This is a genomic window from Sphingomonas palmae (assembly GCF_900109565.1).
GTDB classification, from domain to species: Bacteria; Pseudomonadota; Alphaproteobacteria; order Sphingomonadales; family Sphingomonadaceae; genus Sphingomonas; species Sphingomonas palmae.
Genome location: NZ_FNZZ01000001.1, coordinates 226225 through 682191, shown reverse-complemented (window position 1 = coordinate 682191; position 455967 = coordinate 226225). Strand labels below are relative to the sequence as shown.

At 66.9% G+C, this 455967-nt stretch carries 434 protein-coding genes, 15 tRNA genes and 3 pseudogenes (2 of these 452 cut by a window edge); 245 read left to right on the top strand and 207 right to left on the bottom strand.

What is annotated here, in order from left to right; genetic code table 11:
* From addA to BMW51_RS03280, 3 genes are all read left to right on the top strand, one after another.
* Nucleotides 1-732 carry the final stretch of a double-strand break repair helicase AddA gene (gene addA / locus BMW51_RS03290; protein ID WP_093003257.1) on the top strand. The gene continues 2712 nt to the left of window position 1, outside the view, so 732 of the gene's 3444 nt are visible here — the last part of the coding sequence; its start codon lies off the left edge, out of view; the stop codon is at nt 730-732.
* 65 nt (nt 733-797) lie between these two features.
* Entirely contained in the window at nt 798-1121 is a 324-nt protein-coding gene (trxA, locus tag BMW51_RS03285; RefSeq protein ID WP_019517237.1) for a thioredoxin, read from the top strand.
* Nucleotides 1118-1543 carry a hypothetical protein gene (locus BMW51_RS03280; RefSeq protein ID WP_143051788.1) on the top strand — a complete coding sequence of 142 codons (426 nt, stop codon included), beginning with the start codon at nt 1118-1120 and terminating at the stop codon, nt 1541-1543. Before trxA ends, BMW51_RS03280 begins: the two co-directional genes overlap by 4 nt.
* Here the strand turns inward: BMW51_RS03280 and BMW51_RS03275 are convergent.
* Together BMW51_RS03275 and argJ are read right to left on the bottom strand one after the other, a co-directional pair.
* Nucleotides 1533-2336, bottom strand: coding sequence for an inositol monophosphatase family protein (locus tag BMW51_RS03275; protein ID WP_093003253.1), 804 nt, complete (start codon nt 2334-2336; stop codon nt 1533-1535). The two genes, BMW51_RS03280 and BMW51_RS03275, sit on opposite strands and share 11 nt — an antisense overlap.
* Before the next feature lie 10 nt (nt 2337-2346).
* Nucleotides 2347-3579, bottom strand: coding sequence for a bifunctional glutamate N-acetyltransferase/amino-acid acetyltransferase ArgJ (gene argJ, locus BMW51_RS03270; protein ID WP_093003251.1), 1233 nt, complete (start codon nt 3577-3579; stop codon nt 2347-2349).
* 56 nt (nt 3580-3635) lie between these two features.
* Between argJ and BMW51_RS03265 the strand changes: the two genes are divergently transcribed.
* From BMW51_RS03265 to secA, 3 genes are all read left to right on the top strand, one after another.
* Nucleotides 3636-4229 (top strand): energy transducer TonB, encoded by a 594-nt coding sequence (locus BMW51_RS03265; RefSeq protein WP_093003249.1) that lies wholly within the window; start codon nt 3636-3638, stop codon nt 4227-4229.
* A gap of 59 nt (nt 4230-4288) precedes the next feature.
* The gene (locus BMW51_RS03260; RefSeq protein ID WP_143051787.1) at nt 4289-4543 is read left to right on the top strand and encodes a hypothetical protein; all 255 of its coding nucleotides are present in this window, start codon (nt 4289-4291) and stop codon (nt 4541-4543) included.
* Nucleotides 4544-4645: 102 nt separating this feature from the next.
* The gene (secA, locus tag BMW51_RS03255; RefSeq protein ID WP_093003245.1) at nt 4646-7381 is read left to right on the top strand and encodes a preprotein translocase subunit SecA; all 2736 of its coding nucleotides are present in this window, start codon (nt 4646-4648) and stop codon (nt 7379-7381) included.
* Nucleotides 7382-7542: 161 nt separating this feature from the next.
* Here secA and BMW51_RS03250 read toward each other — a convergent pair whose 3' ends face one another.
* Nucleotides 7543-8106, bottom strand: coding sequence for a CC0125/CC1285 family lipoprotein (locus tag BMW51_RS03250; protein ID WP_245708252.1), 564 nt, complete (start codon nt 8104-8106; stop codon nt 7543-7545).
* 473 nt (nt 8107-8579) lie between these two features.
* Between BMW51_RS03250 and BMW51_RS03245 the strand changes: the two genes are divergently transcribed.
* Entirely contained in the window at nt 8580-8819 is a 240-nt protein-coding gene (locus BMW51_RS03245) for a hypothetical protein (protein ID WP_093003243.1), read from the top strand.
* A gap of 206 nt (nt 8820-9025) precedes the next feature.
* Here the strand turns inward: BMW51_RS03245 and BMW51_RS03240 are convergent.
* The 3 genes from BMW51_RS03240 to moaA all read right to left on the bottom strand — a co-directional run bounded on the left by BMW51_RS03240 (nt 9026) and on the right by moaA (nt 10964).
* Nucleotides 9026-9100, bottom strand: a tRNA-Asn gene (locus tag BMW51_RS03240).
* 74 nt (nt 9101-9174) lie between these two features.
* Nucleotides 9175-9954: an NAD kinase gene (locus BMW51_RS03235; RefSeq protein WP_093003241.1), complete on the bottom strand. Its 780-nt coding sequence runs from the start codon at nt 9952-9954 to the stop codon at nt 9175-9177.
* On the bottom strand, nt 9951-10964 hold the full coding sequence (moaA, locus tag BMW51_RS03230; protein ID WP_093003239.1) for a GTP 3',8-cyclase MoaA: 1014 nt from the start codon (nt 10962-10964) through the stop codon (nt 9951-9953). The genes BMW51_RS03235 and moaA overlap by 4 nt, the downstream gene beginning before the upstream one ends.
* Nucleotides 10965-11066: 102 nt before the next feature.
* On the opposite strand from moaA, the gene BMW51_RS03225 reads away from it, so the two are divergent.
* Complete coding sequence (locus BMW51_RS03225; protein WP_177171494.1) at nt 11067-12314, top strand: GGDEF domain-containing phosphodiesterase; 1248 nt, start codon at nt 11067-11069, stop codon at nt 12312-12314.
* Between the two features lie 4 nt (nt 12315-12318).
* Here the strand turns inward: BMW51_RS03225 and mfd are convergent, their stop codons facing one another.
* Together mfd and BMW51_RS03215 are read right to left on the bottom strand one after the other, a co-directional pair.
* Complete coding sequence (gene mfd, locus BMW51_RS03220) at nt 12319-15771, bottom strand: transcription-repair coupling factor (RefSeq protein ID WP_093003235.1); 3453 nt, start codon at nt 15769-15771, stop codon at nt 12319-12321.
* 34 nt (nt 15772-15805) lie between these two features.
* Complete coding sequence (locus tag BMW51_RS03215; protein WP_093003233.1) at nt 15806-16072, bottom strand: FAD assembly factor SdhE; 267 nt, start codon at nt 16070-16072, stop codon at nt 15806-15808.
* Between the two features lie 93 nt (nt 16073-16165).
* Here BMW51_RS03215 and recG point away from each other — a divergent pair, with 93 nt between their 5' ends.
* Entirely contained in the window at nt 16166-18220 is a 2055-nt protein-coding gene (recG, locus tag BMW51_RS03210; protein WP_093003231.1) for an ATP-dependent DNA helicase RecG, read from the top strand.
* Nucleotides 18221-18229: 9 nt separating this feature from the next.
* Nucleotides 18230-18667, top strand: a complete 438-nt coding sequence (locus BMW51_RS03205) for a DMT family transporter (protein WP_093003229.1) — start codon at nt 18230-18232, stop codon at nt 18665-18667.
* 8 nt (nt 18668-18675) lie between these two features.
* Here the strand turns inward: BMW51_RS03205 and tyrS are convergent, their stop codons facing one another.
* From tyrS to serS, 4 genes are read right to left on the bottom strand one after another with little or no spacing between them, the layout of a single operon-like run.
* Complete coding sequence (tyrS, locus tag BMW51_RS03200; protein WP_093003227.1) at nt 18676-19902, bottom strand: tyrosine--tRNA ligase; 1227 nt, start codon at nt 19900-19902, stop codon at nt 18676-18678.
* A gap of 37 nt (nt 19903-19939) precedes the next feature.
* On the bottom strand, nt 19940-21145 hold the full coding sequence (locus BMW51_RS03195; protein WP_093003225.1) for a M23 family metallopeptidase: 1206 nt from the start codon (nt 21143-21145) through the stop codon (nt 19940-19942).
* 4 nt (nt 21146-21149) lie between these two features.
* Entirely contained in the window at nt 21150-21917 is a 768-nt protein-coding gene (gene surE, locus BMW51_RS03190) for a 5'/3'-nucleotidase SurE (protein ID WP_093003223.1), read from the bottom strand.
* Nucleotides 21917-23188: a serine--tRNA ligase gene (serS, locus tag BMW51_RS03185; protein WP_093003221.1), complete on the bottom strand. Its 1272-nt coding sequence runs from the start codon at nt 23186-23188 to the stop codon at nt 21917-21919. Before serS ends, surE begins: the two co-directional genes overlap by 1 nt.
* Before the next feature lie 113 nt (nt 23189-23301).
* Here serS and BMW51_RS03180 point away from each other — a divergent pair, with 113 nt between their 5' ends.
* Nucleotides 23302-23811: a host attachment family protein gene (locus BMW51_RS03180; protein WP_093003219.1), complete on the top strand. Its 510-nt coding sequence runs from the start codon at nt 23302-23304 to the stop codon at nt 23809-23811.
* Between the two features lie 83 nt (nt 23812-23894).
* Here the strand turns inward: BMW51_RS03180 and BMW51_RS15990 are convergent, their stop codons facing one another.
* Entirely contained in the window at nt 23895-24779 is an 885-nt protein-coding gene (locus BMW51_RS15990; protein ID WP_177171493.1) for a hypothetical protein, read from the bottom strand.
* A gap of 358 nt (nt 24780-25137) precedes the next feature.
* Here BMW51_RS15990 and dksA point away from each other — a divergent pair, with 358 nt between their 5' ends.
* From dksA to BMW51_RS03160, 3 genes are all read left to right on the top strand, one after another.
* On the top strand, nt 25138-25590 hold the full coding sequence (gene dksA / locus BMW51_RS03170) for an RNA polymerase-binding protein DksA (RefSeq protein WP_093003215.1): 453 nt from the start codon (nt 25138-25140) through the stop codon (nt 25588-25590).
* 89 nt (nt 25591-25679) lie between these two features.
* The gene (locus BMW51_RS03165; protein ID WP_093003213.1) at nt 25680-26054 is read left to right on the top strand and encodes a PilZ domain-containing protein; all 375 of its coding nucleotides are present in this window, start codon (nt 25680-25682) and stop codon (nt 26052-26054) included.
* Nucleotides 26055-26135: 81 nt separating this feature from the next.
* Nucleotides 26136-26222, top strand: a tRNA-Leu gene (locus tag BMW51_RS03160).
* A 291-nt stretch (nt 26223-26513) separates the two neighbouring features.
* Here the strand turns inward: BMW51_RS03160 and BMW51_RS03155 are convergent.
* Nucleotides 26514-26963: a cytidine deaminase gene (locus tag BMW51_RS03155; protein ID WP_093003211.1), complete on the bottom strand. Its 450-nt coding sequence runs from the start codon at nt 26961-26963 to the stop codon at nt 26514-26516.
* 3 nt (nt 26964-26966) lie between these two features.
* Nucleotides 26967-27449 (bottom strand): UPF0262 family protein, encoded by a 483-nt coding sequence (locus BMW51_RS03150; protein WP_093003852.1) that lies wholly within the window; start codon nt 27447-27449, stop codon nt 26967-26969.
* 118 nt (nt 27450-27567) lie between these two features.
* Between BMW51_RS03150 and BMW51_RS03145 the strand changes: the two genes are divergently transcribed.
* Nucleotides 27568-29058 carry a replicative DNA helicase gene (locus BMW51_RS03145; RefSeq protein ID WP_093003209.1) on the top strand — a complete coding sequence of 497 codons (1491 nt, stop codon included), beginning with the start codon at nt 27568-27570 and terminating at the stop codon, nt 29056-29058.
* Nucleotides 29059-29064: 6 nt separating this feature from the next.
* Here BMW51_RS03145 and BMW51_RS03140 read toward each other — a convergent pair whose 3' ends face one another.
* From BMW51_RS03140 to BMW51_RS03095, 10 genes are all read right to left on the bottom strand, one after another.
* Nucleotides 29065-30534 carry a DUF4403 family protein gene (locus BMW51_RS03140; protein ID WP_093003207.1) on the bottom strand — a complete coding sequence of 490 codons (1470 nt, stop codon included), beginning with the start codon at nt 30532-30534 and terminating at the stop codon, nt 29065-29067.
* A gap of 53 nt (nt 30535-30587) precedes the next feature.
* Nucleotides 30588-31346: a phosphoadenylyl-sulfate reductase gene (locus tag BMW51_RS03135; protein ID WP_093003205.1), complete on the bottom strand. Its 759-nt coding sequence runs from the start codon at nt 31344-31346 to the stop codon at nt 30588-30590.
* Entirely contained in the window at nt 31339-31782 is a 444-nt protein-coding gene (locus tag BMW51_RS03130) for a DUF934 domain-containing protein (RefSeq protein ID WP_093003850.1), read from the bottom strand. The genes BMW51_RS03135 and BMW51_RS03130 overlap by 8 nt, the downstream gene beginning before the upstream one ends.
* A gap of 25 nt (nt 31783-31807) precedes the next feature.
* A complete protein-coding gene (locus BMW51_RS03125) occupies nt 31808-32215 on the bottom strand; it encodes a RidA family protein (protein WP_093003203.1) in 408 nt (135 codons plus the stop codon).
* Nucleotides 32202-33839, bottom strand: coding sequence for a nitrite/sulfite reductase (locus BMW51_RS03120; protein WP_093003201.1), 1638 nt, complete (start codon nt 33837-33839; stop codon nt 32202-32204). The genes BMW51_RS03125 and BMW51_RS03120 overlap by 14 nt, the downstream gene beginning before the upstream one ends.
* Complete coding sequence (locus tag BMW51_RS03115; protein ID WP_093003199.1) at nt 33839-34135, bottom strand: DUF2849 domain-containing protein; 297 nt, start codon at nt 34133-34135, stop codon at nt 33839-33841. Before BMW51_RS03115 ends, BMW51_RS03120 begins: the two co-directional genes overlap by 1 nt.
* Nucleotides 34136-34145: 10 nt before the next feature.
* A complete protein-coding gene (gene cobA, locus BMW51_RS03110) occupies nt 34146-34934 on the bottom strand; it encodes a uroporphyrinogen-III C-methyltransferase (RefSeq protein ID WP_093003197.1) in 789 nt (262 codons plus the stop codon).
* Nucleotides 34935-35004: 70 nt separating this feature from the next.
* Nucleotides 35005-35955, bottom strand: a complete 951-nt coding sequence (locus BMW51_RS03105) for a DUF808 domain-containing protein (RefSeq protein WP_093003195.1) — start codon at nt 35953-35955, stop codon at nt 35005-35007.
* A gap of 28 nt (nt 35956-35983) precedes the next feature.
* Nucleotides 35984-37393: a succinylglutamate-semialdehyde dehydrogenase gene (astD, locus tag BMW51_RS03100; protein WP_093003193.1), complete on the bottom strand. Its 1410-nt coding sequence runs from the start codon at nt 37391-37393 to the stop codon at nt 35984-35986.
* A 38-nt stretch (nt 37394-37431) separates the two neighbouring features.
* Entirely contained in the window at nt 37432-38793 is a 1362-nt protein-coding gene (locus tag BMW51_RS03095) for a protein adenylyltransferase SelO family protein (protein ID WP_093003191.1), read from the bottom strand.
* Here BMW51_RS03095 and BMW51_RS03090 point away from each other — a divergent pair.
* The 5 genes from BMW51_RS03090 (at nt 38792) to BMW51_RS03070 (ending at nt 44329) form a co-directional block, all read left to right on the top strand.
* A complete protein-coding gene (locus tag BMW51_RS03090; protein ID WP_093003189.1) occupies nt 38792-39709 on the top strand; it encodes an alpha/beta fold hydrolase in 918 nt (305 codons plus the stop codon). The genes BMW51_RS03095 and BMW51_RS03090 overlap by 2 nt on opposite strands.
* Before the next feature lie 39 nt (nt 39710-39748).
* Complete coding sequence (locus BMW51_RS03085; RefSeq protein WP_093003187.1) at nt 39749-40510, top strand: SDR family oxidoreductase; 762 nt, start codon at nt 39749-39751, stop codon at nt 40508-40510.
* A 7-nt stretch (nt 40511-40517) separates the two neighbouring features.
* Nucleotides 40518-41675, top strand: a complete 1158-nt coding sequence (locus BMW51_RS03080) for a glycoside hydrolase family 130 protein (protein ID WP_093003185.1) — start codon at nt 40518-40520, stop codon at nt 41673-41675.
* A 40-nt stretch (nt 41676-41715) separates the two neighbouring features.
* Nucleotides 41716-42852 (top strand): glycosyltransferase family 4 protein, encoded by a 1137-nt coding sequence (locus BMW51_RS03075; protein WP_093003183.1) that lies wholly within the window; start codon nt 41716-41718, stop codon nt 42850-42852.
* A 73-nt stretch (nt 42853-42925) separates the two neighbouring features.
* The gene (locus tag BMW51_RS03070; RefSeq protein ID WP_093003181.1) at nt 42926-44329 is read left to right on the top strand and encodes an NAD(P)H-dependent flavin oxidoreductase; all 1404 of its coding nucleotides are present in this window, start codon (nt 42926-42928) and stop codon (nt 44327-44329) included.
* Nucleotides 44330-44376: 47 nt separating this feature from the next.
* Here BMW51_RS03070 and BMW51_RS03065 read toward each other — a convergent pair whose 3' ends face one another.
* Together BMW51_RS03065 and BMW51_RS03060 are read right to left on the bottom strand one after the other, a co-directional pair.
* On the bottom strand, nt 44377-44568 hold the full coding sequence (locus BMW51_RS03065; protein ID WP_093003179.1) for a hypothetical protein: 192 nt from the start codon (nt 44566-44568) through the stop codon (nt 44377-44379).
* A gap of 113 nt (nt 44569-44681) precedes the next feature.
* On the bottom strand, nt 44682-45707 hold the full coding sequence (locus BMW51_RS03060; RefSeq protein WP_093003177.1) for a 2-hydroxyacid dehydrogenase: 1026 nt from the start codon (nt 45705-45707) through the stop codon (nt 44682-44684).
* Between the two features lie 122 nt (nt 45708-45829).
* On the opposite strand from BMW51_RS03060, the gene BMW51_RS03055 reads away from it, so the two are divergent.
* From BMW51_RS03055 to BMW51_RS03040, 4 genes are read left to right on the top strand one after another with little or no spacing between them, the layout of a single operon-like run.
* Nucleotides 45830-46321, top strand: coding sequence for an SH3 domain-containing protein (locus BMW51_RS03055; protein ID WP_093003175.1), 492 nt, complete (start codon nt 45830-45832; stop codon nt 46319-46321).
* Nucleotides 46318-47163 (top strand): carboxylating nicotinate-nucleotide diphosphorylase, encoded by an 846-nt coding sequence (nadC, locus tag BMW51_RS03050; protein ID WP_177171492.1) that lies wholly within the window; start codon nt 46318-46320, stop codon nt 47161-47163. The genes BMW51_RS03055 and nadC overlap by 4 nt, the downstream gene beginning before the upstream one ends.
* 38 nt (nt 47164-47201) lie before the next feature.
* The gene (locus BMW51_RS03045; protein WP_093003171.1) at nt 47202-47642 is read left to right on the top strand and encodes a hypothetical protein; all 441 of its coding nucleotides are present in this window, start codon (nt 47202-47204) and stop codon (nt 47640-47642) included.
* Complete coding sequence (locus BMW51_RS03040; protein WP_093003169.1) at nt 47639-48364, top strand: ribonuclease T2 family protein; 726 nt, start codon at nt 47639-47641, stop codon at nt 48362-48364. Before BMW51_RS03045 ends, BMW51_RS03040 begins: the two co-directional genes overlap by 4 nt.
* 9 nt (nt 48365-48373) lie before the next feature.
* On the opposite strand, the gene BMW51_RS03035 is transcribed toward BMW51_RS03040, so the two are convergent.
* The 10 genes from BMW51_RS03035 to BMW51_RS02990 all read right to left on the bottom strand — a co-directional run bounded on the left by BMW51_RS03035 (nt 48374) and on the right by BMW51_RS02990 (nt 59280).
* A complete protein-coding gene (locus tag BMW51_RS03035) occupies nt 48374-49552 on the bottom strand; it encodes a vWA domain-containing protein (protein ID WP_093003167.1) in 1179 nt (392 codons plus the stop codon).
* Between the two features lie 51 nt (nt 49553-49603).
* Nucleotides 49604-50167, bottom strand: a complete 564-nt coding sequence (locus tag BMW51_RS03030) for a CHAP domain-containing protein (RefSeq protein WP_093003165.1) — start codon at nt 50165-50167, stop codon at nt 49604-49606.
* Between the two features lie 48 nt (nt 50168-50215).
* Nucleotides 50216-51064, bottom strand: coding sequence for a helix-turn-helix domain-containing protein (locus tag BMW51_RS03025; RefSeq protein ID WP_143051785.1), 849 nt, complete (start codon nt 51062-51064; stop codon nt 50216-50218).
* Nucleotides 51065-51206: 142 nt separating this feature from the next.
* Nucleotides 51207-52061, bottom strand: coding sequence for an AAA family ATPase (locus tag BMW51_RS03020; protein ID WP_093003161.1), 855 nt, complete (start codon nt 52059-52061; stop codon nt 51207-51209).
* Nucleotides 52062-52163: 102 nt separating this feature from the next.
* Nucleotides 52164-52817 carry a DUF6975 family protein gene (locus BMW51_RS03015; protein WP_093003848.1) on the bottom strand — a complete coding sequence of 218 codons (654 nt, stop codon included), beginning with the start codon at nt 52815-52817 and terminating at the stop codon, nt 52164-52166.
* Nucleotides 52818-52975: 158 nt separating this feature from the next.
* Nucleotides 52976-53869, bottom strand: coding sequence for a nitrogen regulation protein NR(II) (locus tag BMW51_RS03010; protein ID WP_093003159.1), 894 nt, complete (start codon nt 53867-53869; stop codon nt 52976-52978).
* Between the two features lie 201 nt (nt 53870-54070).
* Nucleotides 54071-56101: an RNA polymerase sigma factor RpoD gene (rpoD, locus tag BMW51_RS03005; RefSeq protein WP_093003157.1), complete on the bottom strand. Its 2031-nt coding sequence runs from the start codon at nt 56099-56101 to the stop codon at nt 54071-54073.
* Complete coding sequence (gene dnaG / locus BMW51_RS03000) at nt 56101-58008, bottom strand: DNA primase (protein WP_093003155.1); 1908 nt, start codon at nt 58006-58008, stop codon at nt 56101-56103. Before dnaG ends, rpoD begins: the two co-directional genes overlap by 1 nt.
* Nucleotides 58009-58121: 113 nt before the next feature.
* Complete coding sequence (locus BMW51_RS02995) at nt 58122-58727, bottom strand: peptidylprolyl isomerase (protein ID WP_093003846.1); 606 nt, start codon at nt 58725-58727, stop codon at nt 58122-58124.
* A 4-nt stretch (nt 58728-58731) separates the two neighbouring features.
* Nucleotides 58732-59280, bottom strand: coding sequence for a hypothetical protein (locus BMW51_RS02990; RefSeq protein WP_093003153.1), 549 nt, complete (start codon nt 59278-59280; stop codon nt 58732-58734).
* A 113-nt stretch (nt 59281-59393) separates the two neighbouring features.
* On the opposite strand from BMW51_RS02990, the gene BMW51_RS02985 reads away from it, so the two are divergent.
* Both BMW51_RS02985 and BMW51_RS02980 read left to right on the top strand, forming a co-directional pair.
* Nucleotides 59394-62618 (top strand): bifunctional cytochrome P450/NADPH--P450 reductase, encoded by a 3225-nt coding sequence (locus BMW51_RS02985; protein ID WP_093003151.1) that lies wholly within the window; start codon nt 59394-59396, stop codon nt 62616-62618.
* An 80-nt stretch (nt 62619-62698) separates the two neighbouring features.
* Complete coding sequence (locus BMW51_RS02980; protein WP_093003844.1) at nt 62699-63040, top strand: phasin family protein; 342 nt, start codon at nt 62699-62701, stop codon at nt 63038-63040.
* Between the two features lie 55 nt (nt 63041-63095).
* Here the strand turns inward: BMW51_RS02980 and BMW51_RS02975 are convergent, their stop codons facing one another.
* The 5 genes from BMW51_RS02975 to BMW51_RS02955 all read right to left on the bottom strand — a co-directional run bounded on the left by BMW51_RS02975 (nt 63096) and on the right by BMW51_RS02955 (nt 71359).
* Nucleotides 63096-64709 carry an efflux transporter outer membrane subunit gene (locus BMW51_RS02975; RefSeq protein ID WP_093003149.1) on the bottom strand — a complete coding sequence of 538 codons (1614 nt, stop codon included), beginning with the start codon at nt 64707-64709 and terminating at the stop codon, nt 63096-63098.
* The gene (locus tag BMW51_RS02970; protein WP_093003147.1) at nt 64709-67996 is read right to left on the bottom strand and encodes a multidrug efflux RND transporter permease subunit; all 3288 of its coding nucleotides are present in this window, start codon (nt 67994-67996) and stop codon (nt 64709-64711) included. Before BMW51_RS02970 ends, BMW51_RS02975 begins: the two co-directional genes overlap by 1 nt.
* A complete protein-coding gene (locus BMW51_RS02965; RefSeq protein ID WP_093003145.1) occupies nt 67997-69268 on the bottom strand; it encodes an efflux RND transporter periplasmic adaptor subunit in 1272 nt (423 codons plus the stop codon).
* A gap of 154 nt (nt 69269-69422) precedes the next feature.
* Nucleotides 69423-70196, bottom strand: a complete 774-nt coding sequence (locus BMW51_RS02960) for an enoyl-CoA hydratase/isomerase family protein (RefSeq protein ID WP_093003143.1) — start codon at nt 70194-70196, stop codon at nt 69423-69425.
* A complete protein-coding gene (locus BMW51_RS02955) occupies nt 70193-71359 on the bottom strand; it encodes an acyl-CoA dehydrogenase family protein (RefSeq protein ID WP_093003141.1) in 1167 nt (388 codons plus the stop codon). Before BMW51_RS02955 ends, BMW51_RS02960 begins: the two co-directional genes overlap by 4 nt.
* A gap of 190 nt (nt 71360-71549) precedes the next feature.
* On the opposite strand from BMW51_RS02955, the gene BMW51_RS02950 reads away from it, so the two are divergent.
* The 6 genes from BMW51_RS02950 to BMW51_RS02925 all read left to right on the top strand — a co-directional run bounded on the left by BMW51_RS02950 (nt 71550) and on the right by BMW51_RS02925 (nt 83887).
* Nucleotides 71550-73733 carry a BamA/TamA family outer membrane protein gene (locus BMW51_RS02950; protein WP_093003139.1) on the top strand — a complete coding sequence of 728 codons (2184 nt, stop codon included), beginning with the start codon at nt 71550-71552 and terminating at the stop codon, nt 73731-73733.
* Nucleotides 73733-77953, top strand: a complete 4221-nt coding sequence (locus tag BMW51_RS02945) for a translocation/assembly module TamB domain-containing protein (RefSeq protein WP_093003137.1) — start codon at nt 73733-73735, stop codon at nt 77951-77953. Before BMW51_RS02950 ends, BMW51_RS02945 begins: the two co-directional genes overlap by 1 nt.
* A gap of 59 nt (nt 77954-78012) precedes the next feature.
* Nucleotides 78013-79485 carry a flavin-containing monooxygenase gene (locus BMW51_RS02940; protein WP_093003135.1) on the top strand — a complete coding sequence of 491 codons (1473 nt, stop codon included), beginning with the start codon at nt 78013-78015 and terminating at the stop codon, nt 79483-79485.
* Between the two features lie 283 nt (nt 79486-79768).
* Nucleotides 79769-81052 carry an EAL domain-containing protein gene (locus BMW51_RS02935; RefSeq protein ID WP_093003133.1) on the top strand — a complete coding sequence of 428 codons (1284 nt, stop codon included), beginning with the start codon at nt 79769-79771 and terminating at the stop codon, nt 81050-81052.
* A 785-nt stretch (nt 81053-81837) separates the two neighbouring features.
* Nucleotides 81838-83439 (top strand): ATP-binding response regulator, encoded by a 1602-nt coding sequence (locus BMW51_RS02930; RefSeq protein ID WP_177171491.1) that lies wholly within the window; start codon nt 81838-81840, stop codon nt 83437-83439.
* A gap of 61 nt (nt 83440-83500) precedes the next feature.
* On the top strand, nt 83501-83887 hold the full coding sequence (locus tag BMW51_RS02925; RefSeq protein WP_093003129.1) for a response regulator: 387 nt from the start codon (nt 83501-83503) through the stop codon (nt 83885-83887).
* On the opposite strand, the gene BMW51_RS02920 is transcribed toward BMW51_RS02925, so the two are convergent.
* The gene (locus BMW51_RS02920; protein WP_245708250.1) at nt 83884-84729 is read right to left on the bottom strand and encodes a class I SAM-dependent methyltransferase; all 846 of its coding nucleotides are present in this window, start codon (nt 84727-84729) and stop codon (nt 83884-83886) included. The two genes, BMW51_RS02925 and BMW51_RS02920, sit on opposite strands and share 4 nt — an antisense overlap.
* A 71-nt stretch (nt 84730-84800) precedes the next feature.
* Here BMW51_RS02920 and BMW51_RS16420 point away from each other — a divergent pair.
* The 4 genes and pseudogenes from BMW51_RS16420 to BMW51_RS02905 all read left to right on the top strand — a co-directional run.
* Nucleotides 84801-84950: pseudogene (locus BMW51_RS16420) on the top strand (double zinc ribbon domain-containing protein); the annotation flags it as partial.
* A 57-nt stretch (nt 84951-85007) separates the two neighbouring features.
* Complete coding sequence (locus tag BMW51_RS02915) at nt 85008-85523, top strand: ComF family protein (RefSeq protein WP_425440969.1); 516 nt, start codon at nt 85008-85010, stop codon at nt 85521-85523.
* 48 nt (nt 85524-85571) lie between these two features.
* Nucleotides 85572-85829 (top strand): glutaredoxin 3, encoded by a 258-nt coding sequence (gene grxC, locus BMW51_RS02910; protein WP_093003123.1) that lies wholly within the window; start codon nt 85572-85574, stop codon nt 85827-85829.
* A gap of 25 nt (nt 85830-85854) precedes the next feature.
* Entirely contained in the window at nt 85855-86283 is a 429-nt protein-coding gene (locus BMW51_RS02905) for a DUF1178 family protein (protein ID WP_093003121.1), read from the top strand.
* A gap of 2 nt (nt 86284-86285) precedes the next feature.
* Here BMW51_RS02905 and BMW51_RS02900 read toward each other — a convergent pair.
* From BMW51_RS02900 to dapB, 4 genes are all read right to left on the bottom strand, one after another.
* Nucleotides 86286-86362 (bottom strand) — tRNA-Arg (locus BMW51_RS02900).
* A 50-nt stretch (nt 86363-86412) separates the two neighbouring features.
* Nucleotides 86413-86796, bottom strand: coding sequence for a hypothetical protein (locus BMW51_RS02895; RefSeq protein ID WP_093003119.1), 384 nt, complete (start codon nt 86794-86796; stop codon nt 86413-86415).
* 2 nt (nt 86797-86798) lie between these two features.
* Nucleotides 86799-87488, bottom strand: coding sequence for an endonuclease III (nth, locus tag BMW51_RS02890; RefSeq protein WP_093003117.1), 690 nt, complete (start codon nt 87486-87488; stop codon nt 86799-86801).
* Nucleotides 87489-87491: 3 nt separating this feature from the next.
* The gene (dapB, locus tag BMW51_RS02885) at nt 87492-88220 is read right to left on the bottom strand and encodes a 4-hydroxy-tetrahydrodipicolinate reductase (protein WP_093003842.1); all 729 of its coding nucleotides are present in this window, start codon (nt 88218-88220) and stop codon (nt 87492-87494) included.
* 201 nt (nt 88221-88421) lie between these two features.
* Between dapB and BMW51_RS02880 the strand changes: the two genes are divergently transcribed.
* Entirely contained in the window at nt 88422-89048 is a 627-nt protein-coding gene (locus tag BMW51_RS02880) for a trimeric intracellular cation channel family protein (RefSeq protein ID WP_093003115.1), read from the top strand.
* Nucleotides 89049-89052: 4 nt separating this feature from the next.
* Here BMW51_RS02880 and BMW51_RS02875 read toward each other — a convergent pair whose 3' ends face one another.
* Both BMW51_RS02875 and sppA read right to left on the bottom strand, forming a co-directional pair.
* Complete coding sequence (locus BMW51_RS02875; protein WP_245708249.1) at nt 89053-89466, bottom strand: hypothetical protein; 414 nt, start codon at nt 89464-89466, stop codon at nt 89053-89055.
* Between the two features lie 84 nt (nt 89467-89550).
* Complete coding sequence (gene sppA / locus BMW51_RS02870; protein ID WP_093003113.1) at nt 89551-91419, bottom strand: signal peptide peptidase SppA; 1869 nt, start codon at nt 91417-91419, stop codon at nt 89551-89553.
* 133 nt (nt 91420-91552) lie between these two features.
* On the opposite strand from sppA, the gene BMW51_RS02865 reads away from it, so the two are divergent.
* The 5 genes from BMW51_RS02865 to BMW51_RS02845 all read left to right on the top strand — a co-directional run bounded on the left by BMW51_RS02865 (nt 91553) and on the right by BMW51_RS02845 (nt 96337).
* Complete coding sequence (locus BMW51_RS02865; RefSeq protein ID WP_093003111.1) at nt 91553-92968, top strand: MATE family efflux transporter; 1416 nt, start codon at nt 91553-91555, stop codon at nt 92966-92968.
* Between the two features lie 128 nt (nt 92969-93096).
* Nucleotides 93097-93384 (top strand): co-chaperone GroES, encoded by a 288-nt coding sequence (groES, locus tag BMW51_RS02860; protein WP_093003109.1) that lies wholly within the window; start codon nt 93097-93099, stop codon nt 93382-93384.
* An 86-nt stretch (nt 93385-93470) separates the two neighbouring features.
* Nucleotides 93471-95114 (top strand): chaperonin GroEL, encoded by a 1644-nt coding sequence (groL, locus tag BMW51_RS02855; protein ID WP_093003107.1) that lies wholly within the window; start codon nt 93471-93473, stop codon nt 95112-95114.
* A gap of 186 nt (nt 95115-95300) precedes the next feature.
* Nucleotides 95301-95867, top strand: coding sequence for a Uma2 family endonuclease (locus tag BMW51_RS02850; RefSeq protein WP_093003105.1), 567 nt, complete (start codon nt 95301-95303; stop codon nt 95865-95867).
* A 26-nt stretch (nt 95868-95893) separates the two neighbouring features.
* On the top strand, nt 95894-96337 hold the full coding sequence (locus tag BMW51_RS02845; protein WP_093003103.1) for a DUF3429 domain-containing protein: 444 nt from the start codon (nt 95894-95896) through the stop codon (nt 96335-96337).
* Nucleotides 96338-96359: 22 nt separating this feature from the next.
* Here BMW51_RS02845 and BMW51_RS02840 read toward each other — a convergent pair whose 3' ends face one another.
* Nucleotides 96360-97403 (bottom strand): mannose-1-phosphate guanylyltransferase/mannose-6-phosphate isomerase, encoded by a 1044-nt coding sequence (locus BMW51_RS02840; protein WP_281243228.1) that lies wholly within the window; start codon nt 97401-97403, stop codon nt 96360-96362.
* 148 nt (nt 97404-97551) lie between these two features.
* Here BMW51_RS02840 and BMW51_RS02835 point away from each other — a divergent pair, with 148 nt between their 5' ends.
* From BMW51_RS02835 to BMW51_RS02815, 5 genes are read left to right on the top strand one after another with little or no spacing between them, the layout of a single operon-like run.
* Nucleotides 97552-98940, top strand: coding sequence for a TIGR03013 family XrtA/PEP-CTERM system glycosyltransferase (locus BMW51_RS02835; protein ID WP_093003099.1), 1389 nt, complete (start codon nt 97552-97554; stop codon nt 98938-98940).
* A gap of 1 nt (nt 98941) precedes the next feature.
* Entirely contained in the window at nt 98942-101020 is a 2079-nt protein-coding gene (gene prsK / locus BMW51_RS02830) for an XrtA/PEP-CTERM system histidine kinase PrsK (protein WP_093003097.1), read from the top strand.
* Nucleotides 101017-102369, top strand: a complete 1353-nt coding sequence (prsR, locus tag BMW51_RS02825; protein ID WP_093003095.1) for a PEP-CTERM-box response regulator transcription factor — start codon at nt 101017-101019, stop codon at nt 102367-102369. Before prsK ends, prsR begins: the two co-directional genes overlap by 4 nt.
* Entirely contained in the window at nt 102362-104485 is a 2124-nt protein-coding gene (locus BMW51_RS02820; protein WP_093003093.1) for a tetratricopeptide repeat protein, read from the top strand. The genes prsR and BMW51_RS02820 overlap by 8 nt, the downstream gene beginning before the upstream one ends.
* A gap of 53 nt (nt 104486-104538) precedes the next feature.
* A complete protein-coding gene (locus tag BMW51_RS02815) occupies nt 104539-105348 on the top strand; it encodes an ATP-binding protein (RefSeq protein WP_093003091.1) in 810 nt (269 codons plus the stop codon).
* Here the strand turns inward: BMW51_RS02815 and BMW51_RS02810 are convergent.
* Complete coding sequence (locus tag BMW51_RS02810) at nt 105345-107126, bottom strand: ABC-F family ATP-binding cassette domain-containing protein (protein ID WP_093003090.1); 1782 nt, start codon at nt 107124-107126, stop codon at nt 105345-105347. The two genes, BMW51_RS02815 and BMW51_RS02810, sit on opposite strands and share 4 nt — an antisense overlap.
* Before the next feature lie 99 nt (nt 107127-107225).
* Here BMW51_RS02810 and BMW51_RS02805 point away from each other — a divergent pair, with 99 nt between their 5' ends.
* Together BMW51_RS02805 and BMW51_RS02800 are read left to right on the top strand one after the other, a co-directional pair.
* Nucleotides 107226-107522 (top strand): hypothetical protein, encoded by a 297-nt coding sequence (locus BMW51_RS02805; RefSeq protein WP_245708247.1) that lies wholly within the window; start codon nt 107226-107228, stop codon nt 107520-107522.
* Nucleotides 107523-107583: 61 nt separating this feature from the next.
* Nucleotides 107584-108249 carry a response regulator transcription factor gene (locus tag BMW51_RS02800; protein WP_093003085.1) on the top strand — a complete coding sequence of 222 codons (666 nt, stop codon included), beginning with the start codon at nt 107584-107586 and terminating at the stop codon, nt 108247-108249.
* A 15-nt stretch (nt 108250-108264) separates the two neighbouring features.
* Here BMW51_RS02800 and BMW51_RS02795 read toward each other — a convergent pair whose 3' ends face one another.
* Nucleotides 108265-108510 carry a hypothetical protein gene (locus tag BMW51_RS02795; RefSeq protein WP_143051784.1) on the bottom strand — a complete coding sequence of 82 codons (246 nt, stop codon included), beginning with the start codon at nt 108508-108510 and terminating at the stop codon, nt 108265-108267.
* 104 nt (nt 108511-108614) lie between these two features.
* Between BMW51_RS02795 and BMW51_RS02790 the strand changes: the two genes are divergently transcribed.
* Both BMW51_RS02790 and BMW51_RS02785 read left to right on the top strand, forming a co-directional pair.
* Nucleotides 108615-109934 (top strand): sensor histidine kinase, encoded by a 1320-nt coding sequence (locus BMW51_RS02790; protein ID WP_177171521.1) that lies wholly within the window; start codon nt 108615-108617, stop codon nt 109932-109934.
* 54 nt (nt 109935-109988) lie between these two features.
* Nucleotides 109989-110957 (top strand): cation diffusion facilitator family transporter, encoded by a 969-nt coding sequence (locus tag BMW51_RS02785; protein WP_093003079.1) that lies wholly within the window; start codon nt 109989-109991, stop codon nt 110955-110957.
* A 13-nt stretch (nt 110958-110970) separates the two neighbouring features.
* On the opposite strand, the gene BMW51_RS02780 is transcribed toward BMW51_RS02785, so the two are convergent.
* Nucleotides 110971-111981 (bottom strand): polyprenyl synthetase family protein, encoded by a 1011-nt coding sequence (locus tag BMW51_RS02780; protein ID WP_093003077.1) that lies wholly within the window; start codon nt 111979-111981, stop codon nt 110971-110973.
* Between the two features lie 100 nt (nt 111982-112081).
* Between BMW51_RS02780 and BMW51_RS02775 the strand changes: the two genes are divergently transcribed.
* Together BMW51_RS02775 and BMW51_RS02770 are read left to right on the top strand one after the other, a co-directional pair.
* Nucleotides 112082-112363 (top strand): chorismate mutase, encoded by a 282-nt coding sequence (locus BMW51_RS02775; RefSeq protein ID WP_093003075.1) that lies wholly within the window; start codon nt 112082-112084, stop codon nt 112361-112363.
* A gap of 40 nt (nt 112364-112403) precedes the next feature.
* Entirely contained in the window at nt 112404-112829 is a 426-nt protein-coding gene (locus tag BMW51_RS02770; RefSeq protein ID WP_093003073.1) for a BLUF domain-containing protein, read from the top strand.
* A 44-nt stretch (nt 112830-112873) separates the two neighbouring features.
* On the opposite strand, the gene BMW51_RS02765 is transcribed toward BMW51_RS02770, so the two are convergent.
* Nucleotides 112874-113596 carry a dienelactone hydrolase family protein gene (locus tag BMW51_RS02765; protein WP_093003071.1) on the bottom strand — a complete coding sequence of 241 codons (723 nt, stop codon included), beginning with the start codon at nt 113594-113596 and terminating at the stop codon, nt 112874-112876.
* Nucleotides 113597-113670: 74 nt separating this feature from the next.
* Between BMW51_RS02765 and BMW51_RS16225 the strand changes: the two genes are divergently transcribed.
* The 3 genes from BMW51_RS16225 (at nt 113671) to gpmA (ending at nt 114898) form a co-directional block, all read left to right on the top strand.
* Nucleotides 113671-113826, top strand: a complete 156-nt coding sequence (locus BMW51_RS16225; protein WP_245708246.1) for a hypothetical protein — start codon at nt 113671-113673, stop codon at nt 113824-113826.
* 21 nt (nt 113827-113847) lie between these two features.
* Nucleotides 113848-114126 carry a GNAT family N-acetyltransferase gene (locus tag BMW51_RS16220; protein WP_245708245.1) on the top strand — a complete coding sequence of 93 codons (279 nt, stop codon included), beginning with the start codon at nt 113848-113850 and terminating at the stop codon, nt 114124-114126.
* Between the two features lie 85 nt (nt 114127-114211).
* On the top strand, nt 114212-114898 hold the full coding sequence (gpmA, locus tag BMW51_RS02755; RefSeq protein WP_093003069.1) for a 2,3-diphosphoglycerate-dependent phosphoglycerate mutase: 687 nt from the start codon (nt 114212-114214) through the stop codon (nt 114896-114898).
* A gap of 19 nt (nt 114899-114917) precedes the next feature.
* Here gpmA and recN read toward each other — a convergent pair whose 3' ends face one another.
* Together recN and BMW51_RS02745 are read right to left on the bottom strand one after the other, a co-directional pair.
* On the bottom strand, nt 114918-116573 hold the full coding sequence (recN, locus tag BMW51_RS02750; RefSeq protein ID WP_093003067.1) for a DNA repair protein RecN: 1656 nt from the start codon (nt 116571-116573) through the stop codon (nt 114918-114920).
* A gap of 77 nt (nt 116574-116650) precedes the next feature.
* A complete protein-coding gene (locus BMW51_RS02745; RefSeq protein WP_245708244.1) occupies nt 116651-117646 on the bottom strand; it encodes an outer membrane protein assembly factor BamD in 996 nt (331 codons plus the stop codon).
* A gap of 151 nt (nt 117647-117797) precedes the next feature.
* Between BMW51_RS02745 and BMW51_RS02740 the strand changes: the two genes are divergently transcribed.
* Nucleotides 117798-118622: a class I mannose-6-phosphate isomerase gene (locus BMW51_RS02740; protein ID WP_093003063.1), complete on the top strand. Its 825-nt coding sequence runs from the start codon at nt 117798-117800 to the stop codon at nt 118620-118622.
* A 58-nt stretch (nt 118623-118680) separates the two neighbouring features.
* Here BMW51_RS02740 and ypfJ read toward each other — a convergent pair whose 3' ends face one another.
* On the bottom strand, nt 118681-119589 hold the full coding sequence (gene ypfJ, locus BMW51_RS02735) for a KPN_02809 family neutral zinc metallopeptidase (RefSeq protein WP_093003061.1): 909 nt from the start codon (nt 119587-119589) through the stop codon (nt 118681-118683).
* Between the two features lie 108 nt (nt 119590-119697).
* On the opposite strand from ypfJ, the gene BMW51_RS02730 reads away from it, so the two are divergent.
* Both BMW51_RS02730 and BMW51_RS02725 read left to right on the top strand, forming a co-directional pair.
* Entirely contained in the window at nt 119698-120483 is a 786-nt protein-coding gene (locus BMW51_RS02730; protein WP_093003838.1) for a 3-hydroxybutyrate dehydrogenase, read from the top strand.
* Nucleotides 120480-121139, top strand: coding sequence for a DUF4893 domain-containing protein (locus BMW51_RS02725; RefSeq protein ID WP_093003059.1), 660 nt, complete (start codon nt 120480-120482; stop codon nt 121137-121139). Before BMW51_RS02730 ends, BMW51_RS02725 begins: the two co-directional genes overlap by 4 nt.
* A 10-nt stretch (nt 121140-121149) precedes the next feature.
* Here BMW51_RS02725 and BMW51_RS02720 read toward each other — a convergent pair whose 3' ends face one another.
* Together BMW51_RS02720 and BMW51_RS02715 are read right to left on the bottom strand one after the other, a co-directional pair.
* Nucleotides 121150-121791: a hypothetical protein gene (locus BMW51_RS02720; protein WP_177171490.1), complete on the bottom strand. Its 642-nt coding sequence runs from the start codon at nt 121789-121791 to the stop codon at nt 121150-121152.
* A complete protein-coding gene (locus BMW51_RS02715) occupies nt 121788-122738 on the bottom strand; it encodes a cation diffusion facilitator family transporter (RefSeq protein WP_093003836.1) in 951 nt (316 codons plus the stop codon). The genes BMW51_RS02720 and BMW51_RS02715 overlap by 4 nt, the downstream gene beginning before the upstream one ends.
* Before the next feature lie 100 nt (nt 122739-122838).
* Between BMW51_RS02715 and BMW51_RS02710 the strand changes: the two genes are divergently transcribed.
* Nucleotides 122839-124779 carry a CocE/NonD family hydrolase gene (locus tag BMW51_RS02710; protein WP_093003057.1) on the top strand — a complete coding sequence of 647 codons (1941 nt, stop codon included), beginning with the start codon at nt 122839-122841 and terminating at the stop codon, nt 124777-124779.
* Between the two features lie 3 nt (nt 124780-124782).
* Here the strand turns inward: BMW51_RS02710 and BMW51_RS02705 are convergent, their stop codons facing one another.
* From BMW51_RS02705 to BMW51_RS02690, 4 genes are read right to left on the bottom strand one after another with little or no spacing between them, the layout of a single operon-like run.
* Nucleotides 124783-125445 (bottom strand): DUF2490 domain-containing protein, encoded by a 663-nt coding sequence (locus tag BMW51_RS02705; protein ID WP_093003055.1) that lies wholly within the window; start codon nt 125443-125445, stop codon nt 124783-124785.
* Nucleotides 125442-126392 (bottom strand): aldo/keto reductase, encoded by a 951-nt coding sequence (locus BMW51_RS02700; RefSeq protein WP_093003053.1) that lies wholly within the window; start codon nt 126390-126392, stop codon nt 125442-125444. The genes BMW51_RS02705 and BMW51_RS02700 overlap by 4 nt, the downstream gene beginning before the upstream one ends.
* A complete protein-coding gene (locus BMW51_RS02695) occupies nt 126389-126577 on the bottom strand; it encodes a hypothetical protein (protein ID WP_093003051.1) in 189 nt (62 codons plus the stop codon). The genes BMW51_RS02700 and BMW51_RS02695 overlap by 4 nt, the downstream gene beginning before the upstream one ends.
* Entirely contained in the window at nt 126577-126858 is a 282-nt protein-coding gene (locus tag BMW51_RS02690) for a hypothetical protein (protein ID WP_093003049.1), read from the bottom strand. The genes BMW51_RS02695 and BMW51_RS02690 overlap by 1 nt, the downstream gene beginning before the upstream one ends.
* A gap of 118 nt (nt 126859-126976) precedes the next feature.
* On the opposite strand from BMW51_RS02690, the gene BMW51_RS02685 reads away from it, so the two are divergent.
* From BMW51_RS02685 to BMW51_RS02665, 5 genes are all read left to right on the top strand, one after another.
* Nucleotides 126977-127936, top strand: coding sequence for an ArsR/SmtB family transcription factor (locus BMW51_RS02685; protein ID WP_093003047.1), 960 nt, complete (start codon nt 126977-126979; stop codon nt 127934-127936).
* Nucleotides 127933-128886, top strand: a complete 954-nt coding sequence (metF, locus tag BMW51_RS02680) for a methylenetetrahydrofolate reductase [NAD(P)H] (protein ID WP_093003045.1) — start codon at nt 127933-127935, stop codon at nt 128884-128886. The genes BMW51_RS02685 and metF overlap by 4 nt, the downstream gene beginning before the upstream one ends.
* Nucleotides 128883-129929: a homocysteine S-methyltransferase family protein gene (locus BMW51_RS02675; RefSeq protein WP_093003043.1), complete on the top strand. Its 1047-nt coding sequence runs from the start codon at nt 128883-128885 to the stop codon at nt 129927-129929. Before metF ends, BMW51_RS02675 begins: the two co-directional genes overlap by 4 nt.
* A 143-nt stretch (nt 129930-130072) precedes the next feature.
* Complete coding sequence (gene metH / locus BMW51_RS02670; protein WP_093003041.1) at nt 130073-132745, top strand: methionine synthase; 2673 nt, start codon at nt 130073-130075, stop codon at nt 132743-132745.
* 23 nt (nt 132746-132768) lie between these two features.
* Nucleotides 132769-132918, top strand: a complete 150-nt coding sequence (locus BMW51_RS02665; RefSeq protein ID WP_093003039.1) for a DUF2256 domain-containing protein — start codon at nt 132769-132771, stop codon at nt 132916-132918.
* Nucleotides 132919-133216: 298 nt separating this feature from the next.
* Here the strand turns inward: BMW51_RS02665 and trmB are convergent, their stop codons facing one another.
* Nucleotides 133217-133897 (bottom strand): tRNA (guanine(46)-N(7))-methyltransferase TrmB, encoded by a 681-nt coding sequence (gene trmB, locus BMW51_RS02660; protein WP_093003037.1) that lies wholly within the window; start codon nt 133895-133897, stop codon nt 133217-133219.
* Nucleotides 133898-134011: 114 nt separating this feature from the next.
* Between trmB and BMW51_RS02655 the strand changes: the two genes are divergently transcribed.
* The 3 genes from BMW51_RS02655 to BMW51_RS02645 are packed head-to-tail and all read left to right on the top strand — an operon-like array spanning nt 134012 to nt 136199.
* On the top strand, nt 134012-134731 hold the full coding sequence (locus BMW51_RS02655; protein ID WP_143051783.1) for a hypothetical protein: 720 nt from the start codon (nt 134012-134014) through the stop codon (nt 134729-134731).
* 23 nt (nt 134732-134754) lie between these two features.
* Complete coding sequence (locus tag BMW51_RS02650; protein WP_093003033.1) at nt 134755-135591, top strand: formate/nitrite transporter family protein; 837 nt, start codon at nt 134755-134757, stop codon at nt 135589-135591.
* Nucleotides 135588-136199: a phosphatase PAP2 family protein gene (locus BMW51_RS02645; protein WP_093003031.1), complete on the top strand. Its 612-nt coding sequence runs from the start codon at nt 135588-135590 to the stop codon at nt 136197-136199. Before BMW51_RS02650 ends, BMW51_RS02645 begins: the two co-directional genes overlap by 4 nt.
* Before the next feature lie 33 nt (nt 136200-136232).
* On the opposite strand, the gene metK is transcribed toward BMW51_RS02645, so the two are convergent.
* Together metK and lnt are read right to left on the bottom strand one after the other, a co-directional pair.
* The gene (gene metK, locus BMW51_RS02640) at nt 136233-137450 is read right to left on the bottom strand and encodes a methionine adenosyltransferase (protein WP_093003029.1); all 1218 of its coding nucleotides are present in this window, start codon (nt 137448-137450) and stop codon (nt 136233-136235) included.
* Between the two features lie 47 nt (nt 137451-137497).
* Nucleotides 137498-139039 carry an apolipoprotein N-acyltransferase gene (gene lnt, locus BMW51_RS02635; RefSeq protein WP_093003834.1) on the bottom strand — a complete coding sequence of 514 codons (1542 nt, stop codon included), beginning with the start codon at nt 139037-139039 and terminating at the stop codon, nt 137498-137500.
* 136 nt (nt 139040-139175) lie between these two features.
* On the opposite strand from lnt, the gene BMW51_RS02630 reads away from it, so the two are divergent.
* The 3 genes from BMW51_RS02630 to BMW51_RS02620 all read left to right on the top strand — a co-directional run bounded on the left by BMW51_RS02630 (nt 139176) and on the right by BMW51_RS02620 (nt 140185).
* Nucleotides 139176-139610 (top strand): VOC family protein, encoded by a 435-nt coding sequence (locus BMW51_RS02630; RefSeq protein ID WP_093003027.1) that lies wholly within the window; start codon nt 139176-139178, stop codon nt 139608-139610.
* Complete coding sequence (locus BMW51_RS02625; protein WP_093003025.1) at nt 139607-139909, top strand: polyhydroxyalkanoic acid system family protein; 303 nt, start codon at nt 139607-139609, stop codon at nt 139907-139909. The genes BMW51_RS02630 and BMW51_RS02625 overlap by 4 nt, the downstream gene beginning before the upstream one ends.
* A gap of 75 nt (nt 139910-139984) precedes the next feature.
* Entirely contained in the window at nt 139985-140185 is a 201-nt protein-coding gene (locus tag BMW51_RS02620) for a hypothetical protein (RefSeq protein ID WP_093003023.1), read from the top strand.
* Here BMW51_RS02620 and BMW51_RS02615 read toward each other — a convergent pair.
* The 14 genes from BMW51_RS02615 to BMW51_RS02550 all read right to left on the bottom strand — a co-directional run bounded on the left by BMW51_RS02615 (nt 140170) and on the right by BMW51_RS02550 (nt 152823).
* Entirely contained in the window at nt 140170-140415 is a 246-nt protein-coding gene (locus tag BMW51_RS02615; protein WP_143051782.1) for a hypothetical protein, read from the bottom strand. The genes BMW51_RS02620 and BMW51_RS02615 overlap by 16 nt on opposite strands.
* A gap of 8 nt (nt 140416-140423) precedes the next feature.
* A complete protein-coding gene (locus BMW51_RS02610; protein ID WP_093003019.1) occupies nt 140424-141770 on the bottom strand; it encodes a PQQ-dependent sugar dehydrogenase in 1347 nt (448 codons plus the stop codon).
* 253 nt (nt 141771-142023) lie between these two features.
* Entirely contained in the window at nt 142024-144243 is a 2220-nt protein-coding gene (gene katG, locus BMW51_RS02605) for a catalase/peroxidase HPI (protein WP_093003017.1), read from the bottom strand.
* A gap of 161 nt (nt 144244-144404) precedes the next feature.
* A complete protein-coding gene (locus BMW51_RS02600) occupies nt 144405-145319 on the bottom strand; it encodes a hemolysin family protein (protein ID WP_093003015.1) in 915 nt (304 codons plus the stop codon).
* 10 nt (nt 145320-145329) lie between these two features.
* Nucleotides 145330-145842: an rRNA maturation RNase YbeY gene (ybeY, locus tag BMW51_RS02595; RefSeq protein WP_093003013.1), complete on the bottom strand. Its 513-nt coding sequence runs from the start codon at nt 145840-145842 to the stop codon at nt 145330-145332.
* On the bottom strand, nt 145839-146840 hold the full coding sequence (locus tag BMW51_RS02590; protein ID WP_026326047.1) for a PhoH family protein: 1002 nt from the start codon (nt 146838-146840) through the stop codon (nt 145839-145841). The genes ybeY and BMW51_RS02590 overlap by 4 nt, the downstream gene beginning before the upstream one ends.
* Nucleotides 146841-146922: 82 nt before the next feature.
* Nucleotides 146923-148257: a tRNA (N6-isopentenyl adenosine(37)-C2)-methylthiotransferase MiaB gene (gene miaB / locus BMW51_RS02585; RefSeq protein ID WP_177171489.1), complete on the bottom strand. Its 1335-nt coding sequence runs from the start codon at nt 148255-148257 to the stop codon at nt 146923-146925.
* Between the two features lie 35 nt (nt 148258-148292).
* Nucleotides 148293-149009, bottom strand: a complete 717-nt coding sequence (locus BMW51_RS02580) for a lysophospholipid acyltransferase family protein (RefSeq protein ID WP_093003011.1) — start codon at nt 149007-149009, stop codon at nt 148293-148295.
* 9 nt (nt 149010-149018) lie between these two features.
* The gene (locus tag BMW51_RS02575; RefSeq protein WP_019517064.1) at nt 149019-149441 is read right to left on the bottom strand and encodes a Fur family transcriptional regulator; all 423 of its coding nucleotides are present in this window, start codon (nt 149439-149441) and stop codon (nt 149019-149021) included.
* Between the two features lie 59 nt (nt 149442-149500).
* Nucleotides 149501-149974, bottom strand: a complete 474-nt coding sequence (gene rimI, locus BMW51_RS02570; RefSeq protein WP_177171488.1) for a ribosomal protein S18-alanine N-acetyltransferase — start codon at nt 149972-149974, stop codon at nt 149501-149503.
* Complete coding sequence (tsaB, locus tag BMW51_RS02565) at nt 149971-150609, bottom strand: tRNA (adenosine(37)-N6)-threonylcarbamoyltransferase complex dimerization subunit type 1 TsaB (protein WP_245708243.1); 639 nt, start codon at nt 150607-150609, stop codon at nt 149971-149973. The genes rimI and tsaB overlap by 4 nt, the downstream gene beginning before the upstream one ends.
* A 60-nt stretch (nt 150610-150669) precedes the next feature.
* Nucleotides 150670-151263, bottom strand: coding sequence for a malonic semialdehyde reductase (locus BMW51_RS02560; protein ID WP_093003005.1), 594 nt, complete (start codon nt 151261-151263; stop codon nt 150670-150672).
* Between the two features lie 41 nt (nt 151264-151304).
* Complete coding sequence (locus tag BMW51_RS02555) at nt 151305-151877, bottom strand: NifU family protein (RefSeq protein ID WP_093003003.1); 573 nt, start codon at nt 151875-151877, stop codon at nt 151305-151307.
* Nucleotides 151878-151956: 79 nt separating this feature from the next.
* Nucleotides 151957-152823: an aspartyl/asparaginyl beta-hydroxylase domain-containing protein gene (locus BMW51_RS02550; protein WP_093003001.1), complete on the bottom strand. Its 867-nt coding sequence runs from the start codon at nt 152821-152823 to the stop codon at nt 151957-151959.
* A gap of 215 nt (nt 152824-153038) precedes the next feature.
* Between BMW51_RS02550 and BMW51_RS02545 the strand changes: the two genes are divergently transcribed.
* Entirely contained in the window at nt 153039-155990 is a 2952-nt protein-coding gene (locus BMW51_RS02545; protein WP_093003830.1) for a M16 family metallopeptidase, read from the top strand.
* Nucleotides 155991-156058: 68 nt separating this feature from the next.
* Here BMW51_RS02545 and BMW51_RS02540 read toward each other — a convergent pair whose 3' ends face one another.
* Entirely contained in the window at nt 156059-157888 is a 1830-nt protein-coding gene (locus BMW51_RS02540; RefSeq protein WP_093002998.1) for an AMP-dependent synthetase/ligase, read from the bottom strand.
* Nucleotides 157889-158075: 187 nt separating this feature from the next.
* Between BMW51_RS02540 and BMW51_RS02535 the strand changes: the two genes are divergently transcribed.
* Complete coding sequence (locus tag BMW51_RS02535) at nt 158076-159875, top strand: gamma-glutamyltransferase family protein (protein WP_093002996.1); 1800 nt, start codon at nt 158076-158078, stop codon at nt 159873-159875.
* Here BMW51_RS02535 and BMW51_RS02530 read toward each other — a convergent pair.
* A complete protein-coding gene (locus tag BMW51_RS02530) occupies nt 159816-160844 on the bottom strand; it encodes a quinone-dependent dihydroorotate dehydrogenase (protein WP_093002994.1) in 1029 nt (342 codons plus the stop codon). The genes BMW51_RS02535 and BMW51_RS02530 overlap by 60 nt on opposite strands.
* Nucleotides 160845-161164: 320 nt before the next feature.
* Here BMW51_RS02530 and BMW51_RS02525 point away from each other — a divergent pair, with 320 nt between their 5' ends.
* From BMW51_RS02525 to glgX, 15 genes are all read left to right on the top strand, one after another.
* Nucleotides 161165-161620: an SUF system Fe-S cluster assembly regulator gene (locus tag BMW51_RS02525; RefSeq protein WP_093002992.1), complete on the top strand. Its 456-nt coding sequence runs from the start codon at nt 161165-161167 to the stop codon at nt 161618-161620.
* Nucleotides 161620-163104, top strand: a complete 1485-nt coding sequence (gene sufB / locus BMW51_RS02520; RefSeq protein WP_093002990.1) for a Fe-S cluster assembly protein SufB — start codon at nt 161620-161622, stop codon at nt 163102-163104. The genes BMW51_RS02525 and sufB overlap by 1 nt, the downstream gene beginning before the upstream one ends.
* Before the next feature lie 29 nt (nt 163105-163133).
* Nucleotides 163134-163490, top strand: a complete 357-nt coding sequence (locus tag BMW51_RS02515; RefSeq protein WP_143051781.1) for a hypothetical protein — start codon at nt 163134-163136, stop codon at nt 163488-163490.
* Nucleotides 163484-164227 (top strand): Fe-S cluster assembly ATPase SufC, encoded by a 744-nt coding sequence (gene sufC / locus BMW51_RS02510; RefSeq protein WP_093002986.1) that lies wholly within the window; start codon nt 163484-163486, stop codon nt 164225-164227. The genes BMW51_RS02515 and sufC overlap by 7 nt, the downstream gene beginning before the upstream one ends.
* Complete coding sequence (locus BMW51_RS02505) at nt 164224-165291, top strand: SufD family Fe-S cluster assembly protein (RefSeq protein WP_093002984.1); 1068 nt, start codon at nt 164224-164226, stop codon at nt 165289-165291. Before sufC ends, BMW51_RS02505 begins: the two co-directional genes overlap by 4 nt.
* A gap of 2 nt (nt 165292-165293) precedes the next feature.
* A complete protein-coding gene (locus tag BMW51_RS16315; RefSeq protein ID WP_281243227.1) occupies nt 165294-165428 on the top strand; it encodes a hypothetical protein in 135 nt (44 codons plus the stop codon).
* Complete coding sequence (locus BMW51_RS02500; RefSeq protein ID WP_093002982.1) at nt 165425-166636, top strand: cysteine desulfurase; 1212 nt, start codon at nt 165425-165427, stop codon at nt 166634-166636. Before BMW51_RS16315 ends, BMW51_RS02500 begins: the two co-directional genes overlap by 4 nt.
* The gene (locus BMW51_RS02495) at nt 166633-167097 is read left to right on the top strand and encodes an SUF system Fe-S cluster assembly protein (RefSeq protein WP_093002980.1); all 465 of its coding nucleotides are present in this window, start codon (nt 166633-166635) and stop codon (nt 167095-167097) included. Before BMW51_RS02500 ends, BMW51_RS02495 begins: the two co-directional genes overlap by 4 nt.
* A gap of 10 nt (nt 167098-167107) precedes the next feature.
* Nucleotides 167108-167464, top strand: a complete 357-nt coding sequence (locus BMW51_RS02490; protein WP_093002978.1) for a HesB/IscA family protein — start codon at nt 167108-167110, stop codon at nt 167462-167464.
* Between the two features lie 165 nt (nt 167465-167629).
* A complete protein-coding gene (locus BMW51_RS02485; RefSeq protein ID WP_093003828.1) occupies nt 167630-170005 on the top strand; it encodes a glycogen/starch/alpha-glucan phosphorylase in 2376 nt (791 codons plus the stop codon).
* Nucleotides 170002-172167, top strand: coding sequence for a 1,4-alpha-glucan branching protein GlgB (gene glgB / locus BMW51_RS02480; RefSeq protein WP_093003826.1), 2166 nt, complete (start codon nt 170002-170004; stop codon nt 172165-172167). Before BMW51_RS02485 ends, glgB begins: the two co-directional genes overlap by 4 nt.
* 32 nt (nt 172168-172199) lie before the next feature.
* Nucleotides 172200-173468 carry a glucose-1-phosphate adenylyltransferase gene (glgC, locus tag BMW51_RS02475; RefSeq protein ID WP_093002976.1) on the top strand — a complete coding sequence of 423 codons (1269 nt, stop codon included), beginning with the start codon at nt 172200-172202 and terminating at the stop codon, nt 173466-173468.
* A 5-nt stretch (nt 173469-173473) separates the two neighbouring features.
* Entirely contained in the window at nt 173474-174922 is a 1449-nt protein-coding gene (glgA, locus tag BMW51_RS02470; protein WP_093002974.1) for a glycogen synthase GlgA, read from the top strand.
* A complete protein-coding gene (locus BMW51_RS02465; protein WP_093002972.1) occupies nt 174919-176541 on the top strand; it encodes an alpha-D-glucose phosphate-specific phosphoglucomutase in 1623 nt (540 codons plus the stop codon). The genes glgA and BMW51_RS02465 overlap by 4 nt, the downstream gene beginning before the upstream one ends.
* Nucleotides 176528-178309 carry a glycogen debranching protein GlgX gene (glgX, locus tag BMW51_RS02460; protein WP_093002970.1) on the top strand — a complete coding sequence of 594 codons (1782 nt, stop codon included), beginning with the start codon at nt 176528-176530 and terminating at the stop codon, nt 178307-178309. The genes BMW51_RS02465 and glgX overlap by 14 nt, the downstream gene beginning before the upstream one ends.
* Before the next feature lie 20 nt (nt 178310-178329).
* Here the strand turns inward: glgX and dinB are convergent, their stop codons facing one another.
* Complete coding sequence (gene dinB, locus BMW51_RS02455) at nt 178330-179415, bottom strand: DNA polymerase IV (protein WP_093002968.1); 1086 nt, start codon at nt 179413-179415, stop codon at nt 178330-178332.
* Nucleotides 179416-179515: 100 nt separating this feature from the next.
* Between dinB and BMW51_RS02450 the strand changes: the two genes are divergently transcribed.
* The gene (locus BMW51_RS02450; protein ID WP_093002966.1) at nt 179516-180175 is read left to right on the top strand and encodes an epoxyqueuosine reductase QueH; all 660 of its coding nucleotides are present in this window, start codon (nt 179516-179518) and stop codon (nt 180173-180175) included.
* Nucleotides 180176-180262: 87 nt separating this feature from the next.
* On the opposite strand, the gene BMW51_RS02445 is transcribed toward BMW51_RS02450, so the two are convergent.
* A tRNA-Pro gene (locus BMW51_RS02445) sits at nt 180263-180339 on the bottom strand.
* Nucleotides 180340-180513: 174 nt separating this feature from the next.
* Between BMW51_RS02445 and pnuC the strand changes: the two genes are divergently transcribed.
* From pnuC to lepA, 3 genes are read left to right on the top strand one after another with little or no spacing between them, the layout of a single operon-like run.
* Nucleotides 180514-181068 carry a nicotinamide riboside transporter PnuC gene (gene pnuC / locus BMW51_RS02440; RefSeq protein WP_177171486.1) on the top strand — a complete coding sequence of 185 codons (555 nt, stop codon included), beginning with the start codon at nt 180514-180516 and terminating at the stop codon, nt 181066-181068.
* Entirely contained in the window at nt 181068-181580 is a 513-nt protein-coding gene (locus tag BMW51_RS02435) for an AAA family ATPase (protein ID WP_177171485.1), read from the top strand. The genes pnuC and BMW51_RS02435 overlap by 1 nt, the downstream gene beginning before the upstream one ends.
* A 54-nt stretch (nt 181581-181634) precedes the next feature.
* A complete protein-coding gene (lepA, locus tag BMW51_RS02430) occupies nt 181635-183446 on the top strand; it encodes a translation elongation factor 4 (protein WP_093002962.1) in 1812 nt (603 codons plus the stop codon).
* 21 nt (nt 183447-183467) lie between these two features.
* Here lepA and BMW51_RS02425 read toward each other — a convergent pair whose 3' ends face one another.
* Nucleotides 183468-184016 (bottom strand): putative antibiotic biosynthesis monooxygenase, encoded by a 549-nt coding sequence (locus BMW51_RS02425; protein WP_093002960.1) that lies wholly within the window; start codon nt 184014-184016, stop codon nt 183468-183470.
* Nucleotides 184017-184122: 106 nt separating this feature from the next.
* Between BMW51_RS02425 and modA the strand changes: the two genes are divergently transcribed.
* From modA to BMW51_RS02410, 3 genes and pseudogenes are all read left to right on the top strand, one after another.
* Nucleotides 184123-184878 (top strand): molybdate ABC transporter substrate-binding protein, encoded by a 756-nt coding sequence (gene modA / locus BMW51_RS02420; protein ID WP_093002958.1) that lies wholly within the window; start codon nt 184123-184125, stop codon nt 184876-184878.
* Nucleotides 184875-185573 carry a molybdate ABC transporter permease subunit gene (gene modB / locus BMW51_RS02415; RefSeq protein WP_093002956.1) on the top strand — a complete coding sequence of 233 codons (699 nt, stop codon included), beginning with the start codon at nt 184875-184877 and terminating at the stop codon, nt 185571-185573. Before modA ends, modB begins: the two co-directional genes overlap by 4 nt.
* Nucleotides 185563-186009 (top strand): annotated as a pseudogene (locus BMW51_RS02410) (ATP-binding cassette domain-containing protein); the annotation flags it as partial. The gene modB and the pseudogene BMW51_RS02410, both read left to right, overlap by 11 nt.
* Here the strand turns inward: BMW51_RS02410 and BMW51_RS16415 are convergent.
* From BMW51_RS16415 to BMW51_RS02400, 3 genes and pseudogenes are all read right to left on the bottom strand, one after another.
* Nucleotides 185920-186111, bottom strand: a pseudogene (locus BMW51_RS16415) (hypothetical protein); the annotation flags it as partial. The pseudogenes BMW51_RS02410 and BMW51_RS16415 sit on opposite strands and share 90 nt — an antisense overlap.
* Before the next feature lie 149 nt (nt 186112-186260).
* Entirely contained in the window at nt 186261-187112 is an 852-nt protein-coding gene (locus tag BMW51_RS02405) for a hypothetical protein (protein WP_143051780.1), read from the bottom strand.
* A 108-nt stretch (nt 187113-187220) separates the two neighbouring features.
* Nucleotides 187221-187297 (bottom strand) — tRNA-Arg (locus tag BMW51_RS02400).
* Between the two features lie 60 nt (nt 187298-187357).
* Here BMW51_RS02400 and BMW51_RS02395 point away from each other — a divergent pair.
* Nucleotides 187358-188119, top strand: coding sequence for a queuosine precursor transporter (locus BMW51_RS02395; RefSeq protein WP_093002950.1), 762 nt, complete (start codon nt 187358-187360; stop codon nt 188117-188119).
* 24 nt (nt 188120-188143) lie between these two features.
* Here the strand turns inward: BMW51_RS02395 and purQ are convergent, their stop codons facing one another.
* From purQ to BMW51_RS02370, 5 genes are all read right to left on the bottom strand, one after another.
* Entirely contained in the window at nt 188144-188809 is a 666-nt protein-coding gene (purQ, locus tag BMW51_RS02390) for a phosphoribosylformylglycinamidine synthase subunit PurQ (RefSeq protein WP_093002948.1), read from the bottom strand.
* Nucleotides 188806-189036 (bottom strand): phosphoribosylformylglycinamidine synthase subunit PurS, encoded by a 231-nt coding sequence (purS, locus tag BMW51_RS02385; RefSeq protein ID WP_093002946.1) that lies wholly within the window; start codon nt 189034-189036, stop codon nt 188806-188808. The genes purQ and purS overlap by 4 nt, the downstream gene beginning before the upstream one ends.
* 72 nt (nt 189037-189108) lie before the next feature.
* Nucleotides 189109-189888: a phosphoribosylaminoimidazolesuccinocarboxamide synthase gene (purC, locus tag BMW51_RS02380; RefSeq protein WP_093002944.1), complete on the bottom strand. Its 780-nt coding sequence runs from the start codon at nt 189886-189888 to the stop codon at nt 189109-189111.
* A 129-nt stretch (nt 189889-190017) separates the two neighbouring features.
* A complete protein-coding gene (locus tag BMW51_RS02375) occupies nt 190018-190902 on the bottom strand; it encodes an alpha/beta hydrolase (RefSeq protein WP_245708242.1) in 885 nt (294 codons plus the stop codon).
* A 59-nt stretch (nt 190903-190961) separates the two neighbouring features.
* Nucleotides 190962-191711 carry an AcvB/VirJ family lysyl-phosphatidylglycerol hydrolase gene (locus BMW51_RS02370; protein WP_245708241.1) on the bottom strand — a complete coding sequence of 250 codons (750 nt, stop codon included), beginning with the start codon at nt 191709-191711 and terminating at the stop codon, nt 190962-190964.
* Between the two features lie 110 nt (nt 191712-191821).
* Between BMW51_RS02370 and parC the strand changes: the two genes are divergently transcribed.
* Together parC and BMW51_RS02360 are read left to right on the top strand one after the other, a co-directional pair.
* Entirely contained in the window at nt 191822-194080 is a 2259-nt protein-coding gene (gene parC / locus BMW51_RS02365; protein ID WP_093002938.1) for a DNA topoisomerase IV subunit A, read from the top strand.
* Nucleotides 194081-194274: 194 nt separating this feature from the next.
* Nucleotides 194275-195834 carry a putative bifunctional diguanylate cyclase/phosphodiesterase gene (locus tag BMW51_RS02360; protein ID WP_245708280.1) on the top strand — a complete coding sequence of 520 codons (1560 nt, stop codon included), beginning with the start codon at nt 194275-194277 and terminating at the stop codon, nt 195832-195834.
* Here BMW51_RS02360 and BMW51_RS02355 read toward each other — a convergent pair.
* Genes BMW51_RS02355 through BMW51_RS02340 form a run of 4 tightly spaced genes read right to left on the bottom strand, consistent with a single transcriptional unit; the run spans nt 195831 to nt 198771 of the window.
* Nucleotides 195831-197021: a CCA tRNA nucleotidyltransferase gene (locus BMW51_RS02355; protein ID WP_093003822.1), complete on the bottom strand. Its 1191-nt coding sequence runs from the start codon at nt 197019-197021 to the stop codon at nt 195831-195833. The genes BMW51_RS02360 and BMW51_RS02355 overlap by 4 nt on opposite strands.
* On the bottom strand, nt 197018-197626 hold the full coding sequence (locus BMW51_RS02350; RefSeq protein WP_245708240.1) for a CoA pyrophosphatase: 609 nt from the start codon (nt 197624-197626) through the stop codon (nt 197018-197020). Before BMW51_RS02350 ends, BMW51_RS02355 begins: the two co-directional genes overlap by 4 nt.
* 1 nt (nt 197627) lies before the next feature.
* A complete protein-coding gene (locus BMW51_RS02345) occupies nt 197628-198197 on the bottom strand; it encodes a DUF1285 domain-containing protein (protein WP_093002932.1) in 570 nt (189 codons plus the stop codon).
* 49 nt (nt 198198-198246) lie between these two features.
* Nucleotides 198247-198771: a GNAT family N-acetyltransferase gene (locus tag BMW51_RS02340; protein ID WP_093002930.1), complete on the bottom strand. Its 525-nt coding sequence runs from the start codon at nt 198769-198771 to the stop codon at nt 198247-198249.
* 140 nt (nt 198772-198911) lie between these two features.
* Here BMW51_RS02340 and BMW51_RS02335 point away from each other — a divergent pair, with 140 nt between their 5' ends.
* Nucleotides 198912-199283 carry a dihydroneopterin aldolase gene (locus BMW51_RS02335; protein WP_093002928.1) on the top strand — a complete coding sequence of 124 codons (372 nt, stop codon included), beginning with the start codon at nt 198912-198914 and terminating at the stop codon, nt 199281-199283.
* Here BMW51_RS02335 and BMW51_RS02330 read toward each other — a convergent pair.
* A complete protein-coding gene (locus BMW51_RS02330; protein WP_245708239.1) occupies nt 199258-200157 on the bottom strand; it encodes a hypothetical protein in 900 nt (299 codons plus the stop codon). The genes BMW51_RS02335 and BMW51_RS02330 overlap by 26 nt on opposite strands.
* Nucleotides 200158-200381: 224 nt before the next feature.
* On the opposite strand from BMW51_RS02330, the gene BMW51_RS02325 reads away from it, so the two are divergent.
* From BMW51_RS02325 to BMW51_RS02305, 5 genes are all read left to right on the top strand, one after another.
* Nucleotides 200382-201059, top strand: a complete 678-nt coding sequence (locus tag BMW51_RS02325) for an energy transducer TonB (protein WP_093002926.1) — start codon at nt 200382-200384, stop codon at nt 201057-201059.
* Between the two features lie 48 nt (nt 201060-201107).
* Nucleotides 201108-201902, top strand: coding sequence for a MotA/TolQ/ExbB proton channel family protein (locus BMW51_RS02320; protein ID WP_093002924.1), 795 nt, complete (start codon nt 201108-201110; stop codon nt 201900-201902).
* A gap of 98 nt (nt 201903-202000) precedes the next feature.
* A complete protein-coding gene (locus BMW51_RS02315; protein WP_093002922.1) occupies nt 202001-202474 on the top strand; it encodes an ExbD/TolR family protein in 474 nt (157 codons plus the stop codon).
* 24 nt (nt 202475-202498) lie between these two features.
* Nucleotides 202499-202927, top strand: coding sequence for an ExbD/TolR family protein (locus tag BMW51_RS02310; protein WP_177171484.1), 429 nt, complete (start codon nt 202499-202501; stop codon nt 202925-202927).
* Between the two features lie 629 nt (nt 202928-203556).
* The gene (locus tag BMW51_RS02305) at nt 203557-203883 is read left to right on the top strand and encodes a tetratricopeptide repeat protein (RefSeq protein ID WP_245708238.1); all 327 of its coding nucleotides are present in this window, start codon (nt 203557-203559) and stop codon (nt 203881-203883) included.
* 56 nt (nt 203884-203939) lie between these two features.
* Here BMW51_RS02305 and dcd read toward each other — a convergent pair whose 3' ends face one another.
* From dcd to BMW51_RS02275, 6 genes are all read right to left on the bottom strand, one after another.
* Complete coding sequence (gene dcd / locus BMW51_RS02300) at nt 203940-204494, bottom strand: dCTP deaminase (protein WP_093002916.1); 555 nt, start codon at nt 204492-204494, stop codon at nt 203940-203942.
* Between the two features lie 556 nt (nt 204495-205050).
* Nucleotides 205051-206340: a sensor histidine kinase gene (locus BMW51_RS02295; protein WP_093003818.1), complete on the bottom strand. Its 1290-nt coding sequence runs from the start codon at nt 206338-206340 to the stop codon at nt 205051-205053.
* A gap of 53 nt (nt 206341-206393) precedes the next feature.
* The gene (locus BMW51_RS02290; RefSeq protein ID WP_093002914.1) at nt 206394-207113 is read right to left on the bottom strand and encodes a response regulator; all 720 of its coding nucleotides are present in this window, start codon (nt 207111-207113) and stop codon (nt 206394-206396) included.
* Nucleotides 207114-207192: 79 nt separating this feature from the next.
* Complete coding sequence (locus tag BMW51_RS15985) at nt 207193-207618, bottom strand: EF-hand domain-containing protein (RefSeq protein ID WP_218139356.1); 426 nt, start codon at nt 207616-207618, stop codon at nt 207193-207195.
* Between the two features lie 244 nt (nt 207619-207862).
* Nucleotides 207863-208648 carry a thioesterase family protein gene (locus BMW51_RS02280; protein ID WP_093002910.1) on the bottom strand — a complete coding sequence of 262 codons (786 nt, stop codon included), beginning with the start codon at nt 208646-208648 and terminating at the stop codon, nt 207863-207865.
* On the bottom strand, nt 208645-210186 hold the full coding sequence (locus tag BMW51_RS02275; protein ID WP_093002908.1) for a class I adenylate-forming enzyme family protein: 1542 nt from the start codon (nt 210184-210186) through the stop codon (nt 208645-208647). The genes BMW51_RS02280 and BMW51_RS02275 overlap by 4 nt, the downstream gene beginning before the upstream one ends.
* Before the next feature lie 73 nt (nt 210187-210259).
* Here BMW51_RS02275 and BMW51_RS02270 point away from each other — a divergent pair, with 73 nt between their 5' ends.
* From BMW51_RS02270 to BMW51_RS02245, 6 genes are all read left to right on the top strand, one after another.
* Complete coding sequence (locus BMW51_RS02270; RefSeq protein ID WP_093003816.1) at nt 210260-211045, top strand: SDR family NAD(P)-dependent oxidoreductase; 786 nt, start codon at nt 210260-210262, stop codon at nt 211043-211045.
* 88 nt (nt 211046-211133) lie between these two features.
* Nucleotides 211134-212354, top strand: a complete 1221-nt coding sequence (locus tag BMW51_RS02265; protein WP_093003814.1) for an acyl-CoA dehydrogenase family protein — start codon at nt 211134-211136, stop codon at nt 212352-212354.
* Nucleotides 212355-212499: 145 nt separating this feature from the next.
* Nucleotides 212500-213564, top strand: coding sequence for an acyl-CoA dehydrogenase family protein (locus BMW51_RS02260; RefSeq protein WP_093002906.1), 1065 nt, complete (start codon nt 212500-212502; stop codon nt 213562-213564).
* 147 nt (nt 213565-213711) lie between these two features.
* Nucleotides 213712-216552, top strand: coding sequence for a TonB-dependent receptor (locus BMW51_RS02255; protein ID WP_093002904.1), 2841 nt, complete (start codon nt 213712-213714; stop codon nt 216550-216552).
* A 183-nt stretch (nt 216553-216735) separates the two neighbouring features.
* Nucleotides 216736-218028 carry a spinster family MFS transporter gene (locus BMW51_RS02250; RefSeq protein ID WP_093003812.1) on the top strand — a complete coding sequence of 431 codons (1293 nt, stop codon included), beginning with the start codon at nt 216736-216738 and terminating at the stop codon, nt 218026-218028.
* 83 nt (nt 218029-218111) lie between these two features.
* Nucleotides 218112-218951, top strand: a complete 840-nt coding sequence (locus BMW51_RS02245) for a helix-turn-helix domain-containing protein (protein ID WP_093002902.1) — start codon at nt 218112-218114, stop codon at nt 218949-218951.
* 129 nt (nt 218952-219080) lie between these two features.
* On the opposite strand, the gene BMW51_RS02240 is transcribed toward BMW51_RS02245, so the two are convergent.
* Nucleotides 219081-220316 carry a TetR/AcrR family transcriptional regulator gene (locus BMW51_RS02240; RefSeq protein ID WP_093002900.1) on the bottom strand — a complete coding sequence of 412 codons (1236 nt, stop codon included), beginning with the start codon at nt 220314-220316 and terminating at the stop codon, nt 219081-219083.
* Between the two features lie 158 nt (nt 220317-220474).
* Between BMW51_RS02240 and BMW51_RS02235 the strand changes: the two genes are divergently transcribed.
* From BMW51_RS02235 to BMW51_RS02210, 6 genes are all read left to right on the top strand, one after another.
* Nucleotides 220475-221782, top strand: coding sequence for an acyl-CoA dehydrogenase family protein (locus BMW51_RS02235; protein WP_093002898.1), 1308 nt, complete (start codon nt 220475-220477; stop codon nt 221780-221782).
* 83 nt (nt 221783-221865) lie between these two features.
* Entirely contained in the window at nt 221866-222954 is a 1089-nt protein-coding gene (locus BMW51_RS02230; RefSeq protein WP_093002896.1) for a Zn-dependent alcohol dehydrogenase, read from the top strand.
* Between the two features lie 62 nt (nt 222955-223016).
* Nucleotides 223017-224000, top strand: a complete 984-nt coding sequence (locus tag BMW51_RS02225; protein ID WP_245708279.1) for a phosphotransferase family protein — start codon at nt 223017-223019, stop codon at nt 223998-224000.
* A gap of 17 nt (nt 224001-224017) precedes the next feature.
* On the top strand, nt 224018-224782 hold the full coding sequence (locus BMW51_RS02220; protein WP_093002892.1) for an SDR family NAD(P)-dependent oxidoreductase: 765 nt from the start codon (nt 224018-224020) through the stop codon (nt 224780-224782).
* 23 nt (nt 224783-224805) lie between these two features.
* On the top strand, nt 224806-225606 hold the full coding sequence (locus BMW51_RS02215) for an SDR family NAD(P)-dependent oxidoreductase (protein WP_093002890.1): 801 nt from the start codon (nt 224806-224808) through the stop codon (nt 225604-225606).
* A gap of 59 nt (nt 225607-225665) precedes the next feature.
* Complete coding sequence (locus BMW51_RS02210; protein WP_093002888.1) at nt 225666-226733, top strand: catalase family protein; 1068 nt, start codon at nt 225666-225668, stop codon at nt 226731-226733.
* Nucleotides 226734-226770: 37 nt separating this feature from the next.
* Here the strand turns inward: BMW51_RS02210 and leuA are convergent, their stop codons facing one another.
* Nucleotides 226771-228429 (bottom strand): 2-isopropylmalate synthase, encoded by a 1659-nt coding sequence (leuA, locus tag BMW51_RS02205; RefSeq protein WP_093002886.1) that lies wholly within the window; start codon nt 228427-228429, stop codon nt 226771-226773.
* A gap of 289 nt (nt 228430-228718) precedes the next feature.
* Here leuA and BMW51_RS02200 point away from each other — a divergent pair, with 289 nt between their 5' ends.
* Nucleotides 228719-229108, top strand: coding sequence for a BLUF domain-containing protein (locus BMW51_RS02200; protein WP_093002884.1), 390 nt, complete (start codon nt 228719-228721; stop codon nt 229106-229108).
* A 36-nt stretch (nt 229109-229144) separates the two neighbouring features.
* Here the strand turns inward: BMW51_RS02200 and BMW51_RS02195 are convergent, their stop codons facing one another.
* The 6 genes from BMW51_RS02195 to miaA all read right to left on the bottom strand — a co-directional run bounded on the left by BMW51_RS02195 (nt 229145) and on the right by miaA (nt 235111).
* Nucleotides 229145-229765 (bottom strand): YceI family protein, encoded by a 621-nt coding sequence (locus BMW51_RS02195; RefSeq protein ID WP_177171482.1) that lies wholly within the window; start codon nt 229763-229765, stop codon nt 229145-229147.
* Nucleotides 229766-229857: 92 nt separating this feature from the next.
* Nucleotides 229858-230634, bottom strand: coding sequence for a hypothetical protein (locus BMW51_RS02190; RefSeq protein WP_177171481.1), 777 nt, complete (start codon nt 230632-230634; stop codon nt 229858-229860).
* A 78-nt stretch (nt 230635-230712) separates the two neighbouring features.
* A complete protein-coding gene (ilvC, locus tag BMW51_RS02185) occupies nt 230713-231732 on the bottom strand; it encodes a ketol-acid reductoisomerase (RefSeq protein ID WP_093002882.1) in 1020 nt (339 codons plus the stop codon).
* 57 nt (nt 231733-231789) lie between these two features.
* On the bottom strand, nt 231790-232305 hold the full coding sequence (gene ilvN, locus BMW51_RS02180) for an acetolactate synthase small subunit (RefSeq protein WP_093002880.1): 516 nt from the start codon (nt 232303-232305) through the stop codon (nt 231790-231792).
* Between the two features lie 55 nt (nt 232306-232360).
* Nucleotides 232361-234121 (bottom strand): biosynthetic-type acetolactate synthase large subunit, encoded by a 1761-nt coding sequence (gene ilvB, locus BMW51_RS02175; RefSeq protein WP_093002878.1) that lies wholly within the window; start codon nt 234119-234121, stop codon nt 232361-232363.
* A gap of 81 nt (nt 234122-234202) precedes the next feature.
* Entirely contained in the window at nt 234203-235111 is a 909-nt protein-coding gene (gene miaA, locus BMW51_RS02170) for a tRNA (adenosine(37)-N6)-dimethylallyltransferase MiaA (protein ID WP_093003808.1), read from the bottom strand.
* Between the two features lies 1 nt (nt 235112).
* On the opposite strand from miaA, the gene serB reads away from it, so the two are divergent.
* Nucleotides 235113-235991 carry a phosphoserine phosphatase SerB gene (gene serB, locus BMW51_RS02165; protein WP_093002876.1) on the top strand — a complete coding sequence of 293 codons (879 nt, stop codon included), beginning with the start codon at nt 235113-235115 and terminating at the stop codon, nt 235989-235991.
* A gap of 9 nt (nt 235992-236000) precedes the next feature.
* On the opposite strand, the gene BMW51_RS02160 is transcribed toward serB, so the two are convergent.
* Entirely contained in the window at nt 236001-236468 is a 468-nt protein-coding gene (locus BMW51_RS02160; RefSeq protein ID WP_093002874.1) for a GatB/YqeY domain-containing protein, read from the bottom strand.
* Nucleotides 236469-236599: 131 nt separating this feature from the next.
* Here BMW51_RS02160 and carA point away from each other — a divergent pair, with 131 nt between their 5' ends.
* The 4 genes from carA to greA all read left to right on the top strand — a co-directional run bounded on the left by carA (nt 236600) and on the right by greA (nt 242404).
* Complete coding sequence (gene carA / locus BMW51_RS02155) at nt 236600-237790, top strand: glutamine-hydrolyzing carbamoyl-phosphate synthase small subunit (protein WP_093002872.1); 1191 nt, start codon at nt 236600-236602, stop codon at nt 237788-237790.
* Nucleotides 237787-238485 carry a hypothetical protein gene (locus BMW51_RS15810; RefSeq protein WP_143051778.1) on the top strand — a complete coding sequence of 233 codons (699 nt, stop codon included), beginning with the start codon at nt 237787-237789 and terminating at the stop codon, nt 238483-238485. The genes carA and BMW51_RS15810 overlap by 4 nt, the downstream gene beginning before the upstream one ends.
* Before the next feature lies 1 nt (nt 238486).
* Complete coding sequence (gene carB / locus BMW51_RS02150; RefSeq protein WP_093002870.1) at nt 238487-241852, top strand: carbamoyl-phosphate synthase large subunit; 3366 nt, start codon at nt 238487-238489, stop codon at nt 241850-241852.
* Between the two features lie 75 nt (nt 241853-241927).
* A complete protein-coding gene (gene greA / locus BMW51_RS02145; RefSeq protein ID WP_019516980.1) occupies nt 241928-242404 on the top strand; it encodes a transcription elongation factor GreA in 477 nt (158 codons plus the stop codon).
* Between the two features lie 216 nt (nt 242405-242620).
* On the opposite strand, the gene BMW51_RS02140 is transcribed toward greA, so the two are convergent.
* From BMW51_RS02140 to BMW51_RS02120, 5 genes are read right to left on the bottom strand one after another with little or no spacing between them, the layout of a single operon-like run.
* A complete protein-coding gene (locus BMW51_RS02140; protein ID WP_093002868.1) occupies nt 242621-242845 on the bottom strand; it encodes a DUF4170 domain-containing protein in 225 nt (74 codons plus the stop codon).
* Nucleotides 242846-242899: 54 nt separating this feature from the next.
* On the bottom strand, nt 242900-243361 hold the full coding sequence (locus BMW51_RS02135; protein WP_093002866.1) for a hypothetical protein: 462 nt from the start codon (nt 243359-243361) through the stop codon (nt 242900-242902).
* A 32-nt stretch (nt 243362-243393) separates the two neighbouring features.
* Entirely contained in the window at nt 243394-243714 is a 321-nt protein-coding gene (locus BMW51_RS02130; RefSeq protein WP_093002864.1) for a DUF3618 domain-containing protein, read from the bottom strand.
* Nucleotides 243711-244094 (bottom strand): phage holin family protein, encoded by a 384-nt coding sequence (locus tag BMW51_RS02125; protein WP_093003806.1) that lies wholly within the window; start codon nt 244092-244094, stop codon nt 243711-243713. The genes BMW51_RS02130 and BMW51_RS02125 overlap by 4 nt, the downstream gene beginning before the upstream one ends.
* Nucleotides 244095-244098: 4 nt before the next feature.
* The gene (locus BMW51_RS02120; protein ID WP_093002862.1) at nt 244099-244647 is read right to left on the bottom strand and encodes a hypothetical protein; all 549 of its coding nucleotides are present in this window, start codon (nt 244645-244647) and stop codon (nt 244099-244101) included.
* Between the two features lie 116 nt (nt 244648-244763).
* Between BMW51_RS02120 and eno the strand changes: the two genes are divergently transcribed.
* On the top strand, nt 244764-246044 hold the full coding sequence (gene eno / locus BMW51_RS02115) for a phosphopyruvate hydratase (RefSeq protein ID WP_093002860.1): 1281 nt from the start codon (nt 244764-244766) through the stop codon (nt 246042-246044).
* A gap of 115 nt (nt 246045-246159) precedes the next feature.
* Nucleotides 246160-246402: an FtsB family cell division protein gene (locus BMW51_RS02110; protein ID WP_093003804.1), complete on the top strand. Its 243-nt coding sequence runs from the start codon at nt 246160-246162 to the stop codon at nt 246400-246402.
* A 36-nt stretch (nt 246403-246438) separates the two neighbouring features.
* On the opposite strand, the gene BMW51_RS02105 is transcribed toward BMW51_RS02110, so the two are convergent.
* The 3 genes from BMW51_RS02105 to BMW51_RS02095 all read right to left on the bottom strand — a co-directional run bounded on the left by BMW51_RS02105 (nt 246439) and on the right by BMW51_RS02095 (nt 248964).
* Nucleotides 246439-247260, bottom strand: a complete 822-nt coding sequence (locus BMW51_RS02105; protein WP_093002858.1) for an alpha/beta fold hydrolase — start codon at nt 247258-247260, stop codon at nt 246439-246441.
* Between the two features lie 67 nt (nt 247261-247327).
* Nucleotides 247328-248428: a 3-dehydroquinate synthase gene (aroB, locus tag BMW51_RS02100; RefSeq protein ID WP_093002856.1), complete on the bottom strand. Its 1101-nt coding sequence runs from the start codon at nt 248426-248428 to the stop codon at nt 247328-247330.
* Entirely contained in the window at nt 248425-248964 is a 540-nt protein-coding gene (locus tag BMW51_RS02095; RefSeq protein WP_093002854.1) for a shikimate kinase, read from the bottom strand. The genes aroB and BMW51_RS02095 overlap by 4 nt, the downstream gene beginning before the upstream one ends.
* An 86-nt stretch (nt 248965-249050) precedes the next feature.
* Here BMW51_RS02095 and BMW51_RS16310 point away from each other — a divergent pair, with 86 nt between their 5' ends.
* Genes BMW51_RS16310 through BMW51_RS02080 form a run of 4 tightly spaced genes read left to right on the top strand, consistent with a single transcriptional unit; the run spans nt 249051 to nt 252833 of the window.
* Nucleotides 249051-249185, top strand: coding sequence for a hypothetical protein (locus BMW51_RS16310; protein WP_281243226.1), 135 nt, complete (start codon nt 249051-249053; stop codon nt 249183-249185).
* Nucleotides 249175-250950: a hypothetical protein gene (locus tag BMW51_RS02090; RefSeq protein WP_093002852.1), complete on the top strand. Its 1776-nt coding sequence runs from the start codon at nt 249175-249177 to the stop codon at nt 250948-250950. The genes BMW51_RS16310 and BMW51_RS02090 overlap by 11 nt, the downstream gene beginning before the upstream one ends.
* On the top strand, nt 250947-251873 hold the full coding sequence (locus tag BMW51_RS02085) for a tyrosine recombinase (RefSeq protein ID WP_093002850.1): 927 nt from the start codon (nt 250947-250949) through the stop codon (nt 251871-251873). The genes BMW51_RS02090 and BMW51_RS02085 overlap by 4 nt, the downstream gene beginning before the upstream one ends.
* 9 nt (nt 251874-251882) lie before the next feature.
* Nucleotides 251883-252833 carry an acetyl-CoA carboxylase carboxyltransferase subunit alpha gene (locus BMW51_RS02080; protein ID WP_093002848.1) on the top strand — a complete coding sequence of 317 codons (951 nt, stop codon included), beginning with the start codon at nt 251883-251885 and terminating at the stop codon, nt 252831-252833.
* Between the two features lie 71 nt (nt 252834-252904).
* Here BMW51_RS02080 and BMW51_RS02075 read toward each other — a convergent pair whose 3' ends face one another.
* Entirely contained in the window at nt 252905-253108 is a 204-nt protein-coding gene (locus BMW51_RS02075; protein ID WP_093002846.1) for a Flp family type IVb pilin, read from the bottom strand.
* Nucleotides 253109-253481: 373 nt separating this feature from the next.
* Between BMW51_RS02075 and BMW51_RS02065 the strand changes: the two genes are divergently transcribed.
* From BMW51_RS02065 to BMW51_RS02035, 7 genes are all read left to right on the top strand, one after another.
* Nucleotides 253482-253898, top strand: a complete 417-nt coding sequence (locus BMW51_RS02065) for a (deoxy)nucleoside triphosphate pyrophosphohydrolase (protein WP_281243225.1) — start codon at nt 253482-253484, stop codon at nt 253896-253898.
* 69 nt (nt 253899-253967) lie between these two features.
* Nucleotides 253968-254390, top strand: a complete 423-nt coding sequence (locus BMW51_RS02060; protein WP_093002840.1) for a DUF2946 family protein — start codon at nt 253968-253970, stop codon at nt 254388-254390.
* A gap of 84 nt (nt 254391-254474) precedes the next feature.
* Nucleotides 254475-256664: a TonB-dependent receptor gene (locus BMW51_RS02055; protein ID WP_245708236.1), complete on the top strand. Its 2190-nt coding sequence runs from the start codon at nt 254475-254477 to the stop codon at nt 256662-256664.
* A gap of 11 nt (nt 256665-256675) precedes the next feature.
* Nucleotides 256676-258097 carry a PepSY-associated TM helix domain-containing protein gene (locus BMW51_RS02050; RefSeq protein WP_093002838.1) on the top strand — a complete coding sequence of 474 codons (1422 nt, stop codon included), beginning with the start codon at nt 256676-256678 and terminating at the stop codon, nt 258095-258097.
* A 52-nt stretch (nt 258098-258149) separates the two neighbouring features.
* Nucleotides 258150-259214, top strand: coding sequence for an acyl-CoA dehydrogenase family protein (locus BMW51_RS02045; protein ID WP_218139355.1), 1065 nt, complete (start codon nt 258150-258152; stop codon nt 259212-259214).
* Nucleotides 259205-259954, top strand: coding sequence for a PIG-L deacetylase family protein (locus BMW51_RS02040; protein WP_218139354.1), 750 nt, complete (start codon nt 259205-259207; stop codon nt 259952-259954). The genes BMW51_RS02045 and BMW51_RS02040 overlap by 10 nt, the downstream gene beginning before the upstream one ends.
* Nucleotides 259944-260525 carry a class I SAM-dependent DNA methyltransferase gene (locus BMW51_RS02035; protein ID WP_093002832.1) on the top strand — a complete coding sequence of 194 codons (582 nt, stop codon included), beginning with the start codon at nt 259944-259946 and terminating at the stop codon, nt 260523-260525. The genes BMW51_RS02040 and BMW51_RS02035 overlap by 11 nt, the downstream gene beginning before the upstream one ends.
* Here BMW51_RS02035 and BMW51_RS02030 read toward each other — a convergent pair.
* The gene (locus tag BMW51_RS02030) at nt 260415-261431 is read right to left on the bottom strand and encodes a glycosyltransferase family 2 protein (RefSeq protein ID WP_093002830.1); all 1017 of its coding nucleotides are present in this window, start codon (nt 261429-261431) and stop codon (nt 260415-260417) included. The genes BMW51_RS02035 and BMW51_RS02030 overlap by 111 nt on opposite strands.
* Nucleotides 261432-261564: 133 nt before the next feature.
* Between BMW51_RS02030 and BMW51_RS02025 the strand changes: the two genes are divergently transcribed.
* A complete protein-coding gene (locus BMW51_RS02025; protein WP_093002828.1) occupies nt 261565-262854 on the top strand; it encodes an Hsp70 family protein in 1290 nt (429 codons plus the stop codon).
* An 18-nt stretch (nt 262855-262872) separates the two neighbouring features.
* Here the strand turns inward: BMW51_RS02025 and BMW51_RS02020 are convergent.
* A tRNA-Cys gene (locus tag BMW51_RS02020) sits at nt 262873-262946 on the bottom strand.
* 161 nt (nt 262947-263107) lie between these two features.
* Here BMW51_RS02020 and BMW51_RS02015 point away from each other — a divergent pair.
* Genes BMW51_RS02015 through BMW51_RS01995 form a run of 5 tightly spaced genes read left to right on the top strand, consistent with a single transcriptional unit; the run spans nt 263108 to nt 270642 of the window.
* A complete protein-coding gene (locus BMW51_RS02015; protein WP_093002826.1) occupies nt 263108-263776 on the top strand; it encodes a protein-L-isoaspartate O-methyltransferase family protein in 669 nt (222 codons plus the stop codon).
* Nucleotides 263777-263786: 10 nt separating this feature from the next.
* Nucleotides 263787-265298, top strand: a complete 1512-nt coding sequence (locus BMW51_RS02010; RefSeq protein ID WP_093002824.1) for a TolC family outer membrane protein — start codon at nt 263787-263789, stop codon at nt 265296-265298.
* A 33-nt stretch (nt 265299-265331) separates the two neighbouring features.
* Nucleotides 265332-265865 carry a DUF2497 domain-containing protein gene (locus tag BMW51_RS02005; protein WP_093002822.1) on the top strand — a complete coding sequence of 178 codons (534 nt, stop codon included), beginning with the start codon at nt 265332-265334 and terminating at the stop codon, nt 265863-265865.
* 55 nt (nt 265866-265920) lie between these two features.
* On the top strand, nt 265921-267963 hold the full coding sequence (locus tag BMW51_RS02000) for a S9 family peptidase (protein WP_093002820.1): 2043 nt from the start codon (nt 265921-265923) through the stop codon (nt 267961-267963).
* A 54-nt stretch (nt 267964-268017) separates the two neighbouring features.
* Nucleotides 268018-270642: a valine--tRNA ligase gene (locus tag BMW51_RS01995; RefSeq protein ID WP_093002818.1), complete on the top strand. Its 2625-nt coding sequence runs from the start codon at nt 268018-268020 to the stop codon at nt 270640-270642.
* Nucleotides 270643-270697: 55 nt separating this feature from the next.
* Here the strand turns inward: BMW51_RS01995 and BMW51_RS01990 are convergent, their stop codons facing one another.
* Nucleotides 270698-271441, bottom strand: a complete 744-nt coding sequence (locus tag BMW51_RS01990; RefSeq protein ID WP_177171479.1) for an SIMPL domain-containing protein — start codon at nt 271439-271441, stop codon at nt 270698-270700.
* Between the two features lie 127 nt (nt 271442-271568).
* On the opposite strand from BMW51_RS01990, the gene BMW51_RS01985 reads away from it, so the two are divergent.
* Nucleotides 271569-273029 carry an MATE family efflux transporter gene (locus tag BMW51_RS01985; protein ID WP_093002814.1) on the top strand — a complete coding sequence of 487 codons (1461 nt, stop codon included), beginning with the start codon at nt 271569-271571 and terminating at the stop codon, nt 273027-273029.
* Between the two features lie 15 nt (nt 273030-273044).
* Here BMW51_RS01985 and BMW51_RS01980 read toward each other — a convergent pair whose 3' ends face one another.
* On the bottom strand, nt 273045-273932 hold the full coding sequence (locus BMW51_RS01980) for a diacylglycerol/lipid kinase family protein (RefSeq protein WP_093002812.1): 888 nt from the start codon (nt 273930-273932) through the stop codon (nt 273045-273047).
* Between the two features lie 95 nt (nt 273933-274027).
* On the opposite strand from BMW51_RS01980, the gene hemB reads away from it, so the two are divergent.
* From hemB to BMW51_RS01965, 3 genes are all read left to right on the top strand, one after another.
* Nucleotides 274028-275020: a porphobilinogen synthase gene (hemB, locus tag BMW51_RS01975; RefSeq protein ID WP_093002810.1), complete on the top strand. Its 993-nt coding sequence runs from the start codon at nt 274028-274030 to the stop codon at nt 275018-275020.
* A gap of 10 nt (nt 275021-275030) precedes the next feature.
* The gene (locus BMW51_RS01970; RefSeq protein WP_093002808.1) at nt 275031-275561 is read left to right on the top strand and encodes a GNAT family N-acetyltransferase; all 531 of its coding nucleotides are present in this window, start codon (nt 275031-275033) and stop codon (nt 275559-275561) included.
* 91 nt (nt 275562-275652) lie between these two features.
* The gene (locus BMW51_RS01965; RefSeq protein WP_093002806.1) at nt 275653-277857 is read left to right on the top strand and encodes a fused MFS/spermidine synthase; all 2205 of its coding nucleotides are present in this window, start codon (nt 275653-275655) and stop codon (nt 277855-277857) included.
* Between the two features lie 4 nt (nt 277858-277861).
* Here BMW51_RS01965 and BMW51_RS01960 read toward each other — a convergent pair whose 3' ends face one another.
* Nucleotides 277862-278377, bottom strand: coding sequence for a hypothetical protein (locus BMW51_RS01960; protein ID WP_143051777.1), 516 nt, complete (start codon nt 278375-278377; stop codon nt 277862-277864).
* Between the two features lie 84 nt (nt 278378-278461).
* Here BMW51_RS01960 and BMW51_RS01955 point away from each other — a divergent pair.
* Nucleotides 278462-278538: transfer RNA gene (locus tag BMW51_RS01955), tRNA-Arg, on the top strand.
* A 117-nt stretch (nt 278539-278655) separates the two neighbouring features.
* Here the strand turns inward: BMW51_RS01955 and BMW51_RS01950 are convergent.
* The 7 genes from BMW51_RS01950 to BMW51_RS01920 form a co-directional block, all read right to left on the bottom strand.
* The gene (locus tag BMW51_RS01950) at nt 278656-278874 is read right to left on the bottom strand and encodes a hypothetical protein (protein WP_093002802.1); all 219 of its coding nucleotides are present in this window, start codon (nt 278872-278874) and stop codon (nt 278656-278658) included.
* Between the two features lie 66 nt (nt 278875-278940).
* The gene (locus tag BMW51_RS01945; RefSeq protein WP_093003801.1) at nt 278941-280191 is read right to left on the bottom strand and encodes an N-succinylarginine dihydrolase; all 1251 of its coding nucleotides are present in this window, start codon (nt 280189-280191) and stop codon (nt 278941-278943) included.
* A 5-nt stretch (nt 280192-280196) separates the two neighbouring features.
* Nucleotides 280197-281213, bottom strand: a complete 1017-nt coding sequence (locus BMW51_RS01940) for an arginine N-succinyltransferase (RefSeq protein ID WP_093002800.1) — start codon at nt 281211-281213, stop codon at nt 280197-280199.
* Nucleotides 281210-282397, bottom strand: a complete 1188-nt coding sequence (locus tag BMW51_RS01935) for a hydrolase (RefSeq protein ID WP_093002798.1) — start codon at nt 282395-282397, stop codon at nt 281210-281212. Before BMW51_RS01935 ends, BMW51_RS01940 begins: the two co-directional genes overlap by 4 nt.
* Before the next feature lie 128 nt (nt 282398-282525).
* Nucleotides 282526-283419, bottom strand: coding sequence for a DUF481 domain-containing protein (locus BMW51_RS01930; protein WP_093002796.1), 894 nt, complete (start codon nt 283417-283419; stop codon nt 282526-282528).
* A 73-nt stretch (nt 283420-283492) separates the two neighbouring features.
* On the bottom strand, nt 283493-283972 hold the full coding sequence (locus BMW51_RS01925) for an RNA pyrophosphohydrolase (RefSeq protein ID WP_093002794.1): 480 nt from the start codon (nt 283970-283972) through the stop codon (nt 283493-283495).
* Between the two features lie 60 nt (nt 283973-284032).
* Nucleotides 284033-285043 (bottom strand): alpha/beta hydrolase, encoded by a 1011-nt coding sequence (locus BMW51_RS01920; protein ID WP_093002792.1) that lies wholly within the window; start codon nt 285041-285043, stop codon nt 284033-284035.
* A 61-nt stretch (nt 285044-285104) separates the two neighbouring features.
* On the opposite strand from BMW51_RS01920, the gene BMW51_RS01915 reads away from it, so the two are divergent.
* The 3 genes from BMW51_RS01915 to BMW51_RS01905 are packed head-to-tail and all read left to right on the top strand — an operon-like array spanning nt 285105 to nt 288628.
* A complete protein-coding gene (locus BMW51_RS01915; protein WP_093002790.1) occupies nt 285105-286055 on the top strand; it encodes a histone deacetylase family protein in 951 nt (316 codons plus the stop codon).
* Nucleotides 286052-287404: a cryptochrome/photolyase family protein gene (locus BMW51_RS01910; protein WP_093002788.1), complete on the top strand. Its 1353-nt coding sequence runs from the start codon at nt 286052-286054 to the stop codon at nt 287402-287404. The genes BMW51_RS01915 and BMW51_RS01910 overlap by 4 nt, the downstream gene beginning before the upstream one ends.
* 12 nt (nt 287405-287416) lie before the next feature.
* Entirely contained in the window at nt 287417-288628 is a 1212-nt protein-coding gene (locus tag BMW51_RS01905; RefSeq protein ID WP_093002786.1) for an SAM-dependent methyltransferase, read from the top strand.
* 3 nt (nt 288629-288631) lie between these two features.
* On the opposite strand, the gene BMW51_RS01900 is transcribed toward BMW51_RS01905, so the two are convergent.
* Nucleotides 288632-289342 (bottom strand): SDR family NAD(P)-dependent oxidoreductase, encoded by a 711-nt coding sequence (locus BMW51_RS01900; protein ID WP_093002784.1) that lies wholly within the window; start codon nt 289340-289342, stop codon nt 288632-288634.
* 1 nt (nt 289343) lies between these two features.
* Nucleotides 289344-290801 (bottom strand): amidophosphoribosyltransferase, encoded by a 1458-nt coding sequence (purF, locus tag BMW51_RS01895; protein WP_093002782.1) that lies wholly within the window; start codon nt 290799-290801, stop codon nt 289344-289346.
* Nucleotides 290802-290922: 121 nt separating this feature from the next.
* Between purF and hisI the strand changes: the two genes are divergently transcribed.
* From hisI to BMW51_RS01875, 4 genes are read left to right on the top strand one after another with little or no spacing between them, the layout of a single operon-like run.
* Complete coding sequence (gene hisI, locus BMW51_RS01890) at nt 290923-291279, top strand: phosphoribosyl-AMP cyclohydrolase (RefSeq protein ID WP_093003799.1); 357 nt, start codon at nt 290923-290925, stop codon at nt 291277-291279.
* Entirely contained in the window at nt 291276-291770 is a 495-nt protein-coding gene (locus BMW51_RS01885) for a hypothetical protein (protein ID WP_093002780.1), read from the top strand. Before hisI ends, BMW51_RS01885 begins: the two co-directional genes overlap by 4 nt.
* A 32-nt stretch (nt 291771-291802) precedes the next feature.
* Nucleotides 291803-292234 (top strand): MerR family transcriptional regulator, encoded by a 432-nt coding sequence (locus BMW51_RS01880; protein WP_019516868.1) that lies wholly within the window; start codon nt 291803-291805, stop codon nt 292232-292234.
* 1 nt (nt 292235) lies between these two features.
* A complete protein-coding gene (locus BMW51_RS01875) occupies nt 292236-294038 on the top strand; it encodes an acyl-CoA dehydrogenase C-terminal domain-containing protein (RefSeq protein ID WP_093002777.1) in 1803 nt (600 codons plus the stop codon).
* Between the two features lie 25 nt (nt 294039-294063).
* Here BMW51_RS01875 and BMW51_RS01870 read toward each other — a convergent pair whose 3' ends face one another.
* The 3 genes from BMW51_RS01870 to BMW51_RS01860 form a co-directional block, all read right to left on the bottom strand.
* Nucleotides 294064-295359, bottom strand: a complete 1296-nt coding sequence (locus tag BMW51_RS01870) for a cell wall hydrolase (RefSeq protein WP_245708234.1) — start codon at nt 295357-295359, stop codon at nt 294064-294066.
* A gap of 71 nt (nt 295360-295430) precedes the next feature.
* Nucleotides 295431-296351: a cysteine synthase A gene (gene cysK, locus BMW51_RS01865; protein WP_093002773.1), complete on the bottom strand. Its 921-nt coding sequence runs from the start codon at nt 296349-296351 to the stop codon at nt 295431-295433.
* Nucleotides 296348-297628, bottom strand: a complete 1281-nt coding sequence (locus BMW51_RS01860) for an MFS transporter (RefSeq protein ID WP_093002771.1) — start codon at nt 297626-297628, stop codon at nt 296348-296350. The genes cysK and BMW51_RS01860 overlap by 4 nt, the downstream gene beginning before the upstream one ends.
* A 144-nt stretch (nt 297629-297772) precedes the next feature.
* Here BMW51_RS01860 and pdhA point away from each other — a divergent pair, with 144 nt between their 5' ends.
* Entirely contained in the window at nt 297773-298822 is a 1050-nt protein-coding gene (gene pdhA / locus BMW51_RS01855) for a pyruvate dehydrogenase (acetyl-transferring) E1 component subunit alpha (RefSeq protein ID WP_093002768.1), read from the top strand.
* A gap of 1 nt (nt 298823) precedes the next feature.
* Complete coding sequence (locus tag BMW51_RS01850) at nt 298824-300284, top strand: pyruvate dehydrogenase complex E1 component subunit beta (RefSeq protein WP_093002766.1); 1461 nt, start codon at nt 298824-298826, stop codon at nt 300282-300284.
* A gap of 19 nt (nt 300285-300303) precedes the next feature.
* On the opposite strand, the gene BMW51_RS01845 is transcribed toward BMW51_RS01850, so the two are convergent.
* The 3 genes from BMW51_RS01845 to BMW51_RS01835 are packed head-to-tail and all read right to left on the bottom strand — an operon-like array spanning nt 300304 to nt 303586.
* Entirely contained in the window at nt 300304-301032 is a 729-nt protein-coding gene (locus BMW51_RS01845; RefSeq protein ID WP_245708233.1) for a TadE/TadG family type IV pilus assembly protein, read from the bottom strand.
* A complete protein-coding gene (locus tag BMW51_RS01840; protein WP_245708232.1) occupies nt 301029-301622 on the bottom strand; it encodes a TadE/TadG family type IV pilus assembly protein in 594 nt (197 codons plus the stop codon). Before BMW51_RS01840 ends, BMW51_RS01845 begins: the two co-directional genes overlap by 4 nt.
* Entirely contained in the window at nt 301619-303586 is a 1968-nt protein-coding gene (locus BMW51_RS01835; RefSeq protein ID WP_177171478.1) for a TadE/TadG family type IV pilus assembly protein, read from the bottom strand. Before BMW51_RS01835 ends, BMW51_RS01840 begins: the two co-directional genes overlap by 4 nt.
* Nucleotides 303587-303690: 104 nt before the next feature.
* Between BMW51_RS01835 and BMW51_RS01830 the strand changes: the two genes are divergently transcribed.
* Together BMW51_RS01830 and BMW51_RS01825 are read left to right on the top strand one after the other, a co-directional pair.
* A complete protein-coding gene (locus BMW51_RS01830; protein ID WP_177171477.1) occupies nt 303691-304350 on the top strand; it encodes a squalene/phytoene synthase family protein in 660 nt (219 codons plus the stop codon).
* A 60-nt stretch (nt 304351-304410) separates the two neighbouring features.
* Nucleotides 304411-304887 (top strand): EF-hand domain-containing protein, encoded by a 477-nt coding sequence (locus tag BMW51_RS01825; RefSeq protein WP_093002760.1) that lies wholly within the window; start codon nt 304411-304413, stop codon nt 304885-304887.
* On the opposite strand, the gene trmFO is transcribed toward BMW51_RS01825, so the two are convergent.
* Genes trmFO through BMW51_RS01810 form a run of 3 tightly spaced genes read right to left on the bottom strand, consistent with a single transcriptional unit; the run spans nt 304884 to nt 307806 of the window.
* Nucleotides 304884-306194 carry a methylenetetrahydrofolate--tRNA-(uracil(54)-C(5))-methyltransferase (FADH(2)-oxidizing) TrmFO gene (gene trmFO, locus BMW51_RS01820; RefSeq protein ID WP_093003793.1) on the bottom strand — a complete coding sequence of 437 codons (1311 nt, stop codon included), beginning with the start codon at nt 306192-306194 and terminating at the stop codon, nt 304884-304886. The two genes, BMW51_RS01825 and trmFO, sit on opposite strands and share 4 nt — an antisense overlap.
* Nucleotides 306195-306238: 44 nt before the next feature.
* Complete coding sequence (ruvX, locus tag BMW51_RS01815) at nt 306239-306709, bottom strand: Holliday junction resolvase RuvX (RefSeq protein WP_093002758.1); 471 nt, start codon at nt 306707-306709, stop codon at nt 306239-306241.
* Nucleotides 306706-307806: a DUF3089 domain-containing protein gene (locus BMW51_RS01810; RefSeq protein ID WP_093002756.1), complete on the bottom strand. Its 1101-nt coding sequence runs from the start codon at nt 307804-307806 to the stop codon at nt 306706-306708. Before BMW51_RS01810 ends, ruvX begins: the two co-directional genes overlap by 4 nt.
* Before the next feature lie 120 nt (nt 307807-307926).
* On the opposite strand from BMW51_RS01810, the gene gatC reads away from it, so the two are divergent.
* Genes gatC through gatB form a run of 3 tightly spaced genes read left to right on the top strand, consistent with a single transcriptional unit; the run spans nt 307927 to nt 311196 of the window.
* Nucleotides 307927-308214: an Asp-tRNA(Asn)/Glu-tRNA(Gln) amidotransferase subunit GatC gene (gene gatC / locus BMW51_RS01805; protein WP_093002754.1), complete on the top strand. Its 288-nt coding sequence runs from the start codon at nt 307927-307929 to the stop codon at nt 308212-308214.
* Nucleotides 308214-309698 (top strand): Asp-tRNA(Asn)/Glu-tRNA(Gln) amidotransferase subunit GatA, encoded by a 1485-nt coding sequence (gene gatA, locus BMW51_RS01800; RefSeq protein ID WP_093002752.1) that lies wholly within the window; start codon nt 308214-308216, stop codon nt 309696-309698. Before gatC ends, gatA begins: the two co-directional genes overlap by 1 nt.
* A 31-nt stretch (nt 309699-309729) precedes the next feature.
* Nucleotides 309730-311196: an Asp-tRNA(Asn)/Glu-tRNA(Gln) amidotransferase subunit GatB gene (gatB, locus tag BMW51_RS01795; protein WP_093002750.1), complete on the top strand. Its 1467-nt coding sequence runs from the start codon at nt 309730-309732 to the stop codon at nt 311194-311196.
* Nucleotides 311197-311260: 64 nt separating this feature from the next.
* On the opposite strand, the gene BMW51_RS01790 is transcribed toward gatB, so the two are convergent.
* Both BMW51_RS01790 and BMW51_RS15980 read right to left on the bottom strand, forming a co-directional pair.
* Nucleotides 311261-311464, bottom strand: coding sequence for a hypothetical protein (locus tag BMW51_RS01790; protein ID WP_093002748.1), 204 nt, complete (start codon nt 311462-311464; stop codon nt 311261-311263).
* A gap of 7 nt (nt 311465-311471) precedes the next feature.
* Nucleotides 311472-311636, bottom strand: coding sequence for a hypothetical protein (locus tag BMW51_RS15980; RefSeq protein ID WP_177171476.1), 165 nt, complete (start codon nt 311634-311636; stop codon nt 311472-311474).
* A 109-nt stretch (nt 311637-311745) separates the two neighbouring features.
* Here BMW51_RS15980 and BMW51_RS01785 point away from each other — a divergent pair.
* From BMW51_RS01785 to BMW51_RS01760, 6 genes are all read left to right on the top strand, one after another.
* Nucleotides 311746-311830: transfer RNA gene (locus BMW51_RS01785), tRNA-Leu, on the top strand.
* A gap of 60 nt (nt 311831-311890) precedes the next feature.
* Nucleotides 311891-313597, top strand: coding sequence for a trigger factor (gene tig / locus BMW51_RS01780; RefSeq protein ID WP_093002746.1), 1707 nt, complete (start codon nt 311891-311893; stop codon nt 313595-313597).
* A 120-nt stretch (nt 313598-313717) separates the two neighbouring features.
* The gene (locus tag BMW51_RS01775; protein WP_093002744.1) at nt 313718-314659 is read left to right on the top strand and encodes a glycosyltransferase family 2 protein; all 942 of its coding nucleotides are present in this window, start codon (nt 313718-313720) and stop codon (nt 314657-314659) included.
* Between the two features lie 77 nt (nt 314660-314736).
* Complete coding sequence (locus BMW51_RS01770; protein WP_281243224.1) at nt 314737-315426, top strand: ATP-dependent Clp protease proteolytic subunit; 690 nt, start codon at nt 314737-314739, stop codon at nt 315424-315426.
* Nucleotides 315427-315520: 94 nt separating this feature from the next.
* Nucleotides 315521-316789: an ATP-dependent Clp protease ATP-binding subunit ClpX gene (gene clpX, locus BMW51_RS01765; protein ID WP_093002742.1), complete on the top strand. Its 1269-nt coding sequence runs from the start codon at nt 315521-315523 to the stop codon at nt 316787-316789.
* A gap of 132 nt (nt 316790-316921) precedes the next feature.
* Nucleotides 316922-317281 carry a DUF4440 domain-containing protein gene (locus BMW51_RS01760; protein ID WP_093002740.1) on the top strand — a complete coding sequence of 120 codons (360 nt, stop codon included), beginning with the start codon at nt 316922-316924 and terminating at the stop codon, nt 317279-317281.
* Between the two features lie 38 nt (nt 317282-317319).
* Here BMW51_RS01760 and BMW51_RS01755 read toward each other — a convergent pair whose 3' ends face one another.
* On the bottom strand, nt 317320-317595 hold the full coding sequence (locus BMW51_RS01755; protein WP_093002738.1) for a hypothetical protein: 276 nt from the start codon (nt 317593-317595) through the stop codon (nt 317320-317322).
* Complete coding sequence (locus BMW51_RS01750) at nt 317592-319304, bottom strand: M1 family metallopeptidase (RefSeq protein ID WP_093002736.1); 1713 nt, start codon at nt 319302-319304, stop codon at nt 317592-317594. Before BMW51_RS01750 ends, BMW51_RS01755 begins: the two co-directional genes overlap by 4 nt.
* A 453-nt stretch (nt 319305-319757) precedes the next feature.
* Here BMW51_RS01750 and lon point away from each other — a divergent pair, with 453 nt between their 5' ends.
* The 6 genes from lon to BMW51_RS01720 all read left to right on the top strand — a co-directional run bounded on the left by lon (nt 319758) and on the right by BMW51_RS01720 (nt 328508).
* Nucleotides 319758-322154 carry an endopeptidase La gene (gene lon / locus BMW51_RS01745; RefSeq protein ID WP_093002734.1) on the top strand — a complete coding sequence of 799 codons (2397 nt, stop codon included), beginning with the start codon at nt 319758-319760 and terminating at the stop codon, nt 322152-322154.
* A 213-nt stretch (nt 322155-322367) separates the two neighbouring features.
* Complete coding sequence (locus BMW51_RS01740) at nt 322368-322649, top strand: HU family DNA-binding protein (RefSeq protein ID WP_093002732.1); 282 nt, start codon at nt 322368-322370, stop codon at nt 322647-322649.
* Nucleotides 322650-322726: 77 nt separating this feature from the next.
* Nucleotides 322727-322801 (top strand) — tRNA-Val (locus BMW51_RS01735).
* Nucleotides 322802-322920: 119 nt separating this feature from the next.
* Nucleotides 322921-323913, top strand: coding sequence for an NADP-dependent oxidoreductase (locus BMW51_RS01730; protein WP_093002730.1), 993 nt, complete (start codon nt 322921-322923; stop codon nt 323911-323913).
* Nucleotides 323914-324104: 191 nt separating this feature from the next.
* Entirely contained in the window at nt 324105-325697 is a 1593-nt protein-coding gene (locus BMW51_RS01725; protein ID WP_093002729.1) for a hypothetical protein, read from the top strand.
* A 75-nt stretch (nt 325698-325772) separates the two neighbouring features.
* Nucleotides 325773-328508, top strand: coding sequence for a TonB-dependent receptor domain-containing protein (locus tag BMW51_RS01720; RefSeq protein WP_093003789.1), 2736 nt, complete (start codon nt 325773-325775; stop codon nt 328506-328508).
* Nucleotides 328509-328580: 72 nt separating this feature from the next.
* On the opposite strand, the gene BMW51_RS01715 is transcribed toward BMW51_RS01720, so the two are convergent.
* Complete coding sequence (locus BMW51_RS01715; protein ID WP_093002727.1) at nt 328581-329210, bottom strand: prolyl hydroxylase family protein; 630 nt, start codon at nt 329208-329210, stop codon at nt 328581-328583.
* Nucleotides 329211-329330: 120 nt separating this feature from the next.
* Here BMW51_RS01715 and BMW51_RS01710 point away from each other — a divergent pair, with 120 nt between their 5' ends.
* The 17 genes from BMW51_RS01710 to BMW51_RS01630 all read left to right on the top strand — a co-directional run bounded on the left by BMW51_RS01710 (nt 329331) and on the right by BMW51_RS01630 (nt 343647).
* Nucleotides 329331-330137 (top strand): type II secretion system protein N, encoded by an 807-nt coding sequence (locus tag BMW51_RS01710; protein WP_093002725.1) that lies wholly within the window; start codon nt 329331-329333, stop codon nt 330135-330137.
* Nucleotides 330137-332374 (top strand): type II secretion system secretin GspD, encoded by a 2238-nt coding sequence (gspD, locus tag BMW51_RS01705; protein WP_093002723.1) that lies wholly within the window; start codon nt 330137-330139, stop codon nt 332372-332374. Before BMW51_RS01710 ends, gspD begins: the two co-directional genes overlap by 1 nt.
* Before the next feature lie 104 nt (nt 332375-332478).
* On the top strand, nt 332479-333981 hold the full coding sequence (locus BMW51_RS01700; protein ID WP_093003787.1) for a GspE/PulE family protein: 1503 nt from the start codon (nt 332479-332481) through the stop codon (nt 333979-333981).
* Between the two features lie 8 nt (nt 333982-333989).
* On the top strand, nt 333990-335213 hold the full coding sequence (gene gspF, locus BMW51_RS01695; protein WP_093002721.1) for a type II secretion system inner membrane protein GspF: 1224 nt from the start codon (nt 333990-333992) through the stop codon (nt 335211-335213).
* Between the two features lie 22 nt (nt 335214-335235).
* Nucleotides 335236-335673: a type II secretion system major pseudopilin GspG gene (gspG, locus tag BMW51_RS01690; RefSeq protein WP_093002719.1), complete on the top strand. Its 438-nt coding sequence runs from the start codon at nt 335236-335238 to the stop codon at nt 335671-335673.
* Entirely contained in the window at nt 335648-336160 is a 513-nt protein-coding gene (locus BMW51_RS01685) for a GspH/FimT family pseudopilin (protein ID WP_245708231.1), read from the top strand. The genes gspG and BMW51_RS01685 overlap by 26 nt, the downstream gene beginning before the upstream one ends.
* The gene (gene gspI, locus BMW51_RS01680) at nt 336147-336539 is read left to right on the top strand and encodes a type II secretion system minor pseudopilin GspI (RefSeq protein WP_177171475.1); all 393 of its coding nucleotides are present in this window, start codon (nt 336147-336149) and stop codon (nt 336537-336539) included. The genes BMW51_RS01685 and gspI overlap by 14 nt, the downstream gene beginning before the upstream one ends.
* Nucleotides 336536-337216, top strand: a complete 681-nt coding sequence (gspJ, locus tag BMW51_RS01675) for a type II secretion system minor pseudopilin GspJ (protein ID WP_245708230.1) — start codon at nt 336536-336538, stop codon at nt 337214-337216. Before gspI ends, gspJ begins: the two co-directional genes overlap by 4 nt.
* Entirely contained in the window at nt 337203-338171 is a 969-nt protein-coding gene (gene gspK, locus BMW51_RS01670; RefSeq protein ID WP_093002713.1) for a type II secretion system minor pseudopilin GspK, read from the top strand. Before gspJ ends, gspK begins: the two co-directional genes overlap by 14 nt.
* Entirely contained in the window at nt 338168-339265 is a 1098-nt protein-coding gene (gene gspL, locus BMW51_RS01665; RefSeq protein WP_093002711.1) for a type II secretion system protein GspL, read from the top strand. The genes gspK and gspL overlap by 4 nt, the downstream gene beginning before the upstream one ends.
* Before the next feature lie 16 nt (nt 339266-339281).
* A complete protein-coding gene (gspM, locus tag BMW51_RS01660) occupies nt 339282-339758 on the top strand; it encodes a type II secretion system protein GspM (RefSeq protein ID WP_093002709.1) in 477 nt (158 codons plus the stop codon).
* On the top strand, nt 339758-340480 hold the full coding sequence (gene gspN, locus BMW51_RS01655) for a type II secretion system protein N (RefSeq protein ID WP_093002707.1): 723 nt from the start codon (nt 339758-339760) through the stop codon (nt 340478-340480). Before gspM ends, gspN begins: the two co-directional genes overlap by 1 nt.
* 63 nt (nt 340481-340543) lie before the next feature.
* Nucleotides 340544-340620: transfer RNA gene (locus BMW51_RS01650), tRNA-His, on the top strand.
* A gap of 23 nt (nt 340621-340643) precedes the next feature.
* Complete coding sequence (locus BMW51_RS15975) at nt 340644-341690, top strand: Leu/Phe/Val dehydrogenase (RefSeq protein WP_093002705.1); 1047 nt, start codon at nt 340644-340646, stop codon at nt 341688-341690.
* A 53-nt stretch (nt 341691-341743) separates the two neighbouring features.
* On the top strand, nt 341744-342469 hold the full coding sequence (gene ccmC, locus BMW51_RS01640; protein ID WP_093002703.1) for a heme ABC transporter permease CcmC: 726 nt from the start codon (nt 341744-341746) through the stop codon (nt 342467-342469).
* 97 nt (nt 342470-342566) lie between these two features.
* The gene (gene ccmE, locus BMW51_RS01635; RefSeq protein WP_093002701.1) at nt 342567-343001 is read left to right on the top strand and encodes a cytochrome c maturation protein CcmE; all 435 of its coding nucleotides are present in this window, start codon (nt 342567-342569) and stop codon (nt 342999-343001) included.
* A 4-nt stretch (nt 343002-343005) separates the two neighbouring features.
* A complete protein-coding gene (locus tag BMW51_RS01630; protein ID WP_093002699.1) occupies nt 343006-343647 on the top strand; it encodes a tetratricopeptide repeat protein in 642 nt (213 codons plus the stop codon).
* Nucleotides 343648-343697: 50 nt separating this feature from the next.
* On the opposite strand, the gene BMW51_RS01625 is transcribed toward BMW51_RS01630, so the two are convergent.
* On the bottom strand, nt 343698-343913 hold the full coding sequence (locus BMW51_RS01625) for a DUF3072 domain-containing protein (RefSeq protein WP_093002697.1): 216 nt from the start codon (nt 343911-343913) through the stop codon (nt 343698-343700).
* A 141-nt stretch (nt 343914-344054) separates the two neighbouring features.
* Between BMW51_RS01625 and BMW51_RS01620 the strand changes: the two genes are divergently transcribed.
* The 4 genes from BMW51_RS01620 (at nt 344055) to BMW51_RS01605 (ending at nt 347092) form a co-directional block, all read left to right on the top strand.
* Complete coding sequence (locus BMW51_RS01620) at nt 344055-345968, top strand: potassium transporter Kup (protein ID WP_093002695.1); 1914 nt, start codon at nt 344055-344057, stop codon at nt 345966-345968.
* Nucleotides 345965-346513: a 2'-5' RNA ligase family protein gene (locus BMW51_RS01615; protein WP_093002693.1), complete on the top strand. Its 549-nt coding sequence runs from the start codon at nt 345965-345967 to the stop codon at nt 346511-346513. Before BMW51_RS01620 ends, BMW51_RS01615 begins: the two co-directional genes overlap by 4 nt.
* A gap of 54 nt (nt 346514-346567) precedes the next feature.
* Nucleotides 346568-346644: transfer RNA gene (locus BMW51_RS01610), tRNA-Met, on the top strand.
* Nucleotides 346645-346687: 43 nt separating this feature from the next.
* The gene (locus BMW51_RS01605; RefSeq protein WP_093002691.1) at nt 346688-347092 is read left to right on the top strand and encodes an HIRAN domain-containing protein; all 405 of its coding nucleotides are present in this window, start codon (nt 346688-346690) and stop codon (nt 347090-347092) included.
* Between the two features lie 55 nt (nt 347093-347147).
* Here the strand turns inward: BMW51_RS01605 and rimO are convergent, their stop codons facing one another.
* Nucleotides 347148-348479 carry a 30S ribosomal protein S12 methylthiotransferase RimO gene (gene rimO / locus BMW51_RS01600; RefSeq protein ID WP_093002689.1) on the bottom strand — a complete coding sequence of 444 codons (1332 nt, stop codon included), beginning with the start codon at nt 348477-348479 and terminating at the stop codon, nt 347148-347150.
* A 50-nt stretch (nt 348480-348529) separates the two neighbouring features.
* Between rimO and BMW51_RS01595 the strand changes: the two genes are divergently transcribed.
* Nucleotides 348530-349060, top strand: a complete 531-nt coding sequence (locus BMW51_RS01595; RefSeq protein ID WP_093002687.1) for a DOMON-like domain-containing protein — start codon at nt 348530-348532, stop codon at nt 349058-349060.
* Nucleotides 349057-350253, top strand: a complete 1197-nt coding sequence (locus BMW51_RS01590; RefSeq protein WP_093002685.1) for an exo-beta-N-acetylmuramidase NamZ family protein — start codon at nt 349057-349059, stop codon at nt 350251-350253. Before BMW51_RS01595 ends, BMW51_RS01590 begins: the two co-directional genes overlap by 4 nt.
* Here the strand turns inward: BMW51_RS01590 and BMW51_RS01585 are convergent.
* The 7 genes from BMW51_RS01585 to aroA all read right to left on the bottom strand — a co-directional run bounded on the left by BMW51_RS01585 (nt 350250) and on the right by aroA (nt 356661).
* Nucleotides 350250-350675, bottom strand: a complete 426-nt coding sequence (locus BMW51_RS01585) for a DUF4112 domain-containing protein (RefSeq protein ID WP_093002683.1) — start codon at nt 350673-350675, stop codon at nt 350250-350252. The two genes, BMW51_RS01590 and BMW51_RS01585, sit on opposite strands and share 4 nt — an antisense overlap.
* A gap of 6 nt (nt 350676-350681) precedes the next feature.
* Nucleotides 350682-352118 carry an ABC transporter substrate-binding protein gene (locus tag BMW51_RS01580; RefSeq protein WP_245708229.1) on the bottom strand — a complete coding sequence of 479 codons (1437 nt, stop codon included), beginning with the start codon at nt 352116-352118 and terminating at the stop codon, nt 350682-350684.
* 11 nt (nt 352119-352129) lie between these two features.
* A tRNA-Leu gene (locus BMW51_RS01575) sits at nt 352130-352213 on the bottom strand.
* A gap of 69 nt (nt 352214-352282) precedes the next feature.
* On the bottom strand, nt 352283-352561 hold the full coding sequence (locus BMW51_RS01570) for an integration host factor subunit beta (RefSeq protein WP_093003781.1): 279 nt from the start codon (nt 352559-352561) through the stop codon (nt 352283-352285).
* Nucleotides 352562-352728: 167 nt separating this feature from the next.
* Nucleotides 352729-354435 (bottom strand): 30S ribosomal protein S1, encoded by a 1707-nt coding sequence (gene rpsA, locus BMW51_RS01565; protein ID WP_093002681.1) that lies wholly within the window; start codon nt 354433-354435, stop codon nt 352729-352731.
* Nucleotides 354436-354703: 268 nt separating this feature from the next.
* Nucleotides 354704-355330, bottom strand: a complete 627-nt coding sequence (gene cmk / locus BMW51_RS01560; RefSeq protein WP_093002679.1) for a (d)CMP kinase — start codon at nt 355328-355330, stop codon at nt 354704-354706.
* Complete coding sequence (gene aroA, locus BMW51_RS01555) at nt 355327-356661, bottom strand: 3-phosphoshikimate 1-carboxyvinyltransferase (protein WP_093002677.1); 1335 nt, start codon at nt 356659-356661, stop codon at nt 355327-355329. Before aroA ends, cmk begins: the two co-directional genes overlap by 4 nt.
* A gap of 95 nt (nt 356662-356756) precedes the next feature.
* Here aroA and BMW51_RS01550 point away from each other — a divergent pair, with 95 nt between their 5' ends.
* The 3 genes from BMW51_RS01550 (at nt 356757) to mscL (ending at nt 357986) form a co-directional block, all read left to right on the top strand.
* On the top strand, nt 356757-357080 hold the full coding sequence (locus BMW51_RS01550; RefSeq protein ID WP_093002675.1) for a TIGR02300 family protein: 324 nt from the start codon (nt 356757-356759) through the stop codon (nt 357078-357080).
* An 87-nt stretch (nt 357081-357167) separates the two neighbouring features.
* A tRNA-Ala gene (locus BMW51_RS01545) sits at nt 357168-357243 on the top strand.
* A gap of 290 nt (nt 357244-357533) precedes the next feature.
* Nucleotides 357534-357986 carry a large conductance mechanosensitive channel protein MscL gene (gene mscL, locus BMW51_RS01540; protein ID WP_093002673.1) on the top strand — a complete coding sequence of 151 codons (453 nt, stop codon included), beginning with the start codon at nt 357534-357536 and terminating at the stop codon, nt 357984-357986.
* 51 nt (nt 357987-358037) lie between these two features.
* Here mscL and BMW51_RS01535 read toward each other — a convergent pair whose 3' ends face one another.
* Nucleotides 358038-360236, bottom strand: coding sequence for a TonB-dependent receptor (locus BMW51_RS01535; protein ID WP_093002671.1), 2199 nt, complete (start codon nt 360234-360236; stop codon nt 358038-358040).
* A 245-nt stretch (nt 360237-360481) separates the two neighbouring features.
* On the opposite strand from BMW51_RS01535, the gene BMW51_RS01530 reads away from it, so the two are divergent.
* From BMW51_RS01530 to cobS, 4 genes are read left to right on the top strand one after another with little or no spacing between them, the layout of a single operon-like run.
* Nucleotides 360482-360892: a DUF1636 domain-containing protein gene (locus tag BMW51_RS01530; protein WP_093002669.1), complete on the top strand. Its 411-nt coding sequence runs from the start codon at nt 360482-360484 to the stop codon at nt 360890-360892.
* Nucleotides 360889-361899: a nicotinate-nucleotide--dimethylbenzimidazole phosphoribosyltransferase gene (gene cobT / locus BMW51_RS01525; RefSeq protein ID WP_093002667.1), complete on the top strand. Its 1011-nt coding sequence runs from the start codon at nt 360889-360891 to the stop codon at nt 361897-361899. Before BMW51_RS01530 ends, cobT begins: the two co-directional genes overlap by 4 nt.
* The gene (locus tag BMW51_RS01520) at nt 361896-362474 is read left to right on the top strand and encodes a histidine phosphatase family protein (protein ID WP_093002664.1); all 579 of its coding nucleotides are present in this window, start codon (nt 361896-361898) and stop codon (nt 362472-362474) included. The genes cobT and BMW51_RS01520 overlap by 4 nt, the downstream gene beginning before the upstream one ends.
* Nucleotides 362462-363178, top strand: coding sequence for an adenosylcobinamide-GDP ribazoletransferase (gene cobS / locus BMW51_RS01515; protein WP_093002662.1), 717 nt, complete (start codon nt 362462-362464; stop codon nt 363176-363178). The genes BMW51_RS01520 and cobS overlap by 13 nt, the downstream gene beginning before the upstream one ends.
* Here cobS and BMW51_RS01510 read toward each other — a convergent pair.
* From BMW51_RS01510 to BMW51_RS01500, 3 genes are read right to left on the bottom strand one after another with little or no spacing between them, the layout of a single operon-like run.
* Entirely contained in the window at nt 363166-364617 is a 1452-nt protein-coding gene (locus BMW51_RS01510; protein ID WP_093002660.1) for a cobyric acid synthase, read from the bottom strand. The two genes, cobS and BMW51_RS01510, sit on opposite strands and share 13 nt — an antisense overlap.
* Nucleotides 364605-365543, bottom strand: a complete 939-nt coding sequence (cbiB, locus tag BMW51_RS01505) for an adenosylcobinamide-phosphate synthase CbiB (protein WP_093003779.1) — start codon at nt 365541-365543, stop codon at nt 364605-364607. Before cbiB ends, BMW51_RS01510 begins: the two co-directional genes overlap by 13 nt.
* Nucleotides 365536-366534 carry an aminotransferase class I/II-fold pyridoxal phosphate-dependent enzyme gene (locus BMW51_RS01500; protein ID WP_342723066.1) on the bottom strand — a complete coding sequence of 333 codons (999 nt, stop codon included), beginning with the start codon at nt 366532-366534 and terminating at the stop codon, nt 365536-365538. The genes cbiB and BMW51_RS01500 overlap by 8 nt, the downstream gene beginning before the upstream one ends.
* A 48-nt stretch (nt 366535-366582) precedes the next feature.
* On the opposite strand from BMW51_RS01500, the gene cobU reads away from it, so the two are divergent.
* Nucleotides 366583-367104: a bifunctional adenosylcobinamide kinase/adenosylcobinamide-phosphate guanylyltransferase gene (gene cobU, locus BMW51_RS01495; protein ID WP_093002656.1), complete on the top strand. Its 522-nt coding sequence runs from the start codon at nt 366583-366585 to the stop codon at nt 367102-367104.
* Between the two features lie 44 nt (nt 367105-367148).
* Nucleotides 367149-367745, top strand: a complete 597-nt coding sequence (gene cobO, locus BMW51_RS01490; protein ID WP_093002654.1) for a cob(I)yrinic acid a,c-diamide adenosyltransferase — start codon at nt 367149-367151, stop codon at nt 367743-367745.
* A 35-nt stretch (nt 367746-367780) separates the two neighbouring features.
* Here the strand turns inward: cobO and BMW51_RS01485 are convergent, their stop codons facing one another.
* Complete coding sequence (locus BMW51_RS01485; protein ID WP_245708228.1) at nt 367781-368059, bottom strand: response regulator transcription factor; 279 nt, start codon at nt 368057-368059, stop codon at nt 367781-367783.
* Nucleotides 368060-368285: 226 nt separating this feature from the next.
* On the opposite strand from BMW51_RS01485, the gene BMW51_RS01480 reads away from it, so the two are divergent.
* Entirely contained in the window at nt 368286-369626 is a 1341-nt protein-coding gene (locus BMW51_RS01480) for a GntT/GntP/DsdX family permease (protein WP_093002652.1), read from the top strand.
* A 22-nt stretch (nt 369627-369648) separates the two neighbouring features.
* A complete protein-coding gene (locus tag BMW51_RS01475) occupies nt 369649-370326 on the top strand; it encodes a FadR/GntR family transcriptional regulator (RefSeq protein WP_093002650.1) in 678 nt (225 codons plus the stop codon).
* Here BMW51_RS01475 and BMW51_RS01470 read toward each other — a convergent pair.
* Entirely contained in the window at nt 370323-370808 is a 486-nt protein-coding gene (locus BMW51_RS01470; RefSeq protein ID WP_093003775.1) for a gluconokinase, read from the bottom strand. The two genes, BMW51_RS01475 and BMW51_RS01470, sit on opposite strands and share 4 nt — an antisense overlap.
* A 226-nt stretch (nt 370809-371034) precedes the next feature.
* Here BMW51_RS01470 and BMW51_RS01465 point away from each other — a divergent pair, with 226 nt between their 5' ends.
* Nucleotides 371035-373287: a glycoside hydrolase family 3 N-terminal domain-containing protein gene (locus tag BMW51_RS01465; RefSeq protein WP_245708227.1), complete on the top strand. Its 2253-nt coding sequence runs from the start codon at nt 371035-371037 to the stop codon at nt 373285-373287.
* 5 nt (nt 373288-373292) lie between these two features.
* Nucleotides 373293-374321, top strand: coding sequence for an SMP-30/gluconolactonase/LRE family protein (locus tag BMW51_RS01460; RefSeq protein WP_093003771.1), 1029 nt, complete (start codon nt 373293-373295; stop codon nt 374319-374321).
* Nucleotides 374322-374324: 3 nt separating this feature from the next.
* On the opposite strand, the gene BMW51_RS01455 is transcribed toward BMW51_RS01460, so the two are convergent.
* From BMW51_RS01455 to rnd, 8 genes are all read right to left on the bottom strand, one after another.
* On the bottom strand, nt 374325-375974 hold the full coding sequence (locus tag BMW51_RS01455; RefSeq protein ID WP_093002648.1) for a GGDEF and EAL domain-containing protein: 1650 nt from the start codon (nt 375972-375974) through the stop codon (nt 374325-374327).
* 90 nt (nt 375975-376064) lie between these two features.
* Nucleotides 376065-378392, bottom strand: a complete 2328-nt coding sequence (locus BMW51_RS01450; RefSeq protein ID WP_093002646.1) for a xanthine dehydrogenase family protein molybdopterin-binding subunit — start codon at nt 378390-378392, stop codon at nt 376065-376067.
* Nucleotides 378389-379372, bottom strand: coding sequence for an FAD binding domain-containing protein (locus BMW51_RS01445; RefSeq protein WP_093002644.1), 984 nt, complete (start codon nt 379370-379372; stop codon nt 378389-378391). The genes BMW51_RS01450 and BMW51_RS01445 overlap by 4 nt, the downstream gene beginning before the upstream one ends.
* Nucleotides 379369-379896, bottom strand: coding sequence for a 2Fe-2S iron-sulfur cluster-binding protein (locus tag BMW51_RS01440; RefSeq protein WP_093002642.1), 528 nt, complete (start codon nt 379894-379896; stop codon nt 379369-379371). Before BMW51_RS01440 ends, BMW51_RS01445 begins: the two co-directional genes overlap by 4 nt.
* Before the next feature lie 88 nt (nt 379897-379984).
* Entirely contained in the window at nt 379985-381055 is a 1071-nt protein-coding gene (locus BMW51_RS01435; RefSeq protein WP_093002640.1) for a single-stranded-DNA-specific exonuclease RecJ family protein, read from the bottom strand.
* Nucleotides 381056-381085: 30 nt separating this feature from the next.
* A complete protein-coding gene (locus BMW51_RS01430) occupies nt 381086-382216 on the bottom strand; it encodes a metallophosphoesterase (RefSeq protein WP_245708226.1) in 1131 nt (376 codons plus the stop codon).
* A gap of 31 nt (nt 382217-382247) precedes the next feature.
* On the bottom strand, nt 382248-382529 hold the full coding sequence (locus BMW51_RS01425; protein WP_245708225.1) for an I78 family peptidase inhibitor: 282 nt from the start codon (nt 382527-382529) through the stop codon (nt 382248-382250).
* Nucleotides 382529-383704, bottom strand: a complete 1176-nt coding sequence (gene rnd / locus BMW51_RS01420) for a ribonuclease D (RefSeq protein WP_093002636.1) — start codon at nt 383702-383704, stop codon at nt 382529-382531. Before rnd ends, BMW51_RS01425 begins: the two co-directional genes overlap by 1 nt.
* A gap of 149 nt (nt 383705-383853) precedes the next feature.
* On the opposite strand from rnd, the gene aspS reads away from it, so the two are divergent.
* Nucleotides 383854-385680: an aspartate--tRNA ligase gene (gene aspS / locus BMW51_RS01415; RefSeq protein WP_093002634.1), complete on the top strand. Its 1827-nt coding sequence runs from the start codon at nt 383854-383856 to the stop codon at nt 385678-385680.
* A 77-nt stretch (nt 385681-385757) separates the two neighbouring features.
* Nucleotides 385758-387143 carry an APC family permease gene (locus BMW51_RS01410; protein ID WP_177171474.1) on the top strand — a complete coding sequence of 462 codons (1386 nt, stop codon included), beginning with the start codon at nt 385758-385760 and terminating at the stop codon, nt 387141-387143.
* Nucleotides 387144-387163: 20 nt separating this feature from the next.
* On the opposite strand, the gene BMW51_RS01405 is transcribed toward BMW51_RS01410, so the two are convergent.
* Entirely contained in the window at nt 387164-387799 is a 636-nt protein-coding gene (locus BMW51_RS01405; protein ID WP_093002632.1) for a carbonic anhydrase, read from the bottom strand.
* A gap of 51 nt (nt 387800-387850) precedes the next feature.
* Here BMW51_RS01405 and lipA point away from each other — a divergent pair, with 51 nt between their 5' ends.
* Complete coding sequence (lipA, locus tag BMW51_RS01400) at nt 387851-388783, top strand: lipoyl synthase (RefSeq protein ID WP_093002630.1); 933 nt, start codon at nt 387851-387853, stop codon at nt 388781-388783.
* A complete protein-coding gene (locus BMW51_RS01395) occupies nt 388783-389265 on the top strand; it encodes a type II toxin-antitoxin system RatA family toxin (protein WP_093002628.1) in 483 nt (160 codons plus the stop codon). Before lipA ends, BMW51_RS01395 begins: the two co-directional genes overlap by 1 nt.
* On the opposite strand, the gene BMW51_RS01390 is transcribed toward BMW51_RS01395, so the two are convergent.
* Genes BMW51_RS01390 through BMW51_RS01380 form a run of 3 tightly spaced genes read right to left on the bottom strand, consistent with a single transcriptional unit; the run spans nt 389205 to nt 391398 of the window.
* Complete coding sequence (locus tag BMW51_RS01390; RefSeq protein ID WP_093002626.1) at nt 389205-389741, bottom strand: CinA family protein; 537 nt, start codon at nt 389739-389741, stop codon at nt 389205-389207. The genes BMW51_RS01395 and BMW51_RS01390 overlap by 61 nt on opposite strands.
* A complete protein-coding gene (locus BMW51_RS01385) occupies nt 389738-390265 on the bottom strand; it encodes a hypothetical protein (protein ID WP_093002624.1) in 528 nt (175 codons plus the stop codon). The genes BMW51_RS01390 and BMW51_RS01385 overlap by 4 nt, the downstream gene beginning before the upstream one ends.
* Nucleotides 390262-391398, bottom strand: a complete 1137-nt coding sequence (locus tag BMW51_RS01380; protein WP_093003765.1) for a bifunctional 2-C-methyl-D-erythritol 4-phosphate cytidylyltransferase/2-C-methyl-D-erythritol 2,4-cyclodiphosphate synthase — start codon at nt 391396-391398, stop codon at nt 390262-390264. Before BMW51_RS01380 ends, BMW51_RS01385 begins: the two co-directional genes overlap by 4 nt.
* A 73-nt stretch (nt 391399-391471) precedes the next feature.
* Between BMW51_RS01380 and dusB the strand changes: the two genes are divergently transcribed.
* The 7 genes from dusB to hflX all read left to right on the top strand — a co-directional run bounded on the left by dusB (nt 391472) and on the right by hflX (nt 400573).
* Complete coding sequence (gene dusB, locus BMW51_RS01375) at nt 391472-392470, top strand: tRNA dihydrouridine synthase DusB (protein ID WP_093002622.1); 999 nt, start codon at nt 391472-391474, stop codon at nt 392468-392470.
* A complete protein-coding gene (locus tag BMW51_RS01370; protein ID WP_093002620.1) occupies nt 392470-393528 on the top strand; it encodes a two-component system sensor histidine kinase NtrB in 1059 nt (352 codons plus the stop codon). Before dusB ends, BMW51_RS01370 begins: the two co-directional genes overlap by 1 nt.
* Entirely contained in the window at nt 393528-394961 is a 1434-nt protein-coding gene (gene ntrC / locus BMW51_RS01365; protein ID WP_093002618.1) for a nitrogen regulation protein NR(I), read from the top strand. Before BMW51_RS01370 ends, ntrC begins: the two co-directional genes overlap by 1 nt.
* A gap of 58 nt (nt 394962-395019) precedes the next feature.
* A complete protein-coding gene (locus BMW51_RS01360; protein ID WP_245708224.1) occupies nt 395020-397254 on the top strand; it encodes a sensor histidine kinase in 2235 nt (744 codons plus the stop codon).
* Nucleotides 397255-397258: 4 nt separating this feature from the next.
* Nucleotides 397259-398629 carry a nitrogen assimilation response regulator NtrX gene (gene ntrX / locus BMW51_RS01355; RefSeq protein WP_093002613.1) on the top strand — a complete coding sequence of 457 codons (1371 nt, stop codon included), beginning with the start codon at nt 397259-397261 and terminating at the stop codon, nt 398627-398629.
* A 140-nt stretch (nt 398630-398769) separates the two neighbouring features.
* Nucleotides 398770-399252 carry an RNA chaperone Hfq gene (gene hfq / locus BMW51_RS01350; RefSeq protein ID WP_093002611.1) on the top strand — a complete coding sequence of 161 codons (483 nt, stop codon included), beginning with the start codon at nt 398770-398772 and terminating at the stop codon, nt 399250-399252.
* Between the two features lie 28 nt (nt 399253-399280).
* Complete coding sequence (hflX, locus tag BMW51_RS01345; RefSeq protein ID WP_093002609.1) at nt 399281-400573, top strand: GTPase HflX; 1293 nt, start codon at nt 399281-399283, stop codon at nt 400571-400573.
* A gap of 12 nt (nt 400574-400585) precedes the next feature.
* Here the strand turns inward: hflX and mazG are convergent, their stop codons facing one another.
* From mazG to BMW51_RS01300, 9 genes are all read right to left on the bottom strand, one after another.
* Complete coding sequence (gene mazG, locus BMW51_RS01340) at nt 400586-401332, bottom strand: nucleoside triphosphate pyrophosphohydrolase (protein ID WP_093002607.1); 747 nt, start codon at nt 401330-401332, stop codon at nt 400586-400588.
* A 224-nt stretch (nt 401333-401556) separates the two neighbouring features.
* Entirely contained in the window at nt 401557-402321 is a 765-nt protein-coding gene (locus BMW51_RS01335) for an MBL fold metallo-hydrolase (RefSeq protein ID WP_093002605.1), read from the bottom strand.
* Entirely contained in the window at nt 402318-403106 is a 789-nt protein-coding gene (locus tag BMW51_RS01330) for a TatD family hydrolase (RefSeq protein ID WP_093002602.1), read from the bottom strand. The genes BMW51_RS01335 and BMW51_RS01330 overlap by 4 nt, the downstream gene beginning before the upstream one ends.
* Nucleotides 403106-404659 (bottom strand): methionine--tRNA ligase, encoded by a 1554-nt coding sequence (gene metG / locus BMW51_RS01325; protein ID WP_093002600.1) that lies wholly within the window; start codon nt 404657-404659, stop codon nt 403106-403108. The genes BMW51_RS01330 and metG overlap by 1 nt, the downstream gene beginning before the upstream one ends.
* Nucleotides 404660-404668: 9 nt before the next feature.
* The gene (locus BMW51_RS01320; RefSeq protein WP_093002597.1) at nt 404669-405697 is read right to left on the bottom strand and encodes an AAA family ATPase; all 1029 of its coding nucleotides are present in this window, start codon (nt 405695-405697) and stop codon (nt 404669-404671) included.
* The gene (gene tmk / locus BMW51_RS01315; protein ID WP_093002595.1) at nt 405694-406320 is read right to left on the bottom strand and encodes a dTMP kinase; all 627 of its coding nucleotides are present in this window, start codon (nt 406318-406320) and stop codon (nt 405694-405696) included. Before tmk ends, BMW51_RS01320 begins: the two co-directional genes overlap by 4 nt.
* Nucleotides 406320-407501, bottom strand: coding sequence for a D-alanyl-D-alanine carboxypeptidase family protein (locus BMW51_RS01310; protein ID WP_093002593.1), 1182 nt, complete (start codon nt 407499-407501; stop codon nt 406320-406322). Before BMW51_RS01310 ends, tmk begins: the two co-directional genes overlap by 1 nt.
* Before the next feature lie 39 nt (nt 407502-407540).
* A complete protein-coding gene (locus BMW51_RS01305; protein ID WP_093002591.1) occupies nt 407541-408356 on the bottom strand; it encodes an SPOR domain-containing protein in 816 nt (271 codons plus the stop codon).
* Complete coding sequence (locus BMW51_RS01300; RefSeq protein WP_177171473.1) at nt 408340-409302, bottom strand: lytic murein transglycosylase; 963 nt, start codon at nt 409300-409302, stop codon at nt 408340-408342. Before BMW51_RS01300 ends, BMW51_RS01305 begins: the two co-directional genes overlap by 17 nt.
* Nucleotides 409303-409490: 188 nt before the next feature.
* Between BMW51_RS01300 and BMW51_RS01295 the strand changes: the two genes are divergently transcribed.
* Nucleotides 409491-409580: transfer RNA gene (locus BMW51_RS01295), tRNA-Ser, on the top strand.
* 8 nt (nt 409581-409588) lie between these two features.
* On the opposite strand, the gene BMW51_RS01290 is transcribed toward BMW51_RS01295, so the two are convergent.
* The 13 genes from BMW51_RS01290 to rpsB form a co-directional block, all read right to left on the bottom strand.
* Nucleotides 409589-409915: a PilZ domain-containing protein gene (locus BMW51_RS01290; protein WP_093002587.1), complete on the bottom strand. Its 327-nt coding sequence runs from the start codon at nt 409913-409915 to the stop codon at nt 409589-409591.
* A 55-nt stretch (nt 409916-409970) separates the two neighbouring features.
* Nucleotides 409971-410201 carry a 50S ribosomal protein L31 gene (gene rpmE / locus BMW51_RS01285; RefSeq protein WP_019514824.1) on the bottom strand — a complete coding sequence of 77 codons (231 nt, stop codon included), beginning with the start codon at nt 410199-410201 and terminating at the stop codon, nt 409971-409973.
* An 87-nt stretch (nt 410202-410288) separates the two neighbouring features.
* Nucleotides 410289-410798 carry a 3-hydroxyacyl-ACP dehydratase FabZ gene (fabZ, locus tag BMW51_RS01280; protein WP_281243221.1) on the bottom strand — a complete coding sequence of 170 codons (510 nt, stop codon included), beginning with the start codon at nt 410796-410798 and terminating at the stop codon, nt 410289-410291.
* Nucleotides 410795-411457 carry an OmpH/Skp family outer membrane protein gene (locus tag BMW51_RS01275; protein WP_093002585.1) on the bottom strand — a complete coding sequence of 221 codons (663 nt, stop codon included), beginning with the start codon at nt 411455-411457 and terminating at the stop codon, nt 410795-410797. The genes fabZ and BMW51_RS01275 overlap by 4 nt, the downstream gene beginning before the upstream one ends.
* The gene (gene bamA / locus BMW51_RS01270; RefSeq protein WP_093002583.1) at nt 411457-414177 is read right to left on the bottom strand and encodes an outer membrane protein assembly factor BamA; all 2721 of its coding nucleotides are present in this window, start codon (nt 414175-414177) and stop codon (nt 411457-411459) included. Before bamA ends, BMW51_RS01275 begins: the two co-directional genes overlap by 1 nt.
* A 61-nt stretch (nt 414178-414238) precedes the next feature.
* Nucleotides 414239-415372 carry a M50 family metallopeptidase gene (locus tag BMW51_RS01265; protein WP_093002581.1) on the bottom strand — a complete coding sequence of 378 codons (1134 nt, stop codon included), beginning with the start codon at nt 415370-415372 and terminating at the stop codon, nt 414239-414241.
* Nucleotides 415369-416526: a 1-deoxy-D-xylulose-5-phosphate reductoisomerase gene (locus tag BMW51_RS01260; protein ID WP_093002579.1), complete on the bottom strand. Its 1158-nt coding sequence runs from the start codon at nt 416524-416526 to the stop codon at nt 415369-415371. The genes BMW51_RS01265 and BMW51_RS01260 overlap by 4 nt, the downstream gene beginning before the upstream one ends.
* Entirely contained in the window at nt 416526-417266 is a 741-nt protein-coding gene (locus BMW51_RS01255; RefSeq protein WP_093002577.1) for a phosphatidate cytidylyltransferase, read from the bottom strand. The genes BMW51_RS01260 and BMW51_RS01255 overlap by 1 nt, the downstream gene beginning before the upstream one ends.
* A 47-nt stretch (nt 417267-417313) precedes the next feature.
* Nucleotides 417314-418045 carry an isoprenyl transferase gene (locus BMW51_RS01250; RefSeq protein WP_177171472.1) on the bottom strand — a complete coding sequence of 244 codons (732 nt, stop codon included), beginning with the start codon at nt 418043-418045 and terminating at the stop codon, nt 417314-417316.
* A gap of 28 nt (nt 418046-418073) precedes the next feature.
* The gene (gene frr, locus BMW51_RS01245) at nt 418074-418631 is read right to left on the bottom strand and encodes a ribosome recycling factor (protein WP_093002573.1); all 558 of its coding nucleotides are present in this window, start codon (nt 418629-418631) and stop codon (nt 418074-418076) included.
* Between the two features lie 3 nt (nt 418632-418634).
* Nucleotides 418635-419363 (bottom strand): UMP kinase, encoded by a 729-nt coding sequence (gene pyrH, locus BMW51_RS01240; protein WP_093002571.1) that lies wholly within the window; start codon nt 419361-419363, stop codon nt 418635-418637.
* Between the two features lie 131 nt (nt 419364-419494).
* Entirely contained in the window at nt 419495-420430 is a 936-nt protein-coding gene (tsf, locus tag BMW51_RS01235) for a translation elongation factor Ts (protein ID WP_093002569.1), read from the bottom strand.
* 146 nt (nt 420431-420576) lie between these two features.
* A complete protein-coding gene (gene rpsB / locus BMW51_RS01230) occupies nt 420577-421398 on the bottom strand; it encodes a 30S ribosomal protein S2 (RefSeq protein WP_093002567.1) in 822 nt (273 codons plus the stop codon).
* A gap of 312 nt (nt 421399-421710) precedes the next feature.
* Between rpsB and BMW51_RS15790 the strand changes: the two genes are divergently transcribed.
* A complete protein-coding gene (locus BMW51_RS15790) occupies nt 421711-421944 on the top strand; it encodes a hypothetical protein (RefSeq protein ID WP_143051773.1) in 234 nt (77 codons plus the stop codon).
* On the opposite strand, the gene BMW51_RS01225 is transcribed toward BMW51_RS15790, so the two are convergent.
* Complete coding sequence (locus BMW51_RS01225) at nt 421886-422683, bottom strand: CDP-alcohol phosphatidyltransferase family protein (protein ID WP_093002565.1); 798 nt, start codon at nt 422681-422683, stop codon at nt 421886-421888. The two genes, BMW51_RS15790 and BMW51_RS01225, sit on opposite strands and share 59 nt — an antisense overlap.
* Nucleotides 422684-422685: 2 nt before the next feature.
* Complete coding sequence (locus BMW51_RS01220) at nt 422686-423408, bottom strand: phosphatidylserine decarboxylase (RefSeq protein ID WP_093002563.1); 723 nt, start codon at nt 423406-423408, stop codon at nt 422686-422688.
* A gap of 159 nt (nt 423409-423567) precedes the next feature.
* Between BMW51_RS01220 and BMW51_RS01215 the strand changes: the two genes are divergently transcribed.
* The 4 genes from BMW51_RS01215 (at nt 423568) to BMW51_RS01200 (ending at nt 428661) form a co-directional block, all read left to right on the top strand.
* Nucleotides 423568-424788, top strand: a complete 1221-nt coding sequence (locus BMW51_RS01215) for an NADP-dependent isocitrate dehydrogenase (RefSeq protein ID WP_093002561.1) — start codon at nt 423568-423570, stop codon at nt 424786-424788.
* A gap of 7 nt (nt 424789-424795) precedes the next feature.
* The gene (locus BMW51_RS01210; protein ID WP_093002559.1) at nt 424796-425599 is read left to right on the top strand and encodes a hypothetical protein; all 804 of its coding nucleotides are present in this window, start codon (nt 424796-424798) and stop codon (nt 425597-425599) included.
* A 48-nt stretch (nt 425600-425647) separates the two neighbouring features.
* Nucleotides 425648-427432, top strand: a complete 1785-nt coding sequence (locus BMW51_RS01205) for a cation:proton antiporter domain-containing protein (RefSeq protein WP_093002557.1) — start codon at nt 425648-425650, stop codon at nt 427430-427432.
* 77 nt (nt 427433-427509) lie between these two features.
* Nucleotides 427510-428661 carry a glycosyltransferase family 4 protein gene (locus BMW51_RS01200; protein ID WP_093002555.1) on the top strand — a complete coding sequence of 384 codons (1152 nt, stop codon included), beginning with the start codon at nt 427510-427512 and terminating at the stop codon, nt 428659-428661.
* Here BMW51_RS01200 and BMW51_RS01195 read toward each other — a convergent pair.
* Nucleotides 428658-428960: a DUF2218 domain-containing protein gene (locus tag BMW51_RS01195; protein WP_093002553.1), complete on the bottom strand. Its 303-nt coding sequence runs from the start codon at nt 428958-428960 to the stop codon at nt 428658-428660. The two genes, BMW51_RS01200 and BMW51_RS01195, sit on opposite strands and share 4 nt — an antisense overlap.
* The gene (locus BMW51_RS01190; RefSeq protein ID WP_093002551.1) at nt 428960-429586 is read right to left on the bottom strand and encodes a PadR family transcriptional regulator; all 627 of its coding nucleotides are present in this window, start codon (nt 429584-429586) and stop codon (nt 428960-428962) included. The genes BMW51_RS01195 and BMW51_RS01190 overlap by 1 nt, the downstream gene beginning before the upstream one ends.
* A 112-nt stretch (nt 429587-429698) precedes the next feature.
* Here BMW51_RS01190 and BMW51_RS01185 point away from each other — a divergent pair, with 112 nt between their 5' ends.
* The 17 genes from BMW51_RS01185 to BMW51_RS01105 all read left to right on the top strand — a co-directional run bounded on the left by BMW51_RS01185 (nt 429699) and on the right by BMW51_RS01105 (nt 446451).
* Nucleotides 429699-431021 carry a replication-associated recombination protein A gene (locus BMW51_RS01185; protein ID WP_093002549.1) on the top strand — a complete coding sequence of 441 codons (1323 nt, stop codon included), beginning with the start codon at nt 429699-429701 and terminating at the stop codon, nt 431019-431021.
* Nucleotides 430987-432375 (top strand): serine hydrolase domain-containing protein, encoded by a 1389-nt coding sequence (locus tag BMW51_RS01180; protein ID WP_093002547.1) that lies wholly within the window; start codon nt 430987-430989, stop codon nt 432373-432375. Before BMW51_RS01185 ends, BMW51_RS01180 begins: the two co-directional genes overlap by 35 nt.
* Nucleotides 432376-432390: 15 nt before the next feature.
* A complete protein-coding gene (locus BMW51_RS01175; RefSeq protein WP_093002545.1) occupies nt 432391-433266 on the top strand; it encodes a hypothetical protein in 876 nt (291 codons plus the stop codon).
* A gap of 49 nt (nt 433267-433315) precedes the next feature.
* A tRNA-Thr gene (locus BMW51_RS01170) sits at nt 433316-433391 on the top strand.
* A gap of 105 nt (nt 433392-433496) precedes the next feature.
* Nucleotides 433497-433940, top strand: coding sequence for a DUF2147 domain-containing protein (locus tag BMW51_RS01165; RefSeq protein ID WP_342723041.1), 444 nt, complete (start codon nt 433497-433499; stop codon nt 433938-433940).
* Complete coding sequence (gene mprF / locus BMW51_RS01160) at nt 433933-436578, top strand: bifunctional lysylphosphatidylglycerol flippase/synthetase MprF (RefSeq protein WP_093002543.1); 2646 nt, start codon at nt 433933-433935, stop codon at nt 436576-436578. Before BMW51_RS01165 ends, mprF begins: the two co-directional genes overlap by 8 nt.
* Nucleotides 436579-436646: 68 nt before the next feature.
* On the top strand, nt 436647-437345 hold the full coding sequence (locus BMW51_RS01155; RefSeq protein WP_093002541.1) for an endonuclease/exonuclease/phosphatase family protein: 699 nt from the start codon (nt 436647-436649) through the stop codon (nt 437343-437345).
* On the top strand, nt 437342-439651 hold the full coding sequence (locus tag BMW51_RS01150; RefSeq protein ID WP_093002539.1) for a patatin-like protein: 2310 nt from the start codon (nt 437342-437344) through the stop codon (nt 439649-439651). The genes BMW51_RS01155 and BMW51_RS01150 overlap by 4 nt, the downstream gene beginning before the upstream one ends.
* Before the next feature lie 41 nt (nt 439652-439692).
* Nucleotides 439693-440022 carry a lipopolysaccharide assembly protein LapA domain-containing protein gene (locus BMW51_RS01145; RefSeq protein WP_093002536.1) on the top strand — a complete coding sequence of 110 codons (330 nt, stop codon included), beginning with the start codon at nt 439693-439695 and terminating at the stop codon, nt 440020-440022.
* Nucleotides 440022-440696 carry an orotidine-5'-phosphate decarboxylase gene (gene pyrF / locus BMW51_RS01140; protein WP_093002534.1) on the top strand — a complete coding sequence of 225 codons (675 nt, stop codon included), beginning with the start codon at nt 440022-440024 and terminating at the stop codon, nt 440694-440696. Before BMW51_RS01145 ends, pyrF begins: the two co-directional genes overlap by 1 nt.
* Nucleotides 440693-440950 carry a hypothetical protein gene (locus BMW51_RS01135; protein ID WP_093002532.1) on the top strand — a complete coding sequence of 86 codons (258 nt, stop codon included), beginning with the start codon at nt 440693-440695 and terminating at the stop codon, nt 440948-440950. Before pyrF ends, BMW51_RS01135 begins: the two co-directional genes overlap by 4 nt.
* A gap of 51 nt (nt 440951-441001) precedes the next feature.
* Complete coding sequence (locus tag BMW51_RS01130) at nt 441002-441640, top strand: phosphoribosylanthranilate isomerase (RefSeq protein WP_093002530.1); 639 nt, start codon at nt 441002-441004, stop codon at nt 441638-441640.
* Nucleotides 441637-442887, top strand: a complete 1251-nt coding sequence (trpB, locus tag BMW51_RS01125; RefSeq protein WP_093002528.1) for a tryptophan synthase subunit beta — start codon at nt 441637-441639, stop codon at nt 442885-442887. The genes BMW51_RS01130 and trpB overlap by 4 nt, the downstream gene beginning before the upstream one ends.
* Nucleotides 442887-443720: a tryptophan synthase subunit alpha gene (trpA, locus tag BMW51_RS01120; protein ID WP_093002526.1), complete on the top strand. Its 834-nt coding sequence runs from the start codon at nt 442887-442889 to the stop codon at nt 443718-443720. The genes trpB and trpA overlap by 1 nt, the downstream gene beginning before the upstream one ends.
* Nucleotides 443717-444583 carry an acetyl-CoA carboxylase, carboxyltransferase subunit beta gene (gene accD, locus BMW51_RS01115; protein WP_093002524.1) on the top strand — a complete coding sequence of 289 codons (867 nt, stop codon included), beginning with the start codon at nt 443717-443719 and terminating at the stop codon, nt 444581-444583. The genes trpA and accD overlap by 4 nt, the downstream gene beginning before the upstream one ends.
* 44 nt (nt 444584-444627) lie before the next feature.
* A complete protein-coding gene (locus tag BMW51_RS01110; RefSeq protein ID WP_093002522.1) occupies nt 444628-445956 on the top strand; it encodes a bifunctional folylpolyglutamate synthase/dihydrofolate synthase in 1329 nt (442 codons plus the stop codon).
* A gap of 69 nt (nt 445957-446025) precedes the next feature.
* Complete coding sequence (locus tag BMW51_RS01105) at nt 446026-446451, top strand: DUF6628 family protein (protein WP_093002520.1); 426 nt, start codon at nt 446026-446028, stop codon at nt 446449-446451.
* A gap of 3 nt (nt 446452-446454) precedes the next feature.
* On the opposite strand, the gene BMW51_RS01100 is transcribed toward BMW51_RS01105, so the two are convergent.
* Nucleotides 446455-447804: an AmpG family muropeptide MFS transporter gene (locus BMW51_RS01100; protein ID WP_425440959.1), complete on the bottom strand. Its 1350-nt coding sequence runs from the start codon at nt 447802-447804 to the stop codon at nt 446455-446457.
* Nucleotides 447805-447944: 140 nt separating this feature from the next.
* Nucleotides 447945-448379 carry a response regulator gene (locus BMW51_RS01095; RefSeq protein WP_093002518.1) on the bottom strand — a complete coding sequence of 145 codons (435 nt, stop codon included), beginning with the start codon at nt 448377-448379 and terminating at the stop codon, nt 447945-447947.
* 96 nt (nt 448380-448475) lie between these two features.
* Between BMW51_RS01095 and BMW51_RS01090 the strand changes: the two genes are divergently transcribed.
* Together BMW51_RS01090 and rsmD are read left to right on the top strand one after the other, a co-directional pair.
* The gene (locus BMW51_RS01090; protein WP_093002516.1) at nt 448476-449786 is read left to right on the top strand and encodes a pseudouridine synthase; all 1311 of its coding nucleotides are present in this window, start codon (nt 448476-448478) and stop codon (nt 449784-449786) included.
* A complete protein-coding gene (gene rsmD, locus BMW51_RS01085; RefSeq protein WP_093002514.1) occupies nt 449783-450328 on the top strand; it encodes a 16S rRNA (guanine(966)-N(2))-methyltransferase RsmD in 546 nt (181 codons plus the stop codon). The genes BMW51_RS01090 and rsmD overlap by 4 nt, the downstream gene beginning before the upstream one ends.
* 3 nt (nt 450329-450331) lie before the next feature.
* Here the strand turns inward: rsmD and BMW51_RS01080 are convergent, their stop codons facing one another.
* Both BMW51_RS01080 and BMW51_RS01075 read right to left on the bottom strand, forming a co-directional pair.
* Nucleotides 450332-451618: an MFS transporter gene (locus BMW51_RS01080; RefSeq protein WP_093002512.1), complete on the bottom strand. Its 1287-nt coding sequence runs from the start codon at nt 451616-451618 to the stop codon at nt 450332-450334.
* A gap of 245 nt (nt 451619-451863) precedes the next feature.
* Nucleotides 451864-453501, bottom strand: a complete 1638-nt coding sequence (locus BMW51_RS01075; RefSeq protein WP_093002510.1) for an inorganic phosphate transporter — start codon at nt 453499-453501, stop codon at nt 451864-451866.
* Between the two features lie 208 nt (nt 453502-453709).
* Between BMW51_RS01075 and BMW51_RS01070 the strand changes: the two genes are divergently transcribed.
* Nucleotides 453710-455967, top strand: partial view of an ATP-dependent helicase gene (locus BMW51_RS01070; protein WP_177171471.1) — the 5' portion only. 46 nt of this gene lie beyond the right edge of the window; the window shows 2258 of its 2304 coding nt (coding positions 1-2258); its start codon is at nt 453710-453712; its stop codon lies off the right edge, out of view.

Below are 455967 nucleotides of genomic sequence, written 5' to 3'. Positions count from 1 at the left end.
CCACGCGTGTTTCGCGGCACGGAGCCCCGTGCGCCCGTGCCGCTGCGTCGCGCCAGAACATCGGAGGCGTCCGACGAGCTGCCACTGCCCGCCTGGGCGCGCGAGATGGCACCCGAGGAACAGCGGCCGCCGCGCCCGCTCGCGCCCTCGTCACTGGGCGAGGACGACGCCGGTGACGCGCCGCCCACGCCCGAGATGCAGGCCGCGGCCGAGCGCGGCACGTTGATGCACGCCTTGTTCGAGCGATTGCCCGCACTCGCGTCGCCGGCTCGTGCCGAGGCGGCCGATGCGTGGCTCGCCTCGCGCAACGTGCCAGCGTCGGATCGCGCGGCAATCGTCGCACCGGTGTTGCGGGTGCTGGACGATCCGGCGTTCGCCGACCTGTTCGGGCCCGACGCGCTGGTCGAGGCGCCGATCAGCGCGGTCTTGCCGAACGGGCGCGTCGTCTCTGGCACAGTCGACCGGCTGCTGATCGGCCAGCGCCACGTTCGCGTGATCGACTACAAGACCGGGCGACAGGTACCGCGCGGGGCGCCGGACGTGCCCGACTATCACCTGAAGCAGATGGCGGCGTACCAGGCGGCGCTGGAGATCATCTTCCCCGATGCGACGGTCGATGTCGCGCTGCTCTATACCAGCGGCCCGGTGCTGATCCCGCTCGATGCCGCGGCGCTGGCGCGCGGGAAGCGCGGCTTGGCGGCGGCGGAGCAAAGCTTGGCCGCGGATGGTTGAGCGCGCGAACACCGCATCCTAGATCAGCAACGACACCTAAATCGGCAACAACACAGGAGTTTACGATGGCTACCAAGAAGATCACCGACGCCAGCTTCCAGAACGACGTGCTGTCAGCCGACAAGCCCGTGCTGGTCGATTTCTGGGCCGAGTGGTGCGGCCCGTGCAAGATGATCGGCCCGAGCCTCGAGGAGCTGTCGGACGAGCTCGGCGAGCAAGTGACGATCGCCAAGATCAACATCGACGAGAACCCCGACGCGCCGGGCCAGTACGGCGTGCGCGGAATCCCGACGATGATCCTGTTCAAGGGCGGCGTGCCCGCGGCGACCAAGGTTGGTGCCGAGCCCAAGGGCCGGATCAAGGCCTGGCTCGAGGGTGAGCTCGCGTGATCCTCGCGGCGCTGCTGCTCTCGGCAGCAGCGCCGGCTGATCCATGTGCGTGGAGCGCACCATCGCCTCCACGTCGCATGAAGGGCGTGTTCGTCAACGAGTTCGAGGCGCAGCGCTTCTACGAAGTTACAATCGTCGGCGAGATCGCGCCGCGCACGCCGTTCTCGTGGCTCGATCGAGATGCTGCGGAACAGCCTGCGACGATGTCGCCGTGGCCTCGTGGGCATGTATTCGAGGTCGAACTGATCGGCGTGGAGCGTTTCGCCCCTGCCTCAGCTAGTGATCTTTCCCCACCCTGTGCACCGACCAATGGCGAGCGAAGCGCGATCCGCGCGATCCGCGCGATCAGGATCGTGTCGCAGCGCGATCTTGGTGTGGTCAACGAGATCCTGCCGACCCGGCGGTCGCACCTCAGTCGGTAATCGCGCCCAGCACGCGCGCTCCGCGTTTCCAAAGCGAAGGGGACGCCGCCGCGAGTAGGCCCTTGCCGGTGTCGGTCAGCGCGTAGGGGTGTCCGTCCGGCCGCGCGACATGGCCGCCCGCTTCGGTCAGGAACAGTGAACCGGCGGCGTGGTCCCACGGGTAGATGCGTTCAAACCGCGCGATGTCATGCGAGCCGTCGACCAGCGCGGCATATTGCGCCGCCGCGCAGCGCAAACCGTGGCGCAGGTCGAGTACGCCCGCTGCCTTCCGCTCGATCGCGGCACCGTCCGCATCGGAGAACCAATAGTTCGAGTAGGTCGCGATCGGCTGGCGTACCGGGCGCTCACTGCACGTCACGCCCGTGCCGTCGATGAACGCTCCCTCGCCCCGCGCCGCGAAGCAGAGGCGCTTCGTGACCGGCGCGTAGATCCAGCCGCGCTGCACCACGCCGTCCTCGACCAGCGCGACCATCATCCCGAACGGCTCGCGTCCTTCGGCGAAGTTGTTCGTGCCGTCGAGCGGATCGACCAGCCAGACGCGGCCCTGCGCGACCGTCTCGATCAGCGAAGGATCGATCGATGCGGCTTCCTCACCAACGACGCGCGCATCGGGGTCGAGCCGCAGCAGCGCGTCGGTGAGGATCGCCTCGCTCTCGCGATCCGCGATCGTGACCCAATCGCCCGGCGTCTTCTCTTCGGACTGGCCTGCGTTTAACCGGCCGAAGCGTGGCAGTATCACCTCGCCCGCCACCCGCTCCAACAGCGCGGCGACGGCCTGATCGAGCGTGCTCATCCCCGGCCGCTCAGCTGCGGTAATCGGCGTTGATGCTGATATAGCCGTGCGTCAGATCGCAGGTCCACACGCGCGCGCCGCCGTCGCCCAGCCCCAGGTCGACGCCGATCTCGATCTCCTGACCCTTGAGGTGTGCGGCAACCGGCGCCTCGTCATAGCCCTCTACCGCCAGGCCGTCTCGTGCCACCTGCGTCGCGCCGAAGCGGATCGACAGGCGATCGCGCTCGGCCGGCTCGCCCGCTTTGCCGACTGCCATGACAACCCGGCCCCAGTTCGCGTCCTCTCCCGCGATCGCGGTCTTCACAAGCGGCGAGTTTGCGATGCTCATCGCGATGCGGTGCGCCGACCGGTCGCTCTCCGCGCCCTCGACCGTGATCTCGATCAGCTTGGATGCGCCCTCGCCATCGCGCACGACGAGCAGTGCCAGCTGGCGGCACACGTCGGCGAGCGCGGCGCGGAACGCGTCGGCCCCCGCATCCTCGTCGCTGCCGATCGGCGCATTACCCGCCGCGCCGGTCGCGAAGGCGAGCACGGTGTCGCTGGTCGATGTGTCGCCATCGACGGTGATGCACGAGAAGCTACGCTCGTTCGCCGCCGACAAGGCGGCTTGCAGGTAGCCCGGCGCGACCGCCGCATCGGTGAAGATGAAGCCGAGCATCGTCGCCATGTCGGGGGCGATCATGCCCGACCCCTTGATGATCGCGGCGATCGTGATCGTGCGGCCGTCGACCACCGCGGTCGCGCTCGCGCCCTTGGCGAACGTGTCGGTGGTCGCGATCGCGTCGGCGGCGTCGCGCCAGCCGACCGGCTCAGCGGCGAAGGCGGCGTCAAGCCCGGCCTCGGCCTTGCCGATCGGCAGCGGTACGCCGATCACGCCGGTGGAGGCGACGAACACGTCCGATGGCCGACACCCGAGCTGCGCGGCGGTACGCGCGGCGATCGCCTCCACCGCTGCGCGGCCGCGATTACCGGTGAAGGCGTTGGAATTGCCCGCGTTGACGACCAATGCGCGCGCTTCGCCCATCACCAGCGCGCGGCGGCACCACTCGACCTCGGGAGAGGGGCACTTCGACTGCGTCAGCACGCCCGCCACGCTGGTCCCGGGCGCCAGCTCCGCGAAGGTCAGGTCGCAGCGATCCCACGCCTTGTAGCGCGCGCGTGCGGTGCGGATCGTGACGCCGGCGATCGGCGGCATATCGGGGAAGGGCTGCGCGAGCGGAGAGGAGGGCGTGGCGTCGGACATGATGGACTGGGACATGAGCGCGCCATAAGCTGCCGCGACGGCGGGGGGTAGGGCGATTGATCGACGATCTGGAGGATCTGGCACGACGGCAGGCGCGCGCGCAGAACGGGCTCGATCCCAGCCACATGCGCCCGCAGCCGTGGTTCGTCGGCTCGGGCAAGCGGCTGACGTGGCTGATCGTCGCGATCGTGGCGGTGCTAATCGCGCTGCGCGGTGTCACGACATTGTGGCTCGCGCAGGATGCGTGGAACTGGTGGACGCATCGCAAGCCCGCACGGGTCGTCGGTCCGCCGCCTGTCTATGTGCCGAAGTCCGTTCGCTCCGAGCCGCCGCCACCAACGATCGTGCTGCCGCCGCGCGCGACCAAGCCGAAGGGTAGTCCTGCCGGATGGTTCGGGGCCGACTCTTATCCCCCTGCCGCAATCAGGGCGGAAGAAGAAGGTCGCACCGTCGCACGCGTGCTGATCGGCACCAACGGCCGCGTGGAGTCGTGCGGCATCGTGACATCGAGCGGCAGTAACCAGCTTGATGCAGCCACGTGCCGCATCCTCGTCAGCCGCGGGATCTACGAGCCTGCCCGCGATGAGTCTGGCTCTCCGATCCGGTCGACCATGCAAATGCCGGTACGCTGGGTGCTGCCGCGCAACTAAGCAATGAGCCTGCACGCCGATGGTGGACGCGTGCCGCCCGCCGCCTTATGTCCGCACGCGTGAACCTGTTCCTCCTCCTGTCTGCCCTGCTGTCGGCCCTGACCGGCATCGGCGGCAGCGCGCGCCAGCCGCAGCTCGCGCAGGCGGTGGCGCAGGAGAAGGTGGCGCGCCCGGTCGCCGCCGCGCGCGTCGTGCTGCTCGCACGTCCCGTACAGGCGCTCGCGTCGCTCGTGCACGCCGCCGCTGCGCCGATGACGCGCGGCTGGGCGCTGCTCCCGGCCGAGCCCGCCTTCGCCGGGCGTCGGCGCGAATAAGCGCGTCGCGGCGGACTTCCCGCCGCTTTCCTGCCGTTTTCCTTTGCGCGCGGGCAGCCGATCGACGGTGCCCGCGCTCGTTCAGATACAGGATCCACACCCATGTTCGGTGGCATCGCCAAGTCGCTCTTCGGGTCGTCCAACGACCGCTACGTCAAGTCGCTCAACCCCATCCTCGCCAAGATCGCCGCGTTCGAGCCCGCGTTGCAGGCGATGGACGACGCGACGCTCGCCAACCAGACCGTCCTGTTCCGCGAGCGGCTGGCGAACGGCGAGACGCTCGACCAGCTCCTGCCCGAAGCGTTCGCGACGGTACGCGAGGCGGCGAGCCGCGTGCTCGGCCAGCGACATTATGACGTGCAGATGGTCGGCGGCATCGTGCTTCACCGCGGCGAGATCGCGGAAATGCGCACCGGCGAGGGCAAGACGCTGGTCGCGACGCTCGCGACCTATCTGAACGCGCTGCCGGGCGAAGGCGTCCACGTCATCACCGTCAACGATTATCTCGCCGCGCGCGACGCCGACTGGATGAGCCGGGTGTACGGCTTCCTGGGCCTGACCACCGGCGTGATCGTGCCCAACCTGTCGGACGAGGAACGACGTCAGGCGTATGCCTCCGACATAACCTACGGCACCAACAACGAATTCGGCTTCGACTACCTGCGCGACAACATGAAGTACGAGCGCGCCAGCATGGTGCAGCGTCCGTTCGCGATGGCGATCGTCGACGAGGTCGACTCGGTGCTGATCGACGAGGCGCGCACCCCGCTGATCATCTCCGGCCCGACCGACGACAAGAGCGAGCTGTACATCAGCGTCGATGCGGTGGTGAAGCAGCTGGGCGAAGAGGATTACGAGAAGGACGAGAAGCAGAAGACGATCGTCCTGACCGAGGACGGCACGGAGAAGGTCGAGCGTATCCTGGAGAGCGCGGGGCTGCTGGAGGGCGCCAATCTCTACGATTTCGAGAACACGCAGGTCGTCCACCACCTCAACCAGGCGCTGCGCGCGAACGTGATGTTCAAGCGCGACGTCGATTACCTGGTCAAGGACGACAAGGTCATCATCATCGACGAGTTCACTGGCCGCATGATGGACGGGCGCCGCTGGTCCGATGGCCTCCACCAGGCGGTTGAGGCGAAGGAGGGCGTGCAGATCGAGCCCGAGAACCAGACGATGGCCTCGATCACGTTCCAGAACTACTTCCGCATGTACCCGAAGCTGTCGGGCATGACCGGCACCGCCTCGACCGAGGCGGCCGAGTTCTTCGACATCTACAAGATGAACGTCGTCACCATCCCGACCAACCGGCCGATCAACCGCGTCGACGAGGAAGACGAGTTCTACAAGGACACGCACGACAAGTTCCGCGCGATCGCCAAGAAGATCCGCGAGCACGCCAGCAAGGGCCAGCCGGTGCTGGTCGGCACCGTCTCGATCGAGAAGTCGGAGCTTCTGTCCGAGTTCCTGCGCCAGGAGGGCGTCGACCATTCGGTGCTGAACGCGCGCTATCACGAGTCGGAGGCGCACATCGTCGCGCAGGCCGGGCGGCTGAGTGCCGTCACGATCGCGACCAACATGGCGGGCCGCGGCACCGACATTCAGCTCGGCGGCAACCTCGAGTTCCGAGTCGAGGACGAGCTCGCCGGCATGGCCGAAGGGCCCGAGCGCGAGGCGGCGATCGAGCAGATCCGGCAGGAGATCGCAGCGGAGAAGGCGCGCGTGCTGGAGGCGGGCGGGCTGTTCGTGCTCGGCACCGAGCGGCACGAGAGCCGCCGTATCGACAACCAGCTGCGCGGTCGTTCGGGCCGTCAGGGCGATCCGGGTCTCAGCCGCTTCTACCTCAGCCTCGAGGACGATCTGCTGCGCATCTTCGGCCCCGACACGCTGTTCGCGCGCATGATGCGCTCGAACCTGGAGGACGGTGAGGCGATCGGCTCGAAGTGGCTGAGCAAGGCGATCGAGACGGCGCAGAAGAAGGTCGAGGCGCGCAACTACGACGTACGCAAGCAGGTCGTCGAATACGACGACGTGATGAACGACCAGCGCAAGGTGATCTACGAGCAGCGCGCCGACATCATGGACGCTGACACCGTCGGCGACGTGGTCGAGGACATGCGCGCGGAAACGGTTAACGCGATCGTCGGCGATGCCTGCCCGCCAAACTCCTATCCCGAGCAGTGGGACATTGCGGGAATGAAGGAGCAGCTGGCCGAGGTGCTCAACATCCAGCCGCCGGTCGACGACTGGCTGACCGAGGAAGCGATCGATCCCGAGATCGTGACCGAGCGCGTTCAGGCAGAAGCCGACGCGATGGTCGCGGCCAAGGCGGCCGATCTCGAGCCTGAGACCTGGACGCAGGTGGAGAAGTCGATCCTGCTGCAGAACCTCGATCACCACTGGAAGGAGCATCTGGCGACGCTCGACGCGCTGCGTCAGGTCGTTCACCTGCGCGCCTACGCGCAGAAGACGCCGATCAACGAGTATAAGCAGGAGGCGTTCTCGCTGTTCCAGCGCATGCTCGACAGCATCCGGGTCGACGTGACGAAGACGATCGCCAAGGCACAGTTCCGCATGGAGCCGCTGCCCGAGCTGCCCGAACTGCCCGACTTCATCACGACGCACTTCGACCCGTTTACCGGGGAGGATAACTCGTCCGACATCGACGCGGGCACGTTGGGCCTGATCCAGACGCAATTGCCGCCGATGCAGATCGTCCAGCCATCGCCGGTCGACGTCGGCGACGATCCCGCGCAGTGGGAAGGACAGGTCAGCCGCAACGCGCCGTGTCCGTGCGGGTCGGGGCGCAAGTACAAGCACTGCCACGGCGCAGTCTGAACTGCTTGGTCGATAGGGGCCTCCGGAGCGATCCGGTGGCCCTTTTTCGTTGTCGGTGCCGGAAGGCGATCTCGCCTTGTGACGCCATGCCGTCGATGGTCGAGGCAAAGAAAAAGGCTCCCTGCATCGCGGCAGGGAGCCTTTTCGTTCTTTCTACGCGGTCAGCGCGCCTGCGGCAGCTTGATCGTCGGACCCAGCGTGTCGATCACCTGGCGCGCGTCGAAGGCGCGGACGTTGCCGGGCTGCGGCTTGCCGCGGAACATCACGATCTCCGCGCTCGCCTCGTAGCGGTCGACCGTGCGGATGTCGGCGCCGCCGCCCCAACCGCCCCACGGCCCGCCCCAGAACGGATCCCACGAGCGATAGCCGAAGCTGCCGTAGAAGCCCCAGCGTGGACCCCACAGACCGCTATATGGGCCAAAGCCCGGGCCCCAGGCACCCGGCGTCGAGTAGGTACGTGCCTGACGGTCGGTGTCACGGTCGGCCATGACGAAATAATCATAGCCATTCTGTACCGTCAGTTCGGAGGCGCGGAACAGCAGGTAACGCTCGACCACGTCGCGATCAGTAACCGAATTACCCGCGAAGGTGACGCGATACCGATTCGGCGTAATCCGCGTATCGCTGTAGCCGGTGCGGTAGAAGCCCGATCCGGTCGCGGGACGATAGGCGGTTTCGGTCGCGCAACCCGCGACGACGGTCGTGCTCGCAGCCAACGCAACCACCAGCGCCCTGCGACTCAGTCTCCTCAACATCTCACATCTCTCCGCTCACGCCCGACTAGGCGCGATAGGCGCCGTGTAGCCGACCCGAGTGGAACGTGCGATGAACGGAATGGCTCCGCGCGGAGCCAATCGCTTTCAGAGTTGATTTTTCTCGATTTTCATAGCCACCGCCGGCTTGCCGAACGTCGCGAGCGCGACCGGTACGGCAACGAACGACGCGGCAACGATGCCCATCACGACCTCGATCATCAACATCTGCAATCCTCACCTAAATTGTACTTTTATGTTTCGAATGCGCAGTGTGGCGCCAAGACAACAACGTGGCAAGAAAAAGCGACACTGGCATTAATTGACAACGATGACGGGCACCAATTCCGGCTTGCGTGGTTATCGGTTGCACGACACCTATGTGTCGTCGGGACCGTCAGTAGTGTAACCACGCAGCCGGGCCGATCATCGAAGGAGAATTGACCATGCTGAAGAAGTTCCTGGCGGCTGCCGCCGTCGCATCGCTTTCCGTTTCGCCGGCGCTCGCCGCCACCGCCAATCCCGCTGCCAGCCTGTCGGTCGCCAAGAGCGTCCGCGCGAGCACGCCGTCGGCGAAGCAGAGCGACCTGGCCGGCTTCGGCTTCGTCGGTCTCGCGATCCTCGCGGGCATTGTCGCGATCGGCGTCATCGCGATCGTCAACGACGACAACGCGGACAGCAACTGAGATCGCGGCGCCCGGTGCCTCGTGCACCGGGCGTTCTTAGAGCGCCAAATCGCGCTCGTTGAATTGAAGGGCCGTCGCGTTGACGCGCGCCGGGCGCGTATCTGCGTCCGCGCTCACGCTCGGATGATCAGCGCATCTGCGCCGACGTGACGGTCCGATCTACTTGCTGACCCCGCGGCCTCATGATGATCTCACGAGGTAGAAAATGGCTCCCTGAGTAGGATTCGAACCTACGGCCGCTCGATTAACAGTCGAGAGCTCTACCGCTGAGCTATCAGGGAACGCTGCGCGGAGCCGCGTCTATAAACGCTGATTTTTTGGGTGCAACCCCTTTCGATCAGCGCGTCGTGAGTTTTCAGACGACGAACTGTTCCATCGAGATTCGGTCATCCAGTGCGTGTTCGGGATCGAACAACAGCGTCAACTCGCGCGCGCGGTCCATGCACACTTCGACGCACGCCACGTCACGGATCTCACGCTGGTCAGCGACCGCAGAGACCGGCCGCTTGGCGGCATCGAGGATGCGCAGCTTGACCCGCGCGCGATCGGGCAGGATTGCCCCGCGCCAGCGTCGCGGTCGAAAGGCGCTGATCGGCGTCAGCGCGATCATCGCGGAGCCGAGCGGCAGGATGGGCCCATGTGCCGACAGATTGTACGCGGTCGACCCAGCGGGCGTCGCCACCAGGATGCCATCGCACGACAACTCTTCCAGCACGACGCGGTCGTTGACCGTGACCTCCAGCTTCGCGGTCTGCCGCGTCTCGCGCAGCAGCGACACCTCGTTGATCGCGGGAAGCGAATGGACGCGGCCATCGATCCCCGTCGCCGTCATGGCGAGCGGCGTCACCTTGAACGCCTTCGCGCGCCTGATGCGCTCCTCCAGCCCGTGCTGCCGCCACTCGTTCATCATGAACCCGACGGTGCCGAGATTCATGCCGAACACCGGCACGATCGGCTTGCGACGTTCGAGCAGCATGTGAAGCGTCTGGAGCATGAACCCGTCGCCGCCGAGCGCGACGACGAGGTCGGCGTCCTCGACCGGCACCCAGTCCCACGCGTCCGCCAGTTCGGCGCGGGCGGCCTGCGCGGGCGGCGTCGGCGAGGCAACCAGCGCCCGCCGCGGATAGTCGGTCATCCGCCCGTCACGCTCATGTGGCGCGCGACCGCAGGGGCCGCGTCGCGCTCGATGCGGAAATCATGCCGCCGCGGCTTGGTAGTGAGCGCACTCTCAATCGCCGCGTCGAGCCCAGCGGTGCCGCCCTCGCGCAGCGCCGCGCGCAGGTCCCGTTGGTCGTCGTGGCCGAGGCAGGTGTAGAGCTTGCCCTCGGTCGTCAGCCGCACGCGGTTGCACCCGTCGCAGAAGTTCGCGGTCAGCGGCGAGATCAGGCCCAGCCGCGTGTCAGAACCATCGACTTGCCAGTAACGTGCCGGGCCACCGGTGCCGTTCAGATCGCGCGACAGCGTGAAGCGCGCTTCGATCATCTCCTTGACCGCGGTCAGCGGCACGAAGCGGTCGGTACGATCCTCCTCGACCTCGCCGAGCGGCATGGTCTCGATCAGGGTCAGGTCGTGGCCCTGGTCGACGCACCAGGCGAGCATGTCGCCGATCTCGTCCTCGTTGAAATCCTTCAACGCGACCATGTTGATCTTGACGCGCAGGCCGGCCGCGGTCGCCGCCTCGATGCCGTCCAGCACCTGCGCGACATCGCCGTGGCGGGTGATGAAGCGGAACTTGTCCGGATCGCGCGTGTCCATGCTGACGTTGATGCGCCGCATGCCCGCGCCAGCGAGCAGATCAGCATATTGCGCCAACCGCGTGCCGTTGGTCGTCATCGTCAGCTCTTTGAGGCCTTCACCGACGTGACGACCGAGCCGTTGCACGAGGTCGATCACGTCGCGGCGCACCAGCGGTTCGCCGCCCGACAGCCGCACCTTGTCGACGCCGCGCGCGATAAAACGCTCGGTGATGACCGCCAGTTCATCGAGCGTGGCGATCTGTGCGCGCGGCAGGAACGTCATGTTCTCCGCCATGCAATAACGACAGCGCAGGTCGCAGCGATCGGTCACCGATACGCGCAGGTATCGGATCGTCCGGCCGAAGCCGTCGACCAGCGACGAATCCGCACGGTTCGTAATCGTTGTCATGGACAAAGAGCTAAGCGGGGTCACGACGGGTCACAAGAGCAGGACGAACGATTGGCGGCTTGGTTGCGTCGCGCTACACGGGCGAGGTCGGAGGAAGAAGTCGTGGGGCAAGTCAATCGAGAGCGTCGTCGCGACGGCGGCGAGGCAAGCCCAGCGATCGGCGCGTGGCTGACGCAGGGAAGCGAGGTGACAATCGCGATCGTGGCGCTGGCCAGCTTCGAGATCATCAATGCCGCATACGGACGCGAGACGGGCGACAGGCTGGTCGATCTCGCGCTCGAACGCTTCGACCGCGTGTTGTCGGCGACCGACGAGTTCGACCTGAGCCGTGCGGGGCCGGTGTTCACGCTCGCGCTGCCGCTTTCGTTCGAGGCGGCGCATCCGCTGATCGCCGCGACCGAGTTCGCGCTGGCGCAGCCGTTCGTGGTCGGCGCGACGACCGTACACGTCGGCACGCGGATCGGCGTCGCGGCCGGGCAGGGCGAAGAGGCCGAGGAACTCCTCGCACGTGCGCGAACCGCACTTGCCGACGCGCGGGTGCTCGACGGCGCGACGACGCGGATCGCGCCGCCCGCGCCGCATCGCCCGATTGCGCAGCTCGCCGCCGACCTGCACCGTGCGATCGAGCGCGACGAGATCGCCGTCCTCTTCCAGCCGCAGGTCGCGCTCGGCAGCAACCGTATCACGGGGGTCGAGGCGCTGGCGCGCTGGAACCATCCCGAACTGGGCGAACTGGGGGCCGAAACGCTGCTCGCTGCGTCCGACCGCGCCAATCTCGGCATCGCCTTGTCCGACCACATTCTCGCGCGCGCGCTGGCGAGTGCCGCGACGTGGCCGACCGAGTTGAGCTCGCTGCGCGTCGCGGTAAACGTCACTGCCACCGATCTGTCGCGTCCTGACTTCGCCGAGCGCTTCCTGGCGCGCGTCGACGAAAGCGGTGTTGCCCGCGCGCGCGTCACGGCCGAGATTACCGAGGGTGGGTTGATCGACGATCTCGACGGCGCGACCGAGCTGCTGACGACGCTGCGCGACGGCGGATGCCGCGTCGCGATCGACGATTTCGGCACCGGTTATTCGAGCCTGGCCTATCTGACCGCACTGCCGGTCGATTATCTCAAGATCGATTTGCGGCTGACGCAGAGCATCGTCGGCGACCGGCGCCACCGCGTGGTGGTCGAGGGGATCATCGCAATCGCAAACGCGCTGGGGTTCGAGACGATCGCGGAAGGCGTCGAGACCGAGGAGCAGCGCGCGCTGCTCGAAGCACGCGGCTGCACCTATTATCAGGGCTTCCTGTGCTCGGGCGCGATCGACAGCGCAGGTCTCGCGCGGCTGATCGGCGCGGCGTAGCGCGTTACCCCGCCGCCTTCGCCAACCCCTTCGACAATTGCAGCGCGCCGTTCAGCCGCGCCTGCGGGTCGCCCCAGGCGCGGCTGACCGCCAGCTTGCTGTCGGGACGCAGCTTCGCGATCGGCCCAAGCTTGTCGACATAGGCAAGAAGCCCTGTGACATTGGGCGGCGTGTCGTCGTGGAACGCGACCAGCGCGCCCTTCGGTCCGACATCCAGCTTCGCGACGCACGCCTTCTTGGCGTTGAGTTTGATCTCCATGATCTTGACGAGGTTGTCCGTCGCCTCGGGCAGTGGGCCGAAGCGGTCGATCATCTCGGCGGCAAACGCGTCCAGTCCGGCGCGCTCGTCAACCTCGTTCAGCCGGCGGTACAGCCCCATGCGCAGGTCGAGATCGGGGACGTACTCCTCCGGGATCAGGATCGGCGCGTCGACGGTGATCTGTGGGCTAAAGTCGCGCGGTGCGTCGCGCAGGCCACCCGCCTTCGCGTCGATGATCGCTTCCTCTAGCATCGACTGATAGAGTTCGTAGCCGACCTCCTTGATGTGTCCCGACTGCTCGTCGCCAAGCAGATTGCCCGCGCCGCGGATGTCGAGGTCGTGGCTGGCGAGCTGGAACCCGGCACCCAGCGTGTCGAGGTCGGACAGCACCTTCAGACGCTTGTCCGCCGCCTCCGTCATCTGCCGCTCGGGCGGGCTGACCATGTACGCGTAGGCGCGCGTCTTCGATCGACCGACCCGACCGCGCAGCTGGTAGAGCTGCGCGAGGCCGAAGCGGTCGGCGCGGTTGACGATCATCGTGTTGGCGGACGGAATGTCGATGCCGCTCTCGATGATGGTGGTGGAGACGAGCACCTCGAACTTCTTGTCGTAGAACGCGCTCATCCGCTCCTCGACCTCGGTCGGGCTCATCTGGCCGTGCGCGACGACGAAGCGAATCTCGGGCACTTCCTTGCGCAGATAATCCTCGATGTCGGGCAGGTCGGCGATCCGTGGCGTGACGAGGAAGCTCTGCCCGCCGCGGTAATGCTCGCGCAGCAATGCCTCGCGCAGCACGACCGGATCCCACGGCATGACGTAGGTGCGCACCGCCAGGCGATCGACCGGCGGGGTCTGGATCACCGACAATTCGCGCAGCCCCGACATCGCCATCTGCAGCGTGCGCGGGATCGGCGTGGCGGTCAGCGTGAGCATGTGCACGTCGGCACGCAGCGCCTTCAACCGCTCCTTGTGGGTGACGCCGAACCGCTGTTCCTCGTCAACGATGACGAGGCCGATGCGCTTGAAGTCCAACCCCTTGGCGAGCAGCGCGTGGGTGCCGATGACCATGTCGATCGTGCCGTCGGCGAGCCCCTCCTTGGTCTTCTTCGCCTCGGCCGCGGGAACGAGGCGCGAGAGCCGCCCGATGTTGATCGGAAAGCCCTCGAACCGCTGAGAGAAATTGGTGAAATGCTGTCGCGCGAGCAAAGTCGTCGGGCAGATCACCGCCACCTGCATTCCCGCCATCGCGGCGACGAACGCGGCGCGCAGTGCCACCTCGGTCTTGCCGAACCCGACATCGCCGACGATCAACCGGTCCATCGGCTTGCCCGCCGCCAGATCGGCCAGCACGTCGCCGATCGCGCGGTCCTGATCGTCGGTTTCCTCGTAGGGAAAGCGGTCGACGAAGGCGGGGTAGCCGGCGCTGTCCGGTTCCGCGACCTCGCCCGGACGCAGCGCGCGCTCCGCCGCGGTCTTGATGAGCTCGCCCGCAATCTCGCGGATGCGCTCCTTCATCCGGCTCTTGCGCCGCTGCCACGCCTCGCCGCCCAGCTTGTCGAGCGTCGCCCCGTCCTCGCCGCTGCCGTAGCGCGAGAGGACTTCCAGGTTCTCGACCGGCACGTAGAGCTTGTCGCCGCCGGCGTAGCTCAAGGCGACGCAGTCGTGCGGCGCCTTGCCGACCGGGATCTGCATCAGCCCTTCGTAGCGGCCGATACCGTGGTCGCTGTGCACCACCAGATCGCCGGGCGAGAGCGTCGCCAGCTCGGCGAGGAAAGCGTCGGCGGACTTGCGGCGGTTGGCGCGGCGCACCAGCCGGTCGCCCAGCATGTCCTGCTCGGTCAGCACCGCGACGCCCGGCGCGGTGAAGCCGTGATCGAGCGCGACAACGGTCAGCGCGACGCCGCGCTCCGCCGCGCCCAGCGCCTCTTGCCACGTGTCGGCGAGGCGCGCGCCGATCAGGTCATGGTCTTCGAGCAGGCTCTTCAACCGCTCGCGCGCGCCGACCGAGTAGCTGGCGAGGATGGCTTTTCGGCCTTCCTTTTTCAGCCGGGCGACGTGCGCGACCACTGCCTCGTAGACGTTCGTCTGGTTCGCCCGCTCGGGTGCGAAATCGCGCGGGCCGTCGACCTCGAAATCGAGCACGCGCGCCGACGGCGGCTCGTGGAACGGCGAGACGAGGTGTGCGGGCGCGGCGGTTACCTCGGCCTGCCACTCCTCGGCGTCGAGGTAGAGCGTCTTAGCGGGCAGGGCGCGATAACTGCCCGGCTCGGCCGCCTCGGCGCGCTTGCGGTTTTCGTAATAGTCGGCGATCGCCTCCAGCCGCGCCTCGGTCGCCGCGGGCGCACCGCTGTCGCGCACGACGACGGCGTCGCCGAGGTGATCCCAGAGTGTCGCCAGCTTGTCCTCGAACAGCGGCAGCCAATGTTCCATGCCCGCCAGACGCCGCCCGTCGCTGACCGCCTGATACAGCGGGTCGCCGGTCGCGGTCGCGCCGAACTTCTCGCGGTAGCGGGTGCGGAACCGCTTGACGCTTTCCTCGTCGAGCAGCGCCTCGGACGCGGGCAGCAGCACGAAGCCGTCGACGCGGCCGGTCGTGCGCTGGTCGGCGGGGTCGAAGGTGCGGACGGTCTCGATCTCGTCACCGAAGAAGTCGAGCCTGAGCGCCTGTTCCTCGCCGCTCGGGAACAGGTCGACGATGCCGCCGCGCACCGCATACTCGCCCTGATCGTGGACGGTGTCGGTGCGGACGTAGCCGTTCGCCTGCAAGAGCGCAGCGAGCTTGTCGCGGTCGATCCGCGCGCCGGGCTTCAACTCGGCGACCAGCTGCCGCATGCGGAACGGGGTCAGCGTGCGCTGCGTCGCCGCGTTGACGGTGGTGAGGACGAGCTGCGGGCCCTTGGGGCTAGCCTGCAATCGGTGCAGCGCGCCGATCCGCTCCGCCATGATGCGCAGCGTCGGCGAAGCGCGGTCGTACGGCAGGCAGTCCCACGCCGGCAGCTGCACGATCTCCAGCTCGGGCGCGAACCACGTCGCGGTTGCCGCCACCGCGCGCATCTGCGCCTCGTCCGCCGCGACGTACACGGCGCGCAAGTGCGCCGCACGTGCGATGTCGGCCAGCAGCGAGGGCAGGAACCCCGACGGCACGCCCGACAAGGTCAGCGGCACGGTGGCGTCGAGGATCGTCTTCAATTCGGGCAAGTGGCGGCTATCCGTCTGTAGTAAGGTTTGGCGGTCAGGGCAGGGGCACGAAGTCGAGCGAACGCATGCCCTGCATCATCGGTCCGTTCCACTGCGGCGGGCAGGGGATCGACCCGATCGCCCAGCCCATGATGTCGACGTCCTGTTCCTCCAGCAGTGCCTCGAACCAGTCGAGTTCGTCCGCCGACCACGATGCGTGATGCGCATCGAAATAGCCGCCGATCATCAGGTCGGCCTCGCGCGTGCCGCGGTGCCAGGCGCGGAAGCGCAGGCGCTTGATGCGGATATCGGGATCGGTCATGGGCGCGCTCCGCGGCAAGGGGTTGAGGCGCCCAACCCGACACGCTTTTTCTGGCAAGTCGGGGGGCGGCTGACTAGGTCAGCGCATGTAGTCATGCGTCCCGATATCCTCAATCCGCTGTTCGCCGAGGTCACGTCGCTGAAGGGCGTCGGCCCCTCGCTAGCGCGGCCGCTCGAACGATTGCGGATCGCGCGCGTGATCGACCTGCTGTTCCACCTGCCGACCGGATGGATCGACCGGCTGCCGCGCGACGAGCTGATGCAGGGCGATGTCGGCCGCACGATCGTCATCACGCTAACGGCGCGCGAGTACCGCAGCAGCAGCTCGCCGCGCGCGCCGACGCGGGTGCAGGCGACCGACGCGCACGGCAATTACGTCAGCCTCACCTTCTTCGGCGGCTCATCGGGCTGGGCAAAGAAGCTGTTTCCGATCGGCAAGGCGAAGCGCGTGTCGGGCAAGCTGGAGCAGTACGGCGAGCAGCTCCAGATGGTGCATCCCGAGCAGATCGAGGACGGCGACGGGTTTCGCGAGCGCGAGGCGATCTACCCGCTGTCGGAAGGGATCACCTCCAAGCGGATCGCGGCGCTGGTCGCGCAGGCGCTGGCGCGCGTGCCGGTGCTGCCCGAGTGGATCGAACCGAGCCTCAAGGCGAAGCACGACTGGCCCGACTGGCACGACGCGATCGCGCGCGTCCACGCCAACCCCGCGGACGCGAAGGCGCGCGCGCGGCTCGCCTACGACGAGGTGTTCGCCAACCAGCTCGCGCTCTCGATCGTACGCGCCGACACGCGGCGACGACGCGGACGTGCCCTCGCGGGCGACGGGCGGCTGCGCGACCTGCTGCGGCTGCCGTACTCGCCGACCGGTGCGCAGTCGCGGACAGTACGTGAGATCGAGGGCGATCTCGCGCAATCGGCACCGATGCTGCGGCTGCTGCAAGGCGACGTGGGTGCGGGCAAGACGCTGGTCGCGCTGATGGCGTTGCTGATCGCGGTCGAGGCGGGCGCGCAGGGCGCGATGCTGGCGCCGACCGAGATCCTCGCGCGACAGCATTACGACTCGCTCCGTCGCCTGCTCGCCGGACTGCCGGTCGAGATCGCGGTGCTGACCGGCCGCGACAAGGGGCGAGCGCGTGAGGCGACGCTGATGGGGCTCGCCGACGGATCGATCGACCTGCTCGTCGGCACCCACGCGATCTTCCAGGAAGCCGTCGGGTACAAGGACCTGGGGCTGGTCGTAGTGGACGAGCAGCATCGCTTCGGCGTCGCGCAGCGCCTGCTATTGCAGGACAAGGGCCGCGTGCCGCCGCACGTGCTGGCGATGACCGCGACGCCGATCCCGCGCACGCTGACGCTTGCGCGCTACGGCGAGATGGATCAGAGCCAGTTGGACGAGATGCCGCCCGGCCGCGAGCCGATCGAGACGCGCGTCATGTCGGAGGAGCGCACCGACGAGGTCGTCAACGCGCTAGGCCGGCATTTGTCGGAGGGCAAGCAGGCCTATTGGGTCTGCCCGCTGGTCGAAGAAAGCGAGACGAGCGACCTGCAAGCCGCCGAGGCACGCGCGGAAACATTGGTGTCGCGCTTCGGCGCACGCGTCGGGCTGGTCCACGGCCGCATGAAGCCGGCGGAGAAGGACGCGGTGATGGCGCGCTTCTCTGCCGGCGAACTCGGCGTGCTGGTCGCGACCACGGTGATCGAGGTCGGCGTCGACGTGCCCAACGCGACGCTGATCGTGATCGAGCACGCCGACCGCTTCGGCCTCGCGCAACTTCACCAATTGCGCGGGCGGGTGGGGCGCGGCGGGGGCAAGTCGGTGTGCCTGCTGCTGCGCGGTTCGGCGCTGAGCGAGACGGCGCGCGCGCGGCTCGCGCTGATGCGCGAAACCAACGACGGCTTCCGCATCGCCGAGGAGGATCTGCGGCTTCGCGGTGGCGGCGAACTGCTCGGCACGCGCCAATCGGGGGAGGCGGTGTTCCGGCTCGCGACGCCCGAACTGCTCGGGGAACTTCTGCCGTCCGCGACCGATGACACGCGGCTGCTGATCGACCGCGACGGTGGTCTCGCCGGCGCGCGCGGGCAGGCGGCACGCGTCGCGCTCTACCTGTTCGATCGTGATCAGGGGGTGCAGCTGCTTCGATCGGGTTGAGGAGAAAACATGCAGGCGTTGTTCCCGATCCTGGCCGTGCTGATCGCCGGGATCGGGGTCGCGCTGCAGCCACCGACCAACGCCGCGCTCGCGAAAGCGTCGGGATCGGTGTGGCTCGCGGCGCTGATCTCGTTCGCGGTCGGCACCGCGGCGCTGCTCGTGATCTGGCTGGCTGATCGCACACCCTTGTCGGCCGCACGGGGCGCGCCGTGGTGGGCGTGGCTGGGTGGCTTCTACGGCGCGGCGTTCGTCGCTGCAATCGCCTTCGCGACGCCGCGACTTGGTTTGGCGGTGACGCTCACCGCGGCGGTCGCGAGCCAGCTCGTCACCGCGATGCTGATCGATCGCTTCGGGCTGTTGGGTCTGCCTCAGCAGCCGATCACCCCGGCGCGGCTGATCGGCGTTGTGCTGGTGATCCTGGGCGTGATCGTCGTCCGCCGCGGCTGAGCGCGCGCTCAGCCCGGATTGACGAGCCCGTGGTGCTTCTTGCCCGCCGACACGCGCACCGGCTCGGCGCCGATCGTCACCACCGCGGCCTCGTCGCCGACCTTCTCGCCATCGACGCGCGCGCCGCCACCCTTGATAAGGCGGCGTGCCTCGCCCTTCGAGCCTGCGAAGCCGAGCGCGACCAGCGCGTCGACCAGCGCAATCTCGCCCGACGCGGTGATCGACGGCAGCGCGGCCCCGCTCGCACCCTCCTCGAACGTCCGCCGCGCGGTCTCCGCCGCCTCGTCGGCCGCGGCCCGCCCGCGGCACATCGCGGTGGCCTCGTTGGCGAGCACCTTCTTCGCCTCGTTGATCTCCGCGCCGCCCAGCGCCTCCAGCCGTGCGATCTCGTCGAGCGGCAAATCGGTGAACAGCCGCAGAAAGCGACCGACATCGCGGTCGTCGGTGTTGCGCCAGAACTGCCAGTAATCGAAGTGCGGCAACTGGTCCTCGTGCAGCCACACCGCGCCGTCGACCGACTTGCCCATCTTCGACCCGTCCGCCTTGGTCAGCAGCGGTGTGGTGAGCCCGTACACCTCCGCACCGTCCATCCGCCGCGCCAGGTCGACACCGTTGACGATGTTGCCCCACTGATCCGACCCGCCCATCTGTAGCCGCACCCCGCGGCGACGGTTGAGCTCGGCGAAGTCGTAGCCCTGCAGGATCATGTAGTTGAACTCGAGGAAGCTCAGCGACTGTTCGCGATCGAGCCGGAGCTTGACCGAGTCGAACCCGAGCATCCGGTTGACCGAGAAATGCTGGCCGACCTCGCGCAGGAACGGGATGTACTCGAGTTGATCGAGCCAATCGGCATTGTTGACCATCACCGCGTCGGTCTCACCCTCGCCGAAGGTCAGGAAACGCTCGAAGATGCGCTGGATGCCGGCGATATTGGCGTCGATCACCTCCTGCGACGACAGTTTGCGCGCCTCGTCCTTGAAGCTCGGATCGCCGATCTTGCCGGTGCCGCCGCCCATCAGCACGATCGGCTTGTGCCCGGTCTGCTGCATGCGCCGGAGCATCATGATCTGCACCAGGCTGCCGACGTGGAGCGACGGCGCGGTCGGATCGAAGCCGATATAGCCCGGCACGATCTGCTTCGCCGCCAACGCGTCGAGCGCGGCGGCATCGGTCATCTGGTGGATGTAGCCGCGCGTCGAGAGCGTGCGGAGCAGGTCGGAAGTATAGTCGGTCATGTCGGCGGCGCGCTTAGCATCAACGCGGACGTATTCGCTAGCGTGCCGGCAGCTGCCGGACTGGATCGACCGGCGTGCGCCCCTTGCGCAGCTCGAAATGCAGCTCGGGCCGGTCGGCGAAGCCGGTGTCACCCGACAACGCGATCGCCTGCCCCTTCTTCACCGCCTGTCCGCGCTGCACCAGCAATTTGCTGGCGTGGCCGTAGACCGAGGTCCAGCCGCCGCCGTGCCGGATGATGACCAGCCCGCCCAGCGCGGCGATGCCGTCCCCGACATAGGCGACGGTGCCGTCCGCGGTCGCCTTGATCGGCGTCTGCAAGGGCAGCGCGATCTTGATCCCGTCGTTGCGCTCGCCCGATCCGCCGGGGCCGAAACGGCGGATCAGCTGCCCGGTCGCGGGCCAGGCGAACTGGCCGGGAGCGCCGAGCGGGGCTGCAACCGGGGTCGTCGCGGCGAGCACGCGGCGCGGCGTAGCGACCGCCTTCGCCGGCGCCTGATTGACCGCGACCGCCGGCTCACCCCCGGTCAGGATCGAATCGACGTCGAGCGTGAAGGCGGCGGCACGCTGCGCCGCGGACACGCTGCGCGTCGAGGTGCCGGGGATCAAAACGCGCTGCCCGGTGCGCAGCGTGTACGGCTCGGCCAGCTGGTTGGCGGCGATCACCTGCGACCACGGCACGCCGTAGGCGCGCGCGATCGCGATGCCGGTCTGACCCGCGCGGACGAGGTGGTAGCGTCCGCCGGGGATCGTCAGCCGCTCGCCGACCTGGATCGTGTACGGCTCGGCCAGATTATTCGCGCGCGCGATTGCGTCGGCGGCGACTCCGGCGCGGTCGGCGACGCGGCTCAGCGTGTCGCCGGGTGCGACGGTATAGTCCTGCGTCTCGACCTCGCGCGCGTCGGCCTCGACCGGACGCGCCTCCCATGCGGGCGCAGGGGCGGGAAGTCGCGCGACGCCGGTCTGGCGATCGACCACGGTGCGCGCGGCGACGCTGCGGTCGGCGGCGGGCAGGTCGCGCGGCGGGGCCATGTCGGCGTTTCGGCGCGGGCGCTCGGCGCGGCGGGGCGGCGCTTCCTCGCCGCGATCGTAGGGCCGATCCTGCTCCTCGGGCGCGCGTGACCAGCGACCGGCATCGCGCGGCGGTGGCGGCGTGTCGTAACCCCGCTCGACCCCGTTCGGGATACAGCCCGCCAGCGTGCCGCCGAGCAGCAGGAGCCATCCCGTCGCCGCGACCCGCCTCATCGCCTTATTCCTCGCCGTACACGCGCGCGAGCGCTGCCATCGACGCCTCATGCGTCAGGTCGAGGTGCAGCGGGGTAACGGTGATCCAGCCATCGGCGACGCGCGACAGGTCGGTGTCGGGCGCGGGCGGCGTCTTCATGCTGCCAAGCGACATCCAGCGATAATCGTAGCCGCGCGGGTCGCGCCGCGTCTCGAACCGCACGCGGCCGTAATCGCGCAAACCCTGTCGCACCGTCGTGATCCCGCGCACCGCGTCCGGCTCGACTGCGGGAAAGTTGACGTTGACCACCGTGCGCGGCGCCCAGTCCATCTCCAGCAGCGGACGGATCGTGCGAACGCCCCATTCTTGCGCCACCGCGAACGACACGTCGTCGCCTGGGCCAACCGCACCGTAACGCTGGCTCAATGCAACCGAGCGGATGCCGGCGAGCGCACCTTCCATCGCGGCGGAGACGGTGCCCGAATACATCACGTCCTCGGCCAGGTTGCCGCCCCGGTTGACGCCCGACAGGATTAGGTCGGGCGCACCGTCCATCAACTCGGCGAGCGCGAGCATCACCGCGTCGGTCGGTGTGCCGCTAACGGCGAAGCGCCTGTCCGCGAATTTGCGCACCCGCAGCGGCCGGGTCAGCGTGAGCGATCGGCCCGTCCCCGACTGCTCCTCCGCCGGCGCGACCACCCACACGTCATCCGACAGCTCGGCTGCGATCTTCTCCAGCACCGCAAGGCCGGGCGCGTGATAGCCGTCGTCGTTGGAGAGCAGGATGCGCATCAGCGCGGGCTCAGCCGGTCGACGCCGCCCATGTACGGCTGGAGCACCGCCGGCACCGCGACCGAGCCGTCCGCCTGCTGGTAATTCTCCAGCACCGCGACCAGCGTCCGCCCGACCGCCAGACCCGAACCATTCAGCGTGTGGACGAAGCGCGTGCCCTTCTCGCCCTCGGGGCGGAACCGCGCGTTCATCCGCCGCGCCTGAAAATCACCCGTGGTTGAGCAGGACGAGATCTCGCGCCACGCATCCTGACCCGGCAACCACACCTCCAGGTCGTAGGTGCGGCGCGCACCGAACCCCATGTCGCCGGTGCACAGCAGCAGGCGGCGGTAGGGCAGGTCGAGCGCTTCGAGCACGCCTTCCGCGCAAGCCGTCATCCGCTCATGCTCGGCGTCGCTGTCGTCGGGGCGGCAGACGGTGACCAGCTCGACCTTCTCGAACTGGTGCTGGCGGATGAACCCGCGCGTGTCGCGCCCGGCGGCACCCGCCTCGCTGCGGAAGCACAAGGTATGCGCAGTCATCCGCATCGGCTCGGCCAGATCGCCGAGGATGCGGTCGGCGACCGACGCGGTCAGGCTGACCTCGGATGTCGGGATCAGCCAGCGGCCGTCGGTCGTCTTGAACGAGTCGTCGGCGAACTTGGGCAGTTTGTCGGTGCCGTACATCGCGGCATCACCGACCAGCACCGGCGGGTTGCACTCGACATAGCCGTTACCCTCGACGTGGCGATCGAGCATGAACTGCGCCAGCGCGCGGTGCAGCCGCGCCATGCCGCCGCGCAGAAAGGTGAAGCGCGCCCCCGACAAGCGCGCGCCGGTCTCGAAATCCATGCCCAGCGCCGGGCCGAGATCGGCGTGTTCCTTCGGGACGAAGTCGAACGCACGCGGGGTGCCCCAGCGTTTCAGCTCGACGTTGTCGCTCTCGTCCTTGCCCTTGGGCACATCGTCCGCCGGCAGGTTCGGGATCGTCGCCAGTCTGTCGATCAGCGCGGCGGCGACCGCCTTCTGCTCCGCCTCCAGCACCGGCAGGCGTTCTTTCAACGTCGCGACCTCGGCCATCAGGTCGGTTGGGTCGTCACGCCGCGCCTTGGCGGCGCCGATCGCCTTCGACGCTTCGTTGCGCCGCGCGAGCACCGCCTGCACCTCGGTCGTCAGCGCGCGCGCGCGTTCGTCGATCGACAGCACCTCGGCCGAGAGCGGCGCCAGCCCCCGCTTGGCAAGGGCGGCGTCGAAGGCGGCGGGATCGTCCCGGATCAGGCGGATGTCGTGCATGGTGAACGGGCTATGGCAACCGCCCCCGACCGGTGCAACCCGCCCGCGCGCCGACGGGCGCAACCCGGAAGAGGGAGGCGGCGTTAGGTCGGGGCGAAACAAAGGAGAACGCGATGCAGGTCCCTCACAAATCCGTCGTGCTGGTGGCGGACGGACGCAAGCTCTTGTTCCTGCGCAACGAGGGCGACGCGGAATATCCCAATCTGGTCGTCGAGAGCGCGCAGGAGAAGCCGAACCCCGCGGACCGCGACCAGAAGACCGACGCCGCCGGCGGTGCCTCGTCGACGCAGTCGGGCGCCGGCGCACCGCCCGCCGCGCAGGGTGGATCGGGCAATGCGGGCGGCGGCGGCGCGCAGTTCGCGGCCAATCGCGGCAGCATGGGCGAGACCGACTTCCACCAGCTGGAAGAGGACCGCTTCGCCGCCGAGGCAGCCGAGCTGCTCAAGAAGCGCGCGCTCGCCAACAATTACGATTCGCTGATCGTCGTCGCGCCGCCCAAGACGCTGGGCGAGCTTCGCAAGCACTACCACAAGGAGGTCGAGAACCGCCTGACGGGCGAACTCGACAAGGATCTGACTGGTCACCCGATCGACGAGATCGAGAAGGCGCTGCAGGCAGCCTGACGCTCGGTTGCGAGAAAAAAAGAAACGGGGCCGGTGCATCAGCTGCACCGGCCCCGTTTCTGTTCGGGCGATTGAGCGCGACTTCAGGCCGCGGCGGTGTCGCGCTTGGCCAACCGCTTGCGCGCGACCAGCGCGGCGGCGGCAGCGCCGAACAGCAGCATCATCGGCGGCGCTGGGACGGGGGCAGGGGTGCCGTTGCTCGATCCCGGCGGAGGCGCGCAATGCCCGCCCTTGCATCCGTGATCCCAGCCGTTGTTCGATCCCCAGCCGTGGCTCGATCCCCAGCCCTTCGAACTGGAGCCGTAGGACGACGAAGAGGTCGAGGTGCTCGTCGAGCTGATCTGCCCCTGGCCCTGACCCTGCTGCTGGCCTTGCTGCTGCCCCTGTTCCTGGCCCTGGCTCTGTTCGTTGTTGTTGTGGTTGTTGTTCTGATTCTGGTTGTTGTTGTTGCTCGAATTGTCGTTGTTGTTCTTGCTCGAGTTATCGACGTTGTTCTCGTTCTTGTTCGAATTGTCGATCTCGACCTTGGCGCCGCCGGTCGAGGTCGAGGTGGACGACACCACGATCGCGCCGCTGCTGCCGCTGCTGCCGCCCGATCCGCCGAAAAACCCGCCGGCGAAGAAACCGCCGCCACCACCACCGTAGAAACCGCCGCCACCGATCGGGGCCGCGACCGCGCCGCCGCCACCGACGAAGGCGGGAACCGGTTCGGGCAGTGGCACGGGGACGGGCGCGCCGGTGCTGGCGATCGTCACCGTCGTTGCCGCACAATTGTTGCCGGCCTGGCGCACGATCCGGCGGACGCTGCCCTTGCTCGCGTAGCTGCGGCGCACGACGCGCTTGGTCGCCTTTTTCGCGTACACCGTGCGGTGCTTGGCCGTTTCCGCCACGTGCACCGCACCACCGCCGATCAGTGCGCCACCGCAGGTGCACGCGCAAAGTTTTGCCAACGCCATCCGCACAGACATGCCATCACTCTCTCGTTGGCGACGAAGCGAACCGTCGCGGAAATCCAAAGCAGCGCTATTGCCCTGCCCATGCCTCCAAAGTGCAAAACAAAGGCTTAAGTGCAACGCCGTTAACCACCAATGTCACGGCCACGACGCTTTGTATCGGCCTGCGAGCGGCTGGTTTATGGTTAACGTATCACGCTGGGACTGAATCGATTTGGGTGAGCCGATTTCGTTCAGGACGGCGTCATCGACACGATCGTACGGAAAACGTGCTGTTCGCTTGTCGTTATGTACGAACGCGGTTATAGGCCCCGGCAGGGGGCGCACCAGCGGTGTTGACGATCATTCCTGGCGCGCAGGCGGGAGAGTGTCGATGGCTACGGTGTTGAATCGTATCGAAGAAGCCGCAATCGCGGTTGATGACAATAATGGTTACCGGCCGAGTGCCGACGAACCGTTCATGAACCCGCGCCAGCAGGCGTATTTCCGGCAGAAGCTGTACGATTGGAAGGAAGCGATCCTGCGCGAGAGCCTGGGCACGCTGTCTCAGCTCCAGGTCGATTCGCTGCGCGAACCCGATCTGACCGACCGCGCGTCGAGCGAGACCGACTGGTCGATCGAGCTTCGCACCCGCGACCGGCAGCGCAAGCTGGTGTCGAAGATCGACGCCGCGCTGCGTCGGCTCGAAGAGGGCGAATATGGCTATTGCGAGGTGACGGGCGAACCGATCAGCCTGCAACGGCTCGAAGCACGCCCGATCGCGACGATGACGGTCGAGGCGCAGGAGCGGCATGAGCGCAACGAGAAGGTCTCGCGCGACGATTGAACAGTCGCCTGATCGAACCGACCGCATGGTAAGCGGTTCTTTACTGCCGGGCGGCTAGGCCGGCGATCGGACCGACAGCGGTGGGGTTGATGGAGCATTTGGGAAAAGGCGTTTTCGAACCCGACACCGGCGTGAACGCCGGGGTCGATGCGACGCGCGGCCGCGACAGCCTGTTCTTGATGGCGAAGATGCGCATGGCGGGCAGGCAGCCCGTCGACGTGCGCGTGCGTAACCTGTCTGCGGGCGGGCTGATGGTCGAGCTGCCTTATCCGGTCGCGCCTGAGGGCGATGTCGAGGTCGAGGTGCGCGGGCTAGGCTGGATCGCCGGTCGCATCGCCTGGCAGATCGAGGGTCGCGCCGGCGTCGCATTTGACCGCGAGATCGACCCGCAGCGCGCGCGCAAGACGCCCGGGGATGCACAGCCGACCGTGAAGCGCTTCGGACGGAGCGCGTTCAAGCGGTAACGCTGCCGCGAGGTTGGCCGGCGCTCGGTCACAAAGCGTCTGGACGCGCGCGAAATTGCCTGCCACAGGGGCGACATCCACGCGGGCGTGGTGGAATTGGTAGACGCGCTAGACTCAAAATCTGGTTCTGGAGACAGAGTGTCGGTTCGAGCCCGACCGCCCGTACCACCTTCGGTGGCTTGCTTACATTTTGACGCTTGATCGATCGTCGACTGCCTCGTCGGTGAGGACGACGTTCGCCCGTCGTGTCCGATTTCGCGTGAACTCATAACGCTATTACCGCGCGGCATCTGACCCGCATAAGATCGGCCTGTCTTCGGTTTGCGCGCGCTTCACCTGCCGCTGTCCTACACGCCGTCAGGCTGTCACAGCGATCGCGTTCTTTATCATCGTCGTTCTCGTGCGCGCCCGCGCGCAGGCGCGCGCGCACCTGCGTTGGGCCGTGACCTTTGTGACTTTTCAGCCGATGCCGAGATCGGCCGGCCCGAACGCTGCGGGGAGCAATTCGGACAGGCGGTAGCGCGCGATCTCGTCGCCCTCGGCGCCGCCGCAATAGACGGAGACGTCGCGACTGCCCATCTGCGCGGCCTCGTTGATGACTTGGCGGCAGCGCCCGCACGGGCTGACCGGGGCGCTTCCGGTTGCTTGTCCCTGCGCGTCCATCGCGCCGCCGATCACGCCGACTGCGACGACCTCGCGCAGCCGCCCCGCCGCACTGACGCTCGCGATCGCGACGGTTTCGGCGCACAGCGACAGGCCATAGCTCGCATTCTCGACGTTCGCGCCCGTCACCACGCTGCCGTCGGTCAGCAGCACCGCCGCGCCGACCGCGAAGCGCGAATAGGGCGCGTGCGCGTGGTGCGCGGCCTCGCGCGCGGCGGCGATCAGCCGGGTTGCTTCATCTGACATGGTTCAGGCCTTGATGTGGAGGACGCAGATAAGGGTGAACAGGCGGCGCGCGGTGTCGAAATCGATCTCAATCTTGCCGTCCAGCCGCTCTTTCAGCAGTTCCGCCGCCTCGTTGTGGATCCCGCGCCGCGCCATGTCGACCGTCTCGATCTGCGCCGGCGTCGATTGCCGGATCGCCTGAAAGTAACTGTCGCAGATCGCGAAATAATCGCGGATCGGGCGGCGAAAACGCGCGAGACCCAGGATCAGCGTCTCAATCGGCGAGTCGTCGGCGCGCTTGATCTGGATGACCAATCGGCCTTCCTCGACCGACAGCAGCACCCGGTATGGCCCGGCGTAATCGTCAGGCGTGGCGCGCTGCGGCGCGAAGTGATTTTCCTCGATCAGGTCGAAGATCGCGATCCGCCGTTCCTGCTCGATATCGGCCGATCGCCACAGGATCGTGCCCTCGTCGAGTTGGATGTCGATGATCCGCGGATCGGCCATATTCGCGTCGATAGCCACGAAGCGCCCCCACGACAACGTGTCGGCGGCAGGCGGGTTATCACCACCATTCACCGCTCGCGCGGTTTCGATAATCGCTGCGAGCGGGTATGACGCCGCGATGGCGACATTGGCATTTCCGCAGCCGACTCCGGTCGAACCCGTTCAGCTTCCGCGCAACGTCGAGGCGGAGGCGGCGATGCTCGGCGCGATGATGATCGACAATCGCCTCGCCGACGATCTGGTCGACCGGCTTGAGCCCGCGCACTTCTACGAACCCGTCCACGGTCGCGTCTTCGCCGCGATCAAGACGCTGCGCGCCGCCGACATGCTGGCGACACCGGTCACGCTGCGCCCGATGTTCGACGCCGACGAAGGCATGAAGGAGCTAGGCGGCCCCGCCTATCTCGCCAGCCTGACCGGTTCGGGCGCGGGACTGATCGGCGCGCGACAGTTCGCGCAGCAGATCTACGACCTCGCCATGCTGCGCTCGCTCGTGTCGGTCGGGCGCACGCTCGTCGACCGCGCGATGGACACCTCGGAAGAGGTCAACCCGCGCGCGCAGATCGAACTGGCCGAAGAGGAACTCTTCAAGGTCGCCGCCGACGGTGCGACCGAGAACAGCATCAAGTCGTTCGCGCAGGCGAGCACGATGGCCGTCAAAATGGCGGAAAAGGCGCTCAACTGGGGCGGCAACCTCTCGGGCGTCACGACGGGCCTCGACAGCGTCAACCAGAAGATCGGCGGCCTCCACCATTCCGACTTGATGATCCTCGCCGGGCGGCCCGGCATGGGCAAGACCTCGCTCGCCACCAACATCGCGTTCAACGCGGCGCAGCGCTGGATGCACGACATGCGCGATGGCATTCCGCCGTCGAAGTCCGTCGGCGCCAAGGTCGCGTTTTTCAGCCTCGAAATGTCGGCCGATCAGCTCGCCACGCGTATCCTCGCCGAACAGTCGCGCATCTCGTCGGAGGCGCTGCGCATGGGCAAGATCAGCAAGCAGGAGTTCGAGCAGCTCGCCGCTGCCGCCGCCGAGCTGGAGAATCTGCCGCTATTCATCGACGACACCGGCGGGCTCTCGATCGGCTCGCTTCACACCCGCGTCCGCCGCCTGCAACGCCGCCACAACAACGAGATCGGGCTGGTGGTGATCGACTATCTCCAGCTGCTGTCGGGATCGGGCAAGTCGTCCGACGGCAACCGCGTGCAGGAGATCTCCGAGATCAGCCGCGGGCTGAAGACGCTGGCAAAGGACATGAACGTTCCCGTGCTGGCGCTCTCGCAGCTCAGCCGCGCGGTCGAGCAGCGCGAGGACAAGCGCCCGCAATTGTCCGACCTGCGCGAATCAGGCTCGATCGAGCAGGACGCCGACATGGTCTGGTTCGTGTTTCGCGAAGACTATTACGTCGCCGCCAAGGAGCCGAAGCGCCCGGTCGAGGGCGACAATGCCAAGATGTTCGAGGATCACGCCGCCTGGGCGGCCGACATGGAGCGTGTCTATGGCCTCGCCGAGCTGATCGTCGCCAAGCAGCGCCACGGTGCGACGGGCAAGGTGATCCTAAAATTCGACCCGACAATCACGCGCTTTTCGGATTACGCCGGCTACTGAGCGGGATCAGCGCGGGCGATAGGCGATGTTGGCCTGCCCGGTGACCGCGACCGGCATGAACAGACCGGCGCCGGTCGCGGAAATGCGGCCGTTGCGCACGCCGGTCACGCGGGTGCGCAGCACGAAGTCGCCTTCGCGCCGCTCACCGATCGCGCGCTCGACCTTGCCGATCAGCTCGCGGTAATCGGGTGCGAAATCGTGCGCGAGCCCGTCCGCGATCCCTGCGCGCACTGCCGGATCGGCGAACAGAGCGGCGAGCAGGTCGACCAGCTGCGAGTTGGTCTTGGTCGCGAACTCAAGGTTGCGGAACTGCACCCGCTGCGATCCCGGCTGGTTGAACGGCTGCGCGGCGAGCCAGACCTCGCCCTCGGCGTCGGCGATCGGGCTCGACCGCGCCTTTACCTTCGCGTGGACGCCGACTGCGATGCGGTGGTTCGATGTGGCGTAGACGGTCACGCGACCGAATGCCGCATCGACGGCACCGATGCCTTTCAGCTTGATGCCGCGCCCGGCAAGCTTTCGGAGCGTACGCTGAACGACGGGTTCGAGCTCGGCATAGTCGGCGAGCACAGGGATGAAGAAGCTGAGGCGCGGCGCGCCGACCTGCGTCGATGGCGGCGGCAGCGCGGTGGCGATCGGATCGGCCGGTCGATGCCCGACGAACGTCTGCGTCAGCGCGTCCGCGCGCAGCGTCAGGCGGAGCACGCGCCCGTCGACACGGTAACCGCCATAGCCAAGCCGGCGCGGCGCGACGCGCATCCACACCGGCGGATTGCGCCGGCTGAGCTGGAGCGTGGTGAACGACTGCTGCCAGGCCTGTTCCAGCTGTTGCCGCAGGTGCAGCCGGGACAGCTCCTGCGGCAGATCACGCTCCAGCTTGGCCAGCACCGGCCGCAGCTTCTCGTCGGCCTTGTCGGTGAAGGTAATGCGCTGGCCGAGCAGGTCGACGCCGGGCGGCTGCGTCCAGTCGTATGACAGCTGCATTTTCGCGGTCGGCTGCCAGTCGCCGTGGATCGCGATGCGCCCGGTCGCGCGTACGATCGCGCTGCCGGTCGCGGTCTCGCTCGCCACGCCGCCAACGTCCTTTGCCGAGATGCGCGCGTGGATCGGCAGCGTCACGATCAGCCGGTCGCCGCTCCCTCCGATCTGCATGGGTCCGCGCGTCACCGTGCCGGTGATGCGGCAGCCGAGAGCGGGCGTGACCTTTACCTTGGCGATGCCGAGATCGACCCGCTTGGCCTTGATGCAGGTGTTCAGGTGACGATCGACCGTCCACAATTCGCGCGGGGTGCGCTGATCGAGCCCGCGCTCCAGTTCATCCAGGCTCGCCCCGACCGGCACGACCACGGTGGACGGCTGCTCAGGCATGGTGATGCCGCCCGTCACCTTGGGTGGTGCGGCGTTGCCGACCTGCCGGCTGCATGCGGCGACCGCGAGGGTGGTGACCAGAGCCAGGCAGGTGAGCGATCGTTGCACCTGCGCTCAACAATGATCGGTCCGGTTCGATCCAGTACCGAAACGAGCTCAGTTCAGAATGCGGGTTCCTCGCCCGGCTTCTCGGGCAGGTGAATACCGCACTCGATCTTCTCCCAGCCGCGCCAGCGGCCCGCGCGCGGGTCCTCGCCAGGCTGCACGCGCGAGGTGCATGGCGCGCAGCCGATCGACGGGTAACCCTGCGCCTCCAGCGGGTGGCGCGGCAGCTCGTGCTCGGTGAAATAGGCGTCGAGATCGGCCTTGGTCCAGGCGGACAGCGGGTTGATCTTCAACCGCCCGTCGTCCTCCTCGAACCGCGGCATCGCGCGGCGCGTCGACGCCTGAAAGCCCTTGCGTCCCGAAATCCACGCGTTAAACGGCAGCAACGCGCGCCGCAGCGGCTCGACCTTGCGCAACTCGCAGCAGCCATCGGGATCATAGGACCAGCGCAGGCCCTTGTCGTCCTTCAGCCGCAGCAGGCGCGGGTCGGGGCGGAACACGCGCAGGTCGGTGAAGCCCAGCCGCTCGGCGAGCTCGTCGCGGTAGGCGAGCGTTTCGCCGAACATCTTCTGCGTGTTGGTGAACACGACGGGCACGTCGCGGTCGACCTCAGCAATCATGTGGAGCAGCACCGCCGATTCGGCCCCGAACGACGAAACCGCCGCAATGCGACCCTTGAGCTCACCGGTAAGCAGCTCGCGCAGCATCTCCTGCGCCGACACCCCCGCAAAGCGCGCGGCGTAATCGGCCGCGTCGACCGCGGTATAGACGCGGCCGGTGTCGATCGTGTCGAGCTGGCGCGCGGGCTCACCCATGACGAAGCTTCCACACCGGCACCGCCGGATCGGCGGCTTTCTGGTAGTGGTATTCATAGCGGTCGAGCGCGCGGCGGAGCGTCGCGCCGTCGATCGGCGCTTCGGGCGCGAAGCTGTCGAAGCCGCAGCGGCGCATCAGCGGTATCTGGTCGACCAGCACGTCGCCCGACGCGCGCAACTCGCCCTTGTAGCCCGCCTCGCGCAGGATACGCGCCACCGAAAAGCCGCGCCCGTCGCGAAAGCTCGGGTACGACACCTCGATCAGCGCAATGCGGTCAAGCGAGGGCAGCAGCGCGCGTGCGTCGTCGCCCGGCTCGATCCGCACGGCGGTCGCGTTCGACTGATCGACGAGGAACGAGTCGAGCGTGACCGCCGGTTCCTCGCGCACCTCGTCGTCGCGGAAGCGAAGCTGCACGCCGCCGCCGCTGTCAGTCATCGTCGTCTGGTCGGGATCGAAGCCGTCAGCCACGTGCATCTTCCTTCGACAGTTGCGCAACGACCTTGATCTCGAAATTGAAGCCGTAGAGCCAGGTCACGCCCACACCGGTCAGCGTTGGATGAGGCGCGTCGCCCCAGAACTCGGCCAGCACCTTCCATACCGTGTCGATGATGCCTTCGGGGTCGACTAGGAAAAGTGTCACGTCGACGACGTCGTCGAACGTGCATCCGGCGGCGGAGAGTATCGCATTCAAATTCTCGAACGCGCGCCGCACCTCGGACTCGAGTTCCGGCTCGCGCGAGCCGTCCTCGCGGCTTCCGACCTGTCCGGAGACGAACAGCATGCCGTTGGCGCGGACCGCGGGCGAGTAGCGGTTCTGCTCGTACAACGCCTGCCGCCCCGGCGGGAACACCACGTCACGCTTGGTCATAGATCGCCTCCTTGAACGGCTCCATGCCGACGCGGCGGTAGGTGTCGACGAAGCGCTCTCCGCCCTCGCGCACTCGGATGTAGGTGTTCGTCACGCGCTCGATCGCGTCGACCACGCCGTCCTCGCTGAACCCAGGACCGGTGATCTTGCCGAGGCTCACGTCCTCAGCGCCCGATCCGCCGAGCAGCAGCTGGAAGTTCTCCACACCCTTCTTGTCGACGCCAAGGATGCCGATGTGCCCGGCGTGATGGTGGCCGCAGGCGTTGATGCAGCCGGAAATTTTAAGCTTCAACTCACCCAGATCGCGCTGCCGCGCCAGATCGGCGAACCGCTCGGCGATCTTCTGCGCCAGCGGGATCGAGCGCGCGTTGGCGAGGCTGCAGTAATCGAGCCCAGGGCAGGCGATGATGTCGCTGATCAGGTCGAGGTTCGCCTCGGCCAGCCCCGCCTCGACCAGCTTCTCCCACACAGTCTTCAGGTCGGCGACGCGTACGTGGGGAATGACGATGTTCTGTGCGTGCGTGACGCGCAATTCGTCGTGGCCGTACCCCTCTGCGAGATCCGCCATCACGTCGATCTGATCGGCCGATGCGTCGCCCGGGATGCCACCGAGCGGCTTCAACGACACGTTGACGATCGCGTAGCCCGCCTGTTTGTGCGGCTTCACGTTCTGGTCGAGCCAGACGGCGAAATCGGGATCGCTGCGATCGATCTCGGTCGGCGCATCCGCCTCGAACGCAGGGCTCGCGAACATCGCGGTGATCCGCTCCAGCTCGGCGCGTGGCGGGTCGAGCCCGAGCTGCTTGACCGCGGCGAATTCCTCCTCGACTTGGGCACGATACTCGTCCGCGCCCAACTCGTGGATCAGGATCTTGATCCGCGCCTTGTAGATGTTGTCGCGACGACCGTAGCGATTGTAGACCCGCAGACACGCCTCGAGGTAGCTCATCAGGTCGTCGGCGGTGACGAAGTCGCGGATTTCATGCGAGATCATCGGGGTGCGGCCCATCCCGCCGCCGGCGAAGATCTTCGCGCCCAGCTCGCCGTCGCGCACGACCAGCTGGATACCGATGTCGTGCAGCCGCATCGCTGCGCGGTCCTCGTCCGCTGCGATCACCGCGATCTTGAACTTGCGCGGCAGGTAGCTGAACTCGGGGTGGAAGGTGCTCCACTGACGCAGCAGCTCGGCCCAGGGGCGCGGATCGGCGACCTCGTCCGCGGCGGCGCCGGCATACTGGTCGCACGAAATGTTGCGGATGCAGTTACCGCTCGTCTGGATCGCGTGCATCTCGACTTTGGCGATCTCGGCCAGGATGTCGGGCGCGTCGGACAGCTTGATCCAGTTGAACTGGATGTTCTGCCGCGTCGTGAAATGGCCGTAGCCACGGTCGTATTTGCGCGCGACGTGGGCGAGCATCCGCATCTGCCGGCTGTCCAGCGTGCCGTACGGCACCGCGATCCGCAGCATATAGGCGTGGAGTTGGAGATACAGGCCGTTCATCAGCCGCAGCGGCTTGAACTGATCCTCGGTTATCTCGCCCGACAGGCGGCGCTGCACCTGGTCGCGGAACTCGTCAACGCGCGCGTCGACGATCGCCTGGTCGTATTTGTCGTACTTGTACATCAGATTACCCAGCTTCCAGCCGCAGGATCGGCCGGCTTCAACGTCAGGTCGGGGCGAACGGTCGGGCCGAGCGCGCGGATGCGATCCTTGATGTGTGCGGGACGGGGCCCCTCGGGGGTCGCCACCCCCTCGATCACGTAGGGCACGTTGACGCGGCGCGATGCTTCTTCCGCGCGCGCGATCGCCTCGGCGTGATCGCCCGCATCGACCGCTTCCTCGATGTGGCGCGACCAGCCTTGGCCCGTCCACCAGATCACGTCGCCGCTCGGCAAATCGTTGCCCGTCACCAGTTTCACGCCACCACCTTCACGCAAATGTCTCCGCGGCGCGGGCATAGCCCGCCAGCCTGTTCTCGGCATCCGACAATTCGACCACCTCGCCGACGACGATGATCGCCGGGCTCGCCACATTCTCGCGCATCATCATCGCGCCCAGATCGGCGAGCAGGGTGCGCAGCGCGCGATGACCGGGCTGCGTGCCCTTTTCCAGCACCGCGACCGGCATGTCGGGCGCGACGCCGTCCGCCATCAGCTTGTCGGCGATCTGATCCGCGGTGGCGACGCCCATGTAGATGACCAGCGTACGGCCTTGCCCTGCGAGCCCCGACCAGTCCTGCTCGGAGAGCCCCTTGCACTGCCCGGCGACAAAGCTGACCGCGCTGGCATGATCGCGGTGGGTGAGCGGCAGCATCGCCTCCGCCGCGCAACCGAGCGCCGCCGACACACCCGGGATCACCTCGACCGGCAGCCCGGCCGCGCGCACCGCCTCGACCTCCTCGCCGCCGCGTCCGAAGATGAACGGGTCGCCGCCTTTCAGCCGCACCACGACCGAGCCTGCGCGGACGTGCGCGACGATCAATGCGTTGATCGCCTCCTGCGGCAGCGTGTGCCGTGCCCGGCGCTTCGCGACCGAGATGCGCTGTGCCAACGCGGGCGCAATGTCGAGCACGCGAAGGTCGATCAAGCCGTCATGAACGACGACATCGGCGGCTTTAAGCGCTTCCACCGCGCGGACGGTCAGCAGGCCGGGATCGCCGGGCCCTGCACCGACGAGGATGACGCGACCGCGCGCGTCGGGATCGAGCAGTGTTGCCATAACTTGCCAGATGGGCTGCCCGGCGGCGCGGCGCAAACCAGCAAGGCTTGCGCCGCGCGTAGTCGAGGTTTCAGTGCGCCGCGCCGTGCTTGCCACGCGCTTTCTGCACTTGATGCACGATCAGCGCGACGACTGCGCCGACGATCAAGCCGACCACGCCCGACAGCGCCGCGGTGACGACCCAGGCGACCGCCGCGCCGAGTGCACCAGTCGCGCGGCCCGCAACCTCCGACGCGTGGTGTACGACGTGCGCCGGCACGGCGAGACCCAGCTCCTCCGCACCGTGCAGCAGGATGCCGCCGCCGACCCAGATCATCGCCGCGGTGCCGATCACCGCGAGCCAGCGCATCATGACGGGCACACCCTTCACCAGCCCGCGCCCGATCGCCTGGAGCGCGCCCGAGCGCTGCCTGGCGAGGTGAAGCCCGACATCGTCCGCCTTCACGATCAGCGCGACGACGCCGTACACGCCCGCGGTGATCGCCACCGCGACGAGGATTAGCGTAATCGCCTGCGTCACGATCGGCGTATCGCTGACCTCGCCGAGCGCAATCGCCATGATCTCCGCCGATAGGATGAAGTCGGTGCGGACCGCGCCCGACACTTTCTGGTTCTCCAACTCAACGGGATCGGTCGTGGTCGCTTCTTCCGCTTCGCCGTGCCCGCCGGACACCGCCTCGATCACCTTCTCCGCGCCCTCGAAGCAGAGGTAGAGGCCACCGACCATCAGCAGCGGGGTGATCGCCCAGGGCGCGAACGCGCTGAGGATCAGTGCAGCCGGCAGCAGGAACAGCAGCTTGTTGCGGATCGAGCCGAGCGCGATCTTGCCGATGATCGGCAGCTCGCGCTTGGGCGAGAGCCCGACGACGTAGCGCGGGGTGACCGCGGTGTCGTCGACCACCACGCCCGCCGCCTTGGTGCCCGCCTTCGCCGCGGCGCCCGCCACGTCGTCGAGCGAGGCGGCGGCGAGCCGCGTCAGCCCGGCGATATCGTCGAGCAGTGCGACCAGCCCGCTAGCCATGTTGTCAGTCCCCCCCGGTTGTGTACTTCTACGCGTCGGCCAAGCCGATGCCGATCGACGCGCGCGCCGCCTCCGCCTCGTTCGAGACGACGGGATAGGCGCAGTAATCCGCCGCGTAATAGGCGCTCGGCCGATGGTTGCCCGACCAGCCGATGCCACCGAACGGCGCCGACGAGGACGCGCCGTTGGTCGGCTTGTTCCAGTTGACGATCCCGGCGCGCGCGCCCGCCCAGAAGCGGTCGTAGAGGATCGGCGTCTGGCTGACGAGCGAGGCGGACAAGCCGTAGCGGGTGTTGTTGGCCTCCGCGATCGCGGCGTCGAAATCGTCGACGCGAATTACCTGCAGCAGAGGTCCGAACAGCTCGATGTCGGGGCGGTCGGGCAGGTCGGTCACGTCGATGATGCCGGGGGTGAGCAGCGGCCGCTCGGGATCGGGGCGCGCCATGTGGCGGATCGGGCGCCCGCCGCGCATCATCAGCGCGAGGAAGCTCTCGGTCAGCCCGTCGGCGGCCTCATTGTCGATCACCGGCCCCATGAACGGCTGCGGATCGTCGTGTGGGCGGCCGACGATCAGGCGACCGGTCAGCCGGTTGAGCTCGGCCAGGAACTCCTCGGCCAGACTTTCCTGCACGATCAGCCGGCGCGCGGCGGTGCAGCGCTGCCCCGCGGTCGTGAACGCCGATTGCGCCACCAGCACCGCCGCGGCGGCTAGGTCGGGCGTATCCCACACGATGATCGGGTTGTTGCCGCCCATCTCAAGCGCGAGGATCTTCTCCGGTTTCTCGGCAAACGCGCGGTTGAGCGCGAGGCCGGTGCGCGCCGAGCCGGTGAACAGCAGCCCGTCGATCCCGTCGTGCGCGGCGAGCTTGCGCCCCTCATCGGGCCCACCGATCACGACGCGCATGCATTCGTCGGGTACGCCCGCCGCGTGGATGCACTCGCACAGGAACACGCCGGTCGCGGGCGTCTTCTCCGAGGGTTTGAACACCACCGCGTTGCCCGCGATCAGCGCCGGCACGATGTGGCCGTTGGGCAGATGCGCCGGGAAATTGTACGGCCCCAGCACCGCCAGCACACCGTGCGGCTTGTGCCGGAGCGCCATGCGGCTGCCCATCGGCGCGTCCATGCGGCGTTGCGCCGTGCGCTCGGCATAGGCGCTGACTGAGATGTCGACCTTGGCGATGACCGAATCGACCTCAGTCTTCGCCTCCCACAGCGGCTTGCCCGTTTCGCGCGCGATCACGTCGGCGAAGGCGTCGGCGCGCTGGCGCACGACATTGGCGAAACGGCGCATCGTCTCGATACGAAAGGTGACGGGACGCGCCGCCCAGGCGACCCAACCGTCGCGCGCGGTAGCAACCTCGAGATCGACGTCGCTCGTCGCACCGCGCCACAGTTCTGCACCCGTCGCGGGCTCAAACGAGATCAACTCACCCATTTCGGTTCCTTACCGCAACGGCGGGCGAGCGAAAGGGGTCAGTCGCTGAGCGCTTGTCCCATTTGGCGGATGTGTGCCACCTTGGCGTGGAACGGTGACCAGTCGTCGTCGCGGTCGATCGCGGCCCAGATCGCCTCGACCTCGTCGATCAGCATGGCGCAGGGTTCGCCCGTCCAGAAGGCGTGATCGCGCGCGCGACGGGGTTCGTAGCCGTCGAGCGCAGCGCGCACGTCGTCCCACTCCGCGCCGTAGCTCGCGGGCAGTGCTTGCGCGAACACGTCGAAGAAGAAGCGCTCGATCGGGACGCCGGTGCTGCGCAGCGCGCGCTCGACGGACTGCACCAATGCACGGTCGCGCTCGTGCTCGCGCTGGGCGCGGCCGAGCCGCCACAGGATCGCGGCGGTGACCGCACGCTGATAATAATCGGGAAAACGATCGAGCGCGGCGATCAGCGGGTCGGCATCGCTGATCTGGCGCAGCGAGACCGCGAGCTGCATCGCGTCCCAGTGAATCGCCTCGGGCTGGCGACCGAAGGCGTAGAGCCCGGCATGGTCGAAATAGGCGGCGACGATCGCCGGGTCCCACGTGGGCGCGAACCGCCACGGGCCATAGTCGAAACTCTCGCCGGTCACGTTGATGTTGTCCGAATTGAGCACGCCGTGGACGAACCCCGCTGCCATGTAACCAGCGGCGAGCGTCGCGGTGCGTTGGACGACAAGGTCGAGCAGGCGGATAGGATCGTCGCTGTCCTCACCGTACAGGTTGCGCAGCACGTAAGCAGTCAGCGCGCGCAAACCCTGCTCGTCGCGGTGGTAGGCGAGCCGCTGGAAGGTGCCGATGCGGATGTGACCGTGGCTGAGGCGCACCAGCACTGCCGAGCGCGTCGGCGACGGCTCGTCGCCGCGCTCCAGCGCCTCGCCGGTCTCGATCAGCGAGAAACTGCGCGAGGTCGGCACGCCGAGCGCTTCGAGCATCTCGCTCGCCAGCACCTCGCGCACGCCGCCTTTCAGCGTCAGGCGACCGTCACCGAAGCGGCTCCACGGCGTCTGTCCCGAGCCCTTGGTGCCGAGATCCAGCAAGCGGCCGCTCCGGTCGCGAAGCTGCGCGAAGGTGAAGCCGCGCCCGTCGCCGAGTTCGGGATTGTAGGTGCGGAACTGGTGACCGTGATAGCGGAGCGCGAGCGGTTGGGGTAGCGTGCCGGGCAGCGCCTCGAAACGGCCGAGGTGCACCAGCCAATCCTCGTCGCTCAGCGCGGCCAGCCCGACCTCGTCCGCGGCGCGATCGTTGCGGAAGCGCAGCACCGTCTGCGGGAAGTCGGCGGCCTCCACGGGGTCGTAAAACCCGCCGCCGAGCGCCAGGATCGTGGTTTCGGGGCGGTACGCTTGCGGGTCGATCGGCATGCGTCGATATGGGGGCGCAGGCGATCGGGGTACAAGCGTGACGGGAAATCGGGCAGCGTTCGACGACTTCTACTGGTGGTCGGCCGACGGGCTGCGGCTCCACGCGCGCGACTACGGCGGCGACGCGAACAGACCCGCGATCCTGTGCATGCCCGGACTGACACGCAACGCGCGCGACTTCGCCGATCTGGCAGAGCAACTGTCGCCCGAATGGCGCATGCTGGCGGTCGAATTCCGCGGCCGCGGCGAGAGCGCCTACGCCAAGGACCCGATGAGCTACGTGCCGCTCACCTACGCGCAGGACATGGCGGCGCTGGTCGAGGCGGCCGGGATCACGCGCTTCGTCGCGGTCGGCACCTCGCTCGGCGGAATCGTCGCGATGCTGCTCGCGGGCATGATGCCCGAGCGGATCGCGGGTGCGGTGCTGAACGACATCGGGCCGGAGATTGAGGCGGCGGGCCTGGCACGGGTGCGCGGCTACGTGGGGAAGTCGAGCAACCATCCGACCTGGATGCATGCCGCGCGCGCGCTGCAGGAATCGAGCGGGGCGGTCTATCCCGACTGGGGGATCGAGGACTGGCTCGCGATGGCGAAGCGCGTCTATCGCTTGAGCAGTGCCGGTCGGATCGTGCTCGATTATGATGCGCGCATCGCCGAGCCGTTCCGGCTGCCGGGCAACGAGGCGGGACCGGATATGTGGCGTGCCTACGCTGCCCTGTCGGAGGTGCCGGTGCTGGTCGTCCGCGGCGAACGATCGGACATGCTGTCCGCCGCCACTGCCGAGCGGATGATTGCGGCACCGCCCAAGGCTACGTTGGTGACGGTACCGCGGGTCGGCCACGTACCCACCCTTGCCGAGCCGCAGGCGCTCGCCGCGGTTCGGCAACTGCTCGGCGAGGTCGCGGAACCCGGCTGATCGCTCGGGCGTCTCGCGGCTGAACCGACGGGACGATCCATGACGCAAACGAACATCGCCGACGCGCATACCGCCGTGCTGCCGCTGAAAGGCAGACGCGCGGTTATCAGCGGCGGCTCGACCGGAATTGGTCGCGCGATCGCGGTGCTGCTCGCCGCGGAGGGCGCGCAGGTCTTTATCGGCGCGAACACGCCCGAGCATCTGGACGACGCGCTTTCGCGCATCCGCGAGGTCGGCGCGGGCGACGGCGTGGTGCTCGATCTCGCCGAGCCGGACAATGTCGGCCGGTTCCTGGGTGCCGCACACAATGCGTTGGGCGGTTACGACGTGGTCGTTGCCAACGCCGCGATTGGGGCGCCCGGATTGACCGAGCTCGACGAGCCGGTGCTGCGTCACGCGATCTCGCTCAACTTCACGCACTACCTGCTGCTCGCGCATCAGGCGGCGGCTGCAATGGGGGAGGGTGACATCGTGCTGGTCGGATCGATGAGCGCCTATGTTCTCGGCCCGCACTCGACCGTCTACGCCGGGATCAAGGCAGGCATCCAGGGCTTCTCGGTCGCGCTGCGGCGCGAACTTGGACCGAAGGGTATTCGCGTCGCACTGGTCGAGCCCGGCATGACCGGCTCCGACATGCAGCAACCCGACATTTCGCCCGAGGAACAGCGCGAACAGATCGGCGAGGAGAAGATGCTCCGCGCCGAGGATATCGCCGCCGGTGTTCACTATCTGCTGACCCAGCCGCGCCGCACCGTGATCCAGCGGCTGACGATCAGCCCGCGCGTGCAGGACGGGGAGTAATGCAGCGATGACGCAGCCAGCGCCGGCCTTCGCGCACGACGCGCTGATCCTCACGCCCGGCGACATCGACCTGTCGCGCTCGCCGCTCGCGGGCAGGATCGATGCCGAAACCTACGTGCTCGGCGCGTTCAACCCCGGCATGACGCGGCTGTCGAACGGCAATCTGCTGATGATGGTGCGCGTGGCGGAGGCGCTGCGCCAGCCAATTCAGCATGACCACGTCCACGCGATCCGTTGGGAAAACGGTTTGTACAAACTTGACGCCTGGCCGCTTGCGCTGGTCGACACCAGCGACCCGCGCAAGTTCATGATGCGCGGTGGCGGGTGGAAGGTGATGGCGCTCACCTCACTGTCGTGGTTGCTGCCGGTCGAGCTGGATGCAGAAGGCACGCGGATCGAGGCGATCCACTACGATCGCGCGATCGCGCCGCGACGACCGTACCAATGCTACGGCGTCGAGGATGCGCGGATCAGCCGGGTCGACGGGCGCTATTACATGACGACCTGCTCGGTCAGCCCGGAGCGGCATTCGACCACGCTCTACACCAGCGACGATGCGCTCGACTGGCGACTCGAGGGGATCGTGCTCGATCACCAGAATAAGGACATGCTGGTCTTCGAGGGGCAGATCGGCGGCAAGTTCTGGGCGCAAACACGGCCGCTCGGCGACCTGTATTTCGCCTATCCGCCCGACTCACCGTGGCGTGCAGGGCCGTCGATCAATCTCGCCACCTCGCCCGACGCCCTGCATTGGAAGCCGCACGACGAACCCGGCATTCGCCCGCACGCGGCGACCGTGGCGACCGCGCGGATGGGCGGCGGCGCGCAGCCCGTGCGCGCGAGTGTCGAGGGGCAGGAGGGCTGGCTGACGCTGTGGCACGGCGTCGAGCCGAGCGGCGTCGTCGGCATCTATCGCACTTATTGGACGCTGCTCGACCTCGACGACCCGTCCAAAACGATTGCGACCTGCCACACGCCGCTGCTGGAGCCGGCACCCGCGCTGACCGCGCCGCTCGCCGCGCAGATGTACCTCGACAATGTCGTGTTCACGACCGGCATCGTCGACGGCGGCGACCATTGGATCGTGGCGAGCGGCGAGGCCGATCTCGCCTGCCGGATCACGCACATACCCAAGGGCGCTCTGCGCGCGTCTCCGCCCGCGTAGGTAGGTGCGCGTTAGCGTGTCGGCGGCTATGCCATTCCGCATGACGCGGCCGATCTCGATCCTGCACCTTCACTCGACCTTCGATCTGGGCGGGAAGGAGGCGCGCGCGGTCCGGTTGATGAACGCATTCGGCGACCGCGCACGACACACGATCGTGTCGGGGGTGCCGGGCGCGCTGGGCGCCCGCGCGCGGATCGATCGCGGCATCGCGTACGAGATCGCGCAGAATGCGCCCCCGCTCACCGGGCGGCCATCGGTCGCGCGTTACGAGGCGATCGCGCGCTACATGCGCGGGTTCGATCTGGTGCTGACGTACAATTGGGGTGCCATCGATGGTGTGATGGCTAGGCGGGTGTTCGCCAAAGGCGCGCCGCCGCTCGTTCATCACGAGGACGGCTTCAACGCCGACGAGGCGGGCGGGCTGAAGCGCGAGCGCAACATCTACCGCCGTCTCGCCCTCGGCGCGGCGCACGCGCTGGTGGTGCCCTCGACCAGCCTGGAGCGCATCGCGCTGGAGACGTGGAAGCAGCCGCGCGCGCGCGTCCACCGCATCCTGAACGGGATCGCCACAGGGCTGTACGCGAAGGATCCCGACGCGAAGGCTATCCCCGGCTTTGTCCGCCGCGCCAACGAAGTGGTGATCGGATCGGTCGCGGGCTTGCGCGCGGTCAAGGACTTGCCCCAACTCATCCGCGCGGTCGGCGGCGTGTCGGCGCGGTTTCGCCTGGTGATTGTCGGCGAGGGACCGGAGAAGGCCGCGATTGAGCAGGCCGCGATTGCGATGGGGATCGACGACCGGCTGGTGATGCCCGGCTTTCTCGACCGGCCGTATCGCTTCATGCGCCATTTTGACCTGCTCGCGCTGTCGTCCAAGTCCGAGCAGTTTCCGATCAGCGTGGTAGAAGCGATGGCGGCGGGGCTGCCGATCGTCGCGCCGCCGGTCGGCGACGTGCGCGCGATGGTGGCGCAGGAGAATGCGCCGTTCATCACCGAGCATCACGGCGAGGTCCGCCTGCGCGACGCGATCCAGGCGCTCGCCGCCGATCCCGACCTGCGCGCCCGCGTCGGCCGCGCCAACCAGATCAAGGCGCGCGCGCTCTACGACGAAGGCACGATGATCGCGCGCTACGCCGCGCTCTACAATGAGGCGATGGGGCGGCCGGGGGCGCTTGCCTGACGCAACGCTATCGCCTTGTCGCGACATTAGTTTATAGCGGGCTTAATTACCAACGTCGGGAAGTGACAGCAGCGTGTTCAAGGGCCTGAACCCCATCGTCTATGCCGGTCGCGAAGTGTGGCCGTTGGTGGAGGGCGGAAAAGGCGTCGCTGCAACCAACCATGCCTCGGCTGGTGCCTGGGCAGCGGCGGGCGGCATCGGCACGGTGTCGGCGGTCAACGCCGACAGCTACGATCCCGACGGCAAGATCATCCCGCAGGTCTACCGAGCATTGACCCGTCGCGAGCGGCACGAGGAACTGATCGCCTACGCGATCGAGGGCGCGGTGCAGCAGGTTCAGCGCGCATGGGAGATCGCGGGCGGGAAGGGCGCGATCAACATCAACGTGCTGTGGGAGATGGGCGGCGCGCAGCGCGTGTTGCAGGGCGTGCTTGAGCGGACCCGCGGCATGGTCGCGGGCGTCACCTGCGGCGCCGGCATGCCGTACAAGCTGTCCGAGATCGCAGCGTCGTACAACGTCAATTATCTGCCGATCGTCAGCTCGGGCCGGGCGTTCCGGGCGCTGTGGAAGCGGGCGTACTCCAAGGTGTCCGAACTGCTCGGCGCTGTGGTGTACGAAGATCCCTGGCTGGCGGGCGGGCACAACGGCCTGTCGAACGCCGAGGATCCGCTTCGTCCCGAGGACCCATATCCGCGCGTCAAGGCGCTGCGCGACACGATGCGCGAGGGCGGTATTCCCGACACCACGCCGATCGTGATGGCAGGCGGTGTCTGGTACCTGCGCGACTGGAACGAGTGGATCGACAATCCCGAACTCGGCCAGATCGCATTCCAGTACGGCACGCGCCCGCTTCTGACGCGTGAGAGCCCGATCCCCGACGATTGGAAGCAGCGGCTGATGACCGTGGAGGAGGGCGACGTGCTGCTCCACCGCTTCTCGCCGACCGGTTTCTATTCTTCTGCGGTACGCAACCCGTTCCTGCGCAGCCTTGAGGCGCGGTCTGAGCGGCAGATCGCCTTCTCGACGCAGGAAGCGGGCGATCACGTCTTTCAGCTCGACGTCGGGGTGAAGGGCAAGAATTTCTGGGTGACGCGGAACGACCTGCTGCGCGCGCGGCAGTGGTTCGGCGAGGGCTTCACCGACGCGCTCAAGACGCCCGACAATACGTTGGTGTTCGTGACGCCGCTGGAGAAGAGTGAAATCCGCAAGGATCAGGCCGACTGCATGGGCTGCCTGTCACAGTGCCTGTTTTCGAGCTGGGCGGATACCGAGACCAACTCGACCGGTCGTCTTGCCGACCCGCGTAGCTTCTGCATCCAGAAGACGCTGCAGGAGATCGCGCACGGCGGCGACGTCGAGCAGAATTTGATGTTCGCGGGGCACGCCGCGTACAATTTCAAGCGCGATCCGTTCTACTCGAATGGTTACGTGCCGAGCGTCAAGGAACTGGTCGACCGCATTCTGACCGGCGACTGAGCGCCAGCGGGGCGCGCGACCGTGGTCGCGCGCCCCGCCACGTCGGATCAGTCGACGACGGTACCGACCACCGCGCCGCCGACCCCGCCGACCGCCGCGCCTTTCTCGACGCTGCCGCCGGTTGCGGCGGCGACACCGGCTCCACCAGCACCGCCGATCGCGGCACCCTTCAAGGTCGAGCAGGCCGAGGTGGACAGAGCGGCGAGGCCGAGAACGGTGATCAGGGCTGCGTTGCGCATCGTGTTAGGCTCCGATTGAAGTTAGGAGCCGGATGAATGAAGCGGGTTGGGATGGGTTCCGCTACGTAAAGCTTTGTCACAAAGCTGCGATCGGGTTGCAATGGGCGCTTGGCTCAGGCCCAGCCCTCCAGCACCTGATCGGGCGGGCGATGGCCGTCGGCCCACATGCGGATGTTGGCGATCACCTTGTCGCCGCTCGCAACCCGTCCCTCGTAGGTGGCCGAGCCCATGTGCGGGGTCATGACGACGTTGGGAAGTGCCAGCAGCCGCGGATCAATGCGCGGTTCGTGCTGCCACACGTCGAGACCGGCACCCGCCAATCGTCCGTTCTCCAGTGCATCGACCAGCGCGTCCTCGTCGAGAATGCCGCCGCGGCTCGCGTTGATGACGAAGACGTGCGGACGCAGCAACGCGATCCGTCGCGCGTCAATCAGTCCGCGGCTGTCGTCGTTCAGCGGCGTGTGCAGCGTCAGGATGTCGATCGCGCCCAGCATCTCGTCGAGGTTCGCGTGCCACTCGGCACCCAACTCGCCCTCTAGGACCTTCGGCAAGCGATGACGATTGTGGTAGTGTATCGATAGCCCGAACACGCTCGCGCGCCGCGCCACCGCCTGGCCGATACGACCCATGCCGACGATGCCGAGCGCCTTGCCGCCGATCCGGTAGCCAAGCATTCCGCCGGGGCTCCACCCCGTCCACGCGCCCGAGCGCACCAGCTTCTCGCCCTCTGCAAGCCGGCGCGGGACCGATAGGATGAGCGCCATCGTCATATCGGCGGTGTCCTCGGTCAGCACGCCGGGCGTGTTGGTGACGATGATCCGCCGTGCGCGCGCCGCCTTCAGGTCGATGTGGTTTACGCCCGCACCAAAGTTGGCGATTAGCCGCAGCCGCTCGCCCGCTCCCTCAATCAGCGCGGCGTCGATCGTGTCGGTGACGGCAGGAACCAGCACGTCGCAGTCGGCCATCGCGGCGGCGAGCTGATCGCGCGACATTGCCACGTCGCCGCGATTGTTGGTGGTGTCGAACAGCGCCTCCATCCGCGCCATCACCGTGTCGGGCAGTTCGCGCGTGACGATCACGCGCGGTTTGGCGACGCGACCGGTGGCAGGGGGACGGGCAACACGTGGCGTGTCGGACATGAATGACGGAGTGGCGCAGCCACGCGCCAGCGTCAACGCTTGAAGCGGGCGCGTCTGAACGGTTGAAGCCGCCGCCGAGCCGGGGCAAGGTGCATGCGGTCGGGCGTAGGGGGATCGGTTAAGTGAACAGGCGTTTCAGGGTCGTCATCGTCGGTGCACTCGCCGCCTTGTGCATCGTCGATGGCGCGCAGGCGGCCGAGCCGAAGCAGAAGCCGCCTTATTATGCCTCGATCGCGCCGGCGCGCGCGCGGATGCGGAGTGGCCCCGGACGCACTTACCCCGCGACGTGGCTGTACATTCGTCGCGACCTGCCGGTCCGCGTCATCGACACGTTCAAGGAATGGCGCAAGGTCGAGGACCCGAGCGGGACGCAGGGCTGGTTCCTGGGCAATCTGATCAGCAGCACGCGCACCGCGATCGTCGAGGACGGGCAGCCGGTCGAGATGCACGAGCGGCGTGGCGGCGGAAAGCTGCTGTGGCGCGCGGCGCCCGGTGTCGTCGGGCGCTTGAGCCAGTGCGGATCGGGCTGGTGCCGCTTCGACGTTCACGGCCAGGCGGGATGGGTCGAGAGCAGCCGCTTGTGGGGCGTCGAGCCCAATGAGACATTGCCGTGACCTTCGTGCTCGACGGCTTCGATCTCGACGCGTTCGTGTCAGCGACGCTGGCCGAGGACATGGGCGAGGGGGGTGATGTCACCTCCGCCGCGGTAATCCCTGCCGATGCGCGCTTCACCGCGGTGATGGACAGCCGCGACGCGATCACCGTTGCCGGGCTGGAGATCGCGGCGGCGCTCTTTCGCCGGCTCGATCCCGACGCGCAGATCGAACTGCTCGTCAGCGACGGCGACCGGGTTGCAGCAGGCGCGAACCTGATGCGCGTCGAGGGCAATGCGCGCGCGCTGCTGACGGCGGAGCGATCCGCGCTCAACACGGTGCAGCATCTCTCGGGGATCGCGACGCTGACCCGCAGCTACGTCGACCGGATCGAGGGCACCCGTGCGACACTGCTCGACACGCGCAAAACGATCCCGGGCCTTAGGCGATTGGAGAAGTACGCGACCCGCATGGGTGGCGCCACCAACCACCGCATGGGGTTGTGGGATGCGGCGATGATTAAGGACAACCATGTCGCGGTCGCGGGCGGGGTCGCAGAGGCCGCGGCGCGCGCGAAGGCGGCGGGCGTGGCGCGCATCATCGTCGAGGTGGACCGCGTCGACCAGATCGAGCCAGCACTGGCGGCGGGCGCGACGCACCTGCTGCTCGACAACATGACGCCGGCCATCCTGCGCGGTGCAGTGACCCTGGTCGGTGAACGCGTTCCGACCGAGGCATCGGGCGGAGTCACGCTGGAGACGATCCGCGCCATCGCGGAGACGGGCGTCGATTTCGTCAGCGTCGGTCGCATCACGCAATCCGCGCCAGCCGCCGACATCGGGCTCGACTTCGCGCTGGCCTAGCGGCACCATCAACAATCCACCACCGGACCACAGGACCTATGCAGCGACCGGCTTCAATCATCACCTTTGAGCGGCTTTACCTGTCCGGTTTCGCGCTCTCGCTGGTCAGCTGGGTTGTCGATTGGCCCGCGATGCAGGCGAAGCTCGCCGCCAACCCGCAAACAAAGCCGTTCGGCTGGATGCTGTTCGTCATGCTCGGGCTGAACATCGCGATCACGCTGCTGCTGTGGTTCTTCACCGCGCGGCGCGCGAGCGTGGTCGCCAAGTGGATCGTGGTGGTGCTCGCCGGGCTTTCTGCGCTCCGCTTCCTGTTCAACCTGCCCGCGGCGCTGGGCGGCGCGATGGGTGCGCCCTCGCTGATCCTGTCGGTGCTGACGACCGCCCTGGGCGTCGCGGCGGCGGCCATGCTGTTCCGCTTCGACGCTCGCGCGTGGTTCGGCGAAGATGTGACCGACGAGTTGGTGGAGGACGGCGAATGACGCGGCTGGCAGCGATACTGGCGGCCGGCGCGGCGTTGCTGGCGCCCGCGATCGCGAGCGCGCAGGCGAATGTCTGCCGCATCCCTTCGACGATAGAGCGGCCGCGACCCGATCTGCCTTCGGCGAGCCAGCCGGTGCGGCGCCTGCCGATCGGCAGCTACACGCTCGCGATCAGCTGGAGCCCGGAATATTGCCGCACCGGATCGCGTGATCGCGGCGCGCGCAGCAACGTGCAGTGCGGCGGCGGTAACGATTTCGGCTTCGTGCTCCACGGGCTCTGGCCGGACGGCGTCGGCAAGGAGTGGCCGCAATATTGTCAGGCGACGCCGATCCTGCCGACGCGGCTGATCCGCCAGCATCTGTGCTCGACGCCCTCGGCGCAGCTGATGCAGCACGAATGGTCGAAGCACGGAACCTGCATGCCCGGCACCTCGCCTGAAGCCTATTTTGCGCGCTCGACCGCGATGTTCGAACGGCTGCGCTTCCCCGACATGGACGCGCTGTCGCGCACGTCGCTGACCGTTGCCGACTTCAAGCGCCGCTTCGCCGCGGTGAACGGCTTGCCCACGGGTGCCGTGCGGGTCACGACCAAGAAGGCGGGCTGGCTCGACGAGCTGTGGCTCTGCACCGACAAGCGCTTCCGTTACGTCGCCTGCGATGCGGAGCAGGGTGGCGGTGCGCCAGCGGGGCAACGGCTGAGGATCTGGCGCGGGCACCGCTGAGCGCGCGTCTCACCGCTTGCGGGTCAGCTCGCGCATCGCCTCGTCCAGGCCGTCGAGCGTTAGCGGGTACATGCGGTCGTTCAACAGCTCGCGCATGATCTTGGTCGATTGCGAATAGCCCCACTGTGCCTTGGGTGTCGGGTTAAGCCACACCGCGGCGGGGTAGGTGGTGGTGAGGCGCTGCATCCACACCGCGCCCGCTTCCTTGTTGAAATGCTCGACCGAGCCGCCGGGATGCGTGATCTCGTACGGGCTCATCGCCGCATCGCCGACGAAGATCAGCTTGTAGTCGTGCGGGAATTTGTGGAGCACGTCCCACATCGGCGTGCGCTCGGCGAAGCGACGCTTGTTGTCCTTCCACACGCCCTCATACGGGCAATTGTGGAAGTAGAAGAACTCGAGGTTCTTGAACTCGGTCGTCGCGGCGGAGAACAATTCCTCGCACAGCTTGATGAAGGGGTCCATTGATCCGCCGACATCGAGGAACAGCAATAGCTTGACCGCATTACGGCGCTCCGGGCGCATGTGGACGTCGAGCCAGCCCTGCCGCGCGGTGCCCGCAATCGTGGCATCGATGTCGAGCTCGTCCGCCGCGCCCTCGCGCGCGAACTTGCGCAACCGGCGTAGCGCCACCTTGATGTTGCGCGTGCCGAGTTCGCGCGTGTTGTCGAGGTTCTTGAACTCGCGCTGGTCCCACACCTTCAACGCGCGCTTGTGCCGGCTCTCGCCGCCGATCCGCACACCCTCGGGATTATAACCCGAATTGCCGTACGGGCTGGTGCCGCCGGTGCCGATCCACTTGTTGCCGCCCTGGTGGCGTTTTTCCTGCTCCTCTAGCCGTTTCTTGAGCGTTTCCATGATCTCGTCCCACGAGCCGAGCGACTTGATCGCCTCCATCTCCTCAGGCGTGAGATATTTCTCGGCCACTGCCTTCAGCCAGTCGGCGGGGATCGCGGCCTCGTTGGTCGCGAAGCTGGTTTCCAGCCCCTTGAACACTTTGGCGAAGACCTGGTCGAACTTGTCGAGCAGTCCCTCGTCCTTCACGTAGACCGAGCGCGAGAGGTAGTAGAAATCCTCCGGCTTGCGCTCGATCACCTCGGCCTCGAGCGCTTCGAGCAGGATCAGATGCTCCTTCATGCTGGCGGGGATGCCGGCGGCGCGGAGCTCGTCGAGGAAGTGGAGGAACATGCGGCGGAGTGTGCCGCGCCCGGTGACGTGTGTCGAGCAGGTCTGTTGCGCTCAGTGCCCGCCCGCGCCCGGCACATAGGCGTCGATCAGCGCACCGACGTAATCGGGATTGCGCCCGGTCAGCTCGCGCGCGGTGTCACCAGTGCCGTAGATGAAGCCCTTTACCGGATAGATGCTGCCGCCCAGCCCGTTCGAGTCGCGGTACCACACCTTCACCCGGCTCCAGTCATTGTCGTCGGACACGTCGTACAGCGTCACGTCCTGCTCGGCGTGGCCGCGCTCGCCGTTCTGACGCGACCAATTGGCGTGGGTCAGCATCAGCACGCGGTTCTCGACGACGCGACTGACCACCGCGACATGACCGAGGCGAAGCTGGCCAGTCTTCGCGAAGACAATGACCGCGCCGACCTTCGGCTTGTGCCCGCGCTTGTAGCGACCGTCCGCCTGATCCCACCACGTCCATGCATCGCCGTAGATCTGGATACCCGATGCCTGACGCGCGAAGGGCACGCATTGCCCGACATAGTCGAGCAGATTGGCGGAGGCCGGTGCTGCACCGAACAGGGCGGCGACAGCGGCGGCAAGGGCGATGCACGTGGGGGGAACGCGAACCATGACCCTTTGGTATCGCGTTCATTGTAAGGATGCGTTTGACGGGCGTGGTTAGCGAGGCGTTACCGGGAGGTCGGCCGCCGCTGCAACTGCACGCGCCACGTCGCGGCGTGCGCGCAGGATCCCCAGGACGTAGGGGTTGCTGCGCTGCATGAAACGCCTGGGCGTGGTGTCCAGAAAGCGGCGGGCGTCGCGCAGGAAGTGCGATTTGTCGAAATAGGTCGGCTCGATGGCGGAATAGTCGGCGCATTCACCTGTCAGCATCATGCGCAGCAAAGATCGCATGAAGCGCGCGCGGACCAGCAGCAGCTTGGGTGGATAGCCGAAATAGCGGGCCGAGAGGCGCCTGAGGGCCGCGGTCGACAGGCCGAGTTCGTGGCTGGCCGATCCGATATCCTCGACTTGCTCATCGGCGATCATACGACTGAGTACGCGGATCGCATCGTCGCACGGGCTCGCCGGCAACAGGTGTGCGCGCAGGAACGTATCGAGGATCGCGGACAATTCCGTCGTTAGATCGGCCGTGCGCAACGCGTCCACCAGCGCGGTCACGGCCGGGGCAGGAAGCAGCTCCCATAACGGCACGACCTGATCGCGCACCTTGTCGGCGGAGACTGAGAACAACCGTGACCAGCCGAGTGGAGTGATGCCGACGCCAACGGTCACGCCGCCGTGCGTGGTCGTCTGCATCGCGCGGGTCGTGGTGCCGTAGAGCGCCGCCGCCGGCAGCGGATCGTAGCAGCGCGGGCCTAACCGCAAGGAGATCGGATCGGCCGAAACGCGGATGCGGATCATCGGCCATGACGGCATCGGATAGCTGACCGCACCGGCGTGAACGTCGGGATCGGAGTCGAGCAGATAGTAGTCGGTGAAAAACGGGCGGAGGTCCGGCGCCGGCAATTCGATGCGAAATGCCGTCGCGGGCGGCAGCCCCCAACGCCCGGGGTCAACCCCGACGATACTCGATCCGCTCTCAATCATCCAAGCCCCCGCCCGATCGGTGAAGGCTAGCAGGCGAAAGTGGGTGAGAAAAGCGGCCGCGTCAGCCCTTGTTCGCCTGCCGCCGCGCCATGAAGGCGAGGCGTTCGAACAGCATCACGTCCTGCTCGTTCTTGAGCAGCGCGCCGTGGAGCGGCGGGATTGCCTTGGTCGGGTCGCGGTTCTGCAGCACCTCGAGCGGCATGTCCTCGTGCAGCAGCAGCCGCAGCCAGTCGAGCAGCTCGCTGGTCGACGGCTTCTTCTTCAATCCGGGCACTTCACGCACGTCGTAGAAGATGTCCATTGCGCGGCTGACGAGCATCTTCTGGATGCCGGGAAAGTGAACGTCGACGATCGCCTGCATCGTGTCACGGTCGGGAAACTTGATGTAGTGGAAGAAGCAGCGACGCAGGAACGCGTCGGGCAGTTCCTTCTCGTTGTTGCTGGTGATGACGACAATCGGCCGCTCGATCGCGCGCACCGTCTCCTTCGTCTCGTAGACGTGGAACTCCATGCGATCTAGTTCCTGCAACAGGTCATTTGGAAACTCGATATCCGCCTTGTCGATCTCGTCGATCAGCAGGACCGGCGGCGTGGGACGGGTAAACGCTTCCCACAATTTGCCGCGGCGGATGTAATTGGCAATGTCGTGAACGCGCTCGTCACCTAATTGCCCGTCACGCAGGCGCGCGACCGCGTCATATTCGTACAGGCCCTGCTGCGCCTTGGTGGTCGACTTCACGTTCCACTCGATCAGCTCGGCGTTCGCCGCCTTGGCGATCTCGTGCGCGAGCACGGTCTTGCCGGTGCCGGGCTCGCCCTTCACCAGCAAGGGGCGGCGCAGCGTGACGGCGGCATTGACCGCGACCTTCAGATCGTCGGTCGCAACGTAGCTCTGCGTTCCCTCGAAGCGCTGCATGGGCAATCCCGTCCTGTTCGATCGTTCGGCCACGGACGTAGCGGAGAGCCGCGCCGCGATGCAAGCGGGCGACTTAGTTCAAGGTGTGATCCTCGCTGCGGCTCAGGCGCGTTCGCGCGCTGAGGCGCGCGCCTCCAGCAGGTGCCAGAGCCCACGGTGCTGCCCGAGCAACTGTTCCGCGCCGAACAGCATCGCGCGCTCGATCCCGGCGGGCAGCGGCGCCTGCGCGAGCAGTGCGGTGATCTGTCGCGCGAACTCAGGCGTCGCCGCGGGGCCAGTTCCGAACAGCCGACGCGCGGCGTTGTCGAGCACTGTACGCACCGCAACCCAGTCGAGCGTCAGCGCGACGGCCGCTCCCAGCGCACAGCCGGCGCGGTCGGAGGCGGACAGGCGATCGAGCACCTGGCGCTGCGTAATCAGCGCTGCCTCGGTCGCGGCATGGCCGGGTGTCGATGGAATCGGGCCGACATCGGCAGCGAGACGCGCCATGAACGCGCGCTCATCGGCGCGGATGTCGGGAACGCGCGCGATCCAGTTCTGCAGCGCGGCGTCGTCGGTGGCGAGCGTCGGCGGCCGGCGGTCGGCCGAGCCGTGGACGGTGCACAGCGCGTGAACCGCGTCCGCCAGGTCACGCATCGAGGCGGCCGGACGGGCGAGCAGCATCGCGTGCGTCTGCGCGGCGGTGCCGTCGGTCGCGACGAGTGACGCGAGCGTGCGCGTGCCGTCCGACCATGCCTCGCTCGATGCAACAATCACGCGCGCCTCCACCTCCGTTGATGATCGCCGACCCCCCGGCTCGCTCGGGATAGCGCGCGAGTGTGAAGGTCGCGTTTACATGCGGTCGCGCCGATCGTCCGAGCGGCCGTTTCGGACCGAGCGGTCGTGCAATGCGACGATCCGAGTGGAGGGCGCGTTCAGGTTGACGTGGGCGTCAGCACGATGGTGACTTCCTCGACCCTGCCACCGCGCTCGACCGGCGCCAGACCGAGCGCGACGGGTGCGGCGGTCGCGCCGCGCACCAGCAGCTGCGCGCGCGTGCCGACTGCGGCGGCGTTCGCGAAGACGTATTCGATCATGTCTCCGACGCGGGCGCGGTCCGCGACCGCGACCAGCGTCAGGAAGCGCGCGGCGGCGAGCTGTTCGGGCGTCGTGCCTGTCACGCGCGCGAGCGCGGCGTCGGGGTCGAGCAGATACCCGCGCGGGTTGACGCGTGCGCGCGCCGCCACGTTCGACACCTCGATCGCGCGTTCGAGTGCACGCAGCTCGGCCGCGCGCGCGCGCGCCTCTTCCGCTGCAGTCGCGTCGCGTGCGACGAGCAGGCAGCCGTCGCCGAGCGGATCGATGCGCGCGTGCAGCCGCCGGGCGGGGTAGGGATCGGGCACGAGGTCGAGCGTCTCACCCGTTCCACTGGCGAGCACGCGCGCGATCGCGTCGTCGAGGAACATGCCGCTCACCTGAGACAGCTGCCTGGCGGTCCGGTCGACCTGCGCACCCTTGCCGAAGCGGGTGTGTGCGGCGGCGTTGGCGTGACGGACGCGTCCGCTCGCGGTGAAGACGATCAGCGCTTCGTCGAGGTGGTCGATTAGGCCGGAGAGCTGATCCTGCTGGTCGGCTGAGCCGCCCAGATGCGGGGCGCAGATCGAGTCCATCAGCTCTAGCGACAGCAGCACCAGTCGCAATCGGCCGCGATGATGCACGTAGACCGGCGCGCGTGCGGCGCGGTCCTGCCATAGCCCGAAGTGGCGGACGAGCTCCGACGCGGTCACCTGCTGCTCGGGGCTGAGTTGCGGAAGCGATGCGTTTTCCATGACTTGCACGTTGCCGTGCTGACTTGGTCACGCATAGCAGGCTGGTGCAGAACGGAGCATTTCTACTCGGCGCTCAATGTACGTGAACATGCGCCGGAATGGAGCAACAAGCGTCGGAACTGAGTGCTTCCGCATCGCGCACGCGAACAAAAACGCCGGCGAAGAAGGACTTCGCCGGCGCCGATTTGCTGGCGTTTGAGGTTACTGGTCGAGGAAGCTGCGCATCTTGCGGCTGCGGCTCGGGTGCTTGAGCTTGCGAAGCGCCTTTGCCTCGATCTGACGGATACGCTCGCGCGTGACCGAGAACTGTTGCCCGACCTCCTCCAGCGTGTGGTCGGTGTTCATGCCGATACCGAAGCGCATGCGCAGCACGCGCTCCTCGCGCGGCGTCAGGCTGGCAAGGACGCGGGTGACCGTTTCCTTCAGGTTCGCCTGAATTGCCGCGTCGACCGGAATGACCGCGTTCTTGTCCTCGATGAAGTCGCCCAGATGGCTGTCTTCCTCGTCGCCGATCGGCGTCTCGAGGGAGATCGGCTCCTTGGCGATCTTCATCACCTTGCGCACCTTCTCGAGCGGCATGCTCAGGCGCTCTGCCATTTCCTCGGGCGTGGGCTCGCGGCCCTGTTCGTGGAGGAACTGGCGGCTGGTGCGGACCAGCTTGTTGATCGTCTCGATCATGTGGACCGGGATGCGGATCGTGCGCGCCTGATCGGCGATCGAGCGCGTGATCGCCTGCCTGATCCACCACGTCGCGTAAGTGCTGAACTTATAACCGCGGCGATACTCGAACTTGTCCACCGCCTTCATCAGGCCAATGTTGCCTTCCTGGATCAGGTCCAGAAACTGCAAGCCGCGGTTGGTGTACTTCTTCGCGATCGAGATCACGAGGCGCAGGTTTGCCTCGACCATCTCCTTCTTGGCGATGCGCGCCTCACGCTCGGCCTTCTGCACCATGTTGACGATGCGGCGGAACTCGGCGAGCCCCATGCCGGTCTGCTGCGAGATCTCGGCGATCTCGCTGCGGATGCGCTCCACGGCGCCCGCCTCGTTGGTCGCGAACGCAGTCCACTTCTTGTCAATGCCGCTGACGCTCGCCAGGAACGTGTCGTCGAGCTCGTGGCCCATGTAGCGCTTGAGGAAGTCGGCGCGGCTGACCTTGTGGCGCTCGGCCAGACGCAGCATCTGCCCGCCGAGCGCGGTCAGGCGACGGTTGTACGAGTAGAGCTGATCGACCAGGAACTCGATTTTCGCCTGATGGAACTGGACGCTTTCGACCTCGGCGGTCAGCTCCTCGCGCAGCTTCTGGTACTTGCGCTCGTCGGCGGCAGACAGCTCGTTGCCGCCGCCCATCGCACCCAGCCGCGTCTCCTGCATCTTGGAGAACTTCTTGTAGAGCGCGGTAATGTTGGCGAACTTCTCCAGCGCCTGCGGCTTGAGCGTTTCCTCCATCTGCGCGAGGCTGAGCGTATTGTCCTCGTCCTCGTCGTCGCTGGGACGCGGGGTGCGCGGCTCGCCCGACTCGTCGTCTTCGTCGGCCGACGGCTCCTCGGCGACGTCCTCTTCTTCCTTGAAACTGGTGCCGGCGTTCTTCTCGCTGATCTCGCCGTCGTCGTCCTCGGCGCCCTCGACCTGCTCGGCCGACGGACCCTTCGACAGCATCGCGTCGAGATCGAGAATCTCGCGCAGCTGCATCTGCCCTTCGTTGAGCGCCGTCGACCAGTCGATGATCGCGTTGAAGGTGATCGGGCTCTCGCACAGCCCCAGGATCATCGTGTCGCGCCCGGCCTCGATCCGCTTGGCGATTGCGATCTCGCCTTCGCGCGACAGCAGCTCGACCGCCCCCATCTCGCGCAGGTACATGCGGACCGGATCGTCGGTGCGATCAACGGTTTCCTTCTTCTTCTCGACGACGGGCGCGCTGCTGTCGGTCTCGGCGTCGGTCGCCTCGACCTCGTCCTCCTCCGCGCGTTCCTCGGTCTCGCCTTCCTCGCCCTGCTCGTCGTTCTCGACGATGTTGATGCCCATCTCGTTCAGCGCCGAGGTAATGTCCTCGATCTGATCGGACGACATCTCGCCCTGCGGCAGCGCGTCGTTCAGCTGGTCATAGGTGATGTAGCCGCGCTTCTTGGCGCGGGCGATCACCTTCTTGATGTTCGCGTCGTTCAAGTCGATCAGCGGCGCATCCCCGTTGTCCTGAGCCTCGGGTGCTTCCGCTATATTCGCCTTCGCCATCAATTGTCCTCGGTACCTAGCGCGCGGGCGTCTTCGTTCGCCTGCACGAGATTTGCAAGCCGCACGTCCAGCGCCCGTTGTTCGTTGACCAATGCCACCTGTCGTTCAAACGCTTCGTCGGTGAAGTGGCACTGCATCGCGGAGGTCGCGTCCGCCAGCGCTGCATCCACTTCGGGGCGGGAGACAAGAATGGCGATCGCCTCGTCGAGGTCCTCGCGCGCCTTGTTCTCGTCCGCCGTCTTGCGCGTGAACGAATAGGGCATCGTATCGGCCCTGAGCAGGTCGGACGCGACCTGTTCGAAGCCGGATCGCGTCAATATGGTGACGAGGCGCTGGCTATCAAGCGCCCCCTCCCGTCGCGATCGGTCCTCTAGCGCCACGTCGACCACTGCCTCGAACAATCGCCCAAGCGCGCCGTCGGCGAGCTTGAGGCTGCCGAGCACTTCCATATGCGTCGCGATCTCGGCCGGATGGCGGATCAGCCCGGCGAGCACCGCTTTCGCGAGCACGCGGTCGATCCCGCCCGCCGCGCGCACCGCCTTTGCGTCGTCGGTCACGGGGGCAGGGGGCGGCGACCATTTCTGCCCAGCGCGGCGCTGCTGATAGGGGAAGAAGGGGGTGCGTGCCTGAAAGCCGCCTGCCTGCCGCCCGCGTGCGAACTGCTGGTCGAAGCGGTGGCGGAACTCGGCGACATACTCCGACTTGACGCTCGGGTCGGCGATGGTGTTGGCGAGGTCGGACAGGCGGCGCTTCAAGCCGGCGCGCTGCTCGGGCGTGTCGAGCGGTTCGGCGGCGAGCTCGTGCTTCCACAACCGTTCGACCAGCGGCTCGGCCTCGCGCACCAGCGCCTCGAACGCGCGCGCGCCGCCTTGTTGCATCAGGTCGTCGGGGTCCTGTCCCTCGGGCAGCGTGATGAAGGACAGGCTGCGACCCGGCGCCAACATCGGCAGCGCACGCTGTGCGGCGCGGATCGCGGCCTTCTGCCCCGCGCCGTCACCATCGAGGCAGACCATCGGCACATCGACCATCCGCCACAGCCGTTCGAGTTGCGCCTCAGTTAGCGCCGTACCGAGCGGGGCAACGACCTCACCCACGCCACCCTGCGCGAGCGCGACCGCGTCCATGTACCCCTCGACCACGAACACGCGGTCGGCCTTGCGCGCCGCCGCCGACGCGCGATCGAGATTGTAGAGCGTGCGCCCCTTGTCGAACAACGGCGTATCGGGCGAGTTCAGGTACTTCGGCTCGCCCTCTCCGATGATGCGCCCGCCGAACGCGATCACGCGACCGCGCTGATCGCGGATCGGGATCATCAGCCGGCCGCGGAAACGGTCGTATGGCTCCTTGTTGTCGACCTGGATTAGTAGCCCGGCCTCGACCAGCATCGCGTCGCCGAAATCCTTCAGCGCCGCGCGCAGCTTGCCGCGGCTGTCCGGCGCGTAGCCGAAGCCGAAGGTACGCTGCGTCGACGCGCTCACGCCGCGGCGGTCGAGCAAGGCGCGTGCCTCCGCGCCGTCGAGCCCGCCGAGTTGGCTCACGAACCAGTCGGCGGCGGCCTGCATCACGTCGTGGAGTGACTTGGCACGCTCCGCCTTCTGCGCCGCGCGCGGATCGGCCTGCGGCACCTCGAGCCCGGCGGCGGCGGCGAGTTCCTTGACCGCATCGATGAACGGAAGGCCCTGGTGGTCGGTCATCCAGCGTATCGCGTCGCCGTGCGCCGAACAGCCGAAGCAATGATAGAAGCCCTTCTCGTCGTTGACGTAGAAGCTGGGCGTCTTCTCGTTGTGGAACGGGCAGCAGCCGCGCATCTCACGGCCCGCGCGCGTCAGCTTGACGGTTTTTCCGACCAGCGCCGACAGATGCGTGCGCCCGCGCAGTTCGTCGAGGAAGGCGGGCGAGAGCGACATCGCGCGATTCTACTTATGCCGCATCGGCTGCCCCGCGACAATGTGGCGAAAAGGTAACGCTTTACCACCCTTCGGCCAGGTGACGCCCTGAAGCCTGCCAGCCAAGAACCGCGTTACGGCTCCCGACGCGCGCTGACGATACGGATCGTTGGTGCGAGCATCTGCCCCTTCATCACGCCCTGCCCTTCCGTCGGTGACGTGGGCGATCCGAGGATGCGGCGGATCACGTCCATGCCCTCGACCACGCGGCCGAACACCGCGAAGCCGGGCTCCGCGTCGTGCGCGTCCATCGATTTCAGGTCGCCGACCACGACGAAGAAATCACCCGCCGCGGTGCCCGGCTTCGCCATCGCCATCGAGATCGCGCCGTCGACGTGGCTCAGACCCGTCTTGCTCGTCGGCTCGAACGCGACCGGTGGCAGTGTCCGCTTGGGATCGTTGCGCGTGCCGAACTGCGCGAGGCCGTAACCATCGCCGACCTTCACCGCGCGGTAGAAGGCGACGCCGTCGAGCTTCTTGCCATCGACGTAGCGCAGGAAATTGGCGGCGGTGAGCGGCGCGTGCTCGCGGTCGACCGCGATGACGATCGGACCCGCCGCGGTGTCGAGCCGGACTTTGACGGGTGCGATCGCCGGATTGCTGACGGCAAGCGCGGGTGTCGGGGCAGGGGCTGGAACCGGCGCGACGGCTTGGGCGAGCAGGGCGAGGAACGGCAGCATCATGTCACTTCACCCGAACGATGGTGGCGGGAAGGGTCTGCGCCGGAGCGCCCGTCAGCTGGAGCACGTAGCGACCGGGCCGCAATCGGAAATCGACCAGCTTGGCGACGCCGGTGCAGCGCGGCCCCATCGTGTGCGCGCTCGACGGCACGCCCGAGCGGCCGCGGATCACGTCGATCCATGCCCTCTGCCCCAGCGCGACACGGTAGGTACCGGGGAGCGCCACCTGGAACATGGCGAGGCCCGCGTAGCTTCCCGGCGTCGGCGTTTTGCCGGGCGCAATCCGCGGCTGCACCTCGCCGAGCGGTGCGAGCCTGAGGTCGGCGGCGCGACCGATCGCGAGCACGGGGGCGTTGCGCGGCGCATTGCCCGCGGTCAGCGGGGAGCGCATGCTCCAATGCGACAGCTCGGCCGGAATGGCGACGCGAACGTTGGCGCAACCCGGGTCGGTCGCCGGATCCTGCATCGCGGCATTGGCGGGATGCGTCACCCCCACCGCAGCGGCGATGCCGGCGACCAGCGGTTCGAGCATGGAGGGCAGGAAGCGGACCATGCGCGCCTTCTATCCGTGGCCGCGCCGCGCCGCCAGCCTGCCGTTGCGGCAACTTGCGCGCGGCGCCAAGCCTGTGTTTGGGAGCTAGCACGCGCAACGGAGCAACGGCGATCATGGCTAGCAAACCCAACGACATACCCGCCGCGCCGTCTGCACCGGTGCCGATGCCACGCGCGCTGCCCGTGATCGGCCACCTGCACCAGATCGCGCGCTCGGGACTTGTCGGCCACCTGCTGAGCGTCAGCCGTTCAGCGCCGCAGGGCATCTTCAAGCTGCGCTTCGGCAGCCGCGTGTCGATCTTCGTCACCGATCCCGATCTGGTCGCCGAACTGTCAGATGAAACGCGCTTTCGCAAAATGCCGGGGCCGGCGCTGCGCGTCGTGCGCAAGTTCGCAGGCGACGGGCTGTTCACCGCGTTCAGTGAGGAGCCGAACTGGGGCAAGGCGCACCGCATACTGCTGCCCGCCTTCTCGCAGCGCGCGATGCGTGGCTATTTCGATATGATCGTCGAGGTGTGTGATCAATTGGTCGCCAAGTGGACGCGCGCGGCGGGAACCGACGTCCACGTCGCCGACGACATGACGCGCCTGACGCTCGACTCAATCGCGATCGCGGGGTTCGGTCACCGCTTCAACTCGTTTGAGCGCGAGGAACTCGACAGCTTCCTCGTCGCGCTCGGCCGTGCGCTGTCGGAAGCGCTCAACGTCATCACGCGATTGCCGGTGCAGCAACGCTTCGCCCGCCGTGCGGCGGCGCAGTACGAGGCCGACATCGCCGAGATGAACGCGCTGGTAGACGGCATCATCGCCGACCGCAGGGTCAACCCGAACGAGGGTAAAGACCTGCTCAACCTGATGCTGACCGCGATCGACCCGGAAACGGGCGAGGGGCTCGACGACCTCAACATCCGCTATCAGGTGCTGACCTTCCTGATCGCCGGGCATGAAACGACGTCGGGGATGCTGACGTTCGCCTTCACCTACCTGCTGCGCAATCCGGCGGTGCTGGCACAGGCTTATGCCGAGGTCGACCGCGTGCTGCCGGGCGACGCGCGGCCGGACTATGCGCAGGTCGCCAAGCTGGAGGTGATCGAGCGTGTCCTGAAGGAAGCGCTGCGGCTCTGGCCGACCGCGCCCGCGTTCAGCGTCGCGCCGTTCGAGGATCAGGTGATCGGGGCAGTCGACGGCAAACCCGGCTGGCGGATGCGCAAGGATCGGCCGGTCAACATCTTCACCCCCGGCCTCCACCGTGCGCCCGACGTGTGGGACTCGCCCGAAGAGTTCGACATCGATCGCTGGCTGCCCGAGGCGGAGGCGGCGCGTCACCCGCACGCGTACAAGCCGTTCGGCAATGGCGAGCGCGCCTGCATCGGGCGGCAGTTCGCGATGGTCGAGGCGAAGATCGCGCTCGCCATGCTGTTGCGCGCCTTCGCGATCAGCGATCCGCACAGCTACACGCTGCGCGTCAAGGAAACGCTGTCGATCAAGCCTGACGACTTCACCATGCGCGTCCGGCTGCGCGGGAGCCACGAGCGGTTGCAACTGGGCGAAACCGCGTCGGGGCAAGAAGCGGTCGAGGTCGGTGCCGTCGCTGGATCGGGCCAGCGCTTCGTGCTGCTCTACGGCACCTCGCTTGGCACGGCGCGCGACGTGGCCGAAGAGATTGCTGAGCGCGCGCGCACCGACGGGTTCGACGTCGTGGTGCGGTCGATGGACGAGGGGCTCAGGGGCGGCGCGGGGCCTGCCGACAAGGTGATCGTGATCGTCACCGCGACCTACAACGGCCGCGCCCCCGACAGCGCGGTCGAGGTCGAGCGCGCGCTTGATGCCGGCGCCTTCGACGATTCGGACTGGTCGGGTGCGCGCTACGCGGTGCTCGGCATCGGCAACAGCCAGTGGCCTAATTTCCAGGCGTTCCCGAAACGTGTCGATGCTACGATCGCGGCGGCGGGCGGCGAGCGGCTGGTGCCGCGCGGAGAGGCGGACGGGCAGGGCGACTTCGACGGCGCGATCGCGGCCTTCGTCCGTGACCTGTGGCAGGCCTTGGGCGCAGAGGCGGAGCCGGCGGCGAACACCGCGACGCTCTCGCTGGTGCCGGTCGACACCGTCGAGACCCGCGCGCGCGCCTTGCCCGAGCATGCGCAGCGGCTGGAGATTGTCGCCAACGACGAACTGGTGCGGCCGGCGGACGGCTTGTGGGACTTCGCGAAGGAACCGCCGCGCCCCTCGACGCGGCTGGTGCGCGTGCGCCTGCCCGAGGGCCAGCACTACGCCGCCGGCGATCACCTCGCGATCTACGCACGCAATCGCCCCGACCTGGTCGCGCGTGCGCTCGACCTGCTCGGCATCCACGGCTCGGCGCAGGTGCGCGTCGACGCGCAGGGCGGCCGCTTCAAGCACCTGCCGCTCGGCGCCACGGTGACCGTCGAGCAGTTGCTGACCGACTTCGTTGAATTGTCCGAGACGGTGTCCAGGCGCGCGCTGGCGGGTCTGCGCAGCACCACGCGGTGCCCGCATACGGTCGAAATGCTCCAGGGGCTGGAGCGCGACTACGATGCCGAAGTGACCGAAAAGCGCGTGTCGCTGCTCGACCTGATCGAACGACACCCGGTCGTGTCGGTGACGCTCGAGCAGCTGATAGACTGGAGCGCGGCGATCCAGCCGCGCTTCTACTCGATCGCCTCGTCGCCGCTCGTCTCGCCCGATGTTGCCGACCTGATCGTCGGAACGATCGCCGCACCCGCCTGGTCGGGCCTCGGCGAGCACCGCGGCTTCGCGTCTGATTACATGAAGGCGCTCACGCCGGGTGAGCACGTCTTCGGCCACGTTCGCCGCCCCAATCCGTCGTTCGCGCCGCCGGCTGACGCCGCGCAGCCGATGATCCTGATTGGCCCCGGTACTGGGTTCGCACCCTTGCGCGGTTTTCTGCAGGAACGCGCGGCGCAGGCGGCGGCGGGCGAGGAGGTGGCGACCAGCCTGCTGTTCTTCGGCTGCCGTCACCCCGATCACGATTGGTTCTGTCGCGATGAGATGGAGGCTTGGGCGGCGGACGGCTTGATCGACCTGTACCTCGCCTTCTCCGCGGTGCCGTCGCACCCGTGGCGGTTCGTGCAGGATGCGCTCTGGGCCGAGCAGGAGCGCGTTTGGCGCGCGTTGGAGGCGGGCGCGAGCGTGTTCCTGTGCGGCGACGGCCGCTACATGGCGCCCGCGGTACGAGACACTTTAGTACGCATCTGGATACAACAGGTAGGCGGCGAGCACGCGCAGGGTTCGGCGTGGCTCGAACAGATGATCGCCGGCGGCCGCTTCCATCAGGACGTGTTCGGCTTCGGCAAATAGCGCGGGTGCAACCGCTTAGCGCCCGCTCGGTTAAGCCGGTGCAAGCGGTCCGGTAACCGGCCGCGGAGAGGAGCATGATGATGGCGGACGAGAACACGAACAGCGCGACCGGCGCGGCCTTCGAGGGCGCGCAGCGCGCGGGCGAGGCGATGCGCGCGTCGGGGCAAAAGATGGCGAACAATTCGTCGAGCCTCGGCATCGCGATGATCGATCAGGCGCAAACGAACGCCGAGCAGGCGTTCGCCGCGATGCGCGCGGCGGCACAGGCCAAGGACTTGGGCGACGTCATGCGCATTCAGGGCGATTACCTGCGCGAGCAGAGTCAGCGCTCGATGAACCAGGCGCGCGAAATCGGTGAGTTGATCATGAAGTTCGGTCGTGAGGCAGTCGCGCCGATGCAGGGCGGCGGCAAGTCGGGCTGAGCCGGACGATCGTCACCTTTACGCCTTCGTCGTAGAGGTGACGATCCGCTCGGCGTTACGGGCGTGGTTGCGTCGGTGTGCTGCCTGGCAGCATCGGCCCCTGCGCCGTAGCCTCAAGCTGTGAATCGCCACCTAGCGTCTGGTAGAGGGTGACGAGGTTCGATGCGCGCGTCAGCTGCGTCTGCACCACCGTGCGCTGCGCGGTGTAGAGCGAGCGTTGCGCGTCGAGGCTGGTCAGATAGGTGTCGATTCCGCCCTGGTATCGCGCATTGGCGAGTTGCAGCGTGTCGGCCGCTGCGTTGAGGAAGCGCTGGTTGGCGGCGAGCTGGTCGGTGATCGTGCCGCGCCGCGCGAGTGCGTCCGACACCTCCCGGAAGGCGGTCTGGATCGTCCCCTCATAAGTCGCCAGCGCGGCGTCGCGTTGCGCCTTAGAATAATCGACCCCGGCGCGCCCGGCACCGGCGCGGAAGATCGGGTAGCTGACGTTCGGCGCGACCGAATAATTGAACGCGCCGCCGGTGAACAGCGTGCGAAGCGCAGTGCTGGCGAAGCCGACCACGGCGGTCAGTGCGACGCGCGGAAACAGCTGCGCGCGGGCGGCCCCGATCTCGGCATTGGCGGCACGCAGGGAATATTCGGCCTGCACTACGTCTGGCCGGCGTAGCAGGATGCCCGAATCCAGCCCGGCGGGTAGCTCACCCAAATTCTTCGCTGCGTCGTCGATCGACGCAGGCAGCAAGCTGCCGTCGACCGGCGCGCCGACGAGCAGTTGCAGCGCGTTCACGTCCTGCGCGAGCAGGCTGCGCTGCTGGGCGAGGTCGGCCTGCGCCGTTTCAAGTACCTGTTCGGCCTGGCGCACATCGCTGCGCGGCGAGACGCCGCCCGCCAGTCGCGCGCGGGTCAGCTGGACGCTGCGCTGCGCGCTGGTCGCGGTGTCCTGCGCGATCTTGAGCAGGCTGGCATCCGAGCCGTAGGTGACCCAGGCGTTGGCGATGTCGGACACCAAGGTCAGCCGCGTCGCGCGTGCCGCCGCCTCCTGCCCGAAATAGCGGTTGAGCGCCGCGCTGGTCAGCGAGCGGACGCGACCGAACAGATCGATCTCGAACGCGGTGACGCCCAGCTGCGCGCTGAACGTGCTGCGGTTGTTCGAGAAATTGCTCGTTCCGCCTGTCCCGCCACCCACGCCGCCGTTGCCGGTCCCGCCGTTCCCGACCCCGGTTCCGCCATTGCCGACGCCCGTGCCGCCGTTGCCTACCCCCGTTCCACCGCCTCCCGCATTACCGCCGGTGCCGATCGGCACGCCGGTGGTCACGCCCGAGCTGCCGGTGCGGCGATAGCTGTACGATCCGGTCGCATCCAGCTGCGGGAACAGGTCGGCGCGCTGGATGCGATATTGCGCGCGCGTTGCCTCGATATTGGCGACCGCGACGCGCAGATCGCGGTTGTTGACCAGCGCCTGGTCGATGATCCGCTGCAATCGCGCGTCGCGGAAGATGTCGCGATAGGTGACGCTGGGTAGCGGTGCCTCGCTCTGGCGCAGGTATGCGTCGCCGACCGGCCACGACGGCGGCACCGGCAGCTCGGGCCGGACGTATTTGGGCGCGAGCGAGCAGGCGGTGAGCGCACTCGCCGTCAACAGCGACACCAGCGGGCGGAACGTCGGGCGCATCAGGCGTGGTCCGGTGCGGGAAGGGCGGGGTGGCCGGCGGGCGCGGGCAGCTGCGGCGTCGGCGGCTGATCCTTCGGCCCGTCGTCGCCCCCCTCGTCCGGGTGGCTCGGGTCGGCGTCGCGGCGCAGCCCCTTGATGCCGTCGCGCGTGCCGCGGCGGACCAGCACGAAGAACAGCGGAATGTAGAAGATCGCCAGCACGGTCGCGGTGATCATGCCGCCGATCACCGCAGTGCCGATCGCGATACGGCTGTTGGCGCCCGCGCCGGTCGAGATGGCGAGCGGCAGCACGCCGAAGATGAAGGCGAGGCTGGTCATCAGGATCGGGCGCAGACGCAGCCGGGCGGCCTCCAGCGCGGCATCGATGATCCGCGCGCCCTTCTTCTCGGCCTGCTCGGCGAACTCGATCATCAGGATCGCATTCTTCGCCGCCAGTCCCATCGTCGTCAGCAGGCCGATCTGCAGGTAGACGTCGTTGGTCAGCCCACGCAGCGTCACCAGCGCGACCGCCCCGATCAGGCCGAGCGGGATGACCAGCAGCACCGCGATCGGGATCGTCCAGCTCTCGTACAAGGCGGCAAGGCACAGGAAGACGACGATCAGCGACAGTCCGTAGAGCAGCGGCGCCTGTCCCGAGGACAAGCGCTCCTGATACGATAGCCCTGCCCAGGCGATGCTGGTGCCAGGGATTTCGCCCGCCAGCTGCGCGATCCTCTCCATCGCCTCGCCCGAGCTGACGCCCTCGGCGCCCTGGCCCTGGAATTCGTACGAGGAGATGCCGTTGAAGCGCGACAGCGTCGTCGGCGCCTGCGACCAGCTGAGGCTCGCGAACGAGCTGAACGGCACCATCGTGCCAGAGCTATTGCGGACGAACCACTGATACAGGTCCTCGGGCTCGGCGCGGTAGGGCGCGTCACCCTGCACGTAGACTCGCTTCACGCGCCCGCGATCGATGAAGTCGTTGACGTAGCGGCCACCCCAGGCGGTCGAGAGCGTGGTGTTGACGTCACCCTGCGACAGGCCCAGCGCCGCGAGCTTCTGCGCGTCGGCGTCGACCTTCAGCGTGCCGATGTCAGGAAGCTCGGTCAGGCGCACGCCGGCGAGCTTCGGGTCGGCATTGGCCTTCTCCAGCAGCGCGTCACGAGCCTCGTTGAACTTCTCCTGGCTCATGCCGCTCGCGTTCTGGAGCTCCATCGTGAAACCCTCCGACTGGCCGAGGCCGCGAATCGCAGGGGGGACAAGCGCGAACACCTGCGCGTCGCGAAGCCCGCGGAACGCGGCCGACGCGCGTGCAACAATCGCGTCAGCCGCGTCCGCCTTGTCGGTGCGGTTGGCCCAGTCGACAAAGGAGATGAACGCCTGGCCGGTATTCTGCCCGCTGGTGCCGCCACCACCGCCGCCCGCAACGCTGAACAGCGTGCGGATGTTGTGGCCTTCGTTCTTCGCGAAATACTGCTCGACCTGACGCTGCACTTCCTCGGTGCGGCCACGCGTCGCGCCGGCGGGCAGGCGAAACTGCACGATCGCGCCGCCCTGATCCTCCGTCGGCAGGAACCCGGTCGGCAGCCGCAGGAAGAGGAAGGCGAGCAGTGCGAGGATCCCGCAATAGATCAGCACGAAGATCCAGCGGTGATCGATCACCCGCTCGACCGCGTGGGTGTAGCGCTTCACCATGCGATCGAAGCTGTCGTTGAACCAATTCTTCGCCGCCTCGAGCTTGTCGGCGACCCACGGTGCCTTCCGACCCAGCCACGTTTCGTGCAGGTCGCCGTTCTCGTCATGGCGCGCCTTCAACACGTGCGAAGTAAGTGCGGGACTGAGGATCAGCGCGACGAGCACCGACAACACCATCGCCGAGATGATGGTGAGCGAGAACTGGCGATAGATGACCCCGGTCGAGCCGCCGAAGAACGCCATCGGCAGGAACACCGCGGACAGCACCAGTGCGATTGCGACAAGCGCGACGGTGATCTCGTTCATCGACTCGATCGTCGCGTCGCGCGGGCTCATGCCCGGGTTTTCCTCCATCAGGCGCTCGACGTTCTCGACCACGACGATGGCGTCGTCGACGAGCAGGCCGATCGCGAGCACGAGCCCGAACAGCGTCAGCGTGTTGATCGAGAAGCCGGCGAGATAGAAGATCGCGAACGTGCCCAGTAGTACCACCGGAACCGCGATCGTCGGCACCAAGGTGGCGCGCCAGCTCTGCAGGAACACGAACATGACGATGACGACGAGGATGATCGCCTCGACCAGCGTCTTGATCACTTCCTCGATCGACAGCTTGATGAAGTCGGTGGTGTCGTTGGCGTAGGCGATGCGCAGGTTCGGCGGGAACGTCTTCGCAACGCGCGCGATCTCGGCCTTGACCAGCTCGGCGGTGGCGAGCGCGTCGGCGCCGGGTGCCAGCAGCACCGCGATACCCGCACCGGGATGCTGGTTGACGCGGCTGAACGCGGCGTAGCTTTCGCCACCCAGCTCGATCCGGCCGACATCCGCCAGCCGCACCGTCGCGCCGCTGCTCGTCGTCTTCAGGATGATGTTGCGGAACTGTTCGGGCGTCTGCAGCCGCGACTGCGCGGTGACGGTCGCGTTCAGCATCTGCGACGAGGGCATCGGCTGCCCGCCGATTTCACCCGCCGCAACCTCGGTATTCTGGTTGGTGATGGCGGTGACGACGTCGCCCGGCATCAGCTGGTAACTCGCCAGCCGTGCGGGATCGAGCCAGATGCGCATCGCATATTGCGCGCCGAACACGTTGGTATCGCCAACACCCTGAACGCGGCCGAGCGGGTCCTGCAGGTTCGACACCAGGTAATCGGACACATCCTGGTTCGTCATCTTGTCGCTGATGTCGTAGACGCCCGCGATCAGCAGGTTGTCCGGGTTCGACTTGCGGACGACCAGGCCCTGTTGCTGCACCTGGCTCGGCAGTCGGGAGACCGCCTGCTGGACCTGATTCTGCACCTGAACCTGCGCGATGTCGGGATCGGTGCCCTTCTCGAACGTTACGGTGATCGTCACCGAGCCGCGCGAGGAGGAGGAAGAACTGAAATAGAGCAGCCCGTCGATGCCGGTCAGCTGCTGCTCGATCACCTGCGTGACCGAATTCTGAATCGTCTGCGCGTTGGCGCCGGGGTAGGTCGCGCGGATCGAGACCTGCGGCGGCGCCACGTCGGGATATTGCGCGATCGGCAGGCCCAGGATGCCGCCGACGCCCGCCATCATGACGATGATCGCGAGCACCCAGGCGAAGATCGGGCGATCGATGAAGACGCGTGACAGCACTCAGCCGGCCTTGCTCTGGCCGCCCTGGCCGCGACCGGTGGTGTCGCCGCCCTGACCGGCCTTGCCGTCCTTCGACGGCGGTGGTGCGACCTTCTGCGGCGTGTTGGCGGGAACGGGGCGGATCGGCGCGTTCGCCTTCAACGTGCCGGTTCCCTGCGTGATGATCTTGTCGCCGTTCTTCAATCCATCGGTCACAACCCAGTAGACGCCCTGTGCCCGCTCGGCGGTGACGGTACGCTCGACCGCCTTGTTGCCGGGGCCGACCAGCCACACGGTCGCGTTGCCCTTCGGGTCGCGCGATACCGCCTGTTGCGGCACCAGGAAGGCGTTCTGGTCGATCGACTGGCTGAACTGCGCGCGCACGAACATGCCGGGCAGCAACAGGCCGCGCGGATTGGGAAAGCGCGCGCGGAGCGTCACCGTGCCGGTCGACTGGTCGACCACGACCTCGGCGAACTCGACGCTGCCGACAAGACCGTAGTCGCTGCCGTCCTCCAGCATCAGCCGCACGTCGGCGCGCGCGGGCACGGCGCCGCCGCTGGCGAGCGCACGACGCAGCGCGAGCAGCTCGGCGCTCGACTGCTGGATGTCGACGAAGATCGGGTCGAGTTGCTGGATCGTGGTCAGTGGGTCGGTCTGCGTCGCGCTGACTAGCGCGCCGACCGTGAACAGCGACCGGCCGATCCGACCGGTGATCGGCGCCGGCACCGTGGTGAAGCGCAGGTTGATCCGTGCGGTGTCGAGCTGCGCCTTGTTGAGCGCGATCTGCGCCTGCGCTTGGCGCTGCGTCGCGACCGCGTCGGTGTAATCCTGCTTGCTGATCGCCTCGATCTCGGCGAGCGGGCGATAGCGATCGGCGCGGATGCGCGCGGCCTCGGCGTTCGCCTGCGCGTTGGCGACGCTCGCCTGCGCCTCGTTCGCGGACGCGCGGTAGAGCGAGGGGTCGATCTGGTAGAGTGGCTGGCCCTTTTTGACGATCGACCCTTCGGTGAAGAAGCGGCGCTGGATCACGCCCGACACCTGCGGTCGCACCTCCGAGCTCTGGAACGCCACCACGCGCCCGGCGAGCTCGGTCGTCATCGGCACCGAGGTCGGCTGGACCACGACATAGCCGACCTGCGCCGGACCGCCGGCGCCACCACGTCCGCCCGCGCCGCCCTTGCCCTTCTGCTGCTCGCCGCCGCCACCACAGGCAGCCAGCGCCAGGACGGCGGGAGCCACGGCGATGCCGAGCAGCAGGCGGCGGTACCGCCCTTGGTCACGCTTGATCAATCTTTCACCCGCATGCCTGTGGTGCCGCGCACGCGCCTCGCGCTCGTGCCAGCCTGTCTGTCCCAGATGCGCTTATCCGGGGTTTGTCGCAAATGTTTCCCAGCGGCTGCGGTTATTTTCCCGCCGTTCGGCAACAACACCGAAGCGCGCATGGTCACCCGCGTACGAAATCGCCTTTCCGCCGCTCGCCGACTGCCTTGATCCCCTCTCGGAAATCGGCGGTTTGCATCAGCCGGTCCTGTTCGGCACGCTCATGCTCGGTCCGCGTCCGCACCGCCTCGGCCAGGTCACCGCGCAACGTCGCGCGCGTCGCCTCGACCGCGAGCGGCGCGTTGGCCGCGATCTCGCCCGCAAGCCGCTCGGCCGCGGCGCGAAGATCGGCGAGCGGCGCGATCTCGTCGACCAGCCCGAAGCGCAGCGCATCCTCCGCCTTCACGCGCCGCCCGGTTTGCAACATCAGCGACGCGTGCTGCTCGCCGACGACGCGGGGCAGGGTGGCGGTGATCCCGAACCCGGCATGAAAACCGAGCGTAACGAAATTGGCCGAGAAGCGCGCTTCAGGCGCCGCAACACGGAAATCGCCGACGAGTGCCAGTCCCAGCCCGGCGCCGACCGCCGCACCCTGCACGGCGACGACTACCGGCTTCGTCGCCGCGAACAGGCGATAGGCGCCGCGATAGAGCGCGGGCGTCTCGCTCTCGCCGCTCTCGTCCGCCAGCGGCTTGTCGCCGGTCAAATCGGCACCGCCGCAGAAGACTTTGCCGGCGGTCGCGAGCACGATCGCGCGCACGTCGTCGTCGCGGCCCAGCTCCTCGAACACGTCGGCGAGCGCGTTCACCAGCACCGCGTTGACGTGATTGTGCGGCGGGCGGTCGATCACGACCGTCGCGACGTGGTCGGCCTTCGTTACTGTGATATGTTCTTTCATGCCCGTGTCCCCAGCAGGTTGCGCGCGACGACCCAGTTGTGAATTTCGGTCGGCCCGTCATAGATCCGCATCAGCCGGATCCGCGCCGCCATCTGCTGCAACGGCATCTCGCGGGTCATGCCCATCGCGCCGAAGCACTGCATCGCGTGGTCGAGCACCTCCCACGCGGTTTCGAGCGCGAAGCTCTTGATCATCGAGACCTCGGTGCGCGTGTCGCGACCCTGATCGAGCTTCCAAGCGCAATCATACGTCATCAGCCGGGCGGCGTGCAGCTTGATCGCGGCGTCCGACACCCAGTTCTGGATCGTCTGCCGCTCCGACAACGGCTTGCCGAAGGTGGAGCGTTGCGGCGCATAGTCGATCATCATGTCGAGCGCGCGCTGCGCCATGCCGATCGCGTTCGCCGCCATTTCCGCGCGCCGCGTAGCGAGGCGAAGCTGCATTGGCGCGAAACCCTGCCCCTCAGTGCCGAGCAGCTTCCACGCGGGGACCCGACAATCCTCCAGCACGACCTCGTACAAGGTCTCGCCGCCGATCACCGGGATCGGGCGGACGACCTGGAAACCGGGCGCGTCCTTGTCGACCAGGAACGCGCTCATGCCGCCGCGCGCGCCTTTCTCGCGGTCGGTCACCGCCATCAGGATGGTGAAGTCGGCCCGGTTCGCCTTGGTGATCCAGATCTTGCGGCCGTTGATGACCCAGTCGTCGCCGTCGCGCACCGCATGCGTCTTCATGCCGGCGGGGTCTGCGCCTGCGCCAGGTTCCGATATACCGATCGCGCTGATCGTCTTTCCCGCAACGTACGGGGCCAGATACGCCTCCCGCTGGCGATCGTTGACGGTTGCGGCGAGCATGCGCAGATTGGGCGAGTCGGGCGGCAGCGTATAGGGTACGATCGTCCGGCCCATCGCCTCGTTGACGCCGACCATCGCGACCGCGGGCAGGTCGTGCCCGCCGACATCCTCGGGCGCGTCGAGGCCCCACAGGCCCAGTTCGCGCGACACGTCGTTGACCCGTTCGGTCTCCTCGGCGGTCAGCTGCACTTCCTCGCCCGCGATCGCGCGGTCGAGCACGCCCGCCTCCAACGGCACCAGCTCGTCCTCGACGAAGCGCCGCACCAGGTCGGCGATCATGCGATGGTCTTCGTCCAACTCGAAGTTCATGTGCTCTCCCGCTTGATCGTTGTACCGCCCTTACGCGCGCGGCAGATAGGATGCCACATGGCGAGGTCGAAAAGTCATGCCGGGGTAGAGGCAACCCATTGGCGTGTCAGACGTTGCAGGTGGGACGGGGGTGTAACGGTAGAGCCGACATCTCGCGCAAAGGGGCGAGTGCGTGGGTTTATCGACGAGAATGGCATTGCTGGCGGCGTCGTCCGCCTTCGCGCTGGCGGCGGTACCGGCCGCAGCGCAGATGAACCAGCCGGGCAGCGCACCTGCTCGCGGCCCCGATGCGCCGAAGTCTGCGACGCAGCCTCCCGCCGATCCGCAGGGCGACGCCGCGATCATCCCCGACGCCGAATTTAACAGTGCGCTGCCGCCTCTCAGCAACGACATCAACGCCCCGCTCGAGCCGATGCCGCTCGACACTACGCCAGTGACGTCAAGCGCGAGCAAGCCGGCCGCCAAGGCCACGCCAACCGTCGCACCGGTCGCGCAATCGGCGGCGCAGACGCCGATCGTGCCCGGCGCGCTCCCCGCACCCGCGCCGATCGACCCGCAACTCGCACAGCCGATCGAGCCTCTATCGACCTTCAACACCGAGCCGTTGCAGACGGTCGCCGACGTGAAGGGCCGCGACGCGCCCGAAGTCGCCTACGATACCGTGGTGCGCGGGCTCGATCCGCTCAACCTCACCGACGAGTTCAATTCCTTGTCCGCGCTCAAGGAGGGCAGGGGCAAGGCCGCCAACGCGACCCAGGTATCGGCGCGCGCGCGCGAGGACGAAGGGTTGGCGGTGCGACTGATGAAGTCGCTCGGTTATTACGACAGCACCGCGGTGTCGACGATCGAGCAGCCCGCGGCCGGCTCGGGCGACAAGCTGCGCGCGATCGTCAGCGCGACGCCCGGCAAGATCTACACGCTCGGCTCGATCGAGGTGCAGGCTGGGCCGACCGTGCCTCCCGGTCTGGTGCGGCGCGAACTGCCGCTCAAGGTCGGCGATCCGGTCGAGGCCGCGCGTATCCAGGGCGCAGAGGCGAACGTCAGCCTGAAACCGCCGCAACAGGGCTATCCCTTCGTCAAGGTCGGACAGCGCGACATCCTGCTCGACGATGCGACATGGAAGGGTGCCTACACGCTGCCGGTCGATACCGGACCGCGCTCCTCCTTCGGCGTGCTGCGCACCGAGGGCGATCCCGTCTTCTCGGTCGATCACCTGAACGTCTTTCCCCGGTTCGACCAGGGTCAGCTCTACGACATCCGCCTTACCGACGACCTGCGCCAGGCGCTGGTCGCGACGGGTCTGTTCTCCAACGTCTCGGTCGAGCCGGTCCGCACCGGACAACCCGGCCCCGACGGAACCGAGCAGGTCGACCTGTTGGTGCGCCAGACCAAGGGACCGTTCCGTTCGCTGTCGGGCAGTGCGGGCTACGGCACGGGCGAGGGCGTCAAGGTCGAGGCCGCGTTCACGCACCGCAACCTGTTCCCGCCCGAGGGCGCGCTGATCGTGACGGGCGTCGGCGGCACGCAGCAGCAGGGCGCGTCGGTCACCTTCCGCCGGTCCAACGCGGGCAAGCGCGACCGCACGGTCAACCTGCTCGGCAGCGTGCTCAGGCAGGATTACGACGCCTTCAACGCGGTGACCGCGACGATTTCCGGGCGGATCAGCTACGATTCCACCCCGATCTGGCAGAAACCGCTGACCTATTCTTACGGTTTCGAGCTGGTCGGCACCAACGAGCAGAGCTACGATTTCGACGCGGGCGGACGCCGCCGCCGCAACTACGGGATCGTCGCGCTGCCGGGACAGGTGTTGTTCGACAAGTCGGACAGCCTGCTCAACCCGACCAAGGGCTATCGCCTGAAGCTCAATTTCAGCCCCGAAGGCTCGGTGTCGGACGGGGTGCGCCCCTACGCGCGCACGATGGTGGAGGCGACCGGCTATTATCCGGTCAACGGCAGCCTGGTGATTGCGGGCCGCGCGCGTGCCGGCGCGATCTTCGGGATCGACCGCGACGATCTCGCGCCATCGAGGCGTTATTACGGCGGCGGCGGCGGATCGGTGCGCGGCTACGGCTACCAGCGGCTCGGCCCGCTCGATCCCGAGGGCAACCCGGTCGGCGGGCGCAGCATCAACGAATTCGCGATCGAGGCACGTTACCGTTTCGGTGATTTCGGTATCGTGCCCTTCTTCGACGCGGGCAACGCCTATGAGGGCACGTTTCCGACAGCCAAGAACCTGCGCTACGGCGCGGGGATTGGCGGGCGTTTCTACACCAACTTCGGGCCGATGCGCGTTGATGTCGCGACGCCGCTTAACCCACGTGAGGGTGACGGCAAGATCGCGCTCTACATTTCGATCGGGCAGGCGTTCTGATGGCTGACGACACGCTTCCCGCCGACGAGGTGGTCGTCGTCAAGCGCCCGCTGTGGCAGCGCGTGCTCAAATGGCTCGCGGTTGCGGTAGTGGCGATCCTGCTGCTGCTCGTCGCAATCGTGCTGGGTATCAACACCGATCCCGGCCGCCGCTTCGTTGCCGACCGGATCGGAGATTACACGACTGAGTCGGGGCTCAACATCCGCGTCGGCCGGATCGAGGGATCGCTGTACGGGCAGATGTCGCTGGTCGATGTGCGGGTGAACGACCCGAAGGGAACGTTCCTGCAATCGCCGCGAATCGACGTCGACTGGCGCCCATTCGACTATCTCAACAACCACATCGACGTGCGCCGCGCGTCGAGCCAGCTGATTACGCTGCGCCGCAATCCCGAGCTCAAGACCGTTCCGCCCAAGCCGGAGGACGCCAACGCCCCGATCCTGCCCAACATCGACATCGACATCGGGCGTTTGCAGGTCGCGCGCTTCGTGATGGAGCCGCCGGTCGCGGGGCAGTGTCACATCGCGCGCTTCGACGGGCAGGCGCACATCGCCGACCGCCGCGCGCAACTAACCGTCGACGCGGTTGCGTTGCGCGCGCCCGGCGTCGCCGGCGGCGATACCGCGCACGTCAAGATCGACGCGGTGCCCGACGACAACAAGCTCGACATCCGCGCGCGGATCGCGGCACCCGCGAATGGCGCGGTCGCGCAGGTCGCCGGACTGAAGGCGCCGCTCAATGCGACGATCGACGGGCGTGGCAGTTGGAAGGATTGGCGTGGCAAGCTCGTCGCGACGCTCGGCGGCGGCACGCTCGCCGACCTCGCGGTGCAGGCGAACGACGGGCGCTTCCAGATCAACGGCACGACGCGCCCCGGCTTTTACCTCGAAGGTCCGGTCGAGCGGCTGACCGCGCCGGGATTGCAGGTCGCGATCGATGCGCGCCTGAATGAGCGCCGTATCGACACGCGCGTCAAGCTCAAGTCGAACGCGCTGGCGGTTGACGCTGGCGGTCTGGTCGACCTTGCCAACTCGCGGCTCGGCAATTTCGCGGTCGATGCCGCGCTACTGACGCCGGGAGCGATCGCGCCCAATTTGCGTGGTCGCAACGTGCTGGCGCGCGTCGTGCTGAACGGCGCATTCGCGACGCCGACGGTCGATTACAAGCTGCGCGCGACCTCGCTCGGCTTCGCGGAAACGACGCTCGAGAACGTCTACGCCGAGGGTCTGGCCCGCGTGAACGCCGACCGCATCCTCGTGCCGGTCCACGCCCGCGCGCGCCGCATTACTGGACTCAACCCGGCGCTCGGTGGGCTCACCACCAACGTTCGCGTCGACGGCGACCTCGCCATCTCGATGCCCAACATCCTGTCGGACAATCTGCGTATCCGTTCCGACAACATCGACGCGACTGCCGTGATCGCGGCGAACGTCGCGACCGGTCGCTACACCGGCGGGTTGAAAGGACGCGTCAACAATTTCCGAGTCGAGAGCGTCGGGATCATCGACCTGACCACTGACGCCAATCTGGTGCCGGGGCCGAACGGCGGCTTCGGCATCAACGGCCGTGTCGCTTTGCGCACCAAGCAGTTGTTCAATGAGGGCGTGCGTAACTTCCTCGGCGGCAACGCGACCGCCAGCACGCGCTTCGGCTATTCGCCCGAGGGGATCGTCACCTTCACCGACCTGCGGCTGAACGCGCCGCAGTTTCGCGTGACGCGGGGCCAAGGTCGTTACGATCCGCGCGGCGGGTTGCTGGTCGATGCCGACGCCTATTCAACGCAATATGGTCCACTCTACGCGCGCGTCACCGGTTCGACCGACGCGCCCGTCGTCCGGTTGCGCGCGCCTCGACCCGGCGTTGGTATCGGGCTCGCCAACCTCGACGCACGCGTTGTCGGGCGCGGCGGCGCGTATCAGGTCAACGCGATCGGCGGGACCAATTATGGTGCCTTCACCGCCGATGTGCTGGTCACGCCCGGCAACCAGCTGGCGGTCGACATCCGCCGCGTGGTGTTCGCCGGCATCAACTTCGCCGGGCGTGTGGTGCAGACCGCGGCGGGACCGTTCGCTGGTCAGGTACGCTTCGCCGGATCGGGGCTGACCGGAACCGCCGACCTCGGCGCACAGGGCAAGTACCAGCGCGCCAGCGTCAACGCGCGCGCTTATGCAGCGACGATCCCGGGTACGACCGACTTCACGATCGGACGCGCGATAATCAACGGCACGGTCGTTCTCTACGACGACGCCCCCTCGGTCGTCGCTGACGCACAGGTCGCCGATCTCCGCTACGGTCCCACTGTGATCCAGTCGGGTCGCGTGAAGGTGAACTACACCGGCGGACGCGGCACCGCGCAGGCGCTGCTGACCGGGTCGAACAGCGTGCCGTTCCGCGTCGCGGTCAATGCGAAACTGTCACCGGGCGAGTATCTCGCCGCGTTGCAGGGGCAGGCGAACGGGATTGCGTTCCGCACTGCCAACCCGGCGCGGATCGTCGCAGCGGCGGGTGGTTATCAGCTGCAGCCCACCCGGATCGACTTCAGTCAGGGCAGTCTGCGGCTCGCGGGCCGCTACGGTGGTGGGCAGACGAGCGCGCAGGCGCGGCTCGACCGGCTCGACCTCGGCATCGCCAACGCCTTCGTGCCCAACATCGGCCTGGGCGGGCAAGCGACCGGAAGCCTCGATTATGTGCAGCGCTCCGGCAACGCGGTGCCCGAGGCAGACGTCCGGCTCAACATCACCAACTTCACGCGTTCCAGTCTGACCGCGGTGTCCGAACCGGTCGACGTGGTGTTCCAAGGCCGACTCGACGCCGCGGCGGGCGAAGGGCGTGCGCTCATCAAGCGCGGGGGCACGACGGTCGGGCGGATGGTCGCGCGGCTGACCCCCGCGGGTAGCGGCAGCTGGTCGACCCGGCTGATGCAGGGGCCGCTCTCGGGCGGCATCCGCTACAACGGACCGTCGGGCGTGCTGTTCAGCTTCGCCGGTCTCGCCGAACAGCAATTGTCCGGGCCGATCGCGGTCGCGGCCGATTTCGGTGGCACCGTATCGGCGCCACGCGTCAACGGGCTGATCCGCGCCGACAACCTGACCTACGACAACGAAACCTACGGTACGCGGCTGTCGCAGATGCGGATCGCAGCGCGGTTCAACAACGACCGACTGGAACTTACCAGCCTGTCGGCCCGCGCTGGCGACGGCACGATGCAGGCGCAGGGCACAGTCGGGTTGGCGGCGGCACAAGGATTCCCGATCGATATCACGGCGCGGCTCGACAATGCACGGCTCGCCAAGTCGGACGCGCTCGGCGCCACGGCGACCGGTACGGTGCGGGTGCAGAACGGCGCCAACGGCGGCTTGATCAGCGGCGACATCAACATCCCCGAGGCGCGCTATCAAATTATCCGCCAGGGCGCGGCCGAGGTGCCCGAGCTGACCGGGGTGAGAAAGAAAAGCGAGATCCGCGTCGCGCGGCCGACCGATCGTCCGACGCCGCCATCGGTGGGGTTGTTCAAGCTCGACCTGCGCGTTCACGCCGACAACCAGCTGTTCGTCTCCGGCATGGGGCTGGAGAGCGAGTGGGAGGCGGACATGCGGATCGGCGGCACTTCGGCTGCGCCGACGATTGCGGGCGGACTCGACATCGTGCGCGGTACCTATTCGTTCGCGGGCAATCGCTTCGAGGTGACGCGCGGACGCATCCGCTTCCGCGGCGGTGCGCTGACCGATCCCGACATCGACATCCTCGCGACCACGACCAAGAACGGCGTCACGTTCAACATCGCGATCACCGGCACGGGCCAGCGTCCGCAGGTTGCCTTTACGTCAACGCCGGCGCTGCCGCAGGACGAGGTGCTCAGCCGGCTGCTGTTCGGGACGAACCCGGCCAATCTGTCCGCGACCGAGGCGATCCAGCTCGCGTCCGCGCTTAATTCGCTGCGCGGCTCGGGTGGCGGGCTCAACCCGCTCGGCAAGCTGCGTGCGGCGACCGGGTTCGACCGGTTGCGCGTGCTCGGCGCAGATGAGGCGACCGGGCGCGGCACCTCGCTCGCCGCGGGCAAGTATCTGACCGACGATATCTACATCGAGATCGTGACCGACGCGCGCGGCTTCACCGCGACCCAGCTGACGATCGCGCTGACCAAGGCGATCAGCCTGCTGTCGCAGGCGGGATCGTTCGGCGGGTCGAATGTGCAGCTGCGTTACTCAAAGGACTTCTGATCGGTCTTCCCGCGCAACTGACATCCGTGTAAGCCGGCTTTTAGGAAGAGGAGCCGGCCATGACCGAGCAGTTCGACGTGATCATCGTGGGAGCGGGGCTGTCGGGTGTGGGCGCCGCCTATCACCTGCAGAAGAACTGTCCTGATCGGACATTCGCGATTCTGGAGGCGAGAGCGGCCATCGGCGGGACGTGGGATCTGTTCCGCTATCCCGGCATCCGCTCCGATTCGGACATGCATACGCTCGGATACGATTTCCGGCCTTGGACCCATGCGAAGGCGATCGCCGATGGTCCGTCGATCCGCGAATATATCGAGGACACCGCGCGCGAACACGGGATCGATCGCCGCATGCGCTTCGACCATCGCGTCAAAAGCGCCGCCTGGTCTACCGCGGACGCCGCATGGACGCTGGAGGTCGAGCACGACGGCGCCATGCTCCAGTTACGGTGCAACTTCCTCTACATGTGCTCGGGCTATTATGATTACGCGAAGGGGCACGCGCCCACCTTCGCGGGAACCGAGCAGTTCGAAGGCTGCATCGTCCACCCGCAATTCTGGCCAGCCGACCTCGATTACAAGGGCAAGAGGGTCGTCGTGATCGGCAGCGGTGCGACGGCGGTGACGCTCGTACCCGAAATGGCCAAGCAGGCGGCGCACGTCACCATGCTGCAGCGTTCCCCCACCTACGTCGTCTCCCGCCCGGCGGAGGACGGCCTAGCCAATCGTCTGCGTGCCATGCTGCCCCCGAAAGCCGCCTACGGGATTACGCGGTGGAAGAACGTCCTGTTCGGCATGCTGTTCTACAATCTGGCGCGGAAGCGACCGACGCGCACCAAGGAGCGGCTGCTCGGCATGGTGCGCGAGCATCTCGGTCCCGATTACGACGTCGAGACGCACTTCACGCCGCGCTACAATCCCTGGGACCAGCGGCTCTGCCTCGTCCCGGACGCCGACCTGTTCGACACGATCAAGCGTGGCCAAGCCTCGGTCGTGACCGATACGATCGAGACGTTCACGGCGACCGGCATCCGCTTGGCGTCAGGAAAGGCGATTGAGGCGGATGTGGTGGTCACCGCGACGGGGCTCGAACTGGCCTTGATGGGTGGTGCCACGTTCAGCGTCGATGGCGCGTCGGTGCGGCTGGCCGATACATTGCAGTACAAGGGGATGATGTTCTCCGACGTGCCTAATCTCGCCTTCACGTTCGGCTACACCAATGCATCGTGGACGCTGAAGGCCGATCTGGTCGCGCGTTACGTCTGCCGGCTGCTCAATGCGATGCGTCGCAAAGGGGTTAGGCAGGCAACACCGCGAATTGGCGTCGCGACAATCGAGCCGCAGCCATTCGCGGATTTCTCATCGGGGTATATCCAGCGCGCGATTGACAACCTGCCGCGACAGGGGAACCGGAAGCCGTGGCGGCTTAATCAGAATTACGCACTCGACGTAATGGCGCTGCGATTCGGATCGATCGAGAACGAAATGGAGTTCGGCAACCCGACGCGCCGATCTGAGATAGCGGCTGCCTGAGCCAGCTTGATAATCAGTTTCGATGAGGTGGTTCGGACGGCCACCGGTCTCGAGAGACCTAAGCGGACGCCCGAACCGGTCGTGATTACCAGGGGCGAACGATCGGCCCGGTGATCAGCGCGAAAATAAACGCGAGCATGATTTTCTCCCAGAAACGCCTTCCCGTCGGAAGGCTGTTCTTGGTTAAGCGATCTTAAGGTTTTCATCAACGCGGTTAACTGGTCATTAACCATCTATTTTGGTCTTAAGCCATTCTTCAGTCCTGCGCGCCTAATTCCGGTGCATGGACGCGTCCGCCAGCACCGCCGAGCTCATCCACGCCGTCGCGCACACGCGGTCGCCGTGCCGGTTCCACGTCTTGGTGGAGGCGGCGAACTTCACCTATCTGCGCCGCTACCTGGGCTGCGCGCGTGCCGACGTGCTCGTCCAGGACATGGTGGACCGGCTACGCCTGACCTTGCCAGAGGCGCGTGCACGCGCGATCGGCCGCAACCTCGTCGAGCTGGATGTCGAGGGCGACGTGCCCGAACAGCTTGAAACGCTGATGGCATCTGCCTGTCGCGGGTTCGACGAGCCGCTCGACCTCGACGGTGAGCCGCACCGCGTCAAGATCGTGATCGCGGGCGCGGTTGGGGGCTGGCACACCGACGAAGTCACGCTGGCCGAGGAAGCCGAGCGCGCGCTCGCCAAGGCACGCGAATACGACAAGCCCGTTACGCAGGCGATCGAAGCGCTCCCGCACGATGCGAAGAAACTGGCGGAAGAGCTCGATCTCGCGATCGATCGTGGCGAGCTGGTGCTGTTCTACCAGCCCAAGGTGCATGCGCGCCGGCAGGAGATCACCAGCGCGGAGGCGCTGATCCGCTGGCAGCATCCCACCCGCGGGCTGATCCTGCCAGGCGACTTCATTCCGGTGGCGGAGCAGGCGCAGCTGATCCGGAGGCTGACGCTGTGGACGATCGAGCAGGCGATCGCCGATTCAGCCAAGCTGCACAACGCCGGCCATGATTTACGGCTGTTCGTCAACATCTCCGGTCAATTATTGTCAGACGACCTGTTCGTGGCGAATGCCTGCCGCATGGTGGCGGGCAGTGACGCGGCGCTCGGCTTCGAGGTAACCGAAACGTCAGTCATCCGTGATCCCGAGAGTGCGATCGCGAACCTGCAACGCTTCGCCGACATCGGCATTCGTGTCGCGATCGACGACTATGGCGCGGGTCTGTCGAGCCTTGCCTACCTAAAGCAATTGCCCGCTCGCGAACTCAAGATCGACAAATTGTTCGTCACGCAGCTGACGAGTTCAAACCGCGATCCGCTGATCGTCCGCTCGACCATCGATCTCGCACACGCGCTTGACATGGAAGTTGTCGCCGAGGGCGTAGAAACGCACGCGGCGCTCGCGCTGCTAACGGTGATGGGGTGCGACATGATCCAGGGTTTCCTGATCAGTCGGCCGATCGCGTTCGATGCTTTTGTCACCTTCCTGCGCGAGGATCGCCACCGCCGCGCACCTGAGGTCACGCGAGACAGCTTCAACCGACTGGCGGCAACGTGGAAGCGCGGCTGATCGCTCGGCTTCAAAAGCCGCTGCTGATCGCGAGCTGTTGGCTCTGCTTATCGGCAGCAAACACAGATGATCAAAGGGCGGTCAACATAGCGTTTGATCGGGCTATTGGCGCTGCGAAGAACGCGATGCTGGTTTCTGCAAGCGAGGCGGAGTCGGCGGCTGAACAAGCTGGGTCGATTGCAAGTCGGTTCACCGATGCTCGTACCCGCGACATCGCTATCGCCACAGCGCTGTGGTTGCGCGGAGAAGCGGAAAGCCGAGATGCGAAACCCTTGGCGGCTATCGCGCTACTCGAGCGAGCCGATCGGCAGGTCTCCTCCATCAAGCCTGCACCGCCCGTCTATGCCGACATCCTGCTCTCCAAGAGCGGATCGATGATCGAAGTAGGGCGTACGGCGGCGGCACTGCCGACACTTCTGCATGCGCATGACCTGTTCATCGAGCAGGGGAACAGGCGCGGACAAGCGAAGGCGCTGATCACGCTAGCGCTCTTGTACGATGGAGCACGTGATCAGGCGTCGGCGCTTCGCTATTTCGGCCAAGCCATTGACGTGTACACCGCCGACCCGGGCCTTCTCGTGTCTATGTATTTGGGCCGGGGGGATTCTTACACAGAGGCGCGTGAGTATGACAAAGCCGTACGTGACTTTGCGCGCGCTTATCGTCTCGCGGCGAAGCTGGACAGCGCCAGCATTTCGGGCATCACTCTTGGTAACATCGCCAACGTCCGCCTGCTGCAGGGACGGTTATCGGACGCAGATGTTGCGATCGCACGCGGCTTGTCGATGTCTGCTAGCCCCGAAGGCCGTTCGGTCCGCCCGACCTTCCTACGGCTTGCCGCTCAATCGGCATTGCAGCGCAGCAATCTGACGCGCGCGCGGGCGCTGATCGACGAGCGTTTCGCCGGTGTCGATCTGACCCGTACGATCCTGACCGAACGCGACGATCACCAGACGGCCTATTCGATCTACGCCGCGCTACACGAGGATCATCTGGCGCTTCAGCATCTCGCGGCGCTCAAGCGGCTCGACGATCAGGCAACCGAGGTCGCGCGCTCGAACAGCGCCGCGCTGGCCGCGGCCCGCTTCGATTACGCCAACCAGGAACTGCGCATCGCCAAGCTGAAAGCGGACGAACTGCAGACCACGGTGTCGCACGAGCGCGAGCAGGCGCGGATGCAGCGCACCGTCTTCGTCATCGCCGCGCTCGGCGTGGCACTGGTGATCGGATTGCTGACGTTCGGCATGTGGACGCTTCGGCGCAGTCGCGACCGGCTGCGCGTCGCGCGCGACAAGGTGGCCCGCGCGCTCGCGGTCAAGACCGAGTTCCTCGCGGCCACCAGTCACGAGATCCGCACGCCGCTGAACGGGATATTGGGCATGACCGAGGTCATGATCGCTGACCGGCAACTCGACCCCGAGACACGCGACCGCCTGTCGGTGGTGCACGGCGCTGGCGTGACGATGCGCGCGCTCGTCGACGATATCCTCGACGTGGCGAAGATCGAAACCGGCAAGATGACGCTCGAGCAGGCGCCGCTCAATCTCAAGCGCACCATCGACGAGGCATGCCGGCTGTGGCGCGAGCAGGCGCAGGCGAAGCGGCTGTCGTTCGACGTGCAGATCGATGATTGCCCGGGCTGGATCGTCGGCGATGCGGTCCGCTTGCGGCAGATCGTGTTCAACCTGCTCTCCAACGCGGTCAAGTTCACGCCGGCGGGGTCGGTGAGCGTCGCGGTTGCCTGCACCGGCGACTGGTTCCACGTCACGGTCGCCGACACCGGGATCGGCATCGCGCCCGAGGCACACGAAGTGATCTTCGACTCGTTCCGGCAGGCGGATGCAGGGACGACTCGACAGTTCGGCGGAACGGGGCTCGGCCTCTCGATCTGCCGCAGCCTGTCGCGCGCTATGGGCGGCGACGTAACCGTGGTGAGCGCGCTGGGGCAGGGAGCGGTGTTTACGCTCGACCTGCCGTTGATCCCAGCGGAAGCGCTCGCCGACCTCGTCGAAGCGCCGCCTATCCTGCTGGTCGTCCGCAGCCCGATCACGCGTGCAATGCTCAAGACCCTGTTCGAGGAACACGGCAATCTGGTTTGCGCGGCCGATCTGACCGAGGCGCGCGAGATCGCAGACGACCGCACCCTCGATCGCGTCCTGATCGATGTGGACGAGGGTCTGCTCGACGACTCAGAAATGCCTTTGGGACTTGGCGCATTGCGAGACGCCGCACCGATCGCGCTGCTCACGCCCGCGCTCAGCGCCGATAGCCGCGCGCGCCTGCTCGCCAGCGGGGTCGATGCGGTGATCGAGCGTCCCATCGGCAAGAAGATACTCGTTGATCGCGTCATGCGGCTTGAACGGGTGCTTGTGCGCGGCGCGGCTTAGGCTAGGGTGTGCTAGTGAAACGAAACACGAGCATCACTACGTCGAAACGGACGACCGGTACATGAACGTTCTCTTCATCGAGGACGATCGCATGAACCGGCGCGTCGTGCGCGACATGCTCGATGTCGCCGGCGCGCATATGGAAGAGGCCGAGAGTGCGGAAATCGGCCTTGACCGGATCGAAGCCGAGGAGTTCGATATGATCCTCGTCGATCTACGCATGCCCGGCATGGACGGGCTGACCGCGATACAGCACATTCGCGCGCGCGATGATGCCAAGGGCAGGCTGCCGATCATCGTCGTCACCGCCGATCGCGCGGTCGACCTGCGCGAACGCTGCCTTGCCGCGGGCGCCGACGACGTCATCTTCAAGCCCGTCGCGATGGACTCACTCTTCGACGCGATGGGCCGCCTGCTCGCCACCGGCGGCGACGACGAACTAATCTAGCCGAACTGCTTGGCAGGTCGCGGCAGTGCGGAGCCCGCCGGCTGCGGTGGGCCGCGGCGCCCGGCGTCCTGCTCTGGCGAGGGTGCCCAGCCGGTCAGAAACATGATCTCGAACCGCTCCGACGTGCGACCATCCGCGTCGGCACGCGCTGCAAACGCGGCGGCCGCGCGTGCCACCGTCTCGCGCCTGAGTGGCGAGCGATGGTTCAGAACGTTCGCTCCGCCCATGCCGCGCACGTCATCCAGCAACCGCATCAGCGAGCCGTAGCGCACGGTCAGCGTTTCCGCATCGGCGACCGGCAGCCGAAAGCCCGCGCGCAGCAGCAGGTCGCCCGCGGATCGCACCTCCACTTGCGGGTGGATGCGCACCGCCGGCCTGTCGGCTTCTGCCTCACGCAGCACTGCGCGCAGCGTTGCGAGCGATCCCGCGCCGAGGAAAGCGCCGATAAAAAGCCCCCCGGGGCGCAGCACGCGGCGGATCAGCGACAAGGCGCCAGGCAGGTCGCTGACCGTGTCGAGCGTGCCGGCTGCGACAATCAGGTCGAAGCTCGCGTCGGCGAACGGCAGCCGATCCTCGTCCCCCTGCACGCCGCCCGCCGCGACGGCGAAGGCGTGACCTGGATCGAAGCGTGCGATTCGCGTACCCGCGGGCGGCGCGAAGCTCGCATCGAAGCAGCCGAGATCGAGCACGTCGTCGAACTTGCGCAGCACCGCGCCGAGCCGCTCCTCGATGCCGTCGAGCATTACCGCGCGAATGAAGTCATGGTCGCGAAAAGCGGCGGCGGAGCGATCGCGCTGGCGCCGCCGCGCCGACCGGTCGAAGATTTCGGGAGGCGAGGTCACCCGATCGCTTGTGGCGACGGGCCAAAGCCACGACAAGGGGGCGGGCGGGCAGGATCGGGGCAGCGAGCGCGATGCGGGCGGTGATGACGATGCTGGCGACGCTGCGCGACCTCGCATTACCTCCGCGCTGTCCGGGATGCGGAGAGATCGTCTCGGCCGCGCATCGTTTCTGCGCATCCTGCTGGTCGAGCCTGCGTTTTATCGGTCCGCCGTGGTGCGCCGGATGCAATCTTCCGTTTGACCATGATCGCGGGCAAGAGGCGCGATGTGCGGGCTGCTTGTCCGATCCGCCGAAGCACATGGGCGTTCGCGCCGCGGTGGCCTACGGCGCGGTCGCGCGAACAGTGGCGCTGCGACTCAAATATGCGCGACGCGTTGCCTATGCCGAGACTGCCGCGAGGCTGATGATACGGCATATGCCGCCGCAGGCCGATGTGCTGGTGCCGGTTCCACTCCACCGCTGGCGGCTGTGGACCAGGGGCTACAATCAGGCGGCGCTGATCGTGGATCATCTGTCGCGTCTCGGCAACGTGCCGGTTGATCGCACGACGCTGGAGCGTCACCGCGCTACCGCACCGCTTCGCGGCCACTCGCGCAGGGCACGGTTGCAGGCAGTACGCGCAGCATTTCGCGTACGCGGCGAGGGCGTAAAGGGGCGCAACGTCGTACTCGTCGACGACGTTTACACCAGCGGTGCAACGACGGACGCGTGCACTGCGGCGCTGCTCCGCGCCGGGGCAGCGAACGTGACCATTCTTGCCTGGACACGCGTGCTCGACGACGGTGGCATTTAGAATAGCCTGCGGATTGACAAGCCGGGTATGCAACCACAGGTCAGGCAGATGGCACAGGTCGAAATCTACACCAAGGCGTTCTGCCCGTATTGCGCACGCGCGCTGCGGTTGCTCCGCGACAAGGGTGCGCAAGCCAGCGAGACCGACATCACGATGGATCGCACCAAGCGCGAGGAGATGATCGCGCGCGCGAACGGGCGGACCACGGTGCCGCAGATCTTCATCGACGGCCAGCATATCGGTGGATGCGACGACCTCGTCGCGCTCGACCGCGCGGGCAAGCTAGACCCGCTGCTCGCCGCGTGAGCGTGCGCGGCTGGGCAAAGGACCGATGATCGTCTTCGACCTTCGCTGCTCGGGCGATCACGTCTTCGAGGCATGGTTCGGATCTACCGCCGCGTACGAGGATCAGCGTGCGCGGGGGCTGCTCGCCTGCCCGACCTGCGGTTCGGACGAGGTCGAGAAGGCGGTGATGGCGCCGCGTGTCGGCGCGAAGGGCAACAGTGTCGCGGCGAGCGGGAAGCCGGACATCAAAGCGCTGCTGAACGCCATTGCCAGCGCGCAGGCCGCCGCGTTGAAGAATTCAAACTGGGTCGGTCAAAATTTCGCCACCGAAGCACGCGCGATCCACGACGGCGAGAAGCCCGCTCGCCCGATCCACGGGCAAGCGACGCCGGCGGAAGCGCGCGCACTGATCGACGACGGCGTGCCGGTCGCGCCGTTACTCGTCCCGATCGTTCCACCGGAGTCGCTGAACTAGGCTGGCGCACCCGACAGGATTCGAACCTGTGGCCTCTGCCTTCGGAGGGCAGCGCTCTATCCAGCTGAGCTACGGGTGCCTGTCCCTGCGGTTAGCGCAGCTATTCGCGGGGCGCCACCACAAATTGGCTCAACGTGCGCGGGCGATCGTCACCGGTTGCAACGGCGCCAGGCCGCAGCTCGCGCCGCGTGTCGGTCCGCTGCCTTGGTAGAGCACGGTGATGATGTCTTGCGCGCACAATTGGCCGATCGACGTCGCGTAGCTGAAGCGGCGTTCGAACCCCAGCCCCGGGCAAGACTGCGGCAAGGTCACGCGGTAATATCGGTCGCGGCCGCCGGTCGTGCGAAAATCGACGACGCGGTCGCTGCGCACCAGGCTGTCGCGCAACTGCGTGATCGGCACGCAGTTGCGCGCAGGCCCGGTCGGCGTCGCCTCGGGAACGGTATTGCGGTCGTGTGCAGCGCCGGGTGCGGCGAGGAGGACGAGGCAGCAGGCGAGGGCGGCGTAGCGCATGGTTACTCTCCGATCGCCGCCTTGTTGCTTTCCGTCTTAGCAGCGGGCGCTTTTGTAAGGGGCGGCGTCTTGGGCTTGAACGCGCACAGGTCCGATACGATGCACCGCCAGCACTCGGGCTTTCGCGCCTTGCAGGTGTAGCGTCCGTGCAGGATCAGCCAGTGATGCGCGTGCAGGCGGAACGGTTGCGGCGTCGCGTTGTCGAGCTTGAGTTCGACCGCGAGCGGAGTCTTGCCGCGGGCGAGGCCGGTGCGGTTGCAAACGCGAAAGATGTGCGTATCGACCGCGAAGGTTTCCGCGCCGAAAGCCGAGTTCATCACCACGTTCGCAGTCTTGCGCCCGACACCGGGTAGCGTTTCGAGCGCGTCGCGGTTCGCAGGCACCTCGCCGCCGTGATGGTCGATGAGCATCTGGCTGAGCGCGATGACGTTCTTGGCTTTGGTGTTGTACAGCCCGATCGTCTTGATGTGCTCCTTCAACCCATCGAGCCCGAGCGCCACCATCTTTTCGGGCGTGTCGGCGATGCGGAACAGCGCGCGCGTCGCCTTGTTGACGCCTGCGTCGGTCGACTGCGCCGACAGCGCCACCGCGACCAGCAGCGTGTAGGCGTTGACGAACTCCAGCTCGGTCTCGGGATGCGGGTTGGCCTCCGCCAGCCGGGCGTAGAATTCGACGACGTCCGCCTTCTTCATCGCTTACAGCCCGAGCACCTCTGCCATCTGATACCGTCCCGGCGTTCGGCCGGCGAGCCACAACGCTGCCTTTACCGCACCGCGTGCGAAGATGGTGCGGTCCTCGCCGCGGTGGCCCAGCTCGATCCGCTCGCCCTCGCCAGCGAAGATGACGTGATGGTCGCCCACGACGCTGCCGCCGCGCAGCGAGGAGAAGCCGATCGTCTCCTCCGTCCGCGCGCCAACCAGCCCAGCGCGACCGTCGACGCGCACTTCGGACAGTGTCGTGCCTCGCGCCTGCGCCGCCGCCTCGCCGAGCAGGATTGCCGTGCCCGACGGCGCGTCGACCTTGTGGCGGTGATGCATCTCGACGATCTCGATGTCCCAGTCTCTGCCGAGCCGTGCCGCCGCTTCGCGCACCAATATGCCCAGCAAGGTGACGCCGAGCGACGTGTTGCCCGTCTGCAGCACCGCAATTCGCTGCGCCGCCTCGTCGATCAAGGCGTGATGCGCGCTCGACAGACCGGTGGTGCCGATCACGATCGGCGTTCCCGCGGCGACGGCGGCGGCGAGATGCGGCTGGAGCGCGGCGGGCGTCGAGAAATCGACCAGCACGTCGGCTGCCTGCGCCAGCGGTACGGGATCGCCGCCCGCGTCGACGCCGCCCGCGATCCTGCCGCCTTCGTCGCCGACGATGGTGGCAATCGCGCGACCCATGCGGCCGTTGCTGCCGTAAATTCCGATCGCGGTCATCGTGCGGTGCTCCAAGTAGGGCGGGCGTCGGACGGGCGCTGCGGCAGGTAGGACGGCGTTGTCATGCAGGGCGCTATGGCACAGCGATGTGACAGGGGCGACCACGCGAACAGGTAAATTTGCGCTTGCTGCGGCTGGTCGGCTGGAGCGTGCCACCGCCTGACGCTTGCACCGCGGCGATCATCCGCTAGGCGCGGCTCCATGCCGCCCGAGGTCCTCCTGCCCGTCTTCGCTCCCTGGTTCGACATCGCGGGCCTGGCGGTCTTCGCCGCCTCTGGCGCGCTCGCCGCGGCGCAGCGGGGGCAGACGTTCGTGACGCTCGCCTTCTTCGCGCTGATTACCGGGGTGGGCGGGGGAACGGTGCGCGACCTGCTGATCGGCGCGCCGGTGTTCTGGGTCCATGACGCACGCGTCGCGGCGGTATGCCTGGGGGTCGCGGTGCTCGTATGGTTGACACCCGAGCGCTGGTGGCGGGGTGCGGCGCTCGACTGGTTCGACGCGATCGGGCTCGCCGCCTACGCGGTCTACGGCGCTGCGAAGGCGATCGGCTACGGCGTGCCGCCGCTGCCCGCGGCGTTGATGGGTGTCGTGACGGGCTGCGTCGGCGGGATCATCCGCGACGTTTTGGCGGGCGAGCCGTCAATCCTGATGCGACCCGAGCTGTACGTGACCGCGGCGGCGCTCGCTTCGGGCATGTTCGTCGGTTTGCGCGAATGCGGTGCCGATCCGCGCACCGCCGCGATCGTTGCCGCGCTGATGGGGTTTGGCCTGCGCGCCGCGGCGATCCGCTGGCACCTCGCATTGCCGGCCTATCGCGGGCGCCGCTGAGCGCTCAGTCCGATCTCGGCTTCGTGTAGGGTACGAATTGTCCTAGCGCGACAAAGCCGTGCGGGATCGTGGACGTGCGATCGAGCAGCCGAATGATATCGCCGCGACACAGGTTGGAGCCGAACGTCCGCGTGACGATGATATCATCGCGGTTGAGCTGTTTGGCCCCCTCCGGCGGCACGTTGACGTACAATCGCGTGCCGATCCGATAGACGACTGCGCGGCCGGTGACGATCGTGTTGCCGGTCACGTTGGGGAGCGAGATACAGTCGATCGGCTTCCCCGCGGCGCGCCCTTCGAGCAGCCTCTGCAGCTCGGCGTCGGGATCGGCGCGAGCCGCGGTCGCGGGCGACGTTGGTGTCGTCGCCACCAGCGTGAGCGCCGCGGCACCGAACAGCATCTGGAATATTTTCGGCATGGCAGGCCTCGTAGCAGAGGCCTGTTGAACGCAGACTGACCTGTCCGGCTCCGCGCGCCAGTGCGGCGCGCAGAGCCGGTTAGATCACAGCCCCAGCTTGGCGAGCAGCAGGTCTAGCAGCCGCATGTCGCCGGCGCGCGCGACAAGCGGTCCCGATCCGGCGCACTCCAGGCACTCGGCGCGCACGGCCGAACCCGACAGGAGCCGACGCGCGTCGCCGATCGCTAGTGCGGCCAACTGGCGCTGCTGCCACGCCATCCGCGACATCACGTCCGACCCGGCGTTCGCGTCATCGTCCTCGTCCCGGTTCCACTGCTTGGCGACCGTTGCCGCAAAGCCGGGCTGCTTTTCCAGGTAGACGATATCGGTCGGCTCCACCTTCGCGCGTTTCGCGGCTTCCGCCACCGCGTCGGACAGCGAGCCGAAGCGGTCGACGAGGCCGAGCTGGCGCGCCGGTCCGCCGAGCCAGACGCGACCCTGGCCGATCTCGTTGACGCGCGCGACGGGCAGATGACGTGACTGCGACACGCGGGTCAGAAACTGCATGTAGCCATGCTCGATCGTCGATTGGATCACCGTGTCGATCACCGGGTTGGTGCCCGCGAACACGTCCGGCTGGCCCGACAACGGCGTGGTGCGCACGCCGTCGCTGGTGATGCCGACCTTGGCGAGCGTGTTCTCGAATGTCGGGATCACGCCGAAGATCCCGATCGAGCCGGTGATCGTGTTCGGCTCGGCGAAGATCACGTCGCCCGCCGTCGACACCCAGTAACCGCCCGACGCGGCGAGCCCGCCCATCGACACCACGATCGGCAGACCGCGGCGCTTCGCCTCCAGCAGCGCGAGGCGAATCTTCTCCGACGCCAAGACCGATCCGCCAGGCGAGTCGACGCGGAGGACGAGCGCCTTCAGGTCGTTCTTTGCCAAACCCTTGTAGATCGCGTCGGACACGGTGTCGCCGCCCGCGGTGCCCGGACCCGCCTTGCCATCGACGATCGTGCCCGCGACGGTGACGATGCCGATCTTGCCCGTCTTCGGCAGCGGCTTTGCATCGACGTAAGCGTCATAGTCGATCGTGTTGAAGAAGCCGGCGGGCTTCTTGTCGTCGCCGCCCGCGATCTGCGCGACACGGCGCCCGAACGCGACGCGGTCGCCCAGGTGATCGACGATACCGCTGCGAAGATTGGCCTGCGCGACGTCGCCGCCCGCGGCTTGGACGACCTGCGCCGGATTGGCGAGCAGGCCTGTGATCTGTGCCTTGGGTCGGGCCTGCTGCACCGCGCTGCGCCATTGCTCGAACAACCCACCGTACAGCGCCTCGGACGCGGCGCGCGCCTCGGGGCTCTGGTCGGCGCGGATGTACGGCTCGACCGCCGACTTGAACTTGCCGACGCGGTAGACGTGCGCGTTGACGCCCAGCTTGTCGATCAGCCCTTTGTAATACATCTGCGTCCCGCCGGGCCCCTGGAACAGCGTGCCGCCCTGCGGATCCATCCAAATCTCGCTCGCGGCGGCGGCGAGGCGGTAGCCACCGTCGGTGTAGGCGATGCCCCAGGCGAGCACGGGCTTGCCCGCGCGGCGCACCTCGGCGAGCTTGTCGGCCACCTCGCCGAGCGCCGCCGGATAAGCGCCACCGAACTTCTCCAGATCAACCACCACCGCTTTGACGCGGTCGTCGCTCTTGGCAGTATCCAGCGCGCGGATGATGTCGCGGAGGCGATACTGCCGGCCGACCTGCTGGCCGCTCAGCAACTGGGTGAACGACACGTCCTCGGGCTGTTCAACGATCGGGCCATTCAGGTCGAGCACCAGCGCGCCATCCTTGATCGCCGGCGCACGGCTGCGCGCGTTCAGCGCGGCGAACAATGCACCGAAGAACAGCAGCAGCAGGACGAGCACCAGCGCGTCCTTGATGCCGACCAGCAGTTTCCACGCGCCCCGTACCAACTTCATGCGCACACCAGCTTCATGATCGCTATCCTCGCGGGCGAGTTCGCCCTTTGCGCACGGTGTTAGCGCGCCGTGTATGGCGTGAGCAATACGCTTCTATGGTCAACAGCCTTCCGACCGCCTAACGGCGACGGCGATGCACGCCGGCCCGACCACTCCCTCACCGCTCGACGAGCCGCGCCCGACGGGCTGGCGCGACGAGCTGTTCGCGCTCTCACGGCTCGCAGGACCGCTCGTCGCGGCAAATCTGTTGCAAATGGCGGTCGCCGCGGTCGACGTGATCTTTCTGGGGCGCATCGGCACGCTCGAGCTCGCGGCTTCGACGATGGGCGTGTTCCTGTTCAACCTGCTGCTCTACGCGGTCATCGGGCTGACCAGCGCCGCCGCACCGCTGATCGCGGCCGAGTTGGGGCAGCGCGCGCACGCGGTACGCGAGGTGCGGCGCAGCGTGCGCATGGCCTTGTGGGTCGGCGTCGCGGCATCGCTCGTCATCATGGCGATCCTCGCCAACGGTGAGCGGCTGCTGCTGCTGGCCGATCAGGACCCGCGCGTCGCCGCCAGCGCCGGACGCTTCCTCGACATCCTGTTGCTCGCGACGATCCCCGGCGTGGTCGCGGGCGTGTTGCGGACGGTGGCGGCGGCGCTCGGTCGACCTGGCTGGGCGTTCGTGGTGACCGGTCTCGCGCTGGTGCTCAGCATCTTGGTCAACTGGCTGCTCGTGTTTGGCAATGCCGGCTTCCCACGATTGGGACTCGAGGGATCGGCGATCGCCAGCGTGGTCAGCACGACGGGCATGGTCGCGGCCTATCTGCTGATCTTCTTCACCGACCGTCGCTTGCGGCGCTATCGCCTGTTCGGGCGCTGGTGGCGCCCAGAGTGGCCACGCGCGCGCGACATCGTGCGGCTGGGCATGCCGATCATGCTGACGTGGCTGTTCGAGGGCGCGCTGTTCGGCGGCGCCGCGATCCTGATGGGATTGATCGGGGTGACCGAGGTGGCGGCGCACGCGGTCGCGCTCAACATCGCGGCGGTCGCGTTTCAGGTGCCGTTCGGCGTCGCGCAGGCGGCGACAATCCGCGTCGGGCTGGCGTTCGGCGCGCAGGACGCGGTGTGGGTGGCAAGGGCAGGGCGCACCGCGCTCTCGCTCGGCATCGGCTTCATGGGGGTGAGTGCGATCGCGATGTGGCTCGCGCCGCGACTGTTCATTTCCGCCTACATCGATGTCGACGCGGCGCAGAACGCGGCGGTGGTGCCGCTCGCGCTGCGCTATCTCGCCGTCGCCGCGGTGTTCCAGCTCGTCGATGGTGCGCAGGCGGTTGCGGCGGGGGTGCTGCGGGGGTTGCAGGACACGCGCGTGCCGATGCTGGTGGCGCTGTTCGGTTACTGGGTGATCGGCTTCGGCACGGCGGCCGCGCTCGGCTTCGGCACCGCGCTCGCGGGTACGGGCATCTGGATCGGGCTGGCGGCGGGGCTGTCCGCCGTATCGGTGCTGCTGCTGTGGCGCTGGCGCGCGCGCGAGCGGCTCGGCCTGCTCCGCCCACGTTCGGTGTGATAAAAGGTTCCGAAAAGCTCATTCGCCCCCATTGACGCTGGATGAGGCGCCACACATATGCCGTCCCGCTGGCACTCGCCCTGTGGGAGTGCCAAAAAAGTGTCATCAATCGAAAAAGGGTTTCAGCAATGAACTTTCGTCCGTTGCACGACCGCGTTCTCGTCCGCCGCGTCGAGGCCGAGGAGAAGACGGCCGGCGGGATCATCATCCCCGACACCGCCAAGGAAAAGCCGCAGGAGGGCGAGGTCGTCGCCGCCGGCACCGGCACCAAGGCCGAGGACGGCAAGGTCACCCCGCTCGACGTCAAGGCCGGCGACCGCATCCTGTTCGGCAAGTGGTCGGGCACCGAGGTCAAGGTCAATGGCGAAGACCTGCTGATCATGAAGGAATCGGACATCCTCGGGATCGTCGGCTGATTCATCGGTTCGTCGCAACCCTCGCGCACACATGCGTAGGGGTGTGACTTTTGTGACTTTCCAATCCAACTGAAAGGGTAGCCAACATGGCAGCCAAGGACGTGAAATTCGGCCGCGACGCGCGTGAGCGCATCCTGCGCGGCGTCGACATCCTCGCCGATGCGGTCAAGGTGACCTTGGGGCCCAAGGGCCGCAACGTCGTCATCGACAAGAGCTTCGGTGCGCCCCGCATCACCAAGGACGGTGTGACGGTCGCCAAGGAAATCGAGCTCAAGGACAAGTTCGAGAACATGGGCGCGCAGATGGTGCGCGAAGTGGCCTCGAAGACCAACGACACCGCCGGTGACGGCACCACCACCGCGACCGTTCTCGCCCAGGCGATCGTGCGCGAGGGCATGAAGTCGGTTGCGGCCGGCATGAACCCGATGGACCTGAAGCGCGGCATCGACATCGCCGTCGCCAAGGTGGTCGAGGACGTGAAGGGCCGCTCCAAGCCCGTCTCGGGTTCGCAGGAAGTCGCCCAGGTCGGCATCATCTCGGCGAACGGCGATCGCGAAGTCGGCGAGAAGATCGCCGAGGCGATGGAGAAGGTCGGCAAGGAAGGCGTCATCACCGTTGAAGAGGCCAAGGGTCTCGACTTCGAGCTCGACGTCGTCGAGGGCATGCAGTTCGACCGCGGTTACCTGTCGCCCTACTTCATCACCAATCCGGACAAGATGACGGTCGAGCTGACCGATCCGTACATCCTGATCCACGAGAAGAAGCTGTCCAATCTGCAGGCGATGCTCCCGATCCTGGAAGCCGTCGTTCAGTCGGGTCGTCCGCTCCTCATCATCGCCGAGGACATCGAGGGCGAAGCGCTCGCCACGCTCGTCGTCAACAAGCTGCGCGGCGGCCTGAAGGTCGCAGCGGTCAAGGCACCGGGCTTCGGTGATCGCCGCAAGGCGATGCTCGAGGATATCGCGATCCTGACCAAGGGCGAGGTGATCTCGGAGGATCTCGGCATCAAGCTCGAGAGCGTCACGCTCGGCATGCTCGGCACCGCCAAGCGCGTCTCGATCGACAAGGACAACACCACCATCGTCGACGGTGCGGGTGAAGCCGACGCGATCAAGGGCCGCACCGAGGCGATCCGCCAGCAGATCGAGAACACCACCAGCGACTACGACCGCGAGAAGCTGCAGGAGCGTCTGGCGAAGCTCGCCGGCGGTGTCGCTGTGATCAAGGTGGGCGGTGCGACCGAGGTCGAGGTGAAGGAGCGCAAGGACCGCGTCGACGACGCGCTGCATGCGACCCGCGCCGCGGTTGAAGAGGGTATCGTTCCCGGTGGCGGCACGGCGCTGCTGTACGCGTCAAAGGCGCTCGACGGCCTGACGGGCCAGAACGAGGACCAGACGCGCGGCATCGACATCGTTCGTCGCTCGCTGACCGCGCTGGTGCGTCAGATCGCGCAGAACGCCGGTCACGACGGTGCGGTGGTCTCGGGCAAGCTGCTCGACGGCAACGACACCTCGCTCGGCTTCAACGCCGCGACCGACACCTACGAGAACCTGGTTCAGGCCGGCGTGATCGACCCGACCAAGGTCGTGCGCACCGCGCTGCAGAACGCAGCATCGGTCGCCGGCCTCCTCATCACCACTGAGGCGACAGTCTCCGAGGTGCCCGAGGACAAGGCAGCGCCGGCGATGCCGGGCGGCGGCATGGGCGGCATGGGCGGCATGGACTTCTGATTTTCGACCGGGGCAGGGAAGCCTGCCCCGGACAGAAAATCAGAACGGCCGGCGGGTCGGCGAAAGCCGAACCCGTCCGACGCCCAGCAGCGGCTCCGCCGCTGCCATCCTGCACGAAATGAGGGCCGAGCGGAGCGATCCGCCCGGCCCTTCTTTTGTTGGAGCAGACGCGTTATCTTGAGCGTCATGCGAAGCCATGCTGCCTATCAGCCGATCACGGTCGAGCAGTTCCTCGACATCGATTTCGGCACCGATCGCAAGTACGAGCTGATCGATGGCGTGATCGAGATGATGACCGGCGGCACGCCCGCGCATTCACGCGTGGCAGTGAACATCTTGGCTTTCTTGCACCGCAAACTGCGTGGTACCGGCTGCCGCGCCTACAATGCCGACATGGGACTGCGCGTCGATGACGTGAACTGCCGCTACCCGGATGTCAGCATCTACTGTGGCGACCCCGCCAGCCGCGAGCGGGAACAGGCCGAGCGCATCTATTCCGACCCGGTTGTCCTGTTCGAAGTGCTGTCACCATCGACGTCTAAGATCGATCGCGTCGACAAGCTGGAGCAATATCGCTCGATCGCCTCGGTCGACACAATCATCTTCGTCGATCCCGAACGCGAACTCAGCCGGGTGATTCAGCGGCTCGGCCCCACGTCGTGGCGTGACGACCTATTTGCGCAGCCGCACGACATCGACTTACCCGCGCTCAACCTGTCGATTCCGCACGACGAGATTTTTGCGCGCGACTGAATGTCCGCTCGTGCGTTCGGGCGGGAATGAGCAATGGTATACCCCTGGACGGCAAGATCCTCGGCTTCGGTCCTATGCTGCCGCTCGTCGCTGCGGGAATTGGCGCGTGGACGCTGCCCATCGATTGGAAACTCACTGCGCTTACCTGCGCGATCGTTTGGGGTGCGTTAATCTTGGCCTTCGTTGCCGGCGTGCGGCGTGGCTACGGCTTCGGCAACCCAAATGCGTCAAAGCCGACAGAGATCGCGGCAGCCTTGTCCTATTTCTCGATCGCCGGCCTTTCGCTGATCGTGCAGAACGTATCCACAGCGCTAGCGATCTTGACGGCAGGCTACGCGTTCGTCGCGCTGCTTGACCGACGCGCGGGACGCCGCGGCAACGCCCCAGCGTACTTCGCCAAGTTACGCGGGCCGCAGTTCCTGCTCGGCGCCGCAGGGTTGGCGGCATGCTGGGCGTGGTTGATGCACTGAGCGGCAGCCACGCCGCATAGGATCACTTCCGGTTCATCTCTTCCTGCAGCAGCTTGACGTCCTGGCCGCGGCCGCGTGGCAGGATCAGGATGTCGTTGCCACTCGCGACGACGATCAAGTTCTCGACGCCCACCATCGCGATCCGAGCGCCGTCGCTGCGCACCAGGCAGTTGCGGCTGTCGAGCACGATTGCGTCGCCGTTCACGACATTGCCGTGCTCGTCATTGTCGGCGATTGTATGAAGTGCGTCCCAGCTGCCGACATCACTCCACCCCATCGCGACCGGCACCACTGCCACGCGCTCGGCCTTCTCCATGACCGCATAGTCGATCGAGTCCGACGGCGAGGCCTCGAATGCAGTCTTATCGGGGTGCACCCGCACGCCATCGCGTTGCGCCCCCTCGAGCGACGCCTTCGCGGCCGCGAAGATGTCGGGTCGGAACTGCTCCAGTGCCTTTAGGTACGCGTCGGCGCAGAACAGGAAGATGCCACCGTTCCAGGCATGATCGCCGCTCGCGATCATCGCCTCCGCCACATCACGCTGTGGCTTTTCAACAAACCGAGCGACGCGGTGAACACCGGCAGCGACCTCATCACCCACCTTGATGTAGCCGTAGCCCGTCTCCGGTGCGTCGGGCGTGATCCCGAAGGTGACCATCCAGCCATCCTCGACCAGCGGCAATGCAACGTGGATCGCGGCGTGAAACGCGTCCGGATCGGCGATCACGTGGTCGGACGGCATGACGAGCAGCGGCGCCTTGCCGTCCGCCTCGAGCGCCGCCAGCGCGATCGCCGGCGCGGTGTTACGCCCCGCAGGCTCCAGGATGATCGCCTGCGGCGAGGCGGTGATCTCGGCCAATTGCGTCTCGACCTGATCGGCATGCGCCGCATTCGCGACCACGATGGGTGCTGCAAAGGCGTCGCCGTGCGCACGCGCCGCGGTCAGTTGCAGCATCGTCTCGGCCGCGGTCAGCGCCAGGAACTGCTTGGGACGCTCCGGCCGCGACATCGGCCACAAACGCGTTCCCGATCCGCCGGACAGGATCACCGGCACAATGGCTGACAAATGTATTCTCCTCAGTCCCCCCGCTGCCGCTCAAAACGGCAACGCAGGCGTAACGACCCGGCTGCTACAAAGCTCCACGTTCAGGAAATCTTTGCCAATTTACGCGAAAGCCTGTCGGAAAGGCTTACAACGCGAGGGCGCGGCCTCCATGACGCGGGTGTTCAAACATTACGTACCCAATGCGGTACTGCTGCTCGGGCTGCTCGACTTCATGCTGCTGCTGCTGGCAGCGGAGGCGGGGTGGCAGGTGCGTGCCTGGCAGATCGGCATGGACGTCGAGGGCGTCGCTACCCGCATCCCGCAATTGCTGTCGTTCGCGCTGCCGCTCGAGATCGCGATGGTCGCTGTCGGCGCTTACGGGATGCACGCGTTCGAGTCGTGGCGCTTCGCGACTGCCCGATTGCTGGTCGCCATATCGCTCGGCATCATTTTCCTGTCGCTGCTGTTCTTTCTAACGCCCGCCATTACCTTTTGGCGATCGAACTTGTTCTTCGGCATGATCTTTGCCATCGCCGGCCTCGTCGGGGTGCGTTTCGCGATTGGCAGTTTCATTCGCGGCGATGCGCTTCGCCGGCGCATCCTTGTACTGGGTGCGGGGCGTCGTGCGGCGAAACTCGCCCAACTGGCCGCTCGGCCGCGGGCAAGCTTCAAGATTGTCGGCAACGTCGCGATGGGGGAGCCGAGCACGGTCATCGACACCGCCAAAGGTCGTGACGCGATCGACAATTTGGCCGACTACGTGCTCGCCCTGGACGCGACCGAAGTTGTGCTGGCGATTGAGGAGCGTCGCAACTCGCTGCCGCTGCGCGACCTGTTGCGTGTCAAGACGACGGGTGTCGGGGTGATCGATTACTCCACCTTCCTTGAGCGCGAGACCGGACGCATCGATCTCGACAGCGTCAATCCGTCATGGCTGATCTTCTCCGACGGTTTCTCATCAGGCCGCATGCTGTCGAGCATGTTCAAGCGCGCGTTCGACGTCGCGGTCAGCCTGCTGCTGCTGGTCTTCGCGCTGCCGGTCGTTCTCGTCACTGCGCTGGCGATCAAGCTGGAGAGCCGCGGTCCGGCCTTTTATCGTCAACGTCGGGTCGGGCTCTACAACCAGCCCTTCGACATCCTCAAGCTGCGTTCGATGCGCCAGGACGCGGAGTTGGCCGGGACCGCGGTATGGGCAGCGGAGGACGATCCACGGATCACGCGTATCGGCAAGCTGATCCGCAAAGTGCGGATCGACGAACTGCCGCAATGCTGGAGCGTGCTGAAGGGCGAAATGAGCTTCGTCGGGCCGCGCCCCGAGCGCCCGCAATTCGTTGCCGACCTGGAGCGTGAACTACCATTCTACGCCGAGCGTCACATGGTGAAGCCGGGTATAACCGGCTGGGCGCAGATCAATTATCCTTATGGTGCGTCGACCGAGGATGCGCGGCACAAGCTCGAATACGACCTTTATTATGCGAAGAACTATACGCCGTTCCTAGATCTGCTGATCCTGTTGCAGACGCTGCGCGTCGTGCTGTGGCCAGAGGGCGCGCGCTGAGATGGCGGTCGCGGCGTTCATCATCTGGCTGCATGGATTGGCGGCGCTGCTGTTCGTCGGCGCTGCGCTGGCTGAGACGCGATCGCCGGTCCGCACGATACCGCGCTGGCTGCTGCTGTTCACGCTTGGAGCGAGCGCGCTTTGGTCGCTGAGCGTGGCAGGTATCGGTGACGGCGAATCGGTCGCGCGAGTGCTGGTGATCGTGCGCAATGCAGGCTGGCTGGCAGTGCTTTTCGCGCTGTCCGCGAACGTCGCTGGCGAGTCGCGCTGGCGTGTCGGCGTGTACGTGTCGGTTGCGCTCTGCCTCCTGTTGGCAGCAGCACTGGTCGTGGCGTTCGCGGCGCAGCTGCGCGGTGACGCGCGAGCCGAAGTCGAGCGGCTATGGCTGATCCTGCGTCTGCTCGCCACCATCGGAGCGCTCGTATTGCTGCACCAGCACGTGATCGCACGTGCAGGCCGCTGGAGCGAGGCAACGGCGGTGTTGACCGCGGCGATGGCGGTCATGTGGGTGAGCGATCTGTTTGTGCTCGCGGTCGCTTATGCTGCGGGTACATGGGCCGACTGGCTGACGACCCTGCGCGGCGTGGCAAATGTGCTGGTGGCAACGACGGCGATCGTCGCGGTCCAGCGCCCAACGGGTCGTACGCTCAGCGTGTCTAGAGCGGCGGCGGCGCAGATGATTTTAGTTGCGGGCGGGGTGATTTACGTCGTTGTCGCGACCGCCGTCACCGGGCTTCTGGGCGAGATCGCGGGAGCGCATGCGCGGAAGTTCCAGGCCGCGTTCGTTATCGGCACCGGCACCGCATTGTTCACCTTTGTCGCGACGCCGTGGCTGCGCGCCTGGTTGAAGGTGATGATCGCCAAGCACCTGTTCAGTCACCGCTACGATTATCGTGCCGAGTGGATGCGCTTCACCGACACGCTGGGGGTTTCCGGCGCGGACGTGCCGTCGTTGCCGGAGCGAGTCGTCGAGGCGATCGCCAACCTGACCGGGTCCCCCGCGGGCCTGCTGCTCTATGCCGAGGGTGACGAGATGGTGAGCGGTCCGGCCTGGCGCTGGGAAGAGCCGCCGTGCGGGGGTGCCGCAGCGTTGATCACGTATCTGGCAGCGACCGCCCGGATCATCGACCTGGATAGCTGCCGGCAGGGAGAGGCGCCGGAGGACGAGATCGGCGCGATCCCATCGTGGTTGCTCGCGCGCGACGATGCCTGGGCGGTCGTGCCGCTGCTGCGCGGGACCACGCTGATCGGTGCGGTCGTGCTCGCGCATCCGCCGATCCCGCGCGCGCTCGACTGGGAGGATTTCGACCTGCTCGGCGCGGCGGGGCAGCAAGCGGCAAGCTTTCTGGCCGAAGAGCGCGCGCACGCCGCACTCGCCGACGCGAAACGCTTCGACGAATTTCACCGCCGCCTGGCCTTCATCATGCACGATCTGAAAAATCTCGTCAGCCAGACCGCGCTGGTGGCGCGCAACGCGGAGCGGCACGCCGACAATCCAGCGTTTCGAGCCGACATGATCGCGACGCTGTCCGACACGTCGCAGCGGATGACCGCGCTGCTCGCCCGATTGTCGCAGCACCAGGCACCCGCGACCGACACGCTGGAGACGGTCGACCTGCTCGCGCTCGCGCGCGACATCGCCGCTACGCGCGCCGCGCAGTATTCGATCGAGGTGACGGGGACGCAGGTATTCGGCCACGCCGATCTGCGCGGCTTGCGCACCTTGCTCGACCATCTGGTGCAGAACGCGATCGAGGCGGGCGCGGCCGATCAGGCGGTGCACCTGCACGTCGACTGCGACGCGAGTTCGGCGGCGATCACCGTGATTGACCACGGCGGCGGCATGTCGGCGGCGTTCGCGCGCGATTCGCTGTTCAGACCATTCGTATCGACCAAGACCGGCGGGTTCGGACTGGGGGCGTACGAGGCGCGGCAGATGGCGGAGCAGATGGGCGGCAGCGTCAGCGTGGTCACGCGAGAGGGCGAAGGGAGCCGTTTCCGCGTCGGGCTTCCGCTCGCCCCGACGGCTACCGCGCCGAGCGCCCCACCGCTTGCGCCGGCATGGGAGCAGGCAGCATGACCGAGACGAAGACGCTGCTGGTCGTCGAGGACGATCCCGGACTGCAACGCCAGCTGCGCTGGGCCTATGACGGCTACGACGTCGTCGTCGCGAGCGACCGTGTGAGCGCGATCGATGCGGTGCGCGCGTCCGAGCCCCAGGTGGTGACGCTCGATCTCGGACTGCCGCCCGATCCCGACGGTGCGTCGGAAGGATTGCGCGCGCTGGCCGAGATCCTCGCGCTCAAGCCCGACACCAAGGTCATCGTCGCATCGGGCAACAGCGCGCGCGAGGCGGCGCTGGCGGCGATCGCGGGGGGCGCGTGGGATTTCTACAGTAAGCCGATCGACATCGACGCGCTGGGATTGATCGTGGCGCGGGCATTCCACGTCCACGCGCTGGAAGCGGAGAACCGCCGGCTGGCGGCGCGCGCCGACGCTGGTCCCGCCCTCGGCGGCCTCGTCACCGCGTCGCCCGAGATGCAGCGCGTTACCCGGACGATCGAGCGCGTCGCTCCCGCCGACGTGTCGGTCATGCTGTTAGGGGCGAGCGGAACGGGCAAGGAACTGCTCGCGCGTGGGCTTCACGATGCCGGTCCGCGCCGGGCACGGCCGTTCGTCGCGATCAACTGCGCCGCGATCCCCGAAACGCTGCTGGAAAGCGAGCTGTTCGGCTATGAGAAGGGCGCCTTCACCGGCGCCGGCAAGACCACGGCGGGGAAAATCGAGGCCGCGGACGGCGGCACCCTGTTCCTCGACGAGATCGGCGACGTGCCGCTCGCGTTGCAGGTGAAGCTGCTGCGTTTCCTGCAGGAGCGTGTGATCGAGCGGATCGGGGGACGCCGCGCGATACCGGTCGACGTGCGGATCGTCTCCGCGACACACCAGGATGTCGACGCGATGGTCGCGGACACGCGCTTCCGCGAAGACCTCTACTATCGTCTGGCGGAGATCGTGGTGCGTATTCCGACGCTCGCCGAGCGGAGTGGGGACGCGGCGCTGCTCGCGCGGCATTTCGTCCAGCAGCACCGGCAGACGCTCAACCCGGCGGTGCAGGGGCTGAGCCCCGACGCCGTCGCCGCGATCGATGGCTGGGGATGGCCGGGGAACGTCCGCGAGCTCGAAAACCGCGTCAAGCGCGCGATCATCATGGCGGACGGCAAGTACGTGACGGCCGCCGACCTCGACCTGCCCGGCACCGCGCAGGCGCTGCCGATCAACCTGCGCGCGGCGCGCGAGCGCGCGGATCGCTGTGCGATCACGCGTGCGCTGGCGCAGGCGGACGGCAACATATCGGGCACGGCGCGCCTGCTCGGCATCAGCCGCCCGACGCTCTACGACCTGCTAAAAAGCTACGATCTTCATGCTTGAAGGGCCGGCGACCTACCCCCTGCTGCGCGGGCGTCGTCAGCGGCGCTCGCCGCTGCGCCGTGTCGTGGCATGGTCGCGCGGGCGCAACGCGCGGATCGTGCTGGGATTGCTGGTGCTCCTCGCCCTGGGGGCCGGCATCGCGACGCTTGCGCGACGCGCCGACGTACCCGACGCACGCGTGTCGATCGCGCGCGGGCAGGCGGCGCTCGCGCGGGCGAACTATTCCGCCGCGCGCAACCACTTCGTCTCTGCGACCCGCGCCGAGCCGAACAACGCGGCGGCGCAGATCGCACTCGCGCGCAGCTACCTGCTGCTGGAGGACGGCGTCGCCGCGGGGGGCGCGATCGACCGCGCGCAGAGTGCGGGCGCGCCGCCATCGCGGTTGCACGCGCTTCGCGCCGCCGCGCTGCTGCTGCAAGGGGACGAGGACGGGGCAATCGCGGAGGCGGATCGCGCGAGCGGCGCCGACACGGCGTTCGCGCAACGTGCGAAGGCACGTGCGCTCGCCGAAAAGGGTGATCGCGCCGCGGGCGCCGCGCTGCTGGAGCAGCTGACCGGACGCTTTCCTGAAGACGCGGGCGCGTGGCTCGATCTGGGGCGCGTCCGGCTCGACATCGGTGATGTCGGGGGGGCGAACGTCGCCGCGCAGCGTGCGCTGTCGCTTGATCCGAACAATCTTGCCGCGCTGGTGCTACGTGGGCAGCTGGTGCGCAGCCAGTACGGGTTGAACGCCGCTTTGCCGTGGTTCGAGGCCGCGCTGACGCGGGACGCTTATTACCACCCGGCGCTGATCGATGAGGCGGGAACGCTGGGCGACCTGGGCCGCAATGCCGACAGCGTCGCGGCAGCGCGTCGCGCGCTCGCGGCCCGGCCGGGCGACCCGCAGGCATTGTACCTGATGGCGGTCGTCGCGGCGCGTGCCGGTGACCTGTCGCTCGCGGGCGACCTGCTCGATCAGAGTGCGGGCGGGCTGGACGGCCTGCCCGGCGGGCTGCTGCTGTCTGGCGCGATCAATTACGCCAACGCGCGGTATCAGCAGGCGGCGGTCAAGTGGCAGGCGCTGATCGGTGCGCAGCCGATGAACCTGGTCGCGCGCCGCTTGCTCGGTGCGGCGCTGCTCCGCTCGGGCGATGCCAAGGCCGCGCTCGACGCGCTGCGCCCCGCGGCGCTCAGGCTCGACGCCGACAGCTATACGCTGACGCTCGTTGCGCGCGCGTTCGAGGCGCGCGGCGAGCGCGATTGGGCGGCGCGCTTCCTTGATCGCGCGGCGCGCCCGCCCGCGATCCGCGCGGTGCCGTTCGGGCAGGACGACGACGCGGGCGTGCTCGCCGAGGCGATGGCCGACGCGCCGAGCGATCCCGCCGCGGCAGTGGACAACATCCGCGGGCTGATCGAGCGCGGGCAGTTCGCCGATGCGATCGCCCAGAGCGAGCGGGTCGCGCGCGCCTCACCCGGCGCACCGCCGGCGCAGCTCCTGCTGGGCGATACGTTGGCGGCGAGCGGCCGGTTCGCGCCGGCCGCGTCCGCCTACGCGCGAGCGGCAGACCTCCGCTTCGACGAGCCTGTGCTGCTGCGGTTGATCGAGGCGTGGTCGCAGACGGGCAATCGCGAGGGTGCCGCCAATGCGCTGGCATTGTACCTGGCGCAGAACCCCGCATCGGTGGTCGCGCGGCGATTGCTGGCGAACGTGCAACTGGGGGCGGGTGACGATCGTGCGGCGATCGTGACGCTGGAGCAACTGCGTGGGCAGATCGGCGACGGCGACGCGCTGGTGCTGGCGCAGCTCGCGCGTGCCTATACGCAGGCGGGCGACCCACGGAGCGCGCTGCCCTACGCGCGTGCCGCCTACCGGTTATCACCGATGAGCGCGGGCGCGAGCGACGCCTACGGCGCGGCGCTGTTTGCCGCTGGGAACACCGACGGCGCACTGCAACTGCTGACCAAGGCGCTGAAGCTCGCACCCGGCAGCGCCGAGGTTCGCTGGCATTACGCGCAGGCACTCGCCGACGCAGGGCGCACGGCCGCGGCGCGGCAGGCGATCGCAGCGGCGTTGAAGGACGCTCGCTTCAACGAACGAGCCGCAGCGACACGGTTGTTGGCGGCACTGCCGCGCTGACTCAGCGTGACGCGCGCGCTTGAGGACCCGCAGCAACGCCGTATAGCGCGCGGATGGACGACGCCCTGACCCGCATCGCCGCCGCGCTGGAGCGGCTCAGTCCGCCGCCTGTTACCGCCGCCGATCCGCTCGCGCATCCCGCCTATGTCTGGCGCGACGACGTGCTGGTGGCCACGCGCGATTTTCGGCCCTTGCCGCTCGCCATGCTCCACGGCGTCGATGCGCAGAAGGGCGCGTTGCTCGCCAACCTCGATCGGCTCGCCGCGGGGCGTGCGGCGCAGGACGTGCTGTTGTGGGGCGCACGTGGCACGGGCAAGTCGGCTCTGGTCAAGGCGAGCGTCGCGGCGGTGCAGGGCGCGGGCGGGGCGCTGGCGCTGGTAGAGGTCGCGGCCGACCGCATCGACACGCTGCCGCGATTGTTCGACGCGATCGTCCGCGTGCCGCGCGCGTTCGTGCTGTTCCTCGACGATCTGGGGTTCGATGCGGCAGCGGACGCGCGCTCGCTGCGCTCGTTGTTGGAGGGCGGAGCGGAAGCGCGGCCCGTGAATGCGCGATTGGTCGTTACCTCGAACCGGCGGCACCTGCTGCCGCGCGACATGGGCGAACAGGAGCGGGCGGTGAACGCACGCGACGTCGCCGACGATCAACTCGCGCTCTCCGACCGGTTCGGCCTGAGCCTCGGCTTTCACGTCGTTGACCAGGAGCATTACCTGCAGATCGTGCGAGGCTATGCCGACGCCTATGCGCTGCCGTTCGATGCTGCCGATGCGGTGCAATGGGCGACGCGGCGCGGCAGTCGGTCGGGCCGGGTCGCGTGGCAATATATGGTGGACCTCGCCGGACGCGAGGGCCGGGCGCTCTAGCCGAGCGCCTCGACCTGTTCGGCGAGGTCGAGCCAGCGCAGCTCGGCCGTGTCCTTTTCGTCGCGCAAGCTGCCGATTTCGCGCGTCAGCCGATCGAACGCGGCGGGATCGCGCGTGTAGAGCCCGGCGTCGGCGAGCAGATCCTCCTTGCCGGCGATCTGATTGTCGATCTCCTCGATCCGGCGCGGGAGCAGTTCGTAGTCGCGCTGGTCCTTGTAGCTGAGCTTGGCCCGCGTCGGCGGCGGGGGCGGGGGTGTAGTCGCGGTCTTCGCGGGCGCGCGCTTCGCCTCGGTGCGCGGGCGACGCTTGGCGACCCAATCCTCGTATCCGCCCGCGACGACATCGACGTGACCGCTGCCGTCGAGCCCGAGCGTCACCGTCACGGTACGATCGAGAAAGTCGCGATCGTGGCTGACGATCAGCACGGTGCCGTCATAGTCGGCGATCACTTCCTGCAGCAGGTCGAGCGTTTCGAGGTCGAGGTCGTTGGTCGGCTCGTCCATCACCAGCAGGTTCGACGACCGCGCGAACTCGCGTGCGAGCAGCAGCCGCGAGCGCTCGCCGCCCGAGAGCGTGCCGACCCGCGCGTCGACCATGTTGGGGTCGAACAGGAACTCTTTGAGATAACCGTGGATGTGCTTGCGCGTGCCGAGCACGTCGATCCACTCGCCACCGTCGGCGAGCACGTCGCGGACCTTCTTCTCGGGCGCCATCAGGCTGCGCTGCTGGTCGATGACGATGCCGTCGAGCGTCTTGGCGAGCTTGACCGAGCCGGCGTCGGGTTGAAGCTCGCCGGTCAACAGCTTGAGCAGCGTCGACTTGCCCGCGCCGTTGCTGCCGACGATGCCGATCCGATCGCCGCGGGTGACGCGCAGGGAAAGGTCGCGAATGATCGTGCGGTCGCCGAACGACTTGGAGACGTGCTCGGCGTCGATCACCACCTTGGTCTTCACGTCGTCGCTGCCGACCGACAGCGCGGCGGCGCCCTGCGGACCGATCATCGCGGCGCGTTCGGCGCGCATCTCCTTCAGCTTGGTGAGCCGGCCCTGGTTGCGGCGGCGGCGGCCCGTCACGCCGCGCTGGAGCCAATGCTCCTCCAGCTTGAGTTTCGCGTCGAGCTTCTGAGCGGCGCGTTCCTCCTCGGCGTAGACCGCCTCGGTCCAGGCATCGAACCCGCCGAAACCGACCTCGTTGCGGCGCAGCGACCCGCGCTCGAGCCACAGAGTCTGCTTGGTCAGCCGGGTCAGGAAGGTACGATCGTGGCTGATGACGACGAACGCGCCGGTGAAGCGGTTGAGCCAATCCTCCAGCCACTCGATCGCGCCGAGGTCGAGGTGGTTGGTCGGCTCGTCGAGGAGCAGCACGTCGGGGTCGAGCGCCAGCGCGCGGACGATCGCGGCACGGCGGCGCTCGCCACCCGACGCCGAGGCACAGGCGCGCGACAGGTCGATGCCGAGCTGCCCGGCGATCGCGTCCGCCTGATACGCCTCAGGCGCGCGCTCGCCGGAGAGGACATAGTCGGCGAGCGTCTCGAACCCGGCGAGATTCGGTTCCTGCTCCAGCATGACGACGTTAGTGCCCGGCACGATCGTGCGGCGTCCCTCGTCGCTGTCGATCGCGCCGGCGATGAGCTTGAGCAGCGTCGATTTGCCCGCGCCGTTGCGCCCGATCAGCGCCAGCCGGTCGCGCTGCCCGATGAACAGGTCGAGGTGGCGGAACAGCCACCCCGCGCCCTGAACGAGGCCGAGGTCTTCATACGCGAGGATCGGTGCTGCCATGCCCGCGCACCTAGGGAACCGACCGCCAGCGGGCAAGTTACCGAGGGCTGACGGCGTTATTCACAGGGTGTTCAATCCATTGGCCTTATGCGACCACCCGTGAAGATGTTGCCGATCCTTTTGCTGCTGACCGCCGCCGCCCCCGCGGTCGCCGAACCTGCGGAGCAGGAGAGCGAGCGTGCGTTCGCGTGGCGGGCGACGCGTTCGGGCAAGCTGCTGCCGATCAAGGAGATCGAGCGGCGCGTCATACCGACGATGAAGGGCGCGCAATATATCGGTTTCAACCTCGATCCGCAGTCGGTCGTCTACACGCTCAAGTTCCTGCGCGATGGCGAGGTGATCTGGGTCGACGTCGATGGCCGCTCGGGACAGGTGCTGGGCCAGACCGGCCGCTAATCATTGATCTTGCCGAACGCGCACCGCAAAGCGGGCGCAGACGTGCCGCAGGGAGACATAGATGCGTGTTCTGATCGTCGAGGACGAGCCCAACCTCGGGCAACAGCTCAAGTCGACGCTGGAGGGTGCGGGCTACGCGATCGATCTCGCGACCGACGGCGAGGAGGGGCATTTCCTCGGCTCGACCGAGAGCTACGACGCGATCGTGCTCGATCTGGGCCTGCCGGAGATCGACGGGCTGACCGTGCTCGACCGCTGGCGCAAGGAGGGGAAGGTCACGCCCGTGCTGGTGCTGACCGCGCGGGACAGCTGGTCGGACAAGGTCGCCGGGTTGGACGCGGGCGCCGACGATTACGTCGCCAAGCCGTTCCAGACCGAGGAGCTGATCGCGCGGCTGCGCGCGCTGATCCGGCGGGCGTCGGGCAACGCGTCGTCCGAGCTGACCGCGGGCGACGTGCGGCTCGATACGCGTTCGGGCAAGGTCACGCGCGCGGGCGAGCCGGTCAAGCTGACCGCGCAGGAGTACAAGCTGCTCAGCTACCTGCTCCATCACAAGGGCAAGGTGGTCAGCCGCACCGAGTTGATCGAGCACATCTACGATCAGGATTTCGACCGCGATTCGAACACGATCGAGGTGTTCGTGACGCGTATTCGCAAGAAGCTGGGTCAGGACGTGATCACGACGATCCGCGGGCTGGGTTACAGCCTGGAGGATCCGGACGCCTGACGCGTGGTCGCGTATCTACAATTCGCGTCGACCGACCTGCGCGGCGTCCACGTCGGCGGCGATGCGCTGGATCGTGGTCGGCTCGGGAAGGCTCGCGCTTTCCTGCGCGATCCGCGTCTGGTGAAGCGCGGGTTCGGGAAGGTAGGACGGGCTTACTCCTGCGACCGCGTAGGAGGCGAGCAGCAGCCCCGCGAGCATCGACACGAGCACGCCGCCCAGCACGGCGACGATCATCGCGGGTATGTTTCTACCCTTTCGCATGATTATTCCTCCGTTGCGGCGGTGAACCGGTCGGCACCCGCTTGGTTCCGGGGCGCGGTCGCGTGAAGCCGCCGTTGCGCGTGCGCGGATCGCTGTCGCGGCGCATGATCCTGATCGCGGCGGCGTGGATCTCGATCCTGCTCGCGGGCGGCGGTTTCGCGCTCGACCGCGTGCTGGTGGCGGCGGTGACGCGCAACGCCGACGATCAGCTCGGCTACGTGCTGCGCTCGCTGCTCGTGTCGGCCGAGATCGACACCGCCGGCGAGGTGACGTTCAATCGCGAGCCGGCCGACCAGCGGTTTCTCGAGCCTTATTCCGGGCTCTACTGGCAGGTGTCGGCGCCGGGGCACGAGACCTGGCCGTCGCGATCACTGTGGGATCGCCAGCTCGCCTACGGCGCACCGCACAACGATCGCAGCGTCCACAGCTACGACAGCAAGCAGTTCAAGGACGAAAAGCTGCGCGTGGTCGAGCAGGACGTGAAGCTGCCGGGATCGCCGGTACGCTGGCGTTTCCAGGTCGCCTCCAGCCGCGAGGCGCTCGACGCGCAGATCACCATCCTGCGCCGCACGCTGATCCGCAGTTTCCTGCTGCTCGGGATCGGCTTGGTCGTGCTCGCGGCGTTGCAGACGTTCTACGGCCTGCTGCCACTCCGGCGCGTGCGGCTCGCGATCGCGCGGATGCGCGCGGGCAAGGCGAACCGTGTCGAGGGCAGCATGCCGATCGAGGTGCTGCCGATGATCGACGAGCTGAACGCGCTGGTCGAGCACAACGAGCGGCAGGCGGAGGAAGCGCGACGCCACGCCGGCAACCTCGCGCACGCGCTCAAGACACCGCTGACCGTGATCATGAACGCGGCAACGGCGAACTCGGACGATCTCGCCGATACGGTGATCCGGGAGGCGCGGACGATGCGGCGGCAGGTCGACCACCATCTGGCGCGCGCGCGTGCGGTCGGGCGGCGCGGCTCCGCGCACAGTCGCGCCGACGTGTGGCCGAGCGTCGAGTCGGTCGAGCGCGCGGTCCGTCGCCTCTACCCGCACGTTCGCGTCGACATGGACGGGCCGAAGGATCTGGTCGCGCATATCGAGCGGCAGGACCTGGACGAGATCATGGGCAATCTGGTCGAGAATGCTGCCAAATATGGCGGCGGCAGCGTGTTCGTGACCGTCGGCGCGCACTCGGGGTTCGTCGAGATACAGGTCGAGGACGACGGGATGGGGATACCCGAGGCGGACCGTGCGCGCATCTTCGATCGCGGTGTGCGGCTCGATTCGGGCAAGCCCGGCACCGGGTTGGGACTCGCGATCGTGCGCGACGTGGCCGAGATATATGACGGGACGGTCAGCCTGGAGGAGAGCGAGGACTTGGGCGGACTGCTGGTCCGGCTGCGCCTGCCGGCCGCCTCGTCGATCGAGCCGTAAAAGGGCCGCTCTTGTCCTAGTATCACCTGTTCCTGCTACGCTAACGCGCGCGGCATGGGTCACGGACATCACCACGGTCACTCGCACGGGCACGCGCACGCGCATGGCCACGGGCACAGTCATGGACATGGTCACGCCCATGCCGCGCCGCCGGAGCGCTGGGATCGCGCGTTCGCGATCGGGATCGGGCTCAATCTCGCCTATCTGATCGTCGAGGCGGGGGCGGGGTTGATCTACGGCTCGGTCGCGCTGCTAGCGGATGCCGGGCACAATCTGTCCGACGTGCTCGGCCTGGCAATCGCGTGGGGTGGTGCAGCGCTAGCTCGTACGCCGCCGTCTAAACGCTTCACCTACGGGTTGAAGGGGTCGACCATCCTCGCCGCGCTCGCCAACGCGCTGCTGCTGCTGGTCGCGCTCGGCGCCATCGCGACCGAGGCGGTGGAGCGGTTCTCGGCCGCGCCGCGCGTGCCCGGCCTGTCGGTTGCGGCGGTCGCGGCTGGCGGCATCGCGGTCAATGCGATCACCGCATGGCTATTCGCGCGCGGGCGCAAAGGCGACGTCAATATCCGCGGAGCGTTCCTGCACATGCTGTCCGACGCGCTCGTGTCGGCGGGCGTCGTCGTCGCGGGCGTGATCATCTGGGCGACGGGCGCGGCGTGGATCGACCCGCTCGTCAGCCTGGTCATCGCCGGCCTGATCTTCTGGCAGACCTGGGGGCTATTGCGCGAGACGGTGGAGATGTCGCTCGCCGCGGTGCCGCGCGGGATCGACTATGACGGCGTGCGTACCGCGCTCAGCGATCTGCCCGGCGTCAGCGAGGTGCACGACCTGCACATCTGGCCGATGTCGACGACCGAACCCGGGCTGACCGCGCATCTGTGCGTGCCGGCGGGGCACCCGGGCGACGCGTTCCTGCACGAGATACAGGACATGCTGCACCACCGCTTCGGGATCGGGCACGCGACGATCCAGGTGGAGACGGGCGCGCACGCGTGCGAATTGGCGGACGAGCGGCGGGTCTGACCCGCCGACTCGGTCAATAGGCGCGCGCCACCGCGAATTCGACCGCCTCGACCATCGCGTCCTTGGCCGCGCCACCCGCGAACGGTCCGAGCGCGTCGATCGCGCGCTGGCCATAATGACGCGCGCGCGCCAGCGTATCGTCGACCGCGCGCGTGGCGCGGACAAGCTCGATCGCCTGCGCGAAATCGGCATCGCTCGACCGGCGTCCTTCGATCGCATCCTTCCAGAAGGTGCGATCCTCAGCCGAGCCGCGCGCGTAGGCGAGGATGACGGGCAGGGTGACCTTGCCCTCACGGAAATCGTCACCGGCGTCCTTGCCCATCGTGCCCGCGTCCGAGGTGTAGTCGATCGCGTCGTCGACGAGCTGGAACGCGATGCCGAGATAGCGGCCATAGGCGTCGAGCGCCTCTTCCTCCGCGTCCGGGCGCTCGGCCACCACGGCAGAGATGCGGCACGCGGCGGCGAACAGCGCCGCGGTCTTCGCGCCGATGATGTCGAGATAGCGGTCTTCGCCAAGGTCGACGCGGCGCACCGCCGTCAGCTGGTTGACCTCGCCCTCAGCGATCACCGCGGAGGCGTGGCTGAGGATCTTGAGCGACTTGAGGCTGTCGGCCTCCACCATTAGCTCGAAGCTGCGGCTGAACAGGAAGTCGCCGACCAGCACGCTCGCCGGATTGCCCCAGATGATGTTGGCGGTGCGCTTGCCCCGGCGCAGGTCGGACCCGTCGACCACGTCGTCGTGCAGCAGCGTCGCCGTGTGGATGAACTCGACCGCGGCCGCCAGACGGTGGTGGCGTGTGCCGGTGTAGCCAATCAGCTTCGCGCTCGCGAGCGTCAGCATCGGGCGCATCCGCTTGCCGCCCCCCGCAATCAGATGCCCGGCAAGCTTGGGGATCAGCGGTATCTGCGACTGCATTCGGTCGAGGATCACGGCGTTGACCGCGTTCATGTCGGCGGTGACCAGATCGATCATCGGATCGAGCGAAGGGGTGCGGCCCGAGAGCCGGTGGATCGATGCACTCATCTCCCCGCGCCTGTACGAGCGGTCGACCGGGCAAGGCAAGCCGCGATCGAACCTTGCAGCGGCGTCTCCCTTGCGCAACAGCGGAACGCGGGAGGACCGCATGACCGACGACGTGTTGAAAGGCTATCGCAAGAGCATCGACAACATCGACGCGGCACTCGTCTGCCTGCTCGCCGAACGGTTCAAGGTGACCCAGGCGGTCGGACGCCACAAGGCGGTCAGCGGGTTGCCGGCAGCCGATCCGGGGCGAGAGGAGCAGCAGATCGCGCGGTTGCGCCAGCTCGCGCTCGATGCCGAACTGGACCCCGAGTTTTCCGAGAAATTCCTGCGCTTCATCATCGACGAGGTGATCCGCCACCACCGCGCCGCGGCGACATCGTGATCGTCTCGACTTCGTAACATGGATTAGCTAGTAGCGGCAGATGACCGAGCAACAGGATGCGCGTTTTCGGCGCATCGTTTATTCAAGCATTGCGACTGCGCGTACCGACGATGACACGCAGATCGAGATCCTGCGACAATCGCGCGCGAACAACGGCCTGAACGGCATTTCAGGCGTGCTGCTATCCGACGGGCGGCGTTTCCTGCAGGTGCTGGAAGGGACGCCGGAAGCGATCACGCACGTGTTCGGACGGATCAGCGCCGACCCGCGGCACGCCGAGGTGAAGACGCTTCACGACGAACTCGACACCCGCCGCATCTTCAGCGGCTGGACGATGGCGAGCATGTCGGACAATCGCCAGACGGAGGCGGTTCGCGAGCGATTGCAGGTGTTGTTGCGCAGTGCCCCCGACGAGATCCGCGAGGAGTTCGAGGATGTCCTGCGCACGGTCGGTTCAGCGACGTAAAGGCGAGGGGACTGCCGCGACGAGACAGCCGCCAGGCACCATGCCTACGCGAATATTTCTCTCAGAAAATCTTTCATCGCCTTCCAGCTTCGGCGGTCGGCGCGCTCCTCATAGGCGACGCCCGGGATCGTCGAGCCTTTCATGCTGCGATCGGTGAACGCGTGACCGGCATGACCGTAGGCGTGGAGCTGCCAATCGGCGCCGCTTTCGGTCAGCTCCTGCGCCAAGGCCACGACCGTCTCGGGCTTGCCGAGCGGATCGTCCCAGCCGTGGCAGATCAGCAGCTTGGCCGCGATTGGTGACACGGTGTCGTAGTCCGGGCGATCGTAGACCCCGTGGAAGCTGACACCGCCGAGCACGTCCAACCCGCTACGCGCCATGTCGAGCACGCACTTGCCGCCGAAGCAGAAGCCGATCGCGGCGGTCCGGCTTTCCTCCACCTCCGGCTGTGCCTTGAGCGCGGCGAGACTGGCGGCGAGCCGATCGCGTAGCAGCGCCCGATCGGCGTTCATCTCGTCCATGTAGCGTGACGCGCCCGGCCCGCGCTGCGTCCGCTTGCCCTGGCCGTACACATCGCACGCGAAGGCGGCGTAGCCCAGCGCGGCGAGTTCCTCCGCCTTGACGTTATCCTCTTCCTTCTGACCCAGGATGTTCGGGATCACCAGCACCGCTGGCCGCGCGCCGGATTGTGCATCGTCCCATGCGAACACGCCTTCGAAACGGCCACCCGGCCCATCGTGGATCAATGCCCTGCGCTCGACCGCCATCTACCTTCTCCCTGCTTGTCCGCCTGCCACGGCGCGCTAGACCTGTACAAACACGCCGACAGCGGAGCGCGCAAGTGCAGGTTCGACGCGATACACCGACCAACCCCGCGGTGGCGCCGTTGCTCGCCGCGCACGTCGCCGAGCAGCGTGCGGGCACGCCGCCCGGCTTCTCCTTCGCGCTCGACGGTGCGGCGCTGTCCGCGCCCGAAGTGACGTTCTTTACCGCGTAGGAGGGCGCGACGCTCACCGGCATGGGGGCGTTGAAGCGGCTCGACGACGCGGCGGGCGAGGTCAAGTCGATGCGCAGCACGCCCGAGGCGAGGGGACGCGGCGCCGGCCACGCGATCCTGCGCGCGATCATGGCCGAGGCGCGCGAGCAGGGACTACGCACGCTGTACCTGGAGACCGGGACCACGCGGGCCTATGACGCCGCCGCCCGGCTCTACACGCGCGTCGGGTTCGTGCCGTGCGACGCCTTCGCCGATTATCAGCCCAGCCCGCACAACCGCTTCTTCCGCCTGGCGCTGTAAGCGTCGCGGCTTGCCCGGCGGGCCCGCTTTCCCGTAGCGGAGCGGTGATCGCCGCCGCCGCGCGGCCACGCAGGAAGGTTCAACCATGCCCACGCTCGTCCTTATCCGTCACGGCCAGTCGTCGTGGAACCTGGAGAACCGTTTCACCGGCTGGTGGGATGTCGACGTGACGGAGAAGGGCGCAGCCGAGGCGCGCGCGGCGGGCGAGTTGATGGCGGCGAAGGGCCTCGACTTCGACCAGACCTTCACCTCGCTGCAGACCCGCGCGATCAAGACGCTCAACCTCGCGCTGGAGGCGATGGGGCGTTTGTGGCTGCCGGTCGAGAAGCACTGGCGGTTGAACGAGCGCCATTACGGCGGGCTGACCGGGCTCGACAAGGCGGAGACCGCGGCGAAGCACGGCGACGAGCAGGTCCATATCTGGCGTCGCAGCTTCGACGTGCCGCCGCCGCCGATGGAGGCGGGCAGCGACTACGATTTGTCGGGCGACCGTCGCTACGCCGGGATCGACGTGCCTGCGACCGAGAGCCTGAAAGACACGATCGCGCGCGTGCTGCCGTACTGGGAGGAGCGGATCGCCCCCGCGCTGAAGGACGGTCAGCGCGTGCTGATCTCCGCGCACGGCAATTCGCTGCGCGCGCTGGTCAAGCATCTGAGCAACATTCCCGACGACGAGATCACCGGACTGGAGATCCCGACCGGGCAGCCGATCGTTTACGAGCTCGACGACGCGCTGAACGCGACCGATCGCTATTATCTGAGCGAGCGGTAAGCGACGGCCGGCGCGTCGCTCAGGCGGGTTCGAGTAGTCGTTCCGCCTGCGCGCGCGCCTCATCGGTGACGGTCGCGCCCGACAGCATGCGCGCGATCTCCTCGCGACGCTCGTCAGGGGAGAGCGGGCGGACGCCGGTGCGGGTGACCTTACCGTCGTTGCTCTTGGCGATCAGCAGGTGCGCGGCGCCGCGCGCCGCCACCTGCGGCGAGTGGGTGACGACCAGCAATTGCGCGCGCGTCGCCAGCCGCGCGAGCCGGTCGCCGATCGCGCTCGCCACCGCGCCGCCGACGCCGCGATCGATCTCGTCGAAGATCATTGTCGCGGCACCGCCCTGCTGCGCCAGCGCGACCTTGAGCGCGAGGATGAAGCGCGACAGCTCGCCGCCGCTCGCGATCTTGGCCAGCGGGGCGAAGGGGGCGCCCGGGTTGGTCGAAATCTCGAACTCGACGCGGTCGCGTCCGGCGGGCGACCATTCCCCTTCGCTCAGGGGCGCGACGATCGTCCGGAACCGTGCTGCGTCGAGCTTCAATGGCGCGAGCTCACCCGCCACGGCCGCGTCGAGCCGCTTGGCGGCGGCGGTGCGCTGCTTCGTGAGCGCGTCGGCCGCGGCGACATAAGCCGCACGCGCCTTGTCGACACGTGCTTCCAGCCCAGCCAGACCTTCCTCGCCGGCGTTCAATCGCTCGAGTTGTGCGCGCTGACGGTCGGCCAGTGCGGCGAGGTCATCGGGTTGGACGCGGTGCTTGCGCGCCATCGCGCGAAGCTCGAACAGACGTGCCTCGTCTTCCTCCAGCTGACGCGGATCGTGCATCAGCGCGGCGGCGGCGTCACGCAGCTTTTCCTCCGCTACCGCTCCTTCGATCACTGCACGGTCGATCGCGGCGAGTGCCTCGGCTAGCGCGGGGTGATCCTCCGCGATGCGTTCCAGCACGCGGGCGGCCTGGCGCAGCTGCGTCAACGCGCCGTCGCGACCATCGACGTGTCCGGTCACGTCGTTCAGATCGTCGGCGATCTTCTCCGCGCGCTGCATGCCGCGGCGGCGCTCGGCCAGCGCTTCTTCCTCGCCCGGCTCGGGCGCGAGCTTGTCGAGTTCGGCGACCGCGTGTTCCAGCCACTCGCGGTCGCGCTGCGCGGTGGCGATCTCGGCCTGCGCGTCCTCCAGCGCTGACGTCGCGTCGCGCCAGGCGGTATGCGCGGCGGACACCTTGGCTACATCGGCCCGTGCGAAGGCATCGAGCAGCGCGCGGTGCCCCGCGGGTGCCAGCATGCCACGGTCGTCGTGCTGGCCGTGAATCTCGACCAGCAACTGCCCGATCTCACGCAGCAGCGCGGCGGACGATGGCTGATTGTTGACGAACGCGCGGCTGCCGCCGTCCGCCTTGACGATGCGGCGCACGATCAGCGGCTCGCCCGGCTCGGCGTCGATGCCGTTCTCCTCAAGCACCGCGTCGACACCGGCGGGGCGATCGAAGGTCGCGGTAACGCTTGCCTGCGCTGCGCCGTGACGCACCAGCCCGCTGTCGCCGCGACGACCGAGCGCGAGGCCGAGCGAGTCGAGCAGGATCGACTTGCCCGCGCCCGTCTCCCCGGTCAGCACGCCGAGACCTTCGCCGAAGTCGAGGTCCAGCGCCTCGATCAACACCACGTCGCGAATGGAAAGCGCAGTCAGCATGAGTAACCAACGCCTTTAGCGCAGATCGGGCGCGACGTTACCCCCTTTTGTTCCACGCTGATCCACCGCCCGCGCGATTACGGCGTCGGCGTGCTCGACGTCGGATTGGGCGTGTTCGCGGGCGAGGTGGTGTCGGGCGGCAGCGTGCCTGCGGGATCGCCGCCGGTGGTCGCGGGCGTGACCGCATTGGGCGCATCGGCCTTGGCGGGGACGCTGGTGGTCGCTTCGCCCGCGATCGTCGTGGTGCGGGTACCCGGCGGAACGACCTGCGCGCCGGGCGCGAGCGGTGCGATCGGCGTGGAGGGATATTCGCGCATCAACTTGTAAGCGCGCTGATACCAGTCCGAGCCGGGGTAATTGGCACCGAGCACCGCCGCCGCCTTCTCCGCCTCGTTGCGGACGCCGAGCGCGAGGTACGTCTCGGTCAGCCGCATCAGCGCCTCGGGCGCGTGCGTCGTCGTCTGATACTCGTCGATCACCTTGCGGAAGCGCAGCGTCGCGGCGAGCCACTGGCGGCGACGTTCGTAGAAGCGGCCGACCTCCATCTCCTTGCCCGCGAGGTGATCGCGAACGAGGTCGAGCTTCAACCGTGCATCGGCGGCGTAGCGCGTGTTGGGATAGCGCCGGACGAGTTCGCCGAGCGCATCCTGCGCCTGCGTCGTGATCTTCTGGTCGCGCGTCACGTCGCTGATCTGCTCGTAATAGCTCATCGCGACGAGGTAATAAGCGTAAGGCGCGTCGCGGTTGCCGGGGTGAACCGACAGGAAGCGCTGCGCGCCCTGGATCGCGTTGGTGTAATCGCGCGCGAGATAATAACTGAACGCGCCCATTAACTGCGCGCGACGCGCCCAGACCGAATAAGGATGCTGACGCTCGACCTCGTCGAACAGCGCGGCGGCTTCCTTGTAGCGCCCCTGATCGAGCCGGGTCTTGGCCGAGGTGTACAAGGTGCCGACATCGCGCGCGACATAGGGCAGATCGCTGCCGGCGCGGTTGCGCGCACAGCCGGCGATCGGAAGCGCTAGCGCGGCGATGAGCGCGACCGAGAGGCCGCGGACAGGAAGGTTACGCATCGGTGGTGGCCTTAGCGCAAGCGAGCGCGTGCGAACAACGGCTTTCGCACAGGCGCGGGCCGCAGGTGCGACAGCTTTGTTGCTTGGCGCGCGCAACGGACCTGTTATCGCGCGCGTTGCGACCCTTTGTCGCTCATCATCAGGAGTTCCCATGCCCGCCACCCTGCTTGCCACCAAGCGCGTCGAGAAGCCGTGGGGCCGGCACACGCTCTATCCCGGCTTCCCCGATCCCGCGCCCGACGCGGAGCCGATCGGCGAGGTGTGGTTCCAGTCGCCGCACCCGGAAGAATCGGAGCTGCTGATCAAGTACCTGTTCACCAGCGAGAAGCTGTCGGTACAGGACCACCCGTCCGACGAGGAAGCGCAGAAGCGCGGGCTGCCGCGCGGCAAGGACGAGTGCTGGACGATCCTGGATGCCGAGCCCGATTCGACGATCGCGATCGGGCCGCTCGCGCCGATGACCGCTGATGAATTGCGCCAGAGCGCGCTTGACGGGTCGATCGAGCACAAGCTGGACTGGAAGAAGGTGAAGAAGGGCGACTTCTTCTACTCGCACTCGGGCGTGATCCACGCAATCGGTGCGGGGCTGACGCTGATCGAGGTGCAGCAGAATTCCGACACGACCTACCGCCTGTACGACTATGGCCGCCCGCGCGAACTGCACCTGGACGACGGGGTTGCGGTTGCCGAGTTGACGCCCTGGACGCCGCCGAGCGCGCCGGGCGAGGTCGAGCCGGGTCGCACGATCCTGGTCGAGGGGCCGAAGTTCGTGCTGGAACGCTGGACCGGCGGCGATCGGCAGATCGATCTGCCCGAGGGCAAGACCGGCTGGCTGGTGCCGATCAAGGGCGAGGGCGTGGTCGCAGGCGTGGCGTGGAAGGCTGGCGAGTGCGTGACCGTCACCGGCGCGGAGAAGCTGCACGCGTCGAACGATGCCGACCTGCTGTTCGCCTATGTCGGCGATCGTCGACTCTGACCTGACGACATGCTGAGTGGAGGGGCGGGGTGCTGCGTGCACCTCGCCCCTTCTTGCATCAGATCGCGCCCGAGAAGGTGTCGCACGCCGCGGGATCGCCGCTCTCCATCCCCTTGCGCAGCCAGAACTGGCGCTGCGCCGAGGTGCCGTGGGTGAAGCTGTCGGGCACGACGCGACCCTGCGCCTCGCGCTGCAGCGTGTCGTCGCCGATCGCCTGCGCGGCGCGCATGCCTTCTTCCACGTCGCCGGGCTCGAGCCGGTCGCGGTTCTTCGCCGCCCACACGCCGGCGTAGCAGTCGGCCTGCAGCTCGAGCCGCACCGAGGCGGCATTGCCCTCGGCCTCGCCGCTGCTGCGCTGGATCTGCTGCACCTTGTCAGACGTGCCGAGCAAGTTCTGGATGTGGTGGCCGAATTCGTGCGCCACGACGTAATATCGCGCGAAATCGCCCGGCGCCTTGAAGCGGTTGGTCAGTTCGTTGAAGAAGTCGGTGTCGAGGTAGATGTCGCTGTCGGTCGGGCAGTAGAATGGACCCATCGCGCTCTGCGCCGCGCCGCAGCCTGATCTACCCTGTCCATTGAAGAAGCGCAGGCCAGGCGCGCGGAAGCGCTCGCCCGACTGCGCGAAGATCTGCTCCCACGTATTCTCGACGTTGCTGAACGCGTTGCAGGTCGCGCGTCGCTCGGGGCTGGCGTCGCAGACCTGCTGCACGCTGCCGCCGCCCGATTGCTGGCCTACCTGGCTCGACGGTGCGCTGCCGCCGCCGCCGAGCAACCCGCCGAGGCCGCCAAGCCCTCCGCCGAACACCGCGAACAGGATCAGCACGACCACGATCCCGCCGCAGCCGAAGCGGCTGCCGATCAGCGGCAGCAGCCCGAAGAGCAGCCCTCCGCCGCCGCCTCCGCCGAAGCTGCCGCGCGACGTGGCATCGCCGACGTCGATGTCATTGTCGTAATCGTCGAGCCGCATCGGCCCACTCCCTGCCAATCGTTTCTGTTGCGGCATGAACCCGGCGGCGCGCTTCGGGTTGCAAGCGGCGCGCGTCTGCCCGATGCAGGCGGGGAGGAGAGTGAGCCGATGTTCCTGCAAGGTAAGAGCGCGATCGTCACGGGGTCGACGTCGGGCATCGGTCTCGCGATCGCGCATGCGCTCGCCGCGGAGGGCGCGAGTGTCATGCTGAACGGGTTGGGCGAGGCAGAGGCGATCGAGGCGACCCGCGCCGAGCTGGAGGCGTCGAGCGGCGTCCGCGTGCTCCACGATGCCGCCGACATGACCAGGCCCGACGAGATCGCGGCGATGGTAACGCGCTGCCACGCGGAACTGGGTGGACCCGACATCCTGGTCAACAATGCCGGTACCCAGCATGTCGCGCCGGTTCACGAGTTTCCGGTCGAGAAATGGGACGCGATCCTCGCGATCAATCTGTCGAGCGCGTTCCACGCGATCCGCGCGGCGGTGCCGCTGATGCGCGAGCGCGGCTGGGGCCGGATCATCACGACGGCGAGCGCGCACAGCCTCGTCGCGAGCCCCAACAAGGCGGCGTACGTCGCGGCCAAGCACGGCGTCGCCGGGCTGACCAAGGCGGTGGCGCTGGAAAATGCGACGCACGGCATCACCGTCAACTGCATCTCGCCCGGTTATGTCTGGACGCCGCTTGTCGAGAGCCAGATACCCGACACGATGAAGGCGCGCGGGATGACGCGCGAGCAGGTGATGAACGACGTGCTGCTCGCCGCTCAGCCGACCAAGGAGTTCGTGACGCCCGAACAGGTCGCCGCCTTCGCGCTGTTCCTGTGCCGCGAGGAAGCAAAGGCGATCACCGGCGCCAATCTGTCTGCCGACGGTGGCTGGACCGCGGCGTGACGATTGCGCGCCTCGCCTGCGCCGGTCTCGCGCTGGTGGCGCTCGGCGGATGCGGCGGCAAGGACGTTGGTACATCGGTTCGCTCGGTAAGTGAGCAGGCAGCGGCAGAACCCGCAACCGGCGTGCAAGATTGGCGTGCCATCGCGACCGTCGCCGACCGGCAGCGACTTCGCGAATGGCGGACTGCGTGGATCGCTGCCTTGCAGAAGGCGCGGGCTGGCGGGGCAGGCGCCAAGATCGATGCCGACCCGGCGCTATACGCCTATGACGCGGCGCTGTCCGATCCGGTGCCGCCTGCGGGCGATTACCGCTGCCGAACGGTCAAGCTGGGTGCCAAAACAGCCGCCGGGCTCGACTATGTCGCCTATCCGTTCTTCCGCTGCCGCATCGCCTCGGATGAGAACGGCGTGTCGCTCGCCAAGCTGACCGGATCTCAGCGCATCAGCGGAACGATCTATCCCTCGGACACATCGCGTGCCGTGTTCCTGGGCACGATCGCATTAGGCGATGAACGCAGTGCGATGCGCTACGGCCGCGACACGACCCGCGATGTAGCCGGCTGGGTCGAGCGGATCGGTCCGCAGCGCTGGCGGTTGGTGCAGCCTTACCCCGCCTTCGAGTCGACGCTGGACGTGCTCGAGCTGGTGCCAGCCTGAGCTAATGCCCTTATTCTGCGGAAGGCTTCTTGCCCTTCATCGTGCCGGGGTCGGAAACCGGCGCGTCGATCGGCCGGATACCATCGATCGGGGGCAAGGAGGCGAGATATTCCTTGCCGATCTTGTCGATAACGATGACGTGCCCGGCATTGGCGCTCTCCACCGCGGACAGGAAGCTGGTCGGCTTCTTCATCAGCTTGGGATGGTCGAGCCCCTCGAGTCCGCTCGCACGCGCCGCCTCGCGGACGAAGTGCACGCAGTTGCGCTTGCCGAGGTTGTAGGTGCTGTCGCCCGTCTTCTCGCTCCAGCCGGCGATCAGGCGAAGGATCGCGTCATATCCCGCGTCGGTCAGCGTGACGGCGAAGCGGGCGTGGCTGCCCTGCATGTAGGCGAGCTTCGGTGTCTCGACGCGGCCTTTGACGTTGCCGAACAGCAGTGCCGGGCTGACCGACTGCGCGGTGAAGCCGTAGCTGCCGTCCACCGCCGGCCCGCCGCGATCGGGCGTGCCGCGCAGCGTGAAGAAGGCGTGCGGGAAATAGATGCCGAAATCGCGGTTCCAGAAGGTGATTGTCACCGCCGCCCGAGCGGGCAGCGCAGTGACGAGCAGCAGCAGCGCCGAGAACGTGCCGACCAGTCGTTGCATCGTCCTCACTGGCCACCTGCTCCGTCGCTTACTGCCTCGCTCGCCTTCTCGGGACGAATGTAGATCGACGACAGCCGCGGTTCGGCCTTCTTCAGCGCCTGCTCGATTTGCTCGATCATCGTCTCGCCCTCACCCATCGTCAGAGTGTCGTCGAAATCGGCGCTGATCGCAACGAAGATGCTGTCGGGCGCGGTGTGGATCGTGCGGACGTGATTGACCGCGGTGATCGCGGGATAGGTCGAGACGATCTCCCGCACACGGGCGACCACGCGCGGATCGGCGCGCTCGCCGATCAGCAGTCCCTTGGCCTCGCGCGCCAGCAGCACCGCCACGATGCCGAGCACGCCGCCGATCGCGATCGAGGCGTAGCCATCGATCCGGGGTTCGCCGAGCGCGTGGCTGGCGAAGACGCCGATCGCGGCGATCAGCAACCCGGCGAGCGCGGCCGAATCTTCGAACAGGACGATGAATCCCGGCGGGTCCTTCGACTGGTGGATCGCTTCCCACCAGCCGAGATCGCCCTTCGCCTCCTTGAACTCGCGCCGCGCGATCCACCACGACGAGCCTTCCATCGCCGCTGACACCGCAATCACGATGTAGTTGATCGTCGGGTCGGTCAGCTCCTCGGGCTCGACGATGTGGAGGTAGCCCTCGTATACCGACACGCCCGCGCCGACCGCGAAGATCAGGATCGCGACCACAAAGGCCCAGAAGTACAGCTCGCGCCCGTAGCCGAACGGGTGCGCCGCGTCCGGCGCGCGCTTGGCGCGTTTCTGTCCGTAGAGCAGCAGCACCTGGTTGCCGCTGTCGACGACCGAGTGGACGCCCTCGGTCAGCATCGAGGACGAGCCGGTGATGCCGGCCGCGACGAACTTCGCCACCGCGATGCCTAGGTTGGCGGCGAGCGCGCCGAACAGGACGATGTTCTCGCGAATGCGCGCGGTAAGGTCGGACAGCGTCGTGGTTCCCGGTGCAGTGTGGCCACGTAAACAAATGTGTCGCAAAGTCGTTCATCGCCGCGTTGCGGGGGCGCGGGCGACGCGATACGCCTGCACCATGACGCTTCGCCTCCCACTCGCCGCGCTCGCGCTCTCTGCCGCCCCGATCGGGCTCGCCCACGCGCAGGAGCGGGTGACGCCGATGACCCCCGACGTGGTCGCTTCCTACGATCAGGTCAGGCCGGAGGCGGACTACATCAAGCGCGTCGTTATGGTGCCGATGCGCGACGGAACGAAGCTGTACACCGTTATCCTGATGAAGAAGGGGACGCGGAACGGCCCGATCCTCTTGTCGCGCACGCCCTATGACGCGGCGGGATCGACCGCGCGCACCGCCAGCCAGCGGCTGGTCGACATCCTGCCGGTGATGGACGCGGAGTTCGTCGACGACGGCTATGTCCGGGTCTATCAGGACATCCGCGGGATGCACCATTCCGAAGGCACGTTCGTGATGACGCGCCCGCTGTCGGGTCCGCTTAACTCGACCGGCATCGACGAGTCGACCGACGCGTACGACACGATCGACTGGTTGGTGAAGAACGTGCCGGAGGGGAACGGCAAGGTCGGCGTGATCGGCAGCAGCTACCTTGGTTTCACCACGCTGATGGCGGAGATCAACCCGCACCCGGCGCTGAAAGCCGCAATGCCGCAGAGCCCTATGGTCGACACCTGGATCGGCGACGACGATTTCCACAACGGCGCGTTCCGCGTCGGCACGCTCGATTACGCGGTGGAGATGAGCACCGGCCACGGCGACGCGGGCGCCAAGATCGCGCGCGGGGCGGGGGACGATTACACCACCTATCTGAACGCAGGCTCGATCGGCGATTACGCGCGCAAATGGGGGATCGAGAACTACCCGACCGTCCGAAAGGTGATGGAGAACCCCGCCTACACCGATTTCTGGTCGTTGCAGGCGGTCGACAAGTGGATGGCGGCGCGCCCGCTGACGGTGCCGACGATGCTGGTCGTCGGGCAGTGGGACCAGGAGGACAGCTACGGCGCGCCCGCGGTCTATGACGCGCTCGAGCCGAAGGACACGGGCAACAACATGGTGTCGCTGGTGATCGGGCCGTGGCGGCACTCGGGCGTCAACCATTACGGCTACGATCTGGGCGCGCTGACCTTTAATGGCGACACGGCGCTGCAATTCCGCCAGCGCTACATGAAGCCATTCTTCGACCATTATCTGCGCGGCGCCCCCGCGACGATCCCGCCGGTGCTGACCTATGCCACGGGTGCGAACCGGTGGGAGGTGTCGCCGAAATGGCCGATGGGCACGCCGACGCCGCTGTACCTGGGCGCGAACGGCGCGGCATCATTCGACAAGCCGGCAGCCGCGGGCAGCACCAGCTACGTGTCCGATCCGTCCAGCCCGGTGCCGTTCCTGCCGCGCCCGATCGACATCGGCGATGGCGACCAATGGAAGACGTGGCTGGTGCGCGACCAGCGCTTCGTCAGCGGGCGTCCCGACGTGGTCAGCTGGCAGACGGGTGCGCTCGACAAACCGGTTCACATCATGGGCGCGCCGCAAGTCAATCTGTTCGCCGCCACCAGCGGCAGCGACAGCGACTGGGTGGTCAAGGTGATCGACGTCTACCCCGATACGCTGCCCGAACCCGCAAGCCAGGGATCGAAGCCGGCGATGACCGGGTACCAGCTGCCGCTCGGCATCGAGATCTACCGCGGGCGCTACGTCCACGAGCGCGCGACACCGGCGAAGCTGACACCGGGTAAAGTCGAGAACTATCGCTTCGCGCTGCCCAACGTCGATCACGTGTTCCTGCCCGGACACCGGATCATGGTGCAGGTGCAGTCGAGCCTTTTTCCGCTGTACGATCGCAATCCGCAGACGTTCGTGCCCAACATCTTCAACGCTAAGCCCGGCGACTACAAGGCGGCGACGCAGCGCGTGACGTGGGGCGGCGCGCAGGCGAGCTCGGTGCTGCTACCAATCGTCGACGATGCGCAGGCGGCACAGGTGACACCGGCGCGGTGACGTTCAGAACCGCCAGGCGAGCGTCACGGGAATGATGTTGTTCACGTAGATCCGCCCGGGCCGGAACACGTGCTCGTTATAGTAAGCCACGTCGAGCGTCGCCTGATCAGTCAGTTTGGTCGACACCGTCGCGGTCAGTCGTAGCTGGTCGAGCGTGCGCGGCGCGTCGCTGTTTCGGTTGATCGTGACGAACGGCTCGGCCGCGGCGGACAGGTCGATCCGCTGGCCGACCGGCAGCGTCAGGCGGACCTGCTGGCGCAGTCGTCCTGCGACGTTTCCGCTGTTGCGGAAGAAGCGCGCTTCGGCACGCGTGCGCAGCCTGAGCTCGAACGGCCCGATTGTACCCGCCCGCCAGTCGAGCTGCCCGGTAGCGCGCTGTTCGAGCCCGTTACCACGATCGTCGTTGAATGTCTCCGCGCGAACGTAGCCGAGCCAGACCGTCACCTCGTCCGACAGGTCGCGACCGGCCCGAAGGCGGACGAGCAGCTGGCGTGCACGGTTATCCGTCGCGGTACGCGCGGACACGTCGCTCGCCAGCGACCAGCCGTCGCCGAGTCCGCCGGTGAGTTGCAGCTGCGACCACGCCTGCACCCCGCGCGCGGCGGCAGGCGACGCGATGAAGGCGGCGAGCAGCGCGGCGCCGCCGGGCGCGGCCCGCGGGGTCAAACGCCGGCGTCGGTCAGCCGCGCGAGCTGATGGTCGCTGAGCCGCAACTCCATCGCGGGCAGCAGGTCGCGCACCTGCTCAGCGCGGGTGGCGCTCGCGATCGGGGCGGTGACGCCGGGCTGCGCCATCAGCCAAGCGAGCGCGATCTGCGCGTGTGTCGCGCCCGTCTCCTCCGCCACGCCGTCCATCGCCGCGAGCATTGCCTGACCCTTGCCCTCCAGCAGCTCGGTCATGCGCCCGCCGCGAACGCTCTTGTTCAGGTCGTCGGCGGAGCGATATTTGCCGGTGAGGAACCCCGACGCGAGCCCGTAATAGGGCACGACGCCGACGTTGAACTCGACGCAGTAATCCTGCAACTCGCCCTCGAACTTGGTGCGGCTGACGAGGTTATATTCGGGCTGGAGCACCTGATAGTGCGGCAGCCCGGCGGCGCGCGCGCCCTCGATCGCCGACTTCAGCCGCGCGGCGCGGAAGTTCGAGGCGCCGAGTACGCGGACCTTGCCCGCCTCGACCAGACGGGCGAACGCCTCCGCGACCGCGTCCTGCGGGGTGTCCTCGTCGTCCTGATGCGCGAAGTAGAGATCGATATAGTCGGTGCCGAGCCGCTTGAGCGAGGCCTCACACGCCGCCGCGATCCGCGCGGGTGCGAGCTTTTCGCCGCCGTCGCCCGGCAGCATGCCCACCTTGGTGGCGATCTGAACCTGATCGCGTTTGCCGCTGGTACGCAGCCAGTCGCCGATCATCGTCTCCGACTCGCCACCGCGGTGGCCCGGCACCCAGGCGGAATAGACGTCGGCGGTGTCGATCATCGTGCCGCCGCCGTCGACGAAGGCGTCGAGTACCGCGAAACTGGCGTCGCGATCGGCGGTCCAGCCGAACACGTTGCCGCCGAGCACCAGCGGCGCGATCTTCAGGTCGGATGCGCCGAGCCGGCGAAGTTCGGTCATTGCTGATTCTCCACGGTGTCGGTCACGTTGTCGGACGCGTCGTCGAACGCCACGCTGTTCGCGTCGAGCATTTCCGCCGCACTGTTCAGGCGCGCGTCCTGATCGGGCGTCAGCTGCCCCGACTGATCGGGCGAGGAGCAGGCGGCCAGACCCAGCAGCCCCGCCGCCACCAACGATTGCCGCATCAGCGCCGCATCGCGTTGCCGGTGTCGGTCAGCGCCTCGCCCGTCGCATCGGTCGCGGCGTCGGCGGTGTTCGCGGCGGCATTGCCGGCACGATCCATCGAGTTCGCGGCGCGATCGAGCGCGGCATCGCTCGCCGCCTGAACGTCGTTCACCGCGTTGGCGGTCGTCGCGCTGGTGTCGGCGGCAACGGCGTTGGCGGCTTCCGCGCTCTCGTTCTGCGCCTTCTGACTGCAGGCGGAAAGCGAGAGGGCGGCGGCAGCGACCGCGATGACGAACTTCATGATATTTCCCCTTCGTTGTTCGGGTGGCTCAACGTCGCGTCGGTGCGCTTGGCTCCCGCGCCCGCGCAACTCCGCGCTACGTTGACCGCATATAAAGATATCTTTATATCTTGAGGTCATGGACGCCGCGCTCGACATCTTTCGTGCCCTTGCCGACAGTTCGCGACTGCGGATCGTCTGTCTGCTGCGCGCGATGGAGCTGTCAGTCGGAGAACTCGCGCAGGTGCTGGGGCAGAGTCAGCCCCGCGTCAGCCGCCACGTCAAGATCCTGACCGACGCAGGCCTTGCCGAGCGGCGCAAGGAAGGCAGCTGGGTGTTCGTTGCTTTGGGCGAGCAGGCACGTGTCGCGCCCGTGCTCGCCGCGCTCGACGCGTGGGAGGCGGGGGCGCCCGACCGGCAGGCGAGCGCCGACGCGGCGCGGCTGGCGGCGGTGCGTGCCGATCGCGCGGCGGCGGCGGCGGGCTGGTTCGAGAGCCACGCGCGCGAGTGGGACGCGATCCGCTCGCTCCATATCGCGGAGGAGCAGGTCGAGGCGGCGATGATCCGCGTCTTGTCGGGCGAGCCGATTGGACGCCTGATCGACATCGGCACTGGCACCGGCCGCATGATCGAGCTGTTCGCCCGCTCGGCGACGACTGCGCTCGGGATCGACCGCAGCTCGGAGATGCTGCGGCTCGCGCGCGCGAAACTGGGTGAGCAGGGGCTGGGCAATGCCGAGTTGCGACAGGCCGATCTCTACGCCTTGCCGCTGGGTGACGGCGGCGCGGATGTCGCGATCCTGCACCACGTGCTCCATTTCGCGCAGCAGCCGGGCGCGGCGATTGCGGAGGCGGCGCGCGTGCTGTCGGGCGGCGGGCGGCTGCTGATCGCCGATTTCGCGCCGCACGACCGCGAGGAGCTGCGCACGCAGGACGCGCACACGCGATTGGGCTTCTCCGACGCGCAGATCGAGGGCTGGTTCGCCGCCGCCGGGCTGATGCCGGCGCGGATCGAGACGCTTGAGGGCGGCGAGTTGACGGTGAAATTGTGGCTCGGTCGCAAGGCGGCCGGGCGTGCGGGCGAGGTGAAGGCGGCATGAGCACGCAGGCAAAAGAATTCAGGCAGGTGAACGAAGCGGTGCTGGCGCACGACGGACCGCTCTACGCCGATGTCGGCGGCGACGTCGACGTGAGCTTCGAGTTCTCTCCGCCCAAGACCGACAAGGCGGAGGAGAATTTATGGCAGTCGATCGCAACGCTCCAGCCGCTGTCGCCGCGATTCCTCTCGGTGACCTACGGCGCGGGCGGGTCGACGCGCGACCGCACCCACGCGACGGTCGCCCGCATAGCGCGCGAAACCGACGTGCCGGCGGCGGCGCACCTGACCTGCGTCGAGGCGACGCGCGAGGAACTGGACGCGATCGCGCAGGAATATTGGGCGGCGGGCGTGCGCCACATCGTCGCGCTGCGGGGCGACGCGCCCGCGGGCGCAGACGGCTACGCGCCGCATCCGGGCGGGTATGAGAATGCGGCGGCGCTGGTCGCTGGCTTGCGCCGGCTCCACCCGTTCGAGATTTCGGTCGCGGCATACCCTGAGTGCCACCCGGACTCGATCGATGCCGCGGCCGATCTCGACAATCTCAAGCGCAAGATCGACGCCGGTGCGAACCGCGCAATCACGCAGTTCTTCTTCGAGCCCGACACGTTCTTCCGCTACCGCGATGCAGCCGCCGCGGCGGGGATCACGGCCGAGATCGTGCCCGGCATCATGCCGATCGCGAGCGTCGCGGGGGTGATGCGGATGGCGGCGATGTGCCAGACCGACGTGCCGGCGTGGCTGACGCGGTTGTTCGAGGGACTGGACGATCGCCCGGCCGCGCGCCAGCTCGTCGCGGCGACGGTCGCGGCCGAACTGTGCCGCAAGCTGTACGCGGGCGGGGTCAAGCAATTCCACTTCTACACGATGAACAAGGCCGAGCTCAGCTTCGCGATATGCCACCTGCTGGGCGTGCGTGCCGGTGGCGCGGCGCAGGCGAAGGTGGCGGCATGAGCGTTCGCGACATCTTCAATGCGGAAGCCGCCAAGCGCATCCTGATCACCGACGGCGCGTTCGGGACCGAGATCCAGAACTGGAAGCTGTCGGAAGCCGACTATGCCGGCGCGCTTTCGCTCGGCCACGATCAGAAGGGCAACAACGACATCCTTGCGCTGACCAAGCCCGAGGTGCCCGCCGCGATCCACCGCGCCTATTTCGAGGCCGGCGCGGACATTGCGGAGACGAATACGTTCAGCGCCAATCGTATCAGTCAGGCCGACTACGGAGCCGAGGGTTTGGTGCGCGAGATCAACGTCGAGAGCGCGCGGCTCGCGCGCAGAATCGCGGACGAGTTTCAGGCGCGCGATGGTCGTCCTCGCTTCGTCGCGGGCGCGGTCGGGCCGACCAACAAGACGCTGTCGCTGTCGCCCGATGTCAACGATCCCGGCTATCGCGAGATCGACTTCGATTACCTGAAGCAAGTCTACCGCGAGCAGATCGACGCGCTGGTCGAGGGTGGTGCGGACTTAGTGCTGATCGAGACGGTGTTCGATACGCTGAATGCCAAGGCAGGCGTGATGGCGGCGATCGAGGCAGGCGAAGCGCTCGGGCGCGACCTGCCGATCATGCTGTCGATGACGCTGACCGACCTGTCGGGGCGCAATCTGTCGGGGCATACAGTCGAGGCATTCTGGCACGCGGTGCGCCACGCGCGGCCGCTGACGATCGGGCTCAACTGCTCGTTCGGCGCAGAGCAGCTTCGCCCGCACGTGAAGACGCTCAGCGAGATCTGCGACACGCTGATCATGGTCTATCCCAATGCCGGGCTGCCCAACGAGCTCGGCGCCTATGACGAGGCGCCCGCGACAACGGCGGGGCTGGTCGGGCAGTGGGCTGAGGCTGGCCAGGTCAATGTGCTGGGCGGCTGCTGCGGCTCGACGCCGGCGCACATCGCGGCGATCGCCGACGGCGTGCGCGGCCTCTCCCCGCGGCAGGTGCCGGCGCCGCCGGTGCGTACGCGGCTGGCCGGGCTGGAGCCGTTCTTCATGGCGGCGTGATTTTTCCTCCCCGTAAACGGGGAGGGGGACCAGCCGCAGGCTGGTGGAGGGGGAGCGACGCGGACGCTCTCCTTACGGCGACCCCCCTCCACCATGCTTCGCACGGTCCCCCTCCCCGTGCCGGGGAGGATAGAGAAGGCACAATGACCAACACCTCCGCCAATTTCGTCAACGTCGGCGAGCGCACCAACGTCACCGGGTCGGCGGCGTTCAAGAAGATGATCATGGCCGGCGACTACACCCGCGCGGTCGAGGTCGCGCGCAGTCAGGTTGAGAACGGCGCGCAGGTCGTCGACGTCAACATGGACGAGGGCTTGCTCGACGCGGTCGAGGCGATGACCACGTTCCTGAAGCTGATCGCCGCCGAGCCCGACATCGCGCGCGTGCCGATCATGATCGATTCGTCCAAGTGGGAGGTGATCGAGGCTGGGCTGAAATGCGTGTCGGGCAAGCCGATCGTCAACTCGATCAGCATGAAGGAAGGCGAGGAAGCGTTCCTCCACCATGCGCGACTATGCATGAACTACGGTGCCGCCGCGGTCGTGATGGCGTTCGACGAGACGGGGCAGGCCGATACCAAGGACCGCAAGGTCGAGATCTGCGAGCGCGCGTACAAGCTGCTGACCGGCATCGGCTTTCCGCCCGAGGACATCATCTTCGACCCCAACGTATTCGCGGTCGCGACGGGAATCGAGGAGCACAACAATTACGGCGTCGACTTCATCGAGGCGACGCGTGAGATCAAGGCTCGCTGCCCGCACGTCCATATTTCGGGCGGGCTCTCAAATCTGAGCTTCTCGTTCCGCGGCAACGAGCCGGTCCGTCGCGCCATGCACTCGGTGTTCCTGTACCACGCGATCCCCGCGGGCATGGACATGGCAATCGTCAACGCGGGCCAGCTCGACGTGTACGACACGATCGATCCCGAACTGCGCACCGCGTGCGAGGACGTGGTGCTCAACCGCGATCCTGAAGCCGGTGACCGCCTCGTCGCGCTCGCCGAACGCTACCGCGGCACCGATGCGGTCGCGGAGAAGCAGGCGGCGGAGTGGCGCGGGCTGCCCGTCACCAAGCGGCTGGAGTACGCGCTGGTGAAGGGTATCGACGCGCACGTCGTCGACGATACCGAGGAATGCCGGCAAGCGTTCGCGCGGCCGATCGAGGTGATCGAGGGCCCGCTGATGGACGGCATGAACGTCGTCGGCGACCTGTTCGGGTCGGGCAAGATGTTCCTGCCGCAGGTGGTGAAATCCGCGCGCGTGATGAAGAAGGCGGTCGCGCACCTGCTGCCCTTCATCGAGGCGGCGAAGGAGCCGGGCGCGAAGGGCAAGGGCCGTGTCGTCATGGCGACCGTCAAGGGCGATGTGCACGACATCGGCAAGAACATCGTCGGCGTCGTGCTGCAATGTAACGGCTTTGAGGTGGTCGACCTGGGCGTCATGGTGCCGTGGTCGAAAATCCTGGAGGCCGCGAACGAGAATGACGCCGACATGATCGGCCTGTCAGGCCTCATCACGCCAAGCCTCGACGAGATGGTGACCGTTGCCGAGGAGATGCAGCGCGCCGAGATGACGATGCCGCTGCTGATCGGTGGTGCGACGACGAGCAAGGTCCACACCGCGCTTCGGATTGCGCCGGCGTACAAGGGACCGGTGGTCCACGTGCTCGACGCGAGCCGCGCAGTTGGAGTCGCGACGACGCTCGTCTCCGACACGCAGCGTGATCCTTATGTCACGCAGGTCGCCGCCGATTATCAGGCGGTCCGCGATGCACGCGAGGGCAAGGGGCAGAACGCGCTGCTGCCGATCGCGGAGGCGCGGCGACGCGGGTTCAAGGCCGACATGGCGTTGAAGGCACCCGCGGTGCGGCAGCCCGGCGTGCACGTGTTCGACGATTGGGATTTAGCCGACCTCGCCGACTATATCGACTGGACGCCATTTTTTCGCGCGTGGGAACTCGCCGGTACCTACCCTGCGATCCTGTCGGACGAGGTGGTCGGGGAGAGCGCGACCGGGCTGTACGCCGACGCGCGCGCGATGCTCGACCGCATTGTGGCGGAGAAATGGCTGACCGCGCGCGGCGTCGCCGGACTGTGGCCGTGCCACCGCCACGACGACGATATCTGGGTGCACGATCGACACGCCGAGGCGCACCGCAGCCCCGACGGCGGCGCGATCCCGGCGGGGTTCAGCGTTCCCAATCTCGACCGCCGCGACGAGCACTCGACGCGCCTGCCGTTCCTGCGCCAGCAGATCGCCAAGCGTGAGGGGCGCGCCAACATGTGCCTCGCCGACTTCATCGATCCCGCGGGTGACTGGATCGGCGGCTTCGCAGTCGGCATCCACGGAATCGAGCCGCATCTGGCGGCGTACAAGGCCGCGCACGACGACTATAACGACATTCTGCTGAAAGCGCTGGCGGACCGGCTTGCCGAAGCATTCGCCGAGCGGCTGCATCAGCACGTCCGCACCGATCTGTGGGGTTACGCGCCTGACGAGCAGCTGACCAACGAGGCACTGGTGCGCGAGCAATATTGTGGCATTCGTCCGGCGCCGGGTTACCCGGCCTGCCCCGAACATTCGCTCAAGCGGACGCTGTTCGATCTGCTCGACGCAGAGGCGAACGTCGGGCTGGAGCTGACCGAGAGTTTCGCGATGCTGCCGACCGCGGCGGTCAGCGGCTTCTATTTCGGGCACGCACAGGCGGAGTATTTCGGCGTCGCGCGTATCGGCGAGGACCAGCTGGAGGACTATGCCCAGCGGCTCGGCGTGGATCGCGAGCGCGCTACGCGGTTGCTGCGTCCGAACCTCGACTGACCCTCGCGCGTTGAACGCCCGAGATGGCGCACAAGAAGCTGAACCTGCCGACCAAAACCTGCCCGGTCTGCGAGCGTCCGTTCGCCTGGCGCAAGAGATGGGAACGTGACTGGGATCAGGTGATCTACTGCTCCGACCGGTGCCGACGCGATGCCGCTTCTGCGAGGCGTTAGCAACAGAGGAATGGCAGTTGCGCTTTTTGCATGCTGACAACGATGACATTGCACTTGCAAGCGTCGCTGCTGCGATGCACAAGGATCGGGCCTTTCAGGCATCCTCTCCTAAAAACTTTCACAGGCCGGGCCTTCCCGGCCTTTTTTTTGGTTTCGCGCTGGTCTAGGCGATCAACTTAGCCGCAAGCCATAATAATGCGCGCAGGAGGATGTCGCCGGTCGGACCGGCGTTGCAAAGGGGGTGAGCGGCACGCTGGCCGCTCACCCGGAAGGCTCTGGTCCTATAGAGCGGTGGGGATCACACCCGCAGGTAGCGGAAATACCAGACTTCGTGTCCGTAGCGACGTGCCTTGCGCTCGTAGCGCGTCTCGGGCCAGTCGGCCGGGCGATCGAGGAAGTCGCGCGAGGTCTGCGCCTGCCAGACGAAGTCGCGGCGCTGGTTCATGATCATCATCGCCCAGCGGCAATAGATTTCGTCGTCGGTACCGAGCCGGAACTCCGCGCCGGGCTTCAGCTTCGCCGCGATCAGGTCCATCGGGCCGTGATTCATCATCCGACGCTTGGCATGGCGCGCCTTGGGCCAGGGATCGGGATGAAGCAGGTAGACGCGATCGAGGCTGGCATCGGGCAGGCGCTCGATCACCTCCAGCGCATCACCCATGTGGACGCGGACGTTGTCCAGACCGCCATCACGGATATGTCCCAGCGCGCCGACGACGCCGTTCAGGAACGGCTCGCATCCGATTAAGCCGGTGTCCGGCGCCGCCTTCGCCTGTTCGGCCAAATGCTCGCCGGCGCCGAAGCCGATTTCTACCTGCATGGGCCGGGCGTCTCCGAACAACCGCTCGGCGGTGAGCGGACCGTCAGCCGGAACCGCGACGCGCGGCAGCATGTCGTCGATCAACGCGGCCTGTCCGGCGCGCAGCACGTGGCCTTGCCGGCGCCCGTAGAGCCGGCGGATCGTTGTGGGGTCGTTCATCTGCGCGCGCGTAACCGCTGCCGCGTCAAAACGAAACGGAAGAGAAGCATGCGACGGGCGAGGGTAGCGATGTTTTCCGCGGCAGCGGCCGGCGGGATAGCGATCGCAGCGTGCGTGGCAGCGCAACTCGCACCTGCGCCCTCGATCTCCATGTTCACGCGGACAGGTGCCGGATGGGCGCAGGCGGCGTTCGTGTGCGATGCGACCAACAGCGACCGCGTGCTGGTGCTGTCCACAACAAGTCGTGACCGGCGCGTTCAATTGTGGAGCCTCGACAAGCCGGGCCTGACCGCAACGCGCAATGACGCAACGCTCGGGCGTGGCGAGCCGGGCATGAACCAGATCTATTATCCGCTGACCGGGGCCGGTGGGCAGCAGCTCGGCTGGGTCCACGCGCTCAATCCCGGGATCGTCGAGCCGGGTGCGACGACGCCCGCGGTCACGTCGATCAAGTGGGGGCAGCAGACCACCAACTGCCGCTTCGCGCCGCAGACGCGCGTGCTCGGCGTCACCGCGCGCCGTTCGGTGCAGGTCACCGCGACGCCGACCAAGGGTTACCGATACCGCAGCTACAACGACGACACCCGGCTGCCCGAGATCGAGCAGCCGTGGGGTGGCAGGGACACACGCGCGTCGCTGACGATTGACGGCGGCCGGCTGATCGACCGTCGCGGCACCCGGCGCGTCTACCAGTTCGAGAACGCAGGCTACACCTTCCGCGTCTTCGTTTCGATCGACCCGGCGCGTGGCGGCGGCGGCGTGCAGGTGCTGCGCAATGGGCGGGTGCTGCTGGTCGAGCCGTTCGGTGCCTATACGGCGGCGCTGCAACCCTGAACCCCGTCGCTGGTTCAGGAGCAATGTCACAGCCAAGCGGGTCCACGTCCAGCCGCGACGAGGAAGAGATCGAGGAACTCAAGGCGGCCGACGCCAAGGAGGTCCACCGTGCCGTGCGCGAAGAAGGCGAGGAGGAAGTCAATCGCCCCGCCGCTTCGCTGCTGTGGTCGGGATTGGCCGCGGGCTTCGCGATCAACGCGTCGTTGCTGGCCGAAGCCGCGCTCCACACCGGCATCGGCGAGACACCGTGGCGGACGCTGGTCGTCTCGCTCGGCTACCCGCTCGGCTTCGTCATTGTAATCCTCGGGCGGATGCAGTTCTTCACCGAGTCGACGATCACCGCGATGCTGCCCCTCGTCACGCGACCGTCGATGTGGACCTTGAAGCGCACCTTGCGCCTTTGGGCACTGGTCATCCTCGCCAACCTGGCGGGCACTGCGCTGACCACGCTCGCGCTCACGCATCTGCCGATGCTCGACGCTTCGCTGCGCGACGGCATGGTGAGCGTGTCGGAGGCGATCCTGCACCACGACGCGATCGCGACCTTCTGGACTGCGATCCCGGCGGGGTTCATGATCGCGTCGATCGCGTGGATGCTGCCGAACGCGCGTGAGCAATCGTTTCTCGTCATCTTCGCCGTGACCTACGCCGTGGGCGTCACCGGGCTCAGCCACTCGGTTGTCGGATCGGCGGAGGCGTTCACGTTGGTCTGGGCAGGCAAGATCGACATCGGACGTGCCCTGTTCGTGCAGATCGCGCCGGCCGTGATCGGCAATCTCGTTGGTGGCGCAGGATTGTTCGCGGTGCTGGCGCACGGACAGGTGCGGCCTGAAATGCCCGACGGCGGCTCGGATCAATGAGCACGAAGGAGATAGTCAGGCAGGTGGCGGTCGCGGAGCACCGACTGATCGAGCCTGTGCTCGCGTGGCAGGACGGAAAGCTCGTCCGCGCGCTGACGCCGCTGTGCAAGCTCGCGGACGAAACGCCATTGATGGTGCTGAGCGGCGCAACGCTGACTGCGGGCTTGGTGCTGCGTCGTCCCGGTACGACCCGCCTCGGCGTGCGCATGTTCGCCGCGCACCTGGTCGCCAACGCCGCCAAGACGGTGCTGAAAGGAAGTGTCGATCGGCTGCGCCCAAACGCGGTCGATCATGAGCCCGAGATCAAGCCCGGCAGCGGCACCGACAACAAGGCAGCGAACGCCTTTCCATCAGGACATACCGCCGGTGCGGTCGCGGTCGCCCAAGCGGTCGCGCACGAGTTTCCGCGTGTTGCTGCTCCCGCACGCGCGGTCGCGGTGGTTGCGAGCGCCACGCAGGTACCTCGCGGCGCACATTACCTGACCGATATGCTGAGCGGCGCGGCCGTGGGTTGGGCGTCGGAGCGAATCGCCGGCTACGTGCTCGCGCGGCTCGAACCGATTATTCTCACGCGAACAACGAGAAAGCCCTCCGCCACATCGGTGTAGCGGAGGGCCGGTTGTCGTCGAAATCAGATCAGATCAGGCGACGGCGGCCTTGAGCTGATCGACCAGATCGGTCTTCTCCCACGTGAAGGTGTCTCCCTCGGGCTCGCGGCCGAAGTGACCATAGGCCGCAGTCTTGGAGTAGATCGGCGCGTTGAGCTTCAGATGCTCGCGAATGCCTTTCGGCGTCAGGCGGACGAGCTTGGGCAGCGCTTCCTCCAGCACCGCCTCGTCGACCTTGCCGGTGCCGTGCAGGTCGACGTAGACGCTCAGCGGCTCGGCGATGCCGATCGCGTAGGAGAGCTGGATCGTGCAGCGCTTGGCGAGGCCGGCTGCAACGACGTTCTTCGCCAGATAGCGTGCGACATAAGCGGCTGAGCGGTCGACCTTGGTCGGGTCCTTGCCGCTGAACGCGCCGCCGCCGTGCGGCGCCGCGCCGCCGTAGGTGTCGACGATGATCTTGCGACCGGTCAGCCCGGCGTCGCCGTCGGGGCCGCCGATCTCGAACGTGCCGGTCGGATTGATGTAGAGCTTGGTCTCGTCCGATACGAAGCCGTCGGGCAGCACGTCGGTGAACACGCCCTTCACGTAGTCGCGCAACTCGCCGTACTTCGCGGCGTCGGCCTTGTCGCCGATCTCGCAGTAACCGGGCTTGTGCTGCGTCGAGACGACGAGCGCGGTCGCCTTGACCGGTACGCCGTTCTCGTAGTGCAGCGTCACCTGGCTCTTCGCGTCGGGCTCCAGGAACGGCGCCGCGCCCGAGTGGCGGTCGGCCGCCATCCGCTCGAGGATCTTGTGGCTGTAGTAGAGCGTGGCGGGCATCAGCCCGGGCGTCTCGTCGGTAGCGTAGCCGAACATGATGCCCTGATCGCCCGCGCCCTCGTCCTTGTTGCCGCTCTCGTCAACGCCCTGCGCGATGTGAACCGACTGGCCGTGCAGGTTGTTCGAGAAGTCGAACGTCTGCCAGTGGAAGCCGTCCTGCTCGTACCCGATCCGCTTCACGGTTTCGCGCACGGTGCGCTCGATCTCTTCCTCGATGCCCGGCGCCCAGGCATCGTTCTCGTACACGCCCTTGCCGCGGATTTCGCCCGCCAGCACGACCTTGTTGGTGGTCGTCAGCGTCTCGCACGCCACGCGCGCCTGCGGGTCCTTGGACAGGAACAGGTCGACGATCGCGTCGGAAATCTGGTCGGCGACCTTATCGGGATGGCCCTCGGACACGGACTCGGAGGTGAACAGGAACGACTGGCGCATGATAGCTCCGCAACAGATAACGATATAAAGATAGCTTTAAGTCACCCCTATCGCGCACGGCGACGCAGGACAAGGGCCGCGGCGATCAGCAGCGCGGCGACGACAAATGCCATCCAGTTGCCGACACGCGAGAACAGCGTCGGAGCCGCCGGCGCCGGCAGCGCTGCCTCGATCGCGCCCGCTTCCATGTGCGGTACGGTCGCCAGCAGCGCACCGTCGGCGGCGATGACCGCGGAGATGCCGTTGGGGGTCGCGCGAACGATCGGCAACCCTTCCTCGATCGCGCGCATCCGCGCCTGCGCCAGATGCTGCGGCGGTCCCCAGCGGCCGAACCACGCATCGTTCGACGGATTGAACAACAGGCGCGGGCGGTGCGCCGGATCGATCACTTGCCCCGAGAAAATGATCTCGTAGCAGATCTGCACGCCGATCGCGCCGAAGGTGGGGGTGTCGAGCGTGCGCGGCCCCGGTCCGGGCAGGAAGTCGACATCGCCCGGCACCAGCCGCGCCAGACCCAGCGGCTTGAGCAGCCACGGCATCGGCAGATACTCGCCGTAGGGGACGAGGTGCGCCTTGTCGTAGCGCGCGGCGATCCGCGCATCGGGCGTGATCGCGAAGACCGAATTGTAGCCCGACGCGATATCGCCGTCGGCCTTGAAGTTGAGCGCCGTCCCCCCGGTCAGCAGCAGGTCGCGCGGGCCGAGCAGCGCCGCCATTCGCTCGCGAATGACGTACGGGCTGCGATTGCCATAGACCCATAAGGGATAGCCATCCTCGACGAAGTCGCGGATCACGCCCTCTGGCCATAGTACTAGTCTGGGCGCGGCACTGGGCCTGCCGGACAGCGCGGACAGGCGGCGCAGCATCATTTCGCCGTCGCTCTCGCCGCGCTCGTCCTGCGCGACATTCGGCTGGACGACGACGAGGCGCGGAGTGGTCGGAGCGAGTGGAAGGGCCACGTCGCGGTAGCTGAGCGCCTGTGCGACCAGCAATGCTACAACCATGCCGCCGCCCGCTACGACCTTCATGCGCTGCGGCAACACCAGCAGCGTTCCCGCGAGCGCGACCGTCAGCCCCGATAAGCCGTAAGTACCGGTCACGCGCGTCAGCGCCGCGACTGGCTGTACCGGTACCCAGATGACGCCGAGCGGGTCCCAGGCGTAGCCGGTGAACAGCCAGCTGCGCACCCACTCGGTCGCGATCCACGTCGCGGCGAACAGCAGGACCCACGCCAGGTCTACGCGCGATCTGCGAAACCGCCACGCGATCCCGGCCGCGACCATCGGGAACATCGCGAGATAGAGCGCCAGCGCGAGCGGCGCGACATAGCCGAGCACCGGCGGCATCTTGTCCTGAAAGTCGAACGCGTGCTGGAACCAGTTGTCGTTGATCGTGAAATGCCCGACGCCGAACACCCAGCCTCGCCACAACGCCGCCTTCCACGTCGGCGCGTCGTGCACCAGCCACATCCACGCGGCGAAGCAGGCGAGCGTCAGCGGCCAGAGTTGCAGCGGCGCGAACCCGCACGCGGCCGCGGCGCCGAGGAGCAGCGCGACGGGGGCAGGGTAGCGCGTCAGTAAGTGGGACAAGCAGGCTTCCTTGGGCCACCGCGCGGACGGCGGTGCATCGACGGCTGTTTGGGCGAGCGATCGTGCGCGCACAAGCGCGTCGTGCTTGCGGCAACAAGCGGGTGACGCGCTGCGCCCAGCGCTGTATCATGCTGGCATGACACTAAGACCGTTTCACCTCGCGTTCCCGGTTCACGACCTCGCCGCCGCGCGCGCCTTCTACGCCGGTGTGCTCGGCTGTGCCGAGGGGCGGTCGAGCGCCGAGTGGATCGACTTCGATCTGATGGGGCATCAGATCGTCGCGCACCTTGATCCGAGCGCGAAGCCGGTCGCGGTCGAGAACACGGTCGACGGTCACCACGTCCCCGTGCCGCACTTCGGCGTCGTGCTGACCATGTCCGACTGGCGCACGCTCGCCGACCGGGTCGAGGCGGCCGGCGTTACGTTCGGGATAGCACCGCACATCCGCTTCAAGGGGCAGGTGGGCGAACAGGCTACGATGTTCTTCCGCGATCCGTCGGGCAACGCGCTGGAGTTCAAGGCGTTCGCCGACGACGCAATGCTGTTCGCGACCGAGGAGGTATCCGCATGACCCAGCCGATCGAAGTCGACCTGCCGCATCGCCTCGGCAAGGCGGCCGCCAAGCAGCGGATTGAGGGTGGCTTCGGCAAGCTCGCCGGCTTCATTCCGGGCGGGCACGTCGCCGAACACCACTGGAGCGGCGATACGCTCAATTTCGTGGCGGAGGGGATGGGACAGCGTGTCGCGGTACGGCTCGATGTCGGCGACAGCAACGTGCACGCCTCGTTCGAGCTGCCCGGCTTTCTCGCGATGTTCGGCGATCAGCTCCGCGCCAAGTTGCAGAAGGAGGGGCCAAAGCTGCTCGAGTAAGAAATTACCTCCGCATTGGAGGTACATGCAACCGCAGGGGTGATCGCTCGCTGTCGAAGTGGAGGAACTTCCTGTATGCGTATGACGACGATCCCGGTGCTCGACGCGCCGATGGTAGACTTGCCCGTGGCGAGTGGCGGGGATGAACCGACGCTTGTGACACTGCACCGCGACGTGCTCAGGACCATCAGGCAGACGATCTCACGCTGCGAGCATCCCAGCTGCCTGTCGTGCCACGAGCTCGCCATCGTACTGGATGACTATCTGCTCGGCTGACCGCCAGTCTTATCGATCAGCCCGCTGCGCTGCGCCCACCGGCGGACGATCGCCGCTGCGACGACCACCGGCGCGGCCCCGATCAAAGAGGCCAAGGTGAAGCCAAGCGCTCCGCCTAGTTGATCGACCGCCGCATATTGCGCGACCTTGGCCAAGGTCACGGTCGCGCCGATGAAGATCAGCGCTCCCAGTACCGAGCGCAACAGATGAAGCGGAGAACGTTGCTTCACCGAAGCGATTAGCGCGCCGCGGCGATCGGCTGCGGCGCGCTGACGCGCCAGATCGTGTTGCCGACATCGTCCGCGATCAGCAGCCCGCCGTGCGCGTCCGCCTTGACGTCGACCGGGCGACCATGCGCCTCACCGTCGGCGTTGACGAAGCCGGTGACGACGTCGATCGGCTTGGCGCCCTTCGCCGGCCAGCCCTGCGGCGTGAAGGGCACGAACACGACCTTGTAGCCCGACAGCGGCTTGCGGTTCCACGATCCGTGCTCGCCGACGAAGGCGCCGCGCGCGAAGCGATCACCCAATCGCAGCTCGTTCGCGAACGACAGCCCCAGCGCCGCGACGTGCGGCCCGAGCGCGTAGTCAGGGCGCTTGGAATATTGCTGCAATTCCTGGTTCTTCGGCTCGACGCGCGTGTCGGGATAGCCACCCCAATAATACCACGGCCAGCCGAAGTGATCGCCGAACTCGACCGCGGTCAGGTAATCGGGCGCGAGATCGGAGCCGAGCATGTCGCGCTCGTTGACGACGGTCCACAAGGCCCGCGTGTCGGGGTTGAGCGCCATACCGTTCGCGTTGCGCAGGCCCGCGGCGTAGATGCGGAACGTCTTTTCCTTGGGATAGACCTGCAGGATGACGGCGCGGTTTCTTTCCTTGTCGATGCCGTTCTCGGCGATGTTCGACGACGATCCGACCGACAGATAGAGCGTGCGGCCATCCTCCGACTGGATGACGTTGCGCGCCCAGTGATTGCCGCCGCCGGGATAACGGACGACGAGCTCGGGCTTGGCGGTGATCTTCGTCTGTCCGCTCGTATAGGGCACGCGCACCAGCGAGTCGGTGTTGGCGACGTAGAGCTGACGATCGAACAACGTCATGCCCGAGGGCGAGTTGAGCCCGGTCATGAACACCGTCTTCATCTCGGCCACGCCGTCGCCGTTCGCGTCGCGCAGCAACGTGATGCGATTGGCCGAGGGGACGCCCGCGCCGACCTTGCCCAGCAGGTGCTTCATCACCCAGCCCTGAATGCCGCCGCCCTCGCGCGGGGGCGAGTTAGTCTCGGCCACTAGCACGTCGCCGTTCGGCAGGCGGTAGAGCCAGCGGGGATGCGAGAGGCCGGTCGCGAACGGCTGTACCGTCAGCCCGGCGGCGACGGTCGGCCGCTCGCCGTTCTTCCATCCGATCGGGTCGGCGGTGCCGACGGTCGGGATCACCTGCTCGCGCGGGGCGGTGATGTCGGGGCGTCCACCCGCGACCGCGTTGACGTCGAGCCGCGCCTTGTCAGGCCAGGCGAGGTAAACCAGGATGCCAACGGCGACGAGGGCGATCAGGCCGAAAACGGCGAGCACGTGCTTGAGCATGATCGCTATGTAAGCGCGATCTTCGTCGGATGCACGCGGTTGTACGCCGTGCGATCACCGCGGCGCAAAAGAGTGGACCGCCGACATGGGGGGCATGCCGGCGGCCCCCGACGGTTCAGCGTCCCCGGTGCGACCCGAAGGGCTTGTTCCGCCGGTCCGACGGGCAGGGGGAGAGGCGCCTGTGCACCTCGCCCCCAACCGAGCTTGTGTCCGTTGCGCTGCCGGGCGAACCCGGCAGCGTCAACGGGTAACGTCAGGCGGTGAGCAGGTCGTAGCGATCCGCGTTCATCACCTTGTTCCACGCCGCCACGAAGTCGCCGACGAACTTGTCGCCCGCGTCGTCCATCGCGTAGACCTCGGCCACCGCGCGCAGCTGCGAGTTGGAGCCGAAGATCAGGTCGGTCCGCGATGCGGTCCAGCGATGCTCGTGGCTGAGGCGATCGGTGCCGACATATTCCTGATCGCTCTTCTCATCGACCTGCTTCCACGCCGTCTTCATGTCGAGCAGGTTGACGAAGAAGTCGTTGGTCAGCTGACCCGGACGATCGGTGAACACGCCGTGCTGCTTCGCCTTCGAGTGGTTGGCGCCCAGCACGCGCAGACCGCCGATCAGCACCGTCATCTCGGGCGTCGACAGCCCGAGCAGCTGTGCCTTGTCGACCATCAGCTCTTCGGTCGGCACGGTGAAGCGCACCTGCAGGTAGTTGCGGAACGCGTCGGCCTTGGGCTCCAGCACGTCGAAGCTCGCCTTGTCGGTCTGCTCCTCCAGCGCGTCGGTGCGGCCCGGGGTGAACGGCACATCGATCGACTTACCCGCCGCCTTCGCCGCGGCCTCGATCCCGACGTTGCCGCCGAGCACGATCAGGTCGGCGATCGAGACCTTCTTGTCACCCTTGCCGTCGAACTCGGCCTTCAGACCATCGTAGACCGAGAGGACGCGGGCGAGTTGCTCGGGCTCGTTTACCTCCCAGTCACGCTGCGGCGCGAAGCGGATGCGCGCGCCGTTTGCGCCGCCGCGGTGATCCGACTTGCGATAGGTCGAGGCAGATGCCCACGCAGTCGTGACCAGCTCGCTGATCTCCAGCCCCGAGTTGGCGATCGCCTGCTTGAGCGAGGCAACGTCCGACTGGTCGATCTGCGCGTAATCGGCCTTGGGGATCGGGTCCTGCCAGATCAGCTCTTCCGACGGCACTTCCGGGCCGATGTAGCGCTGCTTCGGACCCATGTCGCGGTGGGTCAGCTTGAACCACGCGCGCGCCCAGGCGTCGGCGAAGTAGGCCGGATCGGCGCGGAACTTCTCCATCACGGCGCGGTAAGCAGGGTCCTCGCGCAGCGCCATGTCGGCCGAGGTCATCATCGTCGGGACCTTCTTGCCCTCGACGTGCGCCGAAGGGGCGAGCGTGTCCTCGGGATCGCCGACCGGATGGTACTGGTTCGCACCCGCCGGGCTCTTCGTCAGCTCGTACTCGTGGTCGAGCAGCATGTCGAAGTAGGTCATGTCCCAGGTGATCGGCGTCGGCGTCCACGCGCCCTCGATCCCTGAGGTGATCGTATCGTCGCCCATGCCGGTGCCGTGCGTGCTGGTCCAGCCGAGACCCTGCGCCGCGATGTCCGAGCCTTCCGGCTCACGACCGACCTTGGACGAGTCGCCGTTGCCGTGCGCCTTGCCGAAGGTGTGGCCGCCCGCGGTCAGCGCGGCGGTTTCCTCGTCGTTCATGCCCATGCGCGCGAACGTCTCGCGCATGTCGCGCGCCGAGCCCATCGGGTTGGGCTTGCCGCCCGGGCCTTCCGGGTTGACGTAGATCAGGCCGTGCTGGATCGCGGCGAGCGGGCTCTCGAGCGCGAGGCCCGCTTCCTCGTCGATGCGCGTCTGGCCGAGCCACTCTTCCTCGGTGCCCCAATAAATGTCCTTCAAGGGCTCGAACACGTCCTCGCGGCCGCCGGAGAAACCAAAGGTCGGCCCGCCCATCGACTCAATCGCGACGTTGCCCGTCAGGATGAACAGGTCGGCCCAACTGAGCGCACGGCCGTACTTCTGCTTGATCGGCCACAGCAGGCGACGAGCCTTGTCGAGGTTGCCATTATCCGGCCACGAGTTAAGCGGGGCGAACCGCTGCGCGCCCGACGAGGAACCGCCGCGACCGTCTCCGGTGCGATAGGTACCGGCCGAGTGCCACGCCATGCGGATGAAGAACGGGCCGTAATGTCCGTAATCGGCCGGCCACCACGGCTGGCTGTCGGTCATCAGCGCCTTCAGGTCTTCCTTCACCGCGGCGTAGTCGAGCGTCTTGAACGCCTCGCGATAGTCGAACTCCGCGCCCATCGGATTGGCGGGCTGACCATCGGTCTGCAGGATTTCGAGCGGCAGCGTGTCGGGCCACCAGTCGCGCGCGGTGCGACCCAACAGCGAGCGCATCGCGGCGGGCTGCTTGTTGGGATCGTTGATGGGGCTGCCTTCGGTAATCGCGTCCATGTGCTTCTGGCTCCTCGTCGGCGCGTTCAGGCCACTTGGCTCCGCTCATCGCGGAACGTGGCTCGGGATAATGGATGTGCGTGTCTAGCGTGTGACGATTGATCGGGGAAACGCTAAATCACGCCCGGATTGATCGGCTCACTCGATCATACGTGAGTCGATCAGTCGTCATCGCTGTCCGGTGGCGTGACCGGCGGATGGAGCCGCACGCGATTGACCCGGCGTTCGTCGGCATCGATCACCTCGATCTTCCAACCGCTCGGATGGTCGAGGCAGTCGCCCACAACGGGCACATGCCCCGCGAGCACCGCGGTCAACCCGCCGATCGTGTCGACGTCGTTGTCGACCTCGGCGAGGCGCGGATCGATCGCCTCGGCCACGTCCTCCAGCTCGACGCGCGCGTCGGCGTCCCACGCGCCGCCGTCGATCGGCACGAGCAGTGGGGCAGGCGCCTCGTCATGCTCGTCCTCGATCTCGCCGACAATTTCCTCGATCAGATCCTCGATCGTGACGAGGCCTTCGGTACCCGAATATTCGTCGAGCACCACCGCCAGATGAACGCGCGTCTGCCGCATGTCGGCGAGCAGGTCGAGCGCGCCGCGCGACATCGGCACGTACAGCGGCTGGCGGATCAGCGCGGCGATGTCCGCGGGCTTGTCGGCCGAGCGCGCCAGGATGTTGAACACGTCCTTGATGTGAACCATGCCGATGATCGTATCGAGGTTCTCGCGGTAGACGGGCAGGCGGCTGACGCCGGCCTCAGCGAATACCTGCACCAGATGGTCGAAGGTGGTGCGTTCCTCCACCGCGACGATGTCCGCGCGCGGCACGCCGACGTCGCCGGCATCGCGCTCGCCGAAGTGGAGCAGGTTGCGCACCATCTGCCGCTCGAGCGGGGTCAGGTCGCCCTTCGCGTCGGGGCCGGGATCGTCCTCGTGCCGGTCGATCACCTCTTCGAGCTGATCGCGCAACGTTTCTTCGCGCTGTTCGCCGAAGATCAGGTTGCGCAGACCGCTCCAGATATTCTGTTCATTGGGGTCGCCGCCGTGCGCGGCGCTACTTCGGTCCTCGGCCATGATGGCTGCGTCATTCCTCCCGGATCAGATACGGATCGGCGATGCCGAGATCGGAGAGCGCCGCGCGTTCGATTTCCTCCATCGCGTCCCCCTCTTCATCGGTGCCGTGATTGTAGCCTAGCAGATGCAGCGTGCCGTGCACCATCAGGTGCGACAGGTGCTGCTCCACCGTAATGCCGCGTTCTGCGGCTTCGGCCACACAGACGCCGTGCGCGAGCACGATGTCGCCCAGCAGCACCTCGCCGTCGTCGCTGTTCTGCGTCACCGTGTCGATCAGATCGGGCTGCACCATCGGGAACGATAGCACGTTGGTCGACTTGTCCTTCCCGCGGTACTTAAGGTTGAGCGCGTGGACCTCGTCGTCGCTCGTCAACCGAACGCTCACCTCGACGTGCGCGGGCGTGGTCAGCAATTCCCCGTGCGGCGTGCGCGAGACGGCAGCGCGCGCGGCGGCGAGCGTCAGCTTTTCCCAATCGGCGCTATCGTCCCACGGTTCCTCGCAGGTCAGCTCGACGTGGATCATCCCTCGACCCCTTCGTACGCCTCGACGATTCGACCGACGATCGGGTGGCGCACCACGTCGGCGGCGCTGAACCGGCACAGCGAGATGCCTTCGACCCCGTCCAGCCGCTGCGTCGCGTCGGCGAGCCCGCTCGCGCGCACGCCACCGGGCAGGTCGGTCTGGTTCGGATCGCCGCAGATCACCATGCGGCTGTTCTGCCCGAAGCGAGTCAGGAACATTTTCATCTGTGCGGGTGTGGTATTCTGCGCTTCGTCGAGGATCACGAACGCGTCGGCGAGCGTGCGCCCGCGCATGAACGCGATCGGTGCGATCTCGATCTCTCCGCTCGCGATCCGCCGCTCGACCTGCTCGGCGGGCAAGCAGTCGTGCAGCGCATCGTACAGGGGGCGGAGATAGGGATCGACCTTCTCCTTCATGTCGCCGGGCAGGAAGCCTAGCTTCTCGCCCGCTTCGACCGCGGGGCGCGACAGGATCAGCCGTTGGACGCTGCCGGTGATGAGCTGCGCCACCGCCTGCGCGACCGCGATATAGGTCTTGCCCGTGCCCGCAGGCCCGAGCGCGAAGATCATGTCGTGCGTGGTCAGCTCGCGCATGTAATGCGCCTGCGCCGGTGTGCGCGGGACGATCGTCTTCTTCCGCGTACGGATCATGACGGACGGCGCGCCTTGCCCGGCATCGGCGCGGATGATGCCGCTCAGCACCGGTTCGGCCGCCATCGCGATCGAGGCGTCGACGAGGCCGGTGTCGACCTCCTCGCCGCGCTGGATCCGCTGGTACAGGTCGTTCAGCACGTCACGCGCGAGCGCGACCTGCTCGGCGGTGCCCTCCAGCCCGACGCGATTGCCGCGTGCGGTGATGTAGACACCCAGCCGGTTCTCCAGCGCGACCAGATGCTGATCATATTGGCCGAACAGCTGTACCAGCAGTTGCGGCTTGTCGAACAGGAGTTCGACGCGGGCACGTTCACCCATCTGGGCGGGAGCAGGCTTGCGACTCATGCGGTCCTTTCACTTACCTGCACAAGGTGAGCACTCGCGGGCGCGCGCGCAACTGCCCTGTCGTCGCCGCACGAGAATTCGCTTAGGCTGCGACTGCCACACGAGCCTCGCCCGTCAACGAGTTCGGTCCAGCCTGCGTCAGCACGACGTCGATCAGGTCGCCGATGGCGTAATCGCCGAGCAGGTGGACCGATTGCAGCCACGGCGACTTACCGAGCCACTGGCCGGGCAGCTTGCCGCGCCGCTCCACCAGCACACGGCACGTGCGTCCGACCGCCTGCGCGTTGAAGGCTGCCTGATCGCGGTTGAGCGCGGCCTGTAGTCGTTGCAGGCGATCGTCCATCACCTCCGCCGCGACCTGTCCATCCATGTCGGCGGCGGGGGTACCGGGGCGTGAGCTGTACTTGAACGAGAACGCCTGCGCGTAACCGACCGCGTCCACCAGGCTCAGCGTCTCGGCGAACTCCGCCTCGCTTTCGCCCGGAAAGCCGACGATGAAGTCGCCGGATAGCGCGATGTCGGGACGCGCCGCGCGGATGCGGTCGAGCAGTCGCAGGTAGCTGTCGCGCGTATGGCTGCGGTTCATTGCCTTGAGCACGCGGTCGGCGCCCGCCTGCACCGGCAGGTGAAGGAACGGCATCAGGCTTTCCACGTCGCGGTGCGCGTCGATCAGGCCCTGCCGCATGTCGTTGGGATGGCTGGTGGTGTAGCGGATCCGCGACAGACCGGGGATGCGGTCCATCGCGCGGATCAGGTCGTGCAGGCCGCGGCCGTCGGCATCTTCCCACGCATTGACGTTCTGTCCCAGAAGCGTGATCTCGCGCGCGCCCGCGTCGACCAGCGCCCTTGCCTCATCGAGCACCTGTGCGAACGAGCGGCTGACCTCCGCGCCGCGGGTGTACGGCACGACGCAATAGGTGCAGAACTTGTCGCACCCTTCCTGCACGGTCAGGAACGCGCTTGGACCGACTTTTCGCCGGGCGGGCAGCGCGCCAAACTTGGAGGCGAGCGGCATGTCGGTGTCGAGCGTGGCGGTGCCGGAGGCGGCATCGGCGACGAGGCGCGGCAGATTGTGGTACGCCTGCGGTCCGACCACCACGTCGACCTTGGCGCGGCGCACGATCTCCGCCCCCTCGGCCTGTGCGACGCAGCCCGCGACGGCGATCATCGGCGCGCGCCCGTCCTTGCCGGCGTGCTTCCTGATGCGGCCGATGTCCGAATAGACCTTCTCGGTTGCCTTCTCGCGAATGTGGCAGGTGTTGAGCACGACGAGGTCGGCGGCGTTCGGGTCGTCGGTTGCGGTCATGCCATCGGCCGCCATCAGTTCGGCCATACGCTCGCCGTCGTAAACGTTCATCTGGCAGCCGAACGACTTGACGTGAAAGGTTTTCGGGGGCGACTTCATGCGTGCGCCCATAGGGCAAAGTGCCGGTAATCGCTACACTTGCCCTGCTACCGGGCGGCTGCGGCGATCCGCGCGCGTGCCTCGGCCGCGATCGCCTTGCGATTGCCGTTTGGAGCGAAGGGTTCAAGGAAGTGGAGCGTCGCGGTGAAGTGACCGGGGCGCGCCAGCACGCGGCGCGCGTGATCCACGCCGGGCTCGTCGCCCACCCAGGCGAGCTCAGGCGTCGCCGTGCCGTAGTCGATGCCGACCGGCTGGATCATCAGTCCCGCGGGCGCGGGGTCGAGCGCGCCGAGCAGCGCCGCCTTGAAGGGAAGAAGCGTCGTACCGTCGCCGGTCGTGCCTTCGGGAAAGATCGCGACCGACCACGCTTGTGCGAGCGCCTCGCGCAACGAGGCGACCTGCGCCGCCACGTTCATGCGGTCGCCGCGCGCCACGAAGATCGTGCGGTTGAGCGTGCACAGCCAGCCGATCAGCGGCACATCGCGAAGCTCCGACTTGGCGACAAAGGCAGTGCCGTTCGCGCCCGCGAGCAGCGGAATGTCGATCCAGCTGAGATGGTTGGCGAGCAGTACGACATCGCGTCGCAGCGGGCGCCCGATCACGCGCACGCGCGCGCCGACGATCCGCGCGACGCTGCCGAGGAACAGCCGCGGCCACGGCGAGGGCGCGCGGACCAATCGCCACAATCCGTGCAACGCCAATGCGAGCAGCAGCGTAACGACCAGCATCGCCAGCCGCGCGCCCATGCGCAACGCGCCGGTCACAGGCTCGGCCTAGTCCTTGCGGCTGAGGCTGACGCCGTACAATTCCATCCGATGATCGACCAGGCGGAAGCCCAGCTTCTCCGCGATTGCTTTCTGCAACTGCTCCAGCTCGGGATCGACGAACTCGATCACCTTGCCCGTCTCGACGTCGATCAGGTGATCGTGATGCGCTTCCGGGCTGGGTTCGTAGCGCGCACGGCCGTCGCCGAAATCATGACGGTCGAGGATGCCGGCTTCCTCGAACAGGCGGACGGTGCGATAGACGGTGGCGATCGAGATACCCGAATCGATCTTGGACGCGCGCTCGTACACCTTTTCGACGTCGGGGTGGTCGTCGGCTTCGGACAGGACGCGAGCGATGACGCGGCGCTGCTCGGTGATGCGCAGGCCCTTCTGGTGGCAGAGGGCTTCGAGATCGATATTGCGAGGCATGCTGCCGCTCTTAAAGGCTAAGGCTTGTTGCGAAAAGCGCTAGCGACTCGCAAAAACGGCTACAGGTCGCGCGCGTAGGTGTGCGCGTCGAACGTCTCACCCGATTTCGCACGATAGTAATCGCGGCGCTCACCCGCCTTGGTGAAGCCCTGCGCGGCGTAGAGCGCGGTAGCGGCGTTGTTGGCACGCACCTCGAGATGGACGCGCTTGACGCCGCGCCCGCGACATTCCGCCAGCATCGACCGCATCAGCGCGCCAGCGACCCCGCGACGGCGCGCAGAGGAGGCAACCGCGATCAGCAACAGTTCGGCCTCGTCCATGATCGCGCGGACCAGCGCGAAACCGACCACCTCGCCATCCATCCTGGCCAGTGTGAGCCAGACGCCGGGCATGGTAAGGATGCCGACGCATTGTGCCCGCGTCCACGCCTCGCCGTAGCGCGGATCGAAGGCCGCCTGCATCACGCGGTCGACCGCGTCGGCGTCGCTGACACGGCCGCTGGCGAGTTCGACCTGGTGAAGCTGCGTGCTCACCGCGGCGCCTTGGATGTCGGCAGTTTCGCATCGGGCGCACGGCCGTAGAGCGGCGCAGGCGGAAGCGCGCGCATATCGGATGGCAGGAGAAGCGCGTCGGCGGCATCGGGCCATGCCTCCGCAATCTCGAAGTCAGGGTTTAGGTCGGCGAGCCAGCGCGTGCCGCTGCCGATCGCGCGGCGCCCGTTCAGCGCGGCGAGCGCCGCCTCCGGGCGCAGTGACTGCACCTCGTCTAGCGCGTGGAAGGGAGCGGCGAACGCCTGCATGAAGACCTCACCGTGCCCGCCTTCGGTCACGACGGCAAGCGCGTCGTCGTCGCCCTTCGCCAGCGCCGCGGCGGCGATCAGCGCGAGCGCGCTGTAGCCGCGCGCCTCGGCACCCCAGCCGAGCGCCAGCGCGCGCGCCGCGGCGATGCCGACGCGGATCCCGGTGAAGCTGCCCGGCCCGACATCGACCAGGATGTGCTGCGCACGCCCGCCGTCGGGCAGATCGGCGATCATCGGCAGCAATCGCTCGGCATGGCCGCGCCCTACCACGTCATGGCGCCGCGCCAGCAAGGTCTCGCTCTCGAACAGCGCGACCGAGCAGGCCGCGGTCGCGGTATCGATGACGAGCAGGCGTTCAGCGTCGCTCACGTCAGCGGCTCTGGGCATAGGCACGGAAACATCGCGCAGGCTTTCGCCGCCCGCGCGGCTTCATGCAACCGTGTTGAACTTCTCGAACGCCGGACGCGGACTGCGGTCGAAGATCGACGCCGGATCGCCGTGGCCGATCGTCATGATGAAGTTGGTGCGCACCGCCGGCTGGTCGGCGAAGAAGGCCTTGTCGACTGCACCGCCGTCGAACCCCGACATCGCGCCGGTGTCGAAACCGAGCGCGCGCGCCGCCATCAGCAGGTACGCGCCCTGCAACGACGAATTACGGAACGCCGACGCCTCGCGCAGCTCGCGATTGCCGTCGAACCAGCTCTTCGCGTCGGTGTGCGGGAACAGTTCGGGCAGATGCTCGTGAAAATCGGTGTCCATGCCGACGATCACTGTCACCGGCGCCTTCAGCACCTTCGGCTTGTTCGCCTCGGAGCAGCAGTCGGCGAGCTTGGCCTTGGCCTCATCCGACGTGCACCATACCAATCGCGCGGGCAGCTGGTTGGCCGAGGTCGGCCCCATCTTCGCCAGCTCCCAGATCGCGCGGCAATCGTCCTCGCTGACGGGCTGGTCGGTATAACCGTTGTAGCTGCGCGCGGTGCGAAACAACTGGTCGAGCGCGGCGTCGTTCAGGGGCTGGGACATGGAGGCTCCGGGTCAGGGCTGAAGTGCAGGGCGTGCGGTGATCAGACCGCGCGAACCTCGCTCACCTCGGGAACGTAATAACGCAGTAGCTGCTCGATGCCGTTCTTGAGCGTCGCACTCGACGACGGGCAGCCCGCGCACGCACCCTGCATCCGCAAATACACCTTGCCCTTGTCGAACCCGCGGTAAACGATGTCGCCGCCGTCGTTCGCCACTGCCGGGCGGACGCGGGTGTTGATCAAATCCTTGATCTGCGCGACGATGTCGGCGTCCGCGGGATCGTCGGCGAACGCCACCTCTTCCGCCGGAACCGAGAAGCCGGCCGAGGCGGGGCGGAACAGTGGCATCTGCGCCGCGAAATGATCCATCAGGATGCCGAGCACGTCGGGCTTGAGCGTGCTCCAGGCGACACCCGGGGCCGCGGTCACCGACACGAAATCGCGCCCGAAGAATACGCCGATCACGTCGCCCAGATCGAACAACGCCTGCGCCAGCGGGCTGGCCTCGGCTTCCTCCGGGGTCGCGAAGTCGCGCGTGCCCGCGTCCATGACGACGCGTCCGGGCAGGAACTTCAGGGTCGCCGGGTTCGGCGTGGCTTCGGTTTCGATCAGCATGGCGGCGATGTGGCCCGGAGCGGCGGCGGGATCAAGCGGGCAGCGCGAAAGCGATCGTTTCAGCGCGCGTGCCCGGCCTTCACACGTCGAGCTGCTTCACCGCCGCGTTCCACTTGGCGACATTGCCGCGCGCTTCCTGTACGAACGCGCTGCGCTTGACGAAGCCGAGGAACAGGTCGGCGAACCACTTGCCTGGCTGCCTGAGCGGGCGCTCGAACTGGATCAACAGCACGACACGCGTGCTCTCGGTGTCGTTCCACACTTCGTGATCGTAGGTGTCGTCGAACACCAGGGTCTGGCCTTCCGACCAGCGCACGACCCGGTCGTCGACGCGCATTCTGACATCCCCGTCGCGTGGTACGATCAGGCCGAGGTGGCAGGTAATCAGCCCCTTGGTCACGCCGCGGTGCGCGGGGATGTGCGTGCCCGGCGCCAGGATCGAGAAGAAAGCCGAGTTCAGCCCGGGGATCGCCTCGATCGCCGCTTTGGTGCGGGGGCAGCGTGCCAGGTTGTCGTCGATCGGATAGCCGTAGCCCCACAGGAAGAACGAGCGCCACTTGTTCACCTCCGCGATCGAGCGATGGTCGGGCGAGATCGTGGCGAGGCTGGGCGCGGCGTGGCCGACCAACGCGACCGCCGTCGCCTCGGCCCGGATCGCCTCCCAGTGATCGCGCAAGCCTTGCGTCCAGGCGAAGTCGCGCATGTCGAGCACCGGATCGTTAGGCACCAGCGACGATCCCGCGATCAGGCGATCGAACAGTCCACGCAGATGCTTGCCGACGCGGATGATCAGCGGGCGATTGCCCTCGGCCTTCATCGCCGCGCCCGCGGTCGGCGCTCCCGCGATGATCGTCGGGTCGGGCATGACCGCGCGAACCGCCGCCGCGTGCTGCGCCGGCGTGTCGCTTTGCCACTGTCGTGGGTGGGCGACCTTCTCTGCAATCATTGCCTGTTCTCGTCTCCGCGCTTCGTCTTGCTGGTCGAACTCGCCAGAAACACGTCACTATTCAGGCAAGGCGACGAAATGATGGCATTGATGCGGCGAAGCGGGCGCCGCTCGACCCGGTGCGTGATCAAGTGTTGCCGTCGTCGCAGGACCGGTTGGCGATCCACCGCGCTGCCGTTGCGGAGCCGCGGCTGGACGCCTACAAGCCGCCGCATATGGTTTCTTCCGCACGCGCGCTGGCCAAGCCGCTCGTCGCCTTTCTCCTCGCCACCGCGCTCGTTCCGGCCGCTGCCGGGCAGCGCGTCGGGAACGGCAAGCCTGCTCCGGCCGCGAAGCCGTCGACACCTGACGCGACGCCGGTCGATCCCGCCTCGGTCAAGGTCGACACCGCGCCTTGGCTGTTCAAGGGTTCGGACATCCCGCCCGACCCGGCTTGGTATTTCGGGCGCCTGCCCAACGGTCTGCGCTACGCGGTGCGCAAGAATGGCGTGCCGCCGGGTCAGGTCGCGGTGCGCGTCCGCATCGACGCGGGCTCGCTGTACGAGAAGGATTCCGAGCAGGGCTTCGCGCACCTGATCGAGCATCTGTCGTTCCGCGGCTCCAAATACGTACCCGACGGCGAGGCGAAGCGCGTGTGGCAGCGTTTCGGTGCGACCTTCGGATCGGATTCGAACGCGTCCACCACGCCGACTCAGACGGTCTACAAGCTCGACCTGCCCGGCGCGACGCAGGCGAACCTCGACGAGAGTTTGAAGATTTTCGCGGGCATGATGCAGGAGCCCGCGATCACCGCGCAGGGGCTCGCCGCCGAGCGGCCCGCCGTTCTCGCCGAGCAGCGCGAGGCACCGGGGCCGCAGGTCCGCTACGGCGATGCGCTGCGCGAAACCTTTTTCGCGGGGCAGCCGCTCGCCAACCGCTCGCCAATCGGTACGATCAAGACGCTGGAGGCGGCGACGCCCGCCGCGGTGCAGGCGTTCCACGATCGCTGGTACCGGCCGGAGAACACCGTGGTGATCCTGTCGGGCGACATCGATCCAACAACGGCCGCGTCGCTGATCGTCAAGAATTTTGCCAGCTGGGCTGGGCACGGTGCCGCGGCGCCTGCACCCGATTTCGGCAAACCCGATCCCGCCGCCGCGCCGACCCGCACGCTGGTCGAACCCTCGCTGCCGCCGATCGTCGCGACCGCGGTGCTGCGTCCGTGGGAGTACCGCGACGACACGATCATCTTCAACCAGAAGCGGCTGGTCGATTTCGTCGCGCTGCGCGTCATCAACCGCCGGCTGGAAACGCGCGCGCGGGCAGGGGGCAGCTTCCTGCAGGCCTCCGTCAGCCTCGACGACGTGTCGCGCTCGGCGAACGGCACCTTCACCAACATCGTGCCCTTGGGCCACGATTGGGAGGCGGCGTTGAAGGACGTGCGTGCGGTGATCGCCGACGCGATGGCGACCGCGCCGACCCAGGTCGAGGTAGACCGCGAGCTGACCGAGTTCGACGCCGCGATGAAGAACGACGTCGCCACCGCGCGCGTCGAGGCGGGGTCGAAACAGGCCGACGACATGGTCGGTGCGCTCGACATCCGCGAGACGGTCGCTGGGCCGGAAACCTCCTACAAGATATTGCAGGACGCGCGCGCGAAGGGGTTCTTCACGCCCGCGGCGATGCTCGAATCGACCAACCGGCTGTTCAAGGGTGACGCGACGCGCGCACTGCTCAACACGCGCACGCCGGACGCGGGCGCCGCGGCCAAGCTCGCCGCTGCCCTGAAGGCCGATGTGTCGAAGCTAGCGGGCAAGCGCAGCCAGCAGGCCGCAGTCGACTTCTCCAAGGTGCCGAAGCTGGGAACGCCGGGCAAGGTGACGGCGCGCGCGACCGTTTCCGCCGATCCGGGCATCGAGCAGGTGACCTTCTCGAATGGCGTCCGCGCGCTGCTGTACCCGAACACGTCGGAGACCGGGCGCGTCTACCTGCGCGTGCGCTTCGGTCGCGGCAATCTGGCGTTGCCGGGCGACAAGCCCACGGTTGCCTGGGCCGGCGACAACGCGCTGGTTGCGAGCGGGATCGGCAAGCTCAAGCAGGGCGACCTCGACCAGCTGACCGCCGGACGTCGGATGGGGCTCGACTTCGACATCGGCGACGACGCGTTCACGCTGAGCGCGATCACGACGCCGGGCGATTACGCCGACAATCTGACGCTGATGGCGGCGAAGCTTGCAGCACCTGGCTGGGACCCGCAGCCGGTCGCGCGCGCGCGCGCCGCCGCGCTCGCGGGCTATGCCGGGCTGTCGTCGTCACCCGACGGCGTGTTGTCGCGCGATCTGGAGCGCCTGCTGCGTGACGGCGACCCGCGCTGGGGCACGCCGACGCTTGGCCAGATCGAGTCGCTGAACGCCGCCGACTTCCGCAAATTGTTCGAGCCGCTGCTCGCGACCGGGCCGATCGAAGTCGACGTGTTCGGCGACGTGAAGGCGGACGAGGCGATCGCCGCAATCGCCAAGAGCTTCGGCGCGCTCAAACCCCGCACGCCCGCTCCCACCAGCGCTGCGCCGGTGCGCTTCCCCGCGCACGACACGGCGCCGGTGCAGCTGACGCACGACGGAGCGGATACGCAGGCCGCGGCGGTGATCGCGTGGCCGACCGGCGGCGGTTCGGCCGACCATGCCGAGGCGCGCCGGCTCGACGTGCTCGCCGCTGTCTTCTCCGATCGTCTGTTCGAGCGGCTGCGCTCGGTCGCGGGCGCCAGCTACTCGCCGAGCGCGCAGAGCCAATGGCCGACGGGGCTTCCCGGCGGCGGGCGACTGATCGCGCTGGGGCAGGTCGCGCCCGACAAGGTGCCGTTGTTCTTCCAGCTGTCGCGCCAGATCGCGGCCGAGCTGGTGTCGACGCCGATCGGCCCGGACGAGCTCAAGCGTACGATCGTGCCGATGCTCCAGTACATGGCGCGCGCGTCGTCGGGGAACCAGTTTTGGCTGATGCAGATGCAGGGCGGCAGCTACGATCCCAAGCGGGTCGAGGCGACGCAGAGCATCGTCACCGACATGACGAGCATCACGCCCGAACTACTGCAGGCAACCGCGGCCAAGTACCTGCTGCCGTCCAAGGACTGGACGCTGGCGGTGATGCCGAAGAAGGCGGGAGCGCCGGCAGCAGCGGCCGGCTCCAAATAAGGGATAAGGGGAGCGTCGCGATGTGGTGCTCCCCATGACACGGCCGACCGGGCGAGCATCGCCCGCGACTACCCGCGATACAGCCCTTCCAGCCGATCGCCGTAGATCTGGCGAAGCACGTGGCGGCGAATTTTCAGGCTCGGCGTCAGTTGCTCGTTCTCGATCGTGAACGGCTCGTCGGCGACGATCCATCGGCGGACGCGCTCGGTCACCGACAGGTCGCGGTTGGTGCGATCGACCGCCTTTTGCAATGCGGCGCGGTAATCCTGATGATCGGCCAGCGCCTTGTAATTACCCGCCTGACCGTTGGCGCGCGCCCAATCCTGGGTCCATTCGGCTTCGGGCACGAGCACCGCGACCATGTGCGGCTTGCGGTCGCCCGCGATCATGGCCTGCGCAATCTCGGGCTGTAGCGTCAGCATGCCCTCGACCTTCTGTGGCGCGACATTGTCGCCCTTGTCGTTGATGATCAGGTCCTTCTTGCGATCGGTGATCCTGATACGGCCCTGCGCGTCGATCTCGCCGATGTCGCCGGTGTGGAGCCAGCCGTCCTTGAGCACGCGCGCGGTCTCGGCATCGTTGCGCCAATAGCCGTGCATGACGAGTTCGCCGCGCACCAGGATTTCGCCGTCGTCGGCGATCCGCACCTCGGTATCGGGGAGCGGCGGGCCGACGCTGTCCATCGTCACCCCCGCGCTCGGCCGGTTGCACGAGATGACGGGCGCCGCCTCGGTCTGGCCGTAGCCCTGCAGGAACGTGACGCCGAGCGATTGAAAAAAGATGCCGACCTCGGGCGTCAGCGGCGCACCGCCCGAAATCATCGCCTTCATCCGGCCCCCGAACTTTTTTGCGATCTTCGGCTTGAACAGCGTGTCGACGAGCAGCGCCTTTGGACGATCGGCGAGCCGCAGCTTGCCCGCGTAGCGCTTCGCCCCGACGTCGAGCGCGGCGGCGAGCAGCTTTGCCGAGACACCGCCCTGCTTCTCGATCGCTTTCGAAATGCGCGTTCGCAGCACCTCGAACAGGCGCGGCACGACGAACATGATCGTGGGGCGGGTTTCCTCCATGTTGCCGGCGAGCTTCTCGATACCCTCGGCATAATAGATCTGCCCGCCGAGCCCGATGGGGACGAACTGCCCGCCGGTATGCTCGTACGCGTGGCTGAGCGGCAGGAACGAGAGGAATACCTCGTCGCCCCAGCCGAGGTCCTCCGAAATCACGTCGCAGCAGCCCTTGACGTTGTGCAGAATCGCGCCGTGGTGCTGCACCACCCCGCGCGGCGCGCCGCCCGTGCCGCTGGTATAGATGATGCAGGCAGGGTCGGCCCGCGCGAAATCGGCCTGGGCGCGCACGTCGTCGATGCTCGCGGGATGCGTGTCGATCAGCGTCTGCCAGTCGTAGACATCGAACGGCGTCTGGCCGAGCCGGACGGGATCGATGCCGATCAGGATCTGCGGCTGAATCGAGCGCAGGATCGCGGGCATCAGCGTCTTGGCGAGCTTGTCGGTCGAGACGATCACCGCCTTCGCGCCCGAATTCTCGATGATGTGGGTGTGATCGCGTTCTGTGTTCGTCGTGTAGGTCGGCACCGTGATCGCGCCCGCCGCCATGATCGCCAGATCGGATAGGCACCATTCAGGGCGATTCTCGCTCACCAGCATGACGCGGTCTCCGCGCTCGACCCCGATCGTGTTCAGGGCGGCGGCGAGCCGCGCGACCTTCTCCGCGGCGTCGCGCCAGGTGATCGAAGCCCAAGCACCGTCGCGCTTCGCCCACAGGAACGGCGCGTCGCCTTTCTCCGCCGCGCGGGTGAAGAACATCGCGACCAGATTGGGGAAATGCTCGAGCCTGCGCGTCACCACGATCCTCCCGTGCGCGGTCTTCGATGTTCCGCGCATTCGCCTTGCTCTAGGGGCAGGGGCGGGACGGCGCCAGCCTGCAAGGGGTGGGTCGGAGCGTGACGAAACGTTGCCGCGGCGCCAGCATGGCCGCCGCGATCGGGACCGGTCGTGAGTGGTGGTACACTCGACCGGGCGAAGTCACACGCTCGTGGACGCACGGACAAGTGCCCGTTATCTCCGACCCATGCGCTCTCGTCTGCTCGCCGCCGCGACCCTCCTGCTCGCTTCCTGCGCGCAGCTGCCTTCACAGGGAAGCGGCGTCGCGCGCGACGTCGCCACAGCGCCGCGCGCGCCCGGCTTTGTCGTGGCCGCGAACCCGCTGGCGGTCGACGCCGGCATGGCAGTGCTGCGGCGCGGCGGAAGCGCGGTCGATGCGGCGGTGGCAGTGCAGGCAATGCTGTCGCTGGTCGAGCCGCAGAGCTCGGGCATCGGCGGCGGCGCGTTCATGACCTATTACGACGCCGGCAAGCGCGACGTGACCGTCTACGACGGGCGCGAGGTGGCGCCGGCGGGTGCCACCGCGGACATGTTCCTTGATCCAGCCACCGGCCAGCCGCTTCCGTTCGCACGTGCGGTTCTGTCGGGCCGCGCCACCGGCGTGCCCGGCGCGGTCGCGATGCTGGCGCAGGCGCAGCGGCAGCACGGCGCGCTCGCGTGGAGCAGCCTGTTCGACGATGCTGAACGCACCGCGCGCGACGGCTTCATCGTGTCACCTCGGCTCGCGCGCATGCTGGGCGGCAGTTACGCCGAATTGTCCGCTCCCGATGTGCAGCGTTACTTTGCGCGTCCGGGTGGCGGCTTGGTGCAGGCCGGCGACCGGCTGCGCAATCCCGCTTATGCCGCGTTCCTGTCGCGCCTGGCGACTCAGGGTCCGGCCGCGCTCTACCGTGGCGACACCGCGCGGCGGATCGTCGACCGTGTCCATGCCGCACCGATACCGGGGTCGCTGAGCGAAGCGGACCTGGCCGCTTACAAGCCGATCGCGCGCACGCCGGTGTGCGGTGCGTGGCGCGTCTACCGCATCTGTGCCGCGCCGCCGCCGGCGAGCGGGGTCGGCCTGATCGAACTGCTCGGTCTGCTTCAGCGCACCGACATTGCGAAGCGTGGCCCGAACGATCCGCAAGCCTGGTACCTGTTCGCTGAGGCGAGCCGGCTGATGTACGCCGATCGGGACCGCTATGTCGCCGATCCCGCGTTCGTGCGCGTGCCGGTCGCCGGTATGATCGATCCAGCCTATCTCGACGCGCGCGCGCGGTTGATCGGCCCGCGCGCCGGTCCGGCACCCGTCGCCGGCACGCCGCCGGGCGCAACCGCTGCCGGTCCCGATGCGACGCACGAACCCGCGGGTACCTCGCACTTCATCGTCGGTGACGGCGCAGGCAATGTCGTCTCGATCACCACGACGGTTGAATCGATCTTCGGGTCGGGGCGGATGGTCGACGGCTTCTTCCTCAACAATCAGATGACCGACTTCTCGTTCAGCCCGCGAGATGCGAGCGGGCGTGCGGCGGTAAATGCGGTCGCGCCGGGCAAGCGCCCGCGCTCGTCGATGACGCCGCTCGTCATGCTCGACCGCGACAACCGGTTCGCCGGCGCGATCGGTTCGGCCGGCGGCAACGCGATCCTCGCCTATGTCGCGAAGTCGCTGGTTGCCGCGATCGACTGGAATTTGCCGACGCAGGCGGCGCTCGCGCAGCCCAACCTCGTCGCGCGCGGCGACGCGTTTCAGGGCGAGGTAAGCAAGTTCGCGCCGCAAGTGCTCGCCGGCCTTGCTGCGCGCGGCGTCACGGTACGACCCGGGCAGGGCGAGGATTCGGGTGTGCACGCGATGATCGTGCGGCCGGGCGGACGCTACGACGGGGGTTACGATCCCCGCCGCGAGGGGAAGGTGGTGGTGGAGGCGGTGCCTGCACCGCGCATCAGGTCAGCCGTTATCCGCTCCGATCGCGTCGGCGACGCACGCGAAGCCGTCGCGGCGCAGTAGCGCGTCCAACTCGCGCAGGATGTATGCGGGCAGCCCCGGCCCGCCGTAGACCATCGCTGAATAGACCTGCACCAGGCTCGCCCCGGCGCGGATGCGCGCGTAGGCTTCCGCACCCGTGTCGATGCCGCCCGCGGCAATCAGCGGCAGCGCACCGCCGGTCGCGCGGCGAAAATCGACCAGCCGCGCACGCGCCAGTTCGCGAAGCGGCGCCCCCGACAGCCCGCCCGTCTCACCCTTGTGCCGTGACGCGAGTGCGGGGCGCGAGATCGTCGTGTTTCCCATGATGAGCGCGTCGACCCCGCCGTCGATCGCGGCGCGCGCGATGTCGTCGATCTGCGCGGGGCTCAGATCAGGCGCGACCTTGAGGAACAGCGGCGTCTTGCCCTTGGCGCCAAGGCAGGCGGCGAGCAGGTCGCGCAGCGCGGTGCCTTCCTGCAGGTCGCGCAGGCCCGGCGTATTGGGCGAGCTGATGTTGATCGTGACGTAATCCGCCACGCGCGCCGCGGCGGTGACCCCGGTGACGTAGTCCGCCACCCGGTCGCTCGCGTCCTTGTTCGCGCCGACGTTGATGCCCAGCACACCGGTGCGTTTCGCGGCGGCCGCTCGCGCGATGCCCGCGGCCTGACCGCCGTTGTTGAACCCCATGCGGTTGATCACCGCGCCGTCCTCCGACAGCCTGAACAGCCGCGGCTTGGGATTGCCCGCCTGCGGTAGCGGGGTCAGCGTTCCCACCTCCACCATGCCGAAGCCGAGCGCGAACCAGCCGGGGATTGCGCGCGCGTCCTTGTCGACCCCGGCGGCGAGCCCCACCGGATTGGCAAAATCGAGCCCGGCGACACGCACCGGCAGGTTCGGCACGCGCGGACGCATCGGCGCACCCGTTGCCGCCCATCCGGCGAGCAGGCGCACCGCGGCAACATGCGCGCGTTCGGGGTCGAGCAGGTGGAGCAGGCGCGTGGTGTCGGGCATAAGGTGCTCCTTCGCCGATCGCGTACGCACGGGCAAATTTCGATTTGCTCGCGGACTTGTAAGGATCGGTTTAGGCGTTGGTGCTTCTTTCCAATACATTCACTGTATCACGTGCTCGAAGGTGGGTGCGACCCGAAGGGCTTTGTTCCGCGAAGCTCTTGCACTCAGGCCCGACGCTCCCGTCGGGCCTTTTTTCGTGTCGCGTGCGATCGATCGCCCTGATTGGCCTTTCCGCGCTGCAGCACGTGCTTGATTTCCGCGACCGAGCACGCCATCTGCCAATCGGAACGATCTGATCCGATTTGAGAATTATTCGCAACATGCGCCTGTCATCGCTCACCGACTATGCCGTCGTGCTGCTCACCGCGGCCGCGCGTCATTGCGGCGGCGTCGCGCGCTTGAACGCGACGATGCTGGCGGAGGAAACCGGCGTGCCGCTGCCGACTGCGCAGAAGCTTGTCAGTCGCCTGTCCGCTGCCGGCCTGATCGACAGCGTGCGCGGCACCGGTGGCGGGTTTCGCCTCTCGCGGCCGCCGTCGGCGATCACGATTGCCGACGTGGTCGAGGCGGTCGAGGGGCCGATCGTGATGACCGCCTGCGTCGATGCGGGTGATCACGACTGCAATCTTTCCGGCAATTGCCGCGTCAAGCCGCACTGGAATGCGGTCAACGAAGCGGTGCGCGGCGCGCTCGCGGGCGTCACGCTCGCGCAGCTTGCCGTCCAACCTGGCACTCAGGCCGCTTCATCTGAAACTCCGACAAGGGTGCTGGCATAATGGCCACCAAGAACGCCGAAGCCTATGCGGCCGTATCCAAGACGTACGAGTGGGGCTTCTTCTCCGATATCGAGCAGGACTTCGCGCCCAAGGGGCTGAGCGAGGACACCGTCCGCTACATCTCGGCCAAGAAGAATGAGCCCGAGTGGATGCTCGATTGGCGGCTGAAGGCGTATGCGCGCTGGCTCGAGATGGAGACGCCCGACTGGTCGAAGCTCAACATCCCGCCGATCGATTATCAGGACGCCTATTATTACGCCGAGCCGAAGGCGAAGCCGAAGCTGGGCAGCCTCGACGAGGTCGATCCTGAAATCCTGCGCGTTTACGAGAAGCTCGGCATCCCGATCGCCGAGCAGAAGATGCTGGCGGGCGTCGAGGAACGTGACGAGAACGGCGAGCCCAAGCGCCGCGTCGCGGTCGACGCGGTGTTCGACTCGGTGTCGGTCGCGACCACGTTCCGCAAGGAACTGGAGGCCGCCGGCGTCATCTTCCGCTCGATCTCCGAGGCGATCCGCGAGTACCCCGACCTGGTCCGCAAGTGGCTCGGCAAGGTCGTGCCGCAGCACGACAATTACTTCGCGACGCTCAACTCCGCGGTCTTCTCCGACGGGACGTTCGTCTACATTCCCGAGGGCGTCCGCTGCCCGATGGAGCTGTCGACCTATTTTCGCATCAACGCGGAGAATACCGGTCAGTTCGAGCGCACGCTGATCGTCGCTGACAAGGGCAGCTACGTCTCGTACCTGGAGGGCTGCACCGCCCCGATGCGCGACGAGAACCAGCTGCACGCCGCGGTGGTCGAGCTGGTCGCGCTGGATGATGCCGAGATCAAATACTCGACCGTGCAGAACTGGTATCCGGGCGACGAGAACGGCGTCGGCGGCATCTACAATTTCGTCACCAAGCGTGCGCTCTGCCAGGGCAAGAACAGCAAGGTATCGTGGACGCAGGTCGAAACCGGCTCGGCGGTGACGTGGAAATACCCGTCGTGCGTGCTCGCAGGCGAGAACAGCGTCGGCGAATTCTACTCGGTCGCGGTCACCAACAACCGTCAGCAGGCCGACACCGGCACCAAGATGATCCATCTGGGCAGGGGCAGCCGCTCGACCATCGTGTCGAAGGGGATCAGCGCCGGGCGCAGCGACAACACCTATCGCGGGCTCGTTCGCGTTGCCCCGACCGCCGAGGGCGTACGCAACTTCACGCAGTGCGACAGCCTGCTGCTCGGCGACCAGTGTGGTGCGCACACGATTCCTTACATCGAGGTGCGCAACCCCTCGGCGCAGATCGAGCACGAGGCGACCACGTCGAAGATCAGCGAGGACCAGCTCTTCTACGCGATGAGCCGCGGGCTCGACCAGGAAGCCGCGGTCGCGCTGATCGTCAACGGCTTCGCGCGCGAGGTGCTTCAACAGCTTCCGATGGAATTCGCCGTCGAGGCGCAGAAGCTGCTGGGGATCTCGCTTGAGGGGAGCGTCGGATGATCGCCCCGGCGCTCGCTATCGCGGCGAGCATGCAGACAATCCCGGCGATGCCCGAACATTCGCTGTCGATGGCGACGGGCAAGCCGTTGATGCCGTATCTCGCCTGCCTGTTCGATCCGCTGACCAAGCCGGGGCAGACTGTGCCCGGTGCGGTCGCGGCGCGCGAGCGGCTGGTCACCTCGCTGTTGCAGACGTGCACCGCGGTCAGGGTCGATGCCCGCCGCGCCGCGCGCGAGGCCGCAAAGACCGACGCCGATCGCGCCGAGATCGACCGCACGCTGACCGCCGCCGACGACCGGCTGCGCTTCGTCGTCGTACATCATGAACAAGCCGTGGCGGCGGACGCATCGTTCTGCCGCACGCGGGGAGAAGAACCCGGATGCTAAAGATTGAAAACCTTCACGCCGAGATCGACGGCAAGCCGATCCTCAAGGGCCTGTCGCTCACCGTCAACGCGGGCGAGATACACGCGATCATGGGGCCGAACGGCGCGGGCAAGTCGACGCTCGGCTACGTGCTCGGCGGTCGCCCCGGCTACGAAGTGACCGAAGGCTCGATTACCTTCGACGGCCAAGACCTGCTCGAGATGGAGCCGCACGAGCGCGCCGCCGCGGGCGTGTTCCTCGGCTTCCAGTATCCGGTCGAGATCCCAGGCGTGTCGAACGTCCAGTTCCTGCGCGAGAGCCTGAACGCGCAGCGTGGCCAGCGCGACGAGAAGCCGCTGTCGGGCGCCGAGTTCCTGAAACTGGCGCGCGCGGAAGCCGCGCGGCTGGAGATGGACGCCGAGATGCTCAAGCGGCCGGTCAACGTCGGCTTCTCGGGCGGCGAGAAGAAGCGCAACGAGATGGTGCAGATGGGCATCATCAGCCCGAAGTTCGCGATCCTCGACGAGACGGACAGCGGCCTCGACATCGACGCGCTGCGCATCGTCGGCGACGGCATCAACCGCATCATGCGGCAGCCCGACAAGTCGGTGCTGCTGATCACGCACTATCAGCGGCTGCTCGACTATGTGAAGCCCGACGTCGTCCACGTCCTCGCCGATGGTCGCATCACTCGTACGGGCGGGCCCGAGCTCGCCCAGCAGCTGGAACGTGAGGGCTACGCCGAGGTTGCCGCGTGAGCGTGCTCGAACTTCCCTCGACCCGCGCTGAGGCGTGGCGCTGGGCCGATCTCGGGGCGCTATCCGCCGCCGCGGCGATGGCGCCGGTGGTGCGGACCGAGCATGAGTTCCTCGACCTGCCCGGTGCGCGGCTGCTGTTCGTCGACGGCGTGCTTGACGAGGCTGCGTCGACGCTCGGCGCGGTGACTTTTGGCGAGGTCGCGGGCAGCGACCACGCGCTCGGCCGTCATGCGCGCGCCGGCTGGTCGCTCCGGCTCGACTCGCGCACCGCCGCTGACCCGGTGCAGATCGTCCACGTCGCGACGGGCGCCGAGAATCATCTCGCCGCCGAGATCGTGCTCGCCGACGACGCGGTCGGCGAAGTGGTCGAAACGTTCGTCGGCGCCGGCTGGGCCAACCGCTACACGCGGACGACGCTCGGCCGCGGCGCGCGGCTGATGCGGAGCGTGCGGCTGCTCCAGCCTGCCGGCTTCGTGTCGCTGCGCGAGGAAGCCGACATCGGCGAGGCGGCGAGCCTCGTCACCACCTTCCTCGGCGCGGGCGGGCAGGGCAGCCGTATTGACGCGCAGCTCAACTTGACGGGCGAGGGCGCCTTCGCCGAATACGGCGGCGCGCTGCTCACCAGCGACACCCAGGCGCAGGAATGTGCCGTTCGCGTCAACCACGCGCAGCCCAATGGCTCATCGCGGCAGGTGTGGCGTGCGGTCGCGGCCTACCGGAGCCGTGCCAGCCTCGCCGCCGCGGTCGAGGTCGCGCGCCACGCGCAGAAGACCGACGGCGAGCAGTCCCTGCGCGGTCTGCTGCTTCACCGCACGGCGACCGTGAATCTCAAGCCCGAGCTCGAGATCTTTGCCGACGATGTGAAGTGTGCGCACGGTGCGACGGTCGGCGAACTCGATCAGCGCGCGTTGTTCTACATGCAGAGCCGCGGCATCCCGCGCAGCCGCGCGCAGGCGATCCTGACCCATGCCTTCGTCGCCGACGTGCTTGAGCGGATCGGGAACGAGACGGTGCGTGCCGCTTTCGAGGGCGATGCCGACGCCTGGCTCGACGCCGCGCTGTGACGATGCCGGTGCCCGTCCTGTCCTACGCCGATGTCGGTGACTACGCGGTGCAGGTGGGTGCGCACCCGAACGTCGTCGCGCGCGCGCACATGCGTAGGGGTGTGACTTTTGTGACTTTCCAGCAGGTGCCGGCATGACCACGACCCTTGACCAGCGCCCGCTCGACACCGTTGCCGATTTCCCGGCGATACCCGACGGCTGGGCGTATCTCGACACCGCCGCCACGTCGCAGAAGCCGCAGGCGGTGATCGATGCGATCGCGCGCGGCTACGGCGAGACCTACGCCACCGTTCACCGCGGCGTGTATCAGCGCAGCGCCGACATGACGCTCGCCTATGAGGCAGCGCGCAACCGAGTTGCCTCCTTCATCGGCGGCTCGGCGGACGAGATCGTCTTCGTCCGCGGCGCGACCGAGGGGATCAACCTCGTCGCGCACTCGTGGATCGCGCAGCAGTTGAAGGCAGGCGACCGCATCCTGCTGTCGCAGCTCGAACACCACAGCAACATCGTGCCGTGGCAGATCGCGGCCGAGCGCGCCGGTGCCGCGATCGACGTGATTCCGCTGACCGAGGATCACCGCATCGACCTCGACGCGATGGCGGCGATGATCACGCCTGCGCACAAGTTCGTCGCGCTCGCGCACGTCTCCAATGTGCTCGGTTCGGTACTGGACGCGACTAAGGCGACCGAGATCGCGCACTCGGTCGGCGCGAAGATCCTGATCGACGGGTGCCAGGCGGTTCCGCGGATGGCGGTCGACGTCGCGGCGATCGGCTGCGACTTCTACGTCTTCTCGGGCCACAAGCTCTACGGCCCGACCGGTATCGGCGTGCTGTGGGGCAGGGCGGAGCTGCTGGAGGCGATGCCGCCGTATCAGGGCGGTGGCTCGATGATCGACCGTGTGACATTCGAGCGCTCGACCTACGCGCCCGCACCGACCCGTTTCGAGGCGGGGACGCCGCACATCGTCGGCGCATTGGGGCTTCATGCCGCGATCGACTATGTCGACGCGATCGGGCTGGAGCGCATCCACGCGCACGAGGCGGCGTTGGTCGCTGACACGCGCACGGCGCTGGCGCACCTCAACTCGGTGCGCGTATTTGGCCCAGCAGACTCCGCCGGCATCGTTTCCTTCGCGATGGAGGGGGTGCATCCGCACGACATCGGCACCATCTTGGATGAGAGCCGGGTCGCGATCCGCGCCGGGCATCACTGCGCGCAGCCGCTGATGGCGAGCCTGGGTGTCGAGGCGACCGCGCGCGCCAGCTTCGGCGTCTACAACGGTCCGCGCGACGTCGAGGCGTTGGTCGCCGGCATGGAACGGGTGAAGAGGATTTTCGGATGAGCGAAGGCTCCGACAAGATCGAGGTACAGGAAGTCGCCGCGGTGACCGCTCCTCCGCGGGCGCGCGTCGAGGACGCTGCCGAGGTGCCGCGCGAGCGCGACTATTTGACCGGCTTCCTCCAGCAGAAACCCGCGGGCGACAAGCCCGGTGAACCCGGCGGCGCGCTGTACGAAGGCGTGATCGATGCGCTGAAGGACATCTTCGATCCCGAGATCCCGGTCAATATCTACGATCTTGGCCTGATCTACGGCGTCGAGGTGACCGACGAGGGCCAAGCGATCGTCACGATGACGCTGACCACCCCGCATTGCCCCGTCGCCGAGTCGATGCCGGCCGAGGTCGAGATGCGCGTGGCGGCGGTGCCCGGCATCGCCTTCGCCGACGTGAACCTCGTCTGGGACCCGCCGTGGGATCCGCAGAAGATGTCGGACGACGCCAAGCTCGAACTCGGCATGTTGTGAGGATCGCGCGATGACCGACATCAAGACACGCGTTCGCCCTGCCGCGCTGAACCTCACCCCGACCGCCGAGGGACGGATCGGGGCGCTGATGGCGCGCGCGCCCGCGGACGCGATCGGGGTCAAGCTGTCGACCCCGCGCCGCGGCTGCTCGGGTCTCGCTTACTCGGTCGATTACATCACAGAGGCGAAGCCATTCGACGAGCAGATCGAGACGCCTGGCGGCACGCTCTGGGTCGATGGTGGCTCGATCCTGTATCTGATCGGCTCGACGATGGACTGGGTGGAGGATGATTTCACCGCCGGGTTCGTGTTCAACAATCCGAACGCCAAGGGCGCGTGTGGGTGCGGCGAGAGCTTTACCGTGTGATCGGTACGCTCCTGTAATTTCCTTGACGGTTGATGCGACCGGACGTGACAAAGGGGCGTTGACGCTCCTAATCCTGTCTCAAGCATTAACCGGGGGTCCTGCTTGAACGCTCCAACCGTCGTCGCCGCGTCACCAACGTCGGAGCGTGGACCGCTCGCCGGCGCGATCTTCGACACGCTCGTCCACCGGATCGGCAAGGATGAGCACGCCGCACGTCCGCACGATTGGCTGGCTGCCACCATCCTGACCGTGCGCAACGAGATCATCGAGCGCTGGATGGTTTCGACCCGGGCCGCACATGCCGCGGGCGCCAAGCGGGTTTACTATCTCAGCCTCGAGTTTCTGATCGGTCGATTGCTGCGCGACACGCTTTCCAACCTGCTCAAGACCGATGAGGTCGCCGACGCCTTATCAGAATTGGGCGTGATGCTCGCCGAGCTGGAGGAGATAGAGCCCGATGCCGCGCTCGGCAACGGCGGTCTCGGCCGGCTCGCCGCCTGCTTCATGGAGAGCATGGCGTCGCTCGATCTGCCCGGCTACGGCTACGGCATCCGCTACGTCAACGGCATGTTCCGCCAGCGGATCGACAACGGCTGGCAGATGGAGCTGCCCGAAACCTGGCTCGCCAACGGTAATCCGTGGGAGTTCGAGCGGCGCGAGAGCGCCTATTTCATCGGCTTCGGCGGCGAGGTGACCGGCAATGAACAGGGTGCGGTCCACTGGCACCCGGCGGAAGCGGTCGAGGCGGTTGCGGTAGATACGCCGATGGTCGGCTGGCGCGGTCGCCGCGTCAACACGCTCCGCCTCTGGACTGCCCGCGCCTTCGATCCGATCAAGCTGGACGCGTTCAACGCCGGCGACTTCCAGGGTGCGCTCGCCGACCAGCTGCGCGCCGAGACGCTGACCCGCGTGCTCTATCCGAACGACAGCACGGCAGCGGGACAAGAGTTGAGGCTCAGGCAGGAGTATTTCTTCTCCTCCGCCTCGATCCAGGACATCGTTCGACGTCACGTGCAGTATTTCGGCGACGTCCGCACGCTGCCCGACAAGGCCGCAATCCAGCTCAACGATACGCACCCCGCGGTGTCGGTCGCCGAATTGATGCGGCTGCTGATCGACCATCACGAGCTCGGCTTCGACGAGGCGTGGGAGATTACCCGCGCCACCTTCGGCTATACCAACCACACGCTGCTGCCCGAGGCGCTAGAGAGCTGGCCGCTGCCGCTGTTCGAGCGGATGCTGCCGCGGCACATGCAGCTCGTCTACGCGATCAACGCGAAGCTGCTGCGCGAGGCGCGCGCCACCAATGGCATCGACGACCGCGCCATCGCGGCGATCAGTCTGATTGACGAAGGGGGCGAGCGGCGCGTCCGGATGGCCAATCTCGCCTTCGCCGGCTCGCACAGCGTCAACGGCGTCGCTGCGCTCCACACCGATCTGATGAAGCAGACGGTGTTCGCCGATCTGCATCGGCTCTATCCGACGCGGATCAACAACAAGACCAACGGTATTACGCCCAGACGGTGGCTGCAGGAGTGCAATCCTGCGCTCGCCGCGCTGATCCGCGAGGGCGTAGGTGACCGCTTTCTCGACGACGCGACTGCGCTGTCCGAGCTCGCGCCGCTGGCCGACGACGCCGGCTTTCGCGATCGCTTCGCCGCGGTGAAGCGATCCAACAAGGTCGCGCTCGCCGAGCATTTGCGCGCCGAAATGGGGCTCAGGCTCGATCCCAATGCGATCTTCGACGTGCAGATTAAGCGCATCCATGAGTACAAGCGCCAGTTGCTCAACCTGATCGAGACGGTCGCGCTCTACGACCAAATCCGCTCGCACCCCGATCGCGACTGGACCCCGCGGGTCAAGCTGTTCGCGGGCAAGGCGGCGTCGAGCTATTACAACGCCAAGCTGGTCATCAAACTCGCCAACGACGTCGCTCGCCGCATCAATGCCGACCCCGCGATCGGCGACCTGCTCAAGGTCGCGTTCGTGCCAAACTACAACGTCAGCCTGGCCGAGAAGATGGTGCCCGCGGCCGACCTATCCGAGCAAATCTCGACCGCCGGCATGGAAGCGTCTGGTACAGGCAACATGAAGTTCGCGCTGAACGGCGCGCTGACGATCGGGACGCTCGACGGTGCCAATGTCGAGATCAGGGATCATGTCGGCGCGGACAACATCGTCATCTTCGGCATGACCGCCGACGAGGTCGCGGCCAAGCGGAGCGGCGGCTACGATCCGAGGGCCGTGATCGAGGGGTCGCGCGAGCTGTCGCAGGCGATTAACGCGATCAGCTCCGGCGTATTCTCGCCCGACGACCCCTACCGCTACCGCGACCTGATGCAGGGTTTGTACGACCACGACTGGTTCATGGTTGCGGGCGATTTCGACGCCTACGCCGCCGCGCAGCGCGACGTCGACGCGCGTTGGCGCGACCGCGACGCCTGGGGTCGCTCGGCCGTGCTGAACGTCGCGAACATGGGTTGGTTCTCGTCCGATCGTACCATCGCCGAATACGCGCGCGACATATGGGGCGTGATGTGACGCCGCCTAGCGAGGCGATCGCCGCGCTGCTCGATGGGCGGCACGACGATCCCTTCTCGCTGCTCGGCCCGCACACGGGGCCGGAGGGCACGTTCGCGCGCACCTGGATACCCGGCGCCGACCGCGTCATTGCATATTCGCTCGCGGGCGAGCCGCTCGGCGGGCTGGCGCGCGTCGATGATCGCGGGCTGTTCGAGGGGGTGATCGCGGGTGACCCGCAGCCGCTGCGCTACCGCGCGAGCGGGGCGGGCGGCGACTGGTGGGTCGGCGACCCCTACAGCTTCGGCCCCGTGCTCGGCCCCGTCGACGACCTGCTCATGGTCGAGGGCACGCACATGCGGCTCTACGACAAACTCGGCGCGCACGAGATCGAGCACGAGGGGGTGAGCGGCATTCATTTCGCCGTCTGGGCACCCAACGCCCAGCGCGTCAGCGTCGTCGGCGACTTCAACAACTGGAACGGCGCGCGCCATACCATGCGCCGTCGCGGCGACGCGGGCGTGTGGGAGATCTTCGTGCCCGACCTCGGCGCCGGCCGCGCCTACAAGTACGAGATCGTCGGCCCCGACGGCCTGACGCAACCGCTCAAGGCCGACCCGTTCGCCTTCGCTGCCGAATTACGCCCCGCGACCGCCTCCATCACCACCGCCGCCCCGACGCACATCTGGGGCGACGATGCGCACCGCGAGGCATGGGGCAAGGTCGACGCGCGCCGCGTGCCGATCAGCATCTACGAGGTCCATGCCGGATCGTGGGAGCGTGACGAGCACGGCTGGTTCCTGACGTGGGACGCGCTCGCCGACCGGCTGATCCCCTACGTCGTGTCGATCGGGTTCACCCACATCGAGTTCATGCCGATCAGCGAATATCCCTATGATCCCAGTTGGGGGTATCAGGCGACCGGGCTCTACGCGCCGTCCGCGCGGTTCGGCGATCACGAAGGATTCGCGCGCTTCGTCGACGGCGCGCACCGCGCCGGGCTCGGCGTCATCCTCGACTGGGTGCCCGCGCATTTCCCGATCGACGCGCACGGCCTCGCACGCTTCGATGGCACCGCGCTCTACGAGCACGAGGACCCGCGGCTCGGCTTCCACCCCGACTGGAACACCGCGATCTACAATTACGGTCGGCGCGAGGTCGCGTCGTTCCTGACCAACAACGCACTGTTCTGGGCCGAGCGCTACCATGTCGACGGCTTGCGCGTCGATGCGGTAGCCTCGATGCTCTACCGCGACTACAGCCGCAAGTCGGGCGAGTGGGTGCCCAACCAGTCCGGCGGGCGGGAGAATTGGGAAGCGGTCGAGTTCCTGCGCGGCGTCAACCGCGCGGTCTACGCCGAGCACCCCGGCGTGTTCACGGTCGCGGAGGAATCGACCTCGTGGCGCGGCGTCAGCCAGCCCGCTTACGCAGAGGGCGCGCGCGAGAACCTGGGGTTCGGGTTCAAGTGGAACATGGGCTGGATGCACGACACGCTGCAGTACATGGCGCGCGAGCCCGTGCACCGGAAGCACCATCACGACGGGCTCACCTTCGGGCTGATGTACGCGTTCAGCGAGAATTTCGTTCTGCCGCTCAGCCACGACGAAGTGGTCCACGGCAAGGGATCGCTGCTGACCAAGATGTCGGGCGACGACTGGCAGCAGTTCGCCAATCTGCGCGCCTATTACGCGATGATGTGGGGCTATCCCGGCAAGAAGCTGCTGTTCATGGGGCAGGAGTTCGCGCAGCGTCGTGAGTGGAGCGAGGAGCGCGCGCTCGACTGGCACCTGCTCAAATCATCGGCGCACGACGGCGTGCGCAAGCTGGTGCGCGACCTGAACCGCCTGTATCGCGAGAAGCCTGCGCTGCACGCGCGCGACTGCGAGGCCGAGGGGTTCGAGTGGGCGGTTGCCGACGACGCGGAGAACTCGGTCTTCGTCTGGTTGCGCAAGGCGCCGGGCGCGCCGACGATCGCGGTGATCGCCAACATGACGCCGGTCGCGCGAATGCCGTACCCGGTGCCATTGCCGAACGATGGGCGGTGGCGCGAAATCCTGAACTCCGACGCGCATGATTACTGGGGGTCAGGGCTCGGTAATCTGGGCGGGGTGGTGGCGAAGGACGGCATCGCGCAGGTCACGCTGCCACCGCTCGCGACGATCATGCTCGAACAGGTAGGATAAGCGCGTACCGCGACGCGAAGGGGAGGAACGGGATGACGCAGCACGATCCACGACGCAGCCACCCGCTGGCGCGAGACGCGATGGCCTATGTGCTGGCGGGCGGACGCGGCAGTCGCCTGGCGGAACTGACCGACACCCGTGCCAAGCCGGCAGTCTATTTCGGCGGCAAGAGCAGGATCATCGACTTCGCGCTGTCAAACGCGATCAATTCCGGCATCCGCCGCATCGGCGTCGCGACGCAGTACAAGGCGCACAGCCTGATCCGCCACCTGCAACGCGGCTGGAACTTCCTGCGCCCCGAACGCAACGAGAGTTTCGACATTCTGCCCGCGTCGCAGCGTGTCAGCGAATTCCAATGGTACGAGGGCACCGCTGACGCGGTGTACCAGAACATCGACATCATTGAGAGCTACGCGCCCGAGTTCATGGTCATCCTGGCGGGCGACCACATCTACAAGATGGATTATGAGGTAATGCTCCAGCAGCATTGCAACAGCGGCGCCGACGTAACCGTCGCCTGCATGGAGGTGCCGCGAATGGAGGCGGTGGGCTTCGGGGTTATGCACGTCGACGCCGACGACCGCATCGTCGACTTCGTCGAAAAGCCCGCCGACCCGCCGGCGATCCCCGGCCAGCCCGACGTTGCGCTCGCCAGTCTGGGTATCTACGTCTTCTCCACGCGTCTGCTGATCGACGAGCTGCGCCGCGATGCGGATACCCCAGGTTCAAGCCGCGACTTTGGCAAGGACCTGATACCCTATCTGGTAAAGCACGGCCACGCACAGGCGCACAGGTTCGGTGACAGCTGCGTCCGCACTGCGGAGGAGCCCGCCGCCTATTGGCGCGACGTCGGCACCGTCGATGCTTACTGGGAAGCGAACATCGATCTGACCGATGTCGTGCCGCAGCTCGACCTCTACGATCGCAGCTGGCCGCTGTGGACCTATTCGGAGATCACGCCGCCGGCGAAGTTCGTCCACGATCACGACGGGCGGCGCGGCTCGGCGGTGTCGAGCCTGATCGCGGGCGATTGCATCGTGTCGGGTTCGACGATCCATCGCTCGCTGCTGTCGACTGGCGTGCGTGCGCACAGCTATTCCTGCCTCGATGAAGCGGTGGTGCTGCCGTACACTCACATCGGGCGCGGTGCGCGATTGAGCCGCGTGGTGATCGATCGCGGTGTTCACATCCCCGACGGGCTGGTGGTGGGCGAAGACCCGGTTGCCGATGCGCACCGCTTTCGCCGCACCGACAAGGGCATCTGCCTCATCACGCAGCCGATGATCGATCGGCTGGGCTGAAGCACGTGACGATCCGCGTTCTCTCCGTCGCATCCGAGGCCTATCCGCTGGTTAAGACCGGTGGGCTCGCCGACGTGGTCGGTGCGCTGCCGGCTGCGCTCGCTTCGTACGGTGTCGAGGTGACCACGCTGATCCCCGGCTATCCCGCGGTCACGGCGACGCTGGGCAAGACGCGCGCGGTGCATCGCTGGCCCGCGCTGCTCGGCACGCCGGCGCGGTTGCTCGCGGGAGACATCGAGGGGCACCCGCTGCTTGTGCTCGATGCGCCCGATTTGTTCGCGCGGGATGGCAACCTCTACACCGATCCGGGCGGGAAGGACTGGCACGACAATTGGCGTCGCTTCGCCGCACTCGCGCGCGCGGCGGCCGACCTTGGCTCGAGTGGCGTCAAGGGACGCGGCTACGACGTCGTCCACGCGCACGACTGGCAGGCAGCACTCGCTCCCGTCTATCTGCGACACGCACCCGCGGGCGAGCGCGCCGCGCGATCGGTCATCACCATCCATAACATCGCGTTCCAGGGCTGGTTCGATCCCGGCATCTTGCCGTGGCTGGCATTGCCGGACGATCTGTTCACCGTCGACGGCATCGAGTTCTACGGCGGCGTCGGCTATCTGAAAGGCGGTATGCAGGCCGCGGACGCGATCACCACGGTCAGCCCATCCTACGCGCAGGAAATCCTCTCGCCAGAGTTCGGGATGGGGCTGGAGGGGCTTGTCGCCGCGCGTCGCGATCGCGTGTCGGGTATCGTCAACGGCATCGACCCTGCGATCTGGAACCCCGCCACTGATGCAGCGCTGCCCGCGCGCTACACCGACCGGACGCTTGGCAAACGCGCCGCCAACAAGCGCGAGATCGAGGCGCGCTTTGGGCTCGAACAAGGCGATGGTCCGATCTTCACCGTCGTCAGCCGATTGACGTGGCAGAAGGGCATGGACGTGCTCGGTGAGTGCGTCGACGATCTGGTCGCGATGGGCGGGCGGCTCGCGCTGCTCGGCTCGGGCGACCCGGCGCTGGAGGATGCATTCCGGCTCGCCGCAGACCGTCATCCCGGTCGCGTCGGCGTCATGATCGGCTATGACGAACCGGTCTCGCACCTGCTGCAAGGCGGTACCGACGCGATCCTGATCCCGTCGCGGTTCGAACCGTGCGGCCTGACCCAGCTCTACGGCCTCGCCTACGGCTGTGTGCCCGTCGTCGCGCGAACGGGCGGGCTCGCCGACACGATCATCGACGCGAACGAGGCCGCGCTGGCGGCAGGCGTGGCAACGGGCATTCAGTTCGCCGGCGTCTCACGCGACGCGCTTACCGCCGCGATCGCGCGCGCGGTGCGCCTCTACGCCGATCGCAAGACCTGGACGACGATCCAGCAGCGCGGCATGCGCAGCGACTTTTCCTGGGATCGTAGCGGGTTTCGCTATGCCCAACTCTATCGGGGACTTCTCGACCAATGATCCGTGCCGTCAAGACGACTCCCTACCCGGACCAGAAGCCCGGCACCTCCGGCCTGCGCAAGAAGGTGCGTGTTTTCCAACAGCCGGACTACGCTGAGAACTTCATCCAGTCGGTCTTCGACGTGATCGAGCGCGAGCGTGCCGGCGCTACGCTGGTAATCGGCGGCGATGGCCGCTTTCTGAACCGCGAGGTCATTCAGGTCGCGATCCGCATGGCGGCGGCGGCGACGTTCGCGCGCGTCGTGGTGGGGCAGGGTGGAATCCTCTCGACCCCTGCCGCGTCCAATCTGATCCGTCGTCGCGGCGCTCTGGGCGGACTGATCCTCTCCGCCAGCCACAATCCCGGCGGGCCTGAAGAGGATTTTGGCATCAAGTACAACGTGTCGAACGGCGGCCCCGCGCCGGAGGCGATCACCGACGCGATCTACGCGCGTACGAAGGCGATCGACACCTGGTACGCTGCGGACACGCCCGACATCGACCTCGACGCGCTCGGTGAGGTGCAAGTCGGCGGCATGACGGTCGAGGTGGTCGACCCCGTCGCCGATTACGCCGCGCTGATGGAGACATTGTTCGACTTTGACGCCATCCGCGCGGCCAATCTGACGATGGCCTTCGACGCGATGAGCGCGGTGACCGGCCCCTACGCGACCGAGATCCTCGAACGCCGGCTCGGCTTCGCGCCCTGCACTGTGCGCAATGGCACGCCGCGGCCCGATTTCGACGGCAACCACCCCGACCCCAATCTCGTCCACGCGCGCGAGCTGTACGACACGATGATGGGTGACGACGCACCCGATTTCGGCGCGGCGTCGGACGGCGACGGCGACCGCAACCTCATCATCGGGCGGGGCCGCTTCGTGACCCCGTCGGACAGCCTCGCGATGCTCGCCGCCAACGCGCATCTGGCACCCGGTTATGCCGGCGGGTTGAAGGGTATCGCGCGTTCGATGCCGACCAGCGCCGCCGCTGATCGCGTCGCAGCTGACCTCAACATTCCGGCGTATGAGACGCCGACCGGCTGGAAGTTCTTCGGCAATCTGCTCGATGCCGGTCGCGCGACGATCTGCGGCGAGGAAAGTGCCGGCACCGGCAGCGATCACGTGCGCGAGAAAGACGGGCTGTGGGCGGTGCTGCTGTGGCTCAACATCATGGCGGTCACCGGCAAGAGCGTCGACCAGATCGCACGCGATCACTGGGGACGGTACGGCCGCAACTATTATGCGCGTCACGACTATGAGGGTGTCGACAGCGCCGCCGCCGACACGCTGATGCAGGAACTTGGCAGCAACCTCGCCTCGCTGTCGGGCAAGAAGATCGGATCGCTGGTGATCACGGAGGCCGACAATTTCGCCTACACCGATCCGACCGACTGCTCGGTGAGTACGAACCAGGGTATCCGCATCCTGTTCGACGGCGGCAGCCGCGTCGTGTTCCGACTGTCGGGCACGGGCACCAGCGGCGCTACGCTGCGCGTCTACCTTGAACGCTACGAACCCGTAGGCGGCGACCTAGACGCGGAGACCGGCGCGATGCTCGCCGACATCGCCGCCGCCGCGGACGAGCTCGCCGGTATTCGCCGGCACACTGGCCGTAGCGAGCCCGATGTCGTCACCTGAGCTCGGCGCGAAGATCGGGCCGAACGGGACGAGCTTTGCCGTTCGTGCGCCGAAGGCGCGTGCGGTATGGCTCTGCCTGTTCGATGGCGAGGTGGAACGACGCATTGCGATGTCCCGCGACGGCGCCATCTGGCGTACTGAGGTGCCGGGAGCGGGCGAGGATACGCGCTACGGTTACCGCGCCGAGGGCGAGCCGCCGCACGACGTGTCGAAGCTGCTGGTCGACCCATACGCCACGGCGCTAGACCAGCCCTTCGTCTATGACCCGAGGCTTGCCGAACGCGGTGTCGACACCGCTGCGCTGGTGCCCAAGGCGGTGGTGAGCGCTTCGACCGAGGCTGCGTTCGCCCCGCCGGTGTTTCGCCACGGCGGGCTGATCTACGAGGTCAACGTTCGCGGGTTCACGATGCGTCACCCCGATGTGCCCGAGCATCAGCGCGGCACGATCGCGGCGCTGGCGCACCCGGCGGTGATCGCGCACCTGACGAAGCTAGGTGTTGACGCGGTCGAGCTGATGCCGGTCGTCGCCTGGATCGATGAGCGCCACTTGGGACAGCACGGCCTTGCGAACGCGTGGGGTTATAACCCGGTCGTGCCGATGGCGCTCGACCCGCGTTTCGCGCCCGGCGGCGTGGCCGAACTGCGAGAAACCGTCGCAGCGCTCCGCACCCACGGCATCGGCGTGATCCTCGATCTGGTGTTCAATCATACCGGCGAGAGCGACGAAGTCGGCCCGACGCTCTCGCTGCGTGGATTGGACGAAGCGGCTTATGCGCGCGGCTCCGATGGCACGCTGATTAACGACGCGGGTACCGGCAACACGCTGGATTTCGCCCAGGCGGCGGTACGCGAGCTGACGCTCGCCACCATGCGTCACTTCGTCGCTGCCTGCGGCGTCGATGGGTTCCGCTTCGATTTGGCGACGGTCATGGCGCGCGGACCAGGTTTCTCCCCTGATGCCCCGATCTTCGCCGAGATCGCGGCCGATCCGTTGCTCGCCGACCGCGTGCTGGTCGCCGAGCCGTGGGACATTGGGCCGGGCGGCTATCAGCTCGGCGCCTTTCCCTCTGATTGGCTCGAGTGGAACGACCGCTTCCGCGACGACGTGCGTCGCTTCTGGCGCGGTGACGGGAGCAACGGCGCGCTCGCGACGCGGTTGGCCGGATCGAGCGACATCTTCGGCGATCACGCGACCCGCAGCGTCAACTTCGTTGCCGCGCACGATGGCTTCACGCTCGCCGACACGGTTGCTCATGCCGAACGGCACAATCACGCGAATGGCGAGAACAATCGCGACGGACACGCGCATGAAGTGTCATGGAACAACGGTGCGGAAGGGGCCTGCGACGACGCCTCCGTAACCGAACGGCGCCACGCCGATCAGCGTGCGCTGCTCGCGACGCTGTTTGCCAGTCGCGGCACGATCATGCTGACTGCCGGTGACGAATTCGGCCGATCACAGGCCGGCAACAACAATGCCTATGCGCAGGACAATGCGTTGACCTGGCTCGATTGGTGTGGTCGCGACCGGCAATTGGAGGATTTTGTCGCCGAGCTCGCGCATCAGCGCCGCACCGCGTCAGCCTTGTTCGATCCCGCGATCCGGCATGATGCGGTGTGGCGGTGGCTCGACGGCGGCGAGATGACGCAGGGCGATTGGGATGGAAGCGCCGGGTTCGAAATGCAAGTCGGTGACCTGGTTGTACGCGTCGATCGCTCGGCTCGATCGGTGTCGATCAGCGGCGCGCGATATGGCGGCAACGAGTAAGGGCTGAGCTGGCCGCACGGTTATTCCGTCATGATCAGCGGCAATCCGGGTTGTACCTGCTCGTGACCCCTGACTATGCTGGACAGCGTCAATCCCAGCAATCGGATGCCCCCCGCGACCGGCAGTTCCGGTGCAATCAGCAAACGACCGATCGCGAGCATCTCCGCCTCGCTGGCGACCGGCTCGCCGAGCGAGCGCGCTCGGGTGATGGTGTGGAAATTGCTGTCGCGCAGTTTGAGCGTCACCGTACGACCGCGCGCCTGCTTTCGCTCCGCGCGTGCCCAGGCCGTGGTGGCGACGTGCGCCAGCGCGGCATCGATCTCGTCCGGGGTGAACAGATTGCGCTCGAATGTGCGCTCCGCTCCGATCGATTTGCTCGCGCGGCTGGAGCGGACGGGGCGCTCGTCGATCCCGCGAGCGGCGCGGTGAAGATATTCGGCGTAGCTGCCGAACTGCGCACGCAGGAACTCGATCGATTGATTGCGCAGGTCGGCGCCCGTCTCGATCCCGAGCCGCGACATCTTCGCCGCAGTGACCGGTCCGACGCCGTGGAAGCGCTTGACCGGCAGGCTGGCGACGAAGGCTGCGCCCTTGCCGGGCGGGATGACGCACAATCCGTCCGGCTTGTTCTGGTCCGACGCGAGTTTCGCGATGAACTTGTTGTAGCTGACCCCGGCAGAAGCCGTCAGTCGCGTTACCGACTTAATACGCGCACGAATTTCCTCCGCGATCGCCTTCGCCGAACCGAGCTCGCGGTGGTCGACTGTCACGTCGAGATAGGCCTCATCCAGGCTCAGCGGCTCGATATCGGCGGTGTAGTCGGCGAAGATGGCGTGGATCTGCCGGCTGACCGCGGCATACACCTCGAACCGTGGTTTGACGAACAGCAGTTCCGGGCAGCGTCGCCGCGCTACCGACGATGGCATCGCTGAGCGGACGCCGAACACGCGCGCCTCGTAACTCGCCGCCGCCACGACGCCGCGAAGGCTCGATCCGCCGACCGCCAGCGGGCGGCCGCGCAGCGCCGGATCGTCGCGCTGCTCCACCGACGCGTAAAAGGCGTCCATGTCGACGTGGATGATCTTTCGGACGGGTGCCTCGGTCACCGAGCGAGTATAATCGCCTGCGACGCTTCCGTGTACCCGTTTCGTTCGCCAGTCGCTCGGACAGTTTTCGCTCGTCGCACGATCCGCTAAGGCAACCGGCATGACTGAGCTTCAACGTCCCGTCCTCGTGCCGCCCAACGGCGAGAAGAAAGTGCTGCTTCACTCGTGCTGCGCGCCATGCTCGGGCGAGGTGATGGAAGCGATGACCGCGAGCGGGATCGACTATACGATCTTCTTCTACAATCCAAACATCCACCCGAAGGAAGAATATCTGCTCCGCAAGGAGGAGAACATCCGCTTCGCGCGCGAGCACGACGTGCCGTTCGTCGACGCCGATTACGACACGGTGAACTGGTTCAAGCGCGCCAAGGGGATGGAGTGGGAGCCCGAACGGGGCGCGCGTTGCACGATGTGCTTCGACATGCGCTTCGAGCGTACCGCGCTCTACGCGCACGAGCACGGCTTTCCCGTCATCACCTCGTCGCTCGGTATCTCGCGCTGGAAGGACATGAACCAGATCAATGGTTCGGGCGAGCGTGCCGCGTCGCATTATCCCGGCATCGACTATTGGACGTTCAACTGGCGCAAGGGGGGCGGAGCCGCGCGCATGATCGAGATATCGAAGCGCGAGCGCTTCTACCAGCAGGAATATTGCGGCTGCGTCTACTCGCTGCGTGACAGCAACGCGCATCGCGTGGCGCAGGGCCGCGAAGAGATACGCATCGGTGAACTCTACTACAGTGACGAGGTGAAAGGCTGAAGCTGCGCGCCGTGCCGCTCATCTGACGAGCGGCTTTTACTCGGCGAGGCTGGCGCGTACACGCTGAGACCTAAAGCGCGGGAAAGTTGGTCGGGGAAAGAGGATTCGAACCTCCGGCCCCTGCCTCCCGAAGGCAGTGCTCTACCAGGCTGAGCTATTCCCCGACCATGTGCTTACCCGACCAGGTCGGGGGCAGGCGGCGGCTTATATCAGCGAAATCAGCGGCTGCAAGCGGGTCGTCGCGCAAATTTCCAGCGGAGCTGATCGAGCTTGAAGATGGCGTCGCGCCCGCCTGCGAAGTAGCAGGCGCTACGGGCGGCATCGATTGGATCGCGACCTTGCTGGGCCTCGCCTGCGTCGCGTTTGCTGCGCGGCGAAGTGTGTGGACGTTCCCGTGCGGCATCGCTTCGGTCACGTTGCTCGGCGTCGTGGTGTTCGAGCACCGGCTGTACAGTGACGCGCTGTTGCAGGCGTTCTTCGTCGTCGCGAACGTCTACGGCTGGCTCAACTGGTCTCGCAGCACGGACGCCGCGGGTGCGGTGCGAGTAACGCATATGTCAGCGTCCACTCGCTTGCGCTGGTTGGCCGGGACCCTCGTTGCTTCACTCAGTTGGGCGACGCTCGTTCATCGCTTCACCGACGCCTCTTATCCGATCTGGGATGCGCTGATCGCCGGCACCAGCGTCGCGGCGCAGTTGCTGATGGCCAAGCGGCGCGTCGAGCAATGGTGGCTGTGGATTGCAGTCGATGTCGCCTCGGTACCGCTCTACCTCGCCAAGCAGCTGTACCTGTTTGCCGCGTTCTACCTGCTTTATCTTGCCTTGTCGGTGTGGGGGCTTATCGACTGGCGCCGCGCCGTATGTCGATCGGCGCCAGGGATCATCGCCACCTGATGTTGCGCACCATCTGTCTGCACGGACCCGAGAGCACCGGCAAGTCGACGATGGCGCCCCGGCTGGCACGCCACTTCGATGCCCAGTGCGTCGCCGAGTTCGGCCGCGCCTATTGCGAGCAGCACGGCACCGACCTGACAATGGCGGACCTGGTTGCGATCGCGCGCGGGCACGACGCCAAGACGCGCGCGGCGGTTGCGTCGGGTGACCAGCCGGTGATCCTCGACACTGATCCGCTGATGACGGCGGTGTGGGCGGATATGATGTTCGGGCGCCGCGACCCGTGGTTCGCACGCTGGACCAACACCGCCGATCTCTACCTGTTGTTCGACATCGACCTGCGGTGGGAGGCAGACGGCACGCGCATGTTCGGCACGCAGGCCGAGCGGCAGCGATTTTTCGACCTGTCACGTCTCGAGCTTGAGCGTCGCGGGGTACGCTGGACATTGGTGTCGGGGCAGGGAAGCGCCCGCTACCTGTCGGCGCTCGCCGCGATCCGCGCGGCGGGCTGATCGGCAAGCGCGGCGCTTTGGCTTTTGCCGCGCGCCTGCTAACGCGCGCGGATCATGGCTACCCCGCTCTCGCACATTCGCAATTTCTCGATCATCGCGCACATCGATCACGGCAAATCCACGCTCGCCGACCGGCTGATCCAGGCCACTGGCGGCCTCACCGATCGCGAAATGAGCGAGCAGGTGCTCGACAACATGGATATCGAGCGCGAGCGCGGCATCACCATTAAGGCGCAGACAGTGCGCCTCGCGTACAAGGCGAAGGACGGTGAGACCTACACGCTCAACCTGATGGACACGCCGGGCCACGTCGATTTCGCCTACGAAGTGTCGCGCAGCCTAGCGGCGTGCGAGGGCGCGCTGCTGGTGGTCGATGCGGCACAGGGAGTGGAGGCGCAGACGCTCGCCAACGTCTACCAGTCGATCGAGCACGACCACGAGATCGTGCCCGTCATCAACAAGATCGATCTGCCCGCGGCCGAGCCGGAGAAGGTTCGTGCCGAGATCGAGGATGTGATCGGCCTGGACGCGTCCGAGGCGGTGCTGGCGAGCGCGAAATCTGGGATCGGCATTGCCGACATCCTGGAGGCGGTCGTCACCAAGATCCCAGCGCCCAAGGGTGACGCGAGTGCACCGCTGAAGGCGATGCTGGTCGATTCGTGGTACGACCCATATCTCGGCGTCGTGATCCTGATCCGCGTGATCGACGGCACGCTGAAGAAGGGGCAGCAGGTCACCTTCATGCAGGCGGGAACGCAGCATCTGGTCGACCGCGTCGGGTGCTTCCGCCCGAAGATCGAACAGCTGACCGACCTCGGCCCGGGTGAGATCGGCTTCATCACCGCGCAGATCAAGGACGTGGCACAGGCGCGCGTCGGCGACACGCTGACCGACGCCAAGAAGCCGACCGCCGAACCGCTGGAGGGCTTCAAGGAAGTGCAGCCGGTGGTGTTCTGCGGGCTGTTTCCGCTCGACGCCAACGATTTCGAAAAGCTGCGCGAATCGATCAGCAAGCTGCGGCTGAACGACGCGTCGTTCAGCTTCGAGATGGAGACCTCGGCCGCGCTCGGCTTCGGCTTTCGTTGTGGCTTCCTGGGACTGCTTCACCTGGAGATCATTCAGGAGCGGCTCATGCGCGAGTACGACCTCGATCTCATCACCACCGCACCGAGCGTGGTGTACGAGATCGAGTTGACCCACGGCGCCGGCTCGATCGAGCTGCACAATCCTGCCGACATGCCCGACCCAAACAAGATCGCGACGATCAGCGAGCCGTGGATCGAGGCGACGATCTATGTGCCCGACGAATATCTCGGCAGCATCCTGAAGCTTTGTCAGGACCGCCGCGGTATTCAGAAGAACCTGACCTACGTCGGCGGGCGCGCACAGGCGACGTACGAACTACCGCTCAACGAGGTGGTGTTCGACTTCTACGATCGGCTGAAATCGCTTTCGAAAGGCTACGCAAGCTTCGATTATCACCAGATCGGCTACCGCGAGGGCGATCTCGTCAAGATGAGCATCCTCGTCAACGAGGAGCCGGTCGATGCGCTCAGCATGATCGTCCACCGCGGCACCGCCGAGACGCGCGGCCGCGGGATGTGCGAGCGGCTAAAGGAGCTGATCCCGCGTCACCTGTTCAAGATCCCGATCCAGGCTGCAATCGGTGGCAAGGTGATCGCGCGCGAGACGATCAGCGCAATGCGCAAGGACGTGACCGCGAAATGTTACGGCGGCGATGCAACGCGTAAGCGCAAGCTGCTGGACAAGCAGAAGAAGGGCAAGCTCAAGATGCGCGAATATGGCTCCGTGCAGATCCCGCAGGAAGCATTCATCGCGGCATTGCGGATGGGCGACGAGGGCTAATTTAGCGGCGCGACCCGGCCGTCAGGTCCGCAGCTTGCCGGCCGTGCTCTTCAACATCCACGCGCGTGCGGCATGCTGGACGCGTGGCAGGATAACCCATTGCAGGAGCGACGTCAGGACGAGCGACGAGACAGCGACCTGGAGCGGCGCCGGCAGGAACGGCAGCAGCTTGCGCGCCGCAGTGCTGACGACGAGCAGGACCGGCAGCACAGATAGCCATGTCACGACGAAGCGCTTCCACGGTGATGCGCTGGCGTCGCTTGGCAGCTCGATCTCAACACGGCACCCATCCTCGACCTGATCGAGCCCGGTCGCGAGCTTCTCGCCCTCTGCTACGAGCGTCTTGAAAGCCTCGCTTGCGCGAAAGGCGTCAAGCAACGCGCGCGAGCGGAAGCGATAGAGCAGGTGTTGGAGCGCGTTGGTCTGTCCCAGGCGGACCGATCCGGCAAAGCCCCCTGCCGCTGCTGCCGCGGAGGTCACCTCTTCCATCCACTGACGCAGCGCGTCCGCCTTTCCAGGCTTCACCGCGCGGCTGAGCACCAGTGTTGCAGGTCGGGGATCGTCGGTCATCGAGCTGCAACGTCCGTCCTAGTGCCGTGTTGCGCCTATTGAGCATGTTGAGCCGCAGATCAGGCACGGCTGGCGTCACGGTATCTGGCGCGATACAGTAAAGCGCATGATCCGTCGGCTGATCGTCATCCTGTTCGCCACCTTGCTCGTGGCTCCTGCTGCGGCGAAGACCCCGGCTCCGATCGTGCTTGCCGCCGCTAGCATGCAGGAAGCGATGATTGATGCGGCGGATGCTTGGGCGCGCGCTGGCCACCCGCGGCCGGTGCTGGCTTTTGCCGCCTCGTCGGCGCTTGCACGGCAGATCGAAGCCGGCGCACCCGCCGACCTGTTCGTGTCCGCCGACAGCGAGTGGATGGATCAACTGCAACGCCGCCATCTGATCGCACCGGGTTCGCGCACGGTGCTCGCGCGGGGGCGGCTGGTCGTCGTGGGACAGGCGGGAGGCCGCTCGCTCGGCGGTTTGCGTGGCGAAGCGCTCGCGCGTGTGCTGGCTGCCGGACCGCTGGCGATGGCCGATCCGAGCGCGGTGCCCGCCGGCCGCTATGGACAACAGGCACTGACCCACATGGGCGCGTGGGCGATCGTTCAGCCGCATGTCGTCAGAGCCGAGAACGTGCGCGCCGCGCTCGCGCTGGTCGAGCGCGGCGCAGCGCCCTTCGGCATCGTCTACGCGACCGACGCGCGCGCCTCGGCTAAGGTCCGATTGGCTGGCGTGTTCCCGCCGAACAGTCACGCGCCGATCATCTACCCGATCGCGCGAGTGGCCCGGTCGAGGAACATGGAAGGCGAGCAGTTCCGTCGTTTTCTGCTCTCCCCAGCTGGGCAGGCCATCCTCGCGCGGCGTGGTTTCGCGACGCGGTGACTGACTTCGCAGCAGGTGAGCTCGGCGGGATCGTACGCCTGTCGCTCCTGATCGGCGGCACCGCGACGCTCGCGTGCCTGCCCTTTGCCTTCTTGCTCGCCTGGATTCTTGCGCGGTGGCACTTCCCAGGCAAGGTGCTGCTGGATGGCATCGTGCATCTGCCGCTCGTCGTGCCGCCCGTGGTGACGGGCTGGATGCTGCTGCTGGCCTTCGCGCCGGCCGGACCGATCGGGTCCGTGCTCGAGGATTGTTTCGGTGTCAGCGTGTTGTTTCGCTGGACCGGCGCGACGATCGCGGCGGCGGTCATGGCATTGCCGCTGATGGTGCGAGCGATGCGGCTCTCGATCGAGGCGGTCGATCAGCGGCTGGAACAGGCAGCGCGAACGCTCGGCGCGTCGCGGTGGCGCACTTACGCCACGATCACGCTGCCGCTCGCACTGCCCGGCGTCTTGGCCGCGGCCGTCCTCGGCTTCGCGCGCTCGATCGGGGAGTTCGGCGCGACGGTCACCTTCGTCAGTAACGTGCCCGGCGAAACGCAAACGCTGCCGCTCGCCATCTACGCCGCGCTCCAGCAACCCGGAGGCGAGCAGCAGGTGTGGCGGCTGGCCGGTATCTCGGTCGCGCTGTCGCTCGGCGCGCTGATCGCATCGGACGCGTTGGTGCGCCGCGCGGGCAGGGGAATGCATGTCCTTTGACGTCAACGTAACCGGCCGCGGCGGGCAGATCGCTGCACGCTTCGCCGTCCCCGGTGGCGTCACCGTGCTGTTCGCGCCATCAGGTGCCGGCAAGACAAGCATGCTCGACATGATCGCCGGCCTGGTCACACCTGACCGCGGCCATATTCGGGTGGGGGGCCGCACCTTGTTCGACGCAGACGCTGGGATCAACCTTGCTCCGGAGCAGCGCCGCGCGGGCTACGTTTTTCAGGACGCTCGACTATTCCCGCACAAACGTGTCCAAGATAACCTGCGTTATGGTGGAAGCGACACTCGTCAAGTCACAGAAATTGCGAATCTTCTCGACATTGCTCACCTGCTCGATCGATGGCCGCGGAGCCTTTCGGGCGGTGAGGCGAAGCGCGTTGCGATCGGCCGCGCGTTGTTGAGCAAACCAGACTTCCTGCTGCTCGACGAGCCGCTCGCCTCGCTCGACGCAGCGCGTCGCGGCGATGCCATGAACGCTGTCGCGACCATTCGGCACGCCACCCGATTGCCTATCCTGCTCGTCACGCACGATCGCGGTGAGGCCGAACGATTGGGTGACCGCATCATCGGCCTTCTCGGCTAATCGCGTGTCGTTACACTCGTGGCGGCGACACAACGGTCATTCCTGCTTAGCGCATCCATGACAGGTTATCGAACCGACGATCCTCGACAACTCCGCTAGGATTGTGGTTCGACCGCTGCCGAGACGGGAGCAGCTCCGACCTCTGGCTCTGAAGATGCCGGCGGCTCAAGCGTCGCTGAGGTGCCGTCTAGCTGCGCCGTTGCAGCAGTAGGTGAGGGCGCTACCGCGGGTATGTCGATCGTCTTCACCAGAGGTGGCGGCGCCGGATCATAATAATTGCGCCAAGCATCATAGGCCGCGAAAAAATCGACGAACGGACGATCGAGCCGGAGCAGGGCCGCACGCGCGAAGGTGGGCAGATCGTCATCCGCCACTTGACCGACCTGCACAACCTCTTTGCGCGCCGCCGCGCAGAAGGCAGTCCTGATCGCAGGCTGCGCGTAGAAGTTGTAGATACGCGTCTGATTGTCATCATAAACACGTTGCCAGTCCCACCAACCTGCCGCCTGCCATTCGCGAAGCAAGGCTTGGTAGTAGCGGTCGATCACGGTGGCGTGGGTTTGAAGCCACTCGTTATACGGTGCGAGCACACCTCCCCCCGCCTGATCGCAGCCGAGCGCCGCGACGTTCAAGGCATTGCGCAAGTGCCAGACGGCCGCCTGGTCGGTGTTGTCGAGATTGGGCGTGAAGTAGCGACCGTCCGCGCGCTTGGTCGGGCTTTTCATGCCGATATAGCCACCGGCGGGCATGACCGGCGGCACCGCGGGCGGAGGGGGCAGCGTGGCAACTACCGGCGGTGGTTGGATCGACGCCTGTTGCGTGGTGCAACCGGACAGCGCGAACGCTGCTGCACAAAAAAGCATGCTGGCGATGTTCGCGCGTGTTTTCATCGTCCACTCAGCCAATTCCGACGCCAGTACGTCACGCCGGAAGGATAAAACTAGCATGGTCAACGCCACTGGTGCGTACAGGGTTCATTTGTCCGGCGACTGGTAATGACCACCAGCGGTTTGCTGCTCGGCAGCCGACGATCGGTTTCACCCAGCACAATCCAGTGGCGCGCCCGGCTGGATTCGAACCAGCGGCCCCAAGCTTAGAAGGCTCGTGCTCTATCCAACTGAGCTACGGGCGCGCGCAGGAAGTCGATTAGCGCGGATTGCGAGTGCGCGAAACTGTCGCGTATAAAACTGTCATGACCCAGCCAGCATCGCGTCCATCAGACGCGCCACTCGCAGTCGTGGAAGCCGATGCACTGGCCGGACGATCGCTGCGCTACTACGACTTCGTCATGGCCGCGTTCGTCGCGATCCTGCTGTTGTCGAATGTACTGGGTGCAGGTAAGGTCGCGGTGGTGACGCTGCCGGTCGTCGGTGCGTGGCCGTTCGGCGCAGGGATACTGTTCTTCCCCGTCAGTTATGTGCTCGGCGACGTGCTGACGGAGGTTTACGGATACGCACGCGCACGCCGCGTCATATGGGCCGGGTTCGTGGCGACGGTGTTCATGGCGTTCATGGCCTGGGTCGTGGTCGCGCTGCCGCCCGCACCCGATTGGACCAACCAGACGGCATACGAGACAGTGTTCGGGCAGGTGCCCCGGATCGTCTTCGCGAGCATGTGCGCGTTCTGGGCGGGCGAGTTCGTCAACTCGTACGTGCTCGCGCGCATGAAGGTATGGAGCGGCGGGCGGCACCTGTGGATGCGGACGATCGGATCAACCGTTGCGGGACAGGCGGTCGACAGTCTGATTTTCTACCCGCTGGCGTTCCTTGGCGCGACCGGATGGACCGGCCGGCTGGTCGTCACGGTTCTGTTCACACAATGGGCATTGAAGGTGGCGTGGGAGGTGCTGCTCACGCCCGTCACCTACGCGGTCGTCGACGGGCTGAAGCGCGCCGAGGGCGTCGACGTGTTTGATCAGCGCACCGACTTCTCACCCTTCCGCGCACGCGTATAGGGCTGTGCTCGACGCTGCTGCGCGTCAGGCCACGCGTTCGAGCAATCCTTCGAACAGGCGACGACCGTCGGTGCCGCCATGCGCGGGTTCGATCCGGCGCTCCGGGTGCGGCATCATGCCGAGCACGTTGCCGTCCGCATTGACGAGGCCGGCGATATCGCGCGCGCTGCCGTTGACCGGCTCGGCGTAGCGGAAAGCAACCTGGCCTTCGCCTTCCAGTCGGTCGAGCGTTTCGACATCCGCGACGTAATTGCCGTCGTGATGCGCGACGGGAATCCGTATCGTTTCCCCAGCGGAATAGCCGTTGGTGAACATCGAACGCGTTTCGTTAGCCGTCAACGCCACGTCACGGCAGACGAAGTCGAGCCCGGCGTTGCGCATCAGCGCGCCCGGCAGCAACCCGGCTTCGGTCAGTACCTGAAAGCCGTTGCAGATGCCGAGCACCGGTAACCCCTTGCCCGCACGGTCGACCACGTCGCGCATGATCGGAGACCGTGCCGCGATCGCGCCCGAGCGGAGGTAGTCGCCGTAGGAGAAGCCGCCCGGCACCGCCACCAGCGCGATGTCATCGGGCAGAGTGGTGTCGCGGTGCCACACCATCACCGGTCTGGTGCCCGTCACCTGCTCCAGCGCGACGGCGATGTCGCGGTCGCAATTGGAGCCGGGAAAGACGACCACGGCGCTCTTCATGCGCGTTGGATCCGGTAGTTCTCGATCACGGTATTGGCGAGCAGCTTGCGGCACATCGCATCAAGGTCCGCATCGCTGGTGCCCTCATCGACATCCAGCTCGATCAGCTTGCCGACACGCGCGCCGTGAACTCCTTCGAAGCCCAGACCGGAGAGCGCGTGCTCGATGGCCTTGCCCTGCGGGTCGAGAACACCCGGTTTCAGCGTGACGTGAATGGTAAGCTTCATGGGCGTCGCCTATGCCGTGATGCTCGATGAGGAGCAAGGTTTTCGCATGCCCTGGCGGGGCTGGCGCAGTTGTTACTTGCCGCGCTTCTTGCGGTGCGTCTCCATGTCAAGCACGGCGTTCTCGCTACCTTCGGGCAATAGGCCAAGCCGACGCGCAACCTCCTGATAAGCCTCGACCTCGCCGCCAAGATCGCGGCGGAAGCGATCCTTGTCGAGCTTCTCGTCGCTTTCCATGTCCCACAAGCGACAGCAATCGGGGCTGATCTCGTCCGCCAGGATGATCCGGCTGTAGTCGTTATCCCAGATGCGGCCGAACTCGAGCTTGAAGTCAACCAGCCGGATGCCGACGCCGGCGAACAGACCGCACAGAAAGTCGTTCACGCGGATCGCCAGATCGGCGATGTCGTGCATCTCCTCCTGGCTTGCCCACCCGAACGCCGCGATATGTTCGTCGGTGATCATCGGATCGCCGAGCTCGTCCGACTTGTAGGCATATTCGATGATCGTGCGGGGAAGCTGAACGCCTTCCTCGATCCCGAGCCGCTTGGACAGCGAACCGGCAGCGACGTTTCGGACCATCACCTCGACCGGCACGATCTCAACCTGCCGGATGAGTTGCTCGCGCATGTTGAGACGGCGTATGAAGTGCGTCGGTACGCCGATATGGCCAAGGAGCGTGTAGATGTGCTCGCTGATGCGATTGTTGAGCACGCCCTTCCCGTTGATCGTGCCCTTCTTCTGCGCGTTGAAGGCGGTGGCGTCGTCCTTGAAATATTGGATCAGCGTGCCCGGTTCAGGACCCTCGTACAGGATCTTGGCCTTGCCTTCGTAGATCTGCCGCCTGCGCGCCATCGATCGCCCTTTCGCGAAATAAGGACGCCCCGGGAGCGCGGACCTGTTGTCGCGCAACCGGGGCGATGATGTGCGGCGCTATAGGGGAAAGCCGAGCTTGCGAAAAGGGCTTGTGCTGCGGCGCGGCGATCAGCGCGCCGTGTCGAGCTGTCGATCGGGGACACCGAGTTGTTCGAGCAGCAGGCGCTTGGCTTGCCGCCAAGCCGCGGTATCCGGCGTGACGAGTTCGACATGCCCGGTGTTCGGCACAGTGTGGAGGGTGACGTGGTCGCCCGCCGAGCGTGCTCGCGCGACATAATCGGTGGCGAACCGGAACGGGATGATTCTGTCCTCACGCCCGTTCACCAGATCTTGCGCGACGCCGAGTGGCAGCAGCCGAGGCACCGACGTGTCGGCGTAGGGATCGGTGCGGCCGGTGCCGACGAGCTTCGTGACAACGGTGGTTCCGCACCCGTTGTCGGGACTTTTCGCGGTCGCCTCAAGGTTAGGCAGCCCGCCCAGGCTGGTGACGTGCGTGATCGGCAGCGGATGGGCGCTCCACAAAGGGCTGCCCTTCGGCAGCCGGCCACGTGCCGCCAGCCACAGAGCAAGGTGACCACCCGCGGAATGGCCGACCGCGACGATCCGCTTCGTATCGAGGTGGAATTTCGGCGCCGAGACAAGGAGTTGATCCGCGGCCTTGGCAGCATCGCTGAAGGTACCCGGGTAGCCGCCACCCGCACGATCGACGCCGCGATAGTCGATGTTCCACACAGCGACGCCCGATCGACGCAGATCGTCGGCGACCCAGTTCATCAGCGTGCGGTCGGCGATGGCGGTGGTCCAGCAGCCGCCGTGGACCATCAGCACAGTCGGGAACGGGCCTTTTCCCCGCGGCAGCCAGACGTCGATCTTCTGCATTTGGCCATCGCCGTAGCTGACGGTCGCATCGGGGGAGGGGCGCGGGCGCTTAGTCAGATCGTCCCAGGTCAGCGGTTTGAACGCGGCTGGGGCCGCCTGGGTCGGGTCCGGCATGGTCAGCGCGCTTCCTGTGATGGCGCAGGCGAGGGTGGCAGCGAGAAGACGACGCGGGATCATGCCGTCAACCTGCCACGCAGCGGCGCGGGCGTCACGCGGGCGATCGCGTGAAGGACGTGGCGCAACAGTCCGGCCTCGTCGTGGCGAATATTGTGTCCGCCCGGCATGCCGATGATCCGCGCGCCCGGCAGGCGCAGGTGCGGGCACAGGCTGTCGTCCTCCTCCACACCGTAGATGCAGGTGAGCGGTGCCCAGGTAAGCGTCCGTGCCGTCTCGATCCCATAGGCGTCGGGGGTGCCGTGATACTCGATGCTGCTAGGGTCAGCGCGGAAGAACACGGTCTCGCCCGGAAGGATCAGGATGATCGCCGCGACCCGTGCGCGAAGGTCGGGCGGCAGATCGGCTAGCCCGGTCTGAACGATGTCGGCGCCGTACGATTGGCCGATCACGACGATCTTTTTGGCGCCGGTGCGGTTTAGTGCGGTGCGGACGCCGTCGGCGACGATCGTGTCGGTCTCGGCACGCGTGCGATAATGGCGGAACAGTGCCGGGGTGACCACTGCCATCGTCGTAACGCCGTGCTCGGTCAGCCCGCGCATGGTCGATGCGCCGAGCAGGAAGCGAACGCCCATGTCGCCAGAGAAATTGACCGCAGCGATCGGCAGTGCGCGCCCCTTAGCCGGATAGAGTTCGTACGGATCACGATCGAAATATCCGGCGAGGCCGACCAATCCGCAGATGATGGCGGAGATCACGGCGGTCACGATGACGCCGCGGCGAAGGCGGCGGGTGGAAGAAGGCGTCACGGCTTTTCTCACGACAGGCGATGGGAAGCTATAACCCGGACGGGGTCGCAAGCCCATGCGGTGCTGCCTCTTAACGGCGGGCAACAGGACTGATAGGTACGGCCGGGACGATGCCGACCAAGATCACCGACCTTCCCGACAATCCGCCCGTCGGCGTGCTCGATGCGCCGTTCGACAGTGCATTGTCCGAGCGTTACCTCGTTTATGCGCTTTCGACGATCACGGCGCGGTCGTTGCCCGACGTGCGCGATGGTCTGAAGCCGGTGCATCGACGTTTGTTGTGGGCAATGAGGCTGTTGCGGCTCGATCCTGCGGCCGGGTACAAGAAGTGCGCGCGCGTCGTCGGCGACGTGATCGGCAAATATCACCCGCACGGTGACCAGTCCGTCTATGACGCGATGGTGCGCCTGGCGCAGGACTTTGCGCTTCGTTACCCGCTGGTCGACGGGCAGGGCAATTTCGGCAATATCGACGGCGATAATGCCGCCGCCTATCGCTACACCGAGGCACGGCTGACGCAGGTCGCGATCGACCTGATGGATGGTCTCGACGAGGACGCGGTCGAGTTCCGTCCCACCTACAATGGCGAAGAACAGGAGCCGGAGCTGTTCCCGGGCGCGTTCCCCAATCTGCTCGCCAATGGCGCGGCAGGGATCGCGGTCGGCATGGCAACCGCGATCCCGCCGCACAACGCGGCCGAACTGCTCGACGCGGCAGTGATGCTGGTCGACACGCCCGAGGCGAGCGACGCTGACGTGCTCGCGCTGGTGAAGGGACCGGACTTCCCGACCGGGGGACTGGTGGTCGATCCGCAGGCGGCGATCACCGAGGCCTATGTCACGGGTCGAGGCGCGTTTCGCGTGCGGGCGCGCTGGAGCGTGGAGCGGGAAAAGGGCGGCACCTGGCAGATCGTTGTCTCGGAAATTCCCTACGGCGTGCAGAAGGGCAAGCTGATCGAGCAGATCGCCAGCCTGATCAACGACAAGAAGCTGCCGATCCTCGCCGACGTGCGTGACGAGAGCGACGCCGAGGTTCGCCTGGTGCTGGAACCGCGCAGTCGCACGGTCGACGCGCAGGTGTTGATGGACGGGCTGTTCCGCCTGTCCGATCTCGAAACGCGCGTGCCGCTCAATTTGAACGTGCTCGACAAGGACCGCACGCCGCGCGTCATGTCGCTGCGCGATGCGCTCGCCGCCTGGGTCGAGCACCAGTTCGTCGTGCTGCGGCGCCGGACCGAGCACCGACTGGGCAAGATCGCCGACCGGCTGGAGTTGGTCGGCGGCTACATCATTGCGTTCCTCAACCTCGATCGCGTGATCGAGATTATTCGCACTGAGGACGAACCGAAGGCGGTGATGATTGCGGAGTTCGCGCTGACCGATCGGCAGGCCGAGGCGATCCTCAACATGCGGCTGCGCAGCCTGCGCCGGCTCGAAGAGATGGAACTGAAGCGCGAGCAGGCCAGTCTCGAGAAGGAACAGGCCGACCTGACGCTTCTGCTCGGCAGCGAGGCGCGGCAGCGTACGCGGCTGAAGCGCGATTTCGGGCGCGTTCGCGCGCGCTACGGCCCGGACACGCCACTCGGGCATCGTCGCACCGCGATCGAGGAAGCGGCTCCCACGCGCGACATTCCACTAGAGGCGATGATCGAGCGCGAGCCGATCACCGTAATCCTGTCGGAGCGCGGCTGGATCCGCGCGATGAAGGGCCACGTCGACCTCTCCGCGCCGGAGACGATGAAGTTCAAGGAAGGCGACGGCCCTGCCTTCGCCTTTCATGCGCAAACGACCGACAAGCTGCTGCTCGCCGCGGCGAACGGACGCTTCTACACGCTTGCCGCCGATAGATTGCCGGGCGGGCGCGGTTTCGGCGAGCCGGTGCGTGCGAGCATCGATCTCGACGGCAGCGTCGGCATCATCGCTTTGTTCCCAGCGCGCGGCGCGGACCGCCTGTTGCTGGCGGCGACCGACGGGCGTGGGTTCGTCGTCAGCACCGCGGATACGGTTGCGGAAACCCGCAAGGGAAAAAATGTCATGACGCCGCGCGCGGGCGCGACGCTGTCGGTCGTGCGCGCAGTGGCGGCAGACGACGATTACGTCGCGGTGATCGGCGATAATAGAAAACTACTCGTCTTTCCGCTCGCCGAACTGCCGGCGATGGCGCGCGGGCAGGGCGTTCAATTGCAGCGTTACCGCGAGGGGGGGCTGGCCGACGCCAAGACCTTCGTCTTCGCGCAGGGGCTGAGCTGGACGATGCGTGGCGAGGCCAAGCGCACGCGGACCGAGGTCGATCTGAACGCGTGGCGAACGGCGCGTGGGGCTGCGGGTCGCATGCCGCCGAACGGCTTCCCCCGCGACAATCGATTCTGACGAACCAGGGTCCGGCATAGAGGCGGGATCGGCTCCTTATCTTAAGGTAAGTCGGTCTTAATCGTTGCCCTATATGAACATCGGTGATGGTCCGCGGTCTGTCATCTGTTGCGCGAAGCGGGGTGCTTCACCTCACGCCGCCTGGCCTTTCGCCCGCGGAAGGCGCGCTGGAACTCGTCCCCGTGCCATTGCTGATGGCGTCGTTGCGCGGAACGCAGGTCGTGCACGAATCGGCGAACAAAGCGTTTGTGCGGGCGCAGATCGGTGCACGCAGCAGCCTCGACCCAATCATCCGCGAATTCCTGCTGAGCGAGGCAGCGAAGGCGGAGCACGAGTGGCAGTCGGGAGGCGAGGTCGAGCGGCGGTATTTCCGGGTTTGCCTGTCGCGCGTGACGCTGCGTAACGAACCGGTTTGTATCGTTTCGCTGGTCGATCAGACCGCGGAAGTCCGTACTGAAGAGACGCTACGGCGTGAGATGACGACCGACTCGCTGACGGGACTGCCAAACCGCAGCGGGTTTACCGACGCGCTCGACGGCACGATCGCGAGCGATGGTGCGCGATGGGCAGTGTTGATGGTCGATCTCGAGCGGTTCAGTCGCATCAACGCGTGCCTCGGCAGCATGGCGGGCGACGAGTTGCTGATCACCGTTGCGCGCCGGATCAAGGGTGCGTTGCGCGCGCGCGACGTGCTGGCGCGTACTGGCGGTGACGAGTTCGGCATCCTGCTCGCGATCGACGAGCGCGACGACGAGGCGCAGCATGTCGCCAAGCGACTGCAGGCAGCGCTCGCCACGCCGTTCCGGCTGAGCGAGTACGAAATACGCGTGACCTCCGCGATCGGTATCGCGTTCGGCGACGCGCAGGTGCGCGAGCCCGAAGACGTGATTCGTCACGCTCAGGTCGCGATGAAGAAGTCGAAGTCGAGCAAAAAGGCCGAGGCATATCAGACCCGGGCCCTCGATTCGGCGCGCGCCGAGTTCGCGATGGAAACGGCGCTTCGGCGCGCGATCGACAATGCCGAGCTGACGCTGCGCTACCAGCCGATCTGCAATCTCGCGACCGGCCGCGTGGAGAGTTTCGAGGCCTTGGCGCGCTGGACCGACGAACATGGCGTCCAGCACCAACCGTCCGACTTCATCCGCGTGGCGGAGGAGTCGGGGCTGATCGTGCCGCTCGGCCGCTGGGCGATCGATGCGGCACTAGCGACGCTCGCCGGATGGGACCGCCGCGGTGACGCGAGCCTGAGCGTCAAGGTCGGCGTCAACGTGTCGCCGATCCAGCTTCAGCGCGACTCGGTGCCCGACGTGGTCGAATACGCACTCGCGGCCTCCGGAATGGCGGGCGACCGCTTGAAGCTGGAATTGACCGAGAGCGCGCTCATCACCGAACCCGTGCGGATGGCGCGGATGCTCACCGCGCTGAAATCACTTGGCCTGACGATCGCGATGGACGACTTCGGCACCGGCTTCTCGAACCTGGCGTCGTTGCAGAAATTGCCGATCGATGTGCTGAAGATCGACCGCAGCTTCATCACCGGGATGTTGGCTGACCGCGACAAGATCGCGATCGTACGCGCGATTCTGAGCCTGTCGCAGGCGCTGAGCATGCGAACCGTGGCCGAGGGAATCGAGACGCACGACGTCGCGCAAACGCTCGCGGCGCTCGGATGCCACTCGGGCCAGGGTTATGCCTTCGCGCATCCGCTGGAGGCCGAGGACGCCTACGCGTTTCTGCTGACGCGCAACGGCTAGCGCTGGTCGGCGAGGACCGCCGCGACCTCCTCGTCGGCGATCAATGCCGTGCGCGTGCGGTCCGGGAAACCTTCCGCGATCCAGCGCGCCTCGATCCGTTTCAGCGTCCGCGCGACCAGCGGTCCCTTGCTCAAGCCTCGCGATACCAGTTCACCTCCGCCGATGGGCAGTGCGGGCGCGTTCCATCCTACTAGAGGCGAAACGTCGTCGCCGGCGAGCAGCAGACGATCGAGCGCGCTCTGCGCGCCGTGGCGAAAAGCGAGGCCGTGCGGTCCCTCGTGTCCTACACCGGCGTTCGCAAGCACCAGTCGCTTGCGGTCGTTGTTGCTCAGCTTCAATCGGGCACCGACGCTCTCGGCTGCTTCAGCGGGCAACAACGCTGCCAGACGGCGGATCGCATCGGGCGCGACACCGTTCGCGCGCTCGCGATCGGCGAGCTCAGCCAGTCGCCGCACGCCCGAGGCGTTGATCTCGGGCAGAATGGGGCGGAAGATGCCGCGTTCCTGCATCAGTTCAATTACCGGAACCGCCGAACGCGCAACCAGCAGCTTGACCAGCTCTGCCGCGACACGCTCTCGGCTGAGCGCCATGAGGTCGTTGGCACGCGCGACACAGGCATTCAGGTCTTCCTCGGCGATCTGATCACCGAAGCGGGCATGGAAGCGGAAGAAGCGCAGGATGCGAAGATGATCCTCCGCAATCCGGCGGTAGGGATCACCGATGAAGCGAACCCGGCGTTCTGCTAGATCGGCTAGCCCGCCAAACCAATCGTAGACCCGACCATCGAGCGGATCGGCGTAGAGCGCATTGATCGTGAAATCGCGCCGCGCCGCATCTTCCCGCCAGTCGTTGGTGTACGCGACCACCGCGTGGCGACCGTCGGTAGACACGTCGCGGCGCAGGGTTGTCACTTCCACGACCGTTCCCGACGACACCGCGGTCACTGTTCCGTGTGCGATGCCGGTCGGGATCGCCTTGATCGCCGCGGCCTCAAGGCGCCGCACCACCTCGTCAGGTGAATGCACGGTCGCCAAATCGAGATCATGCACGTCGAGGCCGAGCAGCGTGTCGCGCACGGCGCCACCGACGAAGCGCGCCTCACCGGCCTGGGCACCCAGGACGCCAGCGAGCCGATCGAGCCCCGGACGCTCCCGCCACTGGGCAAGAGGCAGGACCAATCCCGTCATCCCGTCCATCGCAGCCGCTGCATCAGGTTGACGATCATCCCCGCGGTCGCGCCCCAGATCCGTCGATCCTCCCACGTCATCTCCCAATAGGTTCGCTGCTCCCCCTGCCACTCGACCGTTCGTTGCCGGTGGTTCGAAGGGTCGAGCAGGAATCTCAACGGCACCTCGAACACGCTCGCGACTTCGCCTTCGTTAGGGTGCAGCGGCAGGTCCGGCGCGACGACGCCCACTACCGGCGTGATCGAATAGCCGGTGCCGGTCCGGTATAGATCGGTCGGGCCGATCACCGAGACCGCCGAACGCGGTAGTGCTACCTCTTCCTCCGCCTCGCGCAGTGCTGCGGTGATCGCATCTTCGCCAGGATCGAGCCGACCACCGGGAAAAGCGACCTGACCCGCGTGCTTGCGCAGCGTTTCGGTACGCTGGGTCAGGATCACGCCCGGCTGCGCACGATCGGTAACGGCGATCAGCACCGCCGCGGCCGTCAGCATGTTGTGCGCTGGCAGGTCGTCGCGATCTCCCGACAGCAGCTCGACCGTGTGCGATGATACTAGCGCCTTCGCGAGCCGGGTAGCCAGCGACGGCAGGACAGGGGCGCTGCTCACTTTACTGTTCAGCGGGCGCGATCGGGAAGAACGCGCCATTGCTCCATATCCCCAGCGGTTTGCCGTCAACGGCGAGTGCGAGTTCCGCGAGCTCATAGTAGATCGCGCGCGAAATCAGCGCCTCCAGCCCGCCGCGAACGTGGATGTAGGGGTGGGGTCCATCGGCGCGTTCTTCGATCCGCAGCGGGTGTTCGGTAGAGGCGGTGACCACATCGCCGGTGTTGAGGCGGAAGGCGAGCACCTGCGCATTGCCCGAACCTTCGACCTTCATCTCCACCGCGACGAACGGCGCGTCCTCGACTTCGATATCAAGCTTCTCGACTGGTGTGACGAGCACGTATCCGCCATCCGGCTCGCGTCGCAGGATGCGGCTGAACGCGCGCACCATCGCCGCGCGCCCGATCGGCGAGCCTTGATGAAACCAGCTGCCGTCGCGCGCGATGCGCATCTCGCTGTTGCCGCAATGGTCCGGGTTCCAGCGCTCTACCGGCGGCAGACGATCGCTGTCCGCCAGTCGCGCGATGTCGGCGACGGTCAGCGTATCGAAGTCGGGGAGCGGGGCCATCGGCATGATCGATCAGGTAGGGGTACGCCGCCTGCTGGTAAAGACACGCGTGTGATCAGCTGTTCGTCAACGCCCGCGGCATGATTGTTCCGCTGGCGTCGGGTACGCTCAACCCGCGTGCGAGCAGCCGGTGGCGCTCGACCGGCCCGGGCAGGCGCCACGCCGCGGTGCGCTCCGCCGAGAAGCCGAAGAAACGCGCGTAATATTCCGGGTCGCCGATCAGCATCAGCGCGGCGCTTCCGGGCACCATGCCGGCTTCGTTCGCATCAAGCGCGGCGTTCATCAGTCGGCGGCCAATACCTTCTTGCTGGTATGCGGGAGTGACCGCGACCGGACCCATCAGTGTCATCGGAACGCGCTCGCCGTCCGGCAGGTCGGGGACGAACCAGATTGGCCAGCACTGAATGGTGCCGACGAGCGAGCCGTTGTGGATCGCTGCAAAACTTATTCGAGGAAGCGCGACGGTCCCTGAACGGAGCGCGTAAGCAGTGCGGCGATGACGATCGGTACCGAAGGCGCGGTCGAGCAGTTGCTCGACAGCCTCGGGCTCAACATCACCAATCGGCACCAGTTCAATCATCCGCTATCCCTTGATCCCCCGTGTAGGCAGGCGCCGCGCCCCTTACTCAAGCGCCCGGCGGAGGCAAGTGGTGCGCGCGCGTCGCGCCGGGGCAAGACCCAACTGGCGCAATCGGGACACGTTGGCTAACGGCCGCTGCCATGAACGACACGCTCGAACTCGAGGTTCACGACCTCGAAGTGCCCGTCCTGACCGGCATCTATTCCGAAGAAACGCACCTGCCGCAGCCGCTGCGGATCTCGCTTACCGTGCTGCTCGACGCGCCCGCGCATTTCTCGCCCGACACACCGCTGTCGGCGTCCAAGAACTATCTCGACCTCAAGCACGCCGCGACGGCGGCGCTGGAGAGCGAAGGGCATTTCACGCTAATCGAGGCGGTGGCTGATCACATCTGCGAGACGCTGTTCCTGCAGGATACACGGGTGCAACGCGTCAAGGTCAAGATCGTCAAGCTCGCGATCGCCGAGGCCGGCGAGGCGATCGGGATCACGCTGGTACGTCACCGCCGTTAACCCGCGCCGCCGCACCGGCGCGACAGGCGCCGAGCTGCTGCATGACAAAGGCGTAGTCCTCGCGCGCGTGCGCCGCTTCGCTCTCCTCGAGCGCGGCAGTGGCGTTGTCGGGCAGCGCTCGCGGCAGGAAGCAGGCGAGGCGATACCACAGGAGCGTATCACGCGCGGGTGCGGTCGCGTTCTCGTCGATGACTTCGCTCAGCGCGATCGACCATCGCGGCTGTTCACCCGGCCGCCGAAGGACCGAGATCGCGGCAGGGCGATTATTCTTCGTCAGTAGGAAAACCTGCGTTTCACCTTCTCCGGGCAGGCTGCCGGGCACGTAGAAGGCGCTTTTGACGCCCGTGACGATCGGCGGCGCGTCCGCGCTCACCGCATCGGTCGCGATGCGGCGGGTCAGCGCGTCGGCCGCGGGCGACCACGGCCGCTGCGCGTCCTTGGCCACCAATTGCACCTGATCGGGACGATTCGCGACCGGGCGCGCGAAGGCGAGCACGCGCTGCTTCTTGAGCGCGGGCGCGCGTCCGCGCGCGTCGAGCGGTACGTCGACCAACCATCCTACCCGCGCCGGTATTGCACCGCTGCCGCGCACGAGTGTGCCGACATCGCCCTCGACGTAGAAGCGTGCTGCGTTCGGCGCGGCGCCGGCTGCCTCTTCACCCTTGATTCGCGTCGCTGACCGGATCGTCGCGTCGAGGATCAGCGGACTGTCCACGATCAGGTCGGCGAAATCGGCGTAGGACAGGCCCGATGATACCGCGACTCCGACAACGTTGACAGGACCGGCGGAACCGGGTGTCTGTGTGGTCGCGGGTGCGAGCGTGCTTAGAACGAGCGGAACGGCGAGGAGGTTGAGTGGCTTACGGACAAACATGGCCCATCAATACGCCTGCGGTGATGAACGAAACAGAAATTAATCTGTCATCGCACGCTTGTACGTTTCTTGCGCCCGACAAAGCGTTTGCGTCGCTTCCGGTGCCGCGATAGAAACCGTGACGCTACGGCCTTCCCGACAGGGGAGTGTCGTGGGGTGTTTTCGACGGTCGGGTTTGTCCGACCGCCCAACAGGGCCGCAGGATGAGGGAGTTTCGTTGCTGAATGGCCTATTCTGACCAGAAGATGAGCGGGAGCAAGGTCACCGCCTTGGTGATCGTGGCATTGGTCCACCTTGCTCTCGGCTACGCCTTCGTGACCGGCCTAGCGACCAACTTCGTGAAGAAGCAGGTCGAGAAGCTGAACACGTTCGACGTGGAAGAGCCGCCGCCCCCGCCGCCGGATGAGCCGCCGCCCCCGCCGCCCGACATTCCCATGTCGCCGCCGCCGGTCGTCTCGCCGCCGCCGATCGTTCGTAACCCGAACCCGCCGCCGGTCGTGATCAACACGACGCCGAACCCGCCGCCGGTTTACGTGCCGACGCCGGTCGTCGCACCGCCTGCGCCGCCTGCTCCTGCTCCTGCTCCGCCGGCTCCGCCGGTCGTCAGCAAGGCTGCTGGTGCAAAGGGCAACCCCGCGGACTGGATCTCGACGGACGATTATCCGCCGAGCTCGATCCGTGCGGAGGAAGAAGGCACGTCGGTGATCGCGTGGACGATCAACGCGCAGGGTCGCGTTGAGAATTGCCGCACGACCTCGTCGAGCGGTTCAAGCGCACTCGATCAGGCAGCATGCCGTGCGATCACGCGGCGCGGACGCTATTCGCCCGCGACCGATGCTGCCGGCAATCCCATCGCGACCACGGCGACGCGCCGCGTGGTGTGGAAGCTGCCGCAGAATTGATAGCGTTCAGGACAACCGAGCTTAGCTAGTTAGAGGGAATACCACCGCATGATCATCAACATCCTGGCCGCGGGTGGAACCGCGGCCGCAGAGAACCAGTTCGGTCTTCAGCAGGCGCTGAAGGAAGGCGGCATCATCTCGCAGTCGGTCTTCACCATCCTGGTGCTGATGTCGGTTGTGTCGTTCTACATCCTGTTCTCGAAGCTGTTCGAGCAGCAGAAGATCATGAACCAGGCCAAGCGCATGCGGCAGGGTTTCTGGTCGTCGAACTCGCTGCGCGAAGGCTCGGCGAAGCTGGAGAAGAACTCGGCCTACAAGCAGCTGGTCGACGACGGCCTCGCCGCACAGGACCAGCACGCACAGCTGACCGACCCGGTCGAGGCGCATGACTGGCTGCACGGTTCGCTCGCGCGTTCGGAAGCGGCCATCAACTCGAAGCTGGGCGGTGGTCTGGCGTTCCTCGCGACCGTCGGCGCGACCGCACCGTTCATCGGTTTGTTCGGCACCGTGGTCGGCATCTACCGCGCGCTGATCAAGATCGGCGCTTCGGGCGATCCCTCGATTGACAAGGTCGCGGGCCCGGTCGGTGAGGCGCTGATCATGACCGCGCTCGGCCTGGTCGTCGCGGTTCCGGCCGTGCTCGCCTACAACTGGCTGCAGCGTCGCAACAAGTCGATCGCGGAGGACCTGTCGGCCTTCTCGAACGACGTGCTCGGCTTCCTCGCCTCGAACGGCAAGGTTCGTCCGTCGATCGGCAACGCCGCTGCCACCAAGGCGCCGGTGAAGCCGGCTGGTGCGACCGCCACCGCCGGTCAGGCAGGTGGCGTGCAGACTCGCGCGTAAAAGAAAGAGGGTGGGGGATCGTGCCGGTGCGGCACGGTCCCGCCGCCTGTCCGGCGGGCCTATTGCCCGAACGGACGGAGAATAGGAAAGCCTGACATATGGCGATGAGCGTTGGTGGCGATGCCACCGAGAAACCTCTTTCGGACATCAACACGACGCCTCTCGTGGACGTCATGCTGGTGCTCCTCATCATCTTCCTGATCGCGGTTCCGGTCGCGATCCAGACGGTCAAGGTGAAGCTGCCGAACGTCCGGTTCGATCCGACCACGACCAAGCCGGAGAACGTGTCGCTCTCCATCACCTCGGACGCGTCGGGCGCGTGCAAGGTCTACTGGGGCGTCGCGCCCGTCACGCAGCAGGAACTGCTCGACCGTGCAGTCGCCAAGCTGAAGACAGAGATCGCGCGTCAGGGTGGCCCGAACGCCGCCGGCTTGGAACTGCCGGAAGCGCACATCCGCGGTGACGTCGACACGCCGTGGCACTGCATCGGCGGCGCCATCTTCAACATGCAGCAGGCGGGTTTCGCGCGCGTCGGCTTCATCTCGCAGCCCGGCGTCGGCGCCGGCGCCTGACACCCGGCAAGAGGAGTAGCTTTTATGGCAATGAGTGCTGGGAGCGACGACGGCGAACCCATGATGGACATGAACACGACGCCGTTGATCGACGTCATGCTCGTGCTCCTCATCATGTTCATCATCACGCTGCCGATCCCGACGCATGCGGTGAAGGTCGATCTGCCGGTCAACGATCCCAATGCGGTCAAGCCGCCCGTCGACCCGATCAAGAACAAGATCGCGATCGACGCAGCCGGCACGATCACGTGGAACGGTGCGCCGGTGAACGACACCACGCTGCGTCAGTATCTCGATACGTCGGCGGCGATGACCCCGGAGCCGGAGCTTCAGTTCCAGCCCGACCGCAATTCGCGCTACGAGGTGGTCGACAATACGCTCGCCATCATCAAGCGCTCGGCGGTGACCAAGCTCGGCTTCGTCGGCAACGAGCAATATTACAAGGATTTCTGATCGCGGCTCTCGCCTGATCGGATGATCTGGACAGGGCGGGTACTCCAAACAGGAGTGCCCGCCCTTCGTTTTTTCTACGGCACGTAGAACTACTTGCGAATTGGATTTAGAAAGGTGCTTGCGGCGACAATCGTGTCGCACGCATCCCCGATAAGAGGCTTTTCCGATCGGGTGGAGCGCCTTAGATCGAACCGCAGACGGGCTGGGGTGTCCTCAGTCGCTTTGCAGAGCCGCATATCAGCTTTCCGCTGACCCGCATAAGTGCGCATCAGAGCTTCTGATATTGGTCAGTGCAGCCAACCTCCAGGCACTCGCGGCAGGCGAAGACCGCATCGTCTTCGCCATCACGCGTAACGCTGCTCAATCTGGCCAGATGATGCTCGATTAACCGTGCGCCACGACTGCCGCCTGAGACGGTTCAGGAAGCGACGGCGCTGCTTTGCCGCATAGCGCAGGGCTTAAATGCCCCTTCTATCGGTGCGAGATGATGCTTCTATCTCACCGAGTCTGTTCTGCACTGTTCCTCTCCTTGACACGATCACAAATGTGGCTTGCTTGCCCGTCGCAAAAGTGAAATGAAGGTGTCACAAAAGTGAAACGCTTAGGAGACGGTCATGCGCAGTTGCTCGATGTTCCTCGCGGCCTTGATGGTGGCAACCCCGGCGCTCGCGAAGGATCGCACCGGCTACACGGCAATCGCAGCGGGAAACCTGTCGCAGGCGGAAGCCACCCTGTCTGCAGAACGCGCGATCTTCCCGCGTCGTCCGGAAGTGCTGCTAAACCTTGCAGCCGTTTATGCGCGGACCGATCGGGTTGCGCAGGCACGGACGCTCTATAACGACGTGCTCGCATCCGAGCCGGTGTCGCTCGATCTCGCGAATGGCGGCGCTACCTCTTCGCACGAGGTTGCGCAGCGCGGGTTGGCGAGGCTCAGCACGACGGTCGCATCGCGCTGACACGTAGTTTTTAATCTAGCCGTCGTTTTCGGCCGCGGGACCGAGCGGCAATCGCGTCAGAGTCGCGGCAGTGTCACGCCGCGCTGACCCATGTATTTACCGGCGCGGTCGGCGTAGCTGACCTCGCACGGTTCGTTGCCCTTCAGGAATAGGAACTGGCACGCGCCCTCGTTGGCATAGACCTTCGCCGGCAAAGGCGTAGTGTTCGAGAATTCGAGCGTTACGTGGCCCTCCCAGCCGGGTTCCAGCGGCGTCACGTTGACGATGATGCCGCAACGGGCATAGGTCGATTTGCCGAGGCAGATGACCAGCACGTCGCGCGGCACTCGGAAATACTCGACCGTCCGAGCCAGGGCGAAGCTGTTCGGCGGAATGATACAGACGTCGGTCTTGCGATCGACAAAGCTGTTCTGCGCGAAGTCTTTCGGATCAACGATCGCATTGTCGACATTGGTGAAAATCTTGAACTCGTCGGCGACGCGAGCGTCATAGCCGTAGGACGACAGACCGTAGCTGATGCACGCGTCTCGGCGCTGCGCCTCGACGAACGGCTCGATCATGCCATCCTCGATCGCGCGCTCGCGAATCCAGCGGTCGGATTGGATAGACATGGCGTGACACTCCCGAAACGTCCGCTCTGTCGCGTGCCCCGCTAGGCGACGCAAGGGGGAGTTGTGGATAGAAACCCCGCGGGTCGGCATCACTCAGGCGCTACGCCGGTGGCTAGTCAGAGCCTGAGATCGGCACTTCCGAGTTGAAGCCGTCGGTGCAGGATTGCGTAATGCTGATCAGCGATCGCTTCGGCCAAATTGTTGGTGCTAACGATACACTGCGAAGAGCGGCGGCCTCGCGCTTGATGCAAAGCTCAGCGCTTTGTGCGAGGATACCGGATTAGTGCTGAGAGCCCGCTTCTCGACGTACGCTGCCCAGCGATTGCTGATCCGCACCGTGATACAATCGACTTCTTGGTGCTGCAGGTTTCGAGAGAGCGTGAGGCAGACGGTGTGAAGGTATGCGAGATATACCACTTTGAAGGGGCTGCACTATGCAGCGGCATTTTGTCGGCGATGTTGCGACGTAGTGGCGATTGGCAAGGACATGCGGACCCGGATGGCAGGTGCGCTTCATCGCTCTCTCAATAGTTTCAACGCTAATTCGTGTTGAGTGCTAACGCCCGCGCGGCAGCGTGATCTCTGCGCAGAGGCCTCCGCCATCGCGATTGCTGAGCGCGATCTGCCCTCCGGCTTCCTCCACGATCGCGCGTGCCAGCGCGAGGCCGAGACCGATGCCGCCCGTGTCACGATTGCGTGAAGTTTCCAGCCGCGTGAATGGAGCGAATACGTCAGCGAGGCGCTCGGCCGGTATGCCGGGCCCGCGGTCCGCGACCGAGATCACGATCAGCTCGGGGCCGGGCCGGAGCGTTACCTCCGCACCGTCGGCGTATTTGATCGCATTCTCGATCAGGTTCCGGATGGCGCGGCGGATCAGCGACGGGCGCAGGCGAATGCGCAACCGCTCCGCTTCCTCGAAGTTCACGTCGGCGCCGAGATCGCGAAAATCCTCCACTACTGCGTCGACTAGCGCGGCGAGATCGACCTCGGTCACCGGCTCGCTGGGACGACCGAGGCGAGCAAGCGACAGAATGTCGTCGAGAGTCCGGTTCATTTCCGCGATCGTGTCCACCATCCGCGCGCGATCCTGTTCGTCCTCGACCGACTCAATGCGGACGCGAAGGGCGGCGAGCGGGGTGCGAAGGTCGTGGCCAATCGCGCCGAGCATGCGATCCTTCTCATCGAGCATTGCGGTGACGCGAAGCCGCAGGCCGTTGAATGCCGCGGTGACCGCACGCACGTCGGAAGGGCCGTGCTCGACGATCGGCGTCGGAGACACGCTGGGATCGAAATCATGCGCGGCGGAGGCGAGCGCGCGCAAAGGGCGTGAAATGCGGCGCGCGATCCACAGCACCGCCGCGAGCATGACGATGTAGAGGATCAGCGTCTGCGCGAACAGGCGCCAGAAGATGTAGCCGCCGCCGCCCGGCCACGGCGCCACCACCGACAACCAGCCGCGGCCCGGTTGCTCCACCGCGATCAGCAGGCTCTGACCATCGCGACCAAGCCGCAGGTCGCGCTCATCCGGATGAAGCGGCGCTGGCTGCAGTCCGGTGTCGATCCGGCCGACGCGCAGACCCAATTCACTCAATTGCTCGCGCAGCTCGCTCGAAACTTCGGGATGGCGGGGCAGGTCGGACGGGATCGGATTGGCGGCGACGCGGCGCACGCGACCTCGGTCGGGGCTGAGCGTCCGTCCGGCCTGCTCGCGTTCCAGCGCGTCGACGATTCGCGTCGCTACCGGGCGAGTCGCCTGCGCCAGACGAAAGTTCGCCCGGTCGCGGAGCACCAGCGTGAAATTGATCGCCTGCGCGAGGAACAGCGCGATTGCCACCAGCAGCGCCATCTGCCCCGCGAGACTCTGCGGCCAGCCCGGCCGCCAACGCGCGCGTGCGATGCTCAAAGCCGGGTGACTTCGGCCGACAGCGCGTAACCGCCACCCCACACCGTCTTGATCAACTCGGGATTGCGCGGGTCGGGTTCGATCTTCTTGCGTAGCCGGCTGACCTGATTGTCGATCGCGCGGTCGAACGCGGCCGCCTCGCGCCCTTGCGTGAGATCGAGCAACTGGTCGCGCGTCAGCACCTGTCGGGGACGTTGGACGAGCGCGAGCAGGAGATTGTATTCGCCGGTCGACAATGCCACCGACACGCCTTCGCGGTCGACCAGCGCGCGCTCGCCCGTCTTGAGAACCCAGCCGGCAAAGGCGTAGGCGCCCGCGTCCGGCGCGTGCTGCCGCGTTCCGCCCGCAGCGGTACGCCTGAGCACGACTTTGATTCGCGCGGCGAGTTCGCGCGGGGAGAACGGCTTCACGACGTAATCGTCCGCGCCCATCTCCAATCCGACGATCCGGTCGGTTTCCTCGCTCCGTGCGGTAAGCAGGATGACCGGGGTCTCGCTCGTCTCGCGAATGTGGCGGCACAGCGACAATCCGTCCTCTCCCGGCATCATGATGTCGAGGATGACGAGGTCGATCGCGTAAGCGGTGAGGCGTGCACGTGCTGCCTCTGCCTCGCCCACCTGAGTGACGCGGAAGCCCTGCTTGGTGAGATATTGTGCCAGCGGCTCGCGGATCGAACGTTCGTCATCGACGAGCAGCAGGTGAGGGATGTCGGCCATATCCGCGACATCTGACATGTTTGGCCGCTCCTGTGAAACGCGGACGCGCCGGGTGGCACGAAGCGCCCGGCCCTCTTGCTTATTGCTGCTCGTCGCTGGGAGGTGCACCCGGTCGATCGTCGCCGCCACTCATACGTGCTCGCATGAGCAGGCGCATGGCCTGCATCTCCTGCGCATCCACCCGCCCGTCATGATTGGTGTCGGCACGGTCGAACATCCTGAGCGCGCGGTCGCGGAATGCCTGCTGAGTGAGTGGTGGCCGTGCACCACCTCGGCGGTCCGGTGCGCCGGTGGCCGAGGTCGGGGGCGTGCGATCTGACCGACCTTCTGCACCGTCGCCTCGGCCGCGAGCTTGTTGGGCGGCGCGCATCTCATCGCGGCTCACCGTGCCATCGCCGTTGGTGTCCATCGCGGCGAAGCGCCGATCCGCGTCGGCGATGACCTCCTCGCGTGTCACGATCCCGTCGTGATTGGCATCGGCGCGCATCAGGCCACCGCCGCGCATCCCGCCGCCAGGCGGGGGTGGCACGACGCCGGCAGCCGGCGGAGCAGGGGGCATCTGCTGCGCGACGGCTGCCGCACTCGCTCCGGCGCAAATTATCGTTGCACCGAGCACGGCGGCACCAATACGGTTCTTCATCGATCGACCCTCAGACGCGGGCGGCCTGCCCGCCCCGTGCTGATCACCTAAGTTGAGCGTGTCGCACCTCTTTGTCGCGCCGGCCCTGTTTTGTCGCGAAATATGTCGGCTAACCGAACAGCGCGACTGACTGCATCTGCTCGGCCACCATCTCGCCGTGCGCGTTCCAGATGCCCATCTGCTGCGACGATGACCCCGCGCGGGCATAGTCGGCGTCGGAGCGGAGCAACCACCAGCCATCCTCGGTCGTCGGGGCCGGGCCGAGCACGTTGAGCATCCACGTCATCGAACTCATCGGCACGTTGCGGCCGAGCAGCCGTAAGGCGGCGGGCGGCAGACAGTCTCCGACCGCGATCAATTCGACCATCGGATCGATCCCGTCGCGCTCATTCAGGCGGGTCCAGCGCAGCCATTCGGCGGGCTTTAGGTCAGGCGCCTCGCGCTGGTCGAGGAACTCGAAATTCTGCGTGAACGGCACCCGCGGATGACCTTTGAAGGTCGTGTCATCGGGGTTGGGTCGGGCGAAGTCGGGAACGGTGGTCGTCTGGTAATCGACCTCGCTTTCGATCGCGCGCATGAACACGAAGGTACAGCGCAACCCTAGACCCGCCTCGCTCTCGATGTCGGCCTGGATGAAGGCGGCGTTCTTGCCCCGACGCAGCTTGTGCGTGGTGACCATGATCGCACCCGACAGCGGCCCGATGAAGCTGACCTGCGCCGAACGCAGTGGCGGCAGATCCGCCTCCGACTGCATGGCGCAGTGAAGCGCGATCGCGGCCGACAGTCCGCCGTAAGCGGTTCGCCCCTGCAACCAGCCGTCGGGGATCGTGCCCCGCCACGCCGTGGCGTCGTTCATCGGCTCGAGTGCAGCGAGTACCTGTTTGAGCGTCGTCATGCGAAGTCCCCCGCGGCGAGCCGGTCGCGCAGCTCGCGCTTCAACACCTTGCCGATCGCGCTGCGCGGCAGTTCGTTGCACTGGTACAATGCCGACAGCCGTTGCGTCTTTCCGAGCCGCGCGTTGACCGTGGCGAGCACTTCCCCCGTGCCGGTTTTCGCGTTTTCGCGGGGCACGTAGAAGCCAACCGGTGTCTCGCCCCATTGCTCCGACGCGACGCCGACGACGGTACAGTCGGCGACCGCGGGGTGTTCCGCCAGCTCCGCCTCGATGTCGGACGGAAAGATGTTGAAGCCCCCCGAGATGATCATGTCTTTCTTGCGGTCGGTCAGGGTGAGGAACCCGTCGGCGTCGAAGCGACCGACGTCGCCGTGGCGGATGAAGCGCTGACCTTCGGGCGAGATCCACGTCGCGTCGGCCGTGGCCTGTTCGCGCCCGTGATAGCCGCTCATCATCGCGCCCGAACGACCGACGACCTCGCCCATCTCGCCCGCGGCGACCTCACGACCATCATCGTCGATCAGGCGAATGTCGTGTCCTGGCAGCGGTCGCCCAACGGTGTGGAGCTTGTCCGGATGCTCACTCGCGTTCAGCGCGCAGGTGCCTCCACCCTCGGTCATGCCGTAATATTCCACCAGCAGTCCCGGCCAGCGCGCGACGACATCGCGCTTCAGCGCTGCGCTGAATGGTGCTGAGGTGCAGGTCTTGAACCGGAACGACGACAAGTCGAACCGGTCGAAGTCGGGCAGCGCCATGATGCGCTGGTACTGTACTGGCACCAACATGGTGTGGGTCGCGCGGTAACGCTCCGCGAGCGTGAGGTAGGCGTTCGCGTCGAACTTCTTCATCAGCACGACGCTGCCGCCCCAGCCGAGCGTCGGCAGAAAGCTGACCAAGGTCGTGTTCGAGTAGAGCGGCGTCGCGATCAGCGTCACGGCAGTGTCGAACCCGGCGACTGCGTTGCGCGACAAATGCTGCCAGCGCATCGCGTGGCTCTGCACGATCCCCTTGGGCGTGCCGGTGGTGCCCGACGAGTAGATGATGTTGAAGCCGTCCTCGGGGCCGACCTCGACCAGCTGCGGCTCGTTGTCAACGGATGCGAGCCAGACTTCGAGATGATCGAGCAACACCACCTCGGCAGCCAGCCTCTGCTCGATGAGCGCGTCCGCATTGGCGGCGTCTAGGAAGACGGTCCGCGCACCGCAGTCCGCGATCATCGCCGCGATCTGATCGGGTGTCGCCGAGGGCTGGATCGGTGCGGCGACGGCACCGGCGCGAAGTGCGCCCAGGAAGACCAGTGCCTGCCCGACGCTCGGGTAGGCAACCGACGCCACCGCCTGTCCGGGCCGTGTCCCGCCGTGCTGCAACGCGGCCGCCACGCGGTCCATCAAGCGATCGAGCTCGCCGTAACTGACCTGCGTCTCATCGTCCGCGATCGCCAGCTTGTCAGGCTGGCGCCGCGCGTGAACGCGGATCAGGTCACTCAGCGTGCCGAACTCCTGTGCAAGCAGGCTAGCGGTATCTTGCTCTTCGCTCATACGCGCATGCGCTAGGCGAACCGGTTGACGAATGCCATACGCGTTGTTCGAAAACGCGGTGGAGGCAGATGTGATGCAGGGTTCGGTGGCGATCGTGACGGGTGGTGGTACCGGGATCGGAGCGGCGACGGTGCGGCGGCTGGCGGCGCGCGGTGTGTCGTGCGTGATCAACTACGCCTCCAGCCGCGATGATGCCGAAGCATTGGCGTACGAGGTCGGGCATGGCGCAATCGCGGTGCAGGCGGACATCGTGGAAGACGCAGCGTGCCGCGAGCTTGTCGCCGCTGCGATCGATCGCTTCGGACGCGTCGATTTCCTCGTCAACAACGCAGGCCGCACCAGGTTCGCGGCCCACGAGGACCTCGACGCGCTCGACGCCGCCGACTTCGTCGACGTCTATCAGCTGAACGTCATTGCCGCGTTTCAGATGATCCGCGCTGCCGCGCCGGCGCTGCGCGGGAGCGCGCAAGGGGCGATCGTCAACGTCGCCAGTGTCGCGGGCGTGTTCGGGATCGGCTCGTCGGTCGCCTATGCAGCCTCCAAAGGCGCGCTGATCACGATGACGAAAAGCCTGGCACGGGTCCTGTCGCCAGTGATTCGCGTCAACGCGGTGGCGCCGGGCTACGTCGGCACGGGCTGGTTCGAGAAGCGGCTTGGTGAGGAAGGCTTCGCGAAACTCAACGCCAAGGTGGCTGCCGCGACGCCGATGGCGCTCGCGACTGGTCCTGACGAGGTCGCGACCCCGATCGAGATGCTGCTCGACCCGGCGATGCGCGCGATCACCGGCGAGGTGATGCTGGTCGATGCCGGCGCGCACCTCGACGTAGGGCTCAGTCGACGACCGGGTCGGGAGAACTGACCGATCGCGCGCTTCGCGCTTTGCACTACGCCGCGATTATGGCATGAGCACGAGCATACCGTTTATTCAGAACGTGGAGACTGACGCGATGGCGAGCGCCGCCGAACAGACCCGTCCCGCCGACATGGGCGACGACTTCCGCCAGGAAGCACGCGAGTGGATCGCCGCCAACTTCCCCGCGTCGCTGCGTGGAACCGACAATGCCATGTCCGCAATCGAGGGTCCGGGCGACGAGACACCCGATCAGCGCAAGTGGCGCGAGGCGATGGGGGGGAAGGGCTGGGGCGTGCCGACCTGGCCGAAGGAATATGGCGGCGGCGGTCTCGACCGCGCTCAGGCGCGCATCGTGCAGGAAGAGCTCGCGCGCGTCGGCGCCTATAATCCGATCGGCGGCATGGGTGTTATGATGTTCGGGCCGACGCTGCTCGAATACGGCACCGAGGAGCAGAAGCGCGAGCACATTCCCGGCATCGTCCGGGGTGAGGTGCGCTGGTGCCAGGGCTATTCCGAACCGGGCGCCGGTTCCGACCTCGCGAGCTTGCAAACCTTCGCCGAGGACAAGGGCGATCACTACCTCGTCAACGGCCAGAAGACTTGGACCAGCGGCGGACAATGGGCTGACAAGTGCTTCGCGCTGGTGCGCACCGACAAGACGCAGAAGCATGCCGGGATCAGTTTTCTGCTGATCGACATGGATGCCGAGGGCGTCGAGACCAAGCCGATCCGCTTGATCAGCGGGCAGTCGCCGTTCTGCGAAACCTTCTTCACCAACGTTCGCGTGCCAAAGGAAAACCTTGTCGGTCACGAGGGGCAGGGCTGGACGATCGGCACGCGCCTGCTCCAGCACGAGCGTAGCTCTCTGTCGGGCGGCAGCGGGTCGGCCAGCCGGATGAACGCCGGCAACAGCGTGCCCAGCATCGCGAAGAAGTATCGCGGCATCGACGCGGACGGGCGCCTCTCCGACGCCGACCTGCGCACCCGCATCATCAAGCACGAGATGGACCAGCGCGCGTTCGCGCTGACGCTTCGTCGTGCCGCGCTCGAGGCGAAGGGTAACGCGGGGCCGTCTGCCGCGACCTCGATCATGAAGAACGTCGGCGCGCGGATCACGCAGGACCGCGCCGAGCTCAACATCGAGATCATGGGGATGCAGGGGCTCGGCTGGGAGGGCGAAGGCTTCAGCGAGGAAGAGCTGACGCAGACGCGTACCTGGCTGTGGGGCAAGGCGGTGTCGATCTACGGCGGTTCGTCGGAGATTCAGAACAACGTCATCGCCAAGCGCATCCTGGGCATGCTCGACCACCAATAAACACGAGGTAGGCGCGGCGGCATTGTACCGTCAGCGTCCGGAGAGGGCCGGGTCGAGGGGGCAAGTGCGGCAGAACACTTCCTCCTCCCCGGCTTAACTCCCCGACCTTCCATTCAGCGCTGCGACCGCAATCGAGGAACGACACATGGCCGCTTTAAACGACGAACAGGTGATGTTGCGCGACATGGCGCGCGAGTGGGCCGACAATGAGAGCCCGGTCACTGCGTTTCGCAAGTTGCGCGACGCAGCGCCTGCGACGGGCTTCGATCCCGAGGCATGGGGTGCGATCGGGCAGATGGGTTGGGGCGGGATCGTCATCCCGGAAGAATTCGGCGGATCGGCGTTCGGTTATCTGTCGCTCGGGCTCGTCGTCGAACAGCTCGGCCGCAATCTCGCCGCCTCGCCGCTGTCGTCGACCGCGGTGGCGGCGAGCGCGATCGTGATGGGCAAGTCCGACAAGGCGAAGCAGGAGTGGCTGCCCCGGCTGGCGAGCGGAGAGGCAGTGGCGACGCTCGCGATCGACGAGGGGCCGACGCATAATCTTTCGGTGCAGGCCAAGGTCACGGACGGAAAACTGAGCGGTACCAAGGCCTTTGTCGCGGAAGGTGACGGGGCCGACGCGTTCGTCGTCGCGGCTGAAGACGGGCTCTACCTCGTTGCCAAAGGTGACGGCGTGACTGTCACCTCGCGCCACATGGCGGACAGCCGCAGCCATGCCGAGGTGCGCTTCGATAATGCTGTTGCCGAAAAGCTCGGCGGTATCGAGCTGACCGCGGCGGTCGCCGATCGTGCGGCGGCGGTAACCGCGGCCGAGATGCTGGGCATGGCGGACAGCGCGTTCCATCAGACGCTCGACTACCTCAAGCAGCGGGTTCAGTTCGGACAGGTGCTGTCGACCTTCCAGGCGCTACAGCATCGCATGGCAAAGATGCTGACCGAGCTCGAACTGATGCGCTCCACGGTCGAGGGCGCGCTCGAAGCGATCGACGCCGGTCGCTCCGACATCGATCAGGCGGTCAGCCTTGCCAAGGCGACCGCGGGCGACACGCTGCGGCTCGTGACGCGCGAGATGGTGCAATTGTATGGCGGCGTCGGCATGACCGACGAATATGACGCCGGTCTGTACCTGAAGCGCGCGGCCGTGCTGGAGGCGATGTGGGGCAACGCCGCCTACCATCGCGACCGCTTCGGGCGTCTCAACGATTACTGATCGTCAGTTGAATAACACCGATCAAGCAATCGGTACGCGAATAATCACGTTATAGCAGCCAAACTGTCTTGATCTGATTGGCCCGATCCGATCTACTCGAACATACGGTACGGCGCGCAACAGCGCCGGCCTGAGGGAGAGGATCAGATGACAAAGCACGTGCTTTTGTCGGCGTGCGCGGCTGCCGCCTTCGTCGTCACGGGGCAGGCCGGCGCGCAGACCACGCCCGCGGGGGCGGCGGAGGCCGCGCCGGCACAATCGACCGACAACGTCGATTCGACGCCCGCGGACATCGTTGTAACCGCGCAGGGGCGCGCGCAGGTGCTCGCCGACGTTCCGGTCGCGATCTCGGCGGTGAATGCGGACAGTCTGGCGCTGTCGGGTGCGAATGACATCCGGCAGTTGAACCAGCTCGCCCCGTCGCTGCTCGTATCCTCGACGGGGTCGGAGGCGAACGGGTCGCCGCGTATCCGCGGCATCGGCACCGTCGGCGACAATCCCGGACTCGAAAGTTCGGTCGTCGTCTTCGTCGACGGCGTCTATCGGTCGCGCGCGGGCATTGGCCTGAACGAACTGGGCGAGATCGACCGGATCGAGGTGCTGCGCGGACCGCAGGGCACGCTCGGCGGCCGCAACTCGTCGGCCGGCCTCATCAGCATTGTCAGCGTCAAGCCCGCCTTCACCTTTGGCGCGAACGGCGAGGCGACGTACGGCAACTATAATTTCGTGCGATTGGCAGGCGGCGTCACGGGACCGATCGCGGGCGACAAGCTCGCCGCGCGGCTGGATGGCGTCTACGTCAAGCGCGACGGCTTTTACCGTGATCGTACCAACGATACGCGCATCAACGACCGCGACCGCTACTTCGTGCGTGGGCAATTGCTGTTCGAGCCGACCAGCGACATCTCGCTGCGGCTGATCGGCGACTATACCAAGCGCAACGAGGCATGTTGCGCCGCGACCTACGTCGATGCGTCGGTCAACCAATATATCGGCAACCTCAACAATCCCGCGACGCCGCTGACGACCGGTCTCCCAACCGGCAACAACATCGTCAACGTGCTGCGCGATCTCGGCCAGAACCTCGGCGCGCTCAACCAGGGCTACAGCCGCAACGTGTCGGTATCGAAGGGCCGCAGCTACGAGGGCGAGACGCAGGATTACGGCTTTTCGGGGCAGCTCGACTGGAAGTTTGGCGACACCAACCTGACCTCGATCACCGCCTATCGCGATTACTACAACACGCAGGGAAGCGACACCGACTACGGCACGGTCGACATCCTGTACAACGCTGCCAACGGCAACAACCGCCGCGGATTCAAGACCTTCACGCAGGAAGTGCGACTGAACGGAAGCCTGTTCAACGACCGGCTCGACTGGCTGATCGGCGGCTTCTACATCAACGAGAAATTCCGGGGTAAGAGCAACCTGCGCTTCGGATCGCAATATGGCCGCTTCGCGACATGCCGCATTATCTCGGGCGGCGGGCTGGCAGCGCTATACGCGCCCAACAGTGCCGGCTGCGTCGCGCCCGGCGTCGGCCCGGCGACGCTCGCCGCGGTCGGTGGTGCGGACGTAGCGAACGGGTTTGTTACGCTCGACGGGATTAACGACCGCGGATCGACGGTCGATCGCTACCGCCAGAACATGGACAGCTTCGCCGCGTTCACGCACAACATCATTCACGTCACCTCAAACGTCGATCTGACGCTGGGCCTGCGCTACACCACCGAGCGCAAGCGCTTTTCCGCCACGTTCGGGAACGACAACACCGGCTGCGTGGCGCTCCAGCAGACGTTGACGGACGAGGCGAACATCACCGCGGCGCAGATCGCCGCGACGCCCGCGCTCGCCACGCGCCGAGCGCTGGCACAGGCGCTGATCGGGCTGGGATGCCAGGGTAACTCGACCGCCGAACTGAATGGTGTCAGCATCCGAGATCGCCGGTCGGAGGACCAGCTGACCGGTACCGCGATCCTGTCGTGGAAGCCGATCGACGATCTGCTGATCTATGGCAGCTATTCGCGCGGGTACAAGGCGGGAGGCTTCAACTTCGATCGCTCCGCGCTCAAGGCGCCGCTGCAACCGGCCAACGGGCAGATCACGACGAGCTTCGCCTCGCTCGGCGGCGCGCAGGCGCTGGTCGGCAATCTCCAGTTCGACCCGGAGAAGGTCAATGCGTACGAGATCGGTGCCAAATACGCGACCGGTCCGTTCTCCTTCTCGATCGCGGGGTTCCGGCAGGAGTTCAGCAGCTTCCAGCTCAATACGTTCGACGGCACGGTGTTCATCGTGCAGAACGTCAACGGTTGCTCTCAGAGCCTGAACGGCGCCGATCGCGACCAGAGCACCTTTGCCGCGGCGCCGAACTATAACGCCGCTGCTGCCTCGACCGGGGCATGCGCCCGCGACAACGTCGGCTACGGCGTGGTGTCGCAGGGCGTCGAATTGGAAGCGACGTTGGTACCCGCGCGCGACTTCCGCTTCACCGCTGGTCTGACGTACGCGGACACGAAGTACCGTGATAATCTGGTCGGATCGAACAGCGGTGCCCCGCTCAACCAGGCGCTGCGCAAGCTGCCGGGCGACAATCTGTCGAACGCACCGAAGGTGGTCGTGACCGCATCGGCCGCGTGGACGCCCGACATCGGCAGCAGCGGATGGTCAATGCTGTTCTACGGCGATACACGTCTGAGCAGCGACTATAACACCGGGTCCGACCTGTTCCCGCAGAAGGAGCAGGATGGGTTCGCGCTGGTCAACGCGCGTGTTGGCGTGCGAGCCCCTGACCAGCGTATCTCGATTGAGTTGTGGGCGCAGAACCTGCTCAACAAGAATTACGCGCAGGTCGCCTTCAATTCGCCCTTCCAGCAGGGCGCCAGCACCGCCAACTTTCAGGATCCGATCTATCCGGGTGGTCGCCAGCTGTTCTCGCAGTTCCTGGCCGAGCCGCGCACTTACGGAGTAACACTACGCGGTCGCTTCTGAAAAATCGACGTATAGTCTTCATCGTAACGCCGTGTACGAAAGTGCACGGCGTTATTAGCGTATTTAGAAGCGAGAACAGAATAAATTAGGTTATCGTGTTTGTTTGTTGCTATCGGGTAACATCGCTGGATCGATTGACTGCTGATCGCTAGCGTGCGGTCGAAAGAGCAGGAGAGCAGCGCGGTGGAATTCAACCGTCCGGAAATCGCCGACACGCTGGCGTTGAAACGGCGTGGGCTGACGCTGGCGTTGCTGACGCTGACCTATTTCTTCAGCTTCATGGATCGACAAATCCTCGCCATCCTGCTCGAAGCGATCAAGGCGGATCTGAAGTTGTCGGACACGCAACTGGGCCTGCTGTCGGGACTGGTGTTCGCGATCTTCTACGCGACGCTGGGCATTCCGATCGCGCGGCTGGCCGATCGGACCAGCCGCAAGCGGATCATCGCGATCAGCCTGGCGGTCTGGAGCGTGATGACGGCGATGTCGGGTTTGGCGCAGAACTTCACGCAACTGATGCTCGCCCGCATCGGTGTGGGAGTCGGCGAGGCGGGCGCGGGGCCACCCAGTCACTCGATCATCGCCGACCTTTACCCGCCCGAGAAGCGCGCGTCGGCAATGGCGATCTACTCGCTCGGCGTGTTGCTCGGCGGAGGACTAGGCATGATGATCGGCGGTGTCGTCGCGCACGCGTATAACTGGCGCGTCGCGATGATGGTGGTCGGTCTGCCGGGCGTGATCCTGGCTGCCATCGTGTGGCTTTTCCTGGCAGAGCCGCGTCGCGGGCTGTCCGATGCGCAACGCGCAATGGAGACGCCCGCCATGCCCTCGCTAGGCGAAGGCATCGCCGCAATGTGGCGCAATCCCGCCGCGCTCTACCTGGTTGTCGCGGTGACGCTCACCTCGCTGGTCGGCTATGCGTTGACAGGATGGGGGCCGAGCTACATGCAGCGGTCACTCGGCATGTCGATGTTGGATGTGTCAAAGTACGTGGCGTTGCCGGCCGCGATCATCGGCTCGTCCTCGGCGCTGCTCGGCGGGGTTGCGGCCGACCGCGCGGCGAAACGGCACGGCTTGCATGCGCAGAGCTGGGTCGTGGCGGTGTTCAAGCTGATCGCCTTTCCCTTCGCAGTGGGCTTCTATTTCGTCGATGATCCCAGGATCGCACTGGCTAGCTACTTCATCGCGGCGTTGTTCGCGGGCGCCTACCTCGGGCCTTCCTTCGCGCTGATCCAGCATCTCGCGCCGATCAAGCTGCGTAGCGTATGGGCGGCGCTGACGCTGCTGGTGATCAATTTGGTGGGGCTCGGGCTGGGTCCGTTCCTGGTAGGACGGTTGAGCGATGCGATGCAGCCGACCTACGGCGCACAATCGCTGCGCTGGGCGATGCTGTGCGTGGCGCTTCTAACCCCGGTCGCCATCTTCGCTTACTGGCGGGCGGGCGCGTTGATGAAGCAGGCCGTTGACAGGAAATGATTGGCATCACGCCAAATTGATTATTTCATTTCGGGAAAGGTAATGTTAGCGTACCTGTTCATCACTGCTGGGGGGCGGGGGCGATGAGCGAAGCAATACTACCGGTTCAATATTGGCGACCAAGCGCGGCGCTGGCGCCGTATGTCACGGGATATCACTCCTACCATGCGGCCCTGCCGCCGGGGATGGTTCTGCAGGACGTGTTTCTGCCGGGCTGGGCATCGATCCGCATTTCGCTGCACGAGAGCCCGCCGTGGTCGCTGCGCATGGGCGCGCGCACGTTCAATCCGGTTCCAAGCGCGGCCCTCGTCGGTCCGACCAACTGCGCTGGTCATCTTTCAACGCACGGAGGGACGATCGTCGGCGTCAGCCTCAAGCCGCTCGGCTGGGCGCAAATCTTCGGCGGCGACGTGTCCAAGCATGCGAACCGGGTAACGCCGCTCGCGCAGATCGACGCCGGTGCCAATCAATTGCGCGAGCTGCTGCAGGAGAGCGACCGTCCCAACGAGGTGTTCGATCGCTGGCTCGAAGCGAGATTGCACCGCCGTGCATCCGCCGATCCGCGCATCGGCAAGTTGTTCGACGTGCTCGAAGAAGGGCGCGAGAGCCGCATCGACGTAATCGCGGAGATGCTGGACACCAGCCCGCGTTCGCTCGCAACGATGACGCGGTACAATTTCGGTTTCACGCCCAAGTTGCTGCTGCGCCGGACCCGCTTCTTGCGCGCGCTCAGCGCGATGCTGATCGATCCAAGTTCGAGTTCGGCGGTGTTGCAGGCGACGGGTTATTACGACCGCTCGCACTTCCTGCGCGACAGCCACCTGTTCCTGGGATCCTCAGTTCGGGATTTCATGCGGCGACGCGGCCCGCTCAACCAGATTGCGCTGCGCGTGCGCGAAAAGGTGCTCGGTTCTCCCGTCTGATGCAGGGGACCAGTGATACGCCAGCATCGATAACCGACAAGTGGTGTTCGAAAGAGGTTGAGCGGAGGAGTCGCTAGCCTGAGCGGCACCGCGCCGGCTCGTTAGGCGCGAGTCACGCCCCGCGTGCGTCTAACCTTCCAAGGCGCGGTCGTCGAACATGCCGAACATTAGTGTCGACGCGTATAGGGCGACGGCGCGATCGCGAGGCATCGACCAGGCCCATTTGCGCATGTCGAAGGCGGCGTTGAGGAACGCCATCATCGATTGGGCCGCGATCAGGCTGTCGACCGAGCGGATTGTCCCTTCGGCGATGCCGTCGGAGATCGTTCCCGCGAAACGCCGCGCGATCCGGTTCGAGCGTTCCACCATCGCGTCGCGCGTCTCGTACGGCAGTCCACTAAGGGCCGTCGTCCGCAGCAGCGAGCCGTGCTCGGAAAACTGAACGTCGAGCAGCGCCGCAACCGTATCGGACAACCGTTGCCACTGCGAACCGCCGCGCTCGTCAGCTTGGCGCTGCGCCGCCGCGATTGTGTCGAAGCTGCGCCGGTAACAGGCGGCGACCAGATCGTCTTTCGCGTCAAGGTGATGGTAGAAGCTGCCCTTGGTGACGTTCAGCTCCGATGCGATGCGCTGGACGCTGGCGCCACGATATCCCAGTTCGTTAATCAGGCGCGTCGCCGCGAGCAGGAATGCTTCGCGCCCCGGCATTGAGTCGTCGTGGGTGAGCGCGATCGGCTGCGGCGACCAGCGCGCGTCCGGACCCGCGATCCCGTGGCGAAATATGTCGATCAGGCGATCGCACGCGCGCGGCCATTGGTCGGCGTCGTAGCGCGGCAACCACACCGGCATCCAGAACGTGTTCTCGAGCAGTACGTGCGCACGCGCGCTCGCCAGATCGGTGTGCGCGCGACTGCTCGGCTGACCCCACAGGTTGCGTGTGCGTCGGAATACCTCGCGCCACCCCGCCATCAGCCTGGTACGCACCGGATCCTCGGTGGCGCGCAGGTCGGAGAGGACGGCGAACGGTTTCTCCTCGTCCTGCTCGATCCGCTCGAGGCGCGCCATGTTGAGCCTCAGATATGCCTCGACCCGCTCGGCGGGCGTGTCGGCGCGCATCGCCTCGTCGAGCATGCGCAGGAGGTAGTCGAGCGTATATTCGAACGCGGCAGCGGCAAGGTCTTCCTTGCGCTTGAAATAGTAGGTGACGCTGGTCGTGTTGAGCCCAACCCGGCGCGCCACGTCGGCGAAGGTCATGCCCTTCGCGCTTTGTTCGTTGATCGCTTCGGCAGCGGCGGCCAGGATCGCGTCACGCTTCTCGCGGAAACGGCGCGTGCTGGTGGTTTCTTCGGCTCTGGCGTCCCCCATCTTGCGGAGTGTAGCAAAAGCTTTTCGAAGAAACAGTCCCTTTATGCGTGCCCGACCGATGCCCGTACACGAGGGTGCATTTGTCTCAAAGAGGCGCTTTACCGAATAAGCGGTATGGCCTAAGCCCGCGTTAAACGGCACCACGGCGGAGGGACGAGATGGATTTCACCCTGAGCGAGCGCGAGACCTATTTTCGCGATCGCGTGAAGGCGTTCATCGACGCCGAGATCGCGCCGCGCAATCACGAATACCACCAGCAGGCGCACGAGGGCGATCGCTGGAAGGTCATTCCCGTGATCGAGGAGGTCAAGCAGAAGGCGAGAGCCGCGGGACTGTGGAACTTCTTCATGCCGCCGCACTCGGGCCAGAGCCACGTCGACGACACGTTCGAGTTCGAGGGCACGCAGCTGACCAACCTCGAATACGCACTCTGCGCCGAAGAGATGGGTAAGATCGGCTGGGCGAGCGAATGCTTCAACTGCTCCGCGCCCGATACCGGCAACATGGAGGTGCTGCACCGCTACGGCACGCTGGAGCACAAGGAGCGCTGGCTCCGCCCGCTGATGAACGGTGAAATTCGATCGGTCTTCCTGATGACGGAGCCGCAGGTCGCGTCGTCGGACGCCACCAACATCGAGACGCGGATCGAACGCGATGGCGACCATTACGTCATCAACGGCCGCAAATGGTGGTCCTCTGGCGTCGGTGATCCGCGTTGCAAGATCGCGATCCTCATGGGGAAAACGAACTTTGAGGGCTCGCGTCACCAGCAGCAGAGCCAGATCCTCGTGCCGATGGACACGCCGGGTGTCCGCATCGAGCGGATGCTGTCGGTGTACGGCTATGATCATGCACCGCATGGCCACGGCGAAGTCGTGCTGACCGACGTGCGCGTGCCGGTCGAGAACGTGCTCCTGGGCGAGGGACGCGGGTTCGAGATCGCGCAGGGGAGGCTGGGGCCAGGGCGCATCCACCATTGCATGCGCACGATCGGTGTCGCCGAGACGGGCATCGAGGCAATGGCCAAGCGCCTCGTCAGCCGCGTTGCGTTCGGCAAACGGATCGCCGATCACAGCGTCTGGGAGGAGCGGATCGCGCGCGCGCGGATCGACATCGAGATGACGCGGCTCCTCTGCCTCAAGGCCGCAGACACGATGGACAAGGCGGGCAACAAGGCCGCGCAGCTCGATATCGCGATGATCAAGGTGCAGGCGCCCAGCATGGCGCTGAAGATCCTCGACGACGCGGTGCAGGCGCACGGCGGTGCGGGCGTGTCGGACGATTTCGGGCTCGCGCACGCCTGGGCGAACCAGCGCACCCTGCGGCTGGCGGATGGTCCCGACGAGGTTCACGCCCGCTCGATCGCGCGCAACGAGTTCGGCAAATACGCCGAGTGGAAGATCGACCGTCCGTCGAACGATGCCGCGCCGGCCTTCTCGAGCGGCGACGTCGGGGTCAGCCGCTGAACCTCAACACGCCCGCGCCGATAGGGCGCGGGCACGTATCTGCGACCGGACGTATGCCGGCGCGTCACAGGAGAGGGTGAGCCGTGAAAGCCGCCGTTCTGTTCGAGACCAAATCGCCGCTCCAGATCGAGGACGTCGACGTTGCCAAGCCGCGCGCGCACGAGGTGCTGATCCGCACGCTCGCGTGCGGGGTATGTCGCTCCGACCTCCACTTCGTCGACGGAGCCTACCCGCACCCGCTGCCCGCCATACCAGGCCACGAGGCAGCGGGCGTGGTCGAGGCGGTCGGCGAGGAAGTCCGCACGGTCAAGCCGGGCGACCACGTCGTCACTTGCCTGTCGGCGTTCTGCGGACACTGCGAATTCTGCATCACCGGGCGCATGTACTTGTGCGTCTCGGGCGAGACGCGGCGATCGTCGCGTGACGAGCCGCGGCTTCGGCTGGCGAACGGTGGTACGGTGCAGCAGATGCTCAACCTGTCGGCCTATGCCGAGATGATGCTGGTGCACGAGCATGCCTGCGTGGCGATCGACCGCGACATGCCGCTAGACCGCGCCGCGCTGATCGGGTGCGCGGTGACGACAGGGGCAGGCGCGGTGTTCAACACCACCGACGTGTCGCCAGGTGAGACGGTCTGCGTTGTGGGCTGCGGCGGCATCGGGCTCGCTGCGGTGAACGCCGCCAAGATCGCGGGCGCAGCCAAGATCATCGCGCTCGATCCGGTGCCCGAGAAGCGCGCCGTCGCTGAAAAGCTGGGCGCAACCCACACGCTCGATCCGATGAACGAGAATACGGTCGCGGCGGTGGTCGAAATCACCAAGGGCGGCGTTCATCACGCGATCGAGGCAGTAGGGCGCCCGCAATCGGCCGCGACGACCGTAGGCGTGCTGCGCCGCGGCGGGACGGCGACGATCCTGGGCATGATGCCCTTGAACGAGAAGGTCGGCCTGTCGGCGATGGACCTGTTGTCGGGCAAACGGCTGCAGGGCGGGATCATGGGGTACAATCGTTTCCCGGTCGACATCCCGCGGCTGGTCGACTTCTACATGCGCGGGCAGCTCGATCTAGACACGATCATCGCCGATCGTTTGCCGCTCAGCGAGATCAACCGCGCGTTCGACGAACTGCGCAAGGGCGACACGACGCGCAGCGTGATCGTGTTCGATCAGTGAGAGAGCTGCAGACCGACATCGCCGAACGCGACCGGCTCGACACCGAGCGGCTGTCGACGTGGATGCGCGATCACGTGCCTGGTTTCAACGGAACGCTCGACTATGCCAAATTCTCCGGTGGGCAGTCGAACCCGACCTATAAGCTGACGACGCCGACCACGACCTACGTCTTGCGGCGCAAGCCGATGGGCGACCTGTTGCCGAGCGCACATCAGGTCGACCGTGAATATCGCGTCATGGCGGCGCTGCACCCAACCGGCTTCCCCGTGCCGCTCCAATACGGTCTGTGCGAGGATGCGAGCGTGATCGGCTCGGCATTCTACGTGATGGAGATGGTGGAGGGGCGGACGATCTGGGATGGCGGTATGCCCGATCTTTCTCCGGATCAGCGACGCGAGCATTATCACGCGATGATCGACACGCTCGCCGATCTCCACAACACCGACTACGAAGCGATCGGGCTCGGCGACTTCGGTCGTCCCGGCAACTATTTCGAGCGGCAGGTCGGACGCTGGACCAAGCAGTACCGCGGCGCCGAGACCGAGCACATGCCGGCGATGGAAACGCTGATCGAGTTCCTGCCGCGCACGGTGCCCGAGCAGACGCGTACCTCGATCGTCCACGGTGACTACCGCGTCGACAACATGAAGTTCGCACCTGGTACGGACGGCCGCGTCGTCGCGGTGCTCGACTGGGAATTGTGTACCCTCGGCGACTCGACGGCCGACCTGACCTATTATCTGATGAGCTGGGTGACCGAACCCGAGGGGCGGTCGGGCGTAAAGGGGCTGACCGGACCCGAGACAGGCATCCCGACGCTGGAGGAAATGGTCGAGCGCTATTGCGCGCGTACCGGGCGCGACGGTCTGCCGCAGCTCGACTGGTATTTCGCCTTCAATCTCTTCCGCCTTGCCAGCATTGTACAGGGAATCAAGAAGCGCTTCCTGATCGGCACCGCGTCGAGCGCGCGCGCTGAGGAGATGAGCGCGCGTGTGCCCATGCTCGCCGATGCGGCGCTGACGTTCGCGCGCCGGGCGGGCGCCTGACCCACGAGGAGATACCGATGTCGCTGTTCGATCTGACCGGCAAGGTCGTGCTGATCACCGGTTCCTCGCGCGGGATCGGCAAGGCCTCCGCGATCGCCTGCGCCGAGCAGGGTGCGAAGGTCGTCATCTCCAGCCGCAAGCAGGACGCATGCGACGCCGCGGCCGCCGAGATCAACGCGCGCTTCGGTGAGGGCACCGCGATCGCGCTCGCCGCCAACATCTCCGACAAGGAGGGATTGCAGCATCTCGTCGACGAGACACGGTGCGCGTTCGGGCGGATCGACGTGCTGGTCTGCAACGCGGCATCGAACCCCTATTACGGTCCTCAAGCCGGCATTGCCGACGATCAGTTTCGCAAGATCCTCGACAACAACATCATTTCCAACCATTGGCTGATCGGCATGGTGGTGCCCGAAATGCGGGAGCGGCGCGACGGCTCGATCGTCATCGTCTCCTCGATTGGCGGCCTGCGCGGATCGACCGTGATCGGCGCTTATTGCATCAGCAAGGCGGCCGACATGCAGCTCGCGCGCAACCTGGCGCACGAGTACGGCCGCGACAACATCCGCGTTAATTGCATCGCGCCCGGCCTGATCAAGACCGACTTCGCCAAGGCATTGTGGGAAGACGAGGCGATGGTTGCCGAGCGCAACGCGACCACGCCGCTCCGGCGCATCGGTGAGCCGGAGGAGATTGCGGGGGCAGTCGTCTATCTCGCCAGCGCGGCTAGCGCCTTCATGACCGGGCAGACGATGGTGATCGATGGCGGTGTCACGATCTGAGCGGGGCAGGGAAGGACAGAGAGATGGCACGCTTCACCGACAAATCGATCATCGTCACCGGCGCGGGCTCAGGCATCGGCCGGGCTGCTGCCATGCTGTTCGCGACGGAGGGCGCACGCGTCGTCGCCGCTGACGTGAGCGAGGGTGCCGAGGAGACCGCGCGGCTGATCCGCGACGCCGGCGGCGTGGCGGAGGCGATCCGGATGGACGCGGGCAACGAGGACGACGTGATCCGCACCGTCGCGCTCGCCTGTGATCGGCACGGCGGGCTCGACGTCATGTTCGCCAACGCCGGCATCTCTGGCGGAATGGCCAATATCTTCGACACCGACGTATCGCTCATCACCGAGGTACTACGGGTCAATCTGATCGGGCCCTACCTGGCCGTAAAACATGCCGCGCCGAAGATCGCCGAGCAGCGCGGTGGCGCGATCATCCTGACCGCAAGCGTCGCCGGCATTCGCTCGGGCGCCGGATCGCCGGCCTATTCGGCGTCGAAGGCGGGCGTGATCAACCTGGCGATGGTGTCGGCGCAGCAGCTTTCCGGCTCGAACGTCCGCGTCAACGCGATCTGCCCTGGCCTGACAGAGACGGGCATGACCAAGCCGACGTTCGATTATGCGCGTGACGCGGGAAAGGAGGATCGGCTTGGTCGGCTGAACCCGCTGCGCCGCGGTGCACAGCCGGAAGAACTCGCCAAGGTCGCGCTGTTCCTCGCCAGCGACGACGCCAGCTACGTCAACGGGCAGGCGATCGCGGTCGACGGCGGTCTGTCGTCGAGCCATCCGGTGACGAAACAGGAATACGGTCGCACCGCGGTATAGGCCGGAACGGGCGCGCAATCGGCGGGTTAACATGGGTGAAGAACAAAGGGGCTTCACGCATGACCGATCCGATCCGCTACTCGCCCGATCTCGAAGATGTGAAGCCCGACGAGGGCGAGACGGTTGAGCAGCTCAACGAGCAGTTCGATATTATCCTGAAGACCACGCACGAGGACTATGGTCACGCCGTCCGCTCAGTACACGCGAAGGCGCACGCGATCGTCGAAGGAACATTGACCGTACACCCGGACCTGCCGCCCGAACTGGCGCAAGGCATGTTCGCTAGCGCCGGGGAGCACTCGGTGTTCATGCGCTTCTCCACTAATCCTGGCGATATCCTGAGCGACGAGATCTCGCTGCCGCGCGGGCTCGCCATCAAGGTCCTGGACGTGGAGGGTGCACGACTGCCGGGTGCAGAGGGACGGACACAGGATTTCGTCATGGTCAACGGACCCGTCTTTCAGGCCAAGACCGCCGAGAAGTTTTTGGGCAACCTGAAGCTGCTCGCGCGCACGACCGACAAGGCCGAGGGAGCGAAGATCGCGCTGTCCGCGGTGCTACGCGGCGTTAACACCGCGTTGACCGCGGTAGGCGTGGAGAGCGCGGCGATCCGGTCGCTGGGCGGCGCGCCGAACGTCGATCCGATCGGCGAGACCTATTTCAGCGCGACGCCGTTCCGCTACGGCGATTATGTCGCGAAGTTCAAGCTGGTGCCCGTCGCACCGGGATTGAAGGAGCGTACCGGGGCGATCATCGATGCGTCCGGTCGGCCTGACGCGATCCGCGAGACGCTGCAGCAGGAGTTGCGCGATATCGACGGTGAGTGGGAGTTCCGCGTTCAGTTACAGCGCGACACGGAGAAGCAGCCGATCGAGGATCCGACGGTCGAGTGGACGGAAGAGGACGCGCCGTCGGTGACGGTCGCGACAATTCGTACCAAGGCGCAGGACAGCTGGGACGAGGCGCGGGTGCAGCGCGTCAACGAGGAGCTGCGGTTCAGCGTCTGGACCGGACTTGCCGCGCATCAGCCACTCGGCAACATCAATCGCTCGCGAAAGGACGTGTACAAGCACAGCGCCGATTTCCGAGCCCGCGCCAACGGTTGCCCGATCCACGAGCCGACGTAACCGGCGCGACCGGCGGGGCGGATATGCCCCGCCTGCCTCAGGCGCGGTTCGCTGCCGACAGGACCGCCCGCACGCTGGCAGTCGCGATGTCGGTGTCGATACCGACGCCCCACACAATCTGACCATCGGCAGTGCGGCACTCGAGATAGGCCGCCGCTTGGGCGCCCGCGCCGTGTCCTATCGCGTGCTCGGCATAGTCGACCACGTCGAGATTGGGCCCGGTCGTCTCCGCCAGCGCGGCGATTACGCCGGAGATCAGGCCGTTGCCGCGACCGGAGATCGACTTCTCCTCGCCATCAACCGCGACGTGCCCGACGAAGAGCCGATCGCCCGAGGCTCCCGTCTCCTCGTAATCGCGCAAGATAAAGCGGTCGGCTGCGCCTGGCAGATAAGTCGCCTCGAACCGACGCCAAATGTCGGCGGCGTTCAACTCGCGGCTGGTCTCGTCGGCGAGCGCCTGGACGTGGCGGCTGAAGTCGGCCTGCAGGCGCTTGGGCAGGCGCAGGCCCTTGTCCTGCTCGATCACCCAGGCGACGCCGCCCTTGCCCGACTGCGAGTTGACGCGGATTACCGCCTCGTAGCTGCGCCCTAAATCGGCCGGGTCGATCGGCAGGTACGGCACCTCCCAAAAATCATCGTTGCGTGCCGCCTGCGCGGCAAAGCCCTTTTTGATCGCGTCCTGGTGCGAGCCCGAGAAGGCGGTGAACACCAGGTCGCCCGCATAGGGCGTGCGCGGGTGGACGGGCAGGTTGGTGCAGTAATCGACCGTTTTCACCACTGCATCGATGTCGGACAGGTCCAGCCGCGGGTCGACGCCCTGCGTGTACATGTTGAGCGCGACGGTCACGAGGTCGCAATTGCCCGTCCGCTCGCCATTACCGAGCAGACAGCCCTCGACCCGATCGGCACCCGCCATCATTCCCAGTTCCGCCGCCGCGACGCCGGTGCCTCGGTCGTTATGCGTGTGGAGCGAGATGACAACTGCGTCGCGGTTCGGGATGTTACGGGCAAACCATTCGATCTGGTCGGCATAGACGTTGGGGGTTGCGCACTCGACGGTCGCGGGCAGGTTGAAGATGATCGGGCGCTCGGGCGTGGGTTGCAGCACGTCCATTACCGCAGCGCAGACCTCGACCGAGAAGTCGAGTTCGGCGGTCGAGAACGTCTCGGGACTGTACTCGAACTGCCAGTCGGTGTTCGGGCGTTTCGCCGCTTCGTCGCGCAGGATCCTCGCGCCGTCGACCGCGATCTGCCGCACCTCGTCGCGCGACATGCCGAAGACGATCCGCCGCCACGCCGGGCTGACCGCATTGTAGAGGTGAATGATTGCCGTCTTGGCTCCCTCCAGGCTGCGGAAACTGGTCTCGATCAGGTCGCGGCGAGACTGCGTCAACACCTGCAACGTGACGTCATCGGGTACGCGGCCGGACCGCACCAGGCCGGAGATGAAGTCGAACTCGGTCGCGCCAGCGCTGGGGAAGCCGACCTCGATCTCCTTCAGACCGACCTTGACCAGCAAGTCGAAGAAGCGGGTCTTCTTTTCCGCGTTCATCGGATCGATCAGCGCCTGGTTGCCGTCGCGCAGGTCGGTCGACAGCCAGCGCGGCGCATGGCTGATTGTCTTGGACGGCCATTGCCGGTCTGGCAGGTCGATGGTCGGAAACGGTCGGTACTTGGTCGATGGATCGCGCAGCATGGCTCGGCTCTCTTGCAGGGGAGTGTCGGCTGGCCCTTAGGCGCGGGGTGCGCGAGCAAACGCGCACGGTACGGTCGCGCCTAAGGGCGCGTAAGTCGAAGAAGGAGCGCCGTAACGATCATCTCATCTTATCTTGCCCGCCGCGCGGCACGGTGTCCAGCCCGTAGATTGCGGCGGCGCGCTTCGGGGAAGGTCGGCGACGCTGTCGCAAAACTGCTTAACATGGATGCAAACGTTGAGGTTTGCGCAACACCTGCGGGCTAGGCAAGAGGACTAAGGAGCCGTCGCCATGTTGCAACTCGTTTACATTTCGTCAGTCGCGCAGCGCGCCGACCTACCCAGCATCCTGGCCAAATCGCGGATCAACAACCGCCGGGATAACATCACGGGGCTGCTCTACTCGGACGGTGTGCGCTTTCTGCAGGCGCTGGAGGGGCCGGCGCTCGCGGTGGAGACCGCGTATGAGCGGATCAGGCAAGACCCTCGGCACAACGCGCTTGTCATCCTGTCGCGGCGCGAGGTCGAGGCGCGCGAGTTCGGCGACTGGGCAATGGCGGAGCGACGCGTCGGCGAGGAGGCAGATCAGTTCTGCCTGCGCGTCGATCGCCTGCTGGCGAACACCGGCCCCAACGTACGCGCGACCTTCGACAGCTTCATCAAGCTGCGCCACGCGGCATGAAGGAAGCGGGCGGCGCAGGGCCGCCCGCACGCTCGATCAGGCGGTGAAGGCGGCGTGGATCGTCAGGTTGACCGTGTCCGACACGACGGGCGCGTAGGCACCGACGCCGAAGTCGCTGCGCTTGATCTGCCCCTTGGCGGTGAAGCCGAGGTTGAGCTTCTTGCTCATCGGATTGTCGCCCGCGCCGACGAAGGTCACATCGAGCGTCACCGGCTTCGTCTGATCCTTGATCGTCAGATTGCCCATCATCGTCGCGCTGTTCGCGCCCTTGGGCACGATGCGGGTCGAGACGAAGCGCGCGGTCGGATATTGCGCCGCGTTGAAGAAGTCAGCAGACTTCAGGTGCTTGGCAAACGGTGCCGCAGTTACTGACAGGTCGTCGATGTTGAAGGCGACGTCGACCTTGGTCGCAGCGGGCTTCTTCGGATCGATCGTGATTGAGCCGCCGCTCGCGCCAAACTGTCCCTCGAGCATGGAGAAGCCCATATGGTTGACCTGCCAGCTGACCTGCGTGTGTGCGGGATCGACCTGATAGGTGCCGGCGGCGACGCGCGACACGATCGGCTGCCCGGGCTGCTGCGGCGTGGTGGCAATTTGCGCGAGCGCGGGAACGGATACGAGGGCCAGCGTGGCGGCGGCGAAATGGCGGATGCGCATGGTAAAGAAACTCCCTGTTGCTGCGTCGATCCAACCACAAGCCGGCGTCTTGGGGAATATGGCGCGTCCGAAACGATCTGTTTCAGCGACGATCAGTCATCGTCCAGCTCCTTGGAACCGGCGGGCAGGATATCGTACCTGATCCGCACCCAGACGCCGAGCATCGGCTGACCGCCCTTTCGCGGCGGGCGTATCAGAAACTGCCACGCCGCCTGCCGCACTGCGCCCGCGATGCGCGAGCCGGGCGTCTCGCCGAGTTCGCGGCAATCTTCGACGTGAAAGCGCGCGATCGTGCGGCACGCGATCACGCCCCAGCCGAGCTTTCCCGCGGGCAGGTAGGTCGCCATCTCGGCGCGCGTCGGCTTGCGATACCATTCGGCCGCGTACATCGGCTCACCACCCGGACCCGTGCCGATGCTGGGATCGCCGCCCTCTTCACCCGCGGAGGCAACCTGCGTACCGCTGCCCGAACCAGCGGTACCCTTGATCTTGCCGATGTTCGACGCGGCATAGTCCGACTGGCTGAGGACGAGCACGCCCGGCAGATGGAGCGTGACCGGAGGCGGCGGTACGATCGGCGCGTCACGGGGCGGCGTGACGGTGCGCGACGGTGGAGAGGCGGCCGTCGGAGCCACTGCGCGCGTACGTTTGACCGTCTGTTTGCTCGCCCGCGACGAGCCGAGCGGCGTGACGTTGAAGGTCGCAAGCCGGCGCCCGTCGCCTGGCTCGCTGCGCCGGTACCCACCCATTCCGAGCAACGTGAGTATGATGGCGGCGGCGATGCCGAGCGCGAGCGCCCATGACGCCGCGCGCCCGCTGCGCGAGGCGCGAGCGTCGTACGAAAATGAACGGTACGACGCCGCACTCATGACAGGCCGCCCCTACGCCCGCACGTCCGCCGCGGCAACGGGGCCGCGGCGGCTTTTTACCTCAACTTGCCAGCCAGTTCAGTTCTTTGCCTTGTCGACCAGCTTGTTGGCACCGATCCACGGCATCATCGCGCGTAACTCAGCGCCGACCTTCTCGATCGGATGCGCGGCGGCAGACTTGCGCGCGGCCTTGAGTTCGGGCTGGCCGGCACGGTTGTCGAGGACGAAATTCTTGACGAAGCGACCCGCCTGGATGTCGGCGAGCACGCGCTTCATCTCGCGCTTGGTCTCGTCGGTGATGATGCGCGGACCGGTCGTGATGTCGCCGTATTCGGCGGTGTTCGAGATCGAGTAGCGCATGTTGGCGATCCCGCCCTCGTACAGCAGGTCGACGATCAACTTCGTTTCGTGCAGGCATTCGAAATAGGCCATTTCGGGGGCGTAGCCCGCCTCGACCAGCGTCTCGAACCCGGCCTGGATCAGGTGAGTGATGCCGCCGCACAGCACTGCCTGCTCACCGAACAGGTCGGTCTCGCATTCTTCCTTGAAGTTGGTCTCGATGATGCCCGAGCGACCGCCGCCGACTGCGCTGGCATAGGCCAGGGCGAGATCGTGCGCGTTGCCGCTCGCGTCCTGCTCGACCGCGATCAGGCAGGGCACGCCGCCGCCGCGAACGTATTCGGAGCGGACGGTGTGGCCTGGCCCCTTTGGCGCGATCATGATGACGTCGATATCGGCAGGCGCCTCGATGAGGCCGAAATGCACGTTCAGCCCGTGAGCGAACGCGATTGCCGACCCTGCGCGCATGTTGCCCTTCAGGTCGTTTTCCCAAATGCCGGCCTGATGCTCGTCAGGAGCGAGGATCATGACGAGGTCGGCCCAGGTCGCGGCGTCCTTGTTGCTCATCACGGTGAAGCCGGCACCTTCCGCCTTCTTCGCCGTGGCCGAGCCTTCGCGCAGCGCGATCGCCACGTCCTTGACGCCCGAATCGCGCAGGTTCTGCGCGTGCGCGTGGCCCTGGCTGCCGTAGCCGACGATGGCGATCTTCTTGCCCGTGACGAGGTTCAGGTCGGCGTCCTGATCGTAATAGACACGCATGATTTGCTCCCTTTGATCGTGATGGCGACACTCGAACCGAGCACCGCGAGAAAATGGTCAGGCGGCGTCCTTGCCGCGCGAGATCGCGACCACGCCGGTACGTGCGACCTCGATCAGGCCGACCTCGCCCATCAATTCGACGAACTTGTCGATCTTCTCGACTCCGCCGGTCACCTCGAACACGAATGACGAGGTGGTCGCGTCGACGACACGCGCGCGGTAAACGTCGGCGAGGCGTAGAGCCTCGATCCGGTGGTCGCCGGTGCCGCGGACCTTGACGAGTGCCAATTCACGCTCGACGTGCGCGCCCTCGGCCGTCAGATCGTGAACACGGTGGACGGGGATCAGCCGATCGAGCTGCGCGACGATCTGTTCCAGCGTCGCGGGGCTGGCGCTGGTCACAATCGTGATGCGGCTGACCGCCTTGTCCGCGGTCACTTCGCTGACGGTCAGGCTCTCGATATTGTAGCCGCGCGCGGTGAACAGCCCGGCGATGCGCGCCAGGATGCCGGGTTCGTTGTCGACAATGACCGCCAGCGTGTGCCGCTCGGCCGCTTCTTCACGAATGTGCATGTTGGTCCTTCTGCGCTCCCGTGACGGGAGGAAGCAATGGTGGGCGGAGGCGAGATCAGACGAGCGCGCGTGCCTCGTCGTCCATCGTCCCCGATACCTCGTTCGCTTGCAGGATCATGTCGGTGTGCGCCGCACCCGACGGGATCATCGGGAAGCAATTGGCGAGCTTCGCCACGCGGCAGTCGACCATGACCGGTCCGTCATGCGCGAGCATATCGGCGATGCCGCGGTCAAGCTGGTCGGGTGCCTCGATGCGGATGCCCTTCCACCCGTACGCCTCCGCCAGCCGGACGAAATCGGGCAGCGAGTCGGAATAGCTCTCGGCGTAGCGGCTCTCGTAGGTAAGCTCCTGCCACTGGCGCACCATTCCCATATATTCGTTGTTGAGGATGAAGACCTTGACCGGTAGGCGGTACTGCGTCGCGGTGGCGAGCTCCTGGATGTTCATCTGGATCGACGCCTCGCCCGCGATGTCGATGACGAGTGCGTTCGGGTTGCCCAATTGCGCGCCGATCGCGGCGGGCAGACCGTAGCCCATCGTGCCGAGACCGCCGCTGGTCAGCCACTTGTTGGGCAGATCGAACCCGAAATATTGCGCCGCCCACATCTGGTGCTGGCCAACTTCGGTGGTGATGATCGGCTGGCGCCGGTGCGTCGCCTCCCACAAGGCACGCACCGCGCGCTGCGGCATGATCTCGCCGCGGAAGCCGTTCGGCTCGTCCTCGGGAAAGGCGAGGCTGTCCTTGGCGCGCCACTCGGCGATGCGATCCCACCATGCGGACAGGTCAGGCTTGGCGTACTGCCGCGATTTCCAGACGCGGATCATGTCCTCCATTGCGCGGCCGGCGTCGGCGACGATGGCAAGGTCGATCCGCACCGTCTTGTTGATGCTGGACCGGTCGATGTCGACGTGGATCTTGCGGCTGTTAGGCGCGAAAGCGTCGAGCCGCCCGGTGACGCGATCGTCGAAGCGCGCGCCGATGTTCACGATCAGGTCAGCCTGGTTCATCGCCCAGTTAGCCTCATAGGTGCCGTGCATCCCCAGCATGCCGAGGAACTGCGGCGACGAGGCGGGGAAAGCGCCCAGCCCCATCAACGTCGAGGTGACCGGCGCGCCGGTGATCCGTGCCAGCTCGACCAGCAACTGCGCCGCCGCCGGCCCCGAGTTGATGACGCCGCCGCCGGTGTAGAGCACCGGGCGCTCGGCCGCGGCGATCATGTCGACCGTCTGCTCGATCGCGGAGCGGTCGGCCTTCGATGCCGGGCGATAGGTCTTGTGCTGGATCGGGCCGGGCTTGCTGTAGCCGGCGGTGGCGACCTGCACGTCCTTGGGGATGTCGATCACGACGGGCCCGGGGCGACCCGATGTAGCGATGTGGAACGCCTCGTGGATCGTCGGACCGAGCTTCGCCGGATCCTTCACCAGATAATTGTGCTTGGTGCAGTGGCGCGTAATGCCGACCGTGTCCGCCTCCTGGAACGCATCGGAGCCGATCAGGTGCGAGGGCACCTGACCCGTGATGACGACCATCGGGATCGAATCGAGCATCGCGTCGGTGATGCCGGTGATCGCATTGGTGGCACCCGGACCCGAGGTGACGAGGACAACGCCGGGCTTGCCGGTCGAGCGCGCGTAGCCCTCCGCTGCGTGCGTCGCTGCCTGTTCGTGGCGGACGAGAATGTGCTTGATCTTCTGTGCGCGAAATAGGGCGTCGTAGATCGGCAGCACCGCGCCGCCGGGATAGCCGAACACGATTTCCACGCCGAGATCGACCAGCGCCTCGACCAGGATATCTGCTCCGCTTCGCTCAACCACGACCTTGCTCCCACGTTGGTGCGAGCCGAAGCCCGCTGAACGGCGGCGCGCTAAGCCATGTAAAGTTGCGCGTCAACCAAGCTAAACGAAATAAAATTGCAGATCGGGTTGGTTTTGACGCTTCCACCTGGGGGGTGGCTGATTGCGGAACCAGGTGTACTGCCGCTTGGCGTATTGCCGCGTGGCGAGTTGCGCGCGCACGATCGCCTCTTCGCGACTGATCGCGTCCGCCAACATCGCTGCAATCTCCGGCACGCCGATCGCACGGCGCACCGGCGCGTCAGGCGACACGTCTGCGCGGCGAAGCAATGCGGCAACTTCCTCGACGGCGCCGTCGCCAAACATTGCTTCGAGCCGGCGATCGCAGCGTGCGAACAGCGCTGCGCGGTCGGGGAGGAGCACCGCCGCCGAGAGCGCGACGCGGTCGCCGATCCCGCCGGTACGTTGCTGCTGCCAATACGACAGCGCCTTGCCGGTCGAGCGCACCACTTCCAGCGCGCGCGCAACACGCGTCGTGTCGGCGGGAGCAAGGCGGGCGGCGGCGGAAGGGTCCTCGCGTTCGAGCGCCTCGTGCGCCTCGGTGACGGGAAGCGCGCGTACCCCGGCACGCACCTCCGGGTCGATCTCTGGCACGGGCGCGATGCCGTCGAGCAACGTGCGCAGGTAGAGGCCCGTGCCGCCGACCAGCACCGGCACGCCACCACTCGCATGAACCGCGTCGATCGCTGCGGTGGCATCGCCTGCCCAGCGCGCGGCGGAGCACGCCTCCGCCCCGTTGACGTAGCCGAAGAGGCGGTGCGGCACGCGCGTCTCGTCCTCCGGGCTCGGACGGGCGCTCAGCACGCGCAGGTCGCGGTAGACCTGGCTCGCGTCGGCGTTGACCACCGTGCCGCCGATCTGCTCCGCCAGTTCGATCGCCAGCGCGCTCTTGCCGCTCGCAGTCGGCCCTGCAATGAGCGCGACCCTGGGCCGCGGGGTAGGGGACGACAGGATGTTCACGGCAACGCTGATAGCAGCGGGGCGGCTGTCGCCCAACACGCTGGCGGACGCGCGCGATCGTCTCGCCGCGGCAGGGTGTACGCCGACAACGGTCGCCTGGATCGACGAGGGTGACGCGGCTGACGTGACATTCGGATCAGCGCCAGAGGCAGCGCGCGCCGCGTTGGAAGGCGTGTTCGATAGCGTCGACGTCGTCGTTCAGCGGGTCGAGGGGCGGGGCAAACAGCTGCTCGTGGCCGATATGGATTCGACCATGATCACGGTCGAGTGCATCGACGAACTGGCCGACTACGCCGGGATCAAGCCGCAGATCGCCGAGATCACCGAGCGCGCAATGCGCGGCGAGCTAGATTTCGAGGCCGCACTAGACGCTCGCGTTGCGCTGCTCGGCGGGTTGGACGAGGCTGCGATAGACCGCTGCCGAGCCGAGCGTGTCGAGCTGATGCCGGGCGCGCGCGCGCTGGTCAGGACGATGCGCGCGCGGGGCGCGACCGCGGTGCTGGTATCGGGTGGCTTTACCCGCTTTGCCGAGCCGGTCGCGGCCGAGATCGGCTTCGATCGCGCGATCGCGAATGTGCTCGAAATTGCGCGCGGACAGCTGACCGGCACCGTCGCGCGACCAATCGTCGGTGCCGCGACCAAGAAGGCGACGTTGCTGGAGTACCGCGCGAAATTGGGCGTCAGCGAGCAGGCGACGCTGGCGGTGGGGGACGGCGCCAATGATCTCGCGATGATCGAGGTCGCCGGGCTGGGTGTCGCCTATCATGCCAAGCCGATCGTCGCCGCGGCGGCCGGTGCGCGGATCGACCACAATGATCTCTCCGCGCTGTTATGGGCGCAGGGGATCCCACGCGCCGAATGGGCCGACTAAGCGGAAAGATCAGCCAGCCAGCGCGGCCTTTACCAGCCCGCTCGCCTTGCTCATGTCGAGGTTGGCGGCGTGGCGCGCCTTCAACTCGGCCATGACGCGGCCCATGTCCTTCATGCCCGACGCGCCGAGGTCGTTCTTGATCGTCAGGATCGCGGCGCGGGTCTCGTCCTCGCTCATCTGCTGCGGCAGGAAGCGCTCGATCACCGCGACCTCGGCTTCCTCGTTCGCCGTCAGCTCCTCGCGACCGCCTTTGCGGTACATGTCGATCGACTCGCGGCGCTGCTTGACCATCTTTTGCAGCACCTCGACGACCAGCGCGTCGTCGGCCGCGGTGCCGGGTTCGGGTGCGCCGCTGGTGCGCGCCTCGATGTCGCGGTTCTTTACCGCCGCCTGGATGAGGCCGATCGCGGCGCGGGCTTCCTTGTCGCCCGCCTTCATGGCGGCGATCTGGGCTTGCTTGATGTCGTCTCTTATCATGGCGCCTGCGATAGCGCGCGGCGGCGGCGGAGGCGAGAGGGCTGCGCGATCGGTTGACGGACCGCGTCGCTGGCACTAGCGGGCGGGGCTTAGCGACATCGCAGACTTTTACCCAGGAGTGCCCGCCGATCATGGCCGACGCCAAGCCTTCGCACGCGCCCAAACCAGAAGGGGCGACCGGCGTCCTCGTGCTCGCCTCGGGCGAGGTCGTCTGGGGTCGCGGGTTCGGCGCGGAAGGGCAGGCGGTCGGCGAGGTGTGCTTTCACACCGCGATGACCGGGTATCAGGAGATCATGACCGACCCGTCGTTCGCCGGGCAGATCATCACCTTCACCTTCCCGCATATCGGCAACGTCGGCGCGAACCCTGACGATATCGAGGCCTATGCGCCGCACGCGCTCGGCATGATCGTGCGCGAGGACGTGACCGCGCCGTCGAACTTCCGCGCGGTCGAGAACCTCGACGGTTGGATGCGCCGCCACGCGCGCATCGGCCTATCGGGCATCGACACGCGCGCGCTGACCAGGCGTATCCGCGCTGGCGGCGCGCCCAACGGCGTCATCGCGCATTCGGTGGCGGGTGAGTTCGACCTCGACGCGCTGCTGGAGATGGCGCGCGCGTGGCCGGGGCTGGAGGGCATGGACCTGGCGAAATCGGTCTCGACCGAGACGCACTACGCCTGGGGCCAGACGCGCGAGGGCGGGCCGTGGCGGCTCGGCTTCGGCTATGGTGGCGGGGAGGGCGACGAGCGCCCGCACGTCGTCGCAATCGATTACGGCAGCAAGCACAACATCTTCCGCAATCTTGTTCACGCCGGCGCAAAGGTAAGCGTGCTGCCCGCGACCGCGACGTTCGACGAAGTGATGGCGCTACAGCCCAACGGCATCTTCCTGTCGAACGGCCCCGGCGACCCTGCCGCGACCGGCGAATATGCCGTGCCGGTGATCCGCCAGCTGCTCGAGACGAACAAGCCGCTGTTCGGTATCTGCCTCGGTCACCAATTGCTCGCGCTCGCGGTTGGCGCGCGCACGACCAAGATGTTCCAGGGCCACCGCGGTGCCAACCACCCGGTCAAGCGCGTTGGCGCGGACGGCGCGACCGAGCAGGTCGAGATCACCAGCATGAACCACGGCTTCGCGGTCGAACGCGACAGCCTGCCGGCGAATGCGCGAGAAACGCACGTGTCGCTGTTCGACGGCAGCAACGCGGGGCTGGAGCTGACCGATCGCCCGGCATTCTCGGTGCAGTACCACCCTGAGGCGAGCCCAGGGCCGCAGGATAGCTTCTATCTCTTCGAGCGGTTTGTGGGATCGTTGCGGTGAGCCTCACATTATTTGATGAGCTGACGCCGTATATCCGGGCGCTATTACTGCTGAACGTCTCGTCGTTGGAGATTTCCGGAGAAGCTAAAAAGCGGAGTGAGGTTGTTAGTGATGTTCACTACGCTCTTACGAAGGGAATGAACGGATACGACATCCCATCAAATTATAGCTTTTGGCCACTTACAGAACAATTGCTTGAAGAGCTCGCAAAGGCAAAGGTCATTCACTCTGAAACGATACGCTTTGCTGGCGAATATTACACCTATATAAACTCGCGATACCCGGCTTTTCGTAAAACAGCTTTGGAGACTAATGCAATCGCATCTGCGGCCGGGAGGATAGGAGGAAGACTTTTTCCTGATGTCTTTGCTGGATATACGCAAGAGGCGATAAATAATACGACTCATGCAGAACAGTTGGAGGAGCGCGAGCCTAGTATTCCGGTTTCTTTATCTGAAAATAAGCGAATTTCCCTGATTAACGAGATTGGTGCTGTTGAGGCACGCCTTGATGATCAAGATTTGTCGAATGCGGACAAGGCTCAGGCACGAGCGTTTCTAAACGCGGCTAAGGCTTTGACTGAGGCTCCTGAGCCACCTGCTGATCTGATATGGGAAATTCTAAACAGAGCGAATTCGATCGCGGGAATAGCGTCATTATTTGTGACGATCATAGCAATCTTCTTGGCGAACTAACATGCCTAAACGCACCGACATCTCTACCATCCTCGTCATTGGCGCGGGGCCGATCGTCATCGGTCAGGCGTGCGAGTTCGATTATTCGGGCACGCAGGCGATCAAGGCATTGCGCGAGGAGGGCTATCGCATCGTCCTGGTCAACTCGAACCCGGCGACGATCATGACCGACCCCGATCTGGTCGGCAGCGACGGCGCGACCTACGTCGAGCCGATCACGCCCGAGGTTGTTGCGCACATCATCGAAAAGGAGCGCCCCGACGCGGTGCTGCCGACGATGGGCGGGCAGACCGCGCTCAACACCGCGCTCGCGCTGTTCCGCGACGGCACGTTCGAGAAGTTCGGCGTTCAGATGATCGGTGCCGACGCCGACGCGATCGACAAGGCGGAGGACCGCCTAAAATTCCGCGACGCGATGGACAAGATCGGGCTGGAGAGCGCCCGCTCGGCGATTGCGCATACCGAAGGCGAGGCGCTCGCAGGGCTAGAGAAGGTAGGTCTGCCCGCGATCATCCGCCCGAGCTTTACGCTGGGCGGCACCGGCGGCGGCGTCGCCTACAACCGCGAGGAATTCCTCGACATCGTCCGCAAGGGGCTCGACGCCTCGCCGACGACCGAGGTGCTGATCGAGGAATCGCTGCTCGGCTGGAAAGAGTATGAGATGGAGGTGGTCCGCGACCGCGCGGACAATTGCATCATCATCTGCTCGATCGAGAACGTCGACCCGATGGGCGTCCACACCGGCGACTCGGTCACGGTCGCACCCGCGCTGACGCTGACCGACAAGGAATATCAGATCATGCGCAACGCCAGCATCGCGGTGCTGCGCGAGATCGGCGTTGAGACGGGGGGCTCGAACGTCCAGTTCGCGGTCAATCCGAAGGACGGTCGCCTGATCGTCATCGAGATGAACCCGCGCGTGTCGCGATCGTCTGCGCTCGCGTCCAAGGCGACGGGCTTCCCGATCGCGAAGGTCGCGGCAAAGCTAGCGGTCGGCTACACGCTCGACGAGATCGAGAACGACATAACCGGCGCGACACCTGCGTCGTTCGAGCCGACGATCGATTACGTCGTGACCAAGATCCCGCGCTTCGCGTTCGAGAAGTTCAAGGGGGCCGAACCCGTGCTGTCGACCGCGATGAAGTCGGTCGGCGAGGTGATGGCGATCGGCCGCAACATCCATGAATCGATGCAGAAGGCGTTGCGCGGACTGGAAACCGGATTGTCGGGGTTCAACCATGTCGATCACCTGATCGGTGCGCCGCGCGCGGAGATCGAGGCGGCGCTCGCCGTTGCCACGCCCGACCGGCTGCTCGTCGCGGCGCAGGCGCTGCGCGAAGGCTTCACCGTTGCCGAGGTTCACGCAATCGCGAAGTACGATCCGTGGTTCCTGGAGCGTATCGCCGAGATCGTCGCCGCCGAGGCCGAGGTGATGGAGAACGGCCTGCCGATCGATGCGGCGGGTATGCGGCGGCTGAAATCGATGGGGTTCAGCGACAAGCGGCTGGCGTGGCTGGCGCTGCAATCGGCGAACCTGCGCGGGATGAGCCGTGGGATCGCGCGCGGTTCGGGCCTGATCCACGAGGCGGTCAAGGCGATGACCGGCGGCGTCACCGAGGACGAGGTGCGCGCGCACCGCGTCAAGCTGGGCGTGCGTCCGGTGTTCAAGCGGATCGACACCTGCGCGGCGGAGTTCGATGCCAAGACGCCGTACATGTACTCGACCTACGAGGCGCCGTCGTTCGGCGAGCCCGAGAACGAGGCGATGCCGTCCGACCGCCGCAAGATCGTCATTCTGGGCGGCGGACCCAACCGGATCGGGCAGGGGATCGAGTTTGATTACTGCTGCTGCCACGCGTGCTTCGCACTCGCCGACGCCGGGTTCGAGACGATCATGGTCAACTGCAACCCGGAAACGGTCAGCACCGACTATGACACCTCCGACCGGCTCTATTTCGAGCCGCTGACCGCCGAGGACGTGCTGGAGATCCTCCACGTCGAGCAGTCGCGTGGGCAACTTCTCGGCGTGATCGTGCAGTTCGGCGGGCAGACGCCGCTCAACCTCGCGCGCGCGCTTGAGGCGGCTGGCATCCCAATTTTGGGCACCGCACCCGACGCGATCGATCTGGCGGAGGACCGCGAGCGCTTTGCGGCACTCGTCAACAAGCTCAAGCTGTCGCAACCCTCGAACGGTATCGCGCGCAGCCGTGACGAGGCGATCGCGGTCGCGCACCGCATCGGTTACCCGGTGCTGATGCGGCCGAGCTACGTGCTGGGCGGACGCGCGATGGAGATCGTCGACAGCGATCAGCAGCTCGACGATTACATCCAGACCGCGGTGCAGGTGTCGGGTGACTCGCCCGTCCTGATCGACCAGTATTTGCGCGACGCGGTCGAGGTCGATGTCGACGCGATCTGCGACGGTGATGACGTGGTCGTCGCGGGCGTGCTGCAGCACATTGAGGAAGCGGGCGTCCACTCGGGCGACAGCGCCTGCTCGATCCCGCCGTACAGCCTGGGCGACGAGATCATCGCCGAGATAGAGCGGCAGACCGAGGCGCTGGCGCGCGGTCTGGGCGTCGTTGGCCTCATGAACATCCAGTTCGCGGTCAAGGACGGCCAGGTTTACCTCATCGAGGTCAACCCGCGCGCCAGCCGCACGGTGCCGTTCGTCGCCAAGGCGATCGGCGCGCCGATCGCGAAGATCGCGGCACGCGTGATGGCGGGCGAGAAGCTGCGCGACCTGCCGCCGATCGATCGCCGCATCGACTATGTCGCGGTCAAGGAAGCCGTGTTCCCGTTCAACCGCTTTCCGGGCATCGACCCCGTCCTAAGCCCGGAGATGAAGTCCACCGGCGAAGTGATGGGAATTGATCGCGATTTCACGACCGCGTTCGCGAAGGCGCAACTGGGGGCTGGCACCGTGCTGCCGGATAGCGGCGCGGTGTTCGTCAGCGTCAAGGACAGCGACAAGCCCTTGATCGTGCCCGCGGCGAAGCAGTTGGTGGAGGCGGGCTTCACGATCGTCGCGACCGGCGGAACCGCCGATTACCTGTCGCGAGCCGGATTGCTGGTCGAACTGGTCAACAAGGTTGCGCAGGGACGGCCGCATATCGTCGACCGCATCAAGGACGGGGGCATCGCGCTGATCTTCAACACGACCGAGGGATGGCAGAGCCTCAAGGACTCGCAGCCGATCCGCGCAAGCGCGGTTGCGGGACGCATTCCCTATTTCACGACCGCGTCTGCTAGTGTCGAGGCCGCGAAGGCGATAGCGGCGAGTGCCGTCGCCGGGCAACAAGCCGCCGCACGTCGCGCGCTTGAAGTGCGCCCGCTGCAATCCTATTATTCGCAATCGCACAACTGAACCTCGGACATACAGTTGATCGTGCGTGCGGCCTTGCAGGGAGGGCCGCTCGGGGGCGTTTGAAGGAAGTGATGCATGGCGACCGTTGAAAAGATGCCGATGCTGCAGGAAGGCTATGAGAAGCTGAATGCGGATTTGAAGCGTCTGAAAACCGAGCGCCCGCAGATCGTCGACGCGATCGAGGAAGCGCGCGCGCACGGCGACCTGTCGGAGAACGCCGAGTACCACGCTGCGAAGGAGCGTCAGGGACAGATCGAGGCATCGATCGCCGACATCGAGGACAAGCTCAGCCGCGCGCAGATCATCGATCCGCGCGACCTGTCGGGCGACAAGATCGTGTTCGGCGCGACGGTGACGCTGCTCGACGAGGATGACAAGCCGATCCGTTATCAGATTGTTGGCCAGACCGAGGCGGATGCGAAGGGTGGTCGAATCAGCTACAATTCGCCGCTCGGTCGCGCGTTGATCGGCCGCAGCGTGGACGACGAAGTCGAGGTGACAGTGCCGTCGGGCGACCGCTATTATCTGGTGTCGAAGATCGAATTTATCTGAACCCGGTTGCTGGCGCGAACAGCGCGCAGCAGTGGGATAGGTGAGCGTCTCTGCGCGGAGTTGCGGCAGGTGGCGCCTGTATTCTCCGTGCCGACCTGCTGGTCGGCACGACGGCGGATAAAGTCAGCGAGCGCAAGACAAACGCGCGAGTTCAGCTATTCTCTCTGACGCTATGGTAAGCAACGTTGCCGACACCGCGACAACGTCGCCTCAATATCACGCCTCAGACGTAAGCGACGGCTCGAGCAAGCGGTGCAGATGCACCACGACATACTTCATCTCGGCGTCGTCGACGGTACGCTGCGCAGCTCCGCGCCATGCCTTCTCTGCACTGGCATAGTCGGGAAAGACGCCAACGACGTCGATCGATTTGAGATCATTGAATTCCAGCGTGCGCGGGTCGCTCACGCGCCCGCCGAAAACGAGATGAAGCTTGCTCATGCGGGCTCCTCTAGCGTCGTCGGCGGGATAGGTGAAGGGTCAGGCTGCGCTCGTCTACGCAGCCGGTTGATCGTCGGCGTGGCGAAGCTCCTGCTTCCCGGCCGAGGCTGCCGCCTTGCCGGCCGTCGCCGCCGCACCGGCGACGTTCTGGAGCAGCGTTTTCACCTGATCCTTCGCGGCACCCTTGGTAAAGCCAATGTTCTGAAGCTCGCTCTTCCCGCTGTCGCGCGCTGCCGCGAACGCTGCAACGGCAGTCGCGCCGAGCCGCTTGCCTACGGGGGCGAGCAGTTCCTTCTCCTTCGCGCTGCGCGGTACGATCGCACCAACGAGCGCGCCGAGCGCGATACCGCCAGCGACGATCGCGAGCGGGTTGGTCTCGGCCGCCTGCGCGGTCTGGTGCGCGAATTCACGCGTCTTCTCCCGCGTCGTTTCGACAGCATCGGTCACGGCGGATTTGGCGGAGTCGAGGCTGTCGCGGAGTTTGCCGTGGTCGTCCGCATGATTGTGGTCGGTCATGTCGTCGTTCCTTTCGCGAACGGATAAGTATTTCAGCGAACGCGCCGGAGATGAGGCGGTTTCGCCGGAGATGGTGGGCGCTTGGCGAGGCCGAGCGCGCGGGCGAGTGGCTTACGGCACAGGAAGAGAACCACGGCTGCGATGCCGCCGGTCACCGCACCAGGGTGCATCATCGCGGTCTTGATCGACGCGCGCGCTGCACTCTGCGCACCCTCGCTCACGCTGTCGGCTGCGGTGCGAGCGAGCTTGCGCGGCGCAAGCTGCCCCTGCAATTGCTCCACCGTTCCGTTCAGCCGCGCTCGTGCCTCGGCGGCACGCGCCTCAGCAGCGGCAACGTCGGCAGGCGTGCTCACGCGTCAGCCTTGGGTGAGAGGCGATGCTTGCCGATGATGCCTAGGATCGCGGCGATCAGCAATGTGCCGCCAACCACTATCAATGTGGCCAGACCGGGGCCGATCAGCGTTGCCAGGGTCTCGATCGCGCCGACGAGTAGCGCAATCAGTCCGGCGAGCGCGAGCACGGCCGCGACCGCGAAGAAGATGATGGCGTTCTTGTATCGTCCGACCGCCTCACCGACCTTCGCCTTCTGCAAGTCGAACTCGGCGCGCGCCAGGTCCTTCGCGTCTCCGGTCAGTCGAGATACCAGATCGGTCAGGCCGGGCTCCGGCGTCACTCGGTCGCGAACTGCCTCAGCCGCGCGCCTGATCGGCGTGACGTTGCTCGGGTCACTCATCGCGTCAGGCGCCGCGCTGCTCGACACCGGCGGAGACGAGGCGCGCCACAACGAAGCCGACCGCGGCCGCAATTCCGACGGCAACACCCGGGCTCTTCTTCACCAGCTCGCGCGCTTCGTCGAAGATTTCGTCGACCGTCGTGTCGTCCAATTTGGTGCCGAACGCCTGCACCTGATCGGCAGCGCTGCGGGCATATTGGCCATATTGCTTGCCGAGCTTGTCATCGACCTGCGCCGCGGCGTCGTTGAGAATTTGTGTCAGCTGGCCGAGCGCGTCGGTTGCCTTGGACTTGCCGTCCTCTGCGAAGAGGCGCACGCGGTCGGTTGCCTGACCGCGCAGGTCGGATGCGCCCTGCTTGATCGTCTCGCCTGCCTCGCTTGCCTTGGACGACAGTGTGTCAGCAGTGCCTGACGTGCTGTTAGAGCCTGCGTTCTTCAGCGGTGCCGACTGCCGGAACGATGCGCTGCCGCTCGCTGTCTCCGTGTCGCCGCTGGTCATCGGGGCCAAATCGTTGCGATCGGTCGGGTCGGCCATCGTAATCATGTCCTTCATGGTTTCGTCGTGAACCCCGTGCGTCGCCGCCGGTTCCCTCGCGTTGCGGCATCACCCGCCGCTCGCTACAGCCGCCCACGACATTGCTTTGCCCGAACAGCTAAGGGGATCGTTACGTGACCGCAATCATCGACATTCACGCACGCCAGATCGTGGACAGCCGCGGCAATCCGACGGTGGAGGTCGATGTGTTGCTGGAGGACGGCAGCTTCGGCCGCGCCGCCGTCCCCTCGGGCGCGTCGACCGGCGCGCATGAGGCGGTCGAGCGGCGTGACGGCGACAAGGCGAAATGGGGCGGCAAGGGAGTCGATCAGGCGGTCACCGCGGTGAACGAGGAGATCGCGGGCGAAATCGTCGGCATGGACGCCGAGGATCAGCTCGAGATTGACCACGCGATGATCGCGCTCGACGGCAGCGATAACAAGGGGCGGCTTGGCGCCAACGCGATCCTGGGCGTCAGTCTGGCGGTCGCGAAGGCCGCGGCGGACGCGCGCGGCCTGCCGCTCTACCGCTACGTCGGCGGCGTCGCGGCGCACGTGCTGCCGGTGCCGATGATGAACATCATCAATGGTGGCGAACACGCCGACAATCCGATCGACTTTCAGGAATTCATGATCATGCCGGTCGGCGCGCCGTCGCTCAGCGAAGCGGTGCGCTGCGGGTCGGAAATCTTCCACACGTTGAAGAAGGGCCTGCACGACAAGGGCCTGGCGACCGCGGTGGGCGACGAGGGCGGCTTCGCGCCCAATCTCGCCAGCACGACGGACGCGCTCGACTTCATCATGTCGAGTATCGAGAAGGCGGGCTACACGCCGGGGGACGATGTGATGCTGGCGCTCGATTGCGCCGCGACCGAGTTCTTCAAGGATGGCAAGTACGTCATCTCGGGTGAGAATTTGACGCTCGAACCCGGCGCAATGGCCGAATATCTCGCCGATCTCGTCGCGCGCTACCCGATTTTGTCGATCGAGGACGGCATGGCCGAGGACGATTTCGAGGGTTGGAAGGCGCTGACCGACGCGGTCGGGGGCAAGGTCCAGCTCGTCGGCGACGACCTGTTCGTGACCAACCCGAAGCGGCTGCGCGACGGGATCAGCCGCGGGCTCGCCAACTCGCTGCTGGTCAAGGTAAACCAGATCGGGACGCTGTCGGAAACGCTGGAAGCGATCCGCATTGCCGAGCGTGCCGGCTACACCGCGGTGATGAGCCACCGCTCGGGCGAGACCGAGGACGCGACGATCGCCGATCTGGCGGTTGCAACCAATTGTGGGCAGATCAAGACGGGCAGCCTGGCGCGCTCGGACCGGCTCGCCAAGTACAACCAGCTGATTCGGATCGAGGAAGAACTGGACAAGGTCGCGCACTACGCGGGGCGCGACGTGCTCCGCACGCGCTGAGCCGTCTTGCAAACGGGGCGCATCTGCGCGATTCTTTCGCGCGATGCGCCGCAAGCCGACCCCTCCGCTCGTTCTTCTCCGCCGTGCGGCAGTGCCGGCCGCGGCCCTGTCGGTCATGGCATTCTTCGGCGCCTATGCCTTCACGGGGTCGAACGGCATCTTCGCACTTGGTGACTACAAGCAGCAGATTGCGGTGCGTGAGCGGCAGTACCGGCAACTCGATAAGCGGCGGACGATGTTGCGCAATCGCGTCGCGCTGCTCGATCCGCGCCACGCCAATCCCGATCTCGTCGACGAACTGGTGCGCAAGGAATTGAACGTCGCGCATCCGGACGAGGTGATCGTTCCGCTGAAATGATGCGGAGCCGCATCGAGCGGCCCCGCCTTTTATTCGTTAGCGCAGGAAGGTCAGCAGATCCTGCGTCAGCCTATCGCCCTCGGTCGCGAACAAGCCGTGCGGTGCGCCGTCATATTCGACCAGCTGACTGTTTGCGATGCCTGCCGCTGCAGCACGACCCGCAGCATCGATCGGTACTGTCTTGTCCGACGTGCCATGCAGCACCAGCGTGGGGACGCGAAATGCGGGCAAATCCGGGCGGAAGTCGGTGTGGCCGAAACTCTCGGCGCAGGCGAGCGTCGGCTTCAACCCAGCCTGCATAGCCAGGCGCCACGCCCAGTCGATCGTCGCACTGCTGACCGGGCTGGTGAGATAGCCTTCGCCGAAGAAGTCCTTGAAGAACGACTGGAAGAAGGCGGGTCGGTCCTTCTTGATGCCGTCGGCGATCTCCTGCAGCTTTTCCGCGGGCGTGCCGTCGGGATTGTCGTCGGTCTTGAGCATGTACGGCACGACCGACGAGATCAGCCCGGCCGAGACGACGCCGCGGCCCTCATGCCGGCTCATGTAGCGCGCGACCTCGCCGCCACCCATCGAGAAACCGACGATGCTCGCGTCGCTGTCGGCGCCGGTCGCCTTCATCACGTCGGCCAGATCATCGGCCAGCGTGTCATAGTCGTAACCCGACCACGGCTGTCCCGAGCGTCCGAAGCCGCGGCGGTCGTAGGCGATGACGCGGAAACCGGCGTCAGCGAGCGCCATCATCTGCGGGTCCCAGCTGTCCGACGACAGCGGCCAGCCGTGGATTAGCACGACCGGGCGACCGGAACCCCAATCTTTGACGTAAATGTCGGTACCGTCGCGCGTTTTGACGTAAGGCATGCGGGATAGCTCCAGCCCGTTGTTGCGCGCAATCAACGTGGCGCCGGCTCCGCTGTTCCTGCGGCTCTCACCGCGCCTCGTCGTTCAGGAACTGCTCTACCCGCTCGAGCGTGACGGTCTTGTCGAGGAACGCCTGCCCGATCCCGCGCGCGAGGAGGAAAGGGAGCGTGCCGGCCGCCATCTTCTTGTCGTGGCGCATATGATCGACGAGCCGTGCGGCTGGCGCGGTGATGCCCGATGCAGAAAGCCCGTCGGGCAACCCGCCCTCGCGCCAGTGCGCCTTAACGCGTTCGGCGTCCGTGCGGGCACACAGCCCGACCGCCGCCGAATAATCGAAGGCGAGCCCACATCCGGCCGCAACCGCCTCGCCGTGTAGCAGGCGGTCGCTGAACCCTGCCTCTGCCTCGAGCGCGTGGCCGAACGTATGGCCCAGGTTCAGGAGCGCGCGACGGCCGGTCGTCTCGAACTCGTCTTCACCCACGATCCGCGCCTTGGCCGCGACCGCGTGCGCGATCGCGTAGGCGCGCGCCGCAGGATCGCCGGCGAGCAGCGCAGCACCGTTCGCCTCGCACCAGCCGAAAAAGTCGGCGTCGTCGATCAGCCCGTATTTGACCACCTCGGCATAGCCGGCGCGAACCTGCCGTGCGGGCAGGGTATCGAGCACGTCGGGGTCGATCAGGACGACTGCCGGTTGGTGAAATGAGCCGATCAAATTCTTGCCCGCGCGCGCGTTGATGCCGGTCTTGCCCCCGACCGAACTGTCGACCTGCGCCAGCAAGGTGGTGGGTAACTGTATGAAGCGGCAGCCGCGCTTCAGGATCGCGGTGGCGAACCCGACCAGGTCGCCGATCACCCCGCCGCCCAGCGCGATCACGTGGTCCTGCCGCTCGACACCGTGGTCGAGCAACGCGTCGCACAAACGTTCGAGCACGGCCCAGCTTTTCGTGCCCTCACCCGAGGGAAGCACGATCGCACGCGCGGTCACGCCGGCCGATGCGAGCGAGCGTTCGAGCGTGGCCAGATGCGGCGCCACACACTCGTCCGCAACGATCACCACCGGTCGCGTGCCCACCAGCGGGGCGAGTTCGTCGCCCGCCCGCGCGAGCAGTCCGCTCGCGATCCTGACCTCGTAACTGCGCGCACCGAGCGCGACGGGCACCACCTTCATCGACCGATCGCCTCCAGGATCGCGCGCACTGTATTCTCGTGCGGCGCATCTGCACTCGCGACGCGCAGGTGCGCGAGGCTGTAGAATGGGGTCCGCTTGGCGGCGAGGTCGCGCAGCACGGCGCCCGCGTCACGCCCGCGCAGCAGCGGCCGCGTATCGCGACGGCGCACGCGATCGACCAGCACATCGACAGGTGCATCGAGCCAGATCGACAGCGCATCGGCCAGGATCAGCGCGCGGGTCTGATCGTTGATGAACGCACCGCCGCCGGTCGCGATAACCTTGGGTTTGCCGTCGATCAGCCGCGCGATCACGCGGCGCTCACCATCGCGAAAATACGCTTCGCCGAACCGGTCGAAGATGTCGGCGATCGTCATGCCCGCCGCGTCCTCGATCTCGTGATCGGCGTCGACGAAGGGCAGCTTCAGCCGATTGGCGAGTCGCCGGCCGACGGTCGATTTGCCGACGCCCATCAACCCGACCAGAACGATCGGTCGCCCCGTCCAGGCGGGGATCACGGGCGGGCTATGCAACATGACGCGGCGGGCTATACAGCGCACTTCGACACCGACGCCAGACCTAGCGCCCGGTGAGGTCACCCGTTCATGTTTAAGGTCCGGATATGCGTTTCATCGTCTCGTTCGTGGTGCTGATCGTCCTGGTCGTGGGTGCTCTGTTCTTCTTCGCCGGGCGCGCGACCGAGCGGCCGGTGACGCAGATCGAGAAGCCGGTCGAGCTCGGCAACCTTGCCAATTAAGCACCTGCTGATCGGGGTCGCGGCGGCAGCGGTCGCGGCGACCGCGCTCGCGCAGGAGCGGCCGGAGTCGCTGCTGCCCCCCGGTTTCGGGCAGACACCGGCCCCCGCGCCTGCGCCGACGCCGACACAGGGCAGCACTGGAGACGGCGGAACGACGCCGAGTCCGGTCAGCACCGCCGCCGCGTTGCCGGCATTGCCGCCGCTGGTGCTGCCCACGCCGACGCCCACGCCGTCGCCGACACCGGATGCGGCGCAACTCGCGCTCTACGAAATGCCCGCCTTCGCGCGCCGGTCGCTCGCCCAGGTCGGCCCGGTAGCAGCGGGCGAGGGTGGGGTGAGTGCCGATGCGTTCGGTCGCGCCGATGGACGTTATCTCGAAGTTTTGATGCGGCGCCTCTCTGCGCCGCTGCCGTCGCGCTGGATGTCGATCACGCTGCGTCGGCTGCTCGCCTCGCGGCTGAACACGCCGGCACGGGTGAACGGCGCCGATTTCGCCGCCGAGCGCGCGTGGCTGCTACTGCGCATGGGGGAGGCCGTCGCGGCACGCGCGGTGGCGCAATCGGTCGACCCCGGCAACGTCACGCCCAAACTCGCGCAGATGTGGATGCAGGCGGCACTCGCGATAGCCGACCCCGCGGGGCTGTGTACGCTGGCGCAGTTCCCGCGCGTGGCGGAGAGCGAGCCGGGCTGGATCGCCGCGCAGGCGATGTGCGCGGGGTTGACGGGTGAACCGACGCGACCGCTCGTCCAGAAGCTGCGCCGGCGCCGCATCGCAAGCGGCGTCGACCTGCAACTGGCACAGAAGGTGATCGGCGCAGGCGCCAACAGCGGGCAGGCGATCACGATCGAGTGGGACCCGGTATCGCAGCTGACCGCGTGGCGCTGGGGCTTGGCGACCGCGACCGGCGTCGCCGTACCCGACGCACTGTACGAGACGGTCGGGCCGCAGGTCACCGGGTGGCGCGCGCTCGCCCCCGCAATCCCGCTCGCCGACCGGGCAGTGCCGGCGGAGCGCGCGGCGTCGATGGGCATCCTCTCCAATGCCGCCTTAGTCGACCTGTTCGCCGCCTCACGCGAGCTGGAGGAAGCGCCGGCCGCGCTGGCGCAAACCGCGAACGATCTGCAGGACGCTTATGTCGGCAGCGACCGCGCCACCCGGTTGAAGGCGATGACGGCGTTGTGGAACGGCGGCGACACGCCCGACCTGCGCTACGCCCGGCTGATCCTGACGGCGCGCGCGGCGGGGCGTCTGACCGTCTTCGCCGGTGTCGAGCAGACGAACCAGTTGATCGCGTCGATGCTGTCGGCCGGTCTCGATCGCACCGCGATGCGCTGGCAGGGGCACGTGCCCGCCGGCAGCGATGCCTGGGCAATGCTGCACATCGCCGATCCGGACCGCTCGGGCAGCGGGTGGGGCAGCGTCGACGATTACGCGCCGACGGGCGCGAACGCGCAACGCAAGAAGCAACTGTTCTTCGCGAGCATGGCAGGGCTTGGCCGCATCGGCGCAAGCGATGTCGAGGGAACGGCGCAGTCGCTCGACGTGCGCATCGGCGCGGCGAACGCCTGGACGCGCGCGCTCGACCGCGCCGCGGCAGAGGGTCAGGCCGGCACTGTCGTGCTCCTGTGTGCAGTCGGCATGCAGACGAACGACTGGGCAGGCGTTCCCCCCGCGGCCTTGTACCGGATCGTCGGCGCATTGCGCGCCGTGGGGCTGACGGGCGAGGCGCGGATGATTGCGGTCGAGGCGCTGACGCGCTTGTGACGCAAGCCCCATCCGTCAGCGATCGCGACGCGATCGATCGCTTTGTGGAGATGATGGCGGCGCAGGCCGGCGCGGCTCGCAACACGCTGGCCGCGTACCGCACCGACCTGCGGCTCGCGTCCGAGCTGCTGGGCGGCAAACTCGCGGCCGCGCAGGCTCCGGAGTTGGAGCAATTGGCAGCGAACTGGCGCGATCTGTCTCGCGCTACCGTGGCGCGCAAGGCCGCGGCACTCCGGCGCTTCTACGGTTTCCTGGTCGAAGAGGGTGACCGCGGCGACGATCCCTCGCCCGCGCTTCCCCGGCCGGGGACCGAACGCGGGTTGCCACGCACGCTGTCGCGCGATGATGTCGACCGGCTGTTCGCGGTTGTCGCCGAACGGCTTAGGCGCGATCCGCCGCTCGCACCCGACCTGCGGCTGTCGGCGCTGCTCGAACTGCTCTACGGCTCCGGCCTGCGCGCGAGCGAGTTGGTCGGCCTGCCGCGCGGAGCGGTGCGGACGGACAAACCGTTTCTGATCCTCCGTGGCAAGGGTGGGCGCGAGCGCTTGGTGCCGCTGTCCGGTCGTGCCCGCGCCGCGGTCGCCGCTTGGCGGGTGCAAGTGCGGGTCGATCAAGCGTTCCTTTTTCCCTCGGGAAAGACGCACCTCTCGCGCGTGCGACTGTTCCAGATCATCCGCGCCGTAGCGGCGGAGGCGGGGATCGCGCCCGATCGCATCAGCCCGCACGTACTGCGTCACGCCTTCGCCACGCATCTGCTCGAAGGCGGCGCCGACTTGCGCGCCTTGCAATCCATGCTGGGGCACGCGGACATCGCCACGACTGAAATCTACACCCATGTCGACCGGCGTCGGCTGGTCGAGCTGGTGAACGAGCGTCATCCGCTGCGCGAGGCACTCGTTGACGCTGGCGCGCGCGCGTCCTAACCGCGCGCGATGTACAAATTCCTCGATTTCGAGAAGCCGATCGCCGAACTGCAGGCGCGCATCGACGAGCTGCGCGACACCGGCGCAGAGGGCGGCGTCGACATCGCGGCCGAGGTGTCGCGACTGCAGGCCAAGTCGGACAAGCTGCTGAAGGATACCTTCGCCAAGCTGACGCCGTGGCAGAAGACGCAGGTTGCGCGTCACCCTGAGCGACCGCATTTCAAGGATTATGTCGCCGGGCTGTTCAGCGACTTCATGCCGCTCGCGGGCGATCGCGCCTTCGGTGACGATCAGGCCATCCTGGGCGGTTTCGCGACGTTCCGCGGTCGCCGTGTGCTGGTGCTAGGCCATGAGAAGGGCGACGACACCGCGACGCGTCTCAGACACAATTTCGGGATGGGGAAGCCGGAAGGCTATCGCAAGGCGATCCGGCTGATGGAACTCGCCGACCGGTTCGCGCTGCCCGTCGTCACGTTGGTCGACACGTCGGGTGCGTTCCCGGGCATCCAGGCGGAGGAGCGCGGACAGGCCGAGGCGATCGCGCGCTCGACCGAGACGTGCTTGTCGCTCGGCGTTCCATTGGTGTCGGCGATCGTCGGCGAGGGCGGCTCGGGGGGCGCGGTCGCGCTGGCGAGCGGTAACAAGGTGCTGATGTTCGAGCACGCGGTCTATTCGGTTATTTCGCCCGAGGGCTGCGCCTCGATCCTGTGGCGTACCGCCGACAAGGCGGCAGATGCGGCAGAAGCGATGAAGGTGACCGCGCAGGACCTGCAAGCGCTCGGCGTTGCCGACTCGATCGTGCCCGAGCCGATGGGCGGCGCGCACCGCAATCCGGCGCGGGCGATCAGCGATTTGGGTGACGCGATCGAGCAGGCGCTGGGCGAGCTCTCTCCGCTGGATGCCGCGGCGCTGCGTCAGGCACGGCGGGCAAAGTTCCTGTCGATGGGGCGGGTGGCCTGACGCTAAGCGCTTTCACGAGAAGGGCGACGGATTACTCCGTCGCCCTCTTTAACTGAGTTGCTGATAGCTAATTACTGCTTCGAAGTGCCAGCAGTCGGAGCGGTCGTGGCGCTGTCGTCCATCTTCTTACCCACGGTCGCGAAGGTGTTCTTGATCGAGCCGCCGAGGTTGGACATTGCCGTCATCGCGGCGACAGCGATCAGCGCGGCGATCAGGCCATACTCGATCGCGGTGGCACCCTTGTTGTTTTTCAGGAAGGCGAGAATCTGCTGCATATCGATCTCCGATGTCAGAAAGAGGAGTTTACCCGGCTGAACGACCGGGAGCCGGTATCCAGCAGTGCCGTTCTACACGCTCGGCAGTTGCGAAATGTTTAAGAGCGTTGGTAAATCAATCTGCCGGCATCGATGCGGCGAAACTGGTACTCACATTGGCCCAGATCGCAGAGTTAACCCCGGCTGTCTGCGAGATAGCGGCTGCTACTGCGAGTACGATTACGGCGACGATCATCGCGTACTCGACCGCGGTGCCGCCGCGCTGTGAACGTGCAAGCAGCCGGGCTTGGCGACTAAGCTTGGCGGCCGCGGACCGAACCTTCTTCATAAACGAGAGGATTAGCAGCTGAGCCTTAACGATTCGCTCACCCATGTGCCCTCAACCAGCCACGCGCCGCTGCTCGTCGTCGCGGCGGCGTTGCAGGACGCGCGTGGCCGCGTGCTGATGCAGCAGCGTCCTGTGGGCAAGGCGCATGGCGGTTTGTGGGAGTTTCCGGGCGGCAAGGTCGAACCCGGCGAGACGCCGGCGCGCGCGCTTGCGCGTGAGTTGCGGGAGGAACTCGCGATCGATGTGGCGGAGGACGACCTTATACCGCTCGGCTTCGCGACCGATGATGCCGGTGAGCGTTGCGTGATACTGCTGCTGTTCTCATGCCGGCGCTGGTCGGGCGATCCACGCGCGCTCGACGCGTGCGAGCTATATTGGGACCTTCCGCACGACCTCACGCACCTGCCGATGCCGCCGCTCGATATTCCACTGCTTGCCCAATTGATTGATCGTCATCTTTAACAGCGCGGCGTCTCGTCGCGATGGCCGGCGAGTCGTGACACACTCCGGATACCCCGCTAGGCGAGGCGCGTGAGCCTGCTCCGCCATCTTCTCGCGCAACGGCACCTTGCCGCGCTGATTTTCGCGGCGGCGTTGCTGATGAAGGTCGCGGTGCCAGCCGGCTACATGGTGAGCAACGTGGCCGGCTGGCCCGCCATCACCCTGTGCCCTGAGGTCGCGCCAGCCACATCGGCAATGGATGAAACGATGCACGCGGGCATGGCGCACGACATATCGGCGGATCATGGCAAATCGCATGATCGCGGCAAGGCGGAAATGCCGTGCGTCTTCACCGCGCTGACCGCCGCAACGCTCGCCGCCACCGATGCGGTAATACTCGCCGCGCTGATCGCGTTCGTGATGGCACTGGCGGTCATCGGCATCTCTCAACCACGCCGAGCAGAGCCGGCGCGATCGCGCCCGCCGCTCAGGGGACCACCGGCACTTAGCTGATTTGAGCGCGGCTGCGTCGAGGCGCGGCCGTTCCAATCAGATCACGGCGCAGGCTGATGCCTGTCGCCGGTCACAGGTGCATTCATGATCCGACTCAGATTTTTCGGCGCGGCGCTGCCGTGCCTGTTCCTACCTGCCCAGCTTCCGGCACAGACGCGGGACGGCGACATCGTCGTCGAGGGCGCGCGCGATCCCTTGAAGCTCGATCAGCCCCCGCAGGCGAGCAGCCGGCTCGGGCTCACGATCCGCGAGACGCCTGCTAGCGTCGAGGTGCTCGACCAGGCACAGTTGCAGGCGCGCGGCCTGCGTACTGCGCGTGAGACGTTCAACGACGTGGTCGGCGCGGTCGCCGGCAACGTGCCCGGCAACCCGGCGGTGGTGTCGCTGCGCGGGTTCGCGGGCAACACCGTCTCGATCCTACAGGACGGCGTGCGTGTCGCGGCCTCCACCATCGTGCAGCGCGACACCAACAATTGGCACTATGACCGGGTCGAGGTGCTGAAAGGACCGGCGTCAGTCCTGTACGGTGAGGGCGCACTCGCGGGTGTCATCAACAGGGTCACGCGCAAGCCGGTGCTCGGGGAGCGTCACCTCGACAGCCTCGTCTCCGTCGGCAGCTTCGACACCGTTTTTGTCGCGGCAGGCGTCAACCTGCCGGTGACCGGCGACCTCGCGGTCCGCGCCGACGCCAGCTATCAGCGCTCGGCGAGCCTGTACGACGTCGACAACAACGACACCTTCTCGGCCGGCCTGACCGCCAGCGCCTTGTGGCGGCCGAGCGCACAGCTGTCGGTGCTGGTCGCGGTCGATCATTTCGAGGATCGCTACGACGCCACCTATCAGGGGCTGCCGCTGATCCCCGCGCGTTACGCGCTGCGCCCGAGTGACGCGGTCGAGAGTGCGTCCGGGCTCGTCGCAGACCGCGCGCTCAGGCGGCGCAACTATAATCCGTTCGGTGCCTATTCGGGGTCGAATGAGACGACGCTGCGCTCGCGCGTTGATTGGGAGATCGGCAAAGCCTGGACGGCTGCGCTCGACGTGACCGGTTACACGGCAGACCGGGCCTTTCTGCTCGCGGATACGCAGACGTTCGTAGCGCCGGGTGGCGCGTTCCCGAACGGCAGCTTTCAACAGAGCTATCAGGATTTCCGCCACGATCACCGTTTCTGGAACGCACGAGGCGTCGTCGCGCATGATGGTCGTCTCGCGGGATTGCGGAATCGAGCGAGCCTCGGCATAGAGCATAACGCCACCGACTTCATCAGCCTTCGCCAACAAGCCCCGGCGAGCGCGCTACCCGCGGTGGACGTGCGCAATCCGGCGGTGCTAGCGCTGCCGACATCGCCTGCGATCTTTACCAGCGGCAACGTCACCTTCGACTCTCGTCTGCGGCAGACCTCGCTGTTCGCCGAGGATGCGGTGAACATGACCCCTGAATGGCTGCTAGTCGGCGGACTACGCTGGGATCACATGGCGCTCCGTCGCGCCACCATCCAGAACGCGACCGGCGCGACCGATCGCAACGATCCGGTGTTCGATCCGGTGTCATGGCGGGCGGGGACGACGTGGGTGGCGTTGCCGGGTGTGACGCTGTACGCGCAATATACCACCGCCGTGTCGCCGGTATCGTCGATCCTGCTCGCCTCGATCGCGAACAGCCGTTTTAAGCTGACCTCCGGTCGTTCCTATGAAGGCGGGTTCAAGGCGAGCACATCCGACGGGCGGGTCAGCGTGACGGGCGCCGCCTATCATATCGGACAGCGCGACATTATCACCCGCGATCCGGCTAATCCGTCGCTTGCGGTGCAGGGCGGACGGCAGTCCTCGCGCGGTGTCGAGCTGATCGCCGCATTCGCGCCCGCCAAGTCGCTGCGATTATCGGGCGGCGCCTCGTATACCGACGCGCGCTACGATGAACTGAACGAGGTTGTGGGCGGCGCGGCGGTCAGCAGGCGCGGCAATCGCCCGATCAACGTGCCTTCGACAACGCTCAACGCGTCCGTGCTCTACATGATCGCCGACGCAGTGACGCTCGGCGGTTTCCTGCGCCATGCGAGCGCCTTCTACACCGACACGGCGAACACGATGCGCGTCGCCGGGCACAGCACGCTGGATGCGAGTATCTCTGTCCCGGTCGCGCGCGGCGTCACGCTGACCGCGCGCGGACGCAACCTGACCGACGCCTTCTACGGTGAGTACTCGGGATATCCGACCACCAACGTCTATATCGGCGCGCCGCGATCGTTCGAGATCGCACTGGCGTCGCGGCTGTGAGGGCGCCCGTCATGACCAAGAAGGGGGGCGCCGCTGCGTTTCACCGTGCCGTGTGGCGCTGGCATTTCTGGGCGGGGCTGATCGTCGCCCCGTTCCTGCTGATGCTGAGTGCGACCGGTGCCATCTACCTGTTCAACGACGAGTTGAACGACCTGATCTATCCGCAGCTGCGATTGGTGCAGCCGCACGACCGCAGCGTGCCGGTGTCGCGCATGATCGAAGCGGCGCTGGTGGCGCATCCCGGTGCGGTGTCGCGCATCGACGTGCCGGCGACGAATACGCGCGCGGCGGTGGTCTATGTGGCACCACGCAACGGCGCGCCGCTGCGCGTCCACGTCGATCCGGGAACCGGGCGCGTGCTCGGCAGCCTGGTGTACGAGCGTACCCTGGTCGGCATCGCGGACGAGCTGCACGGATCGCTGATGATCGGTACTGTCGGCGACCGGCTGGTCGAGCTGGCGGCGTGCTGGGCGCTGGTGCTGCTGGTTACCGGCACGATCCTGTGGTGGCCGCCCGGAGCAGGGCCTCGGCGTTGGCGCGGAGCGGGGGTGTTGTGGCCGCGCTTCGATCTGCGCGGGCGGCGTTTCTGGCGCGCGCTGCATGGTCCCGTTGGCGTATGGAGTGCCGGCCTGATCGGCTTCCTGATCGTCACCGGCCTGCCGTGGGCGGGCGTGAGCGGGGATTTGCTCCAGCGCGCGAGTGCGGCGACGGGGGTCGGCTACCCACCATCGTTCCGCACCCACAATGCGCCGCACAGCGTTCCAATGAAGGCGGCGCTCGGTCACGTTCCCTGGACATTGGAGATGGCACCGATGCCGAAGTCGGCCGCGCCCGATCAGCACGTCGGCCATGCAGGGCATGAGGCGCCCGCGGCGACGAACGATGTGGCGGCAATCGCGCAGGTCGATCGCGTGACGCGGCTGCTGGCGGCACGTCATCTTTCCGGCGGATACTGGCTCTACCTGCCCAGCGGGCGGGCGGGCGTCTATACGGCGATCACCTATCCCGATCAGCCACAGGGTCAGCGCACGATCTACGTCGACCGTTACAGCCTGCGCCAGATCGGGCCGGAGGTACGCTTCGCCGATTACGGGATCGTCGGAAAAGCGGTCGAGCTCGGCGTGCAGCTGCACATGGGCAATTACTTCGGTCGATTGAACCAGCTGCTGATGCTCGTGCCATGCGTGGCGATCTGGGTCCTGACGATCAGTGGTGTCGCGATGTGGTGGAAGCGACGACCGCGGGGCGCAATCGGCGCGCCGCCGCCGATCTCGGGCGCGCGAGCGACCGGACTGCTGGCGGCGCTCGTAGTCGGCGGACTGGTGCTGCCATTGTTCGGCGCGTCGCTGCTGCTGGTCGCGACCGCCAACCTGCTGCTCGATCGCGTCCGCAGCTTGGGAAGGCGGGAACCGGCATCGGCGCTGGCGCGCTAGGCGATACGAAGGGGAGGGGCGCCGTTTGCTGATGCATCGAGAAGAGAGCGGAATGAGGAAAGTTGTGGAGCGGCTGCGCCCGGTCGTCCGAGCCTGGGATCAGGCGAACGGCGACGAAGATTTCCCGAAGGAGCGGCTGCGGGCGCTGGTAGCACTCGGCGCGACCACCGCCTTTGTCTCGTTGGGTGACGAGGGCGCGGTCACCGATCTGCTGACGACGCTACGTCTCATCGGTGACGCCGACCTGAGCCTCGGGCGCATCTACGAGGGACACGTCAACGCGGCGCAACTCGTCCATGCCTACGGTTCCGCCGCACAGCGCGAGGCGCTCGCGCGCGATCTGTCGGTGGGGCGCATCTACGGCGTGTGGAATACCGAGCCGGCGCCCGGCATGCGGATCGAGCAGGTCGCGGGCGGGCACCGTTTGTCGGGTGCGAAGAGCTTCGCCACCGGTGCCGGGCATATCGACAAGGCGCTTATCACCGCCAGCCGCGGCGATGGCGGCAAGCAGATGGTGCTCGCCGATCTGTCCGACACCGCTGCGCGCGTCGATAACAGCGCGTGGCAGGTCCGCGGCATGCGCGGCACCAGGAGCGGAACGCTCGATTTCGACGGCATGGTCGTCGGTGATGACGCGCTGATCGGACAGGCGGGCGATTACGAGCGGGAACCGCGCTTCTCCGCCGGCGCATGGCGCTTCACTGCGGTGCAACTCGGCGCGGTCGAGGCGCTGGTGCGGCACTGGCGCGATCACCTTATCGCGACAAGCAAGGCGAACGATCCGATCCAGCGCGCGCGTATCGCCGCCGTAATCGTCGCGACCCGCTCTGCCGGGTTGTGGGTCGAACGCGCTGCACGGCTGGCGGAGAGCGGCTCGCCTCACGCGATCGCTCACGTGCTGATGACGCGCGGCGTGGTCGAGGAGGCGGGACTGTTGGCGATGGAGGGCGCCGCGCGCGCGATCGGCACCGCGTCGTTCTTCGCGAACAGCCGGGTCGACCGGATCACGCGCGATCTCGGCCTGTACCTGCGTCAGCCGGTGCCCGATCAGGCGCGCGACCGCGCGGCGGCGGCGTGGATCGAGGCGGATCGCTGGGTCGACGACCCGTGGTGGTGACACCCGGCCAGGCGCACTGGCGCCGCACAGTGCTGCGCGCGCGAAGGCTGCCGATCGCGCAGGCCGCGCGTGACGGCTGGCTGATCCTCGCGCCCCATCCCGACGACGAAGCGCTGGGCGCAGGCGGGCTGATCGCCGGTCTGTCTAGCGCCGGCGCTAGGCTGCGTGTCGCCTTCCTGACCGATGGTGCCGCGAGCCACGTCGGTGCGCCGGGGTGGAGTGCGCGACGCGTTGCCGCACTTCGCGCTGGCGAGGCGAGGGCTGCGCTCCGCGTGCTCGGCGCCTCCGCGCCGCCGGTATGGTGCGGCTGGCGCGACGCAGCGCCGTTCGCCGTCGAGGACCCGCGTTTTGCACGCACAGTCGACCGGCTGGTCGCGATGTGTCGCCGTCACGGTCTGACCCGCATCGCAACGACCTGGTCCGCCGACCCGCATTGCGACCATCAGGCGGCGGCGGCGGTGGCGCGCGCCGTAGCGCGGCGTCTCGGCATCGTGCCGCTGTTCTACTGCGTTTGGGGTTGGACGCGCGGAGACATCGCGGAGCAGCTGGCGACGGTGCGGCCAATCGTCATCCTTTCGCAGGGGCGTCGCGGCGTTGAGCGACGCGCGCTCGCGTGCCACCGCAGCCAGTTGGGTGGGCGGATCACGGGCGCACGCGACCGTTTCGTGCTGCCCCGCGCGATGCGTCGCCTCGCCGATCGCCGGCTGACGCTCTTGCTGGTGGAACGCGATGCGGCGTGAACGATCGATCGAACCCGCTTGGTTCGAGGCGCTGTTCGAGCAGCAGGGCGACCCGTGGCAGTTCGAGACGAGCGATTACGAGCATGCAAAATACGACCACACGCTCGCAAGCCTGCCGCGCGCGCATTACGGGTCCGCGCTCGAGGTAGGCTGCGCCAACGGCGTGCTGACGCAGCGACTGGCGCCGCGCTGTGACGCGTTGTTGGCGATCGACGTCTCTCCGACCGCACTCGCCGCTGCGCACGCGCGCTGCGCCGATCTGCATCAGGTCCGGTTCGAGCAGCGGCAGATGCCGGGCGACGCGCCGGCGCAATCCTTTGACCTCATCGTGTTGTCGGAGGTGATCTATTACTGGGATCAGGGCGACCTGGCCCGCAGCGCGGATTACCTGCGCGATCATGTGAACAAGGGTGGCGACATGCTGCTGGTCCACTGGACCGGCGATACCGATTATCCGATGTCAGGTGACGACGCTGTCGAGGGGCTCAGGTCGCTGCTGGGCGATGCGGTCGAGGTGATCAGTGCGGAGCGGCGCGAGCGCTACCGTCTCGACCTGTTCCGCCGCCGCTGATCGCCGCGCACGCACCATCGCGCCCGCGCATCGAACCGCGTCGGGCAGCGTCTCGAACGTGAGCCGGTCGTGCGCAGTCGCTCGCGCGGGATCGAGCGCGGCGGGGAAGGCGTAGGTTTCGTGCAGCGGCTCATCGATCGGCTGCGCGATCCAGCGCGCGAACGCGTCGGCCATGCCTCCCGGCGCCCGCCCGTCAAGCCGGCTGGAGGTGAAGACGCGAACGTCGAGCGGATGACGTACCATGCCGCCTGCGTCGCGCACGGCGGCGAATAGCGCCCGGTCCTCCGCGATGGTAGGCGTCGGGGCGCCGCCGATCCGACGGTAGGTGCCGAGCGTCAGCGCAATGCTCGCGCCCCCTTCGTAGAAGTGACGCGGCCACGGATCGTGCGGCAAGGGCGCCGCATCGGCGCGCAGCCAGTCGAGCGCGGTATAATAGCGACCGAGCAGATTGAGCCGCCGCATCGCCTCGACACCTAGCGAGCGGCGATCGTCGCGACGCGTCAGCGCACGACCCGCAACCGCGTCTATCCCGCCGCTAAGATGCCCGACCGCCCGCACGATCCACTCGGGCGACACACGGGTATCCGCGTCGGTCGACATGAGGACGTCGTCGGGCACCGTCAGTGTCGCGGCGGCGGCGTCGAAGGCCAAGCGGCGCGCCCAGCCAGCGTGGCGGAACGCCGGCAGCAATGAAACAGAGATCGGCAGCAGCGCGGCGTTGCGCATGCGCGTTTCCTCCAGCACGCGCGCGGTCGCGTCGGTGCAATTGTTCGCCACGATTACGACGGACACCTTGCCGGCGAAGCGCGCGGCGGCGCAATCCAGCGCGTCGAGGCAGGCGGGCAGGTCGCCCGCCTCGTTCTTCGCCGGCAGTGCAACCGCGACGCGTGGCGACAGATCGCTCATGGCAGACAAGCTGGCATTGCCGACCGGCCTAGAGCGGCGACGTAATCTCGACAATAAACTCGGATCAAGCGTCGCACTTGTCGCTGACGCTCGGGATCGTCATAGCGCGTCGCTCTCTGACGGGCTTTTCCTCATGACGAACCTTCGCGCCGTCGGGCTGGATTTCGGCACCACCAACACGGTCGGCGCCGTGGCCGACGGCGCCAAAGGGGCTGCAAGGCTGCTGACGCTCGATCGTGACGGTGGAAGCGAGGTGTTCCGCTCGGCCCTGTGTTTCTGGCAGGATGAGGACGCGCGTGGTGGCTTGATGGTGGAGGCCGGACCGGCCGCGATCCGCGAGTATTTAGAATATCCGGACGGCAGCCGGTTCCTGCAATCCTTCAAATCGGTCGCGGCGAGTGCCTCCTTCGACAGCGCCCCCGTCTTCAACAAGCGCTATCGCTTCGAGGAACTAGGGCACGCGTTCCTCGACCGGTTTAGCGAGCATGCCGGCGATGCCTTCTCGCGCCTCGACCGTTTGGTGGTGGGACGGCCGGTACGCTATGCCGGTGCGAGACCCGATGAGGCGCTCGCACGAGAACGCTACGACGCGATGTTCGGCGGACGCGCCGCCGACATCCATTACGTCTACGAACCGCTCGCTGCCGCTTATAGCTACGCTGCGCGCTTGGCCGATCCCGCCACGCTGCTGGTGGCTGATTTTGGCGGCGGCACCAGCGACTTCTCGGTCGTGCGGATCGAGCCTGACGGAGGCGGGCCTCAATGCCAGCCACTAGGCCATGCTGGCGTCGGCATCGCGGGCGACCGGTTCGACTATCGCATCGTCGATCGACTTGTGCTGCCGTTGCTCGGCAAGGGTGGAACCTATCGCTCGTTCGACAAGATCTTGGAAATCCCAGGCGGCTATTTTGCCGATTTCGGCGACTGGTCGAAGCTCGCGCTGATGCGCAATCGCCGCACGCTGGCGGAGCTTGAGCGACTGCAACGCAGCGCAGTCGACGCGCAAGCGATCGGACGTATGATCGCGATCATTGAGCATGAACTCGGCTTTCCGCTTTACGACGCGGTTGGTCGGTTGAAGCGCGCGCTGTCGTCCGCGGACGCAGCCGAGTTCCGCTTCGCGGGTGGCGGGCTGGATATCGTGGCGAGCGTCGAACGCGTTGAGTTCGAACGCTGGATCGCCGATGATGTCGCCCGCATGGCGGCCGCAGTCGATGAGGCGCTGGTCGATGCGAATATAGAGGCAGGCGCGATCGATCGCGTGTTCCTGACCGGCGGCACCTCGCTGGTCCCCGCGGTGCGACGGTTGTTCGAGCAACGTTTCGGTGCTGACCGGATTGACGCGGGTGGCGAACTCACCTCGATCGCGCATGGCCTCGCGCTGATCGCGCAATTGGACGATCTGTCCGGCTGGACTGTCTGAGGCGGCTATGAGGGAAGTTGGAGGCCCGACCGGGAATCGAACCCGGGTGCAAGGATTTGCAGTCCTCTGCGTCACCACTCCGCCATCGGGCCTCGACGTCGGGAGGCGCGGCAATGCGCAGGGCAGAGCGCGCCTGTCAAGCCTGCGACGGCATGGACGCTCGGAAGTGTTGGCGGCGCGCGGTGGGTTCGGTACATAGCGTGATCGAAGAAGTGTGTTGTCTTACTATGACAGCTCTGGCACAGGAACCGCAATGACCGCGACAACGCTCCATTCCGACCGATTCGAAGCCATGCGCATGGCGATGGTGGCGAGCCAGCTGCGCCCCAGCGGTGTCATCGACGCGCGCGTGGTCGCCGCGATGGCGGAAACCCCGCGCGAACGCTTCGTGCCCGCCGGCATGGAGGCGCTCGCCTACCGTGACACGACGATCGATCTGGGCGAGGGGCGCCGCGCCAACACGCCGCTCGCGACAGCGCGATTGCTGGTAGAGGCACGGCTGCGGGCCGATGATCGCGTGCTGCTGATCGGAGCAGGGACCGGCTACACCGCCGCGATCATCGCGCAAATCTCGCGGGAGGTGATCGCGGTCGAGAGCACGCCCGCGCTGGCCGCGGCCGCGCGCGAGAACCTGCGCGCCTACATCAATGTAACGGTGGTCGAGAACCCGCTAGAGCACGGCCACGCTGCCGGCGCGCCCTACGATGTGCTGATGATCGACGGCGCGGTGGAGCAAGTTCCGGCCACGCTCTACACGCAATTGATCGAGCGCGGTCGCGTGGTGACCGGTCTGGTCGACCGCAGTGTGTCGCGCCTGGCCGCGGGCGCGCGCGATGCCGACGTGATCGGGCTGCTGCCGTTTGCCGATTACGACAGCGTTCGTCTGCCCGGCTTTGCGAAACCGCGTTCCTTTACCTTCTGAGGATCACTTCTTGCGCGCTTCCCTTCTCCTTCTCGGGACGATCCTTGCCGGCACGAGTGTCGCCGCCGCCTCGGCCGAGACGCTACAGGAAGCGCTGCTGAAAGCGTATCAGACCAACCCGACGCTCACCGGCCAGCGCGCCGGGCAGCGTGCGGCGGATCAGAACGTGCCGATCGCGCGCGCGGCGGGACGCCCGACCGTTGCGACCTCGGGCGGGCTGAACGAAAATTTAATCCGCGGCGGTAACAGCTTCACCTCGCCCGAGCGGTCGCTGAACGGCACGATCGGAGTCACCGTGCCGGTGTATCAGGGCGGCGCGGTGCGCAACTCGGTGCGCGCAGCGGAAATTCGCGTCGAGGCGGGGCAGTCAACGCTTCGTCAGACCGAGGCGCAGCTGTTCACCGCGGTGGTCAGCGCGTACAACAATGTGCTGCGTGACGAGGCGATCGTCGGGCTGAACGCGCAGAACGTGCGCGTGCTGGAAACCAACCTGCGCGCCAGTCGCGACCGGTTCGAGGTCGGCGACCTGACGCGCACTGACGTGGCGCAATCGGAGGCGCGCCTGAGCCTGGCGCGGGCGCAGATGCAGACCGCGCAGGCGAATCTGATCACCAGCCGGGAAAATTACGTCAGCCTGGTGGGTGAGGCCCCCGGCACGTTGGCGGCTCCCCCTGCGCTGCCGCACCTGCCGACCTCCCCGGATGCGGCAGTCGAGGTGGCGTTGCAGGACAATCCGCAGCTGCTGGCGGCTCGCCGGAGCCGCGACGCGACCGACTATGACATCAAGGTCGCGCGCGCGAGCAGGCTGCCGCAGGTCGGCGTGACGGTAGGGCAGAACTACTCCAACTTCCTCGGTACCTTGGGGGCGGGGCAGGGCTATCAGGGCACGCAGTCCGGCACCTCGACCGCGGCGGGATTGTCGCTCAGTCTGCCGTTGTTCCAGGCCGGTCGCCCGGCCGCGCTGATCCGGCAGGCGCAGGAACTGCGTTCGCAGGCGATCGAGCAGGCGACGCTCGCCGAGCGGCAGGTAATCGCGCAGACGCGCTCGGCCTATGCCGTCTGGCGCTCATCGCAGGAGGTGATCGCCTCCGCCGAAGCCGCGGTCGCCGCAAACAAGCTGAGCCTTGAGGGCGTACGCGCGGAGAACAGCGTCGGGACGCGCACCATTCTCGACATCCTGAATGCCGAACAGGAACTGCTCAACAGCCAGGTGACGCTCGTAACCGCCAGGCGCGACGCCTATGTCGCAGGCTTCGCGTTGCTCGCCGCGATGGGCGAGGCGGAGGCGCGGGATTTGGGGCTAGACGGCGGTGCGCTCTACGACCCCAGCGTCAATTATGCGCGCTATCGCGGCAGCATCTCCGATTTTGATACTAGCCTTCCGACATCAACCGCGGCGTCGTCGACCAGAACCGTGCCGGCGCAGAATGCTACGGTTACGCGGCCGCTCGAGCCGATGTTGCAGAGCAATGTTGACAGAAGCACGCGGTTAACCACAGGTGCGGATACGCGGCGTCCCTGACAGGTGCCGAACGGCGGGATAGACGGGGTTACGATGGGCGACATGAGCGCGGAGCCTTCGATGGAGGACATCCTTTCCTCGATCAAGCGCATTATCGCGGAAGAAGGCGACACCGGCGCCCCGCGTCAGCGCCGCAACGGTCAGGCGCGGCCCGCGCCGCTGCCGATGAGCCGCGACGAGGATGATGAGGACGAGGTGCTCGAATTAAGCGACCCGATCTCGCCGCCCGCGCCGCCTGCAGCGTCAGCACCGACGCCGTCCAGCTACGAACCTCGGCCCGCGGCTCCCCGCGTCCACGCATCGACGCAGCAGGCACACGCGACGGAGCAGCACGGCGCGTCCGCCGCACATGTGTCCGCCGCCACCGTAGAGGCAACGCGCGGCGCGCTCGACTCGCTATCGCGGCTGCTCGTCAAGCCGGAGCCAGAGAGCGACGGCACGCTTGAGAGTCTGGTGCGCGAGATGCTGCGGCCAATGGTATCGTCGTGGCTCGATCGCAACCTGCCGAGCATCGTCGAGCAACTGGTCGCGCGCGAGATCGCGAAGATCACCGCGGGCCAGCAGTAACGACGCCCGCGTTCGCGCGATTGTTTCGCGCGCGACGATCTGCTTAACCGGGCGCATGAAGAGGATCATCGCGGCGACGCTGCTCGCCACCACCGCTGCCCTGACGCTCGGCACCGCGCCGGCGAGTGCGCGCCAACTCACCATCAACGACGTGATCGCGCTGTCGCGCGTTGGCGCGCCGACGATGTCGAAGGATGGTCGCTGGCTCGTTTGGGCGGAGCGGGTGGCTGATGTCGTGGCTGATCGTGGGCATTACGATCTGTGGCGGCTCGACCTGTCGCGCAGTAGCGCGGTACCCGAGAAGCTCGCGGCCGACCCGAAGCTAGACGAGAACGATCCGCAGATCGTCGGCACCACCGTCTATTTCTCCGCCGACGATGCGATCTGGTCGGTGCCGGTGACCGGCGGCACGCCGCGGCGGCTGACCAACTTCAAGGGCGGCTTCAACGGCTTCAAGGTCGCACCAACCGCCGATCGGCTCGTCGTCTGGGCCGATCGCAAGCCGGGCGCGCCGAGCCTCGAGCAGCCGATGGTCAAGAAGGACCCGCTCGCTGGATCGGGTCGCACCTATGATCAACTCTTCGTGCGGCACTGGGACACCTGGGCGGACGGCACGCGCTCGCAGCTGTTCGTGCTGCCGCTGACGAGCGCAGGCGCGCCGGGCAACGGCGTCGCGATCGAGGGGGCGCTGGTCGGCGACACGCCGTCCAAGCCGTTCGGCGGCGGCGAGGAAGTCAGCTGGAGCCCGGACGGTCGCACGATCTATTTCGCGCTGCGCGAGGCAGGGCGGATCGAGCCATTGTCGACCAACCTCGACATCTTCTCCGCGCCCGCGGACGGGTCCGCCGCGCCGACCAACCTGACCGCGGCGAACAAGGCGACCGACACGCAGCCAAGCGTCTCGCCTGATGGGCGCAAGCTCGCCTATCTCGCGATGCGCCGCCCGGGGTTCGAGGCCGACCGATACGTCCTGACGATTCGCGACCTGACGACAGGCAATACGGTGTCGCTGACCGAACGTTGGGATCGCTCGGTCGGATCGATCGCCTGGGCGCCCGATTCGCGCAGTCTCTACGTGACGGCCGAGGACACGCAGGAGAACCCGTTGTGGCGCGTCGATGCGGCGAGCGGACAGGTGACGCGGTTGACGCAGGCGGGCAATGTCTCTGGTGTCGCGGTCGGGCCACGCGGCGCGGTCGTGTCAATGAACAGCTTGACCGCACCGGATGACTTCTACCGTGTCGCGGGCGGTGCGCCGCAGCGGCTGACGCAGGTGAATGCGGCCAAGCTCGCCGGCATCGACATGCCGACTGTCGACCGCTTCAGCTTCAAGGGTGCGAACAACGACACCGTCTGGGGCTATTCGGTCAAGCCGTACGGAAGCAGCGGCAAGGTGCCGATCGCGTTCATGGTCCACGGCGGACCGCAAGGATCGAGCAACAACAGCTGGTCGTACCGCTGGAACCCGGCGGTGTTCGCCGGCGCTGGCTACGGGCTGGTCGCGGTCGATTTCCACGGCTCGACCGGATACGGGCAGGCGTTCACCGACTCCATCAGCAACAATTGGGGCGGCTGGCCGCTCGAGGACCTGCAGAAGGGGCTCGCCGCCGCGACCGCCAAATACCCGTGGCTCGACGCCGACAACGCCTGCGCGCTCGGCGCCTCCTACGGCGGGTACATGATGAACTGGATCGAGGGGCGCTGGCCCGACCGGTTCAAGTGCATCGTCCAGCACGACGGCGTGTTCGACGCGCGCGCGATGGCGTACGAGACCGAGGAGCTGTGGTTCGACGAGTGGGAGCACGGCGGAAAGGCCTATTACGAGGACCCGCAGGCGTTCGAGCGCTGGAATCCGGTCAACTATGTCGCCAAGTGGAAGACGCCGCAGCTCGTCATCACGAGCGAGAAGGATTTCCGCATTCCGTACACGCAGGGGATCGCCGCCTTTACCGCGCTCCAGCGTCGCGGCATCCCGTCGCGTCTGCTGGTGTTCCCGAACGAGAACCACTGGGTGTTGAAGCCCAAGAACTCGCGGCAATGGTACGGCGAAGTGCTCGGCTGGATGGATCGCTGGACGAAGGGCTCTGCCGAGCGCTGAGCTAGCACAACTGAAACGTGACTTGGGCGGGGTCGGTTGGCTAAGGGCGGTCGCATGAGCGAACTCCCCCAGAACACGTTGGCGAAGACCTTCGACCCCGCCGCGATCGAGACCCGCTGGTACCGCCACTGGGAAGAGAAGGGGTTGTTCCGCCCCGAGCGGCCGAACGCCGAGCCGTGGACGATCGTAAACCCGCCGCCCAACGTGACGGGCTCGCTCCACATCGGACACGCGCTCGACAACACGTTGCAGGACATTCTCGCGCGTCACGCTCGGTTGAAGGGCAAGGACGCGCTATGGGTCGTCGGCACCGATCACGCCGGCATCGCGACGCAGATGGTGGTCGAACGGCAGATGAACGCCGCGGGCGAGAAGCGCACCGACCTGTCACGCGATCAGTTCGTGGAGCGCGTCTGGAACTGGAAGGCGGAAAGCGGCGGCGAGATCACGCGCCAGCTGCGCCGGCTCGGCTGCTCGATGGACTGGGCTAACGAGCGCTTCACGATGGACGAGGGCTTCTCGAAGGCCGTGCTCAAGGTCTTCGTGGAGCTGCATCGCGAAGGACTTCTCTACCGCGACAAACGGCTGGTCAACTGGGACCCGGGTCTCGGCACCGCGATCAGCGACCTGGAGGTCGAGACGCGCGAGACGCAGGGCAAGTTCTGGCACCTGCGCTATCCGCTCGAGGATGGCATGGGGTTCATCTCGGTCGCGACGACTCGGCCCGAGACGATGCTCGCCGACATGGCGGTCGCGGTTCATCCGGACGATGAGCGTTACCGCGAAAAGATCGGCAAGTACGTCCGCCTGCCGATCACCGGCCGCACGATCCCGATCATCGCCGACGAGCACGCTGATCCTGCGCTGGGTTCGGGCGCGGTGAAGATCACGCCGGGTCACGACTTCAACGATTTCGAGGTCGGTCGCCGCGCCGGGATCGAGGCACGTGACATGCTCAACATGCTCGATGCGCAAGCGCGGATCACGCAGACCGCCGATGGCCTCGTCCCCGACTATTTGCTCGGCATGGACCGGTTTGAGGCGCGGCGCGAGATCGTCGAGGCGTTGCAGGCGCAAGAGTATCTGGAACGCGTCGAGGACCGCGTGATCCAGACCCCCTACGGCGACCGCTCGGGCCAGGTGATCGAGCCGTGGCTGACCGATCAATGGTATGTCGACGCGAAAACGCTGGCGCAGCCGGCGATCGAGGCGGTCCGCGACGGTCGCATCAAGATCGTGCCGAAGACGTGGGAGAAGACCTTCTTCAACTGGATGGACAACATTCAGCCTTGGTGCGTCTCGCGCCAGCTCTGGTGGGGACACCGCATCCCGGCGTGGTTCGCCGAGGACGGGCATGTCTTCGTCGCCGAGACGGCCGAGGAAGCGCAGGCACAGGCGGGCGAGGGTGTCGAACTGCGCCAGGACGAGGACGTGCTCGACACGTGGTTCTCCTCCGCTTTGTGGCCGTTCGCGACGCTCGGCTGGCCCGAGGGCGAGGACCGCACGCTCGCCGGCCGCTATCCCAATAACGTGCTGATCTCGGGCTTCGACATCCTGTTCTTTTGGGATGCGCGCATGATGATGCAGGGGATGCACTTCATGGGCGATGTGCCGTTCCGCACGCTCTACCTGCACGGCCTCGTCCGCGCGGCGGACGGCGCGAAGATGTCGAAGTCGAAAGGTAATACGGTCGACCCGCTCGGCCTGATCGACAAATACGGCGCCGACGCGCTGCGCTTCTTCATGGCGGCGATGGAGAGCCAGGGCCGCGACATCAAGATGGATGAGAAGCGGGTCGAGGGTTATCGCAACTTCGCGACCAAGCTGTGGAACGCCAGCCGCTTCGCGCAAGCGAACGGCATCGGCGGCTCGACCACGCTCGACCCGCCGGTCGCGACAAACGCGGTCAACAAGTGGATCGTCGCGGAGGCGATCGCGACCGTGCAGGCGGTCGATCTCGCGCTCGCCGACTATCGCTTCGACGCGGCGGCGAACGCGATCTACCAGTTCACCTGGAGCCGGTTCTGCGACTGGTACCTCGAGCTGATCAAGGGTTCGATCGACGACGAGACCAAGGCGGTTGCGGGCTGGGTGCTCGACCAGATCCTGGTGCTGCTCCACCCGTTCATGCCGTTCATCACCGAGGAGCTGTGGCACGCGCTCGCCCCGCGCGAGCACGAGCTGATCGTCGCGCACTGGCCGATGGCGGACGCGCGCGCGCTCGATCCGGCGGCGGGCGCGCAAGTCTCGGGGCTGATCGAGCTGATCGAGGCGGTGCGCGCCGCGCGTGCCGAGCTGAACGTACCGCCGGGCGCGCGGATCGCGCTTCACACCGGCAACGGCGTGCTACCGGTCGAGATCGTTTCCTACGTGGAACGGCTCGCGCGCGTCACTGTGACGGCGGGTGAGGCGGAGGGCGCGCGCGCGCCGATCCTGTGGGGTGCGGAAACCTTCGCGCTGGCATTGGAGGGCGTTATCGACCTCGACGCCGAGCGCGCGCGACTGACCAAGTCGCTCGCCGCGGCAGAGAAGGAGCGCGACGCGCTCGCCGGTCGCCTCGGCAACGCGAGCTTCGTCGAGCGCGCCAAGCCCGAGGCGGTCGAGAAGGCCAAGGCGGATCACGCGGAGAAGTCGGCCGACGCCGAACGGTTCGCGGCTGCGCTGGCGAGGCTCGCCTGACGAGTTGGACGGCGGGGCTTTTCACGTCCGCGCCGTCCGCTCGCTGACAGCTACGTTACGGGTTGATCCGGTACGTGACGCGGGCGGTCGCCTGCGTCTCGATCGGGGCTGGAGCGACGTTTACGTCGATCGGTGGCGGAGGTGGGGGCGGCGGCGCAGGGAGTGCCATCGCGGCGCCGGTCACCTCGATTTCGTCGGGCGTGTCGCGGTTGCCGCTGTCGGAGGCGTAGAGGATCGGGCCGAGTGTCACCCGCGCGCCCTGCGCGATTGTTTCTGCCCGCGTGCGCGCGTCGGCCAGCGCCGCGGCCATCGCGCGGGCTTGTGCCGCGCGCGGATCGGCGAGCGCGAACGACGAAACGCGCGGATCGCGTGCTCCGAGGCGCCCGATCAACCCCGTGATCGTGCCCGCCTTCGAAACCTGATCGGTGCGCAGCTCGAGCGAGAGGTCGGCGACATAGCCGACGATCGCGCACGCACCGGCATCGAGCTGCGGCGGACCGTAGCTGTTCGCGTTGCAGTCGCGGCTGCGAACCGCCCGGATCGATACGTTGCCGCCCTTGGGCGTGGCGGTGGTCAGCGAGCGCACACCGCCGTCGATCGCCCGCCGCGTGGCGTTCAGCTGCGTCAACGCCGCATCGGACGTCGGCCCTTCGCCGTGGACGGTCCAGGTGACGGTCGCGACATCGGGCGGCGTGAAGACGCTGCCCGTGCCCGCCACGCTGATCTGCGGCGTCGGCGTGTCGCCGCCTGTGGCCTGAACCAGCAGCAACGCGCTCAACAAGGCGGCATCGAACGGCATGTCACTTCCCCTTCGCGTCAGGTCGTAACGCGTGTCGCAGGATGATCCAAGCGCCGCTCTGGACGTCGCGTGCGAATAGCGGCACGGTTGAGGGAACGGATCGGACCGACGGAGGTAGGGCAGCGACATGGACGAAGCCTCCCCTACCGCGGCGCACGGCCCGCAGCGCGACCTGACCCGCGGACCGATTGGCGCGACGTTGCTCGCCTTCGCAATACCGACGCTCGGCTCGAATGTGCTGCAATCGCTCAATGGTTCGATCAACACGATCTGGGTCGGGCGCTTCCTGGGCGAGAATGCACTCGCCGCGACCAGCAACGCCAACATCATCATGTTCCTGATGTTCGGCATGGTCTTCGGCTTCGGCATGGCGGCGACGATCATTGTCGGACAGGCATGGGGACGGCGCGACCACGACGCGGCGCGGCGTGCATTCGGCTCCGCGATCGGCCTCGTCCTCGCTGGATCGATTGTGACCGGTGCGCTCGGCTGGATCTTCGCGCCGCAGATCCTGACGCTGCTCGCCACGCCGGGCGACGCTTATGGCGAAGCGCTCGCGTACCTGCGCGTGATCTTCCTCGGGCTGCCCGCCTCGATGCTGCTGGTGCTGATGTTCATGGGGCTGCGCGGGATAGGAGATTCGCTCACGCCCTTGTGGTTCATGGGGCTGTCGGTCGTACTCGACGCCGGGCTCAACCCGGTCTTCATCCTGGGCCTCGGCCCTGCGCCCGAGCTGGGGATTGCCGGTTCGGCGACTGCGACGCTGATCGCCAACGTTGTCGCGTGCGCGGTGCTGATCGGCTACATCTACCTGCGTGACCTGCCGTTGCGCCTGATCGGCGAGGAACTACGCTACATCCTGCCCGAGCGCGACTTGATCGGCACGATCGTCGGCAAAGGGTTGCCGATCGGCGCGCAGATGCTGGTGATCTCCAGCGCGGGGCTGGCGATGGTCGGACTGGTCAATCGCAACGGCGTCGACACGACCGCCGCCTACGGCATCACGCAGCAGCTGTGGACCTATATCCAGATGCCCGCGATGGCGATCGGCGCGGCGGTCAGCGCAATGGCGGCACAGAACATCGGCGCGGGCCGCTGGGACCGCGTCGGTGCAATTACACGCAGCGGCATCATCTATAATCTGGCGATCACCGGCGCGATCATCGTCGTCGCACTGCTGTTCGACCGGCCGCTGCTCTCGCTGTTCGTGCCGGAGGACTCGGCGGTGCTCGGCATCGCGGAGCACGTGAACCTCGTCTCGACCTGGGGTTTCGTGCTGTTCGGCGTCACGATGGTGTTGTTCGGGGTCGTACGCGCGAACGGCGCGGTGTGGGGCCCGCTCGCGATCCTGTTCATCGCAATGTTCCCGGTGCGGCTGGGCGTGGCACTTGCGCTCAGGCCGACGCTGGGCGCGGATGCCTTGTGGTGGAGCTTTCCGCTCGGCTCGGCGACCACGGTGGTGCTCGCCGCGCTCTATTATCTCCACGGTGGCTGGCGAAAGGGCGCGTTGCTCACCCCCGAGACGCATTGCGACGAACGTAGCCACGCCGACGTCGAGCCGGGCGGCAATATGCGCCCGGCGAGCTGACGTAGCCGCTTGCGTCTAGCGCGGTACCATCACCTCGATCACCGCCGCCGCAATGTGCGCGGTGACCGGCGTTCGTGCCAGAACCTCGCCATCGATCGAGATCGGCATGCCCGATGGCTCGGTGTCGAGCCGAATGCTCTTGCCCGAGAATGACGTGGTATGTTCGCGCCGTGCCTCGTGGCGGAAGAACGCTGCGGCCCAATTCTTGACCAGGTTGCGCTTGAACGGACCCTTTACCGCCTGGACGACGATCTCGCCGGAGTCGACCTCGGCACCCTCGACCACGTCGGTGCCGCCGTGGAACGGGCCGTTCGAAATGCGTACCTCCACCGCCTTGATCCGCGCGGCGGACGCGCCCTCACCGACGATCAGGGTGAAGGAATGAAAGCGCAGGAATTGCAGCGTCGCCCAACCGAGATAACCGACGCGCCCGGCAACTTTCTTGAGCGCATGCGGCACGGTCGCGGCGATCTGCGGACTGATCCCCATTGCCGCGCAATTGGCGTAATAGTCGCCGTCAATCATGCCGAGATCGATCCGCCGCGGCTCGCCATCCGCAAGCACTCGGACCGCGCCCGCAATGTCGAGCGGCAGCCCGAGCGAGCGCGCAAAGCTGTTGGCGGTGCCGAGCGGCAGCACACCGAGGATGACATTCTTTCCCACGAGCAGGTCGACTAGCCCGCTGATCGTACCGTCGCCACCGCCGAGCACGACCAAATCGGGCTTTTTCGCCAGCGCGCGCGTGACAGTCGCCTCGAGCTCCTCCGGATCCTCAACCGCGTGCGCGTCGACCGGGAAGGGGAGCGCGCGCATTTCCTTGCACGCACGCGCGAACAGTTTTTGGCCGCGACGCGATTTGGCGTTCACGATCAGGGCGGCGGACGCGATGCGCGTGTGTGTCATGGAACGTCGAACGCGCCGGCGTCGCTTTCGCTTCCGTAACGTCTGCGAGCGGGCAAATACTTGCACCGGCACCGGGCATGGCCGACATGGCATGAATGCATGCTCCCTATCCCGCGCTTCGCCTCCGTCGTACCCGCGCCACAGCATGGAGCCGCCGGCTGCACGCCGAAAACGTCCTGACCCCGGCCGATCTGATCTGGCCGCTGTTCGTCACCGAAGGTGAAGGCGTCGAGGAGCCGATCGTGACCTTGCCGGGCGTGTCGCGCTGGTCGGTCGACCGAATCGTCGCGAGTGCGAGGGAGGCGCGCGATCTCGGCATCACCTGCCTCGCGCTGTTTCCCAACACGCAGAAGGAACGACGCAGCGACGATGGGGCCGAGGCGCTCAATCCCGATAATCTGATGTGCCGCGCGATCCGCGCGATCAAGCAGGCGGTGCCCGACATCGGCGTGCTGACCGATGTCGCGCTCGACCCGTATACCGCGCATGGTCACGACGGGATCGTCGACGACGCGGGCTACGTGCTCAACGATCGCACGATCGAACTGCTGATTGGTCAGTCGCTCAACCAGGCGGAAGCGGGTGCGGATATCATCGCGCCGTCGGACATGATGGACGGCCGCGTTGGGCTGATCCGCGAGGCACTGGAAGGCGGCGGGCACGTCAACGTGCAGATCATGGCCTATGCCGCCAAATATGCTTCCGCCTTCTACGGTCCGTTTCGCGACGCGGTTGGAAGCCGCGGGCTGCTGAAAGGCGACAAGACGACCTATCAGATGAACCCGGCCAATCGCGAGGAGGCACTGCGCGAGGTAGCGCTCGACCTAGCCGAGGGCGCGGACAGCGTCATGGTCAAGCCGGGGCTGCCGTACCTGGACATCGTGCGCGAGGTGAAGGACGCCTTCGCGGTGCCCGTCTTCGCCTATCAGGTGTCGGGCGAGTACGCGATGATCGAGGCGGCGGTGGCGGCCGGGGCTGCGGACCGTGATGCAATGGTGCTGGAAACGCTGCTGGCGTTCAAGCGGGCGGGATGTTCGGGGGTGCTGACCTATCACGCCCTCCACGCTGCCCGGCTGCTCGCTCGGTGAGGCGGTCGTCATGATCGTTACCGAACGGCTGATCCTGCGCACGCCGCAACCCGCCGACCGTGCCGCGCTCCACGCGATGTGGGCCGATCCGGTCGCGATGGCAGATTTGGGTCCGGTGAACACCGCCGAGCAGAGCGACGCCGCGCTCGCGCGTCACGCGTCCTACGGACCCGATCTGGGGTTTCGATCCGTCGTGCGACGCGCCGATGATGCGGTGATCGGCTTTTGCGGGTTGAAGATCGCTGGCGACGATACACCGGTCGCGAACGATCTGGAGGCCGGTTGGATGATCGCGCGGGCGCATTGGCGGCAGGGTTACGCGCTTGAGGCAATGCGCGCGGTGCTCGACTGGGGGTGGCTCAACACCGCCGCGGCGCGGGTGGTCGCGATCACGGCACGGCGTAATGAGAAGAGCCGAGCTGTAATGCAGCGGCTCGGTATGAGTCATCAGCCAGCGCTCGACTTCGTGCATGGTAAGTTCGCGCCCGACGATCCGCTTGCCGCCGCGGTCATCTACGTGCTCGATCGCCACCAAGCATGACAGGGCCGTGCCGCAGTTGCGCCGCCGCAGCTAAGTTTGGAAGCTTAACCTGCGCCGTGCACGTGGTCGCATCGGGCATCTGAGCGGACGCATGATGGCTGATCCCGCGCGCGGCCGGCGTTGGTTGTTCGTCGCCACGATCCTGACTGGCTCGTTCCTGCTGTTCCTCGTCCAGCCGATGATCGCGCGCATCGCGCTGCCGCGTCTAGGCGGCGCCGCAGCGGTCTGGAACTCGGCGATGCTGGTGTATCAGGCGTTGCTGCTGGGCGGCTACGCCTACGCGCATCTGCTCGGGCGGTTGAGCGCGCGGCGGCAGGGCCTGATCCACCTGAGCGTGCTCATCACGGCGGCGACCTTCCTGCCGATCGGACTGGCCGCGCGTGCGATGCCGGCGAGCGCCGAACCCGCGCTCTGGGTGCCATATCTGTTCGCGATCTCGATCGGACCATTGTTCTTCGCAGTGTCGGCACAGGCGCCTTTGGTCCAGCGCTGGTTCGCACTGTCGCACCCGCGAGAGGATCCTTACGCACTCTATGCGGCATCGAACCTCGGCAGTTTCGCCGGGCTGCTTGCCTTTCCGCTGCTAGTCGAGCCGTTGCTGACCGTGCCCTCGCAGCGATGGTTGTGGAGCGCCGGCTACGTGGTGCTGATCGCTCTGGTGCTGGCATGTACGCGGCTGCTGCCGCGCGTAGCCAGGCGGCAGGATGGCGTCGCAATCGCACCCGACACGCGCCAGGGCTGGCGAGCCGGTCAATGGCTGACATGGATGGTACTCGGCCTGGTGCCCTCCGGCCTGATGCTCGCCACCAGCACCTTCATCAGCACCGACCTGCTGGCGATGCCGCTGTTGTGGGTGCTGCCGCTCGCGCTCTACCTGCTAAGCTTCTCAATCGCCTTCGCCGCGAACCGCACCGCCGCGGACGCGATCACACGCTATGCGCCGGTCACGTTGGTCGTGTTCGGCGGCATGTTGATGGGCGGCTTCACCAATGCTTCCCCGCTGGCGCTGGTGGTCGCCGCCGCAGTCCTGTTCGTCGCCTCCGTCGCGCTGCACACGCGATTGTACCGCCTGCGCCCAAACCCGCGGCATCTGACCGGCTTCTACCTCGCGATGTCGACGGGCGGGGCGCTTGGCGGCGTATTCGCCGGGCTAATCGCACCGATCGTATTCGATTGGACGTGGGAGTATCCGATCCTGATCATTGCGACGGGTGTGCTGATGCCGCAGACCTTCCTCGCGCAGCAGATCGCGCAGCTATGGTTCGCGCGTCGCGGTCGCTACGTGGTGCCGGCGTTGATCGCGATCGTGCTGGTCGTGCTCGTCATCCTGAGCGCGCGCGAACTAGGCGGCTCGGACGAGGGCCGCTACCTTGGCGTCTCGTTTCTGGCGGTCGCGATATTCGGCATCATCAGCGTTGGTCGACGCGCCGCGTTCGTCGGCGTGCTCGTGTCGGGTCTGTTGCTGTTCGGCGGGCTGCAATCGCTGGCGCTCTCGCTCGAGCCCGGCGCGCGCGTGCGCAGCTATTTCGGCGTCTACACGCTTGCCGAGGCGCCGCGGCGGCGCAGGCTGGTCCACGGCACCACCGTGCACGGTGTGCAGCTAGCCGGAAGTCCGAAGCGCGAGCGGACGCCGACGACCTATTACGTGCCCGGGTCTGGTATCGGTCAGGTAATGCGGCTCGCGCCCATTTTCTACGGAGATGCGGGGCGGGTCGGAGTTGTCGGGCTGGGTACGGGCACGCTCGCCTGTTACCGCCAGCAGGGGCAGCGCTGGCGCTTCTACGAGATCGATCCCGCGATGGTTAGGATCGCCACCTCAGGCCATTTCACCTTTCTGCGGCATTGCGCGCCGGGCGCGAGCGTGGTGATCGGCGATGCGCGGGTGAGCCTATCGAAAGAGCCGAGGGCTTCGCTCGACGTGCTCGCGCTCGATGCCTTTTCTTCCGACGCGGTACCGATGCACCTGCTGACGCTGGAAGCGTTCGACACTTATGGTCGCGTGCTGGCACCCCGCGGCGTGCTGGCGGTGCACGTGTCCAATCGCTACCTCGATCTGGTGCCCGTCGTCGCCGCAGCCGCGCGGGCGCGTGGATGGCACGCCGCGATCCTCAACTTCACGCCCGACCCGTTCGAGGAGGACGCGAGCAAGTCGTCCTGGATCATGATGACGCGCGACGAGGCGGTGTACGACGCGGTGACGAGCCGCGCCTCCAACTGGAAAGCGATCCGCCCGCGGGACGGGTTCCGCCCCTGGACCGACGATTATGGCTCGATCCTGCCGCTGCTGCGCTTCTGACGCGTCACGCCGGCGCGAGGCTGGCAGCGATCGAGTCGATGCGCCGCGTTTGTGCCGCGCTGGTGGCGCGCGCCGCCTGCAAGGCGGTTTCCAGCGCCGGATAGGCCGGCAGCAGCGCCTGCGCGCGTGAAGAAGCGAGATCCTCGAGCACGCCCAGCGCGTCCTGATGCCGCGCCCGCAAGGCATCCAGCTCCGCCAGCGCGGTTTGCGCGTCGAGCCAGGGTTCGCTGCCCGCCTTCGCGCCGCGCGCCGCGCGCGCCAGTCGTTCGGCCCGGTTCGCACCGGCATCGAACGCCTTCGCCGCCTCGATCCGCTCGCGCGCATTGTCGGCCAGCCGTTCGTCGAGCGCGGGATCGGGTGCGACAGGGGCAGGCGGGGGTGCAGCCGGCTCGGCGAACCCCAGCTTCTCCACGGCACGCGGCGCCAGCGAAGGGAAGGGTCCCTCCGGCACGGCGCAGCCGGCGAGAGGAGCGAGCGCCGCGCAGAGCAGCAGTGGAAGATGTGCAGGACGAGGCGGCATGATGCTCGCGATAAATTCTTCGGGAAAAGTGCGCAACGGACTTGCGCGATCAGAAAAGCCCTCGTATCAGCGCGCCTCCACAGGGCGCCCGTAGCTCAGCTGGATAGAGCATCAGACTACGAATCTGAGGGTCGGACGTTCGAATCGTTCCGGGCGCGCCACTCTTCTTCGAGAGAGTGGGTGGAGAAACCACCATCTGGGTGGATGGAGCCGGGTCAGCAATGACCCGGCTTTTTCTTGTTTGAGGCACACGCGACGAGCACTTTTGTCGGCCAGCGCTAATCGCTCGCGCTTCGTTCAACCGCCTCGATGATCTTCGCGCCCGCCATGAACACGGCGATCGTGCACGCGCCGAACAGCACCCATCCCTGCGGACCCGGATAGAGCGCGCGGTAGTGCATGCCGCGCTCGACCGCACCGCAGCCAAGCCCGTAGATGACGAGGAAAGCCTCGAACTTGGTCTTGATGACGAACAGACGTGCGATGCGGCTCAACATGGCGAAACGTTACGCAAAACGCGCGCCAACGGCTGAGTTCAGCCGTTCCGGCGTTACCGAGCTTGGTTAACTGTCAAGTAACTCGACAAGGTCGAGCGCTCGTAGCAGCGCCTCGCGTGCTCGTTCGACCTGCGCGATCATGGCGGCGTCGCCGATCTGCTCGGGCCCGATCGTCTCGGGCCAGTAGCGCGTCACCACATCCGCGATGACATCGAGACGCGCGTCGTCGACGAGGAAACGACGATCAACCGTGGCCGGATCGCAGACGACACGCAGGCGAAGGCACGCGGGTCCGCCGCCATTGGCCATCGATTCGCGCACGTCGACCACCTCGACGCGGCGAATGGGTCCGTTGCCGGCGACATGCTGCTGCAACCAGTTCCAGACCCGCGGCTGCTCGCGCGCCTCCTGCGGCACGATCAGCGTCTGATCGCCGCTCGGCGTGCTCACCAATTGGGCGTTGAACAGGTAGGAGCCGATCGCGTCTGCGAGGCTGACCGCGGAGGCTGGTACCTCGACGATCTCGACCTCGGGCATGATCGCGCGGAGCTGCGCGTAGAAGCCGTCGCGATCAGCGAACGCTTGTTCGTGCGCGAACAGCGTGCGCTCGTTGGCGACAGCGACGACATCGTTGTGGAACGCACCGGCGGCGATCGCCGCACTTGATTGTTCGATGAACAGCGTTCGTGCGGGGTCGAGCGCGTGAGCACGCGCGATCGCCCGGCTTGCCTCCAGATGCTGTCGCGCCGGATAGGGGCCTCCGGTCACGCCGTAGACGAAGATCTCGACCCCGCCGGCATCGTGCGCTGGCGCCAGGCGCATGTGATTCGCCGCGCCCTCATCACCGAACGGAGGCGGGACGGGGGCGTGAACGCGAAAGGCTGGGTGCGCGAAGGCGAGCCGAAGCTGCGCCAGCGTCTCCGGCCATTCGTGACTGCGGTGCGGCATCGTCACCAGATTGGCGACGCTCAGGTGGCATCGCCCGTCGGTGCAATCGGGAGCGGGGGAGACGGTCGCCGCGTTCGCCGCCCACATCGCCGACGCGGACAGCGCGCGCGCCTTCAGATGCGGCTCGGCTGCCGCGTAATCGGTGTGCAGCGCTGATAGCCAGCGTTGGTCCGGGCGGCGATGCGGCAGCAGCACGCCCTGAACCAGCCCAAGCGAGAGATTGGCCCGCATCTTCGCGATCCCCTGCAACGCCGCGGCGCGCGGGTGTGCGACCGCCCCGGCATTGTGCGTGGCGGCGAGGTTACCTGGGCTCAGCCCCGCGTAATTGTGCGTCGGGCCGATGATGCCGTCGAAGTTGATCTCGCGCATGTTGTTCACAGCCGCCCGACGTGGCTGATCATCGCGTCTTCACCGATCCCCAGGACGTCTGCGCACGATTGCGCGAGGATGACGCCGTCGCCGCACTCGCGCACGTTGCCGTACGCGCAGCGAAAGTCACTGAGCGTACCGGTCGCGATCAATGCCTGCTCGCCACCCTCGCCGTCCAGCGCCACGACACGCGCTTGCCGAGCGTCGCGGATGCTGCGGACCGCGTCGGTGCGCGCGGTCATGGTCGGACCTCCGTCGAAGATGTCGACGTAGTTCTCGAATGCGAAGCCTTCGTTCTCCAGCATCCGCATCGCTGCGCGCCCGCTCGGGTGCGGCTTGCCGATCGCGGCGCGCGCGCTGTCGGACAGCATCGCGGTGTAGATCGGATGCTTGGGCATCAGATCGGCAATAAACTGGTGACCGTTGATCGCATTGAACTCGTCCGCAGCCTGGAAATTCATGCCGAAGAAGCGTCCCGCGAGGCCATCCCAGAACGGCGATCCGCCGGCCTCGTCGATGATTCCGCGCAGTTCCGCGAGGATTCGCGGCGCGAAGCGCGCGCGATGCGCTGCGATGAACAGGTAGCGTGCCCGCGCCAGCAGCATGCCGAGCCCGCCCGCGCGCTCGCCCGGGTGGAGGAATAGGCCGCCGACCTCGCTCGATCCTTCGAGATCGGTCGCCAGCGTCAGCATCTCGGCGCGGAACGTCCGGTCGAGCTCGCGACTGTGCTGCGTCAGCGTGCCGATGCGATAACTGTAGAAGGGGTGCTGCTGACCGACCATCGTGAACAGCTGGCAGGTGCCGCGAACCTCGTGCGTGGCGGTGTTTTCCAGCACGAGCACGAACAGCTCGTCCGCCATCGGCCCACCCTCACGCCGGAACGCCTCGCGGCTGCGGGCGAGTTTAGCCGATAGCGCCTTGCGGTCGGGCGGCAGATTGGTGAAGCCGCCACCGGTCAGTTTCGCCATCTCGTACAGGTGCGGCAGGTCGGCCTCGGTCGCCGGACGAACGACAAACGTCAAAGAAGGACTCCTTCGGCAATCCGTTGGATAGTCAGGGCGGAGAGCGCCGCGCGCTCGGCCAGACTATCGACCAAGAGATATTCGTCCGACGAGTGGATCGCGCCGCCGCGCACCCCCATCGTGTCCACGACCGGCACGCCCGCCGCAGCGATATTGTTGCCGTCGCACACGCCGCCGGTGTCGCGCCAGGCGATGTCGAGGTCGAGCGCGGTGCCGACGTGCTTCACCAGCGCGAACAGGCGCGCCGCCGCTTCGTCGATCGGCTTTGGCGGGCGATTGAAGCTGCCGTGCACTTCCACCTGAACGTCGTGGCGCATTGCGGTGGTCTTGGTGACGTCGTCGATTAGAGCACGTGCTCGCTCGATTTCGCTCGTGTCGCCGGGCCGGAAGTTGACGCGTAGCACGGCCAGATCGGGGACGACGTTGTTGGGTCCGCCGCCATCGATGCGCGCCGGATTGACCGCCAGTCGCGGTGCCCGCGCGTCGTGGAGCCTGAGCGCGATCTCGCTTGCCGCGACCACGGCGTTGCGTCCGTCATCTGGATTGCGCCCCGCGTGGGCCGCGCGTCCGCGCACGACGATCGAGAAGTTGCCGGTGCCGCCGCGGGCGCCAGCGAGCGTGCCATCGGGCAGCGCGGGTTCGTAGGTCAGCGCCGCATGCTTGCCGCGCGCCGCTTCCGCGATCAGTCGTGCGGAGGAGAACGATCCCGTCTCCTCGTCCGAATTGATGATGACTTCATAGCCGAGCTGAGGGGTGCCCGCCGCTTCCACGACACGCAAGGCTTCCAGCATGACCGACAGGCCGCCCTTCATGTCGGCGACGCCGGGGCCGTTCAGCGTATTGTCGTCGAGCCACGTAAGCTGCTGGAAGGCGTGATCGGGCGGGTAGACCGTGTCCATGTGGCCGGTGAACAGCATCTGCACCGGTGCGTTCGGGCGCACGATCAGGCGCAAATGCCGGCCATGTTCCAGGCGTGCGACTGAACCGTCGGCTGCGACACTCTCGGCCGCATCACCGTCGACCATCGCCACCTCGCCGGGCAATGCTGAGAACGCGTCTGCCAGCAGCCCGGCGACGTGCGACAATCCGCGGAGATTGCGCGTGCCGCTGTTGATCTCGCTCCACGCCCGCGTCCGCGCGAGCATCGCCGCCGGATCGATCCGGTCGATCAGCGCCTGATGCATTTGTTCAGCTTTCGTCACACCGACAGCCTAGCGCGAACAAGTCACAATTGCGACCTTCCTCAACCCAGCGTCAGTAGCTAATCAAGTTGAGGTAGTTTCAATGACCTGAAGAGTGAGGTGCAGGCAGATTAGAAACTATACACCAGCGACGCGCGACTGGTGGTGTCGGTCGACACACGCCCTTCCGGCGGCGCGCTCTCGTACTGGACGGTATAGGACACCTGCGCCGACAAGGGGCCGATGAGCTTGGCGGCGAGGGCGGTGTTGCTGCTAACAGTGCTGTTGAACCGTTCGGCATAGGCGGATGCGTTCTGTTTCATGGTCACGCCCGACGACAGCTTCCACGCGAGATCGAGGCTGCCGCGGGCCGCCGGGCTGCTTTGCAGCCGGCCATCGGTGAAGCTGGTATAGCGGAACGCGGGACCGAGCTCGACATCCAGCGTCAGTGACGGCGAGCGCAGCGCATTGTACCCGGCGCCGGTCGATGCCGAATAGCGCTGCCGATAGCCGAAGAAGCGGTCGGCCTCGAACTGCGCGCTGCCGTAGAGGTACAGCCGGTCGTCGATCTTCCAATTGGGTTCGTAGGCGGCGAGGTAATGCTCGCGGCTGGTGACGCCGGCGTTGCGCTGGTAATCGGCCTGCAGCCGCAACTTGTGCCGCCAGTTCAGGCTCTCGCGCTGCAGATTGGCGGCACCGGTGATCCCGGCCACCTGCGTGTTGCCGGTGGAGGCGAAGCCGCCAGCCTCGATCCGTCCGGTCCAGAGTTCGAGCGCACTGGCTTCGCGCAAGCGCTCGTTGCGTTCGCGCGCGCGGACCTCCTTCCACTCGCTGGCCAGCTTGAGCGACGCGTCGCCCGACGCGGGATCGGCGACGCGGGCGTATTTGACGATCGTGTTGACCGCATTCTCGTCGCCCGACGCCATCGCGGCGTCGAGCATGGCGCGGATCGTCGGCGGGATCGCCATCGGATCGGGCGCATCCGCGGCGACGGCAACGGTTGAGAGAAGCAGCGCTGCGATCATGGAGCAGGCGTTCCTAGTCGAGGCACGGCAGCCCTTGAACCCGCCGCCGGACGTGGCCGCGACGAAGCGAAGCTCAGTTCAGATGATCCGCGAAGGCGGCGAGGACATCCTCGTACAGCTTGCGTTTGAACGGCACGATCAGGCGCGGAAGGTCGACCGGGTCGGCCCAGCGCCAGGCGCGGAATTCCGGGTGCGGGGTGTCGATGCGGACATCGCTGTCCTGCCCATTGAAGCGGAACAGGAACCAGCGCTGCCGCTGCCCGCGGTACTTGCCCTTCCACACCTTGCCGACGAGGTCGGAGGGAAGGTCGTAGAACAGTTCGTCGGCTGCTTCGGCAATCAGCGACACCTGGTCGGCATCGATCCCGGTTTCCTCGCGCAGTTCCCGAACGGCCGCCGCGTGCGCGTCCTCGCCCGGATCTATCCCGCCCTGCGGCATCTGCCACGCCTCCAGCGTGTTATCGATCCGCTGGCCGACGAACACGCGGCCCTCATGGTTGACCAGCATGACGCCGGCGCACGGGCGATAGGAAAGCGTGGAGGGGTCGGTCATGGCGGCTTCCCTATCAGCGCGGGCGCGCCGACTCCACCGCCCGCGCGCAAGAAGGCAGCGTCAGTTTGCCGCCTGCGTCATCGCGCGCTGTCCCTCCGCTTCGTTGATCGCACCCTTCACCGCCGTGAGGTAGGCCGCGACATCGCCCGCGCTCGACGGCACCGCCTGTCGCAAGGTGATGAAGCCGTGGATGTTGCCACGCGCCTCGCGAAAGGTGACGGGCACGCCCGCCTGGATCAGTGCGGCCGCGTAAGCACGACCCTGGTCGCGGATCGGATCGAGGCTGGCGGTGATGATGACCGCTGGCGGCAATCCGGCGAGCGACCCGTTCATCGGCGAAGCCTTCGCGTGCTCAGGGTCGGGCGCGTAATGCTCTCCGAACCACATCATGCCGTCGCGTGTCAGCAGGAAGCCGTCGGCGAAGTCGTTGAATGACGGATATTCCTTCATCATGTCGGCGGCGGGATAGATCGGCGCCTGCACGATCACCGGCACGGCCGCGGGTTCGTCGCGGAGCGCAATCACGGTCGTGATCGTCAACGTGCCACCGGCACTGTCGCCCGACAGGACCAGCGCGGTGGCAGTGCGGCCGAGGTCGGAGGGGCTGGATGCAACCCAGCGCGCCGCCGCCTCGCAATCGTCGGGCGCCGCCGGCCATTTCGCCTCCGGAGCCAGACGGTAATCGACCGAGACGACCGGCAGGTCGAGCTGCCGCGCCATCTCGGCGGCGAAGCTCGCGTGCGTGTCGATGTTGCCGATCACGAACCCACCGCCATGAAAGAAGACCACGACGGGACCGGGTTCACGCGTCTCACGCGCGTCGAACAATCGGGCGGCGATGCTGCCGCCATCGATCGGGATCGCCACGTCGCGGATCGTCGCCAGCACGCCGACCGGCGGATCGGCGATGTCCTTCATGGCGTAGAACACCGCGCGCGCCTCGCTGGGCGTCTGCTGGTGCATCTTGGGTCCGGGTATACTGTTCAGGTAATCGAGGAAGTTGCGCACGTCGGGCCGGACGAACGGCTCGCTATCGGTCTGGGCAGGACGCTCGATGGTCGTGTCGGTCACGTACGCTCTCCTGTGGTCGCGCCGATGTGGCGCGTCGTTCTTTGCAACCTATCTTAGCTGCATGATCGCGGTCGTCCACCATCCCGATTACGTCACCGAGGCGCCGGCGCGCAGCACCTATCGATGGGGCAAGAACGGCGCGATCCGCGACCTGCTGCGGGAGCATGGCGATCGCATCGACTGGCACGAACCCGACGCGATGCCGCTCGAATGGCTCGAGGCGGCGCACGACCCCGACTACGTCGCTGAGGTCCTGTCCGCGCAGGTCCCGCGCGAGAAGGAGCGGCGCACCGGCTTTCCGATCACCCCGAGCGTGGCGCGCCGAGCCGCCGTCGTGCCCGGCGGCACCTACCTTGCCGCGCTGCTCGCGCTTGAACGCGGGTTCGCCGCCAATACCGCGGGCGGCAGCCATCACGCGCTCGCCAATACCGGCGCGGGTTATTGCATCTTCAACGATCTGGCGATTGCGGCGCACCGTCTCGTCGGCGAGGGTCGCGTCGACCGCGTGGCAGTGGTGGACTGCGACGTGCACCAGGGTGACGGCACCGCGGCACTGACTGCCGGCCATCCGCAGATCGCGACCTATTCCATCCACGCGGCGAAGAATTTTCCGGTGCGAAAGGCGCAGTCGACGCTCGACGTCGCGCTAGTCGACGGGATCGGCGACGACGAGTATCTCCAAACGCTGGAGGCGACGCTGTCGAGCTTCCTCGACGCGCACCGCCCCGATCTGATCCTCTACCAGGGCGGAGTCGATCCGTTCGCCGGCGATCGCCTCGGGCGCCTGTCGCTCAGCGAGGATGGGCTGGTCGGGCGCGACCGCCTGATCGCGCGGCTAGCTGTGGCGCGCACGCTGCCGGTCGCCTGCACCGTCGGCGGGGGGTATGGAGACGATGTGATGGCAATCGCTGCTCGCCACGTCCGCGTCATCCTGACGCTCGGTGCGGCGTTAGCGGGTGCGGATGTTGCGGGTGCGGAACAGAAAGGAGGGGCCGGCGTAGTCGCGGGGTGACGAGCATCCTGTGGTTCCGCCAAGACCTTCGCCTCCACGACCAGCCCGCCTTGCGTGCAGCAGCGGCGGGCGGCGCTATTATCCCGCTCTACATCCTCGATGACGACACGCCGGGCGACTGGCGGATCGGCGGTGCGCAACGTTGGTGGCTCCACGCGAGCCTCGCCTCGCTCGACGCCAGTCTGCGCAAGCATGGAAGTCGGCTGATCATCCGCCGGGGCCGCGCGGACGAGGTGCTTCGCGACATGCTGGAGGAAAGCGGGGCGACGCAGGTGCACGCGGTCCGCCACTACGAACCCTGGTGGCGCAAGGTCGAGCAGTCGCTGGGCGAGCGATTGTGCCTGCACGACGGCAACCACCTGACCCGCATCGAGGACGTGCGCACCGGCGGGGGCAAGCCATTTCGCATCTACTCGTCGTTCTGGAAGGCGTTGCAGTCGTTCCTGCCGCCCGAGCAGCCCGTCGCCGCGCCGCGCAAGATCGAGGCGCCGGCGAAATGGCCGACCTCGCTCAAGCTCGCCGACCTCGACCTGTTGCCGACCAAGCCCGATTGGGCGGTCGATTTCGACGGCACGCCGGGCGAGGAGGAGGCGCGAAAGAAAGCGCGCGCGTTCGCCAAGCGCGTGGACCGATACGAGGCGCTGCGGAACCTGCCGGCCGAGGAGGGTACGTCGATGCTGTCGCCGCACCTCCACTTCGGTGAGATCTCCGTACGCGAGGTGTGGCACGCGGTCAGCGACCATCCCGATGCGGTCAAGTTCCAGAAGGAGTTGGCGTGGCGCGACTTCACCGATGGGGTGGTGCTGGCGCTGCCCGACTATGCCGACAAAAACGGGCGCCCCAAGTACGATGCCCTGCACTGGCGGACGGGCAAGCAGGCGAAGGCAGACCTGCGCGCGTGGCAGCGTGGCCGTACCGGTTACCCGATCGTCGACGCGGGCATGCGGCAGCTGTGGACCAGCGGCTGGATGCATAACCGGCTGCGCATGATCACTGCCAGCTTCCTCATCAAGCATCTGCTGATCGACTGGCGCGAGGGTGAGCGCTGGTTCTGGGACTGCCTGGTCGACGCCGACTATGGCAACAACTCGGTCAACTGGCAGTGGATCGCGGGCACCGGGGTCGATGCCAACATGTTCTCGCGCATCATGGCGCCGCTGACGCAATCGGAGAAGTTCGACGCCGGCGACTACATTCGCCGCTGGGTGCCCGAACTGGCCGACGTGCCCGACGCGGCGATCCACGATCCTGAAGCGGCCGGGTGTTGTCCCGACGATTACCCAGCCAAGATCATTGGCCACCGCGAGGCACGCGAACGCGCACTGGCGGCAGCGGCACGGTTGCGATAACCGCCGCGTCCTATGGACGCTTCCGTTCGACAGCCTTCGCGCGCGAGCCGCTTTTCCGGGCTGACCGCGCCCTTGTTCCACCGCGTTCTCGACCGCATCGATGCCGGGCTGGTCGAAGGTGCGATCGAGGCGACGCTGCCCGACGGCACGCATCGACTGCTCGGCGGGCGTACCGACGGTCCGGTCGCGATCGTTTCGGTTCACCGCTGGCGTGCGCTGTGGCGGCTCGTCTCGGCAGGGTCGATCGGCTGGTACGAGGGCTGGGAAGCGGGCGACTGGTCGAGCCCCAACCTCGTGCCGATCTTCGACCTGTTCATGCGCAATCGCGTCGCTCTGGGCGACACCGCGCGGGCCAAGCGTGGGGCGAAGCTTGCCGCGCGTGTATTTCACACGGTGCGCCGCAACGATCGCCGCGGCGCACGTCGCAACATCGCCGCGCATTACGACCTCGGCAACGATTTCTACCGCGAGTGGCTGGACGAGACGCTGACCTACTCGTCGGCAATCTTCGCCCACGCCGACGAGCCGCTTGCCCGTGGCCAGCAGCGCAAGCTCGACGCGATCCTCGACCGGACGGGTGCGAAGGCGGGCGAGCGGGTGCTGGAGATCGGCTGCGGATGGGGCTCGTTCGCCGCCACTGCTGCGGCGGCCGGGGTGCAGGTTCACGCGCTGACGCTGTCAACCGAGCAGCAGGAGCATGTCGCGGCGCGCGGCTTGCCCGGCGTGACCGTGTCGCTGACCGACTATCGCGACGTGACCGGTACGTTCGACGCGGTGGCGAGCATCGAGATGGTCGAGGCTGTGGGCGAGGCGTACTGGCCCGCCTATCTGCAGACGATCGCGCGCGTGCTGAAGCCAGGTGGCCGCGCGGCGATCCAGTACATCTCAATTGCCGACGACGTGTTCGACCCCTACGCGGGTGGTGTCGATTTCATCCAGCGCTATGTTTTCCCCGGCGGCTTGCTGCTGTCGGAATCGCGCTTTCGACGCATCGCGGAGGCGAACGAGCTTGAGTGGCGTGACCGGCACGCGTTCGGGCTCGACTATGCCGAGACGCTGCGGCAGTGGCGCGATCGCTTCGACGTGGCCGCGCGCGGAGGTCGCCTGCCGCCGCGCTTCGATGCGCGTTTCCAGCGGCTGTGGCAATTCTACCTGATGTACTGCGAGGGTGGCTTTCGCGGCGGCGGCATCGACGTCGCGCAGGTGACGCTGGTCAAGCGTTGAGCGTCACGCCTCTACCCGCTCGCGGTGACCGGCGGGAAAACCGTCGATCGCCAGCCGCACGATCCGGTCGGCCACGGCCTCGGGCGGCTTGACCGAGGCAGGGTCCTCACCCGGATAGGCGCGCGCGCGCATCTTGGTGCGCGTGGCACCGGGATCGAGGATCGCGGTGCGCACCTTGCTCACCTCGACCATCTCGTCGCCGTACGCGCCGAGCATCGTGTCGAACGCGGCCTTCGACGCGCCGTACGCGCCCCAATAGGCGCGCGGCTTGGCGCCGACCGACGAGGTGACGCCGATCACCCGTGCACCGTCCGACCGCCGCAACAGCGGGTCGAAGGCCTGGATCATCGCGACTTGCGCTGACACGTTGAGCGTCAGAACCTGCGCCAGTTCCTTGGGATCGATCGCCGGTACGGCGGCAAGCTGCCCGAGCATGCCTGCGTTCAGCACCAGTACGTCGAGCGCGTTCCACCGGTCTGCCACGGCCGTCGCCAGTCGCGCGATCGAATCGGTCTGCGTCAGGTCGAGCGGTGCGATCGTCGCCGACCCGCCCGCGTCGAAGATGCGCTCCTCGACCGCTTCCAGGTCCTTCGCGGTGCGCGCGGTGATGACGACGTGCGCGCCCTGCGCCGCCAGCGCGATCGCGGTGGCCGCACCGATACCGCGGCTCGCGCCGGTCACCAGCGCGAGCTTGCCTTCCAGTCCCTTGGTCAAATCAGTTCACTCGTTCTGCCAGTAGCGCGAATTGATCAACGGCCGTCGTGTCGTCGTGATCGGTCAGGCTGGTGGGATAGTCGCCGGTGAAGCACGCGTCGCAGTATTTCGGACGAATGTCGGCGCGGTGCGTCTCACCCAGCGCCTTGTACAGGCCGTCGATCGAGACGAAGGCCAGGCTGTCGGCGTGGATGAAGTCGGTCATCCCGCCCAAGTCGTGCTTGGCGGCGAGCAGCTTGGCGCGTTCGGGCGTATCGACGCCGTAGAAGCATGAGTGGCGCGTCGGCGGGGAGGCGATCCGCATGTGCACCTCAGCCGCACCGGCTTCGCGCATCATCTGGACGATCTTCAGGCTGGTCGTTCCGCGTACGATCGAGTCGTCGATCAGCACGACGCGCTTGCCCTTGATCAGCGCGCGGTTGGCGTTGTGCTTCAATTTTACGCCCAGGTGGCGGACCTTGTCGCCCGGCTGGATGAAGGTGCGTCCGACATAGTGCGAGCGGATGATCCCGAGCTCGAAGGGAAGCCCGCTTTCCTGCGCATAGCCGATCGCGGCAGGTACGCCGGAATCGGGCACTGGAATGACGAGATCGGCCTCGACCGGCGCCTCGATCGCGAGCTGCGCGCCGATGTTCTTGCGCACCGAATAGATCGACTGGTCGTCGACGATCGAGTCGGGGCGGGAGAAATACACCCATTCAAAGATGCACGGGCGCGGCGACAGTGGCGCGAACGGATGCACCGAGCGTGTCTCACTACCCTGTACGATGACGAGTTCGCCGGGTTCGACTTCGCGCACGAACTCCGCGCCGACAACGTCGAGCGCGACCGATTCGGAGGCGAAGATGACCGCGTCGTCGAGCTTACCCATGACGAGCGGGCGGATGCCGAGCGGGTCGCGACACGCGATCATCCCCTCGGGCGTCATCACGATCAGCGCGTAGGCGCCCTCGATCTGCTTCAGCGCGTCGATGAAGCGGTCGAGCAGCGTGCGATAGCTGGACGTTGCGACCAGGTGGATGATCGTTTCGGTGTCCGAGGTCGATTGGAAGATCGAACCGCGCCGAACGAGTTCGCGGCGCAGCTTCATCGCGTTCGACAGATTGCCGTTATGCGCGATCGCGAAACCGCCCGACGACAGTTCGGCATAGAGCGGCTGCACGTTGCGCAGCGCGGTCTCGCCAGTGGTCGAGTAGCGGACGTGCCCGCAGGCGACCTGGCCCGGCAGCGAGCGGATCACGTCGTCGCGGTCGAAATTGCCTGCCACGTGACCCATCGCGCGGTGCGTGTGGAACATGGCGCCGTCGAAGGTGGTGATCCCCGCTGCTTCCTGCCCGCGATGCTGGAGCGCGTGAAGGCCGAGTGCCACCAGTGCCGCGGCGCCTTCGGTTTGCGACACACCGAATATGCCGCACTCCTCGTGCAGATGGTCGTCGTCGAACGGATGTGTGGTCAGCATGGGGCTGAAGCTCGCGTTAGGGGGCTCGCGGGGTGCGCGGCCGCATATAGCGGTTGTCGCGGGAATGTCATCCTACACCGCCGCCCTGTCGCCTGAGCTCGAACACCGCTATCGCTCGGGGATGGACGATCGAGAGCAGGGCACCACCTTTCAACCCAAGTTCGACGCCAGCGGACTCGTCACGGCGGTGGTGAGCGACCGCAGCGGTGCGCTGCTGATGGTGGCGCATATGAACGCGGAGGCGATTGCGGCGACGCAGGCGAGCGGTGAGGCGACGTTCTGGTCGCGCAGTCGCGGGCGATTGTGGAAGAAAGGCGAGACCTCTGGCAACGTCATGCGCGTAATTGAGATGCGCGTCGACTGCGATCAGGACGCATTGTGGCTGATCGTCGAGCCCGCGGGTCCTGCCTGTCACACCGGTGCGACCAGTTGCTTCTATCGCCGCGTGTCCGATGACGTGCTCGAGCGGGTTGGATGAAGCGGAATGCCATCGCCGTCACCCTGCTGCTGTGCGCGTGCGGGCGGCAACCCGCGGCCGAGCAGGAGAGCGGGGCGGGTGCGGCGCTCGAACGCGCAGCACGCGCGAGCGGTATGGTCGCCGATCCAACACGAGTGGTGCCAACCGGCGTGTACGGCAGCGGCGAGGACAAGGTGTGTTTGGTTCCGCAAGGCGAGGGGCAGTACCGTGTCGGGGCATCGGTCGATCTCGGCGAGCAGCAACGTTGCGCCGGGCGCGGCATCGCACGTGGACGCGACAAGCTGGACGTGCGGATGGGCGGCGGGTGCGAGTTCGTCGCCTCGCTCGATGGCGACACGATCGCGTTTCCTGCCGTATTGCCGGGTGCGTGCGACACGATGTGCGAGGGTCGTGCGACGCTCGCCGCATTGTCCGCCGCCCGGTTGAGCGAGAGCGTGTCGGAGGCAACGCGGGTCGTCGGATCAGATGGAAAGCCGCTTTGCGCAGGTTGACGTTCACGTAAAGGGAAGGTAAGTGGATTGGCATGAGCGCTGTTGCCCATGCCGTCGTTCCGCCGCGCGATGATCGCGAGCAGTTCAGTATCTCGGACCTGTCGACCGAGTTCGGCATCACGCCGCGGGCGCTGCGTTTCTACGAGGATGAAGGGCTGATCAGCCCGGAGCGTCGCGGGCTCGCGCGCATCTACTCGCAGCGCGATCGCGCGCGGCTCGCCTGGATCCTGCGCGGCAAGCGCGTCGGGTTCAGCCTGGCCGACATTCGGCAGATGATCGACCTCTATGATCTGGGCGACGGACGCCGCGCGCAGCGTGCGATCACGATCGAGCGCTGCCGCGAACGCATCGCAACGCTCCAGGCGCAGCGCACCGACATCGACGCCGCGATCCTCGAACTCGAGGAGTTCGTCGCGGTGATCGAAACCTCTCATCCGATACCCGATCTGACCAAGGAAGCCTGACATGCCGCAATATACGCCCCCCGTCCGCGACACGCGCTTCGTGCTGGAGCATGTCGTCGGGCTCGATCGCTACGCCAACGTGGCAGGCTTTGCCGCCGCGACGCCCGACACCGTCGACGCGGTGCTGGAAGAGGGCGGCCGCTTCGTCGCAGAGGTGCTGTTCCCGCTCAATCAGTCGGGCGATCTGGAAGGGTGCACGCGTCACGAGGACGGATCGGTCACGACGCCCAAGGGCTTCAAGGAAGCCTACGACAAGTTCGTCGAGTCGGGCTGGGGTACGCTCAGCGCGCCCGAGGCGTTCGGCGGACAGGGGATGCCGCACGTCGTCTCGACCGCGTTCCAGGAATATATGATCAGCGCCAACATGGCGTTCGCGATGTACCCCGGCCTCGCGCACGGTGCGATCGCCGCGCTGGTGGTGAAGGGCAGCCCCGAGCAGCAGGAAAAGTACCTGCCGCGGATGATCTCGGGCGAATGGGGCGGCACGATGAACCTGACCGAGCCGCAGTGCGGCACCGACCTCGGTCTGATCCGCACCCGCGCCGAGCCGCAGGCGGACGGCAGCTACCAGATCACGGGTACGAAGATCTTCATCTCGGCGGGTGAGCACGACCTGACGGACAACATCATCCACCTCGTGCTCGCCAAGACGCCGGGCGCGCCCGACACGTCGAAGGGCATCTCGCTGTTCGTCGTGCCCAAGGTGCTGGTCAATGAAGACGGCTCGTTGGGTGAGCGCAACGCGGTCTCGTGCGGCTCGATCGAGCACAAGATGGGCATTCACGGCAACGCCACCTGCGTAATGAACTATGACGGGGCGACCGGCTGGCTGGTTGGCGAGGAGATGAAGGGCCTGGCCGCTATGTTCATCATGATGAACGCGGCGCGGCTAGGCGTCGGCTTGCAGGGGCTGGGCGTTGCGGAGACCGCGTACCAGAATGCGGTGCAATATGCGAAGGACCGTCGTCAGGGCCGCGCGCTGACCGGACCGGCCGAACCGAACGAGAAGGCCGATTCGCTGTTCGTCCACCCCGACGTGCGCCGCATGCTGATGGACGCGAAGGCGTGGATCGAGGGGTTGCGTGCACTGTGTCTGTGGGGGGCGCTCCAGGTCGATCTGGAGCACAATGCGGAGAGCGAGGAGGAGCGCCAGCTCGCCGGCGACCTGATTGGTCTGCTCACCCCGGTGATCAAGGGCGTCGGCACCGACAAGGGCTATGAGATCGCGACCAACGCGCAGCAGGTCTATGGCGGGCACGGCTACATCCAGGAATGGGGGATGGAGCAGTACGTCCGCGACGCGCGGATCGCGCAGATCTACGAAGGCACGAATGGCGTGCAGGCGATGGATCTCGCGGGGCGCAAGCTGGCGCAGAACGGTGGCCGCGCAGTAATGGCGTTCGGCAAGATGGTGACCGAGGAGATCGCCGCGGGCAAGCAGGACGAGGCGACCGCCGATTTCGCCGCGCGTCTGGAGAAAGCGGCAGGCGAGCTGCAGGGCGCGACGATGTGGTTCATGACGAACGGCATGAAGAACCCGAACAACATCGGTGCAGGTGCGGTGCCGTACATGCACCTGGTCGGCGTCGTCGCGGTCGGATTGATGTGGCTGCGCATGGCGTCGGCCGCGGCGCGGTTGAAGGCGGCGGGCGAGGGCGACGCAGCCTTCCTCGACGCCAAGCTGGTGACCGCGCGCTACTTTGCCGAACGCGTCCTGCCCGAGGCGGGTGCGCTGCGCCGCAAAATCGAGGGTGGGGTCGAGGCGATCATGGCGCTGCCGGTCGAAATGTTCGCGGCAGCCTGAGGGTATCACCGCCGTTCGGTGCGCGTCACTGAACGGCGGTCTGACCTGCTGTTGCATCGGCTTTCGCCGCCGGTGGCGCTGGTGCCGCCGCCGGCGTGGAGCTGCGGCGAACACCGGGGAGCGCGGCGGGGCCACGAGGCGGCGTGACGTCATTTGACGCGGGGCGGCTAACCGGGACCGCAGTCAAGGCGCCGCGCCCACGCATGCACTGGGTCGGATCGGCGCGCCTGAACTGGCTGCAATTCCACAAGGCACGGTCGAAGCCGTTGGCGCGGTCGCGCAGGTAGCTGAACCCCATCGTGGCATATTGCTGCGGCGCGATCGTCGCCGAGGCGGGAACGAGCCGCGCGTCGGCCCAGCCCATCAGCTTGCAGTGCGGGCGATCGCCGCAGGCGCGCTGCGCCAGCGCCGGCCATGCGTCTGCCTGTCGCGGGTCGATGACGACCAGGAACGTGTCGGTATCCTCTATCACCGGCTTCAACGCGCCGGGTTGCGCGAGCGGCAGGGGAGCGGCGGCCGGCTGTGCGCCTGCGGGCAGGTCGGCGAACAGCGGCATCGCCGCGGCGAGCGCGTCTTCCGCTTCGTCGATCGCGTCGGCCAGCCGGTGGGCGTCGGAGATCGCGGCGAGCTTCGGGATGCTCGGCTCGACCGAGCCTACGGTGCGGTTGAACGCGGGCGGCGTGCCCCACCAGCCTGCCCAGCGGAAGAACAGGTGGCTGTGGACGGCCGCAACCTTGTCGAGGCTCGACTGCCAGTACGGCACCACCCAGTCGGTGTGATAGTGCGTCGAATAGCCGACCGGCTTGTACACGCGCCCGCTCAGCGCCTGCGTGGCACGCGCGCGGGCATCGCGCAGCATCGTCTCGCTGGGTGTCCAGCGCGTCAGCGCACCGTCGCAGGTGAAGGTGAACTGGCAGCCGGTGGCGCGCTCCTGCCCCTCGAACACGACGCCGCACACCGTTTTCGGAAAGGCGGGGTGGCGCAGCCGGTTGAGCACCACCTGCGCGACCGCGCGCTGTCCCTCAGGGTCGTTGCCCGCTTCGTAGATTTCTGCGGCAGCCAGGCAGTCGGTCGCGCGCGCGATGCTGGCGGCGTCGCCGGCGATGCGGAATGGCCGCGCGGCCGGGTTCGGGCCGGTGACGAACGGCACGCCGTCGTTGAACGCCTTCGCGTCCTGCGGGGTCAGGTCGACGAGTTCGACCGGCCCGACCGGCGGGAGCACGGTAGCAGGCACCACCTTGCGCTTGGCGAGCGCGCGCAGCGCCGCGGGACGGTGCTGCATCGCGGGCGGGTGCGTCACCACCCACGCGGGCACGGCCACCGCCGCGATACCGACGAGTGAGAGGATGGCGCGCAGGCGAGGGCTAACCTGCGCGCTCGATGGTGGCGGGGTCACTGTTCGGGCAGGAAGTCCGGCACCGATAGGTAACGCTCGCCCGTGTCGTAATTGAAGCCGAGCACGCGAACGTTGTCGGGCAGGTCAGGCAGCTTCTGCAGAATGGCGGCCAGCGTCGCACCCGACGAGATGCCGACCAGCATGCCTTCCTCGCGCGCCGAACGCCGCGCCATGTCCTTGGCGACCGCGGCGTCGACCTCGATCACGCCGTCGAGCAATTGCGTGTGGAGATTGGCGGGAATGAAGCCCGCGCCGATGCCCTGGATCGGGTGCGGACCCGGCTGACCGCCGCCGATGACCGGCGAGGCGGCGGGCTCGACCGCGTAGACCTTGAGGTCCGGCCACTCTTTCTTCAGCACCTCGGCGACACCGGTGATGTGCCCGCCGGTACCGACGCCGGTGATAATCACGTCGATCGGCGTGTCGCGGAAATCATTCAGGATCTCCTGCGCGGTGGTCCGGACGTGAACGTCGACGTTGGCCGGGTTCTCGAATTGTTGCGGCATCCACGCATTGTCGGTCTGCTCGACCAGCTCGAGCGCGCGTTCGATCGCGCCCTTCATGCCCTTCTCGCGCGGGGTGAGGTCGAAGGTCGCGCCGTAGGCGAGCATCAGCCGGCGACGCTCTAGCGACATGCTCTCGGGCATGACGAGCACGAGCTTGTAGCCCTTGACCGCGGCAACCATCGCTAGGCCGATGCCCGTATTGCCGCTGGTTGGCTCGATGATCGTGCCGCCGGGTTTTAGCTCGCCCGACTTCTCCGCCGCCTCGATCATCGCGAGCGCGATGCGGTCCTTGACCGAGCCGCCGGGATTGCCGCGCTCCGACTTGATCCACACTTCGCTGTCGGGAAACAGCCGCTGTACGCGGACGTGCGGGGTATTGCCGATCGTGTCGAGGATCGTGTTGGCCTTCATGGCTGTATGCCTCCGTTCTGCGGTCCGGGCTCTAGCGCCTCGGGCGGGTCAAAGGTCCGTGCATTCTTGAGTTCGGGGAAAAGTCGCGCCCAGACAAGCGTGATCGCGATGGCGCCCACGCCGCCTGCCACTACGGCGCCGACCGGTCCCAGCAACGACGCGAGAAAGCCGCTCTCCGCCTCGCCGAGCTCGTTCGAGGCCGAGATGGTCAGCTGCGACACCGCGCTGACGCGGCCGCGCATCGCGTCGGGTGTGTGCAGCTGGATCAGCGAGGTGCGCACGTAGACAGACACCATGTCGGCGCCACCGGCGATGATCAGCGCGACCAGACTGAGCCAGAACGAGCGCGAGACGCCAAACGTCAGGATCGCTGCGCCGAACACGACGACCGCGATCAGCATCTTGACCCCGACATTGTGCTTCATCGGATTGAACGAGAACCACAAGGCGGTCGAGGCGGCGCCGATCCCCATGCCGGCAGCGAGGAAGCCCAGGCCGGTCGCGCCGACGTGCAGGATGTCGCGCGCGTAGATCGGCAGCAGTGCGGTCGCACCCGCCAGCATGACCGCGAAAAGGTCGAGCGTGATCGCGGCGAGGACCAGCCGGTTCTGCCGCACGTACTGGAACCCGTCGAGGATGCGCTGCATCGGGCGGCGATCCCTCTGTGCCGGCGGCTGCGGCACGCGCCCGATCAGAAACATGAGACCGAGTGCGAGCAGCAGCATGCCCGACACGATCGCGTAGGCGAGGTCGGGATGCAGGCCGTAGAGGAACCCGCCGACGCTCGGCCCCACGATCGTGCCGGTCTGCCACGCGATCGAGCTGATCGCAATCGCGGTCGGTAGACTTTCCTTTGGCACCAGATTGGGCGCGAGCGCGGAATAGGCCGGGCCAGAAAAGGCGCGCGCGACCCCGACCAGCACGGCGGCGCCGAACAGGGCGGGTAGTGTGAGCGCGTCCGTGTAGGTGAGGTAGCCGAGCGTCGCCGCGACGGTGCAGAGCAAGGCGGTGGTGCCGCGCACGATCCAGCGACGATCGACGCTGTCAGCGACGAGCCCGACAACCGGCGTCAGCAAGAAAAGCGGCACGAACTGGACCAACCCGATCATGCCGAGCAGGAACGCCGCCTGCTCGACCGCCATCGTCTGCCGCGCAAGGCCGTAGACCTGCCAGCCGATGATGATCGCCTGCGCGCTGATCGCGATGGTGCCGGCGAAGCGCGACAGCCAATAGGCGCGGAAATTGGCAATGCGCAGCGGGTGCACGGTCTGTTCCATCTGGGCCGCGGCTTAGGCGGGGGGGCAGCTTGAGGCAACCACCCACACCGGCCCGCAAGCCTGTCGTAGCGGCAAGCGTTGCAGCCGCCGCGCAATCGCGCCTATAGGCCCGCATCCCTTTCCCCAGGTACGAGGTTTTTGTCCGTGGCCAAAGCCCCCGCCCGCGCACCCGCGCCAAGCGAGCCACCTACGTCCAATCGCGAGCGTCCGAACGAGCCGCAGCCCTATGCGGCGTCGAAGGACGAGCTGCTGAAGTTTTACGAGCAGATGCTGCTGATCCGCCGCTTCGAGGAGAAGGCGGGACAGCTCTACGGCCTCGGCCTGATCGGCGGTTTCTGCCACCTTTACATCGGCCAGGAAGCGGTTGCGGTCGGGCTGCAATCGGCGCTGTCGGGCGATGACTCGGTCATCACCGGCTACCGCGACCACGGCCACATGCTGCTGTGCGGTATCCCGCCCAAGGACGTGATGGCGGAGCTGACCGGGCGTCAGGCCGGCATCTCGAAGGGCAAGGGCGGCTCGATGCACATGTTCAGCGTCGAGCATAAGTTCTACGGCGGGCACGGCATCGTCGGCGCGCAGGTGTCGCTCGGCACGGGGCTCGCGTTCGCGCACAAGTACCGGAACGACGGCGGCGTCGCGCTCGCCTATTTCGGCGACGGTGCGGCGAACCAGGGCCAGGTGTACGAGAGCTTCAACATGGCCGAGCTGTGGAAGCTGCCGATCATCTACGTGATCGAGAACAACCAGTACGCGATGGGCACCAGCGTCAATCGCGCCTCGGCCGAGGACCAGCTGTATCGCCGCGGCGAGAGCTTCCGCATCCCGGGCCTGCAGATCGACGGCATGGACGTGCTGGCGGCGCGCGGTGCGGCGGAAGAGGCGCTCGCCTGGGTGCGTGCGGGCAAGGGGCCGATCATCCTCGAGATGAAGACCTATCGCTATCGCGGCCACTCGATGTCCGATCCCGCCAAATATCGCTCGCGCGACGAAGTGCAGGCGGTGCGCGACAAGTCCGACCCGATCGAGCACGTCAAGAAGCTGTTGTCCGAGCAGGGCGTCGCCGAGGACGAGTTGAAGAAGATCGAGCAGGACATCCGCCGCCAGGTGAACGAGTCCGCCGACTTCGCCGAAAGCACCCCCGAGCCGGAGCCTTCCGAATTGTACACCGACGTTCTGGTGGAGAAGTACTGACATGGCGATCGACATCAAGATGCCGGCGCTGTCGCCCACGATGGAAGAGGGCACGCTGGCCAAGTGGCTGGTGAAGGAAGGCGACACGGTCAAGTCGGGCGACATCATGGCCGAGATCGAGACCGACAAGGCAACGATGGAGTTCGAGGCGGTTGACGAGGGCGTCGTCTCCAAGATCCTGGTGGGTGAGGGTACCGACAACGTAAAGGTCGGCACCGTCATCATGCAGCTCGACGGCGAGGATGCCGGCGCTGGTGGCTCGACCGCGTCCGAGCAGGCGGCACCTGCCGACAAGAACGCGGCGACCAAGGACGACAATCCCGCCGCTGACGCTAAGGCCGACGAGAAGAAGTCGGACAAGGTCGAGGACTCCGCGCACCCTGCGCAGGAGAAGGTCGAGACCGGCGCGCGGCAGATGTTCGAGGCCGCGAAGCACGACGCCGAGGTGCGCGATCCGGCCGTGCCCGAAGGTACCGAGATGGTGAAGATCACCGTTCGCGAGGCGCTTCGCGACGCGATGGCGGAGGAAATGCGCGCCGACGACCGTGTGTTCGTAATGGGCGAAGAGGTCGCACAATATCAGGGCGCGTACAAGGTCACGCAGGGGCTGCTCGACGAGTTCGGCGAGCGCCGCGTCATCGACACGCCAATCACCGAGTACGGCTTCGCCGGTATCGGTTCGGGCGCGGCGATGGGCGGGTTGAAGCCCATCGTCGAGTTCATGACCTTCAACTTCGCATTGCAGGCGATCGATCACATCATCAACTCGGCCGCCAAGACCAATTACATGTCGGGCGGGCAGATGCGCTGCCCGATCGTGTTCCGCGGCCCCAACGGCGCCGCGAGCCGCGTCGGCGCGCAACACAGCCAGAACTTCGGTCCGTGGTACGCGAGCGTGCCGGGCCTGATCGTCATTGCGCCGTACGATGCGGCGGACGCGAAGGGGCTGCTCAAGGCCGCGATCCGTTCGACCGATCCGGTCGTGTTCCTGGAGAACGAGCTTCTCTACGGCCGCTCGTTCGAGGTGCCGAAGCTCGACGACTGGGTGCTGCCGATCGGCAAGGCGCGCATCATGCGCGAGGGCAGCGACGTCACGATCGTCAGCTACTCAATCGGTGTCGGGCTGGCGCTAGAGGCCGCGGACAAGCTGGCCGAAGAAGGCATCGACGCGGAGGTGATCGACCTGCGCACGCTGCGTCCGCTCGACAAGCAGACGGTGCTCGCCTCGCTTGCCAAGACCAATCGCATGGTGGTGGTCGAGGAAGGCTGGCCGACCTGCTCGATCGCGTCGGAAATCAGCACGATTGCGATGGAGGAAGGATTCGACGACCTCGACGCACCGGTCATGCGCGTGACCGATGAGGACGTACCGCTGCCCTATGCCGCGAACTTGGAAAAGCTGGCGCTGGTGTCGGCCGACAAGGTGATCGCGGCGGTGAAGAAGGTTTGTTACCGCAGGTAAGGCCAACGCCTGCGATCGCTCACGTCGCGGTGTAGCGATCGCAGGTGTATTTCGTCGCCTCGGGCGACGGATTGAATATTTGGCTGAACGTGCGCTTGTCGCGTACAACGAACGCCGAATTGTAGTGCATCAGCGTGGAACTGGTCGGCACCCAGGCGGCGCCGACGACGGGCTGATAATCGTAGTTGATCTCGACGAACATCACACCTGAATCGGGTGGAGCAGTCACAATCGCGCCCGCGTCACCCATGCCGGTGACCTGCTTGCCCGGCGCCGCGGGCCACGGCTGCAGACCGGAGTCGGTCGTCGCGACACCGTAGCGCGAGTCGTAATTGGCGCCTTTTTTCAACCCGATACAGCGTTGCCAGCGGATGTACTGCTTGCCGCCGTGCTCCTCCAGACTGGATACGGTGATGCGCGCATTCTGCGTCACCTGCCATCGCTCACCCTGAATGCGCGCCGCGGTCAGCGCGTCGTTGATGTCGATCTCACGCAATTGCGATGAATTGTCGCTCTGCATGTTGCCGACGCGCGACGCATTGTCGGCCAGCGCGAGGCCGATCTGATTGATCCGCTCGTGCATCAGCACGAGGTTCGCCGTCTCCGTGCCGTAGCAGCCGATTGCGAGAACAATCGGTAGAGAGATCGCGAACTCGATGAGGGCGACCCCCGATCGATCGCGCCGTAGCCGTCGGCCGTTGTGACGTACGCACGACTTCATGATGTTGAGAGCGCGGGTCGTGGTCACGTGCATATCGACTCGATCGGTTGAACGGTCTGCGTTCTGTAAGGCTGGTTCTTCAGGAATGTTTCGGCACTGATCGTCTGCGTTGTCGGCATGCCCAGCAGCCCAGCGACGGGAAACAGTCGTTGGTAAGTCACGGTCATGGTGTACCGGGTCACGTCGTTCGCGCCGCCCTGCGTCTGGACTCGTCCGGGGTCGGCGTCCCACTGCTTGTTGCCGTTGACGTCGTCGTAGCATTCGCCGGGGTCGCGAACGCCGTTGCCGTTCTTGTCGGTGAAATTCTCCGGTTTCGCCAGAAGGTAGCTCGAATAGCTACGGCGCATCGGCTGGAAGGTCATGCCCGAGCCGACCGCGCTGACCATGCCGATGACCTTGGCGTCCATTGCCGCGGCGGACGCAGCGTTGTTCTCGAGCGCGGAATCGCGGCCCGCCTTGTACATCGCGCCGTCGAGCACGTTCTGTACGTAGGTCTGATAGATAAGGTCGAAGGCGCCCATCAGCAGCGTCAGCAATACGGGCGTGACGATCGCGAACTCGACGATGGTCACGCCGCGATGGTCGCGGCGAAGGCGGCGGAGGAAGGCGCGGATCACTGCTGGAGCCTCAACATCGCAACCTGTTTCGCAATCTTCTGAAATAGTGCCGAGAGGCCGCTGCCGGTGGTGGTGTACAGCGCCTGTGCCGGGCTGCTCGCGCACTGCGTCAGCTCGTTGGTCGTGTTCGCGCCGATCGCGACCGTCCACACGTCTATCTTAAGTTGCGACGCCTGCGCGCACTCGTAGAGGAAGCGGGCATTGTGGAAGTCCTTTAGCGATGGCGAACTAGCGCCGCCGCTGACCCGCTGGTCGTAATATTCGATCCCGTACTGACCGTAGATGTTCTGGCTCGGCGCCATGTCGCCGTCGGTCAGGAAGACGATGACCTTCTTTGGTAGTGGCTGGCCCGTGCGGCCAGTGTTGTCGGCGGCGAAGATGCCGTTTGGCGCGAGCAGGCGCACACCCCAGATCATGCCCGTGTCGTGATAGGTGCCGCCGAGCGGCTTGAAGTCGGCCGCGTCGACGTAGTTTGCGATGTCGGCCGAGGACATCTCCTTCAACCGTCGGATCGGCTTGCCGCAAGAGTAGAAGCCGGAGTCGCGCTGATCGTCGGATCCCAAGTTAACGGCAGCCCGATAGGGGAAAAAGGTCTCGTCGTTGCTCGTCTGAGTCGCGGTTGATCGGTAATTGTACCTAGCCCAGCTGACCGCGGGCCACGCTGGACGCCAGCGCGTCGCTGCGTTTGCAGTCGGGATCAACGATGGGTCGAGATCATAGGCGCTTGCGTTGAAGCTGGTGGTGCCAGACTGGGTCTGACGCTCCTCGATGCAGCCGTCCCATGCCGTGGCCGTGGCCTTAACGTAGGTCGGATCGCTGACGGTGCCGCCCTTGATGAACTGCGACACGTCCTGCGGATACTGGCCGTAGGTCCAGACAGGCCCGAGCGTCCTTGTAACCGTTGAACAGCCTTGAAAGGCGTCCCATTCCTGCGTCACGAGCGTAGCCCGCCCGTCACTTGGGCGAAATGGGTACTGATTGGCGCTGGTCCGAGCGGGATCGCGTTGCGGTGCAGGAGCACTGGACGTGCATCCTTGCTGACTCTTGTTGTTCTTCTGACCATCGGTCTGACGGCTGATCTCATACTCGCCGGTGACGACGCGGGTCTGATAGTTGACCGTCTCCCCGGCAGAATTGCCGATCAGATAGGCGGGGTTGACGTCGTAGATCGCCTTTCCGGCGTTGATGATCGAGGTGTAGCTGACGAAGCCGTAGCGAACGCGGGTGTTCGCATCGACGCTGCTCGCGACCGTGCTGTAGAAGTCCTTTACCGCCTGTCGCAGCGCCTTGATGCGCGAACCGTTGCCGGCGGTCGTCTCGGGCACGCCGAAGCCGTTCTGCGCGCTGTAGCCGGGCATCGCGTACGAGTCGCTCGGCCGGGTGTATGAGACCGCAGGGTTCGCCTGCACGTAGGCGTTGCACTGTGCGTCGGTGTCTTCGGGACGGCAGGCCATCGAGCCGGTCGTATCGAGCACGAAGATCACATCGGTGTCCGAGATGTCGTATCGCGCCATGCACGAAACGGTGACGGTCGCGTCTTTCGCATCGATGATCTTGGTGATGCTCATCGGCACGGTGACCGAGGCGGTGCCAGACACCTGCTGATCGCTGGTCTTGACCGGCGAGAAGACGGGGTTGGTGGTTGCGATCCACCCGGCTTGAAAGTTGTTCTTGAAGAACTGCTGCGCCTGAGTGGCCGCATTCTGATCGAGCGTGTTCGTGCCGTCGACCTTCATGAACTTGCGTCCGGCCAGTACGCCGGCGTCGCAAGCCTGCTGCAATCGCGACTTGACCGCGTACATGCGGCCGATGTCGATCGCAGACCCCGCCATCGCGGTCAGCGGGATGAGCGAGGCGGCCACGATGATGAGCGTATTGGCCGCGCGGTCGCGCAGCAGCCGCACCAGAAAACCGGCACGCTCGCGCGTCGGGCGCTTGTCGGACAGGGTCGATCGACGGGTCACCGCGCCGCGATGGCGCAGAAACGTCCAATATCGCTTCAAGGAAGTCAGTTAACGCGTCGTTAGTCACACTTGTCGAAGTGGGCTGGTGCGGCCATCTGACCGCGGTGTCAGGTAGCCAATCGCTCAGCAGTCCGTCACGCGTCTTCGCCTGGTGCGGTGCGCGGTTCGTCGGCACCGGCGTAGACACGTTGTTCGCGCTCGACCGGCAGCTCGGTAACATCGTTCGCACGACCGAGCAGCCGATCGTGGGGCAGATGCGGCTGACGTGGTGGTACGAGGCGCTCGAGAAGCTCGACCATGCCCCGCCGCCGGCTCAACCGCTTCTGCAGGCGCTCGCAGGTCATATCGGTAAGGGACGCGTGGCGGGACGCGATCTGGCGATGATGACGGAAGGATGGGAGGCTCTGCTCGACCATGAGCGAGCCAACGCTGATATGCTCACGCAATTCGCGCATCTGCGCGGCGCGACGCTGTTCCGCGCCGCCGCGGCGCTGCTAGGTGAGGATGATCCGCAGGTCGCGCAAGCCGGTGCGCTTTGGGCCTTCGCGGATCTTGCGGCAAACGTCAGTCAGGACGCCATTCGACAGCAGGCAATCACGGCGGCACTTGACCTGGCCGACCCCGTCTTCCGCGCTCGATGGCACGGCGCGCGGCCGTTCGGTGCACTTGCGGTCGACGCGTATATGGCAGCGGCAGGGCGGGGCGTTGCCGATGGGCCGAGGCGTGCCGCGCGCGTCGTGCAATTCCGTATGATTGGACGCTGACGCCTTTCGTCCGCTTCCGCGCGTCGCTAGCCTTCCGCAAACGCTGGGGGGCATGAAGCGATGTGGCGCTATCTGGTGGGTGGACTGGCGGCGTTGCTGCTGGGTGGGGCCGGGTGGCTGATGTTGTTCGGCGACACGGAGGACGGCGCGACCGCGCGCGCCGCGACGATCCTGCCGGCCATGCCGCAGAGCGGTACTGCTCCGGTCGAGGACCCACCGGCGGACCTGCCCGAAGCGCCCGAGCGGACGCGCGAGCAGAAGCGGTTCGATCGATACGACAAGGATCGCGACGCCAAGATCACGCGCGAGGAATATCTGCTCAGCCGACGCAAGGCTTTTGCGAAGCTGGACCTGAACGGTGACGGTCAGCTGTCGTTCGACGAATGGTCAGCGAAAACGGCGAAGAGGTTTACCGACGCCGATGCTGACCGTTCAGGCGCGCTGAACGCGAGCGAATTCGCGACGACCAAGCCCAAGCGCAAGTCGAAGCGCCCGGCGTGCGCGTGCACGCCCACGCCAGCGCGCGACGACAATTAGGCCGCGAGCCAGCCTGCTAGCGCCGCACGGCCACGATCGGTGTACATCCGCTTGCGATCGGCCTTCTTCGTCTTGCCCTCAATCGGCGGGAACAGCCCGAAGTTGACGTTCATCGGCTGATACGTCTCCGCCACCGCCTCGCCCGTGATGTGCGACAGCAGCGCGCCGAGTGCAGTCTCACGCGGCGGGGAGGGAAGGTGGCGACCGGCAAGCTCGGCCGCTGCGAAGCGACCGGCGAGCAGGCCGATCGCGGCGCTCTCGACATAGCCTTCGCAACCGGTGATCTGCCCGGCGAAGCGGATGTTAGGACGCGAGGCCAGCCGCAACGTGCCGTCGAGCAACTCGGGCGAGCGCAGGAAGGTGTTGCGATGCAGCCCGCCCAGCCGCGCGAACTCGGCGTTCTCAAGCCCCGGAATGGTGCGAAAGATGCGGACCTGCTCGGCGTGCTTCAGCTTGGTCTGGAAGCCGACGATGTTCCACAGCGTTCCCTGCGCATTGTCCTGCCGGAGCTGCACTGCGGCGTAGGGCCAGCGACCCGTGCTCGGCACATCGAGACCGACACCCTTCATCGGACCGAAACGCAGCGTTTCCGGTCCGCGCGACGCCATCACTTCGATCGGCATGCAGCCTTCGAAATAGGGGACGTTCTCCCACTCCTTATACTCGGTCTTCTCACCGTCGAGCAGCGCCTGGACGAAGGCGTGGTATTGCTCCTTGTCGAGCGGGCAGTTGATGTAGTCGGTGCCGTCGCCCTTGTTCCAACGCGACTGCGCCCAGGCGACATCCATGTCGATCGAGTCACGATGCACGATCGGTGCGATCGCGTCGAAGAAGGCGAGCGAATCGCGACCGGTTTCGGCGGCGATGCTGTCGGACAGCGCGGGCGCGGTCAGCGGGCCAGTCGCGATGATGGCGGGACCTTCTGGCAACACGTCGACGCGCTCGCGCACAATCGTGACGTTCGGATGTGCCTCAAGAACCGCTGTGACGCCTGCCGAGAAGCCGTCGCGGTCGACTGCCAGCGCGCTGCCGGCAGGTACGCGGTGGGTGTCACCCGTGCGCAGGATCAGGGAACCGAGCGCGCGCATCTCCTGGTGCAGCAACCCTACTGCATTCGACTCGGCATCGTCTGAGCGAAAGCTGTTCGAGCAAACGAGCTCGGCGAGATGATCGGTGTGGTGCGCGGGCGTGTTCTCGCCGCTGCCGCGCATCTCGGACAGGCGTACCTTGAAGCCTGCCTCGGCGAGCTGCCACGCGGCCTCCGAGCCTGCTAGTCCGCCGCCGATCACGTGAATGTCATGGGTCATGCGCGTGGCAGATAGCGGCTGAGCACCGCGCCGCAAGCGGTGCATCAGCGCGAGGCGACGTTCACCAGCGCATCAATCGCAGCCTGCAGGATGTGCGCGGCGGCGGCGGAGTCGATCCGCTCGGCGCGCTTGGCGCGGCTCATATCCTGCTCGATCAACGCGCGTTCGGCCGCGACGGTCGACCAGCGCTCGTCCCACAAGAGGATCGGCAGGTTGATGTCGGCGCAGTTACGCGCAAACGCACGCGCCGACTGGCTGCGCGGGCTGACGCTGCCGTCGAGGTTGAGCGGCAGGCCCATGACGAGGCCGACGACGTGCTGCGCCTGTACCAACCGGATCAGCTCAGCCTTGTCGGCGGTGAACTTCGTGCGGCGGATCAGCGGGGCAGGGCTGGCGAAGCTCCACCCGGCGTCGCACAGCGCGGTGCCAATCGTCTTGGTGCCGAGGTCCAGTCCGAGCAGGCGACCGCCGTTCGGCAGCGCGGCGGCATATTCGCCTGCGTTCGTGGTGATCATCGCGCCGCCCTCCGACGTGCGGCGTCGGCGCGGACGTTGGCCCAGAACAGGCTATAGTCATAGACGTGGTAGTTGTTGCCCGGCAGCACGTAAGGGCCGACGTCGGGCGGCGATCCGATCAGCAGCAATCCGCGGGCATCGCAGCGCGCGCCGACGGTGCCGGGGCGAAGCTGCGCGGTCGACAGGTCCTCGCTCGGGTAAAGCGTACCCAGATTGGCGCTGGCCGGAGCGGCGGTAAACGGCGTGCCGGTGATCGGATTGGTGCACAGCATCCGCGTTCCCTTTCGCGGACGACCATCGAAGCCGGTGGTGCGGTCGTAATTGTCGGTGATCAGCGACGGATCGGCGGGCTCGGCGAAGCTCTGCCACGACAGGATGCAGCCGCGCTGGTCGGCGCGCGCGCAGGCGGGCAGGCCGAGTGCCGCGAGGTCGGTTACGGTGGAAACCGGCCAACCGACGACATAAGCCGCGACGATGCGGCGGGCGAGCGGCTTTCCGGCGACACGGTCGCGCAGCAGGTGGGTCAGGTGCAGTCCGCCCTGGCTGTGACCCGCGAGGATGATCGGCCGGTCGGGGCCGACCTGCGCCACGAAGGCGTCAAACGCGGCGAGTACGTCACGATAGGCCTGATCGAGCGCGCGGTCGGCGTTGGCCTGATCGGTCAGGAAGGCGCCGAACGTCGCCTGATGATAGCGCGGCGCCCAGATTTCGCCCACCGCGTTGAAGGCGCTCGCCTGCCCGCGCAGGAACAGCGCGGCGCGGTCGTTCGCCTCCTTGTCGTCGAGCGGCGCGTTCCAGTGCGCGCGGTTGAGGTAGGAGGTCGGGTGGATGAAGAACACTGCGGCGCCGCCCGGCTGACGGCGCGGCTGCTCGCCCCCGGGTGTCCATAGCGCAGGGTTGTTCGCGATGTCTGGCCGCGCAAGCCAAAGCTTGGCGTCTCGGTAATCCGCCGGTGTCAGGCCGCGAACGGCGCGGAAATCCTCGCCCGGTACCATCGCCGCGCGCATCAGCTCTACGCCCCAGATCCGGTAGGCGAGCAGCCCGGCAAGCACGAGGACGATCAGCCCGGCGACGATGTAGAGGAATTTGCGAACCAAGGGTGTGGTGTCCGGACGAAAGCGGGAAACATAACCGATCCTTCCGCTCTGCCGCAGCGCCGGCTCGCGCGCAATCGTTGCGGTTGCGCGCGGGCGGGCGCTGGTGGTAGCGGCGCGGTCATGTCCGTAGACACAGCAACCGTTAAACGCGTGGCCAAGCTCGCGCGGATCGCGATCCGTGACGAGGAGGCCGAGCGCCTTGCGCCGGAACTCGGCAACATTCTGGGCTGGATCGAGCAACTGGGCGAGGTGGATACATCGTCGGTGCAGCCGATGACCGCGGTGATCCCCAACCACCTGCGGCTGCGCGACGACGTGGTGACCGATGGCGGCATCCGCGCAAAGGTGCTCGCCAATGCACCCGAGGGCGAGCACGGCTTCTTCACGGTTCCGAAGGTGATCGAATAGTGAGTGACCTGACCGACCTGGGTATCCGCCAGATCCGCGATGGCGTGGCAAACGGCGACCTTTCCGCGCGCGAGGTGGCTGAGGCGTTCAACGCAGCGGTCGCCGCCGCCAAGCCGCTCAACGCCTTCATTGTCGAGACGCCGGAACACGCGCTCGCCGCTGCCGACAAGGTCGACCAGGCGCGTGCCGCGGGCGAGACCTTGCCGTCGATGGCGGGCGTGCCGATCGGGATGAAGGACCTGTTCTGCACCAACGGCGTACAGACCACCGCGGCCAGCCACATTCTTGAAGGCTTCAAGCCCGAGTATGAGTCGACTGTTTCGCAGAAGCTGTGGGACGCGGGCGCCGGGATGCTCGGCAAGCTGAACCTCGACCAGTTCGCGATGGGGTCGTCGAACGAGACGAGCTATTTCGGCAACGTGGTCAGTCCGTGGCGGCGGAACGACGGCGGCAATGCGCCGCTCGCCCCCGGTGGATCGTCGGGCGGTAGCGCCGCGGTCGTTGCGGGGCGGATCGCGCCGGGCGCGACGGGTACCGACACGGGCGGCTCGATCCGGCAGCCGGCGGCGTTCGTCGGCATCTCTGGCATCAAGCCGACCTACGGGCGCTGCTCGCGCTGGGGTACGATCGCCTTTGCCTCCTCGCTCGATCAGGCCGGGCCGATGGCGCGCGACGTGCGCGACTGCGCGATCATGCTGGAGGCGATGAGCGGGTTCGACGCGAAAGACGCGACCTCGCTCGACGTGCCGGTCCCCCAGTGGGAGGCGGGGCTGAACGCCAGCATGGCGGGTAAGCGCGTCGGCATTCCGCGCGAGTACCGCGTCGACAACATGCCCGAGGAGATCGAGGCATTGTGGCAGCAGGGCATCGCGTGGATGAAGGATGCCGGCGCCGAGATCGTCGAGGTTTCGCTGCCGCACACGCGCTACGCGCTGCCGGCCTATTACATCATCGCGCCGGCGGAGGCGTCATCCAATCTCGCGCGCTACGACGGCGTACGTTACGGTCAGCGGGACCTGCCCGAGGCGGCGAATCTTCAGGACATGTACGCCGCAACGCGCGCGGCAGGGTTCGGCGACGAGGTGAAGCGGCGCATCCTGATCGGCACCTACGTGCTGTCGGCGGGCTTCTACGACGCGTATTTCACGCAGGCATCGAAGGTCCGCGCGCTGATCGCGCAGGATTTCGAGCGCGCGTGGGAGAGGTGTGATGTGCTGCTCACCCCAACCGCGCCATCGGCCGCGTTCGCGCTGGGCGAGAAGAGCGCCGATCCGCTTGCGATGTACCTGAACGACGTCTTCACCGTGCCGTCCTCGCTCGCTGGTCTGCCGGCGATGAGCGTGCCGGGCGGGCTCGACAAGGCGGGGCTCCCGCTCGGGCTACAGGTGATCGGTCGCGCGCTCGACGAGCAGGGCGTGCTGAACGCGGCGCTCGCGATTGAGGAACGCGCAGGCTTCAACGCGCGGCCCGAGCGTTGGTGGTGATGTGCGAGGGCGCGGCGTACGTGGAAGCGGAATGACGAACATGGAAACATCCTATCGCATCAAGGGCGCAACAGGTGACTGGGAGGTCGTGATCGGCCTTGAGGTGCACGCGCAGGTGACGAGCAACGCCAAGCTGTTTTCGGGCGCCGCGACCGCGTTCGGTGCGGAGCCGAACAGCCAGGTCAGCCTGGTCGACGCGGCGATGCCGGGCATGCTGCCGGTGCCAAACCGCGAGTGTATCCGCCAGGCGGTGCGCACCGGGATGGCGATTGACGCGCAGATTAACAAATGGTCGCGGTTCGATCGCAAGAACTATTTCTACGCCGATCTGCCGCAGGGGTATCAGATCAGCCAGCTCTACCATCCGCTGGTTGGCGAGGGCGCGGTCGAGATTGAGGACGACGGTCGTTCAAAGACGATCGGGGTAGAGCGCATCCACGTCGAGCAGGACGCGGGCAAGCTGATGCACGATCAGCACCCGAAGCGCTCCTACGTCGACCTGAATCGCTCGGGCGTGGCGTTGATGGAGATCGTGTCGAAGCCCGACATGCGCTCTCCGGCGGAGGCGGGCGCGTACCTCACCAAGCTGCGTTCGATCCTGCGTTACGTCGGGTCGTGCGACGGGAACATGGACCAGGGTTCGATGCGCGCGGATGTCAACGTCAGCGTGCGCAAGCCGGGTGACGAGTTCGGCACACGTACCGAAACGAAGAACGTCAACTCGATCCGCTTCGTGATGGCCGCGATCGAGCATGAGGCCAAGCGCCAGGTCGCGGTGCTGGAAGACGGCGGTACGATCCAGCAGGAAACGCGGCTATTCAATCCCGACACCGGCACGACGCGGTCGATGCGGTCGAAGGAAGATGCGCACGATTATCGCTACTTCCCCGATCCCGACTTGTTGCCGCTCGAACTCGACGACGAGTTCCTCGATGAGTGTCGCGCGTCGCTGCCGGAGCTGCCCGGTGCGAAGCGCAAGCGGTACGAGGCGCTGGGGATCAGCGCCTATGCCGCCGATGTAATCACCGCCGAGGTCGAGAGCGCGCGCTGGTTCGACGCACTGCTGGACGCGGGTGCGAAGCCGGTCGCAGCGGCGAACTGGGTTACGAGCGAGCTGTTCGGTGCGCTCAATCGCTTGGGCAAGTCGATCGGCGAGAGCCCGGTGCAGCCGGGTCAGGCGGCGGAACTGCTCGCGCTGGTGGCTGATGGAACGCTGTCAGGCAGTCTCGCCAAGCAGGTGTTCGAGGCGATGCTGGAGACGGGCGATGCACCCGGAAAGATCGTCGAGGAACGCGGGCTCAAGCAGACCAGCGACACCGGCGCGATCGAGGCGGTGATCGCCGACGTGCTGGAGAAGAACCCCAAGCAGCTGGAACAGTATCGCGGCGGCAAGGAGGCGCTGTTCGGCTTCTTCGTCGGGCAGACGATGAAGGCAATGGCGGGGAAGGCCAATCCGCAGGTGGTGAACGATTTGCTGAAGAAGGCTCTGGCGGGCTGATCTTCCTCGTAATGCTAAGGCAAAGAGTAGGGGCAGTCACCGCGTGGTGGCTGCCCCTGCTTCGTCACTGCTGCGTGTCGTCCTGGTTCTTCACCTCGCCGCCGATGCCGCTATTGCCGTCGAACTCTCCGGTGTCGGTGAACGTCGCAGGCTCGGATCCGCCTTCGCCGCGGGCGACCGCATCGCTGCGCGCTTCGACCGCCTGTTGGATGTCGGCGCGATCATCGTCGGGACTGGGGACGGGATCGATGGTCTTTGGTTCGCTCATGGTGTCCTCAGATCGTCGGGTTGGCAGGTGCGGGCGTCTCGTTCGGCGCGCCGGGACTAGGCATGTCGATGTCGGGTCCGGGGGGCGACACCTCGGGCGGCGGAATGTCGGGCTGCGCGGGCTGGGTTGGCTGCGGCACGTCGGCGGGCAGGTCGCCTGGGTTGGTCGCCATGATCTCTTCTCCTTCAGATGCTTGAACGCGGGCGGCGAGGGTTCGGTTGCCGCCGCGCTTGCTCCCGCGGTTTCGACGGTATAGAGGCGCGCGACCGACGGTGTCCTGTGCGGGCGTGGCGGAACTGGTAGACGCAGCAGGTTTAGGTCCTGCCATCGCAAGATGTGGGGGTTCGAGTCCCTTCGCCCGCACCAGTCCCGCGCTGCCTGCGCGGGTGCCACCATCTACGATATTCCTAGAAGCGAAGGCGTAACATGCAGACTGTGGAGACGTTGAACGAGGGGCTGAAGCGCGCCTACACCCTCACCATCCCCGCCGCCGACATCGCGAAGAAGGTCGACGCCGAGTTGAAGCGCGTCGCTCCGCAGATCCGCATGCCCGGCTTCCGTCCCGGCAAGGTGCCCGCCAACCTCGTGCGCAAGATGCACGGCCCGGCGCTGATGCAGGAAGCGCTCAACACCTCGATCCAGGACGGCGTGCAGTCGCTGATCGCCGAGAAGCAGCTGCGTCCCGCGACCCAGCCCTCGGTCGAGCTGGCCGACGGTTACGAGGAAGGCAAGGATGCCGAGCTCAAGGTCGAGCTGGAAGTGCTGCCGCAGGTGCCGACGCCTGCGATCGACGCGCTGAAGCTCGAGCGTCTGACCGTGCCGGTCGCCGACGAGGCGGTCGACGCGCACCTGCAGAAGTTCGCCGACCAGCAGAAGAAGTGGGACGATGCCGGCGACAAGGCCGCCGAGCAAGGGGACCTCGTCACCGTCGATTTCGTCGGCAAGACGATGGACGGCGTCGCGTTCGAGGGTGGCACCGGCGAGGACATGGCGGTCGAGATCGGCTCGGGTCGACTGATCCCTGGCTTCGAGGACCAGGTCGTCGGCGCGAAGGCCGGCGAAGAGCGCCAGATCAAGGTCACCTTCCCCGAGGATTACCCCGCCAAAGAGCTGGCCGGTCAGGACGCGACGTTCGACCTCAAGATCAAGTCGGTGAAGACCGCGGGCGAGAGCGTGATCGACGACGAGCTCGCGACCAACCTGGGGCTCGAGAGCCTGGAGCAGCTGCGTGGCTTGCTCAAGGGTCAGATCGAACAGGAGCACAACGGGCTCACCCGCACGCACATGAAGCGCAAGCTGCTCGACCAGCTGGCCGAGGGCCACGACTTCGAAGTGCCGCCGTCGATGGTCGAGGCCGAGTTCAACCAGATCTGGGCGCAGTTGCAGCACGAAGCGACGCACGAGCCCGACCAACAGGCCGCACTCGACGAGATGGAAGCCGAGCGCGACGATTACCGCAAGATCGCGGAGCGCCGCGTGCGTCTGGGCCTGCTCCTGTCGGAAATCGGTCAGGCGAACGGCGTGGAGGTCAACCAGCAGGAAATGCAGCGGCTGATCATGCAGGCGGCGCAGCAATACCCGGCCGAGCAGCGCCAGCAGTTTGTCCAGTACGTACAGCAGGAGCCGATGGCGGCCGCCCAGCTGCGTGCACCGCTCTACGAGGACAAGGTTGTCGACTTCCTGTTCGACAAGGCCGAGATCACCGACCGCGAGACGACGCGTGAGGAGCTGGAAGCCGCGATCGAGAGCGAGGACGGTTTCGCGACCGGCACGCACACGCACGATCACGACAACCACAAGCCCAAGCAGAAGGCCAAGAAGGCTGCGGCCGAGCCGGTGGACGACGCCAATGCTGCTGCGTCCGAGTCGACCGACGCAAAGCCGGCGAAGAAAAGCGCCAAGAAGCCGGCTGCAAAGGGCGCCGACGCGGCGGTAGAGCCGAGCGACAGCGACGCGGCCGCATCCGCGAAGAAGCCGCGCGCCAAGAAGGGTGCGCCGGTTGAAGCCGAGACGCAGGTGCTCGAGGCTGACCCGGTTGCGGCCGAGGCAGCGGAGGGCACGGTCGCGGCGGACGAAGCTGCGCCGGCTGCGAAGAAGCCGCGCGCGAAGAAGGCGCCGAAGACCGAAGCGTGATATTAATGGGTGGGCACTAGGAAGTAGCGCTCACCCGCGGCGTCGCCGTGGGCTGTCGTTCATCAGTCTATGGCGCCGCGCCGGCGTCGCTCGTACGGGTGCCGTGTGCCGCAGTTGAACATGTTGCAATCCAACGCTCCGACGATCGCCGTCCTGCTTCCCTGCTATAACGAGGAAGCCGCGATTGCGCAGACGATCGCCGGGTTCCGAGCGGCGCTGCCTGACGCCGCCATCTACGTGTACGACAACAACAGCCGCGACCGGACGGTCGAAGTGGCACGTTCCGCGGGTGCGATCGTGCGAACCGAGCGCATTCAGGGCAAAGGCGCGGTCGTTCGCCGCATGTTCGCCGACATCGATGCCGATGTCTATGTTATGGCCGACGGCGATGCGACCTACGATGCCGCCTCGGCGTCGGCGCTTGTCGCGAGGCTGCTCGACGAGCAATTGGATATGGTGGTCGGTAGCCGGGTTCACGAGGCGGTTGAGGCTTACCGACGCGGCCATCAGTTCGGCAACGCGATGCTGACCGGAATGCTCGCGCGGCTGTTCGGGCGCAGCTTCAGCGACATTTTGTCGGGATATCGCGTTTTTTCCCGGCGCTTCGTGAAGAGCTTTCCGGTGCTGTCAGTCGGCTTCGAGATCGAAACCGAGATCAGTGTTCATGCGCTGGAATTGAAGATGCCGGTGGCCGAGGTGAGCACACCCTATTTCGCGCGTCCGGAAGGGTCTGCATCCAAGCTGTCGACCTATCGCGATGGCTGGCGCATCCTCGGCACGATCGTTACGCTGTACCGGATCGAACGACCATTGTGGTTCTTCGGAGCGCTCGGTGCCTTTCTCGCTGCCCTGGGCGTGATTCTCGCTGTACCGCTGGCAATCACCTACGCACACACCGGGCTTGTGCCGCGCGTGCCCACCGCCATTCTGGTAACCGGATTGATGATCATCGCGACCCTCGCGTTCTTCGCCGGGTTGATCCTCGACACGGTGGTACGCGGCAGGCGTGAGGTTCGCCGGCTCGCCTATCTCGCCCATTCGGCGCCGCATCGACCGTCCTGACCTCGGCGGCGGTTGGGGCTTGAACAAGCCAGCGCTAGCGCCGATGTTGTCGGTCTTCCTTTCAAGAGAGTTTTTCCATGCACAATCCGTTCGACAACGGCGATTTCGCGGGCAAGTTGGCGAGCGCCGGCGTCGGTATGCAGCAGACCCAGGCGGGGCTTGTTCCGATCGTGATCGAGCAGTCGAACCGCGGTGAGCGCAGCTTCGACATCTTTAGTCGCTTGCTGCGCGAACGTATCGTGTTCGTGACCGGCGGGGTCGAGGACGGCATGGCCTCGCTGATTACTGCGCAGTTGCTGTTCCTTGAGTCGGAGAACCCGAAGAAGGACATCTTCATGTACATCAACTCGCCGGGCGGTGTCGTGACGGCGGGCATGGCGATCCATGACACGATGCAGTACATTCGGCCACGCGTCGGCACTGTGTGCATCGGTCAGGCGGCGTCGATGGGCAGCTTCCTGCTCGCCTCCGGTGAGCCGGGCATGCGCGTGGCGCTGACCAACGCGCGCATCATGATCCACCAGCCGTCGGGCGGTGCGCAGGGAATGGCGTCGGACATCGAGATCCAGGCCAAGGAAATTCTGCGCATCCGCAAGCGGATGAACGAGCTCTACAGCCAGTACACCGGGCAGCCGATCGAGGAAATCGAGCGCCGCATGGACCGCGACACCTTCCTCGAAGCGAACGAAGCGAAGGATTTCGGTCTGATCGACGAGGTGTTCGACAAGCGGCCGGCACCGGCAGACGATGTGGCTGCGGCAGCCTGAGGCGCGTAAGCGCTCCTACGGCATTGCCCAATGAACATGGGGCAGGCTAAATGTCTGCCCCACCATACCGCCGGGCGGCGGGAAGGATGATTGAATGACGAAGCTCTCCGGCGGCGACTCCAAGAGCACTCTTTACTGCTCGTTCTGCGGCAAGTCGCAGCACGAGGTGCGCAAGCTGATCGCCGGTCCGACGGTCTTCATCTGCGACGAATGCGTCGAACTGTGCAACGACATCATCCGCGAGGAAACGAAGTCCGCGCTGGTGTCAAAGAAGGACGGCAGCGTTCCGACGCCGCAGGAAATCTGCGACGTTCTCGACGACTACGTCATCGGGCAAAAGCAGGCCAAGCGCGTGCTCTCGGTTGCGGTGCACAACCACTACAAGCGGCTGAACCACGGGGCGAAGGGCGCAGATGTCGAACTTGCCAAGTCGAACATCCTGCTCGTCGGGCCGACCGGCTGCGGCAAGACGCTGCTGGCTCAGACGCTGGCGCGGATTCTCGACGTGCCGTTCACGATGGCGGACGCGACGACGCTGACCGAGGCGGGCTACGTCGGCGAGGATGTCGAGAACATCATCCTCAAGCTGCTTCAGGCATCGGACTACAACGTCGAGCGGGCGCAGCGCGGCATCGTCTACATCGACGAGATCGACAAGATCAGCCGCAAGGCCGAGAACCCGTCGATCACGCGCGATGTGTCGGGTGAAGGTGTGCAGCAGGCGCTGCTCAAGCTGATGGAAGGCACGACCGCCAGCGTACCGCCGCAGGGTGGCCGCAAGCACCCGCAACAAGAGTTCCTGCAGGTCGACACGACCAACATCCTGTTCATCTGCGGCGGCGCTTTCTCGGGCCTCGAGAAGATCATCGGCGATCGTTTGCAGGGCAAGTCGATCGGGTTCGGTGCTTACGTCGCTTCGCCGGAAGAGAAGCGCACGGGCGAGATGCTGCGTCAGACCGAGCCGGAGGATCTGCTCAAGTTCGGGTTAATCCCGGAGTTCGTCGGTCGTCTGCCGGTGATCGCGACGCTGGAGGACCTCGACGTGCCCGCGCTGGTCAAGATCCTGAGCGAGCCCAAGAACGCACTCGTAAAGCAATATCAGAAGCTGTTCGAGATGGAGGAAACCAAGCTCGGCTTCACCGACGATGCGCTGACGACGGTCGCCAAGAAGGCGATCGAGCGTAAGACGGGCGCGCGCGGGTTACGATCGATCTTGGAAGCGATCCTGCTCGACACGATGTTCGACCTGCCGGGCATGGACTCGATCGACGAGGTGATGATCGACAAGGACGTGGTCGAGGGTCGCAAGGAACCGATTTGGGTCTATGCCGAGAAGAAGAAGGTGGCGGACGGCGCCGCCTAACTCTCGAACCCACTTCCTTTGCGAAGGGCGCTGCCGGCTTGACCGGTGGCGCCCTTTCTTTTGGCGTTCGGGTCGGCGGGGAACGAACGCCGGTGCGTGCGATTGACGTTGCGGATAACGGGAGCACGATACGTGGACGACAATCGCGTGTGGAGTTTCGAGGAGAGCCTGTGGACGGCAAGCCCGGAGCATTATGAAGAGTCGATCGATGACGAGTGCCTGATGGTGCTGCCCGAGCCTCCATTCGTGATGAGCGGGCAGCAGGCGATTGAGGCGGTGAAGAAGACACCGCGTTGGGAGAAGGTCGAGATCAGCGAGCGGCAGGTGGCGCGGCCGCAGGAAGGGCTGATCGTTGTCGCCTATCACGTCGAGGCGTCGCGCGGAGAGGAGCAATACGCGGCTTATTGCACGTCGACCTATCGCTGGCTGTCGCACGAGAACTGGCGGGTCGTGCAGCACCAGCAGATGGTTCCGCTGAAATCGAACGGCTGATCGATTGGGCACCTCGCGCGCTGCGGGGTGCCGTCTCCTCAATCCTTTTTCGGGCGCAAGGCCGCAGCGAGGGCGATGCCCGCGGATAACTGGACGAGGCCGTAGAGACGGCGCCGTGTCGGCTTTCCTCCGAACGGTGCCACCAAGGCATCGACGACCCCGACCTCCGATCGCCACAGATCGACGTGGCGGGTGGGTTGGAGGATGCCGAGCAGACCGTCACCGATCATGAACACGGCCGCCATTTCGCCCGCTCGTTTCAGGCCGAGAACCGTATTGTCGTCGCCGGCATTGACGGTTGTGCGATCATTCATTTGCGTGACCTCTGCTGGTTCGTCCAGGCACGGAACGCCTCAACGGCCGGATTGCGCCGCAACACACGCGCCTCCGGATCGATGACGAGGTGCGTGCCGGGTGGTGTGGCGATGGTGGCGACGCCGTCTGTCATTGCGAGACGCTGTACCTTGCCGTTGAGGCTGACCTCAATCGGCATCGGGAACGCACCGCCCCCGGGGGCTTTCCAGCGCAGCTCGGTGCGGGCGTCGGGCAGGGGTGTGGCGACCAGATCGGGTAGTGCTGCCTGGCGCAAATAGGCGTCGAAGAACCAGTCGTAGTTCTTGCCGGTGACCTGATTGACGATCCGCTGATACTCGCGGGTCGATCCGTAGCGCGGGGTGAAGTTGCCGGGCTTCGGATCGTCGCGGCCATAGACCTCCATCCGCATCGCCTTGAAGAAGGCGGCGTCGCCGATCAGCCAGCGCAAGGTGTGGAGCATCCACGATCCCTTGTAGTAGATGTCGGTGCCGGGACCGCCGAGCTTGGGTTCGTAGACCTCTTCCTCGGTGAGCACCTTGTCGCGCACGATGGGATGGTCGTTCGCGATCAGGTTCCGCTGCGTATCGAGCATGACGTGGTAGCGGGCGTCACCCTCGCGCCAGCGGCCGTAGAGGGGCTGCATGTAGCTGCCGAAGCCTTCGTGCAGCCAGTAATCGTCCCAGTTGGCGGCGGTGAGTTGGTTGCCGAACCATTCGTGGCTGAGTTCGTGGTGGAACAGCCAGTCGAACCCCTCGGGTGCCTTGGCATAATTGTTGCCGTAGGCGTTGATCGTCTGGTGCTCCATGCCCTTGTGCGGGGTTTCGACCACGCCGACTTTCTCGTCACCGAAGGGATATGGGCCGACGGTCGCCTCGAAGAAATCGAGTGTCGGGGCGAACTCGGCGAACAGCGCCTCTGCCTTCACCTTCTCGCCGGGCAGATACCAGTAGCTCATCGGGATCGTGTTGCCGAAGCGGCTTTTGTACGTGCCCGAAATCTCCTCGTACGGACCGACGTTGAGGGCGATGGCGTAGGTATTCGGCTGGCGTGCGCGCCAGTTCCAGCGGGTGCGACCGTCGGGAAGCCGGTCGATGCCGACCAGGCGACCGTTCGACGGTGCCTTGAGCCCCGCCGGTACGGTGATGTGGAGGTCGACCGAGGCCGGCTCGCCGGTCGGGAAGTCGAGACAGGGCCAGAACAGGTCGCAGCCGTAGCCCTCGGCCGTGGTGGCGAACCAGGTGCGGCCATCGGGTGTCTTCGACCACACCATGCCGTCGTCCCACGGTGCATTGACGGCGACGTGCGGGGTGCCGCCGTAGCTGATCCGGGCGACGACCCGTTTGCCGGCCGGGAGGGCACGGGGAAGCGTGATCGTGAGGCGACCATCCGGGTTGGTCCACGCAGTGCGGGCGAGCGGTCGTCCGTCGATGCTGATCGCAGAGATCGGCAGGTTGCGGTCTAGGTCGATCAGCAATCGGGTGAGGGCTGCGCGGGCGGTGAAGGTGAGCGTGGCGACGCCGTTCAGTGCCTGACGCTCGGGCAACACCTCGAATGACAGGTCGGCGTGATCGAAGCGTAGCGCGGTTTGTTCGGGCAGCAGCGGGCCGCCGGAGCGCTGTGTTTGCTCCGAGATCGGCGGGCTGCCCTTCGGCGGTGGGGCGAGTGCCATGAGCGGGAGGGCGAGGAGGGCAGCAGTCAGACGGGGCATCGGGTTCTCGGATGATTGAGCGATTGCAGAAATGACAAGTTGAGGAAGTTGAGAATGGCGGAGGGTTTTGTTTCTCGTATCAACTTACGCGTCCAAGGCGGCAAGCGGGATGAAAATGGCAAGGGAAGCTGCTGTTCTAAAACACTTTCCTGAAAGCTGCGAGCCTTTCAGTGGCCTCTTAGCCAAGTTGAGACGGGGCTGAACTATCTGCGAAGTTGATATCAAACCGGACCTTTTTCGCAGAGCGACCCGGAGCAAGCGGTCGACAGGGCAAGCCGAGACCATTGGACGTGGCGGACGATCGGGGAGAGCGGCGGCATCGTGCGCAGCATGACACGTGCGGGGCCGCTTAGGACAGCCCGGGCGTACCGCAGCCGCAACGATTGATGGAAATCGCCGGCGCACCATATAGGATCGTGAACGTCGCCGCTGTTCGGCGACCCCGGAGTTTTCATGACGCTTACGCTTCCCGTCCTGCCGCTTCGCGACATCGTCGTCTTCCCGCACATGATCGTTCCGCTGTTCGTCGGACGCGACAAGTCGGTGGCGGCGCTGGAAGCGGCGATGGCCGCCGACAAGGAGATCTTCCTCGTCGCGCAGCTTGATCCCGCCAACGACGACCCGACCCGCGACGACCTGTATTCGATGGGCGTCACCGCGTCCGTGCTGCAGCTGCTCAAGCTGCCCGACGGCACGGTGCGCGTGCTGGTCGAGGGCAAGCAGCGCGCGACTCTGGAAGCGCTGAACGAGCGCGACGGCTATTTCGCGGCCGACATTGCGCTGATCCAGGACAAGCCGGTCGAGGGGCCGGACGTCGCCGCGCTGATGCGCTCGGTCGTCAAGCAGTTCGAGGCCTATGCCAAGCTGCACCGCAAGCTGCCGGCGGAAACCGCCGCGCAACTGGGCGAGATCACCGAGGCGGCGCTCTTGTCCGACTCGATCGCGGGCAACGTGCAGATCAAGGTGGCCGAGAAGCAATCGCTGCTGATGGAGACCGATCCCGTCAAGCGGCTGGAAATGTCGTTCGCGCTGATGGAGGGCGAACTCGGCGTCCTGCAGGTCGAGAAGAAGATCAAGAGCCGCGTCAAGCGTCAGATGGAGAAGACGCAGCGCGAATATTACCTCAACGAGCAGTTGAAGGCGATCCAGCGCGAGCTGGGCAACAGCGACGACGAGAGCAACGGCGACGAGATCGCTGAGCTGACGCAGAAGATCGCGACCCTGAAACTCAGCAAGGAAGCGCGCGCCAAGGCGACGAGCGAGCTGAAAAAGCTGAAGACGATGGCGCCGATGAGCGCCGAGGCGACGGTCGTGCGCAACTACCTCGACGTGCTGCTGGGGCTGCCGTGGGGCAAGCGCAGCAAGATCAAGCGCGATCTGGTCGCGGCCGAGGGCGTGCTGAACGAGGACCATTACGCGCTCGACAAGGTCAAGGATCGCATTCTCGAGTATCTCGCGGTGCAGGCGCGCACCAACAAGTTGAAGGGCCCGATCCTGTGCCTCGTCGGCCCGCCCGGCGTCGGCAAGACGAGTCTCGGCAAGTCGATTGCGAAGGCGACGGGGCGCGAGTTCATCCGCCAGTCGCTGGGCGGCGTGCGCGACGAGGCCGAGATCCGCGGGCACCGGCGAACCTATATCGGGTCGCTGCCGGGCAAGATCGTCACCAACCTGAAAAAGGCTGGTGCGGCGAACCCGCTGTTCCTGCTCGACGAGATCGACAAGCTGGGACAGGACTTCCGCGGCGATCCCGCGTCCGCGCTGCTCGAGGTGCTTGATCCGGAGCAGAACGCGAAGTTCAACGACCATTACCTCGAGATCGATATCGATCTGTCCGACGTGATGTTCGTCTGCACCGCCAACTCGCTCAATCTGCCGCAGCCGCTGCTCGACCGCATGGAGATCATCCGGCTGGAGGGGTACACCGAGGACGAGAAGGTCGAGATCGCCGAGCGGCATCTGGTCGCCAAGCAGATCGAGGCGCACGGCCTTAAGGACGGCGAGTTCACGCTGACGACCGAGGGGCTCCGCGCGCTGATCCAGCGGTATACCCGCGAGGCGGGCGTCCGCACGCTGGAGCGCGAGATTGCCAAGCTGGCGCGCAAGGCGCTGAGGCAGATTCTGGAGGGCAAGGCGACGAGCGTAACGATCACGCCCGACAATCTGGCCGACTATGCCGGTGTGCAGAAGTTCCGCCACGGGCTGTCCGAGCAGGAGGACCAGATCGGTGCGGTGACCGGGCTCGCCTGGACCGAGGTCGGCGGCGAACTGCTGTCGATCGAGAGCGTGACCGTGCCGGGCAAGGGCCAGGCGAAGGTAACGGGCAAGCTGGGCGACGTGATGAAGGAGTCGGTCCAGGCCGCCTACAGCTTCGTGCAGGCACGCGCGCCGTCGTTCGGGATCAAGCCGAGCCTGTTCCATCGCAAGGACATCCACATCCACCTGCCCGAGGGCGCGGTGCCGAAAGACGGTCCGAGCGCCGGCATCGGCATGGTGACCGCGATCGTCTCGACGCTGACGGGCGTGCCGGTGCGCCGCGACGTGGCGATGACGGGCGAGGTGACGCTGCGCGGGCGCGTGCTGCCGATCGGCGGATTGAAGGAGAAGCTGCTCGCGGCGCTGCGCGGTGGCATCACCACCGTGCTGATCCCGCAGGAGAACGAGAAGGACTTGGCGGAGATCCCGGCGAACGTGAAGGCGGGGTTGAAGATCATTCCCGTGTCGCACGTCGACGAGGTGCTACGGCTGGCGTTGACCGCGCCGCTGGAGGCGATCGACTGGACCGAGGCGGACGAGCTCGCCGCACTGCCGCCCGCGCCGATCACGCCGGTGGGTGCCGAGGTGCACCACTGAGGTAACGTCACGGCTGCATAACGAGCGTCGCCGTGACGACGCGAGCGTGGTAGCGACAACACGGACCGTCGCGCATCGGTACAGGTGCGCGGCGGTTTCGTTTGACTCGGATCGGGCTCACGGCCTTACTGGGGAGATGCGGGTCGCCGGTCGGCGAATCCGCGCGCCATTTTCTTACTGCAACACCGAAGCGTAACACGGGGGTTCTCGGGGATGAACAAGCAGGAACTGATCGCGCAGGTCGCGACCAACGCGGGGCTGGGCAAGGCCGAGGCGGTGCGCGCGGTCGAGGCGGTGTTCGACACGATCTCGACTTGCCTGAAAAAGGGCGAGGAAGTGCGGCTGGTCGGTTTCGGCACGTTCGCGGTCAGCAAGCGCAAGGCGTCGACCGGGCGCAATCCGCGCACCGGCGAGCCGATGACGATCGAGGCGAGCACGCAGCCCAAGTTCAAGGCGGGCAAGGTGTTGAAGGACTCGCTCAACGTCGCAAAGTGAGCCGGGTTCTCGGACGAGCGCTTTTGCGCTGGACAGGCAGGCGGTGCTTGCCTAAACGCGCCGCTCCGACACGGATCGGGCGCGTAGCTCAGCGGTAGAGCACACCCTTCACACGGGTGGGGTCACAGGTTCAATCCCTGTCGCGCCCACCATTTCAGGCCCGCAGCCAGCGATGGCGGCGGGCCTTGTCGTATCTGCCGCCGGTCGGGGCGGGGATCGCTCACGATGGTCGTCCGTTGGCGCTGTCCGAACCAGCGGAGCAAGACACGCCATGACCGACCAGACCCCCGATCAGACGGTGGCCGACCAGCACCAGCCGCTCGTCCCCAATCGAACCGTGTGGATAGACCATTTCGGCGATCTCGACGTGATCGCGCTGTCGGAGCGGCCAGTACCGCAGGCGGTCGACGACGAGGTGTTGGTGCGCGTGGCCGCGGCGAGCATCAACCCGGTCGACTGGAAGACCGCGGCGGGCGAGTTTCCGCCAAAGGGCGCGGACCAGTTGCCGTTCGCGCTCGGGCGCGACCTTTCGGGACGGATCGAGGCGCTGGGGACGCGCGCGCACAATATGCGGAGTGTCGGTGACCGCGTGATAGCGTTCATCGGCCAGGATCGCGGTGCGCAGGCCGATTACGTGGTGGTGAAGGCGGTCGAGCTGGTGGCAACGCCCGAGCAGATCGACGACGCGACCGCGGCAGCCTTGCCGCTCGCCGCGATGACCGCATGGCAGGGACTGTTCGATCATGGAAAGCTGGAGGCGGGGCAGCGCGTGCTGATCCACGGCGCAGCCGGCGGGGTCGGGCACCTGGCGGTGCAGTTCGCGGTGTGGAAGGGGGCGACTGTCTTCGCCACCGCGAGCGGGCGCGACCTCGACTACGTCCGATCGCTGGGTGTCGAGCGCGCGATCGACTACAAGAACGAGCGGTTCGAGGATCACGCAACCGACCTCGACCTCGTCTACGACACGCAGGGCGGCGAGACGCAGGCGCGGTCGTTCACCCTGTTGAAGAAGGGCGGGACGATGGTGTCGACGCTCGGCCCGGACGAAGAGAGGGGGCGCGAACTCGGCATCCGCACGGTGCCGCGCTGGCATGCCGAGCCGAACGGCGCGCAGTTGGCGCAAGTCGCCGAACTGGTTGCGGCGGGGACGGTCAAGGTTGCGGTCGACCGGACGTTCGCGTTCGATCAGGTCCGCGAGGCTTACGCCTACACGCACGACGAGCATCCGCGCGGCAAGGTCGTGCTGTCCATGCAGGGCGAATGAGAAAAGATTGCTGACCTAAGTCGCGTCTCCTGCGATTGTCACGGAACCGAAACGCTACCGTCACTCCCGTGTCTCTGAACCTCCATGCCGCTGTCATCCACGACGCCTAGCGCGGCGTGGAGGCCGGCACGGGGGAACGAGTCGGCCGGGCGCCCAACAAGCGCCCGTCATCAACGGTTCGGGAGTGTTCAATGCAGAACTTCAAGCGCGCTTCGCTCATGCTTATGCTCGGCTGCGCGACCGCGGCGCTGAGCGCGTGCGGTGCCGACGACATCGCCTCGCCGGGCGAGGGCGTGATCGTGCTGCCGTCGCCGACGCCCGCGCCTGCTCCCACGCCGACCCCGACGCCGGGCACCGGCACCGGGCTGGTCACCGCGGCGGCGAGCTGCCCGACGATCGCGGGCCCGAACCCGCTGGTCGATCGTGGCACGATCTCGGGTCCGACCGGCACGTACCGCAATTGCGCGCTGCCGACCCGCTTTACCGCCTCGACGCAGCTGGCGAAGACCACGGGTGTGATCTACTCGCTCGACGGGCGCGTCGACGTCGGCACCGACCAGGGTGCGACCTCGACCGGGTATCAGGTCACGCTGGGCATCGATCCGGGCGTCATCATCTTTGCTTCCACCGGCACCGCGTTCCTGACGGTCAACCGCGGCAACCAGATCAACGCGGTCGGCACGCCGACGCAGCCGATCATCTTCACCAGCCGCGCCAACGTCGTCGGCACCAACGACGCGACCTCGCAGGGCCAGTGGGGCGGCGTGGTGCTGCTCGGCCGCGCGCCGATCACCGACTGTTCGGAGCCGTCGGCGACGCCGGGTAGCGCGAACTGCTCGCGCGACACCGAAGGCACGTCGGGCGCGCTCTACGGCGGCGCGCAGCCGACCGACAGCTCGGGCCGGATGAGCTACACGCAGATCCGCTACTCGGGCTACGCGCTGGCGCCCGATCGCGAGCTCCAGTCGCTGACCCCGTCGGGCGTCGGGTCGGGCACGCAGATCGACCATTTCCAGTCGGTCAACTCGTCCGATGACGGGATCGAGGTGTTCGGCGGTCGCCCGAACATGAACTACCTCGTGATCTCGGGCGCGGACGACGACTCGCTCGACACCGACGTCGGCTACAAGGGCTTCATCCAGTACGTCATTGCGATCCAGCGGCCGGGCGGCAGCTCGGGCGACGCGATGATCGAGCACGACTCGAACGGCAACGAGGACGCGACCCCGCGCTCCAACGTGCGCCTCGCCAACTTCACCTTCATCCACCATTCCAAGATCGGGTCGGACGCGTCGGTGATGCTGTTCCGCGGCGGCGCCGATTACTCGCTCTACAACGGCGTGGTGGTGACCGACTCAGGCTTGCCGTGCGTGCGCATCAACAGCGCGACGACGGTGGCACCGGCGAACGCCGCGACCGATAAGGCGGGGCCGCCGAGCTTCACCTCGGTGCTGCTGTCGGGTTGCAATCCGGCGTTCAGCGGCACGGGCGGGGTCACGACCGATCAGGTCGCGGCGATCTTCAACGGCGGGCGCAACAACAACGCGGCCTTCACCTCGACGCTGACCAGCACGTTCATTAACGGCGCCAACGAGACGGCGGCGACCGCGGTCGACCCGTCGAGCACGAGCGTGGTGAACTCGGGCGGCTTCTTCCAGTCGGCGCCGTACGTCGGCGCGGTGCGCAACGCGAGCGACACCTGGTACCGCAACTGGACCTGCAACTTGAGCTACGCCGATTTCGGCAGCTCGAACGGTTCCTGCCTGAGCTTGCCGACCACCTGAGACCCGCGGGTCACGCAAGGGGGCGGCAGCGATGCCGTCCCCTGATTCGCATCTGAGGATTTTGGGGGAATGAAGATGTCCAAGCGGCTGCCGTTGGCGAGCGCCTTGTTGTTGACCACGTGCCTGTTCGCGCCTGCCACTGCCTTCGCGCAGGCGTCGGGCTCGAACACGCCGACCACCGGGGCGCCGGGTGCCACGCCGTCGAGCCCGTCGGGCAGCCCGACGCAGGACGAGGCGGAGACGAGCGGCGAGACGCAGAGCGTCGGCCCGCAGGTGTCGATCCCGGGCGGCGGAGACGACATCGTCGTCGTAGGGCGCACCCGCGCCAATCCGACGCAGACCGCGCCGCAGGTGATCTCGGTCCTGTCGACCGAGGATATCGCGCGGACGGGCGAGGGCGACATCGCGGGTGCGTTGCAGCGCGTGACCGGCCTGTCGGTCGTCGGCAGCGGGTTCGTCTACGTCCGCGGTCTGGGCGATCGCTACAGCCTCGCACTGCTTAACGGTTCGCCGCTGCCGAGCCCCGAGCCGCTGCGCCGCGTCGTGCCGCTCGACATCTTTCCGACCGACGTGATCGCGTCGAGCCTGGTGCAGAAGAGCTATTCGGCCAATTTCCCCGGCGAGTTCGGCGGCGGTGTCATCAACCTGACGACCAAGACGACACCCAACGAGCCGTTCCTGAGCGTGTCGGGATCGATCAGCGGCGACAGCTATACGACCGGCAATCTCGGCTACGTTTATTACGGCAGTCCGACCGACTGGACCGGGTTCGACAACGGCACGCGCGACGTGCCGGGACCGCTCAAGGCTGCGCTCGACAGCGGATCGCCGATCGGCGAGAACGCGACGTTCACGCGCGCGCAGCTGGGCGAGATCGCGACCAGCCTGGTTAATTCGCGCACCTCGGTGTTGCAGACGCAATATCAGATGCCGATCAACTTCGCGGGCAATCTGACCGGGGGCACGAGCTTCGACATGGGCGGGGTGCGTCTCGGCGTGCTGGCGTCGGCGGGCATCGGCAACACGTGGCGCACGCGCCAGACGTTGCAGCAGTTCGCAAATGGTGTCGGCGAAGAGGGCACGCTGCAGAACAGCTTCAACCGCGTCATCACCGACAACCGCGTGGTGGTGAACGGGTTGTTGGGGATCAACGCCGAATTCGGCGACAACGTGATCCGCTGGACCAACCTGTACGTCCGCGACACGATCAAGCAGGCGCGGCTGGGGCTCGGCTTCGACCTCGACCGCGCGGGCCAGGACCTGCTGCTCCAGAACACCGGCTGGTACGAGCGCCAGCTGATCGACACGCAGCTGACGGGCGAGTTCAAGCCGACCGACGACCTGAAGGTCGACCTGCGCGGCAGCTACGCCAATTCGCAGCGCGAGGCGCCGTACGAGCGCGAGTTCCTGTACGTGCGCACCAACCTGCCGCTCGATCCGATCGGCAACAAGTTCACCAACAATCTGGGCACCGGCGGCAAGGGCGGCGCGAACGTCGCGTTCAGCGACCTGAACGAGGATCTGTGGTCGGGCGGCGCCGATCTGGTTTATTCGCTGACCAGCGCGATCAAGCTGGGCGTCGGTTACGCCTACACCGATACCAAGCGCACGTCGGTGCGGCGCGCGATCAGCTTCCTCGCCAATTCACTGCCGATCGCGGTGCAGCAGTTGCGGCCGGATTACCTGCTCGCCGACCAGACGATCCAGGCGTACGGCATCTACCTGCAGGAAACGACCGCGCAGGACGGGACGGCGGCGTTCGACGCGGCGCTGCGCACCCATGCGGGCTATGGTCAGGTGATCGCGCAGCTGACCCCGGCGCTGAACGTGACCGCGGGTGTGCGGTACGAGACCGCCAAGCAGACGGTCGACGCGGTCGACGTGTTCAACACCGGACTGCCCGGGCTGGCGGGGCAGCTTAATACGCGGCTCAACAAGGATTATTGGCTGCCGTCACTGACGGTGACGTACGAGTTGCAGCCCGGCATGCAGCTGCGCGCGAGCGGATCGAAGACGATCGCGCGGCCGCAGTTCCGCGAGCTGATCAGCCAGGTGTACATCGACACCGACACCAACCGCCTGTTCCGCGGCAACAACTCGCTGGTCGACAGCCAGCTGTACAATGCCGAGGCGCGCTACGAGTGGTTCTTCGGGCGCGACCAGCGCTTCACGCTGTCGGGCTTCTACAAGAAGATCGACAAGCCGATCGAAACCTATTCGGCGATCGTCGGCCAGGTGCAGACCAGCTTCGCGACCGCGCCCGAAGCGCAGCTGTACGGTGCCGAGGTCGAGTTGCAGAAATACTTTCCGCTCGAGGGGCTCGGCGGCGACTTCTGGGCTTCGCGCCGGTTCCTGACCATAGCCAATTACACCTACACCAAGTCGAAGCTGAAGGTGCAGGACGGCGATCAGACCGTGATCAACGGCGTGTCGCGCGACGCGAACCTGTTTTTCCGCGACGGTGCGCCGCTGACGGGGCAGTCGGATCATCTGGTCAATTTGCAGCTGGGGCTGGAGGACACCGATCACCTGTCGCAGCAGACGCTGCTGCTCAACTACGCGTCGAAGCGCGTGACGACGCGCGGTCCGAACGCGCAGCCCGACGTGTACGAATATCCGGGCTTCCGGCTCGATTTCGTCGCGCGCGAGGGCGTTCGGATCGCGGGCGTGGACACCGAGATCAAGTTCGAGGCGCGCAACATCACCGCGACGCCGTACAAGGAGTACCAGCAGTTCGACGCGCAGCGGATCTACTACAACCGCTACGACGTGGGCGCCTCGGTCTCGCTGGGGCTGGGTGTAAAGTTCTGACGCGGCGGGCGGGTGCCGACGTGGCACCCGTCCTTTACTCGGGTTAGCAGGTGGGCGTGGACGAACCCGCGCTCACCAGCCCCACGGTAGTTCGCGGTACCATTTGGTGATGACGTATTTGGTGCCGGCGCGCACCTTCATCCCGTGGTGGATCGTCGCGGGGTTGAGCGAGCCGTCGGGGCGATGATTGTTCCAGCAGACGAGCTTGCCCGTCTCCGGCTGGATCGTCTTGTCAACCGCCTTGAACCGCGTCGCGCCGCCTGCCTCGGGCTCGTTCAGGTAGACCATTGCGGTCCAGGTGCGGTTGCCCGCAACCGAGCAGTAACGGTGAAAGTCGACGCCGTTCGGCTCGAAATAGTCAGTGTGCGCCTTGAACTCCTGACCCACCGCGTAGCGCTGTCCCTGTAGCGGCTCGCCGTGGAGCGGGTCGAGGCCGGTGAAGGCAGCGAGGGCAGCGTCAACGCGGGCGACGAGCGGGTCGGTGGCGGGCAGGTCGCATGTCTCGCTGGTGCGGAATGCCGCGTCGCCATTGTGATCGGAAATGGTGGAGGGACGGCGCTCGGCATCGATCATCGCGCACAGCGCCGCGCAGGTGTCGGCATCGAGGAACGCGCGGCGGACGAACAGCGTCAGCTTGGGGCTGGGCAGCTTCTGGATGCCGGGCTGCTGGGCGAGGTGGGCGGTGATCGCGTCGGTGGCCATGATTGCTCCTGTACCGCGGACGGCTAAGCTCCCCCAACAACAGAAATATTACACAAGTCTGCAACGGCGCTGTAACATCGCCGACCTAGCGCCGCCGTGGCGGGGAGTTGGCCAAAGCGCATGCGATTGAAGTTCGACGCCCGGGCGCGGGCGATCCTGCGGCGGGTGCCGGTGGTAAACGTCTATTCGGTAGCCGAAATCGCGCTGCTGGGCGTGCTGGCGGTGCAATGCGCGCGGTTGGTGTGGACGGTGGTGACGCCGATCGCGCCGCTGGGTGCGTGGGCGCCGGCGGGACCGGTGCTGCCGGGCGATCCGGCGGGCGTGTTCGCGAGCTTCGATCCGTTCTACCGCGTGAGCGGCGTGCAGACGCAGGCGGCGACGGTCACCTCGTTGCAACTGACGCTGTTCGGCACGCGGATCGACGAGGCGCAGGGTCGGGGATCGGCGATCATCGCGGGACCGGATGGGGTGCAGAAGAGTGTCAGCGTGGGTGAGGAAGTGGCGCCGGGCGTGAGGTTGAAATCAGTGGCGTTCGATCATGTGACGCTCGACCGCGGCGGGGCGAGCGAGGACCTGTTCCTGCCGCAAGGCGAGGGTGGCACGGCGCCGGCGGCTGGTGCGGCGGCGACGCCGGGTGCTCCGGTTGGCGCCTCCGGTGGCGCATCGCTCGCAGAGCTGCGCGCCGACGTGTCGGCGATCCCGCGGATCGATGGCGGCGCGATCAACGGCTTGACGCTGCGCGGGCAGGGCAAGGGTGTGTTCCAGTCGGCTGGGCTGCAGGACGGTGACGTGCTGGTCGCAATCGGAGGACGACCGGTAACGGGCGCGTCCGATCTGGAGCAACTGGCGACCGGCGGAGCGACGAGTGTGACGATCGAGCGCGGCGGGCAGCGCCTGCCCGTGACGCTTTCGGGCGGAGTGCGGTGATGCGGCGGTTCGTATCCGCGGTGCTGCTGGCGTCGTGCGCGCTCTCCGCCACGCCGGCGATGGCGCAGACGACGCTGAACGTGCGCGACGCCGACATCCGCGCCTTCATCGCCGACGCGGCGAAGGTGACCGGGCGCACGTTCATCATCGACAACCGTGTGCAGGGCAAGGTGACGGTGGTGACCGATCGGCCGCTGTCGCGCTCCGAATATTTCGAGGTGTTCCTGTCCACGCTGCGAGCGAACGGGCTGGTGGCGGTGCCGACCGCCAACGGCGCGCTGCGCGTTCAGCCGATCGACAATGCGGCGAGCCAGCCCGGGCGGATCGGGCTGCGCGGCGCGGCGCGCAACCAGCTGGTGACGGAGATCATCCGGCTGCGCTCGACCGACGCCACGCAGGCGGTCGACACGGTGCGTCCGCTGGTGAGCGCACAGGGATCGGTGACCGCCAACCGCGGCGGCAACAGCCTGGTCGTGGTCGACTTCGCCGACAACGTTCGCCGCGTGCGCGAGGTGATCCGGCGTATCGACACCGATGTCGCGTCGACGCGGATCGTGGCGCTGAGGAATGCCAACGCGAAGGAGGTCGCCGCCGCGCTGACCCAGCTGATCGGCGGCGGTGCGGGCGGGCAGGGCGGACAGGCGGCGGCGACGCCGGGCGGCGCGTCGGCGGTGGCGATCGAGAGCTCGAACGCGGTGGCGCTGCGCGGCGATCCGGCGACGGTCGCTAGGCTCGTCGCGGTCGCGCGCGATCTCGACACGCGCGCGCGCAACGCCAACGAGATCAAGGTCGTGTTCCTGGAGAATGCGGACGCGGCGCAGCTGCTGCCGGTGCTTCAGCAGCTTGTGGGGCAGCAGCCCGACGCGGTGCAGGAGGAGTCGCTCAGCCGCGCGAATTTCGGCGCGAGCAGCACCGGGCCGACCAGCGGTGGGGCGATAAGCCAGCAGTCCAATTCGTCGAGTTTTCAGCGCTCGACCGCGCCGCAGAGCACGACGACGCAGGCGGGCAGCCAGCCGCAGCAGGCGGCGATCACCGGGCAGGGAGGTCGCACCGCCGCCGTCGTGACACGCTTCGCGGGCGCGAACGCGATCGTGATCGCGGCGCCGGGCGACATCCAGCGGCAACTGGCCGAGGTGATCCAGCAGCTCGACACGCGCCGTGCGCAGGTGCTGGTCGAGGCGATCGTGGCGGAAGTGTCCGACTCGACAGTCAACCGGCTGGGCGCGCAGTTCATCCTCGGCAATCTGTCGGGCGGGGCGTTCGGCGCGTCGACCTTCTCCAACTCGGCGCCCAACATTCTGCAGATCGCGGGTGCGATCGGCGCGCAGCGGCTGGCGACGACGACGACCACCACGGTCAACACCGATGGCAGCACCACGACCGTCCGGGCGACTTCTCCCGCGGCGGACCAGCTGACGCAGTCGGCGATCAACTCGATCATCCAGTCGTCGGGCGGTTTGGCAGGCTTCGGGGGCACGATCGGCAACACGCTGTTCGGTGCGATCATCAGCGCGGTGAAGAGCGACAACCAGTCGAACCTGTTACAGGTCCCGCACATCATGACGCTGGACAACCAGGAAGCGCACAGCCTGGTGGGTCAGGAAATCCCGATCACGACGGGGCAGGCGCTGTCGAACAATTTCGACAATACCTTTCGCACGACGCAGCGGCAGAACGTCGGCATCGGGCTGGACGTGCGGCCGCAGGTGAATTCGAGCGGAACGATCAAGCTCAACCTCCACATCGAGGTCAGCTCGATTGCGGGGCCGGTGTCGAGCGACAATTCGGACCTGATCCTCAACAAGCGCGAGGTCGAGACGGTGTTGACGGTTGACGACGGCGCGATCGGGGTGATCGGCGGGTTGCTGTCGGACGAGGAGCGGCGGACGATCGAGAAGATCCCGCTGCTGGGCGACATTCCGGTGCTGGGCAACCTATTTAAGTCGAAGGCGAAGTCGCGCGCCAAGACCAATTTGATGATCTTCATCCGCCCGACGGTGATCCGGTCGGCCGCGGACAATCGTCGCGTGACCGAGCAGCGTTACGGTTACCTGCGGTTGCAGCAGGGATTGCAGGACCCGGCGGGCGAGCCGTCGATCGACGCGCTGGTACGCGACTACATGGGCGCGGCGCCGCCGATCCCGCCCGCGGGACAGCCGGGCAGCATCGAGGACCCGCGCGTCGGCGTGCCGGTGTACCGCAATTCGGTGTCGACGATCCCGGCGCGACCGAAATGATCCGCACCGGCGCCGAGGTGCTGGTCGACCCGACGCTGTCGAGCGGTGTCGTGCCGGTCGACGCGGCGGCGGTGCTGGACGAGGTGCCGCAGGTCGTGCCGCCGATGGTGCCGGTACAATTACCTTATGCGTTCGCGCGCAAGTTCGGTGTCGCGCTCGATGGTGATCGGGTGGCGCTGCGCGAGGGGAGCGATCCACGCGCGCTGATCGAGGTGCGCCGCGTGCTGGGCCGCGCGTTCGACGTGGTGGTGATCGAGGCGCCCGCGTTCGACAGGCTCTTGAGCGACAATTACGCGATGGACGGTCAGGCGACCGCGGCGGCGGCGGTGGGGATGGGCGACGAGCTCGACCTGTTGGCCGAAGGTCTCCCGACGGCGGACGATCTGCTCGATACCGCCGACGACGCGCCGGCGATACGGCTGATCAACGGCGTGATCGCGGACGCGGCGCGTAACGGCGTGTCGGACATCCATATTGAACCGTACGAGACCGGGCTGGTCATCCGCATGCGGATCGACGGCGTGTTGCGCGAGACGCTGCGCATGCCGCCGCACGTGGCGCCGGTGGTGGTCAGCCGCATCAAGGTGATGGCGCGACTGGATATCGCCGAGCGGCGCGTGCCGCAGGACGGGCGCATGGGGCTGACGCTGGGGGGCAAGTTGCTCGACGTGCGTGTCTCGACCTTGCCGGCACGCGCGGGTGAGCGCGTGGTGCTGCGTATTCTCGACAAGGAGAATGCGGGGATCGACCTCGACGCGCTGGGCATGAGCGCGGAAATGAATGCGCTGCTGCGCGAGGCGATCGCGGTGCCGAACGGGATCGTGCTGGTGACCGGTCCGACCGGCAGCGGCAAGACGACGACGCTGTACGCAGCGCTGCGCCTGCTGAACGACGGCAGCCGCAACATCCTGACGGTCGAGGACCCGGTCGAGTACGCGGTCGAAGGTGTCGGGCAGACGCAGGTGAACGCGAAGGTCGGGCTGACCTTTGCCGCCGGTCTGCGTGCGATCCTGCGGCAGGACCCGGACACGGTGATGATCGGTGAAATCCGTGACCGCGAAACGGCCGAGATTGCGGTGCAGGCGTCGCTGACGGGGCATCTGGTGCTCTCCACCGTCCACACCAACGACGCGGTCGGCGCGATCACGCGTATGCGCGACATGAAGGTCGAGCCGTTCCTGCTCGCCTCGACATTGCGCGCGGTGATCGCGCAGCGACTGGTCCGGCGGCTGTGCCCGACGTGCCGGCGCAGCGTTCCGGCGCGCGAGACGGTGGCGCCGTTGCTCGGGATCGCGCCCGAGACCATCGTGTACGAGGCAGTCGGGTGCGACGAGTGCAACCGCACCGGCTTTCGCGGGCGCATCGGTGTGTACGAGGCGGTGCGGGTCGACCCGACCATTCGGCGATTGATCAACGACGGCGGCGACGAGGACGCGATCGCGCGGCACGCTTTCGCCGATCCGGCGCGCGACACGCTGGCGGGTGCGGCGCGGCGGCTGGTCGAGGAAGGACGCACCACCGCAGAGGAAGCGATCCGCGTCAGCCGGGCAGACGCGACCGACACTGTTGCGGCCGATGCGGCCGAGGCGGCGATCGCGGATGCCTGAGACGCGGCGTGGCTGATTTCGACTATGTCGCGATCGACACGCGCGGCAACGAGGCGCGCGGGCATGTCGCGGCGGCATCGGTCGAGGCGGCGCGCGCGGTGCTCGACCGGCGGCGGCTGTTCGTCGTTCGCATCGAGCCGGGCAGCGCACCGGCGAGCAAGGGACGCCCGCTCTTCGGGCTCGAACTCGGCCGCGTCAAGATGTCGGGCAAGCAGCTGACCCTGTTCACGCGGCAATTGGCGACCTTGAACCGCGTCTCGCCGCTGGAGGAAAGCCTGCGCACCGTGTCGCGCCAGACCGAGCAGGAGCGCGTTCGCGTGATCGTGCAGAACGTTCACGCCGGCGTGACCGAGGGGCGCCGGCTGGCGGACGCGATGGCGCGCGAGCCGAGGAGTTTTCCGCCGCTCTACCGCGCGATGGTCGCGGCGGGTGAGAGTTCGGGCTCGCTGCCGGAGATCATGGAGCGACTGTCGCTGCTGCTGGAGCGGCAGGCGGAGATCAGGGGCAAGCTGTTCACCGCGATGGCGTACCCTGCGGTACTGGCAACCGTCGCGATGGGTGTGGTCATCGCGCTGATGGCGTTCGTGGTGCCGCAGGTGGTCGAGCAGTTCGACACCGTCGGGCAGGAGCTACCGTTTCTGACCCGCATGGTAATCGCGCTGTCGGCGGCGATCACGGATTACTGGTGGGCGATGCTGCTGGTGATGGTGCTCGTCGGGCTGGGCGCCTGGGCGGCGCTTCGTCAGCCGCCGATCCGGTTGGCGTTCGATACCTGGCTGCTACGCGTGCCGCTGGTTGGGCGGTTGCTGCGCGATCTGCACGCGGCGCGAATGGCGCGGACGCTGTCGACGATGGTGGCGAGCCGGTTGCCGCTGCTGGAAGGCCTCAACCTGACCGCGGGCACGATTCACAACCGACGGCTGAAGGCGGCGTCGGACGAGATCACCGACGCGATCCGCGGTGGCGGAAGCCTGTCGGCGGCGATGCGGCGCACCGCGGTGTTCCCGCCGCTGCTGGTCTATCTGGCGGCGTCGGGCGAGGCGGCGGGGCGGCTGGACGAGATGCTGGAACGCGCGGCGGATTACATGGAGCGCGAGTTCGACCGCTTCACCGCGACCGCGCTGTCGCTGCTGGAGCCGCTGATCATCGTCATCATGGGCGGCATCGTCGCGACGATCGTGCTATCGATCCTGCTGCCGATCCTTCAGCTCAACACGCTTGCGGGCCAGTAGGATGAGGACAGTGAGAGAATATATGCGTATCGAACAGAAGAAGCGCCGCAAGAAGAACGGCTTCACGCTCGTCGAGCTGATGGTGGTGATCGTCATCATCGGTTTGCTCGCGACGATCGTGGCATTGAATGTGCTGCCGTCGGGCGACACCGCGCGCATCCAGAAGGCGAAGGCGGACATCGCGACGATCGAACAGGGACTGGAGATGTACCGGCTGCAGCAGGGCAGCTATCCGACGACGTCGCAAGGATTGCAGGCGCTGGTGAGCGCACCTGCCGGCGCCGACGCTTCGCGGTACCAGGCCGGCGGCTATATCAAGCGGTTGCCCGAGGATCCGTGGAACCGGCCGTATCTGTACGCGTCGCCGGGGCAGCATGGCGCCGCCGACGTCTGGACGCTGGGCGCCGACGGCAAGGACGGCGGCGAGGGGATCAATGCCGATATCGGTAGCTGGCAGTAACGGCCACCCTCGCGCGGCACGGGCGGCAAACGGCTTCACGTCGGTGCTGCGCCCGGCCGAGCGGGGCTTCACGCTAATCGAGCTAATGGTCGTGGTGACGATCATCGGGCTGGCCTCCGCGGTCGCGGTGCTGGCGATGCCAGATCCGCGCGGGCGGTTGATGGACGAGGCGGCCCGCTTCGCGACGCGGGTGCGCGCGGCGCACGACAGCGCGATCATCGATGCGCGGCCGGTCAGCGTATGGGTGACGCCCTCGGGATATGGGTTCGACCAGTGGCGCGGCGGGCGCTGGGCGGCGATGGTCGAGAAGCCGCTGCGAGTCGAGCGGTGGAGCCAGGGAACGGGCGCGACGGGTCTGGTGCGCGAGCGGGTGACGTTCGACACGACGGGGCTCGCGGACAAGTCGCTCAACGTGTCGCTCAGGCGTGATGGGACGAGCGCGAGCGTCGCGATCGCGGCGGACGGGAGCGTCCGTGTCGCGGGGTAATCAGCGCGACGGCGGATTTACGCTGATCGAGATCATGGTCGCGCTGGCGGTGTTCAGCCTGGCGGCGCTGGCGCTGATCCGGCTGGAGGGCGCGACGATCCGGTCGACTGCGCTGCTGCAATCGACGTTGCTGGCGCAGATCGTCGCCAGAAACGTGGCGGTTGAGGCGGTGAGCGACGTGCAGCCGCCGACGCGTGGGCGCGTGACGGGCGCGGAGCAGAACGGCGGCCGCGCGTGGCGCTGGGTGCGGGACGTGCGCGCGATCGGCGACGGTGACGTGATGCGCGTCGACGTGGCGGTGGCGGACAGCCAGGGCGCGGTGCTGGGGCGCGCGACGATGATCCGCCCGCCCGCGCAACTGGCGAGCGTGCAGCAGTGAGGCGCGCGCCAAGAAGAAGTCAGGGGCAGGCCGGCTTCACGCTGATCGAGGTCATGATCGCGCTGATGATCTTCGGCATGATCGCGGCGGCGGGCGTCGCGCTGCTCGCGTTCAGCGTGCGCGCGCAAGGAGCCTCGGGCGCGGCGCTGGACGACATCGGCGCGATCAACCGGCTTTCGTCGATCCTGACCGCCGATCTTGCGCAGGCAGTGAACCGCCCGACGCGGGATCAGAACGGAACGCGGCTGCCCGCTTTCACCGGCGGTGCGGGGCAGGTGCCGATGCTGCGACTGGTACGTGGCGGGTGGAGCAACATCGACCAGTCACCGCGCGCGACGTTGCAGAAGGTCGAATATCAGCTGACCGCGGGCGGGATCGAGCGAGTCGGATACCCGGCGCTCGACGGGGCGGCACCGCTGCCGGCGGCGCTGATCGTCGAGGGCGTGCGTCAGGCGACGTGGCGGTTCCGCTACGCCGGCGCGTGGAGCGACAGCTGGCAGGGCACGCCGCTCGCCGCGCTGCCGCAGGCGGCGGAGCTGACGCTGGTGCGCGAGAATGGCACCGCTTATCGCATGCTGTTCCTGGTCGGCACCGGCGCGCCGCGCCCGCGTCGCGGCGATGCGCCCGGTGCGCGACCGTCACCCACTCCCACGCCGACACCCAATGCGCGGCGATAGGGGCGAGCGCGGCGCGGCGCTGCTGACCGTGCTGCTGCTGGTGGCGGTCATCGCGGTGCTGGCGGCGACCGCGCTGGAGCGATTGCGCGTGTCGACGCGGCTGACCGCCAACGCGGGCGCCCTCGATGCCGCGCGTGGTTACGCCTACGCCGCAGAGACGCTGGCGACGACGCGGGTGACAAGTTTGCTCAGGCAAGCGGGTGACCGCGTCGCGCTCTTGGGCGGATGGAGCGATCGGCCGTTCGGACTACCGATCCCGGGCGGCGTCGCGACGGCGCGGGTGCGCGACGGGGGCAATTGCTTCAACCTCAACAGCCTGGTGGTCGAGGCACCCGATGGCAGCTACGCGGCGAACAACCAGACGCTGCTGCAATTCCAGCGGCTGATCCGGTTGCTGCGCGTGCCGGGCGGCGAGGCGATCCCGGCGGCTACGGCGGATTTCATCGACTCGGATGACGCCGCGCTGCCCGGCGGGGCGGAGGATGGCGCATATCGAGGCTATCGCACCTCGGGCACGCTGATGGCGGACGTGAGCGAGCTGCGCGCGGTGTCGGGTGTGACGGCCGAGCAGTATCAGCTGCTGCGCCCGTGGTTGTGCGCGCTGCCGACGGTCGATCGCGCGGTGATCAACGTCAACACATTGCTGCCCGAACAGGCGCCGCTGCTGGCGATGCTGCTGGAGACGGGCGGGGGCGTAGAGGCGGCGCGCGGGGTGCTGCTGAGGCGGCCCGAACAGGGCTATGGCTCGACCGATCCGGTGTGGAACGCGCTGTCGCTGGGCGGTGCTGGCACGCCGGCGATGGATGCGAAAGCGCAGACGCGGGTGAAGTCGGTGTGGTTCGCGCTGACGATCGACGTGGTCGCGAATGGCGCTGAATTGCACGAACAGGGCCTGATCGACGCGCGGACCCTTCCCGCGCGGCTCGTCTCGCGGCAATGGGGCGACGTATCATGACCGCGACGACGCTCCTTTTCGTGCCGCCTGCCGCGGATCAGCCGTGGCGCTGGTGGCGTATGCGCGACGATGTGCTCGACGAGGGCGAGGGCATGCCGCCCGCCGAGGCGGATGCGAACCTGCCGGTCGTGGCGGTCGCACCTGCCGACGCCGTGACGCTGCACTGGGCGGCGCTGCCCGCGCGGTCGGCGGCGCAGGCGGCCGCGGCGGCGCGGATCGTGGTCAGCGACGCCACCGCGACACCGGCCGACTTGCACGTCGCGGTCGGGGCGGCGCGCGAGGGCGCCGATGGCGAGGAACGCGCGATTGCGGTCGTCTCGCCCGAGCGGATGGCGGCGTGGCTCGCCGAGATGAACGCGCGCGGCATCGACCCAGTCGCGATGCTGCCCGCGCCGCTGCTGCTGCCGACACCCGAGGAGGGCTGGCTGCGCGGCGATGTGGCCGGACAGGCGGTGGTGCGCGGACGCTCGGCCGGGTTCGCCGACGAGGCGCGGTTGACCGAACTGATCCTGGGCGACGCCGAGCCGGTGGCGCTGGCGCGCGACGAGGTGTTGCGCGCGGCGGCGGATGCGGCAGCCACGTGGCCGCTCGATCTGAGGCAAGGACCGTTCGCGCGGCGGACGCGGCGCGCGATCGACTGGGCGACCGTCAGGCGGCTGGGGCTGCTGGTCGCGGCGATCCTGCTGGCGACGCTGGCGATCGATCTGGTGCGGATCGCGCGCTACTCGCTGGAGGCGGACACGCTGGAGGCGCACGCGGACGCGGTGGCACGGCAGGGATTGCCCCGCGGCGCCGGCGAGGGCGATGCGGCGCGGATGCTGGGCGAGCGGCTGTCGCGGCTGCGGGGGCCGGGATCGGGGTTCAGCCGCACCGCGGCGGCGATTTACCAGATCGTGCAGGCGGTGCCCGACAGCGAGGTGACCGCGCTTGATTTCCAGCCGACGGGTGCGCTGCGCGTGTCCTTGTCGGTGGCGGGCGAAGGGCAGGCGAACAGCGTCAAGACGCAGCTTGAGCGGGCAGGGTTCACCGTGACGAGCGGTGTGTTCCAGCAATCCGGTGGGCGGTTGACCGGCGATCTGACGGTCGCGCCGTGACGGGGGAGCAGGACGCATGAACGAACTGCGTGGATGGTTCACGGGGCGGTCGTTGCGCGAGCGGCGCCTGATCCTCGTCATGCTGGGGCTGCTGGCGGTGACGATCGTATGGGGGCTGGTGATCCGCCCGGTGCGCAACGGGCTGTCGTCGACGCGCGAGCGCTACGCCGACGCGGTGGTGCGCGCCGGGAGCGCGGAGCGCGAACTGGCGGCGGTGAAGTCGATCCAGCGGCGGCAATTGCGCCCGGTACAGCTGCCGCTGGCCGACGAGGTACGGACACGTGCGGAGGCGGCGGGATTTGCACTCGCGACGCTGGAGCCCGAGGCGAACGACCGCGTGCGCGCGTCGATCGCCACCGCCAAGGCGGGCGCGCTGATGGCGTGGATCGGTAATCTGGAAAACGACGGCGTGCTGGTCGACGGGCTGAGCGTGCGCGGCAACGGCGACGGCACGGTGACCGCGCAGATGACGCTGAAGGCGAGGGCGGCGTGATGCGGATACGGCTCGCGACCGATCGGCGTACGTTGTTCCTGGCGATGTTCGTCGCCGCGCTGCTGGTGCTGCTGCCGCTCAGGCTGGTGCTCGGCTGGGCGGGGCTCGATGAGCAAGGGTTTGCCGCGCGCGAGGTGCGGGGCAGCGTGTGGTCCGGGCGGCTGACCGAGGCGCGCTTCGGCGATCTGGCGCTCGGCGACCTGAACGCGCGCGTCTCCCCGCTCGCGCTGCTGATCGGGCGCGCGCGCGTCGCGCTGGAGAGCCGCAACGGTGACGCGGCGCAGACGCTGTCGGGAACGGTTGAACTGTCGCGCAACCGCGCGGGCGTGATCGGCGCAACCGGGCCGATCGAGCCGGCGGGCGCGTTCGCGCCGCTGCCGGTCACCGCGCTCAACCTGGACGAGGTGAGCGTGCACTTCGTCGATGGCGCGTGCGAGGCGGCCGAGGGGCGCGTGCGGGCGGAGATTTCGGGCACGTTCCTTGGTGCGGCGCTGCCGGGCGCGGTGAGCGGAACGGCGCGGTGCGACGGCGGCGCGCTGCTGCTGCCGCTGGTCAGTGCGGCGGGTACCGAGGGTGCGGCGCTGAGGCTGTGGGCAGACGGGCGGTACCGTGCCGAGCTGACGCTGGTCCCAAGTGATCCGGCGATCGCGACGCGGCTCGACACCGCCGGGTTCGTCGCCAACGGAGCGGCACGGATGCTGGCGATCGAGGGGCGGTTCTGACGCGATCTGCACTTTGCCGGTTGACGGAATGTTGCGCGGGCGACTAATGCGCGGGCCTTCGCGGCGACCGTAGTTCAATTGGTTAGAGCGCCGGCTTGTGATGCCGGAAGTTGCGGGTTCAAGTCCCGTCGGTCGCCCCATCAATCTACCCGGCTGGAGCGTTATGGCGAACTGGGGTTTCCCTGATTTCGACGACCACGAGGGCGTCCACCTGTTCACCGATCCCGCGTCGGGGTTGAAGGCCGTGATCGCGATCCACTCGACCGCGCTCGGCCCGGCCGCGGGCGGCGCGCGTTTCTGGCATTACGCCGACGAGGCGAGCGCGATCACCGATGCGCTGCGTCTGTCGCGCGGCATGAGCTACAAGAACGCAATGGCGGGGCTGGAGCTGGGCGGCGGCAAGGGCGTGATCCTGGCCGACAAGCCCGGCGCGGTCATCAGCGAGGCGCAGCTGCGCGCGTTCGGCCAGAAGGTCGAATCGCTCGGCGGACGCTACGTCACGGCCGAGGACGTCGGCATGTCGGAGGCGCGCATGAAGGTGATCGCGGGCGAAACGCAGTACGTCTCGGGCCTGCCGGTCGCAGAAGGTGCGGCGGGCGGCGATCCGGGGCCGTACACGGCGCACGGCGTTTACCTAGGCGTCAAGGCGGCGGCGAAGCGTGGGCTGGGCAGCGACGACATGCGCGGCGTGCGCGTCGCGATCCAGGGTGTCGGCTCGGTCGGCGGCGGGCTCGCCAAGTTGCTGGCGAAGGACGGCGCGGTGCTGACCATCGCCGACGTCGATACTGCGCGTGCCGAGCGGATGGCCGCCGAGCTGGGCGCGAAGACTGCGTCCGCCGACGAAATCCTGTTCGCCGACGCCGACATCGTCAGCCCCAATGCGCTGGGTGCGATCCTGACCGAACAGTCGATCGGGCGGTTGAAGGCGAAAATCGTCGCCGGCGGCGCGAACAACCAGCTCGCAACCGCGGCCGAGGGCAAGCGGTTGCACGACGCGGGCATCACCTACGCACCCGATTACGTCATCAACGCGGGCGGCATCATCAACGTCGGGCTTGAGTATCTCGGCCACGGTGACGAGGTCGAGGTGATGGCGCGGATCGCGCGCATCCCCGAGCGGCTGCACCAGGTGTGGGACGAGAGCGAGGCGACGGGCGATCCTGCGGCCGAGGTCGCCGATCGCATGGCGCGTCGCCTGATCGGACGCTGAGCCCGAGTGTGTGACGCGTGACGCGCGCGGTCGGCTGATCTAACGGTAGCGACGTGCCTGCGCTTCACGCCTTTGCCAATCCCGCGCGCTTCCTCAAAGTCGCGCGGCCGCTGACGCCGGTGTTGTTCTGGCTCGGCGCCGCGTTGATCGCCTTCGGTGCCTTCGCAGGCCTGACGATGACACCGCCCGATTACCTTCAGGGCGAGAGCGTTCGCATCATCTACCTGCACGTACCCGCCGCATGGCTGGGCATGGGGGGTTGGAGCGGGATCGCATTGTCGAGCATCGCGTTTCTCGTCTGGCGTCATCCGCTGGCGGCCATCGCTGCGCGCGCGATTGCGATGCCGGGGGCGGTGTTCGCCGCGATCTGCCTCGTTACCGGTGCGATATGGGGGCGGCCGACCTGGGGGACGTATTGGCAGTGGGACGGGCGGCTGACGTCGATGCTGCTGCTGCTGTTCGTCTATCTGGGCTATATGGCGCTGTCGCGCGCCGATCGCGAGCGCGGCGGCGCGGGTGAGATCCCGGCGTTGTACGGGATCGCCGGGTCGGTGCTGCTGCCGATCATCCGCTATTCGGTGGTGTGGTGGAACACGCTGCACCAGGGCCCGAGCATCGGGCTGACGCAATCGACGATTGATCGGTCGATCCTTTGGCCGCTGCCGATCACGCTGATCGGGTTCACGTTGCTGTTCGCCGCGATCGTGCTGATGCGCATGCGCGCGCTGCTCGCGACCGCGAAGGCCGAGGCGCGGATGCGTCGGAAGGCGGCGGCGTGAACGCGTGGCCCTTCGTCTGGGCGGCGTACGGCGTGACGCTGGGCGGCGCGGCGGTGCTGGCGCTCGTCAGCTATCTCGCGATGCGGCGCGCGGAGAAGTGACCGCGAAGAACCAGCGAATGGCGCTCGCAGGCGCGGGTGTGCTCGCGATCGTGCTCGCGGCGGTGCTGGCGCTGTCGGGGTTGAAGGATCAGGCGGCGTTCTTCTACGCGCCGTCCGATGTCGCGGGCGCATTGCCGTCACCTGACAAGGCGGTGCGGCTGGGCGGGATGGTCGCAAATCACTCTATCCGGCGCGCGGCGGATGGCGTGTCGATCGACTTCGTGGTGACCGACGGCAAGGCGACGACGCCGGTGCGCTTCACCGGCATCGCGCCCGACCTTTTTCGCGAGAACTCCGGCGTGGTCGCGGAGGGGCATTTTAACCCCGATGGCTCGTTTACCGCGACCAATCTGCTCGCCAAGCACGACGAGAGGTATATGCCGCCCGAGATGAAGGGGCGGATGCACGAGACGAAGACGCTGGAGCGATGAGCCGATGGGCTATCTGACGCTCGCGCTGCTGGGTGGTGCCGTGTTCGCGGCGCTGGTCGCGTTGCGGGTTGCGCGGCCGCTGTGGTCGTTGATCGGCGCGGCGTTGTTCTTGGGTGCGGCGGGCTACGCGTGGCAGGGGCGTCCGCTCCTGGCGAGCGCCGATGCACGCCCGCGGGTCGACGCCTCGCCGATCGAGCCCGAGATGATCGCGCTGCGCGCCAGCCTGCTCGGCAGCTACACGCAGGACGCCGCATACCTGATCGCGTCGGACGCGATGGCGCGCAGCGGCGATCCGCAGGCGGCGGCGCAGGTGATGCTGGGCGCGGTGCGCAAGTTGCCCAACAGCTTCATTGCCTGGACCTGGCTGGGCACAACGCTGGCGGGCATTTCGAACGAGAACGGCGCGGGACCGGTTCAGCCGCCCGCGCTGCTCGCCTTCCGCCGCGCGGCGCAGCTTGCGCCCGAGCATCCGGCTCCGCCGTTCTACGCAGGACTCGCTTACGTTCGCGCAGGCGATTTCACGACAGCGCGAGCGTATTGGCGTCGCGCGTACGCGCTGTCGCCGCAAGGGACGGACTACCGGCGAGAGATCGGTCTGCGTTTGGCGCTGCTCGAGCGGCTGGTCGCCACCGGCGCGCTGCGCTGAATGAGGCTTAAGGCGCGATCAAGCTGGCTGATCGCGCCTGCGTCACCGGATTACTGCCCGCGACCGGTCTTTGCCTGCAGCTCGTCGATCTTCTTGGACGCGTCCGCCTTGGTCAGCGAGTCGTCGAACTCCTCGCGCGCTTCCTCGCTCAGCGTCTTGAGATAGCTTGCCTGCGCGCCGGTCATCGGCTCGTCGCCGGTCGTCCAGTCGTCGGGGTTCTTCTCGGCGTTGCTGAATGGTTCGGACTTGGGATTGGTGTCGCTCATCGGGTGATCCTTTCGCCCGCTCGAACGCGCCATGTTCGCTTCCTGTTCCGCGTTGCGGGCGCATAGTGAGAGTGCTAGGCGCGGCAACGATATGGGGACCAAAACGGACGCAGCCGTGACCTCGGGCCGATCGGCGCAGGAGTGAACACCGCGAACAGCGCCATACCGGTGCAGCCGGGCGGGCTGCCGCACACGCACGCGCGCGACGGGTTGATGAAGCTGGCAGTCGGCGCGATCGGCGTCGTCTACGGCGACATCGGCACCAGCCCGCTCTACGCGATGAAGGAGGTGTTCGTCGGGCACCATCCGCTCGCGGTCGATCAGCTGCATATCTTTGGCGTTGTCAGCCTGATGTTTTGGTCGCTGATCTCGATCGTGACGATCAAGTACGTGCTGATGATCCTGCGCGCCGACAACAACGGCGAGGGCGGCAGCCTGGCGCTGTTGGCGCTGATCCAGCGGCAGTCGAAATCGGGCAAATGGGGCACCAGCCTGGTCATGCTGGGCGTGCTGGCGACCGCGTTGTTCTTCGGCGATTGCATGATCACGCCCGCGATCTCGGTGCTGTCGGCGGTCGAGGGGCTGGCGACGGTCGAGCAGGGATTCGACTCGTTCGTGCTGCCGATCGCGGTGACGATCATCATCGCATTGTTCTACCTGCAATCGATCGGCACCGCGAAGGTCGGGCGGCTGTTCGGCCCGATCATGGGCGTCTATTTCGTCGTGCTGGCGGTGATGGGGGTGTACCACATCCTAGCGCGGCCTGACATCTTGTGGGCGCTCGACCCGTCATGGGCGGTCCGATTTGCGATGAACGACGGTCGGCTCGCATTCCTCGCGCTCGGCTCGGTTGTATTGTGCGTGACGGGTGCGGAGGCGCTCTACGCCGACATGGGGCATTTCGGGCGGCAGCCGATCTCGCTCGCGTGGCTGGTGTTCGTGTTCCCGGCGTTGATGCTCAACTATCTGGGCCAAGGCGCGTTGCTGCTGTCGACCCCGGCGGCGGCGGAGAACCCGTTCTTCCTGATGGCGCCCGAGGCGTGGCGTCTGCCGCTGGTCATCCTGTCGACGATGGCGACCGTCATCGCGAGCCAGGCCGTCATTACCGGCGCCTATTCGGTCGTGCAGCAGGCGGTGCAGCTGGGCCTTATGCCGCGCATCCGCATTGAGCACACCAGCGCGTCGGAGGCCGGGCAGATCTATATCCCGAGCGCCAACTGGGCGCTGCTGGTCATGGTGCTGCTGCTGATCTTCGGCTTCGGCGAATCGTCGAACCTGGCGGCGGCCTATGGCATCGCGGTGACGGGAACGATGTTCATCTCGACCTGCATGGTCGGCGTGCTGATTTATCGCGTCTGGAAGTGGCCGGTGTGGCTGGTGGTCGCGTTCGAGGCGGTGTTCCTGACGATCGACGGGCTGTATTTCGCATCCAACCTGACCAAGGTGCCCGATGGCGGCTGGTTCCCGCTGCTGATCGCGAGCATCGTGTTCCTGCTGCTGACCACCTGGTCGACCGGGCGCAAGCTGATGCTGGAGCGGATGCGCGAGGCCGCGATGCCGATCAAGATCTTCATCACCTCGGCGGCGAACTCGGCCACGCGCGTGTCGGGCACGGCGGTGTTCATGACCTCGACGCCGGAGGGCGTGCCGCCGGCGCTGCTGCATAATCTGAAGCACAATCGCGTGCTGCACGATCGTGTTATACTGCTGACGGTCAAGGTGACCAACATCCCGTATTTCCCGGAAGCAGACCGCTTCCTCCACGAGGATCTGGGGCAGGGATTCCACCGCGTCGTGCTGCGTTACGGCTTCATGGAGGAACCCGACGTGCCCGCGCACCTGAAGGATTTCGATGGCTGCGGCGCGGAGTTCCGGATGATGGAAACGAGCTTCTTCCTGTCGCGCCAGACACTGCTCGCGTCCGAGCGGCCGGGGATGGCGATCTGGCGCGAGAAGCTGTTCGCGTGGATGCTGCGCAATGCGGAGAGCGCGATGGAGTTCTTCCGCCTGCCGACCAACCGCGTCGTCGAGCTGGGCAGCCAGATCGAGATATGAGCGGACGCGAGGATCAGGCGGGCGGGCAGGGCGGCGGGTTGAACGCGCCGATCATCGTCACCGCGATCTTCGCGAAGCCCGATCAGGCGTGGTTCGACGCGCAGCGCCGCGAGTATTTTCCGCCCGAGCGCAACCAGCTCGATGCGCATCTGACGATGTTCCACCACCTGCCGCCGAGCGTGGCGGCGGAGGTGAAGCGGCGGTTGAACGAGGAAACGCGCGGGGTGCGCGCGCCTGATGCGCGTATCGGCGGGCTGTTCTCGCTGGGGCGCGGCGTCGCTTATCGGATCGAGAGTCCCGACCTGGTGGCGCTGCGCGCGCGGCTAGCGGACGCGTTCACGGGGCTGCTGACGCCGCAGGATCAGGCCGGGTGGCGCCCGCACGTGACGATCCAGAACAAGGTCGAGCCGGCGGAGGCCAAGAAGACGCTGGCGGCGTTGCAGGCCGGCTTCAGCCCGCGCGCGGTGCAAGTCGCGGGGCTGGCGGCGTGGTGGTATCGCGGCGGTCCGTGGGAGCAATTGTCGGTGCACAAGTTCAGCGCTTGACGGCGTTTCGATGGCTGCTATAGCCCGCGCCTCGCAGACGCTCCGGTGCCTTATGGCGGAGTAGCTCAGCTGGTTAGAGCACGGGAATCATAATCCTGGGGTCGGGGGTTCAAGTCCCTCCTCCGCTACCATGCCGGAGCGTCTGCGAGTGCATCCTGACATCGTCGTGGCCAAGTGAAAGAGCTGACGCTGGCGATCGTCGGGATCGACTTTCCCAACAACGATCGCGCGCGGTCGAACCGCCGGTCGGAGCTGATGCTGCTGACATCCGGCGCGCTGATGGCGCTGGTGCCCGAGCCGCGCAACCCGGTCGATCCACAAGCAGTCGCCGTGTTCAGCCCGAGCGGGTTGCAGGTCGGTTACCTGAGCGCCGAGCGCGCGCCGTGGATCGGTGCGCGGATCAGGGCGGGCGACGAAGTGGTTGCGGTGTTGCAGGGCGTCGTAGGGGGCGCAGGGTATCTGCGCGTGCGGATCGGCGGTGGCGCGCCGACGCTGCCGGCTGTGCGCGAGCGTGACGAGGAAGATGCGGGCGAGGTGGACTTCTGGCCCGATCCTGACGGGCCTGAGTTCGGCGCCTGACGCCTCAATCGCGCCCTGACCTGATCCACCAAGCGGGATCAGGTCAGGAAAACGCTCAGGCGGGCACGCCGTAGAGGTCGTGGTCGTCGGCGTCCTCGATCAAGACAGGCACGATGTGGCCGAGGCTCAGGTGCCCGGCGTCGCGGAGCTGGACCTCACCGTCGATCTCGGGCGCGTCGGCGTAGGAGCGGCCTGTGGCACCCCCGCTCTCCGCGTCGACCGCGTCGATGATGACGTCGAGCGTGCGACCGACCTTGCGCTGGAGCTTGGCGGCCGAGATCGCGGCAGTCTTCTCCATCACGCGCGCGTAGCGCTCCTCCTTGACCTCGTCGGGCACGTGGTCGGGCAGGAGGTTGGCGGTGGCACCCTCCACGGGCTCGAAGCGGAACGCGCCGACGCGATCGAGCTGCGCTTCACCCAGCCAATCGAGCAGATACTCGAAGTCGGCCTCGGTCTCGCCGGGAAAGCCGACGACGAAGGTCGAGCGGATCGCGATGTCGGGGCAGATATCGCGCCACGCGCGGATGCGGTCGAGCACCTTGGCATCGTTCGCCGGCCGCTTCATGCGGCGCAGCACCGACGGGGCGGCGTGCTGGAACGGAATGTCGAGGTAGGGCAGCACCAGCCCCTCCGCCATCAGCGGGATGACCTGATCGACGTGCGGGTAGGGGTAGACGTAGTGGAGCCGCACCCACGGCGCGATCTGGCCCAGTTCGCGCGCGAGGTCGGTCATGTGCGGGACGACCTCGCGGCCCTTCCACATGCGCGGCTCGCGGCGGATATCGATCCCGTAGGCGCTGGTGTCCTGGCTGATGACGAGCAGCTCGCGCGTGCCCGCCGCGACCAGCTTCTCCGCCTCGCGCAGAATCGCGTCGGGACGGCGGCTGACGAGGTCACCGCGCAGGCTCGGGATGATGCAGAAGGAGCAGCGGTGATTGCAGCCTTCCGAAATCTTTAGATAGCTGTAGTGGCGCGGGGTTAGTTTCAGCCCCGCGTCCGGTATCAGGTCGACGTAGGGGCTGATCGAGGCGGGCGCGGCGGCGTGGACCGCCTCCACCACCTGCTCGTACTCGTGCGCGCCGGTGATTGCGAGCACTTGGGGAAAGCGCGTGCGGATCGCCTCGGCTTCCTTGCCCATGCAGCCGGTGACGATCACACGGCCGTTCTCCGCGATCGCCTCGCCGATCGCCTCAAGGCTCTCCTCCTTGGCGGAATCGAGGAAGCCGCAGGTGTTGACCAGCACGACGTCGGCGCCCGAATAATCGGCGCTCATCTGATAACCGTCGGCGCGGAGCTGCGTCAGGATGCGTTCGCTGTCGACCAGGTTCTTGGGACAGCCGAGCGACACCATGCCCACGCGGGGCGGGGAGGGAAGTTGCGTTGCCATGAGAGTGCGCGGACATAGCGATTTGTCGCGCGTTTTCCTAGGGTGCGGGGATGACGCGCTATTCGCTGGTACCGCATCCCGACCACCCGCCGCTCGCCGTGCGCGGGGTGACGGTCGACTTGCGCATGACCGATGAAGATGACGTGCTGTTGACCTACGTGGTGGACGGCACCGAAGGGGTGGTGTGGCCCGAGTGGGCCAGCCCGGTTCGCACTGACGGATTGTGGCGCGCGACCTGTTTCGAGCTGTTCCTGATGTTCGACGACGAGGAGCATTATGTCGAGTTCAACTTCTCGCCGTCCGGCGCGTGGGCGGCGTACGCGTTCGACGGCTACCGCGACGGCATGGCGGACCTGCCGCGCGAGGTTATGCCGCACGTCGGGCGGATCGCGGATGGCGTGGGGATCGATTGCGATCTCGGCGGATTGCCCCACGGCGAGTTGCTGATGTCGCTGACGGCGGTGATCGAGGAAGCGGGCGGGCGGCGCTCGTTCTGGGCGCTGCAGCATCCGCCGGGGGCGCCCGACTTCCATCATCGCGATTGCTTTGCCGCGCGGCTGACGGCACCAGCGGGCCCATGAACTTCGGGATCGATCGCCTGCTCGCCGATGCGAGCCTTCGCCAGCAACTCGAGGGCAAGCGCGTCGCGCTGCTGGCGCATCCCGCGTCGGTGACCGCCGACCTGACGCACTCGCTCGACGCGCTGGTCGCGGCTGGCGTGAACGTCTCGGCGGTGTTCGGGCCGCAGCATGGCGTGCGCGGCGACCTGCAGGACAATATGATGGAGTCGCCCGACTTCACCGATCCGACCTACGGCATGCCGGTATTCAGCCTGTACGGCGAGGTGCGGCGGCCGACGGCAGCGTCGATGGGCACGTTCGATGTCATGCTGGTCGATCTGCAGGACGTGGGCTGCCGCATCTACACCTTCGTGACGACGTTGCTCTACGTGCTGGAGGCAGCAGCCGAGCATGGCAAGGTGGTGTGGGTGCTCGATCGCCCGAATCCGGCAGGGCGACCGATCGAGGGGCTGACGTTGCGCGAGGGCTGGGAGAGTTTCGTCGGGGCGGGGCCGATGCCGATGCGGCACGGGATGACGCTGGGCGAGTTGGGACACTGGTTCATCGCGCACTATCGGCTCGACGTCGATTACCATGTCGTGGCGATGGAGGGCTGGCGACCCGAGGCCGCGCGCGGGTTCGGCTGGCCCGAGACGCGCGTGTGGATCAACCCGAGTCCCAACGCGGCCAACGTCAACATGGCGCGCGCCTACGCCGGCACGGTGATGCTGGAGGGCACGACGCTGTCGGAAGGGCGTGGCACGACGCGGCCGCTCGAGCTGTTCGGCGCGCCCGACGTGGACGCGCGCGCGCTGATCGCGGAAATGCGCGCGCTCGCGCCCGAGTGGCTGGCGGGCTGCACATTGCGCGACATCTGGTTCCAGCCGACGTTCCACAAACATGCGGGCGAGCTGTGCGCGGGCGTCTTCATCCATGCCGAGGGCGCAGGTTACGATCACGCGGCCTTTCGGCCGTGGCGGTTGCAGGCGCTGGCGTTCAAGGCGCTGCGACGCCTGCACCCCGATTACGCGCTGTGGCGCGACTTTCCGTACGAGTATGAGTTCGACAAGCTGGCGATCGACGTGATCAACGGTGGGCCGGGGTTACGCGAATGGGTCGATGACAAGGGTGCGCAGCCGGGTGACCTGGACGCACTGACGATCCCCGACGAGCGCGCTTGGGCGGAAACGCGCGCGCCGTTTCTGCTCTATTAGCGGTCGACCGTCACCGTGGCGGGGTGATGCTTGTCGAGGTGCCGCAGGATCTGCTTCAGGTTGCGCGTGTTCGAGCGATAGTAAAGGTCGGCCGCGTCGCCGACGAAGGGCACGAGTCCGATCAGCGCGTCGAAGCCGACGCGTCCGGTCATCCGCATGAGCGCGAGCTTGCTCATGCCGAGATTGCGCGCCTCCCACACCAACCAGCCACCCAGAGCGGCGGCGATCGCGTCACCCGCGACGGGCACCAGCCCGAGCACGAAGTCGAGCCCGACGCGGCGATTGATGCCGGGGATGACGAACAGCCCCTCGAGCATCTGCTCCATCGCGACCAGACGACGGCGGACCGAGGCGGGATCGCGACCGAGCGGCAGGTTGGCGGCGGCAAAGCCGGACGGGATGGCGGAAGGACGAACGCTCATGCTCGTTCATCTGGTGTCGCGACGCAGGTGGTTCAACGGATGCCACGCGCGCGCGTTCGCCTGCCATTGCACCAGTCGGACCGAAACCAGCGACCAGCGGAACGGTCGCGCGAGCGGGATGAACGCGGCGTCTGCGGTGAGTGCGGCATCGGCGCGCGCGATCGTCGCCGCGCGCGCATCCGCGGTCGGCGCGACGCGCGCGTCCTCGATTGCCTGCTGTGCTTCCTGCGAGCACGCGACGCATGCCTCAGACAGGTACCAACGCGCGCTGTCGTACGGGGCGACCAGGTCGACGAGGCGCAAGTCGGCGACGGGATCGTCGGGGGCGAGGCGGACCGGCCTGATCCCCATCGCGTAGAGGTCGGCGGCGAGCCGCGTCCACAACATGGTGCCGCCGGTCCCCGCGGGCAGCGCGAGCCAGAGTGAAGGGGTGCCCGCAGTCGCCCGCCACGCGGCGACACGCGCGCGGATCGCGGCGAGACGCTGCTCGCGTGGCAGGGCGGCCCATGCGGGTTGCGTAGGGGGCGAGAGCGAGTCGAGCTGGTCGGGCAGCAATGTCTCGACGGCGGTCCAGTCGGGCGACACGGCGGCGACGAGGCTGGCGCGGTCGAACGCCGCGGCGAGTGCGGCACGGGTTTCCGCGTCCGCGAGGAGGCCGTCGCGGCGCAGGATGGCGAGGCCGAACAGCCCCGCGGCGGGGTCGATCCGCAGATTGGCGGTGGCGATACCCGCGCGCTGAACGAGCGGCCAGTCTTTGATCGTCCCGCCGCTGACCAGATCGGCCTGCCTGTTTGTGAAGCGGACGATCGCGCGCGCGGCGCGTTCTCCGATCAGCCGGACGTTATCCTCGGCAGTCGGGCCTTCATCGTCGGGATCGCGGTCGGGATCGTCGATAGGTCGCAGCAGGGTCGCGTGCTTGCCCACAGACGTGGCGCGGAACGGGCCGGCACCGCCGGCCGACGCGCTGCGAACGAGCGCGAGTTCGGGTTGCGCGAACAGCTTGAGCAGGTCGGGACGGGGTCGCGCCAGATCGACCTCGATCACCTCGGGCGTCATCTCGACCACGTCGTCGATCGCGCTGAGGTACGGCGCGAGGCTGTTGCGCGCGCCGCGGGCCAGCTGGCGTTTGAGGAGGTTGACGACCTGAGCGGCGCGGACCGGCTGCCCATCGGCCCAGCGCGCCTCTCGTAGACGAAAGATGAAGCTGGTGCCGTCGTCGGTGACGGTCCAGCGCTCGGCCAATCCGCCTTCGATCTGGCCGGCGGCATCGAAGCGGACGAGTCCCTCGGCGACCGAGTCGGTCAGGATGCGATCGGGTGTCGACAGCAGGAGCCGATCGGCACCGGCGACTGCCGGTGCCTCACCGATGACGCTGACCACGACCGGCCCAACGTCGGCGCGGCGATCGCACGAGGTGGTGAGCAGCAGCGCGGGCAGGCTCACGCTAGTAATGATGGTGCGGACGGCGGGACTCGAACCCGCACGCCAAGGGCAGAAGATTTTAAGTCTCCAGCGTCTACCGATTCCGCCACGTCCGCGCATCAGCTTCGCGCTTGAGCGCGCTTCGCAGGTGCGCGTCAAGCAGGGAAGCGATGAGAGCGCGTCGATCAGACGTTCAGACGCTGGCGCATTTCCTTGCCCGGCTTGAAGTAGGGTACGCGCTTGGCGGTCACGTCGACCGTCTCGCCGGTCCGCGGATTGCGTCCGGTACGCTCGTCACGCTGACGGGTCGAGAAGGCGCCGAAGCCGCGCAGTTCGACGCGACCATTCGCCGCCAAGCGATCGACGATCTGGTCGAAGAAGGTGGACACGATCGCCTCGACGTCGCGCGGGGTGAGTTCCGGATTTTCCTCCGTGAGCCGGTTGACGAGTTCCGACCGAATCATTTGCTTCCCCACCATCGCAACACGCACCGCGCGTATCATCGCGGCGGGTAGTTGATACAGATAAATGCGCTTCCGCGATAGGACCGACGCGTTGCCGTTTCGGCAAACGAAAAGGGGCCGGCATGGCCGACCCCTTCGCGTGCGGTGTTCCGCGGCGAGACGAAGACTTACTTCTTCGAGTCGCGGGCCTTGAGCGCCTCGCCCAGGATGTCGCCGAGCGACGCACCCGAGTCGGACGAGCCGTACTGCGCGACGGCCTGCTTCTCCTCGGAGATCTGCATCGCCTTGATCGAGAAGGTCGGCTTCTTCGAACGGTCGAAACCGGTCACCATCGCGTCGAACTTCTGACCGACCTGGAAACGCTCCGGACGCTGCTCGTCACGATCGCGGCCGAGATCGGTGCGCTTGATGAAGCCGGTGGCGCCGTCGTCGCCCTGCTGCACTTCGAGACCGGCGTCGCGGACCTCGAGCACGGTGACGGTGACGACCTGGTTCTTGCCCAGGCGATCGCCCGCACCGGCCGACACCGGGCCGCCACGCTCGAGCTGCTTCATGCCGAGCGAGATACGCTCCTTCTCCGAGTCGATGTCGAGCACGACCGCCTGAACGGTCTCGCCCTTGCGATGCAGGTTGAGCGCGTCCTCACCCGACACGCCCCAGGCGATGTCCGACATGTGGACCATGCCGTCGACGTCGTTGTCGAGGCCGATGAACAGGCCGAACTCGGTCGCGTTCTTGACTTCGCCTTCGACGGTGGAGCCGACCGGGTGCGCGGCGGCAAATGCCTCCCACGGATTGGCCTGCGCCTGCTTGAGACCGAGCGAGATGCGACGCTTCTCGGCGTCGACCTCGAGCACCACCACGTCGACTTCCTGGCTGGTCGAGACGATCTTGCCCGGGTGGACGTTCTTCTTGGTCCAGCTCATCTCCGAGACGTGGACCAAGCCCTCGATGCCCGGCTCGAGCTCAACGAACGCACCGTATTCGGTGATGTTGGTCACGCGGCCCGACAGCTTCGCGCCGACCGGGTACTTGACGCCGGCGCCGTCCCACGGATCGCTCTCGAGCTGCTTCATGCCGAGCGAGATGCGCTGCGTGTCCTTGTTGATGCGGATGATCTGGACGCGCACGGTGTCGCCGATGTTGATCATCTCCGACGGGTGCTGGACGCGCTTGTACGATAGGTCGGTGACGTGGAGCAGGCCGTCGATGCCGCCCAGGTCAACGAACGCGCCGTAATCGGTGATGTTCTTGACCACGCCTTCGATGATCTGACCCTCGGCCAGGCTCTGGATCAGGCCCGAACGCTGCTCGGCGCGGGTTTCCTCGAGCACCGCGCGACGCGACACGACGATGTTGCCGCGCTTGCGGTCCATCTTGAGGATCTGGAACGGCTGCGGAATGTCCATCAGCGGCGTGACGTCGCGCACCGGGCGGATGTCGACCTGCGAACCGGGCAGGAAGGCGACGGCGCCCGACAAGTCGACCGTGAAGCCGCCCTTGACGCGGCCGAAAATGGTGCCCTCAACGCGCGCGGTCTTCGCGAACTCGATCTCGAGCTTGTCCCAGGCGGCTTCGCGGCGGGCGCGGTCGCGGCTGAGCATGGCTTCGCCGTGCATGTTCTCGACGCGATCGACGTAGACCTCGACCTCGTCGCCGACCTTCAGCTCGGCCTTCTGACCCGGCGCCGGCGCGAACTCGCGCAGCGGCACGCGGCCTTCGCTCTTCAGGCCGACGTCGATGACGGCCAGGTCGTTCTCGATGCCGGTAACGGTGCCGAGCACCACGCGGCCCTCGAAGCTGTCGGCGCCGCCGAACATGTCATCGAGCATTGCCGCGAAATCGTCGCGTGAGGGAGCTGCCGTAGAGGCCATAAATCCGTAAGTCCTAAACGTTGTCGTTTCCGGCCAAGCGGTTGGTTCCGCTGGTCTAGGGGGCAACCCCCAGGGCCAAAACACCACGCCGGCCTCATGCCGGACGCGGTATCCGCGCGCGCCGAGGGAATGCAGAGACACAGAACGCTGGTGCGAAAAGGGCGCGGACGGATCAAACCGGTGCGCCAAGCCTCCGCGAACCCAAGGCCCGCTGGACCGCGCGCCCTTAGCCGAAGCGCAGGAGAGAAGCAAGCTTCGGCGGTGGCGATCAGCCTCGGGGGCGGCGGGCCTCGACGAGCGCAATCGCCTTGGCAATTGAGGCTTCAATCGACAGGAAGCTGGTGTCGAGCAGCGCCGCGTCGGCGGCGGGGACGAGCGGGGCGGCCGAACGGCTGCTGTCGCGTTCGTCGCGTGCGCGGATGTCGGCGAGCACCTGATCGTAGCTGACGGTGCTGCCACGGTTCTTGAGTTCAGCGTGGCGGCGCTGCGCGCGGATCGTCGGGGTGGCGCGCACGAACAGTTTGGCGAGCGCGTCGGGCGCGATCACCGTGCCGATGTCGCGTCCGTCGAGCACGGCGCCGCCCTCCTGATGCGCGAAGCGCTTCTGTCGCTGGAGCAAGGCCGCGCGCACCAGCGGGTGCGCCGAGACAACCGAGGCGAGCTGCCCGACATCGTCGTCGCGCAAGCCCGGATCGGCGAGGGTCAGCTCGTCGAAGTCGCAGGCGGCGACCGCGTCGGCCTCCTTCTCAGGGTCGAGTTCCATACGGCGGACGGTGGCGGCGACCGCGCGGTAGAGCAGCCCGGTGTCGAGGTGGGGCAGGTGATAGTGGCGGGCGAGCGCCTTGGCGATCGTGCCCTTGCCCGAGGCGGCGGGGCCGTCGACGGCGATGATCATGCGGCTTCTCCCGAAAGCTGCGCCAGTTGGTCAAAGAAGGTCGGATAGCTGGTCTGCACCGGCGACGCGTCGTCGAGCGTAATGGCGGCGCGGGCGTGAAGCGCGGCAACGGTCATGCTCATCGCGATGCGGTGATCGAGCCGGGTCGTGACCGTACCGCCCCCGGGAATTGCGTCGCCCCCAGTGCCGTCGATCGACAGGCCGTCGTCGTGCTCTGTTACCGACACCCCGTTCGCCTCCAGCGCTGCGCGCATCGCGGCGATGCGGTCGCTTTCCTTGACGCGCAACTCGTCGGCGCCGCGCGCGACGGTGCGGCCGGCGGCGAAGGCTGCGGCGACGAACAGCACCGGATATTCGTCGATCATCGCGGGCGCGAGATCGTGCGGCACGGTGATGCCCTGCAAGGCGGCGTGGCGGACGCGCAGATCAGCGACCGGCTCGCCGCCGACGGTGCGCGGATCGAGCTCGGTGATGTCCGCGCCCATCATGCGCAGCGCGGTGACTAGGCCGGCGCGGGTCGGGTTGAGCCCGACATTCTCGATCACGACGTCGCTGCCCGGCACGATCGACGCGGCGACCATCCAGAAGGCGGCGGACGAAGGGTCGCCCGGTACGGTGATCGACTGTGGGCGGAGCTCCGCCTCGCCGGTGATCGAGATGACGCGGCCGCGGCTCGTCTCCTCGACAAGCACCTCGGCGCCGAAGCCCGCGAGCATTCGTTCGCTGTGGTCGCGCGTCGGCACCGGCTCGATCACGCGGGTGACGCCCGGCGTGTTGAGCCCGGCGAGCAGCACGGCCGACTTCACCTGCGCCGAGGCGACCGGGAGTTCGTACTCGATCGGAACCGCGGGACAGAGACCGCGCAGCATCAGCGGCAGGCGGCCACCGGGCGAGGCGGTGATGTCGGCGCCCATGCGCGACAGCGGCGTGATGACGCGCTCCATCGGACGCGCCGACAGCGACGCGTCGCCCGTGAACGTCGCGGTGATCGGGTGCGAGGCGATCAGGCCCATCAGCAAGCGGGTCGAGGTGCCGGAATTGCCCATGTCGAGCGCGGCCGCGGGTTGCAGCAGGCCGCCGACGCCGACGCCGTTGATCGTCCACACGCCGGCCGCATCACGCTCGATCCGCGCGCCCATCGCGCGCAGCGCCGCGGCGGTGGCGAGCACGTCCTCGCCCTCCAGCAGCCCCTTGACACGGCTTTCTCCGACCGCGAGCGCGGAAAGCATCAGCGCGCGGTGGCTGATCGACTTGTCGCCGGGAACACGGATACGGCCGACGAGGCGCGCGGCGGCGGGAACGGTCAGACGGGTGGGTTCGGGATGCGGCATGCGCGCCGCTTGCCAGCCGGGTTGTGCTATGGCAAGGCGCGCCCCACTTCGCAGGGCTTACCTGCAGAACCACCCATCCGAAAGGCTTTCACGGCATGATCCAGCCGGAATGGGGCACGAAGCGTACGTGCCCGAAATGCGCGACGCGTTTCTATGACCTCACCAAGGACGACCCGATCACCTGCATCAACTGCGGGTACGCTTGGGCGCCCGAGCCGATCCTGAAGTCGAAGCAGCCGCTGCCGTTCGAGGCGACGAAGACGACCAAGCAGGACGCCGATAACGATCTCGCCGGCGACGACGAGGATATGGATCTGGCGCCGAACGAGGACGAAGAGCCCTCGGCCGACGACGAGGTCGATCTGGGCGGCGACGACGACCTGGGCGTCGAGGCGAGCAAGGACGACGACGAGAACTGACTTTTTCTGCCGCGGCTTGGCAAATGGTGCGATACACCGCTTGCCAAGCCCGCAGCGCCCGGTTAGTGGGCGCTTCCCAACGGGAATGGGGCCGTAGCTCAGCTGGGAGAGCGTCGCAATGGCATTGCGAAGGTCAGGGGTTCGATCCCCCTCGGCTCCACCATTTCCTTCCTGCATCCTGTGAAATCTTTTGATGCACCTGCCCGGATGTGGGTGCATTGGCGCACAATGGCTTTGAGCTGCGCTCGGCCAGTCCAGTTGCTTCGAATGAGTCGGTCATTCGCGAAGGCGGAAGATTGCTCATGCTGACGCAATCAAAGCGCGAACCGATGGTTCATTGGTGCCTCTGATCACAAGCGGATTGCTTCTACCCGCCACGGCATGATTGTGTTCTAATGCTGTGCAGCAAGTCTCTCGCTCTTGGCGAAGACCTGTCAACAGAAGGGAGCAAACATGCTGAACGATTTCAAAGCCTTTATCATGCGCGGCAACGTGCTCGATCTCGCGGTTGCGGTGATCATCGGCGCGGCGTTCAGCAAGATCGTGACCTCGCTGACCGAGGACGTGCTGATGCCGATCATCGGCAAGATATTCGGCGGTCTCGATTTCTCGAGCTATTTCCTCGTTCTGTCACCGGGCAAGGTGCCGCCGGCATTGGTCGGGTCGACCGACTATGTCGCGCTGAAGAAGGCGGGCGTGCCGCTGCTGGGATATGGCGAGTTCATCACGCAGGCGGTCAACTTCCTGATCGTCGCTTTCATCATCTTTCTGCTCGTCCGCTCGGTAAACCGCGTGCTGGCGTTCCACCACAAGCCGGTCGAGGAAGCACCCAAGGCTGAGCCCGCCGATCTGGTGCTGCTGCGCGAAATCCGCGACGAACTGCGCCAGCGTCCGCCGGCGGCGTAATCCTGACGCGAGTGGACCGGGCACCGCCGACGCGGTGCCCGGTCCTGCGATTTACAGGCCGAAGCGCAGCGTAGCGCGCAGGTCGCGTCCGGCGAGCGGCGCGAAGTCCTTGAGAAAGCTCGACGCGCGGCGGGCATTCACGTCGAAGATGTTGTTGGCGCTCAGCACCAGCTGCGTCTTGTTGTCGCGGCCGAACGGCGAGAAGGCGAGGCTGGCGTTGACCAGCGTATAATCGTCGGTCGCGGTCTCAAACGGGGCAGTCCGGTTCTGTTCGAACAGGTGCTCGACCTCCGCGCGCGCGGTGAAGGCGTCGCCCTGCGCCTCGACGCCGCCGAGCACGCGCGGCGCCGGGATGCGCGGCACCGGCCCCTGATCGACGACATTGGCGTGGACGTAATCGCCGAGCACGTCGGCGTTGATCCGCGTGGTGCCGATCGTGAAGAGGTTGGCGGAGAGATCGGCCTCGAAGCCGTAATAATGCGCGTCGGCCTGATTGTACTGGAAGCAGGGCAGCTCGACCTCGCGCCCTGCCGCGCCGTACTGTACCGCCGCAGCTTGGCAGATGCCTTGGTTCACCTGGTTCTCGTAGATGAAGTTGGTGATCCAGTTGTAATAGGCGGAGGCGTCGAAGTTGACGCGGGCGCTGTGCGCGTGAAGCGTGGCCTCGAGCCCCCAGCTGCGTTCCAGCCGGAAGTCGGGATTGCCCAGTTCATAGGCCTGCGTGCCGGCATGGCCGCCATTGGCGAACAATTCCTCGGCCGAGGGTGCGCGTTCGGTGTAGGAGCCGTTCACGCCGACGCGCAGCGCGTCGGTGAAGCCGTAGCTGGCGCCGAGCGAGCCCGAGAACGCACCGTAGCTCGCCTTGCCGACGAAGAAGCGCTGGTCGGCGTCGGTCTTCGCCGCCTGATCGGTCCATTCGTAGCGCGCGCCGGCTTCCGCCTTCAGCTTGCCGAAATCGAACTGCTGGAGCGTGAAGAGGCCGGTCTGGTTAGTCTCGTTGCGCGGCAGGAATGCCTCGTCACCGACGACGTTGAACTGGCGGTTGAAATACTGAACGCCCGACGCGCCCGACCAGACGCCGCGGCGTGCCTGGACCAGCTCGAGCCGACCCTCGAGCCCGTTGTTGTAGAAGGCAGTGCCGACCGAGCCGTCCTCTTCGAGTTCGAAGTGGCGGTAGGTCGCCTGGCCCGCGCGGATGCGGATGCGGTCGAGGAAGCCGCCGCCGGTCTCGACCTCGCCGCGCAGGTCGACACGGTTCTGAACAAGGTCGAGACGCGGCGCCTCCTGCTCCTGACCCACTTGCGTCGCGTAGCGGATCGGGATGCCGTAGAAGCTGTCGTAGTGGCTGTAGCTGATGCCGAGCTGCCCAGTGTCGGTGATGATGCTGGCACCGACGCCCGCGGTCCACGTCTCCGACTGGCTGTTGGGCAGCTTGCCGCGGATCGCGGCGCTGGCGGCGAAGTCGATCGGCTCCTCGCCCGGCTCGACATCCTGCGGGACTCCGACCTGGCTGAGCGCGGCGGCGCGGGCTGCACGCGAGAGCGCGTAGCCGCCGATGCGCAGATTGTCGGTCTTCAGATACGATCCGTCGGCGTGGAGGACGAGATGCTGCCCGACCGCAACGTCGCCCGCCATCTCGGCCGAACGCTCGTTCGCGGCCGAGCCGTAATTGGCGATGCCACTCAGGCGGTAGCCGTTCTCTGGCACGGTGCGCGGAATGCGCGTGTCGACGACGTTGACGACGCCGCCGACCGCGGACGAGCCGAACAGGAGCGCGCTTGGACCACGTAGCACCTCGATCCGTTCGGCGAGCAGGGGATCGACGACGACCGCGTGGTCGACGCTGGTGTTCGACACGTCGATCGCGCCGATGCCGTCGGTCAGCACGCGGATACGCTCGCCCTGGAAGCCGCGCAGGATCGGGCGCGAGGCTGAGGGGCCGAATGAGGTCGCCGATACGCCGGGCAGCCGCGACAGCGTCTCGCCGATCGTCGGGCGCAGATCGCGGGTCAGCGCCTCGCCCGAGAGGACGGAGGTGCCCTGGAGCACGTCGCGCTCGCTCCGCTCGACCGGCGCGGTGACGATGATGTCGCCGACGCTCGGCTGGCGCGCGGAGGTCGCCACGGTTGCGGAACCGGAATCCTGCTGCACGTTGGTGACGCCGGTACCGCCGGAGGACGATTGCGCGAGCGCCGGGCTGGCGATCGCGACGGCAGCGAGGCTGACGGTTGCACGCAAGAACTTGGTCATCACTGTTTCCCTGAACACCTGCAGTGCCGCCTAGGAGCAACATTGTGACATATCAAGCGCAATGTTACATCATCGCACCAACCTCGCGCTGCTTCGTCGCGTATCTCTCGGGGACAAAATGCGCGGCTGGCGCTATCGGGCGATCCAGACGAGCTCGCTGCCGCGCGCGGCGGACACGTAGCTTTTGGAGACGTGATGATCGATCGTGAAGAAAGTCGGCTGGCAATCGTCGCGAGGCACGACAGGTGGCGTTGAAGCCAAGCGCATCTGGCGTGGCGGTGGTCGCGTGCAACACCTGTCGCCACTCGGCCGAGGTGCGAGATGATGCGGATGGCAAACGTGGCGGCGCGCGGATGGTCGAGGCGCTGCGGCAGGTGGCCGCGGACGATCCCGCCTTCGCGAGCATCGCGATCGAAGAAATGCCGTGCCTGTTCGCCTGCCAGGACTTCTGCACGGTGCATCTGCGCGCGCCGGACAAGGTCGGCTATGTCATGGGACGGTTCGTGCCCGGTGAGGAAGCGGCACAAGCGATCCTTGAATATGCGCGCGCCTATGCCGACAGCGATTGGGGTCAGGTGCCGTTCAAGCAGTGGCCGCAGGGCGTGAAGGGACATTTCATCACGCGCACGCCACCCGCCGGCTTCGTGGTCGAATGATCCGGTTCGAGAGCGTTGCCGCCTTCGACGAAGCGTTGCGGAGCTTGCCGGCGACGGACGCACAGGCGTGCGAAGCGGCGGCGTCACGGCAGGCAATGTTGACCAAACCTGCGCGGTCGCTGGGGCGGCTTGAGGAGATCGCGATCTTCATGGCCGGCTGGCAGCAGCGCGAGCGCCCGCGGATCGAGCGCGGCCGGGCGGTCGTGTTCGCGGGCAACCACGGCGTGGTCGCTCAAGGGATCAGTGCCTTTCCGGCGAGCGTGACTGCGCAGATGGTTGCAAACTTCGAACGCGGGGGCGCGGCGATCAACGCATTGGCGGCGAATGCCGGGCTGACGTTGCATGTGGTGCCGCTCGATCTCGACCACCCGACCGAAGATTTCACAAGCGCGCCGGCGATGAGCGAGGCCGAGTGCCTGCACGCGCTGATTGCGGGCGCAGCGGCGATCGGCGACGCCGACCTGCTCGTCCTCGGCGAGATGGGGATCGGCAACTCGACCGCGGCAGCAGCGCTGGCGGCGGCGAGCTTCGGCGGTGAGGGGCGCGACTGGGTCGGACCGGGCACGGGCGTCGACGGCGCCGGCGTCTCGCGGAAGGCGGCCGTGGTCGACGCGGGGCTGTCGTGTCACGGGAGCAGCCTGGACACACCGTTCGAGATCCTGCGGCGGCTGGGCGGGCGCGAGATCGTTGCGATTGCGGGCGCGGTGATCGCGGCACGTCACGCGCGCGTGCCGGTCGTGCTAGATGGCTTCATCGCCTCCGCCGCGGTGGCGCCGCTTGCGCGGGCAGTGCCGGAAATCGTCGATCACCTGATCGCGGGGCATTGTTCGGCCGAGCCGGGGCACCAGCGCCTGCTCGATCGCCTGAACCTGCGCCCCTTGCTGTCGCTCGACATGCGGCTTGGCGAGGGGAGCGGCGCGGCGGTGGCGGTGGGCGTGATCCGCGCCGCGCTCGCCGCGCATGACGGGATGGCGACCTTCGCGGAAGCGGGTATCGGCGGCGGATGAGGTCGTTCGCGCTGCACCTGATGCGGCACGGTGAGCCGGTGCTACCCGGTCGCATGCTGGGCCGCACCGATTGCGCGGCGACGCCCGCGGGGATCGCGGCTTGCGTCACGCAGGCGGGACGACTGACGGAGAGCGGGCAGGAAGTGGCACACCGTCTTTCGTCCGACCTGCGGCGCGCGCGCGAGTGCGTCGAGGCGCTGGGCGGCGGCGAAATCGATCCGCGCTGGCGCGAGCTCGATTTCGGTGGATGGGACGGGCAGTTCGCTCGCGAGCTCGATCAGGACGCGCTCGCCCGATTCTGGAACGATCCCGACGCCTTCCCGCCGCCGAGCGGAGAAACATGGTCGGCGCTGGTGGCGAGAGTCGGCGAGGCGTTGGCGGCGATCCCGACCGAGCCGACGCTGGTGGTGACGCACGGCGGGCCGATCCGCGCCGCACTTCACCTGTTGTGCGGGTTCGATCGCGAGCAGGTCTGGGTGTTCGATCTGCCATACGCCGCTGTCGTGTCGCTGCGTGTCTGGGAGGGCAGCCCGCGGCGGGCGCAGGTGACGGGGTTGGTGCCGTGCGTCGCCTGATCGTCGCGCTGTCGTTCCTGACGCGGCTGCCGATGCCGAGGCTTGCCTCGCGCGACGGCGACTTCGCGGCGGCGGTGCGGATGTACCCGCTCGTGGGTCTTGTCGTTGGGGCGGTCGTGGCAGCGGCTGCGTGGTCAGGAGCGCTGATCGATCCCTGGATGGGGGCGCTCGCCGCGCTGCTCGCATGGACGTGGGTGACGGGGGCGCTCCACCTCGACGGGCTGGGCGACCTGGCGGATGGTCTGGGCGCCGCGCACGGTGATCGCACGCGCCTGCTGTCGGTTATGGCCGACCCGCACGTCGGCAGCTTCGGCGTGATCGCGATCGTGCTGCAACTGGCGGCGAAGCTCGTCGCGCTGCATCTGATCGTGCCCGCGGGCTGGACGGCACTGCTGCTCATCCCGGCGGCGGCGCGGGTCGGACCCTTGTGGTGGGCGCGCGCGGTGCCGCTGCTCAAGAACGGCGGACTGGGTGCCGCGATCGCGGGCGCAGTACGGTCGCGTGACCTGATCGGGTGGGGGCTGCTGCTGCTGGGCGGGTCTGTTGTGGCGCCGGTGTTGCTGGCGGCGCCGGTCGTCCTCGTGCTGCTCGGCCTGATGTTCACGCGGCGGGTCGGCGGGATGTCGGGCGACGTTCACGGCGCGGGGATCGAGCTGACCGAGACGGCGCTGCTGCTGATGCTGGTGATCGCTCAGCGGGTCTGAGCGATGTCGAGCAGCGCGTCGACGTCGATGTGCTGTTCGAGCTGTTCGGCGATTTCGTCCAATGCCGCGTCGACGTCGGCGCCGTGGTCGACGCCCGACGCGGTGGCGCCCATTCGCGCCAACCACGCGCGACGCTGCGCCGGATCGCCGAGCAGGCCGTGAACGTAGCTGCCCGCGACCAGCCCGTCGGCGCGGATCGCTCCTTCTGGTGTACCGTCGTCGAGTCGGCCGAGTGGGCGCGCGGTGTCGGGGCCGCTCGTCTGTCCGAGGTGAATTTCGTAACCGTTGAAGCGCGCGCCGAGCGCCTCTCCGCCGACCTGCCGAACGGTCTTCGCACCCGTCAGCACCGTGTCGATGTCGAGCAGTCCGAGGCCGGCAGAGGTGCCGGCGGGTCCTTCAATACCGTCCGGATCGCTGACCGAGCGGCCGAGCATCTGATATCCGCCGCACAGTCCCAGCACCGGACGGCCTTTCCGCACGTGCGCGTGGATGTCGATGTCCCAGCCCTGTTCGCGCAGGCTCGCGAGATCGGCGCGGGTCGCCTTCGATCCGGCGAGGATGATCATCGCCGCGTCGGCAATGGGGCGGCCGGGCGGCACCATGACGAGGTCGACGTCCGGTTCAAGGCGGAGCGGATCGAGATCGTCGAAATTGGCGATGCGCGGCGTGATCGGGCAGGCGATGACGCGGCGACCTGCGGCGGCCGGCGAGGCGCGTTCCAGCACGACGGCGTCCTCGCTTGGCAACCGTCGCGCGGCGTGGATCCACGGCACGATGCCGAGCGTGGTCCAGCCGGTCCGATAGGCGACCGCGGACATGCCATCGGCGAACAGCGCGGGATCGCCGCGAAACTTGTTGACCATGAAGCCGCGGATCATTGCCGCATCCTCCGGCGCGATCACCGCGTGCGTGCCGACCAGCGAGGCGATGACGCCGCCGCGGTCAATGTCTCCGACGAGGACCACCGGAACGTTTGCGGCGCGCGCGAAGCCCATGTTGGCGATGTCGCCCGCGCGCAAGTTGATCTCGGCCGGGGAGCCGGCGCCTTCGACCACGACGATGTCGGCGTCACCGCAGAGGCGTTCGAAGCTCCCCAGCACGTCGTCGAGCAGTCCGATGCGCCCCTCGCGCCAGTTGCGGGCGGCGAGCGTGCCGCGCACCTGACCTCGCACGATCAGTTGCGAGGTGCGATCACCCTGGGGTTTGAGCAGCACCGGGTTCATGTCCACGTGCGGCGCGACGCGGCAGGCGAGTGCCTGGGTTGCCTGTGCGCGCCCGATCTCGCCCCCGTCGACAGTGACTGCGGCGTTGTTGCTCATGTTCTGCGGCTTGAAGGGGCGCACGCGCAGCCCGCGGTTGGCGAGCGCGCGGCACAGGCCGGCGACGAGTACCGACTTGCCGACATCGGACCCGGTGCCCTGCAGCATTATTGCGCCCATGCGACAACTCCCGCGATCACCCACAGCAAGGCGCACCCCCGCAGGTAGATCGCCAATGCGCGGTTGAGGTCGCGCGGCGTGGCGGCGCGACCATCGTGACCTATCCAGGGTTTGGCGTGCATGCGACCGTCGTAGGCGATCGGCCCGGCGAGCGCGATGCCGAGCGCACCGGCCATCGCCGCCTCCGGCCAGCCGGCGTTGGGTGAAGCGTGGCGGCGGCAATCGCGCCACATCACGCGCCAGCCGCCCAGGCCCGCGGTGCATAGAACGGCGCCCGACAGGCGCGCGGGCACCCAGTTGGCGGCGTCGTCGATCCGGGCCGCCGCCCAGCCGAACGCGCGCCAGCGCGGCTCCTTGTGACCGATCAGGCTGTCGGCGGTGTTGATCGCCTTGTAGCACCACGCGCCGGGCAGGCCGGCGACGATCAGCCAGAACAAGGGCGCGACGACGCCGTCGCAGAAACTCTCGGCAAGGCTCTCCACCCCGGCGCGCGCGACGCCGGCTTCGTCGAGCGTATCGGTGTCGCGGCCGACGATCATCGCGACTGCGCGGCGCGCGGCGGGCAAGTGACCGGCGGTGAGCGCGACGGCGACGCGGCCGACGTGGTCGAACAGGCTGCGCTGCGCGAGCGCGGGCCAGGCGAGCGCCGCGGTGCCGATCCATGCCCAGGACCCAAGGCATGCGCGCAGCACGCCCTCGAGCAGGATCGCGAGCAGCGCGGTGCCGGCGAGCAGGAGCAGCATCGTCGCGACGCCGAGAAGGCGACGTGTGAGATCGCTGCGCCGGGGCGTGTTCCAGTGCCGCTCGCACGCGCCGATTACGCGGGCGGAGGCGCCGACAGGGTGGCCGACGACGTGGTAAAGACGCTCCGGCCAGCCGATCGCGGCGTCCAGGAACAGCGCGGCGAGCGCGATCGGATCAGCCACGCGCGAGTGCACGGTCGAGGCGGTCGAAGGCCGCGTCGTCAGCGGGAAGACCGAAGCGCAACCAATTCGGCTGTGCGTCGAAAGGGCGCGTCAGGATGCCGGCGCGGGCGAGCAGGTCGAAGATGTCCCAGGCACCGGGATGCTCGACCAGGCGGAACAGCGGGCAGGCGCCGCCGGCCTGGAGCCCGTGTGCGGCGAGTAGTGCGTCGAGCCGTGCTGCCTGCGCGCGGAGCCACGTGCGCGTCTTGGTAATCCATGCCGCATCGCTGTAGCCGGCAGTGCTCCAGATGATCGCCTGCGTGCTGACGGGCCAGTCGCCGAGCAGCGCGCGCATCCGGTCGATCACGGTAGCATTTCCCACAACGAAACCGAGACGCACGCCGGCGAGCCCGAAGAATTTGCCGAACGAGCGCAGGACCGTGACGTTGGCGGCTTTACGGAGATGCGGGACGATGCTGATCGAAGGGTCGACGTCGGCGAAGGCTTCGTCAATCACGACCGCGCCACTCGCCGCGCTCGCCCGCGCGGCGAGGGCGAGTAACTCATCGTGGGTGCGCAGCAGGCCGTCGGGGTTGTTCGGGTTCGCCAGCAGCAGCGTGCCACCACTGTCGGCCTGCTCCGCGAGCGCGGCGTGGCTTACGGCGTGCTCGGCAACCTCGCGATGCGTACCGTAGGTCGGCGAGGCGGCTACCAGCGGCCGGGGCAGGCCGATGAATGGCAACAGCCTGAGCGCGACTTCGCTGCCCGGCACCGCGGCGACCTGTTCGGGCGCGCAGCCGAAGAACGCTGCCGCAGCGCGCTCCAAGCGTCGCAAGCTGCTCATCTCTGGAAGCGGGCCGCTGTCGAAATCAAATGACGCGGGTACCCACGGGCGCGGGTTGATGCCGGTCGACAGGTCGAGCCAGGGCGTGGGCGCGTCGGGATAGTGCGACCGCGCGTCGTCCAGTCGGCCGCCGTGCCGTGCGAAACGGGGTGATTCTGCTTGCGTCACGGCGTGCGCCTTCGCCATTCACGCGCCCGTGGGCAAGTCGGCAGCATCATGAGCGGGCACGCGAGGACGACCTTGGTGCTCGGCGGCGCGCGTTCGGGCAAGAGCCGGCACGCGCAGGCGATTGCGGAGGCGTGTGCGGGTGAGCGGGTGTTCGTCGCGACCGCGCAGGCGTTCGACGGCGAGATGGCGGAACGGATCGCGCTGCATCAGCGTGACCGCGACGCGAGCTGGCGGACGATCGAAGAGCCGGTGGATCTGCCGGGCGTGATCGCCGCGGTGGCGGGCGGGGGGCGTGTGCTGCTGGTCGACTGCCTGACATTGTGGCTGTCCAACCTGCTTCTCGCGGAGGCCGACCTCGACGCGGCGAGTGATGCGCTGGTCGACGCTATTCAGCGAGCGGAGGCGAATATCGTATTCGTCAGCAACGAAGTCGGCTTCGGCATCGTCCCCGACAACGCGCTGGCGCGGCGGTTCCGTGATGCGGCCGGACGGCTGAACCAGCGTGTCGCGGCTGCGTGCGACGTGGTCGAGCTGGTGGTCGCCGGCTTGCCGCTGAGGATCAAGGGCTGAGCGGCTGCGCGGCCGTGAACAGACGATCGACATAGGAGTGCGCCATGCGCAGTGACGAAGAACATGCCGCGAAGATGGCGAAAAAGAAGGTGGCGCACGACAAGATCGTGGCCGCCAAGCAGGTCGAGAAAGGACTGCTTATCGTTCACACCGGCAAGGGCAAGGGCAAGACCTCCGCTGCGCTGGGCATGGTGGTGCGCGCGGTCGGACACGGAATGAAGGTCGGCGTGGTCCAATTCGTCAAGGGCGCGATGGAGACGGGCGAGGCCCCGGTGTTCCGTCAGCTGGGCGTCGAGTTCAAGCCGATGGGCGAGGGGTTCACCTGGGACACGCAGGACCGCGCGCGCGACATCGCGACCGCCCGTGCGGCGTGGGACGAGGTCAAGCGGATGATCGCCGACCCGAGCTACCGCATGGTGCTGGCGGACGAACTGAACATCGTGCTGCGCTACGACTATCTGCCGCTGGACGAGGTGCTGGAGGTGCTGCGCGCGAAACCGGAGATGACGCACGTGATCGTGACGGGGCGCAACGCGCCCGTCGCGCTGATCGAGATGGCGGACCTGGTCACCGACATGACGCTGGTCAAGCACCCTTTCCGCGAGCAGGGCGTGAAGGCGCAGGCCGGAGTGGAATTCTGATCGAGCGGTGACGCCGACCGCTTCCGGACGGTGGCCTAGCGAGCCAGACGCTGATCGTAGCCCATCGCCTGCGCGGCGACCGCGACCTGTGTCCTGTTGCGCACGTTCAGCTTGCGCATCAGCGCGGTCATGTGCGCCTTCACGGTCGCCTCCGCGATGCCGAGGTCATAGGCGATCTGCTTGTTGAGCAGGCCGGAACGGACACCGTCCATCACCTTCAGTTGGGTCGGCGTCAGTCGCGCCGCGGGCGGCGCGAACGGTGTGATCGTGCCTGCAGCGATGGCCGACGATTCACTTGCTTGCTGGATGTTCATTCCCGGACCCTCCCCGATGCGACCATTCTGCCGCTGTTCTCGGATCGGTTTACATCAGGTAGTCAGACAGGTTCAATCCCCGGCAGTACGGAAAACGAGCAATTTGCTTGATTAGGCCGAAAGCTGTCCTACAGCCTGAGCGAACAACGGACCGTGAACGTGCCGGGCGGGGGAGAGGTGAGGTGACGAACAGGCAAGAAGCGTCTCGGGCCCGGATTGTCTGCGCGTGACGGCGGCCGACCTAGACCTTTTGGCTGCCGCTTTCGCCGGCATCGCGCTCTCAGTCGCGTTGATCGTGAAGGCGCGGCTGCATCCCTTCGTTGCCCTTCTGTGCGGCGCGTTCGCGGTCGGGACGCTCGCCGGATTGCCGGTGGCTGACACGGCCAAGGCGATCCAGAAAGGCGCGGGTGACATTCTGGGCGGCACTGGTCTGGTGGTCGCACTGGGGCTGGCGCTGGGCGCGATGCTGCAATTGTCGGATGGTGCGGCGGGAATAGCGCGGGCGGTGCTGCGCTGGTCGGGGCCGGCGGGGGCACCCTGGGCGGCATTGCTGACCGCGCTGGTGATTGGGCTGCCGTTGTTCTTCGAGACCGGGCTGGTTCTGCTGCTGCCGATCGTCGTGGCGGCGGCGGCCGCGATGCCGAATGCTGGCGACGCGACGAGGTTGCGGCTGATGCTGTCCGCGATCACGGGTTTGTCGGTCGTGCACGCGCTGGTGCCGCCGCATCCGGGGCCGCTGCTGGCAGTCGAGGCGCTCGGTGCGGACCTGGGTCGAACCATGTTGTACGGACTGGTCGTGGCGGTACCGACCGCGGTGATCGCGGGTCCGCTGCTCGCGCGGTTTACCACGCGAGGCGTTCAATTGGGTGCGCCGACGCTCGCGCCTGCGCTCGTAGCGACTGCCACACCGTCGATCGGCCGGGCGCTCGCGGCGCTGCTGCTGCCCGTGGCGCTGATTACCGCGGGGCAGTTGCTCACCTTGCTGCCCGGTAATCTGGCCGCGCACGCCGGGGCGCTGGCGTGGGCGAGCAGCCCGATCGTGGCGCTGCTGATCGCCTGCCTCGTGGCGCTGCCGCTACTGTTCGGCCGCGCCGCGCTGGACGCGTCGGTGCAGGCGGCGATCTGGAAGGAGACGATGGCGCCCGCGGGCGCGATCCTGCTGTCGATCGGCGCGGGTGGCGCGTTGAAGCAGGTATTGGTCAGTGCAGGGCTGTCCGACCTGCTGGTGCGTGCGGCAAGCGGCGCGGCGCTGTCGCCGATCGTGCTCGCCTGGGGCGTCGCGGTGTGTATCAGGCTGGCGACGGGTTCCGCGACGGTCGCCACGATCACCACCGCGGGCGTCATGCCCGGCGTGGTCGCGGCGAGCGGGGTCGCGCCCGAGTGGATCGTGCTGGCGATCGGGGCGGGGTCGGTGTTCTTGAGCCACGTCAACGATCCGGGCTTCTGGCTGGTGAAAGGCTATCTGGGTACCGACACCGCGGGTACGTTCCGCACCTGGTCGGTGCTGGAGACGGTCATCTCCGTCACCGGCTTGCTCTTGGTGCTGGCGGCGAGCGCGTTATTCTGAGCCGGAAAGGGGAGGGGTGCGCATGGCGCAGGAACGACTGACCGACCGCGCCTACACGGCGATCGTCGAGATCATCAACGACGACGATCTGCGCGTCGGCGATCGATTGCCGTCGGAAGCGCGATTGGCCGAGATGTTCGGCATGTCGCGCACGATCGTGCGCGAGGCGCTGGCGCGGCTGGCATCGGATGGCATTACCGAACCCCGACGCGGGGCGGGATCGTTCGTAAAGAACCGGCCGTCCGACCGCATGTTCGCGTTCATGCCCGCAACCGACCTGCCCGCGACGCTCGGCACCTACGAGGTCCGCTTCGTGCTGGAGGCGGAGGCGGCGCGGCTGGCGGCGGTGCGGCGATCGGGCGAGGAGATGGCAGCGATCGACGCGGCGCTGGCGCGATTGCGCACCGCGCTCCTGTCGGACGCGCCCGCGCATGACGAGGACATGGAACTGCACCGAAGCATCGTCGCCGCGACCGCCAACCCTGCGTTCCCGGCGGCGTTCGACGCGTTGGTCGGCGAGGTTGAAAAGGTGATGCGTGCGGGCGTCGACATATCGCGGTCGCGCCCGCCCGAGGTGATCGGCGCGATGATGCGCGAGCATGAGACGATCGTCGACGCGATCCGCGCGCAGGACGCCGATGGCGCCGCGCTGGCGATGCGGTGGCATTTGTCCGAGGGGCGGAAGCGGTTGATGCCCTAGGCGTTGGCCAGCCACGCGACCGCGGCGTGGCAGAGCTCGGGCGGGCTATGGTGCGAGTCGAGGGCGAGCACCGCCTCGTCGGAGGTGGGACGTTCCAGCGTGTCGAGCTGGCTGTCGAGCAGACTGGCGGGCATGTAATGCGCCGCGCGATGTTCGAGCCGCTGGAGCAGTTCGTCGCGATCATTGTCGAGCAGGACGAAGCGCACGCGCCCGCCCGCCGCGGTAATCAGGCGGTCGCGGTAGCGACGCTTGAGCGCGGAACAGGTCGCGACCGCGCGGCCGTTCGTGCGCGCCGCCCCGCCGAGCGCGTGGCCGAGCCGGTCGAGCCACGGCCAGCGGTCGGCATCGCTCAAGGCGTGGCCGGCGCGCATCTTCGCCACCGCCGCGGCGGAGTGGAAGTCGTCGCCCTCGAGAAAGGGACAGCCGAGCGCGCGCGCGAGCAAGTTGGCGAGCGTCGACTTGCCCGATCCGCTGACCCCCATGACGATGATCGCGAGTGGTGCCGCCGCCTCATCATCGGTTCGGGTCACGCGGTCAGGTTCCTTCTTGCTCGGGCCGGGGCGGCTGTAGATGGCGGTGTGATAACGCGTAAAGCGGGACCAAGGTCGCAGGTCCGGAGCTCTCGTGAACGCGGCTTCTACGACCATCACCCGGTCGCGACGGCGCAGGCCGCGCGCTATCTGCCCGGCGAAAACTGGGGAGACGTTGATGGCCGGGCAGGTGCGGGTGAACCGTCGCGACGTGATGAAGGCGACTGCGCTCCTCACAGGCTATGCCTGGGCGCCCGCCGCTTTTGGGCGTGTCACCGCCGATCACGCGGCGCGTATCCGCGACCTGCTGTCGCGCATGACGCTGGCTGAGAAGATCGGGCAGATGAACCAGATTGCGGGAGGGCGGCAGCGTGCGCTCAACTCGCGGCTGGACGCGGGCATGCTCGACCGGGTGCGGCGCGGTGAGATGGGGTCGTTCCTGCACGTCGCCGGTGCGGAGGCGTTGCGGCGATTGCAGAAGATCGCGGTGGAGGAATCGCGGCTCGGCATCCCGCTGCTGTTCGCGATGGACGTGATCCACGGTTATCGCACCACCTTGCCCGTACCGCTGGCGCTCGCCGCAAGCTGGGACACGGGGCTGATGGAGCAAGCCGCCGCGCTCGCGGCCAGCGAGGCGTGGGCGGCGGGGCTGCACTGGACCTTTACGCCAATGGTCGACGTGGCGCGCGATCCGCGCTGGGGGCGCGTGGTCGAGGGCGCGGGCGAGGACGCGTATCTGGGTAGCCGCATGGCGGAGGCACAGGTGCGCGGGATCGAGGGACCGGTATCCGCCAAGGACGCGCCGCTGGCGAAGGGGCACGTGCTATCGTGCACCAAGCATTTTGTCGGCTACGGCGCGGTCGCCGGCGGGCGCGATTACGACAGCGCCGACGTGTCCGAACGAACGCTGCACGAGGTGTATCTGCCGCCGTTCCACGCCGCGATGCGCGCCGGGTCCGGCAGCTTCATGACCGCGTTCAACGACGTTGCGGGCGTGCCGATGACCGCGAACGAGGCGCTGGTCCGCGGCGAATTGCGCGACCGTTGGGGTTATCAGGGGCTGGTCGTCAGCGACTGGAACGCGATCCGCGAACTGATCAACCACGGTGTGGCGGCGACCCCGGCGGAGGCAGCCGCGCTGGCGCTGCGCGCGGGCGTCGACATGGACATGGCGAGCAGCACCTACGCCGATCATCTGCCAAGCGCGGTCGCCGCAGACCCGTCGCTCGTCGCGCTGATCGATCAGGCGGTGACGCGCATCCTGACCACCAAGGCGCGGCTGGGGTTGTTCGACGATCCGTACCGCTTCGGTGACGCGGCGGCCGAGAAGGCTCCACTCGCCCGCAGCAAGGCGCGCGACGCCGCGGCGCGGTCGATCGTGCTGCTGCGCAACGATGGCGGGGTGCTGCCGATCAGGTCGGGTGCGAAGATCGCGCTGATCGGCGCGCTCGCCGACGATGCGGCGTCGGCGCTCGGATCATGGCGCGCGCGGGGCCAGGTGGAGGACGTGGTCACGCTGCGTCGCGCCTTGCCGCAGGCGACGTACGATCCCGGCACCGATCCCGAGGCGGCCGCGAAGGTGGCGGCGGCGGCGGACGTGGTGCTGCTGGCGATCGGGGAGGATTACGATCTGACCGGCGAGGCGCGCAGCCGCTCCGACCTGGGTCTGCCGGGCACGCAGCAGGCGCTGGTCGATGCGGTGCGCGCCGCGGGCAAGCCGGTCGTCGCGATCCTGATGGGCGGACGCCCGCTGGCGATCGAGCGCGCGCTCACCGGGATACCTGCGGTACTGGAGACGTGGTTGCTCGGGCTGGAGAGCGGGCCGGCGATCGTCGAAGTGCTGACGGGCAAGGTATCGCCTGCGGGACGCCTGCCGATCGCGATGCCGCGCACGACCGGGCAGTTGCCGATGAGCTACGCGCACGTGCCGACCGGGCGCCCTGCCAACCCCGATCTGTCGGTCGACAGCGCGCGCTATCACGACTTGGCAATCGGTCCGCTGTTCCCATTCGGGCATGGGTTAAGCTACGCGCGGTTCAGTTATGCCCCGCTGACGATCGAGCGGCGGGGAGACGCGACGATCGTCGGTGTCGCGGTGACGAACGATGGCAGCATGGTGGCCGACGAGGTGGTGCAGCTGTACCTGCGCGATCCGGTCGCCTCGGTCGCGCGCCCGGTTGCCGAGCTGCGCGGCTTCACGCGCCTGACGCTGCGGCCCGGCGAGCGTCGCGTGGTGCGTTTCACCGTGTCGGACGCGCAGGTGGCGTTGTGGAAGGCGGGCAAGTGGGTGATGGAGCCGGGCGTGATCGAGGTCATGGTCGGCAGCTCGTCGGCCGACATCCGGGCGCGCGGGCGATATACGGTGGCAGCGGGTGAGGGGACGATGCCGGCCGCCTCGATCGCGACGGCCATCGAGGTGGTGGAAGGATGAGTGCGATGGTGACGATGACACGCCGGACCGCGCTGGCGGGCGGGATGACGATGCTGGCGGCGGCTGCGGCTGCGCGCCCGTCGCGAGCGGCAGAGAGCGCCGCCACGATCACGCGCTTCGACCCGGCGCTCGACCGGTTGCTCGATCCGGCGAGCCCGGTCGAGGTGATCGCACGCGGTTATCAGTGGGCGGAGGGCCCCGTGTGGGTCCACCGGGACGGTGGGTACCTGCTGTTCTCCGACGTGCCCGCGAACATTGTCTATCGCTGGACCGCGCGCACCGGTGCTCGACCGTTCCTGAAGCCGTCGGGTCTGAGCGGTGTCGTGCCCGCGGGCATTCGCGAGGCTGGGGCGAACGGGCTGGCGATCGACGCGACGGGTGCGCTGGTGATGGCCGATTCGGGCACGCGTGCGATCGCGCGGGTCGACCTTCCGACCAGGCGCAAGACGATCCTCGCCGATCGGTACGACGGCAAGCGGTTCAACAGCTGCAACGACCTGACGATCGCGCGCGACGGTACGATCTACTTCACCGATCCGCCCTATGGGCTGACCGATGGTGACGCGTCGCCGCTGAAGGAGCTGCCGTTCGATGGCGTCTACCGGCTGCGGCCGGGCGGGGCGGTGGAACTGCTCGATGCCGGTTTGAAGCGACCCAACGGCATAGCGCTGTCACCAGCGCAGGACCGACTGTACATCGGCTGCTCGGACGAAGCAGCGCCCGAGATCCGCGTCTATGACCTGTCGGCCGACGGCGCCGTCGTCGGCAAGGGACGCCAGCTCGTCGACTTCATGCCCGAGTTCAGACGCGGGCTGCCGGGGCTGCCCGACGGCATGAAGGTCGCGCGCAGCGGGCACCTGTTCGCCACCGGCCCGGGCGGGCTCTACGTGCTGGCACCAGACGGTCGCAAACTGGGGCTGATCGCGCGCGGCAAGCCGATCGCGAATTGCGCGTTCGGCGAGGACGGCCGCACCTTGTTCATGGCGAGCAGCGACGCGATCCTGCGGCTGCGGCTGCGCGCGAAGGTGGCCTGAGGTTCAGGCGGCGAGCCGCCAGGTTCCGCGGCCTGCCGCCTTCGCCTGATAGAGCGCGCGGTCGGCGCGTGTCATTACCTGGCGCTGCGTCACGAATGGGGTGGCGGACCATGCCGCGCCGACGCTCGCGCCGACGCTTGGCCCGCTGTCGCCGCATGCGGCAAAACGAGGCTGCATCGCGGTAACGGTGCGTCCGGCTAGCGCCTCCAGCTTCGTCACGTCGGTGCCGACCAGCACGATCGCGAACTCGTCGCCGCCGATCCGCGCGACCAGATCGTCGTGGCGCACGGACTGACGCAGACGCGCCGCGACCTCGACCAGGATCGCGTCACCGGCGTCGTGGCCGAGCGTGTCGTTGACCTGCTTGAACCCGTCTAGGTCGACCAGCATGACGCCGCAGGGAAGATCGGGCGGGAGGGTTCCAAGGCGCTGTTCGAGCCCGCGGCGATTGAGCAGGCCGGTCAGCGGGTCGGTCGTCGCCTCCAGTTCGGCACGGATGCGCCGTTCGTGTTCCTCGGTCAGGTCGATCGTCACGCCGACGAGCTTCTCGGGTCGGCCGTGTTCGTCGCGCAGCAGGCGCCGGTCGCAGCGCATCCAGTGCACGCCGCTGGCGGTCTGCAGGCGGTATTCGACCGAGGAGCGGTCGCGCTTGCCCTCGATGAGCTCGCTCAGGTCGGCCTTGGCGCGATCCTCGGGCAGGATGTGCGCGCTGAAGCCGTCCAGGTCATAGGGTTTGGTGTCCGGGCCGGCGACGAATTGCGCGAGTTGCTGCGAGGTCTCGAACGTGCCGCTCGCCACGTCCATGTGCCACGATCCGCCGCGCACCGCGTCCGAGATCAGCGACAGGCGCGCATTCATCTCTTTGAGGTGGCGCTCGGCCTCCCGCTGCTGCGTAATGTCCTCGGCGTGCGCGAAGAAGCAGGTGACGCGGCCCGAGTCGTTGCGCACCGCCGATACTTCAATCCGCGCGTGGAAGATGCTGCCGTCGGGCCGAACATAGCGCTTTTCGAGGCTGTAGCCGTCGCTGTTGCCGCGCAGGATCTGTTTGAGCTGACGCAGGTCGGCTTCGTAATCGTCGGGGTGGGTGATTTCGGAGATGCTGGCGCCGATCAGCTGTTCCGCCGACCGTTCGAGCATGGCGGCGAACTTCGGGTTTACCCGCACAATATGGCCATCTGGGCTGACGATCGCGCGGCCGAACGGCGCATTCTCGAACGCTTCGGCGAACATCGCCTCGCTGCGCGCGATTTCCATCTCAAGGTCGGTGCGCCGGCTGATCTCGGTCACCAGCACGATGACGCCGGTGACGCGGCCCGACGGGTCCATGTCGGGTACGTAGCTGCCCTGGACTAGCCGCTGATCGTCGTCGTCGAAGATGTGATATTCGTAGGTGATCGTCTCACCGGCGAAGGCACGGCGTAGCTGCTCGGCGATCACCGGGTAATTGCGATGGCCGACGATCTCCCTGACGTAGCGCCCGACGATGCGGTCGGGTGTCACGCCGCGCCAGCGCGCGTAAGTCTGATTGGCGTAGAGATAGCGCAGGTCGGCCCCGAAATAGGCCACCAGCCCGGGGAGCAGGTCCAGGATGTGCTGCGGCGCGATCGCCTGTTCCGGCGCGACCGAGCCCGCGGCAAGGATCGACGAGGTCATCGCCGACCGATACGCCGGTCAGGTTAACAACGTTTTTCGGTCACGCGGCGATTGCGACGAACCGTTGCCGACCGGTTCGTCGCGATCGGACTAGAGCAGCTTGTCGAGCGTGATCGGCAGGTCGCGCACGCGCTTGCCGGTGGCGTTGAACACGGCGTTGGCGACCGCGGCCGCGACGCCGGTGATGCCGATCTCACCGACGCCGCGCGCGCCCATCGGTGCGTGCGGATCGGGGATGTCGGTCCACATTACCTCGATCTCGGGCACGTCCATGTGCACGGGGACGTGATATTCGGCGAGGCTGGGGTTCATGATCCGCCCGCTGCGCTCGTCGTACTGCGTTTCCTCCATCAGCGCGAGGCCGAGCCCCATGATGATGCCGCCGCGAAACTGGCTCGCCGCGGTCTTGGGGTTGAGGATACGGCCGCAATCGAACGAGCCGAGAAAACGCGAGACGCGCAGCTCGCCCGTCACCGCATTCACGCGCACTTCGCAGAACATCGCGCCGTGCGAGTGCATCGACCAGTGCGTCGTCTCGAGCGGCGAGGGCGGCTCAGCCTCGACCACCAGCTCGTTTCGCTGCGCGCGGGCGAGGATGGAGGCGTAGCTCTCATGTGCCGACGCGTCGTCGATCTTCGCCAAACCGCCGTTCACGCCGACCACTTCGTCGGCATCGAGTCCGGCGAGCGGTGAGTCGTTGCCCGCCAGCTTGAGCAATTCAGTGACGAGCGCGCGGTGCGCGGCCATTACCGACGCGCCGATCGCCGCGGTCTGCTGCGACCCGCCCGCCATGACGACACCGGGCAGCGTGCTGTCGCCGTAGTTGAACGTCACCTGCGCCATGTCGAGGCCGAGCCGGTCGGCGGCGACCTGCGTCTGCGCGGTGGCGGTGCCCATGCCCATGTCGTGTGCGGCGATGTCGATCGCAGCGCCATTTGGCGTGAGCGTGATCCGCGCCGCGCCGCCGGGCATGCGGTAATAGGGATAGGTTGCGGTGGCGACCCCGGTGCCGATCAGCCACTCACCCTCCCGGCGCGTTCCCGGCGCCTGGCGGTTCGCCCATCCAAACCGCTCGGCGCCGTCGCGGAACGCTTTCTCGACCTCGCGCGAGGAGAAGGGCGCACCCGTGGTCGGGTCCTTGTCGGGTTCGTTGCGCAGGCGCAGCTCGATCGGGTCGACGCCCATGTCGTGCGCCAGCTCGTCGATCGCGCTCTCCAGCGCGAAGGTACCGACTGCTTCGCCGGGCGCACGCATGAAGGTGTTGGCGACCATGTCGAGGTAGGCGACCTCGACGTCGAGCTTCATCGTCTTGGTCGCATAGGCGCTGCGCGCGGGCAGGATGAAGGGTTCGGGCAGCACGTTGTGGTGGCTCATCGCCGTCGTGCCGGTGTGGATCAGCGCGTCGAAGCGCCCTTCCGCATCGGCGCCGAGTGCCACGCGCTGTTCGGTGATCGTGCGTCCGCCGACGATGCGGTAGACGCCCTCGCGCGACAGCATCAGCCGGACGGGGCGCCCGGCGAGCTTCGCGGCAGCGGCGGCGAGCACCTGATGCTGCCACAAGCCCTTGCCGCCGAAGCCGCCGCCGACGAACGGCGAGGTGACGTGGACCTGATCCTCTGCGATCCCGAAAACGTGTCCGAGCGACCAGGCGCTGTGCGCCACCATCTGCGTCGCGTCGTGGACGCGCAGGCGATCACCCTCCCACGCGACCGCCACCGCGTGAAGCTCGATCGCATTGTGGCTGTGCCGCGGTGTCGTGTAGCGCTGATCGACCTTGTGCGCGGCGTCGGCGAGCGCCTGTTCCGCTGCGCCGTTCTCGAATTTGAGCGGCTGCCCCATGAATTGGCCGGGCTCGACGCCCTTCGCCTTCGCCTCGGCCAGCGCGGTGATCGCATGCTCTTCCTCGAATGCGACGTGGATCAGCGAGGCCGCGTGGTCGGCCTGCTCCTGCGTGTCGGCGAGGACCAGCGCGACCGGCTCACCGTTCCAGTAGACCTGCGCGTCCTGCATGACGGGCAGGTCGTTGCCGCCGCACGCCTTCTCCGAGGTCATGAACAGCGGCATCGGCTTCATGCGCGGCGCGTTGCGGTAGGTCATGACGAGCTTGACGCCCGTAGCCGCCTCGGCCGCGTCGGTATCAAGTGCCGTGATCTTTCCCTTCGCGATTGTGCTGAACACCAGCGCGGCGTAGAGCATGCCGTCTAGCGGGAATTCGGCTGCGTAGGGCGCGGCGCCCTGCACTTTCACGGGGCCATCGACGCGCGAGATCGGGCGACCGACGTGGCCGTGCTGCGCGCGGATCAGCGGATCGGGCTTGCCGCCCGGCATCCAGCTGTCTGGGGCCATCTGCACCGCCTTCGCCATCACCGCGGAAGCGGCGCCCTGTACCGCCTGCTTGGCGTCCTCGACCGCTTTCATGCGTCCACTCCCGCCAGTTCGGCCAGCACGGCCGTGATCGTCCGTTTCGCTAGCTCGATCTTGAAGCCGTTCTCGCTGAGCGGCACCGCCGCGGCCAACTCGGCCTCTGCCGCGGCGCGGAAGGTATCGAGCGAGGCAGGCTGCCCGCGCAGGGACTCTTCCGCGCGGGTCGCGCGCCACGGCTTGTGCGCGACGCCGCCCAGTGCGAGCCGCACGTCTTCGATCCGACCGTCCTCCACCTCGATCGCGGCGGCGACCGAGATAAGCGAGAAGGCGTAACTCGCGCGGTCGCGTACCTTGCGATAGGTCGAGTGCGCCGCGAGCGCCGAAGCCGGCAGCTCGACCGCGGTGATCAGCTCGCCGGGTTCCAGCACCGTGTCGATCTGCGGCTGGTCGCCGGGCAGACGGTGCAACTCGGTCAGCGACAGCGTGCGCGTGCCGCTCGCCGAGGCGAGGTGCACCAATGCGTCGAGCGCGGCGAGCGCGACGCACATGTCGCTCGGATGCGTCGCGACGCACGCGTCGGACGCGCCGAGGATCGCGTGGATGCGGTTGAACCCGCCGCGCGCGTCGCAGCCTTGCCCCGGTTGCCGCTTGTTGCAGCGCGAACCCTCGACATCGTAGAAATGGGTGCAGCGCGTCCGCTGGAGCAGATTGCCGCCGACCGTCGCCATGTTGCGGATTTGCGCGCTGGCGCCCGCGAGAATGGCGCGCGACAGCACCGGGTAGCGGGTGCGTACCGCCGCGTGTGCGGCGAGCGCGCTGTTGGTCACGGCGGCGCCGATCATCAGTCCACCATCGGGCGTTTCGCTGATCTCGCGCGACAGGCCGGTCACGTCGGCGAGTGCCGCGGGGCGCTCCACCGTTTCGCGCATCAGGTCGACCAGATTGGTGCCGCCGCCGAGGAAGCGTGCGCCGCGCGTCGCCAGCGTCAATGCCTGATCCCGGTCGGTGGCGCGGTTGAAGCTGAACGGGGTCATTCTGCTGCCTCCAGCACTCTGGCATCGGCGGTGCCGTATACCTCGAGGATCGCGTCGACGATCCCGTTATGCGCGCCGCAGCGGCACAGGTTTCCGCTCATCCGCTCGCGCACTTCGTCGCGGGTCAGGGTGATGGTGCCGCTGTCCAGTTCGCCCGTGACGTGGCTGGGCATTCCGCGCGCGATCTCGCCCGCCATTGCGACGGCCGAGCAGATCTGCCCGGGGGTGCAATAACCGCATTGGAAGCCGTCATGCTCGATGAAGGCGGCCTGGAGCGGGTGGAGCCCGTTGCCGTCCGCCAGACCTTCGATCGTGGTGACCTTGCGCCCGTCATACTGGACCGCGAGCGCGAGGCAGGAGACGATCCGCTCCCCGTCGACCAGCACGGTACAGGCGCCGCACGCGCCCTGGTTGCAGCCCTTCTTGGTGCCGGAAAGATGCAGTTCCTCGCGCAGGAGGTCGAGCAGCGACACGCGCGGATCGCTGGGGATGGGGACGGGCGATCCATTGATGGTGATCGGCATGAAGCTTCTCCGATGATGGCGGCCAGAATAGTCGAGCGACGATGACGCGGCAATGACGGGGGACGGCGTGATGGTCGTAGTTTGGCGATCAACCGGCGCGCGGCAGCGTCGCTTCGTCGAAGCCCAGTCCGCTCACGAACGCGTTCCATTGTTCGATCGGCAAGGCGCCCCCGGTCGCCTGCGCGTGACCGTTACCGAAGCGACCGTCGGCGCCATCGGGCCGGTGCTCGGCGAGGAAGGCGAGCAGATCGCAACCGCTCGCCGAGCGGGCGGCGAAATGGACCCAGCCCGGGCGGTAGCCGCTGTTAGCAGCGATGACGACCTTGTCCTTTAAACGCCCGCGCCATTGCTGCGCGATCAGCGGGTGGACCTGGCACGGCGAGGAGAAGAGGATCAGCGCGACCTCGCCGTTCACGCGTGGAGGAACCCGGCGGGCGGCCTCGACCTCCGCGCGCACCTCTGCCTTCGCCGCGACCAGCGCGGCCGCATCGGCGCTGTCGCCCTTGGTGATGACCTTGGGCCCGTCCGCCTCCAGCAGCAGGCGCAGCGCGGGCGAGGCATCGGCCGCAGCGGTCCGTCTGGGTGCGTTGACGAGCGAGGTCGCGTCGCGAAGCGCGGTCTTGCCCCAGCGCTGCTGCGCTTCGGCGAGCTCGGGAAAGGCATGCTCGGGTGCCATGTCGCCGATCAGGCCGAGTGCGGCGAGCCATTGCAGATCGCTCTGGTCGCCGATGGCGGCGGCGGCCCACCACGCGATCAGCGCGCTGGTGGGTTCGGGATCGAGTTCGTGACCGCTCAGCGTCACGCCATCGGGCGGCGTGCCGGTCGGCCGGTGATGGTCGATCGTCAGTGTCGGCACGCCCGGAAGAACGGGGTTGCCGCGGGTGCCGAGATCGGTGACGATCAGGCCCACGGGGGACATAGCGCGCAGTCGATCGGCGAAAGAGTTATCCCACGGCGTCTCGCCCTTGCCGACGATCGCCGCCTCGGCATTGCGCCCACCGGCTTGCAGCGCGCGCAGGAGGATCGCCACCGCTGCCAGACCGTCGGCGTCGAAGTGACCGGCGACGATGATCCGTCCCTCTGGTACGTCGTCGAGGAAGCGGGTCATGCCGGCGCGCGCGTCGGCGCGAGGATCATCGTTGGTCAGTGAACCGATCATGGCGGCAGAACCGCCAGCGGCAGCGGAGGTTCACGCGCGGTAGAGCGTGAAGCGGGTCATTTCCGACGGTCGTCCGAGGCGAAGCGCGAAGCCGGGCCACAGGCCGGTGCCGTTGCTGACGTAGAGTGTCATATCACCGATGCGATAGGCACCCGAAACGAAGCCAGCATTGGCGGGTTCGAGCAGCTTCGCCATGCCGGCGATCATCCCGCCGTGGGTGTGCCCCGATAATTGCAGCGCCACGCCCGCGGCTGCCGCCGCACGTGCGTTCCGCGGCTGATGGTCGAGCAGGATGATCGGCGCCGCGGGTGGCGCGCCCGTCAGCGCGGCGGCGAGGTCGGGACCTGCCTGTCCCGCGCCGCGTGCCGAGGCATCGGTCACGCCCGCGATCACCAGCGTGGCGCCCTCGCGCCGCAGCAGCGTATGCGCATTCGGTAGCATGCGAATGCCCAGGCTAGTCAGGTGATGCATCCAGTCGGCGTAATCGAAGAAGTATTCGTGATTGCCCGGAACGGCCCAGACGCCGTCCGGTGCGCGCAGATCGGCGAGTGGAGCAACGTCGGCGTGACGCATCGCGACCGAGCCGTCGATGAAGTCGCCCGTCACAACGATCGCGTCGACGCCCGACGCGTTGGCGCGCGCGACGACGGCGCTCGCCCAGCGCGCGGTGAAGAGCCGGCTGAGGTGCAAGTCGGTGAGTTGCAGCAGGCGGTAGCCCTCGAACGCCGGCGGCAGGTTCGGGATCGCGACCGCGACATCCTTCACCGGCGGCAAACGGGACGCGTTCGCGACTCCGATCGCGGCCAGCACCACCGCAAGCACGGCGGCTGCGTAGCGCGCCGCATCCGGCATATGCCAAGTGCCGCGTGTCAACAACCAGCCGACCACGCCACCCACGTCGAGTGCGATCTGGAGGACCGCCAGCAGCAGGATCGCGCCGAACGCCCAGTTGAACAGCAGCACGACGGGGCGCGGAAACTCGGGCGCGAACACTGACCCCGAAGAGAGCCTGCTCCAGAGATGATATTGCGACGCCACCAGCAGCAGCAATGCACCGGCCAGCTTCCAACCCAAGGGGAGCGACAGAGGGATCAGCCAGCGCGCGATGACGATGAGGCTGGGTATCGAGAAGAACAGGTGAAAGACGGCGATACTCCTCACCCGGTAACGCGAGGGTGTCAGCGTGCGGGGTCTATCCGCAGGTGAGCTTCACGATTTGGCCGGCAGCGTCGGTCTCGATGTTCAGGCGATCGGCGCGATAGTCCATCGTCAGCATGTCGCCGGTCGCATAGCGGCGGACGCTTCGCGCGCCGCTCAGCCGCTGCGCCTCGGCCTGTGCGGTATCGGCAGGCTGCCCGAGAAAGCGTTGCACCGGCTCGGCATTGCACGGGACGACAGAGGAGGCGGCGACCTCTGCGTTCTTGGGCGCACACGCCGCCACCGTCGCTGCCGCGATCAACAGAGCGACGCGCATCATTCCGCTGCCTCCGCGCGGGTCATCTTCAACCGGCCGCCGGTGACCGCGAAGGCCATCCGCCCCTCGACCAGGTCGAGCGCGTCGCGACCGAACTGGTCGAAGCGCCAGCCCTCAAGGATCGACAAACCGCTGCGCGCGCCGGCCGCGAGTGCTTCGAGGTCGTCCGAGCGCGCGAGCAGCCGCGGGGCCACGTCGATGTCGCGCGCGCGGATCTTGAGCAGCAGCTTCAAGAGGTCGGCGACGAGCGCGCCGTCCTTGCCGAGCCCCGGCTTGCGGTCGTCGCGCGCGGGCATCTCGTCGGCCGGAAGCGGGCGGGCGTGCTCGATCGCCGCCATCAGCCGCGCGCCGATCTCGTTCGAGGCCCAGGTCTGCGACAGGCCACGGACCTTGGCGAGGTCGGCTTGGCGGCGCGGCGGATGGCCGGCGAGATCGCCGAGCGTCTCGTCCTTGACGATGCGGCCGCGCGGCAGGTCCTTGCCCTGCGCCTCCAGCTCGCGCCAGCGCGCGATCGCCTTCAATCGCCCGAGCACGTCGGCCTTGCGGCTGGCGACGCGAACGCGCTTCCACGCGAGGTCGGGATCGTTGGCGTAGTTCGCCGGATCGGCGAGCCGCTCCATTTCCTGGTCTAGCCACGCGCCGCGCCCGGTCTTCTTCAATCGTTCCAGCATCTTCGGGAAGATACGTGAGAGATGCGTCACGTCGCCGATCGCGTAATCGACCTGACGATCATCGAGCGGCCGCCTGGACCAATCGGTGAAGCGTGCGCCCTTGTCGACCTGGATACCCAGCCAGCTGTCGACGAGGTTCGAGTAACCGATCTGCTCGCCCTGACCCAGCGCCATCGCCGCCACCTGTGTGTCGAACAGGGGGTGCGGGGTGCGGCCAGTCAGATTGTAGATGATCTCTATATCCTGCCCACCGGCGTGGAAGACCTTGAGCACATCCTCGTTCTCGGTCAGCAGCTCGAGCAATGGAGTCATGTCGAGGCCGGGCGCCTTGGGATCGATCGCCGCGGCTTCCTCGGTGTCCGCGATCTGGATCAGGCAGAGCTCGGGGTAGTAGGTGCTCTCGCGCATGAACTCGGTGTCGACGGTCACGAAGGGCGCATCGGCGAGGCGGGCGCACAGGTTGGCGAGCGTCGCGCTGTCGGTAATCAGGGGATGAACGTGCATATGACGCGGGTCATAGCGGGCGCCCGCGCGCTTGACAAAGCGTGGTTGGAAGGGGAGGGCGCGCGGGTCTTCGGTGATCCACCTCCGGTGGGTTAAGCAGCCGCAACAGGCTCCGGTCCGATGCCGGAGCATGATTTAAGAGAAACAGCATGCACGCCTATCGCTCGCACACCTGCGCCCAACTGACCGCCGAGAACGACGGCGAAACCGTTCGCCTGTCGGGCTGGGTGCATCGCAAGCGCGACCACGGCGGCGTGCTGTTCGTCGACCTGCGCGACCATTACGGCATCACGCAGATCGTCGCGGATACCGACAGTCCGGTGCTGTCGCTGCTCGACGGATTGCGCGTCGAGTCGGTCGTGACGATCGACGGCAATGTGAAGCGCCGTTCGGAAGCAACGGTGAACCCGAACCTCGCGACCGGCGAGATCGAGGTCTACGCCCGCGCCGCGACCGTGCAGAGCCACGCCGCCGAGCTGCCGATGCCCGTGTTCGGCGACGCGGAATACCCGGAGGAGATCCGGCTGCGGAACCGCTTCCTCGATTTGCGCCGCGAGAAGCTGCATGCCAATATTATGCTGCGCTCGAGCGTGATCGCGTCGATCCGCCGCCGCATGGTCGATCAGGGCTTCACCGAGTTCCAGACGCCGATCCTGACCGCATCGAGCCCAGAGGGCGCGCGCGACTATCTCGTCCCCAGCCGCGTTCACCCGGGCAAGTTCTACGCGCTGCCGCAGGCGCCGCAGATGTTCAAGCAGCTGCTGATGGTCGCGGGCTTCGACCGCTATTTCCAGATCGCGCCGTGCTTCCGCGACGAGGACGCGCGGGCCGACCGCAGCCCGGGTGAATTCTACCAGCTCGATTTCGAGATGAGCTACGTCACGCAGGACGACGTCTTCGCCGCGATTGAGCCTGTGCTGCACGGCGTGTTCGAGGAATTCGCCGACTGGCAGGGCAAGGGGCGGACCATCTCCGCGCTGCCGTTCAAGCGTATCCCATACCGCGAATCGATGCTGAAATACGGCAACGACAAGCCCGACTTGCGCAACCCGCTGATCATCTCCGACGTGTCCGAGCAGTTCGTCGGATCGGGCTTCGGCCGCTTCGCCTCGATCGTCGAGGCGGGCGACGTGGTGCGCGCGATCCCGGCACCGGGTACGCACGAGAAGAGCCGCAAGTTCTTCGACGACATGAACGCCTGGGCGCAGGGCGAGGGTTTCGCCGGACTCGGCTACGCCACGCGCAAGAACGGCGAGTGGGGCGGGCCGATCGCCAAGAACCACGGCGAGGACAAGATGTCGGCGATGGCCGACGCGCTCGGGCTCGGGCCGAACGACGGCCTGTTCTTCGCCGCGGGCAAGGAAGCGCAGGCAGCAAAACTCGCCGGGCTGGCGCGCACGCGCGTCGCCGATCAGCTCGGGCTGATTGACCAGAACCGGTTCGAGTTCTGCTGGATCGTCGACTTTCCGATGTTCGAGTACGACGAGGACAACAAGAAGGTCGATTTCAGCCACAACCCGTTCTCGATGCCGCAGGGCGAGATGGAGGCGCTTGAGACGAAGGACCCGCTCGACATCCTCGCTTACCAGTACGACATCGTCTGCAACGGCGTGGAGCTGTCGTCCGGCGCGATCCGCAACCATCGCCCCGACATCATGTACAAAGCGTTTGAAATCGCGGGCTACAGCCAGGCTGACGTCGACACGAATTTCGCGGGCATGATCAACGCGTTCAAGTACGGCGCGCCGCCGCACGGCGGATCCGCACCCGGCATCGACCGCATTGTCATGTTGCTGGCGGACGAGCCGAACATTCGCGAAGTCATCGTCTTTCCGATGACCCAGAAGGCGGAGGACCTGATGATGGGTGCGCCCAACTACGCGACGCCCAAGCAGCTGCGCGAGCTGAACCTGCGCGTGACGGTCGACGGGCCCAAGGCGGACGTCGACGCCGCGGTCAGCAAGCGCGCTGGCTGATCGACGCTGAGGGCATCGAGGGGCTGGCACCCCCTCGTTAACCATGCAAGAAGCCCGCGCCATTAAGGCGGGGGACGATGCCAGAGGAACAGCTTTCATCGGCGGCGCCGGTGCCGCTCGCGCGTAGCCTGGGCGTGGCGGGGGTGCTGTTCCTGACGCTGTCGGTGACGACGCCGGCATCGTCGGTGTTCGTGATCGTGCCGGGCATGTTGCAGGTCGCGGGTACCGGCGCGATCTGGGCGACGATCATCGCGGGCCTAGTATGCGTTGCCACCGCCTATATCTACGCCGAGCTGTCGTCCGCCTGGCCGGTCGCCGGCGGCGAATATGTCATGGTCGCGCATACGCTGGGGCCGATGGCCGGGTTCGTGATGCTCGGCATTAACGTGTTCAATAACCTGATCTTCCTGCCAGTCGCAGGGCTGGGCATCCGCGAAGTGCTGGTCGGTGTCATCCCATCGCTGCCGCAGGTGCCGACTGCGATCGCGGTCGTTGGGGCGTGCACGCTGATCGGATTGCTCAACATCCGCGTCAACGCGCTCGTTACCGGGCTTTTCCTGTTGATCGAGGTAATGGCCTTGCTCGCGGTGACGGCGTTCGGTCTTATCGACGTGCAGCGCAACCCGCTCAATTTCCTCACTCATCCGGTGATGGCGATGGGACAGGGGCTCGCGCCCGCGTCGCTGACATCGATCGGCGTGGCGGCCTCGATCGCGATCTTCGCATTTAACGGCTACGGCGCGGCGGTGTATTTCGGCGAGGAGATGCATGAGGCGCCGCGGCGGATCGCGCGCTCGATCATGCTCGCACTCGTCTTCACGCTGGTGCTGGAAGGCGTGCCGCTGCTCGCCGCGCTGATGGGTGCAGTCGACCTGCCGATGCTGCTCGCCTCGTCCAATCCGTTCGGCGATCTGGTGACCGCGATGGCGGGAGAACGTGCGGGGCAGGCGATGGCGCTCGGCGTCGCGCTCGCGATCGTCAACGCGATCATTGCCTGGGTGCTCGCCTGTGCGCGCTTCTTCTACGGCACCGCGCGTGACGGCTCATGGGGGCGGCCGTTCGATCGCTGGATGACCGCAATACATCCGCGTTGGGGATCGCCCCACCTGGGAACGCTGATCGTTGGCGGCGTTGGCATGGCTCTGTGTTTTCTGCCGCTGCGGCTTCTGGAGGTTTGGAGCGGGGCAGGGCTGATCGCGATCTACGCCGGGATCGCGGTCGCTGCGATGATGGGGCGGCGATCGGGCGCTTCGCGCCACGCAACTTATCGCATGCCGCTCTACCCGCTGGCGCCCATCGTGACGCTGATCGCGCTGGCGCTGATTACGGTCGCGACGTGGCAGGACGTGGAAGAAGGGCGACCGGCGGTCGTCGCTACCATCGTTCAGATCGTGATTGCCACCGCATACTATCTACTCGTGCTCAGGCGGCGTAAATGGCAGGCGGTGGTGCCGACCGCCTGAGCGATCGGCACCGAAGCACGTCAAGCGGGCTCGAACGCGCCTTCGCCGTCCTGCATCACGCGCAGCTGGCCCTCGGCGATGCCGAACCACGCGCCGCGCAGTTTCAGATCGCCCGCGTCCTCGCGCTCCTTGACGAAGGGGAAGGTGCGCAGGTTCTTGATCGAGGTGCGCACGCCCTCCCACTCCATCGCGGTCTGCGCCTCGGGACCGGTGCCCTTGTCGGCCACGACCTTCTCGCGCGCGTCGTCGAGCAGGCTGATCCAGTCGGCGACGAAGCCGCCCGCGCCCTTGTCGGCGTCCTTGAACCCCTGCGACAAGGCTGCCGCGCAGCCTCCGCACGAGGCGTGACCCATGATCAGGATCTCGCCGACCTTGAGCTGCGTCACCGCGAACTCGAGCGCGGCCGACACGCCATGATAGCCGCCGCCGGTCTCGAAAGGCGGCACCAGATTGGCGACGTTGCGGATAACGAACAATTCGCCCGGACGCGCGTCGAAGATCTGCGTCGGATCGACGCGGCTGTCCGAGCAGGCGATCACCAGCACCTTGGGCTTCTGCCCCTTGGCGAGCGTCTCCCACTCGGCCTTCTCGCTTGCCCACTCCTCGTTGCGGAAGCGGTGGTAACCCTCGATCAGACCGGCAACATCCCTTGGCATTCTCAAGCTCCTACGTTGTTTAAGGGGTCAGACGACGCTATCTCGCGCCGCATGAACGATACGAACTCGCTTCTGGCTCCCACCCCCGCGCCGCTGCGTGCGCGCAAGCCCGACTGGATCCGCGTCAAGGCGCCCACTTCGACCGGGTTCGCCGAGACCAAGCAGCTGATGCGGCGCCTGAACCTCGCAACCGTGTGCGAGGAGGCGGCGTGCCCCAACATCGGCGAGTGCTGGACCAAGAAGCACGCGACCGTGATGATCCTGGGCGACACGTGCACGCGCGCGTGCGCCTTCTGCAACGTCAAGACCGGCATGCCGCGCGCGGTTGACCCGCTCGAGCCCGAGCATGTCGCGGTGGCGGCGGCCGAAATGGGGTTGCAGCATATCGTCATCACCTCGGTCGATCGCGACGATCTGCCCGATGGCGGCGCGTCGCAGTTCGTGAAGGTGATCCAGGCTCTCCGTCGCAACACGCCGTCGACGACGATCGAGATCCTGACACCCGACTTCCGCAACAAGGCGCAGGCCGCAGTCGAGTCAATCGTCGAGGCACGGCCAGACGTGTATAATCACAATCTGGAAACCGTGCCGCGGCTGTACCCGACGATCCGACCCGGCGCGCGCTACTACGCATCGCTCAGGCTGCTGGAGAGCGTGAAGCGGCACGATCCGTCGATCTTCACCAAGTCGGGCGTGATGATGGGTCTGGGCGAGGAGCGGCTGGAGGTCCATCAGGTGATGGACGACATGCGGTCGGCCGACATCGATTTCCTGACGATGGGGCAGTATCTGCAACCCACACCCAAGCACGCCAAGGTGGCCGATTTCGTCACGCCCAAGGCGTTCGACGCTTATGCCGCGATCGCGCGTGCCAAGGGATTTCTGCTCGTCGCGTCATCGCCGCTGACACGGTCAAGCTACCACGCAGGCGACGATTTCGCGAAGCTGCGGGCCGCGCGCGAGGCGAAGCTGGCGCGCGCCTAATGCCCAAGCATTCCGAGACGCGCGCGCTGCCGTACACCCCTGAGCAGATGTTCGACATGGTGGCGGACGTGCGCCGCTACCCCGAGTTTCTGCCGTGGGTGACGGCGATGCGTGTGCGGCAGGACAGCGAGACCGAGACGGTCGCCGACATGATCGTCGGCTTCAAGGGTCTGCGCGAGACGTTCACGTCGCGGGTCAAGAAGCAGCGCCCGGAGGCGATCCACGTCGAATACGTCGATGGGCCGCTAAAATACCTCTACAACGACTGGCGTTTTCGCGACGACGGGAAGGGCGGCTGCCTGGTCGATTTCACGGTCGATTTCGCGTTCAAGAACCGGATGTTCGAGATGCTGGCGGGACAGGTGTTCTCGGTTGCACTGCGCAAGATGATCGGCGCGTTCGAGACGCGCGCGGCGGTGCTCTATTCGGCCTCCACGGCAGGTCCGGGCAGCAGCAGTTCGAGCGCGCACAGCGCCGCCTGAAGCCGGACACCCCCGCGTCCGATATCGCCGAAGAACTTGCGATCGGCGATGACGTCGGCGGGATCGCCGCCGCGCTCGGCGCGCGCGAAGACGACGGTGCCGACGGGCTTCTTCTCGCTGCCGCCGCCCGGCCCCGCGACGCCGGTGATCGCGACCGCCACGTCCGCGCCTGATTTGGCGAGTGCACCCTGCGCCATGCTCCACGCGGTCGCGATCGACACCGCGCCAAAGGTGTCGAGCACGTCGCGGCTGACCCCCAGCATCGCGATCTTCGCCTCATTGGAATAGGTGACGAAGCCCGACTCGAACACGGCCGACGAGCCCGCGATCTCGGTCAGCGCGGCGGACACCAGCCCGCCGGTGCAGCTCTCCGCTACCGCGACGCAGCGCTTCGCCGCGCGGTTTTCCTCCACCACCCGGCGTGCGGCGGCGAGCAGTTCGGCGGGAAGCACGCTGTCGCTGTGGCCGTCGCTCATTGCGCAGCCTTTGCAGCGCAAATCGGCAGGTCGGGCGCATCGCGCATCGCGCCGCGCGCGTGCTCGGCCTTGATGTACTGGAGCGTGGCGACGACGATGCCGGCTGTGTTGCGCGCCGGCAGCGGCTCGAGCAGCGTAACGAGGCGGTCGAGCGTCGGGCAGTCGCGCGGCTGAAGACGCCCGGTGATCTGCGGCGCGAACAGGCTGGTCAGCATCGGACGAGCATAGTCGCTCATCAGCAGCACTTCCACCGAGGGATCGCTCAGCTTTGCAATCGCCTGTCTCGCCGCGGGCCAGGCGCGATCGGCCTCGGCGTCGTATTTGGCGAGAAACGGTCCCGACGTCCGCCGCAGCAGGCTGGTCGCGGGCAGTGCGGCGCAGACCCGGCCGGCGTCGCGGATGATCGCGGGCATACTGACCAGCGCGATCGACTCTGCTTCCGACTGGTTCAGGCAAGGCGTCTGCGCGTCAGCTGGTGCCGCGACCAGCGACAGCACGGCGGCGAGTGCGATCAGGCGGCTCATGCGGGGGTGCCCGGCAGTTGACCGGGCAACTGTATCGTCGCGATCGCCTGCGCCGCGATACCTTCACCGCGGCCGGTGAAGCCGAGCCGCTCGGTCGTGGTCGCCTTTACGCTGACGCGGTCGACCGGCAGATCGAGCAGTTCGCCGATCCGCGCCTGCATCGCAGGCCGGTGCGGACCGATCTTGGGCGCCTCGCACATGATCGTTATGTCGACGAAGGTGACGCGTCCGCCACGCGCCTCGACCAGTTCACGCGCGTGCGACAGGAATTGTCCCGACTCGGCGCCCTTCCACTTAGGATCGCTGGGCGGGAAGTGCGTGCCGATGTCGCCAGCGGCGATCGTGCCGAGCACCGCGTCGGTGATCGCGTGGAGCGCCACGTCGGCGTCGCTGTGCCCGGACAGACCCTGATGATGGGGGATCAGCACCCCGCCGAGCCACAATTCCTCGCCGTCCTCCAGCCGATGAACGTCGAAGCCGCTGGCTGAACGCGTCTCATAGCCGATCCGCGCCTCCGCGGCGGCGAAGTCGGCGGGGTAGGTGACCTTGTCGAGCATCTGGTCGCCCTGCACCAGCGCGACGCTGCCGCCAAGCGCACGCACCATCTGCGCGTCGTCGGTGGGCGGATTCCCTGACCAGGCGTGGTGCGCGCGCAACAGCGTGGCGTGGCGGAATGCCTGTGGCGTCTGAACCCGTCGCAGCGGCTCGCGCGGCACGATCGTGCCATCGGTATGGACCAATGTATCGGCGACTGGGAGCACGGGTACCGCGCCATCGTGACGGTCGAGTGCGGCGAGCAGGCGGTCGATCGTGTCGGCGGGGATGAACGGACGCGCCGCGTCATGCACCAGAACGACATCGGCGTCCGCGCAGGCGGCCAGTCCCGCCGCGACCGACTCGTGTCGCTCCGATCCCCCGAACACGAAGCGCGCGTCGGGCAGTGCGTCACGTAGGTAGGCGTCCTGCCCGCGGCCGATCACGACCAGCACCTCGTCAACGTTTGGATGGCGGGCGAACGCGCGATAGCTCCACACCAGCATGGGTCGACCTGCGACGATGCTGAACTGCTTCGGCCCGGCCTGGCCCGAGCGCGAGCCGGTTCCGGCGGCAACGATGATCGCGACGGTCTTCATCGCGGACGCGACTAGTCGCATGTTCGCAACCTTGCCACCCATGCGCCGAGAGTTTACTGCCTAAATAACAGGCATGCAGACGCTTACTCCCATTCAGATCGGTCCGGTGCGGATCGACCAGCCCGTGGTGCTCGCGCCGATGACAGGCGTGACCGACCAGCCGTTCCGCACGCTCGTCCGCCGCTACGGCTCCGGGCTGAACGTGACCGAGATGATCGCTAGTCAGGCCGCGATCCGCGAGACGCGGCAGTCGTTGCAAAAGGCGATGTGGCATCTGTCCGAGGAGCCGGTGTCAATGCAGCTCGTCGGCTGCGCGCCGTACGAGATGGGCGAGGCCGCAAAGCTCGCGCGCGACAAGGGCGCGGCGATCATCGACATCAACATGGGCTGCCCGGTGCGCAAGGTCACCAACGGCGACGCGGGCTCCGCGCTGATGCGCGATCTGGTGCTCGCGCGTTCGATCATCGAGGGCGTGGTGAACGCAGTCGAGGTGCCGGTCACGCTCAAGATGCGGATGGGTTGGTGCCACGACAGCCTGAACGCGCCAGAACTGGCGCGGATCGCCGAGGATCTCGGCATCCGAATGGTCACCGTCCACGGTCGCACACGTAACCAGATGTACAAGGGCTCGGCGGACTGGCGCTTCATCCGCCGGGTGAAGGACGCAGTATCGATCCCGGTCATCGCCAACGGCGACATCTGCTCAATCGAGGACGCTGAGGCCGCGCTGGAGCAGTCGGGCGCGGACGGCATCATGGTCGGGCGTGGCGCCTACGGACGCCCGTGGCTGCTGGGACAGTTGATGACGTGGTTTGCGGAAGGACGCCGTGTGCCCGATCCGTCGCTCGACGAGCAATATCACGTGATCGCAGAGCATTACGACGCGATGCTCGAGCATTATGGCACCGTCACCGGCGTCAACATGGCGCGCAAGCACATCGGCTGGTACACCAAGGGGATCGACGGATCGGCGGTGTTCCGCAACCGCGTCAACCAGGAACCCGACGCGAACCGGGTGAAGGCGATGCTGCGCGAGTTCTACGCGCCCTATCTGTCGCGCGCTGCGGCGTGATGCTGGCGCCTCGCCAGCCGAGTGACGCCGATCTGATCGCGGCCTTGCCAGTGGCGATGCTGACGCTCGATGGTCAGGATCGCGTCGCGCAGGTGAATGCCGAAGGCGAGGCGCTGCTCAACATGTCGCAGCGCGCGCTCGTCGGTCAGCGCCTGAGCGACGTGCTGACGCGTCCCGGCGGCTTGCCGCGGCGGAGCGGGCAGGCGGCTGCGTTCTTCGACACGACGGTCACGACGCGTCAGGGCCTTGCACTGCGCGTCGACCTGATCGAGGCTGAGGTGCCGGACCAGCCCGGCTGGCGCGTCCTGACGCTGCACCACGCCGCCCCGTCGCGGCGGCTCGGGCAGACCAACGACCGTGCCGCCGCAGCGCGATCCGCAGTCGGGGCGGCCGCGATGCTGGCGCATGAAATCAAGAACCCGCTGTCGAGCATCCGCGGCGCGGCCCAGTTGATCGCCGCGGGAGCAGCGCCCGCCGAACTGTGCGCTCTGGTCATCAAGGAGGTCGACCGCGTTGTCGCGCTGATCGACCGGATGGAGGATTTCACCGACACGCGGCCGCGCGAGATAGGGCCGATCAACATCTATCCGCTGCTGGCGCACGCGCGCGATGTCGCGCTGGCGGGGTTCGCGCGCGGGATCACGGTGGAAGAGCGTTACGATCCGTCGTTGCCGCTGGCGCTGGGCAATCACGACGCCTTGCTGCAGGTCATGCTCAACCTGCTCAAGAACGCGGCAGCCGCCTTGGGGCAGATCGGCGAACGGCGGATCACGCTTGCAACCGCATACCGCCACGGGATCACGGTGTTGGCCAGGGACGGCGAGGGCCGCGTCGCGCTGCCGATCGAGATTTGCGTGATCGACAGCGGCCCGGGCGCGCCGGACGACATCGCCGAACATCTGTTCGACCCATTTGTGTCGAGCCGACCGGAGGGCAAGGGGTTGGGGCTAGCGCTGGTCGACAAGCTGATCCGCGACATGGGCGGGCTCGTGCAATATTCGCGCGAGGGCACGCCGAGCGCGACGGTGTTTCGCATCCTGCTGCCGCGAGCCGCGTGATGGCGGCGGCCGATCTCCTGCTGGTCGACGACGACGATGCGATCCGCCTGGTGGTCGCTCAGGCGCTGCGCCGCGCAGGGCACAACGTTCGCACCGCGACCTGTCTGGCGGAGCTCGACCGCGAGATGCGAGCGAAGCTGCCCGACGTGCTGATCACCGACGTGGTGCTGCCTGACGGCGACGGCATCGATCACGCATCCACAATCGTCACCGAACACGCGCGGCTACCGATCGTGGTCCTGTCCGCGCGCAATACGTTGACCACCGCAGTACGCGCGACCGAGGCGGGCACGTACGATTACCTGCCCAAACCGTTCGACCTCGACACGCTGACGCGCACCGTCGCGGCAGCGCTGGCACGCCAGAACGGGATGGAGTCGCTGCCCGGCGTTGAGCCAGATGCGTCATTGCCGTTGATCGGCCGCTCGCCCGCGATGCAGGAGGTCTACCGCATCATCGCGCGCGTGGTGTCGAACGATCTCACCGTCTTGGTGTCGGGCGAGTCGGGAACGGGCAAGGAACTAGTCGCGCGCGCGATCCACGATCTCGGGCCGCGCCGGACAGGACCGTTCGTCGCGATCAACATGGCGGCAATTCCGCGCGAGCTGATCGAGGCCGAGCTATTCGGGCACGAACGCGGCGCCTTCACCGGTGCGGCGCAACGCACCGCGGGACGATTCGAGCAGGCAGCCGGTGGGACGCTGTTCCTCGACGAGATCGGCGACATGCCGCGCGACGCGCAGACGCGGCTCCTCCGCGTGCTGCAATCGGGCGAATTCACCACTGTTGGCGGCACCCGCGCGATTCGCGCCGAGGTGCGCATCGTGGCCGCGACCAACCGCGACCTGCATGACGCGATCGCGGACGGGCAATTCCGCGAGGATCTGTTCTACCGATTGAACGTGGTGCCGATTTCGTTGCCGGCCTTGCGCGAACGGCGCGGCGACATTGCCGAGCTCGCGCGGCATTTTCTGGAGTGTGCGGCGCGCGCTGGCTTGCCGCACAAGACGCTGGATGTCGACGCCGCGGCCGAGTTGGAGGCGTTCTCCTGGCCAGGCAACGTTCGCGAGCTGGAAAACCTGATGCGCCGGCTGGCGGCGCTGTCGCGCGACGATCGCATCACGGCCGCTGAAATCAGAAGCGTGCTTGGTTCGACCGCCTCCGGAGCAAGCGAGGATGTCACTGACCTGGCTCAGGCAGTCGCCGCGATGATCGACCAGCTGGCGCGCAACGAACCACGCGCGCTGGAGGATGGCACCCTGCACGCACGACTGGTTGCAGCGGTGGAGCGGCCGATGATCGAGGCAATGCTCAGGCGCCACGGCGGCAATCAGCTGCGCGCCGCGCGCGCGATCGGCCTCAACCGCAACACGCTGCGCAAGCGGCTGGACCTGCTTGGGATCGATCCAGAGGCCGGTTCGACGGCGGTTTAGCCTCCACTCACCGAAATATGTGTTTTCCATGCAACACTGATGGTGTAGCGCGCCGGTGATGCATGCCGGCGCACAGCCCGCTTCTCCCTCGATGACCGCTCCGGCGCGCAGGCTGTCGGTGACTCCGGCGGTCGAATTGGGCGTGCTCGCCGCGGTGGTCGCGATCGCGCTAGCCAGTTACTTCATCGTCCGTGGCGAGGGTGATCCAAAGGGTTTGCTCGCACCACCAGTGATCGCGCTGGTCCTCGTCGCCAATCTGGCGGGCGGAATCGCGCTGATGATGCTCGCGGGACGTCGCATCGCGCGTCGCCGCGCGGCGCGCTCGCCGGTCGGTGGGGAGGGTCGGCTCCACGTCAGGCTCGTGTTGCTGTTCTCGGCCGTGGCCGCGGTCCCCGCGCTGCTGGTGACGATCTTCGCCTCGCTGCTGTTCCAATACGGTGTGCAATTCTGGTATTCCGACCGTGCGCGCAGCATGTTCGAGAATGCGGCGAGCCTGGCGCAGGAGAATTACACCAGCGAACTCAACCGCGTGGCGCAGGAAACTGCGACCATGTCGAGCGATTTGGCCAACTATCTGCGCACCGACACGATCGACAGCAAGCGCTTCAGCGAAGGACTCGCGTACCAACTGTATCTGCGCAACCTCTCCGAGGCAGCGATCGTCAGTCGTGGAGACGATGGGGAGCTGCGCACGCTGGCGTTGCTCAACCCGTATGATCGCCCGCTGGATCGTGTCGTAACGCCTCAGATGGTCGCGAAGCTGGATCAAGGCAGACCGACGGTGATCGTGCAGGGGTCTGATCGCGCAGGGGCGCTGACCCGATTGGACTACCAACCCAACACTTATCTGTACTCCGCGCGCGTGTTCGACCCGCAGCTGTCTGCGCAGATCGATCGCGGCGCGGCGGTGCTGGGCGACTATCGCCAGTTGCTCGAACGCGCTCGCTCGCTCCAGCTGCGCTTCAATGCCGCGCTGCTGATCATCTCGCTGCTGATCGTCGCGTTCGCGGTGTGGATCGCATTGCAGGTGGCGGATCGGCTGGTTCGGCCGGTCGGTGAACTCGTCGAGGCGGCGCGGCGCGTCGCGAACGGTGATCTCGCCGCGCGCGTTCCCGACACGCTGGAGCGCGACGAGGTCGGTGTTCTGTCGAACGCATTTAATGCGATGACCTCCCGGCTGGAGACGCAGAATACCGCGCTCGTCACCGCCAACACGCAGCTGGAGAGTCGCCGCGCGCTGATCGAGGCGGTGATGTCGGGGGTCTCAGCGGGCGTGCTGTCGATCGCGGAGGATCGCACGATCCGGCTCGCCAACAGCTCGGCCCGCACCTTGCTGGGGCTGGAGGACCCGCCGATCGGGCGACCGCTGGCGAGTGTCGCGCCCGAACTCGACCAGATGCTCTCCGACGACGCGCGCGAGGGCGCGGTGCAGGTGTCGGTCGCGGGTGAGCAGCGCACGTTCGCGGCCCGCGTTGCCCGCGACGGATCGGGTCCGATCATCACCTTCGACGACATCACCCAGCAGTTGACCGATCAGCGCCGCGCCGCCTGGGCCGACGTAGCCCGCCGCATCGCGCACGAAATTAAGAACCCGCTGACCCCGATCCAGCTCGCCGCCGAACGGCTGCAGCGCCGCTACGGCAGCAAGGTGGAGGAGGGGGACACGACCTTTGCAAGGCTGACCGACACGATCGTGCGTCAGGTCGGCGACCTGCGGCGGATGGTGGACGAGTTTTCGTCGTTCGCGCGCATGCCGAAGCCCGTGTTCCGCCATGAGGCGCTGCTCGACATCGCACGGCAGACGATGTTCCTGCACGAGGTCGCACACCCGCGCATCCGCTTCACGCTCACGCACGACGATCCGGCACCCACGCTGGTGTGCGATCGCCGCCAGCTGGGTCAGGCGCTGACGAATGTGGTGAAGAACGCGGTTGAGGCGGTCGAGGCGTCGGGGCGCGACGAGGCGGCGATCACCATGCGATTGGACGGCGACGATCAGCGCGTAATGATCAGCGTCGCTGACACGGGCGTCGGGCTGCCGGCGGAGCGCGAGCGGATCGTCGAGCCGTACATGACGACGCGCGCGCGTGGTACCGGGCTCGGCCTCGCCATCGTCAAGAAGATCGTCGAGGAGCATCATGGATCGATCACGTTCGACGATCGTCCGGGTGGCGGCACGGTCGTGACGCTGGCGTTCGAGCCCGCGCTGCTCGAACCGCTCGCGCTCGACGACGATCAAGACACTTCCGACGACGATCGCACGATCGCCGCTTTGACCAGGAGCCGGAACTAACCGCATGGCGATCGACATCCTCGTCGTCGATGACGAACTCGACATCCGCGAACTCGTGGCCGGTGTGCTGGAGGACGAGGGCTATGACACGCGCGTCGCCGCCGACAGCGACAGCGCACTGGAGGCGATCGCGACACGGCGCCCGAGCCTCGTGCTGCTCGACGTGTGGCTGCAGGGTTCGCGGCTCGACGGGCTCGAGCTGCTTGATGAGATCAAGCATCGTGATCCCTCGATCCCCGTGCTGGTAATTTCAGGCCACGGCACGCTCGACACCGCGGTCGCCGCCATCCGCAAGGGTGCGGCCGATTTCATCGAGAAGCCGTTCCAGGCCGAGCGACTGCTGCTGATGGTCGAGCGCGCGACCGAGACCGAGCGGCTGCGCGCCGAGGTCGCGTCGTTGCGTGCGGCGGTGGGCAGGGCGGTCGACCTGACCGGCAACTCGACCGCGATCAACGCGGTGCGCGCGACACTGAAGCGCGTGGCGGGGACGGGCAGTCGTACGCTGATCATGGGACCGGCAGGCGTCGGCAAGGAGGTGGCCGCGCGGCTGCTGCACGGCTGGAGCCAGCGTGCCCATGCCAATTTCGTCCTGATGAGCGCTGCCGGGATGGCGCCCGAGCGCGTTGAGGAGGAGCTGTTCGGGGTTGAGGAGAATGGCGACCTCAAGCGTACCGGGCTGCTGGAACAGGCGCACGGCGGTACACTGTTCCTCGACGAGATTGCCGACATGCCGATGGCGACGCAGGCACGCATTCTGCGCGTCCTGACCGATCAGAGCTTCACGCGGGTAGGAGGCACACGCGTCGTCAAGGTCGACATTCGTGTCGTCTCGGCCACGGCGCGTGACCTGCCGGTCGAGATCGCGGAAGGGCGCTTTCGCGAAGACCTCTATTACCGTCTGAACGTCGTGCCGGTCGTCATCCCATCGCTCGCCGAGCGGCGCGAAGACATCCCGCCGCTGGTCGAGCATTTCGTTGCGCATTACGCCGCCGAGCGACGCGTCGCCGTGCCGCAGATCGCGACCGAGGCGATGGTGGCGCTGCAATCCTACGACTGGCCCGGCAACGTGCGGGAACTGCGCAACGTCGTCGAGCGCACGATCATCCTCGCGCCGGGTAACCGGATCGGACGGATTGACGTCGATTTGCTGCCGGCCGAGGTGCTGGGCGACCAAGGATCGGGCGCGGGCAGCAGCGCGATCATGGGTGCCCCGTTGCGCGAGGCACGTGAGACGTTCGAGCGCGAGTATCTGCGCGTCCAAATCCGGCGGTTTTCCGGCAACATCTCACGCACCGCCAGCTTCATCGGGATGGAGCGCTCGGCGCTGCATCGCAAGTTGAAGCTGCTGGGAATCACCGAGACGCGCGACGATTGAGTGTCGGCGGCGTAAATCCGCGTCGGGCACTGGACGCGGACCGACGCGTTGCATAGCTTCTGAAACAATCGACGACGCAATGCCGACGCCGGGCACCGGCGCATCGCGGGGAACCTCCCGCCAAGAAAATGGACTGACACATGGCCGACAAGCAGACCTCGCTACAGGACCTGTTCCTCAATTCGCTGCGCAAGTCGAAGACGCCCGTGACGATGTTCCTCGTCAAAGGCGTCAAGCTGCAGGGGATCGTGACCTGGTTCGACAATTTCTCGGTGCTGCTGCGGCGTGATGGCCAGTCGCAATTGATCTACAAGCACGCAATCTCGACGATCATGCCTGCTGGGCAGATCGACGTGGACGGGATTGTCGGATCACTGGGAGAAAGCACCCGCAAGCAGCCGTTGTTGCAGGACATCTTCCTCAATGCGGTGCGCAAGTCGGAAGATCCGGTGACGATGTTCCTCGTCAACGGCGTGATGCTGCAAGGCGCGATCGCGGCCTTCGACCTGTTCTGCATGCTCCTTCAGCGCGACGGCATGTCGCAGCTCGTCTACAAGCACGCGGTTTCGACGATTCAGCCGTCGCGACCGCTCAACCTTGCCGAGGAGCAGGACGAGGATTGATCCGGGGGCCGATGATGCAGGTGCGCGCGTGAGCGGCGGGTTCGAGCGCGACCGCGACGATTTCGCGCGCGGTGCCAAGGCGATCGTGGTGTTCCCCGATCTCGGCGGATCGTCGCGCGACGCCGAGGCGCGACTGGACGAAACCGCGGGTCTAGCCGCCGCTATCGGGGTGGAAGTGGTCGAGCGTATCGCGCTCCGCGTCCGCGCACCGCGCGCCGCGACGCTGATCGGCAGCGGGCAGATCGAGGAAGTGGCGACGCGCGCGCGGATGGAGGAAGTGCAGCTGGTCGTCTTCGACGGCGCGTTGACTCCGATTCAGCAGCGCAATCTCGAGACCGCGCTCGAAGCCAAGGTAATCGATCGGACCGGCTTGATTCTAGAGATTTTCGGTGAGCGCGCCGCAACGGCAGAGGGGCGATTGCAGGTCGAACTCGCGCACCTGGACTATCAGTCCGGGCGGCTGGTGCGCAGTTGGACACACCTCGAACGACAGCGCGGCGGCTTCGGCTTTCTCGGCGGTCCCGGAGAGACGCAGATCGAGGCGGACCGGCGGTTGATCCGCGACCGGATGGCTCGCCTTAGGCGCGAACTCGATCAGGTGACGCGCACTCGGGGGCTTCACCGCGAGCGGCGCCAGCGGGCGCCTTGGCCCGTGATTGCGCTGGTCGGCTATACCAACGCTGGAAAATCGACGCTGTTCAACCGGCTGACGGGTAGTCACGTGATGGCGGAAGACCTGCTGTTCGCGACGCTAGATCCGACTCTTCGGCAGATCTCGCTTCCTGGTCTCGACAAGGCTATTTTGTCGGACACGGTCGGCTTCGTTTCGGAACTGCCGACGCAGCTGGTCGCGGCGTTCAAGGCAACGCTGGAGGAGGTCGTCTCCGCCGACCTGCTGATCCACGTTCGCGACATCGCTCATCCCGACACAGAGGCGCAGCGCGCCGACGTTGAGGCGGTCCTCGAAGAGATCGGGGTGGCCGAGACGACACCGCGGATCGAGGCGTGGAACAAGCTCGACCTGATCGATCCTGGCGATCGTGAGGCACTGATCGCAGATGCCGAGCGGCGCGAGGACGTGATGACGATCTCGGCGCTGACCGGGGAAGGGGTCGACAACCTCATCCGCCAGGCGGCGGCGCGCCTGACGACCGGTCACCGACGCTATGTCGTCACGCTCGACCCGGCCGACGGTGCAGGTGCGGCTTGGCTGCATCAGCACGGAGAGGTTCTGTCGCAGGACGTCGAAGCCGATCGCGCGCGCTACGAAGTGCGTATGGCGGAGCGCGATTTCGAGCGATTTCAGCAGCGCGCCGATTAGGCGAGTAGCGGGTCAGCCGTGCTCCACTTCGGCACGCTTCGCCTGCTGCCACAATGCTTCTTTCTGATCGAGAGGAAGCAAGGCGAACTCGTCACTCAATCGTTCCATCGCGTGGAAGCGTCGCTCGAACTTGGCGGTCGCGCGCCGCAGCGCCGCCTCAGCGTCGACACCCAGATGGCGCGCCCAGTTGACGGTCGCGAACAGCAGGTCGCCGATTTCGTCTTCACGTTCGTCCGCGCTCGTCGCAGCCGCGACCTCGGCAAGTTCCTCGTCGATCTTGGCGCGGGGGCCGTCGACATCGGGCCAGTCGAACCCCACGCGCGCTGCACGGTTCTGGATTTTCTCGGCACGCTGCAGTGCCGGCAGCGCGAGCGCGACACCGTCCAGTGTACCGGCCGCGCCTTTTGCTTGGCGCTCGGCGGCCTTGACCTGTTCCCACAAGTGATGACCGCCGCTGGGCGCATCGCCGAAGATGTGCGGGTGGCGGCGTTCCATCTTGTCGCTGATCGCGGCGGCGACATCGTCGAAGGTGAAGAGGCCAGCTTCCTCCGCGATTTGGCTGTGGAACACGACCTGGAGGAGAAGGTCGCCTAGTTCGTCCTTCAGATCGGCCATGTCATGCCGCGTGATCGCGTCGGCGACCTCGTAAGCTTCTTCTATCGTGTATGGCGCAATTGTCTCAAAGGTTTGTGCGCGATCCCACTCGCAACCGTCGGGCGAGCGGAGTCGGCGCATGATGCCGAGGAGACGATCGATCATCAGAAATCAGGCCTACATCCAGAGTTGATAATAAGCATTATGTAAAGCGTGCATGTACGATCATCGCGAAAGCAGCGCTACAAGGACGAACGCGCCGCCGAAGATCGCCATCCATGCTCCTGCGTAAAGCACCAAGGTGTTCATCGGCAGCCGCCGCGCTGCGAGCGCCGACAACGGCAGCACCAACAGCAAAGCGTATAACAGCGCCTGACCGACGTGACCGCTCACCAATGCCGCTCCCAGCCGTCATAGCCGGGTTCCACGCCCGGCGGCAGCTCGCCACATAGAGTGCGATAGTCCATCGACTGATCCATATGGGTCAGCACAGATTGCTTCGGCGACAGTCCGGAAATCCAGCCGAGGACGGTCGGCAGATCGGCGTGCGACGGGTGCGGCCGCCGGCGGAGCGCATCGACGATCCAGACATCAAGGTCTGCGTACAAATTGAACATCGCCCTGGTCATGCCGCTCACGTCGGTCGCGTAGCCGATCGCGACGCCACCGGCCTCGAACCGCAATCCGGCCGAGGTGATCGACCCGTGCGGCTGATCGGTTACACGCACGCGAATGTCGCCGATCACTACCTCGTCGTCTAGAAGACGTAGATCGACGATCGGGGGATAGCCCCCACTGCCCTCGGACACGTAGCCGAATTGCTGACGCAGCAGCGCCGCGGTCTTCGGGCGTGCCCAGGCAGGTACGGGTGTGCCGCGCGCGTGATAGACTTGCCGGAGATCGTCGATGCCGAACACATGGTCGGCGTGCGCGTGGGTCCAGATGACCGCATCGACCACGCCCACGTCGGCGCTGAGCAATTGTTCGCGCATGTCTGGCCCGGTGTCGACCAGAATGCGCGTGCCCTCGTGCTCGACCAGGATCGACGCGCGCGTTCGCCGGTTGCGCGGCTCGCCCGGGTCGCAGGCACCCCAGTCGTTGCCGATCCGCGGCACGCCGGAGGATGTGCCCGAGCCGAGGATGCGAACCTTCACGCCGCAGCCTTGATCCCGGTCTTGCCGAACAGCCTATGAAAGTTCTCGGCCGTGTACCGCCGCAGGTCCTCGACCCGCTCTTCACGCAGGTCGGCCAGGAACGCGGCGGTGTCGGCGACGAAGGCGGGCTCGCCGGTCTTACCGCGATGCGGCACGGGCGCGAGAAACGGAGCGTCGGTTTCGATCAGCAGGCGATCGGTGGGAAGCCGTGCGGCCGTCTGCTGCAGATCGCGCGCGTTCTTGAACGTGACAATGCCTGAAATGGAGATGTAGAAACCGAGCGCGAGTGCCTTGTCCGCGAAATCGCCGCTCGCGGTGAAGCAGTGGATCACGCCGGCGTAGGCGCCGCGGGTCATCTCGTCGGCGAGAATGTCGATCGTGTCGTCCTCGGCGTCGCGGGTGTGGACGATCAGGGGCACGGCAGCCTGGCGAGCGGCGGCGACGTGCGCGCGGAAGCTCTGCTGCTGTCGGACGCGATCGGAATGATCGTAGTGATAGTCGAGCCCGCTTTCGCCGATCGCGACGACGCGCGGGTGCGCGGCGCGCTCGACCAGCTTGGCCGTGTCGATATGCGGATGCTGATCGGCCTCATGCGGGTGGATGCCGACGCTCGCCCACACGTCGGGCTCGCGCTCTGCAGTGGCGAGCACGTCGTCCCACTCGCTCTCGCGGGTCGAGATGTTGAGCATGGCCGTCACGCCGCGCGCGCGGGCGCGTTCGAGCACTGCCTGCTGGTCCTCGGCCAGTCCCTTGTAGTTCAGGTGGCAGTGGCTGTCGGCGAGCATCAGGCTGCCACCTCGCCATCGACCGGCAATTCGAGCCGCGGAAATGCGGGCGTCGGCGCGGCGATGGTAAACCCGGCATCAACCATCCGCGCGTACCAGCCGTCGTCGTCGATCGCGGCGTGCGTACGCTCATTGGCGCCGAGCAGGTCGAGCACGTGCCCGGCCCCGCGCGGCACCACCGGCAGAATGGCGATCGCGAGCATGCGGATCGCGCGGATCAGCGTGCCGAGCACCGCGTGCATCCGCTCGGGATCGGTCTTGCGCAGCGACCACGGCGCCTGTGCGTCGATATATTGATTGCACGCGAATACGCCCCGCAACCACGCCTCGATTCCCTGGCTGAGCATCAGGTCGTCGAAGGCGCTCCGCATCCCGGCACAAGCGACGACCACTTCCTCAATCAACTGCGCGTCGGCGTCTTCGCCGCGACCTGCCCGAGGAAAGGCGCCTCCCAGGTTCTTGGCGATGAACGACAAGGTACGCTGTGCCAGGTTGCCGAAGGCGTTGGCGAGTTCCGCATTGACGCGCGTCACGATCGCCTCGGCCGAGTAGCTGCCGTCCTGCCCGAAACTGACCTCCCGCAGCAGAAAGTAGCGCAGCGCATCGACACCGAACGCGTCGGCGAGCCCGAGCGGGTCGACGACGTTGCCGAGACTCTTCGACATCTTCTCGCCGCGGTGGAGCAGGAAGCCGTGGCCGAACACCGTCTTCGGCAGCGCGATCCCCGCCGACATCAGGAACGCGGGCCAATAGACCGCGTGGAAACGGACGATGTCCTTGCCGATCAGGTGCAGGTCGGCGGGCCAGTACGGCATCTCGCCGTCCGGGTAGCCGGCGCCGGTCAGATAATTGGTCAGCGCATCGACCCAGACGTACATGACGTGCCCGTCGCTGTCGGGCACCGGCACGCCCCAGTCGAACGTGGTCCGCGAGACCGACAGGTCGGACAGCCCGCCTTCGACGAAGCGCATGATCTCGTTGCGGCGGCTCTCCGGCCGGATGAAATCGGGTTCGCGCGCGTAAAGATCGAGCAGCGGCTGCTGGTATTTGGACAGGCGGAAGAACCAGGTTTCCTCCGCGGTCCAGGTGACGGCTGTGCCCTGCGGCGACAGCTTTGCCCCACCCTCACCCTCGACCAGCTCCTTCTCGTCGTAGAACGCCTCGTCACGAACCGAGTACCAGCCCTCGTAGCGGTCGAGATAAAGGTCGCCGCTCGCCTCCATCGCGCGCCAGATCGCCTGACTGGCACGATAGTGATCGTCATCGGTGGTGCGGATGAAGCGATCGTAGCTGATCGCAAGCGTATCGCACATCTGCTTGAAATGGCCGGACATTTCGCCGGCGAAATCACGCATGTCGCGCCCCTGGTCGCGCGCGGTCTGCGCCATCTTAAGGCCGTGCTCGTCGGTGCCGGTTTGGAACCGTACGTCGCGCCCGGCCTGACGCTGGAAACGGGCGATCGCGTCGGCGGCAATCGCTTCGTACGCGTGGCCAATGTGCGGACGGCCGTTGGGATAGCTGATCGCGGTGGTGATGTAGAAGGGCTTGCCCATGCGCCGCTCCTAGCCGCGCGTTCGGCGTAAGTCAGCCCCGTGTTGCGTGGACTCATTCCCCGCGAGCCGCGCGACCAAGCCGCCGAGTTCGAGCACCGTTCCGCTCGCGTCGAGCGACAGCCCGCGCGCGGCACCTGCCACGTCGCGGGCGCGAGCGTAGGCGTCGAGCGCGACCGCTAACGCCGGGCCGCGGCGATCCTGTGCCGCCTCCGCGATCACGCCGGGGACACGATCGAGGAAGGCTTCATAGCGCGGTTGCGCCGCCTTGAGGCTGAGCGCTTTCGCCAGCTTTACCCGGCGACTAGTCGTCGGATCGCCGTCACGCGCGATCGCGTGGAGCGCGTCGTCGATCTCGGCCATGCCCAGTTCGGCGTAGCGCAGCGCACGGCCGGGTGAGCCTGCGCCGGCGCGCACCAGCGCATCGATCTCGTCCGCCCCCGCGTCAGGCAGCGCCTGAGCGAGCGCCTGTCGCATGGCGCGATCATCGAGTGGCTCAAGCCGCAGTACGCGGCAGCGCGAGCGGATCGTCGGCAACAAGCGGCCGGGAGCGTGGCTGACGAGCAGGAAGATCGTGCCGGCTGGGGGTTCCTCCAGGCTTTTCAGCAACGCGTTGGACGCACCCGGCCGTTCGAGCTCGTCGGCGCTGTCGATGACGATAACGCGGCGCGTCGAAAGCGATGCCATCGTGCCAAGGAACGGGGCGAGCCCGCGTACCTGATCGATCGTGATCGAGCGCGCGAGTTCGCCGTCCTTGCCGTCCTTCTTCGGCAATCGGCGCAGCTCGCGGTAGTCCGGGTGTGCGCCAGCAGCCAGCAGCGCCGCCGTGCGGTGATGCGGCGGTAGCGACAGCGCGCCAGGCTCCGCGCCCTCGGCGAGCAGGCGGGCCGCGGCGGCACGGGCGAAGGTCGCCTTCCCAATCCCCGGCGGGCCGGTGATCAGCCACGCGTGGTGCAGCGACCCACCGCGCATCGCCGCGAGCAACGCGTCAGCCGCCTCGTCGTGGCCGTAGAATACAGGCGCGCTCGTCGCCTCGTTCATGCCAGCCAAGGCGAAAGATCATCGAGGATCGCCGCGGTGACCGCGTTCGGCGCCATGCTGGCGTCGATGCGACGCACGCGGTCGGGCTCATCGGCGGCGATCCGGTCGAAAGCGGACGAGACTGCCTCGTGAAAGGCGGCACCTCGCGCGGCGAAGCGGTCGGCCGCGATGCCGTCGCGCGCGGCCGCGCGGTGCGCGCCGATGTCGGTCGGCAGCGCCAGCACATAGGTACGATCGGGCAAGAGCCCGGCCGAGCCGAAGGCGTGAAGCGCGAGCACGTCGGCGTCGGCGATCCCGCCGGCGACACCCTGATAGGCACGCGACGAATCGAGGTAGCGGTCGCAAATCACCCACTCGCCGCGCTCGATCGCCGGGAGAACAACCTTCTCGACGTGATCGGCACGTGCCGCGGCGAACAGCAACGCCTCGCTGCGCGCGCTCCAGCGGCCCGCGTCACCCTGCATCAGCAGCGCGCGGATTGCCTCCGCGCCCTCGCTGCCGCCGGGTTCGCGCGTCACGCGGGCCACGTACCCCCGCGCCTGCAACGCGGCGGCGAGCGCGCGGACCTGCGTCGACTTGCCCGCCCCCTCGCCCCCTTCCAGGCTCAGGAAGCGTCCGCGCATTACCCGAACATGCCGGTCAGGCCGTGCCACGCGCGGCGGAAGAAGCCGGCCTCGCCGACGTCGCTGGCGGCGTTGAGCGGGGTGATCTGCGGCGACAGCCCGGGTGCTGCAACGACGAGGTCGGCGACGTGCGTACCCGCCTTGATCGGTGCCTTGAGCGGCCCCTGATAGACAATCTTGCCCGACACCGCCGGGCTGGTACCCGCGGGCACCGACACCGCGACCGCACGGGGTGCGACAAGGTCGACCGAGGTTACGTCGCCCATCTGCACGTCGGCTTGCCCAACGACGCGGCCGCTCTTCACGACCGGCTTCGACTGCCAGGCGCGGAAGCCCCAATCCATGAACCGGATTGATTCGGAGGCGCGCTGGTTGAAGCTGGTGAGGCCGGCGAGCACCATGACGAGGCGACGGCCGTTCTGCTCGGCCGATCCAGTGAAGCCGTAGCCTGCTTCCTCGGTATGGCCGGTCTTCAATCCGTCGGCCCCCGCGACGCGACCGAGCAGCGGGTCGCGGTTCGCCTGGGTGATCTGGTTGCCACCCATCGTCTTGCCCCAGGTAAAATCCCGGCGCGAGTAAAATTGCTTGTAGAGCTTTGGATGCTCCTCGATCGTCGCGGCGGCGAGATGCGCGAGGTCGCGCGCCGTCACGTAGGTAACGCCGTTGTCGGGCCAGCCGTTCGATGTGCCGAAATGGCTGTTGGTTAGCCCCAGCTTTTTCGCATTCTCGTTCATGCGATCAACGAACGCGGGCTCAGTGCCCGACAGGCCCTCCGCCAGCACGACGCAAGCGTCATTGCCGCTGAGCGTCACGATACCGTAGAGCAGGTTCGCGACCGAGACGCGCTCGCCCGGCGACAGGAACATGGTCGAGCCCGCGGACGGACCATGCCACTTCTGCCACGTCTCCGGCCGGACCTCGATCTCCTGATCGAGGCGGATATCCCCCTTCTTCAACATCTCGAACGCGGTGTAGACCGTCATCATCTTCGCCATCGAGGCGGGCGGCATGCGGCGGTCGGCGTCCTTCGCGAACAGCACCGCGCCCGAGGACAGGTCCTCCATAAAGGCGACCGGTGCGGGCGTATCGAACTGCGGCGCGGCGGGCGCCTGTGCCGCGACCGGAAAGGCCACGCCGGCGATGACGGCAGGAACCGCGAGCGCGGTCAGGAACTTGGACATTGACGCACTTTCCAACTGGGCCGCGCTCGGGCGGCTCGTTCAGGGAGCCTGGATGATCGAGGCGCCACCATAACCGCGCGAAATCGCCGCGTCACGTGCGCGCTGCGCCGCTGCACGATCGGCGAACGGGCCAAGACGAACGCGCCAGAACCCCGATGCCTGCTCGACATAACCGCCGAGCGACCGTGCCACGGCGCGAGCCCGCGCCTCGTCGCGCAAAGCGGCTACCTGCACCAGCGGTCCGGAGGCGCGTGGTTTAGCGGGTGTGGCCTGCGCCGGCTTGGTAGCGGCGCTGGTGATTGGGCGCTTGGCAGGTGCGGAAGTAGGTGGCGCTACGAGCGGTTTCGCCGACTTGGCCGCGACAGTCGCTGTAACTGGTGGAGACGCTTGCGTCGGTGCGGCGACCTCACGGCGAAGGGCGCGCAGCAGTGCGTCAGGCGCAGACAAGCGCGGCGCCGCGCTGCCGCCAGCGCGAAGCGCTGCGAGGTCGCTGGCAGATGGCTGAATACTGCGCACCCGTACGAGGCCGCGCTCGCCCGAGAGACCAAGCGCGTGTGCGGCCGCGGTCGACAGCGTGATCTCGGCGCCGTTCATGGCAGCCGGTCTGGCGGTCACTTGCACGAGGATGATGTGCCCGGTGGCGAGATCAGTGATTTCAGCGACCGAGCCGAGCGGCAATTGCGCGTGCGCGGCCGTGAACCCGCTACCCGGCTGGGTCGCCGCGCGTTGAACGCGATCGAATGCGCCCGCCTCTCCGTTGCCGGCGGTGCCGCGTGGGCCAGTGACGCTCGCGTCGGGCTGCTGCGCCGCGATCAGCAGCGGCGCGAGCAGCAGCAGGTTAGCGTGCGATCTCATCGGCCAGCAGCCCTACCGACAGGGCATAGAAATTGGAGCAATTGTAATCCAGGATCACGCGGTAATTACCCGTCAGCAGATAGGCTGTGCGACCCGGCCCGTCAGGCTCGATCATCACCGCCTGGATCGTGTCGCGCGGCCAGCTGCCACGCTGCGGCGCGATGCCAAGCGCGCGCCACTCCGCCATCGTACGCCACCCGCTGTGCCGCGCAAAGACGCGCGGGCAACGCGGTGAAACGAGACGGTTGGTAACGGCAACGCGATCGAACCCGGCAGGTACGTCGACCGCGACACCCCACGGCTCACCCGCACGCCAGCCGGCTTGCGTGAAATAATTGCCGATCGAGGCGAGCGTATCCGCCGCACTGCCCCAAATGTCCGCGAAGCCGTCGCCGTCGGCGTCGCGCGCGAGGCGAAGATAGGCGGACGGCAGAAACTGCGGGTTCCCCGTCGCACCTGCCCAGCTGCCGACCAGTCGGGAGCGCGGCACGCCGCGATCGATCATCTTCAGCGCGGCGATGAACTCGCCCTGGAAAAGGCTACGACGACGCCCTTCGTAGGCGAGCGAGGCGAGGCTGCGCAGCAGGTCGAAATTACCGGTGTACGAACCGTAATTGGTCTCGTGCCCCCAGATCGCGACCATGATCTCCTCGGGTACGCCGGTCTGTGCCTCGACGCGCGCGAGCCGCGATCGTTGCTCCTGATAGGTGGCGCGCCCGCGCCTGATCCGCGCCGCGTCGACGTGCTGCGTGCGATAGGGCGCGAACATCGGGATCGCGCTGTTGTTGTTCTGCTCGGGCTGTTGCCGGTCGAGATCGACGACGCGCTGATTGTAGCTGAGCGTCGGGAACACCGACGCGATTGTCGCCGGCCGCACGCCGGCCGCGATCGCCGACGATCGCAGCCCGGAGAGGTACGCCTGAAACCCGCTCTCATCCTGTGCCATCGCAGATGGCGCACTCAACAGCAGACACACCGCGGCGGAGACACCGGCACGCCACCCGGAGGATATCGCTCGCCCTATTCGCATGCCTGCGTTGTGGCATAGCGGCGGGGACAGGCAAACAGCCAATCGTCGCCGGGCTTGCACGCGGCACCGCAACCGGCCTAAGCGGCGCGCAGCACTCAGCACGCGGAGAGATGGCCGAGTGGTTTAAGGCAGCGGTCTTGAAAACCGCCGTGGGTTCACGCTCACCGTGGGTTCGAATCCCACTCTCTCCGCCACCCGCTGTTCAGGCGAAGCGCTCGACCAGTTCGTCGAAAGCAGTTTCATTGAGCGGTGCGTGGAACTGGCAGCCGGCGGTGAAATCGTCCGCCCACATCACGTCGGCCGCGATCGGCCCGATCTGCGGCAGGTTGAGCCAGATCGTCTGGCCGCGTTTCATCGCGGAATAGGTCTGCAACCGGCAGCCGTGCAGCGACAGGTCGACGACCTTACACAGCGTCCGCCCCATGCCCCCCTGCCCGCCGAGGCGCGCATCAAACGAAACCGGCGCACGCGGAGAGCGGCGCCGGCCTTGCGTTTGAGCAGGTTCGAATTCGGCTGCGAAGGTTGCCATGCCGGAATGCTAGATCGACATCCCTAACAGGTCATTACCCACGCGAGCCGAGCGCTTACTTGCGCAGCGTCAGACCACCGCCGAAACGCTTGTTGAAGCGCGCGACCTGACCGCCCTGGTCGAGCATCTGGCCGCGACCGCCGGTCCAGGCCGGGTGCGCCAGCGGATCGATCTCGAGCGTCATCGTGTCGCCTTCCTTGCCCCAGGTGGAGCGGGTCTCGTACACGGTGCCGTCGGTCATCTGCACCTTGATCATGTGATAGTCGGGGTGCGTTCCGGTCTTCATGGGTATTCTCCGTTCAATGGCTGGTTCCGACCAGCCTGGAAGCGCGCGCGGGTAGCGCCCGCGCGCACGAAAGTCAAAGGATGCGCGTCACGCTGCTTTCGGTGGATCGGCGATCATGGCGGTAAAATTCGCCTGCGCCGCAACCTTGCCGTCGATCAGCGCGCGGCCGGCGAACTTGCACACGCTGCTGCGTTTCTGGACGAACTCGACCTCGAGCCGCAGCAGAACGCCCGGTTCGACCGGCGCGCGAAACTTCGCCTCGTCGATCGCCATGAAGTAGACGAGCTTGCCCGAGCCGGCGAGGCCCAGGCTCTCAACCGCGAGCACGCCCGCCGCCTGCGCCAGCGCTTCGACGATCAGCACGCCCGGCATGATCGGGCGACCGGGGAAATGCCCCTGGAAGAAGCTTTCGTTGATCGTCACCGCCTTGATCGCGGCGATCGACCGGTCGGGGATCAGCTCCTCGACACGGTCGACCAGCAGCATCGGGTAACGATGCGGCAGTGCGGCCATAACGCGCGCGATGTCGAGCGGGCCGATCGACCCACTCGCCTTCGCCTCGTCTGCCGCGCTATCGGTTACCTGCGCGTCGCTCACCGGCCGGACGGCGCCTTCCGGTTGCTGGTCGCGGGTGCTGCAGCGGCGGGCGCTGCTGCGGCCGGCGCGCCGGCTGCCTGACCCGGCTGCCAGTTGGCGGGAACCGCGGTGCTGACGCTCGGGACCAGACGGTCGAGCTCGGCGGTGATCGCCGGCGTGATGTCGGCGGCAGGCTGCGTGAACAGCGTCGCCTGCGGCGAGACGAGCAGGCTGACGTTCTTCGCCTTGACCACGTTCTGCACCGCGGTGGCGAGCTGGCGCTGCACCTGCTCGGCGGCGTAGGCGCGTGCGCGCTGCGCCGGTGCGGTCAGGCGCTGCAGCTCGGCATTGCCCGCCTGCTCCTTGGTCTGAATCGCCTGCAGCTGCGGACGCAGCGACGCTTCGGTCGCGCCGGGTGCACGCGCCGCGGTCTGCGCGGCAGTGACGAGCGGCTGGAGCTCGGCCTGGATTGCGTTGCGGCGCGTGTTCGCCTGATCGAGCTGCGCCTTGTAGGCCGTCTGGATCTGCGACACCGCGGTCGTGAACGCGCGCGAGTTGGCGATTGCCGCCTCGGGATCGGCGACGGCGACACCGTTCACCTGCGCGCTGGCAGCACCGGCCGCGATAACGCCCGGCGTCGCGAGCGCGGCGGCGAGCAGGATGGTCTTGAAGGTCTTCATCAGAACTGCGTCCCTACGTTGAAGGTAACAAGTTTGGGGTCGTCGCCCGGCTGGGTGACGAGTGCCTTGGCGAGATCGATACGAAGCGGCCCGAACGGCGAGTTCCAGTTGACGCCGACACCGACGGTCACCCGCGGCTTGGGCGAGTCGCCCAGATACTGCTCCTGGAACGGGTTGGACCGGATCAACGGGTTGTTGGGTACGACACCGTTGCAGGTGCCGCCTGCCCCCGGCACACCAGCCGAACAGATCGTCGTCGCGACACTGCCGTCGGCGAGCGTGTAGGTGTAGACAGGCGCGCCGGCGCTGTTGGTCAGCGGCAGCGGCAGCACCACGGTCTTGCCGTCGATGACCGTCGTCGGGAAGTTGGCGGTCAGCGGCGGGCGCTTCAAACCCCACAGGCTGCCGACCTGCGCGTAGATCGACGGACGAAGGCCGAGTTCGCGCGCGCCCGAGCCGAGCGGCAGCTCGAGCTCCAGCTTGGCGAGGTAATAGGCACGACCGCCGAGCGCGTCGTCGGTGATCTGGCTGCGATCGGTCTGCAGAATCTGATTGCCGCTCGCGTCCGTCGTGTACGGCGTGCGCAGCACGCGCGGACCGACGCCGCGAATGTCGAAGCCGCGGAACTGCGGCATGCCGAGGTAGAAGCGATCGTTGATGCGGATGCGATCATTACCGTCGGCGCGCTCGCCCTCAAGCGAATGGATGTAGCCACCCTCCGCGGTCAGCGAGGCGATGAAACCCTTGCCCAGCCCCTTGAACTTCGCGCCTTCGATGCGCGTGCGGATGTACTTCACGTCGCCGCCCAGCCCGGCGAAGTCTTGGCTGAACGACAAGCGCTGGCCCGCGGTCGGGCGCAGGCGGCTGTTGAGGCTGTCGTAGATCAGCGAGTAGCCGATCGACGAAGTAAAGCGGTTGCCGAGCGCCGAGCAGAGATAGCTGCCCGCCTTCAACACGTCGCACTGCCCGTTGGTGAAGAAGGTGTTCTCGTCGAGCGTCACTTCGTCATACGACAGGCCGTAGCGCGCGGCGAGCTGCCAATATTCGGTCAACGGTACGCCCGCGCGGACCTGAAAGCCGGTCGACACCTGACCGTAGGTCGTGTTGCGATCGTTGCCGATGTAGTTGAACGAATTGTAGTCGCGCCGGAACACGTCGACGCCGACCGCGATGTTCTTGTCGAACAGATACGGCTCGGTGAAGCCGAGCTCGATCGACTTGGAATAGCTCGAATAATTGACACCCGCGCGCAGCTCCTGGCCGCGCCCGCGGAAGTTGCGCTGCGTGATGTTCGCCTGGATGATGAAGCGCTCTAGGCTCGAATAGCCGGCCGACAGCTGCAGCTCGCCGGTCGATTTCTCTTCGACGGCGGCGTTCAGCACCACGCGGTCCGGCGCGGAGCCCTGCTCCTGCTTGATCTCGAACTTGTCCTGGAAATAGCCGAGCGAGTTGATGCGATCCTGGCTGCGCTTGACCTGGAAGCTGTTGAACGCATCACCTTCGGCGAGGCGGATCTCGCGCCGCACCACCTTGTCCTGCGTCTGCGTGTTACCGGTGATCTCGACCCGCTCGACGTAGGTGCGCTGCGCCTGCGCGATGTGGAAGTTGATCGACATCGTGAGGTCGTCACGGTCGCGATTGAATTCGGGCGATACGTCGGTGAAGGCGTAGCCGAACAGGCCGGTGGTCTGGCTGAGGCTGTCGACCGTGTCCTCGACCGCCTTCGCGTTGTACCAGTCGCCCTTCTTGATCGACAGCGTCTTGGCGAGCTGCTTGCCATCGAAGTCGCGAATGTCGCTGTCGACGGTCACGTCGCCGAATTTGTAGCGCGGTCCTTCCTCCACCACGTAGGTGATGATGAAGTCCTTCTTGTCCGGCGTCAGCTCGGCGACGGCGGAGGTCACGCGGAAGTCGGCGTAACCTTGTGTCAGATAGAATTGGCGCAGCTTCTGCTGATCGTAGGCGAGGCGATCCTGATCGTAGGAGGTGTTCGACGACAGCAGACGCGTGAATCGCGCCTCCTTGGTCGCCATCTGCGCGCGCAGCTCGCTGTCCTTGAACTTCTCGTTGCCGAGAATGTTGATCTGGCGAACCTTGGACTTCGGCCCCTCGCTGATCTCGAACACGATATCGACGCGGTTCTGGTCGAGGTTGACCATCTTCGGATCGACCGAGGCGGCGAACCGGCCTTGCCGACGATACAGCTCGACGATGCGCGCGACGTCGGCGCGAACGGCCGAGCGCGTGAAGATCTGCCGCGGCTTGAGCTTGATCTCCTTGGTGATCTTGTCGTCCTTCAGGCGCTTGTTGCCTTCCAGGATGACGCGATTGATGATCGGGTTCTCGCGCACGCGGATCACGATGTCGCCCGTCGCGGCGCCCTCGATCGACACGTCGGCGAACAGGTCGCTGGCGTAGAGGTCCTTGATCGCCTGATCGAGCAGCTCGTTGCTGTACGGCTGACCCAGCCGCAGCTTGGTGTAGCTGAGCGCCGTTTCTGGCTCGATCCGCTGCGTTCCCTCGACGCGCAGCGTCTTGATGATGCCGCCAGGTGCTGGAGCTGGTGTTGTCTGTGCCCCGGTTGCCGTGGCCGTCGGCGCAGTCGCCGCGGGCGCAGTCTGCGCCGCCGCAGCGAGCGGCAGCCCGGCGAGGATGGTGCAGCCCAGCAGCGCCGGCAGGGCACGCGTCCGCGAAGTTGAAACGTTCAGAACCGTCACCATGTTACCTTCGAGAAAACCCGTTGCGCTCGCCAGGCTCGCGCCCGCCCCTGCAACACCTGCGTCAGCCGATCAAGCCGGCCAGGTGCCGCCACAGTCCGAAGTTGCCGAGATCGTTGAAGGTGACGAGCATCATTAACGCCAGCACCGCCGCCAATCCGCCGCGATAAGCCCACTCCTGTGCTTGCGCGCCGACCGGTTTCTGCCTGACCGCCTCGATCAGGTAGAACAACAGGTGCCCGCCGTCGAGCATCGGCACTGGCAGCAGGTTGATGAACCCCAGATTGATGGACACGAGCGCGAGCAGGAACACGAACGCGTCCCAGCCTAGCGTGATCTGCTCGCCCGACACCTTGGCGATCGCCAGCGGCCCGCCGAGCTCCTTGACCGAGCGCCGGCCGGAAATGATCTGGCCGATCGTTTCCACCATCATCTCGATAATCTCGCCCGTGCGGCGCACCGCGACGACGGGCGCCTCCAGCATGCCGACAGGACGTACCACCGGGTTTCCGGGGGCGATACCGAGCAGCCCAACCTTGTACTCGTTGCCGAACCGGTCACGCTGCTCCTGCGTGCCGATCTGCGCCTCGACGTGATCGGCCTGTCCGTCGCGAACGTAATCGATGCGGACGCGTTCGCCGGCGCGGATCTTCACGTAGCGGACCATGTCCTCGAACGTGTCGACGTGACGCCCGCCGAGCGCGTCGATCTTGTCGCCGGGGCGAAGATCCGCCTGCGCCGCGGCCGTACCCGGCATCGCCTGTCCCACCACCGCCGGTGTCTGTGCGTCGCCGTAGGCGAGCGCGAAGCCGGTGAGGATGAGGATGGCGAAAAGGAAGTTGATCGCCGGCCCAGCCGCGACGATGATCGCGCGCTGCCATACCGGCTTCGCCTGAAATGTCTGCGCACGCTCCTCGGGCGGCAGCAGCAGCCAGTCGGGATCGCTGCGCCCGGCGGCACTCATATCGCCCGCGAACTTGACGTATCCGCCGAGCGGCAGCAGCGCGAGCCGCCAGCGCGTGCCACGCCGGTCGGTCCATCCCGCGATCTCGCGCCCGAACCCAATCGAGAACGCTTCCGCCTTCACGCCGCAGCAGCGTCCGGCGAGATAGTGGCCCAGTTCGTGGATGAAGACGAGCGGGCCGATCACCAGCGCGAACGCCAGGATGGTCAGCAACAGTCCCGGGGTCTGGATCAAGCCACGCAATCCTCTACGCGCTCGCCCGCGAGTCTGCGCGCCTCCGCGTCGATCGCGATCACCGCGTCGATCGTCTCCGGCGCCTCGGGAGCGTAGCGGCTCAAGGTATCTTCCACGATTGCGGCGATTTCAAGAAAGCCGATGCGGTCGGCGAGGAACGCCGCCACCGCGACCTCGTTGGCGGCATTCAGGATCGCGGGCCGTGCGCCGCCCTCCTCCAACGCTGTCCGAGCCAGCGCCAGCGCGCGGAAGCGGACCGGATCGGGCGCCTCGAAATCAAGTCGGCCAAGCTTTACGAGGTCGAGCGGCGCCATCGGCGTCGCCATACGGTCGGGCCAGGCGAGGCAGTGCGCGATCGGCACGCGCATGTCGCTCGGCCCCAGTTGCGCGAGCATCGAGCCATCGACGTAATCGACCATCGAATGGATGACCGACTGACGGTGGACGACGATCTCGATGCGGCCCGCGGCGACCGGAAACAGCCGCGCCGCCTCGATCAACTCGAGCCCCTTGTTCATCATCGTCGCGCTGTCGACCGAGATCTTCGCGCCCATCGACCAGTTCGGGTGCGCGACCGCCTGCTCGCGCGTGACCGCCGCCATCTGCTCGAGCGTGGCGTCGCGGAACGGACCGCCGCTCGCGGTCAGGATGATCCTCCGCACCCGCTCGGGTCGCGCGAAGTCAAAGCATTGATAGATCGCGTTGTGCTCGCTGTCTGCCGGCAGCAGCGTCGCGCCGTGCTCCGCCGCGGCCTGCATGATCAGGTCGCCGGCTGAGACGAGCGGTTCCTTGTTGGCGAGCACGACGGTGCCGCCAGCGCGGATCGCCGCCATCGTCGGGGCAAGCCCGGCACAGCCGACGATCGCGCCCATCGTCCAGTCAGCACCCAGTTCAGCCGCATCGCAGACCGCCTGCGGTCCTCCCGCCGCCTCGACCTTCGTTCCGGCAAGCGCCTCGCGTAGCGCGGGCAGACACGTCTCGTCCGCCACGACGGCGAGTTCGGCGCGCGTCCGGATCGCTGCCGCGGCGAGCCGTTCGACATCGCAGTTCGCGGTCAATGCGCGAACGCGGAACCGCTCGGGCTCGCGCTCGACCAAGTCGAGCGTCGAGGTGCCGACCGAACCGGTCGCGCCCAGGATCGTGACCGTCCGCATCAGAAGATCGCCGGCGCGACGACGAGCAGCGCCGCAACCGGTGCGACCGGCACCAGACCGTCGAGCCGATCGAGCAAGCCGCCGTGCCCGGGAAGGATGTTGCCCGAATCCTTCACGCCCGCGCGACGCTTCAGCCAGCTCTCGAACAAATCACCACCCTGCGCGAGCACGCCCAGTACCGGTGTCGCGAGCAGCAATCGCAGCGGCAAATTATAGGCGACGTGGAGCACCAGCGCGAACAGCGTCGCCGCGACGATCCCGCCGATCAGCCCGGCCCAGGTCTTGTTGGGGCTGACACGCGGCGCAAGCTTCGGCCCGCCGATCGCGCGCCCGGCGAAGAACGCACCGATATCGGTCATCCACACCAGCACCAGTGCCCAGAGCGACAGCAGCAATCCGTGATCCTGCTCGCGGATCAGCACGAGCGACAGCACCGGTAGCGCGCAGTAGATCGTTCCGCTCGCCAGCCACCCACGCCGGGTCACGATCGCGGTGAAGAAGAAAGCGGCCGCGATCAGTCCGATCGCGAGGAAGCTCGCCCCGGCGGCGATCGGCGCCAGGATCGCCAGCGGTACCGAGACGGCATATTGCGCCAGCCGTTTCTCACGTGCTGGCGTCGCCGTCAGGTCCGACCATTCCGCCATCATGAACAGCGCGATGACGACCATCAGCAGCCAGTAGATGAACCCACCCGCCACCAGCGCCGCCAGTGCGACCGCCGCCATCACCGCAGCAGCCATTGTCCTGCGCGCAAGTTCGGAGCGACGCGCGGGTGCGTCCGGCGCCGTCACAAACCACCGTAGCGGCGCTGCCGCTGCCCAAACGCTTCGATGGCGGCGGCGAGATCATCGGCGCCGAAGTCGGGCCATAATGTATCGACGAACAGCAGTTCGGCGTAAGCCGCCTGCCACAACAGGAAGTTAGACAGGCGATGCTCGCCCGAGGTGCGGATCATCAGATCGAGCGGCGGCAGCTCGCGCGTCTCCAGCTCGCGCTCGATCGACCCGACATCGATCGCGGCGGGATCAAGCTCACCGGCCTGCGCCTGCGCCGCCAAAGTCTGTGCGGCACGTACCAGTTCGGCCTGCGCGCCGTAGTTGAGCGCGATCGCGAGGATCGGCCCGGTGTTGCCCGCCGTCCGCGCAAGTGCATCGTCGATCAGCGCGACGACATCGGCCGAGAAGCGCGCGTAGTCGCCCAGCACGCGCAGCCGCACGTTCTCGCGGATCAGTTCGGCAAGATCATTGCGGATGAAGAACTTGAGCAGACCCATCAAGTCGCTCACTTCCTCCGCCGGCCGTCGCCAATTCTCCGACGAGAAGGCGTAGAGCGTCAGCGCCTCGATCCCCATCGCGCGCGCCGCACGCGTGACGCGGCGCACCGCCTCCACTCCGGCCTTGTGCCCGGCGGCGCGCGGCAGCAGCCGCTTCTTCGCCCAGCGGCCGTTGCCGTCCATGATGATCGCCACGTGGCGCGGCACGGCACCGCCCGCGGTCTGTGGCCGCGCTGCGGTCGCCATCAGCATTCCCCCCTATGCCGATGCAGGCTCACTTGCCGAGAATTTCCTTTTCCTTCGCGGCCGAGACGCTGTCGATGTCGGCGGTGGTGGCGTCGGTCAGCTTCTGCACCTCACCCTCCAGCCGCTTGCGCTCGTCCTCGGAGAACACGCCCTTCTTCTCGTCGGTCTTGAGCGCGTCCATGCCATCGCGGCGCACGTTGCGGACCGCGACCTTGGCCTTCTCAGAATATTGCCCGGCGAGCTTCGCAAGCTCCTTGCGGCGTTCCTCGGTCAGGTCGGGGATCGGCAGGCGCAGGTTCTGGCCATCATTGATCGGGTTGAGACCGAGACCGGCGGAGCGGATCGCCTTCTCCACGGGTCCGACGTTCGACTTGTCCCACACCTGCACCGAGATCATGCGCGGCTCGGGCACCGACACGGTCGCGACCTGGTTGAGCGGCATCTTGGCACCGTACACCTCGACCGTCACCGGATCGAGCAGCGAGGTCGACGCGCGACCGGTGCGCAGCCCGGCGAGGTCACCCTTGAGCGATTCAACCGCGCCGTTCATGCGACGCTCGATATCGGCCTTGTCATACGCGGGCATGGCTTACTTCTCCGGACTGGATTGAACGATCGTCGACACGCCCTCACCGTGCAGCACGGCGGCGAAATTGCCGTGCTCGCGGATGTTGAACACGACGATCGGAATGTTGGAGTCGCGGCAGAGCGCGACGGCACTCGCGTCCATGACGCGCAGGTTCTTCGACAATACCTCGTCGTAGCCGATCGTATCGTAGCGCCTGGCGGTCGCGACCTTCTTCGGGTCGGCATCGTAAACGCCGTCGACGCTGGTGCCCTTGAACAGCGCGTCGCAGTTCATCTCGGCCGCGCGCAGCGCAGCACCGCTGTCGGTGGTGAAGAACGGCGACCCGACACCCGCGGCGAAAATCACCACGCGCCCCTTTTCCAGGTGCCGCATCGCGCGGCGGCGGACGAACGGCTCACACACCGACTGCATCGGGATGGCGGATTGCACGCGCGTGTCGACGCCGATCTGCTCCAGCGCGTTCTGCACCGCCAGCGCGTTCATCACGGTTGCGAGCATGCCCATATAGTCGCCGGTCGCGCGTTCCATGCCGCGCGCGGCGCCGGAGATGCCGCGAAAGATATTGCCACCGCCGACGACGACGCACAGCTCGAACCCCTGCGCCTTCACATCGGCGATCTCTTCGGCGACGCGCGCGGTGACGGTGGGATCGATCGCCAGACCGCCCTCACCCATCAATACTTCGCCCGACAATTTCAGCAGGATACGGTTGTAGCGCGGTTTGGTCATCGATTCCGAATGGCTTGGGGAAAGGCTGGCGGACCTTAGAGGTCAGGTCAGGGTGGAGCAACCCGCCCCATACGCAAACCGCCGCCCCGGCAGGTACCGGAGCGGCGGCTTATCGCGACACAATCAGCGTGTCAGGCGTTCTGCGGCACGCCCGATGCAGCAGCGACCTCGGCGGCGAAGTCGGACTGTTCCTTCTCGATGCCCTCGCCCAGCTGGAAGCGGACGTAGTCGACCAGCTTGATCTCGGCGCCGGCATCCTTGCCCGCCTTGGCGACGACGTCGCTGATCTTGGTCTTGCCGTCCATCACGAACAGCTGGCTGACCAGCGCGTGCTCCTTGCGGTACTTGGCGATCGAGCCCTCGACCATCTTGGCAATGATGTCGGCGGGCTTGCCGCTCTCGCCGGCCTTCTCGGTCGCGATCGCGCGCTCGCGCTCGATCTCGGCCTCGTCGAGGTCGCCCTCGTTCAGCGCCTTCGGGAAGGCTGCGGCGATGTGCATCGCGAGGCTCTTGCCGAGCGACTGCAGCGCTTCCTGATTAGCCGTGCTCTCGAGCGCGACCAGCACGCCGATCTTGCCCAGACCCGGCGACTGCTGGTTGTGGACGTAGGCGACGACCGCGCCCTGCGAGACTTCGAGGCGACGCGCGCGGCGGATCGACTGGTGCTCGCCGATCGTGGCGACGTTGTTGGTCAGCGCCTCGGCAACAGTCGTGCCCGACGGCATCGACGCGGCCTTGATCGCCTCGACGTCGTCACCGGTGTTGAGCGCGATCTGCGTCACTTCGCGCACGAACGCCTGGAACTGGTCGTTCTTCGCAACGAAGTCGGTCTCCGAATTAACCTCGACCGCCGCGCCCTTGGTGCCCGAAACGGCGACGCCGACCAGACCCTCGGCCGCGGTGCGGCTCGACTTCTTCTGCGCGGCCGCGAGGCCCTTAGTGCGCAGCCAGTCGAGCGCGGCGTCCATGTCGCCGGCGGTCTCGTTCAGCGCCTTCTTGCAGTCCATCATGCCCGCGCCGCTCTTCTCGCGCAGGTCCTTCACCATCGAAGCGGTGATGTCGGCCATCGTTCTGGTCCCTCGAATGTGATTAGATCGCCCAGGCGCCCGGCGCGGTGCAGCGGGCAGTCGAGCGATGAAACAAATGGAGGCCGCCATGTAGGCAGCCTCCATGACAATTGCACGTCACCGCGAAGGCGGTGCCGCGTCGACGATTACGCCTGCGCGTTGGCCGCCATGACATTGCCCTCGGCGTTCACGTCGGTATCGATCGGCGCCTCGGCAGCCTGGATCGCTTCCTCGGCCGGAGGCTCGATCATCGCGCCCAGGTCAGCGCCGCTGCGCGCCTGCTGCTGCTGGTTGCCGCGCGTCGCCGCGATCGCGATCGCCTCGCAGTACAGACGGATCGCGCGCGCCGCGTCGTCGTTCGCCGGAACCGGGAACGCGATGCCGTCAGGCGAGACGTTCGAATCGAGGATGCCGACGACCGGAATACCCAGCGTGTTGGCTTCCTTGATCGCCAGCTCTTCCTTGTTGGCGTCGATCACGAACATGACGTCGGGCACGCCGCCCATGTCGCGGATGCCGCCCAGGCTCATCTCGAGCTTGTCGCGCTCGCGCGTCAGCTGCAGCACTTCCTTCTTGGTCAGGCCGTGCGTGTCGCCCGACAGCTGCTCCTCGAGCGCCTTCAAACGCTTGATCGAGTTGGAGATCGTCTTCCAGTTGGTGAGCATGCCGCCCAGCCAGCGGTGATTGACGAAGTGCTGGCCTGCACGACGCGCCGCCTCTGCGATCGGCTCCTGCGCCTGGCGCTTGGTGCCGACGAACAGGACCTTGCCACCCGCCGCAACGGTCGACGACACGAATTCGAGCGCGCGCGCGAACAGCGGCACGGTCTGCGAAAGATCGATGATGTGGACGCCGTTGCGGTCGCCGAAGATGTAGGGCTTCATCTTCGGGTTCCAGCGATGCGTCTGGTGGCCGAAGTGCGCGCCGGTTTCGATGAGCTGCTGCATGCTGACGACAGGTGCCGCCATAACGTTATTCCTTCCGGTTAAGCCGCTGGGAAGCGAGTGACGCGTGCAGGCTGGAAGCCCGGCGCACCGGTTGTTGATGCTTCCCATGTGGGTTTGAGGGGCGGCGCTTAGCGTCGATTGCCCGATCTGACAAGCCGTGATTGCTGCTTGACGAGAGAACGTAAGTGGAACATACGGGAGAACAGAACACGAACTTACCCGTTTGGACGCTAAGTCGCTCTTTTTTCGTCCGAAATGGTCTTAGTGGCGGGAACCGAAGTTTGTTGAGGGATGTTGGCGGACGTTGGGTTCGCATAGGCTAAGGAAGCGAACATGCTGATCGTGCTTGATGTTCTGGTGTTCGGAGGCGCCACGGCGGGCGCTCTTTACGCTCTCGGGTCGACGCTCGTGCCGAACGCCGGGCGCATCATGGATGCGTTGTCCGGCCGACCGGAGCAACGGTTCGAGCCGCTCGCGACGCTTGTCCGCGCCGAAAACCGCATCGCGGTCAGGCGCTGGTCGGCGTCGTCGGTTCGACCGCAGCCGCGGTTCCGCGAAGCCGCTTGACCCGCGCGTAGCTCGCGATGCTGAACGGTAGCGCGAGCAGATAGGCGACGCACAGGGTCGAGATCGTCTCCCACGGTGCGGAGATGGCTGCGGCCCCGACGACGACGACGAGGGCAATCGCTTCGAAGCGTACGTTGCGGCGCAGCCGCAGCGATGACCAGGAGAAGGTCGCCACGCTGGAAACCATCAGGATCGCGACGAACACGGTCCAGGGTGCAACAAGATAGGGCGAGCGGAAAATCGGCTCTCCCGTCGCGAACCACAGGAACATGGGCAGCAGCGACAGACCCGCACCGGCGGGCGCCGGCGCACCGGTCAGGAAACCCGCCGACTTGTGCGGCTGGTCGTCGGCGTCGATCGCGGCGTTGAAGCGCGCGAGACGCAGCGCGCAGAATACCGCCAGCATGAGTGACGCCGTCCAGCCAAAGCGCGGCAGCGTCGAGAGCGACCACAGATACAGGATCAGCGCGGGCGACACGCCGAACGAAATCGCATCGCTGAGCGAATCGAGCTCCGCGCCGAAACGGCTTTCCCCGCGCAGCATCCGGGCGACCCGGCCGTCCAAACCATCGAGCACACCGGCGAGCAGCACCATTACCACCGCCATCGCCCAGTTCTGCTGAATGGCGAAGCGGATGCCCGACAATCCCGAACAGAGCGCGAGCGCGGTGACGGCATTCGGCGCCACCGCGCGGAGCGGCAGCCCACGCGGAGGACGAAGCGGACGAGCGGTGCGCATTATTACTGCGCGATCCCGCGAACGGGTGCGCCGTCGAAGCGGCCGAGCACGGTTTCACCCGCGATCGCGCGCTGGCCGAGTGCCACCTGCGGCACGCAACCCTCGGGCAAGAACACGTCGACGCGGCTGCCGAACCGGATCAGCCCGACGCGCTGCCCGACCGCGACGATGTCGCCGACCTTGACGAAGCCGACGATGCGGCGCGCGACCAGACCCGCGATCTGCGTGAAGCCGATGCGGCGACCGTCATGCCCCTCGACAACGAAATGCTGGCGTTCGTTCTCTTCCGATGCCTTGTCGAGATCGGCGTTCAGGAACTTGCCCGAGATATAGACGACCTGCCGGATCGTGCCCGCGATCGGCGTCCGATTGATGTGCACGTCGAACACCGACATGAACACCGACACGCGCACCATCGGTTCGCCACCCAGGTCGCCGACCAGCTCACGCGGGACCGGCACGCGCTCGATCATCGTGATCAGCCCGTCGGCGGGCGAGACGACCAGATCGTCGCCGATCGGCGTGGTCCGCACCGGGTCGCGGAAAAAGGCGGCAACCCACAGGGTGACGCCGAGCATCGGCCAGAACAGCACCTTGGTCACGATCGTCGCGAGCAGCGTGATGCCGAACGCGATGGCGGTGAATTTCTGCCCCTCGGGATGGACGGCGGGAAAGCGCCACTTGACCGTGGACGTGCCCACCGGGGGCTTTTGCAGCGATGACATAGCCGCGGGTCTATCGTCGGTGAACCGCCCTGACAACGCGCCGCGTCGTTCCGGCCGCTTTTCGTGTCGTTATGCGGCGCGCGGGTGCGCTGCGCTTGATCGCGGCCCCTGCCCTTTCTATGCGCTGCCCCAACCCCTCCCCAACTCGGAAGTGAGAACATGGCCAAGATCAAGGTGAAGACGCCCGTCGTGGAGATCGACGGCGACGAGATGACGCGGATCATCTGGGAGTGGATCCGCGAACGCCTGATCAAGCCGTATCTCGACATTGAGCTCGATTACTACGACCTTGGCATCGAGCACCGCGATGCGACCGACGACCAGGTCACGGTCGACAGCGCCGAGGCGACCAAGAAGTACGGCGTCGCGGTAAAGTGCGCGACGATCACCCCCGACGAGGCGCGCGTCGAGGAGTTCGGGCTCAAGAAGATGTGGCGCTCGCCCAACGGCACGATCCGCAACATTCTGGGCGGCGTGATCTTCCGCGAGCCGATCGTGATCAAGAACGTCCCCCGCCTGATCCCGGGCTGGACCCACCCGATCGTCGTCGGCCGTCACGCGTTCGGCGACCAGTATAAGGCCACCGACTTCGTCGTGCCGGGTGCGGGCAAGCTGACCATGAAGTGGCAGGGCACCGACGGTCAGGTGATCGAGCGCGAGGTGTTCGACTTCCCCGAAGGCGGCGTCGCGATGGGGATGTACAACCTTGACCAGTCGATCCGCGATTTCGCGCGCGCCAGCATGAACTATTCGCTCGGCCGCGGCTGGCCGCTGTACCTGTCGACCAAGAACACCATCCTCAAGGCCTATGACGGTCGCTTCAAGGACCTTTTCGCTGAGATCTTCGAGGCCGAGTTCAAGGACGAGTTCGCCGCCAAGGGCATCGTCTATGAGCACCGCCTGATCGACGACATGGTCGCCTCAGCGCTGAAGTGGAACGGCGAGTTCGTGTGGGCGTGCAAGAACTACGACGGCGACGTGCAATCGGATCAGGTCGCGCAGGGCTTCGGTTCGCTCGGCCTGATGACCTCGGTGCTGATGACGCCGGACGGCAAGACGATCGAGGCCGAGGCCGCGCACGGCACCGTGACGCGCCACTATCGCCAGCACCAGCAGGGCAAGGCGACCTCGACCAACCCGATCGCGTCGATCTTCGCCTGGACCGGCGGCCTCAAGTATCGCGGCCAGTTCGACAACACGCCCGACGTCACCCGCTTCGCGCAGACGCTGGAGCAGGTCTGCATCGAAACGGTCGAGAACGGCGACATGACCAAGGATCTCGCGATCCTGATCGGTCCGGATCAGAAGTGGATGACGACCGAGCAGTTCTTCGAGGCCGTGCGTCAAAACCTCGAGAACAAGATGGCGACCTGGGCCTGACCGCCTGATGCGCGAGGAAGCCTTTCGCCGCTTCCTCGCGCAACGCTTGGGCGCGCGTAGCGTGGACAGCTACCTGTCAAACCTGCGACGCGTCGAGCGCGAACTGACCATCGACCTTGATGCTTGCGCACGCGACGAGCACGAGATCGACACGCTGCGTGTCGCATTGAAGCGTAGCGGCATGAGCGACAGCAAGGTCGCGGATTGCAGCAGCGCATTACGAGCATATGCCGCGTTTGCGGATAGGGCGCCCGGCACCCGCGACGTTAAAGCGGAGCCGCCATTGAAGCCGATCGCGGCGCAGTCAGATCAGATCGCCATCGCGAGCCTTACAACCTCCAACCTGCTCGCCACCTACGCCGCGATCTTGCGCGAGTTGCGCGCGCGAGGCGTGGCGCGAACAGGTAACGGACCGGTCGGCGACTACGCCGAGCACCTGTTCGCGCGGGCGCTTGGCTGGACACTAGAGCCGAACAGCACTGCGGGCTTCGATGCTCGCGATCCGGTCACAACGCTGCGCTACGAGATCAAGGCACGTCGGCTCGCGACTGGCAAACGCCAGGCGCAGCTGAGCGCACTCCGCCGCCTGCCCGAGCATCGATTCGACATACTCGCGGTGCTGCTTTTCGCGCCCGACTTCTCGATCGATACAGCCGCCCTGATTCCTCATGCGATGGTGCTGCAGCACGCGGCGTATACCGCGCATACGAACAGCTGGCGGGTTACCGTAACGCCCGCGCTGCTCGCTCTGCCCGAGGTTGTCGATGTAACCTCAGCGATCGCTGCGGACGAAAATACGATCAACAGCTGACACCATTAGTAACTGACACCGCCGCCCGCATCCGCCAAGGTGCCGCTTATGGCAATCGGATTGGAAAACGCTGGTTTCTCGGACGCGCTGGTGGTGCTGGGCGCGGCGGGGCTGGTCATTCCGGCGTTCGCGCGTTTTCGCATCAGCCCCGTGATCGGCTTCATCCTGGTCGGCGCGCTGGTCGGGCCGGCGGGCCTGGGATCGCTGACGCAGGCGTTCCCGTGGCTTTATTATATCACCATCTCCGATCCACACTCGATCGAGCCGTTCGCCGAGTTCGGGATCGTGCTGCTGCTGTTTTCCATCGGGCTAGAGCTGTCGTTCCGCCGCTTGTGGACGATGCGGCAGGCGGTGTTCGGTACCGGCGCGGCGCAATTGCTCGGCTCAGCGGCGCTGATCGCGGTGGGCTTGCACCTGCTCGGGCAGCCCTGGGCGGGAGCAGCCGGTCTGGGGCTCGCGTTGTCGCTATCCTCGACCGCGCTCGTGCTGCCGCTGGTCGGAACGTCGAGCCCGGTCGGGCGCGGCGCGTTCGCGATGCTGCTGTTCGAGGACCTGGCATTGGTCCCGATCATCTTCGCGCTGGGGGCGATGGCCCCCACCGCGGGTGACGACGGCTGGGCCGGAATCGCCGGCGTGGCGCTGCGCGGCGGGCTGACCGTGGTCGCGATCTACGGCGGCGGGCGATATTTTCTGCCGCGATTGTTCGCGCAAGCGGCGCGTACGAAGAGCCCCGAACTGTTCCTCGCCGCCTCGCTGCTGGTCGTGATCGTCGCCAGCGTGGCCACGACCGCGGCCGGTCTGTCGCCGATCGTCGGCGCGCTGCTCGCCGGACTGCTGATTGCGGAAACCGAGTATCACTCCGAGGTCGAGGTGATCACCAAACCGTTTCAGGGACTGGCGCTGGGCGTGTTCCTGATCACGGTCGGCATGAGCGTCGACCTACGGCTGATCCTCGCCAACTGGCCGTCGCTGCTGCTCGCGGTCGCGGGCGTGGTGTTGACCAAGGCGGTCGTGACCGGACTGTTGCTGCGGGTGTTCAATGCGCGACGCGGTGTCGCAGCCGAGACGGGGTTGCTGATGGGCAGTCCGTCGGAGACGACGCTGATTGTGCTGGCGACCGCGGCGCAGGCGCGGCTGATCCTGCCGTCGACGGCGACCTTCTGGCAGACGGTGACCGCCATAGGGCTGACGATCACGCCGCTGCTCGCCGCCTTGGGACGCGCGATTTCGCACCGGATCGAGCGTCGTGCGCCGCTGGAGGATGTGCCCGCGGACGACAGCGGACGCACGATCATCATCGGCTTTGGACGGGTCGGCGAACTCGTCGCGGACATGCTGTCGCGGCACGATCGACCCTATGTCGCGATCGAGGCCGACATCGACGCGGTCACCCGCGCCCGCGCTGCCGGACACAATGTCGTCTTCGGCGACATCGTGCGGCGCGAGCTGGTCGACCGGCTGGGCCTCGCATCGGCGCGCGCGCTGATCCTGACGATGGACGATCCGGTACTGACGGTCAGGCTGACGCGGCAAGTGCGCGCGCAATTTCCCGAGCTGCCGATCATCGCGCGCGCGCGCGATCCGCGCCACGCAGCGGAACTGTACCGGGCGGGCGTGACCGATGCGGTGCCCGAAACGCTGGAGAGTTCGCTGCAATTGTCCGAGGCCGTGCTGGTCGAATTGGGTGCGGCGATGGGTCCGGTGATCGCATCGATCCACGAGAAGCGCGAAGAGCTGCGCAACGACATCCGCGCCGAGGCGATGATGTCACGCGAGCCGCGTATCCGCCGCATCCGCAGCCGGGAGGAGATCGAGGCCGTCGACGCGAACTGACGCCGGCACGGTCCCCGATGCATCTTCCAGTGCTCACGTCACGTTTATGCCGGAAACTGACCCTAGGTGCGTGATTGATGAGGCCTTCCGACCTTCGCGTCGCATTGTTCAGCGGCAACTACAATTACGTGCGTGACGGCGCGAACCAGGCGCAGAACCTGCTGGTCGGCTATTTGCTGTCGCAGGGCGTCAAGGTCCGCGTTTACTCCCCCACCTCCCCCACGCCGGCGTTCGCGCCGCGCGGCGATCTGGTCGACGTGCCCGCGATTCCGTTTCCGGGCCGTGGCGAGTACAAACTTGGCCGATCGCTGCCCACCGCGCCGCGCCGCGATCTGGAGGCGTTCGCCCCCAATCTGGTTCACGTATCTGCGCCCGAGTTTCTGGGACACGCGGCGGTGACCTGGGCGCGGGGGCACGATGTTCCCGTCGTCGCCGCGGTTCACACGCGTTTCGAGACCTATTTCGATTATTATCGACTGGGCTTCATTCAACCGGCGATCCGCTGGATCCTTAAGCGCTTCTACAATCGTGCCGACCGCGTGCTGGTGCCGACACCGTCGATGGGCGAGATCATCCGCGAGCTGGGTGTCGACACGACGATCTCGCTGTGGCCGCGCGGGGTCAATCACCAGCGCTTCTCGCCCGAGCGCCGCAGCCTCGAGTGGCGCCGGTCGCTGGGGATCGCCGACGACGAGGTCGCGATCGGCTTTCTCGGGCGCCTGGTGCTCGAGAAGGGACTGGGCGTGTTCGCCGACGTGATCGCGGCGCTGCGCGAACGCGGCGTGCGTCACCGCGTGATCGTCGTCGGCGAAGGACCCGCCCGCGACTGGTTCGCCGGTCGCGCGCCCGAAGCGGCGTTCGCGGGTTTCCAGAGCGGCGATGACCTGGGTCGCGCGGTCGCGTCGATGGACGTTCTGTTCAATCCGAGTGTCACCGAAACCTGGGGCCAGGTCACCTCGGAGGCGATGGCGGCGGGCGTTCCGGTCGTGGCGGCGCGGGCGACCGGCGCGGTCGATCTGGTACAGGACGGTGTCACCGGCTTCCTCGTTACACCGCAGCAGATCGACGGTTATGCCGGGGCGATCGCGAAGCTGATCCGCGATCCCGATCTTCGCAGCAAGGCGGGTGCCGCCAGTCACGCGCGCGCTGCCGAGTTCCAGTGGGAAACCGCCAACGCTCAGGTGTTGGCGGCCTACACCGAGGTGATGCGCGCGCGCGTGTCCGCTTAGGCGTCGCGCTCCTGCCAGTCGAACGTCAGCGGCGCTTCTCGAAAGGCGAAGCGATCGAGATGGTTCGCCACCACGTCGCGCATGCGCGCGCTATCCTCACCGGCGGGTACGCGCAGGAGCAGGTCGAGCGTGTCGTCGCTCACGCGCATCTCCAGCCGGCTCTCGTTCGGAAAGGTGATGACGCCCTCCTCTTCGGAGAAGGTGACCGTCATCTTGTGGCTCCAGTGTTTGGCGAGCTGCTGGAGATAACGGCTCGCTGACTGGGTCGGCACGCGTGCGACGGACAGATGGTCGGTCATCACTTCAGCCTCTCGATCTTCTGCGCCAATTCGTCGATCATCGCCGCCACTTCGTGCAATCGCTCCTGCTGCACCTCGCCCGACGCGAACGAGTGGCCCAGTGCGACCTTCAGATTGCCCATCGCACGGCGGATCGGCGCGGCGTCGACGCGTTCGCGGTGTGCGGCCAGTTCGCGCAGCCGGTTTATCAGCGCGGCGACTTCCTCGGCGCGCTCCGCCAGATGCTGCACGCCCTCGTCGGTGATCGCGAAGCGCTTCTTCGCGCCGTCGGATTGCTGTTCGGCGATCAGGCCCATCTCGTCGAGCAACGTCAGCGTCGGATAGACCACGCCGGGGCTCGGCACATAGGCCCCCGCGGTAAGCGCCTCGATCTCGCGGATCAGGTCGTAGCCGTGGCGCGCCCGCTCGGCGATCAACTTGAGCAGCACGAGGCGCAATTCGCTGCCGTCGAACATGCGCGCGCGCCGCCCGCCGCGTGGCTCCTCACCGGAAACGAACCAGTCGCCCCCGAATGGTCCGCGTCTGCCGCCGCGCGGGCCTTGCATCGCGAAGGACGTCATTTTGGCGGCCAGACGTGCCTCCCAGCCGTGCCGGTGGCGACCGCAATCGTTCATGTGATGTCTCATGGTGTCTCCTTTTCTGACCCAAAGATATCTAAGAACAACGTTGGCAAGAGCGATCCAGATATATCTTCATGCGCGACATGACGTGCCGCGTATCGCGGAGTAGAACGAGGCGATGGCCGATCTCTTCGCCGGGCTGGAGCCCACCGCGCCCTCCCCGCCGCCACTCGACGCACCGCTCGCCGACCGCCTGCGACCGCGCACGCTCGCCGAGGTCGTCGGGCAGGAGCATCTGACCGGCCCAGATGGCGCGATCGGCCGGATGGTCGCGGCCGGGCGATTGTCGTCGATGATCCTGTGGGGACCACCCGGTACGGGCAAGACCACGATCGCGCGGTTGCTCGCCGACGCGGTGGGCTTGCGCTTCGCCCCCATCTCGGCCGTGTTCTCGGGCGTCGCCGACCTGAAGAAGGTCTTTGCCGAGGCACGCGATCACGCACGGCTGGGGAAGCGCACGCTACTGTTCGTCGACGAGATCCACCGCTTCAACCGCGCGCAGCAGGACGGCTTCCTGCCCTACGTGGAGGACGGCACGGTGACGCTGGTGGGTGCCACGACCGAGAACCCGTCGTTCGAGTTGAACGCGGCGCTGCTCAGCCGCGCACAGGTGTTGATCCTTCACCGGCTCGGTTCGGCCGCGCTTGAGGAACTGATCGCGCGCGCCGAGGCGGAGGTCGGACGCGGACTACCGCTCGACAACGCAGCGCGCGACGCGCTGATCGCCAGCGCGGACGGTGACGGGCGCTTTCTGCTCAACCAGGTGGAGACCTTGTTCTCGGTCGCGCTTGACCAGCCGCTCGATCCCGCTGGCCTCTCGGCCTTCCTGCAGCGCCGCGTCGCCGTCTACGACAAGGATCGCGAGGGTCACTACAACCTCATCAGCGCGCTACATAAAGCGATCCGCGGCTCCGACGCGAATGCCGCGCTCTATTATCTCGCGCGCATGCTGACCGCGGGCGAGGAGCCGCTCTACCTGCTCCGGCGGCTGACACGCGCGGCGGTTGAGGATGTCGGCCTCGCCGACCCGCAGGCGCTGCAGCAGTGCCTCGCCGCGAAAGAGGCCTATGACTTCCTCGGCAGCCCCGAGGGCGAGCTCGCGATCGCGCAGGCCTGCGTCTATTTGGCGACCGCGCCCAAGTCGAACGCGGTCTATGCCGCGCAGAAGGCCGCGTGGCGCAGCGCGCGCGAGACGGGATCGCTGATGCCGCCGGCCAACATCCTGAACGCGCCAACCAAGCTGATGCGCGACATCGGCTACGGCAAGGGATACGAGTACGACCACGACGCCGAGGACGCGTTCTCCGGTGCGAACTACTGGCCCGACGAGCTACCGCCCCAGCGATATTACCAGCCAACCGAGCGCGGGTTCGAGAAGCGGATTGCCGAGCGGATGGCTTGGTGGGATGAACGACGCCATGCTCAACCGTCGCGCGACTAGCACGCTCTTCCCCGTCCTGCTTGCCACTGTGCTGACGAGTGGCCCGGCACCTGCGCAAGCGCCCTCGCCGCAACGGGCCGATGAGCGCTACGCGCGCGCGATCGCCGCCGGGTACAAGGCGGCGACGCTCTGCGGCGGCGTGTTCAACACCGGACGCAGCCAGGCCGCCGTCGAGGCGCTGGAGCTGCGCGGCATCTATCCCGAATATGACGCGCTCGTGCCGACGCTGACCGCGACGGTCGATCGCTCCACTGCTCGCGTGACGGTGCCGTTCGCGCCTGACATTCCGGCACGGCAGGCGACGTGGCAGCGCGGCCGCGGCTGCACACTGGCGCCGATCGGGGCGGTGACGCCGCCGATCGCGACGACCTACACGCGCGCACCGGCGCCTGCCTCAGCCGATCCGCGCCAGTGGCCGATGGGCGACGCCGGCATCAGCCCGGCCCCCTCGCCTGCACTGGCCGGGGTCGTCGCGCGCGCCTTCTCCGATTATGGCCGCGGCAGCCAGACGGTCGGCGTGGTCGTGCTGCGCGACGGCAAGGTGATCGCCGAGCGTTACCGTGACGGTTTCGGTCCGTTCGTCGCCAATCGCACCTGGTCGGTCGCGAAGAGCATCAGCGGCACGCTGGTCGGCATGACCGGTGTGGACCCGCGTCAGCCGGCCAATATACCCGAATGGCGTAGCGGCGATCCGCGGCGTGCAATCAAGCTTGACGACCTGCTTCGCATGGCATCCGGCCTGCACAGCGACACGGCAGGCAACCGCACCGACGCGATCTACTTCGGCGGTACGACCGTGACCGAGCAGGCGCCATCGTGGCCGCTGGAGGCGAAGCCCGGCTCGCGCTTTCGCTACGCCAACAACGACATTCTCCTGGCGGTCCGCAGCCTCCGCGCATCGCTTGGTGAGGCGGCGTACGACCGCTTGCCGCAGCAGCTCTTCACGACGCTGGGCATGACGCACACGGTCGCGCAGCGCGACTGGCAGGGCAATTACATCCTGTCGTCGGACGTTTGGTCGACCGCACGCGATCTCGCACGATTGGGGCAGTTCTGGCTGCAGGACGGCGTGTGGGCGGGCAAACGCGTACTTCCCGCGGGCTGGCTCCGCTACATGACGGCGCCGTCCGGTCCGCAGCCCGAGCGTGCCGAGGGCTATGGTGCTACGATGTGGCTGTTCGGCACGAAGCAGAGTCTGCCCGCCGGTAGCTACGCGGCGCAGGGTAACCGGGGGCAATATGTGATGGTGATCCCGGCCGAGAAGCTGGTGGTGGTACGTCGCGGCGAGGATCCGGCGGGGAGCAGCTTCGACATCGCCCGCTTCACCGCCGACGTGCTCGCTGCGCAGCGCTGATCGCCCGCGAGCCCAATGGTCGACGCGCCGCGCTTCCGGCATTTCGCCGGGATCGACTGGTCCGGCGCCGTCGGCGAGCGGCAGAAGGGCATCCGGGTTGCGCTGTGCACGAACGGGAACTCGGCGCCTGCGCTGGTACGGCCGAAGCACATCTGGTCACGCGCGGAGGTGCTCGACTGGATCATGCACGATCTACCGCCCGACACGCTCGTCGGGCTCGACCTCGGAACCGCGCTGCCCTTTTTCGATCGAAGCGGCTATTTCCCCGAGTGGACACAGAGCCCGCCGGACGCTCGCGCTTTATGGGCGCTGGTAGACCGCATCTGCGCCGGCGACCCGCACCTCTCCGCAACCAGCTTCGTCGACCACCCCGACGCCTCGCGCCACTTTCGGCGTCACGGCGGACGTGTCGGTGATCTGTTTCCGCCCGGGCGTGGGCGCTGGCGATTGGCCGAACATGCCCAGGCCGCACTGGGCCTGAGCCCGGTCAGCAACCTCAATCTCGTCGGGGCGGCGCAGGTGGGCAAGTCGAGCCTGACCGGCATGCGGATGCTGCATCGTCTGAGCGGCGCCATCCCGATCTGGCCGTTCGATCGCGATCCAGGGCACGGCAGCGTGGTGCTCGAAATCTACACCACCCTTGCCGCGCGAGAAGCGGGGGTGCGCGCGGGCCGAAGCAAGCTGCGCGACACCGCCGCGTTGAACGACGCGCTCGCTGGTCTGGGGAGCGAGCCTGTACCCGACGACGGCACGATCGACGATCACAGCAGCGATGCGCTGCTCAGCGCCGCGTGGCTACGCGTCGCCGCTGCCCGGCCCGAGCTGTGGCATCCGTCAGCGCTCACGCCCGAGGTCGCGCGGATCGAGGGATGGACCTTCGGCGCGCCGTAAAGGGGCTGGACGCCGACGCGCGGGTGACGCATGGCGGCGCGCACGACGTGCCGGTTTAGCTCAGCTGGTAGAGCAGCGGTTTTGTAAACCGAAGGTCGCGGGTTCGATTCCTGCAACCGGCACCAGATTCTCCGTCGTCGCCCCCGACCATTACCGATTGTTCAGCCAGCGTCGACGCTGCGGCAAGTTGCGCTGCGCTAGCTCCATCTCGCATGCGGGAGGATGGCGCGATGACGATGGTTGGACGGATTGCGACGTGGGCGATGGGTTTGGCGGCGCTGGCGATCGGCGGAGCGGCGGCGGCCGCTGAGCCTGCGCCGTCCGCCTCTATCTACGGCACGTGGATCAACCCATACCATAGTGTCGCGGTGCGCACCTTGCCCTGCGCTGATCGGCTGTGCGGCCGCGTCGTTTGGGCGAGCCGTGAGGCGCAGCAGGACGCGCGCGATGGCAACGTTCCCAATCTGATCGGCACGTCGCTGCTGGAAAACTATCGTCCGACGGGTGCGCGCAGCTGGGCGGGCACGGTGTTCGTGCCTGACATGGGGCGGCACTTCTACTCGCTGATCGAGCAGGTCGACGACAGCAACATGCGCGTTCGCGGCTGCATCCTGCACGGCCTGCTGTGCAAGTCGCAGGTGTGGCAGCGCGTGTCGGAACTGCCGCGTGGATAAGCTGCTCGCCGCGGCGGCACGGTACCGCGTCGCGCTGTCGGTCGCGCTGGTGCTGCTGCTGGTGGCGCTCGGATTCACGGCGATGGAGGAGCTCACCCGGCACCTGAGCTACGCCGAAGTCCGCGGTGTGCTGCATGCGATGACGGTGCCGCAGATCGTCGCCGCGATGACCTTTACCGCGCTCAGCTATCTGGCGCTGACGCTGTACGATGCGCTGGCGCTGCGCGTGATCGGGCGCCCGCTGCCGTGGCGCACCGCAGCGCTCGCCTCGTTCACCAGCTACACGCTCAGCCACAATCTTGGACTGTCGCTGGTGACCGGAGGCTCGGCAAGGTATCGCATATACACGGCCGCCGGGCTCGACGGACCGGATATCGCGCGTGTGATCGGCGTCGCGAGCGCGACGTTCTGGAGCGGGATCATCACCGTGGCAGGCGCGGCGCTGCTCGCCCGCTCCGACGCGATCTCACTCGCTGGCGTGACGCTCTCACCCGCGCTGTCGCACGTCATGGGTGCCGCCATTCTGGCCACCGCCGCCGCGCTGGTGCTGCTATGCGCCCACAGCAACGGACCACTGCGCTGGCATCGCTTCAGCCTGCCGCTGCCGAGCGGCAGACAGGCACTGGCGCAGATCGGCGTGGCGCTGATCGACGTCACCGCCGCCGCCGCCGCGTTGTTCGTGCTGATGCCGGGCGCGTCGCTGCACCTGCTGCCGAGCTTCGTGCTCGCCTACGCCCTGGGCATCGTCGCGGCGGTGGTCACCCACGTGCCGGGCGGCATCGGCGTGTTCGAGGCGGTGGTGCTGGCGGTCTTGCCGGGCGACCGGGTTACCGCCTTCGCCGCGCTGGTCGCCTATCGGCTGATCTACTACCTGCTTCCGCTCGCCGTGTCGGTCGTCATGCTTGCCGTGCGCGAAGTCGCGCGGCGACGCACATTGTCCCTGCGATTGCTGCGTGAGGGGCGCGCCGCCGCCACCGGCATCGCGCCGCTGGTGCTCTCCGCTGCGACCTTCATCGGCGGTGCGATGCTGCTGCTGTCAGGGTCGCTGCCGTCGCTGAAAGGGCGCATGGGCATGCTCTCGCATATCGCCCCGCTCCCCTTCATCGAGGCGAGCCACATTGCCGCCAGCCTGGTCGGCACCGGGCTGCTGCTGCTCGCCCCCGGTCTCTATCGGCGGCTCGACGGTGCGTTCGTGGCAACGCGCGCGCTGCTGATCGCGGGCGCGATCTTCTCGCTCGTGAAGGGCATCGACTATGAGGAGGCGACCGCGTGCCTGATGCTCGCCGCGCTGCTCCACTGGACCCGCGCGGCGTTCTATCGTCGGACCGCGCTGACGCAGATGCCGCTCTCGGGCGCATGGCTGGGAGCCGTCGCAGTGGTGGTGGCGAGCGCGACCTGGGCGGGGTTCTTCGCCTATCGTCAGATCCCGTACCAGGACGATCTGTGGTGGCGCTTTGCCCTGCGCGGCGACGCCCCGCGTTTCCTGCGCGCCACACTGGGAGTGGCGGTATTGCTGGCCGGAGTAGCCATATGGCGGTGGATGGGGCCGGCGCCGAGCGCGCCCGACATCGCGTGCGATCCGGGTAAGGTGTCGGACATTCTGGCGCGCGGCAGGCGTACCGACGCGCTGCTGGCGCTCACCGGCGACAAGAACTTCCTCCTGTCGGAGCGCGGCACCGCGATGCTGATGTATCGTCGGCGCGGCGCGAGCTGGATCGTCATGGGCGATCCCGTCGGCGAGCAGAGCGAATGGCCCGACCTGCTTTGGCGCATCCGCGATCTGGCCGATGCGGCGCAGGGCCGATTGCTGCTCTATCAGATCACGCCGCCGGTGCTCGACCTGGCGATCGGCATGGGGTTGCATGTCATCAAATACGGCGAGGAAGCGGTGGTCGACCTGCGCGAGTTGACGTTCGAGACGCCGCGCATGCGATCGGTGCGCAAGGCCGAACGCGCCGCCGCGCGTCGCGGCCTCACCTTCCGCATCGTGCCGGCGAGCGGCGGGCCCGCGATCATCGATGAACTGCGCGTCGTGTCGGACGAATGGGCAGCCGCGAAGGGCCACGCCGAGAAGGGGTTCAGCCTGGGCCGGTTCGACGCCGACTATCTGTCGCACTTCGACGTCGCGCTGGCGATGGTCGATGACCGGATCGTCGCCTTCGCCAATCTGTGGCTGACCGCCAACCGGGCCGAGGCGTCGGTCGATCTGATGCGGCACCGCGATGACGCTCCGTCGGGGACGATGGACTTCCTGTTCGTGCACGTGATGCAATGGGCGCGCGAGCAGGGGTACGAGCGCTTCTCGCTCGGCATCGCGCCCTTGTCGGGGATCGCCGGTCGGCGGCTGGCACCCGCATGGGCACGCGCGGCCGCGCTGGTGTTCCAGCATGGTGAGCGCTTCTACGGCTTCCGCGGCCTGCGCACTTACAAGGAGAAGTTCGCGCCCGATTGGGAGCCGCGCTACATTGCCGGGCCGCGCGGCCTGGGGCTCGTCCAGGCGTTGCGGGACCTGTCGCGGCTGATCGGGCAGCCTTCGCCAGTGCCGGTAATCGCACCTGCCGCGAAACGGCGCGAGGCTGAGCCGCCGAAAGGTCAAAACAGCGCGGTGCACCCGCGGCCGGTAATGCTCGCTGTCTAGCGCGACGGCGCACTCCCGGGTGAACCGGGCGTGCAACTCACCCGGTCAACGCTCGTTTCGCTCGTGTGATGAAGGTCAAGGTCGCGAGCTACAACATGCGCAAGGGGATCGGCACCGATCGCCGGCGCGACCCGCAGCGCATCCTCGACGTGCTCACCGAAATCGATGCCGATATTGTCGCGTTGCAGGAGGCCGACCGGCGCTTCGGTACGCGCGCCGCGGTGATTACGCCGCATCTGCTGGAGGAGCATGGCGGATGGAAGGCAGTCGGGTTCGGCGTCCGCGCGCTCAGCAGCGGCTGGCATGGCAATGCCCTGCTTGTGCGTCGTTCGGCCGTCATCGATGACTGCGAGGTGCTCCACCTGCCCGCACTCGAGCCGCGCGGCGCCGTGATGGCTGACGTGTCGATCCACGGCACGACGATGCGGATCATCGGCATGCACCTCGACCTCTCCGGCCTGTGGCGCCGGCGTCAGGCGCAGGCGGTGATGACCCATGTCGCTGCCTGTGCGCGTCAGCATCCGACCGTGATGATGGGCGATCTGAACGAGTGGAGCCGCATGTCGGGATGCCTGCGCGACTTCGCTCGGCATTTCGCCTTCGCGGAGACGGGTCCGAGCTTTCACGCGCGCCGCCCGATCGCGCGGCTCGACCGGATCATGGCATCGCCCGACCTGCGGATCGCTGCCTGCGGGGTTCACGCCAGTCCCACTGCCCGCAAGGCATCCGACCACCTGCCGATCTGGGCCGAGCTGACGCTGGCATGAGCGGCGACGCGAGCGCGCCCAAGGAGAAGGAACTTCGGCTGGCGCTCGTCTGCTACGGCGGCATCAGCCTGGCGGTCTACATGCACGGCATCACCAAAGAGGTCTGGCACCTGGCACGCGCGAGCCGCGCCGTTCACGACGACACGACCGACCTGACCGGCTCCGCACGCGTCTACGCCGACCTGCTGAATGAGATCCGCGAGGCAGCGGACATCCGGGTACGTGTGCTGCCCGACATCGTCGCGGGCGCGAGCGCGGGCGGGATCAACGGCATCTTTCTGGCGCAGGCGATCGCGTCGGGCCAGTCGCTCGATCCGCTGACCGATCTTTGGCTCGACGGTGCCGATGTAGAACGATTGATCGACGCCGACGCAGCCCCTGCCTCGCGATTCGCCAAAGTGTGGGCGCTGCCGCTCGCGTGGATGGCGGCGGGCCGCAGCGCCGACCAGCTCGACGAGGCCGACGAGGGCACGCGCGAGGAAGTGCGCGCCAAGCTGTCGCACTTCGTCCGGTCACGCTGGTTCGAGCCGCCCTTCTCGGGCAGCGGGTTCACCAACATGCTGCTCGACGCCTTCGCGGCGATGGCGGGGACGGCGCGCGGCCCGCGCCTGCTGCCGCCGGGTCAGCCGCTCGATCTGTTCGTGACCGTGACCGACTTCACCGGTCACCCCGAGCGACTGGAGCTGCATTCGCCACCCGAGGTGATCGAGACCGAGCACCGGCTGGTGTTTCCGTTCAGCGACAGCGGCCGGGCTTGCGACACGCTTGCCGACCCGGCCGAACTGACCTTCGCTGCGCGCGCGACCTCGAGCTTCCCCGGCGCTTTCCCACCGCTGACGGTCACGGAGCTGGACATGGCGCTGGAGCAACGCGGCGCGCGTTGGCCCGGGCGGAGCGTGTTCCTGCGCCGCATCCTGCCGCGGCAATTCGCGGCGAACACCATCGCCAAGACCGCGCTGATCGACGGATCGGTACTCGCCAACGCGCCTTTCCGCCCCGCGATCGACGCGTTGCGCGACCGGCCCGCCCGCCGCGAAATCGATCGCCGCTTCGTTTATATCGACCCGTCGCCTGGCACCAAGTTCCGGCTGTCCGGCGCGGTCGATGGCGTACCGGGTTTCTTTCAGACCATCCTGGGCGCGGTCAGCGAATTGCCGCGCCAGCAGCCGATCCGCGACAATCTGGAGGCATTGGCGGAACGCACGCGTCGCATCGAGCGGATGCGCGCGGTGCTGGAGGCGATCAGGCCCGACATCGATCGCGAGATCGAGCAATTGTTCGGCCGAACCTTCTTCCTCGATCGCCCGACGCCCGCGCGGCTGGTCGCGTGGCGTCGCCGGGCGCAGGAGTCGGCCGCCGAGCGTGCCGGCTTCTCCTATGCCGGCTACGGTCACCTCAAAACCTCCAACGTCATAGAATTCATAGCGACATTGCTCCACGCGGTCGGCGGCGCACCGGGAACGCAGCGGTGGAGCAACACGCGCGCGCGCATCGATCAGGCGCTTGGCAGACGCGGGGTGACCGAGCGTGCGGTATTCACCGGTGCGGGCAGCGAGCCGGCGGTCGCCTTCCTGCGCACCTTCGATCTCGATTTCCGCGTGCGGCGGCTGCGCCTGCTCGCGCGGCGGATCAGCGAGGCGGAAGCGACGGCGGGGGCGGCGACGCTCGAACCGCTCAGGAACGAGGTCTACGCCTCGCTCGGCGCCTATCTCGACGCGCGTCGGCCGGAGCGGCACCGATCGTTGCGCGCAATGGTGCGTGGTCTGCGCGAAGATGCCGAACCGCTACTCGACGCACTCGGCACCTCGCTCGACCTGACGAAGCTCGATGCGGACACCGACGCGCGGATCGCCGCCGCGCTCGCGGCGCTGCCGCGCGACCTGCGTCGTGCCATGCTGCTCAACTATCTCGGCTTCCCCTACATCGACGTGGCGACCCTGCCGCTGCTGCAGGGAGAAGGCACGGACGAGTACGACCCGATCCGGGTCGACCGCATCTCGCCCGACGATGCGCGAACGATCCGAAGCGGCGGCGCCGAGGCGACCTTGAAGGGCATCCAGTTCAACAGCTTCGGTGCGTTTTTCAGCCGGGCCTACCGCGAGAACGATTATCTTTGGGGACGCCTGCACGGCGCCGAACGGATGATCGATATCACCGTCTCTACCCTGCCTGGTCCTGGCCGTCTGCGCGCGGGCCGCGTTGCCGCGATCAAGCGTGCCGCGTTCCTAGCCATCCTCGACGAGGAAGAGAAACGCCTCGCCGCCATCCCACCGCTGTTCACCGCGTTGCGCCGCGAAATCGGCTGAAGGCTGGCCAAAATGCGCAGCGGGCGATAGCGTCGGCCGCGATGCAGTTTCTAAAAATCCTGTTCTGGTGCCTGCTGGCGTTCATCGCCGCGGTGTTCACCTTCGGTAACTGGACCACCGTCTCGATCCAGCTGTTCGGCGACTTGGTGATGGAGATCAATCTGCCATTGCTGTTGCTGCTGACCTTCCTGCTCGGCTTCCTGCCGACGCTGATCTACCAGCACGTCATCCGCTGGCGGTTGCGGCAGCGATTGGCGGCAGCCGAGCGCGCGCTGGCGAGCACCCGCGCGATTAGCGAGGCCGCGTTCCCTGAACAGGCACCGCCGCCGCCTCCGCCACCTCCGGCGGCGACGAGCCCGGAGGCAGTCTGATGTCGAACCGCATCTTCGTCGCGCTCGACACGCCCGATCTCGTCCGCGCGCGCGCGCTGGCGCAGAAGGTGCGGCATCACGTCGGCGGCGTGAAGCTGGGGCTCGAGTTCTTCTGTGCCAACGGTCCGGCGGGCGTGCGCGCGATCGAGGAAGTGGGCCTTCCCGTCTTTCTCGACCTGAAGCTTCACGACATTCCCAACACGGTCGCGAAAGCGGTGCAGTCGCTCGCCGTGCTCAAACCCGCTGTCCTGACGGTTCACGCGAGCGGCGGCCGCGCCATGCTGGAGGATGCGAAGGCCGCGGCGCACCCCGACACGCGCGTGGTGGCGGTGACGATGCTGACCAGCCTCGACGACAGCGATCTTGCTGCGACCGGCGTGAGCGGCAGCGCGCACGATCACGTCTTGCGCCTCGCCGATCTCGCGCGCGAAGCGGGGCTGGACGGGATCGTCTGCTCGGGCGCGGAGGTCAAGGAAGCGCACCGTGCGTGGCCCAAGGGCTATTTTGTCGTGCCGGGCGTCCGTGCCGCAGATGGTGCGGCGGGCGATCAGAAGCGCGTCGTCACGCCGCGCCGCGCGCTCGACGACGGCGCATCGATGCTGGTGATCGGGCGTCCGATCACGCAGGCGAGCGACCCAGACGAGGCCGCACGCGCGATCGCTGCGACGCTATGATCGACGCACAACCGCCCCGCGTGATGCAGGATGACGCCCACGCGCTCGTAGACGCGGTTCGCGAAGCCGCACGGCGTCACAACCTGACATGGAACGTGCTCGTGCCCGACCGCTTCACCGTCAACCATGATGCCGAGGCGCTCGAGGAGATCGCCTACGCCGAGATGGCGACGGCGAAACGGGCGCTGCGCGATCATATCTGCGCGGTTTACGGGATCTCGGTCGACGAACTCGCCAGCCTGGCGATGCCGTAATCCTTCGCGCAAACTTGGTCATTGGCGGCGCTCGTTGCTAAGGAGCGGGCCATGCATGTGACGGCGAAGATTTGTGGACTCTCGACGCCCGCAACCCTTGATGCAGCGATCGCGGGCGGGGCGAGCCACGTCGGCTTCGTCTTCTTCGCGCCTTCGCCGCGCGACGTGTCGTTCGATCAAGCAATGATGCTCGCCGAGCGCGTGCCCGATCACGTCGGCGCGGTCGGCGTGTTCGTCGATCCCGATGATGAGACGGTTGCGCGCGCCGTGCAGGCGGGGCGGCTGCGCGCGATCCAGCTTCACCGGACCGCGCCCGAAAAGGTTGCGCATCTGCGAACGCTAACCCGCATGGAGACCTGGGCGGCGATCGCGGTCAAGACCCGGGCCGACCTCGACCTTGCGCGCGATTACACCGGTGCCGCCGACCGGCTGCTGTTCGATGCGAAGACGCCCACAGGTGCGGCACTGCCCGGCGGGATGGGTGTGCGGTTCGACTGGTCGCTGCTTGACGGCTTCCGTTCGCCGCTGCCCTGGGCGCTGTCGGGCGGGTTGGACGCAGCCAACGTGGCACAGGCGGTCGCGCGCACCGGCGCCACCTTGGTCGACACATCGTCGGGAGTCGAGGAAGCGCCGGGCGTCAAGAGCGTGGACAAGATCGCCGCCTTCCTTCAAGCGGTGCGCCGCCTATGACACTCACCTCCGCTCCTGCCGCCACGCCCAACAGTTTCCGCCAGCAGCCCGATGCGCGCGGTCACTTCGGCGATTATGGCGGCCGCTACGTCGCCGAAACTCTGATGCCGCTGATCCTCGACCTCGAGCGCGCGTATCGCGCGGCGAAGGAGGATCCGGCATTTCAAGCGCAGTTCGACGACCTGCTCGAACATTATGTCGGGCGCCCCAGCCCGCTCTACTATGCCGAGCGGCTGACCGACGCACTGCGCGAGAGCGCACCCAAGGGGATGGGGCCGGAAATCTGGTTCAAGCGCGACGAGCTGAACCACACCGGCGCGCACAAGATCAACAATTGCGTCGGGCAGATCCTGCTCGCGATGCGCATGGGCAAGACGCGGATCATCGCGGAAACCGGCGCGGGCCAGCACGGCGTCGCGACCGCCACTGTCTGCGCGCGCTTCGGCCTGCCGTGCGTCATCTACATGGGCGCGAAGGATGTCGAGCGGCAGGCGCCGAACGTCTTTCGCATGAAGCTGCTGGGTGCCGAGGTTCGGGCGGTGGAAAGCGGCGCCCGCACGCTCAAGGACGCGATGAACGAGGCGCTGCGCGACTGGGTCGCGAACGTCCACGATACCTTCTACATCATCGGCACCGCAGCGGGTCCTCACCCTTATCCCGAGCTCGTGCGCGACTTTCAGAGCGTGATCGGACGCGAGGCACGCGCGCAGATGCTGTCGCGCACCGGTCGCCTGCCCGACCTGCTGGTCGCCGCGATCGGCGGCGGGTCGAACGCGATCGGGCTGTTCCACCCGTTTCTCGACGATGCGGACGTGCAGATGCTGGGCGTCGAGGCCGCGGGCGAAGGGCTGGACGCGAAGCACGCAGCGAGCCTCGCAGGCGGTTTCCCCGGCGTTCTGCACGGCAACAAGACCTATCTGTTGCAGGACGACGACGGGCAGATCGCCGAGGCGCACTCGATCTCGGCAGGACTCGATTATCCCGGGATCGGTCCCGAACACGCCTGGCTGAAGGATATCGGACGCGTCACCTACACCAGCGTGACCGACACCGAGGCACTCGACGCGTTCCAGCTGCTGTGTCGCAGCGAGGGCATCATCCCCGCGCTCGAACCGTCGCATGCGATCGCGGCGGTGGTCGCGCAATCGAAGCAGATGCGGCGCGATCAGGTGATCCTCGCCAACCTGTGCGGCCGCGGTGACAAGGACATCTTCACGGTGGCCGAGGCCCTCCGGGTGGCGATTTGATGTCGCGCCTATCCGACGCTTTCCCGGCCAATCGGCCTGCGCTGGTCACCTTCGTCACCGCCGGCGACCCGGATGTAGCATCCACCCCGGCGATCCTCGACGCGCTGGTTGCGGGCGGCGCGGACGTGATCGAGTTGGGCATGCCGTTCACCGATCCGATGGCTGACGGTCCGGCGATCCAGGCGGCGAACATCCGCAGCCTCGCGGGTGGCACCACCACCGCCGACATCCTGAACATCGCGCGCGAGTTCCGCGGCAGACACCCGGCCGTTCCGCTCGTGCTGATGGGCTATGCCAATCCGATGCTGCGACGCGGGGCTCAGTGGTTCGCCGAGGCGGCGCGCGACGCCGGCGTCGATGGCGTCATCTGCGTCGACGTGCCGCCGGAAGAGGACGATGCACTTGGCCCAGCGCTGCGTGGCGCCGGCCTGGACCTGATCCGTCTAGCGACGCCGACCACCGATGCCGCGCGGCTGCCTGAGGTCGTGAACGGTGCGTCGGGGTTCCTCTACTATGTCTCTGTCGCCGGTATCACCGGGCTGCAGCAGGCGCAGCAGGGTTCGATCGAGCAGGCGGTTGCACGATTGAAGCAGGCGACCGACGTGCCCGTGGCGGTCGGCTTCGGCGTGCGCACGCCCGAACAGGCACGGGAGATCGGCGCGGTCGCGGACGGTGTCGTGGTCGGCTCCGCGATCGTCGAGATCGTCGCGCAGCACGGCGCCGATGCGCCCGCGTATGTCACCACCTATGTTCGCAGCCTGGCGGACGCGCTCGCCTCGGCTCGCCAGGGTCCGAATGCGCTCGTTCAGGCTTGCAAGGAAGCAGCACGATGAGTTGGTTAAGCAACGTTCGCAATGCCTTGTCCTCGATCGTTCCGGCGGGGAAGCAGCAGACGCCCGAGAACCTGTGGCACAAGTGCAAGGGTTGTGGGACGATGGTGTTCACCAAGGAACTGGAGGAGAACCTTCATGTCTGCCCGACGTGCGACCATCACGATCGGATCGGGCCGGCCGAGCGCTTCGCCTATTTGTTCGACGAGGGTAGCGCGCAGCCGCTCGCTCCGCCCAAGGCACCCGAAGACCCGCTCAAGTTCCGCGACTCGAAGCGCTACGTCGACCGGTTGAAGGCGGCGCGGACCGACACGGGCGAGCAGGACGCGTTCGTCAATGCGCGCGGTTCGATCCACGGCCGAAAGGTCGTGATCGGGGTGCAGGATTTCGCCTTCATGGGCGGATCGATGGGTCAGGCGGTCGGCGAGGCGTTCATCCAGGGCGTCGAGGCGGCCATCGCCGACCACGCGCCCTATGTCGTATTCACCGCCTCGGGCGGCGCGCGAATGCAGGAGGGCATATTGAGCCTGATGCAGATGCCGCGCAGCACCGTCGCAATCCAGATGCTGCACGATGCGGGTCTGCCGTATATCGTCGTGCTGACCGACCCGACCTCGGGCGGCGTCATGGCGGCCTACGCGATGCTGGGGGACATCCACATCGCCGAGCCCAAGGCCACGCTCGCCTTCACCGGGCGCCGCGTGATCGAGAACACGATTCGTGAAAAGCTGCCCGACGATTTCCAGACTAGCGAATATTATCTCGAGCACGGGATGATCGACATGGTCGTGCACCGCAAGGATCTGCGCGACCGCCTCGCCAGCGTGATCGGCTATCTGTGTGCGGAGCGCAGCGCGGCGGCCTGACGCGGACGATCGCTCGTCCCAACGTGAGTTACCGGGGTTAGACCATGCCCGATCATGCGCGTTCCAGCGACGCGGCCGTGCAGGCACAGCTCGACCGACTATGGGCGCTGTCGCCCGGTGCGGACGTGTTGGGACTGGAGCGGATCACGCGGCTGCTCGCGCGGCTGGATGATCCGCACCTGCAGCTGCCGCCCGTCTTCCACGTCGCGGGGACGAACGGCAAGGGATCGACCTGCGCATTCCTGCGCGCGGCGCTGGAGGCGGCGGGTTACCGTGTTCACAGCTATACCAGTCCGCATCTGGTCCGCTTCAACGAACGTATTCGCCTGTCGGGTACGCTGATCGACGATGCTACGCTGGCCGATCTGCTGGCAGAGGTGCTCGACGTCGCGGGCGGCATCGGTGCCAGCTTCTTCGAGGTGACCACGGCCGCCGCATTTCTCGCCTTCTCGCGCACGCCGGCGGACGCGTGCGTGGTCGAGGTGGGTCTGGGCGGGCGGCTCGATGCGACCAATGTGCTCGCGGCACCGGTCGTGTGCGGCATCGCCGCGCTGGGGATGGATCACGAGGCGTTCCTCGGCGATACGCTGACGAAGATCGCGGCGGAGAAGGCGGGCATCGCCAAGCCGGGCGTGCCGCTGGTAACCATGTCCTACCCGGACGAGATCGCGGCCGTGATCGCTGATCGGGCCGCAGCTGCCGGCGCACCCTTGATCGCCCAACAGCGTGCCTGGAACGAACGAGCGAACGGCGCTGTGATCGAGTATCTGGACGCCGAGGGCAGCCTGACGCTCCCCCTGCCCGCACTGTTCGGGGCGCATCAGGCGGGCAATCTCGCGCTGGCGACCGCGATGCTGCGTCACCAACGCGCGCTCGTCGTTCCCGCTGACGCCATCGCGCGCGGTGCGCAGAACGTGTTCTGGCCGGCGCGATTGCAACGGCTTTCCGCTGGTCCGCTCGTCGACCTGGCGCCGCGAGGAACGGCGGTGTGGCTCGACGGCGGTCACAACGCCTCGGCCGGTCAAGCGCTCGCGCAGGCGATCCCGCACATCGGACTTGAAGATGGTTTGACGCTGATCCTGGGCATGCTGGCGAACAAGGATCCGCGCGGCTTCCTCGAACCGCTGGCGCCGTTGGTCGATTGCCTCATCGCCGTTCCGGTGCCGGGCCACGCCTACCACGCGCCCGAAGACCTCGCGAGTGTTGCTGGTAGCCTCGGCATCCGAATGTACACCGCTGCTCCGGATGTTGCCGCTGCGATGCGGCAGTTGACTGCAAAGGCCGGGCACCCGCGCTCCGACATATTGCTGATCGCCGGATCGCTTTATCTCGCGGGTGACGTTCTCCGGCGCAACGACGAAGCGCCGAGTTGACGTAATTTCTGCGATTGACTTGCAATAGCGGGTTGTAGAGGCTGCGCGAATGAACAGGAGTCGTTCGCGATGACCGCCAGTACCTTGTCGTCTGTCCTCCCCTATCACGCGCCTGCGTGCCCGAACGCCAAGATCGCACTGTTCGCGATCCGCCGCATGGGCGCGAACGGACTGGGGGACGCGCGCGCCGCCTACGCACTCTTCACCGCCTTCGGCGAAGGATTTCGTCGTCCGCTGCTGCTCGTGCGCGCGATGATGGCGGAGATCGCGGCAGAGTCTTCGATGCCGGTCGCGATCGCGCCGTGCTGCTGCAACCGGGTGACCGCGTCCGAACACGCGCTGCTCACCATCCTGGCGCGGGTGGAGACGGCGACCGATCAGGCACGATTGCTGATGCAGGATATGCTCGGCCATCGCCGCGCCGACGGCGTACTCGCGACAGCGGCCGCGCTCGCCGCCGCCTTCGCCGACGAAGGACGACCGATTACCGGGTGACGCTTACGCCGACGCGCCGTCGCGCGCGTCGCCCGGGCCCTCGATGCCAGCGCTGCCGACCGAACGATCGATCAGACCCGCGCGGCTCATCCACCAGAACAGCACTACGCCGGGCAGCGCCAGGATTGTGGTCAGCACGTAGAAGTTGAAATAGCCGAGCTGCTCGACCAGGGCGCCCGCCGTCGTTCCGGTCAGCACGCGTCCGAGCACGCTCGTCGCCGCCGAGATGAGCGCGTACTGCGCGGCGGTGAAGCGCAGGTCGGTCAGTGCGGAGAAGTACGCCACCAGCGTGACCCCGCCGATCCCGCTCGCGACGTTCTCGAACCCGATTGCGCCGGCCATACCGACGTTGCTGTGCCCGGCCGCGGCGAGGAAGGCGAACGACAGGTTGCTGACCGCCATCAGCAACAGGCTGAGCAGCACCGAACGCTTCAACCCCATGCGGGCATAGAGCACGCCGCCGATGAAGATGCCGACCAGATAGGCCCAGAAACCGATTCCGACGTCGTAGAAAGCGATCTCATCGTTGCTGAATCGCAGATCGTCGAACAGCAGCCGGAACGTCAGATTGGCGAGCGTGTCGCCGACCTTGTGGATCAGGATGAAGACGAGCACCAGCCAAGCGCCACGCCGCGTGAAGAACTCCGCGAAGGGCTGCCATACGGCCCGGACCGCAGTGCCGATACCGCGGCGTTCGGCAGGTTCGCGCCGCCGCGCGGGTTCCCCCAGCAGTAATCCGGCCAGCATCGCCGGAAGCGCCAGCGTCGCGCAGGCGAGATAGGCGGCCGACCAGCCGTAGCGCGCCGCGACGACGAGCGCGATCGCGCCCGCGCCCGCGGAGCCGATCCGCCAGCCATATTGGCTCATGCCCGAGCCGACGCCCAATTGGCGCGGCTCGAGTATCTCGATGCGATACGCGTCGATGACAATGTCGAAGGTCGCGCTCGCGATCCCGACGAGGATCGCGGCCGTCGCGGTGGCCGAAATCGAGGCGCGCGGATCGACGAAGGCGAGGTGCGCCACCGCCGCGATCACGAGCGCGCCCGCGAACACGAGCCACGACACGCGCTGTCCCAGCCGCCCGAGCACCGGCAGCCGCACGCCGTCGACCAGCCACGCCCATAGAAATTTCAAGTTGTAGACCAGGAAAGCGAGGCTGAAGGCGGTGACGGTCTTCTTGTCGATCCCCGCCTGCGACAAACGCGTCGTCAGCGTCGCGGCGATCATCGAGTAGGGAAAGCCGGAGGAGATGCCGAGCGCCAGTGCAGCGAGCGGCGCGCGTTCGGCATAGGGCCTGACCCCGTCCCACCACGTCCGATGCTGCGTATCCGTCATTCCCGGCGACACCGCCATTACCTTGCTCCCGCGCCAAGTCGGCGCAACCCTAACGGGAAAACGGAGCGACGGAAGCCACCAACGCGCAAGCATGAGCGGCTTGGGTGCCGTTGTGACGGCCGTGGGCTTTCAGACGCTTTCGGACTGACGCCCTACCCTCAAGCAATCGGGACGAACAATTCGAACCCCTGCGGCAAGCGCCTGGTGCGACGACCCGCCTTTACCGCGTCGATCACCTCGATCGCCTGTAGCAGGTCACGTTCCATATAGGGCTTGGCGAGAAAGCCGATCGCGAGCGCTCGTGCCTCGGGCGGGCAATTTCCGGTCACGAACATGACCGGCACGGCGCGCTCCGCAGCGACCCTCGCAACCTCGATGCCGCTGCCGTCCGCCAGCCGCACGTCCGCCAGCACGAGATCGACCCCGTCCGTTTCACGCTCGATCACCGCGCGCGCATCGGCGACGCGATCGACGGTCGCGAGCACTTCATAGCCGTGCTCGCGCAGCATGTGTTCGGTGTCGAACGCGACCAGCGGCTCGTCCTCGACGACGAGAAGACGAGTGATCAGCCGCTGCTTACGCCCAAACAACATGCATCCGCCTTCATCGTTACGGTGGCACAACGCAAAAGGATGATTTCGGTCGCAAAAATTTGACAGTGCGTGATTGGGCGGCGCTAAGGCAGGCGCATGGCCGAGGAACCTGCCCAGCATCGCATCGCCAAACTGCTCGCCCGCGCCGGTGTCGCGTCGCGCCGCGATGTGGAGCGGATGATTACGGACGGTCGCATCTCATTGAACGGCACGGTGATCGACACGCCCGCGACGCTGCTCGAGACGCTGGACGGCGTGACGGTTGACGGCGAGCCGGTCGCTCCTGCCGAGCCGACGCGCCTGTTCCTGTTCCACAAGCCGGCGGGCTATCTGACCGCGTCGCGCGACCCGGCTGGTCGCCCGACGATCTACGATCGCCTGCCCGCCGATCTGCCGCGGCTGGTGCCGGTCGGCCGGCTCGACCTCAACACCGAGGGTCTGCTGCTGATGACCACTGACGGCGAATTCAAGCGACAGCTCGAACTGCCATCGACCGGCGTCGAGCGTGCGTATCGCGCCCGCGCTTACGGCGAGGTGACGCAGGCACAGCTGGAAGAGTTGATCGACGGGGTCGAGATCGAGGGCGTGCGCTACGGCAGCATCGACGCCAATCTGGAGCGTCGCACCGGCGCCAACGTCTGGGTCGAAATGATCCTGACCGAGGGCAAGAACCGCGAGGTGCGCCGGGTGCTCGAATATCTGGGGCTGCAGGTCAGCCGTTTGATCCGCACGCGCTACGGCCCGTTCGTGCTGGGCGACCTGCCCGTCGGCGGGATCGGCGAGGTGCGCGGGGCCGACCTCGTCGCCTTTCGCCAGTCGCTGAAAGCGGGAAGCAAGGGCAAGGCGGATCGCGAGACGACCATCTCCGCCACCGCCCTTCGGCGCGAGACGGCGGCGCGACCTTCCTCATCTGCCGTTCGCGGCGACGGCGAGCGAGCGGGCGCGCGAAGCACCGCGGCGAGTGGCGCCAGCTACGACCCTGCCACCGCCGATCGCCGCCCGCGACTGTCAGAGCCGGACCGGCGTATGCGGCGAGGACCGAGCGTGCCGGCCAGATCAGGCGGCGGAACCGGTCACGGCACCGGTGCCGCATCGCCTTCCCGTCCGTCGCCGAAGGGCGCAGATCATGATTTGCGAACCGACACAAAGCCTCCCCGCGCCGGCGGAGCCGAAGGTCGTCGCGACGCTCACGGCGACGTTCGCCCTCAAACCAAACGTGCTGCATTCGGGAACGACAACACGCGGGAGCAACGCGGCCGGCCCGAGGCACGCGGCACCCGAGGCGCGGCTCCCGAACAGACGCGCGACGACAGCACCCCTGCCCGCCCGGCCAAGCTCCAGCGCAAGCCCGGCTGGGCCAAACCGAAGCCGAAGACGGGTCCCGGCACGCGAAAGCCACGCGCGTGAGGATCATCGCGGGCGAATGGCGCGGTCGCGCGCTCGTCGCACCCAAGGGTGACACGACGCGCCCGACGGCCGGTCGCACGCGTGAAGCCTTGTTCTCGATGCTGGCGAGCAGGGTCGGCAGTTTCGACGGCCTGTCGGTCGCGGACCTGTTCGCCGGATCGGGCGCGCTCGGGCTGGAGGCGCTGTCGCGCGGTGCCGCATCCTGCCTATTCGTCGAGCAGGACCGGGCGGCGCTCGACGCGCTGCGCGCCAACGTGACTGCCTTTGCCGCAGGGAGCCGGGCGACGGTGCGCGCAGGATCCGTGCTGGCACTCGGTCCTGCGCCTGCCCCGCTTGACCTGGTGATGATGGACCCACCCTACGCATCGGGCGCGGGGGCGGTCGCGGCCGACAAGCTGGCGCGGCTCGGCTGGATCGGTCCGGCCACCTGGCTGACGATCGAGACCGGGCGCGGCGAGGCAGTCGAGCTGGCCGGCTACACCGTCGATGCCGAGCGGCAGTACGGCCGTGCGCGCCTCACGATCCTACGCCGCGAGGGCTAATCCTCAGACGGTGGGGATCGGCACGACCGCGCGGCTGCGCGCCTCGCGCATGAGCAGGAGCGCGACGAGGCTGAGGAGCGACAAGGCGGCGAGATAGCCACCGACGAGCAGCAGACCGCCGCGTTCAACCAGCGCCTGCGCCGCGACCGGCGTCAGTCCGCCGCCGATGATTCCCGCCATGTTAAAGGACAGGCTAACCCCGGTGTAGCGCACGCGCGCCGGAAAAAGGCCGGGCAGCCACGCCCCAAGCGGTCCGTAGACGAACCCCATCACGAACAGCGCGAAGGCCAGGCTCGCGAACATCGCGGGGATCGAGCCCGAACCGAGCCCAGGCACCAGCAGGAACCCCGCGACGACCGCGCCGGCGCATCCCCAGGCAAGCACGTACCCCGGCGTGGTGCGGTCCGCCCACACGCCCGACAAGGCGATTCCGGCTGCCATGAACAGGATCGCGGCGAGCTGCAGCCCCAGGAACAACTGCGTGTTCACACCAAGGATCTTGGTCGCGTAGCCGAGCGCGAAGGCGGTCGCGATATAATAGACCGCGAAGCACGCGACGGCACCGAAGGTCCCGCCGAGCGCGCGGCGCCAGTGATGCCGCAACAGCTCGCCCATCGGCACCGATGGCGGCGGCCCCTCCTCCATCATCGCCGCGAACGCGGGCGTCTCGCTGATCTTGAGCCTGACCCACAACCCCAGTCCGACCAGCACCACCGACAGCAGGAACGGCACGCGCCATCCCCACGCCAGGAACTGCGCCGGTGTCATTAATAGGCCTAGGATCAGGAACAGCCCGTTGGCGGCGATGAACCCGACCGGCGCGCCGAGCTGCGGTACCATGCCGTAGCGCCCGCGCTTGCCCGCTGGCGCATTCTCGACCGCCAGCAGCGCCGCACCGCCCCACTCACCGCCCAGTCCGAAGCCTTGCCCGAAGCGCAGCACGCACAACAGGATCGGCGCCAGCATCCCCGCGGTCGCGTAGGTCGGCAGAAAGGCGATGGCGAGCGTCGATCCGCCCATCAGCATCAGGCTTGCGACCAGCGTCGACTTACGTCCGATACGATCGCCGTAATGACCGAACGCCCAGGCACCCACCGGACGCGCGAAGAAGGCGACCGCCAGGCTGGCGTAGGAGGCGAGCAGCTGGACCGATGCGTCGCCCGAGGGGAAGAACAATTGCCCGAACACCAGCGATGCGGCGGTCGCGTAGATGTAGAAATCGTAGAATTCGACCGAGGTACCGACCAGGCTGGCAAGCAGGATGCGGCGGTGAGATGCTGGCTGCGGCATGCCGCGTCATCGGGCAGCGTCGCTCCCCACGTCAACGCGCAAGATGTCGCCGCGGTTATCAAATCGCGCTCGCCTGCAACATCCGCGCAACACATGGGCGCTAATGATGGCGATGCGGCGCTTTTCTCCCCTGTTGGGCGCCGCACGGATCGGACAATCCCCCCTCGTCCGATCCCTTCCCTGGACTGCGGGGCGGTCCGATACGGGCCGCCCCGGCTTTTACCGGGACGCAATCGCGGCACGGATCACAGCACGCCGCTCTCCACCACGTGCAGCAGCAGCCAGTAGAGCACGCCCGAGAGCAGCATCGCGACCGGCAGCGTCATGATCCAAGCGGCGGCGAGCTGGATCAGCGTGCGACGCTGCAATCCCGTCCCGCTCGCCACCGACGCGCCCGCGACGCCCGACGACAGGATGTGCGTGGTCGACACGGGCAGGCCGAAGCGGTCGGCGGCGAGGATCGTTCCCGCGGCAACCAGCTCGGCAGAAGCGCCCATGCCATAGGTCATGTGCTGCTTGCCGATCTTCTCGCCGACCGTGACGACGATCCGCTTCCAGCCGATCATCGTGCCGAGGCCAAGCGCAAGCGCGACCGCGACCTTGACCCACAGCGGGATGTAGCGCGTGCCCGCCTCGAGCCGTGATTGATAATCCTTGAGCTGCTTGGTCTGGCCTGCGGTAAACCCGTGCTTGTCCGCATCCTTGGCGATCATTCGCGTCGCATCGAGCACCAGATACATGTCGTTGCGCAGATTGGGAGTCGCCTCGGCCGGCACGCGGTCGAGCGAACCGTACCCTGCAACACGCGTCGCAACGTCGCGCGACACAGCGACCGCGGCGCCGTACGCGGCGGGCGAGTCGACCCGGCGGTGCGACAACGCATCGACCAGCACAGGGCGCGCCCGGTCGAGCGGGACTGGCGCTGCGCCGTGACCCGCCAGCACCTGCGCGGCAGCCTGCGCACTGGCGTAGAAGGCGGGCGTCTCGCTGGCAGGCAGCGTACGGTTGAGCGCGTAGGCGGTCGGGGCGCAGCCGATCAGGATCAGCATGATCAGCCCCATGCCCTTTTGCCCATCGTTCGAGCCGTGGCTGAACGACACCGCAGTGCAGGTGAACACCAGCAAGGCGCGGATGCCGCGCGGCGGCGGGGCGTTGCCCTCAGGTGCCTGCATCAGCGCCGGGCTGCGCGCCGCGGTGCGCAACACGAGCAGCAGCGCTGCGGCGGCGACGAAGCCGATCAGCGGCGCCATCAGCAGACCCGACAAGACCTTGGTCGCCTGGCTCCAGTCGACGCCCGACGTTCCGCCGGCTCCGCGGTGGAGCAGCTGGTTGGCGAGCCCGACGCCCAGCACCGACCCGATCAGCGTGTGACTGGAGGAGTTGGGCAGGCCGACGTACCAGGTGGCTAGGTTCCACATCACCGCGGCGAGCAGCAGCGCGAAGATCATCGCGAAGCCCGCGCCCGACCCGACGTTGAGGATCAGGTCTACCGGCAACAGCGTCACGATCGAGTAGGCGACCGCCCCCGACGACAGCATGACGCCCAGGAAGTTGAAGAACCCCGACCACATGACCGCGAGATTGGCGGGCATCGAATTGGTGTAGATGACCGTCGCCACCGCGTTGGCGGTGTCGTGAAAGCCGTTCACGAACTCGAACCCAAGCGCGATCAGCAGCGCGAGCCCGAGAAACAGGAACACGCCGGTGGCGAGCTGCTCACCCACCTGCTGCGTGTCCAAAAACACGCTGACCCCGGCGTAGGCGAACCCCGCGATGACCAATCCGGCGAAGACGACGCGCGCGATCGGGTGAGCGGGCCGGTCGAGCTCCACCGCGCGCGAGCGTTGCGGAGACTCGGGCGAGGCGAGGACGGTGCTTGCCATGAGCCATCCCCTGTTCCCTGCCCGTGACGTTTTGATGACACGAGCGAGACGTGCCTCGAAGCGGGACGAGTGCAGAGCGCGTATCGGGGTGGTGCGCTCAGCTAGACGCTCACGAAGATCGGCCGATCGGCATGACAGACGGCGGCGCCTCGTTCCGGCTTCGTTCCCGCGGATTGCGCCGCACCGCAACCCTGCCTACGTGGATCGGGTGACCGACACGCAGATTGCCCAACCGCCGTACCTCTCCAGCCTCAACGCGCCGCAGCGCGACGCGGTGCTGACCACCGATGGTCCCGTGCTCGTCCTGGCAGGCGCGGGTACGGGCAAGACCGCGGCGCTCACCGCGCGGCTGGCGCACCTGCTCTACACCCGCCGCGCATGGCCGTCCGAGATCCTGGCGGTCACCTTCACCAACAAGGCGGCGCGCGAGATGCGCGAGCGGGTCGGCCGGCTGGTCGGCGAGGCGGTCGAAGGCATGCCTTGGCTCGGCACCTTTCACGCGATCGGCGCTAAGATGCTGCGGCGTCACGCAGAGCTGGTCGGGCTGCAATCCAATTTCACGATCCTCGACACCGACGATCAGCTGCGTTTGCTCAAGCAATTGATCGTCGCCGCAGACATCGACGAGAAGCGCTTTCCCGCGCGCAGCCTCGCCGGGCTGATCGACGAGTGGAAGAACAAGGGACTGACCCCGCGCGACGTCGATGCGGGCGAGAGCGAGCGTTACGCCAACGGGCGCGGCGGTGAGCTGTACGAGCAATATCAGGCGCGGCTGAAAGCGGTGAACGCCTGCGACTTCGGCGACCTTCTGCTCCACGTGCTCACCATTCTGAAGAGCAACCGCGAGGTGCTGGAGCAGTATCAGCAGCGCTTCCGCTACATCATGGTGGACGAGTATCAGGACACCAACTCGGTCCAATACCTATGGCTGCGGCTGCTCGCGCAGGAGCGGCGTAACATCTGTTGCGTCGGCGATGACGACCAGTCGATCTACTCGTGGCGCGGCGCGCAGGTGGAGAACATCCTCAAGTTCGAGAACGACTTTCCCGGCGCTAAGGTAATCCGGCTGGAGCAGAACTATCGTTCCACCCCGCACATCCTCGGCGCGGCATCGGGCGTGATCGCCAACAACGGCGGCCGTCTCGGCAAGCAGCTGTGGACCGAGCTGGATGCGGGCGAGAAGGTTCGCGTCATCGGCGTGTGGGACGGACCCGAGGAAGCGCGCCGTGTGTCGGACGAGGTCGAGTCGTGCCAGCGCGCGGGCAAGAGCCTCGATGACGTCGCCATTCTGGTGCGCGCGCAGCACCAGACGCGTGAGTTCGAGGATCGCTTCATCTCGGTCGGGCTGCCCTATCGCATCGTCGGCGGCTTCCGCTTCTACGAGCGTGCCGAGATCCGTGACGCGCTCGCCTACCTGCGCATCGTCAACCAGCCCGCCGACGACCTCGCGTTCGAGCGCATCGTCAACGTGCCCAAGCGCGGTCTGGGCGACAAGGCGGTCGCGAAGCTGCACCAGCTCGCCCGCGCCGAAGGACTGCCGCTGAGCCTCGCCGCCGCGCGCATCCTCGACAGCGACGAGCTGACGCCGCAGGCGCGCAAGTCGCTCGGCCGCTTCGTCGGCGACGTCGCGCGCTGGCGCGACATGGCGCGCGACCTGCCCCACCCCGAACTCGCGCGGCAGCTGCTCGACGAGAGCGGTTATACCGCGATGCTCCAGGCCGAGAAGACGACCGAGGCGGCCGGGCGGCTGGAGAACCTCTCCGAACTCGTCCGCGCGATGGAGGAATACGAGAACCTCGGCGCGTTCCTGGAGCACGTCAGCCTAGTCATGGACAATGAGGCGACGCGCGAGGACCCGAAGATCACGATCATGACGATCCACGCCGCCAAGGGGCTGGAATACGACACCGTGTTCCTCGTCGGCTGGGAAGAAGGATTGTTCCCGTCGCAGCGCGCGCTCGACGAAGGCGGCACGCGCAGTCTGGAGGAGGAGCGGCGTCTCGCCTACGTCGCGATCACCCGCGCGCGCCGCCGAGCGGTAATCTTCCACGCTGCCAATCGCCGCATCTACGGGCAGTGGACCAGCTCGATCCCGTCGCGCTTCGTCGGCGAGCTGCCGGCCGATCACATCGACAGCGAGGCGACGATGTCGGGTGGTGAGAGCCTGTGGCGCGCCAACTGGACCGAGCGTGCCGATCCGTTCGCCGATGTGTCGCGCGGCACCGGGCGCGGACCGGGCTGGCAGCGCGCGGCGGGCACGCTGGGGGCAAAGCCCGGCGGCGAGTGGACCAGCCGCACCTTTACGCGCGAGCCGACGCGGGTGGTCGAGAGCCGCGCGAGCGCGGTCAGCATCGGCAACAAGGGACGCGGTGACCTGTCGCTCGGCCAGCGCGTGTTCCACCAGAAGTTCGGCTACGGCGCGATCGCCGAGATCGAGGGCAACAAGCTCGAGATCGATTTCGAGCA

Coding starts and splice junctions, on each gene's coding strand:
- BMW51_RS01860 (WP_093002771.1), bottom strand. CDS start 297,628: ATGGAACAGACCGTGCACCCGCTGCGCATTGCCAATTTCCGCGCCTAT.
- BMW51_RS03020 (WP_093003161.1), bottom strand. CDS start 52,061: ATGCAGCGCTTCGAGGGAACGCAGAGCTACGTTGCGACCGACGATCTG.
- cobU (WP_093002656.1), top strand. CDS start 366,583: ATGAGCGGGCACGCGAGGACGACCTTGGTGCTCGGCGGCGCGCGTTCG.
- pyrH (WP_093002571.1), bottom strand. CDS start 419,363: ATGACCAAACCGCGCTACAACCGTATCCTGCTGAAATTGTCGGGCGAA.
- gspG (WP_093002719.1), top strand. CDS start 335,236: ATGCGTATCGAACAGAAGAAGCGCCGCAAGAAGAACGGCTTCACGCTC.
- metG (WP_093002600.1), bottom strand. CDS start 404,659: ATGGGCAAGCCCTTCTACATCACCACCGCGATCAGCTATCCCAACGGC.
- BMW51_RS02945 (WP_093003137.1), top strand. CDS start 73,733: ATGGCTGACGACACGCTTCCCGCCGACGAGGTGGTCGTCGTCAAGCGC.
- BMW51_RS02960 (WP_093003143.1), bottom strand. CDS start 70,196: ATGAAAGAACATATCACAGTAACGAAGGCCGACCACGTCGCGACGGTC.
- BMW51_RS01475 (WP_093002650.1), top strand. CDS start 369,649: ATGGCGCAGGAACGACTGACCGACCGCGCCTACACGGCGATCGTCGAG.
- BMW51_RS01290 (WP_093002587.1), bottom strand. CDS start 409,915: ATGGCAACCTTCGCAGCCGAATTCGAACCTGCTCAAACGCAAGGCCGG.
- BMW51_RS02600 (WP_093003015.1), bottom strand. CDS start 145,319: ATGGCCGAGGACCGAAGTAGCGCCGCGCACGGCGGCGACCCCAATGAA.
- BMW51_RS02875 (WP_245708249.1), bottom strand. CDS start 89,466: ATGCCGAAAATATTCCAGATGCTGTTCGGTGCCGCGGCGCTCACGCTG.
- BMW51_RS01380 (WP_093003765.1), bottom strand. CDS start 391,398: ATGAAGACCGTCGCGATCATCGTTGCCGCCGGAACCGGCTCGCGCTCG.
- BMW51_RS02195 (WP_177171482.1), bottom strand. CDS start 229,765: ATGCGCATCCGCCATTTCGCCGCCGCCACGCTGGCCCTCGTATCCGTT.
- argJ (WP_093003251.1), bottom strand. CDS start 3,579: ATGTCCGACGCCACGCCCTCCTCTCCGCTCGCGCAGCCCTTCCCCGAT.
- moaA (WP_093003239.1), bottom strand. CDS start 10,964: ATGACAACGATTACGAACCGTGCGGATTCGTCGCTGGTCGACGGCTTC.
- BMW51_RS02310 (WP_177171484.1), top strand. CDS start 202,499: ATGGCAATGAGTGCTGGGAGCGACGACGGCGAACCCATGATGGACATG.
- purS (WP_093002946.1), bottom strand. CDS start 189,036: ATGAAGCTTACCATTCACGTCACGCTGAAACCGGGTGTTCTCGACCCG.
- BMW51_RS01215 (WP_093002561.1), top strand. CDS start 423,568: ATGGCCAAGATCAAGGTGAAGACGCCCGTCGTGGAGATCGACGGCGAC.
- BMW51_RS02765 (WP_093003071.1), bottom strand. CDS start 113,596: ATGGCGGTCGAGCGCAGGGCATTGATCCACGATGGGCCGGGTGGCCGT.
- hfq (WP_093002611.1), top strand. CDS start 398,770: ATGGCCGACAAGCAGACCTCGCTACAGGACCTGTTCCTCAATTCGCTG.
- BMW51_RS03075 (WP_093003183.1), top strand. CDS start 41,716: ATGACGCGGCCGATCTCGATCCTGCACCTTCACTCGACCTTCGATCTG.
- gpmA (WP_093003069.1), top strand. CDS start 114,212: ATGCCCACGCTCGTCCTTATCCGTCACGGCCAGTCGTCGTGGAACCTG.
- rpmE (WP_019514824.1), bottom strand. CDS start 410,201: ATGAAGACCGGAACGCACCCCGACTATCACATGATCAAGGTGCAGATG.
- BMW51_RS16310 (WP_281243226.1), top strand. CDS start 249,051: ATGCGTTTCATCGTCTCGTTCGTGGTGCTGATCGTCCTGGTCGTGGGT.
- BMW51_RS02730 (WP_093003838.1), top strand. CDS start 119,698: ATGTTCCTGCAAGGTAAGAGCGCGATCGTCACGGGGTCGACGTCGGGC.
- BMW51_RS02490 (WP_093002978.1), top strand. CDS start 167,108: ATGACCGACATCAAGACACGCGTTCGCCCTGCCGCGCTGAACCTCACC.
- BMW51_RS02275 (WP_093002908.1), bottom strand. CDS start 210,186: ATGAGCGAAGAGCAAGATACCGCTAGCCTGCTTGCACAGGAGTTCGGC.
- BMW51_RS01930 (WP_093002796.1), bottom strand. CDS start 283,419: ATGATCGCAGCGCTGCTTCTCTCAACCGTTGCCGTCGCCGCGGATGCG.
- BMW51_RS03215 (WP_093003233.1), bottom strand. CDS start 16,072: ATGACCGATCCCGATATCCGCATCAAGCGCCTGCGCTTCCGCGCCTGG.
- BMW51_RS02050 (WP_093002838.1), top strand. CDS start 256,676: ATGACCAAGAAGGGGGGCGCCGCTGCGTTTCACCGTGCCGTGTGGCGC.
- gspN (WP_093002707.1), top strand. CDS start 339,758: ATGCGGATACGGCTCGCGACCGATCGGCGTACGTTGTTCCTGGCGATG.
- BMW51_RS02305 (WP_245708238.1), top strand. CDS start 203,557: ATGTTCCTCGCGGCCTTGATGGTGGCAACCCCGGCGCTCGCGAAGGAT.
- BMW51_RS02865 (WP_093003111.1), top strand. CDS start 91,553: ATGCACGCCGGCCCGACCACTCCCTCACCGCTCGACGAGCCGCGCCCG.
- BMW51_RS02740 (WP_093003063.1), top strand. CDS start 117,798: ATGCCCGCCACCCTGCTTGCCACCAAGCGCGTCGAGAAGCCGTGGGGC.
- BMW51_RS02345 (WP_093002932.1), bottom strand. CDS start 198,197: ATGCCGATGGCCCCGCTCCCCGACTTCGATACGCTGACCGTCGCCGAC.
- BMW51_RS03180 (WP_093003219.1), top strand. CDS start 23,302: ATGCAGGTCCCTCACAAATCCGTCGTGCTGGTGGCGGACGGACGCAAG.
- carA (WP_093002872.1), top strand. CDS start 236,600: ATGGCCGACGCCAAGCCTTCGCACGCGCCCAAACCAGAAGGGGCGACC.
- leuA (WP_093002886.1), bottom strand. CDS start 228,429: ATGCTGCGCGATCCATCGACCAAGTACCGACCGTTTCCGACCATCGAC.
- BMW51_RS01135 (WP_093002532.1), top strand. CDS start 440,693: ATGATCGACGCACAACCGCCCCGCGTGATGCAGGATGACGCCCACGCG.
- BMW51_RS01250 (WP_177171472.1), bottom strand. CDS start 418,045: ATGGCGACCGCAGCGCGGCCACAGACCGCGGGCGGTGCCGTGCCGCGC.
- BMW51_RS02895 (WP_093003119.1), bottom strand. CDS start 86,796: ATGCGCTACGCCGCCCTCGCCTGCTGCCTCGTCCTCCTCGCCGCACCC.
- BMW51_RS02815 (WP_093003091.1), top strand. CDS start 104,539: ATGGACGACGCCCTGACCCGCATCGCCGCCGCGCTGGAGCGGCTCAGT.
- BMW51_RS02225 (WP_245708279.1), top strand. CDS start 223,017: ATGCGCGATCACGTGCCTGGTTTCAACGGAACGCTCGACTATGCCAAA.
- BMW51_RS02045 (WP_218139355.1), top strand. CDS start 258,150: ATGAGGAAAGTTGTGGAGCGGCTGCGCCCGGTCGTCCGAGCCTGGGAT.
- BMW51_RS15980 (WP_177171476.1), bottom strand. CDS start 311,636: ATGGCGACCAACCCAGGCGACCTGCCCGCCGACGTGCCGCAGCCAACC.
- BMW51_RS01520 (WP_093002664.1), top strand. CDS start 361,896: ATGAGGTCGTTCGCGCTGCACCTGATGCGGCACGGTGAGCCGGTGCTA.
- BMW51_RS03120 (WP_093003201.1), bottom strand. CDS start 33,839: ATGTACAAGTACGACAAATACGACCAGGCGATCGTCGACGCGCGCGTT.
- BMW51_RS01435 (WP_093002640.1), bottom strand. CDS start 381,055: ATGATCGGTTCACTGACCAACGATGATCCTCGCGCCGACGCGCGCGCC.
- BMW51_RS01370 (WP_093002620.1), top strand. CDS start 392,470: ATGCTGGCGCCTCGCCAGCCGAGTGACGCCGATCTGATCGCGGCCTTG.
- BMW51_RS01755 (WP_093002738.1), bottom strand. CDS start 317,595: ATGAATGATCGCACAACCGTCAATGCCGGCGACGACAATACGGTTCTC.
- BMW51_RS02500 (WP_093002982.1), top strand. CDS start 165,425: ATGACCACGACCCTTGACCAGCGCCCGCTCGACACCGTTGCCGATTTC.
- BMW51_RS01210 (WP_093002559.1), top strand. CDS start 424,796: ATGCGCGAGGAAGCCTTTCGCCGCTTCCTCGCGCAACGCTTGGGCGCG.
- katG (WP_093003017.1), bottom strand. CDS start 144,243: ATGGACGCGATTACCGAAGGCAGCCCCATCAACGATCCCAACAAGCAG.
- nth (WP_093003117.1), bottom strand. CDS start 87,488: ATGAAGAAGGCGGACGTCGTCGAATTCTACGCCCGGCTGGCGGAGGCC.
- sppA (WP_093003113.1), bottom strand. CDS start 91,419: ATGAAGTTGGTACGGGGCGCGTGGAAACTGCTGGTCGGCATCAAGGAC.
- BMW51_RS02880 (WP_093003115.1), top strand. CDS start 88,422: ATGCCGCCCGAGGTCCTCCTGCCCGTCTTCGCTCCCTGGTTCGACATC.
- BMW51_RS01110 (WP_093002522.1), top strand. CDS start 444,628: ATGCCCGATCATGCGCGTTCCAGCGACGCGGCCGTGCAGGCACAGCTC.
- BMW51_RS02665 (WP_093003039.1), top strand. CDS start 132,769: ATGGCGCACAAGAAGCTGAACCTGCCGACCAAAACCTGCCCGGTCTGC.
- BMW51_RS02540 (WP_093002998.1), bottom strand. CDS start 157,888: ATGCGCGGAACATCGAAGACCGCGCACGGGAGGATCGTGGTGACGCGC.
- lon (WP_093002734.1), top strand. CDS start 319,758: ATGACGCTTACGCTTCCCGTCCTGCCGCTTCGCGACATCGTCGTCTTC.
- prsR (WP_093003095.1), top strand. CDS start 101,017: ATGACCGAGACGAAGACGCTGCTGGTCGTCGAGGACGATCCCGGACTG.
- BMW51_RS02790 (WP_177171521.1), top strand. CDS start 108,615: ATGATCCTGATCGCGGCGGCGTGGATCTCGATCCTGCTCGCGGGCGGC.
- BMW51_RS01630 (WP_093002699.1), top strand. CDS start 343,006: ATGGGCTATCTGACGCTCGCGCTGCTGGGTGGTGCCGTGTTCGCGGCG.
- BMW51_RS01615 (WP_093002693.1), top strand. CDS start 345,965: ATGAGCGGACGCGAGGATCAGGCGGGCGGGCAGGGCGGCGGGTTGAAC.
- BMW51_RS01165 (WP_342723041.1), top strand. CDS start 433,497: ATGACGATGGTTGGACGGATTGCGACGTGGGCGATGGGTTTGGCGGCG.
- gspD (WP_093002723.1), top strand. CDS start 330,137: ATGCGGCGGTTCGTATCCGCGGTGCTGCTGGCGTCGTGCGCGCTCTCC.
- BMW51_RS01465 (WP_245708227.1), top strand. CDS start 371,035: ATGGCCGGGCAGGTGCGGGTGAACCGTCGCGACGTGATGAAGGCGACT.
- BMW51_RS02120 (WP_093002862.1), bottom strand. CDS start 244,647: ATGAAGGACATGATTACGATGGCCGACCCGACCGATCGCAACGATTTG.
- BMW51_RS01965 (WP_093002806.1), top strand. CDS start 275,653: ATGATGGCTGATCCCGCGCGCGGCCGGCGTTGGTTGTTCGTCGCCACG.
- BMW51_RS02610 (WP_093003019.1), bottom strand. CDS start 141,770: ATGCTCAAGCACGTGCTCGCCGTTTTCGGCCTGATCGCCCTCGTCGCC.
- BMW51_RS02630 (WP_093003027.1), top strand. CDS start 139,176: ATGACACTAAGACCGTTTCACCTCGCGTTCCCGGTTCACGACCTCGCC.
- BMW51_RS02335 (WP_093002928.1), top strand. CDS start 198,912: ATGAACGACACGCTCGAACTCGAGGTTCACGACCTCGAAGTGCCCGTC.
- BMW51_RS01985 (WP_093002814.1), top strand. CDS start 271,569: ATGGACGAAGCCTCCCCTACCGCGGCGCACGGCCCGCAGCGCGACCTG.
- BMW51_RS01980 (WP_093002812.1), bottom strand. CDS start 273,932: ATGACACACACGCGCATCGCGTCCGCCGCCCTGATCGTGAACGCCAAA.
- dapB (WP_093003842.1), bottom strand. CDS start 88,220: ATGACCGCGATCGGAATTTACGGCAGCAACGGCCGCATGGGTCGCGCG.
- aroB (WP_093002856.1), bottom strand. CDS start 248,428: ATGAAGGTGGTGCCCGTCGCGCTCGGTGCGCGCAGTTACGAGGTCAGG.
- rimO (WP_093002689.1), bottom strand. CDS start 348,479: ATGGCAACGCAACTTCCCTCCCCGCCCCGCGTGGGCATGGTGTCGCTC.
- BMW51_RS01080 (WP_093002512.1), bottom strand. CDS start 451,618: ATGCCGCAGCCAGCATCTCACCGCCGCATCCTGCTTGCCAGCCTGGTC.
- BMW51_RS02135 (WP_093002866.1), bottom strand. CDS start 243,361: ATGACCGACCACAATCATGCGGACGACCACGGCAAACTCCGCGACAGC.
- BMW51_RS02700 (WP_093003053.1), bottom strand. CDS start 126,392: ATGACCGAACTTCGCCGGCTCGGCGCATCCGACCTGAAGATCGCGCCG.
- clpX (WP_093002742.1), top strand. CDS start 315,521: ATGACGAAGCTCTCCGGCGGCGACTCCAAGAGCACTCTTTACTGCTCG.
- BMW51_RS02795 (WP_143051784.1), bottom strand. CDS start 108,510: ATGCGAAAGGGTAGAAACATACCCGCGATGATCGTCGCCGTGCTGGGC.
- ilvN (WP_093002880.1), bottom strand. CDS start 232,305: ATGCACATTCGTGAAGAAGCGGCCGAGCGGCACACGCTGGCGGTCATT.
- gatB (WP_093002750.1), top strand. CDS start 309,730: ATGACGAACATGGAAACATCCTATCGCATCAAGGGCGCAACAGGTGAC.
- frr (WP_093002573.1), bottom strand. CDS start 418,631: ATGCCCGCGTATGACAAGGCCGATATCGAGCGTCGCATGAACGGCGCG.
- BMW51_RS02465 (WP_093002972.1), top strand. CDS start 174,919: ATGATCCGTGCCGTCAAGACGACTCCCTACCCGGACCAGAAGCCCGGC.
- BMW51_RS01950 (WP_093002802.1), bottom strand. CDS start 278,874: ATGTTGAGCCGCATCGCACGTCTGTTCGTCATCAAGACCAAGTTCGAG.
- BMW51_RS02975 (WP_093003149.1), bottom strand. CDS start 64,709: ATGCGCCCGACGTTCCGCCCGCTGGTGTCGCTGTTGACGGCGAGTGCG.
- metH (WP_093003041.1), top strand. CDS start 130,073: ATGACCAACACCTCCGCCAATTTCGTCAACGTCGGCGAGCGCACCAAC.
- modA (WP_093002958.1), top strand. CDS start 184,123: ATGATCCGTCGGCTGATCGTCATCCTGTTCGCCACCTTGCTCGTGGCT.
- glgC (WP_093002976.1), top strand. CDS start 172,200: ATGACGCAGCACGATCCACGACGCAGCCACCCGCTGGCGCGAGACGCG.
- BMW51_RS01275 (WP_093002585.1), bottom strand. CDS start 411,457: ATGAAGACCTTCAAGACCATCCTGCTCGCCGCCGCGCTCGCGACGCCG.
- BMW51_RS02280 (WP_093002910.1), bottom strand. CDS start 208,648: ATGACGACGCTCAAACAGGTACTCGCTGCACTCGAGCCGATGAACGAC.
- BMW51_RS02940 (WP_093003135.1), top strand. CDS start 78,013: ATGACCGAGCAGTTCGACGTGATCATCGTGGGAGCGGGGCTGTCGGGT.
- BMW51_RS02645 (WP_093003031.1), top strand. CDS start 135,588: ATGAGCACGAAGGAGATAGTCAGGCAGGTGGCGGTCGCGGAGCACCGA.
- BMW51_RS01395 (WP_093002628.1), top strand. CDS start 388,783: ATGCCCAAGCATTCCGAGACGCGCGCGCTGCCGTACACCCCTGAGCAG.
- trxA (WP_019517237.1), top strand. CDS start 798: ATGGCTACCAAGAAGATCACCGACGCCAGCTTCCAGAACGACGTGCTG.
- BMW51_RS01095 (WP_093002518.1), bottom strand. CDS start 448,379: ATGTTGTTTGGGCGTAAGCAGCGGCTGATCACTCGTCTTCTCGTCGTC.
- BMW51_RS01730 (WP_093002730.1), top strand. CDS start 322,921: ATGACCGACCAGACCCCCGATCAGACGGTGGCCGACCAGCACCAGCCG.
- ruvX (WP_093002758.1), bottom strand. CDS start 306,709: ATGATCACCACGAACGCAGGCGAATATGCCGCCGCGCTGCCGAACGGC.
- BMW51_RS02525 (WP_093002992.1), top strand. CDS start 161,165: ATGCGCCTGTCATCGCTCACCGACTATGCCGTCGTGCTGCTCACCGCG.
- BMW51_RS02555 (WP_093003003.1), bottom strand. CDS start 151,877: ATGCTGATCGAAACCGAAGCCACGCCGAACCCGGCGACCCTGAAGTTC.
- BMW51_RS02780 (WP_093003077.1), bottom strand. CDS start 111,981: ATGAGTGCATCGATCCACCGGCTCTCGGGCCGCACCCCTTCGCTCGAT.
- lipA (WP_093002630.1), top strand. CDS start 387,851: ATGAACGATACGAACTCGCTTCTGGCTCCCACCCCCGCGCCGCTGCGT.
- BMW51_RS02925 (WP_093003129.1), top strand. CDS start 83,501: ATGAACGTTCTCTTCATCGAGGACGATCGCATGAACCGGCGCGTCGTG.
- BMW51_RS02075 (WP_093002846.1), bottom strand. CDS start 253,108: ATGCAGCAGATTCTCGCCTTCCTGAAAAACAACAAGGGTGCCACCGCG.
- BMW51_RS03040 (WP_093003169.1), top strand. CDS start 47,639: ATGACGCGGCTGGCAGCGATACTGGCGGCCGGCGCGGCGTTGCTGGCG.
- BMW51_RS01790 (WP_093002748.1), bottom strand. CDS start 311,464: ATGAGCGAACCAAAGACCATCGATCCCGTCCCCAGTCCCGACGATGAT.
- BMW51_RS01770 (WP_281243224.1), top strand. CDS start 314,737: ATGCACAATCCGTTCGACAACGGCGATTTCGCGGGCAAGTTGGCGAGC.
- BMW51_RS03275 (WP_093003253.1), bottom strand. CDS start 2,336: ATGAGCACGCTCGATCAGGCCGTCGCCGCGCTGTTGGAGCGGGTGGCG.
- BMW51_RS03150 (WP_093003852.1), bottom strand. CDS start 27,449: ATGGCCGATCCGCGGATCATCGACATCCAACTCGACGAGGGCACGATC.
- recN (WP_093003067.1), bottom strand. CDS start 116,573: ATGCTGACTGCGCTTTCCATTCGCGACGTGGTGTTGATCGAGGCGCTG.
- BMW51_RS02590 (WP_026326047.1), bottom strand. CDS start 146,840: ATGAGTCGCAAGCCTGCTCCCGCCCAGATGGGTGAACGTGCCCGCGTC.
- greA (WP_019516980.1), top strand. CDS start 241,928: ATGGCGACCGTTGAAAAGATGCCGATGCTGCAGGAAGGCTATGAGAAG.
- BMW51_RS02140 (WP_093002868.1), bottom strand. CDS start 242,845: ATGAGCAAGCTTCATCTCGTTTTCGGCGGGCGCGTGAGCGACCCGCGC.
- BMW51_RS02650 (WP_093003033.1), top strand. CDS start 134,755: ATGTCACAGCCAAGCGGGTCCACGTCCAGCCGCGACGAGGAAGAGATC.
- BMW51_RS02375 (WP_245708242.1), bottom strand. CDS start 190,902: ATGCCGGACCCGACCCAGGCGGCCCCAGCCGCGTTCAAACCGCTGACC.
- trpB (WP_093002528.1), top strand. CDS start 441,637: ATGACACTCACCTCCGCTCCTGCCGCCACGCCCAACAGTTTCCGCCAG.
- BMW51_RS02255 (WP_093002904.1), top strand. CDS start 213,712: ATGACAAAGCACGTGCTTTTGTCGGCGTGCGCGGCTGCCGCCTTCGTC.
- BMW51_RS03125 (WP_093003203.1), bottom strand. CDS start 32,215: ATGACCAAGCGTGACGTGGTGTTCCCGCCGGGGCGGCAGGCGTTGTAC.
- dksA (WP_093003215.1), top strand. CDS start 25,138: ATGGCTACGGTGTTGAATCGTATCGAAGAAGCCGCAATCGCGGTTGAT.
- BMW51_RS01510 (WP_093002660.1), bottom strand. CDS start 364,617: ATGGGCGCAATAATGCTGCAGGGCACCGGGTCCGATGTCGGCAAGTCG.
- accD (WP_093002524.1), top strand. CDS start 443,717: ATGAGTTGGTTAAGCAACGTTCGCAATGCCTTGTCCTCGATCGTTCCG.
- BMW51_RS02990 (WP_093003153.1), bottom strand. CDS start 59,280: ATGGTCCGCTTCCTGCCCTCCATGCTCGAACCGCTGGTCGCCGGCATC.
- BMW51_RS16220 (WP_245708245.1), top strand. CDS start 113,848: ATGGGGGCGTTGAAGCGGCTCGACGACGCGGCGGGCGAGGTCAAGTCG.
- aroA (WP_093002677.1), bottom strand. CDS start 356,661: ATGCCGCATCCCGAACCCACCCGTCTGACCGTTCCCGCCGCCGCGCGC.
- BMW51_RS01405 (WP_093002632.1), bottom strand. CDS start 387,799: ATGCCAAGGGATGTTGCCGGTCTGATCGAGGGTTACCACCGCTTCCGC.
- groES (WP_093003109.1), top strand. CDS start 93,097: ATGAACTTTCGTCCGTTGCACGACCGCGTTCTCGTCCGCCGCGTCGAG.
- carB (WP_093002870.1), top strand. CDS start 238,487: ATGCCTAAACGCACCGACATCTCTACCATCCTCGTCATTGGCGCGGGG.
- BMW51_RS02550 (WP_093003001.1), bottom strand. CDS start 152,823: ATGATTGCAGAGAAGGTCGCCCACCCACGACAGTGGCAAAGCGACACG.
- trpA (WP_093002526.1), top strand. CDS start 442,887: ATGTCGCGCCTATCCGACGCTTTCCCGGCCAATCGGCCTGCGCTGGTC.
- BMW51_RS03155 (WP_093003211.1), bottom strand. CDS start 26,963: ATGTCAGATGAAGCAACCCGGCTGATCGCCGCCGCGCGCGAGGCCGCG.
- BMW51_RS02450 (WP_093002966.1), top strand. CDS start 179,516: ATGACTGAGCTTCAACGTCCCGTCCTCGTGCCGCCCAACGGCGAGAAG.
- BMW51_RS02325 (WP_093002926.1), top strand. CDS start 200,382: ATGGCCTATTCTGACCAGAAGATGAGCGGGAGCAAGGTCACCGCCTTG.
- ntrC (WP_093002618.1), top strand. CDS start 393,528: ATGGCGGCGGCCGATCTCCTGCTGGTCGACGACGACGATGCGATCCGC.
- BMW51_RS02905 (WP_093003121.1), top strand. CDS start 85,855: ATGATCGTCTTCGACCTTCGCTGCTCGGGCGATCACGTCTTCGAGGCA.
- BMW51_RS01075 (WP_093002510.1), bottom strand. CDS start 453,501: ATGGCAAGCACCGTCCTCGCCTCGCCCGAGTCTCCGCAACGCTCGCGC.
- BMW51_RS02245 (WP_093002902.1), top strand. CDS start 218,112: ATGAGCGAAGCAATACTACCGGTTCAATATTGGCGACCAAGCGCGGCG.
- ilvC (WP_093002882.1), bottom strand. CDS start 231,732: ATGCGTGTCTATTACGATCAGGACGCCGACCTGAACCTCGTCACGGGC.
- BMW51_RS01425 (WP_245708225.1), bottom strand. CDS start 382,529: ATGCGCGTCGCTCTGTTGATCGCGGCAGCGACGGTGGCGGCGTGTGCG.
- BMW51_RS02690 (WP_093003049.1), bottom strand. CDS start 126,858: ATGAAGTTCGTCATCGCGGTCGCTGCCGCCGCCCTCTCGCTTTCCGCC.
- BMW51_RS02025 (WP_093002828.1), top strand. CDS start 261,565: ATGACGAACCTTCGCGCCGTCGGGCTGGATTTCGGCACCACCAACACG.
- BMW51_RS03105 (WP_093003195.1), bottom strand. CDS start 35,955: ATGGCTAGCGGGCTGGTCGCACTGCTCGACGATATCGCCGGGCTGACG.
- gspM (WP_093002709.1), top strand. CDS start 339,282: ATGAACGAACTGCGTGGATGGTTCACGGGGCGGTCGTTGCGCGAGCGG.
- tsf (WP_093002569.1), bottom strand. CDS start 420,430: ATGGCCGACATCACCGCTTCGATGGTGAAGGACCTGCGCGAGAAGAGC.
- cysK (WP_093002773.1), bottom strand. CDS start 296,351: ATGAAGGCCAACACGATCCTCGACACGATCGGCAATACCCCGCACGTC.
- BMW51_RS01300 (WP_177171473.1), bottom strand. CDS start 409,302: ATGGCACAGGATGAGAGCGGGTTTCAGGCGTACCTCTCCGGGCTGCGA.
- BMW51_RS02200 (WP_093002884.1), top strand. CDS start 228,719: ATGTTGCAACTCGTTTACATTTCGTCAGTCGCGCAGCGCGCCGACCTA.
- cobA (WP_093003197.1), bottom strand. CDS start 34,934: ATGGCAACACTGCTCGATCCCGACGCGCGCGGTCGCGTCATCCTCGTC.
- BMW51_RS01185 (WP_093002549.1), top strand. CDS start 429,699: ATGGCCGATCTCTTCGCCGGGCTGGAGCCCACCGCGCCCTCCCCGCCG.
- BMW51_RS01190 (WP_093002551.1), bottom strand. CDS start 429,586: ATGAGACATCACATGAACGATTGCGGTCGCCACCGGCACGGCTGGGAG.
- BMW51_RS02215 (WP_093002890.1), top strand. CDS start 224,806: ATGGCACGCTTCACCGACAAATCGATCATCGTCACCGGCGCGGGCTCA.
- BMW51_RS01445 (WP_093002644.1), bottom strand. CDS start 379,372: ATGACCCCGTTCAGCTTCAACCGCGCCACCGACCGGGATCAGGCATTG.
- BMW51_RS02355 (WP_093003822.1), bottom strand. CDS start 197,021: ATGACGGGATTGGTCCTGCCTCTTGCCCAGTGGCGGGAGCGTCCGGGG.
- BMW51_RS01875 (WP_093002777.1), top strand. CDS start 292,236: ATGCCGCAATATACGCCCCCCGTCCGCGACACGCGCTTCGTGCTGGAG.
- BMW51_RS01960 (WP_143051777.1), bottom strand. CDS start 278,377: ATGCCGCCTCGTCCTGCACATCTTCCACTGCTGCTCTGCGCGGCGCTC.
- BMW51_RS01410 (WP_177171474.1), top strand. CDS start 385,758: ATGCCAGAGGAACAGCTTTCATCGGCGGCGCCGGTGCCGCTCGCGCGT.
- BMW51_RS02160 (WP_093002874.1), bottom strand. CDS start 236,468: ATGATAAGAGACGACATCAAGCAAGCCCAGATCGCCGCCATGAAGGCG.
- mscL (WP_093002673.1), top strand. CDS start 357,534: ATGCTGAACGATTTCAAAGCCTTTATCATGCGCGGCAACGTGCTCGAT.
- metK (WP_093003029.1), bottom strand. CDS start 137,450: ATGCGCCAGTCGTTCCTGTTCACCTCCGAGTCCGTGTCCGAGGGCCAT.
- secA (WP_093003245.1), top strand. CDS start 4,646: ATGTTCGGTGGCATCGCCAAGTCGCTCTTCGGGTCGTCCAACGACCGC.
- BMW51_RS01205 (WP_093002557.1), top strand. CDS start 425,648: ATGGCAATCGGATTGGAAAACGCTGGTTTCTCGGACGCGCTGGTGGTG.
- gspK (WP_093002713.1), top strand. CDS start 337,203: ATGCGCGGCGATAGGGGCGAGCGCGGCGCGGCGCTGCTGACCGTGCTG.
- BMW51_RS02710 (WP_093003057.1), top strand. CDS start 122,839: ATGACGCTTCGCCTCCCACTCGCCGCGCTCGCGCTCTCTGCCGCCCCG.
- rpsB (WP_093002567.1), bottom strand. CDS start 421,398: ATGGCGGCACCTGTCGTCAGCATGCAGCAGCTCATCGAAACCGGCGCG.
- BMW51_RS01200 (WP_093002555.1), top strand. CDS start 427,510: ATGAGGCCTTCCGACCTTCGCGTCGCATTGTTCAGCGGCAACTACAAT.
- BMW51_RS01310 (WP_093002593.1), bottom strand. CDS start 407,501: ATGTCCAAGTTCCTGACCGCGCTCGCGGTTCCTGCCGTCATCGCCGGC.
- BMW51_RS01685 (WP_245708231.1), top strand. CDS start 335,648: ATGCCGATATCGGTAGCTGGCAGTAACGGCCACCCTCGCGCGGCACGG.
- BMW51_RS03060 (WP_093003177.1), bottom strand. CDS start 45,707: ATGTCCGACACGCCACGTGTTGCCCGTCCCCCTGCCACCGGTCGCGTC.
- BMW51_RS02260 (WP_093002906.1), top strand. CDS start 212,500: ATGGCCGCTTTAAACGACGAACAGGTGATGTTGCGCGACATGGCGCGC.
- cmk (WP_093002679.1), bottom strand. CDS start 355,330: ATGATCATCGCCGTCGACGGCCCCGCCGCCTCGGGCAAGGGCACGATC.
- BMW51_RS02015 (WP_093002826.1), top strand. CDS start 263,108: ATGACCGCGACAACGCTCCATTCCGACCGATTCGAAGCCATGCGCATG.
- BMW51_RS02035 (WP_093002832.1), top strand. CDS start 259,944: ATGCGGCGTGAACGATCGATCGAACCCGCTTGGTTCGAGGCGCTGTTC.
- BMW51_RS02290 (WP_093002914.1), bottom strand. CDS start 207,113: ATGGCCGACATCCCTCACCTGCTGCTCGTCGATGACGAACGTTCGATC.
- BMW51_RS01915 (WP_093002790.1), top strand. CDS start 285,105: ATGATCGCGGTCGTCCACCATCCCGATTACGTCACCGAGGCGCCGGCG.
- trmB (WP_093003037.1), bottom strand. CDS start 133,897: ATGAACGACCCCACAACGATCCGCCGGCTCTACGGGCGCCGGCAAGGC.
- BMW51_RS02980 (WP_093003844.1), top strand. CDS start 62,699: ATGGCGGACGAGAACACGAACAGCGCGACCGGCGCGGCCTTCGAGGGC.
- BMW51_RS01935 (WP_093002798.1), bottom strand. CDS start 282,397: ATGCATCAGGCGCTGATCGACCGGATCGATCCGGCGGCGATGCTCGCG.
- BMW51_RS02220 (WP_093002892.1), top strand. CDS start 224,018: ATGTCGCTGTTCGATCTGACCGGCAAGGTCGTGCTGATCACCGGTTCC.
- BMW51_RS03130 (WP_093003850.1), bottom strand. CDS start 31,782: ATGACTGACAGCGGCGGCGGCGTGCAGCTTCGCTTCCGCGACGACGAG.
- cobT (WP_093002667.1), top strand. CDS start 360,889: ATGATCCGGTTCGAGAGCGTTGCCGCCTTCGACGAAGCGTTGCGGAGC.
- BMW51_RS01710 (WP_093002725.1), top strand. CDS start 329,331: ATGCGATTGAAGTTCGACGCCCGGGCGCGGGCGATCCTGCGGCGGGTG.
- BMW51_RS01455 (WP_093002648.1), bottom strand. CDS start 375,974: ATGACCTCGTCGATCCTTGCCGCGGGCTCGGTCGCGCCGGAACAGGCG.
- purF (WP_093002782.1), bottom strand. CDS start 290,801: ATGCTGACCACACATCCGTTCGACGACGACCATCTGCACGAGGAGTGC.
- pyrF (WP_093002534.1), top strand. CDS start 440,022: ATGTCGAACCGCATCTTCGTCGCGCTCGACACGCCCGATCTCGTCCGC.
- BMW51_RS01720 (WP_093003789.1), top strand. CDS start 325,773: ATGTCCAAGCGGCTGCCGTTGGCGAGCGCCTTGTTGTTGACCACGTGC.
- BMW51_RS01825 (WP_093002760.1), top strand. CDS start 304,411: ATGTGGCGCTATCTGGTGGGTGGACTGGCGGCGTTGCTGCTGGGTGGG.
- BMW51_RS02560 (WP_093003005.1), bottom strand. CDS start 151,263: ATGTCCCAGCCCCTGAACGACGCCGCGCTCGACCAGTTGTTTCGCACC.
- BMW51_RS01725 (WP_093002729.1), top strand. CDS start 324,105: ATGCAGAACTTCAAGCGCGCTTCGCTCATGCTTATGCTCGGCTGCGCG.
- BMW51_RS02095 (WP_093002854.1), bottom strand. CDS start 248,964: ATGTTGCATAGCCCGCCCGTGATCCCCGCCTGGACGGGGCGACCGATC.
- BMW51_RS01260 (WP_093002579.1), bottom strand. CDS start 416,526: ATGCGGACGGTCACGATCCTGGGCGCGACCGGTTCGGTCGGCACCTCG.
- ypfJ (WP_093003061.1), bottom strand. CDS start 119,589: ATGCGGCTCGACGATTACGACAATGACATCGACGTCGGCGATGCCACG.
- sufC (WP_093002986.1), top strand. CDS start 163,484: ATGCTAAAGATTGAAAACCTTCACGCCGAGATCGACGGCAAGCCGATC.
- BMW51_RS01535 (WP_093002671.1), bottom strand. CDS start 360,236: ATGACCAAGTTCTTGCGTGCAACCGTCAGCCTCGCTGCCGTCGCGATC.
- BMW51_RS03035 (WP_093003167.1), bottom strand. CDS start 49,552: ATGTTCCTCCACTTCCTCGACGAGCTCCGCGCCGCCGGCATCCCCGCC.
- BMW51_RS01130 (WP_093002530.1), top strand. CDS start 441,002: ATGCATGTGACGGCGAAGATTTGTGGACTCTCGACGCCCGCAACCCTT.
- BMW51_RS01145 (WP_093002536.1), top strand. CDS start 439,693: ATGCAGTTTCTAAAAATCCTGTTCTGGTGCCTGCTGGCGTTCATCGCC.
- BMW51_RS02620 (WP_093003023.1), top strand. CDS start 139,985: ATGCGTATGACGACGATCCCGGTGCTCGACGCGCCGATGGTAGACTTG.
- recG (WP_093003231.1), top strand. CDS start 16,166: ATGCGTCCCGATATCCTCAATCCGCTGTTCGCCGAGGTCACGTCGCTG.
- BMW51_RS02030 (WP_093002830.1), bottom strand. CDS start 261,431: ATGAGCGATCTGTCGCCACGCGTCGCGGTTGCACTGCCGGCGAAGAAC.
- BMW51_RS01905 (WP_093002786.1), top strand. CDS start 287,417: ATGGACGCTTCCGTTCGACAGCCTTCGCGCGCGAGCCGCTTTTCCGGG.
- BMW51_RS03090 (WP_093003189.1), top strand. CDS start 38,792: ATGCGTCGATATGGGGGCGCAGGCGATCGGGGTACAAGCGTGACGGGA.
- BMW51_RS01590 (WP_093002685.1), top strand. CDS start 349,057: ATGAACTTCGGGATCGATCGCCTGCTCGCCGATGCGAGCCTTCGCCAG.
- BMW51_RS02210 (WP_093002888.1), top strand. CDS start 225,666: ATGACCGATCCGATCCGCTACTCGCCCGATCTCGAAGATGTGAAGCCC.
- BMW51_RS02435 (WP_177171485.1), top strand. CDS start 181,068: ATGTTGCGCACCATCTGTCTGCACGGACCCGAGAGCACCGGCAAGTCG.
- BMW51_RS02835 (WP_093003099.1), top strand. CDS start 97,552: ATGACGCGGGTGTTCAAACATTACGTACCCAATGCGGTACTGCTGCTC.
- BMW51_RS02695 (WP_093003051.1), bottom strand. CDS start 126,577: ATGCGGCAATCGTTGGTGGCGGCGGGGCTGCTGGGTCTGGCCGCCTGC.
- BMW51_RS02770 (WP_093003073.1), top strand. CDS start 112,404: ATGACCGAGCAACAGGATGCGCGTTTTCGGCGCATCGTTTATTCAAGC.
- BMW51_RS02080 (WP_093002848.1), top strand. CDS start 251,883: ATGTACAAATTCCTCGATTTCGAGAAGCCGATCGCCGAACTGCAGGCG.
- hemB (WP_093002810.1), top strand. CDS start 274,028: ATGCATGCTCCCTATCCCGCGCTTCGCCTCCGTCGTACCCGCGCCACA.
- dcd (WP_093002916.1), bottom strand. CDS start 204,494: ATGTCTATCCAATCCGACCGCTGGATTCGCGAGCGCGCGATCGAGGAT.
- ntrX (WP_093002613.1), top strand. CDS start 397,259: ATGGCGATCGACATCCTCGTCGTCGATGACGAACTCGACATCCGCGAA.
- lepA (WP_093002962.1), top strand. CDS start 181,635: ATGGCTACCCCGCTCTCGCACATTCGCAATTTCTCGATCATCGCGCAC.
- BMW51_RS02110 (WP_093003804.1), top strand. CDS start 246,160: ATGGCATTCTTCGGCGCCTATGCCTTCACGGGGTCGAACGGCATCTTC.
- BMW51_RS03165 (WP_093003213.1), top strand. CDS start 25,680: ATGGAGCATTTGGGAAAAGGCGTTTTCGAACCCGACACCGGCGTGAAC.
- BMW51_RS01570 (WP_093003781.1), bottom strand. CDS start 352,561: ATGATTCGGTCGGAACTCGTCAACCGGCTCACGGAGGAAAATCCGGAA.
- BMW51_RS02930 (WP_177171491.1), top strand. CDS start 81,838: ATGTCTGCTAGCCCCGAAGGCCGTTCGGTCCGCCCGACCTTCCTACGG.
- hisI (WP_093003799.1), top strand. CDS start 290,923: ATGGACGATCGAGAGCAGGGCACCACCTTTCAACCCAAGTTCGACGCC.
- BMW51_RS02800 (WP_093003085.1), top strand. CDS start 107,584: ATGCGTGTTCTGATCGTCGAGGACGAGCCCAACCTCGGGCAACAGCTC.
- BMW51_RS03045 (WP_093003171.1), top strand. CDS start 47,202: ATGCAGCGACCGGCTTCAATCATCACCTTTGAGCGGCTTTACCTGTCC.
- BMW51_RS02495 (WP_093002980.1), top strand. CDS start 166,633: ATGAGCGAAGGCTCCGACAAGATCGAGGTACAGGAAGTCGCCGCGGTG.
- BMW51_RS01595 (WP_093002687.1), top strand. CDS start 348,530: ATGACGCGCTATTCGCTGGTACCGCATCCCGACCACCCGCCGCTCGCC.
- BMW51_RS01255 (WP_093002577.1), bottom strand. CDS start 417,266: ATGGCTGCTGCGGTGATGGCGGCGGTCGCACTGGCGGCGCTGGTGGCG.
- BMW51_RS01330 (WP_093002602.1), bottom strand. CDS start 403,106: ATGCTCGCCGACAGCCACTGCCACCTGAACTACAAGGGACTGGCCGAG.
- BMW51_RS01195 (WP_093002553.1), bottom strand. CDS start 428,960: ATGACCGACCATCTGTCCGTCGCACGCGTGCCGACCCAGTCAGCGAGC.
- BMW51_RS02330 (WP_245708239.1), bottom strand. CDS start 200,157: ATGTTTGTCCGTAAGCCACTCAACCTCCTCGCCGTTCCGCTCGTTCTA.
- BMW51_RS01155 (WP_093002541.1), top strand. CDS start 436,647: ATGAAGGTCAAGGTCGCGAGCTACAACATGCGCAAGGGGATCGGCACC.
- BMW51_RS15790 (WP_143051773.1), top strand. CDS start 421,711: ATGCTGATCGTGCTTGATGTTCTGGTGTTCGGAGGCGCCACGGCGGGC.
- astD (WP_093003193.1), bottom strand. CDS start 37,393: ATGGGTGAGTTGATCTCGTTTGAGCCCGCGACGGGTGCAGAACTGTGG.
- BMW51_RS02935 (WP_093003133.1), top strand. CDS start 79,769: ATGGACGCGTCCGCCAGCACCGCCGAGCTCATCCACGCCGTCGCGCAC.
- BMW51_RS01450 (WP_093002646.1), bottom strand. CDS start 378,392: ATGAAAGCGGTCGAGGACGCCAAGCAGGCGGTACAGGGCGCCGCTTCC.
- BMW51_RS01925 (WP_093002794.1), bottom strand. CDS start 283,972: ATGACCGACCCCTCCACGCTTTCCTATCGCCCGTGCGCCGGCGTCATG.
- surE (WP_093003223.1), bottom strand. CDS start 21,917: ATGCGCATCCTGCTCTCCAACGACGACGGCTATCACGCGCCCGGCCTT.
- bamA (WP_093002583.1), bottom strand. CDS start 414,177: ATGGTGACGGTTCTGAACGTTTCAACTTCGCGGACGCGTGCCCTGCCG.
- BMW51_RS02395 (WP_093002950.1), top strand. CDS start 187,358: ATGACCCAGCCAGCATCGCGTCCATCAGACGCGCCACTCGCAGTCGTG.
- BMW51_RS02295 (WP_093003818.1), bottom strand. CDS start 206,340: ATGGCGCTGCTGGTGGCAATCGCGCTGTTCCTCGCGCAGGCGATCAAT.
- BMW51_RS01305 (WP_093002591.1), bottom strand. CDS start 408,356: ATGAGATCGCACGCTAACCTGCTGCTGCTCGCGCCGCTGCTGATCGCG.
- BMW51_RS02515 (WP_143051781.1), top strand. CDS start 163,134: ATGCAGACAATCCCGGCGATGCCCGAACATTCGCTGTCGATGGCGACG.
- BMW51_RS01990 (WP_177171479.1), bottom strand. CDS start 271,441: ATGCCGTTCGATGCCGCCTTGTTGAGCGCGTTGCTGCTGGTTCAGGCC.
- BMW51_RS02995 (WP_093003846.1), bottom strand. CDS start 58,727: ATGCTGCCGTTCCTCGCCCTGCTCGCCCAAGCCGTCGCGCCGGTTCCA.
- BMW51_RS02545 (WP_093003830.1), top strand. CDS start 153,039: ATGGTTTCTTCCGCACGCGCGCTGGCCAAGCCGCTCGTCGCCTTTCTC.
- BMW51_RS02055 (WP_245708236.1), top strand. CDS start 254,475: ATGATCCGACTCAGATTTTTCGGCGCGGCGCTGCCGTGCCTGTTCCTA.
- BMW51_RS02360 (WP_245708280.1), top strand. CDS start 194,275: ATGGCGTCGTTGCGCGGAACGCAGGTCGTGCACGAATCGGCGAACAAA.
- tyrS (WP_093003227.1), bottom strand. CDS start 19,902: ATGACCGACTATACTTCCGACCTGCTCCGCACGCTCTCGACGCGCGGC.
- BMW51_RS01460 (WP_093003771.1), top strand. CDS start 373,293: ATGGTGACGATGACACGCCGGACCGCGCTGGCGGGCGGGATGACGATG.
- BMW51_RS01550 (WP_093002675.1), top strand. CDS start 356,757: ATGATCCAGCCGGAATGGGGCACGAAGCGTACGTGCCCGAAATGCGCG.
- gatC (WP_093002754.1), top strand. CDS start 307,927: ATGTCCGTAGACACAGCAACCGTTAAACGCGTGGCCAAGCTCGCGCGG.
- BMW51_RS01100 (WP_425440959.1), bottom strand. CDS start 447,804: ATGGCGGTGTCGCCGGGAATGACGGATACGCAGCATCGGACGTGGTGG.
- BMW51_RS02985 (WP_093003151.1), top strand. CDS start 59,394: ATGGCTAGCAAACCCAACGACATACCCGCCGCGCCGTCTGCACCGGTG.
- BMW51_RS03080 (WP_093003185.1), top strand. CDS start 40,518: ATGACGCAGCCAGCGCCGGCCTTCGCGCACGACGCGCTGATCCTCACG.
- cobO (WP_093002654.1), top strand. CDS start 367,149: ATGCGCAGTGACGAAGAACATGCCGCGAAGATGGCGAAAAAGAAGGTG.
- BMW51_RS02785 (WP_093003079.1), top strand. CDS start 109,989: ATGGGTCACGGACATCACCACGGTCACTCGCACGGGCACGCGCACGCG.
- BMW51_RS01750 (WP_093002736.1), bottom strand. CDS start 319,304: ATGCCCCGTCTGACTGCTGCCCTCCTCGCCCTCCCGCTCATGGCACTC.
- parC (WP_093002938.1), top strand. CDS start 191,822: ATGCCGACCAAGATCACCGACCTTCCCGACAATCCGCCCGTCGGCGTG.
- tig (WP_093002746.1), top strand. CDS start 311,891: ATGCAGACTGTGGAGACGTTGAACGAGGGGCTGAAGCGCGCCTACACC.
- grxC (WP_093003123.1), top strand. CDS start 85,572: ATGGCACAGGTCGAAATCTACACCAAGGCGTTCTGCCCGTATTGCGCA.
- BMW51_RS01225 (WP_093002565.1), bottom strand. CDS start 422,683: ATGCGCACCGCTCGTCCGCTTCGTCCTCCGCGTGGGCTGCCGCTCCGC.
- BMW51_RS16315 (WP_281243227.1), top strand. CDS start 165,294: ATGCCGGTGCCCGTCCTGTCCTACGCCGATGTCGGTGACTACGCGGTG.
- gspL (WP_093002711.1), top strand. CDS start 338,168: ATGACCGCGACGACGCTCCTTTTCGTGCCGCCTGCCGCGGATCAGCCG.
- BMW51_RS01885 (WP_093002780.1), top strand. CDS start 291,276: ATGAAGCGGAATGCCATCGCCGTCACCCTGCTGCTGTGCGCGTGCGGG.
- BMW51_RS15985 (WP_218139356.1), bottom strand. CDS start 207,618: ATGCGCGGCGGTGGCCTGATGCGCGCCGATGCCAATCACGACGGGATC.
- BMW51_RS02005 (WP_093002822.1), top strand. CDS start 265,332: ATGGGCGACATGAGCGCGGAGCCTTCGATGGAGGACATCCTTTCCTCG.
- rpoD (WP_093003157.1), bottom strand. CDS start 56,101: ATGGCGAAGGCGAATATAGCGGAAGCACCCGAGGCTCAGGACAACGGG.
- BMW51_RS01775 (WP_093002744.1), top strand. CDS start 313,718: ATGTTGCAATCCAACGCTCCGACGATCGCCGTCCTGCTTCCCTGCTAT.
- BMW51_RS02820 (WP_093003093.1), top strand. CDS start 102,362: ATGCTTGAAGGGCCGGCGACCTACCCCCTGCTGCGCGGGCGTCGTCAG.
- BMW51_RS03030 (WP_093003165.1), bottom strand. CDS start 50,167: ATGGTTCGCGTTCCCCCCACGTGCATCGCCCTTGCCGCCGCTGTCGCC.
- BMW51_RS03235 (WP_093003241.1), bottom strand. CDS start 9,954: ATGACCGACTATCCGCGGCGGGCGCTGGTTGCCTCGCCGACGCCGCCC.
- BMW51_RS02265 (WP_093003814.1), top strand. CDS start 211,134: ATGGCGAGCGCCGCCGAACAGACCCGTCCCGCCGACATGGGCGACGAC.
- miaB (WP_177171489.1), bottom strand. CDS start 148,257: ATGGGCGCACGCATGAAGTCGCCCCCGAAAACCTTTCACGTCAAGTCG.
- BMW51_RS02535 (WP_093002996.1), top strand. CDS start 158,076: ATGCGCTCTCGTCTGCTCGCCGCCGCGACCCTCCTGCTCGCTTCCTGC.
- BMW51_RS02675 (WP_093003043.1), top strand. CDS start 128,883: ATGAGCGTTCGCGACATCTTCAATGCGGAAGCCGCCAAGCGCATCCTG.
- BMW51_RS01850 (WP_093002766.1), top strand. CDS start 298,824: ATGGCGATCGACATCAAGATGCCGGCGCTGTCGCCCACGATGGAAGAG.
- BMW51_RS02950 (WP_093003139.1), top strand. CDS start 71,550: ATGGCATTGCTGGCGGCGTCGTCCGCCTTCGCGCTGGCGGCGGTACCG.
- purQ (WP_093002948.1), bottom strand. CDS start 188,809: ATGAAGAGCGCCGTGGTCGTCTTTCCCGGCTCCAATTGCGACCGCGAC.
- BMW51_RS02235 (WP_093002898.1), top strand. CDS start 220,475: ATGGATTTCACCCTGAGCGAGCGCGAGACCTATTTTCGCGATCGCGTG.
- BMW51_RS01485 (WP_245708228.1), bottom strand. CDS start 368,059: ATGAACATCCAGCAAGCAAGTGAATCGTCGGCCATCGCTGCAGGCACG.
- dusB (WP_093002622.1), top strand. CDS start 391,472: ATGCAGACGCTTACTCCCATTCAGATCGGTCCGGTGCGGATCGACCAG.
- BMW51_RS01320 (WP_093002597.1), bottom strand. CDS start 405,697: ATGAACGAGGCGACGAGCGCGCCTGTATTCTACGGCCACGACGAGGCG.
- BMW51_RS02955 (WP_093003141.1), bottom strand. CDS start 71,359: ATGAACTTCGAGTTGGACGAAGACCATCGCATGATCGCCGACCTGGTG.
- purC (WP_093002944.1), bottom strand. CDS start 189,888: ATGGCGCGCAGGCGGCAGATCTACGAAGGCAAGGCCAAGATCCTGTAC.
- BMW51_RS02190 (WP_177171481.1), bottom strand. CDS start 230,634: ATGAGTGCGGCGTCGTACCGTTCATTTTCGTACGACGCTCGCGCCTCG.
- serB (WP_093002876.1), top strand. CDS start 235,113: ATGTTCACGGCAACGCTGATAGCAGCGGGGCGGCTGTCGCCCAACACG.
- trmFO (WP_093003793.1), bottom strand. CDS start 306,194: ATGACCCATGACATTCACGTGATCGGCGGCGGACTAGCAGGCTCGGAG.
- BMW51_RS02775 (WP_093003075.1), top strand. CDS start 112,082: ATGACCGACGACGTGTTGAAAGGCTATCGCAAGAGCATCGACAACATC.
- serS (WP_093003221.1), bottom strand. CDS start 23,188: ATGCACGACATCCGCCTGATCCGGGACGATCCCGCCGCCTTCGACGCC.
- BMW51_RS02240 (WP_093002900.1), bottom strand. CDS start 220,316: ATGGGGGACGCCAGAGCCGAAGAAACCACCAGCACGCGCCGTTTCCGC.
- BMW51_RS02850 (WP_093003105.1), top strand. CDS start 95,301: ATGCGAAGCCATGCTGCCTATCAGCCGATCACGGTCGAGCAGTTCCTC.
- ybeY (WP_093003013.1), bottom strand. CDS start 145,842: ATGATCCACGTCGAGCTGACCTGCGAGGAACCGTGGGACGATAGCGCC.
- BMW51_RS01150 (WP_093002539.1), top strand. CDS start 437,342: ATGAGCGGCGACGCGAGCGCGCCCAAGGAGAAGGAACTTCGGCTGGCG.
- BMW51_RS02340 (WP_093002930.1), bottom strand. CDS start 198,771: ATGATTGAACTGGTGCCGATTGGTGATGTTGAGCCCGAGGCTGTCGAG.
- mazG (WP_093002607.1), bottom strand. CDS start 401,332: ATGATCGATCGTCTCCTCGGCATCATGCGCCGACTCCGCTCGCCCGAC.
- BMW51_RS01585 (WP_093002683.1), bottom strand. CDS start 350,675: ATGAGCGTTCGTCCTTCCGCCATCCCGTCCGGCTTTGCCGCCGCCAAC.
- BMW51_RS01220 (WP_093002563.1), bottom strand. CDS start 423,408: ATGTCATCGCTGCAAAAGCCCCCGGTGGGCACGTCCACGGTCAAGTGG.
- metF (WP_093003045.1), top strand. CDS start 127,933: ATGAGCACGCAGGCAAAAGAATTCAGGCAGGTGAACGAAGCGGTGCTG.
- BMW51_RS01105 (WP_093002520.1), top strand. CDS start 446,026: ATGACCGCCAGTACCTTGTCGTCTGTCCTCCCCTATCACGCGCCTGCG.
- dnaG (WP_093003155.1), bottom strand. CDS start 58,008: ATGTCGCTCTCGCCCGCCTTCCTCGACGAACTGCGCGGGCGCACGCAT.
- BMW51_RS02425 (WP_093002960.1), bottom strand. CDS start 184,016: ATGACCGACGATCCCCGACCTGCAACACTGGTGCTCAGCCGCGCGGTG.
- BMW51_RS01945 (WP_093003801.1), bottom strand. CDS start 280,191: ATGCGCGAGATCAACTTCGACGGCATCATCGGCCCGACGCACAATTAC.
- BMW51_RS01625 (WP_093002697.1), bottom strand. CDS start 343,913: ATGAGCGACACCAATCCCAAGTCCGAACCATTCAGCAACGCCGAGAAG.
- BMW51_RS02105 (WP_093002858.1), bottom strand. CDS start 247,260: ATGCCTTACGTCAAAACGCGCGACGGTACCGACATTTACGTCAAAGAT.
- BMW51_RS02315 (WP_093002922.1), top strand. CDS start 202,001: ATGGCGATGAGCGTTGGTGGCGATGCCACCGAGAAACCTCTTTCGGAC.
- BMW51_RS02530 (WP_093002994.1), bottom strand. CDS start 160,844: ATGCCCGACACCACGCGCCTGCTCCACCTGCTCGACCCCGAACGCGCG.
- rnd (WP_093002636.1), bottom strand. CDS start 383,704: ATGCACGTTCATCCCCTGATTACCGACAGCGCGACGCTCGCCAACCTG.
- BMW51_RS02270 (WP_093003816.1), top strand. CDS start 210,260: ATGCAGGGTTCGGTGGCGATCGTGACGGGTGGTGGTACCGGGATCGGA.
- BMW51_RS01390 (WP_093002626.1), bottom strand. CDS start 389,741: ATGAGCGACGGCCACAGCGACAGCGTGCTTCCCGCCGAACTGCTCGCC.
- BMW51_RS03065 (WP_093003179.1), bottom strand. CDS start 44,568: ATGCGCAACGCAGCCCTGATCACCGTTCTCGGCCTCGCCGCTCTGTCC.
- BMW51_RS03135 (WP_093003205.1), bottom strand. CDS start 31,346: ATGGGTGAGCCCGCGCGCCAGCTCGACACGATCGACACCGGCCGCGTC.
- BMW51_RS02625 (WP_093003025.1), top strand. CDS start 139,607: ATGACCCAGCCGATCGAAGTCGACCTGCCGCATCGCCTCGGCAAGGCG.
- BMW51_RS01715 (WP_093002727.1), bottom strand. CDS start 329,210: ATGGCCACCGACGCGATCACCGCCCACCTCGCCCAGCAGCCCGGCATC.
- BMW51_RS02685 (WP_093003047.1), top strand. CDS start 126,977: ATGGACGCCGCGCTCGACATCTTTCGTGCCCTTGCCGACAGTTCGCGA.
- prsK (WP_093003097.1), top strand. CDS start 98,942: ATGGCGGTCGCGGCGTTCATCATCTGGCTGCATGGATTGGCGGCGCTG.
- BMW51_RS01995 (WP_093002818.1), top strand. CDS start 268,018: ATGAGCGAACTCCCCCAGAACACGTTGGCGAAGACCTTCGACCCCGCC.
- aspS (WP_093002634.1), top strand. CDS start 383,854: ATGCACGCCTATCGCTCGCACACCTGCGCCCAACTGACCGCCGAGAAC.
- groL (WP_093003107.1), top strand. CDS start 93,471: ATGGCAGCCAAGGACGTGAAATTCGGCCGCGACGCGCGTGAGCGCATC.
- BMW51_RS02745 (WP_245708244.1), bottom strand. CDS start 117,646: ATGCGTAACCTTCCTGTCCGCGGCCTCTCGGTCGCGCTCATCGCCGCG.
- rpsA (WP_093002681.1), bottom strand. CDS start 354,435: ATGGCCTCTACGGCAGCTCCCTCACGCGACGATTTCGCGGCAATGCTC.
- BMW51_RS01385 (WP_093002624.1), bottom strand. CDS start 390,265: ATGAGCCGCCTGATCGCACTCGCCGCCGTGCTGTCGCTGGTCGCGGCA.
- BMW51_RS02575 (WP_019517064.1), bottom strand. CDS start 149,441: ATGCCTCGCAATATCGATCTCGAAGCCCTCTGCCACCAGAAGGGCCTG.
- BMW51_RS01880 (WP_019516868.1), top strand. CDS start 291,803: ATGAGCGCTGTTGCCCATGCCGTCGTTCCGCCGCGCGATGATCGCGAG.
- BMW51_RS01740 (WP_093002732.1), top strand. CDS start 322,368: ATGAACAAGCAGGAACTGATCGCGCAGGTCGCGACCAACGCGGGGCTG.
- BMW51_RS01360 (WP_245708224.1), top strand. CDS start 395,020: ATGCATGCCGGCGCACAGCCCGCTTCTCCCTCGATGACCGCTCCGGCG.
- BMW51_RS03085 (WP_093003187.1), top strand. CDS start 39,749: ATGACGCAAACGAACATCGCCGACGCGCATACCGCCGTGCTGCCGCTG.
- BMW51_RS01090 (WP_093002516.1), top strand. CDS start 448,476: ATGGCCGAGGAACCTGCCCAGCATCGCATCGCCAAACTGCTCGCCCGC.
- BMW51_RS01440 (WP_093002642.1), bottom strand. CDS start 379,896: ATGCCGATCACCATCAATGGATCGCCCGTCCCCATCCCCAGCGATCCG.
- BMW51_RS03145 (WP_093003209.1), top strand. CDS start 27,568: ATGGCGACATTGGCATTTCCGCAGCCGACTCCGGTCGAACCCGTTCAG.
- BMW51_RS01470 (WP_093003775.1), bottom strand. CDS start 370,808: ATGGGGGTCAGCGGATCGGGCAAGTCGACGCTCGCCAACTTGCTCGCG.
- BMW51_RS03195 (WP_093003225.1), bottom strand. CDS start 21,145: ATGAGGCGGGTCGCGGCGACGGGATGGCTCCTGCTGCTCGGCGGCACG.
- BMW51_RS03095 (WP_093003191.1), bottom strand. CDS start 38,793: ATGCCGATCGACCCGCAAGCGTACCGCCCCGAAACCACGATCCTGGCG.
- BMW51_RS01175 (WP_093002545.1), top strand. CDS start 432,391: ATGGTCGACGCGCCGCGCTTCCGGCATTTCGCCGGGATCGACTGGTCC.
- BMW51_RS01970 (WP_093002808.1), top strand. CDS start 275,031: ATGATCGTTACCGAACGGCTGATCCTGCGCACGCCGCAACCCGCCGAC.
- BMW51_RS03205 (WP_093003229.1), top strand. CDS start 18,230: ATGCAGGCGTTGTTCCCGATCCTGGCCGTGCTGATCGCCGGGATCGGG.
- glgX (WP_093002970.1), top strand. CDS start 176,528: ATGTCGTCACCTGAGCTCGGCGCGAAGATCGGGCCGAACGGGACGAGC.
- BMW51_RS02000 (WP_093002820.1), top strand. CDS start 265,921: ATGAAGAGGATCATCGCGGCGACGCTGCTCGCCACCACCGCTGCCCTG.
- BMW51_RS01180 (WP_093002547.1), top strand. CDS start 430,987: ATGAACGACGCCATGCTCAACCGTCGCGCGACTAGCACGCTCTTCCCC.
- BMW51_RS02405 (WP_143051780.1), bottom strand. CDS start 187,112: ATGCTAGTTTTATCCTTCCGGCGTGACGTACTGGCGTCGGAATTGGCT.
- BMW51_RS01700 (WP_093003787.1), top strand. CDS start 332,479: ATGGTGCCGGTACAATTACCTTATGCGTTCGCGCGCAAGTTCGGTGTC.
- BMW51_RS02320 (WP_093002924.1), top strand. CDS start 201,108: ATGATCATCAACATCCTGGCCGCGGGTGGAACCGCGGCCGCAGAGAAC.
- sufB (WP_093002990.1), top strand. CDS start 161,620: ATGGCCACCAAGAACGCCGAAGCCTATGCGGCCGTATCCAAGACGTAC.
- tmk (WP_093002595.1), bottom strand. CDS start 406,320: ATGCGCGGACGCTTCCTGAGCCTGGAAGGGGGCGAGGGGGCGGGCAAG.
- BMW51_RS02810 (WP_093003090.1), bottom strand. CDS start 107,126: ATGGCAGCACCGATCCTCGCGTATGAAGACCTCGGCCTCGTTCAGGGC.
- BMW51_RS02125 (WP_093003806.1), bottom strand. CDS start 244,094: ATGAGTGACCCGAGCAACGTCACGCCGATCAGGCGCGCGGCTGAGGCA.
- BMW51_RS15975 (WP_093002705.1), top strand. CDS start 340,644: ATGGCGAACTGGGGTTTCCCTGATTTCGACGACCACGAGGGCGTCCAC.
- BMW51_RS15990 (WP_177171493.1), bottom strand. CDS start 24,779: ATGTCTGTGCGGATGGCGTTGGCAAAACTTTGCGCGTGCACCTGCGGT.
- BMW51_RS03245 (WP_093003243.1), top strand. CDS start 8,580: ATGCTGAAGAAGTTCCTGGCGGCTGCCGCCGTCGCATCGCTTTCCGTT.
- BMW51_RS02845 (WP_093003103.1), top strand. CDS start 95,894: ATGAGCAATGGTATACCCCTGGACGGCAAGATCCTCGGCTTCGGTCCT.
- BMW51_RS03010 (WP_093003159.1), bottom strand. CDS start 53,869: ATGGAAAACGCATCGCTTCCGCAACTCAGCCCCGAGCAGCAGGTGACC.